414 protein-coding genes, 13 pseudogenes and 3 riboswitches (2 of these 430 only partly in view) are annotated in these 461,373 nt (G+C 66.9%); of the genes and pseudogenes, 172 read left to right on the forward strand and 255 right to left on the reverse strand.

The genetic code is table 11. The features are described 5' to 3' along the window. The 5 genes from FND50_RS30705 to FND50_RS30725 all read right to left on the reverse strand — a co-directional run. Nucleotides 1-514, reverse strand: the 5' portion of a protein-coding gene (locus FND50_RS30705; RefSeq protein ID WP_144288203.1) for a mycofactocin-coupled SDR family oxidoreductase. It extends 317 nt beyond the left edge of the window; the window shows 514 of its 831 coding nt (coding positions 1-514); its start codon is at nucleotides 512-514; the stop codon falls past the left edge of the window. A 2-nt stretch (nucleotides 515-516) separates the two neighbouring features. Continuing rightward, entirely contained in the window at nucleotides 517-1,317 is an 801-nt protein-coding gene (locus FND50_RS30710; RefSeq protein ID WP_144288204.1) for a mycofactocin-coupled SDR family oxidoreductase, read from the reverse strand. 12 nt (nucleotides 1,318-1,329) lie between these two features. Beyond that, complete coding sequence (locus FND50_RS30715) at nucleotides 1,330-1,584, reverse strand: hypothetical protein (RefSeq protein WP_144288205.1); 255 nt, start codon at nucleotides 1,582-1,584, stop codon at nucleotides 1,330-1,332. After that, nucleotides 1,585-3,255 (reverse strand): FAD-binding protein, encoded by a 1,671-nt coding sequence (locus FND50_RS30720; protein ID WP_144288206.1) that lies wholly within the window; start codon nucleotides 3,253-3,255, stop codon nucleotides 1,585-1,587. It abuts the gene before it with no gap. 194 nt (nucleotides 3,256-3,449) lie between these two features. Continuing rightward, nucleotides 3,450-3,965, reverse strand: coding sequence for a flavin reductase family protein (locus FND50_RS30725; RefSeq protein WP_144288207.1), 516 nt, complete (start codon nucleotides 3,963-3,965; stop codon nucleotides 3,450-3,452). Nucleotides 3,966-4,095: 130 nt separating this feature from the next. Between FND50_RS30725 and FND50_RS30730 the strand changes: the two genes are divergently transcribed. Continuing rightward, entirely contained in the window at nucleotides 4,096-4,833 is a 738-nt protein-coding gene (locus FND50_RS30730) for a PadR family transcriptional regulator (RefSeq protein WP_144288208.1), read from the forward strand. Here the strand turns inward: FND50_RS30730 and FND50_RS30735 are convergent. The 5 genes from FND50_RS30735 to FND50_RS30755 form a co-directional block, all read right to left on the reverse strand. Next, on the reverse strand, nucleotides 4,830-5,783 hold the full coding sequence (locus FND50_RS30735) for an alpha/beta hydrolase (protein ID WP_144288209.1): 954 nt from the start codon (nucleotides 5,781-5,783) through the stop codon (nucleotides 4,830-4,832). The two genes, FND50_RS30730 and FND50_RS30735, sit on opposite strands and share 4 nt — an antisense overlap. Nucleotides 5,784-5,802: 19 nt before the next feature. Beyond that, nucleotides 5,803-6,594 carry an IclR family transcriptional regulator gene (locus tag FND50_RS30740; protein WP_144288210.1) on the reverse strand — a complete coding sequence of 264 codons (792 nt, stop codon included), beginning with the start codon at nucleotides 6,592-6,594 and terminating at the stop codon, nucleotides 5,803-5,805. 170 nt (nucleotides 6,595-6,764) lie between these two features. Then, nucleotides 6,765-7,670, reverse strand: a complete 906-nt coding sequence (gene bphC / locus FND50_RS30745; RefSeq protein WP_144288211.1) for a biphenyl-2,3-diol 1,2-dioxygenase — start codon at nucleotides 7,668-7,670, stop codon at nucleotides 6,765-6,767. Nucleotides 7,671-7,707: 37 nt separating this feature from the next. Beyond that, on the reverse strand, nucleotides 7,708-8,889 hold the full coding sequence (locus tag FND50_RS30750; RefSeq protein ID WP_144288212.1) for an acyl-CoA dehydrogenase family protein: 1,182 nt from the start codon (nucleotides 8,887-8,889) through the stop codon (nucleotides 7,708-7,710). A gap of 29 nt (nucleotides 8,890-8,918) precedes the next feature. Continuing rightward, the gene (locus FND50_RS30755) at nucleotides 8,919-10,079 is read right to left on the reverse strand and encodes a Rieske 2Fe-2S domain-containing protein (protein ID WP_144288213.1); all 1,161 of its coding nucleotides are present in this window, start codon (nucleotides 10,077-10,079) and stop codon (nucleotides 8,919-8,921) included. A gap of 226 nt (nucleotides 10,080-10,305) precedes the next feature. Between FND50_RS30755 and FND50_RS30760 the strand changes: the two genes are divergently transcribed. Next, the gene (locus tag FND50_RS30760) at nucleotides 10,306-10,812 is read left to right on the forward strand and encodes a hypothetical protein (RefSeq protein WP_144288214.1); all 507 of its coding nucleotides are present in this window, start codon (nucleotides 10,306-10,308) and stop codon (nucleotides 10,810-10,812) included. Between the two features lie 73 nt (nucleotides 10,813-10,885). Here FND50_RS30760 and FND50_RS30765 read toward each other — a convergent pair whose 3' ends face one another. From FND50_RS30765 to FND50_RS30775, 3 genes are all read right to left on the reverse strand, one after another. After that, complete coding sequence (locus tag FND50_RS30765; protein ID WP_186301356.1) at nucleotides 10,886-12,508, reverse strand: NAD(P)/FAD-dependent oxidoreductase; 1,623 nt, start codon at nucleotides 12,506-12,508, stop codon at nucleotides 10,886-10,888. Nucleotides 12,509-12,663: 155 nt separating this feature from the next. Then, nucleotides 12,664-13,440, reverse strand: coding sequence for an RsiV family protein (locus FND50_RS30770; RefSeq protein WP_144288216.1), 777 nt, complete (start codon nucleotides 13,438-13,440; stop codon nucleotides 12,664-12,666). A 31-nt stretch (nucleotides 13,441-13,471) separates the two neighbouring features. Beyond that, entirely contained in the window at nucleotides 13,472-17,998 is a 4,527-nt protein-coding gene (locus FND50_RS30775; protein ID WP_144288217.1) for a non-ribosomal peptide synthetase, read from the reverse strand. 202 nt (nucleotides 17,999-18,200) lie between these two features. Between FND50_RS30775 and FND50_RS30780 the strand changes: the two genes are divergently transcribed. Both FND50_RS30780 and FND50_RS30785 read left to right on the forward strand, forming a co-directional pair. After that, entirely contained in the window at nucleotides 18,201-19,184 is a 984-nt protein-coding gene (locus FND50_RS30780; protein WP_007297606.1) for an LLM class F420-dependent oxidoreductase, read from the forward strand. 109 nt (nucleotides 19,185-19,293) lie between these two features. Continuing rightward, nucleotides 19,294-20,298, forward strand: coding sequence for an LLM class flavin-dependent oxidoreductase (locus tag FND50_RS30785; RefSeq protein ID WP_007297605.1), 1,005 nt, complete (start codon nucleotides 19,294-19,296; stop codon nucleotides 20,296-20,298). Nucleotides 20,299-20,332: 34 nt separating this feature from the next. Here the strand turns inward: FND50_RS30785 and FND50_RS30790 are convergent, their stop codons facing one another. The 6 genes from FND50_RS30790 to FND50_RS30815 form a co-directional block, all read right to left on the reverse strand. Beyond that, nucleotides 20,333-21,445 carry an NDMA-dependent alcohol dehydrogenase gene (locus FND50_RS30790; RefSeq protein WP_005258992.1) on the reverse strand — a complete coding sequence of 371 codons (1,113 nt, stop codon included), beginning with the start codon at nucleotides 21,443-21,445 and terminating at the stop codon, nucleotides 20,333-20,335. Between the two features lie 25 nt (nucleotides 21,446-21,470). Then, nucleotides 21,471-22,979, reverse strand: coding sequence for an aldehyde dehydrogenase family protein (locus tag FND50_RS30795; protein ID WP_005251153.1), 1,509 nt, complete (start codon nucleotides 22,977-22,979; stop codon nucleotides 21,471-21,473). A 116-nt stretch (nucleotides 22,980-23,095) separates the two neighbouring features. Further along, nucleotides 23,096-24,751: a sigma-54-dependent Fis family transcriptional regulator gene (locus FND50_RS30800; protein WP_144288218.1), complete on the reverse strand. Its 1,656-nt coding sequence runs from the start codon at nucleotides 24,749-24,751 to the stop codon at nucleotides 23,096-23,098. Nucleotides 24,752-24,908: 157 nt separating this feature from the next. Further along, nucleotides 24,909-26,051 carry a lipase family protein gene (locus FND50_RS30805; RefSeq protein WP_144289203.1) on the reverse strand — a complete coding sequence of 381 codons (1,143 nt, stop codon included), beginning with the start codon at nucleotides 26,049-26,051 and terminating at the stop codon, nucleotides 24,909-24,911. Nucleotides 26,052-26,144: 93 nt separating this feature from the next. Next, the gene (locus FND50_RS30810) at nucleotides 26,145-27,461 is read right to left on the reverse strand and encodes an MFS transporter (RefSeq protein WP_144288219.1); all 1,317 of its coding nucleotides are present in this window, start codon (nucleotides 27,459-27,461) and stop codon (nucleotides 26,145-26,147) included. Beyond that, nucleotides 27,458-28,702 (reverse strand): M20 family metallopeptidase, encoded by a 1,245-nt coding sequence (locus FND50_RS30815; RefSeq protein ID WP_144288220.1) that lies wholly within the window; start codon nucleotides 28,700-28,702, stop codon nucleotides 27,458-27,460. The genes FND50_RS30810 and FND50_RS30815 overlap by 4 nt, the downstream gene beginning before the upstream one ends. Before the next feature lie 128 nt (nucleotides 28,703-28,830). Here FND50_RS30815 and FND50_RS30820 point away from each other — a divergent pair, with 128 nt between their 5' ends. Both FND50_RS30820 and FND50_RS30825 read left to right on the forward strand, forming a co-directional pair. Further along, nucleotides 28,831-29,850, forward strand: a complete 1,020-nt coding sequence (locus tag FND50_RS30820) for an Lrp/AsnC family transcriptional regulator (RefSeq protein ID WP_005572320.1) — start codon at nucleotides 28,831-28,833, stop codon at nucleotides 29,848-29,850. Nucleotides 29,851-29,891: 41 nt separating this feature from the next. Beyond that, a complete protein-coding gene (locus FND50_RS30825) occupies nucleotides 29,892-30,431 on the forward strand; it encodes a DinB family protein (RefSeq protein ID WP_144288221.1) in 540 nt (179 codons plus the stop codon). Between the two features lies 1 nt (nucleotide 30,432). Here the strand turns inward: FND50_RS30825 and FND50_RS30830 are convergent, their stop codons facing one another. Further along, nucleotides 30,433-31,194 (reverse strand): class I SAM-dependent methyltransferase, encoded by a 762-nt coding sequence (locus FND50_RS30830; RefSeq protein WP_144288222.1) that lies wholly within the window; start codon nucleotides 31,192-31,194, stop codon nucleotides 30,433-30,435. A gap of 83 nt (nucleotides 31,195-31,277) precedes the next feature. Here FND50_RS30830 and FND50_RS30835 point away from each other — a divergent pair, with 83 nt between their 5' ends. Then, nucleotides 31,278-31,619, forward strand: coding sequence for a TraR/DksA C4-type zinc finger protein (locus FND50_RS30835; protein WP_005259009.1), 342 nt, complete (start codon nucleotides 31,278-31,280; stop codon nucleotides 31,617-31,619). On the opposite strand, the gene FND50_RS30840 is transcribed toward FND50_RS30835, so the two are convergent. Then, nucleotides 31,616-31,900, reverse strand: coding sequence for an ANTAR domain-containing protein (locus FND50_RS30840; RefSeq protein ID WP_144288223.1), 285 nt, complete (start codon nucleotides 31,898-31,900; stop codon nucleotides 31,616-31,618). The two genes, FND50_RS30835 and FND50_RS30840, sit on opposite strands and share 4 nt — an antisense overlap. Nucleotides 31,901-32,258: 358 nt before the next feature. On the opposite strand from FND50_RS30840, the gene FND50_RS30845 reads away from it, so the two are divergent. The 3 genes from FND50_RS30845 to FND50_RS30855 are packed head-to-tail and all read left to right on the forward strand — an operon-like array spanning nucleotide 32,259 to nucleotide 35,057. Continuing rightward, complete coding sequence (locus tag FND50_RS30845) at nucleotides 32,259-32,477, forward strand: ferredoxin (RefSeq protein ID WP_005572322.1); 219 nt, start codon at nucleotides 32,259-32,261, stop codon at nucleotides 32,475-32,477. Continuing rightward, nucleotides 32,467-33,831 carry an NAD(P)/FAD-dependent oxidoreductase gene (locus tag FND50_RS30850; RefSeq protein ID WP_144288224.1) on the forward strand — a complete coding sequence of 455 codons (1,365 nt, stop codon included), beginning with the start codon at nucleotides 32,467-32,469 and terminating at the stop codon, nucleotides 33,829-33,831. The genes FND50_RS30845 and FND50_RS30850 overlap by 11 nt, the downstream gene beginning before the upstream one ends. 14 nt (nucleotides 33,832-33,845) lie before the next feature. Beyond that, entirely contained in the window at nucleotides 33,846-35,057 is a 1,212-nt protein-coding gene (locus tag FND50_RS30855) for a cytochrome P450 (RefSeq protein ID WP_144288225.1), read from the forward strand. Between the two features lie 227 nt (nucleotides 35,058-35,284). On the opposite strand, the gene FND50_RS30860 is transcribed toward FND50_RS30855, so the two are convergent. After that, nucleotides 35,285-36,724 (reverse strand): HNH endonuclease signature motif containing protein, encoded by a 1,440-nt coding sequence (locus tag FND50_RS30860; protein WP_260850764.1) that lies wholly within the window; start codon nucleotides 36,722-36,724, stop codon nucleotides 35,285-35,287. Nucleotides 36,725-36,998: 274 nt separating this feature from the next. Further along, complete coding sequence (locus tag FND50_RS30865) at nucleotides 36,999-37,946, reverse strand: AraC family transcriptional regulator (protein WP_144288226.1); 948 nt, start codon at nucleotides 37,944-37,946, stop codon at nucleotides 36,999-37,001. A gap of 239 nt (nucleotides 37,947-38,185) precedes the next feature. Between FND50_RS30865 and FND50_RS30870 the strand changes: the two genes are divergently transcribed. From FND50_RS30870 to FND50_RS30885, 4 genes are all read left to right on the forward strand, one after another. After that, nucleotides 38,186-38,758, forward strand: a complete 573-nt coding sequence (locus tag FND50_RS30870) for a flavin reductase family protein (RefSeq protein WP_144288227.1) — start codon at nucleotides 38,186-38,188, stop codon at nucleotides 38,756-38,758. Between the two features lie 20 nt (nucleotides 38,759-38,778). Further along, nucleotides 38,779-40,395: a 4-hydroxyphenylacetate 3-hydroxylase family protein gene (locus FND50_RS30875; protein ID WP_144288228.1), complete on the forward strand. Its 1,617-nt coding sequence runs from the start codon at nucleotides 38,779-38,781 to the stop codon at nucleotides 40,393-40,395. A 20-nt stretch (nucleotides 40,396-40,415) separates the two neighbouring features. After that, nucleotides 40,416-41,264, forward strand: a complete 849-nt coding sequence (gene catA, locus FND50_RS30880) for a catechol 1,2-dioxygenase (RefSeq protein WP_144288229.1) — start codon at nucleotides 40,416-40,418, stop codon at nucleotides 41,262-41,264. A 73-nt stretch (nucleotides 41,265-41,337) separates the two neighbouring features. Further along, entirely contained in the window at nucleotides 41,338-42,132 is a 795-nt protein-coding gene (locus FND50_RS30885) for an alpha/beta fold hydrolase (protein WP_144288230.1), read from the forward strand. 4 nt (nucleotides 42,133-42,136) lie between these two features. Here the strand turns inward: FND50_RS30885 and FND50_RS30890 are convergent, their stop codons facing one another. The 6 genes from FND50_RS30890 to FND50_RS30915 form a co-directional block, all read right to left on the reverse strand. Continuing rightward, nucleotides 42,137-43,372: an acetyl-CoA C-acetyltransferase gene (locus FND50_RS30890; protein WP_144288231.1), complete on the reverse strand. Its 1,236-nt coding sequence runs from the start codon at nucleotides 43,370-43,372 to the stop codon at nucleotides 42,137-42,139. Further along, complete coding sequence (locus FND50_RS30895; RefSeq protein WP_144288232.1) at nucleotides 43,365-45,071, reverse strand: AMP-binding protein; 1,707 nt, start codon at nucleotides 45,069-45,071, stop codon at nucleotides 43,365-43,367. The genes FND50_RS30890 and FND50_RS30895 overlap by 8 nt, the downstream gene beginning before the upstream one ends. Continuing rightward, on the reverse strand, nucleotides 45,068-45,916 hold the full coding sequence (locus FND50_RS30900; protein ID WP_144288233.1) for an alpha/beta fold hydrolase: 849 nt from the start codon (nucleotides 45,914-45,916) through the stop codon (nucleotides 45,068-45,070). The genes FND50_RS30895 and FND50_RS30900 overlap by 4 nt, the downstream gene beginning before the upstream one ends. Further along, on the reverse strand, nucleotides 45,913-46,716 hold the full coding sequence (locus FND50_RS30905) for a hypothetical protein (RefSeq protein WP_144288234.1): 804 nt from the start codon (nucleotides 46,714-46,716) through the stop codon (nucleotides 45,913-45,915). Before FND50_RS30905 ends, FND50_RS30900 begins: the two co-directional genes overlap by 4 nt. Next, on the reverse strand, nucleotides 46,713-47,906 hold the full coding sequence (locus tag FND50_RS30910) for an acyl-CoA dehydrogenase family protein (RefSeq protein WP_005259030.1): 1,194 nt from the start codon (nucleotides 47,904-47,906) through the stop codon (nucleotides 46,713-46,715). Before FND50_RS30910 ends, FND50_RS30905 begins: the two co-directional genes overlap by 4 nt. A 136-nt stretch (nucleotides 47,907-48,042) precedes the next feature. Beyond that, nucleotides 48,043-48,648 (reverse strand): TetR/AcrR family transcriptional regulator, encoded by a 606-nt coding sequence (locus FND50_RS30915; RefSeq protein WP_050998621.1) that lies wholly within the window; start codon nucleotides 48,646-48,648, stop codon nucleotides 48,043-48,045. Between the two features lie 203 nt (nucleotides 48,649-48,851). Between FND50_RS30915 and FND50_RS30920 the strand changes: the two genes are divergently transcribed. The 7 genes from FND50_RS30920 to FND50_RS30950 all read left to right on the forward strand — a co-directional run bounded on the left by FND50_RS30920 (nucleotide 48,852) and on the right by FND50_RS30950 (nucleotide 53,600). After that, complete coding sequence (locus tag FND50_RS30920) at nucleotides 48,852-49,331, forward strand: nuclear transport factor 2 family protein (RefSeq protein WP_005259034.1); 480 nt, start codon at nucleotides 48,852-48,854, stop codon at nucleotides 49,329-49,331. After that, a complete protein-coding gene (locus FND50_RS30925) occupies nucleotides 49,328-49,681 on the forward strand; it encodes a DUF485 domain-containing protein (protein WP_144288235.1) in 354 nt (117 codons plus the stop codon). The genes FND50_RS30920 and FND50_RS30925 overlap by 4 nt, the downstream gene beginning before the upstream one ends. Continuing rightward, nucleotides 49,678-51,282 carry a cation acetate symporter gene (locus FND50_RS30930; RefSeq protein WP_144288236.1) on the forward strand — a complete coding sequence of 535 codons (1,605 nt, stop codon included), beginning with the start codon at nucleotides 49,678-49,680 and terminating at the stop codon, nucleotides 51,280-51,282. Before FND50_RS30925 ends, FND50_RS30930 begins: the two co-directional genes overlap by 4 nt. Nucleotides 51,283-51,426: 144 nt before the next feature. Next, entirely contained in the window at nucleotides 51,427-51,897 is a 471-nt protein-coding gene (locus tag FND50_RS30935; protein ID WP_144288237.1) for a nuclear transport factor 2 family protein, read from the forward strand. Between the two features lie 20 nt (nucleotides 51,898-51,917). Next, nucleotides 51,918-52,490 (forward strand): TetR/AcrR family transcriptional regulator, encoded by a 573-nt coding sequence (locus FND50_RS30940; protein ID WP_144288238.1) that lies wholly within the window; start codon nucleotides 51,918-51,920, stop codon nucleotides 52,488-52,490. Between the two features lie 34 nt (nucleotides 52,491-52,524). Beyond that, the gene (locus tag FND50_RS30945) at nucleotides 52,525-52,848 is read left to right on the forward strand and encodes a putative quinol monooxygenase (RefSeq protein WP_144288239.1); all 324 of its coding nucleotides are present in this window, start codon (nucleotides 52,525-52,527) and stop codon (nucleotides 52,846-52,848) included. Between the two features lie 53 nt (nucleotides 52,849-52,901). Next, a complete protein-coding gene (locus tag FND50_RS30950; RefSeq protein ID WP_144288240.1) occupies nucleotides 52,902-53,600 on the forward strand; it encodes an HAD family hydrolase in 699 nt (232 codons plus the stop codon). A 32-nt stretch (nucleotides 53,601-53,632) separates the two neighbouring features. On the opposite strand, the gene FND50_RS30955 is transcribed toward FND50_RS30950, so the two are convergent. Then, a complete protein-coding gene (locus FND50_RS30955; protein WP_144288241.1) occupies nucleotides 53,633-54,715 on the reverse strand; it encodes a diacylglycerol kinase in 1,083 nt (360 codons plus the stop codon). Nucleotides 54,716-54,836: 121 nt separating this feature from the next. Here FND50_RS30955 and FND50_RS30960 point away from each other — a divergent pair, with 121 nt between their 5' ends. From FND50_RS30960 to FND50_RS30985, 6 genes are all read left to right on the forward strand, one after another. Continuing rightward, nucleotides 54,837-55,325 (forward strand): GAF domain-containing protein, encoded by a 489-nt coding sequence (locus FND50_RS30960; protein ID WP_144288242.1) that lies wholly within the window; start codon nucleotides 54,837-54,839, stop codon nucleotides 55,323-55,325. Nucleotides 55,326-55,647: 322 nt separating this feature from the next. Further along, nucleotides 55,648-56,880 carry an alkane 1-monooxygenase gene (locus FND50_RS30965; RefSeq protein WP_144288243.1) on the forward strand — a complete coding sequence of 411 codons (1,233 nt, stop codon included), beginning with the start codon at nucleotides 55,648-55,650 and terminating at the stop codon, nucleotides 56,878-56,880. Then, entirely contained in the window at nucleotides 56,880-57,047 is a 168-nt protein-coding gene (locus tag FND50_RS30970) for a rubredoxin (protein ID WP_005259056.1), read from the forward strand. The genes FND50_RS30965 and FND50_RS30970 overlap by 1 nt, the downstream gene beginning before the upstream one ends. Before the next feature lies 1 nt (nucleotide 57,048). After that, nucleotides 57,049-57,234 (forward strand): rubredoxin, encoded by a 186-nt coding sequence (locus tag FND50_RS30975; protein WP_005251084.1) that lies wholly within the window; start codon nucleotides 57,049-57,051, stop codon nucleotides 57,232-57,234. A 5-nt stretch (nucleotides 57,235-57,239) separates the two neighbouring features. Continuing rightward, nucleotides 57,240-58,505, forward strand: a complete 1,266-nt coding sequence (locus tag FND50_RS30980; RefSeq protein ID WP_144289205.1) for an NAD(P)/FAD-dependent oxidoreductase — start codon at nucleotides 57,240-57,242, stop codon at nucleotides 58,503-58,505. Between the two features lie 10 nt (nucleotides 58,506-58,515). Beyond that, nucleotides 58,516-59,142: a TetR family transcriptional regulator gene (locus FND50_RS30985; protein ID WP_144288244.1), complete on the forward strand. Its 627-nt coding sequence runs from the start codon at nucleotides 58,516-58,518 to the stop codon at nucleotides 59,140-59,142. Nucleotides 59,143-59,178: 36 nt separating this feature from the next. On the opposite strand, the gene FND50_RS30990 is transcribed toward FND50_RS30985, so the two are convergent. After that, nucleotides 59,179-62,370: a type I restriction endonuclease subunit R gene (locus FND50_RS30990; protein WP_144289206.1), complete on the reverse strand. Its 3,192-nt coding sequence runs from the start codon at nucleotides 62,368-62,370 to the stop codon at nucleotides 59,179-59,181. Nucleotides 62,371-62,705: 335 nt separating this feature from the next. Here FND50_RS30990 and FND50_RS30995 point away from each other — a divergent pair, with 335 nt between their 5' ends. The 3 genes from FND50_RS30995 to FND50_RS31005 are packed head-to-tail and all read left to right on the forward strand — an operon-like array spanning nucleotide 62,706 to nucleotide 64,350. After that, entirely contained in the window at nucleotides 62,706-63,218 is a 513-nt protein-coding gene (locus FND50_RS30995; protein WP_144288245.1) for a hypothetical protein, read from the forward strand. Nucleotides 63,219-63,272: 54 nt separating this feature from the next. After that, nucleotides 63,273-63,617 (forward strand): hypothetical protein, encoded by a 345-nt coding sequence (locus FND50_RS31000; protein ID WP_144288246.1) that lies wholly within the window; start codon nucleotides 63,273-63,275, stop codon nucleotides 63,615-63,617. A 46-nt stretch (nucleotides 63,618-63,663) separates the two neighbouring features. Next, the gene (locus FND50_RS31005; RefSeq protein ID WP_144288247.1) at nucleotides 63,664-64,350 is read left to right on the forward strand and encodes a DUF4352 domain-containing protein; all 687 of its coding nucleotides are present in this window, start codon (nucleotides 63,664-63,666) and stop codon (nucleotides 64,348-64,350) included. 393 nt (nucleotides 64,351-64,743) lie between these two features. Here the strand turns inward: FND50_RS31005 and FND50_RS31010 are convergent, their stop codons facing one another. The 4 genes from FND50_RS31010 to FND50_RS31025 all read right to left on the reverse strand — a co-directional run bounded on the left by FND50_RS31010 (nucleotide 64,744) and on the right by FND50_RS31025 (nucleotide 66,922). Continuing rightward, nucleotides 64,744-64,950 (reverse strand): hypothetical protein, encoded by a 207-nt coding sequence (locus FND50_RS31010; RefSeq protein WP_144288248.1) that lies wholly within the window; start codon nucleotides 64,948-64,950, stop codon nucleotides 64,744-64,746. A gap of 485 nt (nucleotides 64,951-65,435) precedes the next feature. Further along, entirely contained in the window at nucleotides 65,436-65,771 is a 336-nt protein-coding gene (locus tag FND50_RS31015; protein ID WP_144288249.1) for a DUF86 domain-containing protein, read from the reverse strand. Then, on the reverse strand, nucleotides 65,768-66,088 hold the full coding sequence (locus tag FND50_RS31020; RefSeq protein WP_144288250.1) for a nucleotidyltransferase family protein: 321 nt from the start codon (nucleotides 66,086-66,088) through the stop codon (nucleotides 65,768-65,770). The genes FND50_RS31015 and FND50_RS31020 overlap by 4 nt, the downstream gene beginning before the upstream one ends. Nucleotides 66,089-66,661: 573 nt before the next feature. Beyond that, nucleotides 66,662-66,922, reverse strand: coding sequence for a hypothetical protein (locus tag FND50_RS31025; protein WP_144288251.1), 261 nt, complete (start codon nucleotides 66,920-66,922; stop codon nucleotides 66,662-66,664). Nucleotides 66,923-66,951: 29 nt separating this feature from the next. Here FND50_RS31025 and FND50_RS31030 point away from each other — a divergent pair, with 29 nt between their 5' ends. Continuing rightward, nucleotides 66,952-68,295 (forward strand): RNase H family protein, encoded by a 1,344-nt coding sequence (locus FND50_RS31030; protein WP_186301174.1) that lies wholly within the window; start codon nucleotides 66,952-66,954, stop codon nucleotides 68,293-68,295. A gap of 21 nt (nucleotides 68,296-68,316) precedes the next feature. Here the strand turns inward: FND50_RS31030 and FND50_RS31035 are convergent, their stop codons facing one another. The 3 genes from FND50_RS31035 to FND50_RS31045 form a co-directional block, all read right to left on the reverse strand. After that, nucleotides 68,317-69,507: a 4-hydroxybenzoate 3-monooxygenase gene (locus FND50_RS31035; RefSeq protein ID WP_144288253.1), complete on the reverse strand. Its 1,191-nt coding sequence runs from the start codon at nucleotides 69,505-69,507 to the stop codon at nucleotides 68,317-68,319. A gap of 91 nt (nucleotides 69,508-69,598) precedes the next feature. Beyond that, nucleotides 69,599-70,336: an IclR family transcriptional regulator gene (locus tag FND50_RS31040; RefSeq protein WP_005566317.1), complete on the reverse strand. Its 738-nt coding sequence runs from the start codon at nucleotides 70,334-70,336 to the stop codon at nucleotides 69,599-69,601. A 16-nt stretch (nucleotides 70,337-70,352) separates the two neighbouring features. Next, entirely contained in the window at nucleotides 70,353-72,425 is a 2,073-nt protein-coding gene (locus FND50_RS31045; protein ID WP_144288254.1) for an acyltransferase family protein, read from the reverse strand. 261 nt (nucleotides 72,426-72,686) lie between these two features. Between FND50_RS31045 and FND50_RS31050 the strand changes: the two genes are divergently transcribed. The 3 genes from FND50_RS31050 (at nucleotide 72,687) to FND50_RS31060 (ending at nucleotide 74,951) form a co-directional block, all read left to right on the forward strand. Then, nucleotides 72,687-73,964, forward strand: coding sequence for an aromatic acid/H+ symport family MFS transporter (locus FND50_RS31050; RefSeq protein WP_007297570.1), 1,278 nt, complete (start codon nucleotides 72,687-72,689; stop codon nucleotides 73,962-73,964). A gap of 91 nt (nucleotides 73,965-74,055) precedes the next feature. Next, nucleotides 74,056-74,532 (forward strand): VOC family protein, encoded by a 477-nt coding sequence (locus tag FND50_RS31055; RefSeq protein ID WP_005566320.1) that lies wholly within the window; start codon nucleotides 74,056-74,058, stop codon nucleotides 74,530-74,532. A gap of 26 nt (nucleotides 74,533-74,558) precedes the next feature. Next, the gene (locus tag FND50_RS31060; protein WP_005259071.1) at nucleotides 74,559-74,951 is read left to right on the forward strand and encodes a VOC family protein; all 393 of its coding nucleotides are present in this window, start codon (nucleotides 74,559-74,561) and stop codon (nucleotides 74,949-74,951) included. On the opposite strand, the gene aztA is transcribed toward FND50_RS31060, so the two are convergent. Beyond that, nucleotides 74,932-75,567, reverse strand: a complete 636-nt coding sequence (gene aztA, locus FND50_RS31065) for a zinc ABC transporter ATP-binding protein AztA (RefSeq protein ID WP_144288255.1) — start codon at nucleotides 75,565-75,567, stop codon at nucleotides 74,932-74,934. The genes FND50_RS31060 and aztA overlap by 20 nt on opposite strands. An 18-nt stretch (nucleotides 75,568-75,585) precedes the next feature. On the opposite strand from aztA, the gene aztB reads away from it, so the two are divergent. The 4 genes from aztB (at nucleotide 75,586) to aztD (ending at nucleotide 79,875) form a co-directional block, all read left to right on the forward strand. Then, complete coding sequence (gene aztB / locus FND50_RS31070; RefSeq protein WP_144288256.1) at nucleotides 75,586-76,440, forward strand: zinc ABC transporter permease AztB; 855 nt, start codon at nucleotides 75,586-75,588, stop codon at nucleotides 76,438-76,440. Nucleotides 76,441-76,453: 13 nt separating this feature from the next. Further along, entirely contained in the window at nucleotides 76,454-77,728 is a 1,275-nt protein-coding gene (locus FND50_RS31075) for an ABC transporter (protein WP_144288257.1), read from the forward strand. A 5-nt stretch (nucleotides 77,729-77,733) separates the two neighbouring features. Next, nucleotides 77,734-78,645, forward strand: coding sequence for a zinc ABC transporter substrate-binding protein AztC (gene aztC / locus FND50_RS31080; RefSeq protein WP_144289207.1), 912 nt, complete (start codon nucleotides 77,734-77,736; stop codon nucleotides 78,643-78,645). A gap of 75 nt (nucleotides 78,646-78,720) precedes the next feature. After that, nucleotides 78,721-79,875 carry a zinc metallochaperone AztD gene (gene aztD, locus FND50_RS31085; protein ID WP_144288258.1) on the forward strand — a complete coding sequence of 385 codons (1,155 nt, stop codon included), beginning with the start codon at nucleotides 78,721-78,723 and terminating at the stop codon, nucleotides 79,873-79,875. Nucleotides 79,876-79,891: 16 nt separating this feature from the next. Here the strand turns inward: aztD and FND50_RS31090 are convergent, their stop codons facing one another. The 3 genes from FND50_RS31090 to FND50_RS31100 are packed head-to-tail and all read right to left on the reverse strand — an operon-like array spanning nucleotide 79,892 to nucleotide 83,134. Further along, a complete protein-coding gene (locus FND50_RS31090) occupies nucleotides 79,892-80,311 on the reverse strand; it encodes a carboxymuconolactone decarboxylase family protein (protein WP_007297563.1) in 420 nt (139 codons plus the stop codon). Between the two features lie 43 nt (nucleotides 80,312-80,354). Beyond that, nucleotides 80,355-81,902, reverse strand: a complete 1,548-nt coding sequence (locus FND50_RS31095; protein ID WP_144289208.1) for an NAD-dependent epimerase/dehydratase family protein — start codon at nucleotides 81,900-81,902, stop codon at nucleotides 80,355-80,357. After that, the gene (locus FND50_RS31100; protein WP_007297561.1) at nucleotides 81,902-83,134 is read right to left on the reverse strand and encodes an aminotransferase class I/II-fold pyridoxal phosphate-dependent enzyme; all 1,233 of its coding nucleotides are present in this window, start codon (nucleotides 83,132-83,134) and stop codon (nucleotides 81,902-81,904) included. Before FND50_RS31100 ends, FND50_RS31095 begins: the two co-directional genes overlap by 1 nt. 164 nt (nucleotides 83,135-83,298) lie before the next feature. On the opposite strand from FND50_RS31100, the gene FND50_RS31105 reads away from it, so the two are divergent. Both FND50_RS31105 and FND50_RS31110 read left to right on the forward strand, forming a co-directional pair. Beyond that, nucleotides 83,299-84,414 (forward strand): acyl-CoA dehydrogenase family protein, encoded by a 1,116-nt coding sequence (locus FND50_RS31105; protein ID WP_144288259.1) that lies wholly within the window; start codon nucleotides 83,299-83,301, stop codon nucleotides 84,412-84,414. Nucleotides 84,415-84,491: 77 nt separating this feature from the next. After that, nucleotides 84,492-84,860, forward strand: a complete 369-nt coding sequence (locus FND50_RS31110) for an MmcQ/YjbR family DNA-binding protein (RefSeq protein ID WP_005259088.1) — start codon at nucleotides 84,492-84,494, stop codon at nucleotides 84,858-84,860. On the opposite strand, the gene FND50_RS31115 is transcribed toward FND50_RS31110, so the two are convergent. Continuing rightward, nucleotides 84,841-86,193, reverse strand: coding sequence for a TIGR01777 family oxidoreductase (locus tag FND50_RS31115; RefSeq protein WP_144288260.1), 1,353 nt, complete (start codon nucleotides 86,191-86,193; stop codon nucleotides 84,841-84,843). The two genes, FND50_RS31110 and FND50_RS31115, sit on opposite strands and share 20 nt — an antisense overlap. 80 nt (nucleotides 86,194-86,273) lie before the next feature. Here FND50_RS31115 and FND50_RS31120 point away from each other — a divergent pair, with 80 nt between their 5' ends. Beyond that, nucleotides 86,274-87,755, forward strand: a complete 1,482-nt coding sequence (locus tag FND50_RS31120) for an SDR family oxidoreductase (protein ID WP_005259093.1) — start codon at nucleotides 86,274-86,276, stop codon at nucleotides 87,753-87,755. Here FND50_RS31120 and FND50_RS31125 read toward each other — a convergent pair. Next, nucleotides 87,734-88,336 (reverse strand): lipocalin family protein, encoded by a 603-nt coding sequence (locus tag FND50_RS31125; protein ID WP_144288261.1) that lies wholly within the window; start codon nucleotides 88,334-88,336, stop codon nucleotides 87,734-87,736. The two genes, FND50_RS31120 and FND50_RS31125, sit on opposite strands and share 22 nt — an antisense overlap. A gap of 193 nt (nucleotides 88,337-88,529) precedes the next feature. Here FND50_RS31125 and FND50_RS31130 point away from each other — a divergent pair, with 193 nt between their 5' ends. From FND50_RS31130 to FND50_RS31170, 9 genes are all read left to right on the forward strand, one after another. Then, on the forward strand, nucleotides 88,530-89,195 hold the full coding sequence (locus FND50_RS31130; RefSeq protein ID WP_005259097.1) for a fasciclin domain-containing protein: 666 nt from the start codon (nucleotides 88,530-88,532) through the stop codon (nucleotides 89,193-89,195). Between the two features lie 174 nt (nucleotides 89,196-89,369). Continuing rightward, a complete protein-coding gene (locus FND50_RS31135; protein ID WP_144288262.1) occupies nucleotides 89,370-90,017 on the forward strand; it encodes an alpha/beta hydrolase in 648 nt (215 codons plus the stop codon). After that, the gene (locus tag FND50_RS31140) at nucleotides 90,010-91,350 is read left to right on the forward strand and encodes an NAD(P)/FAD-dependent oxidoreductase (protein WP_144288263.1); all 1,341 of its coding nucleotides are present in this window, start codon (nucleotides 90,010-90,012) and stop codon (nucleotides 91,348-91,350) included. Before FND50_RS31135 ends, FND50_RS31140 begins: the two co-directional genes overlap by 8 nt. Continuing rightward, complete coding sequence (locus tag FND50_RS31145; protein WP_144288264.1) at nucleotides 91,347-92,087, forward strand: DUF1365 domain-containing protein; 741 nt, start codon at nucleotides 91,347-91,349, stop codon at nucleotides 92,085-92,087. Before FND50_RS31140 ends, FND50_RS31145 begins: the two co-directional genes overlap by 4 nt. Further along, a complete protein-coding gene (locus tag FND50_RS31150) occupies nucleotides 92,084-93,466 on the forward strand; it encodes a class I SAM-dependent methyltransferase (RefSeq protein ID WP_144288265.1) in 1,383 nt (460 codons plus the stop codon). Before FND50_RS31145 ends, FND50_RS31150 begins: the two co-directional genes overlap by 4 nt. Then, nucleotides 93,463-94,773: a class I SAM-dependent methyltransferase gene (locus tag FND50_RS31155; RefSeq protein WP_144288266.1), complete on the forward strand. Its 1,311-nt coding sequence runs from the start codon at nucleotides 93,463-93,465 to the stop codon at nucleotides 94,771-94,773. Before FND50_RS31150 ends, FND50_RS31155 begins: the two co-directional genes overlap by 4 nt. Beyond that, nucleotides 94,770-95,570, forward strand: coding sequence for a DUF1295 domain-containing protein (locus tag FND50_RS31160; protein WP_144288267.1), 801 nt, complete (start codon nucleotides 94,770-94,772; stop codon nucleotides 95,568-95,570). The genes FND50_RS31155 and FND50_RS31160 overlap by 4 nt, the downstream gene beginning before the upstream one ends. Nucleotides 95,571-95,668: 98 nt before the next feature. Then, nucleotides 95,669-96,247 carry a sigma-70 family RNA polymerase sigma factor gene (locus FND50_RS31165; RefSeq protein WP_011595276.1) on the forward strand — a complete coding sequence of 193 codons (579 nt, stop codon included), beginning with the start codon at nucleotides 95,669-95,671 and terminating at the stop codon, nucleotides 96,245-96,247. Then, complete coding sequence (locus FND50_RS31170; RefSeq protein WP_144288268.1) at nucleotides 96,240-96,977, forward strand: anti-sigma factor domain-containing protein; 738 nt, start codon at nucleotides 96,240-96,242, stop codon at nucleotides 96,975-96,977. Before FND50_RS31165 ends, FND50_RS31170 begins: the two co-directional genes overlap by 8 nt. A gap of 59 nt (nucleotides 96,978-97,036) precedes the next feature. On the opposite strand, the gene FND50_RS31175 is transcribed toward FND50_RS31170, so the two are convergent. The 15 genes from FND50_RS31175 to dctA form a co-directional block, all read right to left on the reverse strand. Beyond that, nucleotides 97,037-99,220, reverse strand: coding sequence for a malate synthase G (locus FND50_RS31175; protein ID WP_144288269.1), 2,184 nt, complete (start codon nucleotides 99,218-99,220; stop codon nucleotides 97,037-97,039). A gap of 135 nt (nucleotides 99,221-99,355) precedes the next feature. Further along, nucleotides 99,356-100,816 (reverse strand): pyruvate kinase, encoded by a 1,461-nt coding sequence (gene pyk / locus FND50_RS31180; protein ID WP_144288270.1) that lies wholly within the window; start codon nucleotides 100,814-100,816, stop codon nucleotides 99,356-99,358. Between the two features lie 30 nt (nucleotides 100,817-100,846). Further along, nucleotides 100,847-103,648 carry a pyruvate dehydrogenase (acetyl-transferring), homodimeric type gene (gene aceE / locus FND50_RS31185; RefSeq protein ID WP_144289209.1) on the reverse strand — a complete coding sequence of 934 codons (2,802 nt, stop codon included), beginning with the start codon at nucleotides 103,646-103,648 and terminating at the stop codon, nucleotides 100,847-100,849. An 84-nt stretch (nucleotides 103,649-103,732) separates the two neighbouring features. Beyond that, nucleotides 103,733-104,461 carry an aspartate/glutamate racemase family protein gene (locus FND50_RS31190; RefSeq protein ID WP_144288271.1) on the reverse strand — a complete coding sequence of 243 codons (729 nt, stop codon included), beginning with the start codon at nucleotides 104,459-104,461 and terminating at the stop codon, nucleotides 103,733-103,735. Nucleotides 104,462-104,473: 12 nt separating this feature from the next. After that, complete coding sequence (locus tag FND50_RS31195) at nucleotides 104,474-105,991, reverse strand: NCS1 family nucleobase:cation symporter-1 (protein ID WP_144288272.1); 1,518 nt, start codon at nucleotides 105,989-105,991, stop codon at nucleotides 104,474-104,476. Nucleotides 105,992-106,193: 202 nt separating this feature from the next. Continuing rightward, entirely contained in the window at nucleotides 106,194-107,537 is a 1,344-nt protein-coding gene (allB, locus tag FND50_RS31200) for an allantoinase AllB (protein ID WP_144289210.1), read from the reverse strand. Beyond that, entirely contained in the window at nucleotides 107,530-108,924 is a 1,395-nt protein-coding gene (locus tag FND50_RS31205; RefSeq protein WP_144288273.1) for an NAD-dependent malic enzyme, read from the reverse strand. The genes allB and FND50_RS31205 overlap by 8 nt, the downstream gene beginning before the upstream one ends. A 36-nt stretch (nucleotides 108,925-108,960) precedes the next feature. Beyond that, a complete protein-coding gene (gene alc / locus FND50_RS31210; protein WP_144288274.1) occupies nucleotides 108,961-110,019 on the reverse strand; it encodes an allantoicase in 1,059 nt (352 codons plus the stop codon). Further along, the gene (locus FND50_RS31215) at nucleotides 110,016-111,167 is read right to left on the reverse strand and encodes a glycerate kinase (RefSeq protein WP_144288275.1); all 1,152 of its coding nucleotides are present in this window, start codon (nucleotides 111,165-111,167) and stop codon (nucleotides 110,016-110,018) included. Before FND50_RS31215 ends, alc begins: the two co-directional genes overlap by 4 nt. Nucleotides 111,168-111,175: 8 nt before the next feature. Next, nucleotides 111,176-112,981: a glyoxylate carboligase gene (gcl, locus tag FND50_RS31220; protein ID WP_144288276.1), complete on the reverse strand. Its 1,806-nt coding sequence runs from the start codon at nucleotides 112,979-112,981 to the stop codon at nucleotides 111,176-111,178. 36 nt (nucleotides 112,982-113,017) lie between these two features. Next, on the reverse strand, nucleotides 113,018-113,902 hold the full coding sequence (locus FND50_RS31225) for a 2-hydroxy-3-oxopropionate reductase (protein WP_144288277.1): 885 nt from the start codon (nucleotides 113,900-113,902) through the stop codon (nucleotides 113,018-113,020). Nucleotides 113,903-113,935: 33 nt separating this feature from the next. Beyond that, nucleotides 113,936-114,757 (reverse strand): hydroxypyruvate isomerase family protein, encoded by an 822-nt coding sequence (locus tag FND50_RS31230; RefSeq protein WP_144288278.1) that lies wholly within the window; start codon nucleotides 114,755-114,757, stop codon nucleotides 113,936-113,938. A 26-nt stretch (nucleotides 114,758-114,783) separates the two neighbouring features. Then, nucleotides 114,784-115,191: a gamma-glutamylcyclotransferase gene (locus tag FND50_RS31235; RefSeq protein WP_144288279.1), complete on the reverse strand. Its 408-nt coding sequence runs from the start codon at nucleotides 115,189-115,191 to the stop codon at nucleotides 114,784-114,786. A 4-nt stretch (nucleotides 115,192-115,195) separates the two neighbouring features. Next, complete coding sequence (locus tag FND50_RS31240; RefSeq protein ID WP_144288280.1) at nucleotides 115,196-115,978, reverse strand: MTAP family purine nucleoside phosphorylase; 783 nt, start codon at nucleotides 115,976-115,978, stop codon at nucleotides 115,196-115,198. Next, entirely contained in the window at nucleotides 115,971-117,404 is a 1,434-nt protein-coding gene (gene dctA, locus FND50_RS31245; protein WP_144288281.1) for a C4-dicarboxylate transporter DctA, read from the reverse strand. The genes FND50_RS31240 and dctA overlap by 8 nt, the downstream gene beginning before the upstream one ends. A gap of 212 nt (nucleotides 117,405-117,616) precedes the next feature. Between dctA and FND50_RS31250 the strand changes: the two genes are divergently transcribed. The 4 genes from FND50_RS31250 (at nucleotide 117,617) to FND50_RS31265 (ending at nucleotide 120,490) form a co-directional block, all read left to right on the forward strand. After that, nucleotides 117,617-118,387 (forward strand): IclR family transcriptional regulator, encoded by a 771-nt coding sequence (locus FND50_RS31250; protein ID WP_005260937.1) that lies wholly within the window; start codon nucleotides 117,617-117,619, stop codon nucleotides 118,385-118,387. Nucleotides 118,388-118,446: 59 nt separating this feature from the next. After that, nucleotides 118,447-118,662 carry a hypothetical protein gene (locus tag FND50_RS31255; protein ID WP_144288282.1) on the forward strand — a complete coding sequence of 72 codons (216 nt, stop codon included), beginning with the start codon at nucleotides 118,447-118,449 and terminating at the stop codon, nucleotides 118,660-118,662. Then, nucleotides 118,659-119,150, forward strand: coding sequence for a Clp protease N-terminal domain-containing protein (locus FND50_RS31260; RefSeq protein ID WP_144288283.1), 492 nt, complete (start codon nucleotides 118,659-118,661; stop codon nucleotides 119,148-119,150). The genes FND50_RS31255 and FND50_RS31260 overlap by 4 nt, the downstream gene beginning before the upstream one ends. Before the next feature lie 101 nt (nucleotides 119,151-119,251). Next, a complete protein-coding gene (locus FND50_RS31265; RefSeq protein ID WP_144288284.1) occupies nucleotides 119,252-120,490 on the forward strand; it encodes a LuxR C-terminal-related transcriptional regulator in 1,239 nt (412 codons plus the stop codon). A 79-nt stretch (nucleotides 120,491-120,569) separates the two neighbouring features. Here the strand turns inward: FND50_RS31265 and fdhD are convergent, their stop codons facing one another. From fdhD to FND50_RS31285, 4 genes are read right to left on the reverse strand one after another with little or no spacing between them, the layout of a single operon-like run. Continuing rightward, a complete protein-coding gene (fdhD, locus tag FND50_RS31270) occupies nucleotides 120,570-121,391 on the reverse strand; it encodes a formate dehydrogenase accessory sulfurtransferase FdhD (RefSeq protein ID WP_005260941.1) in 822 nt (273 codons plus the stop codon). After that, nucleotides 121,391-123,700: an FdhF/YdeP family oxidoreductase gene (locus tag FND50_RS31275; RefSeq protein ID WP_144288285.1), complete on the reverse strand. Its 2,310-nt coding sequence runs from the start codon at nucleotides 123,698-123,700 to the stop codon at nucleotides 121,391-121,393. The genes fdhD and FND50_RS31275 overlap by 1 nt, the downstream gene beginning before the upstream one ends. Nucleotides 123,701-123,704: 4 nt before the next feature. After that, nucleotides 123,705-124,337: an MBL fold metallo-hydrolase gene (locus FND50_RS31280; RefSeq protein ID WP_054247945.1), complete on the reverse strand. Its 633-nt coding sequence runs from the start codon at nucleotides 124,335-124,337 to the stop codon at nucleotides 123,705-123,707. Continuing rightward, nucleotides 124,334-125,419 (reverse strand): S-(hydroxymethyl)mycothiol dehydrogenase, encoded by a 1,086-nt coding sequence (locus FND50_RS31285; protein ID WP_005571858.1) that lies wholly within the window; start codon nucleotides 125,417-125,419, stop codon nucleotides 124,334-124,336. Before FND50_RS31285 ends, FND50_RS31280 begins: the two co-directional genes overlap by 4 nt. A gap of 256 nt (nucleotides 125,420-125,675) precedes the next feature. On the opposite strand from FND50_RS31285, the gene FND50_RS31290 reads away from it, so the two are divergent. From FND50_RS31290 to FND50_RS31310, 5 genes are all read left to right on the forward strand, one after another. Continuing rightward, complete coding sequence (locus FND50_RS31290; RefSeq protein WP_144288286.1) at nucleotides 125,676-127,172, forward strand: aromatic amino acid ammonia-lyase; 1,497 nt, start codon at nucleotides 125,676-125,678, stop codon at nucleotides 127,170-127,172. A 65-nt stretch (nucleotides 127,173-127,237) separates the two neighbouring features. Beyond that, nucleotides 127,238-128,353 carry an ABC transporter ATP-binding protein gene (locus tag FND50_RS31295; protein WP_144288287.1) on the forward strand — a complete coding sequence of 372 codons (1,116 nt, stop codon included), beginning with the start codon at nucleotides 127,238-127,240 and terminating at the stop codon, nucleotides 128,351-128,353. Beyond that, nucleotides 128,350-129,000: an ABC transporter permease gene (locus tag FND50_RS31300; RefSeq protein WP_005250988.1), complete on the forward strand. Its 651-nt coding sequence runs from the start codon at nucleotides 128,350-128,352 to the stop codon at nucleotides 128,998-129,000. The genes FND50_RS31295 and FND50_RS31300 overlap by 4 nt, the downstream gene beginning before the upstream one ends. Next, nucleotides 128,997-129,752, forward strand: coding sequence for an ABC transporter permease (locus FND50_RS31305; protein WP_005260948.1), 756 nt, complete (start codon nucleotides 128,997-128,999; stop codon nucleotides 129,750-129,752). The genes FND50_RS31300 and FND50_RS31305 overlap by 4 nt, the downstream gene beginning before the upstream one ends. An 11-nt stretch (nucleotides 129,753-129,763) precedes the next feature. Further along, nucleotides 129,764-130,672, forward strand: coding sequence for an ABC transporter substrate-binding protein (locus FND50_RS31310; RefSeq protein WP_144288288.1), 909 nt, complete (start codon nucleotides 129,764-129,766; stop codon nucleotides 130,670-130,672). 20 nt (nucleotides 130,673-130,692) lie between these two features. Here the strand turns inward: FND50_RS31310 and FND50_RS31315 are convergent, their stop codons facing one another. Together FND50_RS31315 and FND50_RS31320 are read right to left on the reverse strand one after the other, a co-directional pair. Further along, nucleotides 130,693-131,832: a serine hydrolase domain-containing protein gene (locus FND50_RS31315; RefSeq protein ID WP_144288289.1), complete on the reverse strand. Its 1,140-nt coding sequence runs from the start codon at nucleotides 131,830-131,832 to the stop codon at nucleotides 130,693-130,695. 133 nt (nucleotides 131,833-131,965) lie between these two features. Further along, on the reverse strand, nucleotides 131,966-133,744 hold the full coding sequence (locus tag FND50_RS31320) for an alpha/beta fold hydrolase (RefSeq protein ID WP_260850765.1): 1,779 nt from the start codon (nucleotides 133,742-133,744) through the stop codon (nucleotides 131,966-131,968). Nucleotides 133,745-133,986: 242 nt separating this feature from the next. On the opposite strand from FND50_RS31320, the gene FND50_RS37245 reads away from it, so the two are divergent. From FND50_RS37245 to FND50_RS37255, 3 genes and pseudogenes are all read left to right on the forward strand, one after another. Further along, complete coding sequence (locus FND50_RS37245; protein ID WP_260850766.1) at nucleotides 133,987-134,187, forward strand: hypothetical protein; 201 nt, start codon at nucleotides 133,987-133,989, stop codon at nucleotides 134,185-134,187. 15 nt (nucleotides 134,188-134,202) lie between these two features. Beyond that, nucleotides 134,203-134,436 carry an FCD domain-containing protein gene (locus tag FND50_RS37250; RefSeq protein ID WP_260850767.1) on the forward strand — a complete coding sequence of 78 codons (234 nt, stop codon included), beginning with the start codon at nucleotides 134,203-134,205 and terminating at the stop codon, nucleotides 134,434-134,436. A 147-nt stretch (nucleotides 134,437-134,583) separates the two neighbouring features. After that, a pseudogene (locus tag FND50_RS37255) lies at nucleotides 134,584-134,928 on the forward strand (deaminase); the annotation flags it as partial. A 72-nt stretch (nucleotides 134,929-135,000) separates the two neighbouring features. Here FND50_RS37255 and FND50_RS31335 read toward each other — a convergent pair. Beyond that, entirely contained in the window at nucleotides 135,001-136,188 is a 1,188-nt protein-coding gene (locus FND50_RS31335; RefSeq protein ID WP_144288291.1) for a serine hydrolase, read from the reverse strand. A gap of 223 nt (nucleotides 136,189-136,411) precedes the next feature. Here FND50_RS31335 and FND50_RS31340 point away from each other — a divergent pair, with 223 nt between their 5' ends. From FND50_RS31340 to FND50_RS31360, 5 genes are all read left to right on the forward strand, one after another. After that, nucleotides 136,412-136,927: a YlcI/YnfO family protein gene (locus FND50_RS31340; protein ID WP_144288292.1), complete on the forward strand. Its 516-nt coding sequence runs from the start codon at nucleotides 136,412-136,414 to the stop codon at nucleotides 136,925-136,927. A 73-nt stretch (nucleotides 136,928-137,000) separates the two neighbouring features. After that, nucleotides 137,001-137,846, forward strand: coding sequence for a DUF4097 family beta strand repeat-containing protein (locus FND50_RS31345; protein WP_144288293.1), 846 nt, complete (start codon nucleotides 137,001-137,003; stop codon nucleotides 137,844-137,846). A gap of 30 nt (nucleotides 137,847-137,876) precedes the next feature. Then, nucleotides 137,877-138,833, forward strand: a complete 957-nt coding sequence (locus FND50_RS31350) for an ATP-binding cassette domain-containing protein (RefSeq protein WP_144288294.1) — start codon at nucleotides 137,877-137,879, stop codon at nucleotides 138,831-138,833. Beyond that, complete coding sequence (locus FND50_RS31355) at nucleotides 138,830-139,663, forward strand: ABC transporter permease (protein WP_144288295.1); 834 nt, start codon at nucleotides 138,830-138,832, stop codon at nucleotides 139,661-139,663. The genes FND50_RS31350 and FND50_RS31355 overlap by 4 nt, the downstream gene beginning before the upstream one ends. A gap of 71 nt (nucleotides 139,664-139,734) precedes the next feature. Then, nucleotides 139,735-140,961 carry a cytochrome P450 gene (locus FND50_RS31360; protein ID WP_144288296.1) on the forward strand — a complete coding sequence of 409 codons (1,227 nt, stop codon included), beginning with the start codon at nucleotides 139,735-139,737 and terminating at the stop codon, nucleotides 140,959-140,961. Here the strand turns inward: FND50_RS31360 and FND50_RS31365 are convergent. Beyond that, nucleotides 140,936-141,754: an alpha/beta fold hydrolase gene (locus FND50_RS31365; protein ID WP_144288297.1), complete on the reverse strand. Its 819-nt coding sequence runs from the start codon at nucleotides 141,752-141,754 to the stop codon at nucleotides 140,936-140,938. The genes FND50_RS31360 and FND50_RS31365 overlap by 26 nt on opposite strands. Nucleotides 141,755-141,832: 78 nt before the next feature. Between FND50_RS31365 and FND50_RS31370 the strand changes: the two genes are divergently transcribed. Together FND50_RS31370 and FND50_RS31375 are read left to right on the forward strand one after the other, a co-directional pair. Continuing rightward, entirely contained in the window at nucleotides 141,833-142,744 is a 912-nt protein-coding gene (locus FND50_RS31370; protein WP_144288298.1) for an amidohydrolase, read from the forward strand. Nucleotides 142,745-142,824: 80 nt separating this feature from the next. Continuing rightward, the gene (locus FND50_RS31375; RefSeq protein ID WP_144288299.1) at nucleotides 142,825-143,715 is read left to right on the forward strand and encodes an alpha/beta fold hydrolase; all 891 of its coding nucleotides are present in this window, start codon (nucleotides 142,825-142,827) and stop codon (nucleotides 143,713-143,715) included. A 9-nt stretch (nucleotides 143,716-143,724) separates the two neighbouring features. On the opposite strand, the gene FND50_RS31380 is transcribed toward FND50_RS31375, so the two are convergent. From FND50_RS31380 to FND50_RS31395, 4 genes are all read right to left on the reverse strand, one after another. Further along, nucleotides 143,725-144,177, reverse strand: coding sequence for a hypothetical protein (locus FND50_RS31380; protein WP_144288300.1), 453 nt, complete (start codon nucleotides 144,175-144,177; stop codon nucleotides 143,725-143,727). A gap of 5 nt (nucleotides 144,178-144,182) precedes the next feature. Then, a complete protein-coding gene (locus tag FND50_RS31385) occupies nucleotides 144,183-146,129 on the reverse strand; it encodes a primary-amine oxidase (protein WP_144288301.1) in 1,947 nt (648 codons plus the stop codon). Beyond that, a complete protein-coding gene (locus FND50_RS31390) occupies nucleotides 146,126-147,616 on the reverse strand; it encodes an APC family permease (RefSeq protein WP_144288302.1) in 1,491 nt (496 codons plus the stop codon). Before FND50_RS31390 ends, FND50_RS31385 begins: the two co-directional genes overlap by 4 nt. Before the next feature lie 169 nt (nucleotides 147,617-147,785). Next, nucleotides 147,786-149,291: an aldehyde dehydrogenase family protein gene (locus FND50_RS31395; protein WP_144288303.1), complete on the reverse strand. Its 1,506-nt coding sequence runs from the start codon at nucleotides 149,289-149,291 to the stop codon at nucleotides 147,786-147,788. Nucleotides 149,292-149,713: 422 nt separating this feature from the next. On the opposite strand from FND50_RS31395, the gene FND50_RS31400 reads away from it, so the two are divergent. Both FND50_RS31400 and FND50_RS31405 read left to right on the forward strand, forming a co-directional pair. Then, complete coding sequence (locus FND50_RS31400; protein WP_186301357.1) at nucleotides 149,714-151,168, forward strand: APC family permease; 1,455 nt, start codon at nucleotides 149,714-149,716, stop codon at nucleotides 151,166-151,168. After that, a complete protein-coding gene (locus tag FND50_RS31405; RefSeq protein WP_005260968.1) occupies nucleotides 151,165-151,920 on the forward strand; it encodes an IclR family transcriptional regulator in 756 nt (251 codons plus the stop codon). Before FND50_RS31400 ends, FND50_RS31405 begins: the two co-directional genes overlap by 4 nt. Before the next feature lie 2 nt (nucleotides 151,921-151,922). Here FND50_RS31405 and FND50_RS31410 read toward each other — a convergent pair. After that, nucleotides 151,923-152,605: pseudogene (locus tag FND50_RS31410) on the reverse strand (SDR family NAD(P)-dependent oxidoreductase). Between the two features lie 153 nt (nucleotides 152,606-152,758). Here FND50_RS31410 and FND50_RS31415 point away from each other — a divergent pair. The 3 genes from FND50_RS31415 (at nucleotide 152,759) to FND50_RS31425 (ending at nucleotide 154,542) form a co-directional block, all read left to right on the forward strand. Continuing rightward, nucleotides 152,759-153,616, forward strand: a complete 858-nt coding sequence (locus FND50_RS31415; RefSeq protein WP_144288305.1) for an SGNH/GDSL hydrolase family protein — start codon at nucleotides 152,759-152,761, stop codon at nucleotides 153,614-153,616. Continuing rightward, nucleotides 153,613-153,993, forward strand: a complete 381-nt coding sequence (locus FND50_RS31420) for an ABC transporter substrate-binding protein (protein ID WP_260850768.1) — start codon at nucleotides 153,613-153,615, stop codon at nucleotides 153,991-153,993. The genes FND50_RS31415 and FND50_RS31420 overlap by 4 nt, the downstream gene beginning before the upstream one ends. Before the next feature lie 243 nt (nucleotides 153,994-154,236). Beyond that, the gene (locus FND50_RS31425) at nucleotides 154,237-154,542 is read left to right on the forward strand and encodes a WhiB family transcriptional regulator (RefSeq protein ID WP_144288306.1); all 306 of its coding nucleotides are present in this window, start codon (nucleotides 154,237-154,239) and stop codon (nucleotides 154,540-154,542) included. 21 nt (nucleotides 154,543-154,563) lie between these two features. Here FND50_RS31425 and FND50_RS31430 read toward each other — a convergent pair. Continuing rightward, nucleotides 154,564-154,863: pseudogene (locus tag FND50_RS31430) on the reverse strand (PadR family transcriptional regulator); the annotation flags it as partial. Here FND50_RS31430 and FND50_RS37260 point away from each other — a divergent pair. Both FND50_RS37260 and FND50_RS31440 read left to right on the forward strand, forming a co-directional pair. Beyond that, nucleotides 154,863-154,985: pseudogene (locus tag FND50_RS37260) on the forward strand (peptide deformylase); the annotation flags it as partial. The pseudogenes FND50_RS31430 and FND50_RS37260 sit on opposite strands and share 1 nt — an antisense overlap. 115 nt (nucleotides 154,986-155,100) lie before the next feature. Continuing rightward, nucleotides 155,101-155,334, forward strand: coding sequence for a hypothetical protein (locus FND50_RS31440; RefSeq protein WP_005250954.1), 234 nt, complete (start codon nucleotides 155,101-155,103; stop codon nucleotides 155,332-155,334). Here the strand turns inward: FND50_RS31440 and FND50_RS31445 are convergent. The 7 genes from FND50_RS31445 to FND50_RS31475 all read right to left on the reverse strand — a co-directional run bounded on the left by FND50_RS31445 (nucleotide 155,331) and on the right by FND50_RS31475 (nucleotide 162,393). Continuing rightward, nucleotides 155,331-155,930, reverse strand: a complete 600-nt coding sequence (locus tag FND50_RS31445) for a hypothetical protein (RefSeq protein WP_144288307.1) — start codon at nucleotides 155,928-155,930, stop codon at nucleotides 155,331-155,333. The two genes, FND50_RS31440 and FND50_RS31445, sit on opposite strands and share 4 nt — an antisense overlap. Before the next feature lie 19 nt (nucleotides 155,931-155,949). After that, nucleotides 155,950-156,612 carry a TetR/AcrR family transcriptional regulator gene (locus FND50_RS31450; protein ID WP_144288308.1) on the reverse strand — a complete coding sequence of 221 codons (663 nt, stop codon included), beginning with the start codon at nucleotides 156,610-156,612 and terminating at the stop codon, nucleotides 155,950-155,952. Between the two features lie 89 nt (nucleotides 156,613-156,701). Continuing rightward, nucleotides 156,702-157,844 carry an acyl-CoA dehydrogenase family protein gene (locus FND50_RS31455; RefSeq protein ID WP_144288309.1) on the reverse strand — a complete coding sequence of 381 codons (1,143 nt, stop codon included), beginning with the start codon at nucleotides 157,842-157,844 and terminating at the stop codon, nucleotides 156,702-156,704. Nucleotides 157,845-157,855: 11 nt separating this feature from the next. Then, nucleotides 157,856-159,535, reverse strand: coding sequence for a class I adenylate-forming enzyme family protein (locus FND50_RS31460; protein ID WP_144288310.1), 1,680 nt, complete (start codon nucleotides 159,533-159,535; stop codon nucleotides 157,856-157,858). Between the two features lie 25 nt (nucleotides 159,536-159,560). Next, nucleotides 159,561-160,295, reverse strand: a complete 735-nt coding sequence (locus tag FND50_RS31465; protein ID WP_005260983.1) for an SDR family NAD(P)-dependent oxidoreductase — start codon at nucleotides 160,293-160,295, stop codon at nucleotides 159,561-159,563. Nucleotides 160,296-160,324: 29 nt separating this feature from the next. After that, nucleotides 160,325-161,119: an enoyl-CoA hydratase-related protein gene (locus FND50_RS31470; protein ID WP_144288311.1), complete on the reverse strand. Its 795-nt coding sequence runs from the start codon at nucleotides 161,117-161,119 to the stop codon at nucleotides 160,325-160,327. Between the two features lie 122 nt (nucleotides 161,120-161,241). Next, a complete protein-coding gene (locus FND50_RS31475) occupies nucleotides 161,242-162,393 on the reverse strand; it encodes an acyl-CoA dehydrogenase family protein (protein ID WP_144288312.1) in 1,152 nt (383 codons plus the stop codon). Nucleotides 162,394-162,534: 141 nt separating this feature from the next. Here FND50_RS31475 and FND50_RS31480 point away from each other — a divergent pair, with 141 nt between their 5' ends. The 3 genes from FND50_RS31480 to FND50_RS31490 all read left to right on the forward strand — a co-directional run bounded on the left by FND50_RS31480 (nucleotide 162,535) and on the right by FND50_RS31490 (nucleotide 165,092). Then, complete coding sequence (locus FND50_RS31480) at nucleotides 162,535-163,485, forward strand: hypothetical protein (protein WP_144288313.1); 951 nt, start codon at nucleotides 162,535-162,537, stop codon at nucleotides 163,483-163,485. A gap of 132 nt (nucleotides 163,486-163,617) precedes the next feature. Next, nucleotides 163,618-164,229, forward strand: coding sequence for a TetR/AcrR family transcriptional regulator (locus FND50_RS31485; RefSeq protein ID WP_005250938.1), 612 nt, complete (start codon nucleotides 163,618-163,620; stop codon nucleotides 164,227-164,229). 212 nt (nucleotides 164,230-164,441) lie between these two features. After that, the gene (locus FND50_RS31490; RefSeq protein WP_007301583.1) at nucleotides 164,442-165,092 is read left to right on the forward strand and encodes a TetR/AcrR family transcriptional regulator; all 651 of its coding nucleotides are present in this window, start codon (nucleotides 164,442-164,444) and stop codon (nucleotides 165,090-165,092) included. Here FND50_RS31490 and FND50_RS31495 read toward each other — a convergent pair. Further along, nucleotides 165,089-165,547, reverse strand: a complete 459-nt coding sequence (locus FND50_RS31495) for a DUF6069 family protein (protein WP_144288314.1) — start codon at nucleotides 165,545-165,547, stop codon at nucleotides 165,089-165,091. The two genes, FND50_RS31490 and FND50_RS31495, sit on opposite strands and share 4 nt — an antisense overlap. 180 nt (nucleotides 165,548-165,727) lie before the next feature. Between FND50_RS31495 and FND50_RS31500 the strand changes: the two genes are divergently transcribed. Further along, nucleotides 165,728-166,267, forward strand: coding sequence for a nitroreductase family deazaflavin-dependent oxidoreductase (locus FND50_RS31500; protein ID WP_397494236.1), 540 nt, complete (start codon nucleotides 165,728-165,730; stop codon nucleotides 166,265-166,267). On the opposite strand, the gene FND50_RS31505 is transcribed toward FND50_RS31500, so the two are convergent. Next, nucleotides 166,245-166,850: a TetR/AcrR family transcriptional regulator gene (locus FND50_RS31505; RefSeq protein ID WP_144288316.1), complete on the reverse strand. Its 606-nt coding sequence runs from the start codon at nucleotides 166,848-166,850 to the stop codon at nucleotides 166,245-166,247. The genes FND50_RS31500 and FND50_RS31505 overlap by 23 nt on opposite strands. 208 nt (nucleotides 166,851-167,058) lie before the next feature. Here FND50_RS31505 and FND50_RS31510 point away from each other — a divergent pair, with 208 nt between their 5' ends. Genes FND50_RS31510 through FND50_RS31525 form a run of 4 tightly spaced genes read left to right on the forward strand, consistent with a single transcriptional unit; the run spans nucleotide 167,059 to nucleotide 173,911 of the window. Beyond that, nucleotides 167,059-168,297 carry a cytochrome P450 gene (locus tag FND50_RS31510; RefSeq protein ID WP_144288317.1) on the forward strand — a complete coding sequence of 413 codons (1,239 nt, stop codon included), beginning with the start codon at nucleotides 167,059-167,061 and terminating at the stop codon, nucleotides 168,295-168,297. Between the two features lie 26 nt (nucleotides 168,298-168,323). Then, nucleotides 168,324-168,950 carry a TetR/AcrR family transcriptional regulator gene (locus FND50_RS31515; RefSeq protein ID WP_144288318.1) on the forward strand — a complete coding sequence of 209 codons (627 nt, stop codon included), beginning with the start codon at nucleotides 168,324-168,326 and terminating at the stop codon, nucleotides 168,948-168,950. Nucleotides 168,951-168,983: 33 nt separating this feature from the next. Continuing rightward, a complete protein-coding gene (locus FND50_RS31520) occupies nucleotides 168,984-170,693 on the forward strand; it encodes an AMP-binding protein (protein ID WP_144288319.1) in 1,710 nt (569 codons plus the stop codon). Then, a complete protein-coding gene (locus tag FND50_RS31525; RefSeq protein ID WP_144288320.1) occupies nucleotides 170,690-173,911 on the forward strand; it encodes a carboxyl transferase domain-containing protein in 3,222 nt (1,073 codons plus the stop codon). The genes FND50_RS31520 and FND50_RS31525 overlap by 4 nt, the downstream gene beginning before the upstream one ends. A gap of 32 nt (nucleotides 173,912-173,943) precedes the next feature. On the opposite strand, the gene FND50_RS31530 is transcribed toward FND50_RS31525, so the two are convergent. From FND50_RS31530 to FND50_RS37660, 13 genes are all read right to left on the reverse strand, one after another. Beyond that, nucleotides 173,944-174,933, reverse strand: coding sequence for an MDR family oxidoreductase (locus tag FND50_RS31530; protein ID WP_005572974.1), 990 nt, complete (start codon nucleotides 174,931-174,933; stop codon nucleotides 173,944-173,946). A gap of 88 nt (nucleotides 174,934-175,021) precedes the next feature. Further along, nucleotides 175,022-176,092 carry an L-idonate 5-dehydrogenase gene (locus tag FND50_RS31535; protein ID WP_186301175.1) on the reverse strand — a complete coding sequence of 357 codons (1,071 nt, stop codon included), beginning with the start codon at nucleotides 176,090-176,092 and terminating at the stop codon, nucleotides 175,022-175,024. Between the two features lie 35 nt (nucleotides 176,093-176,127). Then, nucleotides 176,128-177,066, reverse strand: coding sequence for a sugar kinase (locus FND50_RS31540; protein WP_144288322.1), 939 nt, complete (start codon nucleotides 177,064-177,066; stop codon nucleotides 176,128-176,130). Further along, nucleotides 177,066-177,680, reverse strand: a complete 615-nt coding sequence (locus FND50_RS31545; protein ID WP_144288323.1) for a bifunctional 4-hydroxy-2-oxoglutarate aldolase/2-dehydro-3-deoxy-phosphogluconate aldolase — start codon at nucleotides 177,678-177,680, stop codon at nucleotides 177,066-177,068. The genes FND50_RS31540 and FND50_RS31545 overlap by 1 nt, the downstream gene beginning before the upstream one ends. Next, on the reverse strand, nucleotides 177,677-179,056 hold the full coding sequence (locus FND50_RS31550; RefSeq protein WP_144288324.1) for an MFS transporter: 1,380 nt from the start codon (nucleotides 179,054-179,056) through the stop codon (nucleotides 177,677-177,679). Before FND50_RS31550 ends, FND50_RS31545 begins: the two co-directional genes overlap by 4 nt. 51 nt (nucleotides 179,057-179,107) lie before the next feature. Continuing rightward, complete coding sequence (locus FND50_RS31555) at nucleotides 179,108-180,643, reverse strand: mannitol dehydrogenase family protein (RefSeq protein ID WP_144288325.1); 1,536 nt, start codon at nucleotides 180,641-180,643, stop codon at nucleotides 179,108-179,110. A gap of 5 nt (nucleotides 180,644-180,648) precedes the next feature. Beyond that, nucleotides 180,649-181,866: a D-mannonate dehydratase ManD gene (manD, locus tag FND50_RS31560; RefSeq protein ID WP_144288326.1), complete on the reverse strand. Its 1,218-nt coding sequence runs from the start codon at nucleotides 181,864-181,866 to the stop codon at nucleotides 180,649-180,651. After that, entirely contained in the window at nucleotides 181,863-182,867 is a 1,005-nt protein-coding gene (locus FND50_RS31565; protein ID WP_144288327.1) for a 2-hydroxyacid dehydrogenase, read from the reverse strand. Before FND50_RS31565 ends, manD begins: the two co-directional genes overlap by 4 nt. Further along, a complete protein-coding gene (locus FND50_RS31570) occupies nucleotides 182,868-183,884 on the reverse strand; it encodes a LacI family DNA-binding transcriptional regulator (RefSeq protein WP_144288328.1) in 1,017 nt (338 codons plus the stop codon). A 113-nt stretch (nucleotides 183,885-183,997) separates the two neighbouring features. Continuing rightward, nucleotides 183,998-184,444, reverse strand: coding sequence for a hypothetical protein (locus FND50_RS37915; protein ID WP_260850770.1), 447 nt, complete (start codon nucleotides 184,442-184,444; stop codon nucleotides 183,998-184,000). 342 nt (nucleotides 184,445-184,786) lie between these two features. Beyond that, nucleotides 184,787-185,320 (reverse strand): transposase, encoded by a 534-nt coding sequence (locus tag FND50_RS37270; protein ID WP_260851070.1) that lies wholly within the window; start codon nucleotides 185,318-185,320, stop codon nucleotides 184,787-184,789. Beyond that, a complete protein-coding gene (locus FND50_RS37275; protein ID WP_260851094.1) occupies nucleotides 185,286-185,465 on the reverse strand; it encodes a transposase in 180 nt (59 codons plus the stop codon). Before FND50_RS37275 ends, FND50_RS37270 begins: the two co-directional genes overlap by 35 nt. 69 nt (nucleotides 185,466-185,534) lie before the next feature. After that, nucleotides 185,535-186,290: an LLM class flavin-dependent oxidoreductase gene (locus FND50_RS37660; RefSeq protein ID WP_313905294.1), complete on the reverse strand. Its 756-nt coding sequence runs from the start codon at nucleotides 186,288-186,290 to the stop codon at nucleotides 185,535-185,537. Between the two features lie 140 nt (nucleotides 186,291-186,430). Here FND50_RS37660 and FND50_RS31590 point away from each other — a divergent pair, with 140 nt between their 5' ends. Then, the gene (locus FND50_RS31590; protein WP_144288329.1) at nucleotides 186,431-187,561 is read left to right on the forward strand and encodes a nitric oxide synthase oxygenase; all 1,131 of its coding nucleotides are present in this window, start codon (nucleotides 186,431-186,433) and stop codon (nucleotides 187,559-187,561) included. Here FND50_RS31590 and FND50_RS31595 read toward each other — a convergent pair. Further along, the gene (locus FND50_RS31595) at nucleotides 187,529-188,443 is read right to left on the reverse strand and encodes a LysR family transcriptional regulator (protein WP_005261006.1); all 915 of its coding nucleotides are present in this window, start codon (nucleotides 188,441-188,443) and stop codon (nucleotides 187,529-187,531) included. The two genes, FND50_RS31590 and FND50_RS31595, sit on opposite strands and share 33 nt — an antisense overlap. Before the next feature lie 122 nt (nucleotides 188,444-188,565). Here FND50_RS31595 and mdlC point away from each other — a divergent pair, with 122 nt between their 5' ends. From mdlC to FND50_RS31610, 3 genes are read left to right on the forward strand one after another with little or no spacing between them, the layout of a single operon-like run. Beyond that, nucleotides 188,566-190,152 carry a benzoylformate decarboxylase gene (gene mdlC, locus FND50_RS31600; protein ID WP_144288330.1) on the forward strand — a complete coding sequence of 529 codons (1,587 nt, stop codon included), beginning with the start codon at nucleotides 188,566-188,568 and terminating at the stop codon, nucleotides 190,150-190,152. A 47-nt stretch (nucleotides 190,153-190,199) separates the two neighbouring features. Next, nucleotides 190,200-191,561, forward strand: a complete 1,362-nt coding sequence (locus FND50_RS31605; RefSeq protein WP_186301176.1) for an aromatic acid/H+ symport family MFS transporter — start codon at nucleotides 190,200-190,202, stop codon at nucleotides 191,559-191,561. A gap of 27 nt (nucleotides 191,562-191,588) precedes the next feature. Further along, nucleotides 191,589-193,046, forward strand: a complete 1,458-nt coding sequence (locus FND50_RS31610; RefSeq protein WP_144288331.1) for an aldehyde dehydrogenase family protein — start codon at nucleotides 191,589-191,591, stop codon at nucleotides 193,044-193,046. 26 nt (nucleotides 193,047-193,072) lie between these two features. Here FND50_RS31610 and FND50_RS31615 read toward each other — a convergent pair whose 3' ends face one another. Further along, entirely contained in the window at nucleotides 193,073-193,543 is a 471-nt protein-coding gene (locus FND50_RS31615; protein ID WP_144288332.1) for a group II truncated hemoglobin, read from the reverse strand. Nucleotides 193,544-193,613: 70 nt separating this feature from the next. Here FND50_RS31615 and FND50_RS31620 point away from each other — a divergent pair, with 70 nt between their 5' ends. Further along, nucleotides 193,614-194,192 (forward strand): TetR/AcrR family transcriptional regulator, encoded by a 579-nt coding sequence (locus FND50_RS31620; RefSeq protein ID WP_144288333.1) that lies wholly within the window; start codon nucleotides 193,614-193,616, stop codon nucleotides 194,190-194,192. A gap of 8 nt (nucleotides 194,193-194,200) precedes the next feature. On the opposite strand, the gene FND50_RS31625 is transcribed toward FND50_RS31620, so the two are convergent. Next, on the reverse strand, nucleotides 194,201-195,625 hold the full coding sequence (locus tag FND50_RS31625) for an MFS transporter (RefSeq protein ID WP_144288334.1): 1,425 nt from the start codon (nucleotides 195,623-195,625) through the stop codon (nucleotides 194,201-194,203). After that, nucleotides 195,622-196,077, reverse strand: coding sequence for a MarR family winged helix-turn-helix transcriptional regulator (locus FND50_RS31630; RefSeq protein ID WP_005261013.1), 456 nt, complete (start codon nucleotides 196,075-196,077; stop codon nucleotides 195,622-195,624). Before FND50_RS31630 ends, FND50_RS31625 begins: the two co-directional genes overlap by 4 nt. Nucleotides 196,078-196,335: 258 nt before the next feature. Between FND50_RS31630 and FND50_RS31635 the strand changes: the two genes are divergently transcribed. Continuing rightward, nucleotides 196,336-197,532, forward strand: a complete 1,197-nt coding sequence (locus FND50_RS31635) for an Ig-like domain-containing protein (RefSeq protein WP_144288335.1) — start codon at nucleotides 196,336-196,338, stop codon at nucleotides 197,530-197,532. Between the two features lie 9 nt (nucleotides 197,533-197,541). Beyond that, on the forward strand, nucleotides 197,542-198,951 hold the full coding sequence (locus FND50_RS31640) for an FAD-binding oxidoreductase (protein WP_144288336.1): 1,410 nt from the start codon (nucleotides 197,542-197,544) through the stop codon (nucleotides 198,949-198,951). Nucleotides 198,952-198,959: 8 nt separating this feature from the next. Here FND50_RS31640 and FND50_RS31645 read toward each other — a convergent pair whose 3' ends face one another. The 5 genes from FND50_RS31645 to FND50_RS31665 are packed head-to-tail and all read right to left on the reverse strand — an operon-like array spanning nucleotide 198,960 to nucleotide 204,337. Next, the gene (locus tag FND50_RS31645) at nucleotides 198,960-200,045 is read right to left on the reverse strand and encodes an ABC transporter ATP-binding protein (RefSeq protein ID WP_144288337.1); all 1,086 of its coding nucleotides are present in this window, start codon (nucleotides 200,043-200,045) and stop codon (nucleotides 198,960-198,962) included. 51 nt (nucleotides 200,046-200,096) lie between these two features. After that, on the reverse strand, nucleotides 200,097-200,975 hold the full coding sequence (locus FND50_RS31650) for a carbohydrate ABC transporter permease (protein WP_144288338.1): 879 nt from the start codon (nucleotides 200,973-200,975) through the stop codon (nucleotides 200,097-200,099). After that, a complete protein-coding gene (locus FND50_RS31655) occupies nucleotides 200,975-201,940 on the reverse strand; it encodes a carbohydrate ABC transporter permease (protein WP_144288339.1) in 966 nt (321 codons plus the stop codon). The genes FND50_RS31650 and FND50_RS31655 overlap by 1 nt, the downstream gene beginning before the upstream one ends. Further along, nucleotides 201,937-203,262: a sugar ABC transporter substrate-binding protein gene (locus FND50_RS31660; RefSeq protein ID WP_144289213.1), complete on the reverse strand. Its 1,326-nt coding sequence runs from the start codon at nucleotides 203,260-203,262 to the stop codon at nucleotides 201,937-201,939. The genes FND50_RS31655 and FND50_RS31660 overlap by 4 nt, the downstream gene beginning before the upstream one ends. Nucleotides 203,263-203,314: 52 nt before the next feature. Continuing rightward, the gene (locus FND50_RS31665) at nucleotides 203,315-204,337 is read right to left on the reverse strand and encodes a sugar-binding transcriptional regulator (protein WP_144288340.1); all 1,023 of its coding nucleotides are present in this window, start codon (nucleotides 204,335-204,337) and stop codon (nucleotides 203,315-203,317) included. A gap of 150 nt (nucleotides 204,338-204,487) precedes the next feature. Here FND50_RS31665 and FND50_RS31670 point away from each other — a divergent pair, with 150 nt between their 5' ends. From FND50_RS31670 to xylB, 4 genes are read left to right on the forward strand one after another with little or no spacing between them, the layout of a single operon-like run. Further along, complete coding sequence (locus FND50_RS31670) at nucleotides 204,488-205,492, forward strand: NAD(P)-dependent alcohol dehydrogenase (RefSeq protein ID WP_144288341.1); 1,005 nt, start codon at nucleotides 204,488-204,490, stop codon at nucleotides 205,490-205,492. Nucleotides 205,493-205,502: 10 nt separating this feature from the next. Beyond that, nucleotides 205,503-206,984: a mannitol dehydrogenase family protein gene (locus FND50_RS31675; protein WP_144288342.1), complete on the forward strand. Its 1,482-nt coding sequence runs from the start codon at nucleotides 205,503-205,505 to the stop codon at nucleotides 206,982-206,984. After that, nucleotides 206,981-207,904: a carbohydrate kinase gene (locus FND50_RS31680; protein ID WP_144288343.1), complete on the forward strand. Its 924-nt coding sequence runs from the start codon at nucleotides 206,981-206,983 to the stop codon at nucleotides 207,902-207,904. The genes FND50_RS31675 and FND50_RS31680 overlap by 4 nt, the downstream gene beginning before the upstream one ends. Then, nucleotides 207,901-209,283, forward strand: a complete 1,383-nt coding sequence (gene xylB, locus FND50_RS31685) for a xylulokinase (RefSeq protein ID WP_144288344.1) — start codon at nucleotides 207,901-207,903, stop codon at nucleotides 209,281-209,283. Before FND50_RS31680 ends, xylB begins: the two co-directional genes overlap by 4 nt. A gap of 115 nt (nucleotides 209,284-209,398) precedes the next feature. Here the strand turns inward: xylB and FND50_RS31690 are convergent, their stop codons facing one another. The 3 genes from FND50_RS31690 to FND50_RS31700 form a co-directional block, all read right to left on the reverse strand. After that, a complete protein-coding gene (locus tag FND50_RS31690) occupies nucleotides 209,399-211,018 on the reverse strand; it encodes a transposase (protein ID WP_144284738.1) in 1,620 nt (539 codons plus the stop codon). 127 nt (nucleotides 211,019-211,145) lie between these two features. Continuing rightward, the gene (locus FND50_RS31695) at nucleotides 211,146-212,153 is read right to left on the reverse strand and encodes an NADP-dependent oxidoreductase (RefSeq protein WP_144288345.1); all 1,008 of its coding nucleotides are present in this window, start codon (nucleotides 212,151-212,153) and stop codon (nucleotides 211,146-211,148) included. A gap of 26 nt (nucleotides 212,154-212,179) precedes the next feature. Further along, the gene (locus FND50_RS31700) at nucleotides 212,180-212,566 is read right to left on the reverse strand and encodes a DUF1304 domain-containing protein (RefSeq protein WP_144288346.1); all 387 of its coding nucleotides are present in this window, start codon (nucleotides 212,564-212,566) and stop codon (nucleotides 212,180-212,182) included. Between the two features lie 80 nt (nucleotides 212,567-212,646). On the opposite strand from FND50_RS31700, the gene FND50_RS31705 reads away from it, so the two are divergent. Continuing rightward, nucleotides 212,647-213,240, forward strand: coding sequence for a TetR/AcrR family transcriptional regulator (locus FND50_RS31705; protein WP_144288347.1), 594 nt, complete (start codon nucleotides 212,647-212,649; stop codon nucleotides 213,238-213,240). Between the two features lie 37 nt (nucleotides 213,241-213,277). Here the strand turns inward: FND50_RS31705 and FND50_RS31710 are convergent, their stop codons facing one another. The 6 genes from FND50_RS31710 to FND50_RS31735 form a co-directional block, all read right to left on the reverse strand. Next, on the reverse strand, nucleotides 213,278-214,507 hold the full coding sequence (locus FND50_RS31710; protein WP_007301619.1) for an allantoate amidohydrolase: 1,230 nt from the start codon (nucleotides 214,505-214,507) through the stop codon (nucleotides 213,278-213,280). 104 nt (nucleotides 214,508-214,611) lie between these two features. Then, complete coding sequence (locus FND50_RS31715; RefSeq protein ID WP_144288348.1) at nucleotides 214,612-215,928, reverse strand: FMN-binding glutamate synthase family protein; 1,317 nt, start codon at nucleotides 215,926-215,928, stop codon at nucleotides 214,612-214,614. Nucleotides 215,929-215,938: 10 nt separating this feature from the next. After that, nucleotides 215,939-216,637, reverse strand: coding sequence for a protein glxC (locus FND50_RS31720; protein ID WP_144288349.1), 699 nt, complete (start codon nucleotides 216,635-216,637; stop codon nucleotides 215,939-215,941). Continuing rightward, nucleotides 216,625-217,521 (reverse strand): glutamine amidotransferase family protein, encoded by an 897-nt coding sequence (locus FND50_RS31725; protein ID WP_144288350.1) that lies wholly within the window; start codon nucleotides 217,519-217,521, stop codon nucleotides 216,625-216,627. The genes FND50_RS31720 and FND50_RS31725 overlap by 13 nt, the downstream gene beginning before the upstream one ends. 24 nt (nucleotides 217,522-217,545) lie before the next feature. Further along, nucleotides 217,546-218,907 (reverse strand): type III glutamate--ammonia ligase, encoded by a 1,362-nt coding sequence (glnT, locus tag FND50_RS31730; RefSeq protein WP_144288351.1) that lies wholly within the window; start codon nucleotides 218,905-218,907, stop codon nucleotides 217,546-217,548. A 45-nt stretch (nucleotides 218,908-218,952) separates the two neighbouring features. Then, nucleotides 218,953-220,146: an FAD-binding oxidoreductase gene (locus FND50_RS31735; RefSeq protein WP_144288352.1), complete on the reverse strand. Its 1,194-nt coding sequence runs from the start codon at nucleotides 220,144-220,146 to the stop codon at nucleotides 218,953-218,955. A 315-nt stretch (nucleotides 220,147-220,461) separates the two neighbouring features. Between FND50_RS31735 and FND50_RS31740 the strand changes: the two genes are divergently transcribed. Genes FND50_RS31740 through FND50_RS31760 form a run of 5 tightly spaced genes read left to right on the forward strand, consistent with a single transcriptional unit; the run spans nucleotide 220,462 to nucleotide 223,929 of the window. Next, entirely contained in the window at nucleotides 220,462-220,845 is a 384-nt protein-coding gene (locus FND50_RS31740) for an ethanolamine utilization protein (RefSeq protein WP_005250830.1), read from the forward strand. A gap of 6 nt (nucleotides 220,846-220,851) precedes the next feature. Further along, complete coding sequence (locus FND50_RS31745) at nucleotides 220,852-221,388, forward strand: dimethylamine monooxygenase subunit DmmA family protein (RefSeq protein WP_144288353.1); 537 nt, start codon at nucleotides 220,852-220,854, stop codon at nucleotides 221,386-221,388. Beyond that, nucleotides 221,385-222,362, forward strand: a complete 978-nt coding sequence (locus tag FND50_RS31750; RefSeq protein WP_144288354.1) for a PDR/VanB family oxidoreductase — start codon at nucleotides 221,385-221,387, stop codon at nucleotides 222,360-222,362. The genes FND50_RS31745 and FND50_RS31750 overlap by 4 nt, the downstream gene beginning before the upstream one ends. Continuing rightward, a complete protein-coding gene (locus FND50_RS31755; RefSeq protein ID WP_144288355.1) occupies nucleotides 222,359-223,357 on the forward strand; it encodes a DUF3445 domain-containing protein in 999 nt (332 codons plus the stop codon). The genes FND50_RS31750 and FND50_RS31755 overlap by 4 nt, the downstream gene beginning before the upstream one ends. After that, entirely contained in the window at nucleotides 223,354-223,929 is a 576-nt protein-coding gene (locus tag FND50_RS31760) for a TetR/AcrR family transcriptional regulator (protein WP_144288356.1), read from the forward strand. The genes FND50_RS31755 and FND50_RS31760 overlap by 4 nt, the downstream gene beginning before the upstream one ends. Before the next feature lie 45 nt (nucleotides 223,930-223,974). Here FND50_RS31760 and FND50_RS31765 read toward each other — a convergent pair whose 3' ends face one another. Then, complete coding sequence (locus FND50_RS31765; RefSeq protein WP_144288357.1) at nucleotides 223,975-224,529, reverse strand: HutD family protein; 555 nt, start codon at nucleotides 224,527-224,529, stop codon at nucleotides 223,975-223,977. A 201-nt stretch (nucleotides 224,530-224,730) separates the two neighbouring features. Here FND50_RS31765 and FND50_RS31770 point away from each other — a divergent pair, with 201 nt between their 5' ends. After that, nucleotides 224,731-226,083 carry an ammonium transporter gene (locus FND50_RS31770; protein ID WP_133985284.1) on the forward strand — a complete coding sequence of 451 codons (1,353 nt, stop codon included), beginning with the start codon at nucleotides 224,731-224,733 and terminating at the stop codon, nucleotides 226,081-226,083. Nucleotides 226,084-226,156: 73 nt separating this feature from the next. Here the strand turns inward: FND50_RS31770 and FND50_RS31775 are convergent, their stop codons facing one another. Then, nucleotides 226,157-226,768, reverse strand: a complete 612-nt coding sequence (locus FND50_RS31775; RefSeq protein ID WP_144288358.1) for a transcriptional regulator — start codon at nucleotides 226,766-226,768, stop codon at nucleotides 226,157-226,159. A 57-nt stretch (nucleotides 226,769-226,825) separates the two neighbouring features. Next, nucleotides 226,826-227,491 (reverse strand): XRE family transcriptional regulator, encoded by a 666-nt coding sequence (locus FND50_RS31780; RefSeq protein ID WP_144288359.1) that lies wholly within the window; start codon nucleotides 227,489-227,491, stop codon nucleotides 226,826-226,828. A gap of 170 nt (nucleotides 227,492-227,661) precedes the next feature. Here FND50_RS31780 and styD point away from each other — a divergent pair, with 170 nt between their 5' ends. The 7 genes from styD to FND50_RS31815 all read left to right on the forward strand — a co-directional run bounded on the left by styD (nucleotide 227,662) and on the right by FND50_RS31815 (nucleotide 236,909). Beyond that, on the forward strand, nucleotides 227,662-229,149 hold the full coding sequence (styD, locus tag FND50_RS31785) for a phenylacetaldehyde dehydrogenase StyD (RefSeq protein ID WP_144288360.1): 1,488 nt from the start codon (nucleotides 227,662-227,664) through the stop codon (nucleotides 229,147-229,149). A 38-nt stretch (nucleotides 229,150-229,187) separates the two neighbouring features. Beyond that, the gene (locus FND50_RS31790; RefSeq protein ID WP_144288361.1) at nucleotides 229,188-230,303 is read left to right on the forward strand and encodes an NDMA-dependent alcohol dehydrogenase; all 1,116 of its coding nucleotides are present in this window, start codon (nucleotides 229,188-229,190) and stop codon (nucleotides 230,301-230,303) included. Between the two features lie 204 nt (nucleotides 230,304-230,507). Continuing rightward, on the forward strand, nucleotides 230,508-231,077 hold the full coding sequence (locus tag FND50_RS31795; RefSeq protein WP_144289214.1) for a TetR/AcrR family transcriptional regulator: 570 nt from the start codon (nucleotides 230,508-230,510) through the stop codon (nucleotides 231,075-231,077). 172 nt (nucleotides 231,078-231,249) lie between these two features. Next, nucleotides 231,250-233,208, forward strand: coding sequence for a primary-amine oxidase (locus FND50_RS31800; protein WP_144288362.1), 1,959 nt, complete (start codon nucleotides 231,250-231,252; stop codon nucleotides 233,206-233,208). After that, nucleotides 233,201-234,640: an APC family permease gene (locus tag FND50_RS31805; protein ID WP_144288363.1), complete on the forward strand. Its 1,440-nt coding sequence runs from the start codon at nucleotides 233,201-233,203 to the stop codon at nucleotides 234,638-234,640. The genes FND50_RS31800 and FND50_RS31805 overlap by 8 nt, the downstream gene beginning before the upstream one ends. Nucleotides 234,641-234,648: 8 nt before the next feature. Next, a complete protein-coding gene (locus FND50_RS31810; RefSeq protein WP_144288364.1) occupies nucleotides 234,649-235,167 on the forward strand; it encodes a DUF5134 domain-containing protein in 519 nt (172 codons plus the stop codon). Between the two features lie 32 nt (nucleotides 235,168-235,199). After that, nucleotides 235,200-236,909, forward strand: coding sequence for an amidohydrolase (locus FND50_RS31815; RefSeq protein ID WP_144288365.1), 1,710 nt, complete (start codon nucleotides 235,200-235,202; stop codon nucleotides 236,907-236,909). A gap of 79 nt (nucleotides 236,910-236,988) precedes the next feature. Here FND50_RS31815 and FND50_RS31820 read toward each other — a convergent pair whose 3' ends face one another. Next, a complete protein-coding gene (locus FND50_RS31820; RefSeq protein WP_005250812.1) occupies nucleotides 236,989-237,258 on the reverse strand; it encodes a hypothetical protein in 270 nt (89 codons plus the stop codon). Nucleotides 237,259-237,355: 97 nt separating this feature from the next. Then, the gene (locus tag FND50_RS31825; protein ID WP_144288366.1) at nucleotides 237,356-238,861 is read right to left on the reverse strand and encodes a PAS domain-containing sensor histidine kinase; all 1,506 of its coding nucleotides are present in this window, start codon (nucleotides 238,859-238,861) and stop codon (nucleotides 237,356-237,358) included. Between the two features lie 198 nt (nucleotides 238,862-239,059). Between FND50_RS31825 and FND50_RS31830 the strand changes: the two genes are divergently transcribed. Genes FND50_RS31830 through FND50_RS31860 form a run of 7 tightly spaced genes read left to right on the forward strand, consistent with a single transcriptional unit; the run spans nucleotide 239,060 to nucleotide 244,703 of the window. Then, nucleotides 239,060-240,220, forward strand: coding sequence for an acyl-CoA dehydrogenase family protein (locus tag FND50_RS31830; RefSeq protein WP_144288367.1), 1,161 nt, complete (start codon nucleotides 239,060-239,062; stop codon nucleotides 240,218-240,220). 29 nt (nucleotides 240,221-240,249) lie between these two features. Continuing rightward, a complete protein-coding gene (locus FND50_RS31835) occupies nucleotides 240,250-240,627 on the forward strand; it encodes a hypothetical protein (protein ID WP_005255968.1) in 378 nt (125 codons plus the stop codon). A 5-nt stretch (nucleotides 240,628-240,632) separates the two neighbouring features. Beyond that, nucleotides 240,633-241,133, forward strand: coding sequence for a nuclear transport factor 2 family protein (locus FND50_RS31840; RefSeq protein ID WP_144288368.1), 501 nt, complete (start codon nucleotides 240,633-240,635; stop codon nucleotides 241,131-241,133). Further along, on the forward strand, nucleotides 241,133-242,422 hold the full coding sequence (locus FND50_RS31845) for a Rieske 2Fe-2S domain-containing protein (protein WP_144288369.1): 1,290 nt from the start codon (nucleotides 241,133-241,135) through the stop codon (nucleotides 242,420-242,422). Before FND50_RS31840 ends, FND50_RS31845 begins: the two co-directional genes overlap by 1 nt. Then, complete coding sequence (locus tag FND50_RS31850) at nucleotides 242,412-242,915, forward strand: aromatic-ring-hydroxylating dioxygenase subunit beta (protein WP_144288370.1); 504 nt, start codon at nucleotides 242,412-242,414, stop codon at nucleotides 242,913-242,915. Before FND50_RS31845 ends, FND50_RS31850 begins: the two co-directional genes overlap by 11 nt. Nucleotides 242,916-242,956: 41 nt before the next feature. Beyond that, nucleotides 242,957-243,697, forward strand: a complete 741-nt coding sequence (locus FND50_RS31855; RefSeq protein ID WP_144288371.1) for an SDR family NAD(P)-dependent oxidoreductase — start codon at nucleotides 242,957-242,959, stop codon at nucleotides 243,695-243,697. A gap of 46 nt (nucleotides 243,698-243,743) precedes the next feature. Continuing rightward, nucleotides 243,744-244,703, forward strand: a complete 960-nt coding sequence (locus FND50_RS31860; RefSeq protein ID WP_144288372.1) for a PDR/VanB family oxidoreductase — start codon at nucleotides 243,744-243,746, stop codon at nucleotides 244,701-244,703. Between the two features lie 16 nt (nucleotides 244,704-244,719). Here the strand turns inward: FND50_RS31860 and FND50_RS31865 are convergent, their stop codons facing one another. Continuing rightward, a complete protein-coding gene (locus FND50_RS31865; protein ID WP_144288373.1) occupies nucleotides 244,720-245,340 on the reverse strand; it encodes a response regulator transcription factor in 621 nt (206 codons plus the stop codon). Between the two features lie 223 nt (nucleotides 245,341-245,563). Between FND50_RS31865 and hpaC the strand changes: the two genes are divergently transcribed. Genes hpaC through FND50_RS31885 form a run of 4 tightly spaced genes read left to right on the forward strand, consistent with a single transcriptional unit; the run spans nucleotide 245,564 to nucleotide 249,283 of the window. Further along, nucleotides 245,564-246,163, forward strand: coding sequence for a 4-hydroxyphenylacetate 3-monooxygenase, reductase component (gene hpaC, locus FND50_RS31870; protein WP_144288374.1), 600 nt, complete (start codon nucleotides 245,564-245,566; stop codon nucleotides 246,161-246,163). Beyond that, nucleotides 246,160-246,453: a DUF485 domain-containing protein gene (locus tag FND50_RS31875; RefSeq protein ID WP_065492338.1), complete on the forward strand. Its 294-nt coding sequence runs from the start codon at nucleotides 246,160-246,162 to the stop codon at nucleotides 246,451-246,453. Before hpaC ends, FND50_RS31875 begins: the two co-directional genes overlap by 4 nt. 5 nt (nucleotides 246,454-246,458) lie before the next feature. Further along, nucleotides 246,459-248,009 (forward strand): cation acetate symporter, encoded by a 1,551-nt coding sequence (locus FND50_RS31880; protein WP_120660311.1) that lies wholly within the window; start codon nucleotides 246,459-246,461, stop codon nucleotides 248,007-248,009. Then, nucleotides 248,006-249,283 (forward strand): amidase, encoded by a 1,278-nt coding sequence (locus tag FND50_RS31885; RefSeq protein ID WP_144288375.1) that lies wholly within the window; start codon nucleotides 248,006-248,008, stop codon nucleotides 249,281-249,283. Before FND50_RS31880 ends, FND50_RS31885 begins: the two co-directional genes overlap by 4 nt. A 16-nt stretch (nucleotides 249,284-249,299) precedes the next feature. Here the strand turns inward: FND50_RS31885 and FND50_RS37665 are convergent, their stop codons facing one another. From FND50_RS37665 to FND50_RS31945, 13 genes are all read right to left on the reverse strand, one after another. Continuing rightward, complete coding sequence (locus tag FND50_RS37665; protein ID WP_222105589.1) at nucleotides 249,300-249,959, reverse strand: amidase family protein; 660 nt, start codon at nucleotides 249,957-249,959, stop codon at nucleotides 249,300-249,302. Beyond that, on the reverse strand, nucleotides 249,926-250,144 hold the full coding sequence (locus FND50_RS36530) for a hypothetical protein (RefSeq protein WP_222105590.1): 219 nt from the start codon (nucleotides 250,142-250,144) through the stop codon (nucleotides 249,926-249,928). Before FND50_RS36530 ends, FND50_RS37665 begins: the two co-directional genes overlap by 34 nt. 70 nt (nucleotides 250,145-250,214) lie before the next feature. After that, nucleotides 250,215-251,174: a helix-turn-helix domain-containing protein gene (locus tag FND50_RS31895; RefSeq protein ID WP_144288376.1), complete on the reverse strand. Its 960-nt coding sequence runs from the start codon at nucleotides 251,172-251,174 to the stop codon at nucleotides 250,215-250,217. 11 nt (nucleotides 251,175-251,185) lie between these two features. Continuing rightward, nucleotides 251,186-252,484 carry a phenylacetate--CoA ligase PaaK gene (gene paaK / locus FND50_RS31900; RefSeq protein ID WP_144288377.1) on the reverse strand — a complete coding sequence of 433 codons (1,299 nt, stop codon included), beginning with the start codon at nucleotides 252,482-252,484 and terminating at the stop codon, nucleotides 251,186-251,188. 32 nt (nucleotides 252,485-252,516) lie between these two features. After that, nucleotides 252,517-253,614 (reverse strand): 1,2-phenylacetyl-CoA epoxidase subunit PaaE, encoded by a 1,098-nt coding sequence (gene paaE, locus FND50_RS31905; RefSeq protein WP_144288378.1) that lies wholly within the window; start codon nucleotides 253,612-253,614, stop codon nucleotides 252,517-252,519. 2 nt (nucleotides 253,615-253,616) lie between these two features. Beyond that, the gene (gene paaD, locus FND50_RS31910; protein ID WP_144288379.1) at nucleotides 253,617-254,126 is read right to left on the reverse strand and encodes a 1,2-phenylacetyl-CoA epoxidase subunit PaaD; all 510 of its coding nucleotides are present in this window, start codon (nucleotides 254,124-254,126) and stop codon (nucleotides 253,617-253,619) included. Nucleotide 254,127: 1 nt separating this feature from the next. After that, nucleotides 254,128-255,045: a 1,2-phenylacetyl-CoA epoxidase subunit PaaC gene (gene paaC, locus FND50_RS31915; RefSeq protein WP_144288380.1), complete on the reverse strand. Its 918-nt coding sequence runs from the start codon at nucleotides 255,043-255,045 to the stop codon at nucleotides 254,128-254,130. A gap of 8 nt (nucleotides 255,046-255,053) precedes the next feature. Further along, nucleotides 255,054-255,359, reverse strand: a complete 306-nt coding sequence (paaB, locus tag FND50_RS31920; protein WP_005250775.1) for a 1,2-phenylacetyl-CoA epoxidase subunit PaaB — start codon at nucleotides 255,357-255,359, stop codon at nucleotides 255,054-255,056. Then, nucleotides 255,356-256,309, reverse strand: a complete 954-nt coding sequence (gene paaA / locus FND50_RS31925) for a 1,2-phenylacetyl-CoA epoxidase subunit PaaA (protein ID WP_005250773.1) — start codon at nucleotides 256,307-256,309, stop codon at nucleotides 255,356-255,358. Before paaA ends, paaB begins: the two co-directional genes overlap by 4 nt. A gap of 86 nt (nucleotides 256,310-256,395) precedes the next feature. After that, nucleotides 256,396-257,187: an enoyl-CoA hydratase-related protein gene (locus FND50_RS31930; protein WP_144288381.1), complete on the reverse strand. Its 792-nt coding sequence runs from the start codon at nucleotides 257,185-257,187 to the stop codon at nucleotides 256,396-256,398. Nucleotides 257,188-257,227: 40 nt separating this feature from the next. Further along, a complete protein-coding gene (locus FND50_RS31935; protein ID WP_144288382.1) occupies nucleotides 257,228-258,082 on the reverse strand; it encodes a 3-hydroxyacyl-CoA dehydrogenase family protein in 855 nt (284 codons plus the stop codon). Beyond that, nucleotides 258,079-258,807 carry an enoyl-CoA hydratase/isomerase family protein gene (locus FND50_RS31940; RefSeq protein ID WP_144288383.1) on the reverse strand — a complete coding sequence of 243 codons (729 nt, stop codon included), beginning with the start codon at nucleotides 258,805-258,807 and terminating at the stop codon, nucleotides 258,079-258,081. The genes FND50_RS31935 and FND50_RS31940 overlap by 4 nt, the downstream gene beginning before the upstream one ends. Then, on the reverse strand, nucleotides 258,804-260,024 hold the full coding sequence (locus FND50_RS31945; RefSeq protein WP_144288384.1) for a thiolase family protein: 1,221 nt from the start codon (nucleotides 260,022-260,024) through the stop codon (nucleotides 258,804-258,806). Before FND50_RS31945 ends, FND50_RS31940 begins: the two co-directional genes overlap by 4 nt. 159 nt (nucleotides 260,025-260,183) lie before the next feature. Here FND50_RS31945 and paaZ point away from each other — a divergent pair, with 159 nt between their 5' ends. The 3 genes from paaZ to paaI are packed head-to-tail and all read left to right on the forward strand — an operon-like array spanning nucleotide 260,184 to nucleotide 262,958. Then, nucleotides 260,184-262,223, forward strand: a complete 2,040-nt coding sequence (gene paaZ / locus FND50_RS31950) for a phenylacetic acid degradation bifunctional protein PaaZ (protein WP_144288385.1) — start codon at nucleotides 260,184-260,186, stop codon at nucleotides 262,221-262,223. Continuing rightward, a complete protein-coding gene (locus FND50_RS31955; protein ID WP_005565792.1) occupies nucleotides 262,220-262,537 on the forward strand; it encodes an EthD family reductase in 318 nt (105 codons plus the stop codon). Before paaZ ends, FND50_RS31955 begins: the two co-directional genes overlap by 4 nt. Before the next feature lie 7 nt (nucleotides 262,538-262,544). Then, nucleotides 262,545-262,958 (forward strand): hydroxyphenylacetyl-CoA thioesterase PaaI, encoded by a 414-nt coding sequence (gene paaI, locus FND50_RS31960; protein WP_007301676.1) that lies wholly within the window; start codon nucleotides 262,545-262,547, stop codon nucleotides 262,956-262,958. Nucleotides 262,959-262,990: 32 nt separating this feature from the next. Here paaI and FND50_RS31965 read toward each other — a convergent pair whose 3' ends face one another. The 3 genes from FND50_RS31965 to FND50_RS31975 form a co-directional block, all read right to left on the reverse strand. Next, a complete protein-coding gene (locus FND50_RS31965; protein WP_144288386.1) occupies nucleotides 262,991-267,469 on the reverse strand; it encodes an AAA domain-containing protein in 4,479 nt (1,492 codons plus the stop codon). A gap of 313 nt (nucleotides 267,470-267,782) precedes the next feature. Continuing rightward, nucleotides 267,783-268,535, reverse strand: coding sequence for a GntR family transcriptional regulator (locus tag FND50_RS31970; protein ID WP_005250759.1), 753 nt, complete (start codon nucleotides 268,533-268,535; stop codon nucleotides 267,783-267,785). Nucleotides 268,536-268,566: 31 nt separating this feature from the next. Beyond that, a complete protein-coding gene (locus tag FND50_RS31975; RefSeq protein ID WP_005565798.1) occupies nucleotides 268,567-269,718 on the reverse strand; it encodes an acyl-CoA dehydrogenase family protein in 1,152 nt (383 codons plus the stop codon). 180 nt (nucleotides 269,719-269,898) lie between these two features. On the opposite strand from FND50_RS31975, the gene FND50_RS31980 reads away from it, so the two are divergent. From FND50_RS31980 to FND50_RS32000, 5 genes are all read left to right on the forward strand, one after another. Continuing rightward, nucleotides 269,899-270,744, forward strand: a complete 846-nt coding sequence (locus tag FND50_RS31980) for a CoA ester lyase (RefSeq protein WP_144288387.1) — start codon at nucleotides 269,899-269,901, stop codon at nucleotides 270,742-270,744. Beyond that, nucleotides 270,744-271,751 (forward strand): MaoC family dehydratase, encoded by a 1,008-nt coding sequence (locus tag FND50_RS31985; protein WP_144288388.1) that lies wholly within the window; start codon nucleotides 270,744-270,746, stop codon nucleotides 271,749-271,751. Before FND50_RS31980 ends, FND50_RS31985 begins: the two co-directional genes overlap by 1 nt. 25 nt (nucleotides 271,752-271,776) lie before the next feature. After that, on the forward strand, nucleotides 271,777-272,988 hold the full coding sequence (locus FND50_RS31990) for a CoA transferase (RefSeq protein ID WP_144288389.1): 1,212 nt from the start codon (nucleotides 271,777-271,779) through the stop codon (nucleotides 272,986-272,988). Nucleotides 272,989-273,327: 339 nt separating this feature from the next. Then, nucleotides 273,328-274,392 carry an NAD-dependent epimerase/dehydratase family protein gene (locus FND50_RS31995; RefSeq protein WP_144288390.1) on the forward strand — a complete coding sequence of 355 codons (1,065 nt, stop codon included), beginning with the start codon at nucleotides 273,328-273,330 and terminating at the stop codon, nucleotides 274,390-274,392. 52 nt (nucleotides 274,393-274,444) lie between these two features. Further along, nucleotides 274,445-276,796, forward strand: coding sequence for an ATP-dependent DNA ligase (locus FND50_RS32000; protein WP_144288391.1), 2,352 nt, complete (start codon nucleotides 274,445-274,447; stop codon nucleotides 276,794-276,796). 31 nt (nucleotides 276,797-276,827) lie between these two features. Here FND50_RS32000 and FND50_RS32005 read toward each other — a convergent pair whose 3' ends face one another. The 3 genes and pseudogenes from FND50_RS32005 to FND50_RS32015 form a co-directional block, all read right to left on the reverse strand. Continuing rightward, on the reverse strand, nucleotides 276,828-277,076 hold the full coding sequence (locus FND50_RS32005; protein ID WP_144288392.1) for a DUF6480 family protein: 249 nt from the start codon (nucleotides 277,074-277,076) through the stop codon (nucleotides 276,828-276,830). Between the two features lie 148 nt (nucleotides 277,077-277,224). Beyond that, a pseudogene (locus FND50_RS32010) lies at nucleotides 277,225-277,425 on the reverse strand (acyl-CoA dehydrogenase family protein); the annotation flags it as partial. 126 nt (nucleotides 277,426-277,551) lie between these two features. Then, the gene (locus FND50_RS32015; RefSeq protein ID WP_005565808.1) at nucleotides 277,552-278,640 is read right to left on the reverse strand and encodes a LacI family DNA-binding transcriptional regulator; all 1,089 of its coding nucleotides are present in this window, start codon (nucleotides 278,638-278,640) and stop codon (nucleotides 277,552-277,554) included. Nucleotides 278,641-278,814: 174 nt separating this feature from the next. On the opposite strand from FND50_RS32015, the gene FND50_RS32020 reads away from it, so the two are divergent. From FND50_RS32020 to FND50_RS32030, 3 genes are all read left to right on the forward strand, one after another. Next, a complete protein-coding gene (locus FND50_RS32020; RefSeq protein ID WP_144288394.1) occupies nucleotides 278,815-279,753 on the forward strand; it encodes a dihydrodipicolinate synthase family protein in 939 nt (312 codons plus the stop codon). 364 nt (nucleotides 279,754-280,117) lie between these two features. After that, entirely contained in the window at nucleotides 280,118-281,293 is a 1,176-nt protein-coding gene (locus FND50_RS32025) for an Nramp family divalent metal transporter (protein WP_144288395.1), read from the forward strand. A gap of 89 nt (nucleotides 281,294-281,382) precedes the next feature. Next, nucleotides 281,383-281,667 (forward strand): YciI family protein, encoded by a 285-nt coding sequence (locus tag FND50_RS32030; protein ID WP_144288396.1) that lies wholly within the window; start codon nucleotides 281,383-281,385, stop codon nucleotides 281,665-281,667. Nucleotides 281,668-281,805: 138 nt separating this feature from the next. Here the strand turns inward: FND50_RS32030 and FND50_RS32035 are convergent, their stop codons facing one another. After that, entirely contained in the window at nucleotides 281,806-282,675 is an 870-nt protein-coding gene (locus tag FND50_RS32035) for an alpha/beta fold hydrolase (protein WP_144288397.1), read from the reverse strand. A gap of 69 nt (nucleotides 282,676-282,744) precedes the next feature. Between FND50_RS32035 and FND50_RS32040 the strand changes: the two genes are divergently transcribed. Then, entirely contained in the window at nucleotides 282,745-283,347 is a 603-nt protein-coding gene (locus FND50_RS32040; RefSeq protein WP_144289215.1) for a CGNR zinc finger domain-containing protein, read from the forward strand. A gap of 64 nt (nucleotides 283,348-283,411) precedes the next feature. Here FND50_RS32040 and FND50_RS32045 read toward each other — a convergent pair whose 3' ends face one another. From FND50_RS32045 to FND50_RS32055, 3 genes are read right to left on the reverse strand one after another with little or no spacing between them, the layout of a single operon-like run. Then, nucleotides 283,412-284,770, reverse strand: a complete 1,359-nt coding sequence (locus FND50_RS32045) for a styrene monooxygenase/indole monooxygenase family protein (RefSeq protein ID WP_144288398.1) — start codon at nucleotides 284,768-284,770, stop codon at nucleotides 283,412-283,414. Between the two features lie 28 nt (nucleotides 284,771-284,798). Continuing rightward, nucleotides 284,799-286,214: an LLM class flavin-dependent oxidoreductase gene (locus FND50_RS32050; protein WP_144288399.1), complete on the reverse strand. Its 1,416-nt coding sequence runs from the start codon at nucleotides 286,212-286,214 to the stop codon at nucleotides 284,799-284,801. Beyond that, nucleotides 286,211-287,443 carry an acyl-CoA dehydrogenase family protein gene (locus FND50_RS32055; protein ID WP_144288400.1) on the reverse strand — a complete coding sequence of 411 codons (1,233 nt, stop codon included), beginning with the start codon at nucleotides 287,441-287,443 and terminating at the stop codon, nucleotides 286,211-286,213. The genes FND50_RS32050 and FND50_RS32055 overlap by 4 nt, the downstream gene beginning before the upstream one ends. A 396-nt stretch (nucleotides 287,444-287,839) precedes the next feature. Here FND50_RS32055 and FND50_RS32060 point away from each other — a divergent pair, with 396 nt between their 5' ends. Further along, on the forward strand, nucleotides 287,840-288,298 hold the full coding sequence (locus FND50_RS32060; RefSeq protein WP_144288401.1) for a hypothetical protein: 459 nt from the start codon (nucleotides 287,840-287,842) through the stop codon (nucleotides 288,296-288,298). A gap of 67 nt (nucleotides 288,299-288,365) precedes the next feature. Here FND50_RS32060 and FND50_RS32065 read toward each other — a convergent pair whose 3' ends face one another. The 7 genes and pseudogenes from FND50_RS32065 to FND50_RS32095 all read right to left on the reverse strand — a co-directional run bounded on the left by FND50_RS32065 (nucleotide 288,366) and on the right by FND50_RS32095 (nucleotide 295,634). Beyond that, on the reverse strand, nucleotides 288,366-289,118 hold the full coding sequence (locus FND50_RS32065; protein ID WP_144288402.1) for an SDR family NAD(P)-dependent oxidoreductase: 753 nt from the start codon (nucleotides 289,116-289,118) through the stop codon (nucleotides 288,366-288,368). Next, nucleotides 289,115-289,423: a YciI family protein gene (locus tag FND50_RS32070; protein ID WP_144288403.1), complete on the reverse strand. Its 309-nt coding sequence runs from the start codon at nucleotides 289,421-289,423 to the stop codon at nucleotides 289,115-289,117. Before FND50_RS32070 ends, FND50_RS32065 begins: the two co-directional genes overlap by 4 nt. 1 nt (nucleotide 289,424) lies before the next feature. Continuing rightward, nucleotides 289,425-291,158, reverse strand: coding sequence for an FAD-dependent oxidoreductase (locus FND50_RS32075; protein WP_144288404.1), 1,734 nt, complete (start codon nucleotides 291,156-291,158; stop codon nucleotides 289,425-289,427). Nucleotides 291,159-291,330: 172 nt separating this feature from the next. Next, nucleotides 291,331-292,092, reverse strand: a complete 762-nt coding sequence (locus tag FND50_RS32080) for an IclR family transcriptional regulator (protein WP_011595593.1) — start codon at nucleotides 292,090-292,092, stop codon at nucleotides 291,331-291,333. 18 nt (nucleotides 292,093-292,110) lie between these two features. Next, nucleotides 292,111-293,463 (reverse strand): MFS transporter, encoded by a 1,353-nt coding sequence (locus FND50_RS32085; protein WP_144288405.1) that lies wholly within the window; start codon nucleotides 293,461-293,463, stop codon nucleotides 292,111-292,113. Nucleotides 293,464-293,582: 119 nt separating this feature from the next. Then, nucleotides 293,583-294,860, reverse strand: a pseudogene (locus tag FND50_RS32090) (hypothetical protein). A gap of 120 nt (nucleotides 294,861-294,980) precedes the next feature. After that, nucleotides 294,981-295,634, reverse strand: a complete 654-nt coding sequence (locus FND50_RS32095; RefSeq protein WP_144288406.1) for a TetR/AcrR family transcriptional regulator — start codon at nucleotides 295,632-295,634, stop codon at nucleotides 294,981-294,983. Nucleotides 295,635-295,710: 76 nt separating this feature from the next. On the opposite strand from FND50_RS32095, the gene FND50_RS32100 reads away from it, so the two are divergent. Then, complete coding sequence (locus tag FND50_RS32100) at nucleotides 295,711-296,604, forward strand: SDR family oxidoreductase (RefSeq protein ID WP_144288407.1); 894 nt, start codon at nucleotides 295,711-295,713, stop codon at nucleotides 296,602-296,604. Nucleotides 296,605-296,634: 30 nt separating this feature from the next. Next, nucleotides 296,635-298,140 (forward strand): NAD(P)/FAD-dependent oxidoreductase, encoded by a 1,506-nt coding sequence (locus FND50_RS32105; protein ID WP_260850775.1) that lies wholly within the window; start codon nucleotides 296,635-296,637, stop codon nucleotides 298,138-298,140. Nucleotides 298,141-298,161: 21 nt separating this feature from the next. Here the strand turns inward: FND50_RS32105 and FND50_RS32110 are convergent, their stop codons facing one another. Both FND50_RS32110 and FND50_RS32115 read right to left on the reverse strand, forming a co-directional pair. Next, the gene (locus FND50_RS32110; protein ID WP_144288409.1) at nucleotides 298,162-299,214 is read right to left on the reverse strand and encodes a YihY/virulence factor BrkB family protein; all 1,053 of its coding nucleotides are present in this window, start codon (nucleotides 299,212-299,214) and stop codon (nucleotides 298,162-298,164) included. Between the two features lie 42 nt (nucleotides 299,215-299,256). Further along, complete coding sequence (locus FND50_RS32115; protein WP_144288410.1) at nucleotides 299,257-301,698, reverse strand: response regulator; 2,442 nt, start codon at nucleotides 301,696-301,698, stop codon at nucleotides 299,257-299,259. 197 nt (nucleotides 301,699-301,895) lie between these two features. Here FND50_RS32115 and FND50_RS32120 point away from each other — a divergent pair, with 197 nt between their 5' ends. Beyond that, nucleotides 301,896-303,251, forward strand: a complete 1,356-nt coding sequence (locus FND50_RS32120) for an MFS transporter (protein ID WP_144288411.1) — start codon at nucleotides 301,896-301,898, stop codon at nucleotides 303,249-303,251. A 69-nt stretch (nucleotides 303,252-303,320) separates the two neighbouring features. Here FND50_RS32120 and FND50_RS32125 read toward each other — a convergent pair whose 3' ends face one another. The 5 genes from FND50_RS32125 to lipA all read right to left on the reverse strand — a co-directional run bounded on the left by FND50_RS32125 (nucleotide 303,321) and on the right by lipA (nucleotide 308,931). Beyond that, nucleotides 303,321-304,544 (reverse strand): amidohydrolase, encoded by a 1,224-nt coding sequence (locus tag FND50_RS32125; RefSeq protein ID WP_144288412.1) that lies wholly within the window; start codon nucleotides 304,542-304,544, stop codon nucleotides 303,321-303,323. Between the two features lie 51 nt (nucleotides 304,545-304,595). Further along, complete coding sequence (locus tag FND50_RS32130; protein WP_144288413.1) at nucleotides 304,596-305,333, reverse strand: hypothetical protein; 738 nt, start codon at nucleotides 305,331-305,333, stop codon at nucleotides 304,596-304,598. Between the two features lie 29 nt (nucleotides 305,334-305,362). Next, the gene (locus FND50_RS32135) at nucleotides 305,363-306,091 is read right to left on the reverse strand and encodes a DUF5058 family protein (protein ID WP_144288414.1); all 729 of its coding nucleotides are present in this window, start codon (nucleotides 306,089-306,091) and stop codon (nucleotides 305,363-305,365) included. 87 nt (nucleotides 306,092-306,178) lie between these two features. Continuing rightward, nucleotides 306,179-306,279: riboswitch (glycine riboswitch) on the reverse strand. Between the two features lie 3 nt (nucleotides 306,280-306,282). Next, nucleotides 306,283-306,374: riboswitch (glycine riboswitch) on the reverse strand. A gap of 201 nt (nucleotides 306,375-306,575) precedes the next feature. After that, a complete protein-coding gene (gene lpdA / locus FND50_RS32140; RefSeq protein ID WP_144288415.1) occupies nucleotides 306,576-307,949 on the reverse strand; it encodes a dihydrolipoyl dehydrogenase in 1,374 nt (457 codons plus the stop codon). A 34-nt stretch (nucleotides 307,950-307,983) separates the two neighbouring features. Next, the gene (lipA, locus tag FND50_RS32145; protein WP_144288416.1) at nucleotides 307,984-308,931 is read right to left on the reverse strand and encodes a lipoyl synthase; all 948 of its coding nucleotides are present in this window, start codon (nucleotides 308,929-308,931) and stop codon (nucleotides 307,984-307,986) included. A gap of 285 nt (nucleotides 308,932-309,216) precedes the next feature. Next, nucleotides 309,217-309,308, forward strand: a riboswitch (glycine riboswitch). 123 nt (nucleotides 309,309-309,431) lie between these two features. On the opposite strand from lipA, the gene gcvP reads away from it, so the two are divergent. From gcvP to FND50_RS32170, 5 genes are read left to right on the forward strand one after another with little or no spacing between them, the layout of a single operon-like run. Continuing rightward, nucleotides 309,432-312,386, forward strand: coding sequence for an aminomethyl-transferring glycine dehydrogenase (gene gcvP, locus FND50_RS32150; RefSeq protein ID WP_144289216.1), 2,955 nt, complete (start codon nucleotides 309,432-309,434; stop codon nucleotides 312,384-312,386). Beyond that, entirely contained in the window at nucleotides 312,383-313,498 is a 1,116-nt protein-coding gene (gcvT, locus tag FND50_RS32155; RefSeq protein ID WP_144288417.1) for a glycine cleavage system aminomethyltransferase GcvT, read from the forward strand. The genes gcvP and gcvT overlap by 4 nt, the downstream gene beginning before the upstream one ends. 37 nt (nucleotides 313,499-313,535) lie before the next feature. Further along, on the forward strand, nucleotides 313,536-313,940 hold the full coding sequence (gene gcvH, locus FND50_RS32160; protein WP_009475688.1) for a glycine cleavage system protein GcvH: 405 nt from the start codon (nucleotides 313,536-313,538) through the stop codon (nucleotides 313,938-313,940). Beyond that, the gene (gene glyA / locus FND50_RS32165) at nucleotides 313,937-315,205 is read left to right on the forward strand and encodes a serine hydroxymethyltransferase (protein WP_144288418.1); all 1,269 of its coding nucleotides are present in this window, start codon (nucleotides 313,937-313,939) and stop codon (nucleotides 315,203-315,205) included. The genes gcvH and glyA overlap by 4 nt, the downstream gene beginning before the upstream one ends. A 3-nt stretch (nucleotides 315,206-315,208) precedes the next feature. Continuing rightward, a complete protein-coding gene (locus tag FND50_RS32170; protein WP_186301177.1) occupies nucleotides 315,209-316,591 on the forward strand; it encodes an L-serine ammonia-lyase in 1,383 nt (460 codons plus the stop codon). Between the two features lie 68 nt (nucleotides 316,592-316,659). Here FND50_RS32170 and FND50_RS32175 read toward each other — a convergent pair whose 3' ends face one another. From FND50_RS32175 to FND50_RS32185, 3 genes are all read right to left on the reverse strand, one after another. Then, nucleotides 316,660-318,168, reverse strand: coding sequence for a carboxyl transferase domain-containing protein (locus FND50_RS32175; RefSeq protein ID WP_144289218.1), 1,509 nt, complete (start codon nucleotides 318,166-318,168; stop codon nucleotides 316,660-316,662). Continuing rightward, nucleotides 318,168-319,364, reverse strand: a complete 1,197-nt coding sequence (locus FND50_RS32180) for a CaiB/BaiF CoA-transferase family protein (RefSeq protein ID WP_144288419.1) — start codon at nucleotides 319,362-319,364, stop codon at nucleotides 318,168-318,170. The genes FND50_RS32175 and FND50_RS32180 overlap by 1 nt, the downstream gene beginning before the upstream one ends. 168 nt (nucleotides 319,365-319,532) lie before the next feature. Continuing rightward, nucleotides 319,533-320,897 carry an SLC13 family permease gene (locus FND50_RS32185; protein ID WP_144288420.1) on the reverse strand — a complete coding sequence of 455 codons (1,365 nt, stop codon included), beginning with the start codon at nucleotides 320,895-320,897 and terminating at the stop codon, nucleotides 319,533-319,535. A gap of 197 nt (nucleotides 320,898-321,094) precedes the next feature. Between FND50_RS32185 and FND50_RS32190 the strand changes: the two genes are divergently transcribed. Continuing rightward, complete coding sequence (locus FND50_RS32190) at nucleotides 321,095-321,790, forward strand: FadR/GntR family transcriptional regulator (protein WP_007301754.1); 696 nt, start codon at nucleotides 321,095-321,097, stop codon at nucleotides 321,788-321,790. A 6-nt stretch (nucleotides 321,791-321,796) separates the two neighbouring features. Here FND50_RS32190 and FND50_RS32195 read toward each other — a convergent pair whose 3' ends face one another. From FND50_RS32195 to FND50_RS32205, 3 genes are read right to left on the reverse strand one after another with little or no spacing between them, the layout of a single operon-like run. Further along, a complete protein-coding gene (locus FND50_RS32195; RefSeq protein ID WP_144288421.1) occupies nucleotides 321,797-322,978 on the reverse strand; it encodes a CaiB/BaiF CoA-transferase family protein in 1,182 nt (393 codons plus the stop codon). Further along, nucleotides 322,975-324,690, reverse strand: a complete 1,716-nt coding sequence (locus tag FND50_RS32200) for an acyl-CoA dehydrogenase family protein (RefSeq protein WP_144288422.1) — start codon at nucleotides 324,688-324,690, stop codon at nucleotides 322,975-322,977. Before FND50_RS32200 ends, FND50_RS32195 begins: the two co-directional genes overlap by 4 nt. Continuing rightward, complete coding sequence (locus tag FND50_RS32205; RefSeq protein WP_144288423.1) at nucleotides 324,687-326,054, reverse strand: MFS transporter; 1,368 nt, start codon at nucleotides 326,052-326,054, stop codon at nucleotides 324,687-324,689. The genes FND50_RS32200 and FND50_RS32205 overlap by 4 nt, the downstream gene beginning before the upstream one ends. Before the next feature lie 141 nt (nucleotides 326,055-326,195). Between FND50_RS32205 and FND50_RS32210 the strand changes: the two genes are divergently transcribed. Then, on the forward strand, nucleotides 326,196-327,086 hold the full coding sequence (locus FND50_RS32210) for a LysR family transcriptional regulator (RefSeq protein ID WP_144288424.1): 891 nt from the start codon (nucleotides 326,196-326,198) through the stop codon (nucleotides 327,084-327,086). Nucleotides 327,087-327,105: 19 nt separating this feature from the next. On the opposite strand, the gene FND50_RS32215 is transcribed toward FND50_RS32210, so the two are convergent. Next, on the reverse strand, nucleotides 327,106-327,945 hold the full coding sequence (locus tag FND50_RS32215) for a CoA ester lyase (protein WP_144288425.1): 840 nt from the start codon (nucleotides 327,943-327,945) through the stop codon (nucleotides 327,106-327,108). An 87-nt stretch (nucleotides 327,946-328,032) separates the two neighbouring features. After that, nucleotides 328,033-329,481, reverse strand: coding sequence for an aspartate ammonia-lyase (locus FND50_RS32220; RefSeq protein WP_144289219.1), 1,449 nt, complete (start codon nucleotides 329,479-329,481; stop codon nucleotides 328,033-328,035). 117 nt (nucleotides 329,482-329,598) lie between these two features. Here FND50_RS32220 and FND50_RS32225 point away from each other — a divergent pair, with 117 nt between their 5' ends. Further along, the gene (locus tag FND50_RS32225; RefSeq protein ID WP_144288426.1) at nucleotides 329,599-330,993 is read left to right on the forward strand and encodes a dicarboxylate/amino acid:cation symporter; all 1,395 of its coding nucleotides are present in this window, start codon (nucleotides 329,599-329,601) and stop codon (nucleotides 330,991-330,993) included. A 151-nt stretch (nucleotides 330,994-331,144) separates the two neighbouring features. Continuing rightward, a complete protein-coding gene (locus FND50_RS32230; protein WP_005256574.1) occupies nucleotides 331,145-331,795 on the forward strand; it encodes a GntR family transcriptional regulator in 651 nt (216 codons plus the stop codon). A gap of 112 nt (nucleotides 331,796-331,907) precedes the next feature. Here the strand turns inward: FND50_RS32230 and FND50_RS32235 are convergent, their stop codons facing one another. The 9 genes and pseudogenes from FND50_RS32235 to FND50_RS32270 form a co-directional block, all read right to left on the reverse strand. Further along, on the reverse strand, nucleotides 331,908-333,110 hold the full coding sequence (locus FND50_RS32235) for a cytochrome P450 (protein WP_186301359.1): 1,203 nt from the start codon (nucleotides 333,108-333,110) through the stop codon (nucleotides 331,908-331,910). 30 nt (nucleotides 333,111-333,140) lie between these two features. Further along, nucleotides 333,141-334,118 carry a PDR/VanB family oxidoreductase gene (locus tag FND50_RS32240; RefSeq protein WP_144288428.1) on the reverse strand — a complete coding sequence of 326 codons (978 nt, stop codon included), beginning with the start codon at nucleotides 334,116-334,118 and terminating at the stop codon, nucleotides 333,141-333,143. Nucleotides 334,119-334,273: 155 nt separating this feature from the next. Next, entirely contained in the window at nucleotides 334,274-334,426 is a 153-nt protein-coding gene (locus FND50_RS36370) for a hypothetical protein (protein WP_005256569.1), read from the reverse strand. Between the two features lie 155 nt (nucleotides 334,427-334,581). After that, nucleotides 334,582-335,334, reverse strand: a pseudogene (locus FND50_RS32245) (IclR family transcriptional regulator). Nucleotides 335,335-335,361: 27 nt separating this feature from the next. Beyond that, nucleotides 335,362-336,999 (reverse strand): ABC transporter permease, encoded by a 1,638-nt coding sequence (locus FND50_RS32250; protein ID WP_144288429.1) that lies wholly within the window; start codon nucleotides 336,997-336,999, stop codon nucleotides 335,362-335,364. Continuing rightward, the gene (locus FND50_RS32255; protein ID WP_144288430.1) at nucleotides 336,996-337,922 is read right to left on the reverse strand and encodes an ABC transporter ATP-binding protein; all 927 of its coding nucleotides are present in this window, start codon (nucleotides 337,920-337,922) and stop codon (nucleotides 336,996-336,998) included. Before FND50_RS32255 ends, FND50_RS32250 begins: the two co-directional genes overlap by 4 nt. Before the next feature lie 8 nt (nucleotides 337,923-337,930). After that, nucleotides 337,931-338,632, reverse strand: coding sequence for a TetR/AcrR family transcriptional regulator (locus tag FND50_RS32260; protein ID WP_144288431.1), 702 nt, complete (start codon nucleotides 338,630-338,632; stop codon nucleotides 337,931-337,933). A 48-nt stretch (nucleotides 338,633-338,680) separates the two neighbouring features. Then, entirely contained in the window at nucleotides 338,681-339,070 is a 390-nt protein-coding gene (locus tag FND50_RS32265) for a decarboxylase (RefSeq protein ID WP_144288432.1), read from the reverse strand. 128 nt (nucleotides 339,071-339,198) lie between these two features. After that, entirely contained in the window at nucleotides 339,199-339,816 is a 618-nt protein-coding gene (locus FND50_RS32270; RefSeq protein ID WP_144288433.1) for a hypothetical protein, read from the reverse strand. A gap of 327 nt (nucleotides 339,817-340,143) precedes the next feature. On the opposite strand from FND50_RS32270, the gene FND50_RS32275 reads away from it, so the two are divergent. Continuing rightward, entirely contained in the window at nucleotides 340,144-340,686 is a 543-nt protein-coding gene (locus FND50_RS32275) for a hypothetical protein (RefSeq protein WP_144288434.1), read from the forward strand. Between the two features lie 17 nt (nucleotides 340,687-340,703). Here FND50_RS32275 and FND50_RS32280 read toward each other — a convergent pair whose 3' ends face one another. Next, nucleotides 340,704-341,186, reverse strand: a complete 483-nt coding sequence (locus tag FND50_RS32280) for an SRPBCC family protein (RefSeq protein WP_005265147.1) — start codon at nucleotides 341,184-341,186, stop codon at nucleotides 340,704-340,706. A gap of 215 nt (nucleotides 341,187-341,401) precedes the next feature. On the opposite strand from FND50_RS32280, the gene FND50_RS32285 reads away from it, so the two are divergent. Then, nucleotides 341,402-341,773, forward strand: a complete 372-nt coding sequence (locus FND50_RS32285) for a hypothetical protein (RefSeq protein WP_144288435.1) — start codon at nucleotides 341,402-341,404, stop codon at nucleotides 341,771-341,773. Nucleotides 341,774-342,431: 658 nt separating this feature from the next. Next, a complete protein-coding gene (locus FND50_RS32295) occupies nucleotides 342,432-345,722 on the forward strand; it encodes a protein kinase domain-containing protein (RefSeq protein WP_144288436.1) in 3,291 nt (1,096 codons plus the stop codon). A gap of 183 nt (nucleotides 345,723-345,905) precedes the next feature. Here the strand turns inward: FND50_RS32295 and FND50_RS32300 are convergent. The 27 genes and pseudogenes from FND50_RS32300 to FND50_RS32435 all read right to left on the reverse strand — a co-directional run. After that, nucleotides 345,906-346,169, reverse strand: a pseudogene (locus FND50_RS32300) (transposase); the annotation flags it as partial. A 388-nt stretch (nucleotides 346,170-346,557) separates the two neighbouring features. Beyond that, entirely contained in the window at nucleotides 346,558-347,937 is a 1,380-nt protein-coding gene (locus FND50_RS32305; RefSeq protein ID WP_260850776.1) for an ammonium transporter, read from the reverse strand. Nucleotides 347,938-348,283: 346 nt separating this feature from the next. Further along, nucleotides 348,284-349,742: pseudogene (locus FND50_RS32310) on the reverse strand (aldehyde dehydrogenase family protein). A 158-nt stretch (nucleotides 349,743-349,900) separates the two neighbouring features. Continuing rightward, on the reverse strand, nucleotides 349,901-351,394 hold the full coding sequence (locus FND50_RS32315; RefSeq protein WP_144288438.1) for an aldehyde dehydrogenase: 1,494 nt from the start codon (nucleotides 351,392-351,394) through the stop codon (nucleotides 349,901-349,903). A 134-nt stretch (nucleotides 351,395-351,528) separates the two neighbouring features. Then, complete coding sequence (locus FND50_RS32320; RefSeq protein WP_144288439.1) at nucleotides 351,529-352,608, reverse strand: LLM class flavin-dependent oxidoreductase; 1,080 nt, start codon at nucleotides 352,606-352,608, stop codon at nucleotides 351,529-351,531. Between the two features lie 387 nt (nucleotides 352,609-352,995). Beyond that, nucleotides 352,996-353,391, reverse strand: coding sequence for a RidA family protein (locus FND50_RS32325; RefSeq protein WP_144288440.1), 396 nt, complete (start codon nucleotides 353,389-353,391; stop codon nucleotides 352,996-352,998). Nucleotides 353,392-353,420: 29 nt separating this feature from the next. Next, nucleotides 353,421-353,654 carry a hypothetical protein gene (locus FND50_RS37920; protein ID WP_186301178.1) on the reverse strand — a complete coding sequence of 78 codons (234 nt, stop codon included), beginning with the start codon at nucleotides 353,652-353,654 and terminating at the stop codon, nucleotides 353,421-353,423. Then, on the reverse strand, nucleotides 353,636-354,592 hold the full coding sequence (locus FND50_RS37925; protein ID WP_144288442.1) for an LLM class flavin-dependent oxidoreductase: 957 nt from the start codon (nucleotides 354,590-354,592) through the stop codon (nucleotides 353,636-353,638). Before FND50_RS37925 ends, FND50_RS37920 begins: the two co-directional genes overlap by 19 nt. A gap of 449 nt (nucleotides 354,593-355,041) precedes the next feature. Next, a complete protein-coding gene (locus tag FND50_RS32340) occupies nucleotides 355,042-357,399 on the reverse strand; it encodes a LuxR C-terminal-related transcriptional regulator (RefSeq protein WP_144288443.1) in 2,358 nt (785 codons plus the stop codon). 413 nt (nucleotides 357,400-357,812) lie between these two features. Then, nucleotides 357,813-359,075 carry a bifunctional 3,4-dihydroxy-2-butanone-4-phosphate synthase/GTP cyclohydrolase II gene (locus tag FND50_RS32350; RefSeq protein WP_144288444.1) on the reverse strand — a complete coding sequence of 421 codons (1,263 nt, stop codon included), beginning with the start codon at nucleotides 359,073-359,075 and terminating at the stop codon, nucleotides 357,813-357,815. Nucleotides 359,076-359,138: 63 nt separating this feature from the next. Then, nucleotides 359,139-360,323, reverse strand: coding sequence for a thiolase family protein (locus tag FND50_RS32355; RefSeq protein WP_144288445.1), 1,185 nt, complete (start codon nucleotides 360,321-360,323; stop codon nucleotides 359,139-359,141). 31 nt (nucleotides 360,324-360,354) lie between these two features. Next, entirely contained in the window at nucleotides 360,355-361,752 is a 1,398-nt protein-coding gene (locus FND50_RS32360) for an aldehyde dehydrogenase family protein (protein WP_260850780.1), read from the reverse strand. Nucleotides 361,753-361,914: 162 nt separating this feature from the next. Next, on the reverse strand, nucleotides 361,915-363,036 hold the full coding sequence (locus FND50_RS32365) for an LLM class flavin-dependent oxidoreductase (RefSeq protein WP_144288447.1): 1,122 nt from the start codon (nucleotides 363,034-363,036) through the stop codon (nucleotides 361,915-361,917). Between the two features lie 129 nt (nucleotides 363,037-363,165). Then, entirely contained in the window at nucleotides 363,166-364,686 is a 1,521-nt protein-coding gene (locus FND50_RS32370; protein ID WP_144288448.1) for a GMC family oxidoreductase, read from the reverse strand. A 498-nt stretch (nucleotides 364,687-365,184) separates the two neighbouring features. Further along, nucleotides 365,185-365,829, reverse strand: coding sequence for a TetR/AcrR family transcriptional regulator (locus FND50_RS32375; RefSeq protein ID WP_257225986.1), 645 nt, complete (start codon nucleotides 365,827-365,829; stop codon nucleotides 365,185-365,187). Nucleotides 365,830-366,009: 180 nt separating this feature from the next. Next, nucleotides 366,010-366,342, reverse strand: coding sequence for a carboxymuconolactone decarboxylase family protein (locus FND50_RS32380; RefSeq protein ID WP_144288450.1), 333 nt, complete (start codon nucleotides 366,340-366,342; stop codon nucleotides 366,010-366,012). After that, nucleotides 366,339-366,869 (reverse strand): NADPH-dependent FMN reductase, encoded by a 531-nt coding sequence (locus FND50_RS32385; RefSeq protein WP_144288451.1) that lies wholly within the window; start codon nucleotides 366,867-366,869, stop codon nucleotides 366,339-366,341. Before FND50_RS32385 ends, FND50_RS32380 begins: the two co-directional genes overlap by 4 nt. Before the next feature lie 35 nt (nucleotides 366,870-366,904). After that, the gene (locus tag FND50_RS32390) at nucleotides 366,905-367,399 is read right to left on the reverse strand and encodes a flavin reductase family protein (RefSeq protein ID WP_144288452.1); all 495 of its coding nucleotides are present in this window, start codon (nucleotides 367,397-367,399) and stop codon (nucleotides 366,905-366,907) included. 9 nt (nucleotides 367,400-367,408) lie between these two features. After that, nucleotides 367,409-368,191, reverse strand: a complete 783-nt coding sequence (locus FND50_RS32395) for an enoyl-CoA hydratase-related protein (RefSeq protein WP_144288453.1) — start codon at nucleotides 368,189-368,191, stop codon at nucleotides 367,409-367,411. A gap of 70 nt (nucleotides 368,192-368,261) precedes the next feature. After that, nucleotides 368,262-368,657: a RidA family protein gene (locus tag FND50_RS32400; protein WP_260850781.1), complete on the reverse strand. Its 396-nt coding sequence runs from the start codon at nucleotides 368,655-368,657 to the stop codon at nucleotides 368,262-368,264. Nucleotides 368,658-368,697: 40 nt separating this feature from the next. Further along, a complete protein-coding gene (locus FND50_RS32405; protein WP_144288455.1) occupies nucleotides 368,698-370,047 on the reverse strand; it encodes an MFS transporter in 1,350 nt (449 codons plus the stop codon). Between the two features lie 65 nt (nucleotides 370,048-370,112). Further along, the gene (locus FND50_RS32410; protein ID WP_144288456.1) at nucleotides 370,113-370,961 is read right to left on the reverse strand and encodes an amidohydrolase family protein; all 849 of its coding nucleotides are present in this window, start codon (nucleotides 370,959-370,961) and stop codon (nucleotides 370,113-370,115) included. 5 nt (nucleotides 370,962-370,966) lie between these two features. Beyond that, nucleotides 370,967-371,362 (reverse strand): RidA family protein, encoded by a 396-nt coding sequence (locus FND50_RS32415; RefSeq protein ID WP_144288457.1) that lies wholly within the window; start codon nucleotides 371,360-371,362, stop codon nucleotides 370,967-370,969. 29 nt (nucleotides 371,363-371,391) lie between these two features. Continuing rightward, nucleotides 371,392-372,564: an LLM class flavin-dependent oxidoreductase gene (locus FND50_RS32420; RefSeq protein WP_144288458.1), complete on the reverse strand. Its 1,173-nt coding sequence runs from the start codon at nucleotides 372,562-372,564 to the stop codon at nucleotides 371,392-371,394. Between the two features lie 200 nt (nucleotides 372,565-372,764). Continuing rightward, entirely contained in the window at nucleotides 372,765-373,466 is a 702-nt protein-coding gene (locus tag FND50_RS32425) for an SDR family oxidoreductase (RefSeq protein ID WP_009475742.1), read from the reverse strand. Beyond that, complete coding sequence (locus tag FND50_RS32430) at nucleotides 373,463-373,912, reverse strand: hypothetical protein (RefSeq protein ID WP_144288459.1); 450 nt, start codon at nucleotides 373,910-373,912, stop codon at nucleotides 373,463-373,465. Before FND50_RS32430 ends, FND50_RS32425 begins: the two co-directional genes overlap by 4 nt. Then, complete coding sequence (locus FND50_RS32435) at nucleotides 373,909-374,361, reverse strand: MaoC/PaaZ C-terminal domain-containing protein (RefSeq protein ID WP_005256873.1); 453 nt, start codon at nucleotides 374,359-374,361, stop codon at nucleotides 373,909-373,911. Before FND50_RS32435 ends, FND50_RS32430 begins: the two co-directional genes overlap by 4 nt. A 320-nt stretch (nucleotides 374,362-374,681) precedes the next feature. Here FND50_RS32435 and FND50_RS32440 point away from each other — a divergent pair, with 320 nt between their 5' ends. From FND50_RS32440 to FND50_RS32455, 5 genes and pseudogenes are all read left to right on the forward strand, one after another. Further along, nucleotides 374,682-375,833 carry an acyl-CoA dehydrogenase family protein gene (locus FND50_RS32440; protein WP_144288460.1) on the forward strand — a complete coding sequence of 384 codons (1,152 nt, stop codon included), beginning with the start codon at nucleotides 374,682-374,684 and terminating at the stop codon, nucleotides 375,831-375,833. After that, nucleotides 375,833-376,876 (forward strand): acyl-CoA dehydrogenase family protein, encoded by a 1,044-nt coding sequence (locus FND50_RS32445; RefSeq protein ID WP_144288461.1) that lies wholly within the window; start codon nucleotides 375,833-375,835, stop codon nucleotides 376,874-376,876. Before FND50_RS32440 ends, FND50_RS32445 begins: the two co-directional genes overlap by 1 nt. A gap of 400 nt (nucleotides 376,877-377,276) precedes the next feature. Next, nucleotides 377,277-377,657: pseudogene (locus FND50_RS37315) on the forward strand (aldehyde dehydrogenase family protein); the annotation flags it as partial. Beyond that, entirely contained in the window at nucleotides 377,539-378,015 is a 477-nt protein-coding gene (locus FND50_RS32450; RefSeq protein ID WP_260850782.1) for an aldehyde dehydrogenase family protein, read from the forward strand. The pseudogene FND50_RS37315 and the gene FND50_RS32450, both read left to right, overlap by 119 nt. A 232-nt stretch (nucleotides 378,016-378,247) precedes the next feature. Further along, nucleotides 378,248-379,651 (forward strand): wax ester/triacylglycerol synthase family O-acyltransferase, encoded by a 1,404-nt coding sequence (locus FND50_RS32455; protein ID WP_144288462.1) that lies wholly within the window; start codon nucleotides 378,248-378,250, stop codon nucleotides 379,649-379,651. Nucleotides 379,652-379,673: 22 nt separating this feature from the next. On the opposite strand, the gene FND50_RS32460 is transcribed toward FND50_RS32455, so the two are convergent. The 14 genes from FND50_RS32460 to FND50_RS32525 form a co-directional block, all read right to left on the reverse strand. Next, the gene (locus tag FND50_RS32460) at nucleotides 379,674-380,930 is read right to left on the reverse strand and encodes an ATP-grasp domain-containing protein (protein ID WP_144288463.1); all 1,257 of its coding nucleotides are present in this window, start codon (nucleotides 380,928-380,930) and stop codon (nucleotides 379,674-379,676) included. Next, on the reverse strand, nucleotides 380,927-382,246 hold the full coding sequence (locus FND50_RS32465) for an MFS transporter (RefSeq protein ID WP_144288464.1): 1,320 nt from the start codon (nucleotides 382,244-382,246) through the stop codon (nucleotides 380,927-380,929). Before FND50_RS32465 ends, FND50_RS32460 begins: the two co-directional genes overlap by 4 nt. Continuing rightward, nucleotides 382,243-382,992, reverse strand: a complete 750-nt coding sequence (locus FND50_RS32470; RefSeq protein WP_144288465.1) for a hypothetical protein — start codon at nucleotides 382,990-382,992, stop codon at nucleotides 382,243-382,245. Before FND50_RS32470 ends, FND50_RS32465 begins: the two co-directional genes overlap by 4 nt. Then, the gene (locus FND50_RS32475) at nucleotides 382,989-383,909 is read right to left on the reverse strand and encodes a branched-chain amino acid transaminase (protein ID WP_144288466.1); all 921 of its coding nucleotides are present in this window, start codon (nucleotides 383,907-383,909) and stop codon (nucleotides 382,989-382,991) included. The genes FND50_RS32470 and FND50_RS32475 overlap by 4 nt, the downstream gene beginning before the upstream one ends. Then, nucleotides 383,900-385,165: a GNAT family N-acetyltransferase gene (locus FND50_RS32480; protein ID WP_144288467.1), complete on the reverse strand. Its 1,266-nt coding sequence runs from the start codon at nucleotides 385,163-385,165 to the stop codon at nucleotides 383,900-383,902. The genes FND50_RS32475 and FND50_RS32480 overlap by 10 nt, the downstream gene beginning before the upstream one ends. Further along, the gene (locus FND50_RS32485; RefSeq protein WP_144288468.1) at nucleotides 385,162-386,388 is read right to left on the reverse strand and encodes an acetyl-CoA carboxylase biotin carboxylase subunit family protein; all 1,227 of its coding nucleotides are present in this window, start codon (nucleotides 386,386-386,388) and stop codon (nucleotides 385,162-385,164) included. The genes FND50_RS32480 and FND50_RS32485 overlap by 4 nt, the downstream gene beginning before the upstream one ends. Continuing rightward, nucleotides 386,385-387,461, reverse strand: a complete 1,077-nt coding sequence (locus FND50_RS32490) for an Ldh family oxidoreductase (RefSeq protein WP_144288469.1) — start codon at nucleotides 387,459-387,461, stop codon at nucleotides 386,385-386,387. The genes FND50_RS32485 and FND50_RS32490 overlap by 4 nt, the downstream gene beginning before the upstream one ends. After that, the gene (locus FND50_RS32495) at nucleotides 387,458-388,948 is read right to left on the reverse strand and encodes a GNAT family N-acetyltransferase (RefSeq protein ID WP_144288470.1); all 1,491 of its coding nucleotides are present in this window, start codon (nucleotides 388,946-388,948) and stop codon (nucleotides 387,458-387,460) included. The genes FND50_RS32490 and FND50_RS32495 overlap by 4 nt, the downstream gene beginning before the upstream one ends. Beyond that, nucleotides 388,945-390,267, reverse strand: coding sequence for a KamA family radical SAM protein (locus FND50_RS32500; RefSeq protein ID WP_144288471.1), 1,323 nt, complete (start codon nucleotides 390,265-390,267; stop codon nucleotides 388,945-388,947). Before FND50_RS32500 ends, FND50_RS32495 begins: the two co-directional genes overlap by 4 nt. Next, the gene (locus FND50_RS32505) at nucleotides 390,264-391,274 is read right to left on the reverse strand and encodes a diiron oxygenase (protein WP_144288472.1); all 1,011 of its coding nucleotides are present in this window, start codon (nucleotides 391,272-391,274) and stop codon (nucleotides 390,264-390,266) included. Before FND50_RS32505 ends, FND50_RS32500 begins: the two co-directional genes overlap by 4 nt. Beyond that, on the reverse strand, nucleotides 391,271-392,023 hold the full coding sequence (locus FND50_RS32510) for a TauD/TfdA family dioxygenase (RefSeq protein WP_144288473.1): 753 nt from the start codon (nucleotides 392,021-392,023) through the stop codon (nucleotides 391,271-391,273). The genes FND50_RS32505 and FND50_RS32510 overlap by 4 nt, the downstream gene beginning before the upstream one ends. Before the next feature lie 198 nt (nucleotides 392,024-392,221). Further along, nucleotides 392,222-393,829, reverse strand: coding sequence for a DASS family sodium-coupled anion symporter (locus FND50_RS32515; protein ID WP_144288474.1), 1,608 nt, complete (start codon nucleotides 393,827-393,829; stop codon nucleotides 392,222-392,224). Nucleotides 393,830-393,936: 107 nt separating this feature from the next. Continuing rightward, a complete protein-coding gene (locus tag FND50_RS32520) occupies nucleotides 393,937-394,827 on the reverse strand; it encodes a universal stress protein (RefSeq protein ID WP_007301793.1) in 891 nt (296 codons plus the stop codon). Further along, nucleotides 394,824-396,647: an amino acid permease gene (locus tag FND50_RS32525; RefSeq protein ID WP_144288475.1), complete on the reverse strand. Its 1,824-nt coding sequence runs from the start codon at nucleotides 396,645-396,647 to the stop codon at nucleotides 394,824-394,826. Before FND50_RS32525 ends, FND50_RS32520 begins: the two co-directional genes overlap by 4 nt. A gap of 312 nt (nucleotides 396,648-396,959) precedes the next feature. On the opposite strand from FND50_RS32525, the gene FND50_RS32530 reads away from it, so the two are divergent. Continuing rightward, nucleotides 396,960-397,214 carry a hypothetical protein gene (locus tag FND50_RS32530; RefSeq protein WP_144288476.1) on the forward strand — a complete coding sequence of 85 codons (255 nt, stop codon included), beginning with the start codon at nucleotides 396,960-396,962 and terminating at the stop codon, nucleotides 397,212-397,214. Nucleotides 397,215-397,307: 93 nt separating this feature from the next. On the opposite strand, the gene FND50_RS36375 is transcribed toward FND50_RS32530, so the two are convergent. From FND50_RS36375 to FND50_RS32545, 4 genes and pseudogenes are all read right to left on the reverse strand, one after another. Then, nucleotides 397,308-397,487: a hypothetical protein gene (locus FND50_RS36375; protein WP_186301361.1), complete on the reverse strand. Its 180-nt coding sequence runs from the start codon at nucleotides 397,485-397,487 to the stop codon at nucleotides 397,308-397,310. A 152-nt stretch (nucleotides 397,488-397,639) separates the two neighbouring features. Continuing rightward, nucleotides 397,640-397,795, reverse strand: a pseudogene (locus tag FND50_RS37930) (MBL fold metallo-hydrolase); the annotation flags it as partial. Continuing rightward, a complete protein-coding gene (locus FND50_RS37935) occupies nucleotides 397,792-398,181 on the reverse strand; it encodes an MBL fold metallo-hydrolase (RefSeq protein ID WP_144288477.1) in 390 nt (129 codons plus the stop codon). The gene FND50_RS37935 and the pseudogene FND50_RS37930, both read right to left, overlap by 4 nt. A 78-nt stretch (nucleotides 398,182-398,259) precedes the next feature. Continuing rightward, nucleotides 398,260-398,709 (reverse strand): nuclear transport factor 2 family protein, encoded by a 450-nt coding sequence (locus tag FND50_RS32545; RefSeq protein ID WP_144288478.1) that lies wholly within the window; start codon nucleotides 398,707-398,709, stop codon nucleotides 398,260-398,262. Between the two features lie 11 nt (nucleotides 398,710-398,720). Between FND50_RS32545 and FND50_RS32550 the strand changes: the two genes are divergently transcribed. After that, nucleotides 398,721-399,272 (forward strand): LysR family transcriptional regulator substrate-binding protein, encoded by a 552-nt coding sequence (locus FND50_RS32550; protein WP_144288479.1) that lies wholly within the window; start codon nucleotides 398,721-398,723, stop codon nucleotides 399,270-399,272. A 375-nt stretch (nucleotides 399,273-399,647) separates the two neighbouring features. Here FND50_RS32550 and FND50_RS37320 read toward each other — a convergent pair whose 3' ends face one another. The 3 genes and pseudogenes from FND50_RS37320 to FND50_RS32560 all read right to left on the reverse strand — a co-directional run bounded on the left by FND50_RS37320 (nucleotide 399,648) and on the right by FND50_RS32560 (nucleotide 401,015). Next, entirely contained in the window at nucleotides 399,648-399,818 is a 171-nt protein-coding gene (locus FND50_RS37320) for a hypothetical protein (protein ID WP_260850783.1), read from the reverse strand. A gap of 39 nt (nucleotides 399,819-399,857) precedes the next feature. Further along, nucleotides 399,858-399,992, reverse strand: a pseudogene (locus tag FND50_RS37940) (LysR family transcriptional regulator); the annotation flags it as partial. An 81-nt stretch (nucleotides 399,993-400,073) separates the two neighbouring features. Then, nucleotides 400,074-401,015 carry a LysR family transcriptional regulator gene (locus FND50_RS32560; protein ID WP_144288481.1) on the reverse strand — a complete coding sequence of 314 codons (942 nt, stop codon included), beginning with the start codon at nucleotides 401,013-401,015 and terminating at the stop codon, nucleotides 400,074-400,076. A 206-nt stretch (nucleotides 401,016-401,221) separates the two neighbouring features. Between FND50_RS32560 and FND50_RS32565 the strand changes: the two genes are divergently transcribed. Together FND50_RS32565 and FND50_RS32570 are read left to right on the forward strand one after the other, a co-directional pair. After that, the gene (locus FND50_RS32565; RefSeq protein ID WP_144288482.1) at nucleotides 401,222-402,580 is read left to right on the forward strand and encodes an MFS transporter; all 1,359 of its coding nucleotides are present in this window, start codon (nucleotides 401,222-401,224) and stop codon (nucleotides 402,578-402,580) included. Nucleotides 402,581-402,715: 135 nt separating this feature from the next. After that, nucleotides 402,716-403,402: an IclR family transcriptional regulator gene (locus FND50_RS32570; protein ID WP_260850784.1), complete on the forward strand. Its 687-nt coding sequence runs from the start codon at nucleotides 402,716-402,718 to the stop codon at nucleotides 403,400-403,402. Nucleotides 403,403-403,415: 13 nt separating this feature from the next. On the opposite strand, the gene FND50_RS32575 is transcribed toward FND50_RS32570, so the two are convergent. Next, nucleotides 403,416-404,135 (reverse strand): acyl-CoA thioesterase domain-containing protein, encoded by a 720-nt coding sequence (locus FND50_RS32575; RefSeq protein ID WP_222105591.1) that lies wholly within the window; start codon nucleotides 404,133-404,135, stop codon nucleotides 403,416-403,418. Nucleotides 404,136-404,219: 84 nt separating this feature from the next. Between FND50_RS32575 and FND50_RS32580 the strand changes: the two genes are divergently transcribed. Both FND50_RS32580 and FND50_RS32585 read left to right on the forward strand, forming a co-directional pair. Next, nucleotides 404,220-406,061, forward strand: a complete 1,842-nt coding sequence (locus FND50_RS32580; RefSeq protein ID WP_222105592.1) for an aldehyde dehydrogenase — start codon at nucleotides 404,220-404,222, stop codon at nucleotides 406,059-406,061. Nucleotides 406,062-406,066: 5 nt separating this feature from the next. Further along, nucleotides 406,067-407,080: a zinc-binding dehydrogenase gene (locus FND50_RS32585; protein ID WP_144288486.1), complete on the forward strand. Its 1,014-nt coding sequence runs from the start codon at nucleotides 406,067-406,069 to the stop codon at nucleotides 407,078-407,080. Nucleotides 407,081-407,185: 105 nt separating this feature from the next. On the opposite strand, the gene FND50_RS32590 is transcribed toward FND50_RS32585, so the two are convergent. Both FND50_RS32590 and FND50_RS36380 read right to left on the reverse strand, forming a co-directional pair. Further along, nucleotides 407,186-408,307, reverse strand: a complete 1,122-nt coding sequence (locus FND50_RS32590) for an NDMA-dependent alcohol dehydrogenase (protein WP_144288487.1) — start codon at nucleotides 408,305-408,307, stop codon at nucleotides 407,186-407,188. A gap of 54 nt (nucleotides 408,308-408,361) precedes the next feature. Then, nucleotides 408,362-408,529 (reverse strand): hypothetical protein, encoded by a 168-nt coding sequence (locus FND50_RS36380; protein WP_186301179.1) that lies wholly within the window; start codon nucleotides 408,527-408,529, stop codon nucleotides 408,362-408,364. 179 nt (nucleotides 408,530-408,708) lie between these two features. Between FND50_RS36380 and FND50_RS32595 the strand changes: the two genes are divergently transcribed. From FND50_RS32595 to FND50_RS32615, 5 genes are all read left to right on the forward strand, one after another. After that, entirely contained in the window at nucleotides 408,709-409,863 is a 1,155-nt protein-coding gene (locus FND50_RS32595; protein WP_144289221.1) for a CaiB/BaiF CoA-transferase family protein, read from the forward strand. Between the two features lie 151 nt (nucleotides 409,864-410,014). Then, a complete protein-coding gene (locus FND50_RS32600; RefSeq protein ID WP_144288488.1) occupies nucleotides 410,015-411,169 on the forward strand; it encodes an acyl-CoA dehydrogenase family protein in 1,155 nt (384 codons plus the stop codon). Nucleotides 411,170-411,208: 39 nt separating this feature from the next. Further along, a complete protein-coding gene (locus tag FND50_RS32605) occupies nucleotides 411,209-411,727 on the forward strand; it encodes a MaoC/PaaZ C-terminal domain-containing protein (protein WP_144288489.1) in 519 nt (172 codons plus the stop codon). Between the two features lie 388 nt (nucleotides 411,728-412,115). Continuing rightward, on the forward strand, nucleotides 412,116-413,339 hold the full coding sequence (locus FND50_RS32610) for a CaiB/BaiF CoA-transferase family protein (protein WP_144288490.1): 1,224 nt from the start codon (nucleotides 412,116-412,118) through the stop codon (nucleotides 413,337-413,339). An 18-nt stretch (nucleotides 413,340-413,357) separates the two neighbouring features. Continuing rightward, complete coding sequence (locus FND50_RS32615; RefSeq protein ID WP_144288491.1) at nucleotides 413,358-414,506, forward strand: CaiB/BaiF CoA-transferase family protein; 1,149 nt, start codon at nucleotides 413,358-413,360, stop codon at nucleotides 414,504-414,506. Nucleotides 414,507-414,582: 76 nt separating this feature from the next. Here the strand turns inward: FND50_RS32615 and FND50_RS32620 are convergent, their stop codons facing one another. From FND50_RS32620 to fabG, 4 genes are all read right to left on the reverse strand, one after another. After that, the gene (locus tag FND50_RS32620) at nucleotides 414,583-415,761 is read right to left on the reverse strand and encodes a low temperature requirement protein A (protein ID WP_144288492.1); all 1,179 of its coding nucleotides are present in this window, start codon (nucleotides 415,759-415,761) and stop codon (nucleotides 414,583-414,585) included. Between the two features lie 214 nt (nucleotides 415,762-415,975). Continuing rightward, nucleotides 415,976-416,377 (reverse strand): VOC family protein, encoded by a 402-nt coding sequence (locus FND50_RS32625; RefSeq protein ID WP_144288493.1) that lies wholly within the window; start codon nucleotides 416,375-416,377, stop codon nucleotides 415,976-415,978. Nucleotides 416,378-416,423: 46 nt separating this feature from the next. Continuing rightward, nucleotides 416,424-417,620 carry an acetyl-CoA C-acetyltransferase gene (locus FND50_RS32630; RefSeq protein ID WP_144289222.1) on the reverse strand — a complete coding sequence of 399 codons (1,197 nt, stop codon included), beginning with the start codon at nucleotides 417,618-417,620 and terminating at the stop codon, nucleotides 416,424-416,426. A 64-nt stretch (nucleotides 417,621-417,684) separates the two neighbouring features. Then, a complete protein-coding gene (gene fabG / locus FND50_RS32635) occupies nucleotides 417,685-418,428 on the reverse strand; it encodes a 3-oxoacyl-ACP reductase FabG (protein WP_144288494.1) in 744 nt (247 codons plus the stop codon). Between the two features lie 358 nt (nucleotides 418,429-418,786). On the opposite strand from fabG, the gene FND50_RS32640 reads away from it, so the two are divergent. The 3 genes from FND50_RS32640 to FND50_RS32650 all read left to right on the forward strand — a co-directional run bounded on the left by FND50_RS32640 (nucleotide 418,787) and on the right by FND50_RS32650 (nucleotide 421,787). Further along, nucleotides 418,787-419,956 carry an acyl-CoA dehydrogenase family protein gene (locus FND50_RS32640; RefSeq protein ID WP_144288495.1) on the forward strand — a complete coding sequence of 390 codons (1,170 nt, stop codon included), beginning with the start codon at nucleotides 418,787-418,789 and terminating at the stop codon, nucleotides 419,954-419,956. Nucleotides 419,957-419,960: 4 nt separating this feature from the next. After that, nucleotides 419,961-420,254, forward strand: a complete 294-nt coding sequence (locus FND50_RS32645) for a WhiB family transcriptional regulator (RefSeq protein ID WP_144288496.1) — start codon at nucleotides 419,961-419,963, stop codon at nucleotides 420,252-420,254. A gap of 120 nt (nucleotides 420,255-420,374) precedes the next feature. Further along, the gene (locus FND50_RS32650) at nucleotides 420,375-421,787 is read left to right on the forward strand and encodes an MFS transporter (protein WP_144288497.1); all 1,413 of its coding nucleotides are present in this window, start codon (nucleotides 420,375-420,377) and stop codon (nucleotides 421,785-421,787) included. Between the two features lie 64 nt (nucleotides 421,788-421,851). Here the strand turns inward: FND50_RS32650 and FND50_RS32655 are convergent. Continuing rightward, nucleotides 421,852-424,550 (reverse strand): annotated as a pseudogene (locus tag FND50_RS32655) (ATP-binding protein); the annotation flags it as partial. A gap of 614 nt (nucleotides 424,551-425,164) precedes the next feature. On the opposite strand from FND50_RS32655, the gene FND50_RS32660 reads away from it, so the two are divergent. Beyond that, on the forward strand, nucleotides 425,165-428,479 hold the full coding sequence (locus tag FND50_RS32660; protein WP_144288498.1) for a protein kinase domain-containing protein: 3,315 nt from the start codon (nucleotides 425,165-425,167) through the stop codon (nucleotides 428,477-428,479). A 605-nt stretch (nucleotides 428,480-429,084) separates the two neighbouring features. On the opposite strand, the gene FND50_RS32665 is transcribed toward FND50_RS32660, so the two are convergent. The 16 genes from FND50_RS32665 to FND50_RS37325 all read right to left on the reverse strand — a co-directional run bounded on the left by FND50_RS32665 (nucleotide 429,085) and on the right by FND50_RS37325 (nucleotide 447,800). After that, nucleotides 429,085-429,978 carry a CoA ester lyase gene (locus FND50_RS32665; protein WP_144288499.1) on the reverse strand — a complete coding sequence of 298 codons (894 nt, stop codon included), beginning with the start codon at nucleotides 429,976-429,978 and terminating at the stop codon, nucleotides 429,085-429,087. Between the two features lie 29 nt (nucleotides 429,979-430,007). Further along, entirely contained in the window at nucleotides 430,008-431,183 is a 1,176-nt protein-coding gene (locus tag FND50_RS32670) for a CaiB/BaiF CoA-transferase family protein (protein ID WP_144288500.1), read from the reverse strand. Between the two features lie 39 nt (nucleotides 431,184-431,222). Then, nucleotides 431,223-432,380 (reverse strand): CaiB/BaiF CoA-transferase family protein, encoded by a 1,158-nt coding sequence (locus tag FND50_RS32675; protein ID WP_144288501.1) that lies wholly within the window; start codon nucleotides 432,378-432,380, stop codon nucleotides 431,223-431,225. Continuing rightward, nucleotides 432,377-433,171: an enoyl-CoA hydratase/isomerase family protein gene (locus FND50_RS32680; RefSeq protein ID WP_260850785.1), complete on the reverse strand. Its 795-nt coding sequence runs from the start codon at nucleotides 433,169-433,171 to the stop codon at nucleotides 432,377-432,379. Before FND50_RS32680 ends, FND50_RS32675 begins: the two co-directional genes overlap by 4 nt. 184 nt (nucleotides 433,172-433,355) lie before the next feature. After that, the gene (locus tag FND50_RS32685) at nucleotides 433,356-434,522 is read right to left on the reverse strand and encodes an acyl-CoA dehydrogenase family protein (protein WP_144288502.1); all 1,167 of its coding nucleotides are present in this window, start codon (nucleotides 434,520-434,522) and stop codon (nucleotides 433,356-433,358) included. A 10-nt stretch (nucleotides 434,523-434,532) separates the two neighbouring features. Continuing rightward, entirely contained in the window at nucleotides 434,533-436,482 is a 1,950-nt protein-coding gene (locus tag FND50_RS32690) for an AMP-binding protein (RefSeq protein WP_144288503.1), read from the reverse strand. A 52-nt stretch (nucleotides 436,483-436,534) separates the two neighbouring features. Further along, nucleotides 436,535-436,999, reverse strand: coding sequence for a MaoC family dehydratase (locus FND50_RS32695; protein ID WP_144288504.1), 465 nt, complete (start codon nucleotides 436,997-436,999; stop codon nucleotides 436,535-436,537). A gap of 67 nt (nucleotides 437,000-437,066) precedes the next feature. Beyond that, complete coding sequence (locus tag FND50_RS32700) at nucleotides 437,067-438,494, reverse strand: MmgE/PrpD family protein (RefSeq protein WP_144288505.1); 1,428 nt, start codon at nucleotides 438,492-438,494, stop codon at nucleotides 437,067-437,069. Between the two features lie 48 nt (nucleotides 438,495-438,542). Continuing rightward, on the reverse strand, nucleotides 438,543-440,006 hold the full coding sequence (locus tag FND50_RS32705; protein WP_144288506.1) for an aldehyde dehydrogenase family protein: 1,464 nt from the start codon (nucleotides 440,004-440,006) through the stop codon (nucleotides 438,543-438,545). Between the two features lie 42 nt (nucleotides 440,007-440,048). Beyond that, nucleotides 440,049-440,813, reverse strand: coding sequence for an SDR family NAD(P)-dependent oxidoreductase (locus FND50_RS32710; protein WP_144288507.1), 765 nt, complete (start codon nucleotides 440,811-440,813; stop codon nucleotides 440,049-440,051). 33 nt (nucleotides 440,814-440,846) lie between these two features. Then, complete coding sequence (locus FND50_RS32715) at nucleotides 440,847-441,107, reverse strand: hypothetical protein (protein ID WP_144288508.1); 261 nt, start codon at nucleotides 441,105-441,107, stop codon at nucleotides 440,847-440,849. A 13-nt stretch (nucleotides 441,108-441,120) separates the two neighbouring features. Further along, on the reverse strand, nucleotides 441,121-443,040 hold the full coding sequence (locus tag FND50_RS32720; RefSeq protein WP_144288509.1) for a hydantoinase B/oxoprolinase family protein: 1,920 nt from the start codon (nucleotides 443,038-443,040) through the stop codon (nucleotides 441,121-441,123). A gap of 10 nt (nucleotides 443,041-443,050) precedes the next feature. After that, nucleotides 443,051-445,117 carry a hydantoinase/oxoprolinase family protein gene (locus FND50_RS32725; protein ID WP_144288510.1) on the reverse strand — a complete coding sequence of 689 codons (2,067 nt, stop codon included), beginning with the start codon at nucleotides 445,115-445,117 and terminating at the stop codon, nucleotides 443,051-443,053. Between the two features lie 146 nt (nucleotides 445,118-445,263). Then, nucleotides 445,264-446,367 (reverse strand): LuxR C-terminal-related transcriptional regulator, encoded by a 1,104-nt coding sequence (locus FND50_RS32730; RefSeq protein ID WP_144288511.1) that lies wholly within the window; start codon nucleotides 446,365-446,367, stop codon nucleotides 445,264-445,266. A 72-nt stretch (nucleotides 446,368-446,439) separates the two neighbouring features. After that, the gene (locus FND50_RS32735; RefSeq protein WP_260850786.1) at nucleotides 446,440-447,471 is read right to left on the reverse strand and encodes an MFS transporter; all 1,032 of its coding nucleotides are present in this window, start codon (nucleotides 447,469-447,471) and stop codon (nucleotides 446,440-446,442) included. Beyond that, nucleotides 447,426-447,800 (reverse strand): MFS transporter, encoded by a 375-nt coding sequence (locus tag FND50_RS37325; RefSeq protein WP_260850787.1) that lies wholly within the window; start codon nucleotides 447,798-447,800, stop codon nucleotides 447,426-447,428. The genes FND50_RS32735 and FND50_RS37325 overlap by 46 nt, the downstream gene beginning before the upstream one ends. 753 nt (nucleotides 447,801-448,553) lie before the next feature. Between FND50_RS37325 and FND50_RS32740 the strand changes: the two genes are divergently transcribed. Next, nucleotides 448,554-449,984 carry an aldehyde dehydrogenase gene (locus FND50_RS32740; RefSeq protein ID WP_144288512.1) on the forward strand — a complete coding sequence of 477 codons (1,431 nt, stop codon included), beginning with the start codon at nucleotides 448,554-448,556 and terminating at the stop codon, nucleotides 449,982-449,984. A gap of 371 nt (nucleotides 449,985-450,355) precedes the next feature. Beyond that, complete coding sequence (locus FND50_RS32745) at nucleotides 450,356-452,239, forward strand: FUSC family protein (RefSeq protein ID WP_186301182.1); 1,884 nt, start codon at nucleotides 450,356-450,358, stop codon at nucleotides 452,237-452,239. 9 nt (nucleotides 452,240-452,248) lie between these two features. Here FND50_RS32745 and FND50_RS32750 read toward each other — a convergent pair whose 3' ends face one another. The 4 genes from FND50_RS32750 to FND50_RS32765 all read right to left on the reverse strand — a co-directional run bounded on the left by FND50_RS32750 (nucleotide 452,249) and on the right by FND50_RS32765 (nucleotide 456,144). Next, nucleotides 452,249-453,199, reverse strand: a complete 951-nt coding sequence (locus FND50_RS32750) for a helix-turn-helix domain-containing protein (protein ID WP_144288514.1) — start codon at nucleotides 453,197-453,199, stop codon at nucleotides 452,249-452,251. Nucleotides 453,200-453,356: 157 nt separating this feature from the next. Then, nucleotides 453,357-454,247 (reverse strand): alpha/beta hydrolase, encoded by an 891-nt coding sequence (locus tag FND50_RS32755; RefSeq protein WP_144288515.1) that lies wholly within the window; start codon nucleotides 454,245-454,247, stop codon nucleotides 453,357-453,359. A 254-nt stretch (nucleotides 454,248-454,501) separates the two neighbouring features. Next, entirely contained in the window at nucleotides 454,502-455,434 is a 933-nt protein-coding gene (locus FND50_RS32760; protein ID WP_222105593.1) for an alpha/beta hydrolase, read from the reverse strand. An 80-nt stretch (nucleotides 455,435-455,514) separates the two neighbouring features. Beyond that, nucleotides 455,515-456,144 carry an SDR family oxidoreductase gene (locus tag FND50_RS32765; RefSeq protein WP_144288516.1) on the reverse strand — a complete coding sequence of 210 codons (630 nt, stop codon included), beginning with the start codon at nucleotides 456,142-456,144 and terminating at the stop codon, nucleotides 455,515-455,517. 242 nt (nucleotides 456,145-456,386) lie between these two features. On the opposite strand from FND50_RS32765, the gene FND50_RS32770 reads away from it, so the two are divergent. Then, a complete protein-coding gene (locus FND50_RS32770) occupies nucleotides 456,387-457,238 on the forward strand; it encodes a helix-turn-helix domain-containing protein (protein ID WP_260850788.1) in 852 nt (283 codons plus the stop codon). Nucleotides 457,239-457,342: 104 nt separating this feature from the next. After that, entirely contained in the window at nucleotides 457,343-457,687 is a 345-nt protein-coding gene (locus FND50_RS32775) for a hypothetical protein (protein ID WP_144288517.1), read from the forward strand. A 46-nt stretch (nucleotides 457,688-457,733) separates the two neighbouring features. On the opposite strand, the gene FND50_RS32780 is transcribed toward FND50_RS32775, so the two are convergent. The 5 genes in view from FND50_RS32780 to FND50_RS32800 are tightly spaced (at most 49 nt apart) and all read right to left on the reverse strand, a layout consistent with a single transcriptional unit that may run on beyond the window. Beyond that, on the reverse strand, nucleotides 457,734-458,546 hold the full coding sequence (locus tag FND50_RS32780) for an SDR family NAD(P)-dependent oxidoreductase (RefSeq protein ID WP_144288518.1): 813 nt from the start codon (nucleotides 458,544-458,546) through the stop codon (nucleotides 457,734-457,736). Then, a complete protein-coding gene (locus tag FND50_RS32785; RefSeq protein ID WP_144288519.1) occupies nucleotides 458,543-459,775 on the reverse strand; it encodes a CaiB/BaiF CoA-transferase family protein in 1,233 nt (410 codons plus the stop codon). The genes FND50_RS32780 and FND50_RS32785 overlap by 4 nt, the downstream gene beginning before the upstream one ends. Beyond that, a complete protein-coding gene (locus tag FND50_RS32790; RefSeq protein ID WP_144288520.1) occupies nucleotides 459,772-460,956 on the reverse strand; it encodes a lipid-transfer protein in 1,185 nt (394 codons plus the stop codon). Before FND50_RS32790 ends, FND50_RS32785 begins: the two co-directional genes overlap by 4 nt. A gap of 49 nt (nucleotides 460,957-461,005) precedes the next feature. After that, nucleotides 461,006-461,347, reverse strand: a complete 342-nt coding sequence (locus FND50_RS32795) for a hypothetical protein (protein WP_144288521.1) — start codon at nucleotides 461,345-461,347, stop codon at nucleotides 461,006-461,008. Nucleotides 461,348-461,351: 4 nt separating this feature from the next. Then, a protein-coding gene (locus FND50_RS32800; protein WP_222105594.1) for an acyclic terpene utilization AtuA family protein crosses the window boundary here: on the reverse strand, nucleotides 461,352-461,373 show its 3' end. 1,571 nt of this gene lie beyond the right edge of the window; the window shows 22 of its 1,593 coding nt (coding positions 1,572-1,593); its start codon lies beyond the right edge, outside the window; it ends in the stop codon at nucleotides 461,352-461,354.

Raw genomic sequence — 461,373 nt, forward strand, 5'->3', positions numbered from 1 at the left:
TGGCCGCGGTGTAGTGGGCGACGCCGACGAGCCCGCGCAGCCCGGCGATGGAACTCGTCAGGATCATCGCCCCGCCGCCCCGCTCGATCAGGTGCGGCGCCGCCGCCTTGCACGTCTGCCACACCCCCGTCAGATTGACGTCGAGCATCGTCTGCCACGTCTCGGAGTCGAGCTCCAACGCGGCACCCGAGGACGTGATGCCTGCCGTGGCGCACACGAAGTCCAGCCCGCCCAGTTCGCCGGCCGCCGCGGTGACCGCCTCGGCGAGCGCCGTGCCGTCGCGCACGTCCACCTGCGCGGTCACGATCCGGCGGCCGGTGTCCCGGACCAGTTTCGCGGTCTCCTCGAGATCCTCCGGGCTCGCCGGTGGCGTCACCACCGTGCCGACCGGGCCACACAGGTCGACGGCCACGACGTTCGCGCCCTCCTGTGCGAACCGCAACGCCTGCGCCCGGCCGATCCCGCGTGCGGCACCGGTGACCAGGACGACTCTTCCGTCCACTCGACCTGTCATCTCTACACCTTCTGGGTCAGTCCGGCGTCGACCACGAGTTGTGTGCCGGTGATGTATCGCGATTCGTCCGAGGCCAGGAACAGCAGCGCATTGCTGACATCCCGCGAGTCCAGCCACGGAACGGGCAGCATGTGGTTCGCCGCGAGGACGGGGACGACGTCGTCCCGGGTCGGATTCTCGAGGTCCGGCCGCAGCCGTGCCATCGTCGCGGGGTTCAAGGTCATGCGGGTGCCGACGGCGCCGGGGTGCAGCACGTTCACCCGGATGAACTGCGGTCCGAGTTCATTCGCGAGGGTCCGGGCCAACCCGACCACGGCGGTCTTGGACGCCGAATAGTGGGCGGCCCCGGCCACCGCCTTGATGCCGGCGGTCGAACTGACGATCACGACGGAACCGCCACCGTCCCGCATCGCCGGGACCGCGGCCTTCGCCGTGTTCCAGACGCCGGTGAGGTTGACGTCGAGCGATCGGTGCCAGTCCGCGTCGTCGATCGACCACGCCGGGCCGGGGTTGTCGCAGACACCCGCGTTCGCGACGACGACGTCGAGGGGCCCCAATTCCGCGACTCCGGCGTCGACGGCCGCCCGCAACGCGGACGGGTCACGCACATCGGCGTGGGCGACGACTGCGCGCCGGCCGAGTTCGCCGACCAGCCTTCCGGTTTCGGCGAGATCCGCTTCGGCCGACGGCAGATCGACGACGACGACGTCGGCGCCCTCCTCCGCGAGCCGGACCGCGTGACTGCGTCCCATGCCGTTCCCGGCACCGGTGATGAAGGCGACCTTGCCCGCCATCCGTGACATCGGTTGTCCTCTCTAGTCCAGGCGGCCGGGAGTCGGGTAGCTGCGCAGGGAGAGCCCCACCCGCCCGTTCTCCACCGCGTCGTCGATCGATCCGCGCAGCGCGCCGCAGGTGGGGACGAACATCGAGTGCTCCCCCTCCTGCGCACGCAGTGCGAACTCCGGACAGGTCTGCTCGGCGTCGCCCAGCCACTGCACGCTCGTGTGCGCCTCGCTGTATTTCTCCACGAGCACCGCGTTGCCGCAGCGTCGGCATTCGACGGGAAGCACTCAGCCCACCGCCCCGGCTGCTGCATGCCGGGCGCCGACCCAGCCGAATACCATCGCGGGACCGATCGTCGCGCCGGCACCGGCGTAGTCGTTGCCCATCACGGACGCCGACGTGTTGCCGGTGGCGTAGAGCCCGGGGATCGGTTCGCCGCTGCTGCGGCACACCTGGCTGTGCTCGTTGCACACGAGCCCGCCCTTGGTGCCGAGGTCGCCGGCTTCCATCCGCACCGCGTAGTACGGAGCCCGGTCCACCTCGTCCATGGTCGGGTTGGGCAGTCGCGGGTCGCCGTAGTACCGGTCGTAGGCGCTGTCGCCGCGGCCGAAGTCGGCGTCGACCCCCGCACGGGCGAAACCGTTGAACCGGGCGATCTCCGCGGACAGCGACTCCGCGGGAACGCCGATCTTCTGCGCGAGCTCGCCGACGGATGCTGCGCGTTGCATCAGCCCCGTCTCGAACCATTCCGCGGGGAACTTCTGCCCGGGCATCACCCCACCGAACTGGTAGCGGCTCTTGGCCTTCGAGTCGAACACGAACCACACGGGGTCGTGACCACCGGCGATCTGGTCGTGTACGAACGACACGTACGGGGACGCCTCGTTGGTGAACCTCTTGCCGTTCTGGTCGACGATCAGCGACGGCGGGATCGACCGCTCCGACACCAGGACGTGCATGATGCCGTCCGGCCGCCGGAACGACGGCATCCACCAGGCGTCGTCCATCAGATCGACGGCGGCGCCGACCTGCTCGCCCGCGACGATTCCGTCTCCGGTGTTGTCGGGTGAGCCGGCGCTGTAGTTGTCCTTGCCGCCTTCCCGGAGGTACTGCTTCCGCATCTCCTCGCTCTGCTCGAATCCGCCGGTGGCCATCATCACGCCGCGGCGGGCGCGGATGCGCAGTTCCTGTCCCCCGGACTCGACGACCGCACCCGTGACAGCTCCCGACTCGTCCGTGACCAGACCCTTCAGTGGGGAGTTCAGCCACAGCGGAACCCCCGCCTCCCGGAGCGTGAGCCGCAGCCGGCCGACGAGGGCCTGCCCCAGAGTCTCCATCCGCCTGCGCCGCAGCATCGCCACGACCGACCGCCAGCCGACACCCAGCGCTGTCCTGCGTCCGGCCCAGGTGCGGAAGAACATGTTGAGGTGGCGGAACTCGGTGGATGTCATGTACAGCCCACCGGGCATCGCGAGGGAGTTCGGCCGCTGCAGGTCGCCGTCGGCGCCGAGCTGGTTCATGTCGAACGGCAGCGGTTCGACCGTCCGCCCCTTCGGCCGTCCGCCCACGTTCTCGGGGTGGTAGTCGGAATAGTCCTCGCACCAGGAGAACCGGAGGTGCGGGCAGTTCTGTTCGAAGAACCGCATCATGGCCGGCCCCTGCTCGATGTACGCGTCGAGGCGTTCGGCCGGCACGCTGTCGCCGACGATCGACTCCAGGTACTTCCGGACGTCGTCGGGGTCGTCGGCGCGGCCTTCACGGACGAGGATCGGCGAGTTGGGAATCCACAGGGCGCCACCCGACAGTGCCGTCGAACCGCCGTACACCCCGGACTTTTCGACGACGAGGGTGTCGAGTCCTCGCTCGGCCCCGGCGAGGGCAGCGGTCATGCCACCTGCACCGCTGCCGATCACCAGGAGATCTACCTCCCGGTCCCAGTTCTGCTCGTCTACGCTCATCGTGCACACCTTCCGAAGTGGTCTCGATCACACCCTGCCGGTGTCAATTGCTGTTTCCCACAGCATTTCCCGCGGAGCGGGAGAAAGCGGCACCGCCGCGCGGGAGAAAGCGGCACCGCCGCCGCGCGGGAGACAGCGGCACCGCCGCCGCGCGGGGGAAGCGCGGCTAGGTGGCCGCGCGGGAGAAAGCGCGGCTAGGTGGCCGCGGTGAAGATGCCGAGCCCGCCGCGGTACACCAGGAGCGGCGGCGCATCCCTGAGCACGTCCAGACCGGTGACGCGCGCGACGACGATGGTGTGGTCGCCGGCGTCGTGCTCGAATTCGACGGTGGCCTGCACCTGGGCCAGCACACCGTCCAGCGCCGGGGCACCGTTGCGGGCGTGCGACCACCCGACGTCGGCGAACTTGTCGGCGCCGCTGATTGCGAACGTCCCGCACACGTCGCGCTGGTCGTGAGCGAGAACGTTGACGCAGATGTGTTCGCTCGCCCGCAGCCGCGGCCAGCTGGTCGACGTCCGTGCGGGGCTGAACGACACGTACGGCGGGTCCAGCGACAGCGACACGAAGGACTGGCATGTGAAGCCGTGTGGGCTCTCGCCGTCGTGTGCGGTGATCACCGTGACTCCGGTGCAGAAGTGCCCGAGCACCGACTTGAGCTCGGCGGGGTCGATGCGTCGTGCCACCGGCACGGGTTCTTCGGTTCGGGTCATCGTGTCTCCTCGGATCGACGGGTTGCGTTCAGCCTGGCCGCGGCGCCTTCCGGCGGGGAATGCCTCGTCCCGCCCAGCGGCAGGGTTTCGCGCTGTCCGGCCGGCGGCGCACGGTTGATAGGCTCGGGAAATGCCATCGTCCGACCCCACACAGAGTTCCGGGTTCGCCGGCCTCCGCTCCACGAGCTGGCCGGTACTCGGCATCCTGTCGTTCGGCGAGGAGCTGTCCGGCTACGACCTGAAGAAGTGGGCGTCGTACAGTGTGCGGTTCTTCTACTGGAGCCCGTCCTTCAGCCAGGTGTACTCGGAGCTGAAGAAGCTCGAGGACCTGGGATACGTGACGTCGCGGACCGTCGTGGACGACGAGGCACGGGTGAAACCCAAGCGCCTGTACAAGATCACGGACGCGGGCATGGCCGTCATGCGCAGCTGGGCGCGGGAGGCGCCGATCGATCCGCCCGTTCTCAAGCACGGTGTGATGCTGCGCATGTGGCTCGGTCACCTCACCGAGCCGGAGCAGCTCAAAGATGCCCTGAAGGAGCACATCTCGTATGTGGAGGGGATGAGCAGGCAGGCAGCGCTCGACGCCCGCGATTCCGACGTCGAACCCACGTGGGCGTTCGCGCACATGGTCAACAAATGGTCCGAGCGCTACTACGCGGCCGAGAGCGAGCTCGCGAAGCAGATGCTCGCCGACATCGACGAGGCCGTCGAGCGGATGCACGGCGCAGGGACGCCGGAGCATCCCGGTGTGCCGAAACCGACCGCATCACATTCGATCCGGCGTTCCCGCGCAGCGCAGCAGGAGTACCAGGCCGCGATGAAGGCGGCACGGGACGCGGACGACGAGGCGGAGCGCGAAGACTAGTCGGACGGAGTCCGCACCGGTTCGGCCACCAGATTCCGGAGCCGAGGCCACAGCTCCCGCCGCGCGGTCTGCGCCGCGGCCAGCGCGTCGATCGTCAAGAATCCGTGGAACATTCCCTCCACCCGCCTGCCCTGCACGGGAACACCGGCGTCGGCGAGCGCCGCAGCGTACTTCTCCCCCTCGCACCTGAGGGGATCGCGTTCGGCGGTGAGCACGATCGCGGGTGGGAGCCCGCCGAGATCCTCCGCCCGGACCGGGGCGGCGTAGGCGGGTACGGTCTCGCGGTGCGTCGGCAGGTACTGATCCCAATACCATTGCATCGCAGAGCGGGTGAGGAAGTGATCCTCCGCGAATTCCTCGTAGGACTCGGTGTCGAAGACCGGTTCGATGACGGGGTAGATCAGTAGCTGTCCGGCAACCGCGGGGGCCTCCCGGTCCCGGGCGATCAGCGCCGCGACGGCCGCGAGGTTGCCCCCGCTGCTGTCGCCGGCGACGAGGAGCCGGTCCGGATCTCCGCCCAAAGCGCGGGCGTGCTGCGCGACCCAGCACGTCGCGGCGTAGGCGTCGTCCGCTGCGGCGGGCCACTGCGATTCCGGGGCGAGTCGGTAGTCGACGGAGACGACGACGGCCCCGATCCCGTTGCACATCGCGCGGCAGAAGCCGTCGTGACTGTCGAGGTCGCAGATCACGAACCCGCCGCCGTGGAAGAAGACGACGACGGGCAGGGACTCCGCGGGATCCTTCGCCGGCGAATAGATGCGTGCCGCAATCGGTCCGGCCCCGCCGGGGATCTCCCGATCGCGCACACTGCCGACCGGCTCGGGGTCGGCGACGGCCTTGCGTCCCGCCTTCGTCGCCGCCCGCGCCTGGGCGCCGGTCATGGTCTCCACCCGGGGAAAGTTCTCGTTCAGTCCCCGGAGGATGGTCTCGGCCTGCTCGTCGAGCGGCATTCGTGCTCCTTCACCCGCCTCAGGCGGTGTATCGGTCGGCGCGTCCGGCGGCCGGCGTCGCGGTCGACATGTAGTTGCGCCAGGTGCCCTTGGCGGACATGCGAATCGGTGCGGTCAGACGGTGATCGAGTTTGATCTGACTGCTGGGACCGCACACGGAGATGGCCGCGACCACGTTGTCCTCGGTGCCCACCGGCACGGCGACGCAGCTGACGCCGACGAGATCCTCTTCCCGGTCGTAGGCCGCTCCGCGTTCGCGGGTCTTCTGCAACTCGGTGCGGAACGCCGCGGGTGAGTCGATGCTGAAACGTGTGCTGCGGGGCAGACCCGCTTCGACGACGCGGTCGACCACGGACTCGGGCGAATGGGCCAGCAGTACCTTGCCGACACTCGTACAGTGCGCGGGCTGGCGGCCGCCGACGCGGGACGGCAACCCGACGCCGAACCGTCCGGCGATCTTCTCCAGATAGACGACGTCGATTCCCTCGAGTACCGCGAGGTGCACGGCGTGCCCGGTGAGCCGGTGGAGTTCGTGCAGGAACGGCAGGGCGGCCCGGTGCAGACGGTCCTGGTGCACGGCCAGCGACCCGAGTTCGAACAGTCGCATCCCGAGTTCGTAGTCCCGGCCTTCCCGGCGGAGCCACCGCAGCTGGACGAGACGTTCGAGCATCCGGTGCGCGGAGGAGCGCGGAAGCCCCGTGCGGCGCACGATCTGCGCGAGCGTGAGCCTGCCCGGGCCGTCGAACGCGTCGAGGAGAAGGGCGGCGCGATCGAGGCCGGCGGTGGGGGTGGGGCTGAGTGTCGTCGTCATGGGGACCTCCGTAGCGGCGCTGCTCGGTGCGGCGACGCGGTGTGTGACTGGCGACACTTACTATAAATAGGCATATACCTATTTGCAATAGTGCTGGTCGAACGGCCCCGAACAGCCCAAAGGCCCGGCACATGCATCGAGTGGATGCGTGCACCGGGCCCGGACACCCGTCACATGGCCGCCAGCGGCTCGCTTCCGGACCAGTCGTGGCCCCAGTAGCTGTCGGCGGTGATCTCCTCCGCGGAGTAGTACTTCTCGTCCACCTTCATCCCCTCGGTGCCGAACTCGATGTCCCAGCCGCCGGGGGCACGCACGTAGAACGACACCATCTTGTCGTTGGTGTGGCGGCCGAGGGTCGAGGAGACCGAGAACCCGTCCTTGACGACGCGGTCGAGAGCCTGGCCGACGGCGTCGAGCGTGTCGACCTCCACCATGATGTGCACCAGTCCCGGTGCACCGCCGTGCGGTGCCGGGCACAGCGCCAGGCTGTGGTGCCGCTCGTTGACACCCAGGAAGCGCACCCGCATCGGACCGAACTCCGGCGGTGCCGGGATGCGGAAGGCGCCGCGGGGCAGGAAGCCGAGCACCTCGGTGTAGAAGTCGAACGCGCCGCCGAAATCCATCACCGGCAGCACCACGTGGCCGAGACCCTGCGCCCCCGTGACGAACTTCGCGCCGAACGGGGTCACCACCGGGCTGTGGTCGAGGACGGCGCCGTGGAAGATCTCGATCGTCGCACCGGTCGGATCCTGGAACGTGACGACCTCTTCGACGCGGCGGGCGTCGGCCTCTTCCACCGACAGCGGTTTGACGGCGATCCCGGCACCCTCGACCGCCTCCTGGACGCGGACCAGACCTGCATGGTCGCGGACCTCCCACCCGATGGTGACGACCTCGTCCGTCTCGCCCGGCACGATCACGATGCGGGCCGCGCGCTCGTCCATCCGGAGGTACAGGGCGTCCTCGTCCGGGCCCGTGCCCTGGGCGAATCCGAGCACGTCGAAAGCGAACGTGCGCCACCGCTCCAGGTCGGTGGTCTGGATCTTGACGTAGCCAAGCCCCTTGATGTCTGTCATGTGTTGTCCTTCTGCTGTTTTCGAGGTCCGACGGCGGTCAGATCATCGACTTGAGGTTGTCGGCCGGGTCGAGGCCGAGCGAGCTGAGCGCGGAGGCGTGGTAGACGGTGCTCGGCACGTGGATGGCGTGCGCCAGGCCGGCGTGCGCGTCCCGCCAGTACCGCTGCAGCGGCTTGTCCATGCGCAGCGCGTTGCCGCCGGAGCGGGCGAAGATCTGGTCGACGGCGGTGACCGCACGCCACGCGGCACGCACCTGCGTCCGGCGCCCGGCCGCACGGTCCTCGAACGTGACCTCCCTGCCCGACTCGACGAGGTCCCAGAACCTGTCGACGTTCGTGAGGAGTTCCTGGCGGGCGGCATTGATGTCGGCCGCGGCCTCGCCGACCGCGAAGAGCACGTAGGGGTCGTCCTTGATCGCGGTGCCCTGCGCGCCGACGCGGTCGCGCTGGTAGTCGAGGTGAGCGGCCAGAGCGCCCTCGGCGATTCCCACCACGGCGGAGGAGATTCCGAGCGGGAACATCGTCGACCACGGCATGTTGTACAGCGTCTCGGTGCGCCCGAACTTCCGCACCGCGGTGCCGTTCATGACCTCGTCGGCATCCATCACCCGGTAGTCCGGGACGAAGGCGTTCCGGACGACGATGTCCTTGGAACCGGTGCCCTTGAGCCCGACGACGTTCCACGAGTCCTCGACGATCTCGTAGTCGCTGCGCGGCAGGATCATGTGCAGCATCTTCGGCGGCAGGGCCATCGCGCCGTCCTTGTCGCCGAGCATCGCGCCGAGGAAGATCCAGTCGCAGTGATCGGTTCCCGACGAGAACTGCCAGCGACCGCTGAAGAGGTAGCCGCCGTCGACGGGCATCGCGATCCCGGTCGGGGCGTACGGCGAAGCCATCCAGGTGTCGGAGTCGGCCGCCCACACCTCGTCCTGCACCTTCGGGTCGGCGAACGCCAGCTGCCAGGGGTGCACGCCGACGATGCCGCACACCCAGCCCGTGGCCGGGTCGAGGGACGCCGCGGCCATCACCGTCTCCGCGAACTCGCGCGGATGAGCCTCGTAGCCGCCGTACTTGCCGGGCTGGAGAAGCTTGATCGGCCCGGCCTCACGGAGCTTCTTCGCCGTGTCGTCGGGCAGCCGTCCGATCCGCTCGGCCTCGGGCGCCTGATCGCGGAGCTGATCCGCGATCGCCATGATGTTGTCGAGAACCTCGTGGGTCATCTGTCGTGTCCTTCTTTTCGGAGCCGGGCTCAGGCGTTGGTGTCGAGCGGCACGACGCCGTTGGCGAGGTTGTCGGCAACCTCCGCCTCCCAGCTCTGCACCGCCCTGGTGGTGTCGATCTCGAATTCGAAGCGCTTGGTCATGTCGTCGGTGATGTCCTCGACGTCCACATAGAACTGCTGGTACCAGCGACGCAGCTGGTACACCGGCCCGTCCTCCTCCGACAGCAGCGGGTTGTCGATGCGCGACTTGTTCAGCCAGATGTCGACGTCCTGCTTGAACCCGAGTTCCACGCCCTCGGCGAACTGCGCCGCCATTCCGTTCGCCACCTCGTCGGACAGCCCCTCGGGCTTCTTCACCATGGCGCCCCACTGCAGGACGAACGAATTCGCGGTGACCGGGTAGTGACAGTTGATCAGCACCGTCTCGATCATCATGCCGTTCGCTTCGCTCCACAGCTTGTCGATCATGTAGGACGGGCCGAAGTACGAGGCGTCCGAGCGCAGCGTCGAATTGGGGTCGTCGTAGCTGGTGCCCACCGAGATGTCGTGGCGGGGTGTCGACTGCATGTACTGGGTGGCCACGTGCCCTTCGAAGACGTTCTTGAAGTAGCGCGGGAACGAGAAGTGGACGTAGTAGAAGTGCGCCATGTCGACCACGTTGTCGACAATCTCGCGGCAGTGCGAGCCCTCGACGAGCAGCGAATTCCAGGTCCATTCGCTCCATTCCGAGGAGCCGAATCCCTCGATCTCGGGAATCGTCACGTCGGCGGGCGGCGGGTTGCCCTGCGGGTCGTTCCAGACGTAGAGCTGCCCGTTGCGCTCGATGGTCGTCCAGGCCCGAGTCCGCGCCAGCGGCGGGACACGTCGCGCGTACGGGATCCCCGTGCACTTGCCGTTGCCGCCCCAGCGCCAGTCGTGGAACGGGCACGCGATGGAATCACCCTTCACGGTGCCGTGCGCCAGGTTGCCACCCATGTGACGGCAGTAGGCGTCGAGCACACTGAGGGTCCCGTCGGACGTCTCGAACACCACCAGCGACGTGCCGAACGCATCGATCTGATGCGGGGCGCCGTCCCTGAAGGTCTTCGCCAGACCCAGGCAATGCCACCCCCGCGCGAAACGCGTTGGTGCCGATCCCACTTCGATCATCCGGACTTCGTCGCCGTCAACGGCACTGTTGCGCGCCATGTCTACCTCCGCCTCGCTGTACGTCAAGAACACCCTCGGGGTGTGGTGTAGCTCATAGTCGGCGCGACGGGTCCGCAGCGGTACCCGACTCTCCCACTCAGCGAGAGGCTTTCGCATCCACCCACTTCGGCGGAACGTCGGCGTCCCGATCACAGGGACCACACCCCCCGTTCACAAGCCGCGGCGACTACCGTGCGGATCACATACCCGTGAATTGGGAGGAACGATGGCCGCACTCATCTCTTCGCAGCCGTGCACAGCGGAGGTTCGCCGGCTCTGCGCCGACGCCGTCCCGAGCGGGGTGGTCGTCGCACCCGAGCCGGGGGCGGCCGTCGAACAGGACTTCCTCCTGCTGCGACCGCACCGGACGTCGGACGACGCCCTGTCCGCGCAGGTCCGGAGGGTGGGCGACCACGACCTGCTCGTCCGGTTCCGCAACCGCGACGAGCAGCTGGTCTTCGAGTTCTGGACGAACAGCTTCACCGGGACCGTCACGCCCGACGACCAGACGGTGGACCTGCTGGAGCGCTACTGCGCCGAGCAGTTCCCCGGTGCCCTCCGCAGGTTCCGCACCCGCATCCGGCAGGCCGTGCCGTCCGGTGCGGACTTCACGTCGTCGCTTCGGCAGACGTACGTCCAGGACGGCACACGCATGGCGGACGTCGCCGTCACGTGCACGCGGGACGGTGACGTGCTCGCGCAGGCGTGGGCCACGTACGCACTCCCCGACTGAACTCGCCCTGTTCTCCCACGAAATGGTCAGCCGCGCAGGCAATTACCTGCGCGGCTGATCAATGTCCGGGAAATTATCCCACCGGGTCGGCCAGCCTCGTCCTGGATCGGCTGAACTCGAAACCGCGGAACCCCTCCTCCGCGACGTCCGCGCAGATCCGCCCGTACGCGCCGAAGCCCCCGAGGTACGGCATGAACACGCGGGGCTTGCCCGGAATGTTGGCGCCCATGTACCAGGAGTTCGCCAACGGGAACAGGGTCTGCGCTGCGAGCTCACGGCAGTGCTCCACCCACTGCTCGGTGGCGGGGACGGACGCCTCGATCGCGTCGTGGCCCTTCTCCCACAGGTGCTCGATGCAGTCCGCGATCCAGTCGACGTGCTGTTCGGCGCCGAGCACCATGTTCGCCAGCACGGACGGGCTGCCCGGTCCCGTCACGACGAACAGGTTCGGGAACCCCGGAACACCCAGACCGAGATAGGTTTTCGGTCCCTCACTCCAGTACTCGGAAAGCGACACACCGCCGCGCCCGACGATCCGCATGCGGTCGAGGGCGCCGGTCATGGCGTCGAATCCGGTGGCGAACACCAGCGTGTCCAAGGCGTAGTCGGCGTCGGCGGTGGTGATCCCCGACGGGCTGATCGATTCGATCGGCGCCGCCCTCAGATCCACCAGGGTGACGTTCGGCCGGTTGTACGTTTCGAAGTAGTGGGTGTCGGTGACGATCCGCTTGGTCCCGATCGGGTGATCGTTCGGGATCAGCTTGTCCGCGACGGCGGGGTCGTCGACGAGCAGGCGGATCTTCTCCTCGGCGAACTGGCGTGCCGTCGCGTTCGCGGCCTCGGTCTTCGTCTGGTCCGGAAAGGTTTTCGCGAACAGCACCCCGCCGAGCTTCCATCGCGTCTCATAGGCCTCGCGACGTTCCTCGTCGGAGACCTCCAGCGCGGACTTCGGATGCGCGTTGTACGGGGAACCGCCACCGCTCTCCCGGGACAGCCGTCGGCGCTCGTCGTATCCCGCCTTGATCGCGCGCCGCATCTCGTCGTCCCACGTCTGGTTGCCCGCCGGGACGCTGTAGTTGGCGCTGCGCTGGAACACGTACAGGTGCTCGGCCTGCTCGGCGATGAGGGGAATCGACTGAATTCCCGAGGAACCGGTGCCGATGATCCCGACCCGTCTGCCGGTGAAGTCGACACCCTCGTGCGGCCACTGACCGGTGTGATGGGTGTCGCCGGTGAACGATTCGCGGCCCGGGATGTTCGGCGTGTTCGCGGTGGACAGCGCACCGGTCGCGAAGATGCAGTACCGGGCGGACAGGACGTCGCCGCGGTCGGTGCGCACCTCCCACCGGAGCGTCTCCTCGTCCAGTTCCGCGGAGGTCACCCGGGTACCGAACAGGAATCGGTCACGCAGGTCGAACCGGTCCGCGACGTGATTGATGTATGCCAGGATCTCGGGCTGGGTGGCGTACTTCTCGCTCCAATCCCACTCCTGCTCGAGTTCCCGCGAGAACGAGTACGAGTAGTCGACGCTTTCCACGTCGCACCGGGCGCCGGGATAGCGGTTCCAGAACCACGTTCCGCCGACGCCTCCCGCCGCCTCCACACCCTGGACGGTCAGACCCAGGCTCCGCAACTTGTGGACGGCATACAGACCAGCGAATCCCGCGCCGACGACAACCGCGTCCACGTCGCCGATCCGATTCGCACGAGCATCAACTTCGGTGCGTGCACTCACGGGCGCGCTCCTCTCCCATTCGACAGACACATTCGGCAGCAAAGGCCTGTCTGGGACGGTAGGTCGCGGCACCGGGACAGCCACAGGTTCGTTCCCGGTGAGCGGTCGGGCAGCGCCTAACTCGACACGACGGGAGCGAGATCGGGGTCGATCACGTCGGCCAGGGCGTCCCACGGCACGGTGACGGTGACGAGTCCGATGGCGTGCGGTCCCACCTGGTAATCGTTGAAATGGATCTCCATGCCTGCCGGGGTGGCCAGCCAGTTGGCGAAGTTCGCCTCGGTCGGTTCGATGCCGCTGCGCTCGAAATCCGGTCCCGCGACCGTCGCGGGGAGCAGACGCGCGGATTCGTCCGACAGCGCCTGCAAGCCCGCCGGCAGGTCGGGGAAGAGATCGGCGAGCGTGATCGGCGCGGCTGTATCGGCATTCACCACCACCGTCGCGACGATCGGGGTGGGATGCGCACCGGGCGGATCGGCATTCCACGACGTCACCAGCAGACCGCTGATCACATGCTCGCCGATGTGCGCGACGCTGTGCTCCTGGCTGCTCAGCGTGAAGGCGTCGGTGCCCGAGCCGTCGATCTGGTCCTGGAGTGCGGCCCGCATCGATTCGTTGAACTCGGCGGTGACCGCCGGATTTCCACCCTCGATCTGCGGGATGAGGACGTCGTAGCCGACACGGCCGGTGAAACCCGTGACCTGCAACTCCGTCTCCGTGTACGGCAGGCTCGCGGGTGTGGTCGCCTCGGCGCTGGACGTATCCGCGGCGGACACGGTCGTCGTTGTCGACGGCTCGCTCACTGCGGTGCCGGCTTGGTCGGAGCAGGCGGCCAGTGCGAGGACGACCGCGACGAGCGCCGCTGCCCGACCAGATCTCCGGATGCCGCTCATGAGCTATCTCTACCACGTCGATTCCGCGGGGTCACCTACCGATCGGGTCGACGATGGTGTGCAGCGTGTCGACGAAACCCTGTGCGGTGGATGCGTCGTAGAGGTCGGCGGAATACACCAGTTCGGCATCGATACCGTCGGGCCGCCCGTCGACGTCGTGACGTTCGGTGAAGTGGAAATGCAGATCGCACTTGGCGATGTCGAGTGGACGGGGTGCGACCTCGAAGTCGAGCCCGGACACGTTCAGGGCTGCGGGAGCGAAGTTGTTCAGCGACAGCGCGACCTGGAACAGCGGGTGCAGGGACGGTGACCTCGGCGGATCGAGCACCTGGACGAGTCGCTCGAACTGCACGTCGGCGTTTGCCAGAGCGCGAAGCTCGACGCCGCGGGACCGATCGACGATGTCGCACAGCGTCATCGTCGGGTCCACCCGGGTGCGCAGAACCAGCGTGTTGACGAACATCCCCACCACGTCGTCGAGCGCCGGGTCTCCTCGGCCCGCGATCGGAGTTCCGATCGCGATGTCGGGGTCGCCGCTGACGCGGGCGAGCAGGACCGCCACTGCCGACCTGAGCGCCGTGAACAGGCTGGCGTGGTGCTCGTGCGCGGTGGCCAGCAGGCCTCGGTGCGCACGCTCGTCGAGCGAGAACGGAAGTCGTCCCGCTCGATAGGTCCACCGGTGCGGTCTGGGGCGATCGGTGGGCAGCGCAAGCTCCCCCCGAAGTCCCGACAGTTCCTTCGTCCAGTGGGCGATCTGCCGGGACGCGACACTGTCCGGGTCGTTCTCGTCGCCGAGCAAGGCCCGACGCCACACCGTGTAGTCGGCGTAGTGCACGACCGGGGGCTCCCACTCGGGCTCACTGCCGGTCGACCGGGCACGGTAGGAGTCGGCGAGATCTCGTGCCAAGGGTGCGAGCGACCAGCCGTCGGCCGCGATGTGGTGGACGACGCAGGCCAGAAGGTGGTCGCCGTCGCCGAGCCGGAACAGCCGGGCACGCAGAGGAGGCTCGCGCCGCACGTCGAATCCCGCGGACAACAGTTCCGACGTCTGTGCTTCCACGTCCGCGGCGCCGGTCTCGACCGGAGTCAGGTCGGGCAGCGCATCGGCCACGTCGAGCACATGCTGGTACGGGCCCGACGGCGAGTCGGGAAACACCGTCCGCAGCGAACGATGCCGGCCCAGCACATCCGCCATCGCCGAGCGCAGCGCGTCGACGTCGAATCCGCCGCGCACTCGTACCGTGAACGGGATGTTGTGGAGAGCGGGTTCCACGACGGTGCGGTCGATGAAGTACTGCGACGGGGACAGCGGCACCAGGTCCGGCAGTGGTGCGGCGCCCAACGTCGGCCCGTGGGGGCGCCCCGCGTTCTGCGGGTGTGCGCCGGCCTCCGCGATCGTCCGTGCGAGTGCCGCGACCGTCGGTGCGTCGAAGAGTTCGCGCACGCCCAGCGTGGTGCCCAACTCGGCGTTGATCGTCGCGACCACCCGGATGGCCGACAGTGAATCGCCGCTGAGATCGAAGAAGGAATCGTCGGCGCCGACCGAATCCACGCCGAGCACCTGGGCGAATACCCGCGCGACGCGGCGCTCGGCCGGGGTCTCGGGGTCACGATGAAGCACCGAATCCGAGCCGAACTCCGGCAGCGGGAGCGCCGCCCGGTCGAGCTTTCCCGTCGGAGTCAACGGGATCGAGTTCACGAGCATGATCGATTTCGGAACCATGTATTCCGGCAGGAACCGTGCCAGGTGCGCCTTCAACGCTTCGCGATCGATCGACGCGTCCCCGTCGGCCATGATGTAGGACACCAGGTTCGGGTCGCCGGCCGGATTCCGTTGCACCACCGTCGCGGCGAAGGCGACGCCCGGATGCGTGTTCAGCGTGGCGTTGATCTCGCCCAGCTCCACACGGAACCCTCGGATCTTGATCTGGTCGTCCGCTCGGTCCAGGAACTCGAGCGTTCCTGCCGCCGTCCACCGCACCACGTCCCCGGTGCGGAACATCCGGGAGCCGCTGCGGCCGAACGGGTCGGCGACGAACCGGGCAGCGGTCAGCCCGTGCCGCCGATGGTAGCCGCGGGCGAGTGCCGGGGTGGCGAGGTACAGCTCACCGACAGCGCCCGGCGGAAGCGGACGTAGACGGCGATCCAGAACCACCGCGTCCACACCGCGCATCAGAGCGCCGATCGTCATCCGCTCGTCCGGTGACACCGGATCCGTGAGAGTGACGCTGCACGTCGTCTCCGTCGGACCGTACGCGTTCCGCATGGTCCGGCCGCCGGCCCACCGCCGCGCCAGCTCCTGCGGACACACCTCCCCTCCGACCAGCACCAACTCCAGTTCGTCCATCGCGCAGGGATCGATGGCGGCCAGGGCGGACGGCGTCATCAGGAGGTGAGTGACGTGTTCGTCGCGCAACAGTCGTGACAGTTCCTCACCGCCGAACACCCCGGGCGGGGTCACGACGAGCGTCGCGCCGCCGACACAGGCCGCGAGTACTTCGACGAGCGCGGTGTCGAAGCTCGGTGAGGCGAAATGCAGGACACGAGAACGCGCGGACAACGCGTACTTGTCCCGAATCTCCTGCACGAGGTTGGCGAGACCGCGATGGGTGACGACGACGCCCTTCGGCGCTCCCGTCGACCCGGACGTATAGATCAGATACGCGGGATGGTCCACGAGTAGCGGACGGGTCCGTTCCGCACCGGGGAGGGTTTCTTCACAGAGGTTTTCGAGGTCGTCGATATCCGTGGTCAGCCATGCGACGGTGCCGGGCAGTCGGGCGCGCTCCGTGCGGACGGTCAGCCCGACCGTCGCCCCGCAGTCGTCCAGGGTGTACGCGATGCGAGCGCTCGGGTGTGAGGGATCGATCGGAACGTAGGCCGCGCCGGCCTTCGCGACGGCCCACAACGCCAGCACCGACTCGAGCGACCGCGGGATGGAGACCGCGACGATGCTCTCGGGGCCGATGCCCCGGCCGGTCAGGACGCGGGCGAGCAGGCCGGCGAGCCGGTCCAGGTCGCCGTAGGACAGTTCCCGCCCGCGGTCGCGGATCGCGATCGCCCCCGGGGCGTCCGCGACGGTCCCCGCGAGGAGGCGGTCGAGTGTGATCGGGTCGGCATCCGGAAGTCCCTGCGCGGGAGCGAAATTTTCGCGCTCGCCGGCGAAGAAGACGTCGAGGTCGGCGACCGGTCGTTCCGACTCGAGCGATGCGGTGAACCGGTCGAGGTAGGCGAGGAAACGCGCGTGATGTCCGGTCAGTTCGGCGTGGTCGTACAGTGCCGGATTTCCCTCGAAGTCGATGCGGGCGGCACTGCCCTCGGCCCCGGGATAGATGTTGACGGCGAGGTCGGCGACGGGACCGGTGGTGAGCACCCGGACCGTCCCGTTCACGGCGCCGAGCGTGATCTCCTTCGTGAACATCATGACGTTGACCACCGGACCGAAATGCATGAGTTCGACACCACCCGTGGCGAGGTCCCGGCCGATGTCCTCGCGGCGGTAGCGTTGATGGCGTAGTGCCGCCGTCAACGCCGCCTCGGCGGTTCCGACCGCACGACGGACTGTGGCGGAACCGATCCCCCTCAACCGCAATGGGATCACATTGGACACCGAACCGCCCGAATACCTGAGGCGGGCCGTCGTTCTCGCCGACACCGGCAACGAGAGGACGACGTCGTCGACGCCGGTCATCCTGGCGAGGTAGGCGGCGAAGGCGGCGACCGTCACGGCCGTCGAATTCCGTGGGTTCCCGCTCGGGCTCGTGTGCCCGGTCGCCGTCCGGGCGTCGGTGCCGGGTCGCGCCGTGCGGCCGCTGAGGCTGAGGACCGAAGCCGGGTCGCCGCCGGTTTCGCGCCAGTAGTCGCGGTCGCGGGCGAACCGGGTGGAGGCACGGTAGGTCGCGTCTTCCCGCACGAGAGGTTCCGGTCCCACGATTCGGCTGTCCGGCGGTTCCCTGCCCTCGATGGCAGCGACATACAGTTCGGCCGTACGGCTCATCAGCATCATCGCGGCGTACCCGTCCGACACGATGTGGTGTGCGCGGGAGTACCAGTAATAATGATCGTCGCCCAGTTGCAGAATGTGCGAGACGAGGAGCGGTCCGTCGTACATGTCGGTGCGAGCGCTCCGATCGTTCCGCATCCAGCGGTGAGCAGCGTCGACCGGATCGTCCTCGCCGCGAAGGTCGGTGGTCGGCACCCGGTCGTCGACGGTCGGGTCCACGACCTGATGCGGCTGCCCGTCGATGTCCACCAGGCGCACCGACCCCCAGCCGAATTCGCGATTCGCGCGACGGGTGGCGTCACGCAGAACGGCGAGTTCGGCCGGACCGCGCAGATCTACGTAGTGGGCGATGACGTACGGGATCTCCGGTGTGAGCTGTTGCGCGAACCAGATGGACCGCTGCGCCGCGGTCAGCGGGAAGGCGCCCACCGTCGATCGCGTCGGGTGCCCGAGCGGGCGTTCCACGATGGCGACATCGGGCCGGACAAGCGTGGGCCTTTCCGGGCAGGCGCACGCCGTGCCACCGGATTGCTGCGAATCGAAATCGAAGTTCATCTTTCCCCCTCGGGCTGCTGCGCTCTGCACTCCATCACCCCACTGCGCAGAGTCGTCGCGGATGTCGGATCGGCGACTGCTGTGGCACCAATCAACAGCTTGCTCGACCCGCACCGCCTCCGCCAGGCACCCCAGGGTGCGCACCTACCCACCCTCGAATTCGGGGAGGTGCCCACGCCGACATCCGAGTAGCGTCGAACGGGTGACTATTCGCCTTGGATATCAGATGCCGAATTTCAGTTACTCCACCCCCGTCGCGGACCTGTTCCCGACCGTCGTCGCGCAGGCCCGCGAGGCCGAATCCGCGGGCTTCGACACCGCATTCGTGATGGACCACTTCTACCAACTGCCGGGTATCGGTGCGCCCGACGAACCGATGCTCGAGGCGTACACCGCCCTCGGCGCCCTCGCCACGGCCACCGACACCATCCAGCTGTCCGCCCTGGTCACCGGCAACACCTACCGGAACCCTCCCATGCTCGCCAAGGCGGTGACCACCCTGGACGTCGCCAGCGGCGGACGGGCCGTCCTCGGAATCGGCGCCGGCTGGTTCGAACTCGAGCACAAGCAGTACGGCTACGAGTTCGGCACGTTCACCGACCGATTCGAACGACTCGACGAGGCACTGCAGATCATCGCGCCGATGCTGCACGGCGAACGTCCGACGTTCGACGGCAAGTGGTATCACGTCGAGAACGCGATCAACGAGCCACGGATCCGCGACAACCTGCCGATCATGCTCGGAGGTGGCGGTGAGAAGAAGACGTTCGGTCTCGCCGCCCGGTTCGCGGACCACCTGAACATCATCTGCAACGCCCGCGAACTGCCGCGCAAGCTCGAGGCCCTCGATGCCCGGTGCTCGGAGATCGGTCGCGACCGGTCCACGCTGGAGACCAGCTACCTCGCCTTCGTCATCATCGACGAGGACGGCGACCGCGCCCGGCAGCTCCAGCACGACTTCCTGCTCACGCAGGGTGTCGACCTGTCGAAGGCGTCGGACGAGGAACGCGCCGCCGCCACCGACCGGCAGTTCTGCGGCGCCCCCGACGAGGTGGCCGAACAGCTGAAGGCCCGTGTCCTCGACGCAGGAATCGACGGCATCGTCCTCAATCTCGTCGCCAACGGGCACGAACCCGGCATCGTCGAACTCACCGGGCGCACGTTGCGTCCCCTCGTCGACGCCTGACCGTTCCGGTCGCCCGGAATACGCGCACTACCTCTGCGGTTGCACCCAGAGGTAGTGCGCGAGGCCAACCTCTCGCGCCTGTTCTTGGTGACGAAAGGTGACGAATCCCGTGAGCGCTGTTCTGTCGATTCTCGATCTGGCCTACATCCGCGAGGGCGACACGGCGCGGGACAGTTTCGATGCGAGCGTGAAGCTCGCGCAACTCGCGGAGACCCGCGGGTACCGCCGCATCTGGTACGCGGAGCACCACAACATGCCGTCGATCGGCTCATCCGCGACGAGCGTCCTCATCGCGCACGTCGCCGCGCACACCGAGAGCATCCGGCTCGGCGCCGGCGGCATCATGCTGCCGAACCACGCGCCGCTGACGATTGCGGAGCAGTTCGGCACCCTCGAGACACTGCACCCCGGTCGCATCGACCTCGGACTCGGACGCGCCCCCGGCAGTGATCAGAAGACGATGTATGCGCTGCGCCGCGACCCGGCGTCCGCGGACCGCTTCCCGCAGGACGTGCTGGAACTCCAGGCATACCTCCGCGGTGTGTCACGGGTTCCCGGCGTCGACGCGATCCCCGGCAAGGGTACGAACGTTCCCCTCTACATCCTCGGGTCCTCGACGTTCGGCGCACAGCTCGCCGCGAAGCTCGGACTCCCCTACGCCAACGCGTCCCACTTCTCCCCCGACTCGCTCGTCGACGCCGTCACGCTGTACCGGGAGCGGTTCGAGCCGTCCGAGGATCTGTCCGAGCCGTACGTCATCGCCGGCGTCAACGCCATCGCCGCGGACACCACCGAGGACGCGCACCGGCAGTTCGAAGCGTCCCTGCGGCGGCGGGTGGTGCAGATGGTCGGTCGCGGGCAGAAGTTCACCCCCGAGGAGGTCGACCTCATCATGACGTCCCCGGCGGGTCAGCAGGTCGCGCAGATGGTGCGCTACTCGGCCGTCGGCACCCCCACCGAGGTCAAGACGTACCTCGACGAATTCGCCGAGCACGCGCAGGCCGACGAGCTGATCGTCGCCTCCCATGCCGAGAACACCGAGTCCTGGCTGAAGACGTACGACCTGCTCGCCGACGTGTGGCGCGGAGCGCCCGTGCGCCTTTCTGGTAGCTAGCACAACCAGAAAGGCGCACGGGCGGCGAAGCCGCCTACTGCTGGTGGACGATTACGCCACGCAGGTTCTTTCCGTCCCGCAGATCCTGGTAGCCCTCGTTCACCTGCTCGAGCGTGTACTTGGTGGTGATCAGCTCGTCGAGCTTGAGCTGACCCGCGTCGTACAGGCGTAGCAGTCGGACGATGTCGTACTGCGGGTTGGCCGAGCCGAACAGCGAACCCTTGATCGTCTTTTGGTTCAGGGTCAGGTCGGTTCCCGAGATGTGCACGGTGAGCTTGGCGGGGTCGGCGAGGCCGGTGATGACGACGGTGCCGCCCTTGCCGATGACGGCGGTCGCGTTCTGCACCACCTCTTCGTCGACGGTGCCCACCAGGATGAGGGCCTGATCGGCGCCCTGTCCCCAGGTCAGTTCGTTGACCTTCTCCGCCGCGGTCGCGGCGTCCGCGAACGCGTGGGTGGCGCCGAACTTCAGCGCGGCCTCCCGCTTCATGGCCACCGGATCCACCACCACGACGTACTTGGCGCCGGCGCTGACCGCGCCCTGCACCGCGTTGATGCCGAGTCCGCCGATGCCGTAGATGACGACGGTGTCACCGGCGCGAACTCCGCCGGCGTACACCGCGGTGCCCCAACCGGACGGCACACCGCAGCCGACGAGGACGGCGGTCTCGAGCGGGAGCCAGTCGTCCACCTTCACCACCGAGTGCTGCGAGATGGTGGCGCGCTCCGCGAACGTGCCGAGCATGCACATGGCACCGAAATCCTGCTTGCCCGAGTGGAACCGGAACGATCCGTCGGGCATCGACCCCTCGAGGATCGTGGCGCCCATGTCACACAGGTTCTGGCGGCCGGTGGCACAGTACCGACACGTGCCGCAGTTCGGGATGAAGCTGCAGACCACGTGGTCGCCGGGCTTCACCTTGGTGACACCGGGGCCGACTTCCTCGATGATGCCGGAACCCTCGTGCCCGCCGACGATGGGGAAACGCGGCGGCAGATCGCCGTCGGTGAGGTGCAGGTCCGAGTGGCACAGGCCTGCCGCGACGTACTTGATGAGCACTTCTCCGGGACCCGGACCGTCCAGATCGAGTTCGATGATCTCGAACGGCTTGTGCGTCTCGAACAGAACCGCTGCTTTGGTCTTCATGTCTTCTCTCCTCGTTGAGTGACGGTCAGAGTGCGATGTTGACGGCTTTGGTCTGGGTGTAGAGATCGATGGCGGTCGCCCCGAGCTCACGTCCCCAACCGGACTGCTTGTACCCGCCGAACGGCATGGCGGTGTCGAACCCGTTGTACTGGTTGATCCACACCGAACCGGCCTTGAGCTGACGGGCCGTGAGGTGGGCCTTGGACAGGTCCTTGGTCCAGATTCCGGCGGCGAGGCCGTAGATGCTGCTGTTCGCCGCCTTTGCGACTCCCTCCTCTGCGTTGAACGGGAGCGCTGCGACGACGGGGCCGAAGATCTCCTCCTCGACGATGCTGAACTCGGGCTTCACGTCCACGAACACCGTCGGCTCGACGTAGAAGCCGGTGTCGCCCCAGCGCTTTCCGCCGGTGAGGGCGCGGGCGCCGTCGGCGAGTCCGGCGGCCAGGTAGCCGGTGACCTTGTCGAACTGTTCCTGCGACACCAGCGGTCCGAGTTGGGTGGTGGGGTCGAGTCCGGGGCCGATCTTGACCTGGCCGGCGGCCTCGGCGACCGCTGCGGTGAAGTCGTCGAAGATGCTGTCCTCGACGAACATCCGGGTGCCGGCGACGCAGCACTGGCCGTGGTTGAACAGCCAGGCGTTGAGCGATCCGGTGACGGCGGCGTCGAAGTCCGCATCCGCGAACACGACGTTGGCGCTCTTGCCGCCGAGTTCGAGCGACACCTTCTTCAGGTTGCCCCTGGCGGCGTCGACGATCTTCTTCCCGACCTCGGTGGAGCCGGTGAACGCGATCTTGTCGACGTCGTCGTGGGCCGACAGTGCCGCGCCCGCGTCTCCGTAGCCGGTGACGATGTTGACGACGCCGGGCGGGAAGCCGGCTTCCTCGAACACCTCGCCGAGCAGGATCGCGGTGAGCGGGGTCTGCTCCGCGGGCTTGAGGATCACCGTGTTGCCTGCGGCGAGCGCGGGGGCCAGCTTGAATGCGGCCATCAGCAACGGGAAGTTCCAGGGAACGATCAGACCGCAGACGCCGACGGGTTCGCGCAGCGTGTACGCATGGAACTGGCCACCGGGGACGAACGGCATGCTCACGTTGACCGTGCTGCCCTCGATCTTGGTGGCCCAGCCCGCGAAGTAGCGGAAGATGTCGGCCGACCAGGCGACGTCGACAGCCGCGGCGATGCCCGCCGACTTGCCGTTGTCCAGGGCCTCGAGCTGGCCGAATTCCTCGGCGCGCTCCGAGAGGATGTCGCCGACCCGCCAGATCAGCCGTTCCCGCTCGTTGGGCTTCATGGTCGCCCACGGGCCCTCGTCGAATGCCGTGCGAGCGGCCCGGACCGCGCGGTCGACGTCTTCGGCGCCACCGCGCGCGACGGTGGTCAGCACCTGCCCGGTGGCCGGGTCGATCGTCTCGAACGTCTCGCCGCTCGCCGATTCCACCCACTGCCCTCCGACGAGGAATCGCTTGGTGCCGGACAGAAAGTTCCGTACCGACGGCAGGAGTTCCGCTTGGCTGGGTTCGATCGTCGCTGTCATCAAAACCTCCGAAGTTGTGAATGTGACGTGGCTCATAGTGCACTGGTTGCCATATCACTAACTGTCCTGACTTCGGACACCTCCGGACGGTCGCGGAACGGTGGATGAAACTGCAGCTAGACGGTGATATCGAGGGCTCGGATCCGGACGTAGAGCGTGCTGCGGCTGATGCCGAGCGCGGCCGCGGCGTGTACCTTGTTGCCGCCGCATTCCTGCAGTGCGTCGACGATGGCCTGGCGTTCGGCGCGCTCGCGGCCGGCCAGCCGGGACACCCGCGTCGGCGTCCGATACTGGTCGGGCAGATCCGCGACAGCGATGTTCGCGCTGCTGCGTCTGCCCGCGGCGGCCTGCAGCACCACGGACAGTTCCGCGATGTTGCCCGGCCAGTCGCGGGCGATCAGAGCGTCGAGCGCGCTCGCCGTGAGCCGGAGACCGGGACGGACCGAATCGAGGATCCCCTGCGCTATGTCCGCGAATTCGCGGCTGCGTTGCCGCAGCGGCGGAAGCACTACCTGTCCGGGGCAGCGGCCCACCAGACCCGCCACGCCCGGCGGCAGGTCACCCAGAGGAGAACTCGTCATCACGATGCGTGGCCCCGCGTCGGCCGCCAGCATCTTCACGACCAGCGGCAGCATCGACTCGGGCAACAGTTGCACTTCCTCGATCACCAGGACCGCAGAGGGTCCCGCCGACAGCGAGAGAAGTCGATCGATCCAGGCCTCGGCGCCGTCGAGAGCGATGGCGGTGGCGTCCATACATACGAGCGACCGGTCGCCGGCCAGGTCGCGGACCGCCGTCGTCCTGCCGGTTCCCGGTTCGCCGCTGATCACCACCGGATCCCGGGTCCCGCGCAGCCGCGACAACTCCGACCTGCTGCGTTCGACGACGGAACTCGACGGGGACTTGCCGCGCCGGATGGGGGTGCTGGTCCGGCGGTCCGGCCGGACGACGAACACGGCCCCGCCGTCCGTGCCTGCCACGCGGTCGGCGCGGACCAACGCCGGTTCGCCCGAGGACAGTTGGATGCGCACCGTCTTCGACTGCTCCGGACGCAGGTCCGCGGCGAGCCCCCGCAGCGTCGCGTGATCGGACACCTGGAGCAGGTCGAGCGCCACCCGATTGCTGAGCAGGATGTCCTCGCCGATCGCGGTGACCGCCATCTGATTCTGCGGCGAGACCCGCTGAAACGCGTCCACGAGCCGCTGCTGAGACACCCGGGACCCTTCGAGCAGCCGTCGTTCGATGTCCCCCGCCGCGCGGGCCAGGAACGGGGCGAACAGCGGGTTGGCACGCGACGCGACGCCCGTCATGTCGAGGATGCCCTCGACGCGGCGCGTCACCGGATGCACGATCGGGTGTCCGTAACAGCTGAGGTCCTTGAACCGCTCGAGGTAATGCTCCTCGCCGTGGATCACGACTCCACGCCGGACCTCCATCGGAGTCCCCAGCGCGGTGGTCCCGACGCAGTCCTCGCCGAACCTCGACCCCAGCACCGCCCCGGCGCCGTCGATCAGACGCTCGAGTCGGGGGCCGTCGAAGAGCCGGGCGACGATGCGGCAGTCGCGGTCGGCGAGCAGAACACAGAATCCGGTGCCCCGGATCTGCTGGTTCATCTCGTCGAGGACGGGCCGGGCCGCCTGCAACAGCCGGCTGGACTTGTCCAGGTCGGAGCAGGAGTCACCGGTCGGCGTCGAACTCGGTTCCAGGCCGCTGAGCGCCGAACGCTTCCAGGACAACGCGATCTCCGGCCGCATCGCCGCGTGCCCGGTCATGCCGCCAAACTCCAACCTCGACTCCTTGCCGCGCGCGGGTCAGGTCGTGCACCGGTGCACGACTCACACCCGAACGTACCCACCCAGTGTGACCCACGCCATAGTGCCTGCGGGCGCGGCGAGCAACTGTCCGGAATCTGGACAGTGCCGCGTTCACTCAGTCGAACAGCCCCCGCACGAACGGGATGGTGTCGGCCTGCGAATCGACGAGCGTGCCGCTGTGGTCGGTGGGATAGGTCTTGAACGTGACCGGCTCACCGTTGGCGGTGAGCGCTGCGACCAGCGAGAACGCCGAGGGCGCGGGCACGTCGATGTCGGTGAGCCCCTGCCCGATGAACAGGGGACGGTCGTGCCCGCTCGTGGGGACGCCCATGTAGTCCACGAGCAGTCCGTGGAAGTTCGGGATCTGGTTCAGCGGCTTGCTGAACAGGTCGCCGACCACCACACCCTCCGCGGCGTCGTGGAGGTCGTTGACGCACAGCTGCTCCGCGGCGTTCACGTAGTGGGCGCCGAGCGGGGTGAGATACGAGTCGAGGTCGATCTCGGGGTGCGCCGACCGCAGTCCCGCGAGGATGTAGAACAGGTACGACGTGAGGCCGGCGGGGATCGCCGTGGGCGGCACTCCCGGGCCGAGCGGCAGCAGTGTCAGCTCGATGTTCGCGGGCACACCCGTTCCCACGGCCCCGCGGTAGTCGAGCGTCTCGCCGCCGTACTCGGTGGCGTAGCGGGCGGTGGTGATCGCGGCGCCGCCGCCCTGCGACTGGCCGACCACGACCCACTTGTTCGACAGGGACTCGTCGACGGCGCGGGCGGCCTTCACCGAGTCGACGACGCTGTGCGCCTCGACCTTTCCGTCGAGGTACGGCATCACACCGGGTGTGCCGAGGCCGACGTAGTCGGTGGAGACGACGGCGTACCCCTGGTCGAGCCAGCGTCCGAGGTACGGGTAGTCCCGCTCGGGGAGCGCGGGCCCGACGAGCGAGGGCGCACAGTCGTCCGCGAGACCGGACGTGCCGTGCGCCCACGCGACCACCGGCCATCCCCCGTCGGGCGCCTCCCCCGGCGGCACGTACATGGCGCCGCTGCTGAGTGCGGGGCTCCCCTCGGACCCGATCGACCAGTAGGTGATTCGCTGCGCGTCGGCGGCGCCGGGGATCCAGAGGTCGACTGGCAGAGGCTCGACCTCCACGACGCTCCCCGGCGCGCGTTCGGCCTCGTCCGCGAACGCGGCCGGGGAGGCGAGGCAGGTGCCGCCCACCGTCAGCGATGCGATCGCGACGCTTGCCGCGGCTCGCGCCATGCGTACCGAGTGTGTCTTCACCGCTTCAAGATAGAGCCTCCCCCGCACGTGAGTGGCAAAGCGTACGGGAGCACGCTTTGCCACTCACGTGCGCTACGTCTGGGACGCGAGATCCCGTCCCCGGGTCTCGGGGATCGTAAACAGTGCGGCGATCGAGACCGCGACCAGCGCGAGCGCATACCACTCGAAGAGGTCCGGCGTACCGCGGTCGGCGAAGAACGTCTGGACATACGCGGCGGTCCCGCCGAACGCCGCCACACCGATCGAGTACGGCACCCCGACACCGGCGGCACGCAACCCGGTCGGGAACAGTTCGGCCATCATCGCCGGCATGACGGACAGGATCGCGCCCATCACGAACAGGGCGATCGCCATCGCGAAGAACAGCGTGACCGCGCTGTGCCCGATCATGGCGTTGAGCGGGAACAGCAGGGCAGCGATACCGACGTTGCCGATGTACAGCACCGGCTTGCGTCCGATCCGGTCCGACAACGCACCCCACAACGGCAGGGACGCAATCAATACGAGGTTCGCGCCGACCCCCGCCCACAGTGCGCCGGACGGATCGATGCCCCGGACGGCGATCGCGTAGGCCGGCGCCGACACGGCCCACACGTAGTAGACGACGGTGCCGCCGACGGTGAAGAACAGGATCTGGAACACCTGCCGCCGGTGCGCCAGGAACAGCTGCCACATCGACTGCTTCGCGGACTCGTCACCCGACTCCTCGTAGACTTCGGTCTCCTTCATCCGGGACCGCATCCACAACACGAACAGCCCGAGCACGCCGCCCAGCAGGAACGGCACCCGCCAACCCCAGGCGGCCATCTGCTCCGAACTCAGCGTCGTCGTGAGCGATGCGCCGAGAAGCGTGCCGACGACGACCCCGGTGGTGTTGGAAATGTAGATGAGACTCGACCACAGTCCACGCCGGGCCGTCGGCGCGAATTCGACGATGTAGGTCTGCGCGGACGGCAACTCGCCGCCGTGCGCGACACCCTGCGCGAGACGCGCCACGACGAGGACCACCGCCGCCGCGACGCCGATCGTCTGATGGGTCGGCGTCAGACCGATGACGAGACTGCCGACGGCCGCCAGCCCGACGGCGAGCGTCATCGACAGTTTGCGTCCCCGCCGATCCGACAGCCAGCCGAACAGCAGACCGCCGAACGGCCTGGCGACGAATCCGACAGCGAAGACTCCGAACGACGCGAGCAGGTCGGAGACCGCGGAGCCGGTGTGGAAGAACTGCGGGGCGAAGAACGCGGCGAACGTCGCGTAGACGGTCCAGTCGAAGTACTCGATCCCGTTGCCCGTGCCCACGCCGACGATCGCGCGCGCCTTCTCCCAGCGCTCGGATCTCTGCTGGACGGTGTTCACGGTCCCGCTCTCGGTGGCGATCTCGGTCATCGTGCGTCGCTCCCCGCTGCCGCAGCAGCATTGTCGGATCGGGCCTTGTCCAGCCGCCGAACGGCCAGTCCGGCGTAGATGGTGGCGGCGTCGGCGAGCACCGCGTCGTCGAATTGCGCTCGGGGCGAATGGTTCATGGGAGCGGCCGCGGGATCGGCACCGGGCATGCACGCGCCCAGTCCGATGAACGCACCGGGCACTTCCTGCAGGACGTAGGAGAAGTCCTCGGACCCTGCCATCGGATGGGTGACCGTCTCGTATCGGTCCTCGCCCATGAGGTCGCTGACCACTTCGGCACCGAACGCGACCTCGTCCACGTCGTTGATTGTCATCGGGAACTCGGGGGCCACGGTGACGTCGACCTCGACGCGTTGCGCGGACGCCACCCCCTCCAGCACCCGGCGCAGCGCCGCCGGGACCTTCTCGTACGTGGTAGGCGAATAGCACCGCACCGTCGCCTCGAACCGCGCATCGTCGGGAATGATGTTGTGCCGCGACCCGGCCTGCACGTTCGCGACCGTCACCACCACGGGGTCGAACACGTCGAACGTCCGGGTGACCATCGTCTGCAACGACGTGATCATCTCGGCCATCGCGGTGATCGGATCCCGGGCAGTCGACGGGGACGATCCGTGGCCGCCCGCCCCGCGCACCGTGACGGTCAGCTTGTACGACGCCGCGAGCAGCGTGCCCGCCTTGGAGAAGAACCGCCCCTGCGGCTTCTGGCAGGAGAAGACGTGCATGCCGTACGCGGTGTCAGCGCGGCGCCCGGCGGCGTCGAGCACACCCTCGTCCACCATGACCTTGGCGCCGTCCCATCCCTCCTCCCCGGGCTGGAACATCAGGACGACGTCACCCGCCAAGTGGTCGCGATGACGGCTGAGCAGGTGCGCCGCGCCGACCAGCGCAGCGGTGTGCAGATCATGTCCGCATCCGTGCATGGCGCCGTTCTGCGCAGCGAAGTCGAGTCCTGTCTGTTCGGTGACCGGGAGTCCGTCCATGTCGGCGCGCAGCAGCACCGTCTGCGCGGCGTCGATCGGGCGCCTGCCGCCGCGGAGCACCGCGGTCACCGACGTCGTGTTCGTTCCCGTCGAGATCTCGAGCGGAAGGCCGTCCAACGCCTCGAGGACACGTTCCTGCGTGCGCGGCAGGTCCAGTCCGACCTCCGGTTCGCGGTGCAGTACGCGACGCAATTGCACGAGGTCACCCTGGAGGGCGCGGGCGTCGTCCACGAGATTCATTGCTCTCCCTTATGTCGGTGGTCACTTTCTCGACCGAATGCGTCGGTGGTCATATGCTGTGATCCGCGCAGCGACGGACTGCCGAGATCGTCGAAAACGATCATCTGTGCCGATTCAGGGAAGGTTTTATGAGCGAATTGCTGACTGAATCGGAGCTTTCGCTCATTCACGCACTGCAGATCCGTCCACGCGCGACGTGGTCCGAGCTCGCCCCGATCCTGCGGACGACGTCCGCGACGCTGGCAAGGCGGTGGGAGTCGATCACCGAGCGCGGACTGGCCTGGATCACCGCGTACCCCGCGCCGATGACGGGCGCCGGTGCATTCACCGCCATGATCGAGGTGACGTGCGATCTCAGCGGCACGAAGGCGCTGGTCGAGGCCCTCACTCGCGACCCACGGGTGGCGTCCATCGAGCATGCCGCGCGCGGGCGGGACCTCATTCTGACCGTGCAGACGGGGTCCCTGCACGAGTTGTCGGACCTGGTGCTCGAGGAACTGCCCGGCCATCCGAGCGTCAATTCGACCCGGACCCACACGTGCACCGCACTCCACGCGGAGGGCAGTCGCTGGCGCCTCGATTCCCTGGACACGGCACAGTCCGCCGCGATCGCCGCGCTGGAAAGCACCCCTCCGCAGTCCGGATCGGCTCGGCCGGAAAGCCTGACGGACGAGGTCGCCCGCGCGCTCGTCCGCGAACTCACCCGGAACGGCCGGGCGTCCGCGCGCGAGATCGCCTCGGTCATCGACCGGCCGGCATCGTCGGTTCGCAGGCAGCTCGCGGGGTTGCTGCGCTCCCGTGCGGTGGTGCTGCGCTGCGACGTGGCCCAGGACGCGACGCGGTGGCCCATCACCGTCACGTGGTGGTGCCGCCTGCCCGTGCGCGCACACCGGGAAGTCGTGGAGATCGTCAACACCCGGCCCGAACTGAGGTTGTGCATGTCGCTCACCGGGCCCGCGAACTTCCTCGTCAGCATGTGGGTGCCCTCGCTGCCCGACCTGTTGCGGGTTCAGGAGTGGCTGGAGAGCCGAGCCCCCAGCCTCGAGATCATCGACTCGTCGGTCACGCTCCGGTCCCGGAAGCGGATGGGGTGGGAACTCGACACTCACGGCCGCGCGACCGGTTATGTCACCGCGCACGGCGGCTGACCGCTACGGTCGAATACGCATCATCGGACCGGCTGGAGCAGGTGATCACCGTGACCTCTACCGCGAAAACGTCGACGACCGGCGAGCGTGCCGATTTGCTGGAGTCGCTGGCGAAGCACCGCTACTTCCTCCGCTACACCGTCCGGGACCTCACCGATGAGCAGGCGGTCCAGCGCACGACGGCGAGCGAACTGTGCCTGGGCGGACTCGTCAAACACGTGTCGGACGTCGAACGGGTGTGGGCCGACTTCATCGTGCGCGGCACCGACGCCGTGCGGGGCGGTCCCGCGGACGGCACCGGCACCGACAATCGCGAGAAGGAGTTCACACTCCGCGACGACGAGACGCTGGCCGACGTCCTCGACCGGTACGCGAAGGTGGGGCACCGGACCGACGAGATCGTGGCGTCGCTGCCCGACCTCGACATCTCGCATCCGCTGCCGAAAGCGCCGTGGTTCGAACCGGGATCACGCTGGTCCGCCCGCCGTGTCCTGCTCCACATCATCGGCGAGACCGCCCAGCACGCCGGGCACGCCGACATCATCCGGGAGGCTCTCGACGGGTCGAAGTCGATGGGCTGAGTCAGCCGCGGGTGCGAGCCTCGATGAGGAAGCGGGTCGAGTGCGCCACGAACGGCCCCTCCGCCTCGATCAGCTCATGGAGCTCCCGCAGCCGCTCGAGGTACTGCTGGACGGTGAAGCCGGGCACCATCCAGATCACTTTGCGCAGGAAGTAGATGACGGCGCCGATGTCGAAGAACTCGATCCGCAGGGATTCGAAGCGGAGATCGACGACGTCGAGACCGGCGGCCTGCGCGTCCACACACTCGTCCTCGTGGTGGCGGCCGCGCCGCACCTTCTTCGGTTGCGGCCCCAGGAAGTACTCGACGAGTTCGAAGACACTCGCATGCCCGACGTGCTGCGAGAAGTACGTGCCTCCGGGTTGCAGGACGCGGGCGATGTCGTCCCACCACACCGTGGCGGGGTGCCTGCTCGTCACCAGGTCGAAGGCGCCGTCGGCGAAGGGCAGCGGCGGCTCGTCCGCGTCGGCCACCACCACCGCACCGAGCGGGTGCAGCAGCGCCGTGGCCTTCGCGACATTGGGCGGCCACGATTCCGTCGCCACCATCACGGGAGGCATCTTCGCCGTACCGGCGAGGACCTCCCCGCCCCCGGTCTGGATGTCCAGGGCGGCATTCGCGCGCGCGAGCCGTTCACCCATCAGGCGTTGGTATCCCCACGACGGCCGCTGTTCGGTGGCCCGGCCGTCCAGCCAGGAGAAATCCCAGCCGTCCACCGACACGGATTCCGCCTCGGCCACCAGTTCCTCGAATGTGCGTCCCATGCCGGAAGCCTGACAGAAGATTCCGGGTCGATCGAGCGGATTACGTGGGGAAGCACCGGGCCGCCGGCGATGTTGACCCAGACATGACCGTCCCGGAACACCACACCCGAATCGCCGAGGAACGCGCCGACACCGAACGCCGGATCGCATCGCTGACCGGCCGTTTCACCGCGATCGTGGAGGGTTCGGAATTCACCACGGACGACGACGAACACGACCCCGAGGGTTCGACCATCGCGTTCGAGCGGGCCCAGGTGTCGGCGCTACTGGCCGACGCGCGGCGCGAGTTGGAGGATCTGGCGGCGGCGCAGCAGCGGCTCGACGACGGGACGTACGGCCTCTGCACTCGGTGCGGCCTGCCGATCGCCGACGTCCGGCTCGACGCGCTACCTGCCGCGCAGACGTGTATCGACTGCGCCGGTTAGCCGGTGTTACCGGACAGGAGGGCTCCCCATTCCCGGGTGGCCACGTCCCGTGCCCGTCGATGGTCATCGGCGTCGGGGTGGATGCCGTCGGCGAGGTCGGCGAGGGCTTCCGCCAGATCTCCGACATCGACCTGATGCCGCATGGAGGAGTCGAGTAGTTCGTCGAAGGCCTGGTCCGCGCTGTACGAGCTTCCGCGCGCGGTGGTCAGGATCTGAATTGCAGCGTCCAAAGCGGACAGGTGCCGTGTCGCGCGGGTGTCGCGGTGAGCTTCGATCGTCAATCTTCCGCCTCTGAGGTGTCGCCACTGGGCGTTGCCGGTCTCTTGTCACCACATCACATCACGATCTGGGCGTCCGTGTTGCCGAATCGAGACCGTGTCCGAAAGTTGTTTCTCGCCAGCAGGATACGAACGCCGGCAAGATACTTGTAACTCTCGTTACTACTTCAGGGTACTACCCGTCGGTAGGGGCGGACGGCGCCACATTTCTGAATGGCTCCAGAACAGCGGATCCAAACCGAACAGTTCAGCCATTCCGGAATACTGGTTTCCGGGTGGAGGTCTCCGCCCGACGCGATCGGACGGCCGTGCGCCGCGCAGTCCCTGTGGACCCGTGTGACCAGAACTGTTCAGAATCGGGATGATTGACGTGAAACTCGTCGTCGACCTCAATCGGTGCCAGGGTTACGCGCAGTGCGTGTTCCTCGCACCCGGCGTCTTCACCCTGCACGGAGAAGAGGCACTTCTCTACGACGCGGGCCCCACCGACGACGAACGCGACCATGTGGCGCAAGCCGCCGCCGCGTGCCCGGTGCATGCCATCACCACGGACATCCCCGCCCGACACGATGGGCAGTGACGTGCGGATCGTCATCGTCGGCGCGTCGCTCGCGGGCCTACACGCCGCGGAGGCACTGCGGGGGCAGGGCTTCGACGGTTCCCTCACCCTGATCGGCGACGAACCCTACGAGCCGTACGACAGGCCCCCGCTGTCGAAGGCCGTGCTCCTCGGAATCATGCCGCCCGACCACGCGGCGCTGCCCTTCCGCCCGGACCTCGACGCGCAGTGGCGGCTCGGTGTGCGGGCCACCCGGCTCGATCTGGAGAACAACCGGGTTGTTCTCAGCGACGGCGACACCGTCGAGTTCGACAAGGTGCTGATCTCGACCGGCGTCCGCGCCAGGCCGTGGTCGAACTCGTCCGAGGCCGCACTCGACGGCGTCTTCACCATCCGAACCTGCGACGACTCACGCCGGCTGAACGAGCGACTGTCCGCCGGACCACGTCATGTCCTGGTGATCGGGGCCGGGTTCACCGGATCGGAGATCGCGTCGGTGTGCCGGGAGCGCGGGCTGTCCGTGACGGTCACCGAACGCGGCCCGGCACCGCTGGTCGGCGCGCTCGGCGGAGTGGTGGCGGCGGTCGCGGCCGACATGCAACGCGACCACGGCGTCGACCTGCGCACCGGGGTCACGGTGACCGGGCTCGACGGGGACGGCAACGGGCAGCTGTGCCGTGCGCACCTGTCGGACGGGACCACACTCGACGTCGACGTGGCGATCGTCGCGCAGGGCAGTATCCGCAACACCGACTGGCTGTTCGGCTCCGGTCTCGCCGCGGGACCCCGCGGAGTCACGTGCGACGCCGGTTGCCGGGCATTCGACATCAACGGCATCGTCACCGACAACGTATTCGTCGCCGGTGACGTTGCGCGGCAACCACATCCGCTCTACGACTACCAGTTGCTGGCACTGGAGCACTGGGGCAACGCGATCGGTCAGGCCGAGGTGGCGGCGCACAACATGATCCACGACGGTCTCCGCCGGCGGCCGCACCTCGAGATTCCGGCGTTCTGGTCCAGCCAGTTCGGCGTCAACATCAAGTCCGTGGGTATCCCCACCTACTCCGATCAGGTGGTAATCACGCAGGGTTCCGTCGCCGACCGGCGATTCGTGGCGGCGTACGGCTTCCGCGGACGCGTCACGGCGGCTGTGGCATTCAACCAGGGTAAGTGGCTCGACTTCTACCGAGGACTGATCGAGTCGGCGGCCGCATTCCCCCCGGACTTCGACGTCATGGACCGGGCGGAGCCGTTCGAGGTGCGTGCGTCGGAGTTGCCGGACCCGGCCGTTCTCAGCCACGGACCCACCGTCGCGGTGACCGGCCATCTGCCCACCGAACGTCGCGTCGAGTTCGTCTCGCTACCGAAGTAACAGGGAGAGTGTCCATGTCGCGTGCGCAGCTGTTCCAGCGGATCACCGACCAGGCGAGCCGGCCGAATCCGTATCCGCTGTACGAGGAACTTCGCGAGACCCGGGTGGCGCCGCAGGACAACGGCTCCTACCTCGTCGGACGGTACTACGACGTCATGGCGCTCCTGCACGACCCGCGGATCAGCTCCGACCTGCACAACCGTGGTCCGGGACTTCCCGGATCGGATCGTGCCGGCGACGGGCCGGAGTCGTTCCTCAAACTCGATCCGCCCGAGCACGATCGGTTACGGAGACTGACGACGCGACAGTTCGGCCCGCCGCACAGCCCCGGCCGAATCGACTCCATGCGTGGCGAACTCGCCACACTCGTCACGAAACTGGTCGACGGGCTGGACGGTAAGGAGCGCATCGACATCGTCGACGACTTCGCCTACCCCTTCCCCGTCACCGTGATCTGCCGACTGCTCGGGGTACCCCACGAGGAGGAACCCAGGTTCCACGCCTGGGCCGACGCGTTGGTGGCAGCCATCGACCCGCGTCGCACCAGCGCCGACAACGATCAGGTAAAGGTGGCGCAGAAGGCCCAGATGGAGATGGCCATGTTCATGGCCGGTCTCATCGAGGACCGTCGCCGCGATCCCGGTGACGACATGCTGTCGGGGCTGGCCAACGATTCGGGGCCCGACGGTCAGTTGAACATCGTCGAGTTGGTCACCAATTCCATCCTGCTGTTCATCGCCGGGCACGAGACCACCGTCAACCTCATCACCAACGGCATGCTGACCTTGCTGCGCAATCCCGACGTTCTCGAACGTCTTCGCGCCGAACCGAAGTTGATGCCGCAGGCTGTGGAGGAACTGCTCCGCTTCGAACCGCCCGTGCATCTCCTGGGCCAGCGAACGCCGATCGTGGACATCGAAATCGACGGTGTCACGGTCCCGAAGGGTTCGCCCCTCGTCCTCGCGTTGGCATCGGCGAACCGCGACCCCGAACGCTTCGTCGACGCCGACAAGTTCGTCCCCGACCGCGCGGACAACCAGCACGTGGGTCTGGGCAGCGGCATCCACAGTTGCTTCGGCGCTCCCCTCGCCCGCCTCGAGGGGCAGATGGCGCTCGCCGAGCTCATCCGCCGCCTCCACAATCCGCGCCTCGTCGAGGACCCGCCGCCCTACCGGCCCAACCCGGTGCTGCGAGGCCCGCGGCACCTGCTGGTGGACTGTGGGTGACGGGGCTTACCGAGAACTACGCGAGAATTCCGTCGATAAGGATGCTCGCGCCGAGCACAGTTCCGAACACGTGCTGTAGCGCGACTACCGGTCATCGATGGCTGGGCGGCGGTGAGCTGACGGGTTTCCTCGAGGATCCGAGGCATTTCGAATTGATGCCTCGGACCGTCGAGGAAAAGCCGGGCCGACACCGTCGCATTGGGGGCGGGATAGCCGACAGCGTGTTGTCACGGCGCCCGGGCCTCTCCTCGCGCATGGTCGATCAACTCACCAGGGTGATGTCGGTGGTTGATGCGGGGTCTTCGGGTGGGGTCGATGTGTGGTGGCGGGATCCATTCGGTTCGGCCCGCGTATGCGGAGTGATGGGGCGCGGACCTCGTCGCCCACCCGGCCGGACCGCCGTTGACCTGAGCGTGGCAGGCGTCGCAGACCAGGGTGAGACCCTCGATGTCGGTGTGTCCGCCCTTGTGCCAGTCGGTGACATGGTGCACCGCACACAGACTCGCCGGCGCCGAACACCCCGGCCGGGTGCAACCCCCGTCCGAGGAGATCAGGGCGAGCCGCTGATCGGCGCTGGCCAGACGACGCCGCCGCCCCAGGTGCAGTGGACGACCCGCATGGTCGAACAGCGCGAGCACCGGATGCGCCTCCTCGGCCAGCGCCAATGCGTCCGCGATGGGGAGCACCCCACCTGTGGCTGTCGTGGCCAGGCCCCCGACCGCCTGCTCCAACTGCTCGAGTGTCATCGTGACGATCACTGTGGCCGGTAGACCCCGGTGCCGGCCGAGCACCCCCGACTCGAGCAGCGCCCGGAACACTGCGCTGAAGGCGTCGTGATTGCGCTGCGCTGCGGTGCGGGTATCGCGGGCGGCCGCCGCCGCCAACAGGTCACGATCGATCGACGGGTCTTCGCCGTCACCGGCCGGTGAGTCGGGATCGTCCGGATTGTTCATTCCGGGCCGCGCCCATTTTGCGAGGATCGGATCGAGCATCGCCCGCGCGACAGGGTCGAGTTCACCGGAGATTCTCGACATCAGTTCGGTGTCCTGACGGCCGATCGAAATGCCCCGCCGGCGTTTCCGGTCGCGGTCGTCGCCGAGGTTCCCGTCCGGATTCAGGTATGCCAGCAGCCGATGCCCCGCCTGCTCCACATCCTCCGGGGTTCCGCTCCTCGCCAACGTGGCCAGTACGGCCTCGGCGTCGGCCACCGCGTCGTTGTCGACGGCGTGGGGAATCTTGCGCATCACCTTCGCGATCGCCCGCACATGATCCGTGCCGATGTCGCCGTCGGCCTGTGCCGCAGCGGTTTCCGGTAAGACGGGAGGCATCGGTTCGCCGGCCAGCGTGTGCCACACCCCGAGCTCACGGGCTGCGGTGACCCGAGCGGACGCGTCCGCGCCCGAGATCCGCAGCACGTCGATCAGGAGTTTCTTCGGCGACGTATACCCCAGATTCGCCGGGACCGAGCGTTCCACGCTCTCCACGACCAATCGGTGTGAGGCCGACTCCGCACGGCGAAGGGACTGTTCCATTCCGCGCATCACCTCGACGAGCTCAGTGTCCGACAACTCGGCCAGGTCGGCATCGAGCAGCCCGTCGACCGCGGCAGCGAGCATCGACAGATGCTCCGCCACCCGGCTACCCACCGACCCCCCAGTCGAACTCATGTGCGAATACTATCGCGGGGGTCCGACAAGTTTCGGACGCGAACTCCGACGGCCTTACCGCTTCGACACCGCGACATACACGAGCCGCTCAGAGCCGGCAGGCGCGTGGACATGCACCCCCGCCGGAGGACAAACAAAATTCAGTACGCCAGAACCGTTGCAAGCAAGACTCATAAAGAGATACCTGACGCTGGAAGCCAAGCCCACGATGCAACGTAGCTGTCGCCAGCGATCCTTTGGACACGCTTCCGACCGAGCCTCCCCACCGGACCGATCAGACCCCGCGATCGCGCAGTGACTCGGACGGCGTCACGCCGTACTTGCGGCGGTAGGCGGCGGCGAATCTTCCGGTGTGCATGATTCCCCAGCGTGTCGCGACTTCCGAAACCGTCGCGCAGGAACCGATTCCGGTGAGGTCGGCGTGGACACGCTCGAGGCGCACGTCGACGAGGTACTCCATCGGAGTCATACCCACGTATTCGCGGAACCCCTGCTGCATGCGCCGGACGCTCACTCCGACGAGTTCGGCCATCTCCCCCGCGCTCCACGGGCGGGCCGGGTCCTGTTGGATCGCGTCGATGACCCGTTTGACGATGCGCGGCCGGATTCCCGCGGCACCTGCGTCGTCGTCCGGCATCGCGGTGAGCACGAGCGCAGTGGTCAACGCTCCGCACAGTTGTTGCGACACCTGATCGCTGTGTAGGAGAACGCTGTCGCGCAAAGCCTGGTCGGCGATGGAGCGGACGAACCTCAGCCAGTCGGCGCCTGCGCCGGTGCGCAGGTCGAGTTGCCGCGGCAACTTCTGGCCGGGCCGTGCGAGCACGCGGTCCATTTCGCGCTGCAGGTAGTCCCGGTCCACCTTGAACCCGATGATCTCGCAGGAACTGCTCCAGTTGGTGATGACGGTGCGGGTGTCGGGCGGGCAGATGGTGGCCAGCCCAGGCGTCGAGGTCACTTCCGTCCCGCCGGTGACGGAGACGATGCGGCCGGCCAGGGGGATGTTGATGCCGTACGCACCGGGATGGTCGGACTCGATCGACACGGGCGCGCCGAAACCGATCCGGGCGAGCCTGGACGGCCCCATCTGCGAGGACTCCAGGGAAGATCGCGCAGCGGTGTCCCGTGACAGCGGACGCAGCTCGTGAGGGAAGTACGCGTCCGCGACCACCTCGTGAACCTCGTCCCAGTCGGTGAACCCGGGACCTTCCAGCTGTCCTCGCATGCGTACGTCCAGACCTCTCACCTCGCGCCACGACCGCGCATGGGCAACTCCCGACCTTAGCATCGCCTGTGACTCACGTCACTGCAAGCGTCGGCGACCCACGTCCGGCAAACCCGTTTCGCGTTCCGGATCGCGCCTTCGCAATGCGGATCGACGGACTGTGACGCTCGTCATACGTTGTGCAGGTCCCCAATCGCAGGGGTAATCGCACGAATCGTGCAGAAAGGCGGTCAGGAGAAATGGACCAGCGCACTCTGCGTAACATTTTCGGCCAGTTCGCCAGTGGCGTCACCGTGATCACGTGCGCCAATGCCGCCGGTGAGCCGCACGGCGCGACCGTCACCGCCTTCACCGCCGTCTCGATGGAGCCGCGGCTGTGCCAGGTGACGTTGACCCGGAAGTCGAAGGCATGCAGCTACCTCGGTGATGCGCCGTTCGCGGTGAACATTCTGGCCGCCGATCAGCTCGACACGGCCATGCACTTCGCGGGCAAACCACAACGGACGGAACCGGTGTGGGACTCCGCGGGCATCGCTCCCGCGCTGTCCGGCAACGCGGCCACGCTCACGTGCTCACCCTGGGCTTCCTACGACGGCGGTGACCACATCATCTTCATCGGCGAGATCGTCGACGCGTCCGTCGACGCGACCAAGGACCCACTGCTGTTCTACCGCAGCACCTTCCACGACCTCGGTGCCACCTCGGGCACCACGGCGTGGAACGGCTGCCTCGACGACCCCCACAGCGGATGGTTCGACGCCGCCGCGTCGTTCACTCCGCTCCACCTGCAGCTCGCCCAGGCTGCCTCGTAATTCTGACCGAAAGGAACACCATGACCACCGCCGAAGCTGCCCCCGAGAGCGCCGTCGACCGCACGAAGGTCAATGTCGCCGCAGACTGTGAAGCGAACCGGACCGCGAACTTCGCCACCCGTCCGATGACCGGTGACGAGTACATCGAGTCGCTGCGCGACGACCGCGAGATCTACCTGCACGGCGAGCGTGTCAAGGATGTCACGACGCATCCGGCGTTCCGTAACCCGATCCGGATGACCGCCCGCCTCTACGACGCGATGCACACCGGCGAGCACGTCGACACCCTGACCACACCGACGGACACCGGCAGCGGGGGTGTGACGATGCCGTTCTTCCGGGCGCCGAAGAACTCCGACGATCTGCTGAAGGATCGTGACGCGATCGCCACCTGGGCGCGGATGACGTACGGCTGGATGGGCCGTAGCCCCGATTACAAGGCGTCGTTCCTCGGCACCCTGCACGCGAACAAGGAACTGTATTCACCGTTCCAGGACAACGCCGAACGCTGGTACAAGGAGTCGCAGGAGAAGGTCCTGTACTGGAACCACGCGATCATCAACCCGCCGGTGGACCGGCAACTCCCGCCCGACGAGGTCGGTGACGTGTTCATGAAGGTGGAGAAGGAGACCGACGCCGGCCTGATCGTCTCCGGCGCGAAGGTGGTGGCCACCGGATCGGCGATCACCAACTACAACTTCATCGCCCACTACGGTCTGCCGATCAAGAAGAAGCAATTCGCGCTGATCTGCACCGTCCCGATGGACGCGCCGGGCGTGAAGCTGATCTGCCGCACCTCCTACACCCAGCAGGCCGCGGTGATGGGCTCCCCGTTCGACTACCCCCTGTCGTCGCGGATGGACGAGAACGACACGATCTTCGTCTTCGACAAGGTGCTCGTGCCGTGGGAAAACGTGTTCATGTACGGCGACGTGGACAAGATCAACGCGTTCTTCCCGCAATCCGGATTCCTGCCGCGTTTCACCCTGCAGGGCTGCACCCGCCTGGCCGTGAAGCTGGACTTCATCGCCGGCATGTTGATGAAGGCACTCGACGCCACCGGAGCCGGCGGGTTCCGTGGGGTGCAGACCCGCGTCGGTGAGGTGATCGGCTGGCGGAACCTGTTCTGGTCGTTGACCGAATCGATGGTCCGCGACCCGGAACCGTGGGTGGGCGACACCGTCATCCCGAAGCTCGAGTACGGGCTGACGTACCGGATGTTCATGCAGCAGGGCTACCCGCGGATCAAGGAGATCATCGAACAGGACGTCGCGTCCGGGCTGATCTACCTGCCGTCCTCGTCCGCCGACTTCAAGAGCCCCGACGTCCGCCCGTACCTGGACAAGTATGTCCGCGGTTCGGAGGGGATGACCGCGGTCGAACGCGTCAAGATCATGAAGGCGCTGTGGGATTCGATCGGCAGCGAGTTCGGTGGCCGCCACGAGTTGTACGAACGGAACTACGCCGGCAACCACGAGGGCGTGAAGGCGGAACTGCTGATGTTCGCCGAGAACCGGGGCACGGTCAGCTCGATGAAGGGTCTGGCCGAGCAGTGCCTGGCCGAGTACGACCTCGACGGGTGGACCGTGCCCGACCTGATCGGCAACGACGACGTGTCCTACTTCGGCCGCAGCTAATCGCGCAGACCAGGAGAAACATGACCACCATCGACAGCCCTACCGCGGTCGGCTCCGGCAACGCCGCCACCGACAAGTTCAAGGGCGCAAGGTTCACCGCCGACACGTCCCCGGAACGCCTGTCCGCGATCGCCACCGAGGCGCTCGCCGGGCTGAGCGCCCTGATCCACAAGCACGCCGTCACCTACCCGGAGTACCGGGTCCTCAAGCAGTGGCTCATCGATGTCGGTGAGGGCGGCGAGTGGCCGCTGCTGCTCGACGTGTTCGTCGAGCACGACATCGAGGAGGTGAACTCCACCAGGTTCCGGGGCACCAAGGGCAGCATCGAGGGACCGTACTACGTGCCCGGGGCACCGGAACTGCCCGCGCGGTGCACCCTGCCGATGCGCGACGAGGACCGGGCCCACCCCGCGCTTGTCCTCCGCGGCCGGGTGACCGACCTCGACGGGGCCGGCCTCGGCGGCGCCACCATCGAGTTGTGGCACGCCGACGACGAGGGCTACTACTCGCAGTTCGCGCCGCACCTACCGGAATGGAACCTGCGCGGCACCATCGTCACCGACCCAGAGGGGCGGTACGAGATCACCACCATCGAGCCTGCCCCGTACCAGATCCCGACCGACGGCCCGACCGGTCAGTTCATCGAGGGGGCCGGCTGGCACCCGTGGCGGCCGGCGCACCTGCACCTGCGGGTGACGTCCCCGGGCAAGCAACCGATCATCACCCAACTGTACTTCGCCGGCGGAGACTGGATCGACGACGACGTCGCCACCGCAACGAAACCCGAACTCCTCCTCGATCCGCAACTCGACGACGCCGGGCGTAAGGTTGTCACATACGACTTCGCGCTCGATCCCGCCGCGGACTGAGACACCCACCATCCCCCCGGGCGACGCGGAAGATCGTGTCGCCCGGGGGATCGACGTTTGTGGAGGAATCATCATGCCGAGCACATCACCGGCGCGGACAACGGAATTCGTGCACACCGCGACGGCCGTGATCGAGGTCGTCGTCGAGGGCAGCGGTCCGTCGGTGATCCTGCTGCCTTCGCTCGGGCGCGAGTCGTACGACTACGACGACGTCGCGAGTGGACTCGCGCAGAACGGGTTCCGGGTCTCCCGGCCCCAACCGCGTGGCATCGGCCGGAGCACGGGACCATTGGAGAACATCACGTTGCGCGACCTGGCCGCAGATATCGGAGCGGTGATCGAGGGCCAGGACAACGGTGCGGCCGTCGTTCTCGGTCATGCCTTCGGGCACTACGTCGCCCGGATGCTCGCCGCCGACCGGCCCGACCTGGTGCGCGGCGTCGTCGTGGCTGCGGCGGGTGCCCGCAACTACCCGGCCGCGCTGACGGTGCTGGCGGTCAAATGCTCCGATTCGTCACTGCCCGACGAAGAGCGGATCGGCTACCTGCAGGCCGGATTCTTCGCCCCCGGCAACGATCCGAGGGAGTGGCTCACCGGTTGGTATCCGGAGGTGTCGAAGCGGCAGCTCGCTGCCTCGTCCGCCACACCCAAGGAGGAGTGGTGGGATGTCGCGCACCAGCCGATCCTGGATCTGCAGTCCGCTCTCGATCCGTTCCGTCCGCGTGAGACGGAGAACGAATTGCGGGATCGGTTCGGCGAATTGGTTACCGTGACCATCGTGCCGAACGCGAGCCATGCGTTGATGCCGGAAGCGCCCGCACAGGTTGTGCGGGCGCTCACCGACTGGATTCGGGCTCTCGACAGCTGAGCTGTCAGACCCTTTCGAAGATGGCGGTCAGCCCCTGGCCACCGCCGATGCACATCGTCTCCAGGCCGTAACGGACTCCGCGACGGTCCATCTCGCGCAGCAGTGTGGTGAGGATCCGCACTCCCGTCGCGCCGACGGGGTGCCCGAGCGAGATTCCCGAGCCGTTGACATTGGTGCGGTCGAAATCCTGTGCACCGAAGTTCCATTCGCGCGTGACGGCCAGCGCCTGCGCGGCAAAGGCCTCGTTCAGTTCGATGAGGTCGATGTCGGCGAGGGTCAGCCCGGCGCGTTTCAGGGCCCGTTCGGTGGACGGCACCGGTCCGATGCCCATCTCGGACGGCTCCACCCCCGCAACCGCCCAGGTGACCAGGCGTGCGAGGGGCCGGAGCCCCAGACGCTCCGCCTCCGCCCGGGTGGTGACGAGGCATGCTGCCGCACCGTCGTTCTGCCCGCTGGCGTTGCCGGCGGTGACGGTCGCCTCGGGGTCGGTGGCGCCCATGATGGGCCGCAACCGAGCGAGCGACTCGATTGTCGTGTCGGCACGGGGGTGCTCGTCCCGATCGACGACCTGCGGATCGCCCTTCCGGACGGGAACTTCCACCGGCACGATCTCCTCGGCGAACTTTCCCGAGTCGATCGCGGCGACCGCCCGCCGGTGGGAACTCACCGCGAGCTCGTCCTGCTCTCGACGGCTGATGTCGTACTTGCGGCGCAGGTTCTCCGCCGTCTCGAGCATGCCGCCCGGCACCGGATAGTTGCGTCCGCCTGCGGTGACACGACCGCGGGCGAGCCTGTCGAGGAGCGCTGCCGGCGCACCTTTGGCTCCCCAGCGCATCGACTCCGTGTAGTATTCGGCGCGGCTCATCGATTCCACGCCGCCGGCGATCACCAGCTCGGCGATCCCTGTCTGCACCCGCATCGCCGCGTCGAGCACCGCCTGCAGACCGGATCCGCAACGACGGTCGAGTTGCTGACCGGGAACCGTCACCGGCATTCCCCCGTCCAGGGCCACGACCCGGCCGATGGCAGGCGCCTCCCCGTTCGGGTAGCACTGACCGAAGATCACGTCGTCGACTCGGCCCGGATCCACCTTCGTCCGCGCGAGCAGTTCGGACACCACCCGAGCGCCGAGATCGGCGGCAGGCACGTCCTTGAACTGCCCGCCGTATCGGCCCACGGGGGTGCGCAGGGGCTCGCAGACGACGACGTCGTCCGCCCGGGCATTCGTATTTTCAGGCACTGCGGAAATCCCTTTCGTGATCGGTCCAGCGCTGCGCCCATTCACGCAGTTCGACCGCTCGGATCTTGGCTCCGTTGCCGCCCACGGTGGTCGGCATTTCCTCGATCACGTGCACCGCGGCGGGAACCTTGAACGCCGCCAGCGACTCTGCGCACCAGGCCCTGAGCTCGGCGGCGCCGGCCTCCGTGCCTTCGGTGGGGACGACGAACGCCACCGCCTCGGTGTATCCGCCGGTGCCGGTGATGCCCACGACCTTCGTCAGGTGGACGGCGTCGTGTTCGGCCAGCCGGTGCTCGATCTCGGCGGGGTCCACCAGGAACCCGCGTAGCCGGAGCACGTCCCCCATTCGGCATACATACGTATAGCCTCCGTCGCCGGTCGCGACGGCGAGGTCGCCGCTGCGGAACCACCCGTCCCTCGTGAACGCCCGTGCGGCCGCATCCGGATTGCCGAGGTAGGCGTCGACGACGTTCGGTCCGCGCACCTGAAGCTCACCCTGCTCACCGTCCGGAAGCACCGAGTCGTCGAGCGGATCGACGATGCGAACCTCGATGCCGGGTTCGACCGGGCGCCCACCGCCGTTCCAGCGCAGGGATTCCGGGTCCGCGGCATCCCACAGCAGCATCAGGGCGAACACCTCGGACGACCCGAAGACACCCGTGGTCACGGCACCGAACTCGTCACGCACCCACGCGGCCACCTCGTGCGAGCGGCCGAGGAAGTCGGCGATGCCGAGGCGCTTCAACGACGACAGGTCGGCACGGTTACCCGCGTGCCACGTGTCGTGGAGCCGGGTGAAGAGATCGTCGCCGCCGACGACGTGCGTGACCTTCAGCGACTCCATCCGGGCCAGCGTGACCGCGGCGTCGAAGACGGGCTCCATCAGCAGCGTGCCGCCGCCTGCGAGAGTGGCCAGGGCGGTGCTGTATCCGAACACCCCCGACACCGGCAGCACGCACAGGGTGACGTCTCCCGGTTCGACGGCAAGGACGACGGCGTCGGCTCGCGCGTGCCGGACCACCGCCGATTCGCGATGGGCTGCGAGTTTGGGAACACCCGTGGATCCGGATGTCGTGAACGCGACCGCGAGCACGTCGTCCGGGGCAGCCCGCTCGCCCGCAGCGGTGATGGTCGCCATGTCGGGTGTCACCGGCACCTGGACGGTGCCGGTATCCGCGCTGCCCGCTGTCCAGGCGCCACCGCCGAGGTCGAATCGCGCCGGGTCGGGGGCGTCGCCCGTCGTTCCGGGACCGCGCACGACGGCGACTGCCGGCGCCGGGAGGTCGAGGGAGTGCTGTGCCTCTCCGAGTCGTCCGAACAGGTCGAGACCGTGGAAGTGATCGGCCACGGCGACCACCGCGGGGCGCGCCGAGGTGAGGATGTGTGCGATCTCGTGGGTGTTGTAGCGGGTGTTGACGCCGATGACGTGTGCACCCACGGCGGACGCGGCGAGTTGCCAGACGATCGCGTCCGACCAGTTCGGCAGCAGGACGGCCACACACTGGCCGCGCCGGACGCCGACGCGCAGGAGTTCCGACTTCAGGCCGTCGACGCGGGCTCGGAGTTCGCTGCGGCTGGTGACGATCGGCTCGCCGTCGACGACGTCGAGGGCGGCAGCGGCACCCGGGTCGGCGGTCACGAGTTCGTCGAGCAGCGAGGCGAGTGTGTCACGACGCGTCGCCGTGTCGTGCGCCGTCACGAGAGCACCACCGCCGCACGCAGATCGGTCAACCACTCGTCCGCCATCGAGGCGAAATCGTCGATCTCCTCCATGGGGTAGTGGCCGATGCCCTCGAGCAGAGTGAACGACGCAAGTCCGGGACGGGCGGCGTCGAGCGCCGACACGGTTTGCTCGACGCGTCCGGCGTCGATCCACGGATCCTGCGCTCCGGCGACGAGCCTGAGAGGACAGGTGATCTCGGCGATCCGGTCGCGCACGTCGTGCGTGCCCCAGCCGATCAGGTCGGAGGACGAGATCTCCGGGTCCTCACGCTTGTGCATCGTGGCGATCAGGTCCGCCTTCGCCTCGGGCACGGTATGTCCGACGGAGGCGAGCGTGCCCAGGTACGTGCGGTCGGCGCGGCTGGGCCCGGCGACATCCTCGAGTTCGCGGCGCAGCCCACCCACGTTGACGCGGCCGGGACCGGCCTCCGCTGCCATCGCAATCGCTCCGGCCAGCGGCCTCGACGACCGCGTGGCGAGCTCGAGTGTCAGCTTGCCACCGATGGAACACCCGACGACGAAGGGCCGTTCGACGGCGAGCGCATCGAGGACCTTCCCGAGCCAGTCTCCGAACGTGACGATGCTGGTGACGGGACCGTCGACCGCGGGCTCGGAACGTCCGTGCCCCGGAAGGTCGGGGACGATCACCCGGTAGCCCCGGCCTGCCAGTTCGGACGCGACGCGCCGCCACTGGACTCCGCTCTGGCCTGCGGTGTGCAGGCACAGAACTATGGGCGCCTCGGTGTCCGGCTGATTGTCGGGGGTGATGATCTCGACGAAGCCGAGCGCTCCGTCGATCTCCAGGTATCGGGCCTCGATCATGGCCGGGCCTCCCTTCCGCACGTGAGTGGCAAAGAGTGCCCCGACACGCTTTGCCACTCACGTGCGGCGCTGCGGGCGTGGGCGATGATGATGTCGAGTGGTTTGGTCAGGCGCAGGTACTCGTACCCGTTACCGCTGGAGGAGAATTCACCACTGATGGCGCGGCGCATGAAATCGTTCCGTTCGGCGAACACGAGGTCGACCCAGGTGACAGCCGGGGCAATGAGCGTGAACGTGGCCCCACCCGGGACGCGGCGGGCGACGTCGATGATCGTTCCGCGGTAGATCCGCAGCTGCAGTTCGCGGGCCCGGCCCGAGGAGTCGGTGCAACGCAGACCCACGGTGCCGTCCCACGTCGACAGTGAGGACGCGAAGGCTGGATCGGTGGAGAGAGATTCGCGGAGACGCTCTCCCCAGGCCGGTGTGCAGAAGTCGACACCGGGATCGAATCGCACCTCGGACGGTTCGGGCGAACGCCACGTCTCGATTCCCTCCTCGCGAATCGACCCGGCCTCGTCGACGAGCCGCACGTGGCGATCGAACTCGGCTCCGGTCTCGGACTGTTCGACGCGCGTGACGACGGACTCGACGTGGACGACGTCGTCGCCCGCCACCGCGTACTGCGAATTCCATTGCAGTCCGGTGCGTGTGGCACCGGACGTCGTCGCCGGAGCGAGTACTCCCGCCACGACGATTCCCGTCAACGACGCCTCCGGCCATGACAGTCCGAGTTCGGAGACTCGCCGGGCGTCGCTCACAGTGCGATCGCCGACGGCGATGCTCGTGGTGAGTGTGCTCATTCGCCCGCCCTTCCCAGGAGTTCGTCGGAGATGATCCGCATCTGGATCTCGCTGGTGCCCTCGAAGATCTTCGTCAACCGCGCATCGCGCCAATGCCGTTCGACCTGGAAGTCGGTGGTGTACCCGGCGCCGCCGTGAATCTGCACCGCCTCACTCGTGACCCGCTCGGCCATCTCCGTCGCCACCAATTTGCACATCGACGCCTCCAGCGAACACCGCCGGCCGGTGTCGATATCGGTGGCCACCGAGTACATCAATTGCCGGGCGGCCTCGATGTCGGCGGCCATCGTCGCGACCTTGAACCGCAGGTGCTGAAAATCGGCCAACTCGTGCCCGAACTGCCTGCGGGTGTGCAGATACGCGATCGAATCCTCCAACGCGCCCCGCGCCAGACCGATCGCGCGGGCCGCGGTATGCGCCCGCCCCACCTCGAGACCGGACACCGCCAGGTAGAAGCCCTTGCCCTCCTCACCGAGCATGGCCGTGGCGGGAACCCGGAAATTGTCGAACGAGAGCTCCCACGTGCTCCACCCGAAATATCCGATCTTGCGGATCTTCGTCCCGCTGATCCCTTCGGGGAACCCGCCGCGCTGCTTCTCGATCAGGAACGCGCTGATCCCGCGGTGCGGTTTCGCCGGATCTTTGTTCGGATCGGTGCGCGCGAACAGCACCAGGTAGTCGGCCTCGTCGGCGTACGTGCACCACATCTTGGTACCGCTGATCACCCAGTCGTCGCCGTCGCGGGTCGCGCGGCAAGAAATGTTCGCCACATCTGATCCGGCCTCGGCCTCCGACAGTGCGTACGCGCCGAGGTACTCGCCGCGGGCGACCTTCGGCAGCAACGCCGCCTCCTGCTCCGGGGTGAATCCGCCGCCCATCCCGTTACCGCGGGCCAACAGCCCCGACACGCTCATCCACGCGCGGGACAACTCCTCCGCGACCAGGCAGTACTCGAACACTCCGAGACCGAGGCCGCCATGTTCCTCGGGGATCATGATCCCGAAGAACCCGACCTCGGCCATCGCCTTCTTCAACGTGTCGGGGATGGTGCCCTGCACCGGGTCGAGTTCGTTCGCGACCGGGAGCACCTGCTTCATCGCGAAATCGCGAGCCAGGTCGCGGATCGCCACCCGGTCCTCGGTCAGATACCGCGGTGAGTCGGTACGCGGCTGTGACGGCCGGTGAGTCATGGACACTCCTCATCCACTCGAACTACGGGGCGCGTGACTCGGGAGAACTCGCGGTTCCACACTCGGATCACATTAACGCTTGTTCACCCAGTACAGCACGGACGGGAACGCACCGTCAATGCCGAATCTCCCCGATTCAGGCGGGACGGTATCCGACCAGGTTGAGCGCATAGACGCCGTACGAGTCCGCGACCGCCTGCGCGGACAACGGTCCGTCCGGGCGGTACCAGAGCGCGATTCCCGCGCACATGGTGAGCACCGCGGTCACCGCCTGGTGAACGTGGGGGACGTCGAAGTCGCCGCCGGCCACACCCGCCTCCGCGATGGTGACGAACAAATGCTCCTGCGCGTCGCGCGAGCCCACGACCCGTTTGCGGTCCACCTCGTCGAGGTACCGCAATTCGGTGTTCGCCACCAGGCAGGCTTGCTGGTTGCGGGCGGTGTACAGCGAATGCGCGACCACCGCAGCCGTCCACTGCTCCGCCGGTGCGGACCCTGCCCTCCGCAGGGCGGTCCGGGTGGCGGTGAACTGCTCGTCACTGGCCGACCGCAGAATCTCGACCAGGAGCTCGTCCTTGTTCTCGAAATGGTTGTACACGTTGGCGGCGCTGCAGCCAGCACGTTTGGCGATGGTGCGCATGGTCGCCGCGTGAAAGCCGGCGGTATAGAACTCCTCCAGCGCCGCGTCCAGGATCCGCTGCCGGACGGAGGGAATCACTGCACCGCTTGACCGAGTGTTCATCCCTCGGAGGGTAGGTGCCACCCGAGGCGCGGGCAATACACCCTGAAGAAAATGCAGCTCACCACGCATCACGCACGGCGGACAGGGTGAGCGGCGCACGGTGTTGACCGATGGTAGCGCGTCCGTTATGGTCCAGATCACGTGAACGATTGTTAATTACCGGTTCGCGCATTCCGCTCCTCACACCGTGGAGGTATGCCACCTTGAGCACCCTCGAAGAACGAATCCGCCGCCTCGAAGACCTGGAGGCCATCCGGTACCTCGACGCGCAGTACTGCCGCCATCTCGACGACGGCAACTGGGACGCCCTGATGGATCTGTTCACCGACGACGGCGAATTCGACGGGCTGTCCAACCCGAAGGGCAAGAGCGAGATGCGGGCGTTCTTCGCCGGCCTCGCACCCGGCGGGCTCACCGCGTTCTGGCACTTCATCACCAACCTGGAGATCGACCTCGACGGCGATCGCGCCACCGTCCGCTCGTTCCTCTGGCAGCCCTGCGTATCCGACGGCAACGCCTCGATCGCCGCCGGCCGCTACACGGACGAGGCCGTCAAGGTCGACGGCCGCTGGCTGTACCGCGTCAAGCAGGTGCGCTTCCACTACTTCGGTCCGCTCACGGAGGGCTGGGACGAGAACCAGTTCGCGCTCGACTCGGCGCGACGTGCGGCGGTGAACGCGTGACCACCGAGTCCCCCGCCACCGCGGCGAGCGCAGCCGTCTGGTCACCGATCCTCGCGTTGCCGGAGTTCGTCGAACTGCGGCGACGACGCCGGGCCGTCACCACCGGACTCGGCCTGATCGCGATCGCACTGTTCTCGGGGTTTCTCGTCGGATTCGCCTTCTTCCCCGAACTCCTCGGCGACAACACGGCATTCGGCATTCCACTGTCGCTGTGGGTGGTGTTCTCCCAGTTCGCCGGCACCTGGGTGCTCGTGTACGCGTACTTCCGCCTCTCCCGTACCTTCATCCAACCCGCCGCCGATGCCGCCGTCCGGGCCATCGCGCAACGTGATCAGGAGCGTGCCTCATGACCGGCGACGCCGATTTCCTCGCCATCGGCATCTGTGCCGCCGTCATCTCGCTCACGCTGTGGGTGACGTTCGCCGCATCGCGCCGAAGCCGTAGCGCCACCGGATTCTTCGCTGCGGGACGCTCGATCACCGGCTGGCAGAACGGTTTCGCGATCGCCGGTGAATTCATCTCCGCGGGCAGTTTCCTGGGCACCACGGGCTTGATCTTCTACAAGGGCGTCGACGGCGCCGTCATTCTGTGCACGTCGGTGGTCTCCTTCCTCCCCGTCCTCTTCCTCCTCGCCGAGAAGATGCGGAACGTCGGAAAGTTCACGCTCGCCGATGTTCTGGTGTTCCGGACCGGCGCACGTCGCGTCCGGGTGGTGGTTGCACTCAGCACCATCGTCACCGGCACGTTCGTGCTGCTCGCCCAACTCGTGGCGGCCGGCGTACTGCTCGAGTCCGTCTCGGGGATCCCGTTCGGCCTGTCCGTCGTGGTCGCCGGATCACTCATGGGCATCTACGTCTTCGTCGGCGGAATGCTGGCGACCACGTGGGTTCAAGTGATCAAGTCGTCCATTCTGTCGATCCTGGCGATCGTGGTGTGCCTCGGGATCCTCGCGAAGTTCGGCTTCAGCGTCCCCGGCATGCTCGGGGCGGCAACCTCGAACGCCGCGGCCGGAGATGCCATCCTCTCGCCGGGCCTGATCTTCGGGCAGACCGGTGCGATCAACCTGATCTCGTACTCCCTGGCGTTCGCGCTCGGCACGGCCGGTATGGCGCACATCCTGATTCGCTTCTTCACCGTCCCCGAGGCCGCGACGGCCCGGAAGTCACTGGGCTGGACCGTCGCGCTGTGCAGCATCTTCTACCTGATCGTCATCGTCATGGGCTTCGGCACCGCCGCGCTTCTCGGTCCCGACGGGGCGGATCGCGTCGGCGCCGGCGGCAATCTCGCGGCACCCACGCTGGTCACGGAACTCGGCGGAGGCGTCGGCACCATCGGTGGTTCGATCGCGCTGGCCATGGTGGCAGCCGTCGCATTCGCGAGTATCGTCGCGGTCGTCGCGGGCGTCGTGATCTCGGCTGCGGGAACGTTCGCCCACGACGTGTGGCCCACCCTCACCCGCCGGAAATCCGCCGACGCCGGCACGGAGACTGCGGATGCCCGCGAGGCGAAGATCGCCCGGTATGCGGCGGTCGCGTTCAGCGTCGTCGCGATCGGACTGACGATGGCGATCGGCGACACCACCAACATCACCTACTTCATGGGTATGGCCTTCATGGTCGCAGGCAGTGCGCACCTGCCCAGCCTGCTGCTCAGCCTCAACTGGCGGCGGTTCAACAGCACAGGCGCCGTGTGGGGCATCTCGGTGGGATTAGGATCCACCGTGGTCAGTCTGATGTTCACGGAGGCGCTCTGGCTCGGGAGTGGTCCGGCGCCGCTGACCATTCAGTTGCCGGTGATCATCACGATGCCGCTCGGGCTGGCCGCCGCCGTGATCGGCTCCCTCGCCGGCGAACGCCTTCACGGACGTTCGGCGGATCGAGACGAGAAGTTCGCCGAGATGCTGGTGCGCGCAGAGACCGGTATCGGCGCGGAACTCGCCGAAACGCACTAGGTTTCACGCTCGGCCGATGCCCTCGCCGTCACGGCGGGGGCTTCGCCCGTGCCGCGTGTCCGCCGCAACCCTGGACAGTACAGACTGTACCAATTGGTACAGTCTGTACTGATAGGTACAACACCTCCCGGAGGAGCGCTCACCATGTCCGTTCGCCCACCCGTACCCCCGTTCACGCTCGACACCGCGATCGCGAAGGTTCGCGCCGCCGAGGACGGCTGGAATTCCCGTGATCCCGAGAAGGTCGCGCAGGCTTACACCGAGGACAGTCGGTGGCGCAATCGGTCCACCTTTCTGCAGGGGCGCCGCGAGATCGTCGACTTCCTCGCCGGGAAGTGGGACCGCGAACTGGAATACCGTCTGATCAAGGAACTGTGGGCGCACGACGGGAATCGGATCGCGGTCCGGTTCGCGTACGAGTTCCACGACACCGACGGGCAGTGGTTCCGCGCGTACGGCAACGAGAACTGGCAGTTCGACGACAACGGTCTGATGCGGTGGCGTCACGCCAGCATCAACGACGTGCCGATCGACGAATCCGACCGCAAGTTCTTCTGGGACATGTCCGGCGTGCGACCGTCGGATCATCCCGGGCTGAGCGATCTCGGCCTCTGACCGGCACACGAGGAGTAGTCATGCCCCGAGCAGTAGCCGAGCGCGGCGACGTCGTCCCCGTGCTGGCGGAGGTGTTCCGATCCCACGGGTTCGACGGCGCGAGCCTGGCCGTCATCACCGAGCACACCGGACTCGGCAAAGGCAGCCTGTACAACTTCTTCCCCCGCGGCAAGGACGAGATGGCCGAGGCCGTCCTCGACGAGGTCGACGCCTGGTTCCAGACCGCCGTGCACCTGCCGCTGCGCGGGTCCGAGCCCGCCGCCGCCCGTCTGGAGCGGATGTTCGACGAGGTCGAAACGTACTTCCGGCCGGGACGCCGAATCTGCCTGTTCGGCGCGTTCGCGCTCGGCCTCGAACGTGACCGCTTCGCCGACCGGGTCCGTGCCTACTTCACCGACTGGGTCGATTCGCTCGCCGGCGCCCTCGCCGACGCCGGCCACGGCAGGCAGTCGCGGCCGCTCGCCGAGGAGGTCGTCGCGGGAATCCAGGGCGCGCTCGTCCTCGCGCGTGCCCTGGACGACCCCGACAGTTTCACCCGCATCCTCACCCGGCTACGCCGCTCGGTCGGGGATCCGAACGAATCGCGCGCGTAGGATTCGAATCGTCGACTCGAGAAGTGAGGCAGCCGTGATTTTCATCGTCGTCAACTTCACCGTGAAACCGGACCACGCGGACGGCTGGCTCGACCTGGTGCAGCCGTTCACCGACGCGACCCGGAACGAACCGGGCAACCTGTGGTTCTACTGGTCGCGGGCGGTGGAGGATCCGAACTTGTACGTCCTCGTCGAGGCATTCCGTGACGACGACGCCGCCGTCGCCCACGTGCAGAGCGAGCATTTCCAAGCCGCCATGCGCGAGTTGAAACCCGCCCTCGCACAGACACCGCGGATCATCAACACCACGATCGACGGCACCGAGTGGTCGCTGATGGGTGAACTCGAAGTCGACTGACCCCGTCCGGCTTCACCCTGAAGTCGAGCGCACCGCGCGTTAGCCTGGAAAACGTGGCTTCCGATCTCACCGACTTCGACGCAGTGATCTTCGACTTCTCCGGCACGCTGTTCCGGCTGGAGGAGGACGACAGCTGGATGGCCGACCTCACCGACCACGACGGTGAACCGTTCGAGCTCCACCAGCAGGCCGAATTGATGCGGCGCATGACGGCGCCGGTCGGTCAGACCGTCGAGATGGACGCGGCCGAGCACCACGCGTGGACCAACCGCGACCTCGACCCTCGGTTCCACCGGCAGGCGTACCTCGACGTCTTGCGCAAGTCCGGGGTCGCGCACGAGGACCAGGCGGTCGGGCTGTACGAGCGGGTGATCGACCCGGGGTGCTGGAGCGCATATCCCGACACCGCGGAAGTGCTTGCGTCACTGAAGGACCGTGGAATCAAGATCGCGGTGCTGAGCAACATCGCGTTCGACATCCGGCCCGCGTTCGCGGATCTGGGAGTCGAGCATCTCGTCGACGCGTTCGTGCTGTCGTTCGAGGTGGGTGCGATCAAACCGGACCCGAAGATCTTCGAGCACGCCCTTACCGCACTCGGCTCCGAGCCCGAACGCACTCTCATGATCGGCGACAGCGAGGAAGCCGACGGCGCCGCACGCAAGGTGGGCTGCGCGTTCGCACTCGTCGAACCCGTTCCCCTCGCGGAGCGCCCCGACGGTCTCCGAAATGCGCTCAGTGCCTTCGGCCTGTGAGTACTTATTAACCACGGGCGGTTAACAAGTACTCACAAGCGCGAAGCGCATAATCCGCGGCCGGTGACGAGAGGCAGGTCGAGTGCGGTCACCAGCCCGGGCTTCGCCTCGACCACCGCGTGCACCGAATTCACCAGCCGCATCGCGGTGACGATCATCCCCGACACGTTGTGGTCGCCGTTTTCGCCGTGGTGGTTGAACTCGACGGTCATCATCGGCTCGCCCATGATGTCGATGCGGTAGCACCCGTCGCCGCGGGTGGGTTTCGGCCAGTCCGGTTTCTGTTCGGGGTGGGTGCGAGTGACGTGCTCGAGGACCACGCGCGGCACCCCGTCGACCGTGCCGACGACTTCGAACCGCACTGCCGCCACCGTTCCCTTCGCGATGTGGCACGACAGAATGTCCAGATCCTTCTCGGCGGGGATGCGTTCGAACTTCTCCAGCAGCGGCCCGTCGAGCGTGAGGTCCAGTCCCACGGCGATCTGGCGGACGACACTCCCCCACGCAAGCGACAGCACGCCCGGCTGGAACAGCATCGGCGTCTCCTCGACAGGTTTGCCGAAACCGAAGATCTCACTCATCACCACCGGCTGGTAATAAGTTGAGTAGTCGGCGATCTCGGCGCAGCGCACCTCGTCGATCCGCTGCGACAGGCTCGTCATGGCCAGCGGGAGAACATCGTTCGCGAACCCGGGGTCGATACCGTTCACGTGGAGGCTCGCGTCTCCCTGCTCGCCGGCGCGGTGGATGCGGTCGACGAGTTCGTCCGGGACCACACCGATCGGGTACTGCAACAGAACGGGTCCGGAGGACACGACGTTGATGCCGGCCTCGAGGAACGAGATCAGCTCCTCGATGGCGTCGAAGATGCGGTCGTCCGTCATCGCGGTGTGCACGATGCAGTCCGGCTTCAGAGCGAGAAGCGCCGCCTTGTCGTCGGTCGCCGCCACGCCGAGTTCTCTTCCGAGACCGGCCAGCTCCCCGGCGTCCTTCCCGACCTTCTCCGGGTTGGACACCCACACGCCGACCAGTTCGAGGTCGTCGCGGGCGTCGATCCCTGCGATGGCGTGACGCCCGACCGTACCGGTGGACCATTCGACGACGCGGTATGTCATGAGTTCTCTCCGAGTTCCAGAAGTAGCACCCCTCCCGCGAATGTAACAGGTTCTAGTTTACCCGGGTGGACGATTGCCGAAGAGTGCTGTCGCGGTTCGGCGTCAGGGAGAATCCATACGTATGACACCCACCGACGTCTACCGCGCACCGATGCGTTCCCGTCGCGACGACGTGGACCCAGGGCTCGCGGTGCAGCGCGCGCTCGCCATGAACGTGTGTGGAATCGGCGGGTTGCTGGCCTCACCTCCCGTCGATCTGAGTGAGGCGCTCGACGCGACCGAGCGCACCTACGGTGATCCGGCCGCACGCCGGCTCGAACGCTTCACGCAGGTGCTGGACGGATCGTTCGTCTGGTCGCGTGACGCCGACGGGCTCTACCTCCTCGGCCGGATCGACGGTCCGTGGCGCTACGACTCGAGTCCGGAGGCCGCGGCTGTGGATCTGGTACACCTCCGAGACTGCGAGTGGCTCGACGCACCCGTCGCCGAGCTCGACGTACCGCCCGCGACCGTGCACACCTTCGCCCGCGGTGGACGCAACTTCCAGCAGACCCACCACTCTGACATCGCCGAGCAGACGCAGCGCGTGTGGGACCGCGGAAGGCGGTGAAATGCTTCGCCCGTGAGTACTTATCAACCACCGGTGGTTGACAAGTACTCACGGGCGGAGCTACCAGCGGTACCCGAGCAGGCCCAGGACGAATTCGAGCCAGTCGGGAAGTCCGGGGTCACGGAACATCGAGGGCCTCCTCAGCACGGTGCAACGGTGTCGACCTCTCTATCGGCAGCGGAGACCCCCGCGTTAGAACTGCACCTCGCCAGATTTACAAATCCATGGTTTTGTCTAGACGCTGGATCCAAGTCCGTGTACTGTCCAAATGAGAGTGAGCTGGTTCATACCGGCACGGCTACTGGACGAGGAGGTTCGCATCGTGACGACGTCGAATATCAGCAGGATGGCAGGAGAGGCACCACCGGAAGCGTGGCGTGACCGCAAGCGCTACCTGTGGTTGATGGGATTGATTCCCCCGACCTCACTGTTCCTCGCTGCGGGGCTCGTGTGGGCCTTCAACCAACTGGGATGGTCGGCGGCAGCACCGGTGTGGTGGTGGATCGGCGCACTGCTGTTGTTCGGACTGCTCCCCCTCCTCGACCGGTTCTTCGGGCCCGACGGCCAAAACCCTCCCGAGGAAGTGATGGAACAGCTCGAGAACGACAGGTACTACCGGTACTGCACGTTCGTGTTCATCCCGTTCCAGCTGGCGAGCCTCGTCTTCGCGTGCTACCTCTGGTCGGCAGACAACCTCTCCTGGCTCGGCATCGGCGGCGGCCTCGGACTGGTGTCGAAGATCGGCGTCGCGTTCAGCGTCGCCGTCATGGGCGGCATCGGCATCAACACCGCACACGAGATGGGTCACAAGAAAACCGAGCTCGAACGGTGGCTGGCCAAGATCACTCTCGCGCAGACGTTCTACGGCCACTTCTACATCGAGCACAACCGGGGCCACCACGTTCGGGTCGCCACGCCGGAGGACCCGGCGAGTTCACGCTTCGGAGAAAGCTTCTGGACGTTCCTGCCCCGCAGTGTCTGGGGAAGCCTGAAGTCGTCCTGGGAGCTCGAGAAGACGCGGATGCAGCGACTCGGCAAGAGCACGTGGAGCATTCACAACGACGTGCTCAATGCCTGGCTCATGTCGGTGGTGCTGTTCGGTGCGCTCATCGCCATATTCGGTCCGGTCGTCATCCCGTTCCTGATCATTCAGGCCGTCTACGGATTTTCTCTCCTCGAGACGGTCAACTACCTCGAGCACTACGGCTTGATGCGTCAGAAGACCGCCAGCGGCCGCTACGAGCGCTGCGCTCCCGCACACAGCTGGAACTCCGACCACATCGTCACCAACATCTTCCTGTACCACCTGCAGCGCCACAGCGACCATCACGCGAACCCGACCAGGCGCTACCAGACGCTCCGGAGCATGGACGGCGCCCCCAACCTGCCGAGTGGCTACGCCAGCATGATCACGCTCGCGTACTTCCCGCCGCTCTGGCGCAAGGTGATGGATCACCGCGTGCTCGACCACTACGACGGCGACATCACCCGTGTGAACATCCAACCCGGCAAGCGCGAGAAGGTGCTGGCCAAGTACAGCGGCGGAGTTCGGTGATGGCCGCCTACCAATGCCCGGTCTGCGACTACGTCTACGACGAGGCGTCCGGCGCACCGCGTGAGGGATTCCCCGCCGGCACCGCGTGGGCCGACGTGCCCGACGACTGGTGCTGCCCCGACTGCGGGGTCCGCGAGAAGATCGATTTCGACCCGAGGGTGGCGTGACATGAGCACCGATTTCAAGCTTTACCGCTGCGTCCAATGCGGATTCGAGTACGACGAGGCCGAGGGCTGGCCGGAGGACGGCATCGAGCCCGGCACCAGGTGGGACGACATTCCCGAGGACTGGTCGTGCCCCGACTGCGGGGCCGCCAAGGCGGACTTCGACATGGTCGAGGTCAGCCGGGCGTGAGCGCAATGTCGAATCACTCCACGGAACTGTCGACGGTGGTCATCGTCGGGTCCGGTATCGCGGGGGCGAGCGCCGCGCAGACGCTCCGGTCGGAAGGCTTCAGCGGACGCGTCGTCATGATCGGAGACGAACCCGCGCCGCCCTATCGGCGTCCGACGGTGTCGAAAGACTTCCTGTCGGGTGCCACGGCGGCGGAGAAGACCGCACTCAAGCCGGGCTCTTTCTGGAAGGAAAGAGATATCGAATTAATCACCGGTGCAACGGCAGTCGAACTCGACACCCGGCGGAAGTTGCTGACGCTCTCGTCCGGAGTAACACTGTCATTCAGTGCTCTGCTGCTCGCGACCGGTGGCCGGGCCCGGAAACTCGAGGGTGTCTCCGGTGCGCACGTGTTCACTCTGCGGTCGATGGCCGATGCCGATTCCCTCCGCGAATCGATTCGGTGCACCAGTTCCCTGCTCGTGATCGGCGGGGGTCTCATCGGATGTGAGGTCGCGGCCACGGCGCGGTCGCTCGGCGCGGAGGTCACCGTCCTCGAACGAGACCGGTCGCTCCTCAGTCGAATTGTGCCCCCAGAAATCTCGACGATGATCGCGTCGCTGCACTCCGAGAACGGCGTGGACGTGTGTACGGATGTCGCACTGTCGTCGCTCGACGTGAGCGACGACGGCTCCGCCCGCGCCACCGCGGACGACGGTCGCAGCTGGAGTGCCGGCACCGTCCTCGTGTCGGTCGGCACCGTCCCCGAGGTGACGCTCGCGGTCGCGGCGGGACTGCGCGTCCACAACGGCATCACCGTCGATGGGCAGTTTCGCACGTCGGCCGACGGCGTCTACGCGGCCGGCGACGCGGCCGACATCCCCGGTGTGCGTGACTCGGAGCGTTACCGTTCCGAACATTGGAACGGCGCTCAGGCGCAGGGGATTGCCGCCGCGCACTCCATCCTCGGAAAGCCCGCGCCGTTCACCGACGTTCCGTGGGGGTGGTCCACGCAGTACGGCCACACCGTGCAGTTCGCCGGCGCGACCCGTTTCGACGACGACTACGTGATCCGCGGTTCGATCGACGATCGCGATTTCACAGCGGTCGCGGTCCGTGGGAGCACGCCGGTCGGGGTCATCGCCGTGGGCCGCCCGAAAGACCTCCGAACCGTGCGCACGATGATCGCCCGGGGCGACACAGTCGACCGCGCCGCGCTGGCGGACGAGTCGGTTGCTCTGACCGACGTGCTCACCGGCGAGCGGGAAGGTCGGGTTCCGGTCGCCCGCTAGCATCGAGGTCATGTCCGCAGACGACCGCACCGAGCGACAGAGTCGATACCGGCTGGCCGCGACGTCGCTGATGCGGGAGACCACCCTCGATGCGCTTCGGGAACTGCTGACTGAACGTCCCTGGCCGACAATCACCATGACCGACGTCGCGGTCGCCGCGGGGCTGAGCAGGCAGACGATCTACAAAGAGTTCCGATCGCGGCGCGGCCTGGCGGAGGGCTACGCACTTCGGCTGACCGACAGCCTCGTCACCGTCATCGAATCCGCTCTGTACGAGAACCCCGGCGACGCGACAACGGCGCTGCGGCACGGGTATGCGACGTTCTTCGAACTCAGCGGAGCCGATCCCCTGGTGATGTCTCTGCACCAGGGGAAGGCACCCGAAGATCTGCTGCGCCTGATCACGACGGACAGCAACATCATCATCCGACCCGCGGCCGAACGGCTCGCACAAACGCTGCAACGGTCGTGGGTGAACTCCTCCCCGGACGACGCGGACGTCATCGCGCACGCCATCGTCCGGCTCGCCCTGAGCTTCATCGCCAACCCACCCGCCGACACCGCGGCGGCGTCGGCGAACACCGCCCGGCTCTTCGCCCCGTTTGTTGCGGCTCCGCCACCCGTGAGTACTTGTTAACCGCCGCACGTTAACAAGTACTCACGGGTGCCCTTCCTACGCTGCGATCGTCGGAGCGAGAACTTCCATCTGCTCGAGGACCAGCTTGATCGCCTCGGGCTGCTTGTCCGGCGGATACTTGTGCTTGATGAGAAGACGCTTGATTTGTGAACGCAGCTTGGCCTTGACATCCTCGCGCAGAGTCCAGTCGGTCCGGACGTCGCGGCGCATTACCGCGACCAAATCGCGGGCGATGTCGGCGAGCTTGCCCGCGCCCTGTTCTTCGACCGCGGACTCGTTCTGGGCGACCGCGTCGTAGAACGCGAGTTCGTTCTCGTCCAGAGGGGGCGTGAACTTCTTCCCTCGGTCCGATTCCGCCACCACTTCCTTCGCGACCTCGACCAGCGCCGCGATCACTTCGGCGGAAGTGAGCTGGCTGTTGGTGTACTTCACCATAAGATCCTGCAACTTCTCGGAGAACGCACGCTGGCGGACGACGTTGTGTTTGGCCGCCTTGCGCGACTCCTCGTCGATGAGGCGCCTCAAGGCCTCGATCGCAAGGTTCGGGTTCTTCGCCTGCTTGGTCTTGTTGATGAAATCCACGTTGATGTCGGCAAGCTGCGGCTTCGGCATGCCGGCGGCGTCGTAGATGTCCAGAACCTCACCGGATTCGACGGAGGCAGCCATCAGCTGGCGCAGTGCCCGCCGGACGTCCTCCGGTACCGCCTCGCCGCGGGCGTGGCGCGCCTCGGCATCCCATTTGGCCATGTACACGCGCACTTCTTCGAAGAAGGCGGCGGTGGGTGCCTGCTCCCGCAGTTCCTCACGATTGCCGCAGATTGCCCACACACGGGACAGCTGGGACGAGAACTTGCGGAACCGAGCCGCGAGAGTTTCCTCCCCCTCTCCTACTTGGTTCTCGGGATTGCGAGGGTCGCGCAGGTGGTTGACCGTCGCGTTGGCGGCGTCGAAGTAGGCCCTGGGTCCCTTCACCGCCAACTTCGCGCGCCAGTCGAAACCGTGCAGCAGATTCTCGATCACGGTGATCAGGTCTTTGGCGGTGTCGATTGCCGCATCGATGTCGCGACCCAGCGGCTTCGATTTCTGATCCGACTCCGTGTACTCGGCGAGAGCAGCCGCGAGATTATCCGCGATCGGAGCGTACGCGACCAGTAATCCGTCTTCTTTTCCCCGGAAGGTTCGGTTGACGCGAGCAAGCGCCTGCATCAGGAGGGCACCCCTGAGCGGGCGGTCCAGGTACATGGTGTGCAGCGGAGGAGAGTCGTACCCGGTGAGCATCATGTCCTTGACGATGACGATCTCGAGTTCGTCGTCGACATCCTTGAGCCGCTTCTTGATCGTGGCGTTGGCGGAGTCCCGCCGTACGTGTGCACTGATCGGTGCAGTATCGGTCGCGTTACCTGAGTAGACCACTTTGATTCGGCCGGTCGCGAGGTCGTCGGAATGCCACTCGGGACGGAGCTTCACGATCTCGCTGTAGAGGTTGGCGCAGATCTCGCGGGTTGCACCGACGATCATCGCTTTGCCGGGTGCGGTCGGGTTGTCGTCGGAGGCGATGAAACCGCTCATGGCTTTCCGTCGAGTCTCCCAGTGCTCGACGATGTCCGCAGCGAGCTTCCGCACTCGGGCGGGCGCCCCGTAGACGGCGTTGACGACGGCGACGCTTTTCTCGATGCGATCACGGTCGGTGTCATCGAGGCCCTCGGTGGCGGCGTCGGCAGCAGCGTCGAGTTGTTCCTCGGTCAGCCCGTCGGTGAACGACACCTTGACGAGCCGGCTCTCGAAGTAGACCGGAACGGTGGCTCCGTCGGCCACAGCGCGCGTGAGGTCGTAGATGTCGATGTAGTCGCCGAACACCGCACGGGTATCTCGTTCTTCGAAGGAGATCGGCGTTCCGGTGAACGCGATAAGCGTTGCGTGCGGGAGTGCGTCCCGGAGGTGTCGGGCATAGCCGTCGAGGTTGTCGTAGTGGCTGCGGTGTGCCTCATCGACCACTACCACGATGTTCCTGCGCGACGACAGCAGTGGGTGGCTCTCGCCGGCGTCCTTTTCCTCCTTGGTCTTTCCGAACTTCTGGAGTGTGGTGAAGTAGATCCCGCCGGTGGTTCGTCCGGACAACTCCTGCCGGAGTTCTTCACGTTTCCGGATCTGCTGCGGCTGCTCGGGCAACAGCTGCGATCGCGCGAACGTCTCGTACAGCTGGCCGTCGAGTTCGTTTCGGTCGGTGATGACGACGATGGTCGGGTTCGCCAGTCGGGGGTGCCGGATCACCTGATTGGCGTACAGCTCCATTTCCATGGACTTGCCCGAACCCTGAGTGTGCCAGACGACGCCGGCCTTGCCGTTGCTCTCGACCGCGTGGACGGTCGATCCGATCGCCTTCGCGACCGCGAAGTACTGGTGCGGCTTCGCGATTCGTTTGACCAGACCGCCTTCGCCCTTGTCGAACGCGGTGAAGCCGCGCAGCAGCGCCAAAAAACGCCCCTGCGTGTACAAACCGTGCAGCGCGACGTCGAGTGGCGTCGAGTCGGGTGAGAGATCCTCGCGCTCGACCGGTTTTCCGTCGTCGTCCACGTTCCACGGCGCGAAGTGGTTGAACGCAGTGAACGGTGTTCCGTAGCGGGCAGTGATTCCATCGGAAACGAGACTGAAGACGGCGAACCGGAAAGCGAGGGGGAACTCGCGCACATAGGTTTCGAGCTGCGCATGCGCCTCGACGAGCCCGGCGTGCTCCCTGCCCGCTCGTTTCAATTCGATGATGCTGACCGGCATTCCGTTGAGGTAGAGCACGATGTCGAAGCGACGTCGGAAGTCGCCCTGGACGACGGTCACCTGGTTCACGGCCAGCCAGTCGTTGTCGTCGGCGTCGGCGGACAGCAGGCGGATGGTCGGCGTTACCTCGACACCCGAATCATCGACATAGCTGACCTTACGGAGCCCTCCGGTCAGGTACCCGTGAATCACCTCGTTCTCGGCGATTGCGTGGGTAGATCCTGCGGTGACGACGTGCGTCACGGCCTCGTCGACCACGTGAGGCGGCAGGTCGGGGTTGAACTTGGCGATCGCCGACCGCAGTCGCGGCACGATCAGCAACTCGTCCCAGGAGGCGCGCTCGCCTGTCCCGGGAGCGATCGCCGCGCCGTTTACCGGCTTCCAAGCGAGCTCGCCGAGAGTGTCGAGAGCCATGTGCTCCCAGGCGTCTTCGGACAGGCGGTGCGTGTCACTCATGCCGTGTACCTTTCCACGATCACAATTTAGGAGGTGGGAGGTCGACCCCCGACTTCGCCCCTCTGTAACGCGAATGTCTTCCATTTGATCGCCCATCGGCTGTTCCATCCCACTGTCTCCTCCTACTGGCAGTTGCGCGACGGCCTTCGACGTCCGACCGCACCCCTCGAGCAATCGGATCGATCCGTCTGCGACGTCATTGCCAGAAGGTAATCCGCGCGGAAGCGATACTTCTCTTCCAGTCTTGATATCCCCCCTTATCGACCACCCGCTGTGCCCGAGCAGGGTGCATGGTCAAGATTGGTTCCAACATCCCGAGGAGCCAGGAGATCGCCATGACCCACCCCACCGAGAGTGACCAGATACCGCTGTTCCCGAGTCCCGCCCCTGCGGAACAGACGCCGGCAACCCCTCCGAAGAAGAGGTTCTGGACCGGGTTCGTGGCAGGTGCAGGTTCCGCCGCACTCGTCGCCGGAATGGTGGGCGCGTCCGTCGCAATCGCGAATACCGCCGGCGAGCCCGACGTCTTCGACATCACAGGAATCATGACGGTGAACGGCGATATCAGCTATTCCAGCCTCACGGGCTTCGAGTGTGAGGGCGACGGCGGGTACTCCGACATGTCACCCACGGCCGCTGTGTCCGTCTCCGACGAGTCCGGAAAACTGCTCGCCAAGGGCAGCCTGACGGGAAGCACAAAGCTGTCCGACTCGTGCATGTTCGACTTCACCGTCACCGACGTGCCGCGCGGAAGCACGTTCTACGAAGTCGAGATCTCTCACCGCGGTGGGCTGTCCTACACAGAGGAAGAGGCCGAATCGGGTCTTTCTCTTTCACTTGGCGACTGACTGCCGCCGCCTCCATCTCTCAGTCAACCAATTCAAACATTCCCAGGAGAACTCATGAAGCGCACCCTTGCTGTTGTCGCAACCACCGCTGCGATCGTCTCCGGCCTCGGTGCCGGCCTCGCCACTGCCGCGCCTGCCACCTCGTTCGGGGACGGGCAGTACCGCGTCGGCGTCGATATCTACCCCGGGATCTATCACACCAACGGCAGCCGCTCCTGCTACTGGGAGCGCCAGTCCGGGCTCAGCGGCGATTTCGACGACATTATCGCCAACGACTTCGGCAGCGGTCCCCAGACCATCCAGATCATGCCCGGGGACGTGGCATTCAAGTCGAGCCGTTGCGGCACCTGGGTGATGCAGCCGCCGCCGGCGGCCGGGCCGTCGATCTTCGGTTCCTGACCCGGCGTCTGACGCCACCAACTGCCTCTCAGAAGGAGAGAATGCCATGACCCAGCCCCACGGGGGATTCCCCCAGCAGCCGATCCCACCGGCACAGGGATGGCAGCCGCCTCCCGGCCCACCGACCAAGAAGAAGTCGAAGAAGTGGCCGTTCGTCGTCGGCGCCGCAGTTGCGGTCTTCGCGATCATCGGAGTGAGCGGAGGCGGAGGTGACGACGACACGACCGCCACTTCCGCCGTGCCGACGTCCGTCGCGACGCCGGTCAGTGAGATCGCCGCTGCCGCGCCCGTCGCACCGGCCGAGAAGACTGCAGCCGCACCGGCACCCAAGGCCCTGCCCGGGATGAACGTGCCTGTTCGCGACGGAAAGTTCGAGTTCGTCGTCACCGACGTCGAGACTGGTCTGACGAGCATCGGCGACAATCCCTACCTCATGAAGCAGGCCCAGGGTCAGTTCGTGGTGGTGACGATGAGCGTGTTGAACACCTCGGGCGAGCCGAAGGGGCTCAGCCCCGACAACCAGGAGATGTACGACGCGCAGGGACGCAAGTTCACGTCCGATACGTCGGCTGCATTGAACCTCGACTCCGATGTGGCGATCTGGGACGAGATCAACCCCGGCAATACCGTCACGATCAAGGTGGTTTACGACATGCCCGCAGGCGCACAGCCGGCGGAGATGGAGTTGCACGACTCGATGTTCTCCGGTGGCGTCCGCGTCAAGCTGACCTAGTGAAGAGCGGTGCGTCCGATACGATTCGGACGCACCGCACTCGCACATGCGGAAAGGGAGGGGTGGGGCGATGACACGCGTACGGCTTCACACAGGAAATCCGACCCGCGACACCACGCCGCCGTGGGGTGCACGCGATGTCCTCGGTTCGAACCCGGAGTTCGTTCGAGGGAAGCCGCGCCCCAAGGTGGGACCGAAATGCGGATGGTGTGGAGCCGGCGTAAAGGCCGGACGAACAGACACGCCGGAGTACTGTGCGCGCTGCCGCGCGCTTCATCAAACGATTCAAAGAGCCAAGGACTACCTGGACCGACACGCCCTTCGTCCGCTGAGAGGTTCGGACGCCTCAGAGTCGGCCGAAGAACTCGACCATCGGCGCGCCGCACTGGGCGCTCAGAAGGCGTTGAACTCGATCAAGAAGCCATCCAAGAGTACGCCCGGGAATTCGGCGAGGAAGGCACCCAGGAAGGCCACATCGAAGCAGACGAAGGCGAAGAAGAACGGAAAGGCTGCGGAAACTTCGGGGGCCCGCGAAGCTCGCCTGGCCGCCGAGGTCGTCAGGCTCACCGACACCATTGCTGCAGAACTGTCGTCGCCCACACCTCTCACGCCCGAGCGAGCGCTCCGCATCGAGCGGCTGAAGACCCAAAAGCACAATCTCCTGCGCGGGATCGCGCAACGTCGGGCGCAAGCCCGCAAGACGCGATAGGACGATGCTCACGTGAGCCCATCAAAAAAGAACGCTTCCCCGGACGGTGTCGCTGAATTCATCGCCTTCATCGTCTTTGTCGGGTTCATCATCATCTCGATCGTCACGTCGTGCTCGTGAACTCGGCGGCTCAGACGCGGCCAGCACGCCGAAGCGACCCGCGGTGTTGCACACTCTGACCCATGCCGCATGGACGCAACACCGATCCCGAGGTCGTCGCCGAGACGAGGTCACGGATTCGCGAGCCACACGTGGCTCTGTTCAATGCGCCTTCGGACCGGAGTGCCGACACATCCGACGGGCGACGGGATAAAGCCTACAACCCCTGTCAGCGAGGGACCGCACGAGCGGACGTGGCAGCAGGCTCGCCGCAGATTCAATTGTCAAGTCTGTCGCGGATTCGCTCGACTGCCTCGCGCAGATGAGGCAAGTAATTGCTGACGATGCCTTCGACAATCGACTGATTCACCCGGAAGTACTCGTGGATCGCGAGGTTTCGAAATCCGGAGATCTTGTGCCATTCGATCTCCGGCGCCTCCGCCTTCGTTTCCGGATCCAGTCGATTGGCGGCCTCCCCGATGACTTCGAGTTGGCGCACGATGGCGTCGTACGCCATGTCGCGGTCGTCGCCCGACAGCTTTGGGTAGTACCGCATCACTGCCCCGATGGCGCCAAGAATATCCTCGAGTCGGTCGCGGTCTGCCCTGCTCACACGTCGACCATCTCGGTGCGCGCCGAATCGGAAACCGCGCCCTTCGCTACTCCACGCGCAACGACGTCCACCTTGGTCCCCAGCAGATCGGACAGTTCGTCGGCCAGTCCCAGCATCGAAACAACCTGCTCGTAGTCCGGAGCGTCGATACTGACCATCAAGTCGATGTCGCTCTCGGCACCTGCGTCACCTCGCGCGACGGACCCGAACAATTTGACATCGAATGCACCGTACTTCGCGAAGACCCGTCGCACCTCGTCGCGATGTGCGGTCAGGATCGCTCGCAGCCGTTCGCTGTGGGGGGTGGGTGCAACCATGTCGAGTCCTTCCGCTGCCGGCGCTCGCTTTCACGGTACCTTTCATCCGCGCGAGTGTGACGCCGTCTTCACCGCACTCGACGTGCCTTCGAACTGATGTGCCGTTCGCGTTGCCCCCGCGCCTCCGGCCCGTCGCAAATGGCGCGAAGCCGTGAGCTGCCCCAATGCCGCAATCCGCGCCAGCAGGTTTGCACCACTCTCAGCGCCGCTGCAGCCGCCGGAGGCATCTCATCCGGTTCAGACGGCCATCACGGGTGGCACCCAACCTCTGAACGAGGGGGGCGTGCGGCTCACCCGGCGGGTCGGTTGCCAATCGCGGGCATTCCTGGTGATTGCGTTGGGAAGGTGAATTGCTCGCGCAGATCGGTCAAGGATCCCGCCACATGCGCCGGGCTCGACTGTCGCGGCGCCACTTCGAATCTGAATCACGACCTCGTGGAGATCAAGAACGACCTCGAGAGGTTGGCCGACGCCAGCGGGAACCAACTCATGGGATAGGTAGAGCACCCTCCGTCCGACCAATGTCAATGCTGCACCGACACGAGCAGCCGGTCCCTGCGCAGTCGGGGCGAGCTATGCCCGCACCGCGGCAAGAAGCTCGCTCCTCCGTTCGTCCAATTCAGCGCAGCGCATGTCGATCGACGACGCGACGTCCTCCCAGAGCAGTCGTCCTGGCCATCCGAGGAAGGTTCTTGAGACGCTGCGATCCGGTCGGGCCGCCCACAACAGCAGCGCGGGTACCAGCGGCACTGCGAAAATGATGAGGATCGCGGCGAGCACCCACCACGAATCTGGCTGACTGAAGTCGATAGCGGAGCCCAGGACGACGGCCAAAGCTGGCACGGTCGGTTCTCGCCGGCGAGTTGCTGGCCATCGCACTGGCCATCACCGGATTCCCGGATCGCAAACTGCACATTCTCACCGACAGCCAGCGGGCTATCGCGTGCTTGGAAATGGAACGTCCCGAACTCATCACACGCTGCGACGGTGAGGTTCTTGCGATCGTCGAGGACATCCGGCACCGCCTCCGCGGTCGCGAAGTGCGGATCTCCTGGGTGAAAGGCCACTCGGGCCACCCCTTGAACGAGATCGCAGACCGTCTCGCCGTGTCGGTACGACGGAGCCACGAAGCCGACGTGCCCGAATCCACGCAGAGAGCGATCGCCGACAACATCGTGGAATCTCTCTGCCGAGCGCTCCGCCGCATGAAGAGGGGAATCATGACCGAGTGGACATCCACGTATCTCGACCTCGGCTTTCGCGGCCCGGATCCTTCCGGGCGAATGGAAGCCGAGATCAACGGACTCGAACTGATGGCGAGCTACACGCCGGGGAACCTCGTGTCCGTGATCGCAACCTGGTCCACCGAACACACGATGGGCTATCTCGAAATGACCTGCTCTGCAACGTGGGACGCGCGACACGTTTTGAACACGATCGGGCAGAATGTCGACGAGGTTGGCATGTCCCATGCGCTCGAGGAACTGCGGTTGCGATTCGGCATCACGTTGCGTGACGCGGAGCAGATGACAGAGCGGTCGATGACAGCCGGGAACTTCGGCCGATTCACCGTCGATACCCTTCCGAAGGTGCCGTCCGCCACGTATGGGCTGGAAGAGACCCTCGAGTATCGCGCGGCGGTACGTTGTGCACGAGAAAGCCGCGACGGCATCCTCGTCGGCTGGATCGCTACCGACCATCCCTGTCACGACGTGCGTGGTGCTGCACTGCAGAACGCTGCGTGCCCCGACTCGGCGAGACTGCAGGTGGCAGCCGAGGGCGACGCTGCGTGGATCCTTCTCCAGGACCGCGAGCTGCCCGCACCGATCTTCAAGCGAATGGTGAAGTCCGAGGCCGTTCGCTACCTCGAATCCGAACGCCCCGAACTGCACCACGACCTTCTTCTTGCGATGGCTCTGCATCCGACGTGCCCGGAGAACCTGGTTCCGGGACTCGTCGCCCACACTGCCCAGCGGCGCGGGCAGCGGCGCATTCACGTTGCGCAGCAGGCATGGTCGGCGGCACCTGATCGGCGCGATCTCATTCACACATTGCTGCTGCAGAAGTCGCGTCCGGGCAGGAGCACGAACCAGTTACTCGCCGCCGTTCTGGGTCCCGACACAACGCAGCACTCTGCGCGCATCATTTGGATTCAGCAGCACGGGGATTCGCGTGTAAGGCGCTTCGCACCCGTGAGTACTTGTTAACCGCCGCACGTTAACAAGTACTCACGGGCGGCGAAGCCGCAAAGGGGTGCCGACATAGTTCTCGGCGATGAGGGTGCGTCCGGCGACGGACCGGGTGACCATGTCGAGTTCGGCGACCTGCCGCTTGTGGCCGAATCCGGTGTCGTCGGGGAGTCGGTGCAGCATCGAGGACATCCACCAGGAGAAGTGCTGGGTCCGCCACACCCGCGGGAGGACGCTGTCGGTGTAACCCTCGAGCCCGGCCCGACTGCGGGTGGCGAAGTATTCGGCCATCGCCTGGGAGAGGAAGTACACGTCGGCGATCGCCAGGTTCATGCCCTTGGCGCCGGTGGGGGGCACGGTGTGGGCGGCGTCGCCGGCGAGGAAGAGGTTGCCGTGCTGCATGGGCTCGCACACGAAGCTGCGGAACTGCAGGATCGACTTCTGGAAGATCTTGCCGTCCTTGATCTCCGCGCCCTCGCCGTCGACGCGGGCATGCAGTTCCGACCAGATGCGGTCGTCGGACCAGTTGTCGACGGAGTCGTCCGGGTCGACCTGCAGGTAGTGCCGCTGGACCTCCGGGGTGCGGGTGCTGATGAGCGCGAAGCCGCGGGGGTGGTTGGCGTAGATCAGTTCCTCGGACGACGGCGGGGCCTCGGCGAGGATGCCGAACCAGGCGAACGGGTACTGGCGGAAGTGGTCGGTGCGCACGGTGGTCTCGGGGATGAGACCGCGGGTGGTGGTCCGCGAGCCGTCGCAGCCGGCGACGAGCGCGCAGGTGAGCGTCTGCTCGTTGCCGTCGGCGTCGAGGTAGGTGATCTTCGGGTTGTCGGTCGTGTGGTCATGAACCTGCACGTCGGAGACGCCGAAGCGGATGTCGCCGTCGTCTTCGAGACGCCGGGCGATGAGGTCCTTCAGGACCTCGTGCTGCGGGTAGACGGTGACGGCGCGGCCGTTCGTCAGTTCGTCGAAGTCGATGCGGTGGCCGCGGCCGCCGAACCGCAGTTCGATGCCGTGGTGGGTGAGTCCTTCACGCTTGACGCGGTCGCCGAGTCCGGTGTCGACCATCAGGTCGACGGTGTTCTGTTCGAGCACACCGGCCCGGATCGTTCCCTCCACCTCCTCGCGGGTGCGGCTTTCGAGCACGACGGAATCGATGCCCTTCAGGTGCAGGAGATGGGACAGCATCAGTCCTGCGGGACCCCCGCCGACGATCCCGACCTGTGTGTTCATGAGCAGACTCCTCGCGTAGTTCGTGACACCAGTCACTGTGCTGCCCGCCGTGTGATCGCAACACCCCCTCTTTCACTGAGTGAAAGACGAGCTACGCGACGCCGCGGGAAATGCCGCGCGCCGCCGCCCGCACCGCCGGGATCAGGGGCGCGGGATCCTTCTCCGCCGGAACCACGACGGACACCGCTGCCACCACCTCACCCGTCGACCGCGACACCGGCGCGGCCACGGCCAGCGTTCCGACGTTGAGGTGTTCGCGGCACGTGACCCAGCCGGTCCTGCGGATGTCGTCGAGGGTGCTGCGCAGGCGATGTTCGGTGGTGATGGTCGACGGCGTGAAGCGTTCGAGCCCCGCTGCGAGGACCTCGTCGAGGAGGTCCGTGCCGCCGAATGCCAACAGCACGAGACCGCCGCTCGACGCGTGCAGCGGCAACCGGCCCCCGGCTCTCCCGACGACGGTCACGGCACCGCGCGCCGACAGCCGTTCGATGTAGAGCGCCTCGAGATCTTCCCGGACCACGAGCTGGACGTTCTCCCGCGTCGCCTCGTACAGGTCCTCGAGGTACGGCAACGCCACCTGCCGCAATCCGTGGGCACGGGGCGCGAGCGCACCCAACTCCCACAGCCGCACCCCGATCTCGTAGTGCCCGTCGTCGACGCGTTCGAGGGCGCCGTTGCCGACCAGTTGGCGGCACAGCCGGTGCACCGTCGGCAGCGGCAGTCCGGTGCGCCGGCTCAGCTCCGACTGCGACAGGCGAGGGCGCTCCGAGGTGAACGAACCCAGCACCAGGAAGGCGCGTCCCAGCATGCTGCGGTCGTCTTCGGACATGCCGCCAGTATCCCGGTCACCACCAGCGGGTGGCCATGCCGATCTGCCGGTCGAGTTCGGGGACGAGGCTCCGGACGTACGTCGCCGAGAGGTGATGCGAATCGTGGTACACGAGGATGTTTCCCTGCACCGCACGGCAGATCGCCACGTCACACACGGCGTCCGTGAGGTCGAGCGGATGCACCGACGGCAGGTCGCGGGCCGCCTCGAGCGTCGGGTTGTCCGGGGCCAGCACGTCGTCCCGAGGCATCCCGCAACTGTCGGCGTCGCCGCCGTCGGCGAGGCAGTCGACGACCGAATACGGGACGCCGTCGTTGTGCAGCCACGGCGTGTCGCGGATGCCGAGGAACGGGAGCCCGAAATCCGCGAGCCGCGCCCAGAGGCCCACGTAGTCGTCGGGGGTGACGTCGCCGGCGCCCTCCTCGTTGGGACGCGAGGACGTCGAGAACACCCAGTCCGGTCGGTGATCACGGAGACGGTCGAGGACGTCGCGGGACCAGTCGCCGCAGTCGGGATACGGCTCGCCGGCGAGCAGCGGAACGTCCGCGACGGTCAGCGGGCACCCCATCTTGAGGTACGTCTCGACCCGGATGCCGCGCTGTTGCCCGATGCGATCGAGCGCGGGCACCCAGTGCTCGGCGTGGGAACTCCCCACCACGGCGATCGTCCGGTCGGCGGTGAGGTCGCCGTACATACAGGTGACGACGTCGCGGGTGCTCAGATCGGAGATGCAGCCGTCGAGGGTCGGCTGCGGAAGATCTCCCGACGCCTCGAGCAGGGTGGGCCGCATGTCCGTGCGCGGCGCGAACGCGCCGTCGGTCAGCGACGCCGCACCCGGGTACAGCCACGGGTCCAGCTCGCCGACCCGCGCGGTCGTCTCGGGGTTGCGGACGAGGTACGCGTGCCACCCGGACGCCGAGCCGACGACGGCGACGCCGAGCAACGCGACCAGCGCGGTAAGCACGCGTCCCGGACGGGCCCCGCCCTGGAACCGCGCTTCGACCAGCCGCTGGGTGAGCCACGCCAGCACCAGCGACACCAGGATGACCGCGAGCCCGCCGAGCGCTCCGACCGCGGGCCGCTCCCGCCACGTGAGGTAGAAGATGAGGATCGGCCAGTGCCACAGGTACAGCGAATAGGCCAGGCCACCGAGTTCGACGAACGGCCGGGACGCCAGCATCGTCACGATCCCCGGCTGCTCGGACTCGCCTACGCCCGCGAGGATCAGCGCCACCGCCGCGCCGACCGGGATCAGCGCCGCCGGGCCGGGGAACAGGGCGGCGCCGTCGATCAGGAATCCGCACCCGAGCACGACGGCGAATCCCGACACCGCGAGAACCACCCGCCACCCGCGCGGCAGGTCGACCCGGTGCACGACGAGCGCGAGCAGTGCGCCGGCGAGCAACTCCCACAGTCGCGCGAACGTGTCGAAGTACGCCCACGACTGCCGGTCCTGCGACAGCACGGCCGCGTAGGCGAACGACGCCACCAACCCGAGAACGAGGACACCGCCCAGCACGGGCCGGAGAAGGTCCGGTCGGCCGCGACGACGGCACGTCCACGCGATCCCGGCCACCACCGCGAGGGCGAGCAGATAGAACTGGCCCTGCACGGACATCGACCACAGGTGCTGGAGCGGACTGACCGACGCGTCGGCGGCGGCGTAGTCGGATGCCGTCCGGGCCAGCTGCCAGTTCTGCAGGTACAGCAGTGACGCGAGGAGTTGGTCCGCGATCCCCGACCACTGCGTGAACGGCCGCTGGATCACGGTCACGACCGCGGTCGCGGCCGACACCACCACGAGCGCGGGCAGCAGCCGGCGGGCGGTGCGCCGCAGGACGGCGGGTATCGACGGACCCGAGTCCGCCCCGGCGCGTCGCACGAGCATGCCCGTGAAGAAGAACCCGGAGAGGACCAGGAAGATGTCGACGCCGCCGGACACCCGCCCGAACCACACGTGATAGACCACGACCAGCGCGATCGCGATTCCGCGCAGACCGTCGAGGTCGTATCGGTAACCGCCCGCGGCCGACGGCGGCGCCGCGGCGTGGCTCGGACGGCTCGCAGCCACCTGGGGGTTGGGTCTCACAATCCGTCCTGGCTCATCGACTCGGTACCCGATCGATTATCCACACCGGGTTTACCAGTTCTTGACCAACCCGAGCGGGGCCGAATGCCGCATCGGTCCAGTCGGACGGCACCGGGTGACATTGGGCGAGCGCCCAGGATCGGCGGACCGCCGGGGTGTGGAGTAGCCGATGTTTGACAGGCAACTATGGCGCGCCACACAATGGGTGCGCTCATAGAACCGGTGTTCGTATCGCGAACCCCGCCGAATGTCGAGGACATCATGCCCACTTCCCAACGAAGCGCCGTCCGCGCTTCCACCGCCCTCTGGGTCGCGCCCCTCTGCTGGGTAGCCGTGCTGCTCGACGGCTTCGACCTGGTGGTCCTCGGCGCCGTCATCCCTTCACTTCTCGACTACGAGGACTGGGGTCTGACCACCGGAACGATCACGTTCATCTCGACATTCGGCCTGGTCGGCATGACCATCGGCGCACTGGTCATCGGCACGCTCACCGACGTCATCGGACGCCGGCGGGCCCTCCTGTATGCCGTTGCGGCGTTCTCCGTTCTCACGCTCCTCTGCGCGGTGGCACCCAACCCGTTCTTCTTCGGACTGTTCCGCTTCCTGGCTGGGGTCGGACTCGGCGGCGCACTGCCGACTGCGCTGGCCCTGGTCAACGAGTTCTCGAAGAGGCAGGGCGGCGGCTCCGCGTCGACGCTGCTGATGACCGGGTATCACGTGGGTGCTGTCGCGACCGCTGCGCTGGCGATCGTGCTGATCGAACCGTTCGGCTGGCGTTCGATGTTCGTCGTCGGCGCCCTGCCCGCCGTGGTCCTGATTCCGCTGATGCTGCGGTATCTCCCCGAGTCCCCCTCGTACCTGCTGGCGCACGGCAAGCGCGCCGAGGCCGAGGCCGTCGCGAAGCAGTACGGCCTGGAACTGGAAGCGGCACCCGCCGCCGACGCTCCCGTCGCGGCCTCGGCGAACCCGGTGCGCGCCCTGTTCTCGCGTCCGTTCCTGCGCAACAGCATCGCCATCTGGGTCACCTCGTTCATGGGACTGCTACTCGTCTACGGCCTCAACACGTGGCTGCCGACGATCATGCGCGAGGCGGGCTACAACCTCGGCGCGTCGCTGACGTTCCTGCTTATCCTCAACGCGGGCGCGGTGGTCGGACTGCTGATCGCGGGCGGCGTCGCCAACAAGATCGGCCCGCGCACGGCGGCCATCATCTGGTTCGCGGGCGCCGCGGTGTTCCTCGCCCTGCTCAGCGTCAAGGTGTCGTTCGGCATCTACGCCCTGGTGTTCCTCGCCGGCTGCTTCGTGTTCAGCGCACAGGTCCTCGTCTACGCGTTCACGAGCGCCAACCACCCGCCGCAGATCCGCGCCACCGCACTCGGCTGGTCGGCCGGTGTGGGCCGGGTCGGCGCGATCTGCGGTCCGATCCTCGGCGGCGTTCTGCTGGGCGCCGGCTACGCGGTGCCGTGGGGCTTCTACGCATTCGCCCTGGTAGGGCTGTTCGGAGCGATCGCCATCTCGTCCACCCGGACGGTGCGCTGAACTCCTGACAGCCGTCCGATGAGTTTCGGGCGTGGGCGCGGTCTATATCGGCGAGGATGAATCGACGAGGACCTGCGAGAGGAACTGCGCCATGAAACCCATCACCCCCTGCCTCTGGTTCGACACCCAAGGCGAAGAGGCCGCGAAGTTCTACACGTCCCTGTTTCCGAATTCGCGGATCACGGAGGTCACCCACTACGGTCCGAACACTCCCGGTCCGGAGGGGGCGGTGTTGACGGTGTCCTTCGAGATCAACGGGCAGCCGTTCATCGCGCTCAACGGGGGGCCGCAGTTCACGTTCGACGAGGCCATCTCTTTCGAGATCCTGTGCAAGGATCAGGAGGAAGTGGACCGGTACTGGGACGCCCTCACCGGCGACGGCGGCGAGGAAAGCCAATGCGGTTGGGTCAAGGACCGTTTCGGCGTCTCCTGGCAAGTGGTGCCCGAGCGGCTGTACGAACTCATGCGCGACCCGGACACCGAGAAGGCACAGCGCGCCATGCAGGCCATGCTGAAGATGCGCAAACTCGACGTCGCCGAACTCGAGAAGGCGTTCGCGCAGGCGTGACGCCTGCCGACGAGAGGGTGGACGGTATGAGCGCGGACGGCAAGACCCACATCAACGGTGTGCACACGGTGGCGGTCCCCGTCACCGATCAGGATAGGGCCCTCGAATTCTATGTGGGCACACTCGGTTTCGAGCGTCGCATGGATGCGGAGTTCAGCCCCGGACAGCGGTGGGTGGAGGTGGCGCCACCGGGATCGGCGACGTCGATCGCGCTCGTCCCGACCCGTGACGGCGTCCCCGCGGGCGTCGAGACGGGCATCCGCCTCACCACCTCGGACGCCGACGCCGATCATGCGACCCTGTCGGCGAACGGCGTGGACGTGGACGCGGAGGTCATGCGGATGGGCGACTACGTGCCTCCCATGTTCTATTTCCGGGATCCGGACGGAAACAAACTCGTCATCGTCGAAGTGGGGTGAGCTGCACCCCCGACGACAGGGTCAGCACCTGGTCGGCGCGTTCCGCGTCGTGGGATTCGTGCGTGGCCACGACGACGATCGCACCCCGCGCCGCTTCTTCGCCGACGACGTCGCCGATCACCGCGCGGGCCTCCGCGTCGAGACCGGTGGTGGGCTCGTCGAGGAGCAGCAGGTCGCCGCGTTGCACGAGCGCCTGCGCGAGCAGGGCGCGTTGACGCTGCCCGCCCGACAGTGTGCCGATCCGCCGTCGGCCGAGATCCGCGAGACCGAGCCTGTTCAGCGCCTCGTCGACGGCGTCCCGGTCGCCGGGAGTGAGCCGCCGCCACAATCCACGTCGGTGCCAGGCCCCCATTGCCGCCACTTCGCGCACGGTCAGCGGTAGCTGATCGCTCACCGCATTGCGTTGCGGCACATATGCCGTTCCCAACCCCTTCGTGCCGTCGATCCGTCCCGTCGTCGGTCGCGCGATGCCCGCCAGGCACTGCAGGAGCGTCGACTTCCCCGAACCGTTGTGCCCCACGACGGCTGTGACGGTACCCGGTGTGAGCTGCACGCTCACACCGTTCAACGCCGGGGTCGGGCCATACCGGACCGCGATTTCGCTTACGACAATCATTATCGTTAGATTAGCAGAGTGCAGTGGCTACTCGACCCCCTGATGGTGTCCTTCGTCCGGCGCGCGCTCTTCGCGGGAATGCTGGTGTCCGTCCTCTGCGGGTTGGTGGGCACGTGGGTCGTGTTGCGCGGCATGGCCTTCATGAGCGAGGCCATCTCACACGGCATGCTGCCCGGGGTTGCCGTCGCCTATCTCGCCGGCGCGAATCTCCTCCTCGGCGCGGCCGCGAGTGCGGTCGTCATGATCCTCGGTGTCGCCTGGGTGTCGAAGAATTCGCGACTGTCCGAGGACACCGGGATCGGCCTGCTGTTCGTCGGCATGCTCGCACTGGGTGTCGTGATCGTGTCGCGCGCACGGTCGTTCGCGGTCGATCTCACAGCCTTCCTGTTCGGTGACGTCCTGTCGGCGACACGGGGAGATCTGGTCTGGCTCGCGGCGGCGGCCGCGGTCGCCGGGATCGTCTCGGTGATCGCATACCGCCCCTTCGTCGCCCTCGTCTTCGACGAACGCAAGGCGCACACCCTGGGTCTGCAGCCGCGGTGGGCGCACCTCGCGCTCCTCGCACTGGTGGTCCTCGCGGTGGTCGCCTCGTTCCGCATCGTCGGCACCCTGCTCGTGTTCGGCCTCCTCGTCGCTCCGTCCGCCACCGCAGCACTGTTCGGCAGGTCGATCGGCGCGACGATGGCGATTGCCGTGCTCCTCGGCTGGTCGGCCACCTTCGCAGGGCTGATCGTGTCGTGGAATGCCGACACCGCCGCGGGCGCGACGATCGCCGGAATCGCCGTGCTCCAGTTCTTCGTCGCGGCCCTGGCCCGGTCGGCGGCGCGACGACTTCGGCCTGCCCTCTTACCCACTCCGATTCCCGTTCGATAGATGGAGACCACGAATGCCGATCACGACCCTCGCCCGCGCAGCAATTGCCGCGGTCGCCGCGCTGACGCTCGGCGCCTGCGCATCCCCACAAGAGGAGGCCGCATCCCCCGACGGCCGGAGCCAACCGGGTAGCGACCTTGCCGCCGAGGCCGGATCCACCGAGGTCGAGGGGCCCGAACCTCGGCTCGTCGTGTCGGACGCCGACTCCGGTCGCGTGGACGTGCTCGACCTCGCGACGGCAGAGACTCTCCATTCGTTCGAGTTCGACAACCCGACGCGGGTGACGACGGTGAAGGACCGCTACGCGTTCGCCGTGGACGGCGCCGGCGGCGCCGTGCATGTCGTGGACGCCGGTTCCTGGACCATCGATCACGGGGACCACACCCACTCGTACACCAAGCCACCGGTCGAACTCGGCGCCCTCGAGGGCGGCAAGCCGGCGCACGTGATCGAAGGCGACGACAAGGTGGCGACGTTCTTCGACGGCGACGGACTCGCCCGCGTGATCGACTTCGCCGCGCTCCGCAAGGACAGCGTCCACGTCGGGACCGTCGTGGACGCCGACGCTCCGCACCACGGCGTCGCCCTCCCGATCGCCGACGGGTTCGTGGTGTCGCGCTCGGCCGCGGACGGAACCGGTTCCCGCCCCGGCACGTTCGAGGTCCACACGGCGGACGGGCAGGTCGAGCAGAGCTTCGAGACCGCCTGCCCGAACATACAAGGCACGGCCGTGTCCGACACGGGCGTACTGGCCGCGTGCGACGACGGACTGTTCCTCGCGACCACCGCAGCCGGGGCGTGGATGTCGGAGAAGGTTCCGTACCCGGTGGGCATCGACGCCGCCACCCGACCCACGTCGTTCCGCGGACACGACGGCCTGCCGATCCACGTCGCCGCCGCCGGACCCGCCGCCACCAACGTCGGGGTGCTGGTCTTCGATGCACGCACCCGCGGGTGGACGCACGTCCGGACCCCGGACCGCGCGCTGAGCGTCGCAGTGGCGGGCGACGGTCGCTCCGTGTTCGCGGTCCTCGCGGACGGCACCTTCCGCATGTTCGACACGACGACCGGCGCGGAGACCGCTTCCTCGCACGTGCTGGCCACCCCCTACGACTGGAGTGACGAGTCCGCGACCCCGCCTGCCGTGGTCGTCGGCGGCACCCGCGCGTACGTCTCGGATCCCGCATCGAAGACGGTGACCGAGATCGACTTCCGGGACAACGCGCGGGTGGCGCGGACTCTCGACGTCGGAGTCGCCGCGTCCACCCTCGGCGTGGTCGGGCTGTGAGCAAAATGCAGCGCCTACTGCCGCCGACCCTCCTGACCGCACTCGCGGCACTGTCCGTGACCGGGTGCACCCCGGGCGCGTCCGAAGGGCCCGTGGTGGTCGTGACCACGAACATTCTGGGCGACGTGGTGCAGAACGTCGTCGGCGACCAGGCCGACGTGAAGGTGCTGATGCCGAGAGGCGCCGATCCCCATTCGTTCGAGATCTCCGCATCGGACGCCGCGCGGGTGGAGCGTGCCGACCTCCTCGTGTCGAACGGTCTCGGACTCGAGGAGGGAATCGGCAAGACCGTCGACACCGCACGCTCCGAGGGCGTCCCGATCCTGCAGGTCGGTGAGGCCGTGCGGCCGATCGAGTACCGTTCCGGAAAGTCCACGGGCACCATGGATCCGCACATCTGGACCGATCCGGACCGGGTACGCGAGGCCGTTGCACTGATCCGCGACGCGGTGATCGAACACGTGCCGGAATTCGATGCGGGAGCCGTCCGCACGAACTCGGACAGCTACGCCCGGCAACTCGAGGAACTCACTGCCCGGATGGCAGACAGATTCGCGACCGTCCCCGCAGATCGGCGAAAGCTGGTGACCAATCATCATGTCTTCGGTTATCTGGCCGAACGTTTCGGCTTCGATACCGTGGGGGCGGTGATTCCCAGCGGAACCACCCTGGCATCGCCCAGCGCGTCGGACCTCTCGGACCTCGCCGCGACGATCACCGCGGCGAGGGTTCCCGCGATCTTCGTCGACTCCTCCCAGCCCGATCGGCTCGCGCAGGTAATGGCCTCGGAGGCCGGTGTTCCCGTGGACGTCGTCTCGCTGTTCACGGAGTCACTGGGCGAGTACGGCTCGGGCGCGGGCACGTACATCGAGATGATGGATTCGAATTCCCTGGCGATCGCGGAGGGCCTGGCGTAGCGATGCATTCACACATGCACACTTCCGACTTTGACAACCGTTTGCATTAAGAGTTAATTCTCCTGGGTGACCCTTATGCGTAGACCTCTCCCCACCGCCGTTGCCGCCGTGGCACTCTCGGCGACACTTCTCACGTCCTGCTCCACCGACTCCGGCGCGGCCGAAGCGACCACCACCGACTCGGCCACACCGCGACTGGCACTGAGCTACGACGGCGGCGTGCTGGTTCTGGACGCGCAGAGCCTCGACGTGGTCGGTTCGGTCGAGGTGGACGGCTTCACCCGGCTCAACCCCGCAGGCGACGACCGGCACGTGCTGGTCAGCACCGGAAACAGTTTCACCGCCCTCGACACCGCCGAACCCGCCCTCACCGACGTCGCGTTCGAGGCGAAGACGCCCGGCCACGTGGTCCGGCACGACGGCAAGACGGTGCTGTTCGACGACGGCACCGGACTGGTGCGCGTGTTCGATCCGGCCGGACTCTCCGAAGGAACACCCGACACCACCGAGTTCACGACGCCCGAGGCGCATCACGGAGTGGCCGTGGAACTCTCGGACGGCAGCCTGCTCACCACCGTAGGCAACGAGGACGAGCGCACCGGCATCGTCGTACTCGACCGCGACCGCAAGGAGATCGCACGCAACGAGGACTGCCCCGGTGTGCACGGCGAAGCCGTCGCCGCCGACGAGACGGTGGTGGTGGGATGCCAGAACGGCCTGCTGATCTACCGGGACGGCGTCATCACCAAGGTCACCAGCCCCGATCCCTACGGGCGCATCGGCAACCAGGCCGGCGACGAGGATTCACCGATACTGCTGGGCGATTACAAGACCGACCCCGACGCCGAACTCGAGCGCCCCGAACGGGTCTCGCTCACCGACACCGCCACCGGACAACTCACCCTCGTCGACCTGGGCACCAGCTACACGTTCCGCTCGCTCGGGCGCGCCCCGCACGGTGAGGCACTCGTCCTCGGCACCGACGGCGCCGTGCACGTGATCGACCCGAACAGCAAGGCGGTGAGCCGCACCGTCGACGTCCTCGATCCGTGGACGGAGCCGGACAAGTGGCAGTCGCCGCGGCCTGCGCTGTACGTGCAGGACCACACCGCCTACGTGACCGACCCCGCGAACAAGAAGATCCACACGGTCGACCTCGACACCTGGACCGTATCCGGCCAGGCCGACCTGCCGGAGATCCCGAACGAGATCACCGGCGTCACGGGCTGATTCGCATACCGCGGCGTCAGTCTTCGGTTTCCAGCGGTCCCAGTTCCGCGTCGAGCGCCTCCTGCACCACGGCCATCGCCGACAACCCGGCGGGGGCGCCGCAGTAGGCGCTCGCGTGGATCACCGCTTCGACGACCTCGGTGCGGGTCAGACCGTTTCGCAGTGCACCCCGCACGTGGCCCTTCAGCTCACCGTGTGCACGCAGCGCGATGAGCATGCCGAGGTTGAGGAGGCTGCGGCTGCGCCGGTCCAGCCCCGGCCGGTTCCACACGGCGTCCCAGACGTGCTCGGTGACGAACTCCTGCAGCTGCTCGCTGTCGGTCCCCGCCGTGCGAGTGAGTGCCCGCTCGACGAAGTCGGGGCCCATCACCTCACGCCGTACCGTCAGACCCGCCTCGACGGCCGGACTCCGCTTCCCGGGTTCTTCACTGGTCATGGGTTCACTCCTGTTCACAGCGCCTGTGTGTTCGGGAGTCACTCTACGAGTCGACGCGATCGGCGCGGGTGAGTGCGACGACGTCTCGGACGGAGTGGGCGTGCGGGATGTGCCCGAGCCCACCCTCGTACCGCAGCCTCCGCGGGAGCAGCCCGTCGGCCGGGTTGACCGACACGTGGGTCCGCGAACGGGCCACCTTCGATCGCCATCGCCCCGGCCGCGACACGCGCTCGGTCGCGTCGCCGACCCTCACCACGAGCGGAGTGACACCGAACCGGATCCGGGCGTAGCCGAGCGCAACCGCCAGGGCGTCGTTCACCCCGGCCACCGTCGCACGACCACGCTTCCCCGTGCTCAACCCGTGCCCGGGGAGGTCCACGACGACGACGTCGACCCCGTTCTCCGCCAACTCGGCGGCGAACGGGGTGAGATACCGCGCGTGGAGCCCGGGCGGCGCGGGCAGGACGACGGTGGCTGCGCCGCCCGAATCGACCTTGGCTGCGCCGCCCGACCGCGCCACGTGAACCTCGGCGTGCACGGCACCGGTCGCCGCGGGAATCTGGACGTGTTCGAGCCCGCGACCGTCGATGCCGACGAATTCGGACGCCGGCTCCAGCGCCGCCTCGCAGGCGATGCGCCGTTCCAGGGCATCTTCCCTGCGCAGCACGGGTTTCCCCTGCAGCAGGACCATGACGGCCGCCGACTCCCGGGCCGTCAGCGTCGGTGCCCAGCCGGTCGCCTCGGTCAGGCGCGTCGAATCGACGACGGTCTCGCCCACGGTCACCCACTGGCCGGAGAACGCGGTGAGTCCGAGCCGGAACGCGACGTTCGCCGCCACGACCGCCGGTCGTTCGGGTACGTCGAACATTCGCTGCCCCTGCATTGCCGCGAGCTCGCGGACACCCACCCAGTCCCGCGGTCCGAGGTTGAACGGGCCCACGAGATCCTGCTTCACGGCGCGATGGAACGCGTCCGCCATGTCCCGCTGGTGCAGGAATTGATACGCGGCGTCGTCGGCCCGCGGAAACGCCCCGACCGGGCCGGTGAGCTGGTCGATGCCGTCGTTGGAGAAGTCCGGGCCGATGATGTAGGTGGGACGCAGCATCGAGATCGCCATCTCCCCCTGATGGCGGCGCAGCCACCACTCCGCGTAATGCTCGACCTCGGCCTTGTCGTGGAAATAGTATCGGTCGGGATCACCTGCGGGATAGACGTCTTCGTTCACCGGCTCCGGCCGTAACTCCGGTCCGTACGCGTTGATGCTCGACGCGATCACGACGCGCACCACGCCTGCCCGGTAGGCGGAGTCGATGACGTTGCGGGAACCCCTCAGGTTGATGTCGTGGGTCGCCGTCTTGTCCCGGATCTCCTCCACCACGAACGCCAGGTGGACCACGGCCTCGCAGCCACGGAACACCTCCTCGATGCCCGGATCACGAATGTCCATCCGGACCGACTCGAGTTTCGGATGTTCGATCGGCAGTTCCCGCCTGCCGAGCCCGACCACCGTGTCGATGTCCGGATCCGCCAGCAGCACAGGGAGGATCGCGGCGCCGAAGTCGCTCGTCGCCCCGGTGACGGCAACCTTCATCACGCGGCGGCCTCCGTGACGGTCTCGGAGATCACTTCCACCGCCCGCCGCAACTGTGCGTCCGTGTGGGTGGCCATGACGCACAACCGGAGCATCGCGCCCGAGCGGGGAACGGCGGGATAGAGTGCCGCGCTGGTGAACACGCCCTTGTCGAACAGGGTGCGCCAGAGGTTCATCGCCTCGAGGTCGTCGCCGACGTGGACGGACACGATGGGCGTCACCGTCTCACCACCATCGGGCAGCGGCGACAGCGCACCCACGTCGAGTCCGTTGTCCACCAGTCCGGACCGCAGGACCGCGGCGTTGTCCAGTGCGCGTCGTGCGCGCTGTTCCCCTTCCTCGCTGCGGATCAGCCGCACCGCGGCGAGGGACGCCCCCACCGCGGCGGGAACACCGGATGTCGTGAACAGGAAGGCACGGGCATTCACTCGCAGCGAGTCCAGGAGGTCACGCGACCCCGCGATGAATCCGCCCGTGGAACTGGGGCTCTTGGACAGCGACGCCATCCGGATGTCGGTGTCGCCGTCGATGCCGAGCAGTTCGGCGGCGCCGGTCCTCTGCTCGCCGAAGATGCCGAGACTGTGCGCCTCGTCCACCATCAGGGCCGCACCGTAGCGGTCACAGAGTTCGGAGACCGCGCCGAGTGGGGCGAGATCGCCCTCCATCGAGTACAACCCGTCCACGATCACCAGCACCACGCCGTCCGCGTCTGCGGTGTCCCCGAGAATGCTCTCCAGGTCGGCGACGTCGTTGTGACGGAACTTGCGGATCGTCGCACCGGACAGAGCACATCCGTCTCGAATCGACGCGTGGGCGGCGGAGTCGACGGCGACGACGTCGCCCACGCCGACGACGGCACTGATGGTGCCGAGATTCGTTTGATAGCCGGTGGTGAAGACCATGGCGTCCTCGGTGCCGTGCCATTCGGCGATTTCCGATTCGAGGTCGAGGTGCAGGTCCATGGTGCCGTTCAGGAGGCGGCTTCCGGTGATCGCGCCGCCGAACGTGTCGAGGGCGTCCTGCGCTCCCTGACGGATGGCGGGGTGATCGGCCAGCCCCAGATAGTTGTTGGAACCGAGCATGATCCGGTCGGCGCCCTCCACCTGGACGATCGGCGCGGTGGCGGACTCCATCACCCGGAAGTACGGACTCACGTCGGACTCACGAACTGCCCGGAGCAGATCTACCCGGTCGTCGCCACCCAGCCTCTGGATCAATCTGTTCACAGCCATCGATTTCTCCTCGCGGTGTGCATGATCGGAATTTCTCCGTTGATTCGGAGCGGTGGCGGATGAGGTTTGGTGGCACCGACCAAACCGGATTACTCCTCACTCCGAATATCCCTATGGATCTCCCTGGAGATCCGAAATTTCCGCGAACACATTCGAGGAGTGTCATGACCGCATTGATGGCCCGTGAACACGCAGCGCTGAAGTCGTATCTGCCCGACCTCGCAACTTACCTGGACGAGACACCACTGCTGACGCTGGAGGGCCGGGGCAGCGGGGCGATCGGGCGCTTCCGGGACGCGGGCGGTACCGCACTGACCATTCCGAAGGAGTCCGGCGGGCTGGGCGCCTCCGCCCTGGACTCCGTGCGGGTCCAACGGGCGATCGGGAGCAGGTCGCCGTCTCTCGGCGCCGCCGCCACCATGCACCATCTGTCGCTCGCCACCCTCAACGAGTTCGCGCAGGAGGCGACGGACGAGGACCGCGCGCTGATCACGAGCCTGGTGGAACAACGCGCCGTCGTCGCCTCCGGCTTCTCCGAGGGCGTCACCGGGGACAACGTCTTCATCCCCACGATGACCGCCACCAGGAACGGGTCGAGCTACATCGTCAACGGCAGCAAGAAGCCGTGCAGCCTGTCGAGTTCGATGGACCTGCTCACCGCCAGTGTGGAGGTCGACACCGGTGAGCGGGCGATCGCGCTGATCCCCGCCGGCACCCCCGGCATTTCAGTGCGCCCGTTCTGGGAGAGCTGGATACTCGCGGGAGCCGAGAGCGACGAGGTGCACCTCGAGGACGTCGAGGTGCCCGCCGACCTCGTCCTCCTCAACGGCGCCGACGACCCCGACGGCCGACACGAGATGACCGGGTACCTGTGGTTCGGCATGCTCGTCACCGCGAATTACCTGGGCGCGGCGAGCGCGCTGCTCGAGCGGCTACTGGCGGCGGGCAAGGACGACTACGAGGGTTACGTGCGCGCCGCCGCCGACGTGGAGAACGCGATGGCCGCGATCGAGAACATCGCCCGCGCCGTCGACGAAGGCGAACGCGGACAGGATATCTCGGTGCGGCTGCTGTTCTCGCGTATCGCGATTCGCGACGCACTCGTCCGCGCGTCCGCGGCGGCCGTCGAATCGCTCGGCGGGATCGCGTTCATCACATCCTCCGACATCGGCTACCTTACCGCCGCCGTCCACGCATTCGCCTTCCACCCGCCGTCACGGCGATCGGTCTCCGAATCGCTCGCCAAGTTCCACGCCGGAGACGAATTCGCCTTCGTCTGACCCCGCCGCGGTCCGGGCTGTCGGTGATCCGGGATATAAAGGTCCCCGGACCACCGACCGCCCGACCAGGAGCTGTGATGCCCACCGAACACGACGTGCGCGCGATGATGCTGGCATTGCCGGAGGCGCACGAGGTGGTGATCGCCAACTGGGGCGACCAGCCGACGTTCCGCGTGCGCAAGAAGATGTTCGGTCTCGTCGGGTACGGCGCCCCCACCGTCTGCCTCAAAGCGACGAAGGAAACGCAGGCGGCTCTGCTGCAGGAGGATCCCGACGTCTTCCTGGTCGCACCGTTCTTCGGGCGGTGGGGCTGGATCGACGTCGTCCTCGACCGCGTCGACGCCGAAGAACTGGCCGAACTCGTCGAGGAGGCGTGGCGTCTCACCGCCCCGAAGCGCGTCGTGGCGGCGTACGACGCCGGGCGCGCTACCCCTCGTCGGTCTTGAACCGACCGAGCTGGTGGCGCAGCGCCGTGTCGAGGTCGGGGCGGCGGAACCGGTGACCGCGCTCGCGGAGCTTCTCCGGGGCGACGCGCTGATCGGCCAGGGCGAGCTCGCGTGCGCCCTGCTCGCCGAGCAGCAGCTTCGGCCCGAAGTCGGGGACCGGGAGGAAGGCCGGGCGGTGCAGTACCGACGCCAGAACTGCGGTGTACTCCTCGTTGCGAACCGGATTCGGCGCCACCGCGTTGACCGGACCGCTCAACCCCGAATCGACGACGGCGCGATGGTAGACGTCGATCAGATCGTCGATGTCGATCCACGACAGCCACTGCGTTCCGGCACCGAGACGACCTCCGAGTCCGACCTCGAACAGCGGCCGTTGCAGGCGCAGCACGCCGCCGCTCGGCGATTGGACGATCCCGGTGCGGACGTGGACCACCCGCAGTCCGGCGTCGGCGGCCGGCGTCGCCGCGTCCTCCCAGTCCGCCACGACGTCGGCGAGGAAGCCGTCACCCCGCGGGTCCTGCTCGCGCAACACCTCGTCGCCCCGGTCGGGGCCGTAGTACCCGACCGCCGACGCACTGACGAAGATCTTCGGTCCCTGCCCGGACGCTGCCGCCACTTCCGCCAGCCGACGGGTGGGCTCGATACGACTGTCCCTGACCGCCCGGCGATGACCGTCGGTGAACCGTCCCGCGATGGACGCGCCGGCGAGGTGGATCACCGCGTCGACTCCGTCGAGCAGGTCCGCGGCAGGAGCGTCCGGGTTCCAGCGCCGCTCGTCGGGTGTGCTGGGAGCGCGGCGCACGAGACGGATCACCCGGTGCCCGCCGGTGCTCAGGAACGCGGTGAGGGCGGAGCCGACCAGACCGGAACTCCCCGTCACCGCGACGGTGAGGGGACCGGGCAGGAGGGTGGACGCCCAGTGGTGCCGGTCCATGTCGTCGGCGAGCTGGCGGTGGCGGTAGACGAACGTCGACCGGAGGAAGTGGCCGGGCACGATGGTGTCGACCTGATCGGTGACCCGAGTCCGGCCCTCGGACACGACGTCGAACGTATGGGTGTGCCGCCACGGCACCAGCAGTCGCAGCGGCAGCGCGGCCGAATAGTCGACGAACCGGTGCGGGGGGTCGTACGCCTTCACGTCGTGCTGCGCAATCCACGTCAGGCCGCCGGGCATGCGCAGTTGGGCACGACCCGATTCCAGAGACTCGGACTCCTTCACGAGGCTCAGTGGCTGCCAGGGCGGTGAGAGCCGGGTGAACGCCCCCGCCCTCGTGTGCCAGGCGAACAACTCGTCCCGCGAGGCCTCGACCACGCTCGAATGCACGATGCCCATGACCCGACCTTAGTCGCCCATGACCCGACCTTAGTCGCGATAGCGGGCGAGGCGGTGACAACGACGGGTAGCGTGTGGGAATGACGCAGTTACGTGTACTGGTCACCGGTGCCACCGGATACATCGGCGGACGCCTTGCCCCCAGGCTTTCGCAAGCCGGCTACCGGGTGCGGGTGCTGGTGCGTTCACCCGAGAAACTGACCGACGTTCCGTGGGCGTCCGACGTCGAGATCGTCCGCGGCGACCTGAGCGATCCCGAATCCCTTTCTGCCGCTTTCACGGACGTCGACGTCGTCTATTACCTCGTGCATTCGATGGGCGGTTCGGAGGAGTTCGAGGAGGCCGAACGCGTCAGCGCGGAGAACGTGGCCGAGGCGGCCCGCACGTCCGGTGTCGGCCGGATCGTCTACCTCGGCGGACTGCATCCCGACTCGGTGGACCTCTCGCCGCACCTGCGCTCCCGCACACAGGTGGGGCAGATCCTGGTCGACTCCGGTGTTCCCACAATGGTTCTGCAGGCCGGGGTTGTCATCGGCTCCGGTTCGGCGTCGTTCGAGATGATCCGCCACCTCACCAACCGCCTCCCCGTGATGACCACCCCGCGGTGGGTGAACAACCGGATCCAGCCGATCGCGGTCCGCGACGTGCTGCACTACCTCGTCGCCGCGGCCGAGGCGCCGTTGCCGCGCAGCCGCACCTTCGACATCGGTGGCCCCGACGTCATCCGCTACGGCGAGATGATGCAGACGTACGCCGAGGTCGCGGGCCTGCGTCAGCGTCGCATCCTCGTCCTCCCGGTGCTGACCCCGAAGCTCGCCGGTCTGTGGATCGGTCTGGTCACCCCGATCCCCCGCTCACTCGGGCGGGCACTGATCGAATCACTCCACAACGACGCCGTCGCCACCGAGCACGACATCGACGACGTCATCCCACCGCCGAAGGCGGGCCTGACGACGTACCGGGACGCCGTGCGATTGGCATTGCGGCGCATCGACAACGGCGAGGTGGAGACGACCTGGGCCAGTGCGTCCCCGGTCGGCGCCCCGTCCGATCCGTTGCCGTCCGACCCGGATTGGGCCGGTGAGGTCGTCTACACCGACGAACGCACGAGGGACTGCGAAGCGGACGCCGGAACGCTGTGGAGCGTCGTCGAGAGCATCGGCGGCGAGAACGGGTGGTACTCGTTCCCACTCGCGTGGTCGGTGCGCGGCTGGCTCGACCGCGTGGTCGGCGGTGTCGGACTCACCCGCGGACGCCGGAACCCGAAGCAGCTCAACACCGGTGACCCCTTGGATTTCTGGCGGGTCGAACACATCGACCGGGGGTCTCTGCTACGGCTACGCGCCGAGATGCGGGCACCGGGCGGGGCGTGGCTCGAATGGCGAGTCCACAGTGTCGATTCCGACCGGTCCCGACTCGATCAACGAGCCATCTTCTTCCCGAAAGGCCTCGCCGGACGGCTGTACTGGTACTCCATCATGCCGTTCCACGGAATCATCTTCAAAGGCATGATGGAGAACATCACCGGCTCCGCTGCCCGTCAGACCGTGCAGAGCGGCTGAACTCCTTCTCGGCCACCGGTGGTCGGGGACGTCAGCAGCAGGCACGAGTTGTAGCCACGCGATTCCACCACCTGCCGGATCTGCTTCCATCCCGCGTCGTCGACCGCCGGGTTGCGGGAGAGGACGAAACCCGAAGCCCGTGCCGGGTCACCGACGAGCGCCCACGAGTAGTCGTCGGCGATGTAGGTGACCACATAGTTGGTGGGTCCGTCCGGTGAACTCTGGAACGGCACGTCCGGGAAACTCACGTGGAGTTGCGCATTGGTGACCGGATCGGTGACACGCGCGTTGCCGTTGATTCCGTTCGTCCCTCCCGCCCAGGTGGTGCACGAGTTGGCGACGCTGACGTTCGACGGGTCGACGAGCCCGTACGTCGCCCTGGTGTCCCGCGCACAGTCCAGGTTGAACGGCTGTGGCACAGCCGCCAACTGATACCACGTACCGAGGTACCTCTGGACGTCGAGAGACGGGACGGGTGCGAGCGCACCGGGCTGAGCGTGTGCCGGGCTCGCCGCCAGCACCACGGCCGCAGCCACGGTCAGAAGTCCTGCGGCGAATCCACGTACCTTCGAGCGTGACATCTCGGGTCCTTTCACGATAAACGGGCAGCCGGAACAGAGGGCCTGTCCAGCACCCTCTCTCAGGGCATTCGACGCCCCTCCCGGATCGGATGGGTCGATCCGGGAGAACCTTCGACCCATCCGATCGGGAGACCGCTCCGAATGCCTGTCGATGGTGCTCATCCGCACCCACACCGGAGAGAGGCAATAACCCATGAACATCACCACACGAGTTCTGGCAGTCGCAGCGAGCACATCCCTCGTCCTGCTGGGCGCAGCGTGTTCGTCGGACGACAGCGACTCGTCGAGCAGCGGCTCGGCCTCGGAGGCAATGACGTCCGAGTCGATGTCGTCCGGTTCGATGACCTCGTCCGCGATGGCCGATCCCGCCGCCAACCTGGTCGGTCCGGGCTGCGCCGAGTACGCGAAGACGGTGCCGGACGGTGCCGGTTCGGTCAGTGGCATGGCGCAGGATCCCGTCGCGACGGCCGCGTCCAACAACCCACTGCTCACCACCCTCACCGCCGCCATATCCGGTCAGCTCAACCCGCAGGTCAACCTGGTGGACACGCTGAACAGCGGACAGTTCACTGTGTTCGCGCCGGTGGACGCCGCGTTCGCGAAGGTCGACCCGGCCACCATCGAGACCCTCAAGACGGACCCGGCGCTGCTCACCAAGGTCCTGACCTACCACGTCGTCCCCGGTCAGATCGCGCCGAGTGACATCGACGGCCAGCACACGACCGTCGAGGGTGGCACGGTCACCGTCACCGGTTCGGGCGACGACCTGAAGGTCAACGACGCCGGCGTCATCTGCGGTGGCGTCCAGACCGCCAACGCCACCGTGTACCTGATCGACTCCGTCCTGATGCCCCAGTAAGCACGCTCGGTCTCACAGTTCTCCGCGCCCGGCGGCATCGGTCCCACACCGATGCCGCCGGGCTTCTCGCGTGCGCTTACGTGAGTGCCACGGTGCGCTCGGGCACGCTTCGCCACTCACGTGAGCGGGTGCGGGTCCGCCCATCCGACACAAAGCCAGCTCCGAATAATTGATATGGAGAAAGGCCCGCCCACCGCCCCGGCGTACGTACTCGTGCTGCCCGGCGGCAAACAACGCAGTCAGGCACCCTCGCGGTTCTGGCACTTGTCGAATCTGCGCATGACCTGGATGGCCTGGTCTCTGAGGTGCACGCTCGGCCGGCACGGAATCGTCGTGGAGCGGCTGCAGTACCGGGTCCGCGGATGGAACGCCCCCGAGGCCAGCCCGGTGCACGACGCCCGGGTTGCCGTCGAGCGGGCCCGGCTGCGGTTCGGGGACGTCCCCGTCGCCGTCGTCGGACATTCGATGGGCGGCCGCGTCGCCGCTCACCTCGCTGCGCTCGACAACGTACGGGCGATCGCCGCGCTCGCACCCTGGTGGCCCGAGTCCGACGGCGAACTGGTGCCTGCCGACCGCAGCCTGATGGTCGCGCACGGAACCGCCGACCGTTGGACGGATCCCACCTCTTCCCGGGTCCAGACCGAGCGGGTGCTGGCTCGCGGGGTGAACGCCTCGTGGACTCCGCTGCCGGGAGCCGGACACTTCATGCTCACCCGGCCTCGCTGGTGGCATCGCATCACCGCCGATTTCGTTCTCGACGCCTTCGCTGCGGAAGGTGTCGTCGCCGCACCGACAGACCGGAAAGCAGGTCGCCATGCATGATTCGGAGAAGCTCGAACGCAGGAACGTCGCGGTGATCGGTAGCGGCGTCGCAGGGTTGACCGCCGCCTACGTTCTGTCCCGCCACGACCGCGTGACCCTCTACGAGGCCGACGCCCGTCTCGGCGGTCACGCCCACACCCACCACCTGGCACTCGACTCGGGCGCAGAAGTGGACGTCGACACGGGCTTCATCGTGCACAACGACCGCACCTACCCCACCCTGCTGCGCCTGTTCGCCGAACTCGACGTGGCCACCCAGGATTCGGACATGTCGATGTCGATCCGATCCGATGTGAGCGGGCTCGAATACGCAGGCGCGAAGGGGATCCGCGGGCTGTTCCCCACCACCCGCACCCTGGCCCGGCCGCGGTACTGGCGGATGCTCGGCGAGATTCTTCGATTCCACCGCTGCGCCCGTGCCGTGCTCGACACCCCGGCCGACGAGGCCGGCGCGCAGGAACCGCTGGGCGAGTTCTTGAGCCGCAACGGTTTCAGCCCGTACTTCGTCGAGAATTTCATGACACCGCTCGTCGCGGCGGTGTGGTCGTGCGATCCCACGACGGCGGCGCATTATCCGGCTCGCTACCTGTTCACGTTCCTCGAGCACCACGGAATGCTCACCGTCTTCGGGTCACCCACGTGGCGCACCGTGACCGGTGGCTCCGCCCGCTACGTCGAGAAGGTGGCGGCACACCTCGACGAGATACTTCTCGACACCCCCGTGAAGCAGGTGGAACGCACCCCGGACGGCGGCGCGTGCGTCGTCGACGGCCGCGGCGACGTCCGGTACTTCGACGCCGTGGTGGTCGCCGTTCACCCCCGTCAGGCGCTCGCCATGCTCGGCGATGCCTCGAACCTCGAGACCGAGATCCTCGGTGACATGCCGTACTCGGTGAACCACGCCCAGCTGCACACCGACGAGTCGCTGCTCCCCCGCGCGGAGAACGCCCGGGCCTCCTGGAACTACCTGACGCCCGCCGACAGCACGGACGCGACGGGCGTCATCGTCACCTACGACATGACCCGGCTCATGCGCCTGGACACGGTGCGCGACCGGCGGTTCCTCGTCACACTCGGTGGCAAGCACCTCGTCGACCCGTCGAAGGTCGTCGCCGAGATGACGTACGAGCACCCCGTCTACACCCCCGATTCCGTGTCCGCGCAGTCGCGGTTGCGCGAACTCGGTTCCGGCACCTTCGCTTTCGCGGGCGCCTACCACGGCTGGGGGTTCCACGAGGACGGGGCGCTGTCGGGTTTGCGCGCCGCCGAACGGATCGGCGGATCGTGGGATACGCACGCCGGGCGACACCGCGAACGGGAGACGGTGTCGTGACCGCGCCGGCGATCTACTCGACGACGATCCGGCACGCACGCACCGAACCCGTCCGCAACAGTTTCGAGTATTCGAGCTACAGCTGGTACGTCGACGTCGACGACCTTCCGCGCCTACCCGGGTGGCTCGGTCCGTTCGCCCGCTTCTGCGCCGAGGACCACTTCGAACCGGGCTCCGGTGCCGGCGCGGACACGCTGCGCGCGAGGGTGGATGCGTTCCTCGCCACCCACGGAGTCGACCTTCGCGGCGGGACGGTGACGGCGCTCCTCAACGCGCGGGTGCTCGGCTACGTGTTCAACCCGCTCAGCGTGTACTGGTGCCACGACGTCGACGGCAGCCTCCGCTGTGTGATCGCCGAGGTGCACAACACCTATGGTCAGCGGCACAGCTACCTGATCCGGCCCGACGGCAGCGACCGCGCCGAGGTGGACAAGCAGTTCTACGTCTCCCCGTTCAACGACGTGAGCGGACGTTACGAGATGCGGTTCCCCGAGCCGGGCGACAGGCTCTCGCTGAACGTGGTGCTCCACCGGGACGGGCACGCCCCGTTCACCGCGACGGTGCGGGGAACGCGACATCCCGCCACCCGCCGGACGGTCCTGAGGACTCAACTACGCACTCCCCTGGCACCTCTCGTGGTGTCGGCTCGCATTCGAATCCAGGGAATCACTCTGTGGGCCCGTGGACTCCCCGTCACGGCTCGGCCCGACGGCCGGCAGAAGGAGACAGTTCAGTGAGAAGGAACAAGGACACCGACATGGACGCATCGCCTGCCGTGAGTACCGCCGACCTCGAGTTCACCGGGGAGGATCCGCGGATCGACAACCGGATCTGGCCTGGCCTGGCCGACGTGCCGACCGGTCCGCGTGCCTCGATGTCGGCGAAGGTCGCCGACCGCCTGTTCCGCCGCGCGGCCGCCGACCTCGACGTCCGCATCGAGTACCCCGACGGCACCCTGGTGGGGGCACGCCGCGAGCAGGAAATCTTGCCGCGCATGATCATCCGCAACCCGGATGCGTTCGCCCGGCGGGTCGGGACGAGCGGTCTCATCGGTTTCGGCGAGTCGTACATGGCCGGTGATTGGACGTCGCCGGATCTCGCCGCGGTGCTGAGCGTGTTCGCCTCACGGATGGCGACCCTCATTCCCCGCCCGCTGCAACGGTTGCGCGCACTCTATGTCGCCAAACACCCCGCCCAGGAACGCAACACCGAGCAGAACACCCGCTCCAACATCTCCCGGCACTACGACCTGTCCAACGAGATGTTCGAGACATTCCTCGACGAGACGCTGACGTACTCGAGTGCACTGTTCTCGACGACCCCGACCCGCGTGGGGCAGGTCCGGGACGTGACGGTCCTGCGGGCACCCGTCCCACAGATCACCCCGAAGTGGGAGGACTTCGCGGACGCGCAGCGCCGCAAGATCGATCGGCTGCTCGACGAGGCCGGTGTCGGTGCGGGAACCAGGCTGCTCGAGGTCGGGACGGGCTGGGGAGAGCTGTGCATCCGGGCGGCGGAACGCGGCGCCGTGGTCCGCTCGGTGACGCTGTCCAGCGAACAGCAGAGCCTGGCCCGCCTGCGCGTCGCCGAGGCCGGCCACTCGGAGACCGTGCAGATCGACCTGCTCGACTACCGCAACGTCGACGGCGAGTACGACGCCATCGTGTCGGTCGAGATGATCGAGGCCGTCGGACATCAGTACTGGGCCACCTACTTCCGGGTGCTAGACAAACTCCTGGCTCCGGGCGGAAAGATTGCGCTGCAGGCGATCACCATGCCTCACGATCGGATGCTGCAGACCCGCAACACCTACACCTGGGTGCACAAGTACATCTTCCCGGGCGGATTCCTCCCGTCGACCGAGGCGATCGAATCCGTCACCGCCGAACACACCGCGTTGCGGGTGCGGGAACGCCTGAGCATGGGACAGCACTACGCGGAGACGCTCCGGCTGTGGAAGGAGCGGTTCGCCGCACACAGCTCCCAGGCGGAGGAACTCGGATTCGACGAGACGTTCCGGCGTATGTGGCATTTCTACCTCTGCTACTCGGAGGCCGGGTTCCGCTCCGGCTACATCGACGTCCAGCAGCTCGTCCTCGACAAGACGGGAGCATGACCGTGACCGTTGCCGCCGAACTCGACAAGGCGTTGCGTCCGCTCGTCCGCGGCGAACTGCCCGTGCATCTGACCGCGTGGGACGGCAGCACCGCAGGCCCGGTCACGGCGCCGAGGGTGGTGCTGCGCAGTCCCGACGCCCTGCGCCGATTGCTCTGGAACCCCGGCGAACTCGGGGCCGCGCAGGCCTACGTGACGGGTGAGATCGACGTCGAGGGCGACCTGGGCGAGGCCCTGGCACACGCGTGGGCGGTGGCCCGCGAGCGGGGGCTCAACGGAGTCCGGCCGAGCCCGACGACGGTCGCGAAGGTGCTGCGCGTCGCCGCGAAGCTGGGTGTCGTGGGCGGGCCGCTGCCCGCACCCGCCACACAGGCGAACATCCGCGGACGGCTGCACAGTCTGCTGCGCGACCGCGCCGCGATCAGTCACCACTACGATCTCTCCAACGATTTCTACGCCCTGATCCTGGACCCGCAGATGGCCTACTCGTGCGCCTATTTCACCCGGAAGGCGCCGGGAACACCGCAGGATTCGGACTACGGACTCGAGGACGCCCAGCGGGACAAGCTCGACCTGGTGTGCCGCAAGATCGGTCTCGAACCCGGAATGCGGCTACTCGACGTCGGATGCGGCTGGGGATCGCTGAGTCTGCACGCCGCAGCCGAGTACGGCGCACACGTCGTCGGTGTCACCATCTCCCGTGAGCAGAAGGTGTTCGTCGACAAGCGGATCGCCGAGCGCGGGTTGCAGGACCGCGTCGAGATCCGTCTGCAGGATTACCGCGAGGTCCCCGACGGCCCGTTCGATGCCGTCGCCTCCCTCGAGATGGGTGAGCACGTGGGCGAGAAGAACTACGCCCGGTACGCGCAGGCCCTCTGCGACAACGCGAAGCCCGGTGCGCGGGTGCTGATCCAGCAGATGTCCCGCACCGGACGCCATCCCGGCGGCGGCCCGTTCATCGAGTCGTTCATAGCTCCCGACATGACCATGCGTCCCGTCGGCGAGAGCGTCGCGTACCTCGAACGAGCCGGGCTCGAGGTGCGCGACGTGCATGGTCTCCGTGACCATTACGTCTGGACCGTCGACGCGTGGCTGGAGAAGTTCGAGTCCCGCTGGGACGACGTCGTCGAGATGGTCGGGCTCGAGATGGCCCGAGTCTGGCGGCTGTACCTCGTCGGCGGCGGGATGAGCTTCGAGCAGGGCCGCATGGGCGTCGATCAGATCCTGGCCGTGAAGCCGACCGCGGCGGGTCGATCTCTCATGCCTGCCGTGCGGGTCGACTCCGCGGGATCCGGCGTGCTCCGATGAACGGATTCGACTGGTCGGACTTCGGCGCCGTCACCGCGGCGAGCGTTCTCGTGCTCGCCGTCCTCCAGGCCGCGACGTTCCTCGTCGGCCGGCGGATCGGACGCTACAACGTCGTCGACGTGTCCTGGGGCCTCGGTTTCGTCCTGGTGGCGCTCGTGGCCGCCGTCATCGGCGACGGCGACACACTGCGCCGCTGGCTGGTGGTGGTGCTCGTCGCCGTGTGGGGTCTGCGACTGACCTGGCACATGTACGCCAAGTCCGTAGGCAAGGGCGAGGACCCGCGCTACGTGGAGATGCTCGACCGGGCGGGCGGCGACTCGCCCGGTGTCGTCGTCAGGAAGATCTTTCTCACCCAGGGCCTCGCGCAGTGGTTCGTGTCGCTGCCGCTGCAGGTGTCGGCCGTCCTCGGTCCCGCATCCGGGCTCGGCGCGGTCGTCGGGGTGCTCGGCGTCCTCCTGTGGGTGGTGGGTGTCGTGTTCGAATCGGTCGGCGACCACCAGTTGAAGGCGTTCAAGGCGGACCCATCCAACAAGGGCGAGATCATGGACGTCGGCCTGTGGGCGTGGACGCGGCACCCGAACTACTTCGGCGATTCCTGTGTGTGGTGGGGACTGTGGCTCATCGCGGCGAGCGTGTGGCCCGGAGCTCTCACTGTGCTGTCTCCGGTGGTCATGACGTATTTCCTGGTGTTCGCGACCGGCGCGAAGCTGCTCGAGAAGTCGATGTCGCAGCGACCCGGCTACCCCGAATACCAGCAGCGCACCAGCTATTTCCTTCCCTTGCCGCCGAAGCGGTGAGTGCCATGCCGGCATCGCTCGCATCCCCTCGGGTCCCATCGTGGTCACACCGGCCGCAACCTGCTATTAGGCTGTGGATCGATGAACGGAATGGGCCGATGACCGGCGTCGACAGGGACACGGAGAACGTGACGCTGACGGCGTTGCTGGCGCGTATCGCACAGGGCGAGCGGGATGCCTTCAGCGACTTCTACGAACGCACCAGCGCGCGGGTGTACGGGATGGTGCTGCGGGTTCTGCGCGATCCCGGATACAGCGAGGAAACCACCCAAGAGGTGTACCTGCAGGTCTGGAACAACGCGGATAAATTCGATCCGAAGCAGGGGTCGCCGCTGTCGTGGCTGATCACCCTCGCCCATCGCCGTGCCGTCGACCGGGTGCGGTCCGAGCAGTCCGGCACCGAACGGGAAGCCGCCTACGGCGCCTCGAGTTGGTACGGACCGTTCGACGCGGTGTCGGAGGAAGTCACCCGACGCGGCGACACCAGCGACGTCGTCGATTGCCTCGGCACGCTCACCGAAGTCCAGCAGAGAACGGTGGTCCTCGCCTATTACGGAGGGCTGACGTACCGAGAGGTGTCGGAACGGCTGTCCGTGGCGCTTCCGACGGTGAAATCACGAATTCGAGACGGATTGATCAGGCTCAAGCAATGTCTGGGGGTGCAGTTCGATGGATGAGTCCCAGCACGACATCCTCGACCTCGCTCAGGTGTACGCCCTCGACGCCGTCGACGATCAGCAGCGCCTCGAGATCGACACCGCGGTCCAGAGTGCACCGCCCCACGTTCGCCTGGAATTCGACACCGCCGTCCGCAGTGTGCACGAGACGATGGCCGCCCAGTCGGCGTCCACCGCGGTCGAGCCGCCCGCTCACCTGCTCGGGCGAATCTTCGATGCGTTGCCCGGCACTGCCGCTGCGCCCGCACCGATAGCGCTGGACGAGGTTCGTGCGCGCAAGCGCAGGCGCCTCGTGGCGGCGTTGAGTGCGGCGGCCGCGGTCGTCGTCCTCGCCGTGGGTGGCATCACCGTCGCTCAGCAGTTGCAGAGCGAGGACGGCCAACCCGTGCCCGCGCAGATCCTCGCGGCCGACGACGTCCGCACTGCGGTGGCACCGATCGCCGGTGGCGGTTCGGCCACCGTCGTGTACTCCAAGGACGTCGACGCCGGAGTGCTGGTGATGAACGATGTCCCGCCGCCCGCACCGGGTTCGGTGTATCAGATGTGGCTGCTCGGACCGTCGCACGAGCCGGTGTCCGCCGGAATCATGGAAGCCGATGACGTGTCACCGTCGACCACCGCGGTCGTGAACGACATCGACCAGTCCACGGAACTCGGATTCAGTGTGGAACCGCCCGGCGGTTCCACCCAGCCGACCGGCGACATCTTCGCGACGGTGAACCTCGCCTGACACGTGAGTGGCGAAGCGTCCCGGGGGACGCTTCGCCACTCACGTGCGGGGCGACCGGGTCAGGCGTTGGCTGCTTTGTATTCGCGGCGGCGGCGGTGCAGGATCGGTTCGGTGTAGCCGGAGGGCTGGGTGGTGCCGTCGAGGATGAGTTCCTTCGCGGCCTGGAAGGCGATGTTGGTGTCGAAGTCCGGGGCCAGCGGCCGGTAGGTGGGATCGCCCTGGTTCTGCCGGTCCACCACCGGGGCCATCCGCTGCAGCGATTGCACGACCTGGTCGGCGGTGACCACACCGTGCCGGATCCAGTTCGCCAGCAACTGCGACGAGATGCGGAGGGTGGCGCGGTCCTCCATCAGGGCGACGTCGTGGATGTCGGGGACCTTGGAGCAGCCGACGCCGGCGTCGATCCAGCGGACCACGTACCCGAGGATGGACTGGCAGTTGTTGTCGAGTTCTTCCTGCTTCTCCGCGTCGGACCAGTCGGTGTTCGGGGCGAGGGGGATGGTGAGGATCTCGTCGAGGGTGGCCCGCCGGGTGCCCTCGAGCCGGTTCTGGACGGCGACGACGTCGACCTGGTGGTAGTGGGTGGCGTGCAGGGTGGCCCCGGTCGGGGACGGCACCCACGCGGTGTTCGCGCCGGCCTTGGGGTGGCCGATCTTCTGCTCGAGCATCTCGGCCATCAGCTCGGTCATCGCCCACATGCCCTTGCCGATCTGCGCCCGCCCCTGCAACCCGCAGGCGAGCCCGACGTCGACGTTCCAGTCCTCGTAGGCGGTGATCCAGGTCTGCTTCTTCATCTCGGCCTTGCGGATCATCGGCCCGGCCTCCATCGAGGTGTGGATCTCGTCGCCGGTGCGGTCGAGGAACCCGGTGTTGATGAACACCACCCGCTCACTGGCTTCCTTGATGCAGGCGGCGAGGTTGACGGTGGTGCGGCGTTCCTCGTCCATGATGCCGACCTTGAGGGTGTTGCCGGGCAGGCCGAGGACCTGCTCGACGCGGCCGAACAGTTCGGTGGTGAACGCGACCTCGTCGGGGCCGTGCTGTTTGGGTTTGACGATGTAGATCGACCCGGTGCGGGAGTTGTCCAACGGCCCGGTCTGCTCGGACCGGGACAGCCCGTGGACCGCGCACAGGGAGGTGATCAGGGCGTCGAGGATGCCCTCGGGGATTTCGGTGCCGTCGCCGTGCAGGATCGCCGGGGTGGTCATCAAATGCCCGACGTTGCGGACGAACAGCAGCGACCGCCCGTGCAGGGTGAGCTCGGACCCGTCCGGGGCGGTGTAGACCCGGTCCGGGTTCAGCCGGCGGGTGAACGCCGTGCCGCCCTTGGTCATCTCCTCGGTCAGGTCCCCGCGGTTGAGGCCGAGCCAGTTGCGGTAGCCGATCACCTTGTCGTCGGCGTCGACGGCGGCGACGGAGTCCTCGAAGTCCATGATGGTGGTGACCGCGGATTCGAGCACCACATCCTTGACCCCCGCCGCGTCGGTGGACCCGATCGGGGAGGTGGGGTCGATCTGGATTTCCGCGTGCAACCCGTGGTTGCGCAGCAGCACACTGGTCGGGGCGGCCGGGGCGCCGAGGTAGCCGACGAACTTGCCCGGCTCGGCGAGGCCGGTGATCGTGCCGTCGGCGAGCTGCACGGTCAGGGCGGTGCCGTCGACGGTGTAGGCGGCGGCGTCGGCGTGCGACCCGGTCGCGAGGGGGGCGGCGGTGTCGAGGAAGGTGCGGGCCCAGGCGATGACCCGGTCGCCGCGGACCTTGTTGTAGGAGGCACCCGCCTCCGCGCCGCCGTCGTCGGGGATGGCGTTGGTGCCGTACAGGGCGTCGTACAACGACCCCCACCTCGCGTTGGAGGCGTTCAGCGCGAAGCGGGCGTTGAGGACCGGGACCACCAGCTGCGGGCCGGCGGTGGCGGTGATCTCGGTGTCCACGTTCGCCGTGGACAGCTCGAACGGGGCCGGTTCGGGCACCAGATACCCGATCTCGGTCAGGAACGCCTTGTACTCGGCCGGGTCGATCACGGCACCGGCCCGGTCGCGGTGCCAGGCATCGATCCGGGCCTGCAGGTCGTCGCGGGTGGACAGCAGCGCCTTGTTCTTCGGCGCCAGATCGTCGATCACCTTCGCCGCACCCGACCAGAACCCGTCCACCGACACCCCGGTCCCGGGCAGCGCCTCCTCGTTCACGAAGTCGTAGAGCACCTTCGCGACCTGCAGACCGCCGACCTCAACACGCTCAGTCATGAAATGACTCACCTTCCGCACTTGGCAAAACTTCCACGATGCGAAAACACAGTTTCGTATCTTGACATCAAGAAAACCGTGTCCATCGAGTTCTGTCAATAGCGGACGGGCGTACGGTTACAGCGTCACATCCGATCAGTGGTCTTCCTCGCCGATCCTGTGGACGTGGATCAGGTTGGTCGAGCCGACGGTGCCCGGAGGCGATCCCGCGACGATGACGACGAGGTCGCCCCGCCGGTATCGGCCCAGGCCGAGGAGCGCGTGGTCGACCTGATGGATCATCTGGTCGGTCGACTCGACGGGGTCGACGAGGAACGTCTCGGTCCCCCACGTCAGCGCGAGCTGAGCGCGCACCGCCGGGAGCGGGGTGAACGCCAGCAACGGCAGCGGAGTGTGCAGCCGCGCGAGCCGGCACACGGTGTCCCCGGACTGGGTGAACGCGACGAGCGCCGCCGCACCCAATCGTTCCCCGATGTCGCGTGCCGCGTAGGACAGGACTCCGCCCTTCGTGCGGGGTACGTGCGCCAGCGGCGGAACGTGCGTGGACTTCTCCTCCACCGCGCTGATGATGCGGCCCATGGTGCGGACCGTCTCCATCACGTGCTTCCCGACGGACGTTTCGCCCGACAGCATCACCGCGTCCGCACCGTCGAGGACGGCGTTCGCCACATCGGACGCCTCGGCCCGGGTCGGCCGAGAGTTCTCGATCATCGACTCCAGCATCTGCGTCGCGACGATCACGGGCTTCGCATTCTCGCGGGCGATCTGGATGGCCCGTTTCTGCGCGAGCGGCACCTGCTCGAGGGGAAGTTCGACACCCAGATCGCCGCGGGCGACCATCACCGCGTCGAACGCCAGCACGATGGCCTCGAGGTTGTCGATCGCCTCCGGTTTCTCGAGCTTCGCGATCACCGGAACCCTGCGGCCGACCCGATCCATCACGGCATGGACGAGTTCGATGTCGGCCGCCGATCGCACGAACGACAGGGCGATGAGGTCGACACCGAGACGCAGTGCGAACTCGAGATCGGCGATGTCCTTGCCCGACAGCGCCGGGACCGACACGTTCATCCCCGGCAACGACACACCCTTGTTGTTGCTGACCGGACCGCCCTCGGTGACCCGGCACACCACGTCGTTGCCGTCGACGTCCGTGACGACCAGTCCGATCTTGCCGTCGTCGACGAGCAACCGGTCACCGGGCTCGGCGTCCTCCGCCAACTGCTTGTAGGTGGTCGACACACGATCCCGGCTGCCGTCGCACTCGTCGACGGTGATCCGCACGACGTCGCCGTCCGACCAGACGACGCTGCCTTCGACGAAGCGCCCCAACCTGATCTTCGGGCCCTGGAGGTCGGCGAGAACACCCACCGCCCGGCCGGTGTGTTCGGACGCGTCCCGCACCCGGCGGTAGTTCTCCTCGTGATCGGAATGTTCGCCATGGCTGAAGTTGAGCCGTGCGATGTCCATTCCGCAGTCGACGAGTTCGCGTATGCGGTCGCCGGTTGCTGTCGCGGGGCCGAGGGTACACACGATCTTCGCGCGCCTCGCCGACGCGGGCGCCTCCCGGCCGGGCGTGACGAGGTATTCGGACATTGTTGCTGTCATAGGATTTTCGATTCCGTTCTAGGCGCTGCCGGTGTCGGCGTAGGAGACGGCGGCGGCGCGGACGTCGTCGATGCGGTACCGGTTGGCGGCCTCGACGGCCTTGGAGCGGTCGAGGGTGCCTTCGCCGGCGAGGGCGGACAGCACGGCGACGACGATGGATTCGGCGTCGACGTTGAAGTACCGGCGGGCGGCGGGGCGGGTGTCGGAGAAGCCGAACCCGTCGGTGCCGAGGGTGGTGTACGAGCCGGGGACCCACTGGCGGATCTGGTCGGCGACCGCGCGCATCCAGTCCGAGGCCGCCACGAACGGGCCGGCGGCGTCGGACAGGGCCTGCGTGACGTACGGCAGCGGGGCGTCGGTGCCGGGGTCGCGCAGGGCCTGGCGCTCCGATTCGATGCCGTCGCGGCGCAGTTCACCCCAGGAGGTGACCGACCACACGTCGGCGGCCACACCCCACTCGTCGGCGAGCAGCTGCTGGGCCCGCAGCCCCTCGGGCATGGTGACACCGGAGACCAAAATCTGCGCCTTCGGGCCCGAGGCCTCGGACTTTTTGAACAGGTACATGCCCTTGAGCAGGCCGTCGACGTTGAGGTCGGCGGGTTCGGCGGGCTGGGAGTAGGGCTCGTTGTAGAGGGTGATGTAGTAGAAGATGTCCTCGCCACCGAACCCGTCGACGCCGTCGGTGCCGCCGTACATCCGGCGCAGCCCGTCCTTGACGATGTGCGCGATCTCGTAGGAGAACGCCGGGTCGTAGGCGACGGCGGCCGGGTTGGTCGAGGCCAGCAGCAGCGAGTGCCCGTCGGCGTGCTGCAAACCTTCGCCGGTGAGGGTGGTGCGGCCGGCGGTGGCGCCGAGGACGAAGCCGCGGGCCATCTGATCGGCGGCGGCCCAGAGGCCGTCGCCGGTGCGTTGGAACCCGAACATCGAGTAGAAGATGTACAGCGGGATCATCGGCTCACCGTGGGTGGCGTAGGAGGTGCCGACCGCGGTGAACGAGGCGGTCGAGCCGGCCTCGTTGATGCCCTCGTGCAGGATCTGCCCGATCTCCGATTCCTTGTAGGCGAGCATCAGGTCCGCATCCACGGCGGTGTAGAGCTGGCCGTTGCGGTTGTAGATCTTGAGCGAGGGGAACCAGGAGTCCATCCCGAAGGTGCGGGCCTCGTCCGGGATGATCGGCACGATCCGCTTGCCGATCTCCTTGTCCCGCAACAGCTCCTTCATGATCCGCACCAACGCCATGGTGGTCGCGACCTGCTGCTTGCCGGAGCCCTTGCGGACCACGTCGTAGGTCGAGTCCGCCGGCTGCGGCAACGGTGCCGGGCTGGTGCGGCGCTGCGGCAGGAACCCACCGAGCGCCCGCCGCCGGTCGAGCATGTACCGGATTTCCGGGGCATCGGGGCCGGGGTGGTAGTACGGCGGCATCTTCGGGTCCTTCTCCAACTCGGCGTCGGAGATCGGGATCCGCTGCAGGTCCCGGAAATTCTTCAGATCGTCGAGGGTCAGCTTCTTCATCTGGTGGGTGGCGTTGCGGCCCTCGAAGTGCTTCCCCAGGGTGTAGCCCTTGATGGTGTGCGCCAGGATCACCGTCGGCTGCCCCTTGTGCGCCATCGCCGCCGCATACGCGGCGTAGATCTTGCGGTAATCGTGGCCGCCGCGCTTGAGGTTCCAGATGTCCTGATCGGACAGGTTCGCGACCAGTTCCTTCGTCCGCGGATCCCGGCCGAAGAAGTGCTCCCGCACGTACCCGCCGTCGTTGGCCTTGTAGGTCTGGTAGTCACCGTCCGGGGTGACGTTCATCAGGTTGACCAGGGCACCGTCGCGGTCCGCGTGCAACAACGCGTCCCACTCGCGGCCCCAGACCACCTTGATCACGTTCCAGCCGGCGCCGCGGAAGAACGACTCCAACTCCTGGATGATCTTGCCGTTGCCGCGGACCGGGCCGTCGAGGCGCTGCAGGTTGCAGTTCACCACGAACGTCAGGTTGTCCAAACCCTCGGTGGCCGCGACATGCGCCAGACCCCGCGATTCGGGTTCGTCCATCTCCCCGTCACCCAGAAACGCCCACACGTGCTGGTCGGAGGTGTCCTTGATGCCGCGGTCGTGCAGGTAGTGGTTGAACCGGGCCTGGTAGATCGCGTTCATCGGGCCCAACCCCATCGACACGGTCGGGAATTCCCAGAAATCCGGCAGCAGCCGCGGGTGCGGGTACGACGGCAACCCGCCGCCCTCGTCGGCGTGCGAGTGTTCCTGCCGGAACCCGTCCATCCGCTCCGCCGGGATCCGCCCCTCCAGGAACGCGCGGGCGTAGATGCCCGGCGAGGCATGCCCCTGGATGAAGATCTGATCCCCACCACCGGGATGATCCTTGCCGCGGAAGAAGTGGTTGAACCCCACCTCGTACAGCGCCGCCGACGACGCATACGTCGAGATGTGGCCACCGACCCCGACCCCCGGCCGCTGCGCCCGGGTCACCATCACCGCCGCGTTCCACCGGATGAACGCCCGATACCGGCGCTCGGTCTCCTCATCACCGGGGAACCACGGCTCGTTCTCCGTCGGGATGGTGTTCACATAATCGGTCGACGTCAACGCCGGCAACGCGACGTGCTTCTCCCCGGCCCGCTCGAGCATCCGCAACATCAGATACCGGGCACGAGTCGGTCCGGACCGGTCCAACAGTCCATCGAACGATTCCAACCACTCCGTGGTCTCGTCCGGGTCGATATCCGGCAGATAAGACGCAACACCCTCACGGATGACGCGAACCGAGCCGGCGCGGCCGGGGTCTACGGAGGTCGTGGTCTGTTCGAGCAAAGGGATACTCCATCGTTGCGGGCGCGGGATAGGGCGCCGTAGTGGCCGTCCGGGGTGAGGACGAAGCTGCACAACTCACTGCACGGGTGACTACCGCGGTTTCGCGAGCGGCCATCCCGTGATCTGCTTGGGACGCGGGGGCGCGTAGGTGCGCACCTTCGAAGTCGAGAGACCCAACCCTACAAGAGATTCCGCCAATGTGACGGCCGCACTGACGCCGTCGACGACCGGAACGCCGGCGCGATCCCGGATTCGGTCGTCGAGGCCGGCCATTCCACCGCAGCCGAGGCAGATCACCTCGGCCTTGTCTTCGCGCACAGCAGCTTCGGCCTCGTCGACGATCGCCTCGATCGTGCGCTCGGGGTCGGATTCCAGCGCGAGGACGGGCAGACCGCTCGCGCGTACACTCGCGCACTTCACGTCGAGGCCCGCGAGCCGGAGCCGGTCTTCGATGAGCGGTACGGTGCGGTCGAGGGTGGTGACCACGGAGTACTTGTGTCCCAGCATCATTGCGATACTGGCGGACGCCTCGGTGATGTCTACGACGGGTACGTCGAGCAACTCCTGCAGGCCTTCCCTGCCGTGTTCGCCGTATCCGGCCTGGATCACCGCGTCGTACGTTTCCGGGTACGACCGGACCCGGTCCATCACGGCGATCGCGGCGAGGTAGCTCTCGAAGTTCCCTTCCACGGATTCCGCACCGATCTCCGGTGTGAGCCCGACGATCTCGGTACCGGGTGCCGCGGCGGCCTCGGCCTGTTTGGCGATGGCGTCCGTGATGGACGTGGTGGTGTTGACGTTGACGACGAGAATACGCATCGAAAGCTCCTGTCAGTGGTCGCCGTGGCCGCTGTCCACGGCGATGGACTCGCCGGACACGTCCGCGTACTGCCGGGTGCGGTCGCCGACGACCGCGTAGATTGCTGCCGCCAGGCCGGCGCCGATGAACCAGGAGAACGGGGCGACGAGATGGAAGGCGGGGACGATCGCGAACAGGGTGCTGACGAGCGCGGCGGGAACGAGGGCATAGATGGCCCGCAGGTTGAATCCCTTGCGGTAGTAGTAGGGTCCGGTCGGGCTGTCCGAGTAGAGGGCGGGTACGTCGACCTTCGTGCGGCGGATGAACCAGTAGTCGACGAAGATGATGCCGAACAGCGGGCCGAGGACGGCGCCGAGGCCGCCGAGGAAGTAGTTGATCACCACGGGGCTGTCGTAGAGGTTCCAGGGCAGCAGGACCACGCCGATGCAGGCGCTGATGATGCCGGCCTTGCGGAAGCTGATCCTCTCGGGGGCGAGGTTCGACAGCACGTACGACGGTGCGACGAAGTTCGCCATGACGTTGACGGCCATCGTCACGATCACGAGGGCCAGGCAGGCCAGCGACAGGAACAGGGTGTTCGGGATCGCCGCGACGATGTCGGTGGGGCTGTCGATGATGGTCCCGTCGATCTGGAACTGGGCGCCGCACAGAATGAACGCGATGACGGCGAACGCGAGCACGTTGACGAACAGTCCCCAGAAGTTGCCGCGCACGACGGCGGTCTTCGACGGGGAGCGCCGCGAGAAGTCGCAGAAGTTGAGGATCAGGGTGCCGTAGATCGACATCCACAGGGCTGCGCCTGCGAAGACCTGCCGCCACATCTCGCCGCCCGAGGCGGGCTGATCGGACGTCCAGGCGATGGAGAAGTCGGTGCGGAACAGCATCCACAGGGCGAGCGAGCCGACCGTCACGAGGATCAGCGGGCCGGCCAGGCTCTCGAATTTGCGCACCGCCTCCATCCCGTATACGAGGACGACGATCTGGATCGCCCAGATCCCGATGAAGCAGATCCACCCGAGGCTGGAGAGTCCCAGGATCGAGTTCTGGTCGAAGCGGTCGAACGACGGCGCCACGGCGACGAGGAAGATCCGGAAGACGATCGACGCGAGGTAGGTCTGGATTCCGAACCAGACGATCGCGATGACCGCGCGGACGACGGCGGGAATCTGGGCCCCGCGGATTCCGAAACTGATCCGGCTCATCACGGGGAAGGGCACGCCCGTCTTCTGTCCCATGAAGCCGGCGTAGGTCATCGCGACGCACACGATGACCGCTCCGATCATGAGCGACAGGATCATGTGGCCGCCGCCCAGCCCGAGCGCGAACAGGCCGATGGCGAACGAGTAGTTCGCGATGTTGTGGACGTCGTTGGTCCACAACGTGAAGATGCTGTAGCTACCCCAGCGGCGACCCGAGGCCTTCGTGGGTGCCAGGTCCAGGTTGTAGAGTGTGGTACTCGTCTCGGTCGCTGTCGGCGTCGGCGTCGCGACGGTAGTGGTGTGCCGCGAGACTGTGTCGTCTATGAGCATGTGCCTGTCCTTGCGTGGCGGCGAACGAACTTCCGTATCACGGAAAGCTTGTTCCATTGGTCCCTCCAAGTGTGAGCCAGGCAACAGTGACCGGTCAATGATTTCGGCAGGATATATCTTGGTGCCGTACCACCCGGAACACGACAAATCCGCTGTGGCACTGGATCTTTCGGATCCAGCGCCATGCAAGGGTGCGGCGGCGTCAGGCCAGACCGCGGCTGAGCAGCCGGCCCCGGGGGGCCTCGTCGAGGTCGATCCGTTTGCCGGCCAGCCAGGTACTGCGCACGACGCCGGCGAGGGCACGCCGGTCGTAGGCGGAGACGGGATTCTTGTGCTGCAGGGCGGCCGCGTCGACGACGAACGCCTCCTCGGGCGCGAACACGGCGAAATCCGCCGCGTACCCCAGCGCGATGTGCCCTTTCGTGTTCAGCCCGACCTGTTCGGCGGGGTTCTCCGCCATCCACCGGACCACGTCGTTCAGGCTGTGCCCGCGACGTTTGGCCTCCGACCACACCGCGGACAGTGACACCTGCAGCGAGGCGATGCCGCCCCACGCCACACCGAAGTCGCCGATGTCGAACCTCTTGAGGTCGACCGTGCACGGGGAATGATCGGTGACGACGCAGTCGATCACGCCGTCGGCCAGGCCCTGCCACAGCAGCTCACGGTTCCCGGCCTCGCGGATCGGCGGGCAGCACTTGAATTGCGTTGCTCCCGAGGGAATCTCCTCCGAGACGAACGACAGATAGTGCGGGCACGTCTCCACGGTGAGCTTCACGCCGTCCTTGCGTGCCGACGCGATCATCGGCAACGCGTCGGAGCTCGACAGGTGCAGAATGTGCACCCTGCACCCGGTCCACCGCGCCAGCTCGATAACCTCCGCGATGGCGAGATTCTCGGCGCCCCGCGGCCGCGAGTCGAGGAAGTCCGCATAGTTCTCGCCGCCGGGTGACGTCGCGCGGTCGATCGCATGGGCATCTTCCGCGTGCACGATCATCATCGCCCCGAACCCGGCGATCTCCTTCAGCGCCAGTTCGAGCTCGGCCGGATCCAGCGGCGGAAACTCGTCGACGCCGGAGTGCAGAAGGAAGCACTTGAACCCGAACACGCCCGCGTCGTGCAGGGCCCGCAGGTCCGGGACGTTGCCGGGCACGGCGCCGCCCCAGAACCCGACGTCGACGTACGCCTGATCGGCGGCGACCCGGCGTTTCACGTCCAGTGCCCGGGCGTCGACGGTCGGTGGGATGCTGTTGAGCGGCATGTCGACGATCGTGGTCACTCCACCGGCGGCTGCGGCCCGGGTCGCGCTCGCGAACCCCTCCCATTCGGTGCGGCCCGGTTCGTTGACGTGCACGTGCGTGTCCACGAGACCGGGGATCAGCACCTCGTCGTCGCCCAGCTCGACCACCATCTCGGCGTCGAGCTGAGCGCCGATCGGTTCGATGACGACGATCCGGCCGTCCCGCACACCCACACAGCGGGCGACCTCTCCCGCCGCGGTGATCACCCGCGGGGCACGGAACAGCAGGTCGAGCCGGTCAGACATCGTCTTCACGCCCCACCCCGGCGACGTTGCGCACCGCCGCCGCCACGGCCGGAGCGACTGCGGCATCGAACACGCTCGGCACGATGTACGTGGGGTTGAGCTCCGACGGAGACACCGAATCGGAGATCGCGCGGGCGGCCGCGATGAGCATGTCGTCGGTGATCTCGACGGCGTGCGCGTCGAGCAGGCCCCGGAACACGCCCGGGAACGCGAGCACGTTGTTGATCTGGTTCGGGAAGTCCGACCGGCCGGTCGCGACGACCGCCGCATGCTGTCCGGCGGCGACGGGATCGACCTCGGGGACCGGATTCGCGAGGGCGAACACGATCGAGTCGGGACCCATCGTCGCGATGTCGTCGCCGGTCAGAATGTCCGGGGCAGAGACACCGATGAACACGTCCGCGTCGACCAGTGCGTCCCGCAGCGATCCGGACCGCGCTTCCGGGTTGGTGTTGTTCGCGATCCAGGAACGGAACGACTCGGACGTGTCGTCCGGCGAGAGGATTCCGTTCCGCCCGCACGCCACGATGTTCGTCGCACCCTGCGCGACCAGCAGTCGGATGATCGCGTGTCCGGCGGCGCCGACACCCGAGACCACGATCTTCACCGTGTCGAGGCTCTTCTCGACCACCCGCAGGGCGTTGGTCAGTGCGGCGAGAACCACGATGGCGGTGCCGTGCTGATCGTCGTGGAACACCGGGATGTCCAGCATCTCGCGGAGCCGTGCCTCGATCTCGAAGCAGCGCGGGGCGGAGATGTCTTCGAGGTTGATTCCGCCGTACACCGGGGCGAGGGCCCGGACGATCTCGACGATCGCGTCCGTGTCCTGGGTGTCCAGGCAGACCGGCCACGCGTCGACGTCCGCGAACTGCTTGAACAGGGCCGCCTTGCCCTCCATCACGGGTATCGACGCGGCGGCGCCGATGTTGCCCAAACCCAGCACGGCCGAGCCGTCGGTGACGACCGCGACGGTGTTGCGCTTGATCGTCAGCCGCCGCACGTCCTCGGGGTTCTCCGCGATCGCGGTGCAGACCCGGGCGACGCCGGGTGTGTACGCGCGGGACAGGTCGTCGCGGTGCTTGAGCGGAACCTTCGGCACCACTTCGAGTTTCCCGCCGAGATGGAGCAGGAACGTGCGGTCACTGACCTTGCCGACCACGACGCCGGGAACGTCGGCGATCGCGGACGCGATCTGCTCGGCATGTTCGACGTCGGAGGTGTCGCACGTCACGTCGATGACCATGTGGTCGGGGTGGCTCTCCACGTCCAGCGCGGTCATGGCGCCCTTCACGGAGGCCACCGCCCCCGCGAGAGTCGAGGTGGTGCCTGCGCCGACCGGGGCCGTGACGCGAACGGTGATGGAGTAACCGGGACTGGGATTGGGCATGCGTGTTTCCTCGGGTTCGTCAGGTAGGGGCTCGGACTAGCGCGGCGCCTGGTCGGCGACGAGCGCTTGATGGCTCTGGGGAAGGGCTTCCCACCAGGTGCGGCGCGTCTCCGACAGGGCGGTCGCATCGAGGTCGCCGAACAGCCGCAGCCGGGACAGGCCGCCGTCGGGGTAGACGTCGAGTCGCAGGTGCGTCGCCGCATCGGTGGCGTCCAGAACGAAGCGGTGCCTCGTGTCGGGCTGCACGGCTGTGCGGGACAGCAGTTCGGTCCACGCGCCCTCGTCCGCGATGTCGGCGGTCCGCGCGTCGGCGGTGCTCAGCCGCACCCAGCCGGGCGCATTCCCCACGTAGTAGCTGGTGTCGATCTCGACGTGCCGGGGAATGCCGGCCGCGGCCAGCGAGAACACCGCGAAGTCGTTTCCGCCGCCACGGCGCCGGGAGTTCTCCCAGCCCTCCCCCATGTTCCGCGCCCGCCCGGGAAGGATGATGTTCGCGGGCGACGCGTAGAACGCGTCGGAGCAGCCGACGAGGCGTCCGCCGTTCTCCGCGGCCAGCAGGTCCACCGTCCCGTCGAGGAACCGGGGGTCGGGCACGACCTCACCGTGCACACGCAACCGCGCGACGCCGCCGTCGGGGTAGATCGACAGCCGCACGTGTGTCCACCGGTGCCGGTCGGCGACGGCGTAGGCGTTCGCGGCATGCCCCTCGGCCGGGGACTTCTCGACGATGGTCTGCCAATCCGCCTTCATGACCTCCTCGATGGACGGGTAGCCCTCGATCGACGCCGCCTCGATGGAGATGAAGGGCGGGTAGTTGCCCTTGAAGTGCGCGGTGTCCACGACGATCCCGTGGATGATGCCCGCGGCCCCGAGTCGGACGATCGCGTAGTCGTGGCCGTCGTCGCGGCGGCGGCGGGTCTCCCACCCGTCGTACACCTTGCCCTTGTGCCCGAAATCGGACGGGTCGAAGAACGGCGCCTCCGCCTTGATGAGGTTCTCCCGCTGGGCGAACAGTTCGTCGTTGGCCGCGGATACGCTACCGCCGAGGGCGCGTGAGGCGAGGTCGGGTAGTGCGGTGAAGTCGGGTGACGTCATGATTCTCCTCGTGTGCTGAGTGGTGCGAGTTCGGCAGTCGATGCCGCGATCGTGCAGCCGATCCGGCGCAGTAGTTCCGCCGCATCCCTGATCGATCGATGAAGGTCCGGTTCCAGGTCCGCGAGCGCGTATGCCGCGGAGATGCCGGCGCTGTGCAATTGGATGTCGCTGAGCAGGTTTCGGCCACATACGGCGAGGACGGGGATTCCGGCCCTGCGCGCCTCGGTCGCGACGCCGATCGGCGCCTTTCCGTGGAGGCTCTGCTCGTCGAGTGACCCCTCACCGGTGATGACGAGGTCCGCCCCCGCGAGTCTTCCGGGAAAGTCGACGAGCCCGAGGACCGTGTCGATGCCGGGCCAGGTGTCGGCCCCCAGCACCGAGATCGCGCCGAACGCCGCGCCTCCCGCAGCACCCGCCCCCGCGACCCGGCTGTCGTCGCGGCCGGTCGCGGCGCGCACGACCTGCGCCCACCGGGTCATGGCGTCCTCGAGCACGACCAGTTCTTCTGCGGCCGCGCCTTTCTGGCTTGCGTACACGGCGGTGGCCCCGGTCGGACCGAGGAGCGGATTGTCGACGTCGCAGGCGAGCCGGAAGTGCGCCGCACGCGCCGCCGGGTGGAGACCGGTCAGGTCGACCCGGGCGGCCCGGCGCAGCGCCGCACCCCCCTGCGCGACCTCGTTGCCGTCGGCGTCGAGGACTCGCACGCCGAGGGCCTGTAACAAGCCGGCACCGCCGTCGGTTGACGCGCTGCCCCCGAGACCGACGGTGATCTCGCGAGCTCCCCCCTCCAGCGCGTGCCTGACGACGGTGCCGAGTCCGAATGTACTGGCACCCAAGGGGTCCGCTACACCGTCCGGGAGCAGCACCAAGCCCACAGCCGAAGCCAGTTCGACGACCGCGGTCGAGCCGCGCACCGCGTAGGACGAGGTGACGGGCCGACCCGTCGGCCCTGTGGTGGCCACCGTGACCGGAGACCACCCTGCGGCGACGGCCGCAGCGACGGTGCCGTCGCCGCCGTCCGCGACCGGGACACGATCGATCACCCAGGACGGATCACCGGCCAGGAGTCCGTCGGCGAGGGCCTCCGCCACTTCCGCGGCCGTGAGGGATCCCTTGAACTTGTCGGGTGCGACCAGTACACGTGTCACGGTGCCCCCTAGTCCAGCAGCATGAGGGCTGTGGGAGCGTGCTCCCAGCTCTCCGCCAGATCCTCGAACTCGGCGACGTTGTCGAGTTCGGTTCCCATCGCGATGTTGGTGACCCGCTCGAGGAAGACCTCGACCACCACCGGCACCTTGTGCTCACCGGCGAGCTCACGGGCCTTCTCGAGGGCGCCGGCGATCTCGCCGGGCTCGGTGACCCGCAGCGCCTTGCAGCCCAGCCCCTCGGCGACCTTGACGTGATCGACGCCGTACCCCTTCGGGACCGCAGGCATCGTCTCGTGCTCGGTGGTTTCCTGGGTGTTGATGTTGTCGAAGCCCAGCTGCACGCAGAAGTCCATGTCGAAGGCGCGCTGCGCCTGACGGATCAGTCCCAGGTAGGAGTTGTTCACCACGACGTGGATGTACGGCAGGTTGAACTGGGCGCCCACCGCCAGTTCCTCGATCATGAACTGGAAGTCGTAGTCACCGGACAGCGCCACGACGGGCGTCTCCGGCTCCGCGGCAACCACTCCGAGGGCGGCGGGGATGGTCCAGCCCAGCGGCCCGGCCTGCCCGCAGTTGATCCAGTTGCGCGCCTTGTAGACGTGCAGGAACTGGCCGCCGGCGATCTGCGAGAGCCCGATCGTGCTGACGTACCGGGTGTCCCGCCCGAAGACGCGGTTCATCTCCTCGTACACCCGCTGCGGTTTGACCGGGACGTCGTCGAAGTGAGTCTTGCGCTGCATGGTCCGCTTCCGGGTGGCACAGTCCTCCACCCAGGTGCTGCGGTCCGCGAGGGTTCCGGCGGCCTTCCGCTCCTTCGCGACGGCGACGAACAGTTCGAGCGCCGCCTTGGCGTCGGAGACGATCCCGTAGTCCGGTGCGAACACGCGCCCGATCTGGGTGGGTTCGATGTCGACGTGAACGAACTTGCGCCCCTTGCGGTAGGTGTCGAGACCGCCCGTGTGCCGGTTGGCCCAGCGGTTGCCGATGCCGAGGACGAAGTCCGACGCCAGCATGGTGGCGTTGCCGTACCGGTGGGCGGTCTGCAGACCGACCATGCCCGCGGCGAGGGGGTGGTCGTCCGGGATGGTGCCCCAGCCCATCAGCGTCGGCACCACCGGAACGTCCAGCAGTTCGGCCAGTTCCACGAGCAGATCCGCGGCGTCGGCGTTGATGATGCCGCCGCCGGCGACGATCAGCGGGCGGTCGGCGGCCCCCAGCATGTCGAGGGCCTTCTCCGCCTGCGCCCGGGTCGCGGCCGGCTTGTACACGGGCAGCGGCTGGTAGGTGTCCGGGTCGAAGTCGATCTCCGCCAGTTGCACGTCGATCGGCAGGTCGATGAGAACCGGTCCGGGCCTGCCGGACCGCATCAGGTGAAATGCCTGCGCGAATGCACCCGGAACCTGGGCGGGCTCGAGCACCGTCATCGCCATCTTCGTGACCGGACCCGCGATCGCGGCGATGTCGACGGCCTGGAAGTCTTCCTTGTGCAGGCGCGCGACCGGGGCCTGCCCGGTGATCGCGAGGATCGGGATCGAGTCCGCCATCGCCGAGTACAGGCCGGTGATCATGTCGGTCCCGGCCGGCCCGGACGTCCCGATGCAGACACCGATGTTCCCGGCCTTGGCGCGGGTGAATCCTTCGGCCATGTGGCTGGCGCCCTCGACGTGGCGGGCGAGGACGTGCTTGATCCCACCGTGGTCGCGCATTGCTGCGTAGAACGGGTTGATCGCCGCACCGGGGAGGCCGAAGGCCTGGGTGGCACCTTCGAGTTCCAGAATCTTGACCGCTGCATCAGCGGCGCGCATACGAGGCATATCAGTTCTCCATCGAGGATTACGAGTTGAGGCGGGTCACTGGGAGGGGCGGCCGGACAGCCGCTCCACTCCGCGCAGCAGGCCCGAATGATCCAGGCCACCATCACCGTTCGCATGGGCGGAGGCCATCAGCTGGGCGACGACGGCGCCGAGGGGCGTCACGACGCCGGCCTCACGGGCAGCGCTGGTCACAATGCCGAGATCCTTGTGGTGCAGGTTGATACGGAATCCGGGTTCGAACGACCGGTCCAGCATCTTCTGCGCCTTCTGGTTCAGGACGGCCGATCCGGCGAGCCCGCCGCCGAGTACCTCCACCGCGGCCGCGGTGTCGACACCGTAGGCCTCGAGGAAGATGATCGCCTCGGCGAGCAGCTGAATGTTGCCGGCGACGATCAGCTGGTTCGCTGCCTTCACCGTCTGTCCGGATCCGTTCGGGCCAACGTGGACCACCGTCTTCCCGACGACGTCGAGGATCGGCCTGGCCGACTCGAAGTCTTCTGGGGCGCCACCGACCATGATCGACAGTGCGGCGTTGACCGCCCCGGCCTCGCCACCCGATACCGGGGCGTCGATCAGCCGGAATCCGCGCTCGGCCGCCTGCGCGGCGAGTGCGGCGGTGACGTCGGGCCGGATGCTGGAGAAGTCGATGATCAGAGCGCCTGCCGGGGCGTGCTCGAAGACTCCGTCCTCACCGGCGAGTACGGCCTGCACGTCGGGCGAGTCGGGGACCATCACGGCCACGACGTCGGCGCCGGCGACTGCCTTGGCGATGGAGTCCGCTGCGGTGCCGCCGGCTTCGACGAGTGCCGCGGTCCGCTCGGGCGAGCGGTTGTATCCGACCACCCTGTGGCCGGCCTTGGCGAGATGAACGGCCATGGGGCTACCCATGATTCCGAGTCCGATGAATGCGATAGTGCTCACGAGTCTCCTCGATTCCGTCGAAAGTGGTGTGTGTCAGTGGGCGGCGCGGGACGCGCGCTGTCCGCGGGGCAACCAGTCGAAGGTGTCCGGCCGGGTGGACTTGTATTCGAGCCCGACGTATCCGCGGTAGCCGTTGCCGGAGAGCCTCTTCAGGTAGCCGTCGATGTCGAGCGTTCCGGTGCCGGGTTCTCCGCGTCCCGGAGCATCCGCGATCTGGACGTGCCCGATGCGATCGGCGTACGCGTCGATCGCGGCGCCGACGTCGTCGCCGTTGACCTCGAGGTGGTAGAGGTCCGCGAGGAGCCGGAGCGAGTCGACACCGTGTTCGGCCTTCACCCGGTCGATCACGGCGATTGCCTCGGCCGCGCTCTTCAACGGGTACGCCGGCGTGCCGCTGACCGGTTCGACGAGTACGACCGCACCGATGCGGTCCGCCGCCTTGCCCGCCTGGGCGAGGTTCTCGGCGGCCGTGTCGTCCTGAATCTTCGGATCCGTGCCGTCGATACGATTACCGTACAGGGCGTTGAAAGCTTTGGTGCCCAGTCGTTCTCCGATTCCGACGGTGATGTCGATGTTGTCGCGGAACGCCGAGACCTGCGCCGGGTCGGACAGCAGTCCGCGGTCACCCGCCGGCATGTCGCCCGCCGCGAAGTTCAACCCGGTGAGCTGCACTCCGGCGTCCTCGATCGCGGCCACGAACGCGTCGACGTCGCTGTCCCGCGGTACGGCGGTGTCGAAGGGCCACCAAAATTCGACGGCGTCGAAACCGGCGTCGCGGGCAGCCTGTGGGCGCTGTAGGAGTGGCACGTCGGTGAGCAGGATCGAGCAGTTCAGAGTGTAGGCCAAGGTATCCATCGGTTGTTCTTTCACTTTCCGGGTGTTCAGGAGACTGTGGTGTTGTCGGGCTCGGGCAGGCCGCGATAGCGTCGCCAGCCGCCGTGATCGGTGATCTCGGTGAGCTCGTCGGCTCTGCTCTCGAGGAGGCCCGGTCGCAGACCTACCGCCAGAACCGAACGGCCGTCGGACAGTTCGATCACGGTGAGCTCGAGTTCCTCGGGCTCCTCGGGGAGGAAGTCGGTGCGAATGTCGCCGATCGGCACGTCGTAGAGCTCGCCCTCGATCGAGGCTCCCCCGGCCTCCGCCAGCAGCAGTGCGGGGAATTCGTCACGTACGGAGAAGAATCGGTACTTCGGTGCGGTCCGGACAGTGCCGAGGAACGTGTGCGCGGACACGTTGTGATGCAGGTTTCCGCCACGCATCGCTCCCCCGTTGCAGAACAATTCGGCCATCGTGTCAGCTCCTTCTTCCGTGGGCAGGTGTCGCCGGTTCGGGCTTGCCTGCCAGTTCGATCGCTACCTGAAGCAGCGCTTCGCGTAGTCGTTTGGTGTTGGCGTCGAGTCCTTCACGCACCAGGTCCTGGGTGACCGGCCACGGGGTGTCGCTGATGACGTCGTGATCGGTGACCAGGGCGATGCAGGTGTAGGACATGCCCAGTTCGCGGGCCAGCGCCGCCTCCGGGTACGGGGTCATGCTGATCAGGTCCCATCCCTGGGCCGCGTACCAGCGTGATTCGGCGCGGGTCGAGTATCGGGGACCGCGGATCGCCACCATCACGCCGCCGTCGTTGACCACCCATCCGCTCCTGCGGAGCGTCGAGACGGCCGCCTGGCGTCCGCGGACACAGAACGGCTCCGCGAAGGACACGTGGACGTCGTCGTCGTGGAAGGTGTCGTCGGTGCGGCAGGTGCGGTCGACGAGCTGGTCGGGCACGACGACCGAGCCGACGCCGATCGCCGGTCGCAGCGAGCCGGACGGGGTGGGCGCGAGGATCGTGCGCACGCCCAGGCTGTGCAGGGCCCAGATGTTCGCGCGAGCATTGATGCGGTGGGGCGGGATGTCGCGGTGCCGTCCGGTGCGGGTCAGGTAGGCGAGCCGGCGGCCCCCTGACGACCCGAGGACGATGCTGTCCGACGTCGGACCGTACGGGGTGTCGACCCGAACCTGCTCGGCGTCGTCGAGGAGTCCGTAGTAACCCCAGGTGCCGAGCACTGCGACGGTGGGCTGGGTGTCAGGCATGGTGGTTCACCGTTCCTTCCGAGGCCCCGTTCGTGGTCAGCGCTTCGCGCCTCTCGATCGCCGGCCGTGCCGGGCCGTCCTGGAGGTGTTCGTGCCCCGGGTGCGGGTGGATGGTGACGTCGTCCGGGTCGTCGGGCGTGAGCTTCCCGTCGAGAACCGCTCGCATCTTGTCCTTGTCGAGCATGCCCTCCCAGTTCGCGACCACGAACGTGGCGAGGCAGTTACCGAGCAGGTTCGTGAATACGCGCATGGAGTCCATGAGCCGGTCGGCGCCGAGCAGCAACGCGACGGCGGCCACGGGGAACGCGCCGATCGCGGCAGCGGTCGCGGACAGGGCGACGAAGGCCGACCCCGGCACACCCGCCATACCTTTGGAGCTGAGAATGAGGATGCCCATGATCGCGAGCTGCTCGCCGAACCCGAGGTCCACCCCGACCGCCTGCGCCAGGAACATCATCGCCAGCGACAGGTAGATCGCGGCTCCGTCGAGGTTGAACGAGTAGCCGGTAGGGATCACCAGACCGACGACGGCGCGGTCGCATCCCGCGTTGTCCAACTTCTTGATGATGCGGGGCATGACCGCCTCGGACGATCCGGTGCCCAGGGCGAGCATGAATTCTTCGCGGCAGTACTTGATGAACTTCCACGCGTTCACGCCGGTGATCAGCTTGACCACGATAGACAGGACGACGATGAAGACCAGTGCAGCGCCGTAGCACGCCAGGATGAGTACTCCGAAGGATTTCAGCGAGCCGGCGCCGTAGTTGCCAACGGTGAATGCCATCGCACCGAACGCACCGAGCGGTGCCAGGTACATGATGTAGCCGACGATGCGGAAGATGACGTGCAGCGTCTGGTCGATCACATCCATCAGGATCGGCGGAGCCGATTCGCTGAAGGACGCGAGCGCGACACCGAACAGGATCGCGAACAGCAGCACCTGCAGCAGGTTGTTCTGCGCGAATGCATCGAACACGCTGGTCGGGATGATGTGCATGACGAACTCGACGCCACCCGGCAGGTGGCCGCCCTGCGTCTTCTCGTCCAGGGCGCTGGTGTCCAGCGTGGCCGGGTCGATGTTGAGCCCGCTGCCCGGCTTGACGAGGTTTCCGACGAGCAGGCCGAGCCCGAGCGCGAAGGTCGTCGCGGCCGTGAACCAGAGCAGCGCCTTGCCGCCGATCTTTCCGAGCGCCTTCATACTGCCGACTTTGGCGATGCCGGTGACGATCACCAGGAAGATCAGCGGGGACACGACCATTTTGATCAGCTTGATGAAGCCCTCACCCAGCGGCGCCAGGTGATGGGAGAACTCCGGAAACAGGATTCCGGTGGCGATGCCCAGGGCAATTCCGATCAGGACCTGGACGAAAAGTGATCTGTACCAACGCTGCTTTGTGGGTTTCGCAGCGATTTCGACTTCAGACACGGGGCCCTCCCTCGGGGCTTGGTGTTTTCCATATCATGGAAGTTGTATTTCGTATCTCGATATAGTGAACGCCGTCACACCGAGGTTGTCAACCGATGTAGCGAAGGAATCGTCGCGATCCACCACTCCCGCGCTATCGTCATACGGAGCACCCTTTCCGTCTGACGGAAAGAATGTGGGGGCTCTCGCGTAGTCAGAGGATGGAGACAGACATGACGAACGGTCAGAGTCCGGCCGGCGGCGTGCAGTCGGTCGAGCGCGCATTCGACATACTCGAGATCATGGCGAGCGCCGGCGGGTCCATCGGAGTCAGCGAACTCGCCGACCTGGCCGGACTTCCCCTCCCGACCATCCACCGGCTCATCCGCACCCTGATGAACCGCGGATACGTGCGGCAGCTACCCACCCGGCGGTACGCGCTCGGGCCCAAGCTCATTCGCCTCGGCGAGAGCGCCACCCAGCTGATCGGCGCCTGGTCACGGCCACACCTGTCCGAACTGGTGCGAGGCACCGGCGAGACCGCGAACATGGCCGTCCTCGACGGCACCATGGCCGTCTACGTCGCACAGGTGCCGTCCGAGCACGCGATGCGCATGTTCACCGAGGTCGGCCGACGCGTCTACCCGCACTGCACCGGCGTCGGCAAGGCCATCCTCATGCAACTCTCTAATGACGCCGTGCGCTCACTGGTCGGCCGGACCGGCATGACGACGTACACCGAGAACTCCCTGACCGACCCCGACATGCTGATCGCCGATCTCGAATTGAGCAGAAACCGCGGGTTCGCGATCGACGAGGGCGAGCAGGAGATCGGCGTCCGCTGCTTCTCGGTGCCGGTTCCGAACGCTCCGACCCCCACTGCCATCTCCGTCTCCGGCCCCGCGGCCCGGGTCACCCTCGAGTCGGCCGACCACATCGTGCCGCTGCTCAAGCGCGTGGCAAAGGAACTCGGCACCGAGTTCGACAAGAACGCCGCGCTCTGAAGCCGGACGGCCCATCAACAAAGGTTGACGGATCCGGATCATCAACTTAAGTTGATCGCGTGAGTGACGATCCGAACCCGGCGACCGCTTTCGCTGCCGTCGTCGCGCTGCGGCGTCAGGCCGATCAGCTCGAGCGTGACGCCGTCGCACACGCACTGTCCGCCGGCTGGACCTGGACGGACATCGGTCAGGCTCTCGGCGTCTCGGGTCAGGCGGCGCACAAACGCCTCGGCCCCGGACGATCCTCCGACACGAAGACGAGGGGCACACGATGAAGTTCACCCGGGCATGGCGCGACATGCGGACGATGAAGACGCTGTTCTCCGAAACGGAGGCCGAAGCCGACCGGCTGGGCGACCGGGAGCCGGGCCTCGAGCACCTGCTGCTCGCCTCGTTCGCGCTGCCGGACTGTACGGCACGCCGGGTGTTCGAGCGTCTCGGATCGAACCGGGACGCACTGCGCGAGGAGGTCATTCGTGTACACGGGGAAGCCCTCGCGGCGGCAGGCATGACGGACGCGCGCGTCGCCACCAGCGCACTGAGCCGCCCCCGCACCGGGCCACTGCGGCTGACCGAACCGGCCCAGGCCGCGTTCCGAAATGCGGTGGCGCTCGCGAAGTCGGAACGGCGACCGATCATCGGAACCGACATCGTCGCAGCCGTCGCCACCGTCACGCACGGCACCGCGGCGCGGGCACTGGAATCGCTGGGGCTCGTCCGGTCCGACGTCGTCGACGCCGCCCGGGCCGAACCGACATCGTGAGCGGACGGCCCAGGCCCGGTGTTCGCCGCCTGCGCGGATAGGCTCGACACGTGGTTCTTCCCAGCTCGACTTCTGTGTCCCCTGCAGATGTTCTCGGTTCCATGCGGGACGTCATCGACGGTCCGCTGCCCGACATCGCCGTCCGCTTCTCCAAGTTCCTCGCCGACATCTGGCCGCACACCGCGCTGGTGATCTTCACCCGGGAATGCACGGGACGCCCCCGCAAGGTCAGCGGCGATCCGTCGGTGGTCGAACGCGTCACCATCGCCGAACTGGAGGCGTTGCGCACCCGCCTGACGGAAGGCACCCCGTTCGACGACCAGACCGTGATTGCCGGCGGGAAGCGGAAGGTGTGGGCGCTGCTGGACGCGACGGGCACCCTTCTCCTCGTTCTCCCGAAGCCGCGGCAGCGCATTCGTGAGGTCCCGCTGGTGGCCGGCGCCTTCGGCGTCGTCGCCGTGTCGATCCGGCATCAGGTCGCGCAGGCGAGCCCCGCATACCTGGCAGAGTCACGGGCGGCGTCGAGCGAACGGGCCAGGACCATCGTGGAGCTGACGGACCTGCACGCGGCGACGCTCGAATCGATCCTGTCGACGCTGCGGTCCAAGGACCTCGACGACCGCCGGTCGCGGATCACGGCGAGCGAGACGGCGTCCTCGGCGCTGGTGACCCTGCGTTCCGCGGGCGAGTACGACCGCAACCTCGCGGAAGAGGCCGTCACCACCGCGTTCGCCCGGCTGCAGGGCGAACTGCGGCCGCTGCTCCAGCACCGGCCCGTGCACGTCGACTACGTCGATCCGCCGGTGGACGGTCGCGCGCTGCCCGGCGAGGTCGCCAGCGCGGCGCGGGCCGTCGTGCGGAGCGCCGTCCTGGCGTTCGCGGCGCAGGCAGCCCTGGAGCGAATCCGCATCGCCTGGGACTGCGACGGTGCGAACCTCCTCGTCGAAGTCCGCGACGACGGCGACGGTGGTCTCGACACCGACGCGATGGTGCGGCAACTCTCCGGCCGGGTGCACACACTCGGTGGCCGGATAGACGTGGAGTCGGTCGACGGGTGGGGCTCCCGGGTGGCCGTCGCGATCCCCCTCGACGTACCGGTGGCGCGACCGGACGAACAGCAACTCGGCGATCTCAACCCCCGCGAACTCGAGGTCCTGGGTCACCTCGCGACGGGCAAGCGGAACAAGGCGATCGCCGACAGTCTCGGTATCAGCGAGAGCACGGTCAAATTCCATGTCGCGGGTGTGCTGAAGAAGCTCGGGGTGGCGTCCCGAGGTGAGGCGGGCGCGATCGCCCTCGAGGCCGGCATCCGCGCCGACACCACCGGCAGACACGCATGAGCGTCGAGGCGCTGCCGATCCGGTACTGACCCCCGCACGTGAGTGGCAAAGTGTGCGGGCGCACGCTTTGCCACTCACGTCAGGTGATGCGGTCCGGGTGCGTGTAGATGTTCATGGTCGTGCCGCGGAGGAACCCGATGAGGGTGAGCCCGGTGTCGTGGGCGAGGTCGATCGCCAGCGAGGAGGGCGCCGACACGGCGGCGAGGACGGGGATGCCGGCCATCACCGCCTTCTGCGCGAGTTCGAACGACGCCCGGCCGGACACCAGCAGGATGCTTCCCCGCAGCGGGATCCGGTTCTGTTCGGTGGCCCAGCCGATCAGCTTGTCGACGGCGTTGTGCCGCCCCACATCCTCCTTGATCGCGAGCAGTTCCCCGGTCCGGGTGAACAATCCGGCCGCGTGCAAGCCCCCGGTGGTCTCGAACACCTTCTGTGCGGCCCGCAACCGGTCGGGCAACTCCGAGATCGTCGCGGCCGGCACCCGCACCGTGTCGGTGGCCGGTGAGTGCTTCGTCCGCTGCCGGATCGCGTCCAGCGACGCCTTCCCACACACCCCGCACGAGGAGGTGGTGTAGAAGTTGCGTTCGATTCCGGTGTCGGGCAGAAACACCCCGGGCGCGAGATCGACGTCGAGGACGTTGTAGGTATTGACACCGTTGTCGTCGACGCTGTTGCAGTAGCGGATCGACGCGATGTCCGCGCGGTCGGCGATGATGCCCTCGGTCAGCAGGAAACCCTGCGCCAGTTCGACATCGGAACCGGGGGTCCGCATGGTGACCGCCAACGGTGTCCCGTTCACCCGGATCTCGAGCGGCTCCTCCACCACCACGGTGTCCGGGCGGGTGGACTGCCGGGTGTCGGTGATCCGGGTGACCGGGGTCCGGGTGGTCACACGCCCCATCAGGGCCGCCGTTCGAGGCGGATGGTGATCGCCTTCGACACCGGGGTGTTCGACTTACGGGCCACGTGATCGAGCGGGATCAGCGGATTCGTCTCCGGGTAGTAGGCGGCGACGTTCCCGACCGGCGTCGGGTAGGGCACCAGCCGGAAATCGTCGGCGCGGCGCTCCTGCACCGTCCCGTCGGGGGTGGTCCATTCGGAGATCAGGTCCACCCGGTCGCCGGCGGCGTACCCGAGGGCGGCGATGTCCTCGGGGGCGATGAACAGCACCCGGCGGCCGCCCTTGACGCCGCGGTAGCGGTCGTCGAGGCCGTAGATGGTGGTGTTGTACTGATCGTGGGAGCGCATCGTCTGCAAGATCAGCTTTCCCTGCGGGACGGGCAGCCAGTGCAGATCGTTGACGACGAAGTTGGCCTTGCCCGTGTCGGTGACGAACCGGCGTTCGTCCCGCGGTGGGTGCGGGAGTCCGAATCCGTCCGGCCCGCGAACTTTGGTGTTGAAGTCCTCGAACCCGGGAATGACCCGGGCGATGGAATCGCGGATGCGGTCGTAGTCGGCGGTGAATTCCGCCCAGGGCACCGAGTGGTCGGGTCCGAACAGGGCCTGCGCGAGCCCGCAGACGATGGCGACCTCGCTGCGCAGATGGTCGCTGGCGGGTGTGAGGCTGCCGCGGGACAGGTGCACCATCGACATCGAATCCTCGACCGTGACCTGCTGTTTCTTCCCGGACTGCACGTCCTTGTCGGTGCGGCCGAGCGAGGGCAGGATCAGCGCGGTCCGCCCGGTGACCAGGTGGGAGCGGTTCAGTTTCGTCGACACCTGCACCGTCAGCGCACAGCCCCGCAGCGCGGCCTCGGTGGTGTCGGTGTCCGGGGTCGCGGAGACGAAGTTGCCGCCCATTCCGATGAACACCGACGCCTTCCCGTCGCGCATCGCCCGAATCGAGTCGACCGCGTCGAGGCCGTGCTCGCGCGGTGACCGGATACCGAATTCGGCGTCGAGGGCGGTCAGGAACGATTCGGGCATCTTCTCCCAGATCCCCATCGTCCGGTCACCTTGGACGTTGGAGTGCCCGCGGACCGGGCACACCCCGGCCCCGGGTTTACCGATCATCCCGCGCATCAGCAGCAGGGCGACGGCGTCCTGGATGGTCGCGACCCCGTGGGTCTGCTGGGTCAGGCCCATCGCCCAGCAGATGATCGTCTTTCTCGAGGCGATCAACGCCTCCGCGGTCTGCTGGATCTGGGCCAGGGTGAGTCCGGTGGCGGCGATGACGGTGTCCATGTCCACGGTGCGGCGGAGGTGGGCGGCGTAGTCGTCGAACCCGGCGCAGTGCTCGGACAGGAAGTCGTGGTCGAGGACGGTGCCCGGGGCGGCGTCGTCGGCGTCGAGGACCAGTTTCGCCAATCCCTGGAACAGGGCCTGGTCGCCGCCGATCCGGATCTGCAGGAACTCGTCCGCGATCTGCACACCGTCGCCGACCACCCCGTGCACCTTCTGCGGGTCCTTGAACCGCAACAGTCCGGCCTCGGGCAGCGGGTTGATCGCGATCACCTTCGCCCCGTTGGCCTTCGCCTTCTCCAGGGTAGAGAGCATCCGCGGGTGGTTGGTGCCCGGGTTCTGCCCGGCGATCAGGATCAGGTCGGCGTTCTCGAGGTCGGGAACCGACACCGACCCCTTCCCGATCCCGATCGTCTCCACCAACGCACTGCCCGACGACTCGTGGCACATGTTCGAGCAGTCCGGCAGGTTGTTCGTCCCGAACGCCCGGATCATCAACTGGTACACGAACGCCGCTTCATTGCTGGTGCGGCCGGAGGTGTAGAACACCGCCTCGTGCGGTGACGTCAACGCCCGCAGCTCGCCGGCGATCATCGCGAACGCCGCGTCCCAGCCGATCGGCTCGTAATGCGAGGCCCCCGGGAGCAGCACCATCGGATGCGTCAACCGGCCCTGCTGACCGAGCCAGAACTCGGTCCGACCCAGCAGATCCGACACCGAATGCGCGGCGAAGAACTCGGGCGTCACCGTTCGGGTGGTGGCCTCCTCCGCGACCGCCTTCGCCCCGTTCTCACAGAACTCCGCATGCTTGCGGTGCCCCGGAGTCTCCGGCCACGCACACCCCGGACAGTCGAACCCCTCCCGCTGGTTCAACTTCATCAACGTCCGGGCCGTGCGCACCGGACCCATCTGCTCGAGCCCACGACGCAACGACACCAACACCGCAGGAACACCTGCCGCATAGGATTTCTCGTGCGTGACGACGACATCGTCCTCGTCGAAGGTGTACCTGTCGGTGGTGTCGGTCATGGAGTCAGTTTCCTCGTGCAATCCATTCGGCGAGGTGCGGGGCCTCGGTGCCGATCGTGGTTCCGTCACCGTGACCGGTGTGGACGAGTGTTTCTTCGGGAAGAGCGAACAGCCGGTCCCGGATCGACCCGATGATGGTCGGGAAATCCGAGTACGACCGGCCCGTGGCGCCGGGGCCACCCGAGAACAGGGTGTCACCGGAGAACAGCGCCCCCGCCTCGGGCAGGTACAGGCACACCGACCCGGGCGAGTGACCCGGTGAGTGGATCACCTGGATCTCGGTGCCCGCGATCGCGATCCGCTGTTCGTCCTCGAGCTGCCAGTACTTGGCGTCGGGGTGGCTCATCTTCCACAGCACATCGTCCCCGGGGTGCAGCAACACCGGGGCATGCAGACGCTCGGCCAGTTCGGGCGCGACGGTGACATGGTCGTTGTGACCGTGGGTGCAGATCACGGCGTTCACGTGCCGGTCCCCGACCGCGTCGATGATCGGCTGCGCAGCGTGGGCGGCGTCGACGATCACGACGTCGGTGTCGTCACCGATCAGCCAGATGTTGTTGTCGACGTTCCACTCCCCGCCGTCGAGGGCGAACGTTCCCTCGGTGACGACCCGCTCGATCCGCAGCGCCCCGCTCACAGGACGACCACCGAACGCAGCACCTCACCGGCGTGCATGCGGTGGAACGCCGCTTCCACCTCGTCGATCTTGATGCGCTCGGTGACGAACTTCTCCAGCGGCAGCCGGCCCTGCTGGTACAGGTCGACGAGCATCGGGAAGTCACGCTCGGGCAGGCAGTCGCCGTACCACGAGGACTTCAGGGATCCGCCGCGGGAGAAGAAGTCGATCAGCGGCATCTCGAGGGTCATGTCGGGGGTCGGGACACCGACCAGCACGACGGTGCCCGCGAGGTCGCGGGCGTAGAACGCCTGCTTCCACGTCTCGGGGCGGCCGACCGCATCGATCACGACGTCGGCGCCGAAACCGCCGGTGAGTTCCTGGACGGCCTCGACGGCGTCCACCTGGCCGCCGTTGATCGTGTGCGTCGCGCCCAGGTCCTTCGCCCATTCGAGCTTCTTGTCGTCCCGGTCGATCGCGATGATCTTCACGGCGCCTGCCAGGCGGGCGCCCATGATCGCGGCGTCGCCGACACCACCGCAGCCGATGACGGCGACGGTGTCTCCGCGGGAGACGTTGCCGGTGTTCACGGCGGCACCGAGGCCGGCCATCACGCCGCAGCCGAGCAGTCCGACGACTGCCGGGTCGGCGGAGGGATCCACCTTGGTGCACTGTCCGGCGTGGACGAGCGTCTTGTCGGCGAACGCGCCGATCCCCAGGGCGGGCGTGAGTTCGGTGCCGTCCTCGAGCGTCATCTTCTGCGCAGCGTTGTGTGTGTCGAAGCAGTACTGCGGGCGACCACGCTTACAGGCGCGGCACTGACCGCAGACGGCGCGCCAGTTCAGGACGACGAAATCACCGACCGCCACCGACGTGACACCCTCACCGACACTCTCGACGATCCCCGACGCCTCGTGGCCGAGCAGGAACGGGAACTCGTCGTTGATCCCGCCGTCGCGATAGGTGAGGTCCGTGTGGCACACACCGCACGCCGCGATATCGACCACCACCTCACCCGGACCGGGGTCCGGAATGTTGACGGTCGCGATCTCGACGGGGGCACCCTTGGAGCGGGCGATGACGCCTCGTACCTGCTGCGGCATTGGACTCATTCCTTCGGTCGATCAGTCATAGCGGGATCGATGCATGGCCATATATGCACCTCTCCCGAGACCTTACGTTCCCGAAGATCACGGAGGGACTGATCGAAGTGAGAGGTTGACCTAGCCGGAATGCCAGCCCCGTGCTGCGGTATCGCGATAGAGGTCATGACAGAAAACTGACGGTTGACACGTTGCGGTATATACAGGACTATACATCTCGAAGAGTGAGGCACACCACATCGATCACGGAGTTCTGATGACCCGGAGAGATTCCAGCTCGACCGAGGAACCGCACCCGCCCCTTCCGGTGGTACTCGACGGTGCCCAGCTCACCGTCGATCAGCTCACGGCGCTCGCCCGGGAGCCCGTCGTGGTCGAGCCCGACCCCGCAGCGCTCGACCACGCACGCCGTTCGTGGGAGACCGCGGTGCGCATCGCCGAACGGCAGCCCATCTACGGACGCACCACGGGCGTCGGGGGAAACCGGGACACCTCCGTCTCCGACGGCGTCGACCAGGACCTTCGACTTCTCCGCAGCCACGCCACCGGCTCGGGCCCCTCACTGCCGGATCACGTCGTCCGAGCCGCCATGATCATTCGCGTCAATCAGATTCTCAACGGCGGATCCGGTCTGCACCCCGACATCGTGACCGCGCTGATCGCTGCCGTCGCGGCGGACGAACAGCCCACCGTGCACGCTCGCGGGGCGATAGGCACCGGCGACCTCAGCGCATTCTCCGAGATCGCGCTCGGGTTGATGGGCGAGGCACCGCTGCGCGACGGTCGGTTCGTCACCCGGTGGACCGCACACCAGGGTGACGCACTCCCGCTGATCTCGACGAACGCGATGACGGTCGCGCTCGCGGCGTCGGCTACCGACAGCGTGGCGAACTGGCTGGAGCACTCGCTGATCGTCGGTGTGCTGTCGCTGCTGGCGACGCGCAGTTCCGTCGAGCCGTTCGCGGCCCGGGTGCAGGCTGCCCGCAGGCACCTCGGCCAGGAGGAGGTGGCCGGCCGGGTCCGGGAACTCCTCGCGGGCCACCGCGTACAGGCTGCCCGCGTGCAGGATTCCTACGGATTCCGCGCCCTGCCGCAGATCCTCGGGGCGACGTGGCAGGCGCTGCAGCGGTTGCGAGGCACACTCGCGATCGAGATGAACTCGTCCTCCGAGAACCCCCTCATCTCCGTCGAGGACGACGCCGTGTTCCACAACGGGAACTTCCACGGAATGCCGATCGCCCTCGCCGTGGACGAGGCCAAACTCGCGCTGTCGAGCGCGGCGCTGTTGTCGCAGTGCAGGCTTGCCAATCTCTCGGATCCGGCGGTCACCGGACTCCGGCCGTTCCTGGCCGACGGTCCGGCCGGCAGCAGCGGCACCATGCTGCTGGAGTACACGACGTCCGCTGCCATCGCCGAGATCCGGATGGCCGCGGCGCCGGGGTCTCTCGGACACACCGTGATCTCCCGCGGAACCGAGGACCACGCGAGCTTCGCATCGCAGGCCGCCACCCAGCTCACCGACATCCTCGCCCAGTCTCGCATCGTGCTCGCGTGCGAATTGATCTCGGCGGTGCGCGCCCTCGGCCAGCAGAACCACGAACCCGACACGAGCACCGAACTCGGCGCGTACCTGGACCGGGCGCGCAGGTGCCTGGACCCGCGGACGACCGACCGTCCTCTGAGCGACGACCTGAAAGCAGCGGTGAAGTTTCTGGAACAGATGCCGAATCCGGAGAAAGACGCAACTCGGTAAAGCAGTCCCACGACACCGAACTTCCGAGTGTGTCACCACTCGGATTACACGAAAGTAGCTCGCGAATGATCACATTCGACAAAGTCACCAAGGCGTACCCGGACGGCACGACAGCGGTGAACGAACTGGACCTGGAGTGCCCGAGCGGGAAGATCACAGCACTCGTCGGGCCGTCGGGATGCGGCAAGACCACATCGCTTCGCATGATCAACAGACTGATCGAACCGACCTCCGGAACCATCTCCCTCGACGGCGAATCCACGGCGGACATGGATCCGGCGCTGTTGCGCAGGCGGATCGGGTACGTCATCCAGCACGCCGGACTGTTCCCGCACCGCACTATCGTGGACAACGTCGCGACGATGCCGAGATTGCTGGGAAAGACGAAGAAGGAGGCCCGAACCCGGGCGATGGAGCTGCTCGAGACGGTCGGTCTCGCGGCGAACTTCGCGGACCGTTATCCGTGGCAGCTCTCGGGTGGCCAGCAGCAGCGAGTGGGGGTCGCGCGCGCCCTCGCCGCGGACCCGGCCTTCATGCTGATGGACGAACCGTTCAGCGCTGTCGACCCGGTGGTCCGGAGCCAGCTCCAGGACGAATTCCTGAGACTGCAGAAGGACATCGGCAAGACGATCATCATCGTCACGCACGACATCGACGAGGCCCTCAAGCTCGGCGACCAGGTCGTCGTGTTGCGGACCGGCGGGATCCTGGCGCAGTCGGCGACGCCGCTGGAGTTGCTGACCGAACCCGCCGACGAGTTCGTCGCCGACTTCGTCGGACGCGACCGCGGCTACCGTTCGCTGGGTTTCTCGAACCTCGACGGCCGCGTGGAGACGGTTGCCGAACCCGTTGCGCGTCTCGGTGATTCGGCATCCGACGCCCGCACGCGGACCACGGACGACTGGTTGCTCGTCGTCGACCCGGCGAACAAGCCGATCGGCTGGGTGCAACCGGCGACGGTCGTCGACCGCATTCGCCCGGACGACGTGAATCTCAGTGGCACGGTCGCCGATGCGCACGGGACGATGCGGGCCCTACTCGACGCCGCCCTGTCCGCACCCAGCAAACGCGGTGTCGTCGTCGACGGCGACGGTGTGCTCGTGGGAACCGTGACGGCACACGCGGCGGTGGCGGCGATCGAGTCGGCGGATCTCGTGGCCACGGAGGCGATGGCCCGATGAACATCGAATGGCTGGGCCGCCAGTCCGATCGCATCGCCGAACTGGTCGGCTGGCACATCCTGCTCTCGCTCGTGCCGCTCGTCGTCGGCGTGATCGTCGCGTTGCCGATCGGCTGGCTGGCGCATCGCAGTCGCCGGATCAACCCCTATGTGGTGGGGACGGCCGGCCTGCTCTACACGATCCCGTCGCTGGCGCTGTTCGTCCTGCTCCCGCCGATCCTCGGAACGAAGATCCTCGATCCGATGAACATCGTCGTCGCGCTGACGATCTACACCGTCGCCCTGCTCGTCCGCGTCATCGCCGACGCCCTGGATTCGGTGCCGCAGGAGACGGTGCTCGCCGCCACGGCGATGGGCTACCGGCCCTACCAGACTCTGCTGAAAGTCCAGCTGCCGGTGGGCGTTCCTGTCATCTGCGCCGGACTGCGCGTCGCGGTCGTGTCGAACGTCAGCCTCGTTTCTCTCGCCGCCCTGCTCGGGATCCCGCAGATCGGGTCACTGTTCACCCAGGGCTTCCAGTTGCGTTTCTACACACCCATCATCACCGGTATCGCGCTGTGCCTGCTGCTGGCGCTGGTTCTCGACCTGCTCATCGTGCTCGCCAATCGGTTACTCACACCGTGGACCCCGAAGGTGGTCGCATCATGATCGACTTTCTGCTCGACGGTGCTCATTGGACCGGGCCCGAAGGCATTCCCGCTCTCCTCCTCCAGCACCTGATGTACACGTTCCTCGCCCTGTTCGCGGCGGCGCTGATCGCGGTTCCGCTCGGTCTGTACATCGGGCACACCGGTCGCGGCGCGGTCGTCGTCGCGGGCCTGGCCAACTCGCTGCGCGCCCTTCCCACCATCGGCTTGCTGATCCTGCTGGTGCTCGTCATCGCGCCGTCGTTCTCGACCAAGCTGGCCTATCTGATTCCGAGCCTGATCGTGCTGGTCTTGTTGGCCATCCCACCGATTCTCACCAACACGTACGCGGGCATTCGCTCGGTCGACCCGGCCGCCGTGGACGCTGCGAGGGGCATGGGGTTCCGGTCGATGCGGATCCTCACCGAGGTGGAGATGCCGTGCGCGCTGCCGCTGATGCTGTCAGGTGTGCGCAGCGCCGTGCTGCAGATCGTCTCGACCGCGACCGTCGCCGCCTACATCTCGCTGGGCGGACTGGGACGTCTCCTCATCGATGGCAAGGCGCAGAGCGACTACGCGCAGATGGCCGCCGGAGCGGTCCTCGTGTCGCTCCTCGCGCTCGCATTCGACCTGGCGATCGGATTCCTCACGGTTCGGGTCGTCTCACCCGGTCTGACGCGACGCGTCCGGAGCGGCGCGACGAAGCGATCCGGTTCCGACGACACCGCAGTCGCGGCCCGACCCACATCCGCTCCCGAGCCCTCGCTGATCTGAAGGACATCATCATGAAGAAAGCATTGATCGTCGCGCTGACCGGCGCCACCCTGATGTCGTTGACGGCATGCGGGATCGGCAAGGACCCGTTGGCGTCCGACGACGGCGGAAGCAGTGACGGCGCCATCGTCGTCGGCTCCGCGGACTTCCCCGAAAGCCAGCTGATCGCGACGATCTACGCGGAGGCGCTGCGCGCGAACGGAATCGACGTCACCGAGAAGCTCAACATCGGGAGCCGGGAGGTGTACGTCCCGGCCATCCGGGACGGCTCCATCGACCTGCTGCCCGAATACTCGGGTGCGTTGCTCCAATACCTCGACAGCGCCACCACCGCGACCGCCTCGCACGAGGTGACCGCGGAGATCAAGGCCAAGCTGCCCGCCGGGCTCGTCGCACTGGAACCGTCCCCTGCCGAGGACAAGGACGTTCTCGCGGTGCGGCAGGAGACCGCGGACGAGTACTCGCTCGAGACGATCGAGGACCTCGTACCCCACGCCGACGAACTGACCCTCGGCGGCCCGCCCGAGTGGAAGACCCGGGAGAACGGCGTCGCAGGCCTGAAGGACAAGTACGGCCTGACGTTCAAGGAGTTCCTGGCACTGGACGCGGGCGGTCCCCTGACGCTCAACGCCCTGCTGAGCGGTCAGATCGAAGTGGCGGACGTGTTCAGCACCGACCCGGCGATGCGTTCGGAGAACCTCGTGGCACTCGAGGACACCAAGCACCTGTTCCTGGCGGAGAACATCACCCCGATCATCAACGAGAACAAGGCAGGCGACGATGTCCGCGGCGTCCTGGCCGACGTGTCGGCCGCATTGACGACCGAGGATCTCATCGAGATGAACCAGCGGGTGGCCGACCTCGAGGACATGGGCGACATCGCCCGGGAATGGCTGGAGGACAAGGGGCTGGCGTCCTGATCACGCCCCGGGCGGGCACGTCAGCTCAGCGCATCGAACGTCGCCGTCGCATATTGGGCGGTCCGGTCGGAGCCGAGAAGTCCCGGACCCATCTTGTTCATCACGTACGTCATGGTCATCCGTCGTTCGGTGTCGACGACGACCTGCGAGCCGCCCCAGCCACCCCAGAAGCAGATGCGGCCCTCGGGGACGAACGGCACGGACACGGGCGTCGGCAGTCCGTAACCGATGCCGAATCGAATCGGTTGCCCCAGAGCCAGATCCACACCGTTCGACTGCTCGTCGAAGATCAGGGAGATGGTGTCCGGCGACAGCAGACGGACGCCGTCGAGCTCGCCCCCGCAGGCCACGACGGACTGGATCCGGGCGAGCGACCGGGCGTTGCCCTGGCCACCGGCCGCACCGTTCTCCGCCTTGCGCCACTCGTCGGACCACGACGCGGACGCGTCCGGTCCGGGGCCGGTGAACGTCCTGACGATGACACTGGCGGGGTCGAGCGAGGCCAGGTCGATCGGCAGCGGAGGCGGCGGGACCACGTTCGACACCCGGCCGAACTCCGACGGGTCCAGTCCGATGTGGAAGTCGGCACCCAGCGGTCCGGCGATCTCCTCCGCGACGAAACGGCCGAGCGTGCGCCCGTCGACTCGGCGGACGACCTCGCCGATCAAATGGCCGTAGTTCAGCGCGTGATATCCGGACGCCGTGCCCGGCTCCCACCACGGCGCTTGGGCGGCAAGTCGTTTCGTCGACCCGGCGAGGTCGAACGTGTCCTCGACCGTGATCGGCTGATCCCATCCCGAGACACCCGACGTGTGCGAGAGGAGATGGCGGACCTCGACGCGTTCCTTGCCTGCCGCGGCGAATTCCGGCCAGTACTTCGCGACGGGCGCGTAGACATCCAGCAGTCCGCGATCGACGAGCATCAGTGCGGCGAGCGCGGTGACCGTCTTGGTGCACGACCACACGTTGGTGATGGTGTCGCGCTCCCATTCGGTGGCGCGATCGGTGTCGGACCATCCGCCCCACATGTCGACCACCGGATCTCCGTCGAGGGTCACGACGATCGACGCGCCGAGTTCCTCACCGGAGTCGAGGTTGTCCTTCAGGGCCTCCTGCAACGCCGTGAAGCGCTTGTCGCACACTCCTCCGAGCTTGGTCACCTGCGGTTCCTCTCCACCAGCCGACGCAATTGATTTTGACATCGGGTTCAATTGAGGGTTCCAGTGTGAGCCCGCTCCTCGTGTGATGTCAATCACTCGTTCGTGACAACTCGCGTCCGGACGGGGCCCGACCTCAGCCGGTCACGGGCAGCATCAGCGCCTGACCCGGATCACCCGAGGCGATGGTGACCTGGTGCGGCACGAGACTGCCGCGGAAGCTCGGGTCTCCCCCGGACACCACGAGGCGTACGCGGTGCCCCTCGTCGAAGCGGTGGACGATGGCCGGCATCGTGACCCGGACGGGCTCACCGGGTGCCACGATGCGCATCGGAGCGACCTGTCCGTTGATCAGCGTTTCCGTGCCGTCGGGAGCCACGTCGTACAGCTTCGCGAAGACCACGACCGAATCCTCGACACCGGCGACCGCGGGTGCGGCCGTGACGCGGACGTCGAGCGTCGGGGCTCCGACCACGTCCAGCGGGGCGCCGAGGATGACGGACGACCATTCGGCCTGGGTGCCGGGGACCACGCCCTGCGGGACCTGATTCTCCGGCCGGGTGTCCGGCGCTTCCCGGTCGGTGGGGAGGCCGCCCGGCAGTGTGTTCAACGTCTGTGCACCGGGAACGATGCCGTCGAGGCGGTCGGTGAGTGCGCCGTCGCCGGAGAGGTAGAGCGAATAGTCCTGGCCCACCGAGACATCCGAGGATTCGGCGTACGCGGGTGCGGCGTTGCCGGTGTAGTCGACCCAGTTGCGGAAGTAGCTGAACACCGGCCCGGTGTCGACCTCGCTGTCCTTCAGATAATGGTCGAACCAGTCGACCATCCGGCCCGTCTCGTACTGGGTGTCGGGGTTCGGATCCTTCATGCTGATCTCCCCTTCGGCGGGAGTGAGATCGGAATGACCCCAGCTGTGCCAGATCATCTTCACGTCGTTGCCCTGCGCCTGCAGGGTCTCGAACGTGGCCGTCGATTCGTTGAGGTCGAACAGGGTGTCCTGCTGTCCCTGCATGATCAACACCGGGATCTTCACCCGGTCCGCGTACGACACCACGGACGACTGACGCAGGAACTCGACGGACCCCGGGTCCGGGTAACCCTGCACCGCGGACTGCGCCAGTGCGGGGCACGCAGGGTCGGCGAAGTTGGGGCAACCGACGGCCCGCGCGGGGTCCTGCGCGTAGCCCCCCGCCCGGGGGTTGGTCGCGCCGATGGCCCCGAACATGAGCGACCACACCACCTTCGACGCCCCGGGAATCGACGTGCTGACTCCGGTCGTCTGGTCGGTGCCGTTGGGCGCGAGCGAGTAGCTGAGGTCGTTCCAGGTGATCATCGGGATGATCGTGTCGATCCGGGGGTCCACCGAGGCCGCGGCGAACTGCACGGCCCCACCGTAGGAGCCGCCGACCATGCCGACCCGCGGATCGTGCGCCTCGGCGAGGCCGTGGTGCGCGGTCGCGTCCTGCACCACGTAGTCGAGACCGGGGACGGGAACGGTGCGCGCGGGATCGACGAACGCCATCCGGTCGCGTCCACCGAGGAAGCTCACCAGTTCACTCGCGGCTCGCCCGTCGTACTCGGGATCGTCCATGTGGATCTTGCAGCCGGAACCGCCGAAGCCCAGCCCGGAGTACGCGAGCACCGCGTAACCGCGGGACGCGAGGAACGAGGCGATACCGGCCTGGTCATTCTTGGAACCGCCGAAGCCGTTGGTGGTGAGGACGGCGGGCACCCGATTCGACGCCGACGCCGAATCGGGCTTGTACACGTCGCCGATCACGTCGCACGGCTCGTCGCGGTTCGGTCCGACGAGAACCCGGAAATGGAGCGTGGCCTTCGTGAAACCGAGCGGATCGGCTGTCGCCGGAGCCGCCGCTGCGATCGGTGTCAGTACCGCGGCCGCCGCCGTCACCACCGCCAGAGTTGATCTACGCGCCCTGTGTTTCACAGCCCACCCGCCGTCCGTCACTCCGCCCCGAGCACCTCCGACGAGCGTAAACGCTCTGGACGCACGACCAACTCAGGCTGCCGGTGTGTCGCGGGCATCGGTGTAGACCGCGGCTCGCAGACTCGCGCAGGTCGTCTGGCACCCGGCTGCGCCCCTCGTGCGGTTTATGTTTGAGCTGTGGTCATGAGGAGCGAGCCGAAACGTCCCTGTTGACCGACCAGGTCGACGAGACGATCCGACGGCTCGAGGAAGCCGGCCTGGCCGAACGTGTCTCCCACAAGGGCGCGGTCGTCAAAGGCCTGACCCTGGCCGAACTGGTGCATGTCTACGACGTGCGCCGATTGCCCGAGGTGGAGGCCGCACGATTGGGCGCCCAGCAGATCGGCCCCACCGACGTCGACCGGATGTAGACCGAGTACGAACTCATGCGGGCCGCCATCGCCGAACGGCGGGTGGTGGCGCTTCTCGATCACGACGAGGCGCTGTTGACCATTCTCTACGAGGCCGCAGCGAACTCCGTGCTCATCGATTCCATCCGTACCCTGTGGCAGCACTGCCGCGCCTACAAGCTCGTCGGCGCGCAGGGCACCTGGACACCGCGGGAGACACTCGTTGTGGAGGTACCAGGAACGTCTCGTCGAGGCCGCCCGCAAGGGTGACGCGGACGCCGCGGCCGCCGTCAACAATGAATCGTCGATCGATGCGACGTCGCGGATCAGGGTTCGACTCGCCGCTCAACAGGACGCCGGTTAGCGCCAGCGACAACGGATCTCACCGATCATCGAGAGTGCAGGAGGACACACCTCCCTGGGCAAATGTTCGCCTGGGCCGGTGCCACGGCGAGCTGGCCCATGCGAACCGACCCCGGCGGAAGCCGCGGCCTCGACGACTACGTCACGCGGGAATTCACCCGCAACATGGGCGCCGAGTTCATGGGCCGCGACAAATTCGGCCCGCAGCGCGGTCCCTGTCACGACCACGGCTGGCGCGGGTGGGGTGACGAGCCTCCGTTCCACACTCCGGTGTTCGTGCTGACCCACCACACCCGTCCGTCGTTCACCCTCGGCGACACCACGTTCCACTTCGTCGACGCCGATCCCGCCACGGTCCTCGATCAGGCGCGGGATGCGGCCCAGGGCAAGGACGTCCGGCCACCATCTGTTCTGGCGAACAGTCGCACTAAGACCACGGACGGTCCGGCGACCAAGCCGGTGCCGGTTCGATCAGGGCACCTTCGGCGGGTTGTCGGGGAAGAGGAGGGCACCGATATCCTTGCCGATCGGCACAGCGTTATTGGTGTTGGAGTTGGCCGTCGGTCCGAGCGTGGCGTATACGACGATCGTGGTCTTCGACTCCGTTTCGTAGAGGGCGATGCCGTTGTACCCCCCGAATGCCGGGTTCATGAGCAGCCAACTGCCCAGGTGAACGGTTCCGAAGGCGAAGTACTTGTCGGCAGTCAGCGGCCCCAGCCCGGCGGTCTTGTCCGCCATCATCTCCGTGAACGCCGTGTCGGACAGGAGTTCGCCGGTGCCGAGCGCACGAACCCACCGAGCGACATCGGCCACCGTCGAATTCGTGTTGCCGCTGTTGAGGAACGCCGTGGGATTCCAGAACGTGGAGTCCTCGAAGACGCCACGTTCGTTCGTATAGCCGTGCAGGATCGGTTCACTCATCTGAGGTGTCAGCATCACGCTGCTCGCGTCCATCCCCAGCGGCGTGAAGATCCGCTCCTTCAGCAGATCGCCCAGGGGCTTTCCCGTCGCCTTCTCGAGTACGACGCCGAGCAGACACAGATCGCTGTGCGCGTAGGCAAAGCTGGTTCCCGGTTCGAACAGCGGCGGGCGGGCGTTGGCCAAATCGAAGATCTCCTGAGACGTGAAGCCCTTGATCGGATTGGCGTAGAAGATCTTCAGGAAATCGGGGTTCGTCACGTAGTCCGAAATGCCGGTGGTGCTGTTGGCGAGCATCCGCGGGGTGATCTTGTCGGCCCGCGGAAAGTCGGGCACCCACTTGGCGATCGGCTCGTCCAGGCTCAGCGTTCCGGCCTCGGCCAGCTGCAACAGAACTGTCGACAGCATCGGTTCCATCGGCTGGCCGACTCGCAATTGCATGTCACGCGTCGCGGGAACGCCGAGCGGAGACTCCCCCACCGCCCCGGCGGCGATCTCCTCGGCGCCGCGCCACACGCCGAATACGGCGCCGGTGAGATCGAGCTCCGTCAGCTTGTCGCGAACGATATCGACGATCTTGTCGGCGCTGGGATCATCCGTATGCGCGACGTCGGGACCGTGCTCCGCTGATTGCTGTTCGCCGCTGCGATCGTCCGATCCGCAAGAAACGGTGGCGAAGGCAAGAACGATGCTGAGTGCGGCGGCCGTTCGACGCAGCCGGCTACGAGTCGACAAGCTCATGGGGTCGATCCCTTCGTACGCAGAGGTCGAGTGGGAGTCGCTGCTCACTTGGATCCTAAGTGCAGACCGTCGCCGCCCAGGGAGGTTCCGGCCATTATCTGATCGACTGGTCGAGGGGCAATACCAGCACTTTCATCCGAGCAGCGCCAAGTGGTGCCACATGGCGCCACTCTTGAGCCATCAAGCCCTTGTGCTGGTGCCATTCCTGTGCCACGATGGCACCATGGATTTGACACCGTATGTGAGCAACCTCGGACGTGAATTCGCCACCCTCGCCGAAGCCGGCGGTGACGAATCCCGTGCGTTGGTCGAGCGCCTGACCGGGTCGCTCGAATCGGCGATCCGGATGACGCTGCTGGACGCGCTGTCCGCTGCCACGGACGAGATCACCCAAGATCTGGCCCCGGGATCGGTGGAGCTGCGCCTGCGCGGACGCGATCCGAACTTCGTCGTGACCGCACGGCCCGCCGAACCGATCGAGGAAGCGGCCGAGAACGATGCGGCACCGGCCGACAGCGGCACACCGATCGCCGAGGACGGCCCGACCGCGCGGATCAACGTGCGCCTCCCCGAACAGCTCAAGGCCGCGGTCGAGGAGGCCGCAGCCAAGGAGGGGCGCTCGGTCAACGCCTGGCTGGTCCGCGCGGCTTCGTCCGCGCTGCAGCAACCGGACCGCGTCCAGCACGCCCAGCAGCGCAGCAAACAGACCAAGCAGAGCCTCACCGGCTGGGTGCGCTAGCCACACCGCCCACCACCACGCCACGTTCCCGACCTGCGGGGATGTGTCACCTACTCATCTCGAGGGGACAGCTATGCCCAATTTCGATACACCCGAACCGATTTCCGTCACGCTCGAACTCGGTGTCGGCAATGTGCGGATCACCGCGAGCGACCGCACCGACACCACCGTCGACGTGCGCCCGAGCGACGCCTCCGATGAGTCGGATGTGCAAGCCGCCCAGCGGGTCCGCGTCGACTACGCGAACGGCGTGCTCCAGGTCGTGGGGCCGAAAGCGCGCGCTCTCGACTTCTCCCGCAAATCCAGGTCGGTGGAGGTGTCCATCGACCTGCCCAGCGGTTCGCAGGTTTCCGGCGAGGTGCAGGTCGGAGATGTCAGCGGCACGGGCCGGCTCGGGCAGTGCAGGTTCAAGACTTCCGCCGGGAACGTCCGGCTCGAGCAGACCGGTCCGTTGCGTGTGGACACCGCGGCCGGTCACGTCACCGCGGACGGCGTCGCGGGCAACGCCGAAATCCGCACCGGCTCCGGGAAGGTCCGCATCGGCGAGATCGAGGGCTCCGCAATCGTCAAGAACTCCAACGGTGAGACCACGATCGCCGCGGTCACCGGCGACGTCCACGTGCGCTCGGCGAACGGCGACATCTCCGTCGACCGCGCCGGTGCGGGCGTGGAGGCGAAGACGTCCAACGGCAGCATTCGCCTCGGCGAGGTGGCCCGCGGCTCGGTCGAGCTCGGGACCGCGATGGGCGACCTGGAGATCGGCATCGCCGAGGGCACCGCCGCCTGGCTCGAGGTGAACACCAAGTTCGGCCAGGTACGCAACCTGCTGGACAACACTGCCCGACCCGAGGCGTCCGACGAGACCGTCGAGGTCCGCGCGCACACCTCGTTCGGCGGCATCACGATCCGCCGTTCCTGATCCACTTCTGGCCCTCGAGAAAGGGAAACCATGACTACCACACCATCTCAGCCGGCCATCGCGGTGACCGGGTTACGCAAGTCGTTCGGCGACCACGTCGTGCTCGACGGCATCGACCTGACCGTCCCGCAGGGAACGGTCTTCTCCCTGCTCGGCGCGAACGGCGCCGGGAAGACCACCACGGTCAACATCCTGTCCACCTTGATCAGCGCCGACGCCGGTGATGCCCGGGTGGCCGGCCACGACCTCACCCGCGAATCCGACGCGGTGCGCGCCGCGATCGGTGTCACCGGCCAGTTCTCGGCGGTGGACAACCTGCTCACCGGCAGGGAGAACCTGCTGCTGATGGCGGATCTGCACCACCTCGCCCGCAGCGACGGCCGGCGGCGCGTCGCCCAGCTGCTCGAACAGTTCGACCTGGTCGATGCGGCCTCGAAGCCGGTCTCGACATACTCCGGAGGCATGCGGCGGCGGCTCGACCTCGCGATGACCCTGGTCGGCAGCCCGCGCGTGATCTTCCTCGACGAGCCGACCACCGGCCTGGACCCACGCAGCCGCCGGGCCATGTGGCAGATCGTCCGGGACCTGGTGGCCACCGGCGTCACCATCTTCCTGACCACCCAGTACCTGGAGGAGGCCGACGAACTGGCCGACCGGATCGCGGTCCTCGACCACGGCCGACTGGTCGCCGAGGGAACCGCGGACGAGCTCAAGCGCCGCATCCCCGGGAGCCACGTCCGCCTGCAGTTCGCCGACCCGCGCGGCCTCGAAGCAGCCGAGCGCGTCCTCGACCAGGTCTCGCGCGACCCCGACGCGCTCGCCCTCCGTGTGCCCAGCGACGGCAGCCTCCGCTCGCTCAAGACCCTGATCGACCTGCTCGACGACGAGGCCATCGAGGTCGACGAGCTGTCCGTGCACACCCCCGATCTCGACGACGTCTTCCTCGCCCTCACCGGCAACCCCCACAACGAGAAGGTGACCTCATGATCAGCGCCCCTGCCCACACCCTCGCCGGGCCGGCCCCGGCGGACCTCCGGTTCCACCCGCTCCGCGACTCGGCAACGATGCTGCGTCGCAACCTCGATCACATGCTGCGATACCCGTCGATGACCGTGACGCTCGTCGGGATGCCGGTCGTCTTCCTGCTGCTGTTCGTCTACGTGTTCGGCGGCACGTTGGGCGCAGGGCTCGGCGGGATGTCCGGCGGGCGCGCCGAGTACGTCAACTACGTCGTGCCCGCGATCATCCTCATGACCGTGACGGCCGCAGTCCAAGGGACAGCGATCTCGGTCGCGATGGACATGACCGAGGGGATCATCGCCCGGTTCCGCACCATGCACATCGCCCGCGTCTCGGTGCTGACCGGACACGTGCTGGGCAGCGTGATCCAGGCGATGCTCAGCGTCGCGATCGTGATCGGCGTGGCGTTGCTGGTCGGCTTCCGGCCCACCGCCGGGGTGGGCGCGTGGCTGGCCACTGCCGGGTTCCTGGTGGTGGTGACATTCGCGCTCGTCTGGCTCTCCGTCGCGCTCGGCCAGGTGAGCAAGACCGTCGAGGCCGCGAGCAATGTGGGTATGCCGCTGGTTCTGCTGCCCTTCCTCGGAAGCGGGTTCGTCCCCACCGACTCGATGCCTGCCGGGCTGCGCTGGTTCGCCGAGTACCAGCCGTTCACCCCGATCATCGAAACCCTGCGCGGCCTGCTCATGGGTACCCCGATCGGGAACAACGCATGGATCGCGCTCGGCTGGTGCGCCCTCATCACCCTCGGCGGATACCTCTGGTCGAAAAAGCTCTTCAACCGCGAGTACTCGCGGTAGCGGCACGGCCCCGAGCCAACCGGTCTGCAGCACCAACCGTCGACAGACCAACTGTCACGAAAGGAAATCCGATGAGTAGAACGGTCGCCATCCCGTACGGCCTCCCGATGGAGCGCGATGCGGGACCCTTCGACCCGCCCCAGCAGATCACCCGGCTGCGCGAGGCTCGCCCGGTCAGTCCGATGATCTTCCCCGACGGTCACGAGGGCTGGCTCGTCACCGGCTACGACGCGGTCCGCCGGCTCATGGCCGACACCCGGTTCAGCTCCCGCCAGGACATCGGCATTCTCCACGTGCCGTACGAGACTCCCGGCATGCCCGTCGCCACCGAGCCGTCGCCGCAGGTGCCGGGCCTGTTCATCGCCATGGACCCGCCGGACCACACCCGGTTGCGGCGCACACTCACCGGCGCCTTCACCGTCAAACGCATGAAGCAGCTCGAAGACCACATCATCGACGTCGCCGAGCGGCAACTGGACGAGATGGCGCGCCTGACCCCGCCGGTCGACCTGGTCGAGGAGTTCGCGCTGCCGGTGCCCTCGCTGGTGATCTGCGAACTGCTCGGTGTCCCCTACGCGGACCGGGAGAACTTCCAGGTCAACTCCGCCAAGTTCCTGGTCAAGGACCAGCCGCTCGACGAGAAGATGGGCGCGTACATCGCACTGACCACGTACCTTTCCAAACTGGTCACGCGCAAACGCGCCGCCCCCGGCGACGACATCCTGTCCGATCTGGCCCGCGACGACGACCTCACCATCGAGGAGCTGACCGGTGCCGCCTTCCTGTTGCTGCTCGCCGGCCACGAGACCACCGCCAACATGCTGGCGCTGGGCACCTTCGCGCTCCTGGAGAACCCCGAGCAGCTGGCGGAACTACGCGCCGACCCAGACCTGCTCCCCGACGCCGTCGAGGAACTCCTGCGCTACCTGTCCGTTGCCGACATCTTCTATCGCTACGCTACCGAGGACATCGAACTCGGCGGTGAAACGATCCGGAAGGGATCGACGGTAGTCGTCTCGTTGCTGGCCGCCAACCGCGACCCTCAGCGCTTCGACAACCCCGACACCCTCGACATCCGCCGCAAGGCCCGCGGTCACCTGTCCCTCGGCCACGGCGTCCATCTGTGCCTGGGCCAGCAGCTGGCACGCGTCGAGATGCGCGCCGGCTTCGAGGGATTGCTGCGCCGCTTTCCGACCCTGGAGCTCGCCATCCCCGCCGGCGACGTGAAACTCAGGACCGACATGAACATCTACGGCGTCCACGAACTGCCGGTCACCTGGACGGAAACGGCCCGGTAGAACCGTCGGCCGAGCGCGTCAGCCGATCCAACCAGTCGCCGAACAGCGCGGCGAGCAGTTCTGGCCGCTCGTGCATGAGCGCATGACCGACGTCGTCGACAACGGCGAGGGTGGCGTGCGGGTAGCGCTCGAGCAATTCGGCCGCGTCCGTGTACCCGACGACCGAATCGCGACGGCCGGCCACGATCAACGTCGGCCCCGAGAACGCGCTCGACCCGACGTCGACCGTCCACCCCGCGAAGATACGTCCGAGCGCCTCCTCGTCGACGAGCGTCGTACCCGGCACCACCTGGTCGCGGTAGCGGCGCGCAGTGGCCGGCGTGCGCACGACGAAGTACTCGTCGAACCCCGCCCACTGTGCACGTTCGAGTTCGTCGTAGGCCTCGGCGTCCTGGCGAACCACGGCGTGGTCGGGCACGTGTCGTGACCGCTCGGTGACCGGGCACATCAACGCCAGGCCGAGCACCGTGTCCGGTCGCTGTGCGGCCACCCCACGTGCCAGATAGGCGCCGTAGGAATGTCCGACCAGCATCACCGGGCCCACGCCCAGGCTGTGGATGAAGTCGCCGAGCAGCGTCACCACATCGTCGTTGCTGGTCAGGCCGTCGGTTGTCGAGAGGCCCATCCCCGGCAGGTCCGGATAGATCCGCCGGTAGCCCGTGCCGGGAACGATGGCCTCGATCGCTGCCTCGATCTCACGATGATCCACACCGGCGCCGTGCAGAGCCACGAGCGGCACGCCGCCGCCGTGCTCGACGTAATGGACCAGGGCTTCGTCGATCCGGCGCTCCATGTCAACACCTTAACGATCCACGCCGACCACACGAGCCGCGCTCAACCAATTGCCCGGTCCCCCGTCGACAACTGAAATATGCTGCGTGAGGTGGACATTGTCGATGCTCATCATCATTTCATCAACCTGCCCGACCTCGAGTACCCGTGGATCGACAGTCGCCCACCCGCGCTCACCGCCTTGCTCCCGAACTACTACGACGCTGCGCACCGGTACCTGCCGCACCACTATCGGGCACAGGTCGAGGGGGCGCCCGTCACGGCCTCCGTCGCGTGCGAATTCGGTGCAGCAGACAGTGTCGCGGAGGCCGTCTGGATTCAGCACTGCGCCGACCGTGTCGGTGTTCCGAACGCCTTCATCGCGGCCGTTCAGCTCGATTCAGACGATCGCGCAAGCGTTCTCGCGCGATATCGGGATCTCCCCGTGGTCCGGGCGGTGCGCCAGCCGCTGTACTGGGCGGCCGACCCGATCAAGCGCCTGGGTGCGCGCGGCGACTACCTGTCGGACCCGGCCTGGTTGCGTGGATTCGAGCAGGTCGCCGATGCGGGGCTGGTGTGGGATCTGCTCGTATACGACGAACAGCTACCCGCCACTCACGAACTCATCGCCGCGTTTCCCGAGACCACCTTCGTGCTGGAGGCGGTCGGGTGGCCCGTCGATCTCACTGCCGAGGGCTTCTCCCGTTGGGAAGAACGCCTCACTGCGGTGAGTCGGTTTCCGAACGTCGTCCTCAAATTGCAGGGAATCGCCCTCATTTTCGGAACATCCCTGGAAGGGATCGGTAAGTGGATCCGGACGGCGCTCAGCATCTTCGGCGCCGGGCGATGCATGTTCGCCTCTCACTACCCGATCGACCATCTGCTGTGGGATACCGAAACCATGGTGTCCACCGTCCAGACAGCCCTCGGCGACTTGTCGTCGACAGAACAAGCGCACTTCTTCGGCGAAACCGCGCGGCGGGTGTACCGCCTGCCCGCCGGTGACGCCTAATATGAGGGAGATCGGAGTACCTGCAGTTTCGACGCCGCCAATCCAGTTTCGGGTTCCGGCCAACACTGTGAGGAGTCCACGTGACGCGAGAGGGAAGTATCCGGGTCGGCGACCGGACCATCACGTATCTCGAAGCCGGTGACCCTGGCGGGCCACTCGTGCTGCACAACCACGGGGGACCCTCGAGCCGACTGGAGGCCGAACTGTTCGATCCGTATGCGAAGGCCAACGGACTGAGATTCGTGTGCGCGGACCGGCCCGGCATCGGCGGGTCCGATCTTCAGCCGGGCCGCACCTTCGAAGGCTGGACCGATGACCTCCTGCTGCTGGCCGACTCCTTCGGCGCACAGCGATTCGCCGTAACCGGCTGGTCCGAGGGTGGACCGTGGGCCCTGGCGGCCGCCGCGTATCTGGAACCCGCGCGCCTGGTCGATGTCGTGTGCATCGCCGGTGGCAATTACGGAACGTTCGGATCGAACTGGGCCGCGAAGTATCTCAGTAGCGTCGACGCGCTGGGCGGCCGCCTGGCGCTTCACTTCCATCCCGGTTTCACACTCATGTACGACGTGCTCGGTATCAGTGCCACACATTTCGCGGATCGCTACGCGAAGGCGATCACACAGTCGGCGTGCACCGCGGATCGGGAGGTGCTGGCTGACGAGAAGGTCCTCGACGCGTTTCTGAGGGCAGGACGCGAATGCTTTCGACATGGCGCGGACGGACTCGTCGCCGACGCCACGATGCTCTACAAGGCCTGGCCGTTCGACGTGACGAAAGTGACGCGCCCCGTGCACTTCTGGCAGGGAAGCGCCGACACCCTGGTACCTGAGATCATCAACAAGACAGTAGCGGACAAGACCCCGGGCGCCGTCTGGCACCCGATCAGTGGTGGTGGTCACTTCATTGCCGTCAGTCACGCGAACGACATTCTCGCGCTGGTAGCGAATCATCTTGCGCCAGCTGAACAGTGACGCTCTTCTTCAGGCCGGGACTTCTCGGGCGTCGAGCCGAGTCTGGTAGAACAGCACCGTCACGGCGACGACCGCTTCGAGTGCGGCCGTCGCGAGCGCCGCCACCATCGGCGTCGACATCGAATGACCCATCGGAGCCGACGCCGCCGCATGCATCACGTGCCCGTGGTGGCCGCCGCCACCGGAACCGGGACTCATCACGGTGACGTGCAACGCGATCATGCCGACGTTCATCAGCGCGACGAGACCCCAATCCCGGTGCGAACCACGCATCCACAGGTGCCGTGCGCAGTACAGGCATCCGAAGATCATCGCAACGGTCACCACGGCGACCAGCGACGACGTCGCATGCTCACCGAGCGACGCGGCGTGGAGCCCGGCCGCGGCGACCGCGAGGGCCGCGGCCGCCCGCCGCAACCAGTGGCTGGTGCGGCGGGCGATCGGAGAAAAGACGGCGGACACGACTTCTAGCCTTCGCAGCAGTGCTTCGCGGTGCTCGCCGGCACGTCGAGCGCGGGGTTGCGATCGAAGAATCCGACCGGCTTCAGCGTGAACCCGGCATAGTCGACCGGCATGACCGGCCAATCCTCGGGCCGGGGGAAGTGCGTCAGCCCGAACGTGTGCCATAGCACCAGGTCTTGCCCCTCGATGTCCCGGTTGCCCGCCACGAACGTCGGCAGACCGGCCTGGCCCGGGTGCTGGTTGACGAAGTCGCCTGCGGGATAACGCTCGGACTCGTCGTATTGCGTGACCCACAGGTGTTTGGTCGCGAACGCGGCACGGGAGGCGATCGAACTCGACGGGTCGGCCAGGAGCACCGGCTGACCTTCGGGGTGCAGCGCGTACCCGACATCCTGCCCCAGCCGGTTCTGCTTGGTGGGATTGGTGATGTGCCAGACCCGGGCCTTGAGGTTGTCGGCGGTGCGTTGCCCCTCGGATTCGGTGGTCAGCTTGGTTTTCTGGCAGCGGAAGGCATTGCCCCACGGGTTCTCCGGGCCCATCGGGACGGGCACGGCATCCACTTCCTCGACGGTGTTCACATTGCCGTCGACGGCCATGTCGAGCCGGGCGGAGAAGAGGTGCTGGTGGAACGGGGCGCCGAGGCCCGGCGCCATCTGTGTGGAGAATCCGTCGGCACCGCGGTAGGCGGAGGTGAAGACGATTCCGGTGGCCTTTGCCTCGAGTTCGATGGTGCCGTCGAGGTAGAGGTACCAGTAGAACCCGTAGTCGTAGTTACCGATGGTGAGGAAGAACGAGATGACGAGGCGGCGCGAGCGGCGGGTCTCGGTCATGCCGTTGAACATGTCCGTGTGCTTCCACAGGACGCCGTAATCCTCCTCGTGGAGGCAGATCGCGTTCTTCATGACGCGCGGGTCACCGGACTCGTCGGCGATCGTGACGTCGAAGTACTGGATCTCACCGAGACAGTCGCAACCGAGTTCGAGTGAGTTGGTGTACCGGCCGAACAGGTACTCGCCCTGGTCGAAGTAGTTCTGCCAGTATCGAACCGGGGACGGATCGGCGTAGGGAACCACCATCTCGGCGATCGAGGCACGATAGATCACGGGACGTTCCACTCCCCCGTCGTCGAACGAGAGCTGGTGCAGCGTCAAGCCCTCGCGCACATCGAAACCGAAGCGGAACTTCCAATCGGCCCAGGTGATCTCGTTGCCGTCGACGGAGAAGCTGGCACCTTCGGGTTGAGTGATCTCGATGGGTTTGAGGTCGGTGCGGGTGGGTGTGGCGTGCGGTTCGGCGTTCCATTCGCCGCGCTCGGCTGGGACGGGAAGCTCGATCTCGTCGACCACCTTCACGACGCGACGCTCGGTGAGGTCGACGTACGCCACGACCCCGTCGATGGGGTGCGCCCACGGCAGGTCCGCCTTGTCCTCCTGGTGGAAGGCGAGGACGCGGACGATGCGGTGCCCGACCTCGTCCTCGTGGCCGAACACGCCGGCCGACAGGGGAACGGCCCGGACCTTCGACGGTTCGATGCCGCGCTTGGCCATCGCCGCGAGCCAGTCGGAGCTGCCGAGCAGGAACGCTTCGATGTCCTCGAACTCCTCGTCGAGGATCGGCACGTGGCCGTCGGTGGCGGAATCGACGGTGGTCGAGCTGATCACGCGGTTCTCCGTCACCGACACGACGAGGTCGGTGCCGATGCCGGTGGAGCGATCGAGCAGCAGGATCCGGGCGCGCCGCTCTATCGGGTCGCCCGGCGTGAACGCGAGGACCGTGGACTTGTGCGGCTCGGCGAGTGCGACGAAGACGAAGCGCACGTGCTCGCCGATCAGTCCCTCGTCGGTGAGGAGTGCTTTCGCCGACCGGATCTCGTCCGCCGACAACGGAGTGAGCGGATGGTCCGGGGCGGCGGAACCGATGGCGGCCGGGGTCTCGGTGGTGGCGGTACTCATCGTGCGATCTCCTTGTCGATGATGGTGTCGTTCGTGTCGTGCTGCGGTAGAGCGGTGTCGTGGCGTGCGGCGTGGGGTCGGAGCACGGCGACGGCCGCTCCACCGGCGAATGTTCCTATGAGCAGGACCCCGATGACGGCGGCGAGAGTGCTCGACCCGCCGACGAGAAGGGGAAGGTTGGCGACGGTCATGATCAGAAGCCCGGCCAGGCCGACGAGCCCGAGCAGTGGTGCGATCACGGTGTTCCACACCCGCCGGTCCACCCGGGTCCGGCCGAAGTAGACGAGGACGGCGACGGAGGTCAGGGTCATCAGTGCGACGATGCCGACCGAGGACACACCGGCGAACCACGCGAACACCTCGGTCACCGGATCGAGTCCGGCAACGGCGGATGCGACGATCAGGACGAGAGCGGACGCCGTCTGCACGACCGACGCGATGTACGGCGACGCGTGCTTGACGTGCGAGCGGCCGCATCCCGCCGGCAGGGCCGCGCTGTTCCCGAGGGAGAAGATGTACCGGGAGAGCACGTTGTGGAAGGACAGCAGGGCGGCGAACAGGCTCGTGATCAGGAAGATCTGGACGAGGTCGCCGGCGATCGCACCCACGTAGCGGGTGGCGGTCTCGGTGATCATCCCTTCCGGATTCTCGGTCGCGACGGCCACGGCACCCTCGTCGCCCCACGCGCTGACCATCGCCCAGCTCGACAGTGCGTAGAAGCCGCCGATCACCAGCAACGCCAGGTAGGTGGCCCGGGGAATGGAGCGGCCCGGGTCGCGGGCCTCGTCCCGGAAGACGGCGGTGGCCTCGAAGCCGATGTACCCGGCGATGGCGAAGATCAGTGCGATGCCGGGTGCTCCGGAGAAGAACTCGGCGGGGTGGAACACCGCCGTCGAGAATCCCTCGTCGCCGCCGCCCCGGACGATGACGGCGGCGTCGACGACGAGGACGATCCCGACCTCGCAGACGAGCAGTACGCCGAGCACCTTGCCGGACAGGTCGATGTGCCGGTATCCGAGGATCGCGACCACGGCCGTCACGGCCAGGGCCCACACGTACCAGGGAAGTTCGGGGCCGCCGTGAGCGGTGACGAAATCGTTGACGGCGGCTCCGATGTATCCGTACACCGCGCCCTGGACTGCCGTGTAGGACAGCAGCGCGAGGAATGCGGAGCCGAGACCGGCATGCCGGCCCAGGCCCTGCGTGATATAGGTGTAGAACGCGCCGGCGCCGGGGAGGTGCTTGGCCATCGCCGTGAATCCGACGGCGAAGAACAGCAGCACCACCGTGCAGACGATGTACGACGCGGGGTAGGCGGCGCCGTTGCCCGCTGCGATGCCCAGAGGGACGGTTCCGGCGATCACGGTCAACGGCGCCGCCGCTGCGACGACCATGAACACGATGGCACCCGGACCGAGGGTGCCTGCCAGTCTGCGAGGGGTGCCGTCGCTGACCGCACTCGAGTGCGTGGGGGCGTTGGTTATCATGGTTTCCTTCGACTTTCACGAGGAGAGGGTCTGCGTGGATGCTCCGCGGTGAGCTCTGGGACGAGCATGCGACTGCGGGTTGTCGGCGCAGTTGCCGAAGCGTCACAGTCCGTCGACAGCAAATGAGAACGCACGCAGGACGATTCTCATTCGGGTCCGGTCGAGGTATCTAGAGGGCGATGTTGACGGACTTGCTCTGGGTGTACTCGGCGATGGCACCTTCACCGAGTTCGCGTCCCCACCCGGACTGCTTGTAGCCGCCGAACGGAAGCGCCGTGTCGAAGGCATTGTGGCAGTTCACCCACACCGTGCCCGCCTTGATCTCGGCGGCCACCTCGTGGGCGCGGGACACGTCCCGGGTCCACACGCTGGCGGCGAGACCGTAGGGGGTGTCGTTGGCGGCCGCGCGGACGCCGTCTTCCCGGTTGAACGGCACCGCCACCGCGACGGGGCCGAAGATCTCCTCCTGGTACACGCTGAAGTCACGGTTCACGTCGACCAGCAGGGTGGGCTCCACGTAGAAGCCGGTGTCGCCGTGCCGCCCGCCGCCGGAGAGCGCGCGGGCACCGTCGGCGAGTCCGGCGTCGATGTATCCGGTGACCTTGCCCAACTGCTCCTCGGAGATCAGTGGGCCGATGTCGTTGGTGGGGTCGAGGCCCGGTCCGATCTTCTGGGACTTCGCGAAATCGGCTACCCCGGATGTGAATTCGTCAAAGATTCGGTCTTCGACGAGCAGACGTGTTCCGGCCGTGCAGGCCTGGCCGTGGTTGAACAGGAACCCGCTTGCGACGCCCGGGATCGCAGCCTCGAGGTCGGCGTCGGAGAAGATCACCTGCGGGCTCTTGCCACCGAGTTCGAGGGACACCTTCTTCAGGTTCCCCGACGCGGCATTGACGATCTTCTTTCCGACCTCGGTCGAACCGGTGAACGCGACCTTGTCGACGTCGTCGTGACTCGACAGCGCCGCGCCGATGTCGCCGAAACCGGTGAGCACGCTGAACACGCCGTCGGGGACGCCGGCCTCGGCGATCACCTCGGCGAGGAGCAGCGCAGTGAGCGGTGTCTGTTCGGCAGGCTTGAGGATCATGGTGTTCGAGCAGGTCAGCGCTGGTGCCACCTTGAACGCGGCCATCACCAGCGGGAAGTTCCACGGGATGATCTGTGCGCACACACCGACCGGTTCACGGGTGGTGAACGCGTGGAATCGGGCTCCGGGCGCCCACGGCACCGACACGGGGATGGTGCGGCCTTCGATCTTGGTGGCCCAGCCGGCGTAGTAGAAGAAGATCTCCGCCGCCCACGTCACGTCGACGGCCTTCGCCACCGCCACGGACTTGCCGTTGTCGATCGACTCGAGCTGCGCGAACTGATCGGCCCGGGCCAGAATCCCCTCGCCGATCTTCCAGAGGATCCGCTGACGTTCCGCGGGGGTGAGCGAGCGCCACGGCCCGGACTCGAAGGCCCGCCGGGCCGCCGCTACCGCCCGGTCCACGTCTTCGATTCCGGCGTGCGGCACTGTCGTGATCACCTGTCCGGTGGCGGGATCGACCGTCTCGAACGTGCGGCCCGACGCGGAGTCCACCCATCGGCCGTCGACGAACATGCGCTTCGGCGACGAAACGAAGTCGACGACCCGGGGGTCGAGTCCGGCGGGGGTGTGAACGACTGCAGTCATCATGTCCTCTTCGATGGAGTGAATGAATCTGTGAATGAATCCGGCTTCTGCAGAACACTTTTGGCGGAAGATTTCGCCTCGTCGTGCTGCGGCCCGAACCCACGATAAACCCCGAATGTGTCGCCGGTCACTACTAAATCCGGATGGGAATCAGCGACTGCGGCATTCTCATTCGACTTTTCCGGCCACGACGGCGCCGATTCTCATTCCGGCTTTTCGGGTCGGTGCAGCTGATCCGCCGTGTGCGCCGGCGCAGGCTCCGGAATCGGGAACGAATTCTCCGGCCATTCTCATTCGAGGTGATCGAAAATTAATTCCGATCGGCGCATCGCGCTCGTCTCCTGCGCTAGCGTGCAACTCATGCAGCCCCGGGTTGATCACTCGCGCGGGGCCGGCCGGAAAGTGTGGAGAGCAGGTGCGTGGTGTCCGGTACACCGAGAATCAGAAGTAGATCACCGGTCGCCGGTCTCGAGCGGGCGCGTCTGAGTTTCGTCCAGGTGCTCGGGCAGTCCGTTTCCGCGGTCGCCCCTTCGGCCGTGATGGTCACGCTGCCTGCTCTCGTCATACCCGACGCGGGCCGGGCGACCATTGCGGTGTTCGTCGCGGCGGCGATTCTGATGACGGCGGTCGGCTACTGCATCGGACAGTTCGCCACCCGGATGGTGGCCGTCAGCGGTCTCTACAGCTACATCGTGAAGGGACTCGGGGCGGTGCCCGGTTTCGGCGGGGGCTGGTCGCTGCTCGTCGGCTACGCGGCCGCGGCCATGGCGAGCACGCTCGGTGCCGCGAGTTACCTCGCCGCGCTGCTCGGCCGAGTCGGGCTTCCGGCGGGGTCGCCCCTCATCGCGGTCCTCGCGGCGATCGTCGGACTGCTGGCCCTTCTCCTCATGGTCCGGGGCGTGCAATTGTCGGCGCGGATCATGCTCGCCATCGAGGTCTTCGCGATCGTGGCCGCCTCCGCCACGCTGGTGGTCGCGTTCGTGCAATCGGTCCGCGAGGGCGCGACCCCGTCCGCGGGCGGCGCGAAGTCAGGGTCCGCGGTCGGGTTCGCCGTACTGCTCGCGATAACGTCGTTCGTCGGATTCGAGAGCGCGGGCACGGTGGCGCGGGAGGCCCGCAACCCGTTCGTCGCCGTCCCGCGCGCCGTCCGGTGGACCCCCATCGCGCTGGGCGTTCTGTACGTGTTCGCGGCCGCCCTGCAGTTACCGGAGCCGGTGCGGCAGGGAGTCGACTCGCTACCGATCGTCCTCACGTTGCCCGACACGTCCGGCGCAGGTTCGTCGGCGCTGTCGATCGTCATGGAACTCGGCATCACCGCCTCCTGGTTCGCGTGCGTCCTCGGTTCGACGACGGCGCTGTCGCGCACCCTGTTCGCGATGGGCCGCGAAGGGGTGGTTCCGCGTGTGTTCGGCCGGACGCACCACCGGTTCCACACTCCGCACGTGGCGTTGACGGCCGCGATGCCGGTCGTCGTCGCGGTGCCCGTCCTCTATCTGTTCGTCAGCGGTTCGAGCCGCGACGTCCTGATCGGACTCCTCGCCGTGTCCGCCCACGGCTACGTCCTGGCGTATGTCCTGTTGTGCGTCGCGACGCCGGCGTTTCTCCGGCGGATCGGCGAACTCACTCGACTTCCCGTGATCGTCGGCGTGCTGACGGCGACCGCGATGGTGGCACTGGTCGGGTGGGCGGCGTTCTCGCGGACGTATGTCGCGGGCGCGGCGACCGCCGTCTACGTGCTTCTGATGCTTGTCGGCGCCGCGGTCTTCGCGATCCGCGCGCGGCGATCCCCCGGAATCGGAGAACGGATGGGTGTGTACGACGAGGCCGTGGCCGAAGACCTGCTCGGCCGGTACCGACCGTGGGAGGTCCGCCGGTGAGCGCCGACGACAGAGCCCTGTCGGGGCGTCAGCCCAAGGCCGTCACCAGCGCCCTGCGGGTGCTCGAGGAGGTGGCCCGGGCCGGCTCGGGTGTCACAGCGAAAGACATCGCGGCCCGCCTGTCGATGCCGTCGGCGACGACGTACCGCCTGCTCAACATCCTCGTGGGCGAAGGTTATGTGGTGCGGCTCCCCGACCTGTCCGGGTTCGCGCTGGGCCAGAAGATCGGGATACTCGTCGACGCGGCCGTCGTGCCCACGGTATGTGCGGCGGCGCGTGAAGTTCTCGCCGAACTGCGACTGTCGGTGCGCTTCGGGGTCCACCTGTTCTTCTACACCAACGTCGCCGTCCGCACGGCCGACGCGGACCCCGAATACCCGCCGCCGGAGGACGAGTCGTTTCTCAACCAGCACCTCTACGCGTGTGCGGTCGGCAAGCTCCTTCTCGCGGAGAAGTCGGAACTCGAATCCGTGATTCCCCGCTGGGAGCCGCGGGCGCTGACGGCCCGCACCATCGTCGTAAGGAGCGAGCTACTCGCGAATCTGGACCTGATCCGAAGCCAGGGCTTCGCCACCCAACTTGCGGAACTGCAGGACGCGTCGGCCTGCGTGGCCGTCCCCGTCCGGTCCGGAACGGGAGCCCTCGTCGGCAGCCTGGCACTGTCGGGACACGTCGATCACGAACACCTCATGCTGCGCCACGTCCCGTCGCTGCGGGAACATGCGGAGCGGCTGGCCCCGCTGATGGCGTAGCGCTACGGCGTCCCCGACTGGCGGGCGAGCCGGCGGTCGTAGTCGGCGCGCCCGACAGGGTCGACGGCAGTGAGCGCCCGCCGATCGTCGATCAGACGCCGGCCGAGATCGAGGAGCCGCTCCGGGACCACGGCGTCGATCAGATCCCACCCGGCGAGGTACCGGGGCACGGCGGTTTCGGCTCGACGATACTTGCTGGCGTTGCAGCCGGCCATGCCGGGCACGGGCAGCTTGCCGGCCATGGAGGCCACGTTGACGATGTGCCCACTCCAGCGCTCGACCATGCCGGGCAACACCATTCGCATCCCGTGCAGCGGACCCCACACGTTGACGTTCATGGTCATCCGGCTGGTCGCGTCGGATTCCTCGAGGAACGCCCCGAGCGGCATGACGCCGGCGTTGTTGATCAGCACGTCGATGCGGTCGCAGTCCGCCAGCACCGCATCGACGAACCGCCGCCACGACTCCGCGGAGGCGACATCCACGGTGTACGCGCGGGCGCCGATCTCGGCCGCGGCCTCGTCGGCGACCGCGCGATCGAGGTCACCGATGCACACGGTCGCGCGCCCCTGGCCGCGAACAGTTCGGCAGTGGCGCGACCGATGCCCCGCGCTCCCCCTGTCACGACGACGACAGCGCCGTCCAGGTCGATCACGGGATAGTTCCGGCCGACGAAGATGCTCATATTTCGGAGACTAGCAGTATCTGAGTTACGTCGGTAGGCCGAATTTCCTCCGAGTCCGTCGAAGCCAGGCGATATCCGGTGCGCGGAAATAAGATGAGTGATGACGAAAAACGCGCCGGCCCCACGCCATCCGGTCGTCCTCGAAGCCCTCCCGTGAAGTCGACTCTGTCGGCGATCCTCGCCGGGTGCGTGGTGGCGCTCGCACTCCCGTGGGCGCATCTCGCGGTGGCCGACGCCGCGCCCGACTCCGCCATCCGGTACGTCGCGTTGGGTGATTCGCGAGCCACCGGGTCGCTACACGATCCGTTGTCGATCCGAGACGGGTGCTTCCGCACAGCCGACGCGTACCCGCAGATCGTCGCCGACACCCTGCGCGCGGAATCGTACGTCAGCAGGGCGTGCGCGGCAGCAAAGACCGAAAACATCACGGAGAAACCACAATTCACCATCACCGGACCTCAACCACCGCAGATCGGGGCACTCCGGCCGGACACGACGCTCGTGACCGTCAGCATCGGGGGAAACGACATCGCGTGGTCGTCATTGGTGGAGCCCTGCTACACGCTCGCCCCGGGGCTCGACGCGAACTGTCGCTCCGACGCCACCACGGCCCGGCGCATGAACGACGCTCTCACCGTGCTCGGCCCGAAGGTGTCCGCCACCCTGGCTGCGATCACCGAGAAGGCCCCCGCTGCGACCGTGCTCCTGGTGGGGCACGGCGGCATCTTCGGCGACCGCGGTTGCTGGCCCTACATCCCCACGAGCGATGCCGACGCTGCCTTCGTGGTGCAGTTCTTCGTGAGAATGAACAACGTTCTCGCCGACGCGGCACGGAGTAACGGCGCGTACTTCGTCGACGTGGCCGCCGCCGCGGTAGGGCACGATGCATGCGCCGGATCCGATCTCCGGTGGTTCGAAGGCCTCGTCCCCCGATCGTTCACGATGCCCCTGCACCCCACGCACGAAGGGCTGAGGGCGATGGCGGCACTTGTCGTCGCAACCCGTCCATGACCGGCCTGGTTGCGCCATTTCCCTACGTCGTCAATTCGACCGACGACGCCGGAGCGAAGTTCCTCGACCAACTGGGGTTGACACTGACCCCGTTCGCCACGGCAGAACCTGTCATCAACATCCCCGGGCGCGCCCAGATCAGCACTGAACTACTCGCCGACACCGATGCCGATCTCACCCTGGCAACGAGTTCCAACGGCGCATTGGAGAGTCTGGAACAGCAGCCAACATTCCAATCGCTCGGCGCCGTCGAGCGCGGCGTATACGTGCCGCTTGCACCGACGCTGGCGCAGTCCATCACTTTCCCCTCACCGCCCAGCCTCGATCGGGCACTGGGACAGGTGGTTCCACTCCTCGACTCCGCCGCGCAACGTTAGCGACCTCGGACGTCACCTCCCGACGCACTCGTCAATCCACCGCAAGCACGTCGATGCACCGCCGCACTGCTGGACATCCGACCCAGTGGCGCAGGCGTGTGGTCGTCCGGTATATCTTTAAACGGGCCATCCGGTTTGTTAATGGGATCGCCCGTAACCGATACCGACGCTCACACGAAGAACATCGAAATCTGTTTCCCGACATATGGATCTCTTTCACGTGCCGGAAACGGAAGGACCGCAGTGCTGTTGGCAGAAACGTCACGAACACCGGCCCTCGCGGCCGCGCCCCACCCCGAGGACTGGCGCGAGCTGGCCTCATGCCGCGGAGTCGCATCGTCGGTGTTCTTCTCCCCCGACGGCGAACGCGGTCATGCCCGCGCCCGTCGCGAAGCGAACGCCCAGCAGATCTGCCAGGACTGTCCCGTACTCGCCCGGTGCCGCGACCACGCCCTGGCCGAGGACGAACCGTACGGAATCTGGGGCGGGATGACCGAAGCCGACCGCCGGCGGCACGCCCGCCGACTCCGTTCCGGCAGCCGCCGCTGACCGGCGCCTACTCCCCGCGGATCACCGTGCCTCCAGCTTGTCGATGTCGGCGAGGACTTTCTTGTGCCAGGCGATCTCGGTCTGGATGCGCATCTTGGCGTGGGCGATGAGATCGTCGGCAGTACTCTGGTCGGGCCATCGGCGATCGAGCTGGTGGTCGAACTGCAGCTCACGTGCCGCGAGGACCGCGATGCGGTCCTCGACGTAGCCGCGGAGCACCTCTCGGTCGAGATCTGCGCTCAAAGCCAGGGCGAGGTCGACGGGGTCCGGTTCGAGTTCGAACTCGGTGAATGCCTCGTCGCGGAGCGCTCGGAGTTCCCTACCTCGACCGGCTGGTCGGACGCAATCACCGCGCCGCCCGCAAGATGATCAAACGGCGTCAGTGGACCGATCCCGGCAATACGTGGGTCCCCGGAGCGGACCGTGATCCTTTCGGTTGGTGACAGGCGTTTCACTGTCGGTCGGGTCTGATCCGATCGAGTTCCCGTCACTCGGCTGACACCCGCCGATGTCGCTACGCTGGGCACAGGCCGATGCAGTAAACCTTGGGAGGAAGCGGTGGTAGCCGTACAGATACAGGTGGGTGATCTGGTGCAGGCGTCCGGTCACGCCGGTCCCTGGCTGGTGGTCGAGCTCAGCAAGGGCATGGCCTCGCTGCAGCATCCCGACGGCCATCGGCTCTCGGTCCGGACGACGGCCCTGTCCGTGGTGCACAAGGCGACGAGCCCGGCCGGTGAGGTCGAACCGGCCGACCGCGAACAGCCGGGAGAGGCCCCCACCCTCTTCGACTAGTCGACGATCGTGGTGACGATCGACGTGGCAGCCGGGGTCCGCGGGGTCGAGCCGAACCCGAATCGGACGGGCGGATCCACCGGCTGCAGCGCGCCGAGGTCCCGGCCGCGCCAGGATGCGGACATTTCGATCACTCGCCGCTGATCGACGGCGCCGTAGTACTCCCGGCGCCCGTTGCCTGCGGTGCCGCGGGTACGCACACCGCGGAGAACGACACGGGCAATCGGGTCGCTGACCACACAGAACCACGGTGCACTCGCGAGGGCCCGCGGGATCAGGTTCAGCAATCGTCCGAGCGTGGTGCGGGCGCCGACCTCGAAACTCACGCGCAGGTCACCGGCCTCGACGGTTCGAGTGGCACCGGACCGCGAGCACCGGACGGGCGCGATCACGGTCTCGTCGAGGACGTACGTCGCGGTGACGAAGTCGCGGACCGCGTCCGACGGGGCGAGGAGTACGCGGTGACCGTCGGCGAGTTCGACCATGACATCCGTGAACTCACCGAGCGGCGATCGCCACCAGTGTCCGACGACGATGCGCACGCCCGAGCCGGTGCCCAGGCCCGTGATCTCACCGTCGAACCGCCATCTGGTCATCGGGCCAGCGTAGGCGCGGTCACTCCGTCAGGTGTCGGTACTTCGCGACGCTCCGGTCCGACAGCACGGTGCGGAGAATGAATCGTGATTGCGCCGTGATGTATTGGTCCACCGTGTAGCGGGACGCGAAATGCCAGTGCTTGAGCGCCCACCCGTGCGCGAGCATCATCATGTCGAATGTTGTCAGATCGACGTCGAGATCGGTCGCGATGCCCGCGGCGATCGCGGCATCGAGGGCGTCGTGGAGCGGCTTGGAGGTCGCCACCTCGAGATCCTTGATCCGCTCACGCCCGTCTTGGTCGAGCGTCCGGCTCTCCCGATACGTCAGCACGACGGCATCCAGATTCTCGTCGACGATCTCGACATAGCGCCGGAACCCGGCCACCAGCCGTTCCACGGGGTCGGTTCCCGCTGCGTCCATGGCGGGCTCGAGCTGATCGCGGAAGGCGTCGAGGATGTCGACGATCGTGGCGAGGAGGATGTCCTCCTTGCCGCCGAAGTACTTGTAGATCAGCCCGACGCTTACCTGTGCCTCGTCCGCCAGCGCCTGCATGGACATCTGGTGGAAGCCGGTTCGCTGCATCACCGTGACCGCGGCGTCGAGCACCTGACGTCGCCGCGAGCTGACACGGACGGCGCGGACGGCTTCGTCGAGTGGAAGGGCGGACGTGTCCTTCGCCATGACAGATGACCTCTCCTTGCTGGCAGAACCTGCGGTGAACGAGTATTCACAGTATCCCGCGTAGGGCCGGAACCGCAGTCCGGCCCGCGTCAGATCCCGAGATCCTTCGCGACGATGGTCTTCATGATCTCGGTGGTACCGCCGTAGATCGTCTGGATCCGAGCGTCCACGAACGCACGCGCCACCGCATATTCACGCATGTATCCGTACCCGCCGTGCAGTTGCAGGCACCGGTCGGCCACGCGAACCTGCAGTTCGGTGGTCCACCACTTGAGCCGCGCCGCACGGGCCGGGGTCAATTCTCCGCGGACGTGCTGCCGGATGCAGTCGTCGAGATAGGTCCGGGCCAGATCGAGTTCCGTGGCCAGTTCCGCGAGAACGAACTGGGTGTTCTGGAAACCGGCGATCGGCTTTCCGAAGGCGGTGCGTTCCTTCACGTATTCCAGGGTCTGCTCGAGCACTCCCTCGGCGGCCGCGACCGCGCCGACGGACAGCGAGAGGCGCTCCTGCGGCAGATTGTGGACGAGTTGATAGAAACCCTGCCCCTCCTCGCCGAGGAGGTTGGCCACCGGCACGCGCATGTCGGCGAACGTCAGCTCGCTCGTGTCCTGAGCGTGCAGGCCGATCTTCTCCAGGTTGCGGCCCCGGGAGAACCCCGGTGTGCCGGATTCGACGACGAGCAGCGACAGCCCCTTGTGCTTGTCTGCCGACGTGCGCACGGCGACGACGAAGAGCGTGCCGTTCTGGCCGTTGGAGATGAACGTCTTGCTGCCGTTCACCACGTAGTGGTCGCCGTCGAGCACTGCCGTGGTGCGGATCCCGGTGAGGTCACTGCCGGTGCCCGGCTCCGTCATCGCGATGCCGAGAATCGTCTCACCGGTGACGGTTCCGGGAAGCCAGCGCGCCTTCTGCTCCTCGGTCGTCATGTCCGTCAGGTACGGCAGCACGACGTCGTTCTGCAGAGAGAATGCGATGCCCGCGGCGGCGGCACCCGCCCGATTGACCTCGTCGACGACGATCGCGTTGTAGCGGAAGTCCTCGACGCCGGGGCCGCCGTAGGCTTCGGGAACCGGGAAGCCGAGCAGCCCCTGCTTACCCGCGTCGGTGAACAGTGCCGGGTCGAGGCAGCTTTCGCTCTCCCACTGCTCGTGCCTCGGGACGATCCGCTCGCGCACGAAGCTGCGGACACTGTCCCGGAACTGGTGGTGCTCGGACTCGAATTCGATGGTCATGACGGTGTCCTTTACGAGCTGACGGTGTGGGATCCGCGGGCACTCGGAACGACGAACGCCCCGCTCTCGAACTCCCGGCGCGCGGTGTCGGTGGCCTTGTAGTGCAACTTCTTTCCCGTCGCCGATACGGGGAGTGACTCCACGAAACGGTAGGCCCGGGGGCGCTTGAACTGCGAGAGCATCGGGTGTCTCCGGCAGAAGTCGTCCAGATCGTCCGCGGACGGGACCGGTGCGGTGGTGACGACGTAGGCGACGACGATCTGCCCCCACTTGTCGTCGGGAACCCCGACCACCAGCGAATCCGTGACCGACGGGTGCCCGCCCAGTGCTTCCTCGATCTGCACGGGGTGGACGTTCTCGCCGCCGGACAGGAGCATGTCGTCCTTGCGGCCGACGATCGTCACGAACTCCTTGTCGTCCCAGGTGGCCAGATCACCGATGTGGAGCCAGCCGTTCCGGAACTTCCGTTTCTCCTGCTCCGGGGCATCGAAGTAGGCGTTGGCGCCTTTCGGTGAGCGGACGATGACCTCACCGATCTCGGTTCCGTCCTTGGCGACCGTCTCGTGAGCGTCGGCGAGGCGGTCGTCGAACAGCCTGACCACGGCGACGTCGTCGTCGATGCAGGCCCGCCCGGCGGTCCCGGCCATCTCCGGCAGATCGGTGGGCCGGAGGAAAGTATTCCAGAATCCTTCGGTGCTGCCGTACCCGTTGAAGATGCGGGGATTCAGCACCTTCTGATAGTGCAGTGCCGCTTCCCGTTCGAGTGGCGCGCCCATCGTCACGATGCCGTTGAGTGTCGACAGGTCCCGGGGCTTCTCCTCCTGTGCGCGAGCGAGCATCGCCAGGTTGGTCGGGGCACCGATCAGGAACGTCAGCCTGTATTCCTCGACGTAGTCGAGGGTGACCTCGGCGTCGAAGCTGCGCTGCGCCACCAGCGAGGCACCGAGATAGAACGTGGGATTCGGCCCGGCGCAGTACAGTCCGCCGCGGTGGAACCACGGAGTCATGTTCAGTGTCTTGTCTTCCGCTGTCAGCGGGAAGTGCATGATCACGTCGTGGGCGCTGAAGATCTCGATCATGCTGTTCAGCGGAACACCCTTGGGCATGCCGGTGGTTCCGGACGTGAACAGCCGTGTGGTTTCGTCCCACACCGTGCGACTCACGTCCGGCGGTGAGGCCGACTCGGCCACGAGTTCGTCGAAGCGAATCACCTCGAAGCCGTTTCCCGGCAGTGGTTCTCCGGGTCCGACGGCAACGACGAGCGCGGGCTTGTGTGTGCAGCGCGACAAGGCATCCCGCACCATCTCGCCGATCTCGGTGTCGTAGAAGAACACCGTGGGACGGTTCGCGTCGAGGATGACCGCGGTCTCCCCGGACGCGAGCCGGAAGTTCATCGGCGCTCCGACCGCGCCGCAGGCCTGCCCGGCCAGGTACAGCTGGGCGAATTCGGAACCGTTGAACAACTGGTAGGCCACGACATCGCCCGGTGCGACGCCGGCGCGGGCAAGCCCGGTGGCGAGCCGGTCGACGCGATCACCGAGTTCGGCGTACGTCCAGCTCTCGCCGGTCGATGGGGACTGCATCGCGAGTCGATCGGCGTACCGGTGGGTGTTGCGCCGGAAGCCGTTCAGATAGGTGAAATCGTGCTCGAAGTACTGACGATAGGCGTGGGCGTCGTATGTGTACGTCATGATGAGTCCTCCGTCCCGGTGCCGGTCAGCCGGCCATGGTGAGGCCACCGCTGACGCTGATCACCTGGCCCGTGATGAACGACGCGGATTCGGACGCGAAGAACAGGACCGGCGCCGCCACTTCCTCTGGGCGGGCGAGCCGCCGGAACGGAATGGCCTTCACCAGAGACTCTTTGAGCTTCTCCGGCTGCGCCTGGAACAGCGGGGTGTCGGTCGGGCCCGGGCACACGCAGTTGACGTTGATCCCGTACCGGGCCATCTCACGGGCGAGCGACTTCGACAGCGCGATCACACCCCCCTTCGCACCGGCGTAGATGCTCTCCCCCGCACTGCCGACACGGCCTGCATCGCTCGCGAGATTGATGACGCGCCCGCCGTTACCCGCCTCCACCATGCCGGGAAGGAATGCACTGCACATGTGCACGGGCCCGAGATAGTTGATGGCGACGACCTTCTCGGCGAATTCGGTAGTGGCGTTGAGGAACTGATCGGTGCGGTCCCACCCCGCCGCGTTGACGAGGACGTTCGCGACGCCTACCTCGGCCGTCACCCGGTCGCGCAGGGCGTCGACCTGCGCCCGGTCGGCGACGTCGACGGTCATCGGAATGAGCCGGTCGGGCCGTTCGGCTGCTGTCTTCTCCGCGGCCTGCGGGTCGAGGTCGGCGACGACCACCGTGTCGCCGTGCTCGGCGAGCGCGAGGGCGATGGCCCGGCCGATGCCGGATCCTGCGCCGGTGACCACTGCGATGTTGTTGCTCATGCTTTTTCCCACTTCCCGTGCTGTCGGACTCAGGCGTTCACGTACTTGTTGAAATCGGGCTTGCGCTTCTCCGCGAACGCCGCCGCCCCCTCGAGGCCCTCCGGTGAGTGCGTGAACAGGTCCAGCGCAGACATCGCGAGGTTGCTCAGCCCGGCCTGGTGATCGGTGTCGGCGTTGAACGACTGCTTCAGGAAACGCAGGGTGGTGGGGCTCTTCTCGGCGATCTCCGCGGCGACGGCCTTGGCCTCGTCGAGCAGTCGGTCGGCGGGAACCACCCAGTTGACCAGGCCCCAGCGTTCGGCGGTGACCGCGTCGTACTGGCGGCAGAGGTACCAGATTTCCCGGGCGCGTTTCTCGCCGACGACTCGCGCCAGGAAGGCGGACCCGAAGCCCGCATCGAAGGAGCCGACTCGGGGACCGGCCTGGCCGAACTTCGCGGTCTCGGACGCGATGGTGAGGTCGCAGAGAACGTGGAGGACGTGGCCGCCGCCGACAGCGATACCGTTCACCGCTGCGATGACGGGCTTGGGGACGTCGCGTATCAGCTTGTGCAGGTTGCCGATCTCGAACATTCCACTCTCGGTCGGGCCGTAGTCCCCGGTCTCCGCGCGCTGCTTGACGTCGCCTCCGGTGCAGAACGCCTTCTCCCCCGCACCGGTGAGGATAATCGCCTGCACCGCGTCGTCGGCCCACGCCGAGCGGAAGGCCTTGATCAGCTCCTCGACGGTTTTGCCACGAAAGGCGTTGTAGCGCGTGGGGCGGTTGATCGTCACGACCGCAGCCGGGCCGTCGACCTCGTAGGTGATGTCTTCGTAGTCGGTCACGGTGATTCCTCTCTGGAGTCTGCAATGAGTTGGTGTTCATGATTGGTGAAGAGTCATTCTCTTCAAATGAACGTATATTCACATCATGGAGTGCGTCAAGGGTCACCCGGCGCTCGGTGGTGCTAGAGGAAGGCACTGACCCCGGTCTCCGCTCGGCCGATCAGCAGCTTCTGGATCTGACTGGTGCCCTCGTAGAGCGTCATCACCCGCGCGTCGCGCATGTATTTGGCGACGGGATATTCGTCGACGTACCCGTACCCACCGAAGATCTGTACTGCGTTGTTGGCGGCGCGAACCGCGGCCTCACTACAGAAGTACTTCGCCTTCGACGCGGCCGTCCCGAACGGTTCACCGCGCTCGATCAGGTCGGCGGCCCGCCAGGTGAGCAACCGCCCCGCGTCGGCGTCGACGGACATGTCGGCGATCAGGTCCTGCACGAGTTGGAACGAGGCGAGCGGACGGTCGAACTGCGTGCGCTCGCGGGAATAGGCGACGGCGGCCTCGAGGCAGCCCTGGATGATTCCGACGCAACCCGCGCCCACCGACACGCGGCCCTTGTCCAGCGAGTGCATCGCGATGGAGAAACCCTGCCCCTCGGATCCGAGCAGGCAACTCGCGGGGACGCGGACGTCCGTGAAGGACAACTCGGCCGTCGCCTGCCCGCGCAGTCCGAGCTTTCCATGGATCTCGCGCGATTCGAATCCCGGGGTGTCCGTCGGAACCAGAAAGGCCGAAACCCCTTTGGGCCCGGGACCTCCGGTGCGCGCGAACACCAGGCACAGTTTCGCCCACGTGCCGTTGGTGATGAAGATCTTGGAACCGTTGATGACGTAGTCGTCGCCGCTGCGTACCGCCTTGGTCTTCAGATCGCCCGGGTCGGAACCGTTGTCCGGCTCGGTGAGCCCGAAGCAGGCGAGCGCCTCACCGGACGCGATGCGGGGCAGCCATTCGTGCTTCTGATCCTCGGTGCCGTGCGAGAGGATGACCTTGCCCACCAGCCCCATCGACACCGACACGATGCCCCGGACCGCGGAGTCCGCCCGGCCGAGTTCCTCCATGCCGAGGCAGTACGTGATGTAGTCGCCGCCGAGACCGCCGTACTCCTCCGGAATGGTCATGCCGAAGAAGCCGATGTCGGCGAGCTTCTCGACGATCGCGGTGTCCACCGATTCGGCGCGGTCCCACGCGGCGCGGTGCGGCACGACCTCCTTGTTCACGAAGTCGCGGGCCAGCTGTCGGAACTCCTTCTGCTCCTCGGTCAGTGTCAGGTCCATGGATGCTCCTCGATGCCGCGTTGAATATAAGATCACTTTTCGTGAGTTACCACTCACTTGAAGTGAAGCTATATTCACTCCCGGGTGTCGTCAACCCCCGAGCACTGGCCCGGTGCCGCGTCGGCTGAGTAGGCTCGACTCATGCCGGTCACCTGGTCGGACGGGGTCGATGACGTCATCCGTGGCGATCTGACCTGCGGGTTCGCGTACATCACACCCGCAGGCGGGGCCGTGGTGACGGCGGTGGCACCCCTCGGGCTGAGCGACCGCGAGCGGGGAACGGTCGGCTTCACCACCTCGCTGGGGTTCGGCCGCAAGCTCGAACGCATCAAGGGTGAACCCCGGGTGGCGCTCGCCTACCACGCCCGCGACCACGGGATCGGCGACGGCACCAATCAGCGCTACGTGCTCGTGCAGGGAGACGCGACGTTCGACCCCACCCCCGACCCGGAACTGCTCGAGGACATCGGCCGGCGCTCGACCCCCTACACGGGCGAGCCACGCCGCGGCGCGTTCTGGGACCGGTGGCTCAGCGCGTACTACGCCGACCGGGTACCGGTGACCGTGACGGTGACACGGGTCGTCGCCTGGCCCGACCTGCACCTGACCGGCCGGCCCGAGGTGTTCGGCGCACCGCTGCCCGCCGTCGACCCGGAACCCCAGACTCCGCCGAAGAAGGGCACCGGCCCACGGGTGGATGCGGCCAAAACCGGAGGCCGCGCGGCGAAGCTGTCGCACCGGTTGCTCGCCTACCGTCAGGCGGACGGCTATCCGGTCGTCGTCCCGGTCGACGTGGCTTCTGCGAGCAGCGAGGGCGTGCGTCTGACGGTGCCCGCCGGCGTGCCGCAGGGCGGCCGCCGCGCCGGGCTGCTCGCCCACGCCTACCGCGCCAAGCTCGTCGGCCTCGAGTCGCGTCAGAACACCGGCTGGATCGAGGTCACGGGCACCGAGGCGCTGTATGCGCCCCATACCCAGGCCGGGTTCGCGGCGCCGCCGAACAAGACCCTCCTGCTCCTCGCCAACGGGTTTCTCGCCCGGCGGGGGCTGGCGAAGGCCCGCAAGGAGGGCCGGACCCAGGCCATGGGCGGCTGATTCACCCGTCGCACGTGGTTCACCGCCATCGGGTTACTCGCGGTATTCTCACCTCAACCGAACCTTCGGTCGGCTCTCGTGGATGACGGCGCACCGATGCGGTGGAGTTCTGCACCTGGAAGGATTGCGCGCATGACTACGGCACGCCCCGCACGGAAGACCGGATCGCCCGGACGTCCCGGCTACGACCTCGACTCGCTGCTCGCTGTCGCAGTCAAGGTCTTCAACGACAAGGGTTACGACGGCACCAGCATGGAGGTGCTGGCCCAGCGCCTGGGAATCACGAAGTCGTCGATCTATCACCACGTGTCCGGGAAGTCGGAGCTGCTCGAGCTGGCACTGTCGCGCGCGCTCAACGCCCTCTTCGCGGTCACCACCGAGGAGAAGGCGACGAGCGGCCGGTACATCGACCGTCTCGAGTATCTCGTCCGCCGCAGTGTCGAGGTCCTCGCCGCCGAGCTTCCCTACGTGACGCTCCTACTGCGCGTTCGCGGCAACACCGCGGTGGAGCGTCGCGCACTCGCCCGCCGCCGCGAGTTCGACGCGTTCGTCAGCGACCTCGTCGTCGCGGCGGCGGAAGAGGGAGACCTGCGGCCCGGCATCGATCCCGCGCTCACCAGCCGGCTCGTGTTCGGCACGGTCAACTCACTGATCGAGTGGTACCGCCCGCGCACCGGCGGGACTGTCGCCGATCTGGCGGACGCCGTCGTCGAGCTGACGTTCGACGGGCTGCGCCGCACCTGACCACCGCGGCGACCGGCGTCAGCCGCCATCGCTTGGGGACGAACCGGAATCCGATCCGCACTGCCGCGCCGAACCGCGTTGGGACGGAATCTCTGTGGTGGTCATGACGACCTCCTGATGCCGCTCGATGCGGAACGTGGTGCCTTCGGGATGACCGTTGACATCTGGTGTGGATCCCCGATCGTTACCGGGATCGATGAGACGATGACGGCATGACCGACAGCGAGAACCCACGTGGAGCGCCGCGCAAATGGCGTGGCCGGGAGCCGGCCGACCGCCGCGCCGCGAGGCGTGCGGCACTGATCGAGGCCGGCCTGCAGATCATGGGAACCGAGGGAACGGCAGCGACGACGATGCGCGCGACCTGCCGTCAGGCGGGCCTCACCGAGCGCTACTTCTACGAGAGTTTCGACAATCGCGAGGCGTTGCTCGTCGCACTCCTCGACCACGTCGTCCTGGGCGCGAGGGACACCCTGCTCAGGGCTCTCGAGACGGGCCCCGACGATCCGGGCGAACTCGTCCGCCACGTCGTGAAGGCGTTCACCGGCTACATCGCCCAGGACCGGCGGCGAGGACGCATCATGTTCGTCGAGTCACAATCCGTGCCGGAATTGGCCCAGCGCGGCGACCAACTCGTCACCGAATTCACCACTCCCATGACGGCGGCACTGACAATGCTGGGTGTCGACGGCGCACCCCGCGACGCCGTCAACACCCAGCTGAACGCGATTGCTCTGTTCGGGGCGATCGCCTTTCTGTACCAGCGCTGGCTCACCGGCAGCCCGAAGATCTCGCAGAAGCGGATCGTCGAGCACATCGCACTCACCATCGAGGCTCATGCGCCGGTGAACAGCACGCCTTAAACGCGGACGAGCGGTCGCCGCATCGCTTCGAGGCCGACGACGATCACCACGGCGATCAGCACGTGCATGACCGAGAGCGCGATGGTGCTGGCGGTGTCGAAGTCGGCCTGAATGGTCAGGGCGATCGTCGCGAGCGGCAGCAGGGCGCCGATCACTTCGGCCGGACGGATGACGGCCACCCATTTCAGCGAGATCAGCGCGGCCAGTGTCATTCCGATCAGTATCGGAACGACCGTCAGGATGACGACACCGCCTGGCGCCACACTGCTGGTCTTGCCTGCATCCGTCATCTCGAACGAACCGCCGGCAGCCAATCCCAGCAGCCAGATCACCAGGTTGGGGACGAGGGCGCCGATTGCGGTCGCGGCGATCGCCCACGGGCGGCTCAGTTCGAGCGTCATCGGGTTGATCCGTGAGGTCGAGGTTGCAGAAATCGTGATTCCAGTGCTGGACATGTTCATTTCTCCCTGTCGAGTGGCTCGAATTGCTACTGACCGATCCTGCAACCTCAACCATTGTTCGGGTCAAGGCGTGAAATCGAGGTCTTTTCGTTGGGACCTGACCATTAGACCCGCGCGATGCGCAAAACTCATCGCGATCGGCCCGAACCGGCAACCTGAGGGAAGATGGCCACTATGAACGCCGTCCCCACACACCCTGACCGATCGCGCGCGCTCCGCAACCCGCTCCGCGTCCTCGCGCGGTGGCTGGGCACCCAGGAATGGGTGATGCGTATGGCGCCAGTCATCATCTGGCTGGAGTCACACCTGCGCGCGTGGACCGGGAACCGCGTGAGCCTCATCGGCATCGCCGGTCTGCAGTCCCTGCAGGTGACGGTCCCGGGACGCAAGAGCGGCACCCCACGGACGACGGCGCTGCTGTGCATTCCCTACGGCGACGGATACATCGTCACCGGTTCCAACTGGGGCCGCCCCCAGCACCCGGCATGGTCGGCGAATCTGCGCGCCGCCGACGAAGCACTCGTCAAGGCCGGGGCACGGGAGTCCCGGATGCGCGTTCGCCTGGTCACCGGCGACGAACGCGAAAACCTGTGGAAATTCGTCGTCGACTACTGGCCCGGATACCGCATGGAGCACCGACGGTCCGGGGGACGCGAGTTCAGGCTCTTCGTGCTCGAGCCCACCCGATCGGCTACGACGACGCGTGAATCCTGAAGATCGGCTCCACGAAGCGTTCGACGGTGCGACGTTCGGCCGCCGCGTCGGGCAGCGGCCACGTCAACAGGGCCAGGACGACGCGCACGATCCATCCCGCGGCCTCCTCGTCGGGCGCGATGCGGGTGAGCGAGATCGCCACCCGGCCCAGTTCGGGAGCGCGGGCCAGGTACTCGGCCGTACTCCTCGGATGCGCCCCGGTGAACCACCGCACCAGGGTCGACTCCGCGCGGATCGCCACCAGCGAGGCGAGGATCGCCTCCACGATCCGCTCCGAGTCCGCGAATGGTTCCAGCGCCTGCTCGACGTGGTCGGCCACAGTGTCCGCGGCGCGGGACATCACGGCCTGGACGAGTTCGCGCTTGCCGCCGGTGTACCGGTAGAGCGTGGCGCGTGAACACCCGGCGCGCGCCGCGACCTCGTCCACGCTCACCCCGTCGATGCCCTGTTCGCGAATGAGGTCGGCAGCGGCGGCGTGAATTCTCTCGACCGCGAGTGCCCGCCGACTGCCGCCGGTCAACCAGTCCGCCTGCTTCGTGTCCACGGCACCTCCAGAAACACTCACGCAATTTTGTCTCACCATGAGACGAATACTCACCAGATTCTAGAACACGTACCTACGCTTGATCCTCTGATCAGCCGCGACAGGACCTCATCGCCGCGCATTGAGTCACCGGTGAAAAAGCCATACGAGCAGCGGAATCTCACCTTGCTCCCCACTCTTGACAGCACTCGGCTTCGACGCGAACTGTGGCGATTTGCAACAAGTTCTCACCGACTAGGAGTCCTCAATGGCCCACGCGCCGACCCACGGAATCGACATCTTCGATCCAGCCCACCTCGACGAACCGAACGAGCTGTACCGGATTCTCCGCGAGCACTCCCCCGTCCATCGCGTCGCGGGCACCGACTTCTTCCTGGTGTCCACGTGGGATCTCGTGACCGAGGCGGCGAACCGCACCGACGACTTCTCCTCGCACCTCACCGGCGTGCTGGTGCAGCAACCGGCGGGGCCGCCCACGGCGTTCGACATGGACGGCGGTGGTCAGGCGATTCACGTGCTGGCCACCGCCGACGAGCAGACTCACCTGCACCATCGCAAGCTCGTGCTGCCCACGCTCGGCCGCCGCATCCGCGCGCTGACCCCCACAGTGCAGTCGCTCGTCGACACCCTGTGGGACGAGGGGCTGCGGGACGGGCGGATCGACTGGGCGGCCGAGATGGCCGACCGCCTGCCGCTGACGATGGTGGCGCACCTCATCGGGCTGCCCGAGCAGGACGTGCCGCGGTTGCTCGCCTGGGCGTACGACAGCACCGAGATGCTGGGCGGGATCGTCGACGAGGGTCGCCTCGGCCAGCTGGTCGCCTCCGTTACGGAACTGGCCGCGTACCTGCGGGCCGAACTCGTGCGGGCACGGTCGCATCCGTCGGAGGATCTGCTGGGCGTCCTCGCACATGCCTGCAATGCCGGTGAGCTGTCCGAGGATGTGGCGACGCTGGTCCTGCTCCAACTCGTCGGCGCCGGCGGCGAATCGACCGCGGGCCTGATCGCGAACGCCGCCCGCCTCCTGGCCACCCATCCCGGGGTACAGACCCGGCTCCGGCAGGAACCCGCGCTCGTCGACGCGTTCCTCGACGAGGCGCTGCGTCTCGAATCGCCGTTCCGCGGGCATCACCGGCACGTGGTCGCCGACACCACCCTCGGCGGCGTCGACCTGCCCGCGGGTAGTCACCTGCTCCTGCTGTGGGGCGCGGCCAACCGGGATCCGGCCGCGTTCGACAGGCCGGACGAGATCGTGCTCGACCGGCCGCACATCCGCTCCCATCTCGCGTTCGGCAAGGGCGTCCACTTCTGCGTCGGATCGGCGCTCGCCCGCATGGAGGCACTCGCCGCCACCACCACCCTGCTCGCGCGCACCGACCACTTCTCCCTCGCCGACGACGCCGAGTCACGTTGGCTCCCCAGCCTGCTCGTGCGCCGCCACAGCGCACTCCCGCTGCGCATCGGGGTGTCCAGCAGTCGTGATTGACATTGACGTCAACATCAATCCATACTGTGATCGTGACCACAAGCGAGGCTCAGGAGCGGGCGCGGTCGGCGCGTAAGGACAACGACGGTCCCCGCCGCCGCGAACTCCTCCGCGCCGCGAGCGCATGCTTCGCCGAACTCGGCTACGACCGGACGACCGTCGAGGTGATCACCACCCGGGCCGAAGTGTCGCGGGCAACGTTCTACGCCTACTTCTCGTCGAAGGACGAGGTGTTCCACGCCGTCGCCGCCGACGTGTGCGAGGAATTCCTCGAGTCGCAGCACGTGGAAGGACCGGCGAGCGAGGACCTGCGAGAGGTGCTGCGCACCACCACGAAAGCGTTCGTGGAAGCCGTGTACACCAACGGACGCGTCCTCGAACTGATCAGGCACCGCGCCCGGCTCGACCCCGAGGTCGGCCGAAGCTGGACCACCGTGCAGACCCGGCTCATCCGCCGCTACACCCGGTTCATCGAGCGCATCGTCGCCACGTGCGACGTCACGCCGTGCGCACCGCCCGCCCGCATCGCGCAGACCCTCGCCGACGCCCAGCTCGCGGGCGCCGCCCGGCTGGTCGACGCGACGGCCCGTGAACAGCGCCGCTACACCGCCGACCTGACCGCCATCTCCGAAAGACTCATCGGCTTCACCTGACAACGACAATCCGCACAGAATCGGGAGTTCGGTATGCCCACTTCGCCTTCGAGTGACCCCACGGCCCTGGAATCGGCCCTCGCCGAGATCCGCGAACTCCAGGACGCCGCGTGGCCACCGCAGGTACCGCGGACAGTCGAGTACCCGATCGAGGGCCGCACCGTGATCGACTACCTGCGGCACTGGGCGACGGCACGACCGCAGACTGTCGCGATCGACTTCTACGGTCGTGCGATCACCTACGCCGAACTCGACGAACTGTCCGACCGTTTCGCCGGCTGGCTCCTGCAGCGGGGCGCGTCCGCCGGCGACCGCGTCGGCGTCCATCTCACCAACTGTCCGCAGTTCCATGTCGCCATGCTCGGGATCCTGAAGATCGGCGCCGTCCACGTCCCTATCAACCCGTTGTTCCGGGAGCACGAACTGGTGTATGAACTCGACGACGCCGGCGTGGAGATCCTGCTGACGCAGGATTCGTTCGCGGCCATGGTCGAATCCGTGCGCGGCCAGACGGCGCTGCGGCACGTCGCGATCACCGGCGTGTCGGATCTGCTGCCTGCCGAACCCAGCGTCACACCGCCGTTCGACTCGACCTCCGGGCCCACCGACTGGGCGGAGATCATGGACTCCCCACGTGCCGAGCCCATTCCGATGGACCCCGACGCGCTGGCAGCACTGAACTACACCGGGGGCACCACCGGGATGCCGAAGGGCTGCGAACACACGCAGGCGCACATGGTCTACACCGCCGCCACCGCGACACTGGCCGGCGGCAGGCAGGTGGGCGAGGCTCCCCCTGTGGTCCTCGGGTTCCTGCCCATCTTCTGGATCGCAGGCGAGGACTTCGGCATCCTGTACCCGCTGATCAACGGCGGCACCGTCGTGCTCCTCAACCGCTGGGACCCGGAGGCCGCGGCGACGCTCGTCGACAGTCGTGGGGTGACGTCGATGGTCGGGACGGTCGACAACTATGTGGAACTGATGGATCTGCCCGGCTTCACCGACCGAGACTTCTCCACCCTGGACAACGCGATGGCCGTGTCGTTCGTGCTCAAGCTCGACCCCGCGATTCGCGGCCGCTGGCGCGACGCCACCGGACACGTGCTGCGGGAGGCCAGCTACGGGATGACGGAAACGCATACCGCCGACACCATCACGCTCGGTTTCCAGACCGACGACGAAGACCTGCTCAGCGAACCCGTGTTCTGCGGACTTCCCGTTCCGGGCACCGACGTGCTGATCGTCGACGAGGCCGGGGCGCCCGTGCCGGTGGGGCAACCCGGACAGATCATCGTGCGCAGTCCGTCGCTGCTCACCGGCTACTACGGCAAACCCGATGCCACCACTGCTGCGCTCCGCGACGGATGGCTCCAGACCGGCGACGTGGGCAAGCTGAACGGCAAAGGCGCACTGCACTATCTGGCGCGCAACAAGGAAATGATCAAGACCAACGGGATGAGCGTGTTCCCGTCCGAGGTGGAGGCACTGCTCATGCTGCACCCTGACATCCAGTCGGCCGCCGTGGTCCCGAAGCCCGATCCGGGCAAGGGCCAGGTGCCGTTCGCGTTCGTCCAGCTCCTGCCCGACCGTCAGGTCTCGGGTGAGGAACTGCGGGAGTGGGCGGCCCGGAACATGGCCACCTACAAAGTCCCTACCGTCGAGGTGCTCGACGCCCTACCCATGACGGCGACCGGGAAGGTCCGCAAGGCCGACCTGTTCGCTCTGGCCGAGGAGTACAAGTGAACCTGCTGGTCGCCAATCGTGGCGAGATCGCGCTCCGCATCATCCGCACCGCCGAGGAGATGTCGGTCGACACCGTCGCCGTCTACGCGGAGGACGACGCGGACAGCCCCCACGTGCGCGCGGCAACCGAAGCGGTCGCGCTCCGTGGGTCCGGCCCGTCCGCCTACCTGGACGCTCGCGCCATTCTCGACGCGGCAGCGGAGTTCGGTGCCACGGCAGTACATCCCGGATACGGATTCCTCAGCGAGAACGCCGCTTTCGCACGCGCCTGCGCCGAGGCGGGACTGGACTTCGTGGGTCCGAGTCCTGAAGTGCTCGACATCTTCGGCGACAAGTCGTCGGCACGCGAGGCCGCCGTGGCCGCGAAGGTGCCGGTGCTCGCCGCGACCAACGGTCCCACCGACCTGGACGGCGTCCGCGCGTTCTTCGCGGAACACCCGGGCGGCATCATGATCAAGGCGCTCGCGGGCGGCGGCGGTCGCGGCATCCGTGCCGTCCGCAGCGCGGACCGGATCGACGAGGAGTACCGGCTGTGCGCGTCCGAGGCGCAACTCGGGTTCGGCAACCCCGCACTGTTCGCCGAGTCCCTTCTCGACGGCGCCCGGCACATCGAGGTGCAGGTGGTGGCGGCACCGCACGCGGGCGTGACGCGGGCCCTGGCCGTCGGTGACCGCGACTGCAGCGTGCAGCGCCGCCACCAGAAACTCGTCGAGATCGCCCCCGCGCAGGGGCTCGACCCGGGACTGCGCAGCGAAGTGCACGAGGCCGCGGCCCGGTTGTGCGCCAATGTCGGGTACCGAGGACTCGCCACCGTCGAATTCCTGGTGTCCCGGGACGGCTTCGTGTTCCTGGAGGTCAATCCCCGAATCCAGTTGGAGCACACGGTCACCGAGGAGGTGACGGGGATCGACCTCGTCGCCGTGCAGATCGACATCGCCCGGGGAGCCGACTTCGGGGAGCTGTCGTTGCCGGACGGCGTCAGCGCCGTGGGGCTCGACGCGTCGGGCACGCCCACTGCTGCGCGCGGGATCGCGGTCCAGGCACGGGTGAACATGGAGACGATGCGCCCCGACGGTCAGGCCGTCCCCGCCGCGGGCACCCTGTCCGTCTTCTCGCCGCCGACGGGACCGGGTGTGCGCGTGGACACCTACGGGCGGCCCGGACTGTCACCGAGTCCGCGGTACGACTCGCTCCTCGCGAAGGTGATCGTGCATTCGCGGGGCCCGTCGTTCTCCGCCGCGGTGCGTAAGGCCGATGCGGCGCTCGCCGAGTTCGTCGTCGAGGGCGTCCCCACCAATATCGGCTTTCTCCGGGCGATTCTGGCGGACCCCGGCTTCGCCGACGGCGTCGTCGGCACCGATCACCTCGCCGAGCGGATGAGTGCGCTCGTCGACGCCGCCCACGTGCACCAGCCGGCGGAGGTGTCGTCGGAGGCACTCGAGTTGCGGGTGGGTGAGGACGTGCTGCGCGCCCACATGGCCGGGACCGTCGTAGAGGCGGCCGGAGAAGGTGCGACCGTGGAGTCGGGTGCCCAGCTCGTGGTGCTCGAGGCCATGAAGATGCAGCACGTGATCGCCGCGCCCGCCGGTGCGGTGGTCGAGCGGAACCTGGTGGCGCCCGGGCAGACTGTCAACGCCGGCGACCCCCTGGTCGTGATCCGTCGCACGGGATCGGAGGCCGGCGACGTCGCCGACAGCGCAACCGATCTGGACCGTGAGCGTGCGGACCTGGCGGAGATCCGGCAGCGACACGAGGTGACCCTCGACGCCGCCCGGCCCGCCGCGATCGCGAAGCGCACGAAGCTCGGGCGGCGCAGCGCACGGGCCAACATCGACGATCTGGTCGACCCCGGCAGCTTCGTCGAATACGGACCTCTCGTCCTGGCCGCGCAGCGTAGCCGCCGATCCGAGCAGGACCTGATCGAGAACACCCCCGCCGACGGGCTCGTCGCCGGGCTCGCCACCGTCAACGGTGCCGTGTTCGGTTCGCGCGACGCCCAGGCGGTCGTGCTGTCCTACGACTACACGGTGCTCGCCGGAACCCAGGGCATGCGGAACCACGCGAAGACTGACCGGGTGATCGAACTCGCCGGCCGCAAGCAGGTCCCGGTCGTCCTGTTCGCGGAGGGTGGCGGCGGGCGGCCCGGCGACACCGACGCCGGACCGGCAGCAGGATTGGACCTGAACACCTTCCGGTCGCTGGCGGCGTTGAACGGGAAGGTTCCGCTGGTGTCGGTGGTCTCCGGCCGCTGCTTCGCGGGCAACGCCGCCCTCGCCGGAGTCTGCGACGTACTCATCGCCACCCCCGACGCGAACATCGGCATGGGTGGCCCGGCGATGGTGGAGGGCGGTGGACTGGGTGTGTACCGGCCGGAGGACATCGGGCCCGTCGACGTGCAGCGGCGCAACGGCGTCATCGATCTGCTCGCCCGGGACGAGGCGCACGCCGTCGAGCTGGCCAAGAAGTACCTGTCGTACTTCCAGGGCGCACTCCCCGAGTGGGAAGCCCCCGACGAGCGGCTCGCACGCCACGTCGTCCCGGAGAACCGGTTGCGCGCCTACGACGTTCGCAGTGCCGTGGAATCCATCGCCGATGTCGGCTCGGTCCTCGAATTACGCCGCGACCACGGCGTCGGCATCGTCACCGCGCTGATCCGGGTGGAGGGTGCGCCGTACGGGCTGGTCGCGAACAGCAGCCACCACCTCGGCGGCGCGATCGACGCGGTCGCGGCGGACAAGATGGCCCACTTCCTGGAGCTGTGCGAATCGTTCGGCCTGCCCATCGTCTCACTGTGTGACACACCGGGATTCATGGTCGGACCCGATTCGGAGAAGGAGGCCACGGTTCGCCGCTTCGGCAATCTGTTTGTCGCGGGCGCGCGGATGACCGTGCCGTACGGAACGATCATCCTGCGCAAGGGGTACGGCCTCGGCGCGATGGCCATGGCGGGCGGCTCCTTCCACGCGTCCGAGTTCACGGTCGCGTGGCCGACCGGCGAGATCGGGGCCATGGGACTGGAAGGCGCGGTGCGGCTCGGATTCCGGAAGGAACTCGAGGGCATCGACGACCCCGCCGAGCGCGACACCGCGTTCGCGCAACTCGTCGACGCCGCCTACCAGCACGGGAAGGCACTCAACGCGGCGACGATCTTCGAGCTCGACGATGTGATCGATCCGGCCGACTCCCGTGCCTGGATCGTGCGCCTCCGGCGCCCGTGAGTACTTGTTAACCGCGGGACGTTAATAAGTACTCACGGGGCGACGCCCACCACGGCCCGGCCCGAGTAGGTGCCGGCCCGCACCTGGTCGATCACCGAGACGACGTCCGCGATCGGAACGTCGTGGGTGATCGACTCGAGCCGGGACGGCGCGAGGTCGGACGCGAGACGGCCCCACAGCCGGCGCCGCTGCTCGATCGGGTACTGCACCGAGTCGATGCCGAGCAGGCTGACACCGCGCAGAATGAACGGCAGGACCGTGGTCTCCAACTTCGGTCCGCCGGTCAGCCCACTCGCCGCGACCGCACCGCCGTACTCGATGGTGCTGAGCACGTGCGCGAGGGTGGCGCCGCCCACGCAGTCGACCGCGGCAGCCCACTGGGCCTTGCCGAGCGGACGCGGTTTCGTGTCGGGCTCCGGGAGGCGGCCGATCACCGTGCTCGCGCCCAGTTCGGTGAGCAGTTCCGCCTTCTCCGGCTTTCCGCTCGACGCGACCACCTCGAAACCCGCCGCGGACAGCAGGTCGACGGCGACGGTGCCGACGCCGCCACTCGCACCGGTCACGAGCACCGGACCGTTGCCCGGCTCGACCCCACGGGACAGCAGCGCCTCCACGCTCATCGCGGCCGTGAAACCGGCGGTACCGATCGCGGCGGCGGTGCGGGTGGACATGCCGTCGAGTTTCACCACCCAGTCGGCCGGGACGCGGGCGAACTGCGCGTACCCGCCGTGACGGGCGGTGCCGATATCGTAACCGTGCGCGATGACCGTGTCACCGACGGAGAACTCCGGGGACTGCGACTCGACGACGGTGCCCGCCACGTCGATGCCGGGCACGATGGGGTACTCGCGGACCACGCCGCCCTTCGGTGTGAGCGCCAGTGCGTCCTTGAAGTTCACGCTGGAGTACTCGACCTGAATGGTGACCTCGCCCTGCGGCAGGAACGACTCGGCGACCGTCTCCTGGGAGAGGCCGATGGCGCCCTCGTTCTCGCGAGCGATCCACGCGGTGAATTCCTTCATCAGCTTGCTCTCCTGACCTCGGGGGTGCGTCGAGACCATCATGCGACAGCCGTGCCCCGCAGACGAGGCCGGGGCGACGTTCCCCGGATCAGAACCGCAGGAGCACCTTGCTCGACGAGGACGCATCCCTGGCCGACGCGAACGCGGTGAGCGCATCGGCGACGTCGTACTCGGCCGTGACGATCGGATCCACCACCAGCGAGCCGTCGGCGAGGGCGGCCACCACCTCGTCGATCTCGTCGTTGAACCGGAACGAGCCGACCAGATCCAGTTCCCGGGTGATCGCGATCGACATGGGTACCGGCTGATCCCCCGAGGGAAGCAGACCGACCATCACGACCCGGCCGCCGCGGGCCGTGCCGTGGATTGCCGATGCCAGACCGCGATGGTTGCCGGAGCATTCGATGGTGACGTCCGCTTCCACCGCCGCGACTGCGTCGGCATCGGTGGCGGTGAGTGTCGCGTCCGCACCCACGGCGCGCGCGATCCTCAGCGGGTACTCGTGCATGTCCACCGCCGTGATCTTCCCGGCGCCCGCTCGCTTCAGCACCGCCACGACGAGCGCGCCGATGGGCCCGGCACCGATGACGAGGACCGACCGGTCCTTCACCTCCCCTGCCCGCGCGACCGCGTGCCACGCCACGCTCGCCGGCTCGGCCAGTGACGCCAGACGAAGAGCGAGGCCGGCGGGAAGAACCCGGAGCATGCGGGTCGGGACGGTGACGTGGCTGACGAACAACCCGTCGGCGTGCGGGAAGTGCGCCGCACTGCCCAGGTACGTGCATCCGGGGGAAATATTGGGGCGATCGGCTGGATACTTCGCGCTGTCGCCGCCGGGGGTCGCGGGATGGATGGTGACGGGGGTGCCGGCGCCGGGACCGCTTCCGTCCGTCGCGCCGATCAGGACGGTGCCCGACGCCTCGTGTCCGAGCCGCATCGGTGCGCGAAGGATCGACTCGCCGGCGGCGCCGTGCTGCCAGTAGTGCAGATCGGATCCGCAGATCCCGCCGTAGGCGATGCGGATCACCGCTTCGTCCGGCTTCGGTGCGGCGATCGGCACCTCCTCCACGCGCAGGTCCTGCGCACCGTGGGCGACGACCGCCTGCGCGTGCGTCGGAATCTCGGTGGCGTGTGAAGCGGTGGTCGGGCTGGTGTTCATGCGTGGAGTCCAGTTCTGTCGGAGATCGGAGCTGGTCATCTGGTGACGGGTTCCGTTGTGGTGAGGAGGCCGAGTTCGTCCCGGTGTGGCATTCCCTCCCAGTCGCCGGACACGGTGCACGCGAACGCCCCGACCGTGACAGCGGTTCTCAGACGGTCGGCGGGTGCCTCACCGGCCAGTCGTTCCGCGAGGTAGCCGGCGACGAAACCGTCTCCGGCCCCGACGGAGTCGATCACGCTCACCGGCACCGCGGGCAGGGAGTACGTCTCTCCGTCGACGATCGCCAGGCATCCCTGGTCTCCCAGTTTCAGGATGCTCTCGCGTGGTCCGAGGTCGCGGACACGGGCGACGAGTTCGTCGGGGGTGCCGTCGCCCACCGCAATGGCGGCCTCGTCCTCACCTGCGAAGACGATGTCCGACAACGCGATCAGCTCACGGAAGACGGGGCCCGCGTCGTCCGGCGACCACAGCGCGCGGCGGTAGTTGAGATCGAACGACACCGGAATGCCCAGTGCGCGTGCCCGTTCGGCGCAGTGCAGGGTGGTCTTCCTGGCGGTGTCGGACAAGGCGGGGGTGATGCCGGTGACGTGCAGCAGGGACGCCGACTCGAGACGGTCGTCCGCGATGTCCGACATCGTGAGCCGTGACCCCGCGCTGCCGGTCCGGTAGTACCAGACGCGGGTGGCGCTGGCGGTTCGCCGCTCCTTCACCATCAGTCCGGTCGGAGCGTCCGGATCGCGGATGACGTCGGCGGTGATTCCCTCGGCCCGGAGTTCCCGTTCGATCAGGTCGCCCAGGCTGTCCTGGCCGACGCGCCCGATCCAGGTGACGTCGACGCCGAGTCGCCGCAAGGCGATCGCGAAGTTCGATTCGGCGCCGCCGATTCCCAGATGCAGTGTCGATGTGTGGGCGAGGGCACCGGTGTCCACCGCCCTGGTGAGGGCCATCGTCTCGCCGAACGTCAGCACCGTCATCACACGACCTCCAGTTCGGCGACGACGTCGGCGAGGCGCCGGCATCGTTCGGCCAGCTGCCTGAGGTCGCCACCGCGGAGTGCGTCCCCGATCAACGGTCCGCCGAGGCTGACCGCCGCCGCTCCGGCCGCGAACCACGCGGGGACGTCATCGATGCCCACCCCACCCGAGGGGACGACCTGGATGGTGGGGAAGGGCCCGCGCAGGTGCCCGATGTACTCCGGCCCGACCACCGACGCCGGGAACAGCTTCACGGCAGTGGCACCCGCGTTCCATCCGGTCCACAGCTCGGTCGGGGTGAATCCGCCCGGGTAGATCGGAACTCCGGCACGCACTGCCGTCGCGATGACGTCGAGGTTGGTCGTCGGCGTCACGAGGAAGTCGGCTCCCACGTCGAGGGCAGCGCGCGCCTGGTCGACGGTGGTGACCGTCCCGACCCCGATCTCGACGCCGTCGGGTGCGGCGCGCCGGATGCTGCTCAGGGACTCGAGGGTTCCCGGCGTGCTCATCGTCAGCTCGACGGCGCGCACGCCGTTCTCGGCGAGGACGTTCACCACCGGGGCGTACCGGTCGGCGTGCGCGGCACGCAGCACCGCGATGACGGAAGACGTCATGCCGCCGTCACCTCACGGTCGGTGGCGTTGGCGGCCAGCGTGAGGTCGCGGTCGCGGGTTTCCGGTGCCATCACCGAGGCGATCAGAACGGTCACGGCCATCAGGATCATGTAGACGGCCACGGGGATCCACGAGCCCGAGAACGCCGTGACGAGCGCCGCACAGATCAGCGGTGCGACACCGCCGCCGAAGATCGAGGCGAATTCGCGGCCGAGTGTGACGCCGGCGTAGCGGTAGCGGGAGCCGAAGATCTCCGGGAAGTAGCTCATGGTGACGCCGACGGCGCCCTGGCAGGCCAGGATGAAGCCGACGATCATCGCCATCGTGATCAGCAGATGCGAGCCGGTGTTCAGGGCCAGGAAGGTCGGCACCGGCAGGATGATCAGGGCGACCACGATCGAGATGTACACCGGCTTGCGGCCCACCCGATCGGACAGGCGGCCGAACCCGTAGGCCGCGATGCCGCCGCAGATGGCCCCGACCAGCAGCACCTTGGGAATGAACGTGGGGTCGACGTGCACGTCGTTCTTGAGGTACGAGGCCATGAACACCTGGTACGTGTACGACTGCGCGCTGATGCCGATGGTCATGAACATGACGATGAACAGCGGCTTCTTGCCGTTCGCGAAGATCTCCTTCACCGGCGTCTTCGGAACCTGGTGCTGCTCCTTGAGTTCCTGGAACACCGGGCTCTCGTTGAGCTTGCGACGAATGACGAACGCGGCGACTGTGACGAACAGACTGCTGATGAACACGAGACGCCAGCCCCAGGACATGAGCTGCTCTTCGGGCAGGAGCTGCGCGGCGATCCACGCGACTGCGCCGAGCGCCGTGCCCAGTGCGGCTCCCGTCATCACCAGGGCGGCGAGCCGACCTCGCCTGCCTATCTGCGCCGTCTCCGTCAGAAGTGTTGCACCGCCGGACTGTTCGGCTCCCGCTCCGAACCCCTGGAAGAATCGGCATGCGACGAGGAGAGCAGGTGCGAGCAGCCCGACCTGACTGTAGGTGGGCAGCAGGCCGATACCCAGTGTCGCGCCGCCCATCAGCATCAGCGTCGCGACGAGCACCCACTTGCGGCCGAGACGTTCTCCGTACCGCGAGAAGAACAGGCCGCCGAGCGGCCGGGCGAGAAACCCGACGGCGTAGGCGCTGAAGCTCGCGAGGATGCCCGCCGCGGGCGAGATGTTCGGGAAGAACAGGGTGTTGAAGATCAGCGCCGAAGCGGTGCCGTAGATGACGAAGTCGTACTGCTCGAGCGTGGTGCCGATGAGCCCCGCCCACGCCGCCCGGCGGACCGCGGACGGGTCTGCCTGGGGTGTACCGCCACCGCGGCCGGGAGTTTTCGGGTTCACCGTGGGGTCGAGTGTAGTGTCCATGGATTCCTCCATTGGTGGTTCCCGGAAGTGTCCGGGCAAGGGGTGAGGGAGTCAGATGGTCGCGCTGGACCGCAGCGACGGGGTCGTCCCGAGGTCCGGGACCGGGTCGGATGCTTCGCCTGCGGCGACTGCCGGCCCGTGGCGGACGATGATGTCGACGAAGTCGGCGATCCGCGAGACGAAGTCGGCGTGCGAAGCGAGAGTGCTGGGAAACAGACCTCCGTCGAGGAAGACGGAGCGAACGAATTCTGTAGTGGAAGCGGCGTTGTCGGCCATTCCTGCCAGGCGCGGTCGAGCGGGGTCGGTCATGGATCGTGCGTGGGGGCCGGGATCGAACCCGGGCGGCGGGGCGATGCAGCAGAGATATGCCGCCACCGTCAGAGAAAGGTACTGCGGGACGGTACCGCGGCCGAGATGTTCGAGCGCGGGGATAGGGATGCGCTGCGCCAGTTTGACCGATCCGTCGGAGCCGACCTGCGAGGTGCGATGTCCCAGAGCGGTATTGGACCAACGCGAGAACAGCTGCCGGATGTAGTCGTCCGTGTCCACCGATGCGGGAACGGTGACCGTCGGCAGGTACTCGTCGCAGAGGATCCGCCGCGCGGCGTCCTCGACGAACGGCTGCGCCACGGACTCGGGGATGGTGGCGCGCCCGTCGAGTGCGCCGAGGTAGGCGATGAGCGAATGCGTCCCGTTGAGCAGTCGGACCTTCATCAGCTCGTACGGCTCGACGTCGTCGGTGAACAGCGCGCCACCGTGCTCCCAGGCGGGACGGCCGGCGGCGAACCGCTTCTCCATGACCCACATCGTGAACGGCTCCGCGGGGACGGCGATCGTGTCGCGCACGCCGAGGTGTGCCAGCGCCGCCTCGTTGTAGCGGTCCGAACCGGACGGCACGATCCGGTCCACCATCGAGTTGGGGAACGTCACGGACGAGTTCATCCAGGACAGCAGGTCGTCGCGGAGAGGCGGCGCGAAGGTGCCGACGAACTCGCGTACGAGCCTTTCGGTCTGACGCCCGTTGGACAACAGGTTGTCGCAGCTGAGAATCGTGACCGGGGCGCCGTGCGTGCTCGCCCGCAGGGCCAGTCCGCGGGCGATCTGCCCGATCGTGGTGCGGGGCGTCCGCACCTCGCCGAGGTCGCGGCGAACGGCACCGGAGTCGAGGTCGAGGGACCCGGTCTCGGGTGACACCGTGTACCCGTGTTCGGTCACCGTGATCGTGACGATCTTCGTCGCCGGGTCCGCGATCGCGCGGACGACGGACTCCGGGTCCTGTTCGGCCACCAGGGTCCCGGTGTGTGAACCCGGGACGCTCACACGAGAACCCTCCGGCGAGATCTCGACGACGCTGTACAGGAGGTCCTGCGCGTTCATCGCATCGGCGACGGTGCTCGAGCGGCTCGCCACACCGAGGATGCCCCACGGTCCCGGTTCGCGTTCCATCGCGAGCGCGGTGTATACCGCCTGGTGCGCGCGGTGGAAATTGCCGAGGCCCAGGTGCACGATCCCGGTGCCTTCCGGCACCCGCCGGTGGATCAGTGCCGCGGCGGGAACGTTTCGGCGCGAGAGTGTCGGTTCGGACATGCTCGTCACCAATCCGTCATGGAGCCGTCGCGGCGCCGGGCGACCGGGAGGTAGGCCTGCTCGTACGGATAGTGCTCCGCGAGTTCCTCGTTCATGCTCACTCCGATGCCCGGAACGTCGCCGGGGGTGAGGTGCCCGTCCGAGAACGACCACGCGTGGGGGAAGACCTCGCTGACGAGCGGGTCGTAGCCCATGTACTCCTGGATTCCGAAGTTCGGCGTCGCAAGACCGAGGTGCAGGCTCGCGCCCAGGGAGATCGGCGAGACGTCCGACGGGCCGTGCGGGCCGCCGCGAATCTGGTACACCTCGGCGAGCGCGAGGATCTTGCGGACGTGGCTGATTCCGCCCGCGTGGACGATGGCCACCCGGATGAAGTCGATCAGCTGCTCGGTGATCAGGTGCTGGCAGTCCCAGATCGTGTTGAAGACCTCCCCGATTGCCAGGGGTGTGGTGGTGTGGTTGCGCACCAGACGCAGCGCGTCCTGGTTCTCGGCGGGCGTGACGTCCTCGAGCCAGAACAGGTCCACGTGTTCGACCGACTTCCCCAGCCGCGCGGCCTGCTGCGGGGTGAGCCGATGGTGGGCGTCGTGCAGCAATTTGAGGTCGGGGCCGACGTGTTCACGGACCGCTTCGAGGATCCGCGGTGCATGGTTGAGGTAGGCATCGGTGTCCCATACTTCCTCGACCGGGAGTGCGCCGCGGCTCGCGGGCTCGTATCCGGCGGCGCCCTGGTGCACGCCGTACACCGAATCCAGGCCGGGAACCCCGGACTGCACTCGAATCGCCTGGAAGCCCTTCGCGCGCTTGGCGTCGACGGAGTCGAGTAGCGCGGGCGCGTCCCACCCGGTCGCGTGGGTGTAGGAGAGCACCCGGTCGCGGACGGCGCCGCCGAGCAGCTGGTATACGGGCTGGCCGAGGGTCTTGCCCTTGATGTCCCAGAGTGCGACGTCCACGGCTCCGATCGCGGCCATCGTGACGGGCCCGCGCCGCCAGTACACGCCGCGGTAGAGGTACTGCCAGGTGTCCTCGATCCGCGCCGGGTCGCGCCCGATCAGCAAGGGCGCGACATGGTCCCGGAGATACGACGCGACGGACAGTTCACGGCCGTTGAGCGTGGCGTCACCGTAGCCGACGACGCCGTCGGCCGTGGTGATCTTGAGGGTGACGAAGTTGCGGGTGGGGCTGCAGATCAGCACGTCCGCGGAGATGATCTTGTCGGTCATGCCCGTGATCCTTTCGAGCCGACGGCGGGGGCGACGACGTTGCGCAGTTGCTCACCGCGTGCGAGTCGAGTGATGTTGTCGGCGATGTCGTCGACGCGGCCGACGAAAGTCTGTTGTGAGACTCCCGAAGAATGCGGTGTCATCAGGATGTTGGGGAGTTCGGAGAACGGCAGAGCGCTGGGCCTCCCTCGACCGTCGGGTCCGGGATAGTCGTACCAGACGTCGATGGCGGCGGCCGCGATGGTCGACGAGGACAGTGCGTCGAACAGTGCCTGCTCCTGGACGAGAGGTCCACGGCCCACATTCACCAACACAGCGTCGCTACCGAGTGCGCGCAATTCGTCGGCGCCGATCATGCCCCGCGTACGGTCGTCGAGCGGTGCGGACACCACGACGACATCGGATTCGACGAGGAGACGCCCGAGTTGGGACACGTCGGCCGCCCAGTCCAGTCCCGCACTCGGCGCGTCGACGTTGCCACGACCGGTCACGGCTGCTCCTGTCGCGCCGAATGCTCGGAACAGATTCCACGTGGCGTGGCCGATGTGGCCGAAACCCACGAAGCCCACTCGCGCGCCCTGCAGCGAATTCGACTGCGTGAGGCGGTCGTCGTAGACCGAGGTCGCCCAGACGCCCTGCCGGAGTGCCTTGTCCTGCGCGACGAAGCCGCGTCGAAGCATCACCGCGGCCGCCACGACGTATTCCGCGATCGACTTCTCGTGATGGAAGGTGTTCGCCACCAGCACGTCCTGCGCCAGGGCATCGAAGGTGATGTTGTCCGTGCCGGCACCGGCGACGTGGACGAGGCGCAGCCTCTCGGCAGCCGACGCCATGGACGGTGTGAACTTTCCCCCGACGTAGACGTCGGCGTCGCGCAGATCCTCGATCAGGGCAGCCTCGTCGAAGCCACCGTGCCAGGACAGCCGCGAATCGGACGGAACTGTGGCATCGAGCCGGGATCGGTGCGGAATCAGGTTGCTGTCGGCAACAACGATTTTCATCTAGTGGCTCTCTTTTCCGGGGCGAAACACCCGATCGTGCGCCGGTCCGGCCGAAGCCCGGACGACCAGTTGAGTGGGGAGATGGATTTCTCGGATATCGGAGTCCGGCTCGTTCGCGCGCTGGAACACGAGGTCCAGACTCAGCACACCGGCTCGTGCCATCGGCACGTTGATGCTCGTGAGCGCGGGGCTGGCGAGTTCGGCCAGCGGCGAGTCGTCGATGCCGACGACGCTCAGGTCCGCCGGCACCGAGAAGCCCATTGCGCGGACGCCGTTCATCACTCCGATGGCCATCGGATCGTTGTGGGTGATCACGGCGCTCGCGCCCGTCGCGATCACGCTCGCCGCTGCGGCATGACCGCCCGCGAGGGTTTCCTGCTGCCAGCCGAGCAGACTCAGCTGCACATCCCTGGCCTTGCAGAATTCCTCGACCGCGGCGACCCGACGCTGGTTCGACCAGGACTGCGGCGAACCCTGGACGTAGGCGAGGTGCTCGTGCCCGAGGGCGACGAGGTAGTCGATGGCCTGGCGAATTCCGTCCTCGGAATCCGCCACGATGCAATCGCATTCGGGTGACGAGCGGTTGACGAGTACCAGGGGGGTGTCGCCGGCGAGCTGCACGATGTCCGATGCGGGCAGCCGCGGAGCGCAGACCACGAGCGCGTCGACGCGCCCCTGCAACTCGCCGAGAACCTCACGCTCACGGTCGGCGCTGCCGTCGGTGTCGGTGAGGAGCACCGTCTGGCGCCGGTGCCACCCCTGAGCCTGCGCCGCCTTCACGAAGCTCGCGAACACCGTGTGTCCGATGTCGGGCACCACGACCGCGACGGTGGTGGCGGTGGGGCGCACGACGTCGGTGCGGGTCGGTGACGCCGCCCGGTAGCCGATCTCGTCGGCGACCGCGATGATCCGCGCGAGCGTGTCCGGTCCGATCCGGTCCGGGGCACTGAACGCCCGCGACGCGGTGGACAGGGATACCCCTGCGCGTTGTGCGACCTCGGTCAAGGTGGGTGCCACGGTGCTACCGCCTCGCTGTTCGTTGTGACTGCCGACACACACTATCCACCGGCTTGCGCAAGATTGTCAATAGTTGCGCAAGGCTTGCAGCAAACCGTGTGCGTCGTGGGTGTTCACACGTCCAGGAGTGACAACTGCTGATCGGATTCGAACAGCGCGGCCCGGTCGAACGTCGACGTCGAGGCCGGCAGTTCGTCCGCGCCGGTACGCGCGGCCAGGGCCTCGAGCGCGACCCGCACCTGCTCGGCGGTGCCGTGGACCGACGACGCGATCGAGGCCTCGACCTGTTCGCGCAGCCGCGGCGTCCACGCCCTACCCCGGATGTCCGCGACCGATTCGAGCGGCGGGAACTCGCCGGTCCGGCTCGACTGCGCCAGCGCCCACGCCTCCGGAAGCAGCAGTTCACGGGCTCGATCTTCGTCCTCGGCGACCATGACCTCGAGCGAGACGATCACGTACGGGGACGGATTCCCCGCGGACGGGACGAAGCTGTCGCGGTACCGGTCGAGTTCCGGAACGCGGGCGCCCGGCGCTCCGAGGATCGGCCCACCGACCACCACCCGGCAGACCCGCCTTCGCGGCGAACTCGAGCCCGCGCCGGGTAGCGAGAACGAACATCGGCGGTGGACTCGTCACGTGGGGCCGGGCCGTCACGGCGCCCGCGCCCTCGAGGTAGCTCCGCACCTCGTCGAGGTCGTCGGCGAACGTGTCGGGGGCGTTGCGGTCGCGACGCAGCGCCTCGCGTACCGGCTTGGTGAACCCAAGCGACCGTCCGACGCAGGTCGATCCGGCCCGGGTACATCGCCTCGAGCTTGACGTCCTCTCGGCCGTGAACGACCGAGGTTCCCCTCGAGACTCGGGTCCCGAGGTTCCTGTTTCACCGACAGTCGCCACCCCGCACGTTAGGTGCGGGGCGGTCTCACACCATCTCCGCAGGCTGCCACCGCCAGTCCGACGGCCAAAATGTTCCTCGCCGCATTCACATCCCGATCATGGACGACGCCGCATCGGCACGTCCACACCCGCACGTCCAGCGGCATCGCCGACGCGACCTCCCCGCACACCGAGCAGGTCTTCGACGACGGATGAAACCGGTCGATCACCACCACCCGCCGCCCGTACCAGTCGGCCTTGTACTCGAGCATCGACCGGAACTCGGACCAACTCGCATCGGAGATCGCCCGAGACAACGACCGATTCTTGACCATGTTCCGCACACTCAGATCCTCGATGGCGATCACTTGATTTTCGCGCACCAGTCGAGTGGAGAGTTTGTGCAGATAATCGCGACGCCGATCGGCGATCCGGCCATGAATCTTCGCGACCTTCAGTCGGGCCTTGGCCCGGTTCCGGGATCCCTTCTGCTTCTTGGCGAGCACCCGCTGCGCCTTCGCCAGCCGCTCACGGTCCGTGCGCTCGTGCCGCGGGTTGGTGATCTTCTCCCCCGGTCGAGAGCGTGTAGAGGCTCGTGATCCCGGCGTCGAGCCCGACCACCCGACCGGTCGACGGGGGCTCGGCGATCGTGTCCTCGACGAGGATCGAGATGTGGTACTGACCGCGAGCATTGCGCGACACCGTCACCTGCGACGGCGTAGCCCCCTCCGGTAGCGGCCTCGACCACCGGATATCGAGGGGTTCGGACTGCTTGGCCTACCGGATCTGCCCGCCGCGGTAGGTGAAGCAGTTCGAGTAGTAGGTTGCCGACTCCTTCGACTGGGCCTTCCTCTTGAATTGCGGGTGGCGGGCCTGCTTGCGCCAGAACCTGTCGAACGCGCCCTGCAACTGCCGCAGCGCCTCCTGCAGCGGCCCCTTCGACGGCTCCGACAACCACTCCGTCTCGGCATCCCGCTTCCATCCGGTGAGCATCTTCGAGGTATCCGCATAGGTCACCCGACGCCGCTCCTGCGACCAGGCACGCGTCCGCTCCGCCAACGCCCGGTTGTAGACATACCGGGTGCACCCCAACGTCCGAGCAAGCTGTTCCGCCTGCACCGCAGTCGGATAGAAACGGTACTTGAACGCCCGCCTCACCACCCTCCCCGCCATGACCCGGACACTAGCCACACAGTCCGACAAACCAGATCGGCTCACCCGGACCTGAAGGACCGGGTTTGCGCCGAAAGACTCACGCATCAGGAACTGCTCGGCCACCACGAGAGGCTGATGATTCGGCAGCATCACACCACCCGAGCCCAGCCGGATCCGATCGGTGCGGGCGCCGAGGGCAGCGAGCAGCACCGGCGGCGACCCACTCGCGATGCCCGGCACGGCGTGATGCTCGGCCACCCAGAACCGATGGAACCCCAGTTGCTCGGCATGCACCGCCCGCTCGATCGTCCCGGTCAGCGCGGCAGAGTCGGGCGCACCCCGGCGTGCGCGGGACCGGTCCAGAATCGACAGCTTCACCCCGGGGCCTCGGTCCGCCTGCCGGCGGTATTTCCTCACCCTGTCCCCACTCGGTGGACGAGTGTGCGCGCTTCGCTGACATACTGACCGCCGCACGATCCACGATCGCTGGGAGGTCAATGGTGAGCAGCACAGGGACTATGTCGTCCTCGCTGGACGTCACGTCGCGGTCCGCAGCGCAGATGCGGGAGTGCGCAGAGTTCTTCAGTGAGCCCGAGCTGGCCCACCTGCCCACGGCCCGCCTCGCGGACGCACTGGAGTCGCTGGCGGAGACGGGCCGCTACGAGCACACCGTGGAGGAACTGGAAGTCGGCTCGCAGCTGGCCTGGCGCAACCACGCCCGGTGCGTCGGTCGCAAGCACTGGCGCACGCTGAAGCTGATCGATGCCCGGCACGTCACCACCGCGGACGAGATTGCGGAGGCGTGCTGGGAGCACCTGCGGGTCGCGACGAACGGCGGTGCGCTGCGCTCGGTCATCACGGTCGGTCCGCTGCCGCTTTCCGACGGTCGCGAGTACAAGATCGTCAGCCCGCAACTGATCCGGTACGCGGGCTACCGCCACGCGGACGGGACGGTGACCGGGGACCCCGCGCAGGTCGGCATCACCGAGGCGGTGACGAAGATGGGGTGGCGGGGCGCAGGCACGCCGTTCGACGTGCTGCCGCTGCTGGTCAGCACACCCGACGAGACGCTGCGCTGGTACGAGATTCCATCCGAGCTGGTGCTCGAGGTCCAGATCGAGCACCCCGATTACACGTGGTTCGCCGATCTCGGTCTCAAATGGCATGCGGTGCCCGCCGTGTCGAACATGAGTTTCTCGGTCGGCGGGCTGACCTACCCGCTCGCCCCGTTCAGCGGGTGGTACGTGAGCACCGAGGTCGGGGCCCGCAACCTCAGCGACCAGGATCGGTACGACATGCTGCCCGCCATCGCCGAACGACTGTGCCTGGACACGACGTCGGAGCGAACGCTGTGGCGGGACCGCGCACTGGTCGAACTGAACCGCGCCGTGATCCACAGTTACCGGCAGGCCGGTGTGCACATGGTCGATCATCACACCGTCGCCAAGCAGTTCATCAGCCACGTCGAACGAGAAGAGTCACTCGGCCGGAAGTGCCCCACCGACTGGTCGTGGATCAACCCGCCGATGTCGGCGGCGCTGACGCCCACCTTCCACCGGCTCTACGACGCACCCGACATGGACATCCGCCCGAACTTTCTCCCGGCCGCCACTGCATCAGGATGTCCAATCGGCGGCGGGAGCCTGTAGGACGTCGGCTATCAACTCCCGCAACCAATCGACGCCCGGCGACGGGAGAGCCCGCCGCACGGTAAAGAGCGACACCTCGACGTTCGGTATCTCGACAGGTAGCGCGAACGTGCGGACGGGCGAGGACCGGGTGAACAGTTCCGCGACCCGGCTCGGCACCACGGCGAGGTGCCGGGTCTGCGCCACCAGTTCCGGCAGCACCGCGAAGTGCGGTACCCGCACGGCGATGTCACGGCGACGCCCCATCCGCGCGAGGGCTTGATCAGCGTCCACGTGCCCAGCGGCGGCGTCGACGACGATGTGCCGTTCGGCAAGGAAATCGTCCAGTCCGGGTTCGACTCCGATCCGCGGATGCCCGAGTGCGCACAGTCCGAGATAGCCTTCCCGAAACAGGGGGTCGCGGCGCAGATCCGGCGCGTCGATACGCGGTGTGCAGATGACGGCGTCAGCACGACCCTGACGCAATTCCTCTGCAGCACTGGCAAAATCGAGCGGCGTTACTTGCACGGCGCAGCCGGGAGCGCGGGTTTCCAGCGCGGCGAGCACTCCGGGGAGCAGTGAAATCTCCCCAAGATCGGTGGCGCAGATCCGAAAGGTTCGGTCCGACGTCTCGGCGTCGAATTGACCGACACCGGAGACGGTCTCGTCGATGACCTCCAGCGCCTGATGCAATTGCGGGTACATACTCGCCGCCAGAACCGTGGGCGCCAAGCCGTCCGACGACCGGATGAAGAGGTCGTCGTTGAACTGCCGCCGCAGTCGGCGGAGCGAATGGCTCACCGACGGCTGCGTGATGAACAGCAGCTCCGCCGTACGGGTGACGCTCCGCGTTTCATACAGCAGCACGAAGGTCCTGATGAGGTTGAGGTCCACGTCGGCCATACCGATAATATAGATCCTGTCTATGTGCTGATCGACAGTATTCATTGGACCTATAGGACGCGGCTCCCTACCGTGGTTCACGTCACACCGCGAGAACCATGCGAAGAAATGGAGAACACCTGATGGCCGACGTCAGCGAAGCGACCTATGACCTACTGCGGGCGCATGGCCTGACCACGATCTTCGGCAACCCCGGATCGAACGAGCTCCCCTTCCTCGCCGGGATGCCCGACGACTTCCGCTACATCCTGGGTCTGCACGAAGGTGCCGTCCTGGCGATGGCCGACGGGTACGCCCAGGCCCGCGGCGGCGCGGCCTTCGTCAATCTGCACGCCGCCGCGGGCACCGGCAACGCGATGGGCGCGCTCACGAACTCGGTCTACTCCCACAGCCCGTTGATCATCACCGCCGGGCAACAAGTCCGCTCGACCATCGGCCAGGAGGTGATGCTCGCCAACGTGGACGCGCAGTCGCTGCCGAAACCCCTGGTCAAGTGGTCCTGCGAGCCGGCGTGCGCGCAGGACGTGCCGCGGTCGATCAGCCAGGCCATCCACATCGCGAACCTGCCCGCGAAGGGTCCGGTCTATGTGTCGGTGCCGTACGACGACTGGGCGCAGGAAGCACCCGCCGAGACGAAGCACCTCCTCACCCGCGCCACAACCGCTGCCGGTTCCCTCAGTGCGGATCAACTCGCCACCCTCGTCGACGCCCTCGACCGCGCCGAGAACCCGGTCCTCGTACTCGGACCGGAAGTCGATGCCGAGTACGCCAATGACGACGCGGTCCGTCTCGCGGACGCACTCGGCGCCCCCGTCTGGATCGCGCCGTCCCCGTCACGATGCCCGTTCCCCACCCGCCACCGCAGCTTCCGCGGGGTCCTGCCAGCCGCCGTCCAGGGCATCACCGACGCACTGGTCGGCCACGACCTGATCCTCGTCGCGGGAGCACCCGTGTTCCGGTACCACCAGTTCGTCCCCGGCGAGTACCTGCCCGACGGCGCCCGGCTCATCCACCTCACCAGCGATCCCGGCGAGGCCGCCCGCGCCCCGATGGGTGACGCACTGGTCGGCGGTGTGCGGGATGCGTTGTCCCGCCTCGCCGACAGCGTGACGCCGGGCCGCCGCCCGGTCCTGCCGCCGCTACCCGACATCCCGCAGGCCAGGACGTCGTCCGAGCGCGTGCATCCGGAGGAGCTGTTCGAACTGTTGCGCGGCACTGCGCCGGACGACGCCGTGTACGTCAAGGAGTCGACGTCCACCACCGGTGCCTTCTGGTCGCAGGCCGACGTCTCCCGCCAAGGCAGCTACTTCTTCCCCGCATCGGGCGGGCTTGGATTTGGACTGCCCGCCGCCGTCGGTGCCCAGCTGGCGAATCCGGACCGTCAGGTGATCGGCCTGATCGGAGACGGCTCGGCCAACTACGGCATCACCGCCCTGTGGACGGCCGCGCAGTACGACATTCCGGTGATCATCGTCATCCTCAAGAACGGGACCTACGGCGCACTGCGCTGGTTCTCAACGGTGCTGGGGTCCGGCGAGACCCCCGGCATGGACGTTCCCGGGATCGACTTCACCGCCATCGCTGCGGGGTACGGCGTGACGGCCACCGGGGTACGGACCGGCGACGACTTCGTCCGCGCCTTCAAGACCGCCCTCGGCAGCGGAAAGCCTGCCGTGATCGAGGTCGAGACCGACCTCACCGAGCCGTGACAGCCCCACTCGTTCCCACGGCAGCAACGCTGCCCCGCATCGGGAGTATGCCCTTGTCCCAGAACCCGCTGTCCCAGAACACAGTTACCTCGATCATCTCCAACGCCCGACTGCGGCCGTTCCATTATGGTGTCGTAGCCCTGTGCTCACTGCTGATGATCATCGACGGATACGACATGGTCTCGTACGGCACCGTGATCGTCCATCTGATGGACGAGTGGAACATGGACCCGGTCACCGCCGGTACCCTCGGATCCGCGGCGCTCGTCGGCATGCTGATCGGCGGACTGTTCGTCGCCCCGCTCGCCGATCGGTACGGCCGCCGTCCGCTCATGCTCATCTGCGTGACGGTGGCGAGCGTGGCGTCGTTCAGCTGCGCCTTCGCCGGCGCCCCGGCGCAACTCGGCATTCTCCGCCTCGTCGTCGGTGTGTCGCTCGGCGCGCTCGTACCCAACTTCACGGCACTGATCGCCGAGCTCGCCCCACGCACGTCGAAGGCACTGCTCGTCACGTTCGTGTCGTCGTTCTACTCCGTCGGTGGCATCGCCGCCGCGGTGTTCGCAATCAACGTGGAGCCGCTCTGGACGTGGCGCGGTGTGTTTTACGTCGCCGGTCTGCCGCTCCTGTTGCTACCCGTTCTGCTGAGGTACCTGCCGGAGTCGCCGGAGTTCCTCGCCATCAACGGTCGTCAGGACAAGCTGGAGGCTGTGCTGTCCAAGGTCGACCCGGGTCGCGACCTGAGCGACGTCGTGGCCACGCCACGTCCGGAAGCTCGGAAGGCGCCCGTCGCCCAGCTCTTTACCAACGGAAACGCCCTGAACAGCTTCCTGATTTGGGTCTTCTTCGCGATGTGCATGTTGTTGAGTTACGGGCTCAACACGTGGCTACCGAAACTGATGCAGACCGCCGGCTACGCTTTGAGTTCCGCGCTGTGGACCCTGGTGGTGCTGAATCTCGGTGGCATCGCCGGCGCGATATTCGGCGGCTGGCTGGCCGACCGCTGGTCCTACCGCAACACCCTGATCACGTATTTCTCCCTGGCATCCCTGTCGCTGGTGGGACTGTCCTTCGACCCAGCCGCCGCACTGCTCAACGTGCTGCTGTTCGTCGCCGGTGCGGCGACCATCGGCGCGCTCGCCATCATCCACGCGTTCGCCGTCGAGTTCTACCCGACCGAGGTACGGTCGACGGGCGTCGGGTGGGCTGCGGGCATGGGACGGATCGGTGCGATCGGTGGCCCCACCCTCGGCGGCGCGCTCCTCGCTCTTCATCTACCGTTCCAGCAGAACTTTCTCGCCGTCGCCGTCCCGGGAGTCGTCGGCGCGGTCGCGGTGGCAATCGTCGCCAAGCGGAAGTTCCGCTCACCCCGCACCGAATCCGCGGCGCCATCACCCGTACTCGCGCCCTGACCGACCTCACCGAAAGAAGGATCGACCATGAGCCTGCTCGACATCGACTGGGAGAAGAAGGTCTTCACCGGCAGCTGGACCGCCGCCGAAGGCGCGTTCTCAGAGGTCGTGGAGCCCGCGAGGGGTAGCACCCTCGGTCACGTCGGCACCACGACCGCCGCCGACGTCGCCGCGGCCTGCATCAAGGCCGCCGAGGCCCAGCGCCGCTGGGAGAAAATGCCTTTCGAGGATCGGGCCGCGATCCTGCGCCGCGCAGGTCAGCTCTTCGAGGAGCACGCCTCCGAGATCGAGACGTGGATCGTCCGGGAGGCCGGATCGATTCGCGCGAAAGCGAGCCTCGAGACGCACGTCGCAGCGCAGGAATGCTACGAGGCCTCGGCGTTGCCTTCGCATCCCAAGGGTGAGGTGCTCCCGTCCGCCGACGGACGTCTGAGTTTCAGCCGTCGGATCGCGGCGGGTGTCGTCGGCGTGATCGCTCCGTTCAACTTCCCCCTGATCCTCTCGATCCGCGCAGTGGCACCCGCACTGGCACTGGGCAACTCAGTGATTCTGAAACCCGACACCCGGACCGCAGTGTGCGGCGGTGTGGTGCTGGCGGCCGTGTTCGCGGCCGCCGGGGTACCGGACGGCGTCTTCCAGATGCTGCCCGGCGGCGCCGATGCCGGTGCCGCCCTCGTCACCGACCGGCACACCCGCGTCATCGCGTTCACCGGCTCCACGTCGGCGGGACGGAAGGTCGGCCAGGCCGCGGCCGCGCACCTCACGCGGGCACACCTCGAACTCGGCGGCAACAACGCCCTCATCGTCCTTCCCGACGCCGACGTCACCAAGGCTGCGTCGGCCGGAGCCTGGGGCGCGTACCTCCACCAGGGCCAGATCTGCATGGCCGCAGGCAGGCACCTGGTCCACGAATCGGTTGCCGACGAATACGTGGCGGTGCTCGCCGAGAAGGCCCGAGCGCTCCCCGTCGGCGACCCGTACACCAGTGAGGTGGCACTCGGCCCCATCATCGACGCGGTGCAGCGCGACAGCATCCACCGACTCGTGACCGAGAGCGTCTCGGCCGGAGTGACCCTCGTCGAGGGCGGCACCCACGACGGGCTGTTCTACCGCCCGACCGTCCTCGACCACGTGCAGCGCGACACCCCCGCGTTCTGCCAGGAAGTGTTCGGCCCTGTCGCTCCCGTGCTGCGCTACTCGACGATCGACGAGGCCGTCGAGATCGCGCGCGACACCGAGTACGGATTGTCGCTGAGCGTCCTCGGCTCGGATGCGATGGCGGCCTGGGAAGTTGCGCAGCAGATTCCCACCGGGCTCGTGCACATCAACGACCAGACCGTCGGCGACCACGCCCACATCCCGTTCGGCGGAATGGGATCCTCCGGAAACGGCGGACGAGTCGGCGGCGTCGCAGCGAACCTCGAGGCGTTCACCGAACTCCAGTGGGCCACCATCCAGGGGCCGATTCAGCAGTACCCGTTCTGATCGGACAGGCTGACACCCTGCCCTACTCAGCCGCGGTAGGGCGGGGCCACGCCCCAACCCCAGTGCGGGACGGGTGCGTGCTCGATCACCTCGGCACCTGGGCTCGAATTCTGCAGCGCGAGTCTGGTCCCCCACTCGACGTATGCCATGAATGCGGAACGGAATTCGGGATCCGACGGGAGGCCGGCGTCGTCGGCGGCGAGGCTCATCGTCGAGGCGAAGCGGTGCCGCTGCTCCGGGCTGATGGCGAGGCCGATGTGGTGGCGCAACATCCGCTCGTAGCCGCCGAGTTGTTCGGTGTAGCCCGGCGGGCCGCCGAACACCTCGCACCACCAGAGAGTCACGTTGCGCCGATGCTCCTCGTGCACGCCGCCGGGGAACATCGGCGACAGCAGTTCGTCGCCCTCCACCCGGTCGTAGAAGGCGTCTATCAGCCGCCGGAACGACTGCTCACCGCCCGCCCACTCGTACAGGGACGGTGTTTCCTGATCACTCATGAGAGCTCCCGATTTCCGTCGTCTGTCCATTACAATACACATCAGTATTGGATTGAAAAGAGGTTCGAGCATGAGTGTGGCCGGGCGCAGTCGCGACACCGATATCGACACCCGGGTTCTGAGAGTGGCGGGCAGTCAATTGGCCCGGGCCGGATACGACGCGATGTCGATCGCCGCGATCGCCGCGGAGGCAGGCACCACCCGGCAGGCGCTGTACCGGCGGTGGGCGTCGAAGTCGGAGCTCGCCGCGGCAGTCGTGGCGCAGTTGGCCGACGAACAGTCGGGGAGGGCGTCGGCCGATCCGTTCGGGGATCTGGTCCGCGAGCTGGACGACTTCCGGCGCGGGGTGTCGCGGAGCGACCGGTTGTCGCTCGTCGGCACGATGCTGCAGGACACGACGGACGCCGACGTCCGCGCGCAGTACCGCGCCCGGGTGGTGGCGCCGCGCCGCCGCCGCATCCGCGCCATCCTGGACCGCGCCGCCGAACTGGAGCTGATCGACGCGGACGCCGATCTCGACGTCGCCGTCACCATGACCACCGGCAGTTGGTACGGCCGGGCGCTGGCCGGTGATCGCCCACCCGCCGACTGGCCGGCCCGGACCGCGACACTGATCTGGCGGGCCGTCGGCGGGGTGCCGCCGACCTGACGCGGTTGCTACGCCGTCGACGCGTTCGTCGACCGCCGGTCTCCCATGTTCCGTGACATCAGGACGCCGATGAGGAGGAGAACACCCGCGACGGCGATGAACCAGCCCGTGCGGTGCAGTCCGTCGTCCCCGATCACGTGACCGGCGGTGGTCTGCAGTACGACGGCCGACAGGTTCGCTCCGATGTACTGCACCGTGCGGTACATCCCGATCGCCGTGCCGACTTCCTCGACGGACGTGACCGAGCTGATCAGATTCTGATTGCCGATATTGTTGAATCCATTGGGAATCCCCAGCACCGCGGCCACCAGGAGTAGCACGACGATCGGGGCCGTACTGCTCTCCACCGAGGCCAGGAGCAGCCCTCCCACCAGGAGTGCACCCGTTCCGACGGTGAGCGTTCGGCGCACCCCGTGCCGCCGATACGTCCGTGACGCGAACAGCGTGGAGCCGATGCCGACGACAGCGACGGGCAGCATCGTCAGACCGGCGTCGGTGGCGCTCATTCCGCGGGAGTACTGCAGCCACTGCGGGATGCCGAAGAAGACGCAGTAGAACGCCGTGTACGTGAGGAGGGTGCGGGCGAGTGTGGCGCTGAGCGCACGGTTCCGGGCCAGGGCCCGAACGTCGATGAACGGTTCGTCCGCACGACGTTCCCAGTGGACGAACAGGGCGAACACCAGCACCCACACCGGGATCAGCCACCACAAAGGATCGCTGGTGAGCGACAGCAGGAACAGCATCGTCGACGAGACGAGCCCGAGGAACAGCAGGACCCCGGCCACGTCGAGCGCGTGGAGCAGTTGCCGACCGCTGACCGAGATGCCGCCGACGAAGCCGACCTTCGCGAACTTCGTGACCGCCACCGCGCTGAACGCGACGATCGGAAGGTTGATCCACATGATCGACTGCCAGCCGAACGCCCCGACGAGCAGTCCACCGAGCGTCGGGCCCAGGGCCACGACCGCCTGGCTGCAGATCGCGAGGGTCGTGATCGCGGTGCGCGGCTGCGCGCCGCGCCGCTCCGCGTACCCGCGAATCATCGTCATCGCATTGGGATACTGTGTGGCGGTTCCGATTCCGACGAGGATTCGGGAGAAGATCAGCCAGCCGACGGTGGGCGCGAGCAGACCGGCGACCGAGCCCAGCGCTACCAGGGCGAGGCCCCCGAGGTAGACCTTCCGGGCTCCGAGCAGCGCGCCGAGCTTGCCTGCCATCGGAGCGGTGACGGCCGTGGCGATGTAGAGCCCCGAGATCACCCACGCGATCCCGGACGAGGAACCGAACTGGGCGGCGATGCCGACGATCGCCACCGCGATCATCGACGAGTTCAGCGGTTGGAGGATGCTCCCGGTGGCGACCGAACCGCTGACGCGGAACGGTACGGACGGGGACTTCTGCGCGAGGCCGGTATCGGCGACGGTCGCGCTCACGAGTTCATCAGTGACTCCTGCTGCGGCGCCGGCTCGGTAGTTCCGGCGAGTCGACGGAGTAGCCGTCCGGCGATGAAGAGGAGGTCGCGCTCGGCGTCGGTGCATTCGGCGGCGAGCGCGGCCGCCAGCCACTCGCTTCGCCGCGACCGATCGTCGACGAGCGTCTGCAACCCCAGCGCGGTGATCGCGACGATGCTCGCGCGCGCATCCTGGGGGTCCACGGTCCGGGAAACCATTCCGGACTCCTCGAGCATCGAGACGGTGCGCGCGATGGACTGCGGCGCCACCTGCTCGAGATCGGCGAGAGCGCGTGCGCTCATCGGACCTTCCCGGTCGAGGTGCGCAAGGGCCTGGAGTTGCGAGGGGGTGAGCAGGTGCCCGGCGCGCTGCTTCCGGATACGTCGGTTGAACAGAACGACGTCCTCGCGGAACTGATCGACCATCTGGTCCATGGCGGCCTCCCTCTCACAGTCAGGTTCATTAGCCAGTCTAGCTGTTCTATTTACCGTCTTCAATCGAATCGATTAACGCAGAAAACAGACGATTTAGTCACGATTTTTCATCAGCACTGCTGTCTAATGCTTTGAGGGGAGACCCCGCGACCTCGAATTTCTGCAGGTGGGGCGGGCGCAGCGAGCGTCTCACAGGAAAGTCCGAGGCGATCGCTGGCAGTATGAGGACGGCGAGCGCTGATCCAGATCCGAAAGAAGGTGGTCGTGACTCTTCGCACACGGACAGCCGGCATTGTTGCGGTGGTGGCCCTGACGTTCCTGGCCACGGCGTGCACCATCGGAGACACCGGCACGTCGGAACCCCCGACCACCTCACAGTCCGCGTCCGCCTCGATTTCCGTCCCCGCTGCCGACGGGGCGCCGATCAATCCCACCACCCCGATCGTGGTCACCGCGACAGGCGGCAGACTGACCGCCGTAACCGTCACGAATCCCGCGGAGCAGAACACGCCGGTCGCCGGGAGTCTCACGCCCGACGGCACGAACTGGACGAGCAGCCAACCGCTGGGCTACGGGTCCACGTACACAGTCGTCGCCGACGCGGTCAACCCCGACGGCGCCCCGATCGAGCAGACCTTCACCGTCACGACGTTGACGCCCGGCACCACCGCCTACGCGAACGTCGTCCCGGCACCCGAAGTCGTCGCCGACACCGGTATCGGCGTCGGCCAGCCGATGGTCTTCCAATTCACCGCGCCGGTCGTGAACAAGGCCGAGGTGCAGCAGCGGCTGCACGTGACGACGACACCGCCGCAGCCCGGCGCCTGGTATTGGACCGACGACCAGAACGCGCACTATCGCGCGGCGGGATACTGGGCGCCCGGTACCAAGATCCACATCGAGACCGACGTGTACGGCGTCGATCTGGGCGACGGCGTCTTCGGCGCCGAGAACAACTCCGCCGACTACACCGTGCACGACTCGTGGGTGGCCAAGGCGGACGGGGCGAGCAAAATGCTCACCGTTTTCCACAACGGCGTCCAGGAGAACGCGATGCCGATGAGTCTCGGCACACCCGACCACCCATCGCACGAGGGTCCGCACGTGATCTCCGACAAGCAGCAGAGCATCATCATGGACTCCTGCACGTACGGGGTTTGCGCCGGCGATCCCGACTACTACCGCGAAAAGGTCGATCTCAACCTGCGGATCTCCAACGACGGCGAGTTCGTCCACTCGGCGCCGTGGTCGGTGGGCGATCAGGGCAGCAGCAACGTCTCCCACGGCTGCGTCAACCTGGCACCCGCCAACGCCCAGTGGATGTTCGACCATTTCGGTATCGGCGACGTCGTCGAGATCACCAACTCGGGCGGGCCGCTCCTGCCCGTGTGGGACACGTACGGTGACTGGGAGGTCCCGTGGGATCAGTGGCAGGCAGGTAACGCAACGGGATAGGAGGCGCTCGTGAGTTCACCATCCGCGGAATGTGTCGCACAGTTGAAGGCGGTTCTCCCGCACCGCGTTCATCTGCCGGACACCGACGACTACCGCACCGCGCTGGGCAGGGTGTTCTTTCCCGAGGCCGCGAGACGCCGTCCGTCCTGCGTCGTCGAACCGGCGTCCGTGGAGGAGGTCTCCACCGTCATGAGGGTCGCGCACCGGACGGGCGGCACCGTCACCGTCCGCGGCGGCGGGCTGAGTTCCAACTGCGTCGCCGACGACGCCGTCATGCTCGACCTGTCGGCGCACCTGAACACGGCCCGACCCGAGGGCGACCGGGTGGTCGTCGCCGGCGGCGCCACCGTGGGAACCATGCTGGACGCCCTCGCACCCACCGGCCGGGTGGTGCCGGTGGGGATCGTGGGCCACGCCGGATTCGGACTCGTCACCCGCGGCGGCGTCGGATACCTCACGCGCAGTCTGGGATTGACGATCGATCAGCTCGTCGAGGCCGAACTGGTACTTCCGTCCGGCGAGGTCGTCCACCTGTCCGATGCCAGCACCGGCGACGAGGCGGATCTGTGGTGGGCGGTCCGGGGTTGTGCACCGTGCTTCGGCGTCGTGACGTCGGCGGTGCTGCGCACACACCCGGTGGGTCCGGTGTGGGTCGACCGGATGGTGCTCGGACTCGAAGCGCTCGCCACCTACTTCCGTGTCGCACCGACGCTTCCGCGGGACACGACGATGGGCGCGGTACTCGGTTACAGCGCATTGTCTTCCGACGAGCCCGTCCTCTTCGTGTACACCGCGTGCGCGAGCGGGGACGAGTCCGACATCGACCGCGCCCGATCCGCCGCCACCACGGTCGCCGACGTGTCGGGCAAGGTGCTGTACCGATCCGAGATGTCCGGTACGTACCTCACCGGGTTACCCGAATTCGCGCCACCCGGCCCCGACGGCGAAGAACCGGAACCGATCCGGCTGCCCGAACCGGGCGAGCGCCGTGGGTCGTTCTTCGGGAAGGCCGTCTTCACCGGACCGACCCTCGACTCCGAACTCGCGGATGCTCTGGCCACCCAGATCCGTGGGGCGCCGACGCGGGCCTGTCGTATCGACTTCCAGCACACCGGCGGTGCCCTCGCCGACGTCGGTGACGGCGACACCGCGTTCTGGGGCCGAAGCGGCGAGTGGAACATCCCGCTCAACGCCGTCTGGTCCGACCCCTACGACGGAGGTGCCTGCCTGTCGTGGGCGGGCGGCACCCTCGACGCGCTCGCACCCCACACGATCGGCATCTACAGCGTCGAGGTCCGGCCCGGCTTCCCCGAGACCGGCGCCGAGATCGACGCGGCCTACGGTGGAAACCTTCGCCGACTGCGCGAACTGCGGCAGAGGCACGATCCGATGGGGGTGCTGACGCACTATCCGCTCTAGGACATGCCCTAGTCGCCGATCCGCTCCCCCGTCTCCGGGTGGAACAGGTGGACCGCTCCGTCCCGCTTGTGCAGGGACACCGTGTCGGCCAGCCGCGCGGGGGTGCGGGTCAGTGATCGGGCGGTCAGTTGCGTACCGTCACCGGCGATGTGGGTGTGGACGTAGGATTCGCTCCCGAGTTCCTCGACCAGGTCCACGATCACCTCGATGCCACCGCCCCCGGTCGACAACTCCAGCTGCTCGGGGCGCACACCGACCGTGACGGTCTCCAGTCCGGCCGCGTGCAGCGCCGACAGCTGGTCGCGCTCGAGCGCGAGCGTCGAGTTCCCCAGGCGCACGCCGTCACTGACGATGGGCATCGTCATCAGGTTCATGGCGGGCGAACCGATGAAGCCGGCGACGAAGGCGTTGGTGGGCCGGTCGTACAGCTCGGTCGGCGCCGAGAACTGCTGCAGCTTGCCGTTCTTGAGGACGGCTACCCGGTCACCCATGGTCATGGCCTCGACCTGGTCGTGGGTGACGTACACGGTGGTGGTGCCGAGTCGGCGCTGCAGCGCCGCGATCTGGGTGCGGGTCTGGACGCGCAGCTTGGCGTCGAGGTTCGACAGCGGCTCGTCCATGCAGAATACCTGCGGCTCACGCACGATCGCCCGGCCCATCGCGACGCGCTGGCGCTGACCACCGGACAGCTTGCCGGGCTTACGATCGAGGTAGTCGGTCAGGTCGAGCAGCTTGGCGGCATCGGCCACCTTCTTCTTCCGTTCCTCCACACCGACCCCGCGCATCTTCAGCGCGAATCCCATGTTCTCGCCCACCGTCTTGTTGGGGTAGAGGGCGTAGTTCTGGAACACCATCGCGATGTCACGGTCCTTCGACGGCACACCCACCATGTCCTTGCCACCGATCTCGATGGTGCCTTCGTCGATGTCCTCGAGGCCGGCGAGCATGCGCAGTGCGGTGCTCTTGCCGGAGCCGGACGGGCCGACGAGGACGATGAACTCGCCGTCTTCGATGTCGAGGTCGAGCGTATCGACCGCCAGCGTGTCGGCGTTCTCGTAGATGCAGGATGCGCCCTTGTACGCGATGTCAGCCATGATTGCTCCTCTTGTGGGTACCGAAGTCGGGGGAAGTGGTTGCCGGGGTGATCATTTGATCGCACCGAAGGACAGGCCGCGGACCAGTTTGTTCTGCGCGACCCAGCCGGCCAGGATGACCGGGAGCGCCGCCAGTGTCGCCGCCGCCGACAGCCGGGCCCAGTACAGGCCCTCACCGGTGATGAAGCCGACGAGGAACACCGGAATGGTCTGCGCCTGAACGGCGGTGAGGTTGACCGCGAAGAAGAATTCGTTCCACGAGAAGATCACGCAGATCAGCGCGGTCGCCGCGATACCGGGGGACACGAGCGGGAGGATCACCTCACGCACCGACGTCCAGAGGCTTGCACCGTCCATGCTCGCGGCCTCGAGCAATTCGCCCGGGACCTCGAGGAAGAACGAACGCATCATCCACACCGCGATGGGAACGTTCATCGCCGTGTACAGAATGACCAGCGCCCAGATGTTGTCGAGCAAGCCGATGTCGTTGACGATCACGTACAGCGGGATGATCGCGGCGACGATCGGGAGCATCTTCGTGCTGATGAAGAAGAACAGGGCGTCCTTCGTCTTGCGGACCGGACGCAGCGACAGCGCGAACGCCGCCGGCACACCGAGCACCAGCACGAGGATCGTCGACATGGCGGTCGCGAACGCCGAATTCAGCAGCGCGGTGCCGATGCCGCTGTCGAGGACCGCCTTGAACTGGTCCAGGGTGGGGGTGAAGAACAGCTTCGGCGGGGTCGTGTAGGCGTCGCCCTCCTGCTTGAACGCGGTGAGCACCATCCAGGCCACCGGGAAGAAGAAGCCGAGCGCCACGATCCACGCCACCACGCTCCACGGGCTGAACTTGCGGTGCTTGCGCGCCCGCTTGGTCTCCGGCGTGGTGGGGGTGGACTCCACCGGCGCCGCCGCAGTGTCGGTACTCATTACGCTGCCTCCTCGTTACCGGTAAAGCTCTTGAAGATCAGGCGCAACGCCAGGGTCGCGACGACGATGGTTGCGATCACGACGATGACGCCCATCGCGGCGGCCTGCCCGATGTCGAAACCGAGGAATGCGCGCTGATAGATGTAGAAGGGCAGGTTGGCACTGGCGGTGCCGGGTCCACCCTGGGTCATCATGTAGATGGCGTCGAACGTGTTGATCAGGTAGATCGCACCCAGGACCGCGCCGAGTTCGATGAACCGGCGCAGATGCGGGAGCGTCAGTTCGCGGAACATCGCGAACGGCTTGGCGCCGTCCACCCGCGCCGCCTCGAGGATGTCGCGTGGCATCGACTGCAGACCGGCGAGGATCAGCAGCATCATGAACGGGGTCCACTGCCACACCAGGTTCACCATGACCGACGCGAGCGGGAACTTGCTGACCCAGTCGACCTGTCCCACCCCGAACGGGGAGAGCACGAAATTGACGATGCCGAACACCGGGTCGAACATCGTGGTCTTCCACAGCAGCGCGCCGGCGACGGGCGTCACCAGGAACGGCGTGATGAGGAGGGTCCGCACGATGCCGCGGCCCAGGAAGGCGCGGTCGAGCAGCAGTGCGAGCAGCAGGCCCAGCACCACCGAGATCAGCACGGTCCCGACGATCAGGATCACGGTGTTGACCGCGACCTCACGGAACTGGCTGTCCTGGAACACATCCACGTAATTCTGCAGGCCGACGAAGGCCTGGGACCCCGGTCGGACCAGGTTCCAGGACTGCGTCGAGTAGTACAGCGTGAACAGGAACGGGATCTGGGTCACCACGATCATGAAGATCAGTGCGGGGAGTAACGGCCCTCGGCGACGCCATCCCTCGGCGCGGGAGACGCTGTCGTCCTTGGCCTCCCGCAGTTCCCGCACCCGGTCGGCGGTGCCGTCCGCGGTGGGTTTCTCGGCGATAGTGGTCATTTTTCCTCCCGATAGGTCGCGCCGACCACCTCGGCGTACTGCTGTGCCTGGGCGAGCGCCTCGGGCACGGTCTGCTGTCCTGCGATCGCCGCACTGATCTGCTGGCTGACACGGGTTCCGAGATCCTGGAACTCCGGGATCGCCAGGAACTGCACGCCCGTGTACGGAACCGGTTGCACGGTGGGCGCCTCCGGTGTCGCGTTCTCGATCGCCTCGAGCGTCAGCGGACCGTAGGCCGCCGAGGCCTCCTTGTACTCGGGAATCTCATAGGTCGACAGTCGGCTGCCCGGAGGCACCCGCTCCCAGCCCAGATCCTCACCGACCGTGCGTATGTATTGCTTGTCGGTCATCCACGAGATGAACTTCCACGCCGCATCGGGATTCTCGCTGCTCTCGGGAATTCCGAGCGACCAGCTGTACAGCCAGCCGGAGTTGTCCTTCACCTCGATCGGCGCGGGCGCGTAGCCGATCTTGCCGACGACGGCGCTCGACGCCGGATCCTCCAGCGTGGACACCGCGGACGTCGAGTCGTACCACATCGCCACCTGACCCTGAGCCAGCTGCGTGGCGCACTCACCGAAACCGCTCGTCGCGGCGCCCGGCTCGCCGTACTCGCGCACCAGGTCGACGTAGAACTGCACCGCCCGTTCCACCTCGGGGCTGGTCAGCTGAGCGTTCCAGTCCTCGTCGAACCAGCGGCCACCGAACGTGTTGATGACGGTGTCGAGGGGTGCGAGCAACTCACCCCAGCCCGGCTTGCCACGTAGGCAGATGCCGGCCATGTCGTCGGAGTCGAGTTGCTTTGCCGCTGCTGCGACCTCGGTCCAGGTCGGCTTCTCCGACAAGGTGATTCCGGCCTGCTCGAACAGGTCCTTGCGGTACATCAGGAACGAGGACTCGCCGTAGAACGGCACCGAGTACATGTTCCCCTCGTAGGACAGCGACTCGCGCAGGGTGGGGATGAAGTCGGCCTCGTCGTAGCCCTCGGTGGCCTGCGCGTACTGCGACAGATTCTTCAACCAGCCGTACTTGGCCCACTGCGGCGTTTCGTAGTTGCTGATCATCACGACGTCGAACTCGCCGCCACCGGTTGCGGTGGATGCCGTGATCTTCGCGCGCGCCTGGTTCTCCGACAGCGTCACGAACTTCAGGTCGATGTCGGGATTCTCCTCCTCGAACTGCGAGGCTAGCTTCTGGGCATCCTGCATCTGTGAGTTGGAGACCATCGCGATGGTGATGGTCTGGTCCGACGCGCCCAGCGTTCCGGCGCCCGCGCATCCGCTGAGCGTGAGGCAGAGCGCTCCCGCGCCCGCTACCAGCATCGTCGCCGGTTTCCTGTGTTTCTTCACCGATCTTCACCTCTCTTGCGTGGTGCTACTGATCGAGCAGCCAACGCGCGCATTCGATGTCGCAGACCAGCATCTTGGCCAGTCCGCCGTGGAGGGCACCCAGTGCCGCTTGGTGTTTGGCGACGCCACCCGTGACGAGGATCGATCCCCCGCACGCGCGGATGTCGTCGAGTGGAACGGACATGGCCCGTTCGTCCAGTGGGCCGGCGACCTCGGTGCCGTCGAGCCGGTAGAAACGCCCACCGACCTCGCCGACCGCGCCGAGGTCGGTGAGCACCGACAGCATGTCCGTGTCGATGAAGCTGCCCTCGAACAGGGTGGTCGACGTGGAGACGGCGCCCGTGCCGAACATCATCATCTCCGCCGTCCGCCCAGCCTCGAGCGCCTTGGAGATGACGGAGTCGCCCCGCATGGATACCACGGTCGACGCGTCCGCGTACAGGGGAACGGGAAGCCGAACAGTGTTGGCCTGCAGCTGCTCTGCGCACCTACCCAGGACGTACTCCGTTCCGGTCTGGTAGTTGATGGCACTCACCGAACCGTCGAGCTGGACGACGGACGCGCACGTGGCGGCCCCGGACGGTAGGCCCTGCGCGACGGCGACCGTCTCCGGGCCCCACGTGAATCCGAGGGTGTCGCCTTCCCTGATCCGGCGAGCCAGCAGGGACGCGGCGGCGCGCCCGACGCCGGCGAAGCTGTTGTGGTCGTCGATCGGACCGGCGGCGTCGACGGAATCGGCGACCACCACCGCCTCGACGAGTCCGTACTTCTCCTCGAGCGCGCGCTCCTCGTCCGAGCGCAGCGCATCCCGCAGATGCGCGGGAGCCTGCACCTCGATGCGCACCAGACCCTGGGCGCGGGCTCGCGCCACCAGCCGGCCCGCGGTCGGGCGGGAGACACCGAGGCGTGTGGCGACCTCGGCCTGGGTCATTCCGTCGAGGTAGTACAGCGTTGCAGCACGCAACGCGAGGCGCAGATCCTCCGTGGTGGACGGCGGTGGTGCCGTGATGGGAGACGGCGTCGGGGCCGTCGAGTTGGGGGACGTCACTGGTTCTCCTCGCCATGATCCCGAGCCCGTCGTGTGTGTCTTCGGAGCCTCGAGAAGCCGTGAGCAAATGATCACTATGCGTTCATCTGCTCAATACGCTAGCATCGAAGTGTGACCCACACAACACTCCCTTCGGATATCCCCAGGACGATGCGTGCCAGCGTGCTCTCGGAGCCGGGCGTGATCGAGATTCGGGAACGGCCCGTCCCGACTCCCGGCCCCGGCGACGTCCTGGTCCGCGTGGCCTCGGTAGGCGTCTGCGGATCGGATGCCCACTACTACCGCGAGGGCCGCATCGGCGAGTTCGTGGTCGACCAGCCGATCGTGCTGGGCCACGAAGCGTCGGGCACCGTCGTGGGTGTCGGTGCCGGAGTCCCGGCAGCGCGTATCGGGCAGCGAGTCTCCATCGAACCGCAGCGCCCCGACCCGGACAGCGACGAATCCCGGCGCGGTCTCTACAACCTCTGTCCGCACATGCAGTTCTATGCCACCCCGCCGATCGACGGGGCGCTGGCCGAATACGTGACCATCGGCTCGGCGTTCGCCCACGCGATTCCGGACGAGATGTCGGAGGACGCGGCCGCGCTGTGCGAGCCGTTGTCCGTGGCCATCGCCACCACCCGCAAAGCCGGCGTGACGGCCGGATCCCGCGTCCTGATCGCGGGCGCGGGACCGATCGGGATCGCCATGCTGCAGACGGCGCTCGCATTCGGCGCCACCGAAGTGGTCGTCTCGGACCTCGATCCCCGGCGACTCGACGTCGCAACGAAATTCGGTGCCACCGCGGTGCTCGACCCCCGCGAGCAGGACGTCGCGGGACTCCACGTGGACGCATTCGTCGACGCGTCCGGCGCCCCGAGCGCGGTGCTGGCCGGGATCCAGGCCGTCCGGCCCGCGGGATCCGTGGTTCTGGTGGGCATGGGCGCCCCCGAGATGACACTGCCGGTCCAGACCATCCAGAACCGGGAGTTGGTGCTGACCGGGGTATTCCGCTACGCCAACACGTGGCCGACGGCGATCGCCCTCGCGCGGTCGGGGCGGGTCGACCTCGATTCGATGGTCACCGGAAGATTTCCGCTCGCCGAGGCGGAGCAAGCACTGAACGCAGACCGGACGCCGGGCAGCCTCAAGGCCGTCGTACGCGTCCAGGAATGAGGAGAGACCGATGCAACTGTGCGCGCAGGCACTGCAGCAGTTCGACGACACCGTGCAGGTGCCGAATTACGATCGAAGCGACATCACCGTAGGGATAGTGCATTTCGGTGTCGGCGGATTCCACCGCGCACATCAGGCGATGTACGTCGACCGGTTGCTGCGGCGCGGGGAGGCCCGCGAGTGGGGCATCTGCGGGGTCGGGGTCCTGCCCGGAGACCGGCGCATGAAGGACGTCCTCGACGCGCAGGACGGCCTGTACACGCTGGCGCTGCGACACCCGGACGGCACCTGGGACGTGAGCGTCATCGGGTCCATCGTCGACTACCTCTTCGCTCCGGACGATCCCGAGGCCGTGATCGAGAAGATCGCCGCGGAGACCACGAAGATCGTCTCGCTGACGATAACGGAGGGCGGCTACAACTTCACTCACGACACGGGCGAATTCGATGCCGAGAACCCGGACGTCGTGCACGACCTCGCAGACGGCGCCGCCCCGCGGACCACGTTCGGACTGGTCATCGAGGCCCTGACCCGGCGCCGGGCGCGCGGGTTGCCGTCGCCGACCATCATGTCCTGCGACAACATTCAGGGCAACGGCGACGTGGCCCGGAAGATGTTCCTGGCCTACGCCGAGTTGAAGGATCCCGAACTGGCGGCGTGGATGCGCGAGGAGACGTCCTTCCCCAACTCGATGGTCGACCGCATCACGCCCGTCACCACCCCCGAGGTGACCGAGGCGCTGTCGTCGCGGTTCGGCGTCGACGACCAGTGGCCCGTCGCCGCCGAACCCTTCACGTCGTGGGTGCTCGAGGACGCATTCCCGCTCGGTCGTCCGGCATTCGAGGACGTCGGCGTCCAGGTGGTCGACGACGTCGAACCCTACGAACTGATGAAGCTGCGTCTGCTCAACGCGAGCCACCAGGGCCTCTGTTACTTCGGCTACCTGTCGGGATACCGGCTCGTGCACGACGTCGCGCAGGATCCGCTCTTCGCGGACTTCCTGCTGGCGTATATGGACGAGGAGGCCACGCCTACCCTGGCGCCGGTGCCCGGAGTCGACCTGGACGACTACAAGCGCACGCTCATCGCGCGTTTCTCCAACCCCGAGATCCGCGACACCGTCGCCCGCCTGTGCGCCGAATCCTCCGACCGCATCCCGAAGTGGCTGCTGCCGGTGATCCGCGAGAACCTGGTGGCCGACCGGCCCATTCGACTGTCCGCCGCGATCGTGGCGAGCTGGGCCCGGTACGCGGAGGGAGTCGACGAGGACGGCGAACCCATCGACGTCGTCGACCAGTTGAAGGACTCCCTCGTGCCGATCGCGCGCAGCCAGCACGAGAACCACACGGCCTTCATCGAGAACCAGTCGGTCTTCGGCGATCTGGCCGACAACCCGCGCTTCGTCACCGCGTATCTCTGGGCGCTGAAGTCGCTGCACGGTGACGGTGCACGGAAAACGCTCGAGGCTCTGCGTGAGAAGGTGCAGTCATGAGTCTGGTCATCGGTGAAGCCCTCATCGACATCGTCACGGCGAGCGACGGCACCACCACCGAGTACGTCGGCGGTAGCCCCCTCAACGTCGCGGTCGGTCTCGGCCGGCTCGGTCGTCCGGTCGAATTCGTCACCCGGATAGGCGACGACACGAGAGGCGGCGCGATCGGTCGGCACCTCGAGCAGTCGGGAGTGAGCCTCGCGCCCGGCAGCATCACCGCGCAGCGAACGGCGACGGCCCACGCGACCCTCGACTCCGCCGGATCCGCCACCTACGAGTTCGACATCGAGTGGGACCTCCCCTGCCCGAGCGGGTCGTCCACCCCGGCGCTCGTCCACACCGGTTCCATTGCCGCCGTGATGGACCCCGGCTGCGACGTCGTCGCCGACATGCTCGACCGCCGCCGCTCGTCGGCAACCATCAGCTACGACCCCAACGTACGACCGGTGTTGATCACCGACAAGGCACGCACCCGGCAGCGGATCGAGCACCTCGTGTCGATCTCGGACATCGTCAAGGTCAGCGACGAGGACCTCCGCTGGTACGACCCCGAACGGGATCCCGTCGACATCGCCCGCGAGTGGCTGTCCCGCGGACCGGCGATGGTCGCGGTGACGAAGGGCGCCGAGGGCGCATTCGCGGTCTGCGCGGCCGGACTCGTCGCGGTCGCGGCCCGCGACGTCGAGGTGGTCGACACGGTCGGCGCGGGGGACGCGTTCATGGCCGGACTCCTCGACGGGTTCTGGTCGCACGGCTTCCTCGGCGCGGAGAGCCGCAACGCACTCCACGCGATCGCCCCGGAGGAGGTGCGGAACGTGCTGGACAATGCCGTGCTGATGTCGGGTCTCACGGTCGCGCGTGCCGGGGCGGATCTGCCCACCCGCGAGACACTGGACCGCGCGGCAGGTGTCCGGCAATGACCCTCGTCGCGGGCATCGATTCGTCCACCCAGTCGTGCAAGGTGATCGTCTGCGACGCCGACACCGGTGAGTTCGTCCGCGAGGGCAGGGCGTCGCATCCGGACGGCACCGAGGTCGACCCGCAGGCGTGGGCTGCGGCTCTCGACAACGCCATCGCCGCCGCCGGCGGACTCGACGACGTCGCCGCGGTATCGGTCGGCGCGCAACAGCACGGCATGGTCTGCCTCGACGACGCCGGAACGGTCGTGCGTCCGGCGTTGCTGTGGAACGACACTCGCTCCGCCGACGCCGCCGCACAGCTGGTGGACGATCTCGGTGGTCCGGACGCGTGGGCGGACGCGGTGGGGGTGGTGCCCCTCGCCGCGATCACCGTCAGCAAGCTGCGCTGGCTCGCCGATTCCGAACCGGCGAACGCCGACCGGACGTCCGCGGTGTGCCTGCCGCACGACTGGCTCGGCTGGCAGCTCACCGGCAGGTCCGATCTCGGCACCCTGGCCACCGACCGCGGCGACGCCAGCGGAACCGGATACTTCTCCGCGGCAACGGATTCCTACCGCCCCGACCTGCTGTCGCTGGCACTGCGCGGACGCACCGCCGCCGTGCCGCGCGTGGCCCGCCCGGCCGAGCGGATCGGGGAAACCCGATGGGGCGCCGCCGTCGGTCCCGGCACCGGCGACAACGCCGCCGCCGCATTCGCCCTCGACGCCCAGGAAGGCGACGTCGTCGTCTCGGTGGGAACGTCGGGTGTCGTGTCCGCGGTGTCCGTGACACCGGCGAACGATCCAGGCGGTTTCGTCGCCGGCTTCGCCGACGCCACCGGACGTCAACTGCCCCTCGTGTGCACGCTGAACGCCGCCCGGGTGCTCGACGCGACCGCCTCCCTGCTGGGCGTCGATCACGACGAACTGTCGCGGCTGGCGCTGTCGGCGCCGTCCGGCAGTGGCGGGCTGGTGATGGTGCCGTATTTCGAGGGTGAACGCACCCCCAACCGTCCGAACGCCACCGGCTCCGTCCACGGACTGCGGCTGGCCAATTCGACCCCCCCTCACCTCGCTCGCGCGGCAGTCGAGGGGCTGCTGTGCGGCTTGGCGGACGGCATCGACCACCTGATCGCCCAGGGCGTCACGGTGCGTCGCATCCTCCTCGTCGGGGGCGGCGCCCGCTCACAGGCACTGTGCGAACTCGCGCCCGCGATCTTCGGGGCGCCGGTCCTGGTGCCGCAACCGGCGGAGTACGTCGCGATCGGCGCGTGCCGTCAGGCGGCCTGGACGCTGGCCGGGACCCCGGAACCACCCAAGTGGGATCAGACGTCCACCCAGCGTTACGAGGCCGACCCGGCACCCGAAGTACGCGAACGGTATTCCTCCGTGAGGCGCTGACGCGCCTGTGCGCCTTTCCGGTTGCTCCAGGGGCTGTTGCGGAATTGAGTGAGGGCGGTTCGGGTGTCTCGTGCCGAGGTGGGTGCCGGCGCGGGGCGGGGGTGGCCCCGCCGGGTTAGGGGGTGGCCGGGAGCGGGGTGCCTGCGGTCAGGTGGGTGAGGATCTTGCCGAGGTTGTGCACGGCGGCGTGGAACGCCCATTCGCTGCGGGCGCGGTCGAGTCCGCGGCTGGTGAAGCGGCGGAATCCGAGGTTGTGTTTGGCGTGCCCGAACACGGTTTCGGCGATGGGTGAGCGTTTGCGGTAGGTGGCGATACCGGCCTTGGTGCGCAGCCTGCGGGTCATGGCCTGGATCGGATCCGCTTGCGGCGGTGGCGGTCCGGTGACCGGATCAGCGGTGACCGGATCAGCGGCGGCGGCAGCCTCGAGGTGACGGGATTTGCCGGTGGCGATCAACCGGTCCGGGCCCGGCGCGGTGAGATTGGCGCGGGAGCAGTAGCCAGCGTCGAAGAGCATCACCCCGATCAGCTCCTCCGGGTTCGTGCCGGTCTGTTCCTTCCCACGTCGGGTGGTGTCGATCAGCTGCGCGGCCGCCCCGGCCTTGTCGACCATCTCGGGGAAATAGTCGCAGTCGACCGGGCCGGTCCCGACCCCGGTGGCCAGGATCAACCCGTCCTCGCTGGTGAAGGCCTGACAGTTGTAGCCCTGCACCCACCCGCCGCCGCGCAGCGGCTGCAACCGCGAATCGGGATCGGTGATGTTGCGGCGCCGCTGCCCGGCGGCGGCGGTGCGCTCACCCTGTTTGCGGAGGGCGGTGTCGAGTTCGGCGCGCCGACGCCGCACCAGGTGGTGCTCGTCGACCGGCTTCGGTGCGAACCGGGTGCCCCCGCCCCCGGCCGCGGTGCCGCCTTGGAACCGCTCGATCACCGACTGCTGGGCGGCGACCGCCTCGGCCAGACGCCGCTCGGCGGCGGCGACCTCGGCCCCGACCGGCACCCGGCCCAGCACCGTCTGGCCCGCGTCGAGCCGGGCCAGATAGTCCTGCGCCTTCCCGTCCCGCTCGCACCGTTCGGCCTGCTTCTGCGCGTCGAGCTGCGCCAACGCCTCGGCGATGCGTGCCGAGCGGGTGCCCGGATCGGCCAACTCCGCCGGCACCTGTCCCGGGCCCGGATCGTCCTCGCCGTAGAGGTCGTCCTCGGCCTCGTCACGGGCGGCGTGCGCGGCCGCCGCGGCCGCGGCGATCCGCGCGGCCTCGGCCTCGGCTGCCCGGCGCAGCCCGGCCTCGGTGCGGTTGGCGTCTTTCGATGCGTTCGAGGCGATCTTCACCCCGTCCAACGCGATCGTCTCGAGTCGGCCCAGACCCAACCGGGCGGCCAGGATCAGTACCTGCATGAACAGGTCCTCGCAGGCGGTGTGGTTGTCCTTGCGGAACCGGGAGATCGTCACGTGGTCGGGGGTGTCGCCGGCGCAGATCACCCGGAACGCCACGTCCTCGGTGCAGGCCCGCTCGATCTGCCGGGACGACCGCATCCCCCGCGACCACGCCCAGACCAGCAGGGTCACCAGCATGTCCGGGTCGTACCCGGCCCGCCCGGCACCGCCGGTGCGGCGCGAGGCATGAAAGGCACTGGTGTCGAGATGGGTGTCGACGATCTCGATCACCGTCCACACCGGATGCGTGGGCGGCACCCACTCCCGCATGTCCGGCGGCAGCAGAAACTGCTGGTCACGATTCACCGGTCGATATCCCTTGGCCACCAACACATTATCCAGGAAACCCAAGGTCAGGGCATGGTGCCACGCGGGCGCTCCGTCCCGGGATTTCGAAACAGCCCCTCCAGCTACCAAAAAGGCGCACGGGTGGCTACGCCACCTTCACCAGCATCTTCCCGACATTTCCGCCGTGCATGAGCTGCAGGAACGCGTCGACCGAGTTCTCGATGCCGTCGACGACGGTCTCGTCGTGGACCACGTCGCCGGACGCGAGCCACGGTCCCATCTTGGCGGCGAACTCGGGGAAGACGTGCGTGTAGTTGCCGAGGGTGAAGCCCTCGAGGGTGAGCCCGCGGCTGATGATGTTCACCATGTTGTCGGGGCCCGGCGTGCGCTCGGTGGCGTTGTAGGCGGAGATGGCACCGCAGAGGGCGGCGCGTCCGCCGTTCCGCATGACGTCGAGCGCGGCCTCGAGGTGGTCGCCGCCGACGTTGTCGAAGTAGACGTCGATGCCGTCACCGGCGAGTCCGCGAAGCTGCTCGCGCACCGGTGCCTGCTTGTAGTCGAATGCGGCGTCGTATCCGTAGCGGTCGGTCAGCAGGGCGACCTTTTCGGCGGACCCGGCGGATCCGATGACGCGCGACGCGCCCTCGAGTCGTGCGATCTGCCCGGCGGCCGTCCCCACCGCACCCGCGGCGCCGGAGATGAACACGGAGTCGCCGGGCTTCAGGTGGGCGATGTGCACGAGTCCGACGTAGGCCGTGAGCCCGGTCAATCCGAGAATCCCCAAATAGGCCGAGATCGACACTCCCGGAATCTCTTCGACGACGCGGAACGCCGAGGCGTCACCCTGCGCGACGTCCCGCCACCCGAGGTCGTGAACCACCACCGAACCGACCGGATGCGTGGCGGCGGTGGATTCGACGACCCGACCGACAGCTCCGCCGGTCATCGTCTCGCCCAGCGCGAACGGCGGGATGTACGACTTCACGTCGTTCATCCGGCCGCGCATGTACGGGTCGACCGAGACGAACTCGTTGGCCACGCGCACTTGGTCGGGCCCGAGGTCGGGCAGTTCGACGGTCGCGGTGCGGAAGTCGTCCTGGGTGGGCCAGCCCACCGGCCGGTTGATCAGCTGAATCTGGGTGCTCGTCGTCATGGGTGTTCCTTTCGATACTTCTGAGGTCACAGCGCCAGTCCGAGCGCGAGGAGGAGTACCGCGAGCAGCGGAAGTGTTCCCTGCGTGATCGCCGCGCGAGCCTTGTCGGGCGACGACAGCAGGAGCACGAGGGCCGCGAGGAGCATGGATCCCGCGCCGGCGAAGACGAGAGCCGCACCGACGGCGGTCGCGCCGATGATCACGGCGACGATGCCGACTGCGGTCACGATCGCCAGGAAGAGGTTGTAGAAGCCCTGGTTGAAGGCAAGCTCCTTGGTGGCCGCGGCTTCTTTGGCAGTGGTCCCGAACGTCGCGCGGGTGCGCGGAGCGGTCCAGAGGACGGACTCGAGCACGAAGATGTACACGTGCAACGCACTGGCGAGTGCGGCAAGAACAAGACCCGCGGCGACCATACGAAACTCCTCCTCGTTCTGAACTGACCATTTCAATATATACTGAAATGGTCGTTTCACAACCAGCAGTGAGGATCGCCATGCCGCGCACGCAGGATTTCGACACGGCCGAAGTGGTCGGCCGCGCCCGCGACCTGTTCTGGGACAAGGGCTTCGAAGCCACGTCGATACCCGACCTCGAACGCGTCACCGGACTGAATCGGTCGAGCCTGTACAACGCATTCACCAGCAAACGCGGACTCTTCGACGCCGCCGTGCACGACTACCTGGACCGGGTGGTTCGCCCCCGCCTCCGCATCCTGACCGACGAACCGACCCGCCCCGACGCCGCCGAGCGCTACTACCGCAGCCTCGCCGGCGCCCTCGCGTCCCTCCCCGGCGAAACCCCCGGACGCGGGTGCCTGCTACTCAACAGTGCCGCAAGTTTCGCCGCACACGACGACACGCAGCGCTCCGTCGTCGACGCATACCAGCGCGAACTGTCCGGGGCGCTCACCCACGCTCTCCGGGCCCACGACCCGGACGCGTCGACTGCCACCCTGGCACACCGGACCCGGCTCCTGACATCACTGTCCGTCAGCGCCCTCCTGTTGTCGCGGGTCAATCGGGACGAAGCCGTCGCGGTCGCGAACACCGCTGTCGAGCAACTGGAGGAATGGCGGCCCACCTCCTGACGTGAGTGGCAAAGTGTGCCCCGGCACGCCTTGCCACTCACATGGCGGTGACCCAGTCCGCCATCACGTCCGCCAGCGCCTCGGCGCCTCGGTTGCAGTCGTCCGCTTCGGCGAACTCGTCGGGCGAGTGGGACACGCCGGTGGGGTTGCGGACGAACATCATCGCGGTGGGCACCTTCGCGGACAGGATTCCGGCGTCGTGCCCGGCAGCGGTCGGGAGGACGGGAATGTCACCGAGGTGGGCGAGCGAGCGCCGCAGTCGTTCCCGGGTCGAGTGCGGGAACTCGACGATCGGCGTGACCGATTCGGCGTCGACTTCCAGACCGATACCGTCGGCGGCCGCGTAGGCCTGCGCCTCGGCGGTGATCTGCTGCACCAGCTTCGTCAACGTCTCCTCGTCGGCGGCCCGCGCGTCGAGCCACGCCCGCACCTCCGACGGAATGGCGTTGGCACCGTTGGGAAGTACCCGCACCTTGCCGAACGTCGCAACCGCCTCGTGCAGCGTCGCGGCGGTCCGGGCCGTGTGGACCGAGGACGCGAACGCGAGCATCGGGTCGCGGCGGTCGACGAGCCGGGTGGCGCCGGCGTGGTTGGCCTCCCCCGAGAACACGAACTGCCACCGGCCGTGCGGCCAGATCGACGAGGCCACGGCGATGGGGCTGTCGATCAGGTCGAGGGCGCGTCCCTGCTCGACGTGCAACTCGACGTACACGCCGACGCGGTCGACCAGGTCGGGGTCCTCGCCGAGATGGTGCGGGTCGCGGCCGGCGCCGACCAGTGCTTCGCCGAGGCTGATGCCGTCGTTGTCCCGCAGCGCCAGGGCGCGTTCGGGTGCCACTGCCCCGGTGGACAGTTGCGAGCCGACGCACGCGACACCGAACCGTGCGCCCTCCTCGTCGGAGAACGCAGTGACCGCCACCGGACGCGTCGGCGTGATCCCCCGCTCGCGGACGAGGTCGATCGCGGCGAACGCGGACACCACCCCCAGCGGTCCGTCGTAGGCTCCGCCGTCGGGCACCGAATCGAGGTGCGAGCCGGTGACGAACGCGTCGCGAGGGTCGCCGTCCCAGCCCTCGGGCATCCACCACGCCCACAGATTGCCGTTGCGGTCCTCCTCGACGCTCATGCCACGAGCCTGCGCACAGTCCGAGAACCATTCGCGCAGCGTCATGTCGGCGTCGTTCCACGCGAATCTTCGGTATCCCCTGGTCGACTTGTGCTGTCCCACATCGAGGATGCTCGCCCAGAGCGAATCGAAGGAAGTCATGTTCTCGGTCCTCTACTCATAGTTCCAAGCCGGTAGGCTCTTCGCGCCCGTGCGCCTTTCTGGTTGCTCCAGCTACCAAAAAGGCGCACGGGTGGCGGAGCCGCCTACAGGGCGCCGGGGATCCAGGTGGTTCCGGCGAGGGGCACGCGGGCCATCGCCGACGCCTCGACGGTGAGGGCGACGAGGTCCTCGGGTTCGAGGTTGCGCAGGTGCGACTTGCCGCAGGCGCGGGCGAGGGTCTGCGCCTCCATGGTGAGCACCCGCAGGTAGTTGGCGAGGCGGCGGCCGGCCTCGACGGGGTCGAGGTTCTTGGACAGTTGCGGGTCCTGCGTGGTGATGCCGGCGGGGTCCTTGCCGGCCTGGAAGTCGTCGTAGAACCCGGCCGCCGAGCCCAGTTCCTCGTACTGCTTCGCGTAGCGGGGGCTGTTGTCGCCCAGCGCGATCAGGGCGGCGGTGCCGATGGCGACGGCATCCGCCCCGAGTGCCATGGCCTTCGCGACGTCGGCGCCGCTGCGGATGCCGCCCGACACGATGAGCTGTACCTTGCGATGCACCCCGAGTTCCTGCAGCGCCTGGACCGCCTGCGGGATCGCGGCGAGGGTGGGGATGCCGACGTGCTCGATGAACACGTCCTGGGTGGCGGCAGTGCCGCCCTGCATTCCGTCGACCACCACGACGTCGGCACCGGCCTTCACGGCGAGCTTCACGTCGTAGTAGGTGCGGGTGGCGCCGACCTTGATGTAGATCGGCTTCTCCCAGTTGGTGATCTCGCGCAGTTCGATGATCTTGATGGCGAGGTCGTCGGGTCCGGTCCAGTCGGGGTGCCTGCACGCCGACCGCTGGTCGACACCCATCGGGAGGGTGCGCATCCCGGCGACGCGTTCGGTGATCTTCTGTCCCAGCAGCATTCCGCCGCCGCCGGGCTTGGCGCCCTGGCCGAGGACGATCTCGATGGCGTCGGCCTTGCGGAGGTCGTCCGGGTTCATCCCGTACCGGGACGGAAGATATTGGTAGACCAGGTTCTTCGACTGCCCGCGCTCCTCCGGGGTCATGCCGCCGTCACCGGTGGTGGTGGACGTACCGACCTCGCTGGCGCCGCGGCCGAGGGCCTCCTTCGCCTGCGCGGACAGCGCCCCGAAACTCATGCCTGCGATGGTGATCGGGATGTCGAGGTGCAGCGGGAACTTCGCGTTGCGGTCACCGAGCACGACGTCGGTGTCGCACTTCTCGCGATAGCCCTCGAGCGGGTACCGCGACATCGACGCCCCGAGGAACAGCAGGTCGTCGAAGTGGGGCAGCTTCCGCTTGGCACCCCACCCGCGGATGTCGTAGATGCCGGTCTCGGCGGCCCGCTGGATCTCGGAGATGACGCCGCGGTCGAACGTCGCCGATTCGCGCAGGGCCGGGTTCGGGGTGTTCATGACGGTTCTCCTAGTACGCGCTGGCGTTGTCGACGTGGAAGTTGTAGAGCTGGCGGGCGGAGCCGTAGCGGGTGAACTCGGACGGGTCGGCGTCGAAACCGGCCGCGTCGAGCAGTTCCCGCAGTTCGGTCAGGTGCTCCTCACGCATGTCCTTCTTGATGCAGTCGGCGCCGAGGGACGCGACGGTGCCGCGGACGTAGATCCGGGCCTCGTACAGCGAGTCGCCGAGCGCCTCGCCGGCGTCGCCGAGGACGACGAGTCGGCCGGCCTGACCCATGAACGCGGACATGTGCCCGATGTTGCCGCCGACGACGATGTCGACGCCCTTCATCGAGATCCCGCACCGGGCGGCGGCGTTGCCGTCGATGACGAGGAGTCCGCCGTGGGCGGTGGCACCCGCGGACTGGGACGCATCGCCCTTGACGTGCACCGTGCCCGACATCATGTTCTCGGCGACACCGACTCCGGCATTGCCGGTGACGGTCACCGTGGCCTGCTGGTTCATGCCGGCGCAGTAGTAGCCGACGTGCCCTTCGATGGTGACGTCGATGTCCGAATCGAGGCCGCAGGCGAGCGCGTGCGCACCCTGGGGTCCGGTGACCGTGACCGCCTTCGGCGCCTCGGGCGAGGAGAGACGCTCGTTGACGGCCCGGGTGCTCGACGTCGCGAGATCGAGGACGGTTGCTTCTGTGGTGGCTACCGGTGCCATACGTACACCTCTTCCGGTTCGGGCTCGAAGATTCGGGCGTTGTCGACGCCGGGCAGGTTCGCCAGGGCGCGGTATTCGGAGGCCATCGCGACCCACTGGTCGGTCTCGGCGATGACGGCGGGCTTGCAGGAGATGGCGTCCCGGACCACGGCGAACGAGTCGGCGGTCGAGACGAGGAGGGTGTAGAAGCCGTCGAACGTCTCGTTGAGCATCAGCAACGCCTTTTCCAGGTCGACGCCCTCGGCGAGCTGCTTGGCGACGAACCGTGCCCCGACCTCGGTATCGTTGGCGCTGTCGAACACGACGCCGTTGCGTTCGAGCTGATGCTTGATGGTCATGTGGTTCGAGAACGACCCGTTGTGCACCAGGCACTCGTCGGGACCGACGGAGAACGGGTGCGACCCCTCGGCGGTCACCGCGGATTCGGTGGCCATCCGAGTGTGGGCGACACCCTGCCAGCCGCTCGCCGACGGAAGACCGAACCGGTGCGCCAGGTCGATGGGGTTGCCGACGCCCTTGAGGACGGTCAAGTCGTCGCCAAATCCGATGACCCGTGCCGACGGCACCACGCTGCGGACGGCCGCTGCGAGATCCTCCGCACCGACGACGCCGTGCAGGACCGTCGTCGGAGACAGGTCGATGCCGGTGACGGTGGTGTCGAGCGAAGCGGACAGCGTCGCGGCGAGTTCCGATGCGGGGATGGGGCAGTCGAGCAGCGAGACCGTGGACTCGCCGACCGGGGACCACGTCGTGTCACCGTAGATTGCCATGCCTGCGGAATCGGGTCCGCGGTCGCACATCTGCCCGAGCATGTCGGTGAGCAGGGCGCCGAGTTGTGGGTAGAGGGACGGCTCACGCAGGTGAAGTCCGACGATTCCACACATGGATGTCTCCTTTCGGGAGGTCTGTCAGAACGCTGTCAGGTAGTGGTCGAGCTCCCAGGGGGAGACGGTGTTGTGCCAGGCGAAGAACTCCTCGCGCTTGAGTTTCGCGAAGTACTCGGCGACGCCGGGGCCGGCGACGTCGAGGGCGCCCGTCACGATGGGATCGGATTCCAGTGCGTCCATCGCGTGTAGCAGCGTCATCGGCAGCATGTCGCTGGGACTGTCGCCGGACCCGGGGGTACCGGGGTCCAGATTCCGGGCGATGCCGTCCAGTCCGGCGGCGACGGCGGTGGCCGCGGCGAGGTACGGGTTGGCTGAACCGTCCCCGCCGCGCAGTTCCACCCGGTTCTTGTCCGGCACCCGCAGATAGTGGGTGCGGTCATTGCCACCGTAGGTGGCGTATCGCGGCGACCAGGTGGCACCACTGCTCGTCGAAGTGGCACCGGTTCGCTTGTAGGAGTTGACGGTCGGGGCGATGACGCCCTGCAACGCGCAGGCGTGCTCGAGAATTCCCGCGATGAACGCGTACGCGGTCGGCGACAGCCCCAGCCCCTTGGGGTCGTCGCCGTCCGGGAACACCGAACCGCCCTCGTTCCACAGCGACAGGTGCAGGTGCATGCCGGACCCGGTGCGGTCGGAGAAGGGTTTGGGCATGAACGTGGCCTTCATGCCGCGCTTCTCGGCGATCACCGACAGCAGGTACCGGGCGGTGATCACCCGGTCGGCGGTGGTCATGGCGTCGGCGTAGTCGAAGTTCTGCTCGAACTGCCCGTTGCCGTCCTCGTGGTCGTTGGCGTAGTTACCCCAGCCGAGCGTGTTCATGGCCGCGGACACCTCGGTCAGATGGTCGTACATCCGGGTGACGTCGCGGGCGTCGTAACACGGCTGCCGGCTGACGTCGGCGGTGTCCGCGGTGGTGAGTTGCCCGTCTCCGGTGCGGTGGACGAGGAAGTATTCGATCTCCGCGCCGACGTTGACGGACAGTCCGAGATCGGACGCCTTCTTCAGCGTCTCCTTCAGGATCACCCGCGGCGCATACGGCCAGGGTTTACCCTCCACGTGCGGGTCGCAGTGCACGATCGCCAGTCCGGGCTTGACGAACGGGATCGGCGTGAACGACGAGACATCCGGTACGGCAACGAGATCGGAATCCTTGGGCTCCTGACCCATGTGTCCCGCCGCGTAGCCGGCGAAGCCGACGCCGTCGTTCTGCAGCTGCTCGACGGCCTCGATCGGGACGAGTTTCGCGCACGGCTTGCCCGACAGCGTGACGAACAGGGCGAGGATGAAGGTGGTTCCGGTGGCCCGGGCCACCTCGGACAAGGTTTGCGGCGGGGATGTCACGATGTTCTGCGCGGTGAACGCGTCAGCAGTGTCGACAGCCATGGGTAGCTCCTGAACTGGTGGTCTTCGAGTGAGGGGGTCTGTGGGTCAGCGCATCTCGCCGGCGCCCTCATAGGGGTGCAGGCTGAAGAGGAGGTCGTCCTCCTCGAAGCGTGAGTAGCGGAAGTCGGACGGCTCGACGTTCGGGAGGGTGGTCGTGCCGTCGTCGAGGAGCATGTCGGCGACGAGGCGGCCGACCGCCGGCGAGATCTTGAAACCGTGACCGGAGAACCCGGTGGCCAGGAACAGTCCGTCGACCGGTGCGGGTCCGATGATCGGGTTGTAGTCGGGAGTGACGTCGTACGCGCCGACGTAGCTCGAGGTGATCCGCGGATCGGGCATGTCGGGCAGACGGTTCCCGAGCTTGCCGATGTTCTTCTCGATGGTGCTGTCGTCCGCGCGGTTGCTGTACTTGTCGGGGTCGATGTATTCGGGGGCGGCGTGGTCGCTGTTGCCGACGAGCAGTTCGCCGTTGGGCTCGCGGCAGATGTATTGCAGTCCGGCGAGGTCCGACAGCACCGGCACCTCCGGGGTGGGAACTCCCTGGTCGATCAGGACGAGTTGCGCCCGTTGCGCTTTCACCGGGATGTCGACACCGACACCGGCACCGAGTTCGGGCGCCCAGGGTCCGGTCGCGAGGATCACGTGCTCGGCGTGCACCTCGTCGCCGTTCTCCAGGGTCAGCCCGTAGACGCGGCCGTCCGCGTTCTGCAGCAGCGACGCCACCGGCGTGCTCTGGCGGATCGTGACGCCCAGCTTGCGGGCCGAGGCACCGAACGCCATGCCAGCCATGTACGCCTCACCGCGGCCACCGAGGGGCTCGTACGCGAAGGCGGCGAAGTCGTCGAGATGCAGCCCCGGCCACAGTTCGGCCATCTTGTCGTGGCCGATGTAGTCGACGTCGATACCGAGGCCCTGCATCATCGCGACGTTCGCCTTCAGCGGGTCGATGTTGTTCTCACCGACGCCGACCACGTATCCGCACTGGCGGAATGCCATGTCGTCGCCGAAGATCTCGGTGGCCCTGGTGAAGATGTCGACGCCGTACCACGACATCGCCGCCAGCGACGGCGTCCCGTAGTGGCACCGGACCACGCCACTGGACTTGCCGGTCATGCCCGAGCACAGGGTGTCACGCTCGAGGACCAGGACATCGGTCTCTCCGCGGTCCGCGAGCGACCACGCGATGGCGAGACCTTCGAGTCCCCCACCGACGATCACGAACTTTGCTGTCTGTGTCACGTTGCTTCCTTCATTCGGCCGGATGATCGGGCGCTGTCGGCATGGGTAACGGTTCGTTTCATGTCATGAATCGCGGTTGTTCACTATGAAACAGCTCCACTATGTCGATCGTGTTACGGCAACGTTGTTGGTGCATCACCAAATTATGGCGTTCACAAGCTATCTCAATAAATATCCTCGCTCTGATCTGCACGTTTCCGGCTCTGTCCGATTGATTTACGTCATCGAAATACGTCGTGTGGTTTCCTGTTGCTACTCCTCGTTTCATACAGAGGAGTTCGCGGACCCAACTCACCACACCTTCAGGGAGAACCCATGACCACGACCGACAAGCCCACCGCCGTCCCGTTCCGCGTCACCGCTGGATTCCACGAGAACCTGCCTCAGATGCCGGTCTCGGAGTACCCGGGCACGAAGGGATACATCGACGACGTCTTCGCCAACCCGGACGGCTCGGAGATGTCGGCCGGCTACTTCGAACTCCAGCGCACCGACGCCCCGCTCGACTACTACTACGCCTACGACGAGATGAAGGTCGTCCTCGAAGGGGAGTTCACCCTCGAGAACCTCGACACCGGCCAGGTCGAGGTGGCGAAGGCGAAGGATGCGATCTTCTTCCCCAGGGGCTCGCGTATCCGCTTCACCACCCCCGACCGCGCACTGGCCTACTTCGTCGGCCACCGTTCCTTCGCTCCCTGATCCGCGATGGCGGTATCGATGAGGTCGACCAGCGTCCCACGGTGGCGATCCGACTACTCGGCCGTCGACGACCTCGCAGCGGGCGCTCTCGTCACCCGCTACGTACTGGTCTCGGAGCGCTCGATCGGCGCGCAGGTCATCCGCGAGCTGTCCGAGCGCGTGGCGCCCGTTCCCACTCGCACGGTGATCATGGACGACGGGGCCGGATCCGGGTTCGGCGGGCTCGGCGAACTGCTGTCCGAGGCGCGCATCGGGTGGCGGTTCGTCGTGGCGGGCCCCGAGCGCATGGTGGGGGCGGTGCGTGCCCGGCTGATCTCCGCGGGCGCGTTGCCCGCCGAGATCGCCGCGATCATCGACCCCGACGCCCCGGTGCGCGACGTGTTCTGCGCGCACTGCCACACCACGTCGCCCTCGGTGCCGGTCGCCATCGGCGGCCGGACACCGTGCGCCGGTTGTTCCGCCGAACTCACCGTCTACTACCACTACTCCCGACGCCACAGCGCCTACCTGGGATATCGAGCCGACTCGGAGGAACTGCCATGACCACGGCCCTCGAAACAGTTGCGGGCGAGAGCATCACCGGAGGGCTCACTCTGACAGTGCGCGAGGCACGGCTGCTGTGCCCGGGCATCCGTCACGTCGTCCTCGCGGACCCGGCAGGCCGCACCCTGCCGTCGTTCACCCCGGGCAGCCACATCGCCGTCACCTGGGCCGAGGGTCGGCATAATTCCTACTCGCTCACCGGCCCCTCGATCGAGCCGGACCACTACGCGATCTCGGTCCGGCTCGACGAAAACGGCCACGGGGGTTCGCGCTGGGTCCACGACCTCCAGCCGGATCAGCGCATCCGTGTGAGCCTTCCGCGGAGTGCGTTCGCGCCCGTGCTCAATACTCGGCACCACCTGCTGGTCGCGGGTGGAATCGGCGTCACACCGATCCTGTCGCACGTCCGGGCCGCGCTCGAGTGGGGTCGTTCGTTCGAAGTGATCTACTCTTTCCGCGACCAGTCGGGAGCGCACGCCGACGAGTTGGCGGCGCTGTGCGGTGACCGGATGATCACGGTCTCCACACCCGGAGAACTCGCAGACCGCCTTATCCCGAAGCTGGCGGACCAGCCACTCGGTACCCACGTCTACACGTGCGGTCCCGCGCCGATGATCGCGGCGGTGGCCGAGTGGGCCCGCGACTGCGGCTGGCCGCCGGGGCGCGTGCACTCGGAGGCATTCGGGGCGGGCCCGCTCCCCGAGGGGGCGCCCTTTGCCGCCACGCTCGGGCGCACCGGAATGATCGTGCCCGTGCCCTCGGGAACCAGTCTCCTCGAAGCGTTGCTGGACAAGGGAATCAACGTTCCGAACCTCTGCCGGCAGGGTGTGTGCGGCGAATGCCGGCTGTCGGTTCGCGGCGGTGAGATCGAACACCGCGACCTCTTCCTCACCGAGGAGGAGAAGGCCTCCGGAGATTCGATCATGCCGTGCGTATCACGTTCCGCAGGAGACCGATTGGAGCTGGATCTGTGACAACCACCGACTCGCGCGCCGACCACATCGCGCGCTTCCCGTTCCCCTTCCCTGGAGACCAGTACCGCTACAGCACCAACGTCGAACCGGCCGGACACTCGACCGACACCCTCGCCGGCAGTTGGGGCGCCACCCGCATCGCCATCGACGCCGACTACCAACGCGAGCTGGCCGAGCGCGAACGGATCCTGGCCGAGGATCCGTCGCGGCACCAGTGCCTGCCCCACATGGTTCCCGCCGCATGGGACGCGATGCTCACACTGATGCGCACCCTCGCCGACGAATACCCCGGCACCATGACCCTCGAACGGCGCGGCGACACCTGGTTCTGGAAGAACGACCTACTCGGGATCGAGCACAGCTTCGTGTTCGGCGACCCCGCCACGTTGCCGGCGCCGCCGCTGGTATACATCTGCGGCCAGATCCAGGAAGACGTCGTGCTGCTCGACCAGCGTGAGGGCGAATTGTGGGGCGACGCCGGACTGGTGACGTTCGCGGCGGACTGGTCCTTCGGATTCGACGTGGGCATGAGCTTTCTCGAAATTCACGGCCCCGTCCCGCGAATTCACAGCGAGAAGATCATCACCCGCGCACACAACTTCCTGATGCGGCTCGAGCCCGGCCAGAGCTACCGGCGCACCAACTGGTCGTTGACCGTGGACGGCAAACTCGACACCTCGACCGAGACCTATCCCCGGTGGGGAAAGGACCGGCGCACCCTCGCCGACGGTCCGCTGGACGAGGTCGGGGACCGCTTGTTCCTGAGAACCGAAGTGCAGCATCTGATCCGGCTCGCGCACTCCGGCACCGTCATGTTCCTGATCCGGACGTATCTGCTGTCGTTCCGGGACGTCGCATCCGTTCCGGAGTGGGGCGATCGGCTGTACCGGGTACTCGAGGACCTCCCGGTGGACATGGCCGAATACAAGGGCATCAGCCGCACCCGGGAACCCGGCATGAGATGGCTGCTGACCCATGGGAACGTCGTACCGTGACGCTGGCCGACGGGCGGCCGCGAAGGCCGGCACCCCAGACCGATCCGGCTCTCGACCTCGTTCTCGCGACGGTCTCCGTGATCGCCCGCGACGGCCTGCGCGGTCTGACGACCGAGGCCGTCGCCCGTGAGGCCGGCGTTTCGGACGAGGCAGTCCTGCACAGTGTCAGATCGACGGACGCCCTCGTCGACGCCGCACTCCGTTACGCACTGGACAAGAGCGCGAGCGTCTTCGCCGACATCGCCGCCGGATCGTCGCTCGACCAATTCGTCGAACACCTCACCGATCTCGTCGCCCGCGATCCCGACCTCCAGGTCTTCCAGTACGAGTTGATGCTCGAGTCCCGGCGCACGCCACGCCTCGACCCGCACGTGAAACTGCTGTACGCCACGTACATCGAGGCGACGTCCCAGGCACTGACCCGGCTGGGCATCACCGCCGACGAAGACCTGACCCTGCTGGTGTACTCGGCGATCGAGGGATTCATCATGCACCAGCTCGTCGCGAAGGACCGTCCCGCGACGGAGCGTGCAATCGAGCGCCTACGCCGGATCCTGTCGACCGCGCGGTAGTCCCTTCACGTGAGTGGCAAAGTGTGCCCCGGCACGCTCTGCCACTCACGTGCGGTCGAGGATCTCCGCCACCACGACCGACGCCGGTCCGGAGACGCGCACCGACCCCCGCTCGACGAGGAGGCAGTCGCCCGGCTCGACGAGACCGAGGTCCGTCGTCAGCCGCCCACCGAGGACCAGGGCGAGAGCGGCCAGCCCTCCGTCGGCGGTCACGTCCTGCGCCGCTCCGATGTCGACGATGTTCACGGAGGCCGCGGTGGTGGTCCTGTGGACCATGACGTTGAACGCCTCGGTCGGCCCTTCCGCCACGCAGTCGGGGCCGCGCTCACCGGCGAAGGCCGTCGGATTCAGGCGCGGAATCAGGGTGGGGCCGCCGCCGAAGTCGAGTGACACGGGATGGTCGCCGATCACCGTGAATATCCGATCCACCCCGGGAAACGGCGAGAAGAAGGTCGAACCCGCCTCGAGCGTCGCGACGCTGAATCGCCACCGGGACGCGACACCGGCGGCGATCTCCGCTGTGGTGCCCGCGCCGTTGGCCCACGGGGTGGTCCGGCGATCCGCGTGACGGACGATGCGGGCCTCGCGAACTGTGGTCACGCTTTCTCCTCACCTAGAGAGTTCACTGTCAAGATACTTTGTTTCGCACACCAGCACGCAGGCGCACGCCGAATTCCGTTACGCAGTTGTCACGCGGCGAACCATTTCCGCAATCTCCGCTTTGGTTCACTGACACTAGACATTGATTCCCAAAGGCGGACACGACAAGTGTCGCGCCATCCTCGATCAAGGTGGACGACTATGAACGAAGCAGTCGCTGCGGCCGACACCGCCTGGATTCTTGCGGCCTTCACGGCAGTGAGCCTCATGGTGCCGGGCCTGGCCATGTTCTACGGCGGAATGGTCAGCGTGCGCAACACCCTCAACATGGCCATGATGACGTTCGGCGCGTTCGCCGTCGTCGGCGTGCTGTGGATCGTGTTCGGCTACTCCGCCGTGCTGGGTAACTCCCTCGGCGGTCTCGGCATCCTGGGCGACCCCCTCGAGTACTTCGGCTCCAGTTCATTACTGGAGGCCCCCGCCGAACCCGGACTGCCGCCCGCCCTGGTCTCCGGATTCCAGCTGTTGTTCGCCGGCATCACCGTCGCGCTCATCTCCGGAGCGCTGGCCGACCGGATGAAGTTCGGTGCCTGGATGGTGTTCGCCGGGCTGTGGGCCACGTTCGTCTACTTCCCGATCGCACACTGGGTGTTCGCATTCGACTCCGAGGACGGATCGGTGATCGGTGGATGGATCGCCAACACCCTCGGCGCCGTCGACTTCGCCGGCGGCACGGCCGTGCACATCAATGCCGGCGTTGCCGCTCTCGCGGTCGTCCTGGTCCTCGGGGCCCGCAAGACGTTCCCCGTCTCGCCGCGCCCGCACAGCCTTCCCCTGACCATGCTCGGCGCAGGAATCCTGTTCTTCGGTTGGTTCGGGTTCAACGGAGGCTCGGCCCTCTCCGCCGGAAACAGTGCGTCCGTCGTCATCCTCAACACGGTCGCCGCGTCGTGCGCCGGCATCTGCGCCTGGCTCGTCGTCGAGAAACTGCGCGAAGGCCACGCCACGTCGCTGGGCGCCGCGTCGGGTCTGATCGCGGCGCTGGTCGCCATCACGCCGGCCTGTGGCGCCGTCTCACCCCTCGGCGCGCTGGTCGTGGGAGGCGCGGCCGGCGCGGTTTGCTGCTTCGCGGTCTCCTGGAAGTACCGGCTCGGCTACGACGACGCACTCGACGTCGTCGGCGTGCACCTTGTCGGCGGCATCCTCGGTACCGTTCTGATCGGTTTCCTCGCGGATCCGGCCGCTCCCAGCGGCGCGACGGGACTCTTCTACGGCGGTGGCATCGACGTGCTGTGGCGCCAATGTGTTGCCGTGGCAGCCGTTCTCGCGTACTCCTTCGCGGTCACGCTGGTGATCGTCCTCGCACTGAAGAAATTCATGGGCATCCGCGCGGACCAGGAAAGCGAATACGACGGTCTCGACGTCTCCGTCCACGGCGAGACGGCCTACGTGCTCGACGCCGTCGGCCTGACCGGCGCCTCGAAGCACGGCACCGACGCGGTGCTCGGTGCAGAAGCGATCACGACCAGGGCAGCGGACCCCGCGAAGGCCTGATCCAGCGTCCGACACAGACAGTGGCCCAGCCCCGCGGAATGCTGCGGGGGCAGGGCCACTGCCTGTGTCCCAGCTAGGTCAGGCTCTGAACCAGACCCCGAAGCCTCGCGCTGTAGTTGTTCGGCTGGGCCGAAAGGAACTGACTCAGCACGATCAGGTCGAATTCCTGCATGGCGGCCGAATCGGCAGTAATCGAGGCATGATTCGTCACTTCGTGCTCCAGTAGTTCGACCGCCTCACGCCACCCACGGATCGCGGGTCTTCCGAGTTCCATCTGCGGCTCGAATCGCAGTGGTTCGACGAGTGGGCTGCCGAGAATCTCCTGCAAGTGCTCCTCGAGGCTTTGGCGCGCGAGTCGGATGATCAGCTGAGTCTGCCCTTCGTGCCACTGCATGGTTGCCGGGCGGCCCGGCTGCAGAATCGACGCGACCGACATCGTCGAATCGAACTCCTCTGCGCCAGAGGTGATTCGGGCCGTACCCGACAGAGGGATCTGAACGACGTAGAAATCGCCGGGATCGTTCGGGTTCATCCGCGCATCGGTCCCGTAGTCGAAATAGTAGAGACCGATCGTGCCCGCGGTGGCCAGGTGAACCGGCTCGAGGCGGTCGAAGGGCAGCGCGGCCTTCTCTTCGGACGCTATCTGAACTGTCGATATCACGGTAACCACAACCTTTCGAACCATCTGCCACTCTACGCGCCGGCGCGGGGGCGAAGGAAGGTCGAAATCCCGATTCTGCCGTCAGTCCTCGTGATGGTCCGGGTACGCCGTGACGGCGAGGAACCGGATGGGCAACCGCACGAGATCGTTGGGCCCGTGCAGACCTTCACCGTCGAGCAGCAGCGAATCCCCCGGCCGCAGCGTGTACTCGGCTTCACCGTGCCCGTAGACCATGACACCTTCGAGCATGTAGAGCAGCTCGGTGCCGGCGTGCTGGAACAGCGGAAACGTCTCGCTGGAGTCGGTGAGCGTGACCAGAACCGGCTCGAGTCGCTTGTGCTGCCCGCGCAGTGCGCCGAGAAGTTCGTAGTGGTGCCCCACCCGGGTGCCTCGCCCGACGATGACCGCACCGTGGCCCGCCTCGACGTACACGGCGTCGCGTGCGGTGTCGGCACCCCGGAACAGGGAGGTCACGGGCACGTCGAGTCCGGTCGCCAGACGCGCCAGCGTCGACAGACTGCACGAGGTCTGCGAGTTCTCGATCTTCGACAGCATGGCCTTCGAGATTCCGACTTTGGCCGCCATGTCCCCCACGGAGAGTCCACTGGCTTTACGAAGCGACCGCACCTGCCTGGCGATCACCTTCTCGAGATCGGGCCCGGTCGGCGTATCGGACGGCACCTCACGCTCGACGGGCGCTGGGTCTCCCGTGTCGCGGTGGACCTCGGTCTCGGGTCGAGTGGTCACGTCCGCATCGTAGCAGCGCCGTTTACTGTCAGGAAACGGCGACTCACTACGCCGGACGGTGAATCGGTGCGCATACGAGCAACAACCATGCGCATGCGTGCAAGACGACGCCGCGCCCGCGCCCGCATGCTTGTGACAGCCATCACAACACCACCGGGAGAGTTGACGCTATGACCGCAGTACACGAGAACGTCAGTGCCACAAGACTTCCTGATGGAACCGCAACCGAGTTGTTCATCGGCGGGCAGTGGCGCGCGGCGTCGGACGGCGGGAAGTTCACGGATCTGAACCCGGCCACCGGTCGCCCCCTCGCCCAGATCGCGTCCGGCACCGCCCAGGACATCGACGACGCGGTCCGGGCCGCCCGCACGCAGCTGAACGGTGAATGGGGTTCACTGCCCGGCGCCGCCCGCGGACGAATCCTGAACAAGGTCGCCGATCTCATCGAACGCGACGGCGAGATCCTGGCCCGGCTCGAGGCCCTCGACGTCGGCAAGCCCGTCGGCCAGCCCACCATGCTCGACATCCCGATGGCCGCCGGCACGTTCCGGCACTTCGCCGGCTGGGCCGACAAGATCACCGGCCAGTCCATCCCGACCGCCGGCTACTTCGGCCGGCCCACCCACTCGTACACCGTCCGCGAACCGGTCGGCGTGATCGGCGCGATCGTCCCGTGGAACACCCCGCTGATGATCTCGGCATGGAAGATCGCCCCCGCGCTCGCTGCCGGGAACACCCTAGTGGTCAAGCCACCGGAGGACGCACCGCTGTCGATCCTGCACCTCGCGACGCTGCTGGAAGAGGCCGGACTGCCCGCAGGCACCGTCAACATCGTGCCCGGGCTCGGCGAGGTCGCGGGCGACGCACTCGCCGGCCACCCCGGCGTCGACAAGATCAGCTTCACCGGCAGCCCCCGCATCGGCCGGATCATCGCCAAGCGCGCCGCCGACACGTTCAAGCGCACCACCCTCGAACTCGGCGGCAAGTCCCCGCAGATCATCCTCCCCGATGCCGACCTCGAGGCCGCCATCAACGGCACCGCGATGGGACTGTTCTTCAACCAGGGCGAGGTCTGCGCCGCCGGCACCCGCATCCTGGTGCACCGCTCGCTGTACTCGCAGGTGGTCGACGGTCTCGCCGCCGCCGCTGCCGCGCAGGTCCTCGGCGACCCGTTCGATCCGGCCACCACGATGGGCGCCCTGGTGAACGCGAAGCAGCGTGACACCGTCCTCGGCTACATCGAGGCCGGACGCAGCGAAGGCGCACGGGTCGCCGCCGGCGGTGGCCGTCCGGACGGGGACGGGTTCTTCGTCCAGCCGACCATCTTCGCGGACGCGAACAACGACATGAAGATCGCGCGGGAGGAGATCTTCGGCCCCGTCGGCACCGTCATCGCGTTCGACACCACCGACGAGGCGATCGCGATCGCCAACGCCACCGATTACGGGCTCGCCGCCTCTATCTGGACGCGCGACGTGTCCCACGCCCACACCCTCGCCGGCAAGGTCCGCGCCGGAGCGGTCGCGGTCAACGGCTGGGCACCCATCGACCCCGCCCTGCCCTGGGGCGGCATGAAGACCAGCGGCACCGGCCGCGAACTCGGCTGGGCCGGAATCGAAGCCAACACCGAGGAGAAGGTCGTCACGATCATCCTCTGACCCCACCGCATCGACGTCGTCGGACAGGAGCAGGACTTATGAAGACCCAGGCAGCAGTGCTGTGGGAGCCCGGTCAGCCGTGGCAGATCGAAGAACTGGAACTCGACCCGCCGAAGCACGGAGAAGTGCTTCTGCAGTTGGCGGCGTCGGGGATGTGCCATTCGGACGAGCACGTCCGGGACGGCAGCCTGCCGCTCGAGTACTACCCGTTCATCGGCGGCCACGAGGGCGCCGGTGTCGTGCTCGAGGTCGGGCCGGGGGTCACCAGCGTCGAGAAGGGCGATCACGTCGCCCTCGGGTTCATCCCTGCGTGCGGCCGGTGCCGGCAGTGCGCGACGGGCCAATCCAGCATCTGCGACCTGGGAGCCCACCTGCTCGAGGGCTGGCAGATCTCGGACGGCACGGCGCGGCATCACGTTCGCGGCAAGGACGCCGCCATCCAGTGCCTGATCGGGACGTTCTCGCCGTACACGGTGGTCAACGAGGCGTCGTGCGTCAAGATCACGAAAGACATTCCCCTCGACAAGGCGGCGCTGGTCGGCTGCGGCGTCACCACCGGCTGGGGGTCGTCGGTGTACGCGGCCGGCGTCCAGGCCGGTGAGACCGTCGTCGTGATCGGCATGGGCGGCGTCGGGTGCGGGGCGGTCCAGGGCGCAGCGCTCGCCGGGGCGCGGCACGTCGTGGTCGTCGACCCGTCGGAATTCAAGCGGGAGCAGGCCAAGATCTTCGGCGCGACCCACACCGCGGCGAGCATCGACGAGGCGCTCCCCCTCCTCCAGGACCTGACGTGGGGCCAGCTCGCCGACAAGGTGCTCATCACCGTCGCAAATGCGAGTGGCCGCATCATCGCCCCGGCGATGAGCCTGGTGGCCAAGGGCGGCACCTGCGTCCACGTGTCGGTCGGCGACGTCACGCAGAACGACGTCGACCTGAACCTGTTCGATCTGACGGCGATGCGCAAGACCCTCAAAGGCGCGTGGTTCGGCAACGCGAACATCCGGTTCGACATCCCTCATCTGCTCCGCCTGTACATGGAGGGTCAGCTGAAGCTCGACGAGATAATCACGAGGACATACACACTCGATCGGATCAACGACGGCTACGAGGCGATGCGGAAGGCCGAGAACGTCCGCGGCGTCATCATGTACTCGTAGATCGGCACAGACGGGAGCGGTGGGGCGCTGCACGCATCTCCGCTCCCGTCATGGCTCCCTGTCCCATGCCGTACGTGTTCCTGATTGCCGCGATCGCCGCCGGTCTCGTCGTCTCGGGAGTGGTCGTTCTCAATCTCGGCGGAGCTCATTGATACCGTGGTCGCATGATCGCTGGTGGGGCAGGTACGCGTCGTGCCTAAGCTCGTGGATCACGACGAACGTCGGCGAAGCATCACCGCCGCCGCCTGGCGGCTGATCGCCGCCCGCGGTATCGACGCCGCCAACATGCGCGACATCGCCACCGAGGCCGGCTACACCAACGGCGCCCTGAGTCACTACTTCGCCGGCAAGGACGAGATCCTCCGGACGTCGTACGAGCACATCTCCGAGGCCACCGACCGCCGGATCACCGAGGCGCTCGGCGACGCGACCGGGCTCGACGCGCTGCGCATCCTGTGCCGCGAAGTGATGCCGATCAACGAGGAGCAACTCCTCGAGGCGCGGATCGCCGCCTCGCTGTGGCCCCGGGCCATGTACGACGAGCAGATGGCCGCGACCAACCGCCGGACGATGGACAATTGGCGCGAGCAGATGGCCGTCTTCCTGGAGCAGGCGCGCGAGGAGGGCACCGTTGGCGACATCGACGTCAGCATCGTGGTCGAGCAACTACTGAACATGATGATGGGCATGCAGATTCTGGGTGTCCTCACGCCGGGCGAAACGTCGGCGGCACGTCAGCTGGAGATGCTCGAGCAGTTCGTCGCCGCGCTCTGAGCCGGCCGCGGCTCGACCAAAAACGTTGCCCCGGAATCTGTTAGCTCGGCATCATTGACCGAACGATCAGTATGATCGGGCGCGAAACTCACTGTTTACACGAGGGCACCTCGGCTGTAACGTACGTCACTAAGCTTTTATTTCAACACCCGTAGAACCAAAGGATCGCGACATGCCCACCCTTTCCCCTGCGCGTATCGACCACCCGCTGTCGCTGCCGACCGTCGAAGAAATCGCCTCCCTCCGCGAGATCCTCGAGGCCGCCGACGCGCTGACCGAGCAGACGAGATTCGTCTACGTCGGCCTCGAGGAACCGGACAAGTCGACGCTGTACACGGCGGAGGCCCCGGAGACCGATCGCCGATTCCGCGTTCTGCTGCACGACATCTCGTCGCCGAATGCGGTGGACGTCGTGGTGTCCGTGACCCAGCGGTCGGTGATCAGCTCGGTGACCCTCGACGCCGCCCGTGACGGTCAGATGCCCGTCCTGGACGAGGAGTTCGAACTCGTCGAGCAGGTACTGGCCGCCGACGAACGCTGGCTCGCCGCGCTCGCCGCCCGCGGACTCGACGTCGCCGACGTCCGGGTCGCTCCCCTCTCCGCGGGTGTCTTCGACTACCCCGGCGAGACGGGCACACGGATCCTCCGGGGGCTCGCGTTCCGCCAGGACCACCCGAAGGACCATGCCTGGGCCCACCCGATCGACGGCCTCGTCGGATTCGTCGACGTCATGAACCGGACCGTCACCGATGTTCTCGACCTCGGCGCCGTCCCGGTCCCCGAGGAATCGGGCAACTTCGACGACCTCGCCGTCACCGGCCCCCTGCGCACCACCCAGAAGCCCATCGAGATCACCCAGCCCGAGGGCCCCAGCTTCGTCGTCGACGGCAACCGCGTCGACTGGGAGAAGTGGTCGTTCCGCGTCGGTTTCGACGCCCGCGAGGGTCTCGTCCTCCATCAGCTCGGATTCGCCGACGGTGACCGGGTCCGCCCGATCATCCACCGCGCGTCCATCGCCGAGATGGTGGTGCCCTACGGCGATCCCTCGCCGGTCCGGTCGTGGCAGAACTACTTCGACACCGGCGAGTACATGGTGGGCCGCTACGCGAACGCCCTCGAACTCGGCTGCGACTGCGTCGGCGACATCACCTACTTCGACGCCGTCATCGCCGACGAGTTCGGCACCCCCAAGACGCTGAAGAACGCCGTGTGCATGCACGAGGAGGACTTCGGCGTGCTGTGGAAGCACACCGACCTGTGGGCCGGCTCCGCCGAGACCCGCCGCCAGCGCCGTCTCGTCATCTCCTTCTTCACCACCATCGGCAACTACGACTACGGCTTCTTCTGGTACCTGTACCTCGACGGCACCATCGAATTCGAGGTCAAGGCCACCGGCATCGTCTTCACGTCGGGTCATCCGGGCGGCGACTACCCGTATGCCTCGGAGATCGCCCCCGGCCTCGGCGCCCCGTACCACCAGCACTTGTTCAGCGCCCGCCTCGACATGATGATCGACGGCGCCCGCAACTCCGTCGAGGAGGTGCAGACCAAGCGGGTGAAGATGGGCCCCGGGAACCTGCACGGAAACGCGTTCACCCTCGAGCGCACGCCGCTGACGAAGGAATCCGAGGCGCAGCGCCTCGCGGACAACAGCGTCGGACGCGTGTGGCACATCAGCAACCCGAACAAGCTGAACCGTCTGGGCAAGCCGGTGGCGTACGCACTCCACCCGGAGGGTCAGCCGATCCTGCTGGCCGACGACGACTCCTCGATCGCGGCGCGGGCGACGTTCGCCACCAAGCACCTGTGGGTCACCCAGTTCGACGAGAAGGAGCGTTACGCGGCAGGGGATTTCGTGAACCAGCACGCGGGTGGCGCCGGACTGCCCAGCTTCGTGGCCGGCGATCGGGATCTGGAGAACGAAGACGTCGTCGTCTGGCACACGTTCGGCCTCACGCACTTCCCGCGACCCGAAGACTGGCCGATCATGCCCGTCGACTACACCGGATTCACGTTGAAGCCCAACGGCTTCTTCGACCGCAACCCCGCTCTCGACGTTCCCCGCACGACGTCGAAGCACTGCGCGACCGGAGGCGGCAGCTGCCACGCGGACGGGGGAACAGATGTCTGACACCACCACGGGTTCGGGAGCCGGCACGTTACGCGGATCCATCGGCGTCGTCGGGATCGTCTTCCTCGTCATCGCCGCGGCCGCACCGCTGACCGCGATCGGCGGCGCTCTGCCCGTCATGATCGCGATCGGCAACGGTGCGGGCGCCCCGACCGCCTATCTCATCGCCGCACTGGTCCTGCTCGTCTTCAGCGTCGGATACGCGGCCATGAGCAGCCACATGGTCGACACCGGCGCCTTCTACGCCTACGTCGCCAAGGGGCTGGGCGAGTCCTGCGGGCTCGGCGCGGCCGGCCTCGCTCTGCTGACCTACACCGCCATTCAGGCCGCCGTGTACGGTCTGGCCGCCGCGACGATTCAGGGCCTCGTGGTCCAGTACGGCGGACCCGACCTGCCGTGGTGGTTTTGGGCACTGGTGCTCATCGCGCTCGTGGCCGTGCTCGGCTATCGCAGCATCGACCTCGGCGCGAAGGTCCTCGGGGTTCTCCTCGTGCTCGAGATCGGCATCATCCTTGCGCTGTCGTTCGGCGTGCTCGCGAAGGGCGGCGCCGCCGGCATCGACTTCGCGTCGTTCACCCCGACGTCGTTCTTCAGCGGATCCCCAGGCGTCGCACTGATGTTCGCGATCGCGTCGTTCATCGGATTCGAGGCGACCGCGATCTACGGTGAGGAGGCCCGCAACCCCCGGCGCACGATCCCGATCGCGACGTACGCCGCCGTCATCGTCATCGGACTCGTCTACGCCCTCGCCAGCTGGGCCGTCGTCCTCGCGTTCGGCAGCGACAACGTGGCCGCAGCCGCAGCCGAGGACCCCGCCGGGCTGACGTTCGCGGCGGCCGCGCACTTCCTCGGCGGTCCCGCCGCCGACGTCATGGCCATCATGCTCGTCACGAGCCTGTTCGCCGCGCTGCTGGCCTTCCACAACGCCATCTCCCGATACGTGTTCGCCCTGGCCCGCAAGGGCGCGGCGCCGCGAGCCCTGTCCCGCACCCACACCAAACACGGTTCCCCACACATCGGCTCGATCGCCCAGACGGTCTCCGCGGTGGTGGTCGTGGGAGTGTTCGCAGTAGTCGGCGCGGATCCGGTGCTGGAACTGTTCACCTGGATGGCGGGTCTGGCCACCGTGAGCATCCTGGTGCTGATGGTGCTCACCAGCGTCGCGATCATCGTCTTCTTCGCCCGCACCCGGCTCGATACCCGGCTCTGGCACACCCGCATCGCCCCGGTACTCGGTTGCGTGGGCCTGGTGGCCGTCACCGGGTTGGTGCTTGACAACTTCACCACGCTGATCGGCGGGTCGGAACTGCTCGCGAACATCCTGCTGGCAGTGATCGCCCTGTTCTTCGTGGCCGGACTGGTCGTCGCCCGGTTCACCCGGCAGAGCCGGGCGGACGTCGAGCAGCATCGCGAACTCACCCCCACGATCTGAGCCCGAGAATGTTCGAGATCCCGGCCGTGCACGCGGCGATGGTCGTCGGAGCCGTCGGGGCCGTCATGCCGATGTGGCGGTCCCACGGCACGGACTGCAGGGTTCGGATCGCGCACGGCGCGATGGCGGCGTCCATGGTGACCATGATGATTCCCGGTGTGCCCGAATGGATTCATCTCCTTGAGGGCGCAGTCCTCGTCGCCCTCGCCCTGTTCGTCACCGGTGAGACGATGCACCGCCGGACCGCCATTCCCTGCGCGGTGGATCTCACGGCCATGGGAGTGCTGCTGCTGCTCGCCCCGACGGCGCCGATGCCGGCACCCTCGGCGTCGGTGCCCCAGGGCCACCATCACGGAGGCGCCGAACTGTCGACAGGCTGGCTGCCCGTCGCCATCCTCGTCTGCTGGGCCCTGATCGCACTACACCTCTTTCGCTCCACCCCGCCCCGCGAACGCCGCTCCGGCGTCACCACCGCGGCAGCGGGATCCGCACTGATGATCCTGGGAATGGCACCGATGGCCGTCTGATCCCACTCCCCGACCGCAACCTGGAGGAACCGATGAGTTACGCCGATACCGTCTACATCCACGGCAAGGTCTTCACCGTCGACGACGACTTCACGATCGCCACCGCACTGGCGGTGCGTGACGGACTGGTCCAGGCGGTGGGCAGTGACGCCGAGATCGAAACCCTGATCGGACCGGACACCGTGGTCACGGACCTCGGCGGGAAGACCGTCCTCCCGGGAATCAACGATTCGCATCTGCACGCCATCGCCTACGGGCTCGACACTCCGCCGCTGTCGCTGGACGTGTCGTTCCCGGCTGTCCGGTCGATCGCGGACGTCCGTGAACTCGTGCGGGAGGCCGCCGCCGCGGCCGAGGACGGCGAGTGGATCATCGGAACCGGCTGGGATGACGGGTATCTCGACGAGTGTCTCGCCGAGGCCGGTCGGACGCCGACCCGCTGGGACCTCGACGAGGTGTCCCCGAACAATCCCGTTTTCCTGCAGGACTTCTCGCGCCACACGTCGTGGGTGAACAGCGCGGCGCTCACGCTCGCCGGGGTGGACGAGACCACCCCGTTGCCGCCGGGCAGCCTCATGCCCGTGGGTGAGGACGGCCTGCTGACCGGCATCGTCATGGAGGGTGCGCAGGCGCTGGTGCAGCGTGTTCTCCCGGCCCTCACCCGGGAGCGCCGGGAGGAGGCACTCCGCTCGGCGATCTCGATTCTGCAGAGCGAGGGCATCACCAGCTTCACCGATCCCGCGATCGGCCCCGGCGGCGAGGCCCTCGCCGGTGGCGCGATGGGCGCCGAGGGCCTCGCGGTGTATGCCGACCTCGCCCGCCGCGGCGAACTGGGCGCCCGCGTCAACCTTCTCCTCCTGCCCACCGGAATGTCCGGGTCGGCTGAGGATTTCGGACAGAACCTGGCGGACATCGAGGTTCCGGAATCGGTGGATCCGCGGATGTTCCGGGTGCTCGGGGTGAAGGTGTTCGCCGACGGCATCCCGCCGAGCAAGACCGCGTGGATGCACGAGGAGTACGTCGGCGGCGGCTGCGGCTCACTCTGCGTCGGCGGCGACACCGACGAGCGTCAGGTGTACGAGGTGACCGAGATGGTCCGCATCGGCCACGAGTCCGGCTACCAGATCGGTGTGCACGTCACCGGTGACCGTGCCATCGACACCGTCGCCGACGCAATCATCGCCGCGCAGAATGCGCACCCCCGTGAGGATGCCCGACACTACCTGATCCACGGCGACTTCATCAGCGAATCCACCCTGAAGCGCCTGGCCGACAACGGCATCGGCGTCAACATGAACCCGACGATCAAGTGGACGATCGCCGACCTGGAGGTCGGGGTGGTCGGGACCGAACGAGCCGCCTACGAATGGCCGTATCGCAGCGCCGTCGAATCCGGGGTCCACCTGATGAGCAGTTCCGATGCACCGGTCACACCGCCCGATTGGCGCCAGGGCATCTCGACGATGATCCTGCGCGAGAGCAAGGCCAGCGGCGCGGTGAGCGGGCCCGACCAGTGCATCGGGCTCGCCGACGCCGTCCGCACGTACACGATCAACGCAGCCTGGCAGGACTTCGCCGAGGACTGGAAGGGGTCCCTCGAGGTCGGCAAGGTGGCCGATCTGTGCATCCTCGACGGCGACCTCGAGACCATCGACCCACACGACATCCCGGCAATGCAGGTCGTCTCCACCGTGCTGGGTGGAGAGGTCGTGTTCCAGCGCGTCGCCGAAAGCGTCGCGTAAGCCCGGTACCGATACGTCGGAACAGCCGGTTCGCCTCGGTCGGCGAACCGGCTGTGCGGCGTCTACCCGATCTGCCGATTCACTGAGCCCATGCCGCCTCGGCGATCCAGTACTCGCTTCCGTCGGCGCTGATTCCGCGTTGCCAGTCGGTGGTCCGTCTCAGGTTCGGCTCGACGCGCGCGGTAGCCGCGTCGGCGCCGTCCGGTCCGTCCTCCCGGGTCTGCCAGTGGACCCAGTTCACTTCGTTGCCGTCCTCGTCGTGCACGAAGAGGTCGACGTGGTGCCACCCGTAGCGGTGGGTGTCGGCGTAACAGGTCAGGAATGTCCGGTGATGATGCGAATAGTCCACGGGGTACCTCCGGCCGCGGTGGTGTTTCCCACCACGCTAGAACCGAATCGTGCCCAACGGAATCCAAGAAACCTTTACCCGCGCGGGGTCCCGCCGCTCAATGGTTCGGATCGGCAGGCAACGTGAACGTGAAGACCGCCCCGTGTTGATCGTTCTCACGCGCGGTGAGCGTCCCGCCCTGGCGGGTGATGATGCGGTGGCTCAGTGCGAGCCCGATTCCGTGACCCGTGGACTTCGAGGTGAACGCGCCGTCGAAGATTCGGCCGTCCGGGATGTGCGAGAGCCCCTTGCCGTGGTCCTCGACGCTCACGACGCCCTCCGTCTCGGTGACGTCGGTGCGTACCGTCACGATGCGGTCGGCTGCCGGCCATTCCGCCATCTCGTCGATCGCGTTGAAACACAGGTTCAGGATGACCTGCCCGGTGAGCACACGTTCGCACACGACGGCAACCGTGTCGTGCGCACGGAGGTACTCGACGTGAACCCCCTTCTGCCGCGCCCGGATGTCGATGAAATACGCGCATTCGTCGACGATGTCGTTGAGATCGACGATCTGCTGTGACTCCTCGAGTTGCGTCACGTATTCTCGCAGACTCCGGACGATCTGATTGGCCCGGTCGATCTGCTTGCGCGCCTCCCCCAGGCCCCAGCTCACCTCGTCGTGACCGCTCCGGCTGTCGTCGAGGCGGCTCTGCGTTCCGGCGATGAAATTGGTGGCGGCCGCGAGCGGCTGGGCCAACTCGTGAGCGATGGCCATCGCCATGTCGCCCATCGCGTTGTAGCGGGCCAGGTAATTGAGGTACTGCGAGTCCCGTTCGTGCTCCTGCTCGGTGCGGACGTGTTCGGTGACGTCGTGGAAGAGCAGCAGGTGGCCGCTCAGATCGTTCTCGATACCGATGTGCTGGCAGCTCCCCGCATGCCACCGGCGCTCCTCGGCTGACAGTTCCACCTCGTAGCGCAGGCTCTGGGAGCCCCCGTCGGCGGTCGTCAGTTGCAGGGCGCGGCGCACGCTCTCCCGTGATTGCCCCGCCCGGCAGAACTCCGTGAAGCGTTCGCCGACAAGCGATGCCACCGGAACCTTCAGGAGCTGCGACGCCGCCTCACTCGCGTACGTGATCCCGCTGTCGTCGTCCAGGACGAGGATTCCTTCGGCCATGTTCCGCAGGAACGCGGCCAGGCGGGCCTCGGTGCGGGTGAGATCGGCCTCGGTGCGGGTGAGGTCGCGACGCATCGACGTTTCCTGCTCGATGTCACGGAACTGCACCATCACCACGGTCCGGGCGCTCAACTCGACCCGGATCGCGATCGCCTCCGTCAGGACTTCTCGCCCGCTCTTCGCGCGATACGTCCATTCGATGACCGCCGCCCCGTTGTCGACAGCCTCCTGCAGCCACCGCCGTCCCACCGAACGGCGGTACCGCTTCGCAGGGGAACTCATATCGGGCGCCTTGAGCGGTTTGAGTTCCTCGACCGTGAACTCGAGCAGTTCGGACGCAGCCCGGTTCGCCCAGAGGATGTCCTTGGTGGCCGCATCATGGACCAGGACGCAATAGCGAAGGGACTCGACGAGTCGTTCGTAGTCGGACGGCGCGAGATCGGACAATGCGGCCTCCTTCGGCTCACCTCGACTCTACTGAGCGGACGGACCGCGGACACGATAGGGAAATCCTTTACTCCGAGGCGACATCTCTGCACGTCCGCGGGAGGAAGCACCGATTGAGTGATGCCCGCCACCGCAATAGCGTGAATTCGACACGAAAAACGCATCACCCCTTCTACTTCGCGTCGATCGGAGTATTTGATGACCAACGCACCGACCCTCGACACGACGGACGCCTCCGCGAACGGGACGCTGTCCTTCGAGGACGTCCTCGAGCACGTCGCAATGCGGCGGGAAGAGTTCGCTCGCCAGAAGTTCGTGCCTCGCGACATGATCGACGAGTTCAAGCAGATCGGTATCTACCGCGCGGCAACCCCCCGCCGATTCGGCGGCGACGCGCTGCCCCCGAGCGAGTTTCTGCGGATGATCGAACGCATCTCCGCGGTGGACGCGTCGGCGGGCTGGGTTGCCAGCTTCGGCTCCGCCCTCGTCTACCTGGCGGCACTGCCGCTCGCGACGCAGGCGGAGTTGTACAAGGACAGCCCGGACCTCGTCTTCGCCGGCGGACTGTTCCCGGTCCAACCCGCCGAACAGGTGCCGGGTGGTCTGAAGATCACCGGGCAGTGGAAGTTCGCCAGCGGATGCAAGGGTGCCGACATTCTCGGTGTCGGAATCCGCGGCGGCGACTCCACAGCCGGAAAACCCCGCACCGCCCTGCTGTGGCCGAAGGACGTCGAGATCGTCGAGAACTGGGACGTGGTCGGCCTGTCGGGTACCGGAAGCCACGAACTGAAGGTCGACGGCGTCGTCGTCCCCGAGGATTGGACGTTCATCCGGGGCGGAACCCCGACCGTCGACGAACCCCTCTACCGCTACCCCTCCATCGCGTACGCCGCCCAGGTCCTGGCCGTCGTCAATCTCGGAGTGGGCCGCGCCGCGCTCGACTACGCGATCAAGGTCGGTGCGGGACGCACGGGAATCACCGGAGCGCCCAAGCTCGCCGATCGCGCCTACTACCGCATCGACCTGGCCAAGGCGGAGGCGACGCTGAGGTCCGCCCGTGCCTTCTTCTACGAGGTCACCGACGAGGCCTACGCCACGGTGGTGGCCGGTAACCCAGTCCCGGACAAGCTTGCGGCACTTCTTCGCCTGTCGTCGACGCACGTGGCCAAGGCGGGCGCCTCCGCCGTGCACACCGCATTCCAGTTGTCGGGGACCGGCGCGATCTACGACGGCAACGCGATGCAGCGGTACATGCGCGAGGCCCTGGTCCCGCCGCAGCACGCCTTCCTCGGCGACGGCATCTACGACAGCGCCGGTGCGGTGCTCATGGACATCCCGCCGTTCCCCGGCTTCATCTGACAACCCCGTTCGAATCGAGGAGACCAATCGTGAGTGACACCAAGACGGCACCGCTGCGAGTCCTGTTCTGCATCGGCATCAACCAGAACTTCTTCGACCTCCCGACCGGCCAGGGCGGCCTGGTGTGGAAGGCGTTCTCCGGAATGATGGACGCGGTGGCCGAGACACCGGGCGTCCGGGTGATCGGCGACATCGACGACGACAGCCACCTGGTCGGACCGTCGGACGGCTGGCCCTGGACGTGCTACATCCTCGCCGACGTCGACACCCAGGAGACCGTCAAGGCCGTCTGCAACCTCTTCCGCACCACCCCGGTCGGCGAGTACACACTGTGGCGATACGCGAAGATCGAAGCCCGCATCGGCCGTGCGCTCACCGTCCGCGAAGACGTCGACCTCGGCGTGTGAGCGGAATGCACTCTGCGACCGCGACCGAGCGCATCGAAAGTCGTACGGCCGTTCACCGCGTGATGTGCCGCTACATGGAACTGTGCGATGTACCCTCCGTGGAGTTTTCGGAAGAGGAACTCGCCTCGCTGTTCACGCCCGACGCGGTGTGGGAAGGGATCGGCGCCGAGTACGCGCGCAAGTTCGGCACACGTCGGGGCCGGCCGGAGATCGTCGGAATGCTCACCGCGTACCTTCCACCGAACTCCCATTTTCGGGGAAATGCGCACCTGCTCGGGAGTGAGCAGATCGACGTGGACGGCCCCGCGGCGCGGGGGCGGTGGATCATGCAGCAGCTGTCGCGATACGAGGACGAATCGGCCGAACTGCTCGTCGCACGCATCACCGCCGAGTGTGAAGTGCGGGACGGTATCGCCCGAATCAAGCATTTCACGACCGAGAAGCTGTTCGTCACTCGCCTCGACGAGGCGACACGACTGCTCGAATCGAATGGAAAGAGAACGTGATGACCACTTCCCTGGATCCCACCACCACTACAGACACCAACTTTGCGGCCCTCGCCACGGACGACCGCGTGGACGGATCGCTGTACACCGACCCCGACATGTTCGAGGCGGAACTGGAAAGGATCTTCTACCGCACCTGGGTTTGGGTTGCCCACGAGAGCGAGATCCCCGAGGCCGGAAGCTACAAGATGGCGACCATCGGCCGGCAACCGGTGATCGTCAACCGCGACCGCAAGGGGAACTTCAACGTCCTGCTGAACCGGTGCCGCCACCGCGGGGCCAGCGTCTGCGAGGTCCCCAGGGGCAAGGCGAACGGGTTCACCTGCCCCTATCACAGCTGGTCGTACGCCCTCGACGGGCGACTGCGCGGAATCCCGTACCCCGACGGTTACGACGAGGACCTCGACAAGAAGGACCTGCCCCTGCAGAGCCTGCGGGTGGAGTCCTACGCCGGGATGATCTTCGCCAGCTTCAACCCCGACGTCGAACCCCTCGACGACTTCCTCGGCGACGCGAAGGTGTGGATGGACCTGTTCATGAAGCAGGGCGCCGGATTCCCCATCAAGACGCAGGGCGAACATTGCTTCCGCTTCCGCGGAAACTGGAAGATCCAGTTGGAGAACACCACCGACGGATACCACTTCCCGATCGTGCACCGGTCCTGGATGTCTTCCGTCGACGCCGAGACCGCCGACATGCTCTCCTTCATGACCGACGACAACGCCGTCACACACGCTCTCGGAAACGGCCACAGCGTCGCGATCATGGTCCCGGAGCACGTCGACCTGGACCACGACGACGGCACCGAGAAGATTCAGGCCCGTTTCGACCACATCGTCGAAGAACTGTCGAAGACGATGCCCGCCGACAAGGTCCGCCGCATCGTCCGCTCCATGCACGGCGCCGGGTTCAACCTCAACATCTTCCCCAACGTCGCGATGTCGATGTCATTCTTCCGGGTACTGCGCCCGATCTCGGTCGACGAGACCGAGATCCGGCACATCGCCCTCGGCATGGACGGCGGACCGGAGATCGTCAACCGCGAACGCCTCCGCATCCACGAACATTTCCAGGGCCCGTTCGGGTTCGGCAGCCCCGACGATTCCGAGGCCTGGGACCGGGTACAACGCGGATCCCGCGGCGCACCCGGAATGCCGATCATGGTGAACCGCGGTCTCAATCGTGAAGCGCTCGACAGCGACGGACACCGCACCTCGCACGTCACCGACGAAACCGGAATGCGCGAGGCCTACGCAATGTGGAAGAGGATGATGACCGATGAGCACTGATCTGATGACCGCCCAACTCGCCGACACCCGGGTACTGCAGGCGATCGAACTCATCTGGCACGAAGCGGCCCTCCTCGACGCCAAGGACTACCACGCGTGGGACGCCCTCTGGACCGACGAAGGCCGGTACGTCATTCCCATCGACCCGGACACCGACGACTTCGACGGATCGCTGAACATGGTCAACGACGACACTCGCATGCGGCGCATGCGTATCGAACGCCTGACCTCCGGATACTCGATGTCCGCGCTCGCCGCCGCCCGGACGGTCCGCACCGTCTCGCGGTTCACGGTCGAGGAACGGAGCGAGGACTCGATCACGGTGAAGTCCGCCCAGATTCTCGTGGGTTTCAAGCGCGACGATCAGCAGACCCTCGCCGCCGACGTCACGCACCGCATCCGCTACACCGAGAGCGGACCGCGGTTGGACCTCAAGGTCATCCGGTTGGTGAACTCGCAGGCAGCGGTCAACGCCTCCGGCTACCTGCTCTGACCAGCATTTTCCGAACCTCATCGATCGAACAGGAGCTCGACGTGGATTCTGTCGCAGTAGTCACCGGCGGCGGACGCGGCCTCGGAGCCGCGATCGCACACCAATTGCACGACCGCGGATACCGCGTCGCGGTCACGGACATCGACAGCGGTGCCGCGAAAGAGACCGCGGCGGAGCTGGATCCGAACGGCAACACGGCCATCGGCGTGGAGTTGGACGTCCGGAAGCGGAAGAGTTTCGAAGCCGTACGCGACCGTGTGATCCAGGAGTGGGGCGGCATCGACGTCCTCGTCAACAACGCCGGCCGGTCGCAGACGGGCTCGCTGATGGACATCGCGCCGGAGGAATTCTCCGACATCGTCGAGATCAATCTCAACGGGGCCTTTCTCGGCTGCCAGGTGTTCGGAAGTTACTTCGCCGAGAAGCGATACGGCAGAATCGTCAACATCGCGTCGCTGGCGGGGCAGAACGGTGGCACGGCGACCGGCGCGCACTACGCCGCGGCCAAGGGCGGCGTCGGCACACTGACCAAGGTCTTCGCACGCGAACTCGCCCCGTCGGGTGTCACGGTGAACGCGGTCTCCCCCGGTCCGCTGGATCTGCCGGTGGTGCGTGAGACGGTGCCCGCGGACAAGCTGGCCGCCATCCTCACCACGATTCCGGTGGGCACCCTGGGCTCGCCCGATTTCATAGCCGAGACCGTCGCCCTGCTCGCATCGCCGACGGCCGCGTCGGTCACGGGTGCCTGCTGGGACGTCAACGGCGGCCTGTACATGCGCTGACCCCCGCCCGCGGGCGACGGGTCGCAGCACCGGAGGAAGAATCACCATGAGCATGTTCACTGTCACTGTCGCGGACATTGTCGAGGAAACGCCGGACATCAAGTCGTTCCGGCTTGTTCGGACGGACGGTTCACCGTTCGACCCGTACCCTGCCGGCGCCCACATCGACATCCTCGGCCCCACCGAGGTCCGCACCCAGTACTCGCTGTGCAGTCCGCCGCACGAGTCCGAATCCTATGTGGTCGCCGTCAAACGCGAGACCGGACCCCGCGGCGGCTCGGCCGCACTGCACGATCGTGTGACGATCGGCAGCGAGTTGCAGATCAGCCGGCCGCGCACACTCCTCACGCTCGCCGAGGGCGCCGATCGGCACATCCTCGTGGCGGCGGGGATCGGGCTGACCCCGATGCTGAGTCTGGCGTTCGCCTTGCACCGGCAGGGACAACAGTTCGACCTGCACTACTTCGCCCGGACGAGGGCGCAGGCCGCGTTCGCCGACCTGCTGGAGAGTGCGGGTTTCCGCCGGGACGTGCACCTGCACTTCGGCCTGTCGAGGGACGACCAGCTCTCTGCCCTCGAGAAGATCCTGGCGGACGCGTCCGCCGCCACGCACGTCTACACCTGTGGCCCCGGAGGTTTCATGGATCGGGTGCGAGGGCTGGCGGAACCCGCTGTCGGGGAGGACGCGGTCCACTTCGAACACTTCGAGGCGGCGACGCCCACAGCGACCGGATCGGACACCGCGTTCGAGTTGGAACTCGACACGGGCGAGGTGTTCGAAGTGCCTGCCGGGAAGTCCATCGCCGACGTACTCGAAGAGAACGACATCGAGATCGACACGTCCTGCAGGGAAGGTATCTGCGGCACGTGCGTCCTGGACGTGCTGGAGGGCGAGCCCGACCACCGCGACAATTGCCTCACCAAGAGTGAGAGAAAGGCGGGAGACAGAATTGCCGCGTGTGTGTCGCGCGCGAAATCCGGGCGGCTCGTCGTCGAACTTCCCTGAAGAGAACTGAATTATTTCAGGTGACGGCAATTCCGGCCTGCAGAATATCGCGTACGAGAACCGCGATGCTTTCCGCTCCGGTCTTTTCCTTGATACGGGTGCGATGCACGTCGACCGTCTTCACACTGATTCCCAGCTCTTTCGCAATGTTCTTGCTCGGCAATCCGTCGAGGACGAGTGCGAGGATTTCCTTTTCTCGCACCGTCAGCGCGTCTATTCGTCCCTGCAATTCCGTTCTCGTCCGACGCTCGCCGAACCGTTGACGCGCAACCCGGAGCGCGTCCTGAATGACGTCGAGCATGTGCTGCGGATCGTAGGGCTTCTCGATGAATGTCAACGCCCCCCGCTGGAGGGCCCGCACCGACATCTTGATGTCACCGTGTGCCGACACGAAGATGATCGGGATCGGGGATTCGTCGGCGAGGAGTGCCTCCTGGAGTTGGAATCCCCCGACTTCCGGCATGCGGACGTCCAGTACCAGGCAGGCCGGGATGTCACGGCGGTACTCGTCCAGGAACGACTGCACCGAGAAGTAGTACTCCGACGTGATCTTGACCGAATCGAGTAGCCATGCAAGCGATGCGCACAACTCCTGATCGTCGTCGACGATGTAAACCCGTGGTTCTTGCTGATCCATCGAATCCTGCCTCGCACAGATGGCTTGCTTCCTCGTCCAGTCAACACCGACCGTAACGGAAGCGGTAGGCAACTGAAGGAATCCCCTACTCGGATACGCGACTTACTGCGAGAAAGTAGCGTCGCCGCCAATGTTCCAGCGCACGACGCGCGTCATATCGTTCTTGCAGGAACGCCGGCGCAACGTGGTGACACGACTTCCTGTTTCAACTCATGGAGACGAAATGCCCGAACTCACAAGAATGCAATCGAGCTTCCGCACCGCCATGGCGAATCTGCCGGCCGCGGTCAACATCGTGACGACCGACGGCCCTGCCGGGCGCTGCGGAATGACGGTGACCGCCGTCTGCTCGGTGACCGACTCCCCGCCCACCGCACTCGTGTGCGTGAATCAGAACAGCGCCATGCACAACGTATTCCAGAACAACGGCCGAGTCGGTATCAACGTGCTCTCCGGCAACGACGAAGAGCTGGCCATGCATTTCGCGGGCGCAACCCAAGTCGCGATGGCGGACCGGTTCCGGTGGGACATCTGGGAAGAAGACACCGACGACGGTGTTCCGATCCTGCGCGCCGCCCACGTGGTGCTCGCCGGCCGGATCGCGGACAGCAAGACCGTGGGATCGCATTCGGTGATGTTCGTCGAACTGGACCGCGTGCAGACACGCGAACACGGCGACAGCCTCGTCTACTTCCAACGCAAATTCCACCGTTTGTCGGTTCCGGTCGAGTCCCCCGACTGGCTGTTCTACGACGAATGGTCCGATCCGATCACCGTGACGCCCGCCCTCGTTCCCGCCGCAGCCGGAGGTAAACAGCCATGACCACCTCGTCACCGCCCGAACAAGTCCCACAGAATTCCGACTTGCAGGCGCTCGCGGACACGCGTGCCGCCTTGACGTTTCGTCTCAGCGCCTTGGTCCTCGCACTGTTCCTGCCCCTGCCGATCCTCGGTGGGTTCACCTCGCTGCTCGACGGCGTCGTCTTCAGCGGTGTCACGGTGGCGTGGCTCTACGCGGTCGCGCAATTCGTCGTCGCCATCGTCGTGGCCCGGTACTACATGGCGCGGGCAGCCGAACTCGACTCCCGGACCGCCTCGCGGGCGAAAGGATAACAGCCATGAACCTCGTCTCCGCATCACTTTTCGCGGCCCTCGTCGCTGTCACCCTGATGATCACCGCGTGGGCTTCCAAGAGGAACAAGTCCGCCGCCGATCACTACGTCGCGGGCGGCAGCCTCACCGGCAGGCAGAACGGTGTCGCCATCGCCGGCGACTTCATCTCTGCCGCCTCGTTTCTCGGAGTCACCGGTGCGATCGCGCTGACCGGTTTCAACGGGTTCTACCTCGCGGTCTTCGTGCCCGTCGCGTTCGTCCTCGCGATGCTGCTGATCGCGGAACCCCTGCGCAACCTCGGCCGCTTCACGCTGGCGGATGTCCTCGCCACCCGGTTCCCCGGCAAGGACGTGCGGTCGATGATGGCGATCAGCACGGTGGTGATCAGCGTGGTCTATCTCGTGTCGCAGCTGGTCGGTGCCGCGCTTCTGGTGTCGTTGCTGTTCGACCTCGACTACGCCGTGGCCGTGTTGATCATCGGAACACTCACCACCGCGTATACGTTGGTGGGTGGCATGCTCGCTACCAGCTGGATCCAGATCATCAAAACCGGTCTCCTCATGGTCTGCGCCGTCGTGCTGTTCGTTCTCGTGCTGGTGCGCTTCGACTTCAATCCCTTCGGCCCGTTCAGCACCGCGCTCGCCGAGTTCGGGCAATCATTCGTCGCGCCGCAGCGCACGTCCGGTACCGCGTCGTTCGACCAGTTGTCGCAGACCGTCGGGCTCGTCCTCGGCGTGCTCGGCCTGCCGCACGTCATGATCCGATTCCTCACCGTTCCGGACGCGAAGCAGGCGAGAACGTCCGCCTACACGGCGATCTGGATCTTCTTTGCCTTCTACCTGCTGGTTCCCGTGCTCGGTTACGGCGCCGCCAAGCTGGTCGGTGTCGAGGTGATCAAGTCCGAGAATCGGGGCGGCAACCTCGCGGTCGCGCAGCTCGCCGAGACGGTCGGCGGCGGAGTCCTGCTGGCGTTCGTCGCGGCCGTGGCGTTCGTGACCATTCTGGCCGCGCTGTCCGGCCTGGTGATCGCCACCTCCGGTGCGATCGCACACGACCTGTACGGGCAGGTGATCAGGAACGGATCGGTGTCGGCGAAGGCTCAGCACCGCGCGGCCCGGGTCGCGACGGTGGCGACCTGCGTCATCGGTGTCGCCATCGCCTTCGCGGCGCAGAAGCAGAACGTCGCGTTCCTCGCGTCACTGGGCATGTCCATCGCAGCATGTGCGAACCTGCCGGCACTGCTTCTGACCATGTACTGGAAGCGCATGACGGCGCGCGCGGTCATCTCCGGCATCGTGGTCGGGCTCGTCCTGTCGGTCACCGTCATCCTGCTCAGCCCGGTCGTGCAGGGACCGGACTCCATCCTCGGATTCTCGAACCCGGCACTCGCCGTGGCACCCCTCTCGCTGGCGGTGTCCGTCATCGTCGCGCTGGTGTCGGCGCCGTCCGGGGAGACGAAAGCACGAGCCGATCGCCTCTTCTCGGTGATGCGCACCCGAGCACTCACCGGGCAGACCGAGACGACGAACGACGACACGATGGTGGCGATGCAATGAAGACGGAACTACGGTCACCGAGCCCACTCCGGGACCTGGCCGAGCAGCTGGCGACGGGCGCGACGACGCCGATCGACGTGGCGGAGGCGGCACTCGCACGGATCGCGAACCTCGAGCCGGATATCCACGCCTGGGCCCACCTCGACGCCGACTCGGTGCGGTCCGCGGCCGCCCGGATCCAGGACAGCGACCCGGACGGTGCGCTCTGGGGCGTGCCCGTCGGCGTCAAGGATCTCATCGACGTCGCGGGTATGCCGACGCGCTGTGGCAGTGAGCTGCGGAGCACGGAACCGGCGACGACGGACGCCGACTGTGTGGCACGGTCGCGCACACTCGGCGCGCTCCCGTTCGGCAAGACCGTCACCACCGAGTTCGGGTATTTCATGCCCGGCCCGACCCGCAATCCCCGCGCCCTGGGTCACACCCCCGGCGGGTCGTCGAGCGGCTCGGCGGCAGCGGTGGCCGCGGGCATGGTGCCGCTGGCGTTCGGCACGCAGACCGCGGGGTCGCTGACGAGGCCCGCGTCGTTCTGCGGAGTCGCAGGTTTCGTGACCGCCCACGGCAAACTTCCGACCGCGGGCATCACCGGGCTGAGTCCCGGTCTCGACACGGTGGGGCTGCTGGCACGAACCGTGCCCGATCTCCACTTCGCGTGGACCGCACTGCGCGACGGCCCGCGGGCGCCCGTTCTCGAGCCTTCCGCTCCGCGCCGGCTTCGCCTGTGGAGTGGGTTCGAGCTCGGCGAGGTGTCCCGAGAGATGACGGCGGCGCTCAGGGCGACCGCTGATTCCGCCGAGTCGGCGGGGATCGGGTGTCGTGAGTTGGACGCCGCCGCAAGGATCGTGGCACTGGCGGAACACCACCACACGGTGATGGCGTACGAGGCGGCCAGGGAACGCGCCGCAGAGGCCGCGCAGACCGACAGGATCAGCGCGCCCCTCGCCGAACTGTTCGCCGCGGGGGCGGCCACCGCAGAAGCCGACTACCGTGCCGCCCTCGCCGGAATCCGCGAGACCCGACAGCTGCTGCTCTCGGCGTTGGACGAGGACGAAGCAATCCTCGGGCCCGCGGCTCTCGGCGCCGCTCCACCCGGGCACGACGCGACCGGAACGCCCATCCTGAGCCGACCGTGGCAGGCCATGGGTCTGCCGGTGGTCACGATCCCCGGGAAGTGTGACAGCGCGGGTCTGCCCCTCGGATTGCAGCTGATCGGGCGACCTGGTGCCGAGCAACGCCTGTTCGAGACAGCCGCGTGGCTGGAATCCGTGCTCTGACAAGGACAGAAGATCGTCAGTCGACGAAGATCGACGGCTGGCGTTCCTTCCACGGCGCAGCCTGCTCCAACTGCGCGGCCACCTGCAGTAGCAGATCTTCTCTGCCGGTGGCCGCGACGAGCTGGACGCCGATGGGCAGGCCCTCCCTGCTCAGCGCGAGCGGCAGGCTGATCACGGGATTCCCGGACACGTTGAACGGTGCCGTGAACGGTCCGAACTCGAAGATGCGACGTAGCCCCGAGCGCAGGATCGCCGCACCCGTGGCGATCGCAGTGAGTGTCGACGCCTCGACGACGTCCTCCGCGTCGATTGCGGGCGCGTCTCGGTCACAGTGGGGCCGATCCATTCGAGGATCTTGCCGGCGGCGATCGTGGCCGCCGATACCTGCATCTCGACCGAACTCCCGCCCCACGGCTCGGTCGTCAGGGGCCACCCGCAGACGGCCGGGATCGGCGCGCATCGTGTCGGCGTAGCGACCGGACTGCGCTGGGGCGGTGTATTTTTCACCGACCGGCGGGGCGGCGACGGCGTCCAGCAGATGGGCCGTGTCGCGGATGGTCCGGGTGAGGGCGAACTCGTAGATGTGCCCGAACCCCGCCTCACCGACCAGTGGTCCGCAGGGGATTCGGCCGTGGCTCGGTTTCAGGCCGACGAGCCCGCAGCACGAGGCAGGCACCCGGAGCGAACCGGCGCCGTCGTTGCCGTGCGCATCGTCAGTGCGCCGAAGTCGGCATCGGCCTGCGCGATCGCGACGCGCGCAACGGCTTCGACCTCCGTTGCCGTCACCTCACCGGCGCGGATCAGCTCACTCAGACCGACGGCGTCGAGCCCGGTGTACTCGTGCAGTTCCAGCGGTCCCACTCCTCAGGTCGCGACGACCGATTCAGTGTGACCCGGAGGGCCGTGCGGCGCGACCGAATTTCTGCCGCCGTCACGCGGTGATCGACAGCAGTTCCTGTTCGCGGAAGGCTCGCGGCGAGACCCCGTACGTCTCCTTGAACAGCCGCGAGAAGTGCGACGAGTTGACGAGACCGTATCGGGCACAGATGGTTCCGATGCTGTCGCCGCGGAATCGGACGTCCTTGAGGTCGCGGCGGCACTTCTCGAGCCTGCGGTGGCGGATCCACCCGGCCACCGTGTGTCCGTCCGCCTCGAACATCTTCTGCAGGTGCCGCGTCGATACGTGGTGGTGGGACGCCACCGTCGCGGTGTCGAGTGTGGGGTCGTGCAGGTGCGCGTCGATGAACGACCTCACACGTAGCAGCAACGACGCGCCGGGAGCGGTGGCGTCGGCGGGCGCCGCCGATTGCACCGCGGCACTGAGCAGGTCGAGCACCGCGTCCTCGACGAGAGGGGTCGTCGGCATGGTGCCGGTGACGACGGAGTGGTGGAGGTTCGTCAGGAACGGCGAGACGAGCGCGCCCATGCCGGTGCTGCCGTGGATGCGGCGCGCGAAGACGGTGCCCAGTTCCCGCGAGGCGATGCGCAGTAGTTCGCGGGGAAACATCAGCACGAACATGCTGAAGTCGCCCGCGAAGTGCAGGTCGTACGGCTTGCTGGTGTCGTAGACGGCGAAGTCGCCGGGCCCCAGCACGGCCTCTCGATCGTCCTGGACGATGACGCCGCTGCCCGACAGTTGCAGGCCCACCTTCACCAGGCCGGGGTCGGACCGCTTGATCGACGTGCGGGTCCGGCGGACGTCGACCGCGTGCCCCCCGACCTCGCTGAGCTGCAACCCGCCGAGCGCGGTGGTGCGCAGGGTCCCGGTGAAGCGCCCCGGCCCGTCCTCCGCCGTGGACACCACGGCGAGCGGGACGAACGCCGTGGAGACGGCCTGACGCCAGTGCTCGAACTGCCCGTCGTCACGCGCGGGCCCACCACCGAGACGCACCTTCGATCACCTCACAGAGCGGAGCGGTTGTCGATCAGTCGACGTGCCTTACCGAGTGAGCGTTCGAGGTCGCCGGGAGCGACGACGTCGACCTTCACGCTCACGCCGATCCTATTCTTCACCAGCTTCTGCAGTTCACCCGCGGCCCGCGCGTGGTCGTCGGTCACGGCATCCGGACGCGATTCCACCCGCACGGTCAGCTCGTCCATGCGGCCCGGGCGGTCGAGGATGCACTGGAACTGGGGTGCCAGCGCCGGCACCGCGAGGATCAGTTCCTCGATCTGGGTGGGGAACAGATTCACCCCGCGCAGGATGATCATGTCGTCGGTGCGTCCGGTGACCTTCTGCATCCGCCGCACCGACCGCGCCGTTCCCGGCAGCAGCCGCGTGAGGTCGCGGGTGCGGTACCGGATGATCGGCATCGCCTCCTTGGTCAGCGACGTGAAGACGAGTTCGCCCTCCTCACCGTCGGGCAACACCTCCCCGGTGACCGGGTCGATGATCTCCGGGTAGAAGTGGTCCTCCCAGATGTGCAGGCCGTCCTTGGTCTCGACGCATTCCATCGCGACACCCGGACCCATCACCTCGGACAGTCCGTAGATGTCGACGGCGTCCATGTTCAGCTGCTTCTCGAGTTCGCAACGCATCTCCTCGGTCCACGGCTCCGCTCCGAACACACCGGTCCGCAGCGACGTCTTCGACGGATCGATGCCCTTCTTGATCATCGCGTCGACGATCGTGAGCATGTACGACGGGGTCACCATGATCGCGTCCGGTTCGAAGTCCTCGATCAGCTGGATCTGGCGGTCGGTCATGCCACCGGACATCGGGATCACCGTGCAGCCCAGCCGCTCCGCACCGTAGTGCGCGCCGAGGCCACCGGTGAACAGGCCGTACCCGTACGCGACGTGCACCTTGTCCGACGGCTTCACCCCACCCGCCCGCAAGCTCCGCGCGACCAGATCGGCCCAGTTGTTCAGGTCGCCCGTGGTGTACCCGACGACCGTCGGACGTCCCGTGGTCCCGGAGGACGCGTGGATGCGCGAGACCTTCTCCTGCGGCACCGCGAACATCCCGAACGGATAGTTCGCCCGCAGGTCCGCCTTCGCCGTGAACGGGAACTTCGCCAGATCGGACAGGTCCTTCAGGTCACTCGGGTGGACACCGGCGTCGTCGAACGCCTTCCGGTAGTGCGGAACGTTGTTGTACGCGTGGAGAAGTGACCACTGCAGGCGTTCGAGTTGCAGCGATGAGATCCGGTCGCGCGTGGCGAACTCGATGTCCTGCGAGGGGGTGGCGATACTGGTCATTCTAGTCTCCGGGGTGGGCGGGCTGGGTATGGTCAGGCGTCGAAATCGACGGTCACGGTGTCGCTGACCGGGAAGGTCTGGCACGTCAGCACGAAGCCGGAGTCGACCTCGTAGTCCTCGAGCGCGTAGTTGCGGCGCATGTCCACGTCACCGCAGGTGATCTTGGCGCGGCACGTTCCGCAGACGCCGCCCTTGCAGGCGAACGGAAGGTCCGAGCGGTACTTCTCGGCGGCATCGAGGATCGATTCGTCCCGCGGCAACGTCGCGGTGGTCGAGCGACCGTCGAGAACCAGGGTCACTTCACTGCTCGGCCCGGTGACGCCGGGCTCGCGGTGGGTTTCCATGGGCGGGGGCACGTCGTCGACGAAGAACAGCTCGTGATGCACGCGGCTCTTGTCGATCTGCAAGTCGCCGAGAACCGTCTCGGCGTCGGTGACCATCCCGTACGGTCCGCACAGCCAGAAGTGATCGATGTCGGCCACGGGGACCACGGCGTCGAAGATGGCCCGAAGCCGGTCGGCGTCGAGACGGCCGGTGAACAGCTCGACCTCGCGGGGCTCGCGGGACAGGACATGGATGATGTCGAAGCGCGACCCGTACGTGTCCTTGAGGTCGGCGATCTCCTCGGCGAACATCACCGAGCGGGTGCGCCGGTTGCCATACAGGAGAACGACTTCGGCCTCGGGGTTGGCAAGCATCGACGCGGCGATCGACAGCATCGGCGTGATGCCCGATCCGGCGGCGATCAGCACGTGGCGACCACCGGCCGCGGGATCGGCGACGAACGTGCCGCTCGGGCCCTGCACCTCGATCCGGTCGCCGGGGCGGACATCGCGCACGAGCCACGTCGAAAACAGACCGTCGGACACCTCGCGCACACCGACCCGCGGCGCGGAACCGGCAGGCGCGCAGATGGAGTAGGAGCGGCGGTGTTCGACGCCGTCGATCGTCCGCCGCAGCGTGAGCGACTGTCCGGGGCCGAACGCGAACTCGTCGGCGAGCTCGGCCGGAACGTCGAACGTGACCGCGACCGCGTCGTCGCACAGGGATTCGACGTCGGCGACGGTGAGGGTGTGGAACGCCCTGTTGCGCAACGCCGCACCGGGTTTCGGGGAGACCGCTGTGGTCATGGTCAGATTTCCTTCACGTGATCGAAGGGTTCGAGGCAGTCCAGGCACCGGTAGAGCGCCTTGCACAGCGTCGCCCCGAATTCCGAGTCGAGCCGGGTGTTCGCCGAGTGGCACTTGGGGCATGCCACGGGTCGCGGCTTGACAGTGAGGGTCAACGGCACCGGACCCGATGCGCGTCGCGGCGCGGGACCGGGTGTCGAGTAGCCGTTCTCGCGGAGCTTGCGCAGCCCGTTCTCGCTGATCCAGTCCGTGCTCCACGGCGGCGACAGGACGGTCTTGACCTCGACGCTGCCGAACCCGGCGTCCTGCAGGGTGTGCTCGATGTCGTCCCGCATGGTGGCCATCGCGGGGCAACCGGAATAGGTGGGGGCGATGGTCACGACCACCGACCCGTCGGCGTATTCCTCGACGTCGCGCAGCACACCGAGATCGGCGAGCGTGAGCATCGGCATCTCGGGGTCGAGCACGGATTCGGCGAGGCGACGGGCGTCGCTGCGCACTGCGGTGGTCATGTCACCACACTCCTTCGGGGTGCGCCCGGGCCACGCTCTGCATCTCGGCGAGCAGCAGTCCGAGCGCCTCGGTGTGCAGCCCCTGCCTGCCTGCCCGACCGCCGACTGTGCCGACTGTCCGGCCGGTCGGGGCGGTGAGCTCGGCGGCGTGCAGCACCTGCTCGAGCACCGAATCGAATTCCTCACGCACGTCCCGCGGGTCGACGCCCACCCCCACCGCCGCGAGCGCGAGCTCCTCGGTGGTCGGGACGAACAGTTCCTCGACGTACGGCCACACGTGGGTAAGCGCCGCTGCCATCCTGGTCTTCGACTCCTCCGTGCCGCAGCCGAGCGTCACAACCCAGCGGGCCGCGTAATCGCGGTGGTACGTGAGTTCCTTGACGCCCTTCACCGCGACCGCCGCGAGGACCGGGTCCCGGGACGTGCGGAGACGGTCGAACAGTGCGAGGCGCCACGTCGAGAACACCAGCAGTCGCGTAATCGACTGAGCGAAGTCGCCATTGTCGAGTTCGGCCAGCCGGGTGTTGCGGAACCGATTCTCGTCCCGGAAGAACGCGAGCGCGTCCTCGGCGGGAATCGGGCTCGTGTCGGAGATGTACGGCACGACCGCCGCGTCCGCCGCGGCCGCACGGGCGAGCAGCAGTCGCGCCTGACCGAGCAGGTCGAGTCCGACGTTCGCGAGCGCGACCTCCTCCTCGAGTTCGGGTGCGCGCGTGCTCCACTCGGCGAGACGCTGTGAGCTGATCAGTGCATCGTCACCGAGCATCAGGCAGTAGCCGGCCAGCGCGGAGAGGTCGACGTCCTCCGGAACCGTGGTGTCGACACCCGCGAGGGGGTCGTCGAAGCTGGTGCCGAACGCCCACTGGCCGTGGCTGTCTTCGTCGACGAGGCCTTCGTAAGCATTGTCGTGGTCGGTCATCGTCAGCCTCACATGTGGGGAACGTTGTCGGGGATCTCGTAGAACGTGGGGTGCCGGTACACCTTGTCGCCGCTGGGCGCGAAGTAGGGATCCTTCTCCGACGGGCTGGACGCCACGATCGAATTGGACCGCACCACCCAGATGCTCACACCCTCGTTGCGGCGGGTGTAGACGTCCCGGGCGTGCCGGACGGCCATCTCGTCGTCGGCGGCGTGCAGGGATCCGACGTGAACGTGGTTGAGTCCGCGCTTGCCGCGCAGGAACACCTCGTACAGGGGCCAGTCCGCGCGCACTGCGTTGTCGTCCGTGCTCATCGTGCGTTCTCCTTGCTGCTCTCGCGGCGGGCGAAGGCCGTCGCGGCCTCCCGCACCCACGCCCCGTTCTCGTGTGCTGCCCGCCGGTTGGCGACGCGCTCGACGCTCGATGCGCCGTTGCCCTTGATCACCTGCATGAACTCGCTCCAGTCGGGCTCGCCGAAGTCGTGAGCGCCGCGCTCGGCGTTCCACTTCAGGTCCGGATCCGGGAACGTCACGCCGAGAACCTCGGCCTGCGGGATGGACATGTCGACGAACCGCTGACGAAGTTCGTCGTTGGTGTGCCGCTTGATGCGCCACTTCATGGACTGCTCGGAGTTGGGCGACTGATCGTCCGGCGGTCCGAACATCATCAGCGCCGGCCACCACCAGCGGTTCACCGACTCCTGCACCATCTCGCGCTGGGCGTCGGTGCCGCGCATCATCGTCATCAGCAGTTCGAAACCCTGACGCTGGTGGAAGGACTCCTCCTTGCACACCCGGATCATCGCCCGCGCGTACGGACCGAAGGAGCTGCGGCACAACGGGACCTGGTTGCAGATCGCGGCGCCATCGACGAGCCAGCCGATCACGCCGACGTCGGCGTAGGTCAGCGTCGGGTAGTTGAAGATCGAGGAGTACTTCTGCTTGCCCTCGATCAGCTTCTCGGTGAGGTCGGCGCGGTCGGCTCCGAGCGTCTCGGCCGCCGAGTACAGGTACAGGCCGTGTCCGGCCTCGTCCTGGACCTTCGCCATGAGGATCGCCTTGCGACGCAGCGACGGCGCACGGGTGAGCCAGTTGCCCTCCGGCTGCATGCCGATGATCTCCGAATGCGCGTGCTGCGCGATCTGCCGGATCAGCGTCTTGCGGTAGCCGTCGGGCATCCAGTCCCGCGGCTCGACCCTCTGGTCGGCTGCGATGGTGTCATCGAAGAGCTCTTGCAGCTCATCGGAAGCGTGTGACGTGGTCATATATCCTACCTCTATTACCGAATGATCGGTTGGTATCAAGTATGCATGTCAGCCCCCGCCCAGACAAGGGCTGGAGCCGAATTACGTCAGTGGCCTTCGAAGGCGGGCGTGCGCTTCGCGAGGAACGCGTCGACCGCGCTGCGGTGATCCTTCGACCGGCCGAGCCGCTCCGCGGCCTCACGCTCCCGCTCGAGCGCCTCCGACAGTCCGGTGGACGACGCCGAGACCAGAGCCTTGACCTGCGCGTACGCGGCCGTGGGACCGTCAGCGAGCTTCCGCGCCAGCGCGGTGGCCGCGTCCCCGAGTTCGGCGTCGGGCACCACTCGGTGCACCAGCCCCCAGTCCAGCGCCTGCGCCGCCGTGAACCGGTCGCCGAGCATCATCAGCCCGGTCGCCCGGCTCGCTCCCAGCGCCTGCACCAGGGTGTGACTCAGCCCGGAGTCACCGGCCAGCGCGATCCCCGTGAACGCCGTGGCGAACTTCGCGCCCTCCCCTGCGATCCGGATGTCGGCGACCAGGGCGATGCCCAGCCCCGCCCCGACGCAGGCCCCGCCGACCGCGACGACGACCGGGACGCGGACCCCGGCCAGCGCCCGGAGCAGCGGGTTGTAGTGCTCGGCGACGGTGTCCATCGCGTGCGCGGCGTCCGCCTCGAGGCCGGCCACGTGCTCGGCCAGGTCCTGGCCGACGCAGAAGTTCTTGCCCTCCGCCTGCAGCAGCAGGGCGCGCACGCCGTCGTCGGAGGCGACCTTCTCCACCGCCGCCAGCAACTGCTCCTTCACCGCGCGATCCAGGGCGTTGGACGCGCCGGCGCGGCGCAGGGTGATGGTGGCCAGTCCCGCGTCCACGGAAAGTGCGACCACGTCGTCAGTGCTCATGAGAATGTGCCTCCTGCTGGTTGTGGTGTGCGTGGCCCGGTCAGGACCAGGTGAAGAACCCCTGGCCCGTCTTGCGGCCGAGTTCCCCGTTGGCGACCTTCTCGCGCAGCAGCGCCGGCGGCGCGAACCGCTCGCCGAGCGTCTTCGCGAGGTGCTCGGCGATCGCGAGCCGGACATCCAGCCCGACCAGGTCGGTGGACCGCAGCGGTCCCATCGGGTGGCGGTAGCCCAATTCCATGGCCCGGTCGATGGACTCGGCGTCGGCGACGCCTTCCTCGAGCATCCGGATCGCCTCGAGCCCGAGGCACACGCCGAGACGGCTGGTCGCGAAGCCGGGGGAATCATTGACCAGCACCTCGGTCTTACCGAGCTGGGCGACCCACTCCCGGACCTTCTCGACGACGCCGGCGTCGGTGGCGGGGGCGCGGACGATCTCGACGAGCGTCGACGCCGGAACCGGGTTGAAGAAATGCATGCCGATCAGCCGCGCCGGGTCGTTCAGCGCCGCCCCCAGGTTGGCGATGGAAATAGAACTGGTGTTGCTGGCGATCACCGTCGACGAGTCGACCGTCTTCTCGACGAGCGAGAGCACGGACAGCTTGAGGTCCACCAACTCCGGCACCGCCTCGACCACCAGATCCAGGGCCGGCGGAAGCGCATCGGGGGCGGCCACCGTGGACACCCGTCCGAGGATCGTCGCGGGATCGACGTCGCCGAGCTTGCCGCGTTCGTGCGCGCGGTCGAGTCCGTCGGACACCCGCTTCAGGGCCGCCTGCCGGTCGCCGCTCTCGGCGATGGTGACGGTGGAGCCGAGGGTGGCGAAGACCTGCGCGATACCCGCGCCCATCCGGCCGCCGCCGACCACTCCGATGTTCTTCGGTGCTGTGCTCGTCATTTTCTCTTCTCCAGAAACGCAGTCATGCGGTCGTGTTTGTCGCGGCTCTCGAACAGCACCGCCTGGGCGATGTCGTCGGCGAACGGGTGCGAGCCCGGTGCGTCGACGATCATCTTCGTGAGCTTGAGAGCCAGCGGCGCCGACCGCGTGATGCGGCCGATGACCTTGTGCGCTGCATCGATGTGCTCGCCGGGTGCGACGACACTCATCACCAGCCCGCTGCGCAGCGCGTCCTGCGCGTCGAGGTTCCGGCCGCCGAGCAGGACCTGCTTGGCGACGGACGTGCCGACCAACTCGGGCAACCGGTAACTGGCCCCGGCCGCGGCCATGATCCCCAGCCCCGGCTCGGGGTTCCCGAAGACCGCGGTCTCGGTGGCGATGCGGATGTCGCACGCGTAGGACAGTTCGGCGCCGCCGCCGAGCGCGTACCCGCTCACCGCCGCGACCGTGGGCAGCGGCAGCTTCGCGATGCGGTCGAACAGATTGCGGTTGATGCCGGCGAACGCCTCGTCGCGGCCGCGTTCGCGTAGTTCGGCGATGTCGGCGCCGCCGGCGAAGTGGTCGCCCTCGCCGGTCAGCAGCATCGGCTTCGGCGTCGCCTCCAGCGACGCGCACACCTGGTGCAGTTCGCCGATCATCTCCGCGTTGATCGCGTTGCGCTGCGCGGGACGGTGCAGCGTGACCACCATCCGGTCGTCGTGGTCCTCGATTTTCAGTGTGTTCACGGCGCCTCGATCAGCATCGCGACGCCCTGGCCGACGCCCACGCACAGCGTGGCGAGCCCGCGGCGGGCGCCTTCGCGTTCCATCCGACCGAGCAGCGTCAGCAGGATCCGCGCACCCGAGCAGCCCAGTGGGTGGCCGAGTGCGATGGCGCCGCCGTCGGCGTTGACGATCGACTCGTCGAGCTTCAGCTGCCGGATCACCCCGAGCGACTGCGCCGCGAAGGCCTCGTTGAGTTCGGCGGCACCGAGGTCGGAGATCGACCAGTTGGCGCGGGCGAGCGCCTTCCGGGTGGCCGGGACCGGACCCAGACCCATGACGTTGGGGGCGATACCCGCGCTGGCGCTGGTGACGATGCGGCCGCGGACGGTCAGGCCGTACTTCTCCACCGCCGCCTCGCTCGCGACGACCAGGGCCGCGGCACCGTCCGACAGCGACGACGACGAGCCGGCGGTCACGATGCCGTCCTTGCGGAACACCGGTTTCAGCGAACCCAGCCTCTCCAGCGTGGTTCCCCGCCGCGGGGTTTCGTCGGCGGTCAGTGCACCGTCGCGCACCGGCACGGGCACGATCTCGCGCTCGAACCGGCCGGCGTCGACCGCCGCGATCGCCCGCTCCTGGCTGCGCAGCGCGAAGGCGTCGCTCTCGGCGCGGGTGATGCCCTCGAGCGCGGCGACCTCCTCGGCCGTCTCGCCCATCGACAACGTCACCTTGCGGACGTCCGGTCCGGCCCCGGCCGGAACGTCCCGGTCGGTGGCGGTGAACCGCGGGTTCGTGAAGCGCCAGCCCAGCGACGTGTCCGCCACCTCCCCCGGGCGTGCCCACGGGGTGCCGGGCTTGGCCATCACCCACGGTGCACGGGTCATCGATTCGACGCCGCCGGCAATCACGATGTCGGCCTCGCCGCTGCGGATGGTGTGCGCGGCGGAGGCGACGGCGGTCAGACCGCTCGCGCACAGGCGGTTCACCGTGTAGCCGGGAACGCTGTCGGGCAGGCCCGCGAGCAGCACGGCCATGCGGGCGACATCGCGGTTGTCCTCGCCGGCCTGATTGGCGGCACCGAGGATCACCTCGTCGACGGCGTCACCCGGGATTCCGGCCCGGCGGGCGGTCTCGGCCACGACCAGACCGGCAAGGTCGTCGGGGCGCACTCCTGCGAGCGCTCCGCCGTATCGACCCTGCGGGGTACGGGCTCCGTCCACCAGAAACACTTCGGCCACAGTCTTCTCCTTCACGGGGGTGCCGTCTATTAATAACCGAATCTTCGGTCGGTACGCAAGAGGAGATAGCACACGAAAAATTACGATCCTCCCTTGACAACCAGCGGCGGAAGCGACGATTCTGTTAACCGACCGAACGTACGGTGAAATGGAGTTGTCGTGAGCAAGTTACTGGAAAGCTACGCCGCCGGACGCTGGTACACCGCGCCGGACGAGGGAACGCCGCTGCTGAGCGCGGTCGACGGCTCCGAGGTGGCGCGCATCTCCGCGACCGGACTCGACCTCGGCGAGATGGTGACCTACGCCCGCGAGGTGGGCGGACCGGCGCTCGCGAAGCTGACCTTCCACGAGCGCGCCGCCGCCCTCAAGGCGCTCGCCCTCACCCTCATGGCCGGCAAGGACGAGTTCTACGCCCTCTCCACCTCGACCGGCGCCACCAAGCGCGACTCCGGCGTCGACATCGACGGCGGGTTCGGCACCCTCCTCAGCTACGCCAGCAAGGCCAGGCGGGAACTGCCCAACGACACCGTCTACCTCGACGGCGCGTTCGAGCAGCTGGGCAAGAAGGGCACGTTCCTCGGCCAGCACGTCTACACCTCGCGCCGCGGCGTGGCCGTCCAGATCAACGCGTTCAACTTCCCGGTGTGGGGCTTCCTCGAGAAGCTCGCCCCCGCGTTCATCGCCGGCGTCCCCTCGATCGTCAAGCCCGCGAGCCAGTCGGCTTATCTCACCGAGCTCGTGTTCCGTCGCATCATCGAGTCCGGGCTGCTGCCCGAGGGTTCGGTCCAGCTGCTGTCGGGGAGCGCCCGCGGGCTGCTCGACCACCTCGGCGGGCAGGACTCCGTGGCATTCACCGGATCCGCCGACACCGCGGCCACCCTGCGGGCGCATCCGAACGTCGTCGGTGAGGGCGTCCACTTCAACGCCGAGGCCGATTCGCTCAACGCGTCGATCCTCGGCTCCGACGTCGAACCCGGCAGCGAGGAATTCGACCTCTACGTCAAGCAGCTCGTCATCGAGATGACGGTGAAGGCCGGCCAGAAGTGCACCGCCATCCGGCGCGCCTTCGTGCCGACCGCACTGATGGACGACGTCATCGCCGCGGCCGAGGCCCGGCTGTCGCGCGTCGTGGTCGGCGCCCCCGACGCCGAAGGCGTCACGATGGGTGCCCTCGCCAGCCTCGAACAGCGCGACGAGGTCCTGAAATCGCTGCGCGGCCTGACCAAGACGGCGCAGATCGTGGTCGGCGACCCGGAGAACTTCGAGGTCGTCGGCGCCGACAAGGCGACGGGCGCGTTCCTGCCGCCGATCCTGCTGCGCTCCGACGACAAGGACGCCACCGAACCCCACGACATCGAGGCCTTCGGCCCCGTCAGCACCGTCATCGGATACGACAGCACCGACGAGGTCATCGAACTCGCCGCCCGCGGCAAGGGCAGCCTCGTCGCCTCCCTCGTCACCCGCGATTCCGCACTCGCCCGCGACATCGTGCTTGGCCTCGCCCCGTTCCACGGCCGCGTCCTCGTCCTCAACCGCGACGACGCGAAGGAATCCACCGGCCACGGCTCACCCCTGCCCGTCCTCGTGCACGGCGGCCCCGGACGTGCAGGCGGCGGTGAGGAACTCGGCGGCATCCGCGGCATCCTGCACCACATGCAGCGCACCGCGGTCCAGGCCACCCCCGACATCCTGACCGCGGTCGGAAACAAGTGGGTCACCGGTTCGCAGCGCAACGACGACGGCATCCACCCGTTCCGGAAGAACCTCGCACAGTTGCGGATCGGCGACACCATCGTCGGCGGCCCCCGCCAGGTCACGCTCGCCGACATCGACCACTTCGCCGAGTTCACCGGCGACACCTTCTACGCCCACACCGACCCCGAGGCCGCGGCCGCCAACCCCCTGTTCGGTGGCATCGTCGCCCACGGATACCTCGTCGTCTCCCTCGCCGCCGGCCTGTTCGTCGAACCGAATCCCGGTCCCGTACTCGCCAACTTCGGCGTCGACAACCTCCGGTTCCTCACCCCCGTCAAGGCCGACGACAGCCTCACCGTCACGCTCACCGCGAAGCTCATCACCCCGCGCAGCAGCGCCGACTACGGTGAAGTCCGTTGGGATGCAGTCGTCGTCAACCAGGACGGCGATCCCGTCGCAACGTACGACGTTCTCACCCTCGTCGCCAAAGGAGAAAACGCATGAGCTTCAAGGTCGCCGTCTGCTACGGCCAGCCCGATGACCCCGAGGCGTTCGACGCCTACTACCGCGACACCCACATGCCGCTGGCCCGCAAGGTTCCCGGCCTGTCCGACTTCACCTGGGGCAAGTGCAGTGCCCTCGACGGCGGGACGCCGCCGTACTACGCGGTCGCGAGTCTGGTCTTCCCCGACGCCGCCACCATGAAGTCCGGGTTGCAGTCCGAGGAGATGAAGCAGGCGGGCAAGGACGTCCGCAACTTCGCCACCGGCGGCGTCACCATGTACGTCCAAGAAGAAGAATCCGTCTACAACCAGTAGGAGAACCATGACTGTCGACGCGTCCGCGGAATGCCGCATCGCGCGGAAGATGTTCGAGGCCGACAACGCGTCCCAGGCGCTCGGCATCGAGATCCTCGAGCTCAGCCCCGGTCACGCGGTCGCGTCGATGGTCGTGGGTGAGACCATGGTCAACGGCCACGGCATCACCCACGGCGGGTTCGTGTTCACCCTCGCCGACACCGCATTCGCGATGGCGTGCAACGGATACGACTCGCCTGCCGTCGCCGCCCGCGCCGACATCCGATTCCTGACCGCCACCCGCCTCGGCGACATCCTCGTCGCCGAGGCCGTGGAACGGGCCCGATTCGGGCGCAACGGCATCTACGACGTCACCGTCCGGCGCGGCGACGACGTCATCGCCGAGTTCCGAGGCGACAGTCGTGCGCAGCCGCGCCCGTGAGTACTTATTAACCGCGGGACGTTAATAAGTACTCACGGGCGCGCAGCGCCAATGGGGGCCGCGTGCTTTCCGCGTTCGGACGCGGCGGCGTCGCGCGCTGCCCGTTCGGTGGCGGCCGCTTCGATGGCGATCGCGTGATCCACCGCGTGCGGCGCGATGCCCAGGTTGTCCAGAGTCTCCCACAGACTCGACAGGGCAGACTTCGGATCGAGGTAGTACTCCGACTCGCGGACGCGCCAGAACGTCCAGCCGCACCGTTTGAGTTCCTGCTCGCGTTCGAGGTCCGCGATCCGCTGTTCCGGGGTGGTCGAGAACGCGTCGCCGTCGCATTCGACGGCGAGTCTCATGGTGCCACCGGTGACGACGAGGTCGATGCGCCGATTGTTCACCTCGACTTGGGAATTGACGTGATAGCCGCGTTCGGCGATGTCGTTGAACACCCGCTGCTCGAGCAGGTTGTCGAACGGGGGGATCCGGACGTCGCGGTCGACGTCCTGCGGCATGGGGTCGGCCGGTGCCGGCGACGTCGACATCATGTAGCTGAGCAGGGAGTTGCGCAGGTCGGCCCGCTTCAGTTCGTCGACGGTCACGGAGTGGAACAGCCACAGCTGGTCCTGCGCCCGTGACGCCGCGACGTTGAACCGTCGCTTGTACTGGTTCGCCGTCAGCGGTGCGAAGTTCTGCTCGGGTCCCACGACCATCGACAGGAAGACGACGCTCCGTTCGTCGCCCTGGAAGTCGGGCGGCGTCCCGACCCTCAGTCGCCGCTGCTCCCATTGTTCGATGCCGATGCGTTTGACGAGTTCGGTTCGGATGGCGTCGACCTGGGACTGCCCCTGCAGCACGACGATTCCGAACGTCTTCCCGTCGTAGCGGGGGTCGACGAGGCATTCGATGAGCTGGTCGACGAGGGCGGCGGCCTCGACGTGGTTGGTCAGCGTCGCGTCCTTGCCCGACACAGTGGCATCGGATACGTACGTATGTTTCAGCGGCGGAAGCCGATCCGCGCCGAACTGCCGCACCGGGACGAGCGGCAGTTCGCCGTAGAACTGGGTGCTCGACCAGTTGATGATCTCGGGCATCGAGCGGAAGTGCTCGCGGAGCCGGACCACCTGACCGAAGCTGGTGCGCAGGATCGAGAACAGACTCGACCGCGGCGTGAGCGTGGCCTGCACGTACTCCGGAAGGTCCGGCAGGTAGGCGTCGAGCCGGGTGAACACGTCGTCGAGGGTTCCGGTGGTGGGGATGTCGGCGGGTGCGCACTGTTTGTCGTCTCCGACGACGATCACCCGCGGCGCCAGCCACAGCAGGAACAGGTTGGTGATGTCGGCCTGGCTCGCCTCGTCGACGATGACGACGTCGAAGCTGCCCGGCACGGGCGGGATCGACGCGAGGACCTGCTGCAGCGGCATCACCCACGCGGGCACCGCGCCCTGCGCCTCACCCATCGCGGATCGTGCTGCGCTGCGGTACTTCTCGGCGTACTTACCGGCACCTGCACCGATGCTCGAGATGTGTTCGCGGTACGTCTGCAGCGCCCGCACCTGATCCGCCGTCAGATGTTCGAGGCAGTCGCGCCAGGCGGTGGCCGCCGCGAGCCGCGCCGTCAGATGCGCGAGATCCGCGTCGACGGCATTGAGTTCGGCTTCCAGTTCCTGCTCACGACCGGCACGGTGCTGTTCGGTGACCCATTGGCGGGCACGGCGCCACGCCCAGGCCTCGGACATCTGCCAGCTCATCTCGTCCCACTCGGTGAGCGCCGCCGTCCTGCGCACCAGTTCGTACAGTGCCGGGGCGACGGGTGAGAGTTTGTCGGACAGTTCGTCGAACAGCCGCTGATCCTGCTGCTCGACGCGGGCGATCGCGTAGCAGCTGAGGGCATCCGAGAGGGCCGTGTTGTCGGCCTGATCGAGCGCGGCCACCAGGGCGGTGCCTTCCGGCGACGGTCCCGCGTCGACCTCGGTGGAGACGGCCGAGACGATGGCGTCGAGTTCCGCACGGGCACTGTCCACGTCGGCACGCGTGGTGATCGCCTCTGCGGCCCCGGCCACCGCGACGGCGTCCGCGAGAGTACGGATCCGCGGCGCGTTCGGGGACAGCGCGAACAGTTCGCGGGCCAGCGCGTCGCGGGCGACGAGGAGGGCGCGCACCCGGGCCACCCGGCCGACGATCATGTTGAGACTGTCGACCTGGACGGCACGGGAACCGTTCATGTCAACCGGAATCCGGAGGTCCGCCAGCAGGGTGGCGGCGGTCTGCGCGGCGTCGTGGGCGCGCAGGTGTTCGGTCACGAGCCGCACAGTGGCGGCGGTCGTGGCGGGTGCGCCGTCGACGGTGGCGTCGAGGCCGAGTTCTTCGACGGCCTTCTGCTCTTCGCTGCGACGGAAGCGTGCCTTCCACTCGACGGCGCCGGATTCCATCGCGACGGCGAGCGCACCGACCGCCTGCAGTGCGGGTCGGGTCATGACGGCGCACTGGACGTCGTGCGCACCGATGTAGCGGTCGGCGGCCGCGGCCGCCTCGACGATCGCGGGCAGGGCGTCCAGCCGACCCCACAGGTGCGTCGCACGGCCGGAGAGGACCGTGTCGGCGAGGCCCTGGAACTGGCCGTCGAGGTCGAGGACGTCGTGAGCGCGGGCCTGCAGTTCCTTGCAGTGCCGGCGAACGGTGTACGCGGTCTCGGGGTCGACGCCCCCGAGGACCTCGAGCAGATGCGCCGACTGCGGGGTGTCGATGGGGATACTGGTCGACGCCCGCGAGCAGAGCCGTTCGAGTTCGGCCCGGTTGGGCAGCAGCGAGTCGAGCACGGGAAGCGTCTGACGGGACCGCCGCGCCCGTTCGGGGGATGCGGTAACCGACAGCCGGCGCAGCGTCTCGACCTCGGTGCCGGTGAGGGGCGGCTGCTCGCTCAGCAGCGGACCGGGAAGCCACTCGAAGGCGTCCTGCAGGTCCATGACCTTGCGGACGATTGTGGCGGCGGTGCCCTCGTAGCCGTCCGCGACAGCGTCGTGGAGGTAGGTCTCCGACTCGCGCAGCGCCTTCACCTCTTCGAGCACGACGGCCCGCTTCTGCACGGCCTCGTCCCGCTGGGCACGGAGATCGGCGATCTTCTGGCCCTCGCTGTGCGGGTTGAACGACGACTTCCGTTCGGCGATCGTCGCGACGCTGCGGGTGAGTTCGTCCGAGCCGCCGCGGGAGAGATCGGTGATGGAGACGCACAATTCCTGCATCTCGGGCGGGAGCTTGTCCCTCAGCACCCGAAGCGCCTGCGCCTTCTCGCTCGTGACGAGCACCCGCTGGCCGCGCGCGAGCAGCGCCGACACCAGGTTGGCGATGGTGTGGGTCTTGCCCGTGCCGGGCGGCCCTTCGACCACCACTCCGCTGTCCCCGCCGAGCCGCTCGATGATCTGCGACTGCTCGGCGTTGGCCGGGAGCGGGAAGAGCGGGTCTTCGGCGAGCGTCGACGAGGTGGCGGCGCCGGTGCGCTCGAGCCACGACAGCCGGTCTCCCGGTTCGATCGCCTCGACCAGCTGCGCGAGCCCGAGCGGAACGGTCGCGCCGTCGCGTTCGAGGTGGGAGATCATCTGCTCGTAGTACTCGACCAGCGCGAAGGCACTGCGTTTGCGCAGGACCAGGGCGGGCGACAGCGTGAGGGTGCCGTCGGCGTCGGTGTCGGGTGGCCGGAGGCCGTCCCGCATCGTGACAGGCGTCATCAGCGACTTCGGCGCCCACTCCGCGAGCAGTGCGCGAACGCCGTCGCTCAGCGGCGACACGGCGGTGTCCTGCAGTTGCTTCTGCAGCGGAATCGCGTGCGCACTGTCGTAGACGTCGAGTCCGGTGAACAGCTGGGAGTCTTCGAGCCGGGGCTGGGAGCCCGCAATCAGCCGCACCAGCAGGTCGCCGGTCCGGGGATCGCGGTGGATGCTCGCCGACTGGGTGACCAAGTGGGTCTGGACGCCGTCCGGGCCTGCGCCCGCCAGGGTCAGCAGACCGGACGCGAGAACGAGTTCGATCGACTCGGGGCGGGCGTTCAGCTCCTGCAGCATCCGCTGCAGCGACTGGTACAGATCGGCGTGCGGGCGACGCTCCCGGTCGGCCTTCGCCCACGCCTGCCAGCGTGGGACGTAGGCGTCGAACGCCTGCCGGACGTCGTACGCGCGACGCACGTCGTATTCCTCGTCGGAGTCCTCCGCGTAGGCGTCGGACGCGTTCAGTTCGAGATCGGAACGCGAGCTGTCGGAGCGGGCCGACGCATCCACCCAGCCGGCCAGGACCGTGGGCAGTTCCGGCGGATCCTCGACACCGATGAGGGGCACGCGCAGGACGATGTCACCCTGCGCGGCGTCGGAATCGAGTTGGATCGTCCGGCCGTCCTGATGCAGCCATTCGACCTGTTCGTGCTGGTCAACGCGGAGAACCGGCTTCGTGCGAGCCCTGACGATTTCACGCAAAAACTGCAGCAGGCGCTGGACGCGGCCTGCGAGCTCGGCGTCGTTTTCGGGACTCGACAATGTAAACCTCTGCGAATTCTCGGTGATGACGTGCGCTTGCCCCCGCCGTGCACACTATCGGGTCGAGGGGGTGAAGTTCGAGGCGTCATCCCCTGGCAGAAGGACTGGACGGTCGCTCGAGGTGCCGCACGGACCTCGATACGTACCGGCCGGTCTCTACTGTTCACCCGTGCCGGCGGTGAAGTCCCCGGTCTGCTTGCGCATCGGTTCGTTCGCCTCGAACACGTCGGAGTTCGGGACGGAACGGCAGCGTGCCGGGATGGGGGCGTGGAAACGTCGGTCGAGCGCGAGGACAGTAGAAGGACGGGGCCGCTCAGCGTCCGCCGCGTCTCAGGGTCACGCGATAGGTGTAGTGCTCGGGCAGGAAGTAGCTGACCGCCAACTCGACGGTCCGCCCTTCCGAATCGGAATAGAGGCGGTCCACCCGCAGCATCGAATGGCCTTCGGGGCAGCCGAGTTCGCGGGCCACATCCGCGGGGGCGGGCGCGACCGTGATCGATTGCGCCGCCTCGATGATGGGGCTGCGCAGGTGCGGCTCCAGCAGACCGATGATCGTGTACGCACTGACGGCGCCCTCGGACATCTCGGGTGCGTCGACGACGAGCCGGGCGATCTCGTCGGGAAGGTACACGGTGGTCAGCACGAACGGGGTGTCGTCGTGGCGTCGCCGGAACACGACCGTGTGGACGAGGTCCGTGTCGAGGCGGAGCCTGCTCGCGGCCTCGATGTCGACCCGGCGGCGCAGCGGGGAGACCACCTCCATGGTGGTGTCCGTGGACAGATTCATCAGATCCTCGATCGACCCCAGCTGACGCAGGTATCGCCCGTCGGACTCGGCTGCGAACGTCCCGCGCCCCGGGACCCGGTAGACGATGCCCTCGGCTACCAGGTCCTGGAAGGCGCGTCGCACGGTCTGCCTGCTCACGCCGTGCTGTTCGGCGAGTTCGAATTCGGTAGGAAGCTTGAGGCCGCCGCGGTACTTGCCCGCGGCTATGTGTTCACGGAGCTGCTTCGACACCAGCTGGTACGCCGGCTCCGTCTCTCGTTCTCGTTCCCTACCGTTCATCGCGCACCGATCCTACGTGCAGGTTGCCGGACTACAGACCGCCCCGCGACACGAGTTGCGAGACGATGACGTTGCGCTGGATCTCGTTGGTGCCCTCGCCGACGATCATCAGTGGGGCGTCCCGGAAGTACCGCTCGACGTCGTACTCGGTGGAATAGCCGTAGCCGCCGTGGATGCGCACCGCGTTGAGGGCGATGTCCATGGCGACTTCGGACGCGTACAGCTTGGCCATGCCGGCCTCCATGTCGCACCGGTCGCCGCTGTCGTACTGCTCGGCCGCGTGCCAGGTCAGCTGTCGTGCCGCCGTCAGCTTGGTTGCCATGTCGGCCAGGTAGTTGCCGATCGACTGGTGCTTCCAGATCGGCTTGCCGAAGCTCTCCCGCTGCTGCGCGTAGGCGAGGGAGTCCTCGAGCGCCGCCGTGGCCACGCCCAGCGCCCGGCAGGCCACCTGGATGCGTCCGGTCTCGAGGCCCTTCATCATCTGCGCGAACCCCTTGCCCGGGGTGCCGCCGAGGATCGCCGTGGCGGGGGTGCGGTAACCGTCGAACGACAGCTCACAGGTTTCGACGCCCTTGTAGCCGAGCTTGGGCAGATCCCGCGACACCGTCAGACCGGGACCGTGCTCGACCAGAACGATCGAAATGCCCTTGTGCTTGGGGGTCGCGCTCGGATCGGTCTTGCACAGCAGCGCGATCAGGCCGGACCGGCGGGCGTTGGAGATCCACGTCTTCGATCCGGTGATCACCAGATCGTCGCCGTCGGTCTTGGCGTTGGTGGACATGGCCTGCAGATCGGAACCGCCGCCGGGCTCGGTCAGCGCCATGGTGGCCCGGATCTCGCCGGTCGCCATCTTCGGCAGGTACTGCTGCTTCTGCTCCTCGGTGCCGTACAGCGACAGCAGCTTCGCGACGACGGTGTGCCCGCCCATCGCACCCGCCAGGCTCATCCACCCGCGGGCCAGTTCCTGGGTCACCTGCGCGTAACAGGGCATCGACACCGGAGATCCGCCGTACTCCTCCGGGACCGCCAGACCGTAGATCCCGATCTGCTTCATCTGCTCGATCCACTTCTCGGGGTACTCGTTGGCGTGTTCCACCGCCTGCACCGTCGGCTTCACGTCGCGGTCGATGAAGGCGCGCACCGTCTCCACCAGGTACGCCTCTTCCTCGTTCAGCTTGCCCATCACTCCACCTCGCACTCGCACAACATTTGTACGGCCATAATCCGATAATGTCTGCCTAAAGTCAACGATCGGTCTTGACATGATGGCTGCACCGCTGCCAGCATCAGCAGCGCAGCCCTACCGGGCTGGCCGTACATATCCAGCCCGAACCGGGCTCCCGGACCCTAGGAATGAAGCATCGTGCAGAACCTCACCCGCAGGCGCGCCGTTCTGGTGGCCCCCGGATCCGACGAACGCAAGGCCGTCAAGGCGCTCGGGTCGACCGCCGACGAGGTGGTCCTCGACCTCGAGGACGCCGTCGCACCGGCCAGGAAGGCCGACGCCCGCGACCTCGTGCGCCGTCTCGTGCGCGAGTCCGACGGCTCCCGGGCCGTCTCGGTCCGCATCAACGCGCTCACCACACCGTGGGCCGAGGACGACCTGGCCCTGTGTGCGTCCCTCGGCGCTGCGCTCACGAGCATCGTGGTTCCCAAGGCGGAGACCGCGCAGGCTCTGGCGCACGCCGATCAGGCTCTCTCCGGCACCGACATCGGGTTGCAGGCTCTCGTCGAAACTCCGGTCGGGGTGCAGAACATCGGCGACATCACCCGGTCCGTCGCCCGGCTCGAGTCCGTCATCATCGGCTACGCCGATCTCGGGGCGGCCCTCGGCCGTTCCCGCTCCGCTCTCCCCGAGCACTGGCTCGCGATTCAGGACGGCGTCCTCGTCGCCGCCCGCGCCGCCGGCATCCAGGCGATCGACGGCCCGTTCCTCGGAATCGCCGACGACGACGCGTTCCGCCACTCGGCAACATGGACCAGTGCCCTCGGGTTCGACGGGAAATGGGTCATCCATCCCGTCCAGGTCGATTCGGCCGCTTCGGCGTTCACCCCCACCGACACCGCGGTCGACGACGCGCGGCGCGTGATCGACGCACTCGCTGCCGCCGAGGCCGCGGGCAGCGGGGCCGCGCAACTCGACGGGCAGATGCTCGACGAGGCCGTCGCGGTGGCCGCACGACGGGTCCTCGCCCAGGTAGGTGCATAGTGACGATCACGCAGACGTACGTCGGTGGACCGTACTTCGACGAACTCGAGGTGGGGCAGGTGTTCGACACCGCCCCCGCCGTCACCCTGACCAGCGGCCTCGCCGCCGCCCATCAAGCCATCCTCGGCGACCGCCTGCGGCTGCCCCTCGACGCGCACCTGTCCCGGACCGTCACCGGATCCGGGGACGCCGTGGCGAATCCCGGTCTCGTCTGCGACGTCGCCATCGGGCAGTCCACGCTCGCCACGCACCACGTGAAGGCCAACCTGTTCTACCGCGGCCTCCGCTTCCACCACTTCCCCCGCATCGGCGACACCCTGTACACCCGCACCGAAGTGGTGGGCCTACGCGAGAATTCGGCGAAGCCGGGACGCAAGCCCACCGGGCTGGCGGCACTCCGGATGACGTCCACCGACCAGGACGGCCGCACCGTCCTCGACTTCTACCGCTGCGCGATGCTCCCGTTGAGCGAGAACCCCGACGACGACCGCGTCCGCAAGTCCGACGACCTGTCCGCGATCGGTCCGCAGACGGAGCAGGCCTTCGCGGCCCCCGAGGGCTGGGACCTCGCCCGCTACCGCGACAAGGTTCCCGGACAGCACTTCTCGACCGACCTCGCCGGCGCGGTCCTGCGGAGCAGCGGCGACGTGGTGTCGGGCGCCCCCGAACTGGCGCGCCTCACCCTCAACATCGCGGCCACCCATCACGACGAACGGGTCGGCGCGGACGGACGGCTCGTCTACGGCGGGCACACCATCGGCATCGCGCTCGGGCAGGCCACGCGCGCGCTGCCCAACCTCGTCACGGTCCTGGGATGGAAGTCCTGCGACCACACCGGTCCCGTCCACGAGGACGACACCCTCACCAGCGAACTCGAGATCGAGAGCGCCGAGGCGTTGCCCGGCGGTGGCGGCGTACTGCATCTGCGTTCACTCGTGTTCGCGCACAACGCCGCAGCGTCCGACGTTCCCGTCCTCGACTGGCGTTTCACCGCCCTCATGGCCTGACCTCCACCATCAAGGAGCTTCTCTCGTGACTGCCCACACTCCCCTTGCCGGACTTCGGATCGTCGAGGTCTCCAGCTTCATCGCGTCCCCTCTGTGCGGGCTGACGCTGTCTCAGCTGGGGGCCGAGGTGATCCGGGTCGACCCCGTCGGCGGCTCCGCCTGCTACAAGCGCTGGCCGGTCACGAGTGACGGTGAGAGCATCTACTGGACCGGACTCAACCGCGGGAAGCGGTCCGTGGCCGTCGACATGCGCAGCCCCGAGGGGCAGGAACTCGTGCAGCAACTGGTCACGGCCCCCGGTGCGGGTGGCGGAATCCTCGTCACCAACGCCGGTGGCCGTGACTGGCTCACCCACGACACGCTCAGAGCCCTGCGCTCCGACGTCATCACCCTCGAAGTTCTCGGTGGCACCGACGGTTCCCCCGCCGTCGACTACACCGTCAATGCGGGGCTCGGCTTCCCGTCCATCACCGGTCCCACCGATCATGCCGGCGTCGTCAACCACGTCCTGCCCGCGTGGGACGTGATGTGTGGGCTGTACGCCGCGCTGGCCGTTGCCGCCGCCGTCCGGCACCGCGACGCCACCGGGGAGGGCACCCACATCCGCCTGCCGCTAGAGGACGTCGCGCTCGCCACAGCCGGCACGCTCGGTTACCTCACCGAAGTCCAGATCAACGGCACCGGCAGGCCGGCGACCGGAAACTCGGTCTACGGTACGTACGGAACGGATTTCACCACCAGCGACGGCGAACGGTTCATGATCGTCGCCCTCACCCCGCGTCACTTCCGTGACCTGGTCGCCCTCACCGGAACCACGGCCGCCGTGGAAGCACTCGCCACCGCACTCGACGCGGACTTCGCGCGCGAAACCGATCGCTTCACCCACCGCGACGTCCTCACGGCCCTGTTCGCCCGCTGGTTCCGCGAACACACCGCAACCGAAGTGGCCGAGGCACTCTCGAAGACGTCGGTGCTCGCCGAGCGCTACCGCACCTTCGAGGAAGTGGTGAAGTCCGGAGAGCTCGAGAAGAACCCGATGTTCACTCCACTCGACCAGCCGCGCATCGGCACCTACCTCGCCTCCGGGCATCCCGCGTCGTTCGACGGCCACCACGCCACCGTCGCACCCGCCTCCGCAGTCGGCGACGACACCGGCAGCGTGCTCCGCGACCTCCTCGGCAGCTCCGACTCCGACATCGCCAAACTCCTCGACAGCGGCATCGTGGGAGGGAAGTGACACCGGTGACGGCGCGGACCCGGTCATTGTGTGCCGCGCGTGAAGAACCACGGAATCGGCCTCACGCGCTGCCGTTCGCGTCGGTGTGACGCCGAGCCAGATCTCGTTCCCTGGATTCACGTAAGCGGGATCCGACGACGGAGCCTCCGGCGTTACCGCGGGGTCGACATCGTTCCGACAGCCCCGCCGTCCTCCCTTCGGATTCGATTCTACTGCGGAGAACACCGGGACGGCGGACCGAATCACACACGACGAGTTCTCTGCCTCGGCGGCGCAGGCACACCGATCTATCGAGTGCGCCGTGATTGGTCGAGCGGCACGGCAGGGTACCCGGGACTCATGAGTGAGCAACGGGGTCTGAAAGTGGTCGTCGTCGGGGCGACCGGCAACGTCGGAACCAGTGTCGTTACGGCATTGAGCACGGAGCCTGCTGTCGGCGAGGTGGTCGGCGTCGCGCGACGACGCACCGAGTGGACGGCCCCCAAGACGACCTTCGTCGAGGCCGACGTCGCGACCGACGATGTTCGCGAAATCGTGCGTGGGGCGGATGCGGTGGTACATCTCGCCTGGTTGTTCCAGCCCACCCACAAACCGAGCGTCACCTGGGACAACAATGTGGTGGGGTCCATCCGGGTCTTCGATGCGGTAGTGAACGAAGGTGTTCCCGCGTTGGTGTACGCCTCCTCGGTTGCCGCCTACTCGCCGGGCCCGACCGACCTCGAGGTGACCGAGGATTGGCCCACGCACGGCTGGCCCGGCGCGGCCTATCCTCGCGAGAAGGCCTACCTGGAGCGATTCCTGGACGCCTTCGAGTTGCGGAATCCAGACCTCCGGGTGGTGCGGATGCGGCCGGGGTTCATTTTCAAGCGGGAGTCGGCCACTGCGCAGCGTCGATTGTTCCTCGGGCCGCTGCTCCCCGGACGCCTCATGCGCGCCGCGCGCATTCCGGTGGTACCGCTCGTCGACGACCTCCGGGCACAGATTCTGCACACCAGCGACGCGGCAGCAGCCTACGTGCAGGCCCTCTTGCTGCCGGTGCGGGGAGCGTTCAATCTTGCGACTGCACCCCCGGTGGACGGCCGTGTGCTCGCCGACTATCTCGATGCCCGGCAAATCCCACTCCCCCGCAGAGCTATTCGGGCCGCATTGTGGACGGCCTGGCACGCGCATGCGGTTCCGGCTTCACCCGGTCTGCTCGACACCGTTGTGCACCTGCCGCTGATGGACAGCACCCGGGCTCGGGCCGAGTTGGGATGGGCGCCGAAGTATTCGCCCCGCGACACACTCGAGGAGTTCCTCGGCGGACTACGCGACGGCGCGGGAATGCCTACCGCACCACTCGCCGACGACACCGTTGGTGGACGAGTGCGGGAATTTGCAACAGGTCTCGGGCAACGCCCCTGAGCCGCCTGCCCCGAGCGCCTCAACCGCGACCCTCGAAGGGAGCACCAATCCCATGCCGACCAGGACGATCGATGGGCACCGACTGCACCTGACGCATCTCGACAAGGTTCTGTACCCGTCCGTGGGAACGACGAAGGGCGAGGTGATCGACTATCTCGAGGAGATCGCTCCCGCGATGGTGCCGCACCTGGCGCAACGTCCGGTGACCCGGAAGCGGTGGCCGGACGGTGTCGACTCGGACTCCTTCTTCGAACGCAACCTTCCCTCGTCGACGCCGAACTGGGTTCCGCGACTGACCGTGCAGCACAAGGACCGCAGCGTCGACTACCCCCTCATTGACTCCGCCGCAGGTCTGGTGTTGATGGGGCAACTCGCCGCGTTGGAATTGCATGTGCCGCAATGGACGGTGGTCGACGGCAAGCCGGGGCCGGTGACGCGATTGGTGTTCGACCTCGATCCCGGTGAGGGTATGGGCCTTTCCGACTGTGCCCGTGTCGCAGTGGCGGTCAAGGAGCAACTCGACGACGCCGGGTTGACGTCGTTTCCGGTCACCAGCGGCAGCAAGGGTATTCACGTCTATGCGACGCTCACAGCGAAAACGACATCGACCCCTCTCCGTTCGCCCGAGCGCTGGCAAGAGGCTGGAGAAGAGTCGCCGGAATCGGTGACCGCCACCATGGCCAAGACCGACCGACGGGGAAGAGTCTTCGTCGACTGGAGTCAGAACAACGTCGCCAAGACCACCATAGCTCCGTACTCTCTGCGCGGGCGCTCCGAACCGACGGTGGCCGCGCCACGGGAATGGTCGGAGATCGAGGCAACCGATCTGCGTCAGTTGCGGTTCGACGAGGTGCTCGAGCGATACCGCAGCGGAGGTGACCTGCTCTCGAACTCCCTCGACTCCCTTCAGGTGTACCGATCCAAGCGAACTCGCGGCAAGACACCCGAACCGGTCCCCGCTCCCACAGCCGATTTACCACCGGTGGACTCGGGCCGGGACCTGAGCTTCGTCGTCCACGAGCACCACGCCACCAACCTGCATTGGGATTTCCGCCTCGAACGCGACGGGGTACTGGTTTCGTGGGCGGTACCCAAAGGCGTCCCCCGGTCTCCGTCGAAGAATCGCCTCGCCGTCCAGACCGAAGACCATCCCCTCGACTACCGCACGTTCTCCGGGACCATCCCCAAGGGCCAGTACGGCGGCGGCGTAGTGGACATCTTCGACGAAGGAACCTACGTCCCCATCAAGTGGGAACGTGACGAGATTCTATTCGAACTCCGGGGCCGACAACTTCAGGGGCAGTACGTGCTGATCCACACCAAAGACGACCAGTGGTTGATGCACAAGATCAAGAAAGACAGGGAACGGCCGCTGCCGCACAGCGAGTCCGGTCAGACATCCTCGAGGCGCCACATCGAAGCCCGCCGGCGAAAACCGATGCCGCGGGACCTGAAACCCATGCTCGCGACGCTCGGATCCGATCAGGATCTCGCCGACATGCCCGCCGACAGTTGGTCGTTCGAGGGGAAATGGGACGGGATACGGGCGATTGCCGAGATCTCCGGCGGGAAGGTCTACCTGCACAGCAGGTCCGGTCGCGACCTCACCGCGACCTACCCGGAACTGGCCTCGATCGGAGACACACTCGCCGATCACGATGTCGTCCTCGACGGCGAAATCGTCACCCTCGACGCCGCGGGTGTGACGAGCTTCGCCGCCCTGCAGAACCGGTCCGGGCTGCAGAAGCCGGCGGCGATCGCCGCTGCCGCGCAGAAGTATCCGGCCGAGTTCTACGTGTTCGACGTGCTCTACCTCGACGGCACCTCGCTGCTGCGTCACGGGTACGCGGATCGGCGCCAGAATCTGGAGGAATTGGCGTCGGCCACCGGTCTGACCGTCCCCCCGCGCCTGCGGGGCGACGCCGCGGCGGCGTTGGCGGAGAGCCGTCGACGCGGGTGGGAAGGAATCCTCGGCAAGAAAAACGACTCGACCTACCTCACCGGCCGGCGAGGCACAGCCTGGATCAAGGTCAAGAACCAGCGCACCCAGGAGGTGATCGTCGGTGGCTGGCGACGCGGCAAGGGATCACGCAGCGACACTCTGGGATCGCTGCTGCTCGGCATCCCGGACGAGGACGGACTCCGGTACGTCGGCAGGGTCGGCACCGGATTCACCGAACCGATGCTCGACTCCCTGACACGAAAACTCGAGCGGCTCTCACGTAAGACGAGCCCGTTCATCGACACCCTGACGACCGCCCAACGCAAGGACGCGAATTGGGTCACTCCCCGCCTGGTCGGCGAGGTCGGGTTCACCGAATGGACCACGGCGAACCTTCTCCGGCACCCGACCTGGCGTGGCTTGCGGACGGACAAGAATCCCGAGGACGTGCGGCGGGAATGACCATCTGCCGGTGCCCGAGGGGAGGCCGAACTCAGTCGAAGACCCCGACGATGTCGAGCACCAGCAGGACCGCGATCGCCACGAACACCACGACGATCACACCGATGACCACCATCGTGGATATGCCTGTCGGTGGAAACGACCAACTGGTGCGCGGTTCGTGTTCGGACAACCCCGAAGTCTGGGCGGAGTCCGGTGGGGTCGAACCTGGTCGGACACCGCCGCCCGACTCGAGATCAGGAGTGTTCGCCGGATCCGGGTCCGGAGGTTGAGCGGTCATGGCAACGGCCCTCCGTGGAATACGGCCTGCTCAGCGTTCGAGCTGACAGCTGTGACATGCGGGTACCCCGATTTCCCACACCCACACGGCGAGGACGATCCCTCCATCGTCGGCGTCGGCGGCGACGGCCGGGTTTCACCCGAGTGGGTCAGCCACAACCACGAAGCTTCATGACCTCGCTGGCCCCGCCGTAGATGCGGCTGACCGGCGTGTCCTCGTAGAAACGCGCGATCGGACATTCGGTCATGTAGCCGTATCCGCCGTGCAGTTGGAGACAGCCGAGCACGAACTTGGTGTTCTGGAACGCGGCGACCTGCTGTCCGAAGACCTTGCGGTCCTTCACATATGCGGTCTCTCATCGAGGTGCCGTACTCGGCAAATCTCCACCGCAACGCGTAGTCGTTCGGGACGCGTTCGGAGAGCCACCACTCGATCCTTCCCATGGACCAGCCTCGCTGACACCAGTCGTCAGTCATTATTCGCCGTGGTGCACAGAACCGGCGGTCTGCGGGCCTGCCGCGGTCGTGGCCCGGTGCGATCCGGACGAACGTCGCGGAATCAGGGTGGGCATCGCGCGCCGGATCGGATCGTCGACGGGGGTGGTGGCGAGCATCAGATCGAGCGCGGTGGCGGCGATCTGGTCGAACGGGGTGCGCACCGAGGTGAGCGGGACCGGAAGACGTTGCGACAGTGGGATGTCGTTGTAGCCGACCAGGGCGACGTCGTCGCCGACGGTCAGCGAGCATCGGTGCGCGGCGGCCACGACTCCGAGCGCGAGGTTGTCGTTGGCGGCGAAGACGGCGGTCGGACGGGACGCTGAGCGGAAGAGCCGGTTCCCGGCCTCCTCGCCGTCCTCGATGCCGAACGTCGTTTCGACGATCCACTCGGGCACTTCCGCGATTCCCGCTTCCCGGAGCGCCTTTCGCGCCCCGGCCAGACGCCCCACTGCGGTCGACGCGAACAGCGGGCCCGACAGGACGGCGATGTCGGTGTGCCCGAGATCGATCAGATGGCGGGTGGCGAGATAGCCGCCCGCCTCGTCGTCGCCGACCGAGGACGGACTGATCCCGTCGGTCCTGAGCACCAGCGCGTGGGGCACGCCGCGCTCACGGAGCTCGCGCGGCAAGGGGTCGTCGCGCCGGCTCGAGGCGACGATCAGGCCGTCCACGTTCCGGGCGAGCAGAGTCCGCGCCGCATCGGACTCGTCGGCAGGATTGTCCCCCGTCGTCGCGACGACCGTGAAGTAGCCGAGGCGGGTCGCGGCGCGGCTGATCGCCTCGTACATCAAGGCCATGACGGTGTCGCTCAACCGTGGCACGAGGACGCCGATCGTCGCGGTCTGCCCGCGGCGCAGGCTCGAGGCGAAGGTGTTGCGCCGGTACCCCAGTTGATCGGCGACCGCCCGCACTCGTTCGGCGGTCGCGGAGCGGGACGGCGGCACGCGATCGTCGAGCACCCGGCTGACGGTCGAGGTGCTCACACCCGCTGCGTCCGCCACTTCCCGCAGCGTCACGACGTGCTTACCGTCCCGCGCCCGCTGAGGCGCGCTCCCATTGGCTTCCATGGTCTTCCTCTCTACCGCCTCGGCCCGGCCCCTCGCGCGTGAGGTGAGGCCTGATCACATCCGATTCGGGACGTGACCCTTGACACAGCCACGATCGTATCGCACGATGAAATCGTTCCCGGGAACGTTCCCGGGAACGTTTGCACAAGTCTCCTTCGATGGAAAAGAGCGATCATGAGCACACTCGACCTCCGCGGCCTCACCCCGGCGCCGGTGACACCCTTCACCCGTGACGGCGCCGTCGACTACGACGCCATCCAGCGCCTCGGCTCGTGGCTCGGCAGCGTCGACGGCGTCAAGGGGCTGGTCGTACTCGGCCACGCCGGCGAGGGCACCTTCCTCACCCAGGACGAGCAGGTTCGCGTCATCGCCGCTTTCAAGGACTCCGTCGACGGCCGGCTGCCGATCATCGCCGGCATCACCGGCGAAGGCACCGCGGTCTCCGTGGAGGAGGCTCGCCGCGCGGTCGACGCGGGCGCCTCGGCCGGCCTGGTGTACCCCTCCCACGGATGGCTGCGGTTCGGTTACCAGGACGGCGCCCCGCAGGATCGGTACAAGGCGATTCACGAAGGGTCCGGGCTGCCGCTGATCCTGTTCCAGTACCCCGACGCCACCAAAGCCACGTACAACCTGGACACCCAGCTCGAGATCGCCGCCCAGCCCGGTGTGTTCGCCACCAAGAACGGTGTGCGGAACATGCGCCGCTGGGACCGCGAGATCCCGGTCCTGCGCCGTGAGAACCCCGACCTGCAGATCCTGAGCTGCCACGACGAGTACCTTCTGCACACCATCTTCGACGTCGACGGCCTGCTGGTCGGCTACGGCGGACTCGCGCCCGAGCCGCTGGTCGAACTCATCGCGGCAGGCAAGGCCAAGGACTACCCCGCGGCCCGGGCCATCCACGACCGCCTCCTGCCGGTGACGGCGAACGTCTACCACCGCGGCTCGCACATGGAAGGCACCGTCGCCCTCAAGGAAGGCCTCGTCGCCCGCGGAATCCTCGAACACGCCACCGTGCGCTCACCGTTGCTGCCACTGGCCGAGTGCGCAGGTGCCGAAATCGCCGCTGCGCTGCAGTCGGCCGAGCTGACCTCGGTCGTCGCCCACGCCTGACCCCGCTCGACCCGTCACCTTCGGATTCCGAATCCGCCGCACGCGGTGCCACCGCGCCGCGTGCCGGTTCTGCCGGCCGGCCCGGACACCCCGGGCCGGCCGGCACCGCCCGCAGCAGACCCGGCCCACTCCCGGCCGCAGGTTCCGTTCGCCCTTCCGAGCCGGCAGCGTCGGATGCCCCCATCGTCAGTTGCGCCACACTCCTCGTCTGCGGTTCGAACACCAGAAAGTAGGCTCATCGATGAGTCAGCCATCTCGCACATCAGCCGATCCCGTCGGAGGCGGTTCAGTGGTCGCAGGCACCCCTCCGCCGCCCGGAGGTCGCGTCCGGCCCCAGCGCCGGTACTGGGTTCGGACCCTGGCCATGGCCGGTCCCGCATTCATCGCCGGAGCGTGGCAGTTCGGGCCCGGCAACCTCGCCAGTGCCGTCCAGGCCGGCAGCGAGTACAGCTACTCCCTGATCTGGGTGATCGCCCTCTCGACCATCTTCATGCTCGTCTACGCCGACATGAGCGTCCGCCTCGGCATCCGCACCCCCGTGTCCATGATCAGCTCGGTCAAGGACGTCCTGGGCCGACGCGTCGGCGTCTCCGCCGGCGTCGGAGTCTTCATCATCACCCTGTGTTTCTCCGTGGGCAACGCCGTCGGATCCGGCCTGGGACTGTCGATGGTCTTCGGCGGGTCCCCGATAGTGTGGTCCGCCGTCTGCACAGTCTTCGTCGGACTGATCCTGTTGTTCCGCAACGTCTATCGAACCGTCGAGCGCGTTCTGCTGGTGATCGTCGCCCTCCTCGCGGCCACCTTCGTCTTCAGCGCCGTCATCGCCCAGCCCGACTGGTTCCAGGCCGTGCACGGACTCGTCCCGAGCATCCCGCCGGGTGGACAACTGCTCGTCGTCGCCCTCGTCGGCACCAACTTCTCCCTCAACGCAGCTTTCTTCACGTCCTACGGCACCCACGAACGTAAGCGCACCGCAGCCGAATACCGGCAAACCACCATCGCCGACACCATCCCGGGCATCGTGGCACCCGGCATCATGACCTCGCTCGTGATCATCGTTGCCGCCGCCGTCCTCGGCCGGCAGAACACCGAAGCAACCACCCTCGCAGGCCTGGCCAAGATCTTCGAACCCATCGCCGGCCCGATCGGATCGACGATCTTCGCGCTCGGGCTGTCCGGGGCCGCGTTCTCCGCGATGGTCGCCAACGCCACCGCCGGAGGCACCATGCTCTCCGACGCGCTCGGCAAAGGACCGTCCCCCAGCACACCGACAGCCAAACGCACCAGCGCCGTGATCCTCGGCTTCGGACTCCTGATCACGATCCTGTTCACGAAATCCCCTGTCCAGCTGATCATCTTCGCCCAAGCATTGACCGTGCTGATCGCACCGTTCCTCGGGCTCCTGCTCTTCGTGATGAGCAACAACCGTCAGCTGATGGGCAACCTCCGCAACACCTGGTGGAAGAACATCATCGGCGCTCTGGGATTCGTCTCGATCCTGTCCCTGTCCGGCCTGCTTATCTACGAACTGCTCGGCTGACACCGACATGAGGCGGCACACTGCGCACCGCAGTGTGCCGCTCGACTGCTGCATCCACCCCTGAGGCAACCCACGAGGAATCAGAAACAATGCCACTCTTCGTCGTCGACTACACCTACTCAGCCGTGACCGCCGCAGGACGTGACACGTACCGATCGGCACACCGAGCATGGCCCTCCGAACTGGTCGACCGCCAGACAGTCATCGCCTGCGGTCCGTACGCCGATGACCGCGGCGCCTTCATCCTCGTCGAGTCCGATACGACCGACACGGTCGCACAGCTCTTCACCCACGATCCCTTCGTCATCCACGGCCTGGTACCGGACCATCGCATCGTCGAGTGGACGCCGGTGAGAACGATGGGACAGGACTAAATTCGGAGTCGGACCGATCGATCATTCGCGAGCGTTGTGGGATGACCGCGGCCGGAAGGACCGACTCGAGATCCTCGCGCTCGCCGACCTCGAGGGACGCGTCATGGCGTCCCCCGACATTCGGCCCGCGGTATCCGGTCAGACGAATGGCTCACTTTTCGTGAGGAACTCGGCGAGGGCCTGCGCCACGAGGTCGGGTTCGTCCTCGGTGAGGAAGTGCCCGGCGCCGGGGACGAGCGTCGCTCGCGCCCCGGGGATGCGGCCCGCGAGATCGTCGGCGAACGAACGGTCCAGCCACTCGTCGTCCGCACCCCACAGGATCTGCACCGGCACCTTCACGGTGCCGAGTTTGTCGACGACCTCGGTGGTGTCGCGTTCGTCGAAGTATTGGACCTGGTCGAGGTAACGCTGCTGGCCGCTGGGGCCCGCGAAGGGACCGAGGTAGGCCTCCGCGACGGACGACGGCAGCCGACGACGGGTCGCGGTGTCCAGGTGCGCCTCGGTGATCCGCTGGAAGATGTGCGTCGGCATCGTGCGGTATACGTCGAGGTGGCGTTGCATGTGCTGCGCCACCGGCGTCACCCACGGTGAGAGCACCGCCGCGTCGAGCAGGGCGATGCGCCGGACCGGGACTCCCTCGACGAGGTGTGCCCGGAGCACTGTCGCCGCACCGATGTCGTGACCGACCAGCACAGGCCGCTCGAGTCCCCAATGCTCGACCAGCCGGGCGAGCACGCGCGCGTGCGTGCGGATCGCCACCGGCTCGCCGGGAACCGGTGGCGAGTCACCGTAGCCCGGAAGGTCCCAGACGTACACCGTGTTCTGCTCGGCGAGGCGGGGAATCACCGCGCGCCACAGATACGACGACGAGGGCGTGCCGTGCACGAGAACGACGGGCGGGCCGTCGCCGAAGACTCCGGCCGCGACGGTGGCGCCGTCCACCGTCAGCCGGTCGGGCAGGCGCCACCGGTCGGTGTCGGCAGTGTTGGCGATCTGCTGTCGAGTCATGATCATCCTCCCGAGACGTAATGGTTAAACTGGCTTGGCAACCATTACGCTAGACGGAGGCTGTAAGTGATGCAACTGACTTTCACCAATTACACCTTCGGGGCATCGGTGGCGACGGCGCTCGTCCTCACCGCCCCGGAGGTGCTCGTCGCGACCGGTGACGTCCTCACCGACGGCGAGTCGCTGCATGCTTTCCTCACCGAGCACGGCATCGTCCCCGGCGACCGGCCGGCGACCGGCGCCGATCTGGACGAGGTTCGTGCGTTGCGGACACGCGTGCGCGACATCGTGGCCGCGCCGAACGAAGAGGCGATCGTCGCCGGGGCCAACCAACTCCTGTACGTGGCCCGCACCGTCCCCTTCCTCGGGCGCCACGACGGCACATGGACGTGGCACCTCGAGACCGCACCCGAGTCGACCCTCGCCGACGACCTGGCCGTCGTCATCGGAACGGGCCTGCTCGGAACCGTGGCTTCACTGGGACCGAACCGGTTCCGGTCGTGCGAATCCCCCTCGTGCAACGGAGTTTTCGTCGACACCAGCCGGGCGGGCCGGCGCCGGTTCTGCATGCCCCAGGTGTGCGGAAACCGCGTCAACGTGGCGAACTTTCGCGCCCGACGCCGTCGCGAACAGCAGGACCGCCCCGGAACGGGCCCCACAGACGCCGGGTGAGGAGTCGATGCCGATACGACCACCACCGGCGCCGGGTCATCGTGTGGGAACAGCGAGGAGTTGCCTAGGCTCGGGCCGCCGCGGGAGACGCGGTGAACCCAGCGCTCGGCGCGAACCGCGCCAGCACGTCCTCGGCAGGTTCCCCGGCCGCGGCGGCGATGAACGCGAGAACGTCCTCCCGGGTGTCGATACCGATCAGCGTGTCGGGTTCGGAGAGGAACCCGAACAGGGCCGCGGCAACGGGTTCGCTCACGGTCGCCGCCGGGAACAGCAATTCGGCGTGGACCGCGTACTTCGGGTCGCCGAGGAACAGCCGGGTGACCTCGGCGGCCGCGTGACCCCGTGTGTTCCAGTGCTTCTCGAACTGCTCGGACAACCAGTCGGCGGTGAACTCGCCGTCGTGCCCGCGTGCCGCCTCGACGAGCGCGGCCACCTGTACGGCGGTGTTCTGGGCTCCCTGCCCGGCGAGGGGGTCGAACGCGATCGCGGTGTCGCCGATCGCCGCGACCACGTGGCCGCTCCTGGTCGTCCCGACCGCGCGCCGCACCGTCGGGGTGACCGCCCCACTCAGCCACGAGTGCGGGTCGGACTCGATCACCTGCAACTGCTCGATCTCGGGGGCGTCGTGCGGGAAGTAGTCGCGGTAGAAGTCGATGACGGTCTGCCGCGCGGAGTGCACGTCGGTGACCGCGGCGAACCGCTCCTGCCACGGGCTGCCCGGTTTCGCGAAGCCGAGGAAACTCCATGTGGCGCCGGCGTCCTTGTGCAGGTACGGGCCGAGCCAGGCCTCACCGAAATCGGTGTGCAGGTTGAAGAGATTGTGCGCGCCGCCCGCCGCGGACCGGTAGCCGAAGGTGTCCGGGCCGTGTCCCAGGCCCTGCAACGTCACCAGCAGCAGTCGGCGCTGCGGTTCGCTGTACACGGTCCGTTCGGTGTCCACCGGGAACAGCGTGGACAGCCCGCCCTTTCCGGTCGCCACGAGTGTCAGGTCGTGGTCGGCGGCGATCGCGTCGAGGTCGTCGAGGTTGACGGCCCGGACCTCGAAGCGGCCGCCGCGGTCGAGGAATCGGCCGAGTCGGTCATCGGCCCGCAGTCGTACGTCGACACCCTGCGCGACGTACCGGAAGTCGGGGTCGAATTCGAGGACGTCGGCGCGGGTGTCACCCTCCCCCGTGTGCAGACGGGTGCTCATCCCGGTCGAGTGCGGACCGTCGGCGTAGAGGTCCTCGATGATGCGGGCGTCGGCCTCGCGGGATTTGCCGAAGTAGACGGCGGTGCCGGTGGCCGGGACGTCGTTGCGCAAGGCGTCGCGGTCGCGGTCACTGTAGAGGGTGACGGCGAAACCGGCGTCGACGAGGCCGAGCGCGGCAGTGGTGCCGGCCAGTCCGGCTCCGACGACGGCGGCGGTGCGGGGTGTACTCATGGGTCCTCCCGGTGGTTGTGGTGGTCGTTCAGGTGTTCGTGTACGCGCGGTAGCGGTCGGTCCGTGTCGAGAGGTCGCCGCCGAGGCGGTACCGCGCGCCCCGGTGGTCGCTGGGGAGCCGGTCGCCCTCGCCGAACAGTTTGTGGCGCAGGGTTCCGTCGGTGTAGCCCGTCGGGTAGGCACCCCGTGCCTGCTGCGCCGGCACGACGTGGGTCACGACGTCCTCGAACGATCCCGGCGTGATCGCGTACGTCAGGTTGAACCCGTCGACGTCGGTGTCGGCCACCCACTCCTGCAACTGGTTCGCGACGGTCTCACCGGAGCCGACGAACCGCGGCCCGAGACCGCCGATGCTCGCCCACTCCGCGATGTCGCGCACGGTCCACTCACGGCCGTCGTCGGCGGCCTCCTGGAAGGCGGCGACGGCCGACTGGATGGCGTTGCTCTCGACATTTCCGATCGGGTCGTCGAGGTCGTACCGCGACAGGTCGATCCCCATCCAGCCGGACGCGAAGACCAGTGCGCCTTCGAGGTCCGCGTATCGCCGGTACTCGTCCTGCTTCGCGGCCGCGGCCTCGTCGGTGCTGCCGGTGATGACGGTGGACAGCGCGTAGATCCGCGCCGAATAGGGGTCGCGGCCGGCGTCGACGAGGGCCTGCCGGATCCGGGCGACGGTGTCCTTCAGCACCCGCTTCGACGGCGGCCCCACGAAGATCACCTCGGCGTTCTCGGCGGCGAACCGGACACCGCGCGGCGACGCCCCCGCCTGGTAGATCACCGGCGACCGCTGCGGCGACGGTTCCGACAGGTGGATGCCCGGGACCGTGAAATGCGTTCCGCGGTGGCCGATGTGGTGCACCTTCTCCGGATCGGCGTACACGCCGCGCTCGGTGTCACGCACGACGGCGTCGTCTTCCCACGAACCTTCCCACAGCTTGTAGAGCACCTCGAGGTACTCGTCGGCATGGTCGTACCGGGTGTCGTGGTCGAGTTGGTCGGCGTCACCGAAGTTCCGGGCCGCGGACGGCAGGTACCCCGTCACGACGTTCCACCCGATCCGTCCCCCGGTGAGGTGGTCGAGGGTGGAGAGTCGGCGCGCGAACGGATACGGGTGCTCGAATCCCGTCCCCGTGGTGATGCCGAAACCGAGGTGTTCGGTGACCGCTGCCATCGCCGAGACGAGCAGCAACGGGTCCGCGACCGGGATCTGGGCGCCCTGCCGCTGCGCGACCTCGTCGGTTCCGCCGTAGACGTCGTAGGTGCCGAGCACGTCGGCGATGAACAGGCCGTCGAACAGCCCGCGTTCGAGGAGCCGGGCGAGGTCGGTCCAGTAGCCGAGGTCGGTGTAGCGGTGCGACTGGTCGTCCGGGTGCCGCCACAGTCCCGGCGACTGGTGGGCGACGCAGTTCATGTCGAACGCGTTGAAGCGGATCTGCCGGGTCATGCCGGCGCGTCCGCGTCGCGAACGCTCTGCCGCTGCCCGGCGCTCCAGGCGTACGGCAGCGGATCACCGTTCAGGACGTACGCCCCCACCGACTGCTGCTTGTAGATCAGAGGGTTGTGGGCCGAGATGGTGCGTGCGTTGCGCCAGTGCCGGTCGAGACCGAGTTCCGACGAGGTGATCGACGCCCCACCCACCTCGAACAACTGCGCGGTCGCGTCGAGGACGAGGCCGATCGCCACGGACTGTGCGCGGGCTGCGGCGGCCTCGGCGCGGTCCAGGAGCTCAGGGTCCTCACCGCCGGCGTCGAGCAGGCGGTCGAGGTCGTCGGCGACGGCGAGCACGGTCGCGCGGGCGCCGTACGCGGCGGCGGACAGCTTGCCGATCACCTGCTGCACGAGCGGGTCGTGCCGGGGCAGGTCGGCAGCCGCGTGGGTGAACGTGCGGGTACGGGCACGAACCCATTCCGCCGTGTCCGTCTCCGCGCGGCGGGCGATCCCGGCGAGGACTGCCAATTGCACGAGTTGGAGGTAGGACGTCGCGTAGGTGCGGCCGGGCGCGCCGTATCCGGGCCCGAGGATCCGGTCCTCGGGCACCACGACACCCGAGAACGTGGTCGTACCGCTTGCGGTGAGCCGCTGTCCGAAACCGTCCCAGTCGTCGGTCTGGGCTACGCCCGGAGCGTCGGCATCCACCAGAACCGACACCCGCTCGCCGTCGCGGTCGGCCGCGACGAGGATGTGATCGGCGTACAGACTGCCCGTGCTGTAGTACTTCTCGCCGTCCAGGACCCAGGTGCCATCGTCGCGGCGGCGCAGCGTCGTCTGGTAACGGTCGGCAGCTCCTACCCCGGGTTCAGTGATGGCGTTGCCGACCAGCGTTCCCTCGGCCGCGGCGCGCAGCCACCGCTCGCGGCTGACGGTCGGGGCGGCGAGGCGCTGGTCCTCGACGAAGCTCCAGTGCACCCGAAGCGCCTGGGGCAGATTGGATTCCGCGGCAGCCAGATCGATCAGCAGACCGAACAGCTGTCGGACCGACGCGCCGAACCCGCCGAACTCGGTCGGGACGCGCAGGGCACCGAACCGGGCGTCGCGTAGCAGACCCACCTCGTCGAAAGGCAGCCGGCGATCCCGTTCCCGGCCCAGCGCGCCCTCGGCGATCCGGTCGAAGATCGGATGGAACCGATCTTCCAGTTCGCGGTCGGTCACGGCCTCGATCGTTGAACTGCTCACGTGCCCTGCTCCTCGGTGCGTCGACGATGTCGACACCACCATGGGCGAAACAAGCGCGTGCGGGCACTACTTACGATCGCACAGAGTCGAACACGCCTGAGGGCGCTGCACGTAGACGAGGATGGGGTCGTAGGCCGGCCCGCCGCGGCACGGCTCGCCCGCCGCTACGCTAGCTTCCCGACCCGACGTCGATCGGCACAGGAGGCGCCGAACGGTGATCACGTGTCGATGTTCTCTCGTCGACTCCACGCGATCGCAGATCATCCTGAGCCTCGGCGCTCTCGGCGTGACCCTGCCGGCCTACCGGTAACGCAGACAGTGGTCGGATAGATGACAACGCGACGTCCACCCTGGAAGCCATTGCGCGCCCTCAGGTGATCGAACGAAGATGGAACGGTGATCATCGAACGCAGCTCCGTCGTCGGCGCACCGATCGGGCAGGTGTGGGCGAGGGTCGTCGACCCGGAGGGGATCAACGACGAAATGCGTCCGTGGATGACGATGAGCATTCCGCGGGGCCGGGAGTCGATCACCATCGACTCGGTCCCGATCGGCGAACCGCTCGGGCGAGCGTGGCTGCGGCTGTTCGGGCTCGTCCCGTTCGACTACGACGATCTGACCATCGCCGAACTCGAACCGTGTCGGCGGTTCCACGAGAAGTCGACGATGCTCAGCATGCGCCGGTGGGAGCACGAACGGACGCTGCGGCCCTTCGACGACGGGAGCACCGGCGTCCACGACCGGATCACGTTCGAGCCGAGGCTGCCGCTGGTGCCGCTGACGCCGGTCCTCGCCCGCGTCCTCGGCGCGTTCTTCGCGCACCGGCATCACCGTCTGGCGCGGCACTTCGGCTGACGGCCTCGCCCAATGTCACACCGGTGCAGTCGGACTGAACCAATGCGACATTGGGCGACACGAAAGATCAGTGCGCCGTGTACCCACCGTCGACGACGAGTTCGGTACCGGTGGTGAAGCCGGACTCGTCCGAGGCGAGGTAGAGCACCCCGTACGCGATCTCGTCGGGTTCCCCCTGCCGCGGGAGGGGGTTGCCCGAGACGAGCTGGCGGTAGTACTCCTCCGGGCCGATCGCGCTGCCCTCGGCCGACCGCTGACTCATCGCCGTCCGCATCGACCCCGGGTGGATCGAGTTGACGCGAATTCCGTGCGGCCCGTAAGTGACGGCGTCCGCCTTGCTGAGCAGTCGCACAGCACCTTTCGACGCGTGGTACAGCGGGACGTTGGAGCCTCCCGTCAACCCGTGGATCGACGAGAAGTTCACGATGCTGCCCTTCTTCCGACCGATCATGTGGGGCACGACGTACTTGGTGGTCAACCAGACACCCTTGACGTTGACGTCGAAGATCTGGTCGAACTCGGCGACCGACGCCTCGTGCGACGGCGCGGGCCTGCCGATGATGCCGGCGCAGTTGACCAGGACGTCGGGAACACCCACGGTATCCACCACTGCAGCAACGGCCTCGGCGACGCTGGCCTCGACGGTGACGTCGACCGCGAACGACGTGATCGTCGCCGAATCCCACGGCGCATCCGGTACTTTGAGGTCGAGGGCCGCAACAAACGCCCCCTCTCGTGCGAGCATCCGCGCGGTCGCGCCACCCAGATCACCGTTCGCCCCCGTGACGACGGCGACCTTCCCTGCCACTCGACCCGTCATGACCGACCTCCCACTGCTGCGACAGCCCACGGGCCGATCATCGGAATCCACTCGGTGATGTCGTACGACGCGACGAACCCGTGCGTGCGGAACGGGTCGCCCTCGACGACGTCGACGACGACCTGCTTGCCCGCGGCCTCGTAGATCATCGCCGCGCCGGGGTCTTCTCCTGCCGCGAACGGTCCGGACCCGAGGATCAGTCCGCGATCGGCGGCGGCCTGCAGGTGGCTCTTGTGTTCGGGACGGTGCTCGTCCCGGCCGGCCGTGTCGCCGGTGTATACGTAGCGGACGAGGAAGAACGGCACGTCAGACCTCTTCCAGGACGGTCGGCTCGACGGATTCGGTGCGCAGCGACGCGAGGATCTCGGCGTCCCGGCCGATGGTGTATCCGAAGACGAGGGCGGGCCCGATGTTGGCGCCGTAACCGGGGTAGCCGCCACCGAAGATGCTGACGGCCGCGGAGCCGGCGGCGAACAGGCCGGGGATCGGCTGGTCGTCGTCGTCGAGGACCTGGCTGTGCCGGTCGACGGCCAGGCCGGAATAGGCTCCGAGGTCGCCCATCTCGATCTTCGCGGCGTAGTACGGTCCCTTGTCGAGCGGCTCGAGGTTCGGGTTGGGCTGGTGTTCCATGTCGCCCTTGAAGTGGTGGAACCAGTTGGATCCGCGATTGAACTTCGGGTCCTCTCCCTTTGCGGCTCCCGTGTTGAACTCGGTCAGGGTCTTCTTCAACCCGGCGACGTCGACACCGATCTCGCGGGCGAGTTCCTCGACCGTGTCGGCCTTGTGGAGGAAACCGGTCTTCTTGAAATAGCCCTGCGGGATCGGCCAGGGCTTCGCGTAGCCGATGCCGTACTTCTTCATGGCTTTCGCGTCGGCGATGATGTAGCCGAACGTCTCGTCCTGGCCGGCGTTCTCCTGAATCATCGCCATGCCGAAGTCGTGGTAGGAGCTCGACTCGTTGGCAAAACGTTCGCCCTTGCGGTTCACGGCGATCAGCCCGGGGAGCCCGAATGCCCGCAGGTGCGGGAAGATCCGCTGTTGCCCGCGCAAACCTGTGAACACCGTCACGGGAGCCCACGCGGCGGGCTCGTGGACGTCGGTGTCGACGTGCCCGCCGAGCGGCGCGGCCAGGCGCACGTTGTCGCCGTCGTGCCCGACCGTGGGAGTGAAGTGGTTGTCGCCGTGCGGATCATGACCCCAGTACTCGGCTCGCAGCGCCGGATCCGAGGAGTAACCGCCGGCCGCGATGACGACGCCGAGTCGCGCCACCACGGTTCCCGCATGTACTCCCCCGAGTACCGCCCCGGTGACGACGCCGTTCTCCGACTGCAGAATCTTCGTCACGGGCGTCTCGGTCCACATCCGGATGCCGAGCTTCGCGGCGGACGATACCATCCGCACCATCAGCGAATTGCCGTTGGTCCGGTCGAACGATCGGCGGCAGAGCACCGTCTCGACCCACGTCTCGAGGAGCTTCTTCGACACGTAGGCAAACGATTTCCACGACTGATTGGCGTGGAGGAACTGGGCGATGTCGGGTCCGACCTCGGGCATGTAACCGAAGACGGTGTAGGTGTCGAGGTAGGGGCGCAACCGCAACCGATTCTCACCGAGGGTGCGCGCGTCGACCACCTTGCCCGAGATCGCGCGTCCCGACGGCTTCGCGCCCGGCGCGTCCATCTGGTAGTCGGGAGCCATTTCCGGATAGACGAATTCGACGTCGGTGTCACGCTCGAGCCAGTCGATGGCCTCGGGCACCTCGTCGAGGAACGTGTCGATCATCTCGGCCTTGTAGCAGTCCTTGGCGAGTGCGCGGATGTAGGTTTCGATCTCCCGACGGGTGTCACCCTGCGCGACGCCTTGCTTGTTGCCCGGCACCCATGCCCAGCCGCCCGAGATCGCGGTGGTGCCGCCGAGCCACTGCGACTTCTCGGCGACGATGACGCTGTGCCCTTCGCTCGCCGCCTTGAGTGCTGCGGCCATGCCTGCGGCCCCGGATCCGATGACCAACAGGTCGCATTTGACAGTTTTCGAGCTCATGCTTGGACCTTCCCTGGAGAGTCGGCACTCGGTCAGGCATCAGCGAAAGCGCTGGTGTGCAGTGACTTTCGGATCGCGATGCGTGATCGGTGGTGGTGTGTTCGTGACAACCACTCTGACCGACCCGACACCCGAGTCACAGTGCGACTCCAATGGATGGAAAGGGTTTCTGTCAGTGCCGCGATCCGCGCGTCATCGCCCGGGTGATGCCGCGCGACGCCGTCGTCAGCGCCGCGACCACCGACTGCGGGTTGGCCTGATCGTGCGGTATGACGACGGACAGGGCAGCGATCACCCTCCCGCCGTCGGTGTCCCGCACGGGCACAGCGACTCCCGTCGCTCCGGGTGTAATGAGACCTGCGGCCACCGCGAAGTGCTGGTGCCGGACCTCGGCGAGGAGACGTCGCATCTGGTCGGGGTCGGTGACCGTGGCGTCGGTGTAGCGTTCGAGCGGCTGGGACAGCAGTTCGTCCTGCACGTCGCGGGAGGCGTTCGCCATCAGAACCAGACCGGACGAGCAGGCATGCACCGGCAGACGCCCGGCGATCTTGGTGACGTTGACGACGGACCCGCGCGTGGAGAGCCGTTCGACGAACAGCACCTCGTTGCCGTCGAGGATGCCCAGCTGGGTGTGTTGCTTGATCGCGGCGTTCACGTCTTCCATGAACGGCATCGCGGCTTCGCGCAGGCTCAGGGTGTGCGAGCCGCGGGACCCCAGTTCCCACATCCGCACGCCGATGCTGATGCGGGTGTCATTGCGTTCGAGGAGTCGGTACTTCACGAGTTCCCCGACGATGCGGTGCGCCGTCGCGACGGGGAGGTCGGACCGACGCGCGATGTCGGACACCGACAGGGACGGTGTGTCCGCGTCGAAGGAGGACAAGACCCTCACGACGCGGGCAGTGACCGATTCTCCTGTCGGTGTCCGTGACATCGCCCTATTGTCCTCCGGCTACTCCTGCGGGGGCGACGGACGTCCGAGTTCGGCCAGCGGCACCCGGTACGTCTCGCGGGCGGTGAAGGCGGCGACGGACGAGACCAGCATGCAGAGGGCAGTGAACACCGCGACGGGGACCCACGCGTTCACCCCGGTGCCCAGTAGTGCCCAGCCGATCGCCGGGGCGAAGCCGGCGACGAGGAAGCCGATCTGCGTACCGACCGCGAAACCGGAGTAGCGCACGGGCGCCGCGAACATCTCGGTGAAGAAGCTGGGCCACAGGCCGTTCACCATCGAGTAGAACAGCGTCATCGTGAGCAGTGCGGCGAGGAAGATCAGCGGAATGGAGCCGACCGAGATGGCCCAGAAGTACCCGAAGATCGTCAGGGCGCACCCGAGGGCACCGGTGATCCAGACGGGGCGGCGTCCGACGCGGTCCGACAGCTTGGCGAGCAGCGGGATCGCGACGATGGAGCCCGCGATCGACACCGACGACGCCCACAGCATCGTGGTGCGGTCGATGCCGACGTCGGGTCCGGTGGCGTAGGCGAGCCCGAAGACCGTGAACACCGTCTGCCCGACCGCGAACAGCGAGCACAGCGCGATCCGCAGCACGTCCCGCCACTGGGTGGTCACGACGGTGACGACGGGCAGCTTCTGCACTTCCGCATGCTCACGCGACTCCTCGAACACCGGAGTCTCGTCGAGCTTGGTGCGCACGAAGTAGGCGACCACGAGCATCACGGCGCTGCACCAGAACGGGATTCGCCAACCCCAGCTGTCGAGTTGGTCTTTCGGCAGCGCGGCGACGGGGATGAACACGAGGGTCGCGAGGACCATCCCCGCGGCATATCCCGTCATGGTGAAGCTGGTGAAGAACGCCCGCCGCCCCTCCGGTGAGTGCTCGAGCGTGAGAGTGCTGGCTCCGGCGGCCTCACCGCCCGCGGAGAATCCCTGCGCGAGGCGGCACAGCACGAGGAGAATCGGGGCGGCGATGCCGATCTGCTCGTACGTGGGCAGGAACCCGATCGCCAAACTGGACAGACCCATGATGAGCAGCGTCAGCAGCAGAATCTTCTTGCGGCCCAGCTTGTCTCCGAAGTGACCCAGCACGATTCCGCCGACAGGCCGGGCCACGTAGCCGACTCCGAACGTTGCGAGCGCGGCGACCGTGCCGATCGCGTCGTTGCCGGCCGGGAAGAAAGTGTGCCCGAAGACGAGGGCGGCGGCGGATCCGTAGATGAAGAAGTCGTAGTACTCGAGCGCACTGCCGAGGAACGATGCGAGCGCCGCCTTCTTCGGCGTCTTCGCGACCTCGGTGGGTGTCGCGGTCGTCGGGCTGTCGTGCGTGACGGCGGATACGTTCATCGACTCTCCTGCGATCGGGCCTGGCGTGGTGTGACACAACGTGCCAATCACGCCTGCACGTGCGCAACGTCACATCCATCCATTGGAAAGCCGGCCTGGCGCCCCGGACACGGCTAGGGCTACGGATGCGCCGGTGACAACTCCCAGCCGGTGCTCAAGTCGCGGGCGAGGTCGGGCACCCGCCGCAGCACCCGCTGGCTCTCGACGAAGTCGCGGAACGGGATGGCGAGCAGAGCCCGCAACTCTCCCGGACGCCCCTCGGCGAGCCGCTGGTAGGACGAGGCGATGTCACTGACGATTTACTGCCAGCGCGGTTCGCGATCGGCCCAGTTGAAGCCGGGCAGGGGCGTGCGGAGACGGTAGGCCGAGCCGTTGACGTCGCCGTTGACCGACATCGGCGCGACCTTTCCCGGTGCGCGTGAGCCGGGGACCGAGGGTTGCGCCGCGAGGGTGGTGGCGTAGGTGAGCGCGCGGCCGACGCCGTCGCGGGCTGCAGCGGTGACGTCCCACTGATCGGCGATGATCTGATTCTGCTCGCGCGACGCCATCCGGAACAGCGCGTCCGCGTACCCGGCCTGAGTGCCGGAGAAGATGCCGTTCCAAGCCATCTCGGCGTTCTCGTCGAGCAGTCCGGCGGCGGCCATCTCCTCGACAGCAGCCCTGCCTTCGTTCACATACGCCTCGTGCATGGGCACCATGTCGAAGTAGATGTGCTTCTGCATCATCAGCAGGCGCTTCTGATACCAGTCCAGGTCGTCGGCGGTCATCGCCGGGCCGACGGTCGCGAGCGTTCTCGGGTCCGCGGGCAGAAGCGCCATCGCCCCGCCGGGCAACCCGCGGACCGTGGACGCGACAGCGTTGCCGAGCCTGTGGACGGCATCGACTCCGAGCACGGTCCGGCCGAGGTCGAGGTCCCAGAAGCCGGCGGCGAACGAACCTCCCGCCAGCCCGGCCATCCCGGACCAGTAGAGCTCGGTGCGTTGGAGTTGGTAGCGGCCGTAGTTCTCGTAGACCCGGTCGACCACCGCAGCGTTGGCGAGCAGCCCCGCGTTCGGATCCCACGCGGCCAGGTCGATGCCGGACGCCTCCGATCCACGAGCGAGCCAATACTGTTGCAGAAGAGCGGAATACCGCGTCGGAGCGACACCGTCGGAGCGGGCGGCCGCCAGCGCGGCGCCGAGGACAGCGGACTCGGTGGGCAGCCGGGGGTCGAGTCCGCCGATCGACTCCGCCGCCGGGTTCGCCGGCGTGATGTCGAGCAGGCCCTCGTAGCCGGCGGCGTGCGCGACGATCGGCGTCGGTACCGCGAGCGCGACCATCCCGAGCAGCGCGACGAGCACCGCGCGGATCGTCGTGTTGTGGACCGATGGCGATTGGCAGTGCACAGCACCGAGCATGTCAGGTATTTAACAACATATATGTGATGGCGTCCGGGTTATGCCCGGATTGCCTCCGGCGCATGCAATCCCAGGTCAGCACATGTGAGTGGCAAAGCGTGCGCCCGGACGCCGCGCCACTCACATGGGCTGGGGACCGAGCTGCCCCAGGACGGCCGAGAGAATAGTGTGCGCGCTGCCGATGACGGACTCGATCGGCTGCGGGTTCTCCGACAGCACCCATTGCTGGGCGATCATCAGCACGGCTCCCACCAGGCCGGTTGCGAGGGTGCGCAGGTGGAAGTCGGGAAACGCGGTCCGGTCGACGGCCGGACCGATGACGACGAGAACGGCGTCCACGAACGACACGGTGACGCGGCGGTAGGCTTGATCGACCTCGGGCCCGACGCCGAGGACCTCCTGGAATGCGATCCGCGGGATCCGCGGGTCGTCGGCGACGGATCGGAAGAACGCGGTCAGCGCGCCGCGAACCCGCGCGTCGAGATCGGTGCCGCCCTCCCCCGCACCGCGCAGGACGCTGTCCCGCAAGCGGTCGGTCACGCTCGCGTACGCGGCCAGGAGCAGGGCCTCGCTGTCGTCGAAGGACTCGTAGAAGTAGCGCTTGGTGAGCCCGGCGGTCTCGCAGATCTTGCCGACCGTCGCGGACCGGTATCCGCTGGTCCCGAACACTTCGACGGCCGCGTCGACGAGGCGCACGCGGCGCTCTTCCTGACGCTGACGCGGACCCGCACCGCGGTAGGTGCGGCCCGTGTCGTCGAGCTTGGGCGAACTCACGCCCCCATATTGACACCGCACAGTTCCAGATACAAACTGACACCGAACGGTGCCAGATCACACGCCAGGAGATCCCATGCCCACGCTCAGGAACAAAGTCGCACTCGTCACCGGAGCCGCGCGTGGCATCGGCGCGGAAACGTCCCGCGCCCTCGCCCGCAAGGGCGTCAAACTGGTTCTGATCGATCTGGACGCCGAGCCACTGAATGCCCTCGCCGCCGAACTCGGCGACGACGTCGCGCTCGCCGCGGCCGCCGACGTCTGCGATCTGGCCGCCGTGCAGAAGGCGGTCGACGCCGGAGTCGCGAAGTTCGGCGGCATCGACCTCGTACTCGCGAATGCCGGCATCGCCAGCTACGGCTCGGTCATGCACGTCGACCCGGCCACGTTCAAGCGGGTCATCGACATCAACATCCTCGGCGTCTTCCACACCGTCCGCGCTGCGCTTCCGTCCGTGATCGACCGCAAGGGCTACATCCTGGTGGTGTCGTCGCTCGCCGCGTTCGCGCCCGCACCCGGGCTGGCCGCGTACAACACGAGCAAGGCCGGCATCGAGCATTTCGCCAACACCCTTCGTCTCGAAGTCGCGCACCACGGCGTCACTGTGGGCTCGGCCCACATGTCGTGGATCGACACACCGCTCGTTCAGGACGCGAAAGCCGACCTCACCGCGTTCAACCAACTTCTCGCCGTACTGCCGGGACCACTGGGCAAGACGACGTCGGTGGACTCGTGCGTCGACGCGTTCGTGGACGGCCTGGCCGGGCGGAAGCGCCGGGTCTACGTGCCGCGGTGGGTCGAGCTCGTCGCCTGGCTGAAGGCGGTGGTGACGTCGCCGATCGGGGATCGCAGCCTGCTGCCGCACGTCCCCCGCATCCTTCCGCTGATGGACGAGGAGGTCGCGAAGCTCGGCCGGTCCACCAGCGCACGTAATGTCGCTCTCGACGACGTCGCCGTAGACCCGAAGTAACCGCCAGTCCCCGCCAGCGAGAGAGTGTTCATGTCACACACCGATACCACCGCCGATACCGCCGCCGAGTCCACCGGCGCGAAGGCTCCTGTCGAACACGTCGACGTGCTGATCATCGGGGCCGGACTGTCCGGGATCGGTGCCGCATACCACCTGCAGGACAACTTTCCCCGACGGACCTATGCGATCCTGGAGAGCCGCGAATCGATCGGCGGCACGTGGGACCTGTTCCGCTACCCCGGCATTCGCTCCGACTCCGACATGTACACCCTCGGCTACCGGTTCAAGCCGTGGTCGGGTGAGAAGTCCATCGCCGACGGGTCGTCGATCCTCGAGTACGTCCGCACGACCGCCGCCGAGCACGGGATCGACCGGAACATCCGGTTCCAGCACAAGGTCGTTCGTGCCGAGTGGTCGACCCCGGACGCCCAGTGGACGGTCGACGCCGAGCGCACCGATACCGGTGAGACGGTCCGGTTCACCGCCAACTTCCTGATGTCCTGCAGCGGCTACTACCGCTACGACGAGGGCTACACCCCCGAGTTCCCGGGCCTCGACCGGTTCGCCGGGCAGGTCGTGCACCCGCAGAAGTGGCCCGAGGACCTCGACTACGCGGGTAAGCGGGTGGTCATCATCGGCAGTGGGGCCACCGCGGTGACGCTGGCGCCGTCCATGGCCGCCGAGGCCGCGCACGTGACCATGCTGCAGCGCTCGCCCACCTACATCATCTCGATGCCGGCCAAGGACAAGCTGGCGAACCGGCTCCGCCGGCACCTTCCCGCCAAGCTCGCCTACGGACTCACCCGCCTGAAGAACGCATCGGTCGCAACGGCGATCTACCAACTGTGCCAGCGCTATCCGGACTTCATGAAGGGGCGCATCCGGCAGATGCAGGAGAAGTGGCTGCCGAAGGGCTACGACATCGACACCCACTTCACGCCCCGGTACAACCCATGGGATCAGCGACTGTGCCTCGTGCCCAACGGGGATCTGTTCCGGTCCATCCGGAACGACGAGGTGTCGATCGTGACCGACCACATCGACACCTTCACCGAAACCGGTATCACGCTGAAGTCCGGTGAGGAATTGCACGCCGATGTCGTCGTCACCGCGACCGGCCTGAACCTGCTCGCGTTCGGCGGAACGACGCTCGCCGTCGACGGCTGCGACATCGACCTCACCGACACCATGGCGTACAAGGGAATGATGCTCAGCGGGGTGCCCAACTTCGCGTTCGTCATCGGGTACACCAACGCGTCCTGGACGCTCAAGGCCGACCTGGTGTGCGAGTACGTCTGCCGTCTGCTCGCGCACATGGACGCGAACGGGTTCGCCCAGTGTGCCCCGGAGCGTGACAGTTCGGTCGAGGAGGAGCCGTTCCTCGACTTCGCCGCCGGCTACGTCCTGCGGTCGGTGGAGTCGTTCCCGAAGCAGGGGTCCGAAGCGCCCTGGCGGCTGCGGATGAACTACTTCCGCGACCTTCTGACATTGCGGCACGGCAAGGTCGTGGACGACGCGATGGCGTTCCGCCCGTGAGTACTTGTTAACCGCCCGCGGTTAACAAGTACTCACGGGCCCGTCGCCCTCGGTCTCACGTAGCGCCCTGCCCTCCTGCACGTACTGCTCGTACTTCTCGGCGTTCTTGTCGGAGACCCGCGTGTCGCGAGGCGGCAATTGCAGTTCGTCCTCGGCCGGCATGCCGGCCTGCAATTCGCGTCCACGTTCGAGTTCGGCATCCAGTTCGGCACCGAAGAGCAACGCCAGATTGGTGATCCAGAGCCACAGCAGGAACACGATCACGCCGGCCAGGGAGCCATACGTCTTGTTGTAGCTGCCGAAGTTGGCGACGTACAGACCGAACAGGACCGACGCCAGGATCCACGTCACGATGGCGAGGAACGCGCCGGCGCTGACCCAGCGGAACTTCGGTTGCCTCACGTTGGGCGTGACGTAATAGAGGATGGCCACGGCGACCACGACGACGCCGAGGACGAACGGCCAGCGGGCGATGTTCCAGACGGTCAGGGCGGTGTCGCCGAATCCGATCGCATCACCCACCGAGCGTGCGACGGGGCCGCTCAGCGCGAGCATCGCCGCAGCGGCGGCCACCAGGACCAGACCGACGATGGTGACGGCCAGCATCAGCGGCCGGAGCTTCCACACGGGACGCCCCTCCTCGACTTCGTACATGCGGTTCATGGCGCGTCCGAACGCCCCGATGTAGCCGGACGCCGACCACACCGCACCCAGCAGGCCGAGGACCAGTGCCATGCCCGCGGTCGGAGTCTCGACCAACTGCGCGATGGGGTCACGCAACGTGTCCACGGCGGAGGACGGCCCGAGGTCGTCGACCATCTGCAGTACCGCATCGGTGGTGCGCTGCCCCTGACCGAACACCCCCAGCAGTGAGACCAGCGCCAGCAGCGCCGGGAACAGCGAGAGGACCGCGTAGTACGTCAGTGCGGCGGCCAGGTCGGTGCACTGATCGCGCGTGAACTCGTGCGCCGTCTTCCTGATGACGTACCACCAGGACGGTTTCGTCAGGTCCGCAGGCGAATCCGGCTTGCGCGGGTCGTCGGGGTCCGGTTCGGCGTGCTGTTCGTCGTTCATCGGTCACGCCTACCCGGAACGCAGGTCGGGGAAACTGGGGCCCTATTCGCGGTCGGTGCCTGCGGTGAAGTTCGCGACGACCTCTGCCGCGATCTCCCGAAGTTTGACGTTGCGATTCTGCGAGTACGAGGCGAGCTTGTCGAAAGCGGTGTCGGCGTCGCACTGGAAGGCGGCCATGGTCAGCCCGACAGCTTGGCTGAGGGTTGTTCGCGTATCCAGTGCTTTGCGCAGTTGTTCCGTTTCGAGCTCACTGTCCGTGACCAAAGTTTCTCGAAGCCATGACATTTCGAGATGAACACGCACCCGCGCGACGAGTTCGCTCGGCTGAAAGGGCTTGACGATGTAGTCGTCGGCTCCCTGGTTCAGCCCGTCGACGGTCGACTCCGTTCCCGCGCGGGCGGTGAGCAGAATGACCGGCAGCCGTGCCGTCGACTGCTCCGACCGCAGCTCGCGGAGGAAGTCGATGCCGTCGCGACCGGGAAGCATGACGTCGCTGAGCACGAGATTCGGTGTGCGGGCGGCGACATGCTTCAGCGCGGACTCCACGTCGGCGACGGCGTCGACGTCCCATCCCTGCTCCTGCAGCAATCGGGTGAGGTACGCCCGCAGGTCCGGGTGATCTTCGACGAGCAGGATGCGGTGGCCGTCCGCTCCGCGTTCGTTCGAACCGTCGACCTCGACGGACGGTTTCCGCTGTTCGACATCGCCGAAGGACGTTACCGCGCCGACGGGCCGGTCGTCTGCCCGCGGGGTCGCGCCGTCCGGTGCCGGGATCCGCGGTACGCGGACGGTGAAGGTGCTGCCCCGGTCCGGGGCGCTGTCGAGGTCGACGGAACCGCCGAGCGCCGCGGCGAGATCGGACACCAGGGAAAGCCCGATGCCGACGCCCCCACCGCTGCCCGACCCGCCGGCCTCGACGCGATGGAACCTGTCGAATACGCGTTCCCGTTCTTCGGCGGGAATCCCCACACCCGTGTCGGTCACGCTCAGCACCAACCGGCCGGCGTCCTGGCGGAGCGCTACAGACACGGATCCGGACCGGGTGTACTTGACCGCGTTCGACACGAGATTCAGCACGATCTTCACCCACATCTCGCGGTCCACTTCGACCAGGCCGGAGGCTTCGTCGAGATCGGTTCGGAGCGCGAGTCCCGCCTGCGCGGCGGCCGAATCGAACATGCTCACGCAGTCGGCCGTCAATTGGCCGATATCAGTCGGCTCCGTGTGTGGCAGAAGCTGGCCGGCTTCCGCCTTGGACAGATCGAGAAGGCCGTCGACGAGCTGCTGCAGCCGGACCGCCGCACGATAGGCGGCCGCGATCGCTTCGCGCCGATCTGCGGGAGACTCGTCCTCGGACTGCTCGCGCACAATCTCGAGGGGTCCGAGCAACAGGGTCAGCGGGGTACGGAACTCGTGACTGACGTTCTGGAAGAACCGCGTCTTCGCAGCGTCGAGTTCCGCCAGTGCAGCGGCGCGGTCCCGCTCGAACTCGTAGGCCAGGGCGTCCGTGACCAGGGTCGACACCTTCGCCGTGACCAGCTCGACGAAGCCCCGATACGCGTCGTCGAAGGCGCGATACGGACTGATCCCGAGCACCAGCACACCTACCGGCTCCGCGTGACCCGTCACGATCAACGGGCACAGCCTCACCTCCGTCACCGCCTTCGACCCGGCAGGCTCGAACGCCACTCCCGACGCCCGGACACGGTGGCGGGTGACGTCGGTCGCCGGGATCCAGGCGGGCCTGAACTCGCCGTCGTAGTCCACCCCGGCGGCGCCGACGAGCACAAGGTCGTCGGGCTCGTCGTCACCCGAGCCGCCGGCGACCTCCCGGCGGAGGTAGATCGCGGCCAGCGGAACGTCTTGCCCGTTGTCGCCGAGTACCCGCACGACCGCACGACAGGCATCGACGAGCGGATCGTCGCCGCCTGCGGTGGAGACCATGCCCAGTTGCCGCAGAGTCTCGAGTCGGCGCTCGCCGACCACGGTCGCGGTCACATCGGTCGTCGCCACGAAGATCCCGGCGACGTTCCCGTCCTCGTCCTGCACCGGACTGTAGGAGAACGTCCAGTACGTCTCCTCGAGGTACCCGTGCCGCAGCAGGTACAGCGGCTGATTCTCTGTGTAGGTCGCTGCGCCACCCGACATCACCTGCTCGGCGAGCGGTCCCACCTCGTCCCAGATCTCCGCCCAGCACTGCGCCCCAGGTTCACCGATCGCCGCGGGGTACTTGGCACCGAGGACCCGGGTGTACGCGTCGTTGAAGATCTGCACGAGCTCAGGCCCCCACCAGAGCAACATCGGGACCTCGGAGGGCAGCACGGTCCGTACTGCCGCCCGCAGTTCGACAGACCAGGTCTCGACCGGGCCCAGCGGCGTGGCCGCCCAATCGGTGCGGCGTAGCCGCTCCCGTGTCTCGCCCGGCCCGGCGAACAACCGATCCGCCGACCAGGCGTTACCGAAACCCGAGCCAGTCACATCCATGGACCTTTCGCCCACTGCCGGTCGCCCGGTCCCCATCCAGTTGTCATCACTGAAATGATCACCCAGCACCGCATCCCACCGCCACTTCTGTATTCCGACATTCGGAAGTGAAGTTGGAAACGAGTGACCTCTCCGCCACGGTAGGTGAGTCGTGAGCCACATCACAGCCCACCTCCGAGGAAGAGCAGGTCCCGCGCATGCAATTCGACCTACGCGAACGCATCGACAGCAGTCCGATGACGCGCTACCAATGGGGCGCCATCGCCATCTGCGGTCTACTCAACGTGCTCGACGGCTTCGACGTCCTCGTCATGGCGTTCACCGCACAGTCGGTGTCGCAGGAGTGGGATCTGTCCGGCTCCGTCGTCGGCCTCCTGCTCAGCGCCGGACTGTTCGGCATGGCCGCGGGATCGCTGTTCCTGGCACCGTGGGCTGACACCATCGGCCGCCGCGCCATGATCCTGCTGTGCCTGGCACTCGCGTCGACGGGCATGCTGCTGTCGGCGATCAGCCAGAACGCGATGCAACTCGGCCTGCTCCGCGCCCTCACCGGCGTCGGCATCGGCGGAATCCTCGCCAGCAGCAACGTCATCGCCAGTGAGTACGCGTCGAACCGCTGGCGCGGGCTCGCAGTGAGTCTCAATTCCACCGGTTACGCCGTCGGCGCCACCCTCGGCGGAATCATCGCCGTCGTCCTGCAGAACTCGCTCGGCTGGCGTTCGGTGTTCCTGTTCGGTGGACTGTGCACGGCGGCGATAATCCCCGTCGTCTACGCCCGGCTCCCCGAATCGATCGACTTCCTGCTCGTCCGGCGACCGGCCAACGCCCTCGACCGGATCAACGCCTTCGCCCATCGGGTCGGTCAGCCGCGACTCGACGAGCTGCCCGCACCGCGTGCCGCCGCCACCGCCGACGCCGGATTCGCGATGCGCGTCCTGCTGTCCCCCCAGCGCCGCCGCAGCACACTCCTGGTGTGGTTCGCGTTCTTCATGGCGATGTTCGGCTTCTACTTCGTCACCAGCTGGACCCCGAAACTGCTGGTCGAGGCGGGCATGTCCGCGAACCAGGGCGTCACCGGCGGAGTGCTCCTCAACCTCGGCGGCATCTTCGGCGCCACCCTGCTCGGGGCGCTGTCCGCACGTTTCGCGCTGAAGCGTGTGCTCATCGCCTACATGGCGATCGCGGGCGTACTGCTCGTCGTTTTCGTGCCCGCCACCGCGTCCATCGTCATCGCGTTCCTGCTCGGCGCCCTGATCGGCGTCTTCGCCAACGGCTGCATCGCCGGGCTGTACGCGATCACGCCGTCGGTCTACTCGCCCGCCGTCCGGGCCACCGGCGTCGGCTGGGGCATCGGCATCGGCCGCGTCGGCGCCATCGCGTCCCCGATCGTCGCGGGCGCCCTCCTCGACCGCGACTGGTCGCCCACTCAGCTGTACATCCTCGTCGCCGTGTCCTTCGTCCTCGCTGGACTCGCCGTATCGCGACTGCGGTTCGAGAAGACCGGCGTGGACGCCGGGGACGCCACCGCAGATGCGCCGCTGACCACCCACTGAGGCGGCTCCGCCGCCCGTGCGCCTTTCTGGTTGCTGGAACAACCACAAAGGCGCACGGGCCCGGAGGGCCTAGAGCCCGACCTTCGACAGGATCGCCGTCATCGCCGCCTGGACGCCGGTGGACAGGGTGGGCTCCGCGACGGGGGCGAAGAACGGTGAGTGGTTCACCGGCACAGGCTTTCCGCTCTCGAGGGTCTCCGCGGTGTGGCCACCGAACATCCAGAACACCGACGGCACGCCGATCACCTCGGCGAGCAGACCGAAGTCCTCCGAACCCATCATCGGGGACGACGGCTCGACGTTGTTCTCGCCCAGCACCTTCTGGAGTTCGGCGACGAGTTCTGCGGTGGCATCGGGATCGTTGTAGTTGCGCGGGAACGTGTACAGCTCCTCGATCAGCGGCTTCGGCGCCCCGGATGCGGCGGCCTCGGCGTAGATGATGCGGCGCAGCGCGGCGTTGACCTGCTCGCGCACCTCGGGGTCGAGGGTGCGCACGTTGATCGTGAACTCGGCCCGGTCCGCGATGATGTTTTCCTTCAACTCCGCGTGGAACGTGGCGACCGTGACCACCGCCGGCTTCAGGGGGTGCACTTCGCGGGACACGATGGTCTGGATGCGGTTGATCATGTTGACACCCTGGATGATCGGGTCGATCGAATCCTGGGGCTGGGAGCCGTGCGACCCCTGGCCGTAGACGGTGACCTTCAGCGAATCGGCCATGGCCATCGCGTCGCCACTCGTGACGTGCACGGTGCCGGCCAGCATCGGCCCGACGTGCTGCCCGAAGATGATCTCCGGCTTGGGTGCCCGGTCCCACAGACCGTCCTCGACCATCGCCTTCGCCCCGGCCGCCGTTTCCTCGCCCGGCTGGAAGAGGAACACGATCGTTCCGGCCCACGCCTCCCGCGCACCGGCGAGCAGTTCGGCGACGGTGAGGAGGGTGGCGACGTGCGTGTCGTGGCCGCAGCCGTGCATCACGGGCACCTCGGTGCCGTCGTCGAGGCGCCCGGTGGCCGCGCTGGCGTAGTCGACGCCGGTGTCCTCCGCGATCGGCAGCCCATCCGAATCGGCGCGGAAGGCCACCGTGGGGCCTTCGCCGTTGGTCAGGACACCCACCACGCCGGTGCCGCCGCAGACGAAGGTGTCGATCCCGAGGGCGACGAGGGAACTCTGGATCAGCTCGGCGGTCTTGTGTTCCTGCATCGACAGTTCCGGGTTCGCGTGCAGGTGGTGGTACAGGTCGTGCATCTTCGTCCGCAGCTCGTCGGTGAGCGCGATCGGCAGGTCGGTCATGAAGCCTTCTTTCGAATCAGGTGAAGGTGAGATGTCTCCGCGTATCGATTCTTACTCGATGGTCGCGAGCTCGGCCGGGCTCTGGTCGTTCTTGTTCCGGAGGAACCAGGCGAGGACCGCCGTGACGATCACGGCGATGGCGGTGGACGACAGCGCGAGGCTCGGCATCGCCGGAACCACGACGAACGTGATGATCGCGGCCACCAGCAGCGCGACCACCGTGGCCCGGGGCTGCTTCATCGACACGATCGCCTGCACGAGGACCGCCCCCAGGACCGAGGGAAGGATGTACGAACGGGTGACGGTCACGATGTCGGCGGGTATCACACTGATCAGCCAGGTGCCGAGCAGCCCGACGAACACGGCCAGCGACACTAGGTGCACCATCGCGGCGCCGCAGATCGCCAGGACCGCAGCGAGTTCGGCCCGCTTGGTTCCCGGTTTCGCTCCGATGTTCGTCTGCGCGATCAGCGCGGCAGGCAACAGCTTGTTCGCGATATTGCCGATCATGAACGCCTGGTACATCGCGGCCGGACCGAGGATGGGGAAATAGGTCAGGGGCTCGACCAGCCAGATGATGAAGAATGTCCCGGCCACCGCAGCGAACGCGGTCCACAACTGGCCTGCGGTGACGTCCACCTCACCCGAGAACACCAGATACAGGGGCGCGCCGATCGACAGGAGCAACCCGATGATCATCGTGATACGACCCCAGCGGGACGTCGTCTTGTCGAACTCGGCGAGTTCACGTGCGCCGGTGGACACCGTTACGGCTTCGTCGGTAGTCATCGAAAAGTCCTTTCCGTGCGAGTCGTGAATCAGGAGGTGACGAGGTCGGTGACGGTGAGGGCCACGAGGATCGAAATGCCCAGCCCCCATTCGCGGAGCCAGCTCTTGCCGAACGTCTGGGCCACGAACAGGCAGATCCCCATCGCGACGGCGGAGGCGGCGAACGCGACGATGTGATAGCTGGACTTCGTCAATTCCTGAAAGCCCAGCGACGCGAACGCGCCGATCAGGGCCGCGGACGGAACGACGGCCATCAACGCCGGATTCACCGTGCGGATCTTCGCGTCACCCCGCTTGAGCAGCGGAGTGAGGACGAGCGCGGACAGCATCCACATCACGCCGCCGATGCTCATCGCGAAGAAGGCGACGACGAAGACGTTCTGGGTGTACGTGTCGGCGCCGAGTTTCGCGCCCATCGAGTCGGCGGCGATGCTGGCCGCGGACACGTCGTACGCGGCCGAGCCGATCAGGCCGATGCGGGCCAGGACAGCGGGCGTGCCGAAGAGGGCGAGGAGGGCAATCGCCACGAGGCAGACCGCCAGGGACGGTCCGATCGCCGACACGGCACCGGAGCGGAACGACACTTTCATGTCTTCCGGTGACATGTCCGCGACGGGTGCCACCTTGCGGACCGCGGTCATGTAGATCGCCGACTGAACGACGATGACGACGAAGATGCCGGCAACGGCCACCCAGAGAACAGGCGAGTTGGCGACAGCCATGATGTCCGTGGATGCCCCACTAGCAGTCACATTCATGGATCTCCCAGGGAGAGTGAGTAACCGGCGAACCGATCACTCGAGCGATGTGAGGGTGATCCGGTGGCTCACCTCGGTTGACACCCGCTCTGTTCTGTAACCTGAGAGTTTGGAGACACACTCGTGCGAGTGGTCATCGTGCCCCGTCGGTGAACGTGCCGTTACAGGCGACACGCTGCTCTCCAGAGTTCCCGACCCTGACTGTCCTGGTGCCTGAGAGTTTGTGGGTACTTGCTCCTTCGGCGCCCGGGACTCGGTCCCGGAACTCTCCAGCCAGGTTCATAGGGAGAAACCACTTTGATGGTTCCGAATCGAACTGACTCGAGACGTACTGTTCCGCAGACGTATTACGAAAACATGACTCCGTCGTTCCGGCGTGTTAATTCACCCTCCCGGGAGGAAATCGCCAGTGCGCGTTCGCATACCGAACACCCCATGTGAGTGGCAAAGCGTGCGCCAGCACACTTTGCCACTCACATGGGGGTCAGCCGTGGACGTGGAGTGGTTTGCCGGCCACTGCCATCAGCGCCTCACCGAGCGCCTCGCCCTGAGTGGGGTGGGCGTGCACGAACTTCGCCGCCTGCGCGGCGTCGACCTCGAAGTTGTAGAGCAGCTGCGCCTCACCGATCAGCTCACCGACTCGGTCGCCGACCATGTGCACGCCGACCACGACCCCGGTCGGCGCCACCACGAGTTTGACCGCCCCCGACGTCTTCAGGATCTGGCTCTTGCCGTTGCCGGCGAGGTCGTAGGTGACGGTCTCGACGTTCTCGCCGAACTTCTCCCGGGCCGCGGTCTCGGTCAACCCGACGGACGCGACCTCGGGGTGGGAGTAGGTGACACGAGGGATGCCGGTCTCGTCGATGACGTCCGGACGGAGCCCGGCGATTTCCTCGGCCACGAAGATGCCCTGCTGGAACCCGCGGTGGGCCAGCTGGAGCCCGGGGACGATGTCGCCGACCGCGAAGACGTTCGGCACCGTGGTGCGCAGTCGGTCACTGGTCACCACGAAGCCCTTTTCGAGCATCACTCCGGTCTCCTCGTACCCCATGGACGCGGTGTTGGGTCCGCGCCCCACTGCGACCAGCAGGACGTCGGCGTCGAGTATGTCGCCGGAGCCGAGGGTTACCGACACTGCATCCGCGTCCTGCGTCACCTCCGTCACCCGCACACCTGTCTTCGCGGTGATCTTGCGGCGACGGAACGCCCGCTCGAGGTACTTGGAGATCGTCTCGTCCTCGTTCGGCACCAGCCGAGGCATCGCCTCGACGATCGTCACCGACGCACCGAACGACGCCCAGACACTGGCGAATTCGACGCCGATGACGCCGCCGCCGAGAATGATCGCCTTCTTCGGGACCGACGGCAACACGAGAGCCTGGTCGCTGGTGACGACCCGGCCACCGATGCCGATGCCGGGTAGCGTTTTCGGCGACGACCCCGTTGCCAGGACGACGGCGCCGCCCGTGATCAACTCGTCGTCGACCTCCACTCCGTTGGGTCCGACCAACCGTCCACGGCCGTTGACGACGGTAATGCCGTACGAGTCGACGAGGCCCTGCAGTCCCTTGTGCAGGCGGGTGACGATCGTATTCTGGTAGCTCAGCACCTTCTCGAGGTCGACACCGTCGAACGTGACGTCGACACCGAACTGCGAGGCCGTGCGCGCACTGTCGGCGACTTCGGCGGAGTGCAGCAGCGCCTTCGTCGGAATGCACCCCTGATGCAGGCACGTGCCGCCGAGTTCGTTCTCCTCGATGAGAATGACCGAACGGCCCAGTTCGGCCGAGCGGATGGCGGCCGCGTAGCCGCCGGAACCGCCGCCGAGGACGACGACATCTGCAGATCGGTGGGACATGGTAACTCCTTGCTGGAACGGAAGAGAATGGGGTTCAGTGAATTGCGTTCGCGGCGACGGCTTCTGCGTGCAAGTGACCGGCACGGTAGGAGGAGCGCACGAGCGGACCGGACAGGACGCCGAGGAATCCGATCTCGCGGGCGATCCCATCGAGCGTGACGAACTCGTCCGGCGTCGCCCACCGCGCCACCGGGTGATGCCGGGCCGACGGCCGGAGGTACTGCGTGATGGTGATCAACTGGCAGCCGGCGGTATGCAGGTCCCGGAGGGCCAGGATCACCTCATCCGTGGTCTCCCCCATCCCGAGGATCAGGTTCGACTTGGTGATCAGGCCGTCCTCCCGAGCCCGCGTGATCACCTCGAGGGACCGCTCGTACGTGAAGGCGGGCCGGATACGACGGAAGATCCGGGGAACGGTCTCCACATTGTGCGCGAGTACTTCCGGGCGGGTGTCGAACACCTCGCGTAGTTGCGCAGCGTCGGCATTGAAATCGGGGATCAGCAGTTCGACGCCGGTGCCCGGGCACAGTTCGTGAATCTGCCGGACCGTCTCGGCGTACAGCCAGGCGCCGCCGTCCGGCAGATCGTCACGGGCCACGCCGGTGACGGTGGCGTACCGCAGGCCCATGGTCTGCACCGACTCCGCGACCCTCCTGGGTTCGCCCCGATCGAGTGCGGCGGGGCGGCCTGTGTCGATCTGGCAGAAGTCGCACCGCCGGGTGCACTGGCTTCCACCGATGAGGAACGTCGCCTCACGGTCCTCCCAGCATTCGAAGATGTTGGGACATCCCGCTTCTTGACACACGGTGTGCAGGTTCTCACGGTCGACGAGGGCGGCGAGGTCCCGGTATTCGGGGCCCGTCCGCATCTGCACCTTCATCCACGACGGTTTGCGTTCGACCGGGGTCTGAGCGTTGCGGACTTCGAGGCGGAGCAGTCGGCGGCCATCCGCAGCGACGGGGGGTGACTCAGGCGCAGTCATGTGAGGAACTCCTAGGACCGGTCGAAACCGGTCGGTATGCGACGTCCGTGCCGGGCGGTGGACAGCGCGGCACCGGGGAAGGGTGAGCGGGGAGAGCAAGAACACATCGACAACCGTTGCGGCTGCGGACATCTGGGCTCTCGTCAGCCGGCGTGTGCGGTCACGTCCGAGCGAAGATGCATCGAGGATGCCAAACGACGAGGACTTTTGGCAAGACCGTCGGTCCGAGGAGACAAACCCGCGGCGTCTGTGTACTGTTTGGCCAATCACAACTGAAGACGCCGTTGACGCGCAGCGGGAGAACCTCCGTTTCGGAGGCGCCGTAGGAGCAACTTCCTCCCCGGGAATCTCTCAGGCCCCAGTACCGCAGCGCAGAGGCAACTCTGGAGAAAGAATCGGCCGTATGGCCGGAACTTACCGAAGGTGAAGAGCACGCCGCAGTTGCGGTGCGCCCAAACTCTCAGGTTTCAGGACAGAGCGGGGAGGTGCCCCCCTTGTCGATGTCCGGTGCGGTCCGGACTCAACGAAACCGGAGTCACCTCGTGCCAGCAGAACCCCGCGCCGCCACCCAGGGCGCGCCTCTCACCAGCGACTTTCCGTCCCGCCACATCGGTCCCGATGCCTCCTCGTCGCGGCGGATGCTCGACGCCCTCGGTTACGACGCCCTCGCGAACCTGATCGACAGCGCGGTGCCGGACCAGATCCGCAGTTCACAGCCTTTGAATCTGCCCGCGGCGAGGTCCGAGCAGCAGGTGCTCGCCGACCTGCGGGCACTGTCGGAGCGCAACGAGACCCGCGTCCAGATGATCGGTCTCGGATACTCCGACACCATCACACCCGCGGTGTTGCGACGGAACATGCTCGAGGCCCCCGCCTGGTACACCGCCTACACCCCGTACCAGCCGGAGATCTCCCAGGGCCGGCTGGAGGCGCTGCTGACGTTCCAGACCGTCATCGAGGATCTCACCGCCCTTCCCCTGGCCGGCGCCTCGCTGCTCGACGAGGCCACCGCCGTGATGGAGGCGGTGCTGCTGATGCGGCGCGCGAACACGTCGAAGTCCGCCACCAACCGCGTCGTCCTCGACGCGGACTGCCTGCCGCAGACACTGGCCGTCGTCCGGGGACGAGCGAAGGCGGTGGGCATCGAGGTGGTGGTCGCGGAACTGTCCGGTGAACTGCCGGACGGTGACATGTTCGGGGTGGTCTTCCAGACGCCCGGTGCGAGCGGCGCGGTGCGCGACCCCGCTCCGATGATCGCCGCGGCGAAGGCGCGCGGCGCGCTGACCACGGTCGCGGCCGACCTGCTGTCGCTGACGATCCTGACGCCGCCCGGCGAGCAGGGTGCCGACATCGCGGTCGGGTCGGCGCAGCGTTTCGGTGTGCCGCTGTTCTTCGGCGGACCGCACGCCGGCTACATGGCCGTGCGCGGCGGACTCGAGCGCATGCTGCCCGGCCGCCTCGTCGGAGTGTCCGTCGACGTCGACGGGAAGACGGCCTACCGGCTGGCACTGCAGACCCGCGAACAGCACATCCGGCGTGACAAGGCGACCAGCAACATCTGCACGGCACAGGCGCTGCTCGCCAACGTCGCCGCGATGTACGCCGCCTACCACGGACCGGAAGGGTTGCGCGCCATCGCGAACCGGGTGCACGCCCACGCGACGACCATCGCCGGAACCCTGCGCGCCGCCGGTCACACGATCGTGCACGACAGCTTCTTCGACACGGTTCTCGTGCGGGTCCCGGCGGGCGCCGGGGCGATCGTGGAGTCGGCCGATCGGGACGGCATCAACCTCCGTCTCGTCGACGCCGATCACATCGCGATCGCCTGCGACGAGTGCACCACCGACGACATCGTCCGGCGGGTGGTCGCCGTGTTCGGTGCGCAGCCGACGACAGTCGCGGTGCCCGAACTGCCGTCGGCACTCGCCAGGACGTCGAACTACCTGCAGCACCCCGTGTTCCACGATCACCGCTCGGAAACCGCGATGCTCCGCTTCCTGCGCACGCTGTCCGACAAGGACCTCGCCCTCGATCGCACCATGATCCCGCTCGGATCGTGCACGATGAAACTCAACTCCGCTGTCGAGATGGAACCCATCAGCTGGCCCGGGTTCGCGTCCATCCACCCGTACGCCCCGGTCGCGCAGACGGCCGGTTACCTCGAGCTCGTCGCCGACCTGGAGCGGTGGCTCGGCGAGATCACCGGCTACGACCGGGTGTCGTTGCAGCCCAACGCCGGGTCCCAGGGCGAGCTGGCCGGGCTGCTCGCGATCCACGGCTATCACGAATCCCGCGGCGACTTCGGACGCAACGTCTGCCTCATCCCCCAGTCCGCGCATGGCACGAACGCCGCATCCGCGGTTCTCGCGGGCATGAAGGTCGTAGTCGTCGCGACCGCGGAGAACGGCAACATCGACTTGGGCGACCTGCGCGCGAAGATCGCGGCGCACGAGGGCACGGTGGCCGCGATCATGTTGACCTACCCGTCCACGCACGGCGTGTACGAGAACGACGTGCGGACGGTCTGCGATCTGGTGCACGAGGCCGGCGGCCAGGTGTACGTCGACGGTGCCAACCTCAACGCTCTCGTCGGTCTCGCGCAGCCCGGCAAGTTCGGCGGCGACGTCTCACACCTGAACCTGCACAAGACGTTCTGCATCCCACACGGCGGCGGAGGCCCCGGCGTCGGGCCGGTCGCGGTGCGCAAGCACCTGGTGCCGTTCCTGCCCGGCAACCCGCTGGGCGGCGATCAGCTCGGCACCCCGGTGTCGGCCGCCAACTACGGATCGGCCGGCATCCTGCCCATCACCTGGGCGTACATCGCACTCATGGGACCCGACGGGCTGACGAGCGCCACCGAAACCGCGGTGCTCGCAGCCAATTACGTCGCCAGGTCACTGGATCGGCACTTCCCGGTCCTGTATACGGGACCGTCCGGTCTGGTGGCGCACGAGTGCATCCTCGACCTCCGGCCGGTCACCAAGGCGACCGGCGTTACCGCCGAGGATGTGGCAAAACGGTTGATCGACTACGGCTTCCACGCACCCACCCTGTCGTTCCCCGTCAACGGCACACTGATGGTGGAACCGACCGAATCCGAGGACCTCGCCGAACTCGACCGCTTCATCGAGTCGATGATCTCGATCCGCCGGGAGATCGACCTGGTCGGTGACGGCGTGTGGCCGCTCGAGCGCAGCCCGCTGCGTCAGGCCCCGCACACCGCCGAACAGGTGACCGCGGACGAATGGAATCTGCCCTACCCGCGCCACCTCGCCGCCTACCCCGTCGCGTCGCTTCGCACCGCCAAGTACTGGCCCCCGGTGCGTCGCATCGACGGCGTCCACGGCGACCGCAACCTCGTCTGCTCGTGCCCGGCACCCGAGGCCTTCGAGAACACCACCGACATCGACGCTTCGGCCATCGCCGAGACCCCCGAGGAGGCCTTCGCATGACCCTCACCACCACGCCCGCGTCCCCGCTGCTCGGCGAGCACGGCGCGCTCGGAGCCCATTTCACCGACTTCGCCGGCTGGCAGATGGCGCTGAAGTACGACAGCGAACTCGTCGAACACCACGCCGTCCGCAAGACCGCCGGACTGTTCGACCTCTCGCACATGGGTGAAATCGCGGTCACCGGCCCCGAGTCCGGAGCGGTACTGGATTACGCTCTGGCCGGCGAACTCTCGAAGATCGGCGTCGGCCGGGCCAAGTACTCCCTCCTGTGCAACGCGGACGGCGGGGTCATCGACGATCTGGTCGTCTACCGTCTCGCCAACGAGCATTTCCTCGTGGTGGCCAATGCGGCCAACGCGCCGACGGTGCATCGCGAACTGGCGGCACGCGTCGAGGGCTTCTCCGCGAACGTCGACGATCGGTCCTCGGAGACCGCGCTGATCGCGGTGCAGGGACCGGCCGCCCAGGACGTCGTGCAGTCCCTCGTTCCCGACAAACAGGTCGAGACGGTGGCGGAGTTGAAGTACTACGCGGTCACGCGCGCGGTGGTCGCCGGCATCGACGTCCTCCTCGCCCGCACCGGGTACACCGGGGAGGACGGCTTCGAGCTGTACGTGCCGAACGAGCTGTCCGTGCAGTTGTGGCGCGCATTGCTCGACGCCACCACGGCCCGCGGCGGCGTCCCCGCCGGCCTCGCGTGCCGCGACACCCTCCGCCTCGAGGCCGGAATGGCGCTGTACGGCCACGAACTGAACCTCGGCACGAATCCGTACGAGGCCGGGCTCGGCAAGGTGGTCCGGCTGAACAAGGACTTCGTCGGCCGCGATGCCCTGCAGAAGTTGTCGGATCAGGCCCCGCAGCGGGTGCTCGTCGGACTCGCAGGAACCGGCCGCCGGGCCGCGCGTGCCGAGTACACCGTGTTGGACGCGTCCGGCGAGTCGCCGATCGGCACCGTCACGTCCGGGGCGCTGTCTCCGACGCTCGGGCATCCGATCGCGCTCGCGTTCGTGGACGTCGCGTTCCGCGAACCGGGCACCGAACTCACCGTGGACATCCGCGGCAGGAAGGAACCGTTCGTGGTCACGCCGTCGCCGTTCTACCGCCGCTCCTGAGCCGTTCCCACCCACTTCAGCCCCGAAAGGGTCACACATGTCTTCGCACGCCTTCCCTGACGACCGCAGCTACACCGACGATCACGAGTGGGTCCTGATCGAGCCGGGCGCCGCGCTCCCCGACGAACCGGTCCGCGTCGGCATCACGTCGGTCGCCGTCAACTCGCTCGGCGAGCTCGTCTTCGTCGACCTGCCGGAGGTCGGTGCGACCATCGTCGCCGGCGAATCGTGCGGCGAGGTCGAGTCGACCAAGACCGTGTCCGAGCTGTATCCGCCGGTGAGCGGCCGGGTCACCCTGATCAACACCGCCGCCGTCGACGACCCGGGACTGGTCACCTCCGACCCCTACGGCGAGGGCTGGCTGTTCGCCGTCCAGCCGTCCGCCGCCGGCGAGCTCCTCACCGCGGCCGAGTACGCCGAGAAGAACGGGGTGCAGGCATGAGCGTCCTGAACCGCGACCTCGCGGATTTCGACCCGGACATCGCCGCACTGATCGGCAAGGAGCTCGAGCGTCAGCGCACCGGCCTCGAGATGATCGCGTCGGAGAACCACGCACCGCTTTCGGTGATGCAGGCGCAGGGTTCCGTGCTGACCAACAAGTACGCCGAGGGGTACCCGGGCCGGCGCTACTACGGCGGCTGCGAGCACGTCGACACGATCGAGCAGCTCGCCATCGACCGCGTCAGGTCGCTGTTCGCCGCCGAATACGCCAACGTGCAACCGCATTCGGGTGCCACCGCGAACGCGTCGGTGATGCATGCGCTGATCAAACCGGGCGACACGATCCTCGGACTGTCCCTCGCGGACGGCGGCCACCTCACGCACGGCATGCGCCTCAACTTCTCCGGCAAGCTCTACAATGTCGCCGCGTACGGGGTGTCCGAGCAGGACTACCTCATCGACATGGACGAGGTGGCGAAGGCGGCACGCGAGCACCGGCCGCAACTGATCATCGCCGGCTGGTCGGCCTACCCCCGGCACCTGGACTTCGCCCGCTTCCGGGAGATCGCCGACGAGGTCGGCGCGTACCTGATGGTCGACATGGCCCACTTCGCGGGTCTGGTCGCCACCGGGTTCCACCCGTCCCCCGTCCCGCACGCACATGTCGTCACGTCGACGACGCACAAGACCCTCGGCGGACCCCGTGGCGGCATCATCCTGACCAACGACGCCGCCATCGCGAAGAAGATCAACTCCGCGGTGTTTCCCGGTCAGCAGGGTGGCCCATTGGAACACGTGATCGCGGGCAAGGCGACGGCATTCAAGATGGCGACCGAACCCGAGTTCGCGGAGCGTCAGGAGCGCTGCCTGGACGGTGCGAAGGTACTCGCCGAACGGCTCAGCCGACCCGACGTCAAGGAGGCCGGAATCAGCGTCCTCACCGGCGGCACGGACGTGCACCTCGTCCTCGTCGACCTGCGGGATGCCGCTCTCGACGGGCAGCAGGCCGAGGACCGGCTCGACGCGATCGGAATCACCGTCAACCGCAACGCCGTCCCGTTCGATCCGCGGCCGCCGATGGTGACGTCCGGTCTGCGGATCGGCACCCCGGCACTCGCCGCCCGCGGTTTCGGCCGGGACGACTTCGTGGCGGTCGCCGACCTGATCGCCCAGGCCCTCGTCGCGCCCGCCGACGCGGACACGTCCGGGTTGGCCGCCCAGGTCCGGGTGCTCGCGGACAAGTACCCGCTCTACCCGGGCTTGTAACTCGTGACGATCAGTGTGTTCGACCTGTTCTCGGTCGGTATCGGACCGTCGAGTTCGCATACCGTCGGCCCGATGCGGGCGGCGGGCACGTTCGTCGACGACCTCGACACACTCGGCGTTCTCGGGGACGTCGCCGGTGTCCGTGCCGATCTGTACGGATCGCTCGCGGCCACCGGCGCCGGCCACGGCACGATGTCGGCGATCCTCCTCGGTCTCGAGGGGTACCGACCGGAGACCATCGCCACCGAGGAGATGGAGACGCGGCTGGAGTCGGTGCGGGCGAGTCGGCGGATCCGCCTCGGCGGGACGGTCGACATCCCGCTCGCCGAGGACGAGATGGTGTTGCACCCGTTGACGGTTCTGGACTTTCACCCCAACGGCATGACCCTCACCGCGACTAGCGTCACCGGTCGTGAACTGCACGCGCAGACGTACTATTCGATCGGCGGCGGATTCGTCGTCACCGACACCGAACCGGAGGTGTCCGTCGCCGCCGGCGCGAATTCGCTGTCGTTCGGGTCCGCGCGTGAACTGCTCGCCCTCAGCGAGCACTACGGTCTCACGATCAGCGAGGTCATGCTCGAGCACGAACGCGCCCACCGGTCCGAGCCGGAGGTCCGGGCGCGGCTCCTGCACATCCGCGACGTGATGGTCGAGTGTCAGCGACGCGGAATCGGCCGGGACGGGTATCTGCCCGGAAGTCTGCGGGTGCGCCGACGCGCCCGCGGCTGGTACGAGCGGCTGAACGTGGAGGATCCCGGTCGTGATCCCGCGTTCGCCGAGGACTGGGTGAACCTGGTGGCGCTCGCCGTCAACGAGGAGAACGCGTCCGGTGGACGGATCGTCACCGCCCCCACCAACGGGGCGGCCGGCATCATCCCGGCGGTGTTGCACTACGCGCTGCACTACACCCCCGCCGGGAAGGCCGACCCGGACGGAACGACGGTGCGATTCCTGTTGGCGGCCGGCGCAATCGGATCCCTGTACAAGGAACGGGCCTCGATCTCCGGGGCCGAGGTGGGCTGTCAGGGTGAGGTGGGTTCCGCGGCGTCCATGGCCGCCGCCGGGCTCGCGGAGATCCTCGGCGGCAGCCCGGAGCAGGTGGAGAACTCGGCGGAGATCGCGATGGAACACAGTCTCGGTCTCACGTGTGATCCCATCGGCGGCCTGGTGCAGATTCCGTGCATCGAGCGCAACGCCATCTCGGCGGGCAAGGCGATCAACGCCGCCCGGATGGCGCTGCGCGGCGACGGCACCCACCGAGTCAGTCTGGATCAGGTGATCGAGACGATGCGGGCCACCGGCGCCGACATGAGCTCGAAGTACAAGGAGACGTCCACCGGGGGTCTCGCCGTGAACGTGTCGGTGAATCTCGTCGAATGCTGACGTAAGTCCTCGAGGACCAGTGAATGGACGCGGTGCCGGGGATCCGATCGGGATCCCCGGCACCGCGGTCACGCATGTGCGGGCTGCAACAGACCGATCCGGTCGAATCGCTCCGCACGGTCGGAGAGTCGCTGGGTGGTGTCTGCCGCATCGAGAAGCGACAGTTCGCGGTGGAGCACCGCACCCACCCGGGTGCAGAATGCCGTGGATTCTTCTGCCGCATCGGGGAATTCGGGGATCACCTCGTCCACGATGCCGCTCACAAGGAGATCGGACGACCGGATTCCCTGCCGGGCGGCCATGTCCGGAGCGTGCGCGATGTCGTGGTGCAGGATTGCGCTCGCACCTTCGGGTGGCAGGGGCGACAGCCAGCCGTGCTGGGCCGCGAGCACCCGATCGGCCGGGATCAACGCGAGCGCGCCGCCGCCGGTGCCCTGCCCGAGCAGCAGGGAGATGGTGGGGACGTCGAGCGAGACCATGTCGGCGATGCAACGCGCGATCTCACCGGCGAGACCGCCTTCCTCCGCCTCCTTCGACAATGCCGCGCCCGCGGTGTCGATGACCGTCACCAACGGCAGGTTCAGTTCCGCCGCCAGCCGCATTCCCCGGCGGGCCTCCCGCAGCGCGCCCGGGCCGAGCGGCGACCGCGTGGTCTGCCCTCGACGGTCCTGTCCGAGTAGGACGCACGGCATGTCACCGAACCGGACGAGAGCGAGGATCAAACCCGGATCGACCTCACCCTGACCGGTTCCGTTGAGCGGAAGAACATCCGACGCGGAGTGGAACATCACCTCACGCACACCCGGCCGGTCCTCGCGGCGCGAGGCGACCACCGAATCCCAGGCGGGGACGTCCGGCAGACTCTCGTGCACGGGGGCGTCCGCGAGCGACGGCCGGCCACCACGGCCGGAGGTGATGATGCGCAGCGCGCGGTCGACGATCTCGGCGAGCTGGTCCGGCGGCCGCACCGCGTCGACGAGTCCGTGCGCGTGGAGGTTCTCGGCGGTCTGGACGCCCGCCGGGAACGGCGACTCGTACAGGGCCTCGAACACGCGCGGTCCGAGGAAGCCGACGAGCGCTCCCGGTTCAGCGATGGTGACGTGCCCCAGCGACCCCCAGGACGCGAAGACACCGCCGGTCGTGGGGCTCCGCAGGTAGACGAGATACGGCAGGTGCGCCTCCTTGTGCTTGATCACCGCCGCCGTGATCTTGACCATCTGCAGGAACGCGGTCGTTCCCTCCTGCATTCGCGTGCCACCCGACGTGGGCAGGGCGAGCAGCGGAAGGCGTTCGCGCGTGGCGCGCCGGATCCCGGCGACCAGACGCTCGCCCGCGGCAACGCCGATGGAGCCGCCCAGAAAGCCGAATTCGCAGGCGAGGATTGCCGTTCGGCGGCCGCGGATGGTGGCCACCCCGGTCAGCACCGCCTCGTCGAGGCCGGTCTTCTCCTGTGCGCGAAGAAGTTCGTCGGCGTACTCGGAGTCCGCCGCGACCTGGATCGGAGGCGTGTCCCACGATTCCCAGGTGCCGGCGTCGACCACGAGGTCGAGCAGTTCGGGAGCGGTCAGGCGAGCCATCAGCTGCACTCTTTCAGCCACGACAACACGGTGTCGTTGTCCGCGCCGAGCACCGGCGGTGCGGTGTGCCGGGTCTCGGTCACCTCGGTGCCGTCCGGTTCGAAGAACCGCAGGGGCGGGCCGGGCAGCGTGATGTTGCCGAGTGTGCGGTGGTCGACGTCGACGAGCAGTCCCTGCGACTTGGTCTGCTCCCATTCGTAGACTTCGGAGATCGTCCGGACGCGTCCGGCGGGCACCCCGATGCGGTCGAGTTCGATGAGAAGTTCGTCGCTGGTGTACGCGCCGAACGCATCCTCGACCAGTTCCAGGACCTGCTTGTGGTTCTCGACGCGTTCGGGATTCGTGGCCATTCCGGGGGTGTCCGGATCGAGGTGGAAGCCCGCGCAGAACCGCTTCCACAGTCCTTCGCTGCCGACCGAGATCTGGACGGCGCCGTCGGCGGTGCGGAACAGCCCGTAGGGCGAGATCGAGGGATGGTGGTTGCCCTGCGCCTCGCCGACCTCGCCGGCGACGGTCCACTTCGTCCCCTGGAAGGCGTGCACGCCGACGACGCTGGCCAGCAACGACGTTCGCACGACGCGGCCCCGTCCGGTGCGCGCACGTTCCTGCAGGGCGGCGACGACGCCGAACGCCCCGTACATGCCGGCGAGCAGGTCCGCGATGGGCACTCCGACGCGCTGGACGTCGTCGGGATTGGGGCCGGTCAGCGACATCAGCCCGGCTTCGCCCTGCGCGATCTGGTCGTACCCCGCGCGTCCGCCTTCGGGTCCGTCGTGACCGAATCCGCTGATGGACAGGACGACCAGGCGCGGGTTCAGCTCCGCGAGCCGTTCGGTGGTGAATCCCAGGCGGTCGAGGACGCCGGTGCGGAAGTTCTCCATGAGGACGTCGGCGCGCCGGACGAGGGATTCGAGGGTGGCGCGTCCGTCTTCGGCCTTGAGGTCGAGGGTGATCGACTTCTTGTTTCGATTCGCGGACAGGAAGTACGTCGATTCCCGCTCGGCGTCCGCCGGCTCCACGAAGGGCGGCCCCCATCCGCGGGTGTCGTCGCCGCCGTGCGGGGTCTCGATCTTGATGACGTCGGCGCCGAGGTCGCCGAGCATCATCGCCGCGTGGGGGCCCGCGAGGGCGCGGGTCAGATCGACGACGACCACTCCTTGCAGCGGACCTGTGCGCTCCATCGTGTTCGTGGACATGTGAAACCACCCGTTACTTCCTGGCGCGAGCCGCGAGAGCTGGACTGTTGGTGCAGTGACCTAGTGGACTAGCCAATTAAATGAAACATCTGATCCGACCGCTGTCAAGAGGAGAAAAATCGACGCAATGACGCGGGGAGGCGGGCCGGGTCGCCTCCCCGCCGGGCGTCAGAGCCAGCCGGGCACCACGAGAATCGCCCAGGCCACGAGTGGCCCGATGGCGACGACGAGGGCGCTGTACTTCAGGATCTGCTTGTAGAAGCGGTCTCGATCGACATTCTGTGCGTTCGCGAGGACCAGCGCTCCGTTGGTCGAGAACGGGCTGACGTCCACGATGGTCGAGGAGATGGCGAGCGCGACGATGACACCCACCGCGCCCACCTCGCCGGCGAGGAGGAACGGGACGGCGAGCGGAATGGTCGCTCCCAGAATCGCCGTGGACGACGCGAATGCGGAGACGATGGCCCCGATGTAGCAGAGCAGAAGGGCGACGAGGAGAGGCATCCCCAGGCTCGCGACCGCGTTTCCGACGTACTCGACGGTGCCCGCCTCCTGCAGGACCCCCACGAAGGTGAGCACGCCGCCGATGAGCAGAACGGTCGACCAGCTGATCTGAGCGATCGCACCCTTCTGCGCCTTCGGCGAGGCGAGCGCCAGGACGACGGCCACCGTCATCGAGATGAATCCCACGTCCAGGTCGAGGATCAGCGAGAACACGGCGAGCGCGGCGAGACCGACCAGCGTGAGGGCCTGATCGAATGTGACTCCGGAGCGTGCGGGTGTGCCCGCGAGGGTCGCCGTCGGGCGCACCTTGGTCGCGGTGGCCCCTCCCGATCCCGAGTCGCCTCCGGTCGCGGGCACTCCTCCGCCCGAACCACCGGCGCCGCTTCCTCCCGTGTCCTCGGCGGCGTCGTCGTGCACGCTGCGCCCGATCAGGTCCCGTCCGCCCAGGAAGACGAACAGCAGTACCCCGATAGCGGCGTTGAACAGGAGGCTTCCGAGGAACAGAGTGAGCGGGCTGTTGGTCAATCCCGCCTTGGACGCGATGTCGTTGACCGTGACGCCGTAGATGCTGATCGGCGAGAACCCGCCCGCCTGCGCTCCGTGGACGACCATCATGCCCATCAGGAGAGCGTTGATCTTGTAGCGGGCGGCGAAGCCGAGAGCGATCGGCGCGACGATCGCGACGGCGGCGGGGCCGAGCGCGCCGATCGCGGTAAGAACCGCCGTGATCCCGAACATCACCCAGGGGATCAGCGCGACACGTCCGCGGACCAGCCGGACCGCCCCGCGGACCATGAGGTCGACGGTCCCGTTGTTCTGGGCGATCGCGAAGAGGTAAGTGATGCCGACCAGCGTGAGGAACAGGCTGCTGGGGAATCCGGCGATGATGTCGTCGCTGCTCATGTGCAGTGACAGGGTTCCGACGAAGAAGGCGGCAACGAAGCCGAGAGCGCCCATGTTCACGGGCAGCACGGTCGCCGCCAGGAACATGACAGCGAGCGCAAGTATGGGAATCAACTCGGTCGACATGAAAAGTCTCCGGTTCTGTGGCAGTGGCAACTGGTCTCGACCGCCGCCCGCGAGCAAATTGACTCAGTGGCAGATTGGCCTAGCCACTTCATAAAAGCAGTGTCATGGATCACTGTCAATAGGAACTGTGGGTGCGGTTACATGTCTGTGCGAGATACCGTGGAGTAGTTTCAGTGGAATGGAGAGTGGGTGGCCCAGTGGCTGAGCAACTGCGTCCGGTAGCACGACCGCGGCTGTACGAGGTGATCGTCGAACAGCTCTGCGCCCATATCGCCGACCACGAGATGACGCCGGGCGACCGCCTCCCCGCCGAGCGTGAACTCGCCGCTCAACTGGGCGTGAGTCGCGCTTCGCTGAGTCAGGCGCTCGTCGCCCTCGAGGTGCAGGGTGTGGTGTCGGTGCGGCACGGGGACGGTGCCGTGCTCGTCCGCCGCCCCATCGAGGAACGAGCGGTCAAGGCGCTGCGCGAACACGCCGACCGTCTCCCCGAGGTGATCGAGGCCCGCGAGGCACTCGAGGTCAAACTTGCCGGGCTCGCCGCCGAGCGCCGGACCGACGCGGAGATGGCGGAGATCGATTCCGCCCTCGCGACGATGGAAGCCGAGATCGCCGCGGGAGATCGCGGCGTCGTCGGCGACGAGCAGTTCCACGAGGCCATCACTGTCGCGGCGCACTCGTCACTGCTGGCCAAGCTGATGCACGAGATTTCCGGGCTGATCCGGGAGACCCGGATCGAATCCCTGTCCCAGGCCGAACGCCCGCGGGCCTCGCTCGAAGGGCACCGGCGCATTGCGACGGCGATTCGAGACCAGGACTCCGCGGGCGCTTCCCGTGCGATGGCCGATCACATCCGGATGGTGTCCGACGTCGCGCTGCTGCGCGAGGGCGGGTAACCGGGTCTACCCGCCGACCACCGACTGCGGCCGGTGGGCACCGAGGATCTCGTCGGTGTCGGCGCCGAGTACCGGCGGCGCGGACGTCAGATGCGGGCGCTCGCCGGCGAAACTGACCGGGAACGCGATCTGCTGCAGACTGCCCAGCGTCGGGTGGTCGACCGTGCCGATCATCCCGAGTGCCGCAGTGTGCGGGTCGGCGTAGATCTCGTCGAGATGCCGGATCGGTGACACGGGCACGGCGTGTGCGGTGAGCGTGTCGCACCACTGCTCCACGGTTCCCGACGCGAAGGCCGTCGACAATTCCCGCTCGAGATCACCACGATTCGCCACGCGGTCACGGTTGCGCTCGAAGCGCGGGTCGGTCGTCAGATCGTCGCGTGCGATCGCGGAGCACAGACTCCCCCACTGATTGTCGTTGCCCACCGCGACGACGAAGTATCCGTCGCTGGCGGGAAACGCTTGATACGGAGCGAGATTGGGATGGCCGGAGCCCAGCGCGCCGGGACGCTCGCCGGTCGCGAAGTAATTGGTCGCCCAGTTCACGTGCAGGGCGAGCTGGCACTCGAACAGCGACGTCGTCACGTACTGCCCTCGGCCGGTCCGCGACCGCTCCACGAGGGCAGCGAGCACGCCGATCAGACCGAAGAGCGCCGCCCCCAGATCCCCCATCGCGAATCCGGCCTTCATCGGCGCCCCGCCCGGCTCACCGGTCAGCGACATCAGTCCGCCTGCGGCCTGCGCGATCATGTCGTAACCCGGTTCGTCGCGCAGCGGACCGTCCTCCCCGAACGCGGAGATGTGCAGCACGACCAGATGCGGGTACCGCTCGGACAGCGTCCGGTAGTCGAAGATCCGCTGCAATCCGCTGCCGGGCTTGAAGTTCTCGACGACGACGTCGGTCTCCTCCAGGATGCGGTGGATGACGTCCTGTCCCTCTTCCGATTTGAGGTCGACGGTCACCGACTTCTTGCCCCGGTTGATCGCGAGGTAGTACGTGGCGTCGGAGCCGACGAACGGCGGACCCCACGACCGTGTCGGGTCGCCGCCGTCAGGGTGTTCGACCTTGGTGACGTCGGCGCCGAGGTCCGCGAGCGACATAGTGGCGTATGGTCCGGCGAGGATCTTGGAGAGGTCCAGCACCCGCACCCCCGCGAGGGGCGCCGGTCCGGTGTGGGTCGTGGTCACAGGAGAACTCCTGTCGCAGAGTCGGATCGGGGTGCGGCGGCCTGCGCGGCCTCCGCGACGACGTCGGTACCGTCGACGACGGCCGCGAGGTGGTCGAGGGCCGCCCCAGGGAGGTGCCCGGCGTCGCCGGACAGGTAGGCGTTGGCGACGAGCAGCGACCGGTAGCCGCTGCCCGCGGTGATCGCGAAGGCGGCGAGGTCGTAGAGCAGGGTGGCCATCGCCGCTCGGGCCAGTTCGTTCGCGTAGCGCGCGCACCCGGCCTGCGCGGAGTCGTCGTCTCCGGCGACCAGCAGGTCGCCTTCCGCGACCAGGTCGTCCCAGCGTCGGCGGAGAACGTCGGCGCCGGGGCCGCAGTCGGGTCCGAGTCCGGCGAGGATGCCGCGCATCGTGTCCGCCAGCCGGCGATGCGCACCGAGCTTGCGCATGCACCGCAGCACGTCCAGGGCGATGACGTTGCTCGAGCCTTCCCAGATCGACCCCAGGTGGGCGTCGCGGACCAGGCGGGCGTGGGCCCATTCCTCGATGTAGCCGTTGCCGCCCCGCACCTCCATGGCCTCGCCGGTGACCACGCGCGCCCGTTTGCAGATGTAATGCTTCGCGAGCGGGGTGAGGACCCGAATCAGGGCACGTGCGGAGTCGTCGCCGGCGTCCGCCGCCTGCAGGCACTGCGCGCTGTACGCCACCAGGGCGAGCGCCGCCTCGGCGTCGAGCGCGAGCGGCAGCAGGGTCGCGCGCATCAGGGGCTGGTCGAACAGGGCCTTGCCGAACACGACCCGCTCCCGGGTGTGGTCGACGGCGTCGCGCACGGCTCGTCGCATCAGCGCGCTCGACCGCATCGCGTTCGACAGCCGCGACGTGTTCACCATCTCGGCCATCTGCCGGAACCCGCGGCCGAGTTCGCCAACCTGAAGGGCGTACGCGCCGGCCAGCGACACCTCGCCGCTGGGCATCGAGCGGGTGCCGAGCTTGTCCTTCAGCCTGTCGATTGTGTAGCTGTTGCGCTCGCCGTTCGCCAGAACCTTGGGCACCATGAACATTCCGACGCCGCGGGTGGACTGGTCGTCGCCGCCGGGGAACCGGGCCAGGGTCACGATGACGTCGGCGTCGGGATTGGACGCGAACCACTTCTTCCCGGTCAGCCGCCACGCGTCGCCGTCACGCTCGGCCCGGGTCTCCGTGCGGGCGATGTCGGTGCCGGCCTGCGGTTCGGTCATGAACATCGCACCGGTCATCGCGCCGTCGGGGTCCGTCGACGTCAGTGCGTCGATCCACGGTCCGAACACGTCCGGGTCGCCGAACATGCGCAGCGTGCGGGCGGCGGCATCCGTCATCGACACCGGGCACGCCAGCCCGAACTCGGCCTGCACGAACACGTACGACGCGAGGTACTTCACCAGGTGCGGCGGGACGTCGTCCCAGCCGTGCAGGCCGCCGCGGTGCGACAGTGCCGACAGTCCGTATTCGCTGTATGCGGCTCGGCACAGTTCCTGGTAGGAGGGGTGGTACACGATCCGGTCGATGCGTTCGCCGTCACGGTCGAACTGCTGCAGCACCGGCGGATTCTTGTCGGCGGTGGCGGCGAGGGCGTCGAGTCGCCCGTCGGCGTCGGCGCCCAGTCGGTCGAGCAGGGTGTTCAGCTTGTCGCGGTCGGACGGTGCGGCCCACCGGTCGACGACGGCGCGCAGGGCGGGATCGGTGTGAGCGAAATTCATGAGTGAGCAACATCTTTCCGGGTCGAGGACTGTTCGGGACGGGACTCGGCGGCGGTCCCGCCCGACCGAGCTTTCCCGCGGCGGAGCAGCAGGGTCATGCAGGCGAGCGAGAGCACGACGTAGCCGAGTCCGAGGGCGACGACCGGCCAGATCGAGTCGGTGTGGGTGAGCAGGAACTGGCAGAGCATCGGAGCTGTTCCGGCGAAGATCGCCGTCGACAGCTGATAGGACAGCGAGATCCCGGTGTAGCGGACGTTGGTCGGGAAGACCTGGGCGAGGATGCCGGCGAGCGCGGCGTAGTACATCGCGTGCGGTGCGGTGGCCAGCACCATGCCGAGCATGGCCAGGGGCACCGATCCGGTCTGCACGAGGAGGAACATCAACGGCAGCAACACGAGTTCGGGCAGCAGCATCCACCGGATCGCCCGCGACGGATCGATTTTCGTGGCCAGCACGGCGCCGAAGGGCTGCACGAGTACCTGCGCGACCAACGCGACGGTGATGACGAGCAGGAAGTCCCCGCGGTCGAATCCGAGGTCGGCGGTGGCCCAGGCGAGTGCGAACGTGGTCTTCACGTAGGTGATGGCGACACCCGCGACCACGGCACCGACGCCGAGGACGAGTTCGACCGGGTGCGAGCGCAGCACCTCGACGAGCGGCATCCGGGTGCGCTCCTGGGCGACGACGGCCTTCTTCATCTCCGGCGTCTCCGAGATCCGCAGCCGGATGTACAGCGCGACGACGACGAGCGCGGCGGATGCGAGGAACGGCAGGCGCCAGCCCCAGGACTCGAACACGCTGTCCGACAACAATGTCAGCGCCAGGAACGCCAGGGTCGCGAGCAGATTGCCGACGGGCGATCCCTGCTGCGCGAATGCACCGTACAGCACCTTCTTGTTCGGTGGCGCGAATTCGGTGGCGATGAGCACGGCGCCACCCCACTCACCGCCCATCGCGATGCCCTGGACCACGCGGAGCGCGACGAGGAGGATGGGCGCCCAGATCCCGATCTGCGAGTAGGTGGGGAGACAGCCGACGCCGACCGTTCCGATCCCCATCAGGATCAGCGTGATGATCACGGCGTTCTTGCGGCCGAACTTGTCGCCGAAGTGACCGAACACGATCCCGCCGAGCGGGCGGGCCACGAAGCCGATCGCGAACGTCGCGAAGGCGGCGAGGGTGCCCACCGCGGGCGAGGCGTCGGGGAAGAACAGCCGGCCCAGCACGAGTGCGGAGGCGGTGCCGTAGATGTAGAAGTCGAACCACTCGATGGTGGTGCCGACGAACGCGGTGACACCGGCCTTGCGGGCCTGCCGGGTGCTGTATTCGGGTGGTGCCGCGTCGCGGCCGGGATTCGGGTTCACGGTTCTCCCTGACTTTCGTGCTCTTGGGCGTCACACCGAGGTAGGGGTGGTGTGCATCACTATGGCCGGGATTCCGTGTAGAGTCCAAGACTTAATTCAGCTTGTTTAGGTGATTCAGACACATAGTTCCGAGGAGGGGTCGTGGAGCTCCGTCACCTGCACGCCTTTCTCGCGGTCGCGGAAGAACTGCATTTCGGCCGGGCCGCCGAGCGTCTCCATGTGGCGCAATCGCCGCTCAGCCAGACCGTGCGGGCCCTCGAACGGGAACTCGGCACCGACCTGTTCGTCCGCACCACCCGCTCTGTCCGGCTCACGGCCGCGGGTGAGGCGCTGGTGGCCCCGGCGCGGGTGATCGAGGCGCAGGTCGGGATCGTGCGGGGCATCGCGCAGGCGGCGGCCGCCGGGGAGACCGGCCGCGTGACCGTCGGCTTCGGCGGTGCAGGCGGCTACACGGTGCTGTCCGTTCTCGCCCGCTCCCTCGCCGACGCCTACCCCGGCATCGAACTCGACCTACGCCCGCAGATGTACTCGGGTGAGGTGCTCGACGCCCTCACCCGCGGAACCCTGGACATGGGCATCGTGGGGTTGCCGGTCCCGCGGGGCTTCGCCACCCACACCGTGCTCGAGGAGGCACTGATGGTCGCGGTCCCGGCCGGGCACCGTCTCGTCGACGTGGGCGCCGTCGTGCCGCAGGAATTGGCGAGCGAACGGTTCGTGATCTACCCCGCCGAACACGGTTCCGTGGTCCGCGACGCCACGCTCGCCCTGTGCGCGGCAGCGGGATTCGCCCCCGTCGTTGCGCACGAGGCGCCCGACCCGTACAGCCTGCTCGCAATGGTCGGCGCCGGTGTCGGCGTGGCCGTCGTGGTGGATTCGACGGCGCACCTCACGATGGACGGCGTCGAATACCTGCCCATCGCCGGCGACGCCCCCACCCTCCCCATCGCCATGGCCTGGCAGGACTCAAATCCCTCACCTGCGGTGCAGACGGTCACGCGGGTACTGCGCGACGTGATCGGGGAGGTCGGGTAGCCGCTGCACGCCGGCACGCTCAGGCCGACACCGAGAAGACGTCGGCCAGGTGGGTGATTCGCAGGGCACGGGCGAGTTTGGGGCGATCGCTGCCGTCGGCGATGTTCTCGCCCTGCGCGCCGAGGTGTGCGATGACCTCGGCAGCCCATGCCACATCGCTCTGTAGCGGGGACAGTTCGCGATTGACGATCGCTGTGTGCCCGACGTGCATGCACAGCTTGCCGGTCATGCCCATCGACCTGGTGACGGCCAAGGCCTCGGACAGATCGGGTTCGCCGGTCAGGCACGGGCCGTCGATGGGACCGGGGAGGCCGGCCGCCCGACTGGCGACGACGAGCCGTCCCCGCGCGTAGGCCAGCGCGTCGGGTTCGGCGCCCGCATCGGTGTCCCGACGGAAGTCTCCGGTGCCGAAGGCAATTCGGGTCGTGGCGTCGGCCGAGGCGATGTCGAAGGCGAATTCGACGCCACGCGCCGATTCGACCAGCGCGAGGATCGGGGTGTGGGGCAGCTCGGCAGCCGTGCGATCGACGTGGTCCGCGGATTCGGTCTTGGCGAGCATCACACCACGCAGTCCCGGGAGCCCCCGGATCGCGTCCAGATCAGCGGTCCAATCCGCGGTGGTGACGTCGTTGATGCGCACCCACCCGGTGCCCCCACCGGCGAGGAACTGTCCGACGGCGTCGCGGGCTTGTGTTTTCGAGGACGGAACAACACCATCCTCGAGGTCGAAGATCACCGCGTCTGCCGCCGAGTTCGCGGCTGCGGCGAACTCGTCCGGACGTGAGCCCGCGACCAGAAGCCAGGAGCGCGCATGTGTCGCGGGGACCATGGCGGAGTGTGCCGACGATGTGAGGGTCATCCGATTCTCGTTTCCTCTCGATGTGAACTTCTACTCGGGCGAGGACTGCGCTGTCCTGCATTCGAGGTGCTGGGTGTGATGCGTCGATCAGTGCGCGGCGACACCGGTGAGATGATCGAGTGCGGAGAATTCGCGGTCCACCGTGGGTGCGGTGAGCAGGCCGGCGAGTCGCCGGGGGGACAGGATGTCATCGACCTGCGCGCGGGTGAGCAGACCGTCGTCGACGGCGAGGTCGCCGACGTAGGCGCCGGTCGCCAGGGCCCTCTTGGCGATATCCGCGCTGGCGGCATATCCGATGAACGGCGAGAGCGCGGTGACGATGCCGATCGAGCGCCGAACACCCCGCTCGAGGTGGTCGCGGTTGGCGGTGATCCCGTCGACGCACTTCACAGCCAGGGTGTCCGATGCCGCGGCCAGGTGCGTCGTGGAGCGCAGCAAACTGTAGACGATGACGGGTTCGAACGCGTTGAGCTGGAGTTGCCCGCCCTCGGCGGCCATTGTGACCGTCAGATCGTTGCCGATCACCTCGAACGCGACCTGGTTGACCATTTCGGGGATGACCGGGTTGACCTTGCCGGGCATGATCGACGAACCCGCCTGGGCCGGAGGCAGATTGATCTCACCGAACCCGGCGGTCGGCCCGGAGGAGGTGAGCCGCAGATCGTTGCACGTCTTGGACAACTTGACGGCGACCCGTTTGAGGATGCCGGAAACCTGCACGAATGCTCCGCAGTCCTGGGTTGCCTCGATCAGATTGCCGGCCGGGACGACCGGTTCATCGGTCAGCTCGCGCAGGTAGTTGCAGGCGAGCGCAGAGTACTCGGGGTGACCGTTGATCCCGGTGCCGATGGCGGTGCCGCCGAGGTTCGATTCCAGCAGCAGAAGCGCCCCCTCGGAGAGCCGGGCGCAGTCCTCGTTCAGCATGATCGAGTAGGCGGCGAACTCCTGCCCCAGGGTCATCGGTACCGCGTCCTGCAGCTGGGTGCGACCCATTTTGACGATGTCGTCGAATTCGATCGACTTGCGCTCGAATGACTCCGCGAGCCGACCGAGCGAGGCGATCAACAGTCGGAGATGCTCGACCAGTGCGAGTTTGATCGCGGTCGGATACACATCGTTGGTGGACTGCCCCAGGTTCACGTGAGTGAGGGGGTCGAGTTCGGTGTAGGCGCCGCGTCCGAACCCCAGGATCTCGAGTGCGCGGTTCGCGATGACCTCGTTGACGTTCATGTTCGACGAGGTGCCCGCTCCGCCCTGGATCGGATCGATCGGAAACTGGTCGAGCAGTGCCCCATTACGAATCTCCGTGCACGCGGCCACAATCGCATCGGCCCGCCGGTCATCGAGGAGGCCCAGGTCCCGGTTCGCCAGGCACGCAGCCTGTTTCACCGTCGCCAACGCCGCGACCAGTGCCGGGTACTGACCGATGGTGGACCCGGTGATCGCGAAATTCTCCATCGCCCGGGCGGTGTGGACGCCGTAGTACGCCGCCGCCGGTACCGCCAGATCTCCGATCGAGTCGTGCTCGATCCGCACATCGCTGTCGCTCAACTTTTCCACCAACACCTATTTCGCCGTTCTACTTGACAGGGCCTATGACGTCGATCACTGTTGTCGCACAGTACACCACATCCAATATATTGGAGCCGTTGAATGACGACATCCCCCGCCATCCCTGCCGACTCGGCGACAGCACCCGAGGACGCCGGTACCTCTCGCACACCACGCAAGTGGTGGAAGTTCTGGAAGCTGCCGATCGGTGTGCAGTCACTGATCGCCGTCGGCGTCGGCGCACTCATCGGCACGTTCGCCCCCGCCGTCGGCGAGCAACTCAAACTGGCCGGAGACGTGTTCCTCAACCTGGTTCAGATGATCGTCGTCCCCTTGGTCTTCCCGCTCATCGTGCTCGGAATCGCGCGCATGGATTCGGCGAAGAAGGTCGGCCGCATGGCCGCCAAGGCGATCCTGTACTTCGAGATCGTCACCACGATCATCCTGCTGATGGCCGTCGCGCTGGCGAAGCTGCTCGACATCGGTTCCGGCGCCCCCGTCGCCGGCGCCGACGAAGCCTCCGTCGAGACCCTCGAGCAGGGCATCGACTTCCACGAACTACTCCTGCACGCTGTCCCGAAGAACGTCTTCGCCGCCTTCGCGGAGGCGAACCTGCTGGCAGTGATCGTGTTTGCCGGGTTCGTCGGCGTCGCACTCGCCGCGATCGGTGAGCAGTCGAAACCGATGACGGCCGTGCTCGACTCGCTCGCCAACGCGATGTTCAAGGTGGTCGGCTACGTCATTCGCCTCGCGCCCCTCGGGGTGCTGGGCTTCATCAGCTACGACGTCGCGCACTACGGGTTCGGGAACCTGTCGAGCCTGCTCGGCTTCCTCGCCGTCGTCTACGTCGGGATGGCGATCATCCTCGGCATCATCTTTCCGATCATCGCCGCGATCTTCCGCGTCGAGTACGTCACCATGCTCAAGGCCATCGGAAATCTGGTCGGACTTGCGTTCGTCACCCGTAGCTCCGAGGCAGTGCTCGCGCCGCTGCTGCTCAAGCTCGAGGGGCTCGGTGTCAGCCGCTCGACGACCTCGTTCGTCGTGCCGCTCGGCTACTCGTTCAACACCGACGGCTCCGTGCTCTACCAGGCAGTCGCCCTGGTCTTCCTCGCCAACGCCTACGGCGTCGACACCTCGATCCCCACCCTGCTGCTGATGGTCGGCGTGCTGGTCATCCTGTCCAAGGGCATGGCCGGCGTTGCCTCCGCCTCGATCGTGGTGCTCATCGCCGCAGGTAACACCATCGGCCTTCCGGCCGAAGCCGTCGCACTCCTGCTGGGGGTGGACTTCATCGCCGACATGGCCCGCACCGCGGTCAACGTCGTCGGAAACTCCCTCGCCGCGACGGTGATCGACAAGTCAGAAGAGAAAGCCGAGGCGAAGGCCGGTCGGTCTGCGGCAACGCCCAGCTCCGTGCCGGCGACGGCCGGGGGCGAGCCTGGCGACGAACTCGGCGACACGGTTCTCGCCGGGCGACGCAGCGCGGATGGGTAGTCGGGGCCCTGACCATGAACAGTCGACGAAGACACACTCGGTATCGTCGCGACAAGGCGCCCGGCACTCACCCACGCGGCCCCCGGGAGCGTGCGGCGTGCAGAGTACAGTATCCAGTATGTTGCGTGATAATCCGGTGGAGCGCCCCCGCATGAGCGACGTCGCGTTCGAGCGGATCTGCGACGCGATCGTCACCGGTGAGCTCGCGCCCGGATCCAAGGTCAAGGACAGCGAGCTTGCCGAACATCTGGGCCTGAGCCGCACCCCGGTGCGCGAGGCTCTGACCCGGCTGATCGACACCGGACTCGTCGAGGCCAAACCCGCCGCCTTCACCCGGATCACCCCGCTGAACCGCGCCGATGTCGAGGCGACGCTGGCGGTGATGGAGGTCTTGGATCAGCTGGCCGTGAAAACGGGGGTGCCCAACCTCACCGACGACATGATCGACGTGATGCGCACCGCCAACGACGACCTCGCGCAGGCGATCAAGACCGACAATATCGGTGCGGCCCTCGCTGCGGACGACACCTTCCACGGCGTCATCGTCGACGCCGCCGGCAACCCACTTCTCAAGCGCCTCATGCACCAGGTGCACCCGCAGATTCACCGGATCTACTACCGCAAGTTCTCCAGCCTCCGCGGCTGGCAGGACGCCATCGAACACCACGACAACCTGATCACACTGTGCGCGGCCCGGGACGAAGCAGCGGCCGCCGAAATATCGTCACAACACCGACGATTCCTCGGCGGCCTGATCGGCGAACTCTTCGACATCGACGAGTCGACCTCCGCCACGTCGTAACCAGCTGCTCCTCCCGGCCGCCGCGGTGATCACCGCGGCGGCCGGGGGGAGCATCGCGTCGGCGGGACCGTCGGTGCAACGGTCAATACATACGTACGTATGGTTTTCTCGCCTACAACAACCGCACCTTGACTGGCACGGATTCCCACGACCGCAGCGTGTTGTTGAGGTGCCGATGCACCGGCCCGGCGATCTCCAGGGAGTCCACTCGGGATGCCAGTGCCGTCAGCAGTGCCTCCGATTCGAGCCGGGCGACGTGCTGGCCGACGCACTGGTGAATTCCCATCCCGTACCCCACGTGCCCGGACGGGTTGCGGCCCAGGTCGAACGCGTCCGGGTTCTCCCACCTGCGGGGGTCCCGATTCGCGGCGCCGAGGAACATCAGGATCTTCCTGCCGTCCGGGATGGTCGTACCGCCGATCTCGGTGTCGCGGGTGGCGGTGCGGAAGAACGTCTGGACCGGCGACTCCCACCGGACCGCCTCGTCGAATGCGGTCCGGGCCAGCGTGCGGTTCTCCCGCAGCCTCGCCCACTGCTCCGGATGCGTCGCGAACGCGTAGAGCACGGCCGCGAGTCCGTTGACCGTGGTGTCCACCCCCGCCGTCAGCAGCGAGCGCACGACGAGCGGCGCCTGCTCGTACGTGATGTCGCCGCGGTCCGCCGCCGCCCAGATCTGCGCGCCGAACCCGTCGCCGGTGAGCGCGTCGCGAGCGCATTGCGCGTTGACCCAGCCCGAAAGCTCGGCCACCCGCGGCGCCCCCTTCTCCACCAGACTGTTGACGGGACCGAAACTGTTGAATGCGTGGTCCCCGTACGGCAGCAGGTTCTCGCGTCCGGCATCGGGAATGCCGACGGCGTCCGGGAAGACCCGCAGCGGGAACGCGGCGGCGAGGTCGGTGACCGCGTCGAATTCGGTTGTGTTCGCGAGTAACTGGTCGACGAGGGCCTCCGCGTCCTGGATCCATGCTGCGCGCAGTTTCTGCAGCGCGCGGGGGCCCAGAATCTTGCTGAGCACCGCCCGCGGAGCGTCGTGGTGCGGCGGGTCGGCCTCGAGCAGGATGCTCGGCGGCCGCCACGGAGTCTCGTCCCGGAAGTTGCTCAGGCCGACTCCGGCAGCGGATTGGAACGACTGCCAGTCGGTCAGCGCGGCATGGACCTGCTCGTAGCGGCCCAGCGCGAAGACGTCGTATCGCCGCAGGTACACGACTGGTCCGGCGTCCCGCAGGTCGGCCTGGAACGGTAACGGGTCCTGCAGGACGTCGAGGGCGAACGGGTCGGCGTCGCTGACGGGCAACGCGGGAGCGGGGGCGAACATCGTCACGGTGAGTCCCTTCGGGTGGGGGTGTCAGAGGTCGAGCACGAGGCGGTCGGAGCAGGACCGGGAGACGCAGATGAGCATGCAGTCGCCGGCGGACCGCTCCTCGTCGTCGAGGACGGAATCGCGGTGGTCGGGGGTGCCGGCGAGGACGGTGGTCTCACAGGTCCCGCACGTGCCCTCGCGGCACGAGGACAGGATGTTGACCCCGGCCGCCTGCACGGCGTCGAGGACGCTGGCGCCGGGTGTCACCGTCACCGCGAGGCCGGAGCGCGCGAGTTCGACCTCGAACGGTTCGTCGCGCAGCGGCTCGCCATGGTCCTTCGGGACGAATCGTTCGGTCCTCAGCGTGCCGACTGGCCTGTCCGCGCAACACTTTTCGACGGCGGAGAGCAGTGGCCCGGGCCCGCACACGTAGACCTTCGTGTCGTCGTCGGCGGCGGCAGCGGCGAGATGCGCCGACAGGTCGAGGTGGCCCTGCTCGTCCCGCGGCACGACGGACACCCGGTCGCCGTAGGTGGCGAGTTCGTCCCGGAACGCCATGGACGTGCGGGTGCGGCCGCCGTACAGAAGCTGCCAGTCGATGCCCATCAGCTCCGCCTGGCGGACCATCGGCAACAGCGGGGTGATCCCGATACCACCGGCGATGAACAGGTACCTCGGTGCGGGGACGAGCGGGAAGTTGTTGCGCGGACCGCCGACCCCGACGAGATCACCCTCCGCGAGTACGTCGTGGACGTACGCCGACCCGCCCCGGCCCGCCGGTTCCCGCAGCACCCCGACGCGGTAGCTGTACGCGTCCCACCGGTCGCCGCACAGCGAGTACTGCCGCGTCAGCCCGTTCGGGAGCAGCAGGTCGATATGGGCCCCCGGTGCCCAGTCCGGCAGGCGCCGCCCGTCGGGGTGGCGCAGGGTCAGTGCGACAACACCGTCCGCGACAAGCTCTTTGCCGACAACTCGCAGCGCCGCGTCTGCTGGCGCACCGGAAGAAACCAGGTTCTGTGGCATCTCGACTCCTCGATCTCGCGTTTGTTCGAGGATCTTCCGAGCCGGGGGTGAGCCGCCAGATCATTTTCAATAGTTGAAAGTCGGGATGTTACTGGGGTCACTCGACTGGGCGGAAGCTGTTCGCTGCCCGCCCGGACGCCGCCGAGGCTGAGTTATCAGGTGTGCGCCCTCCGGCTGATGTCCTTGTCGACGGCAGTGGCGATGTCGTGGACGAGCCGGGAGTGCCAGAGTTTGTGTGCCTCGAGGTCCGCGGTGAGCGCGTGGCAGTCCGGGCATTCCCGGGGGCTGGGTTGCGAGGTGCTTTCCATGATGCTGCGCTTTCTGGGAGAAGTGGTTCAGATTCCACCGTGGCACGGCCGGGGCGGATAGTCCACCGCGCATAGCCTCACAGACATTGGTCAGCCGCCCGCGCAATTGCGCCGGATTCCGGCAAATCCGTGGGCGTCTGCCACCTGGGCATGCCTCATTGCGGCGCCGCCGCCATCACGCGGGTGATGCCCTTCGCCGCCGCCTGAAGGACGGGGATCTGCGCGTACGCCTTCTCGTCGTTCGGCACGATGACCGACAGCGCGGCGACCACCTTGCCGTGACCGTCCCGCACCGGGACCGCGACGCCCGTGGTGTCCGGGTAGAGGTGGCCGGTGCAGAGGATGTAGCCGTGCCGACGCACGTCGGCCAGGACTCCCCGCAGCTACCGTGGAGTGCGAATCGTGTTGTCGGTGTACACCTTCAACGGCTCGTTCAGGATGCGCTCCTGAAGCTCCGACGGTCCGTGCGCGAGCAGGACCAGCCCGGACGAAGACACGTGGAGCGGCATCCGGCCCGCGATGCGCGTGTAATTGACCACGGCACCCGGTGCCGTGAGCCGCTCGATGAACAACACCTCGTCACCTTCGAGGACACCGAGCTGGGTGTGCTGCCCGACGACGGCGTGCAGGTCCTCCATGAACGGCATCGCCGCTTCCCTGAGCCCGAGGGTCGGGGACGCCCGCGACGCGACCTCCCACAGGCGGACCCCGATCCGCACCTTGCGTTCCTCACGCTCGAGCCAGCCGCACCCCACCAGTTCGTCGATCAACCGCGACGTCGTGGAGATGTGGAGACCCGACCGTCGCGCGATCTCGGACACCGTGAGCAACGAATCGTCCGAACGGAACGATTCGACTATCCGCACCGTCCGGACCAGGACGGACTCACCGGTGTGCACACGTGCCATGCCTTCAGTGTGCACACCGGCCGGCGCTCACCGTAGGTCGCGCCGCCGGAACGCCGCGACGCCCACCCCGATCAGCACGACCGTGATCAGGAGCAGCCACACGATCGGCGTCGCCTCGAACTGCCCGCCCGGCAGCTTCGGGGCGTGGCTGAACGGCTCCAGATTCAGCACCGTCTGCGGGAACTGCGCGATCGACCCGACCATGAAGATCAGGAGGAACGCGACGAGCACGCCCCACGCCACCGGCGTGAACCGCGGGACCACACCGAACAGCAGGACCGTCACTCCGGCGAGCATCCAGATCGCGGGAAGCTGCACGAGCGCCGCCCCGATCACGTCGGGCAGGGCTCCCCCCACGTCGCCGATGGATGCGCCGTATGTGAGTCCGGCGGCCACTCCGGCGACGATCATCGCGACCGCAGGCCCGAGCAACGCGAACAGGATGTGGCTCGACGCCCACCGGACGCGGCCGACGGAACCGGCCGTCACGGGTTCGAGGCGCTGGGCGTTCTCCTCGGAGTACAGCCGCAACGATGCGGAGATCGCGTAGGCCGCGGCGGCGACCGCGAGCATCGTGAACGCGTAGCCGATGAACGATTCCTCCAGCGACTGCGAACCGCCCATCCGCGTGATGATGTCCCGGATCGTCTGGCTGTCGCCGACCTGGCCACCGATCCCCTTCGCGGCACTGCCGATCAGCAGGCCGTACAGTCCGAGCCCGGCGGTCCAGGCCGCGAGCGTGCCGCGGTGCATACGCCACGCCAGTCCCAGAGTTCCGGCGAGCGCCGGCGACGCGTCCGTGGGGCCGGGGCGTTCGGCGATCAGGCCTGCGCCGACATCGCGTCGACGCAGGAGAGCGTATGCCGCCCAGGTGAGTACGACTGCCGTGACGAGGCTGAGGACGACGACCCACCAGCGTTCGTCGGCATACGGACGGATCTGCAGGTCCCAGCCGAGCGGTGACAACCACGACAGGGTGCCGGACCCGGCGTCACCGACCGCGCGCAACGCGAACGCGACCCCGAGCACCGTCAACGCGACGCCGCGCGCGACGCGGGCGCCGGTACTCACCTGCGCCGCAACGGCTGCGACCGCCGTGAAAACCAGACCGGAGCAGGCCAGCGACGTCCCGAACGCGACCGAGCCGCCCACCGGAAGGTTCCGGGCGAGCAACGCTGCCGCACAAAGAATCCCGGTGACGACGGAGGCGCCGCCGGCGAGGAGCAGCGCCGCGGTCAGGCCCGAGTACCGTCCGACGGAGGTGGAGTCGAGAAGCTCCGCCCGGCCGGTCTCCTCCTCCGCGCGGGTGTGCCGGATGACCGTCAGAATCACCACCACCCCGATCAGCGTGTAGTAGATACCAGCCTTCCAGACCCCCACCGAGCCGAGGCTGGAGTTGAAGATCGGCCCGTACATGGCGATCTGCGCGGGGCTGGCCGCCGTGGTGGCCGCGAACTCCGCCAGCTGAGCGTCGGAAGTGTAGATGTCGGCGATGCTCGCGACGTACAGCGCGGGCGCGAACGCGAAAATCAGGATCCACAGCGGCAGCGCGATCCGATCCCGGCGCAGGAACAACCGCAGAAAGTGCCGTGTCCCCGTGAAATCCGAGGAAGACACCGGCGCCGGCTCCACGGGCCGGTACCGGGACACCGTTGCGGTACTCATGCCCGCACCTTCTCCACCGTGTCGGACGACGTCGTACCGTCGTCGATCTCGTAGTGCCGCAGGAAGAGTTCTTCGAGGGTCGGCGGCTGACTGACGAGGCTGCGTACTCCGGTGTCGCCGAGCACCCGGATGAGCTCGCCGAGATGTTCGCTGTCGACCTGGCAGTGCAGCGTCGACCCGTCGAACTCGATGTCCGCCACGCCGTCGATGCAGCTCAGATCGCCGGGGTCACCGAGAAGTTCGGCGGTGATCGACGTACGGCTGAGATGCCGCATCGACGCCAGTGTCCCGGATTCGACCGTCCGCCCCGCCCGGATGATGGTGACCCGCTCGCACAGCGCCTCCACCTCGGACAGGATGTGACTGGACAGCAGCACCGTCACACCGCGGTCCCGGGCCTCGGCGACGCATTCCCGGAAGACCTGTTCCATCAACGGGTCCAGGCCCGACGTGGGTTCGTCGAGCAGCAGCAGGCGTGCATCGGACGAGAACGCCGACACCAACGCCACCTTCTGACGATTTCCCTTCGAGTACGCGCGGCCTTTCTTCCGCGGGTCGAGGTCGAAGCGCTCGATCAACTCCTGTTTGCGGGTTTCGTCCAGTCCACCGCGCATCCGCGCGAGGAGGTCGATGGTCTCGCCGCCGGACAACGACGGCCACAGGGTCACGTCCCCGGGGACGTACGCCATGTCGAGGTGCAGGGCGACGGCGTCGCGCCACGGATCGCGACCGAACACGGTGGCCTCACCGCTGTCGGAATGGAGGCTGCCGAGGAGGACGCGAATGGTGGTGGATTTTCCGGCGCCGTTCGGCCCGAGGAACCCGTGCACCTCCCCTTCGCCGACCTCGAGGTCGAGTCCGTCCAACGCCCGGGTTCGTCCGAACGTCTTCACCAGGTTGCGCACTTCGATGATCGCACTCATAGCTGCTCCTAGTTCGGGGAGTCGGTATGTTCTGCGGGAGCCGCCGCCTGCGCGGCACCGTCTTCGGTGGCCAGGTACGCCTCGAGCGTCGACGAATCCGGCAGCAGGCCCTCGGTGTACATCTCGAGGGCGGGCAGCGTGACGTCGGTGGCGAGGTCGCGGATGGCCGTGGCGTAGTCGAGCGGAGCTTCCTTGTCGGCGCGCATCTGCAGGTAGAGCAGCATGGCGCCCACGTTGTAGAGGGTGAGGTAGCGCGCCCGCGCCTTCGGGTTGCGGCTGGGCCGGACAGTTCCGGCCGCCACTCCCAACGCGAGATACTGCTCGGTGTCTTCCACCATGTGCTCGAAGAGGGATTCGCCGAGACCGCCGCCCGCCTGAAAACTCCGCACTATGTACGCGACGAGCGGGGCGTACTGCTCGATCTCGGCGAGGGCGCGCATTGCGCCCGCCGGCCCGGGCGTCGAAATCGCCTCCGCCTTCTGCTCCCGGATGATCCGCAGGACGTGCTCGTCGCATTCGGCGCGCAGGCCGTCCTTCGAACCGAAATGGTGGATCACCAGACCAGGTGACACTCCGGCTGCGGTGGCGATCGCCCGTACCCCGGTGCTGAAGCCGTGATTGCCGAACACCGTGATGGCCGCGTCGCGCACTCGGGCGCGCGTGGTCAGATCGGGTTGTGGGACCTCGGAACCAGCACTGGTTGAACGCATGTTTAATACGCTAAACGCGCGTTCAACCGCACGCAAGGGGTAAGGGCGTCAAGATTTCGTCAAGGCGGGAAGACCCGGCTCGGCCGGGCGCCCAGTGAACGCGACGCTCGGGCGGGGATACCGGTTGCGGGCACAGGCCTCGTCCAGCGCCTCGTCGACGACCTCCCTCAGATCGGCCCGATCGTCGTCCTGCAGGACCAGTTCCGTCAGGATCACCCCGTAGTCGCGCCGGACCTGTTCCATCAGCCCGATCGCGTCGTCGATGGCCCCGGAACCGGCAGAGCAGCGGAAACCGATCAGCCGTAGGTGCGGCTGATCCATCACCGCACGCAGCGCGTCCTCGATGCTCGAGTTATCCGTGCCGAGTGCCGAGAGGTCGAGCACCGTGTTCTGCCGTGGCTGCTCGTGCACGAACCGGTGGGGAAGATGAAGCGTCATCGGAACCTCCTCGGGGATTCAGTTCCAGATCTACCCCCGACACGCGAGGTCGCGGCGGTTCTTGACGGCACCATGACTCCGCGGGCCGCGATCCTGACGCGGTGTTGGCACCGCGGGGGTCGCCGTGGCTATGTCGTTGCCTTCTCGACCGCGTCGCGCGTGAGGCCGGCCAGTTTCTCGACATTCTCGGTGGTAGCCGGATAGCCGGCCGAAGTCACCCCGACGACGTACTCGCCGGCGAGCGCGCCGTACCCGATGTGCGTGTCCCCTCCCTGCGTCACGGAACCGGCGAATGCCTTGTCGCCGACGTCGGCCGGCGCCGGTAGCGCCGCGAAACCCGGGACGACTTCACTGTTGTCGATCGCCTGCTCGAATGCGGTCGCGGCCGCGTCGGTGCTGGGATATCGATCGACAGAGACGGTTACCCTTCTGCCGTCGCCCCCTTCGTAGATCACCATTCTCGTCGCGTCGGGGGTGCCGGACGCAGTGGAGTTCTCACTCGTCGCCGTCTGCTGTTCTATCTCCGGGAAGTACGTCTGTACGACGTCCAATCCCACCAGAGCCTCCTGAGGCAACAGGATCGCCTCGGATGTCGACGCCTCCGGCTTCGACTCGGCATCAGACTGCGTGTCCTGCTGCCCACACCCACCCGCGAACAGGACTCCGGCCAGGATGGTCACGAGGATGGCGAGAGGGGCACTGCTGCCGATCCTTTCCACGCGGTACCGCTCCGCTGATTGCACCATGCTCGATACCCCCTGTTGCTCGGGACAATGCCTCGTCGGGTGGCCAATTGGTAGCTGACCGATCGGAACTCGCACGGCACCAATTCTCGCCGATCCGGATGCCATGGACAATCACCTCGCTACGTTCGACCGTTCCGCAAGCTCACCGGGGTCGATGTCAGAACGGGTTGTAGATCCAGACGCCGCGGTAATCGGTGACGGCCGAATACGGCTGTATGAGTGGCGTCCAGCTCGCATCGTCTGTAACAGATCCTGTCCCACTTCCGAAATGGAATTGGGGGGCGACAGACGTCTCAATTCTCGCGGTCACGAAGGAATGGAGCGCTCATGAGTAGACAGCTGGGACGACGGGCATGTGCTGCGGCCCTGACTGCTGTCGGGCTGGGAACCGCAGTCGCGACCGGAGGAGGCGCTGTCGCGAGTGCTCAGCCCGCGCCGCCGACATCGACGACAATGACGTGCGCGAGCACGAATCCCCTCGTCTGGGCGCCGCCGTTCACGTGGACCATCAACGCCGCGTCCGGGGAGTCGCTGCGACCGGGTGGGTCTGCACTGGAGCCGGCAATCCTGCTCAGCGGCGGCAACGAACTGCCCACGCCGCCCGGCGGCCTCATCCCGAGCATCGGCGTCAACTGGTACGGCACGCGGGTGTCGGTCGACTGGCACAACACGACAACCGGCGCGACCGGACACAGCGTCAGCGATGAGGCGGCCTGGCAGCAGAAGCCCGGCATCCCGATCAACCGAACCTGGACGGGAACCGGGACGGTGGCGTTCACCGTCACCGTCCAGACCGGCGCGGGATGGTGGTTCGTCAATTCACAGAACGCCGTCTGCCAGGGAACGATTTCCGTCGTGCCCGGTCGGTGACATCGGACGTCCCTCGGCTACAGGTCAGGCGAGGGACGTTCACCGTTCGCCTCGGCGAGTTCGGCGAGCCTCTCGACAGAGGCCAGAAGCTTGTCCGACGTGGTGGCCCGGGCCCGCGCGAGGCGTTTCTCGTCGGTCAATCGCGACCATTCGTAGGTATGCGTGACACGGACGTGCGCCTCGTCGACTCGGTCGAGTTCCCAGCGCCACAGATGCCCCGGTGGCTGATCGCCCTGCACCGAGGGCAGCCAGGCAATCAGTTGCCCCTCCGCGAATTCCACCACGTGGTTGTCGCGGATGCCGCCGTTCGTGAGCGTCATGGTGAACACGTCACCGACGGCGCGCACCCGCTGCCCGGCCGCGGCCTCGGCCAGATTGTCGTTGCCGTCCCACCGCGGCTGTTGCGCCGGGTCGGCAATCAGTTCGAAGACCGTCCGCGCCGGGGCCGCGATGATACGGCTGGCAGTCACGACGGTGGGAATCCCATTCTCCTCGGTCATAACTCGATCAAACCATGACGAGTCGCCAGATCTCGAGCACCATGCCTCGTTGCGCACTCGGCAAGTCGATGTCGATCAGCGGACTCGTGCCGGCCGGCCGGACTCGACGAGACGACACGGCAGTGCGGTTTCGTTCGGCTGCACGCTTCGTGCGGGTGGGCGACAGTAGCGTCGCCGATCGGGACAATCCAGACAACCAGGGAAAGGGCACAACCATGCGCAATTTTCGACGTACGGCAGTGGCGGGAGCCATGATCGCGGGACTGATGACTGCCGGGGCGGCAACGGCGTCCGCCGCTCCGTTCGGCTCCCTCGGCGACGGACCCGACCTCGTGATCACGCAGGCGAACGCCGAGGGTGTCAACGCATGCGCCGTGCGTGTCACGAACGAGGGCGACGGGACCGCCACCGGAGTCACGGTCCACACTCCGCTCGTTTACGAGAGCAGGAACCTCGGCACGCTCGCCCCCGGCGAATCGCAGATCGCCGAATACTTCGATTGCGGATTCTCGGAGCGCATCTTCTACTTCGCGGCGACGAGCGGCGAAACGAATTGGGCCGACAACTTCCTGTACCTCGAACTCTGAGCGCTGGGGTCGCCGGGAGCGCGGGCCCACGGCCTGGTCAGCTCCCGGAAACCGCGGATGTCTCCCCTGAATCCGGGCTCTCCCCGTACAAGATCGAGGTCAGAGACCATATCGGCTGCGCAAACGCATGGCCCATGGTCGCCTGCGACGCGCCAGACGAGGACGTTCCCGACCAGTCACCCTCGTCGAACCTGGCACCACCCTGGTCGAGCCCGGCGGCACAACCCTCTACGGTCCCGCCCCCGCAACCGTCAGCTCCCAGCAGGTCGCCACCATCCACCAGGTCAACTACCCCTCGAGCCCGACGACGGAGTGATCTCCGACCCACTCGATCCCGAAGTGCCCTGGATGTGGCCTACCACCGAGGCCGACGCACTCGTCCTGAGCCTCTACACCGGGCACCGCCTCGCTTGTCCAGACAATACGGCAAACGCCTTTTTCGATCGGAAGTCGCTGAGGACGTTCCGCAACGCCGCGGCGTCCGGCCACCGCGATTGTTCGTGACGCGGCGATGCGTGACCGAGATGCTGCGAGGAATCGGTGATTGTTCGCTCAAAGGCTCCGATCATGCGCGATATCCTTGGAGGACTCTGCAGAGGTGATTGAGGTGGCAGGTACGTTCGGGCGTTACGTGATAGATATGCCGACGGAGTGAGCCATGCCGCCGGCTGAGAACGATCCGTTATCGACCCAACGCGACGAAGTGCACGTCGTCGCTACGGAGCTCCGAGACGCCGGATTCGACGACCCCCGAGAGATCGGCCGCGGCGGGTTCGGTGTCGTGTTCCGGTGCCGGCAGCGTTCCCTCGATCGCACGATTGCCGTGAAGGTGATGACCTCGGAACTGGACGACGAGAACCGCGCCCGGTTTTTCCGGGAACAGCGGGCGATGGGACGACTCACCGGCAACCCCAACATCGTGAACGTGCTGCAGGTGGGCACCACGGGAAGTGGGCGGCCGTACCTGGTGATGCAATTCCATGCCCAGGGCTCACTGCATGCATGGATTAGCCGTCAGGGTTCACTTCCACTGGATAAGGCTCTCCGGATCGGGATACGTATCGCCGGCGCATTGGAGAGCGCCCACCGCCTCGGGATCATTCACCGCGACGTCAAACCTGCGAACATCCTGCTCACCGACTATGCCGAGCCTGCCTTAACCGATTTCGGCATTGCACATATACCTGGCGGATTCACCACCACCAAGCGTGTAATCACCGGATCGCCCGCCTTCACCGCACCTGAAGTGTTGCGGGGGGACGAGCCGAGCGCGGCGTCCGACATCTACGGTCTCGGCGCCACCGTATTCTGCGCCCTCACTGGTCATGCCGCATTCGAACGTCGCAGCGGTGAGAATCTGATCGCGCAGTTTCTGCGGGTCACGACCGATCCGGTCCCAGACCCACGGATCGCCGGAATCCCCGATGACGTCAGCACCATTATCGAACGTGCAATGTCTGCCGAGCCACACCAGCGCCAGCCCACTGCTGCTGCGTTCGGTGACGAACTTCGGGGCATCCAGGCACGCTACGGATTTCCGATGGATGTGATGGCGGTCCGCGTCGAAGCGGGAGGTGAGTCCGCCGGGTCGCACGCCGGCACGAGAGAGCATCGATCGCACTCCATGCCCGGTGTCGGCAAGTCCGCGCAGGGTGATCTTCCTCTGGAGTTGACCAGCTTCGTCGGTCGTCGTCACGAACTCGCTCAGGCCCGACGACTGCTCGGGGTGTCGCGCCTTGTCACCCTCACCGGTATCGGTGGGGTCGGCAAGACTCGGCTGGCGCTGCGTGTGGCGGCGAAGGTACAGGCAGCGTTCACTGACGGTGTGCGGATCGTCAAGCTCGGTGCCGTCGAGGACGACTCGCTCGTCGTGGTCGTCGTCGCGTCCGAACTCGGGCTACGCAATCAGACGGCGCGACCGCTCATCGAGATTCTGCAAGAGTTTCTAGGCTCGCAGAAGTTGCTTTTGGTGCTCGATAATTGTGAGCAAGTGCTGGAGAAGACGGCAGAAGTCGTCGACCAACTTTTGCACTTCTGTCCCAACCTCTATGTCCTCACCACCAGCCGCGAGCCACTGGGAATCAGCGGGGAAGCAGTTCTTCGCGTTCCACCACTCAGCGTCCCCAACGACAGCCGCCCGACGACACCGGAAGGCCTTCCCCAGTTCGACGCCGTAAGGCTGTTCGCCGACCGGGCCGCTGCTGCCGTTCCCACCTTCGCTCTGACCGAAGACAACACGAGCACGGTCGCACAGATCTGCCGGCAACTGGACGGTCTGCCCCTGCCGATCGAGTTGGCGGCCGCACGATTGCGGGCGATGTCCCCCGAGCAGATTCGGGATCGGCTGCGGGACCGCTACGAAGTGTTGTCCCGCGGGCACTGGGCCGGACCGCCTAGACAGAGAACGATGCGATTGTGTATCGACTGGAGCTACGAGCTGTGCTCACCGCAGGAACGACTCGTGTGGTCCCGGTTGTCGGTGTTCGCGGGTCACTTCGAGCTCACCGCGGCCGAGACTATCTGCAGCCGCGACATCTCGTCCGACGAGTTCCTGGACACGCTTACCTCTCTGGTGGACAAGTCGATCCTGATGCGGGAAGAGGTCGGCCGGGATGTGCGATTCCGGATGCTCGAGATCCTGCGCGTCTACGGCAAAGAGAAGGCGCAGGCGTCGGGCGAACTTCAGCAACTGCGCCGTGAGCATCGAGAATGGTGTCGGCAGCTGTCCGCTGGCGCGGCAGCCGATTGGATCAGCCCCCGTCAACTCGAGTGGATCACGCAACTGACCCGTGAGCAGTCGAACCTCCGTGAGGCAATGGAGTTTTCCGTGGGCGACGCCCCCGAAAAGGGTCTCGAAATCGCGTCTTCTCTATTCGCGTTCTGGTTCTCTCACAGCCTGTTCAACGAGGGCAGATACTGGCTCGACCGTCTACTGGCGTGCGAGGCAGGGCAGTATCCCGCCACAAGGATCAAAGCGCTCTACGCTGCGAGCTCGCTCGCTGCGGTACAGCGAGACTTCGACACTGCGTCGACCGTAATGGCGGAGGCACGCTCGCTGGCCGAGGAAACGACAAACCCCGTTGTCCACATATTTCTCGCCCGCGCCGAAGGCGTGGTCGGAGTCTACAAGGGCGACCTCACGCCTGCGTGTGTCGAACTCGAAAAGGCGCGCGCCGCATTGTCCACCGATCATGATCTCACACAACATGTTTGGATCCTCGTGATGCTAGGTGTGGGTTACGATCTACTCGGAGAGTCTAATCAGGCGATCGCGTGTTTCAACGATGCTCTTTCCATTACGGAAGCTCACGACGAGACCATGTACCGGTCGTACACCCTGTGGGCGATGGGCGTGGCCATCATTCACCGAGGCGAGTTGGACCTGGCGAGCAGGCTTCTGAAAGAAGCGTTGGTGCTGGTTCGACGTGTGGACGACCGCTTGGCCGCGGCGGTGTGCCTCGAGGCGCTCGCGTGGACAGCGGGCGAGGAGCGACAGTTTCAACGATCCGCCACACTTTTGGGCGCCGCGGCGAACTTCGCGCATTCCGTCGGGAGTAGCCCACTGCTGTTCACCGTCCTCAACGAGCAACACGATCGATGTGTGACCAACGCCTCTCGCGAACTCGGCTCCAGCACCTTCAGCGCGGCTCGTAGCAAGGGCAGCCAGTTCGACACGGATGGCGCAATCACCTACGCGCTCGAGGGGGAGGCTGTGGAGTCCTCGCAACGACCGCACTCGTCACAATCCGGCCAGCCGTCTGTCCAGTTGACCAAACGTGAACGCGAAGTCGCTGCGCTCGTCGCCGAAGGGCTAACCAATCGCCAGATCGCGACCAGACTGACCATATCGCCGCGGACCGCACAGGGTCATGTGGAACACCTCCTCACCAAACTCGGATTCAACTCGCGCGCCCAGATCGCGGCATGGTTCGCGACCGAGAACGCGTGAGCGTGTTGTAGGGGAAGGTTCGGTCTCCGCCCTCGAGGTCGCCCATGACGACGAGGCTGACACCGGAAGCGTTCCTCGTCGCAGCATCACGCGGATGGTGCGACGAACTGGATCCAAGTCTCACCAGCGCCTCGTAGCCCACGAAGGCGGCCATTGCGTGACTATTCGAGAGACCGTCTCGAGTCACTCGACGAGCGACCGCGAGCGGGTTGACCGCGTATACCTGGTATCCGGCCGCCGTCAGCGCCTGCACCCGCAGGCCGCGGTCGGTTTCGAAGCCGACCACGACCTGCCCTGTCTCTTCGGGACGGGCGGCTACCAGTTCGTGCAGTTCACGGATGCCGGCCAGTCCTTCCGACATCCGACGCGACGACAGCCGCCGGTCGACGTCATCCATCAGGTGAACGTCGTGATGGTCTTCGCCCAGTCGTCTCCGACGAAGATCATCGATCGCCTCTTTCAGTTCTCCTAGGATGGGTGAAAGCTGTTCGAGCCCAGAGGCACCCGGCGACAACCTAACGGATCATTGCTCACACGGCACGACACCCCATCAGCGCTACAGGGACCTCACCGACCGGCCAGGGCACGATCTAACCCTGGCAATCGACGCTCACTCCGGGCGCGAACAGTGCTCACCGGCCAGCGGCTCAGTGATCACCTTCCCCGGGACAACCCGTGACCTGTCGAAGGCTCGCTGATCGACTTCCATCAGGTGCGCTGAACAGTACCGGAGCTGCGATGAACGCGTCGTGTTGGCGATCTGTTGGCGATCCCAACCTCGCATCCTGGTGACGCGTTCATTCTGCTCAGGCGAATGGATAGTTCTAGTGAGCCGTCAAGGCACCATGCTGACCTCGGCAGCCGGTTCGTCGGATACGTCAGCTTGTTGTAGCCCTGCAGGTGTCCGGTCAGGATATGCGACCTCGCCAATGACTGCGCGATCCAGTTTCGCCTCCAGGCCTTCATCGACTCGCCCGTCACGCAGCCCGATGGTCTTCTCGACCACGAAGACCACGAGAAGCGCCGACGCGAGACCGAGCGCCAGGAAAACGATAACTCCGTACAATTGATGTCCGATGTTGATCGAGGCGTGCTGGAAGGCATACTCACCCTGGGTAATTCCAAAGTAGCCACCCTGCTTGACGCCACCTGCCAACACCGCGGTCATCAAAGCGCTGTAGATGCCTGGGCCCAGCGTAAGTGGTACAACTTTGACGTCGTCCAGCCGGAGCCTGATCATCAGCTTGTAACCGCCGAGCAGGATGAAGGGCGCAAACACGGCCGTCAGACCTGCCTGCCAGGGCTTGACGGCGTCGATCAGCCCCGACACCGAGATCCAGCCGGCCACCGGTGACACCAAGAAGAAGTACGGGTGTTTCCCTATCTTCCAGACCAGCAGGCCGCCGATCGCCGAGGCCGCGAAGGCCATCATGAGATTCGTGACAATCAGCCCCATGCCGCTCTCGTTGAGGGTGATCCCGAAGTATCCGGATCCGGGTACCAGGTACCCGTTGGTAAGCGCGTAGCCGCAGATTCCGGCAAGGAAGAGGACCATTCCGACCACTACGTACAACATGTTGTGCGGGATCGCAGGCTCGGTCGCGGTGCCGTCGAAAACACCCACCCTTGGCCTGGCTCGCCACACCAATACGAGCGCCCAACACCCCAGCAATATATAGAAGAACGCACCGCCGAAGTCGTGGGTACCGGCGTTGGACAGTGGACCGACAGAGCCGTAGACCAGGTACCCAGCGACCGGGATGACTACAGCCCCGAAGAGTAATGCTATCAACGCCAAGGAACTTGTCTTGACCCGTTCGATCACAGACCCGGCCAACAGCGCCGCGAAAAAGGCGGCGAAGAGAATGAAGAGCGCGTAAAAGGCCTGGAAAGCGTCAGCATTCGGCACGACCGCTGGATCGAGATCCTGGGGTAGGGTGTTGATGCCCGTTCCTCCGAGCCACCACGACTCGATCGCCTGGCCGAGCGGATTGGCAACACCGAAAGCCTGGTTGAACTGCGTGACCCAGATGGCAAATCCGATCAGTGACATACCCGCCGCAGCAACGAATGCGGCGACAAGCTTTTGCGTCAACGTGTGCATCACGTTTCCTGCGCGACTGAGGCCGGCGTCGAATAGAAGTATCCCGGCTATGGCCAGCAAGATGGCGATCAGCCCGATAATGTAGACCACCGTCGGAAACTGCGCCGCCATAGAAACTTGATCAAGGTACATGGCATCCTTCTACCTGAGAGTGGAGTGGTAAGACGCGGTTGCCTCTTGAATCCATAAGAGATTCCTTGCCAAAGAAACCATCTATACGAATCAGGCCAGCCCCTGTATGGCGTGCCGCCGTCAAATTTCTCACGGTGTGTGAGACGTTTCTGAGCCTGTTCCCTACCGGATGCGCGGTGACCTCAAGTGCAAAGATTACCGCGCAACTTCGTTTGATCTTGGATAGAGCGATTTTTCGAGTGAGTTTCGTCGTCGACCTCAGAGATCTGTTTCGACGACGACCGCGGAGTTCATGTCGCGTTCCCACTGGTTCGCCGCATGGTGCTCACCATCGGGTGACGACCAGTTTCTGATCGGTGAAGAAATCCAACGGCGCAGCACCACACACATGCAGGTCACCGTAGAACGAGGCACCGTACCCGCCCATCGTCACATTCGCCGGCGGCGCCGGAAACGCATTGACACCCACATTGCCGGCCCGGATACCCCGCTCGAACTCCGCCGCCACCGCACCAGAGCTGGTGAACACCGCGGCAGCGTTACCGAACTCGGTATCATTCGACAACGCGATCGCCTCCGCGAGCGTGTCCACCCGATGCACATTGATCACCGGACCGAACAACTCCCGACCCTCCACCCCGTGCCGCGGATCCAAATCAGCAACAATCGTCGGCCCGATGAAATAGCCGTTCTCCGACCCCGCCCCACCCACCGGCTTCACGTTCCGACCATCGAGGACGAACGTCGCACCCAGATCCTCCGCCTCCCCCAGCGCCGCCAGGATCCGCTCCTTGCTCTCGGCGCTGACGACCGGGCCCATCGTCACACCCTCGGTCATACCGTCACCGACCACCCACTGATCGGCCAACGCCACCACACGGTCCATCAGATCGCCGTAGACGTCACCGACCACCACCACCCGACTCCCCGCCAGGCACCGCTGACCCGCCATCCCATAGGACGAGGACACGATCCCGGCCGCCGCCCTATCGAGATCCGCATCCGGGGCCACCACGATCGGATTCTTCGCACCACCATTGGCCTGCACCCGCTTCCCGGCCGCTGCCGCCGCCCCGTAGATCGCCCGCGCCGTCGGCGACGACGTGATGCACGACACCGCCACCACCGACGGGTGGGCGATCAGGTGCTTGACCACATCCGCCCGGCCGTGCACCAAGTTCAGCACCCCATCCGGCAGACCCGCCTGCTGCAGCAACCGAATCGCCGCGGTGGACGCGAGCGGATCCTGCTCGGACGCCTTGATGATCAACGCATTACCGGTGACCAGAGCCCACGCCGAGAACTGCACCGTGTTCATCACCGGAAAATTCGACGGCGTCACCGCCACACACCCCCAACGGCTCCCGCACCCGCCGCGCATCCACACCAGTGGTGACGTTCACGGCGTCACTGTGATACAGCATCGGAGCGGCAATCGCCGTCTCCAAGAAATCAACGGCCCGCCCCACCTCACCGCGCGCCTCATCCAACGTCTTACCCTGATCGATCGTGATCACCCGAGCCAACGACTCGACATTGTCCTCGAGGATCACCTTCATCCGATACAAAAACCGCACCCGCTCCGACAACGGCCGCGAACCCCAGTCGGCGAAGGCACGAGACGCAGCCACCACCGCCGCCTCCGCATCCTCGATCGTCGCCGGCACCAACTCCGTAATCACCCGCCCCGTCGCAGGATTGAACACATCGATGGCATCCACTCCCGACCCCGGCACCCACCGACCACCAATCAAACACGTAGCCGTCAAATCCACATCGGTCATTGTCACTATTCAAACCCTCACTACTCGAAAATCGTTGGTAGGTGCCGCCGACGACCGCGACCGGCAAGACCGACACCTGCGGGTCCTCGGTCAGACGTGTGCGGCTACGACCCCGCACCGGCGCCACCGACGACTATGGAGCCATATGTGCCCGTGGTCTACGACAGATCGACGACGACTGTCTTGAGCTCGAGATATTCGTCGAGACTCTCCTTGCAGGTTTCCCGCCCCAACCCCGACTGCTTGTGCCCACCGAACGGCAACGCCGCATCCACCGTCTGATAGCAGTTCACCCACACCTGACCCGCTTCGATTCCCGCGGCCACGCGGTGCGCGCGGCCGAGGTCCCGGGTCCACACCCCCGCACCGAGTCCGTAGTGCGAATCGTTCGCCAGCGCCAGCACCTCGTCCTCGGTGTCGAACGGCACAATCGTCAGAACCGGACCGAAGATTTCCTCCCGCAGGACTTTCGAGTCCGAGCCGACGTTCGCCAAGACGGTGGGCTCGACGAAATAGCCTTCGCTCCCCCACGCAGAGCCGCCGGTGACGATCTCGGCTCCCTCGCTGCGGGCGAGTTCGATGAAACCGAGCACCCGGTCCCGGTGCTCCGCCGAAATCAGCGGACCCATCTGCGACGCCGCATCCAAGCCGCGGCCCAACCGGATGCTGTCGGCCGCCTCGACCAGCCCGTTGACCACATCCTGGAACACTGAACGGTGCGCGTACAGACGCGACCCGGCGACACAACTCTCACCCTGGCAGGCGAAGATCGCCAGCGCGGCCGACGGAATCGCCTTCCCCAGATCGGCGTCGCCGAAGATGACATTCGGTGACTTCCCGCCCAGCTCGAGGGAGACGCGCTTGAGGTTGCCCGTGGCCGCCTTGATGATCGCCTTCCCTGTCGGACCCGAGCCGGTGAAACTGATCTTGTTCACGTCCGGGTGCTCGACCAAGGCGGCCCCCACCGTCTCCCCGTATCCGGTGACATAGTTGAAGACACCCTCGGGGAAACCGGCCTCCAGCACCAACTCCCCCAGCAGTGCGATCGACAGCGGAGTCTGCTCGGCCGGCTTGACAACCACCGTATTTCCCGTCGCGAGCGCCGGCGCAATCTTCTTGACCGCCATCATCAACGGGAGATTCCACGGCACGATGCACCCCACCACACCGAGGGGCTCGCGCAGCGTGTACGAATGATAGGGGCCGCCGAAGTTCGTCGGAAACGACACCGGGATCGTGTCCCCGGTGATCTTGGTCGGCCATCCCGCGTAATACCGCAACACATCGACCGAGAACGCCACATCGACGTATCTGGCCTCGCCGATCGTCATCCCCGCATCCAGCGACTCCAACTCTGCGAACTCCTGCGCACGGTCCTCGATCAGATCCGCCAGCTTCCACAGCAGTCGGCCACGTTCCTGCGGAGTCAGCCGGCGCCACGGGCCGCGGAATGCTGCGCACGCAACCGAGACCGCGCGGTCGACATCCTGGGCGTTACCGGCCGGGACATGAGCAACGACCTCCCCGGTCGCGGGATCCTCCACCGCGATTGTTTCGGCGGTGGACGCGTCCACCCACTCGAAGCCGATCAGCATCCTCTCGGCCTTCTTGATGTTCGTCCTCAGTTCTTCACTGAGCAGCGTTGTGGACATTGTTCCATCCTCATCTTCATCGCATTAACAGGTTCTCGGCACTCTCACGACGGAGGGTTGCGCCCTAAGCCGCCACACAGCCCTGGCCAGATCGTGTGGCGGCCGCATTTGGGAGCTCGAGGCGCGGGAAAGTCTCAGGCGTTCTGCAGCGCCTGCGCCGCCGTAAAGTTCTTCATCAGCGGGAACACCTCACGACCCATCCGCTTGATGTCCTCCACGTAATCCGGGAAGATCAGCATGTATCCAGCGACGTCGAGTTCGGCCCACTCGTCGAGCTGGCGCGCGATGCTCTCCGGGGAACCAGTAATGAAGTCCGTCGAGAACTGCACGAATCCCTTGGCGTCGACCCCGGCGAGGATCTCTGAGGTGCCGCCCTTGGCGGAATCGGTGGATGCCTGCCCGATCATGTACTCCATCACACCCCGATCCGGGCTGTCGATGTAGGTCTGCAGCTTTGCTTCCGCTTCCTCGTCGGTATCAGCGAGGACGACACCCAATGCCACGAATGGCCGGATGGTCCGCCCCGCGTTCTCCATCTGCTCGTTGAACCTGCCCACGACATCCTCGAGAGCGTCCACGCCTCCCCAGGCCAGGCGGAACGAGTAGTCGGCGTACTTCGTGGTGAATGCGATGGCGTCGTCCGAGGCGCCGGCACACACGATGTTCACGTGAGTATCTGGCTTCGGGCCCATCCGCAGATCGTCATACTGGAAATGCTTGCCCTTGAAGTTCGAGACGCCGTCCTCCCAGAGCTCGCGCACCACCTGGCAGTACTCACCCGCGTACTCCCAACGGTAGCTGTTGTATTCATAGCCAGGCCACACATTCATGACCTCGAGCTCACGGGGGTGCCAGCCGCCGGGAACGATGTTGAGTGAGAAGCGCCCCTCGCTGATCTGGTCGATCGTCACGGCCATCCGCGCAGCGATCGCCGGATGGATCGCCAGAATATTCACGGAGCCAATCAGCTTCATCGTCGTCGTATCCCGGGCAAGGGCAGCCATCTGTGTCATCGACTCCAGTGCGTCGTCCCAAAACCCCGTCGTACCACCGTGCCCGCGCAGCGCCGACAACGACAGGGCAAATGAGAACCCGCTTTCCTCACCCGCCTGGATGATCTCCCTCATGTGCGAGTACGTCGGCGAATACTGTGGAGCAGCCTCGGAAATGATGTAACCATTCCGAGCACTGGGAATGAAAATACCGAACTCCATCGCAGGTGTTCCTCTCTTTTGCGACCCGCCTTCTCACGGATCGGTCGAATAATCTGCGGAGCCCCTGATTCGAGGGCAATCCGACGAAGACAAGACTTCGGATTCGGGCGTCCTGGGTAGGACGGCGTTAGGTGGGGACGGCGACCTGTTGTCGCGTCATGTCGCGCCGTAGTCGTCACAGAACCCTGTAGGAAGCATGAACAGCTTCAGCGTGCAGTTTGGGCAACGTGCTGACTTCGACGGCGGCTCTCATTCGGCGCAGGCGCTTCGTGTGCTTGTGCAGATCTTCCTGTTCCGGTCGAGCGGTCACACCGATGGTTTCATGGTCGAGTTGCGCATCGTCGACGACTTGTCGGTCGCACAGCCGGACATTCTCCTCGCGCGGTTCTACCGCTGGTTCCGTGGTCGGATCGCGACGGCGTCGATCTCGACGCGGCAGTCGCCCGCGATACCCACGACGAGCGTGGTGCGCGCCGGATACGGGCCGTCCCCGAAGACCTCGGTGTACGCGGTCCAGAATTCCTTGCGATACGCATCGTCGGCCAGATAACAGGTCGTCTTCACAACATCCCCGAGCGTGCAGCCGGCAGCCCCGAGGATCCCCTGAATCTCCCCGAGCGCGATCTTCGTCTCGTCCGCGATGGTCTCGGCCTCCGGCTTACGAGCGAGCGTCTCCAAATCCAGCGCCATGCCGCCGCAGAACACGTAGTCCTGGGTCGCCACACCCGGATTCATGCCGAACCGCGGGTAAGGAAGATTGCCTGGGTTGAGGTATTCCGTCATCGTTGTTCCTTCGGTGAGATGGGGGTAGGTCAGTTCGCGGCGACAGCCGTGGAATCGAGGCTGCGGAGCGCGGGCATGCACTCCGCGGCGAACAGCTTCAGGGATCTGTCGACGTCCTCGTGCGCGATGCCCGGCACACCCATCTGCAGCAGCCAGTTCCCGATGCCGTGCGACCTCGTCATCCGCGTCATCTTCTCGAGCACGGTGTCCGGCGAACCGATGAACAGGTGATCACGATCGAACATCAGATCCCACGGAGCCATCTCCTTGTACTTGGGGTCGTTCGGGTCCTCGTCCGCATCGAGAAACACCCCGATACCCCGAACCCGGCAGATGAACTCGAAGAACTCCACCACCGCCGGCTCCGCGATACGGCGCGCCTCCTCGTCGGTGTCCGCGACGTACGCCATACGCAGCACCGCGACGTCCTCGCCGAGCGGCGGGTGACACCGGCGACCGCGGCCCGCTCGTCGCGATACAGCTCGCACAGGTTGTGAAGAACCCGACCGGTGGGATACCAGGTGATCGGCTTCATACCGTTGCGAGCGGCGCGCCGGAATCCCTCCACGGTCTCGGTCACCGCGAACAGCGGCGGCATCGGCTGCTGGTACGGCTGCGGAGTGATCCCGAACGCTCGAAGCACACCGTCCTCGCCGACCCAGCCTTCCGGATCGGGCGCACCCGGCGAGTGGATGAACTTCGTGCCCGGCTCCGGGAACGTGTAGCGCGGACCCCGCCAACTGAACTGGCGGTCGGTCCAGATCCCCTTCACAATCGCCAGGTTTTCGTCGAAGATCCCGTAACTGTCCCCGCTGCCGTTCCAGCGGTTCGCCTCCGGATTGAGATTCATCACCTCGATCGGCAGAATTCCCCGACCGAACGCCACATCGAGGCGACCGTCACTGAAATGGTCCAGGATGGCGAGATCCTCCGCCACCCTCAGCGGATGCCACAGGGTCAGCGATACCGCCGCCATCCCGAACCGGATCCGGCTCGTCCGAGCGGCCAGGTCCGTCGCCAGCATGATCGGATTCGGGCTCGCATCCGTACCATCGACATCGAAGTGATGCTCCCCCAACCAAATACGGTCATACCCGAGTGCGTCCGCCATCACGGCATGCCGCCGCGTCGCCTCCAGCACCTCATGCCAGGACAACTCACCCGAACGATTCGTCAACGCATACAGCAAATCCAGTTTCATTTCACTCCAAGTTCATTGGCTCTCGCCCATAATTCGGACAAGGACCGCATTGCTATCCAATTGCGTGCCCGAAGGCTGACTCTCGGAAGCACAGCCGTTCAGGTGATACCCATCACAAGAGAATCGCTGCAGCCACGCCTCGGTACCAGCGGGAAACTACCTATCCACTACCTATTGGCCCTACCCACGTACCACGTAGGTGGGCACGGCGAGGGTCCGCGCCGTGGCATGCCAGGTCGCTGGCTGGTCAGGAACGGCCACCCGCCCATATCAGTTAGGTCGAACTGTATGCACCGACTCGCGGCGCTGACACCCACACACCGGCCCTTCGGACCGGCCACGTCACCTCCGTTTGCCGCCGGACATGCGCCCACACTTGGCCAAAGAGAGGCGCCGTCAGATCGCGGGCCCTCTGGATCAGATCAGCCCAGCTCGGACGAAAAGGGGGCTCAACGGCCGGATTTCTGCTCGTGGATCCACGCGGCAATTTGCGTACGCGAGGTGAAGCCAAGTTTGACGAGGGCGTGCTCGACGTGACCTTCGACGGTGCGTTGGGAAATCACAAGCCGGTCGGCAATTGCCCTGTTACTCAATCCGTCGGCGACCAGTTCAGCCACTTGTTGCTCGCGTCGGGTCAGGCTCAGCGCCTCGCTACTCGTCGCGGGCACCTCGGCCCGCGTTTCTTCGCCCAAGGCGTAGGCAACCGCCTCGTCCGCGCTCAGTGCTGCGCCTCGCTTCATTGCGGCCTCAAATGCTCTTTCACCGAGAGAGGTTCGAGCGTGCTGCCGAGACTTCTCGTGCAAAGTGGCAGTGTTTGTCAGAGCGGGTGCGCGACCACCGGTAGAGCTGAACAGTACGTCCGCAGCGCCCAGCAGCACCGTGGACCGTTCCGGCCTCTGTTCGACGTCGGTCCACGCAAATTGCTCGAGCGCCCAGGCGTAGCTCAGCTGACTTCCCACCATCCGGGACAGCCGCAGACCGTCCTCGAGGAGCGCGGTTCCACGCTCACGTTCTCCGTGCTGCCACATCGCGAAACCATAGTCACACAGCGCCATTGCTCGCCATATTTTTTCCTCCCGCGACTCGGTGAGCGCGATGAGCTCCTCGTAGCTCTCTGTAGCTCGCTGGATGTCACCGGTCATCTCGAAGGCGAGCGCCAGCCAGACCAGTGCCGGCACCAGCTGGTTGAGGTCGCCTTCGGGACGGAAGACGTTGATCGCGTTCTCGAGGCTGGCGATACCTGTCCGAACCTCTCCGTTGGAGACGGCGAGGCACCCCTCCGCGAAAGCGACCAACGCATCGAGGTCGGCACCCCCGACCCGGGCAGCCAGCAATCGTGCTTGGTCCGTCGATATGGTGCCGGCGGCAACGTCGCCCTGCAACGCGGCCAGCATGCTGCTGGTGCACAGAGCCTCGATCCGGTCGAAGGGTTGCTGACCTTCCTGACTTGTGAGTGCACGATCGAGCCAGTGACGGCCTTCGCTGAACAACCCTCGCACGAACCAGAATTGATACATCGCGGTGACGATGCGCATGCCCGCTTCTGCCTCGCCGTCCTCGCTGAGGCAGAACTCCATGGCGTCGCGCAGATTCGGCTGCTCACGCTCCAGTCTGGCGATCCACTCCACCTGCAGCGGACCGATCCATTCGGTCTTCGCGCGCAGCACGAGTTGCTCGTACCAATCTCTATGCCTTTTTCGAAGGTCCCAGTATCCGCCGGCTTCGTATAGTTTCTCTTGTCCGTATTCGCGAATCGTGTCCAGCAGTCGATACCGCACCACCGACCCGACCTCTTCGCGGATCAAGACCGACTTATCGATCAGGGACGTGAGCAGATCGAGTAACTCTCCGTCTGGCGGGTCCGCGGCGAGGACCCCCTCGGCAGCGTCGAGCTCAAAACCACCGGCGAACACCGCCAGCCGAGCCCATAACCACTGTTCCTGCGACGAGCACAGGTCATAGCTCCAGTCGATGCACAACCTCAAGGTCTGCTGCCTCGTCGGTGTTCCTCTGCCGCCTAGCGTGAGAAGTCGGAGTCTGTCGCCGAGGCGCTCTCTTATCTGCTCGACCGACATCGCCCGCAATCGTGCCGCCGCCAGTTCGATCGGCAAGGGCAGGCCTTCCAGACGCCGGCAGATTTCAGCCACCGTGCCCATGTTGTCCTCGGTGAGCCTGAAATCCGGCACTGCGGCGCCCGCACGCTGCTCGAACAGGGTCACCGCGTCATATCGGGAAATCTCGCGAAGCGTCGCCGTCGATCGCGTCAGCTCCGGCAGCGACAGCGGGGGTACTCGAACCACTACCTCCCCACGAATGTCGAGAGACGCACGGCTCGTGGCGAGGATTTGGACACCCGGGCACGTCCGCAGTACGACCTGTGCAACATCTGCAACTGCCTCGACTAGATGCTCGCAATTGTCCAGGACTAACAGGATTCGTTTTTCCGCCAGGTGTTCGGTGAGTACAGTCATGGGCGGCCGGACGGAGTGATCCTGTAAACCCAGCGCACCCGACACAGCCTGCCCGAGCAGGTCCCCGTCGTGTAGTTCACCCAGTTCGACGAACCAGACACCGTCGTCGTATGTCCTGCGTGAAACGTCGCCAATCCGCAGGGCGAGCCGGGTCTTGCCCACGCCGCCGGCGCCGATGAGAGTTACCAGCCGCGATCCGGACAGCAGCTTGCGGGTGTCTGCCAGCTCGTGCCGACGGCCGACGAAGCTGGTCAGGTCCAGTGGAAGATTTCCGGATTTGCCTCGCCTCGACTTGGCATGCACTCCGATGTCCGCTGGGGGCTCACTTTCGGGCATGGCCGCATCCATTATCGAACCGGCACATTACGCAGGAGGCTGAATTGACGGGCGCGTTCGATGCGCCGAGCCGGTCGGCCAATCCGAAAGAAGTCGGCCGTACAGTCATGCGCCACCTCTTGACAAATCGTGCCCGCTATACGATGTACGTTTTACAGCCTGGTGACGGCGAGTTCAACTCCCCTGGCCCGCTCGACTGCGGGCGTCACCGCGGTATGGCCAGTCCCGCGAGATTCACGCGTCGACCCGGTCGTCGGATGCGGCGAGGGGGTTCCCTCGTGAACGGATTATCCGTTCCGATTCCAACGGTCGGCTGGTAGTCCGATTTCACGGCGGGCGTTCCGACCCGATCGAGCAAGCACGCAGCGCACCCGGCCGACGTTTTCGTTTGCTGTGACGAGCCGGGCTGTTGCTCAGCCGAAGGCGGTGATACCGCGCTCCGTCACGGGAGCCGCCGGGCACAGGTCGGGGAGGTCGTGTCCCATCCGGTCCCGTTTGGTCTGCAGGTACCCGAGATTGTGGTTGTTCGGCCGCGGCAGTAGCGGAACACGTGCTGCGACCTCGATGCCTGCATCCTGCAGACAGGTCACCTTCTGCGGATTGTTCGTCAGCAATCGCACCGACCCGATACCCAAATCTCGCACGATCTGCGCAGCCGTCCCGTAATGCCGGGCATCAATCGGCAGACCGAGATCCAGATTCGCGTCGACGGTGTCCCGGCCGAAGTCCTGCAGACTGTAGGCCTGCAGCTTCGCCGCCAGTCCGATGCCGCGCCCTTCGTGCCCACGCAGATAGATCACCACACCGCGGCCCTCGCGCCGGATCCGCTCCATCGCCTCGGTCAGTTGCGGCCCACAATCGCAGCGACACGATCCGAAGACGTCACCGGTCAGGCACTCCGAATGCACTCGCGTCAGCACCGGGCCGGTATCCGAGACGTCACCGTGCACCAGCGCGATGTGCTCGGTGCCGTCGATTTCCACGCGATATCCGAAGGCAGTGAAGTTGCCGTGCCGTGTCGGCAGCCGGGTCGCCGCGACCCTCTCCACGAGCAACTCGTGCCGCCGCCGGTATCCCACCAAACTGTCGATGGAGATCATCGCCAGACCGTGCGTGTCAGCGAAGTCCCGCAGTTCAGGAGCCCGCTTCATGGTGCCGTCGTCGTTGACGACTTCCACCAGCACACCCGCCGGGGCCAACCCCGCCATCCTGGCCAGATCCACCGCGGCCTCGGTATGGCCGCGACGCACCAACACCCCGCCCTCGCGGTAGCGAAGCGGGAATACGTGACCGGGCCGCGTCAGATCCGACGGCACCGAACCCGCATCGGCAAGCACCCGAGCCGTCCGTGCCCGATCGGCCGCAGAGATCCCCGTGCTCACACCATCGGCGGCGTCCACCGACACCGTGTACGCCGTGCGCATCCGGTCCTGGTTGTGCGGAGTCATCAACGGAATATCCAGCCGGTCGAGCATCTGAGGCGCCATCGGCACACAGATCACCCCACTGGAATACCGAATGGTGAACGCCATCAGCTCCGGTGTGGCCTTCTCCGCGGCGAAGATGATGTCACCCTCGTTCTCCCGGTCCTCGTCGTCGACGACCACGACCGCCTTACCGGCCGCGATGTCGGCGATCGCCCGCTCCACACTGTCCAGACGGACTCTGTCGCTCATGGGAGTGCTCCTGCCTTCTCGATGGGAGGGGCGGGACGCCCGGACGAGGGCGTCCCGCCCCTGTCAATCTCTTTCCAGAATGAGGGCGTTCGCCATTCCGCCCGCCTCACACACCGTCTGCAACCCCCGTCGCTGGTCTGCGTCCTCCATCGCATGCAACATCGTCGTCAGCAATCGACACCCAGTCGCTCCGAGCGGATGACCGAGCGCGATCGCGCCCCCTCGCGGATTCACTCGATCGATGTCGGCCTCGAGATCCGACTGCCACGCCAGCGGCACCGACGCGAAAGCCTCGTTGACCTCGAAATGATCGATCTGATCGATGCCCAGTCCGGTTCGGGCCAGGATCTCCCGGCTCGCCGCGATCGGCGCCGTCAACATCATCAACGGATCGTCACCGCAGGCGTAGAAGGACCGGAGCCGGGCCCGGGGACGCCACCCCATTCGTCTGGCTGCCCGTTCGCTGGCGATCAGCACTGCACTGGCACCGTCGGTCAACTGGGACGAGTTCGCCGGCGTGACGTGCCATCGCAATTCCGGGAACCGGTCGGCGTACTCCTCGGTGCGGAAAGACGGTGTCAGCGCCCGGATCGAATCGAGGGTGGTACCGGGACGAATGGTCTCGTCCCGGTTCACCGTCTCTTCCGTGGCCGGCACGCGAATGGGCACGATCTCGCGCACGAAAGCACCTGAGGAGTCCGCCCGTGCTGCGAGTTGGTGTGAACGCGCCGCGAACTCGTCGAGTTGTTTCCGGTCGAGATTCCACCGCTGCGCGATGAGTTCGGCTGCGACGCCCTGGGGTAGCAGTCCTGGAGCGTACCGCTCGTTTACCGAGAGACCGTAGATATCCGCGCCCTGACGATTCGATCCCATCGGCACGCGGCTCATCGACTCGACGCCGGCGGCGATCACGATGTCGTAGGACCCCGCCATCACGCCTTGGGCGGCGAACTGCAACGCCTGCTGACCGGAGCCGCATTTGCGCTCGATGGTCACGGATGGCACATGTTCCGGCAGTCCTGCTGCCAGCCACGCCATCCGCCCGATGTTGCCGGACTGCTCGGACGACTGCGTGACACACCCGACCAGAAGATCGTCGACCTCGCCGGGATCCACCGCCGTTCGCTCCACCAGCGCGGAAACCACCTGCGCCAGCAGCTCGACCGGATGAACACCGGCCAGTGCGCCCGCCGGGCGGGCTCGGCCCATCGGCGACCGGACCGCGTCGATGACGACCGCGGAGTTCATGTCGCGTTCCCACTGGTTCGCCGCATGGTGCTCACCATCGGGTGACGACCAGTTTCTGATCGGTGAAGAAATCCAACGGCGCAGCACCACACACATGCAGGTCACCGTAGAACGAGGCACCGTACCCGCCCATCGTCACATTCGCCGGCGGCGCCGGAAACGCATTGACACCCACATTGCCGGCCCGGATACCCCGCTCGAACTCCGCCGCCACCGCACCAGAGCTGGTGAACACCGCGGCAGCGTTACCGAACTCGGTATCATTCGACAACGCGATCGCCTCCGCGAGCGTGTCCACCCGATGCACATTGATCACCGGACCGAACAACTCCCGACCCTCCACCCCGTGCCGCGGATCCAAATCAGCAACAATCGTCGGCCCGATGAAATAGCCGTTCTCCGACCCCGCCCCACCCACCGGCTTCACGTTCCGACCATCGAGGACGAACGTCGCACCCAGATCCTCCGCCTCCCCCAGCGCCGCCAGGATCCGCTCCTTGCTCTCGGCGCTGACGACCGGGCCCATCGTCACACCCTCGGTCATACCGTCACCGACCACCCACTGATCGGCCAACGCCACCACACGGTCCATCAGATCGCCGTAGACGTCACCGACCACCACCACCCGACTCCCCGCCAGGCACCGCTGACCCGCCATCCCATAGGACGAGGACACGATCCCGGCCGCCGCCCTATCGAGATCCGCATCCGGGGCCACCACGATCGGATTCTTCGCACCACCATTGGCCTGCACCCGCTTCCCGGCCGCTGCCGCCGCCCCGTAGATCGCCCGCGCCGTCGGCGACGACGTGATGCACGACACCGCCACCACCGACGGGTGGGCGATCAGGTGCTTGACCACATCCGCCCGGCCGTGCACCAAGTTCAGCACCCCATCCGGCAGACCCGCCTGCTGCAGCAACCGAATCGCCGCGGTGGACGCGAGCGGATCCTGCTCGGACGCCTTGATGATCAACGCATTACCGGTGACCAGAGCCCACGCCGAGAACTGCACCGTGTTCATCACCGGAAAATTCGACGGCGTCACCGCCACACACACCCCCAACGGCTCCCGCACCCGCCGCGCATCCACACCAGTGGTGACGTTCACGGCGTCACTGTGATACAGCATCGGAGCGGCAATCGCCGTCTCCAAGAAATCAACGGCCCGCCCCACCTCACCGCGCGCCTCATCCAACGTCTTACCCTGATCGATCGTGATCACCCGAGCCAACGACTCGACATTGTCCTCGAGGATCACCTTCATCCGATACAAAAACCGCACCCGCTCCGACAACGGCCGCGAACCCCAGTCGGCGAAGGCACGAGACGCAGCCACCACCGCCGCCTCCGCATCCTCGATCGTCGCCGGCACCAACTCCGTAATCACCCGCCCCGTCGCAGGATTGAACACATCGATGGCATCCACTCCCGACCCCGGCACCCACCGACCACCAATCAAACACGTAGCCGTCAAATCCACATCGGTCATTGTCACTATTCAAACCCTCACTACTCGAAAATCGTTGGTAGGTGCCGCCGACTCGACGAACACGTATGGACGGTTCGGCCCTGAGAAGCCGATGAGTTGTTATGACGTCGGCGTCAGTGTTCGGTCGACACCGTAGGTAACACCGAGTTCGCCGCCCACATCGTGGGCTTTGAGGCGCGGAAGCACCTCGGAGGCGAGCAGTTCGAAGTTTCGGGATGACACTTCGGGCGCCATGCCTCCGAAGGACGGTGCGATCAGGACCCCGCCCGCGTCCAGTCGATCGACATACTCGAGAATCCGGTCGACGACCTGATCCGGCGTTCCCCACACCTGGAGATCGGCGAGGAAGTCACAGAAGCCGTCGACTCCGTGCTTCTCGATGTTGCGGCTCAGCCCTGCGTAGTACTCGTAGCCTTCAATTTTCGCGAAGCCGACGTTGTCGAATTCGTAATGCTCGACGGTCGACTCGGCGTAGCGCCGGAGGTAAACATCGCGCATCTGCCTTCCTTCGGCTTCTGTCTCTCCTACTCCGACGAAGACGCAGATGATCGGCTTGGCCGGCTCCTCGCCGTTGATCTCGAGGTAACGGGTACGGTAGTCGCGCATCTCGGCTTCCGCTTTGTCCCAGGGCTTCTGCGCGATGACCATCAGCCCGACCTGAAGACTTGCCATGAGGTCGATTGATTGCGGAGACACCGCCGATGCGAAGGTGCGACCGCGGAACGACGCATACGGCGCGGGGCGCAGGTCCATGGCGGGCTGTTTGTACAGTTCGCCGTCGGCTTCGATGACGCCGGACTCGAGACCGTTCAGGATCGCTTCGGCATACTCCGCGAAGAGCCTGCGGGACTTGCCCATCTCCACCCGGAAGCCGTCGAACTCTACCCGGCCGAGTCCTCGGCCGATGCCGAGCATCGACCGGCCGCCCGAGAGATGGTCGAGCAGGATGAAGTTCTCGGCAGTCCGAACCGGGTCCTGCCAGGGAAGAACGGACACCATCGTCCCCAGTTTGACCGTGGATGTCTTGGCCGCAAGCCATGAGAGGAACTGCGGGACATCGGGTGTCATGCCGTAAGCAGTGAAGTGATGTTCCGGCGTCCATACCGAATCGAATCCGGCGGACTCTGCCCGCAGCGCGAGATCCAGCTCGTTGCGGTAGGTCTCCGCGTCCGAGACGTTTCCGTCGATGTTCTGAAATACGAGAGTGATGCCGGTGTGCATCTCTCCTCCTTCGTCGAGTGGTGCGATCGGTCCTACCGACCGGTTGGTATGTAGTGTAGCGGCCGAAACCTCGGGGCGCCAGAGGCAAATCACCGTCGAATCAGCTGATTCGTGGGACCGCGCCCGGAATCACCCCGCGGGTCTGCCGCACAGCAGATCGGCGGCCTTCTCACCGATCATCACGGTCGCAGCATTCGTGTTGCACGAGACGATGCTCGGCATGACCGACGCATCTGCGACGCGCAACCCGCTGACGCCGCGCACCCGAAGGTGCGGATCGACCACCGCCGTCGCGTCAGTGCCCATGCGACAGGTTCCCGAAAGGTGGAAGAAGCTGCTGACACTGTCGTGTATCGCCTTCTCCAACTCCGGGCGGTCGAGGCGAAGTAGTGCGGGGGCGTCGGAAATGCCGCCCCATTCGTCGAATGCGCTCGTCTCGGCGAGTGTGTTCACCACCTCGATTCCGGCGATGAGCTGTTCGATGTCGTACGGGTCGCTGAGATATTTCGGATCGATCAGCAGCGGCGCTTCCGGGTCGGAAGACGCCAGGCGAATGCTTCCGCGGCTTCGCGGGCGCATGTGCCCGATCCCGAAGGTGAAACTGTTCTCGGCTGGCCGTTGCCACGGCGTGTGGTAGTCGACCTGGATCTGCACGATTTGCAACTCCGGCCGGGTCTGAGACGGGTTCGTCTTCGCGAACAGCGTCGACTCGGCGTAGTTGCCACTCGGTGGGGGCAGCTGTCGATCCCCGCGCATCCGGACTCCCGCCAGCAGGATGTGGTCCTGCAGGTTCAGGCCGACCTCCGGCGAATCGATCACCGGTTGCACGCCGACCAACTCGAGGTCTCGGACCGGTCCGACGCCCGAATGTAGCAGCAGCCGCACGGAATCGACTGCACCGGCGCACAAGACAACGTCGCCGGCCGACGCGGACCGGATCGAGTGACCGTCCCAGGTGTACTCCACCCCGCGACAGCGATCGCCCACGATGACGAGGCGTCGACAGATCGCCCCGGTGCGAACTGTCAGATTTGTCCGGCCGAGCGCCGGCCTGAGGTAGGCACTCGCGGTGCTCTGTCGCCGGTTCCCGCTGATCAGCAACTCATGGCACGCTGCCCCGAGTAACTCGCCACTGTTGAGGTCTGCTGCGACGGCGTGCTGCGTCTGCCGCGCGGCCTCGACGTGGGCGATTGACAACGGGTGGGGCGAGTCGATCGGCCGCGGCGCCAGTGGTCCGCCCCGACCCCGGAATCGGGGGTCGCCGTCGGGGACGTCCTCGGAGCGCATGAAGTAGGGCAATACCGAGTCGTAGTCCCAACCCTCAGCGCCCTCCGCGGCCCACGAGTCGTAGTCGACTCGGTGTCCCCGCAGGTGCGCCATGACGTTGATCGAGCCCGAGCCGCCCAGGACCTTGCCGCGGGTCGCGGGGACCGTCCGCCCGAGAGCCTTCTGCGGAACCGTCGCGTAATTCCAATCCAGCTCGCTGCCGGCCAAACTCGGCCAGGAACCTGGGTTCTCGATGTCTGGTCGTCGCTCGGAGCCGCCGGCCTCCAGGAGCAGGACCCGGACCTCAGGATCCTCGGTGAGTCGCGCGGCAAGGATGCACCCGGCGGTTCCGCCGCCGACGACGATGTAGTCGTAGGTGTCCATGATGCTCTACCGCCCGACCCCGACCGGCTGCACCGCGCCTGCCGTCACGGTATTCGCGTTCGGAACTTCACCGAGCAGTTCTGCTGACATGATCCATCCTCAATGTCGTACGGATAGAGGGGCTCTCATCGTTCTCGAGAAGGGAGCGCCGATCTCGGATATCTCGGGGAACGACCGCCTGAAGTCACTGATTCAGGCTGGAGCGCGTCCGGTGCGTGAGGCTTCTCGACAACAGAGGAACGCCTTCCAGCCAGGAAGCGCGACGCCGGCTCAACAGATAAAACGAAGTTCATCTGCGCTTACATACTAACCGGGCGGTACGTAACGTTGTGAGATGACGTTACCGCACTACGCGTCAGGGGGTCAAGAGATCGCGACGATACCGCTGGGACCGCGGTTCACCCGGATACCGCGAACCCGCCGCATCACGGTAGGCGCTAACGAGCACGGCCTCCACGAAGGGACATTCGTGGAGGCCGGGTGGTCGAGGAGTGCAGCTCAGGCGTCCGCTGGTCGCTCGATCAGTCCGTCGATGAGGATATCGGCGTAGATGGTGCCGATTTCGCGGGGGGTTACCGAGCCCTTCAGGTCCAGCCAGACGTGTGTCCACGCCCCCATGCCGATGATCCCGAATGCCACAAGTCGTGCCGGGCCCTTCTTTCGGAACACACCCTCCTGCATGCCGCGCTCGATCACGTCGACGAAGAAGCGCTCGAACTCGTCACGCTTCTGCTGGATCTCGGCGAAGACATCCGTGGGCAGGAACTTCCGTTCCTGCATGAACACCGTGATCTCCGCCTTGTAGATCGACATCGGTTCGAGTAACGCCTCGGTGATCAGCCGTCGCAAGATCTGATCCGGACTCTGCTCCTTGTCCGCCATGACACTGCGCGCACGCCCCAGCTGATAGTTGATGAACTCGTCGTGCACCCGGTAGAGCAGGTCTTCTTTGCTCTCGAAATGGTGATAGAAGGCGCCCTTGGTCAGCTCGGCCGCATCGGCGATGCTCTGGACAGACGTGGCCGCGTACCCGTTCCTCTCGAAGAGCGCAACCGCGTTCTCTAGCAGGGCACGCCGAGCCCCCTCGGGGTCGCGGACCCTACGGCCGCTCGTCTTGCCACTCGAAACCTTCGGCCTCGCCACGAAACTTCCTCCCTGGCTGTTCAGCTCGCCATTCATCGCCGAGTGCGCCATCCACCTCGAGCACTCTGCACGAAGCGGGTAGGCGCGATGCTACGGGCACGCCGGCGCACTACACAACGCCTCTCGCACTCTCGCAGTATACATCCGTACCAGTCGGCATGATATCACCGTCCGACGAACCTATCGAGAGTCTTCGGGGTCGGGGAGGTCCCGGAGGATCTGGACTGCCGTCATGGCGGTCGGCCAGCCGGAATAGAACGCGAGGTGAGTGGCGACCTCCACGAGTTCGTCGACTGTGAGGCCGTTGTCCAGTGCCGTGCGCAGATGAAAGGGAAGCTGGTCGGAGCGGTAGAGCGCGATCAAGGCAGCGACCGTGACGAGGCTTCGGTCCCGAGGTGTCAGTTCATGTCGTGTCCAGATGTCGCCGAACAGGGTGTCGTCGGTGAGTTCGGCCAGCTTCGGAGCGAACGAACCGAGTGCCGCTCGGGCAGGGCCTGGGCGTCCCGTGTTCACTGCGCCGGCGCGGTGCGCAGCGCGTTCGTCAGCGGGGCGCCTTCTCGGGACAGCCAGGTGCTGACCGTGTCCGTGAGGTGGTCGAGTTCGGAGTCCACGACGTAGAGACTCCGAGTGGGCACGACGGCACCCAGTTCGACCAGCAGCGGTCGGAGGTGGACCTCGCCGGCCATCGCATGTTGTGGGGCACCGCCCACCATCACAGGCACCGCTGTGACGCCGTCGAGTGAGACAGAGCCGAAACGGTCGAAGAATGCCTTGAGGAGGCCCGTATAGGTCGCCTTGTAGGTCGGCGAGACCACGATGAGGGTGTCGACTCCGCTGACGAGCTCCATGTCCCGTTGCACCGTCGCGGAGTCTGCGTCCAGAACGTCTCCGCCGTGCATCGCCAGATCGACGACAGGGCCGACCCTACCTCCGACCGCATCGGCAACTTGACGGCCCACCTCCGCTGCGACGGTCGCCGTGCGCGAACCCGGCCGCGGGTTTCCGACCAGAATCCCGATTGCGATTTCGCTGCGCACCATCGACTCTCCGCGATCTCTCGCCAACGAGTATCCGCTCATACCTGCGATCCGACGGCCGTGAAGAATTCCCGGCGTGCATATGCCAATGCATGGCAGTCCTCGCGCACTCCCCCGTCGACCACGGCACCGACCACGATCGTGTGATCGCCGGCCTCGACCATCTGCTCGACCCGGCACACTGCGAACGCCGCGGTGTTCTCCGCGAGTACCGGCCCGCCCAGTCCGCCGTCCGGGGCCGACCATGCATGTCCGTCGAACTTCGAGTCAGACTTGACCGCGAAGGCCAGCGCGACGCTCTCGTGGCCGTGGGCGATGTAGTTGACAGTGAAGGATCCCGACGAGCGCACCGCCTGCAGGGTGTTCGACCCGTGGTCGAGGCACGCCAGGACGAGCGGGGGATCCAGGGAGACTGAGCACACCGCGGACATCGTCAGACCCTGGTGCCTTCCGTCGTCACCGGTGGCAGTGACGACTGTGGCGGGGCCCGGTGCGTACGCCATGATGTGCTTGAACTTGCCCAGGTCGATCATTGTTCTCTCCTAGCTGGATCGGGCTGACGTGGTGCGGCCGGCGGCGCGAATCGCGTCCTGGACACCGGGGTTGTACGCACTGGCTGCTTGTGCCCAGGACTCGAATCCCACGGTCACGTCGAAGGAGTTCTCGGCGGCGAGATTCACGGCTTGTTTCATGTCGCGAGCGAGCGACGGATGCACATGGGCGATTGCTTCTGCGAGAGTGAGTGCTTCCTCGAGCGGGTCGTCGACGTAGACGTCTGCGAGTCCTTCTTTGTGGGCTTGCCTGCCGTCGAGCGTGCGGCCGAGGAGAGCCGTGCGCAGTGCGCCTCCCCGCCCCAACCTCTGCGTCAAGAAGAAGGTACATCCGCCTCCCGGATGTAGACCCAGCTTCGCGAAGGTGGCGCCGAATCTGGCGTTCGGTCCGGCGATGGTGATGTCGCATGCCAATGCGAGATTCAGTCCGGCACCGATGGCGTGTCCGTTGACGGCGGCAATCGTGGGGTATGGAAGCGCCCGCAGCCACAGGAAGCTCTCGTAGTACGACAGTTGACGGTCCCGCATGCTCGACGGGGTCGCGTCGTTCACGCCGAAGATCGCCATGAGATCCGCTCCGGCACAGAATGAGGTCCCGGATCCGGTCACCACCAGGCACCGCGTTTCAGTGTCGGTGGATAGCTGGTCCGCCGCGTCGAGTAGCTGGACGCGCATGGCGGGGCCGATGGCGTTCCGCTTTTCCGGGTCGTCGAGCACGAGTACCCGGACGCCGTTGTCGTGGCGCTCGATGCGGATCTTGTCGAATTCTGTCATTCCCAGTCCTTCTGTGAGGTTCCGGTCGACACCCATGAACGTGGTCCGACCGTCGGCGTTCATTACCGACTCAACGTGCGTCGGGACGTACCGCGACGGCTTCGATCTGAACACGCAGGTTCGAGGCGATACCGAGGACGAACGTCGACCGTGCCGGGTACGGTCCCACACCGAAGGCGTCCTTGTATGCATCGAGGAACTCGAATCGATATGCCTCGTCTTGCAGGTAGCAGGTGGTCTTGACGATGTCTCGCAGTGCGAGGCCTGCGTCCGCCAAGATCCTGGCGACGTTCTCGAGGCAGATCCGGGTCTCGTCGGCGATCGATTCCGCCTCCGTACGCCTCGCCATCGTCTCGGGGTCGATCGCCAGGCCCGCGGCGTAGACGAACACGTCGGTCGCGGTACCGGACGACAGGCCCTGCGGGCTGAAATTTCCCAGTTCTGCGGGATTCAAGTAGTCGATCATTTCTACCTCGTCTTTCGTTTGTACGGTCTGGTTGCGGTCATCACGCATTGCGTAAATCGACGGTCCGGGTCTCACCGAGTGCGCCGACGGAAAGCGCGGCCACGATGCACAGCGCGGAGATCATCACGGAAACCGCGATGCTGCCCGGGCCTCCCGGCGCGATGAAGGTTGCAGCGAGGAGCGGGCCGAGGCCGCCACCGATCATTCCGGCAAATTGATAGCACAGGGATACGCCGGTGTAGCGGGACGCCGTCGGGAACAGCTCCGCGAGCAGTGCGGGTACCGGGCCGTTCGCAGCCGCGTTGAGCACGGTCATATTGATGACGTACGAGAGCAGTATCAGCGGGAAACTTCCCGAGGTCACCAAGGGGAACATCGCGAAGGCGTGGATCGCCGTGAGCAGGGCTGCGGTGACGTAGACCGGTCGCCGGCCGTATCGGTCGGACATCCACGCGAACAACGGTACGGTGAGGAGCATGCCCGCCGTGCCGATCATCATCGCGTTGAGCAAGGTCTGGCGCGGGATCCCGAAGTCGTTGTGTGCGTGGGTCACCAGCAGAGAAGTTGCCACGGCGTACGCCATGAACGGTCCGGCGTATACGCCGATTCCGAGCAGCACGCGACCCGGGCGGTCCCGAAGTAGCGCGAGCAGCGGCGCGCGGCGTGGCTCCTCTTCGTTGCGCTCCTCCCTCTTCTCGGCCAGCAGGACCGGGCTCTCGTGCACGCCGAGCCTGATGTACATGCCGATTCCGACGAGGACGACCGTCACGAGGAAGGGAAGACGCCAACCCCAGGACAGGAATTGGTCCTCGGAGAGCGAGCCGAGCGCTGCGAAGGCCGCGAAGGACAGTAGGAGTCCTGCCGAGGCGCCCATCTGGGTTGCGCTGCCGTAGAAACCGCGAGACTTCGTGTTCGCGTGTTCGACAGCCATCAAGACGGCGCCGCCCCATTCACCGCCCACTGCGATGCCCTGAACGAGACGGAGCGCCACGAGCAGAGTCGGGGCGAGCACGCCGATCTTGTCGGGCGTCGGCAGCAATCCGATCGATACGGTTGCCACACCCATGATGCTCAGCGTCCAGATGAGCGAGGATTTCCTCCCGATCCGGTCGCCGAAGTGGCCGAAGATGATTCCACCGAGCGGGCGGGCGAGGTACCCGACTGCGAGGGTGCCGAACGAGGCGATGAGCGCCACGGCGGGCGATGATCCCGCAAAGAACACCGGGGCAAAGACCAAGCTCGCGGCGGTCGCGTAGATGAGGAAGTCGTAGTATTCGATCGTGCTGCCGATCGCACTGGCGATATAGACGCGGCGCCGTTGGCGAACAGGATCGTCGTTGCGCCTTTCCGTAGTTGCCCTGGGGGAGGAAGTGCCGTCGAGAGTACTCATTGCGGTCTCCGGATTCGGGGTGGGAAGTGGATCGTTGGTGATCACATCGGCCCGCTGAGTGGGGGCTATTTCGTGAGGATGATGTCGAGCGGCCGGTTGTAGAGGATGTCCTCGACGACGTCGTGTGGGATCGGGAGTGGCATGTCGAGTTCCGAGATCGCCAAGAACTGATCGGCGGCCTCGTTCGGGCAGAATGACGGGAAGTCGGAGCCGAACACCAGACGGTCGGTGACATGGCCCTCGATGGCGAGTCGGAGCCCGTTGTACAGCTGCCAGGTCTTCACCGGGAGCGTCGACACGTCGGCGAAGACGTTGCGGTTCTTCATCATCAGTTCGACCGTCTCGTTCATCCAGGGCTTCCCGAAGTGGGCGACAAGGATGTTCGTGTCCCGGAATTCGCGTGCGACCTTGTCGAGGAACATCGGGTACGCGTATTCGTTGCACCCGTCGGGCGCGAACACGCTCGCCTGGTGGAACATCAGGAAGATGCCGAGATCAGCCGCAGCACGGTAGACCTCGTAGGCCTCGTCGCAGTGCGGATGGAAACCTTGGTACGGCGGCGAGAGTTTCACCCCGTGGAGGCCGTACTCGTGCACCGCGCGGCGGAGTTCGTCCGCCGCGCCGGGCTGCGTCGGGTCGACGCTGCCGACTCCGATCGCCCGTTCGCGGTTGGCGTCGAGGTACTCGCCGACGTAGTCGTTCGGTACCTTCATTCCGATCCGTGCCACTTGCAGGCCGAGGACCAGGAACCGGTCGACACCGGACTCCGCCATCACTCGGGTGTGCTCGGCGAGGTCCGCGTGGCCGAAGCCTGGTCGGCCGACGAGTTCGGTTCCTCGGTCGGTCCATACCGGGCCGAGGTGTTCGGGCAGGTAGATGTGCGTGTGCCAGTCGGTGAACGGGCGGCCGGGCATCGTGGCTACCCGTGGTTCCGTGGTCGGATCGCGACGGCGTCGATCTCGACGCGGCAGTCGCCCGCGATACCCACGACGAGCGTGGTGCGCGCCGGATACGGGCCGTCCCCGAAGACCTCGGTGTACGCGGTCCAGAATTCCTTGCGATACGCATCGTCGGCCAGATAACAGGTCGTCTTCACAACATCCCCGAGCGTGCAGCCGGCAGCCCCGAGGATCCCCTGAATCTCCCCGAGCGCGATCTTCGTCTCGTCCGCGATGGTCTCGGCCTCCGGCTTACGAGCGAGCGTCTCCAAATCCAGCGCCATGCCGCCGCAGAACACGTAGTCCTGGGTCGCCACACCCGGATTCATGCCGAACCGCGGGTAAGGAAGATTGCCTGGGTTGAGGTATTCCGTCATCGTTGTTCCTTCGGTGAGATGGGGGTAGGTCAGTTCGCGGCGACAGCCGTGGAATCGAGGCTGCGGAGCGCGGGCATGCACTCCGCGGCGAACAGCTTCAGGGATCTGTCGACGTCCTCGTGCGCGATGCCCGGCACACCCATCTGCAGCAGCCAGTTCCCGATGCCGTGCGACCTCGTCATCCGCGTCATCTTCTCGAGCACGGTGTCCGGCGAACCGATGAACAGGTGATCACGATCGAACATCAGATCCCACGGAGCCATCTCCTTGTACTTGGGGTCGTTCGGGTCCTCGTCCGCATCGAGAAACACCCCGATACCCCGAACCCGGCAGATGAACTCGAAGAACTCCACCACCGCCGGCTCCGCGATACGGCGCGCCTCCTCGTCGGTGTCCGCGACGTACGCCATACGCAGCACCGCGACGTCCTCGCCGAGCGGCGGGGTGACACCGGCGACCGCGGCCCGCTCGTCGCGATACAGCTCGCACAGGTTGTGAAGAACCCGACCGGTGGGATACCAGGTGATCGGCTTCATACCGTTGCGAGCGGCGCGCCGGAATCCCTCCACGGTCTCGGTCACCGCGAACAGCGGCGGCATCGGCTGCTGGTACGGCTGCGGAGTGATCCCGAACGCTCGAAGCACACCGTCCTCGCCGACCCAGCCTTCCGGATCGGGCGCACCCGGCGAGTGGATGAACTTCGTGCCCGGCTCCGGGAACGTGTAGCGCGGACCCCGCCAACTGAACTGGCGGTCGGTCCAGATCCCCTTCACAATCGCCAGGTTTTCGTCGAAGATCCCGTAACTGTCCCCGCTGCCGTTCCAGCGGTTCGCCTCCGGATTGAGATTCATCACCTCGATCGGCAGAATTCCCCGACCGAACGCCACATCGAGGCGACCGTCACTGAAATGGTCCAGGATGGCGAGATCCTCCGCCACCCTCAGCGGATGCCACAGGGTCAGCGATACCGCCGCCATCCCGAACCGGATCCGGCTCGTCCGAGCGGCCAGGTCCGTCGCCAGCATGATCGGATTCGGGCTCGCATCCGTACCATCGACATCGAAGTGATGCTCCCCCAACCAAATACGGTCATACCCGAGTGCGTCCGCCATCACGGCATGCCGCCGCGTCGCCTCCAGCACCTCATGCCAGGACAACTCACCCGAACGATTCGTCAACGCATACAGCAAATCCAGTTTCATATTTCACTCCAAGTCTCTGTGGCCGACCGCCGCTTCCCGACGAGAACGACCGTCGTTTCTTCAACCGGTTTTCGAGGGCTGACATCACACGGCGCCCTTCCGTGACGACCATCACACGAGGGTCCCTGCGGGCCAGCCCCGATGCCAGCGGGAAACTACCTATCCACTACCTGTGCACTACGTGTCTGCCATGACCGCCTTCAGCCATGGCTGCGACCTCCGCAGCACGGCAATACCTGTCCCGTGACATATGCCGCCTGGTCGGAGCCCAACCAAGCGACGGCTTCGGCGATATCGATGGGCCTGCCCGGGCGTTGCAGCGGAATGCGCGAGATGATGCGGTCACGCACCCTCGCGGGTACCGCGTCGGTCATGTCGGTGGCGATGAAGCCCGGTGCCACGGCGTTGACGCGCAAGCGCGGCGCGTGGCTCAACGCCAGTGACCGGGTCAGACCGACTACGCCGCCCTTGGAGATGGCGTAGTTGAACTGGCCGACGTTGCCGAGGTATGCGCGTGAGCTGATATTGACCACCGCGCCACCATCGACGATCTCGTCGGCCAGTTCGGACGTCAACTCGAAGGTCGCGCCCAGGTTGATTCGATTGACGAGTCGGAAGTTCGGTTCGGTCATGTCGCCGATCAGAGCATCGCGCGTGATACCGGCGTTGTTCACCAACAAGGTCGGCTGCCCCTCTTCGGACCGTATCGCGGAGCGAATCTGCGCACGGCCCTCCGGATCGGCGATGTCGGCCTTCACTGGCGTGGCATCGATCGATGCTGCGCTGTCCCCGACCGTCGGATCCACGTCTACCAGGACCAGGCGGTAGCCGTCCTTCGTCAGGCGCCGGGCAATTTCGAAGCCGATACCCCGGGCTGCGCCTGTGACCACTGCAATCTTCATGGCAGAGCTGCTCCTAGATGTTCCTCGCCGAGTACGAAGGCTTGACCGTTGGCCCCGCGAGTGGCGACGAGGAGATCCACCGCATCGGCAACCGACTTCGGTTCCACATCGTCGGCCACGGCGACGACCGTCGAGTAGCCGTTGTGTTTTCGGCGCTCGAGCGCGAGTGCGCGTGCGCCGCTGAGTAGGCCGGCTGCGACAGCCGCGTCCAGCGGTTCGGTTCGTCCCAACAGTGCGGCCGAGCGCACGACGTAGACCACTGCACCACCGGCCGCGACTGTCTCCCGGGTCATGTCGAACGCCTGAGCCAGTTCGTCCTCGGTCTCCGCCCATTCACGAAGACCAGTCCGTGCGACGAATACGAGACCGTCACGGGGGTCTTTTCCCGCACGGCCGGCGCCGGTCAACACCTCATTGAGTTGCGGGTCGTCCGCGCGGACCCTCATACCTTCGCCTCCCGCTTCACCAATGCCACCATCTCTCCTTCTTGTACGACGACATCGTGCTGGTTGAGAACCTGCACGTGCTGGACCATGACGCCACGGTCGGGCTTCGACGTAGGAGTCAGCTCCACGACCTCGTTGGCCGCGCGAATCGTGTCGCCGATGAGCACCGGACGCACGAAGCGCCAGCGACGGATCTCGGCGAACGCCACCAGGGTGTCGTCGAAGATTCCGAGCCGGCCCCGAAGGCCTGTCACGATCGACAGAACGAGCGCTCCGTGAGCGATCCGTTCGCCGAACTGACTCTCGCGCATAGTCTGCGCATCAGTGTGCAGAGTGTGAAAATCACCGGACACTCCGGCGAAGTTGACCACGTCCGCCTCCGTCACAGTGCGACGCGGAGTCTCGAACGTCATTCCGATTTCCACGTCGTCGAACCACAGTCCGGCCATGGGACACCTTTCGAGAATTCATTTGCGGAACTCCGACTCGAAGCAGTTTGCCGAGCGGCTACCGTTCACGGAAACTTAGTACCGTCCGGTCGGTACGTCAAGCATCAGATGCACTCGAGTGGCAGATCCCGGTACCTACGCCGAATTACCTACCAGCATTGCGTATATCGCCCACTTTTGCCATAGTGCGTAATCGAGACATACGGCGATCAGCCTCTCGACTAACATTCCAACCGGTTTGCAGACGCACACGAAGGCACCGGGACTCAACGTGACGCGACACCCGAAACCGACTCAGCCACAACCGAAGGGATTCTCCAATGAGAGATCCGCGACTGGTTCCTCCCATAGCGTCGGACCCACACGACATGGACGACTTACGCGCCGAAGTCCGGCAATTCGTCGACGCCCAGTTCGCTGATGGGCGCATCACTCCGCGGATCGACAGCTGGCTCACCGGCTGGCACGAGGACTTCTCGCGCACACTCGCCGACCGGGGATGGGTCGGCATGACGATCCCAATCGAATACGGTGGCCACGGTCGCAGCCACCTCGAACGTTTCGTCGTCACCGAGGAACTCCTCGCTGCAGGCGCGCCGGTCGCCGCGCACTGGATCGCCGACCGCCAGATTGCACCGTCACTCCTCCTGTACGGCACCGAATTTCAAAAACGGAAGTACCTACCCGAGATCGCCCGCGGCGAGTGCTACTTCGCCATCGGCATGAGCGAACCCGACTCCGGATCCGACCTCGCCAGCGTCCGCACCAAAGCCACCCGCGTCGACGACGGCTGGGTCCTCAGCGGCACCAAAGTCTGGACGTCCGGCGCCCACCATGCCCATGCATTCATCTGCCTCGCCCGCACAACCCCCGTCGACCCCGCACATCGGCACGACGGACTGAGCCAGTTCATCGTCGACCTGTGCTCACCCCGCGTCGACATCCGGCCCCTCGTCTCGATGCACGGTGGGCACCATTTCAACGAAGTCATCCTCAACGACGTCTTCGTCGCCGACGACATGGTCTTCGGCACCATCGGCAGCGGCTGGCAGCAGGTCACCTCGGAACTGAGCTTCGAACGCAGCGGACCCGAACGCTTCCTGTCCACATTTCCCCTCCTCGCCGACACCGCCGAACTGATGCGGACAGGGGCAGTACCCCGACACCCCGACCTAGGCCGGTATCTCGCCCGAACAATGGGGCTGCACCAGATGTCCACCGCGGTCGCCGGAGCCCTCGGACGCCACGAACCCGCCGACGTCGCCGCGGCCGTCGTCAAAGTCCTCGGAACCACCACCGAAGGCGACATCGCCGATTTTGCCGACGTCATCACCGGTGACACCGGTCCGAGCCCCCGCCGCTACCGGGCAATGATCGATGACGCCGCCGCCCAACGCCCCGGATTCACCCTTCGTGGCGGCACCAACGAAGTTCTGCGCGGCGTGATCGCGCGGGGATTGGGAATGCGCTGATGACGACACCGACCACTGTCGACCCCGATCTTGTGGAAATGATGTCTGCGGTCTTCGTCGCTTACCGCGACCAGAAGGAACCTGACGCCGATACCGCTACGTGGGACCCGATCCTCTGGTCCCACCTCACCGATCTCGGCCTGACTCGCCTCACCGGACCAGAGGAATCCGGCGGCAGCGGAGCCGGATGGCTCGAAGCCGCGGAACTGATCCGAGCCGCCGCAGCCAACGGCGTCCGAATCCCGCTGGCCGAACACGACCTGCTCGCCGGCTGGCTGCTCGATACCGCCGGGCTTCCCGCAGACGACGCCCGCCGCACCGTCTGCCTGCTCGATCACACCGGAACTGCCCACCGGGTGCCCTGGGCCGCCCAATCCGACAAGATCGTCACGCTCTGGCGCGACACCCACACGTACGTCGTCGCCGACATCGAGACGAACATGCTCACCATCACGCCGGAGGCCAACATCGCCGGCGAACCCAGAGACACCGTCACCATCGACAGCGCCCACTCGGGCACTCCGATAGCTGACGCGGTCGTCGACCAACTACTTTTGCGCGGCGCACTGATCCGAGCCGTGCAGACGAGCGCCGCGCTCGATCGCATCCTCGACCTGTCAATCACGCACACCACCGAACGCACCCAGTTCGGGCGACCGCTCGCGAAGTTTCAGGCCATACAAAACCTCGTCGCCGATATCGCCGCCGAAGCCGCACTCACCCGGGCCGCCACCGAAGCCGCCCTGAACGAAGCCGTCCGCACCGACTGGTCCGCACCGAACCTCGACGTCCTTGTCGCCGTTGCCCGTTCCTGCGCCGGCCACGCCGCATCCACCGTCGTCCGCAATGCCCACCAGGTACACGGTGCGATCGGCACCACCCGCGAGCACCGCCTGCACGAGTTCACCCAACCTGCCCTCGCGTGGCGCTCCGAGTTCGGCTCCCTCCACCACTGGGACGACATGCTCACCACCGCATCCATCACGGCAGGCCGACAGAACCTATGGTGCCTCGTCACCGCAGAGTCTTCCGGCTGCCAATGACCAATGAATTGAGTAGTGCCGAATGACATTCGCACTTGCACAGAGAATTACGGAAATCTTTCGCGTTCTCGCGCACACTCGTGTAGCCGCGCGAGAGTTCGAGTTCTGGACTGCCACGACCAGCCCGGCTTCCTCACCTGAGCCGAGAAGACCGGTCGACGCCTTTGGCGGCCTCGACACGAGAGACAGCGACGGCTCCAGAAAGGAAGACGCCCGATGAGTGACTGCCAGGACTTACCCCGCGAAGCACGCGAACTCATCACCCTCGCTCGGCAATGGATTCCCTATGGCAGGGTTCCCGCAGAGCTTGTCTTCCAGACATTCGGAATCACCGAGCACCAGTTCGTCGACAGGCTATGGGCAGTAGTGCAGGATACTCGCTGCGATCCGCATCTCGTCCGTGCGCTTTCCTCCACCTATCCGCGCCGGCGGTCACACTGGGCAGCACCCACAACGCGCGGTAGCTCACCGGTCTGAGCAGCAGACACCGCCCCACATACCGCCGATCCGCACTGTTCGAGGCAGCTGCAGCACCACGCGGTGCTTTGTCCACACGGACGCCGCCGTCACGGCCGCCGCCGCAGCCCAGCCGGCGTGGGCCGCCCTCCCCGCACCGGCCCGGGGCGCCATCCTCATGACGGCGGCGAACCTGCTACAGGAACGTGGTTCCGTTGTGGCCGCGGACCTCGTCCGGGAAGAAGGCAAGACCCTCGCCGAAGCCCGCGGCGAAGTCACGCGCGCCGTGGACGTGCTGCGGTTCTTCGGTTCCCTCGGGTGGGTGGCCACCGGCGAGGTGCTCCCCAGCGGACTGCCCGGCACCAGCGTCACCACCCGCCGCGAACACTCGTCTCGGGCAACACGGTGGTGCTCGAGCCCGCGAACTCACACCCCTGTCCACCACCCACCTTGCCCGCTACGGACTCACCGCTGGGATCTGCACCGACAGCCTCGCTCGCTCGACGGACTTCGCGGCCCGGGCGCAGGCCGGCGTCGTCAAGATCAACCGCCGGACCGCCGGGCTCGACCTGAATGTGCCGTTCGGCGGAGTGAAGGATTCGTCCACGAACACGTTCCGGGAGCAGGGTCGCAGCGCGGTGGACTTCTACACCTGGGGGAAGACCGTGTACACGGGCGTCTGATCCGACGGCATCCGTGAGCGTATGGGAGGGCCGTCCCATACGTCCTGTTGGACATTTGTGCATGTGGCGGAAAGCGTGACTGTGCTGTAGAACATAAACAGCGAGACCGGTTTGTGATATGAACCACATCTAAACGTTACTTTGCGACACCACTACACAGACATGAACAACAGTTCCGGGGGGAGCGGATCCGCGCAGGTGGATCCGGGTTCGGGAACGGTAAGGACACCACATGCTGTTGCCGATGGCACCGACCGATTCACTGTTTCTGCTCGGCGAGTCCCGCGAGCATCCGATGCACGTCGGCGGCCTGGCAGTGTTCACGCCGCCCGAGGGGGCGTCGGCGGCGGATGTGCGCGCGATGTTCGATGCCGCGCTGATCGGTGACCAGGTGGCGGTGCCGTTCCGTAAGCGGGCCCGCCGCTCGGTGACGTCGCTCGGCCAGTGGGGCTGGGACACCCTTCCGCACCACGAGGTCGATCTGGAGCACCACGTGCGCCGCGACGCCCTGCCCCAGCCGGGCGGAATGGCCGAACTGATGACCCTGGTGTCGAGGCTGCACGGCACCCTGCTCGACCGCAGCCGCCCCCTGTGGGAAATGCACCTGATCGAAGGACTCGCCGACGGCCGCTACGCGATCTACACCAAGATCCACCACGCCCTCGCCGACGGCGCGTCCGCGATGAGGCTGCTCCGCGACAGCATGAGCGAGGACCCCCACCGTCGGAACATGCCCACGCCGTGGCAACCCCGCAACCCCCTGGCAGCGGTGCCGGACGCGGGCGTCGCGGTTTCAGGAGGGCTCGGCTCCGCACTGCCCGCGATGGCGTGGGACGCCGCCCGCGCGGCGGTCGGCGAGGTGGCCGGACTCCTGCCCGCAGCGGTCGGCACCGTGGATCGCGCCCTGCACGGCAAGGGGGGTGCGGTGTCGCTGACCGCACCGCACACCCTGTTCAACGTGCCGATCAGCGGAGCCCGGCACGTCGCCGCCCGGTCCTTCCCCCTCGAACGGATCCGCCTGCTGGCCAAGCACGCCGACGCCACCATCAACGACATCGTGCTGACGATGTGCGCGGGCACCCTCCGGGCCTACCTGCACACCCGCGACGCGTTGCCGGACAACCCCCTGATCGCGATGGTCCCCGTCTCCCTCCGCGCGCCGAATACCGGGGCCGGCGGCAATCGGGTGGGCGTCCTCATGTGCAACCTCGCCACCCACCTCCCCGACCCCGCGCACCGCCTCGAGACCGTCCGCAACTGCATGAACGAGGGCAAGGCGGCCCTCCAGGCGATGAGTCCCGCGCAGGTGCTCGCGATGAGCGCCCTCGGCGCCGCCCCGCTCGGCGTCGAGATGTTCCTCGGCCGCCGGGGTCCGCTGCGGCCACCCTTCAACGTCGTCATCTCCAACGTCGCCGGCCCCCGAACCCCGTTGTACTGGAACGGGGCCCGACTCGAATCCCTCTACCCGCTGTCCATCCCCACCACCGGGCAGGCACTCAACATCACGTGCACCAGCAGCGACGACCAGATCGTCTTCGGCCTCACCGGCTGCCGCCGCACCGTCCCGGATCTGCACCCCATGCTCGATCACCTCGACGCCGAACTCGACCTGCTCGAGACCGCCGTCGGGCTGTGACCTCCGCGGAGCATCTGCGCGCTCACACCGTCACCGTGTTCGCGGCGGCCACGCGCACCTGAAATTCGAGGCGTGCCATGGCCTCCCGGGCGGCGTCGAGTGCCTGTTCGGCGGTGTCCCCGACCGCGCGTGCGTACGCGACACGTGAATCGGACGATTCCAGGACGGTGACCGCGCCACCCGGGCGGACCAGGAGTTGCACGTCGGTCACGCCGTCGACCTTCCGGGCGTCGTGGATGCCGCTGACGTCGGTGAGAACACCCGCGACCGGTGCGGCGGCGAACCAGATCGCGGAACAGCCGGTCGGCCGCTCCTCGGCGAGGACGGCCCGGATCCCGGGTAGGACCTTCTCCCCGACGGTCTGCCGCACGACGCATTCGGCGAGGTCCACACCGGTGGCGTCGAGGGCCAGGGCCGGAATCTCGTCGCCGCCCATCCGCACATGGGTTTCGATCACCCGGGGACCGGTCGGGGTGAGCACGATCTCGGTGTGGGTTGCACCGAACTCCACACCGACGGCGTCGAGCACACTCGTCACGTACGTATGGATCCGCTCTTCCTGCGCGGTGGACAGGGCTGCCGGTGCCACGTGCCCAAGTTCGACGAAGTTCGCCGGGTCGGAGAACTTGCGGGTGACCGCGACGATCTGGTGTTCGCCGCATTCCGAGAAGGCCTCCACGCTGAATTGCGGGCCTTCGTGGAACCGCTCGACGAGCACTCCACTGGTGGTCAGGCCGTCGAAGTCGCCCCCGGCGCGTGCGAACGCCGCGGCCAGTGCACTCTCCTCCCGAACCACGGCCACCCCGGCACTGCCCGCGCCACACACCGGTTTGACCACGCAGGGAAAGCCGTGTTCGAACGCGAAGGCACGCAACGCATCCACGTCGGCGACGACGGTGGAGGCGGTGGCGTCGACGCCGGATTCGCGAAGCGCGGCGCGCATGGCGTTCTTGTCGTGGACCGACGTCACCGTGCGGCGCGAGTGGGTGGACAGGCCGAGGGCCTCCCCGATCGCGGCGCAGCGGTCCTGGTCGCGTTCGCCGAACGTGGCGATCCGGGTGAACGGATGCTGCGCATGTGCCGCCGCGGCCAACGCGATCCACTCCTCGTCCGGCGCGTCGTGCCGCACGGCGATGACCCGCGAGTGCTCCGTCAGACGGCGAAGCTTGGCGACGAATTCCAGTCGGCAGATCACCGAGGTCTGTGTGCCGGGAAGGGCGTCACGGACCCGGCCCGGGAGGTCGCGGCCGCTGCCGACGACGAGGACGTGTTCGGTCATTTCTTCACCTCGAGTATCGAGAAGGGAGACAGTGCAGGAAGGTCGCCGGCCGGGCGTTCCTTCGTCCGTGCGCGTTCCGCGAGACTGCGATGCGCCGCCGTCCGGGAGACCAGTGCCGCAGCCCCGAACGTCCCGGCCAGGACGGGCCACGCCAGGAGACCGGTCGGCAACAGGACGACGACCAGAATGGTGGGGCCGAGCACCTTCTGGCCCGTCATGCCGAGGCTGAACGCGCCCAGATAGCGGGCGACGGCGGGCCGCGGGGACAGCTCGGCCGACAGTTCCCAGGCGGCCACGGAGTGGATGTTCTCTGCGACGGACAGTGCCACCACCGCAACGACAACGGCGACGATCGCCGGAACGGTGTCGGCCATCTGGCCGACGGCGAGTGCACCGCAGCAGAAGGCCATCAGCGCCCCGGTCCACGTCAGGAGTCGCGCCGCCGCGGACGTGCCCTCGGCGAACCGGGCGACGTAGACCTGCAGGACCACCGTCAGCACGGTGTTGACCGCCATGAGCACCGGCACCCATGCGAGCGGCACCGACGTGTACTCGATGACCCAGATCGGGAGCAGAACGATCAGCACGGTGTCGTACAGCGACAGCACACCGTTGCCGACCGTGAAGACGATGAACCACCGGTCGCGGAACGGCGAGCGCACCGCGGTTTCAGCCGGCCCGGGACCAGCGGGGAGAGGCTTGCGTTGCACGACCGTTCCCGTCCTCCGGAGTACGAGCCGGACGGCGAACGCGATGACCACGAAGGAGATTCCGTTGCCCAGGAACAGCGTCGTGAACGCGGCGGAGGTGCCGGTCACGAAGACGACGCCCGCCAGCAGGAACCCCGCGGTGAGACCCATGTTCCGGATGGCGCGGATGGTCGCCATCGTCCGGGTCCGGTCGTGGCCGCCGATCACTGCCGTCACGACGGCCTGCTGGATCGGGCTGCTCGCCCGGTCGGCCGCGGTGAGCAGCACGGTGAGCACGACGTAGGCGGTGAAATCGGATACGAGCGCGAAGCATCCGTAGCCGATGCCGCGCAACAGCAGGAGTGCCACGTAGAACCGGCCGGGCCCCACCCGGTCGGCCAGCCTGCCCAGGGGCACCGGGGCGAGAAGCGCGAGCGCACCCGCGATCGTGGTGGCGAGGGCGATCTGGTTCGCGGTGAGACCGACCACGCCGATGAAGTACAGGGCGAACGACGCGAAGAACATCCCGGTACCCAGCGAGTCGACGCCGGCGCCGACGGCGAGCGTGCGACCGGCCGGGCTGTCGGGAAGCAGCGCATCACCCAGCCGCTGCAGGCGGGCGGTCACGGGGTGCTCCCCGGCGTCAGGAAGGCGTGCACGAGATCGGCCGAGCGCTGCACGTGGGTGGGTGTCGCCGCCTCGGGCGCCGGACGCCGCAGGTGGTTCCAGGCGTACCGGCGGGCCGCGTTGACGAGTAGTTCGGGATCCTGAGCCGACTCGGCTGCCACGGACTGCGCGACCAGCGCCGCCGCCATGAGGAGTCGGCTCATCCGGTCGACCAGCACCCACCCGGCGGCCGCGACGGTCGCGGGGTCTGCACCCACCCATTCGTGGCGGGTAGTGCCGAGGGCTCCGAGCGCGTCGTCCACCATCTGCCAGGCCGCGAGCAACCTTCCCCGGGGAGCGACTCCGAGTAGCTCCCTGGACCGGTGGGCCGCCGCGTCGAAGTGTTCGCGAATCGTCAGCAGTTCCAACGCATGGGTGGTCAGGGTCCAGCAGTCCGACCGGGCGGTGCCGCTCCCGTCGGCGCGGACGGTGTCCGCTGCAAGCGAGTAGGCGATGCAGCGCCGGGACACCCTCCGGGCGCGACCGTGCGACAGCTGCGGAAGGGCGTGCCAGGCCCGGACGGCGATCACGTCGACCACCCGGTCGGCGATCTCCTCGCGACGAGCATTCGCCCACGCGCTGCCGTCGAGCAGGTCTGCCGCGCTCGCGAATCCGGTGACGGCACCCTCGAGGATTCCGAGGCCTTCGGCGTCCCAGATCGCCGCGACCCGATCGGGTACGGCCGAGGGCAGTGAACGCGTGCTCATGCGAACTCCAGCCAGTGACGGTAGGTGGGCTCGCGCCCGCGGACCACGTCGTGGAAGACGTCGCGCAGTTGCTTGGTGATCGGGCCGCACCCGCCCGCCGCCACCGGGCGGTCGTCGACCGACGCCACCGGGACCACCTCGGCGGCCGTGCCGGTGAGAAACGCCTCGTCGGCGACGTAGAGCTCGCTGCGGGTCAGACTCTGCTCCCTCACCGTGATCCCCAGGTCGCGGGCGAGCATGATCACGGTGTCGCGGGTGAGACCGGGCAGGATGTTGTCGCCGACCGGAGGGGTGATCAGTTCACCGTCGCGGACGGCGAAGATGTTCGCGGCGGATGCTTCGGCCACGTGCCCGGTGGAGGTGAGCATCAGTGCGTCGTCGTATCCGGCGCGCAGCGCGCCGACCTTCGCCAGAGCCGAATTAACATAGGCACCAGTTGCTTTGGCGAGCGGGGGGACGGAGTGGACACCGTTGCGTTGCCAGCTGCTGACGACGAGGCGGCAACCCTCCTGGTCCGCGGTTTCGCCGAGGTACGAACCCCACGGCCAGGCCGCGATGGCCACCCGGGCAGTGTCCAGCGCAGGCGCGACACCCATCGAGCCGTAGCCGAGGTAGACGATCGGTCGCAGATAGCCGGAGTCCAGGCCGGTGCGGCGGAGCAGTTCGAGCGAGATCTCGGTGAGCTCGTCCACCGACCACCCGGGGTCCATCAGGTACACCCGTGCCGAGTCGTGCAGCCGTCGCAGGTGGTCGCGCAGCCGGAACACGGCCGGACCGCGGTCGGTCGCGTAGGCCCGGATGCCCTCGTAGACACCCCATCCGTAGTGCAGACTCGGTGTCAGCACGTGGACCTGTGCCTGGTCCCAGGCGACGAATTCACCGTCCATCCAGACGGTGCTGGTGGGGATCAGTTCCATTGTTCTGCTTTCGGTTCGGTGGCGGCGGGCCGCCGGGACGGGACAGGGACTGCCGGTGCGCCGACCAGGTCCAGCCGCCGCTCGATGCTGCGCGACTGCAGTGTCAGAGCCTCGCGATACTTGTCGGCGCCTTCGCCGCGGAAGGCGAACCAGCCCCAGCGGGGTCGCAGATGGCATCCGCGGGCGATCTTGGCCTCGTAGGCGGCGAGGCCGTAGTGGACGCGACGGATGCCGTGCTCCACCGCCCAGTGCGCGGTCTCGTGGTAGGTCAGGGTCAGGTAGCAGCCACGAATCCCCGGCGCGAAGCCGGCGGTCCTGGCGAACAACGTCTCGGGGGTGCGGAGGTAGAGCACGAAACCCACGAGGCGACCGTCGAGTTCGGCACCGAGCACCACACAGGAATCGCCCAATTCCTCACGGACGGCGTCGAAGTCGCGCCGGACCCGGTCCTCGCCGCCGGGCAGCCCGTACTTGGCCCGGTGCGCGACCTGGAGGGCGACGACGTCGTCGTCGATCGCCGCGGGACCCCAGCGGACCACTGTGCGCAGGCCGGCCTCGGTGTAGTCGGCGACCTCCTTGCGGAGCCGGACGCGACGGCGCTTGCTCAGGCTCGCGACGTATTCCGCCCAACTGTGGCCGCTCAGGTCCTGCACACCCTCGGCGCCCAGCAGGGCCGCCGTGTACCCGGCGCCGGATGCGGAACCGTCCACCTCCTCGGCGTCGGACGCACCGACGTACAGCAATGCCACACTGCGGCAGTCGAGTTCGTCGCCGGCCTGATGGAGAAGGTCGGGCAGGGCCGCCATGACCGCGCGGCGCTGATCGTGCGAACGGCCGGGCGCATGCGCGACACCGTGGTGGTTGCCGAACGTCGCGAGCGCCAGCGACGGGTACTGATCCTCGCGGGCACCGGACAGCGCCTCGGTGAGCTCGGCCCAGCGCAGCCGATCGGGGTGATCGAGCAACTCCGGTTCGGCCATCGGCCCTGCGGTTCCCGCCAGCCGGGGTGGGTCGTAGAAGAGCAGGCCCCCGGGCCGCGCCGTGAACAGCAGTGGCGCGACCGCGACGGTGCGGCCGTCCGCGCGCACCTCGAGGTAACGCACCTCGTGCAGGTCGGTGCGTTCGGTGAATCGCCACCACCGCGCGTCCTCCCAGATAGTGTCCGGGTCGGCGATGCCCGCGAAGTCGGCGGCCGTGGGGCGGGCGCCGCGGGGCAGGACGTGGCCGGTGATCCCGTCGACATCGATGGCGGTCATGCTGCGTCCTCGCTTTCGGCACGGTCCCACTCGAATCCGGCGCTCACCTGTTCGGCGGTGGCGATCAGCCGACTGCCCAGCGCCGTGAAATCGGGGTCGGTCACCACCCAGTAGGCGAGGAAGTCCGCCGACTTGCGCTCGTTGTACCGGGCAGGGGTCCAGTCGTCGCCGACGTGGGTGTTCAGCGTGAAGTCGTGCACGCCCGGCGGAGCGTCCGGCAGTCGCACCACCCGGCCCCGGCGCGGCGGCACGCCGTAGAACGCTGCGTGTGGGGCGGTCGCCACCCGGTCCCGGACAGCATCCAGGTCGGTCGGCAACCCGCATTCCACCCGCGCCCAGAGATGCCGCGGATCGATGCCCAGGACATGGCGGAGCATCGTCGGTATCGGTCCGCCGCCGATCCGTGCCGCCACTTCGCAGAGCACGATGTCGCCGTCCGCGGTGACAAAGAACTCGGCGTGCACGTAGACGGTGGGCGGCGAGCCCAGTGCATCGACGAGCCGCCAGGTCTCGTCCACCAGTCGTGCGCACACCGGGTCGGTGGTGTCGACCGAGCGGGAGCCGAACGGGGCGTCGGTCCAGTGCTCGAGGCACCCCTGGCCGGTGTAGCGGGACGCGATGGCGGCCACCGGGTCTCCGGCGACGCGGAACGCGTCCACATGGTGCACCGCGCCGTCGACGAATTCCTCGACTTCGTACGGTGTCGCCGTGACGATGTCGGCGAGTCCGGTTGCCTGCGCCGGCGAATCGAGCACGTACACGCCGGTGGAGCCGGAACCACTGCGCGGTTTGACGACGACCCGGCCCGGATTGCCTGCCATGAAGTCGACGATGTCCGCCGGATGGCGCACCGGCGCGAAGACCGGAACGAGAAGCCCTGCGGCCCGCGCCGTTTCCTTCATCAGGATCTTGTCGCGGTAACCGGCTGCCGTAGCGGTGTCCAGGCCGGGCAGGCCGAGTTCGCCGCGCAGTGTGGCGGCCCTCTCCACATCGACCTCGGCCAGGGCGACGACCGCTTTCGGCCGGTGCCGTCCGGCGAGTTCCCGAGCGGCGCCCAGCACCGCGTCGTCGTCGTGATAGTCGGTGACCGTGACGATCTCGGCGAATCCTTCACCCGGATCCGTTCCCTGGGCGCAGACCGTCACCAGCCGTCCGCTCTTCTCCGGCAGCCACTGGGCGAAGGGCAACCCGGCGGCACGCGGGCTGATCAGTACGAGAATCATCGAGAAGCTTCCTTCCTCGTCACGGCGAATCCATCGAAAGTTGTGTCCAGCGTGGCGAAGACCTCCGCGGTCCGGGCGTCCAGCGGTATCCCCCGCGCCCGTCGTTCGCGCTCGTGGGCGCGTTGCGGATCGCCCGGGGCCACCACCGGCGTCCCAGTGGCGGGCGTCGCCCCGCGGACGGTGCCGAGGAGATCCGCCAGCCCGGCCGTGAATTGCGCATGCCCACTGAACGCTCCGGGATCCAGGGCGAGGACGATGTGGCCGACCCCTCGACTTCGACCGGGGGTTCCCTCACCGACTTGCTCGAGCTGCCAGTCGGGCGGCGACCCGGTCAACACGGCCCCCAGCAGAGTGACCGCCATCGCCAGGCCCTGTCCCTTGTATCCGCCGAGTGGCGACAGGGCGTACGCCTCGCCGGGTTCCGCGGTGGGCCGCCCGTCGCGATCGGTGGCCCAGCCGCTGTTCAGCGGTCGTCCCACGGCCCGGCGGTGCTTCACCTCACCGAAACACACCTGGCTGGTGGCCATGTCGAGGGCGAGCCCGTCGTCCCCCGTGCCCGCGGCCACGCTGATCGGGTTGGTGCCGAACAGCGGCTCGACCCCGCCGTACGGAGCCACCCGGGACGCGGCGGACGTGACGGCGATACCGATCATCCCCTGCCCGGCCAGGTGCCGGGTGTAGACCGACGCCGCGCCGAAATGGTTGGAATTGCGCACGCCCACTGCCGCGACGCCGAAAGCCTTGGCCCGGTCGGCTGCCAGGCGGGCGGCGGCCAGTCCGGCGAGCACGCCGAGTGCACCGTCCGCATCCAGCAGCAGTCCGGCCCCACGGTCCCGGACCACGGTCGGGCACGCCGCTGCATTTGCGACGCCGGTCGCGAGTTCGTCCAGGTATTGCGGCAGCAACCGCAGACCGTGGGTGTCGATGCCGCGCAGGGACGTGTCGACGAGCGCGGCAGCCACCTGATCGGCGTCGTCCTCGGGCACTCCGGCCTCGACGAGTGCGATCGAGGCGAGCCAACGGGCCTCCTGCTCGTCGATCAGCGAACCAGTGTTCGGTGTTCGGTGGATCATGAAGTACTCCAATGCATGAAGACGTGGGGGCCGATGCCCGGGATGTCGAACTCCGGGCCCAGAATCCGGAAGCCCTGCTTGATGTAGAAGCCGGCGGCGGTGGTGCGGGCGTTGCACCAGACCGCGCCGGCGCCGGCCAGCGCGGCGTTCGTGAGTACGGTGCGCAGGAGTGTGGTCCCCGCACCGGTACCGCGAACCCCCTCGAGGGTGGCCATACCGCGGAGACGCCACCCCCGGCCGGGGAGAAGACCTGGCACGGCGTGCGTTTCGGGTGGATCCTCGTAGTACAGCGAGGCCACGCCGATCGGGCGCCCCGCGACGAGTGTGGCGAAGTGCCGGGTGCCGACGTGCGCGTCCTCGGGGTAGACGCAGGTCTCGGCCGGTTGACCGGGCCGGAGCACGGTATGGCGGATCGGTCGCACGTCGGCGGCGGACACCGGCCGAATCCGCCAGCCGTGGGCGGCCGGATCGGGAAGGTAACCGGAGCCGGGACGATCCGGCAGGGTGACGCGGCCGGCGCCGTCGAGCGTCAGTCCGCGGCCCGTGTTCACCGCGAGAAGGTCGACTGCGTCGACATCCAGGTGGTCGGCCAATCCCCCGAGGTGGGCCGTGGCCGACACCCCGGCCGCGGATTCGGGCATGCAGCCCAGCATGGTGAGCAGACCCCGTTCACGGGCTCGGCGCAGCAGCGCGAGGGACGGGGTGATTCCCCCGGCCTTCATCGGCTTGACGTTGATGCCGTCGAACGCGCCGGTGCAGGCGTCCAGGTCCTGCGGCGACGCGATGCTCTCGTCCGCGATCACCGGGATCGGGCTGCGCTCCTTCAGGATCCGGGCGTCGCGCCACGCCGAGCGCGGAAACGGCTGCTCGATCAGCTGCACGCCGAGTTCCTGCAGGCCGGGCAGGACGGGGAGCAGTCGGGACAGCTCCCAGCCGCAGTTGCCGTCCACGTAGAACGGTGCGGTCGTGTGGCAGCGGAGTTCCTTGACAACGGTGAGATCGCCCGGGTCGGCGAGCTTGATCTTGTACGCCGACCATCCGGGCCGCTCGCGGAGTTTGCGGACCATCACCCCGGTCTCGTCGAGCCCGATACTGAAGCTGGAGCGCAACTCGCGCGGGCGTTCCAGCCCGAGAGACTGCCACAGCGGCACACCGAACAGCCGTGCCCGCAGGTCGTGCACCGCGGTGTCGAGGGCGGCCAGGACGAACGGCGAATCGGGCAGCTCCGCGAACAGCGCTCGCCACACCGCGAACGGGTCGTCGGGCCCCAGGTCGATCAGCAACGGCGCAATCCGCCGCAGATCCGCGTGCATCCGGTCCAGGCCCGAGTTGTAGTGGTCGGTCATGAACGCGGATGCCTCGCCGAACCCGGCGAGACCGTCCTGCTCCACCTCCACCACCAGTCCCCGCTGCACCGGAATCGCTTCTCTCGCGGAGCGCCACAGATGCCGTTGCGTCAAGCTGATCTCGTGCGCGGTGACCTTCACGCGGTGCCTCCGACACCGAAGAATTCGCGGTCGCGCGGGCCGTGCGGGCGGAGGTCGTCCCACCACTGCGCGTGCTCGTCGAACTTCGCGAAGAACGGCTTGCCCACCAGATCCGGCCGGCGTGCCTGCAGGAACCGCAGCGCGAACGCACGTCCGCCGTCGAGGTCGACGACGCCGTCGACCACGACCTTCCCCGGCGACGCCGACATCACCGGTCCCCGCGCGGTCCGCCCGAGTCCGGAGACCCGTTGCAGCGCTTCGCGGTAGATGTCGACCGCTCGCGCCAGCGGTAGACCGAAATACGGTCGCGCACCGGTGTCCCGCTCGACGAACATGTAGTACGGCACGACCCGGTTGCGGACCTGCGCCTGCCAGAGGTCGGCCCACGTGCGCGGGTCGTCGTTGACGTGACGCACCACCGGGGCCTGAGCGCGGAGCACCGCGCCGGTCGACGCCAACCGGGCCAGCGCCGTCCGGGCGGCATCGGTCTGCAGTTCCGCGACGTGCGACAGGTGCAGCATCATCGCGACGTGCTTGCCGGCGGCGGTCAGCCGCTCGAGCAACCGCAGCAGGTCGTCGGCTTCCGGCCCGGCCAACAGCCGGTACGGCCAGAACGAGACGGCCTTCGTCCCGATCCGGATCGTTTCGACATGGTCCCGCCCCGGTTCGAGCAGCGGCTCCAGATAGGAGGCCAGCAACTCGGTCCGCATGACCAGCGGGTCGCCGCCGGTCAACAGCACGTCGGTGATGCCGGGGTGCAGGTCGAGATACCGGGTCATGGCCTCCGGCCCGGACATGGCCATCTTCAGGTCCGGGGTGTCCACGAACTGCGCCCAGCGGAAGCAGTAGCCGCAATAGCTGTGGCAGGTCTGCCCCTGGCGGGGGAACACCAGCAGGGTCTCGGCGTACTTGTGCTGCATGCCCGAACCGTCGATGTCGTCGTGCTGCGGAACGTTCATGCTCAGCTGGTCACCGGGATGCGGGTTCAGTGCGGCGCGGACCGTGTCGACGGCCTGCCGGACGGTGCGCCGATCTCCCTGCGCCACGGCCTGTTCGATCAGCGCGAAGTGCTGGGGCTCGAGCATGTCGCGGTGTGGGAAGGTCAGCCGGTAGATCGGGTCGTCCGGCGCACGGCCCCAGTCGATCAGTTCGTCGACGACGTAGCTGCTGACCTTGAACGGCAGCACCTGGGACACCACGTGTGCCTCGTGCCCGAGCATCGGGTCGCCGGTACGCTCGGCGACGAGCTTGCGGAGCCGGTCGCCGCTGATCGATCGCGGAGCGAGGGCTGTGCGGGTGTCGAGATCGAGGAGGGTCATTTGTCCGTCACCGCCAAGCCCCAGTCGAAGTCGACCTCGCCCAGAACATTCATGTCCGACATCAGCGAATACAGACCGCTGTAGTCGCGCACGAGCCGCGAACCGGATTTCTCGGCCCGCACGTCGGCGAGCATCTTCTCCCATCCGGTGACCTTCTCGATGCGGAAGATCGCTTCCCACGTCGAGTAGTCCGTGGCGACGAACGCTTCCAGTCCGGCGACCAGCATGTCCAGGAAGAAGCGGCGTTTGACGGGGTCCAGCACGTCGTACACCAGCTTCGCCATCTCGTCGGAAATGGATGCGTGGCAGTACTCGTCCCGGTTGTGCAGCTTCGCAGTGGTGGAGTTGACCACCTGGATGTCGTGATCGTCGGCGAGCAGATCGAGATATGCGTTGATCGAGATCTCGGACACCGTGGCGAAGGCCAGCGTGGTCAGGCTGCGCTGCCAGCGTTCGGCGGCATGGGCCCGCAGCCGACGGTGTGCCCGCGAGGTGTGAGATTCGGGTAAGGCGCTGTCGGGGAACGGGTTCCTCCGTTTGCGTCTGGTCAGCGCGCTCGCGTTGATGTGCATCAGGGTGTGGTACTGCTCGTCGACCATGGCCTGAGCGAGGGCGATATCCATGTGCTGGCCGCCGAGACCCGGGAACTCCCCGTCCATGACGAGCGCGAACGCCGGGTTGGCGACGCGTTGCTCGGCGAGCACCGTGTGCCGGTTGTACGCGATCCAGGCCCAGCTCAGCAGCCGCGACCGCAGCGCGTCGGGCATCACCTGCCACGTCGGATGGTCGCGGAACGGCACGATGCCTTCGGGGTAGTCGGCCCGGCCGGCGTCGAACAACTCGTCGAGGTCGGGCTCGTCGCGCTTCACCGTCGACCGTCGGTGCCAATTGCCGGCGAGGCGGCTGATGACGGCGTTCTCGGCTTCGTCGGCGGGGTCGAACGACGGCAGTCCGGGGAGGTGGACCAGCCCGTCGGCGTCGGAGCACTGCAGGTCGTCGATGATCATGCGCGAGTCCGGTCGCCGGCCCAGAAACGAGTGAGGTGACGGGCGCGGTCGGCGTACTCCGAACGAGCGTGCAGCATGCGCTGGTTGTCCCAGATGAGCAGTGCATTCTCGGGGATCAGCACGCGGGTGCGCAGTTCGTGGAACAGGTCGCTGACGCGATGCGCCAACCTGCGACCGGACCGGCCGAGCGGCAGCCGGGAGTCGTCGACGTCGGACTCGTGGTGTGGATCGTAGTCGGCCGCGGTGAGCAGGTTGTAGCTGAAGCGCAGGGCGGTGCGGCCGGTGTCGTCCGCGCCCAGCATCGTGGTGCGTACACCCCCGTCCGGGCCCGGGAAGGTCAGTTCGGCGTCCGTCATCAGGGTGACCTCGTCCGGTTCCAGGGCGTCGACGAGCCGCCGGATATCGAGCAGATCGGTGTGGCCGCCGCCGCAGCGTGCCTGCCGGTGGCAGAACAGCGCCAGGTACGCCGGGCTGGGATTCCAGCCGGGGGCCTCGGTGTGCGCCAGAATCGTGTTCGCGCTCTGCGAGTACGCCCGATGATCGTTGCCGGGACGGTACGTCACCTCGTGAATGAGCAGACCGTTGTATTGCGGGACCAGATCACCCAGCGAGCCAACCACTTCCGCTGCAGCGGTGCGGTCGGGTACGTCGCGGACGACGACGTAGCCATCCTCCCCCAGCCGGGACCGGTCGACACGGCCTTCCACCGTTCCCACACCCGCAGAAACGACATGACAATTCGGCGACATCCATTCCTCCATTCCGAAAACCCGACTGGGATACGAACCCCGTGATGCCGGTCGTTCGAGACCGGGATCGTCGTGATCGGTTTCAAGAATGTGGTCGTGCCGCCACGCATACCAGGCACCCTAGGGGAGCCAAAACGTCACCCGGAACGAACTGCCGGGGCTGTAACAACAACTTCTTCAGGTGGCCGTACGGCCTGATCACCCACCGCCGAGGCCGACCACGGCGATCATCAAGGGCAGGAAGACGATGATCAGGATCGCGCCGACGATGTCGAAGGTTATTCCGCTTCGGATCATCGTGGTGATCCGGACGGCTCCGGAGCCGTAGACCACGGCGTTCTGCGGCGTCGAGACCGGCAGCATGAAGCCGAACGACGCGGCGAACGTGGCCGCGAGCGCAGGCACGAAGGGGTTGACCCCGGCCGCCAACGCCACCGGGATCACGATCGGCACCACGACCGCCGCCGACGCCGTGTTGCTCGTCGTCTCCGATACGGCGATGGCCAGCAGCACGGCGAACACGGTGATGGCGACGACGCTCGTCAGGCCCAGCGAGTCGGCGACGGAGGTGCCGATCGTCTCGGCGAGTCCGGTGTCGGCGAGTAGTGCGCCGAAGATGATGCCGCTGCCGAACAGCACGATCGTGCCCCAGTCGATCTCTGCGGCGTCCCGCCAGGTCAGCGTGAACTCGCGATTCTCCCAATCGGTCGGCAGAAGGTAGAGCAACGCCGCCCCGAAGACTGCGACCATGCCCTCGTCGAGTCGGTCGCTGATCGTGCCGTAGAGATCCGAGTCGTTGCCGGCGATCACCGCGACGACACCGGGCAGGATCCACAGCGTCACCGTGACTCCGAACGCGATGAGCGTGTTCTTCTCCGCACGCGACAGCGGACCCATTTCCGCGCGCTGCTCCGCCAGGTAGTCGGCGACGCCTTCGATGCGCCGGATCTCCGGTTTGTTGATGCGCAGCAGGATGATGGCGAGCGCGATGAACATCAGCAGGCAGATCGGGATGGCCATCACCATCCATTGCCCGAAGGTGATCCGCTCCCCCGTGGCCTCCTCGATGAGCCCGCGTCCGATGAGATTGGGTGGACTCCCGACCGGCGTCAGCAGGCCGCCCACGCTTGCGCTGTATGCGAGCATCAGCATGATCGCGGCGCCCACCCTGACGCGCAACGGGTCGAAGTCCTCGGCGACGACGCCGCGGCGCTGCATGAGCTTCGCGATGACGCCGAGGATGCCCAGGGCGGTGGGCAGCAGCATGGCCACGGTCGCGGTGTTGGATACGAACGCCGAGAGTCCGCACGTGATTGCGCCGAACGCGACGATCACACCGGTGGTGGACTGGCCGACACGCGGCAGGGTCAGGATCCGAAACGCGAAGCGCCGTGCGACGCCGTGCTTGAGCATCGCCTGAGCGAGGATGAACGCTCCGATGAACGTGAAGATCGTCGACGATCCGAACGCGGCGAGAACTTCGTCGGCCGGCGCCACGCCCAGAAACACCACGATCGCCACCCCGAGCAGCCCGCCGATCGGGATCGGCACCGCCTCGGTCACCCACAGCACGATGACGCCGAGCAGCACGCCGGCCAACGTCTGCTGGTTGGGCGGTATGTCGATCGGCAGGGCGAGGAACGCGATCGTGATCAGCGGCGCCAGAAAGAGCCCGATCGTGCGGCGGCCCTTCTCGAATCGCTCCTCGGCGGGTGAGAGCTGCTGTTCGCCGAGGCTGCGATAGGTGGTGTGCCCGAGCAACGCCTTGTCGACGTCGGTGCGGTCGCCCTGGTTCTCGGCTGTCATGGTCCCTCCCCTGCGACACGGATTGGTACGGAAGTAGTACCCAACAACGAACGTCCTAGTCGTTGAAGCAGCATGTTTTCTCCCGGACGGGGCAGCACGACCGACGCCTAGGCCGTCACCGTGTTTCTGGGAACGATCAGCACGGGCACCGGAGCGTGACGCAGAATCTTCGAGGCGGCCGAGCCGAGGAATACGTGGGCCGCGGGTCCGGCCGCGCCCGAACCCAGCGCCAGCATGTCGCCGGCTTCCCAGGAGACGGCCTCCACCGCTTCGCGCCAGTCGTGGCCGCTGCCGACCACGACGTCCACGTCGGGAACCGGGATTCGGGCGCGAACTGCGTTGAGCTGTTTGACGATATCGTCGCGCGTCCGGCGTGCCCACTGTTGGACGACGAGGTCCTCCGTCGATCGCTCGATCGCACCGCCGAACATCGTCATCGGCCGCACCGTGAACGACACGATCCGCAACTGCACCGGCCACTGTCTGGCCAGTTCGGCGGTGGCGGCAACGAGACCGTTGACGTCGGCCTCGCCGCCGTACGCGACGGTGATCCGGCGGATGGACTCGGGCACCGGCGGGTAGCCGCGCGGAGCGATCGCGACGGGCACTGACGCGGTGTGGACCAGCCGTTCGGTGACGCTGCCCAGCGTCACCCTGCCCAGCAACCCGGACGACGACGACCCGACAACGACGAGACGCGCGTCGTGGGCGGTGACGAGTTCGATCAAACCTGTTGGAATGGAATCGGATTGGTGGACGATGCGGGGAATGTCCAGGCCCCCGGGCAGCTGGCCGACCACCCTGTCCAGTGCGTGCGAAGCCTGCTCGGTGACATAGCCCAGGTATTCGCGTTCGATGGGGTCGTCTTTCGCCGGCCACGGCCGTTCCACGATCGCCGCGGCCACTACCTTGTCGCCGGTCCAGCGTGATATCTGCACTGCCAGGTTGAGGGGCGCGGTGCCCTGACGGCTCGAGCTGAAGCCGGCGATGATGGTCATCGAGGCGATCCCTCTGCGGCGACCGGGGCGGCGATGACGTGCGTCACCGGCACATCGTGCTCGGCGCGCGCACGGTCCACGACGTCGAAGCGGTGCCATATCGATTCTTCCGGTGGCAGTGTCGAGATGACGATCTGATCCGGACGGAACGAGTCGACGGCGGCGGCCAGTGCCCGCAGCGGCCGGTAGTCGCCCAACTCGCCATCGGCTTGGAGGTTCTCCGCGCGGAGTGTCGCCAGCGTGTCGTCCAGCCGCCGTTGTGCGACCTCTCGGGTCGCTTCCGCGACGTCGAGTGGACCGTGGGTGGCGGCGGTTCCGGTCTCGATCGGGCTGGCCGGCACGACCACGAAGTAGGTGGCATCCCGATCGGCGTCGATACGCCGGAGCTCGTCGAGCATTTCCTTGGACTGGACGGTCTGGTTCGCCAGCACCAGCACACGGTGTGGCCGTGTCGTCGCCGTGACCCCTTCCACGACGGGGCGCCGACCCACGAACCACTTGTTGGCGAGGAACAACACGATGACGACGGCCCACGACAGCAGGCTCAGCACCAGTTGCGATCGCACATCCTCCTGCAGATACATCTGCACCAGGATCGCCACAATCGCGGCGGCGGTGATGATCGACACCACCGGGAACAGCCACATCTTCACCCGTAGCTCCGAGTCCGGGGTGCGGTACCGCAGCACGATCTGGGAGACGGCGATGAGCAGGTAGACGAACAGGATGACCGCACCGCTGGAATTCAGCAGGAAGGCGAAGACGGTGTCCGGTGACACTGCGGCGGCGATGACACACAAGAAGCCGACGACCGAGGACGCGAGTATCGCGGTGGCAGGCACCCCTCGACGGGTCACCCTGACCAGCTGTGCGGGCGCCTCCCGGCGCGCCGCGAGCACGAACAACATGCGGGAGGCGGTGTACATACCCGAGTTGAGGCAGCTCAACACGGCCGTCAACACCACGGCGTTCATGATGTGGTCGGCGTACGGGATCCCCATTTCGGTGAACGCGGCGACGAAGGGGGAGGCGGCCGCATCCTCGTCGTTCCACGGCAGGATCGTCGCCAGCAGGAACGTGGAGCCGACGAAGAACACGGCGATCCGCACGATCACCGAGTTCGCGGCCTTGGTCACCGCCCGCTCCGGGTCCGCCGACTCCGCGGCGGCGATCGTCGCGATTTCGGCGCCGACCATGGAGAAGATCACCGTGACCACGCCGACGGTGATGGCCATGGCGCCGAACGGCAGGAACCCGTCATGGCTCCACAGGTTGGAGAAGTCGAGCGATTTGTTCGGCCACACCCCGAGAACGAACAGCGAGCCCAGCCCGATGAACACCACGATCGCGGCCACCTTGATCCCGGCGAACCAGAATTCGAACTCGCCGAACGACGACACCGAGAACAGATTCGTCGCCGTCATCAGGATCATCAGAACCAACGCCGACAACCACAACGGGATGTCGATCCAGTACTGGATGATCGTCGCGCCGGCGATCGCCTCGAACCCGACGACGATCACCCAGAAATACCAGTACAACCAGCCGACGGAGAAGCCGGCCCAGTTGCCCAACGCGGCGCGGGCATAATCGGCGAACGACCCGGTGGACGGATTGGCCACCGCCATCTCCGCCAGCATCCGCATGACCATGATGATCAGGACCCCGGCGAGAGCATAGGTGATGAAGGCGCCCGGACCGGTGTCGCCGATGACGACACCCGAGCCGACGAACAGGCCCGCGCCGATCACCCCGCCGATCGCAATCATCGTCAGCTGCCGCTGACTCAGCGCCTTCTTCAAAGTGGGTGTTGCACTCATGACGTCCCTCCGATACTCGACGCACCGGCTACTCGCTCTGTTGGCGAGACCGGCTGTCGGATTCCGTGGGATGTACTCGGCTGGGCACGCGACCAGAGGGAAAGCCGCAGGGGCTTGAATCTCAATCGTAAGCCGCAGTGTCCGTCCGGCGAGCGGGATCGGGCAGCTGGATCCGGAGCGCGCTGCGCGTGAGTGCGCCGGAACTTCCGCCCCGGGCAGGCGACAGCGCCCCCAGAAGTGCGCACAATAGAAGGGTGCAACCGGCGCGCCTACTCCACAGCACGAGGTAGAGCGGCCGCAAAGGAGTTCACGATGAATTCGAAGAAGACCGTGGCGGCAGCCGTGATCGCCGGTGCGCTGGGCTTCGGCGCACTTGGACTCGGCACTGGCACGGCAACTGCTGATCCATGGCCACCGCCGATTCCCGGTATCTCGGTACCCGACGTGGTTCCACCGCCCGGACAGCTGGGGCAGCTGCCGTTCATCCCACCGCCTGGCCAGTTGGGACAGCTTCCGTTCGTGCCGCCCCCCGGCCACTGGGACAAGCCGTGGAAATGGCTTCGTTGAGCTGAGTCGGGTGTGCGCGGGCTTGACCAACTCAGACCGATTTGCCGCGCAGTCGATCAGCGGGCGAGGGCCTAATGGCGCGTCTTGGTGCCGTCAGTGTGGTTTCCGCCTGCCGTGCAGGGTGAGTACGTCGAGGTGGGCGCCGATCTCCATGACGGCGGACAGCCGATGCTCGGGTGGCAATTCGTCGAGTTGCCGCCTTCGGTGAGTCCATCGCATCGCTTTCGCCACGTGGTAGGCCGTGGTCGCGCCGGCAGCGATGTGCTCACACACTTCGTCGAGCCGCTCACGGTGGTGGTGGAGAATCTCGTCGACTCGATCGCGGGTGCTGGCGGTGACGGGGCCGTGAGAAGGCAGCAGTGCGGTGTCGGGAGACCTCGAACGAGTTCGAGGGAGCGGAGATAGGAACGCAACGGATACGGTTCGGGTGCCCACTCGAAACCGATCGACGGCGTGAGGCGCGGCAGAATATGGTCACCCGAGAACAGAATTCGGGTGTCGGTGTGTCGGAAGACGACGTGCCCTCGGGTGTGTCCCGGGGTGGCAATCACCTCGAGCGCCCCGTCGCGTAGTGGAATCACGTCACCGTGGTCGAGCCAGCCGTCCGGTCGGCCGTGGGCGATATCGGCCCCTTCCCTGGCTTCCCCATTTCGTGCGATACGCTCAGCGAGTCTCGTTGCCCCGCACCGTGTGAGCAACGGCGGATGATTGGAAACCGTCCCACATCGGTGAGGAAACTGTCGATACTGCGGCGCTCTTCTCGGCCAGCGAACAGTGCGCAGCCCGGCGTCGTCCGCCACGCGAATGCCTGCGAGTAGTGATCTCCGTGGTGGTGTGTTGCCAGGCAGACGGTGATGTCGTCGAGTCGGTGGCCGAGTTGCCGTAGCGCGGCGCTCATGGCCTGCTCGGTTTCCGGGCCGACCCAGCCGGGATCGATGACGAGCAGGCTGTCGGCACCCTCGAGCACGTAGGATTGACCGCAACCGGCCCGTCCACGGGTAGGGGCCGGGGAACCCGGTCGGTCCTCGCTAGGCGTCGCGGCGACCTATGCGTTCGTGGCGAAGATCGGGCTGGCGGAGGCGAACGGGCTGATTTCCATCCGGCGCGTCCGCCATTCGCCGTCACGCCGGACGAATTCCAGCGCATAGCCACCCGACAGCAGTTGGTTGACGCCGTCGTCGGTGAGCCGGAAGTAGAAGACGTCGGTCTTCGCGGTCGCGGTGTCACCGTCGATGTCGATTACGGGATTGGTGATGTGGTGGTGGCATTTGGGCGCCTGATCCCATACCTTGTGCACCAGTGCGCGGATTCCCTCGATCCCGTGGCCCTCACCTCGGGGTAGTACATAGTCCGCGTCGTCGGACCAGATGCTCATGAACGTCTCTTCGTCCTGCTTGTCGATGCCGTGGCAGTACTTCGACATCAACATCTTGATTTCTTCGATGTCGATCACCCACTGGATTTTCTCCTGCGGGGTACCTGCTTGTTCTGTCATGTCGTGTCCGAATGTTCATCAGCGAGCGTCCGTTCGTCGAGCTGTCGCTGCGCGAGGTGGGCAACAGCGAAGTGATTCGCCAGATCGAAGCGGGGGACTGCGATATCGGTGTGTTCGCCAGCGTCGGCGAACCGAAGTGCGTCGCCGCCGAGATGGAACTCCTCGGCAGCGAGCCCCTCGTAGCCGTACTGCCACCAGAACACCTTCTCGCAAATAGATGTTCCGTGAGATTCGGCGAACTTGCCACCGAACGGCTGATCGCAACACACACGACGGTGGTGAACTTCCAGGCTCACGGGGCAGAAGCCCGCGATTTCCGACATGTGGTGCGCACGCGTGAGGTGGCACTCGGCATGGTCCTGGCCAGCCTGGGAGCCACGGTCGTCCCGCAGCGAATGGCTACCCAGGCAGCAGACTCCGAGATGCTGGTGCGGCCGCTCGACGAGAGTTGGGCGGTGCGACGCTACAACGTTGCCACGACGACTCGGGTGTTCGGTGCCCCGACGGTCGCCGCCTTCCTCGGGTGCTTGATCAGACAGGTGCCGCAGACCTCCGCAGAGTAGATTTCCGCCGCAGCGGTCGGGGAGCCATGCTCTGAGCTGCACACTTCGACGCCCTCGAAGTGACCTTGCCGAATTGCCAACTGACTGTCGTGATCAGCCGTTCGATAGTTGTGGAGGAGTAAGTCACAACGGATCGGGTTTGTGAGTTGAACCTGATCGCCATGCGAAAGTCTCCGACGGCTGAAGGTGAATCACAGTGCGGCAAGCGAATTCCGGGCACTTTTTCATCGTCGGCGGGTGGCAGAACGTGGCGATGAGTGATCGTTGCACCGTCTCATCGTCTCTCGGACGGGGTGGTCGGTCGCCTTGCCGGGCTGCCAGGCCGCGCGGCGGATAGAGCATTCGCCTTCAATCCAAAAATTGGCAGGAGTTACGTCATGGTGCTGGCGCCAGGAGATCGATGATCACCGAGTGCGCCGCGGCGACCACCAGCCGATCCTCCACCTGCGCGGTGAGGGTGGTCGGTTCCGCGTGCAGATCGTTGAAGTCGGCGAGCATTTTCTGCGCGTACCGGACCAGGACCGCACCCGCCTCGGTTGGCGCCACGCCTGTTCGTGCCCGGTGCAGGAGGGGGAGGCCGAACATGGCTTCGAGAGCCTGAATTCGCTTCGTCGCTGTCGACGGGGCGATATGCTCCCGCGCTGCCGCGAGCCCTATTTGACGTTCTTCGACGGCCGAAAGAAAGAGCCTCAGGCTGAAAAGGTCGACCTGCCACTGCATGGTTGGAGCATAGTACCGATCAGTCGGATCACCCGGTCCACGTCATGACAGTCGCGCAGGCTCGGGAAACCCCCGGTTCGCTCAGGACGAATTCACGTCGTCGGACTCGTCGAGCGGGCGGTCGAGCAGCTGCTTGACCAGTGCGCGCGCCGCCGGGCTCGGACCCCGCCCGCGAGCGGTGGCGAGGTGGATCCTGCGCGCCGCCCATGGCTCGGCGAATTCCATCACCGCGACGCGGCTCATCGTCTCGTGACTGATTAGGCATTCCGGCTGCACGGTGACGCCCATGCCCGCCTGGACGAGACTCATCGCGACCTCTCCGCTCCGCACGGAGTGCCTGGAATCGAATTGCTCTCCCAGTCGATTCGCAGCGGCCCGAAACGCCGGAACCATCGCGCGTGCCGCAACCAGCTTTTCGGGCAACAGATCCTGGAATGTCACCGCCGTCTGCTCGGTGAGCCGGTGCCCCAGCGGCACCACGGCGACCAGGCGATCTCGCCGGTAGGGCGTGACGTCCACACCGTCCAGATCGAGTTCGTGTGCCGCGGCAAAGACCCCGAGGTCCGCTTCACCACGCGCGACCTGCTGAACGATCTCGGCATTCTCGGTCTCGCGCACGGCCAGGTCGACGAGGGGGTACTCACGGCTGTACTCCCCCAACTCACGTGCCAGGAACGGAACGATGATCGATCGCGCAGACACAATCGTCAGGTCCCCCTGCACGCCTTCGGTCAACGACGCGATCTCCGATCGCATCTCCTCGAGGCTGCCGAAGATCGAGCGAACGTATCGCTCGAGGACCGCACCGGCGGGGCTGGGGACAACACCTCTGGGCCCACGATCGAGGAGCTTGATCCCGGCGATTTCCTCCAGAACCTGGATCCGCTTCGTCGCGGTGGATGCGGCGATGTTTTCCCTGATCGCGGCCAATCCTATCTGCTGCTCCTCGATCGCGGACAGGAACAACCGCAACGTGAACAGGTCGACCTGCCGAATCAGATGAAGCCTGTTGAACAAAGCCATACCGCCCTCCGAAACATGCACTCGGCCATGCCAATCGAGCCGTGTCCGTGCGACCGGGGCCGCACGAGACCGCTTTCAGAACAGGGTTGACGTGGCCCAGCTCACTCCCTAGTGTTCCAGATCATACCATCGTAGTTACGAACCACGTGTTCATATATATGAACATGCCACGGTCTTCGTCCGACGCAAGAGAAGAGGCTCGACCCGTGACACAGCCCCCGGAATCCCTCCACCGCTCCCCCGAGCCGCCACGCCGGAAGCCGAAAAATGTCGGCCCCGCCGTCGTGGTCGGCACCGCGCTCGAACTGTTCGACTTCTACCTCTACGCATCGATGGCGGCGCTGGTGTTCGGCCCGCTGTTCTTCCCCTCCGCGAACTCCACGGTGAGCACCCTCGCCGCGTTCTCCACGTTCGCGGTCGGATTCCTGGCCCGCCCTCTCGGCGGAATCGTGTTCGGCATTCTCGGCGACAAGATCGGGCGCAAGGCCGTGCTGTCGTTCAATCTCCTGCTGATGGGCCTGGCCAGTGGCTGTATCGGCCTGATCCCGTCGTACGAAACGATCGGGATTGCCGCACCCGTGCTGCTGGTGCTGTTCCGCATCGTCCAGGGACTCGGTGCCGGCGCCGAATTCGGCAGCGCCATCGCGATGTCCTACGAGCACGCCGACGCGAAGTCGCGCGGACGGCAGGGCGCGTGGCCGGCCATGGGAGTGAGCGTCGGCCTCCTTGCGTCCTCCCTGGCAGTGGCCGCCGTGACAAGTCTGAGCGACGACGCCCTCTATAGCTGGGGCTGGCGGATCCCCTTCCTGGCCAGCTTCGTCCTCGTCGCTCTGGGCTACTGGATGCGCCGGAACCTGCCGGAGACCCCCGACTTCGAAAAGGTCGCCGCCCAGGCTCAGACCCGCAAGAAGGCGCAGCCGTTCCGTGACCTGCTGAAGCACCACTGGCGTGGTCTGACCGTCGTCGCCGTGTCCACCATCGGCGTCAACGGCATCAGTTACATCTTCAAGACGTTCTCGCTGTCTTATCTCTCCGAGTTCCGTGACGTCGCCGCCAACGTCGGCGCGTTCGGTATCAGCCTCGCCAGCGCCGTTGCGCTCGTGACCATCCCCGTCGCCGGACGGCTCTGCGACAGCACCGGGACACGTCGGATCATGCTGATCGGCGCCGGGTGTGTGGCCGGGCTAGCGTTCCCCTTCTTCTGGCTCCTGAACACCGACCGGCCGGTCTACATCTGGCTCGCGCTCATCCTCACCGTCGGCATCGTCCAGCCCACCCTGCTCGCAGCCTCCGGATCCTTCCTCGCCCGGCAGTTCCCACCTGAGGTCCGTGCCTCGGGCCTCGGCGCCGGGCGGGAAGTCAGCGGTGCCCTCGCCGGTGGCCTCGCTCCGCTCGCGGCACTGACCATGGTCAGCCTCTCCCCGACCCATTCCACGTGGGGCGTCTCCCTGATCTTCATCGTCGGCGCAATGCTCATCGCGGGCGCAGCGCTCGGCGACCAGTACCGCACCATCAGCATCAGCAACCACACCGGTGCCACCGAAAGCGCTCCGGCCGCGCAGTGAGTCTATCGGGGCACTGCCCGACGTGGCAGTGCCCCGATCACCTGTAGTCTGATTCGATCCGCGATCGAGGAGAGGGAGAGCCACGTGCCGCCGGTTCCTGGTGAGGCGAAAGAGCACCGCACGGTCTCACGTGTGATGACGATCCTCGAGCTCGTCTCCCAGAGTGCGAACGGGCTGTCACTCGCCCAGCTCGCCGCAGCGCTGGACGCCCCCCGGTCGTCGGTGCACTACATCGTGAAGGGCCTGGTCGCCACCGGCTACCTCACCGAGAACGGCGCTTACACCCTCGGCCCCGCGGTGGGCACCCTCCTCGCGACGCAACAACCTCCGGTCGACCGAGTGGCCCGTGCGAGCCTGGAATCCCTGCACAGCCTCTTCGACGAAACGGTGACGCTCTGCGTGCGGATCGGGGAATCCGTCGTGAACATCGACATCATCGAGTCGACACAGCCGATTCGATTCTCGCCCGCACTTCACGTTCGCCGCCCACTCTTCCCGTCCACCGCCGGCAAGTGCTTCCTGGCCTACGCAGATCAGCGGTTCCGCGACACCTACCTCGACATCCACATCGAGGAGACCGAGAAGCGCCGACGGGCACGCGAGGAACTCGACCGCATCGCACGCGAGGGAATCGGATACGCGAGCAAAGAGGTGACACCCGACCTCGGCGGCGTGGCCGTCCCGGTCTTCCACGGCGACAAGCACGTTGCCGTCCTCACGGTCGCCGGGCCGCGAACACGAATTGATACCCGACTCGAGAAGATCGCCGACGCCACGAAAACCGAAGCCCGGCACGTGGCCGAGCGCATGATGGCCCAGTAGTTCCGCCGGAAATCTAGGTCGCGGCGCTCGAATTCTTCGGCAGGGCAGCACCTTCCCCCTGACCGAACCCACGGAGATCGACAGCACGCCGGGCGTTTCCGACCGCGGTGACGGTGACGGAACCGACCACCCCCAGCCGGTCGAACACCTGCCCTGTCCCAACGGAAATGCCGTGCTGCTCGACACGATCCAGCCCGGCCAGTCCGAGTTCGAGCCCCTCCGGCAGCCGTGCCAGTGCGAGAGTCACATCAGCGTTGATGAACTCCAGTCCCGCACTGCCCACATTGCTGACGACATTCGCGGCATCCGCGACGCTCGCGGCCATCTGAAACGCAGTCGGCGACTCACCCTCGACCACAGGGATCGCACACTGCCAGATCTGCTTCCGATCACCGTTCTGCGGTGCGTCCGCGGGCGTCGTCCAGCCCGCACCGTCGCTGCAGTACAGCCGTTCGGCAGTGCCCGCCGACCGCTTCCAGTCGTCAGGTGGCGGCTGCGGGTTGTTGCCCGGAGCCCACACGATCCCGTCCGGTGTCGTCGTGGGACTCAGATACAGTGCGCTGGCCCGCGCCACCGCTTCCCCGTTCTGGGTCAGCACCGCGTCGACGAGACAAAGGCGACGCCCCTCGCGAACAACGGTGGCGGACGCGACGGACGGTTTCATCCCCGCGGTGCGGAAGAGGTCGAGCGTCCACCGAACCGGTTGGAGGTCCTGACGCCCGAGTGCCTCCACAGTTCTCTCCGCGGCCCGAGCAAGAGCCCCACTGACCGCCATGCCGCGCATATGTTCGCTGCCCCAGCCACTTCCGGCGGATGATTGGGGCAAGCATTCCTCGGACTGGACATCGCGACCGGGCGCCAAGCGAAAGAAGGCGGACGTCATCCTCGATTCTCCTCTGCTTCGTTTTCGAAAAAAGGTATCGGTCGTCACCCAGATTCGATTGGCGACGTTGCCGGCGCAACTCCGCTACTGTGGCCGGTTCCACACATAGAACTCTTCCGCAGATTATCCTTGGCGCGAAACCGCGTCAATTTTCGTATTTTCGAATCATCCACTTCCCGGGAGCGAAGCGTCATTTCGCATTTTACGAACTGGCGATTTCTTCCAGAGAAACCGCAGTCACGTTTGACGCCAAGTCATTTCACGGCGTACATGTTGCGTATGCCACAAACGGAATTGCGCGTGTTCGACAAGCTCTATATCGGTGGTGAATGGGTCGACCCCATCGACGGCGTCACGGCCGAGAGTATCGACCCCGCATCGGGACAGCCGTGGGCGGCGGTTGCGATGGGGGGTGCGGGTGACATCGACCGTGCCGTCTCGGCAGCGTCCGAGGCGTTCGCAGGCCCGTGGCGCCGCACCCCCGGTCATGAGCGCGCAGCGTTATTGCGACGGTTCGCCCAGCTTTTCGAGGAAGCGATTCCCGAATTGGTAGAACTCGAGTCCCACGACACGGGCGCCCTGAAGTCCGACCTCCGCGGGAGTCTGGCTGCACAAGTGCAGTGGTATTACTGGTTCGCCTCGCTCGCCGACAAGACCCAAGGCCGCACGATACCGATGGACGACACGGTGCACGCCTTCACCACTATGGTGCCGATCGGTGTGGTGGGTGCAATCGTGCCCTGGAACGCGCCGTTGCTGACCACGTGCACGAAGATCGGGCCCGCCCTCGCTGCAGGTTGTACGGTCGTCCTCAAGCCCGCCGAACAGACTCCGGTGTCCGCACTCGTCCTAGCGCAACTCGCGGAGAAGGCGGGGTTCCCACCGGGTGTCCTCAACGTCGTCCCCGGTTACGGTCGCACGGCCGGTGCGCGCCTGGTCGCTCACCCCGACGTCGGCAAGGTCTCGTTCACCGGCTCGACCGACACCGGCCGGCGAATGGTGGCCGACGGCGCCGACAACCTCAAGCGATTCACGTTCGAACTCGGCGGCAAGGCGCCGCACATCATCTTCGGCGACGCCGACTTCGATCAGGCGCTCAATGCGGCCACCGCCTCGGCTTGGCGGTTGTGCGGGCAGAGCTGCGCGCTCGGGTCGAGGGTGCTGGTAGAGCGATCGATATATGACCGCGCTGTGGACACCTTCCGCACCCGGGCCGCCCAGGTACGTGTCGGCATGCCGGCCGACGAGACCGCACGCATGGGACCGCAGGCGCACGAGGAACAACTGAACAAAACCCTGTCGTACGTGAAGATCGGCCAGAACGACGGAGCAGAACTGATCGCCGGAGGCGAACGGATCCTCACCGACGAACTGGCACCCGGATACTTCGTTCAGCCCACCGTTTTCGCCAATGTCTCCAACGACATGCGGGTGGCACGGGAGGAGATCTTCGGACCGGTTGTCGCGCTCATCCCGTTCGACGACGAAGACGAAGCTGTAGCAATCGCGAACGACACCACCTACGGGCTGACCGCCGGGCTGTGGACGGGCAACATCGGTCGCGCACATCGGGTCTCGAACCGGATCGAAGCCGGATCGGTGTGGGTCAACACCTACTCGTTCGTGCGCTGGTCGCTTCCGTACGGCGGATTCAAGGCGAGTGGCTGGGGGCGGGAGAACGGCATCGACGCCCTCGCCCCGTATATGGAGACCCGCACGACGGTCATCGGCCTCACCGCGCAGTTCCCCAACTATTTCGAGAACACGGAGGATTGATCACGATGCGTGCAATTGCCTTTCCGGGCGACGACACCACTGTCATCAGAGAGTTCGACGACCCTGTACCGGGGCCCGGCGAGGTCGTCGTCCGGGTCCGAGCCTCGGGCATGTGCGGAAGCGACCTCCTGTTCCGTCGGGGCGCGATAGCTGTCGGAACCGACATCGTCCAGGGCCACGAACCGTGCGGGGACGTCCACGCCGTCGGTGACGGCGTGACGCCGATGATGGCGCGCGTCGGCGATCGAGTGATGATTCATCACTACTGGGGCTGCGATGCGTGTCCCGCCTGCCGCTCCGGCTGGCCGCAGATGTGCGAGCGCGAACCCTCGAAGGTCATGGGAATCTCCGCGAACGGTGGGCACGCCCCGTTCCTCAAAGTGCCTGCTCGCACTCTTCTACCGCTTCCGGACACGTTGAGCTACAAGGCCGGGGCAGCGATCGGGTGTGGAACCGGCACGGCGTGGGGTGGCCTGCAACGACTCGGCAATGTAGCCGGAGAAACGATAGTGGTATTCGGCCAAGGCCCCGTCGGTCTGTCGGGCACGATGCTCGCGTCGGCGCTGGGCGCGACCGTCATTGCCGTGGACATCGATGACAAACGATTACAGCGCGCCAAGAGTTTCGGCGCGACCTCGACCATCAACTCGCGGTCTTCCGACGTCGTCGGGACGATCACGGACCTCACGGAAGGTCGCGGCGCACCGCTGATTCTGGAGACTTCGGGCAAGGCGAACGATGATGCTCTCGCAGTACTCGCCCCCTGGGGCCGCGCATGCTTCCTCGGCCTGCCCGGGCATATCGAGTTCGACGTGCAAGCTCACTACAAGAAGCAATGGACGTTGATGACGTCGTGGACGATGTCCACGATCGAGCAACTGCGGTGCGCCGAGTTCATCGCCGCACGGAATCTCCCCATCGACGACATCTACACCCATACCTGGTCCCTGGATCAGGGTGTGGAGGCGTACGAATGGTTCGCGCAGCAGAGCGACGGCAAGGGTGTCTTCGAGTTCTAGCGTTCAGATCGACCGGCCGCCGCATTCCCCTCGACGGTGGCCTGACCCATCCCGAACGGGTAGGGGGCGGACGCGCGTCGCGCGTCCGCCCCCTACCCGCCGGTTTCAGGAATCGAAGACCACGACTCCACGCAGATTGCGTCCGGCCTTCATGTCGTCGAAGCCGACGTTGATGTCGTCGAGGGAGTAGCGGGTGGTCACGAGCTCGTCGAGCCGAAGCTGCCCGCGCTGATACATCTGCAACTGTGCCGGGATGTCCGCGGTGGGGCAGCTGGCCCCGAACAGGGAGCCCTGCAGCCGCTTCTGGTACAGGACGAGCTCGTGCAGGTTGATGTCACCGTCTTTCACCGCGACGTCACCGAGCCCGACCGCCACACACGTACCAGCCTTGCGGACGGACTGCAGACCCTGTCCCACATGATGTCCGCTGGTGACGCCGACGGTGACAATGGTGGCGTCGGCGCCCTGACCGTTGGTCATCGACCGGGCCACCTCGGTGGCCTCCTCGATGTCGGCGACGGCATGGGTGGCCCCGAGTTTCAACGCCGATTCGCGTTTGAACTCGACCGGGTCGACGGCGATGACGGCGCCCGCGCCGGCGTGTGCGGCGCCCTGGACGGCATTGATCCCGATCCCGCCGATGCCCATCACGATGACGACGTGTCCGGGCCTGATCTGTGCGGAGTTGACCGCCGCACCCCAGCCGGTCCCCACGCTGCACCCGGTCAGGCACGCGACGTCCAGCGGGATCGAGGGATCGATCTTGATCGCCGATGCCGTCGAGACGGTCACGTATTCGCAGAATGTTCCCAGACCGGCGAGCTGTCCGACCGGCGCACCGTCGAGGGAGAGTCTGAACGAGCCCGGATCGTCGAAGCGGGCACCGGTGGCGAGGAAGCGGCCGAGATCGCACAGGTTCTGATGACCGGTGGCGCACCATCGGCAGCGACCGCACACCGGGAGGAAGGAGAAGACCACGTGGTCGCCCTCGACAAAGCCTGTGGTGCCCGGTCCCACTGCCTCGACGATCCCCGAGCCTTCGTGGCCACCCGCTATCGGGAGGATCCCCGGTTGCTGGTCACCGGTCGCGAAGTGGTCGTCGGAGTGGCAGAGGCCGGTGGCGGCCATCTTGACCCGGATCTCCCCAGGCCGGGGATCATCTACCGCGAGCTCTACCACCTCGTAGGTGCCCGGCGACTGCCGCAGGACAGCGCCCCTGGTCAGCATGAGCGCACCGCCCGCGCGCTGGAATCGGACACCGCCCTGCCCGCACTGACGCGATCATTCGGTGTTCTCATAGTGCATCCACTCCTCTTGGTGACGATCCTGCTGGTGAGCGCCGGTGATCACCGGCGTACGTTCGATGACCTCAACCGGCAGAATGCGCACGGTGTCGACCATTGCCGACACGGCGCCGTTGTCTTCGTGCGCGGACAGCCGCCGCAGCACGGGTAGAAATACTGCCTCCGTGAATGCTGTCACTGTTCAGTCGAATTCGTCAATGGCGGCATAGAATTGGTGAAATGGATCGACGGAATTCGATCCGTTCGAATCGACACTTCACGTTTCTTCAATTGGAACCGACACAGGCGAGCAATAGACTCGAGGTGGTCGATTGGAGCCGAAATATGAAGAAATCCCGTGGCCCGCTCGAGGGCGTCAAGATCGTGGAACTGGGCGGCGTCGGGCCCGTTCCGTTCTCCTGCATGCTCCTGTCCGACCTGGGGGCGGACATCATCCGGATCGACCGGCCGCCGGGCTACGACGGCGGCGCGCCGGTGGATCCGCGATTCAATCTTCTCAATCGCGGACGCCGCAGTGCGGCAATGGATCTGAAGAACGAGGCGGCCGCTGCTGCGATCCTCGACCTCGTACGTCGGGCCGATGTGCTGGTGGAGGGTTTCCGTCCCGGCGTGGTTGAGAAGCTGGGAATCGGCCCGGGCGACTGTCTCGCCGCGAATCCGGCACTGGTGTACGGGCGGATGACGGGTTGGGGGCAAGACGGCCCGCTGGCACAGGCAGCAGGTCACGACGCCAATTACATCTCCGTGACCGGCGTGCTTCACGCGATCGGGGCCAAGGATGGACCACCGACGCTACCGCTCAACCTTGCAGGCGACTTCGGCGGCGGTTCACTGTATCTGGCGCTGGGAGTGGTTGCGGCCCTTCTCGAGAGCCGACTGTCCGGCCGTGGACAGGTGGTCGATGCAGCGATGGTGGACGGGTCGGCGTCGTTGATGACCCTGTTCTACGGCCTTCACGCCGCCGGATACTGGCGCGACGAACGCGGAGCCAATCGGCTCGATTCGGGCGCGCCCTGGTACCACGTGTACGAAACCTCGGACGGACGCTGGCTCAGTGTCGCCTGTAACGAAACCCGATTCTGGCGCAACACTCTTCGCCTTCTGGGACTGAATGAATCCGACATGCCCGATCAGCACGACCGGACCCGCTGGCCGGAGATACAGGAACGGTTCGCCGCAGTGTTCCGGACCCGCACCCGCGACGAATGGTGCGCCGTTGCCGAAGGGGAGGACGCGTGCTGGGCGCCGGTGTTGTCGTTGACCGAGGCACCGCAGTACAAGCACCTCGTTGCGCGCGGCACGTTCACCGAGGTCGACGGCGTAGTGCAACCGGCGCCTGCGCCTCGGTTCAGCCGCACTCCGAGCGCGATCCAGTGCCCGCCCGCCGCGCCCGGACAGCACACCGACGACGTTCTAGGCGACTGGGGTTTCACCACCGAACAACTCGCCGCGCTCCGCGCAGCGGGCGCAATCACCTGACCCTCGGCTGCGCCTCACAACAGGATTCACATTCGTCGAATCATTGATTCGAAAAGAATCACTAGGTTCGACAGCCGTGCAGTTCTAGCATTTATTCAAGCGGTGCAACCGAAATACGGGCACCATTCCTTCCGATCTGGAGAGAAGAAATATGAATTCGAACTTCCTCAACGAATCTCAGACCGCCTGGCTCGACGTCGTGAACGATTTCATGGACAACGAAATCACCGTCGAGTACGTCCGGCATTGCGACGAAAATCGCCTGTACCCGTACGAGGCATACGAGAAGATCGCCAAGCAGGGCTGGCTCGGCATCCTGTTCCCCGAGGAGTTGGGCGGCTCCGGCGGCGACATCTTCGACTACTCGCTGATGGCAGAGGGACTCGGCAAGTTCGGATTCGACTTCGCGTGCTCGGTACTCGTTCCGACCTTCACCGCCATGAACATTCTGAAGTTCGGCACCAAGGAGCAGCAGGACCGCTACGTCAAGCCGTTCATCGACGGTGACATTCGCTTTTCGGTCTCGATCTCCGAGCCCGACGCCGGTTCGGACGCCGCCAACACCAAGACCCGCGCCCGCCGCGACGAAAACGGCGACTGGGTGATTACGGGCTCCAAGCTCTGGTGCTCAGGTGCAGCGGCTGACAACACGGTCATCGCGATGCTGGTTCGCACCGACACCTCCGACAAGCACAAGGGCCTGTCGGTGCTGCTGATCCCGAATGACACCCCGGGACTCGTCATCAACAAGCTGCCGACCCTGTCGCGGCACGCGACCGGCACCACCGAGATCTTCCTCGACGAGGTCCGGGTTCCCGGCGACGCGCTGCTGGGCGAAGAGGGCCAGGGCTGGAAGGTCATCACCGACCACCTCGAACTGGAGCGTTGCGCCGTCGCAGCCGCTTACACCGGAAACGCGCAGGAGGCGGTCAACAACGCCAACCGGTATGCGCACCAGCGCACTCAGTTCGGCAAGCCGATCCGTGAGTTCCAGGTCCTCAAGCACATGCTGGCGGAGAACCAGACCCGCGTCGACGCTGCTCGTCTGCTCTGCTACCGGGCCGCCGCGATCAAAGCCGAGGGCACCCCCGCCGCCCGCGAGACCTCGATGGCCAAGCTGTACGCGTCGGAGACCCTCAAGCAGTGTGCGCTCGACGGCATGCAGATTCTGGGCGGCTACGCCAACCTGCCCGAGGGCGACATGGAGCGCTACCTGCGCGAGTCGATCCAGTGCACGATCGGCGGCGGCACTTCGCAGATCCAGCGCACGATCATCGCCAAGTCGATGAAGCTGACCAACGCCTGAGTCTCCCCCGATCACCCTTCACGTCCCAAGGAAGCAGCGATGACAACGACGAATCCCGTAACCATCAACAACCGCATCGACATGCCGCTCGACGAGATCGAGGTCGGCACGGTGTTTCGCAGCGGTGGTCGCACCATCACCGAGACCGACGTGGTCAACTACTGCGCGCTGACCGGGAACTGGATCGAGATCCACTCGAACGTCCACTACGCGGCCCAGACCCGTTTCGGTGAGCGCCTGGTACAGGGGTCGCTGACCTACTCCATCATGACCGGCCTGATCACCTTCGGTCCGCCGATCCAGGCGAACTACGGGATCAACAACCTTCGGTATCTCACGCCGGTGCACATCAACGACACCATCTACGTCACCGCCGAGGTCCTCGCGAAGAAGGACAAGGACGACAAATACGGCGTCATCACGCTGCTGATGAAGGCGCTCAACCAGAACGGCGACGTGTGCCAGAAGAGCGAATGGAGCCTATTGATGCTGCGCAAGCGCGAGGATCTCGAGGCCCTGGTCGGCGCGTCGCTGCCTACCGAGCGCGCGAAGAGCTAAGTATGTCGTCTCGCGGACGTCGCCGTCGCGAACCAGCGCTGGGGGTGCATCATCCCCCGCGCGGCGAAGGCGATGTTCGGCGAGATCGACCGCCAGATGGTGCTGTCGTCGCCGTAGGTCGCGGCATAGTCGTGGACACAATCGACCGGGAGCGGGACGATCTACTCGTACAGCACGGTCATGCGTGGACCGACGCCCCGTCTGGACCACGATCGTGCCGTACACGGCCGGCTTCGTGCAGTTGGCCGACGGCTACACCGTGTTCGCACAAATCGACGGCGAACCCGACGCCGCCGCGATCGGAAGGCCGATCACGACGCGTTTCGTACAACGTGGGGATCAGAAACTCCCCGTATTCACATGACGGACCACCAGTAGGAGCAGTGACATGACCGGACCATTGGAGGGTGTGCGCATCCTGGACCTGACATCGAACTTCATGGGCCCGTACGCGTCGCTCCTGCTCGCCGACATGGGCGCCGATGTCTGGAAGATCGAGTCACACACCGGCGATACGACTCGCGGTGTCGGCCCGTCCCGCAACCGCGGGATGAGCGCGATCTTCCTGCACCTCAACCGCAACAAGCGCAGCCTCGTCCTCGATCTCAAGTCCGCCGGCGGCAGCGCCGCACTCGAGCGGATGATTGGTTCCGCCGACGTGCTGCTGTACAGCTTGCGGCCACAAGCGATGGCCAGGCTGGGGTTGAGCTACGACGACGCCCGCGCGATCAATCCGCGGATCATCTACTGCGGCTGTTTCGGGTTCGGCCAGAACGGCCCCTACGCCGACCGGCCGGCATACGACGACCTGATCCAGGCAGCGGTCGGTATGCCGGTACTCCAGAGCCGTAAGGCAGGTCCGCCGACCTATGTGGCCACCGCCATTGCAGACCGCGTCGTCGGTATGGCTGCGAGCACGGCCGTGTCGATGGCACTGTTCCGGCGCGAGAAGACTGGTGTGGGTCAGGAAGTCCAGGTACCGATGTTCGAGACGTTCGCGCATTTCGTCATGGGCGACCACCTGTACGGGCACACGTTCGATCCGCCGATCGGCGATTGGGGGTACGGCCGGATGATGAACCCGGACCGCCGCCCGTATCGGACGCTCGACGGCGGCTACCTCGGGGTGAACGTCTACGTCGACAAGCATTGGCAGCGCTTCTTCGAAATCTCCGGGCACCCGGAGATGGTCGAGGACCCGCGTTTCGCCGACATCAACGGACGGACCCAGAACATCGGCATCCTGTACGAGTTCCTAGGGCAGGTGTTCGAAACGAAGACGACCGCGGAATGGATGAAGCTCCTGACCGAAGCGGATATTCCGGTCATCGAGATGAACACCCCGGAATCGTTGCTGGACGATCCACACATGAGGGAGGTCGGCTTCTTCGTCGACCAGGACCACCCCTCGGAAGGCCCGCTGAAGACGATGGCGATTCCGCAACAGTGGAGCGAGAGTCAGCCGGACCTGCGGTACCCGGCGCCGCGCCTCGGCGAACACTCGGTGCAGTTGCTCACCGAAGCCGGTTTCGATCGCGGTGAAATTGACGAGCTGCTGAATTCCGGCGCCACGTACACACCCGACGTGCGCGCCGCGCATTCGGCCGGCTGACCACCAAGGAGGAAGACGATGCAGCGTGATCTGCCGTTATCGGGAGTTGTCGTGGTCGAGCTGGGCGACAGTGCCTCGGCACCGTTCAGTGGGAAGATCCTCGCGGAACTCGGCGCCGAGGTGTGGAAGGTGGAGCGTCCGACGGGCGACTCCGCCCGCGGCTGGGGGCCGAGCACATGGAAGGGCAGCGGCGCCGCGTTCCATGCGCTCAATCGCGGTAAGCGTTGCATCAGCATCGACATCAAGGATCGAGATCAGCTGAAGGCGCTGCACACGCTGATCGCCGAACGCGCGGACGTCTTCATCCACAATCTCCGGCCGGGTTCCAGCGCGAAGTACGGGCTGGACGCCGACAGCCTCCGGGTGACCAAGCCGGAGTTGATCTATTGCGAGATCGGCGCGTTCGGACATGTGGGTCCGCTGAACGCACTCCCCGGATACGACCCGCTGATGCAGGCATTCTCCGGAATCATGAGCATCACGGGCGAGGAGGGACAGCCCCCGGTGCGGGCAGGGGTGTCCATCATCGACTTCGGGTCGGCGATGTGGGCGGTGATCGGCATCCTGTCGGCGCTGCATCGCCGTCAGGTGAAACACGCCGGTGCGACGGTCAACGCGTCGCTCCTCGAGACCGCCATGGCGTGGATGTCGATCGGTGTGGCGAACTACAACGCCGACGGCGAACCCGGGGGTCGCCACGGGTCGGGTGTCGCTTTCATCGTCCCGCACCGCGCGTACTCGACCAGCGACGGCGATCTGATCGTGAGTTGCGCCAACGACCCGCTGTTTGCTCGCCTCTGCGCCGCGCTGGGACATCCGGAGTGGTCGGCCGACGATCGGTTCGCCACCAACGCTGGGCGGTTGCAGAACCGGGCCGAGATCGACCGGCTGATCGGTGAGCAACTGGTGAAGGAATCACGTGCCCACTGGCAGGAACTGCTGCAGGCAGCGGGCATTCCGGCGGCACCCATCCAGACCACCGCCGAAGTCGTCGCCCACGAGCACACCCATGCGCTCGGGATCATCGGCGCGCCGTCGGACGACGAGATCGGAACGGTCGGTCTGCCCCTGTCGTTCGACGGCCGCCGTCCGCCGCCCTTGCACGCGGCCCGGGACATCGGGGCGGACAACGACCAACTTCCCGAAGTGCTGAAGATCAAACCCTGACGGCCGTTCCGACACCGCAGTCGGCCGGGGATGCCGGACCCCGCGTCGCACGTCACGACGATGAAGGAGGACCGTCTCACGTGTCAGGGACGGTCTCCCCACTCGCCTCCTCCACCGCGGCGCGTCTGCCGTCGGCGAAAGCCACGCCGAGCACTACCGCGGCCGCGGCGCACGCCGCGGCATAAGTCGGTCCCGGAAGGGTTGCGACAGCGAGCACGACCAATGACACCAGCGCGATCGGCCGCGACACCGGGACGTCGTTCATCACCATCCGCATGTACCAGGATTGCGCGGCAAAGAAGAGAAATGGACCACCGAACAGCAGCGCGTTCGTGGCCGCGTTGGTATGGCCCGTCGGATGTGCGATCACCAACTCGTCCCCGACGGCGATCGCGAGCAGGCCCGCGACCATCACCAGCAGAGCGTTGGTGGCATGGTGGCCGATCCTGACCGGGTCGCGATTGGTGACTGCCTGGCTCACGGCGGCGCGCTCGGACCGACGGAAATACGCCCACCACAGCGCTATGGTTCCGATCACCGCGACGGCCCCGGTGAACAGAGTCATCGGCCCCATCGGTGCACCGGCGACAGCGGCGCCCGTGGTCAGCACCGTTTCACCCAGCGCGATAATGAAGAACAGGCGAGTCCGTTCGAAGTGGTGTTCCGACGCGAAGTCGACCCGCTCGGAGTGGATGCGTTTGCCGGGCAATGGGTGCGCGGACAGTAGCCCGGCGAGATCGATAACCGCGGCGCCGCTCCACAGGAGGAGGCGCCACGAGTTTTCGATCACCGCACCGGCGATCCACAACGGTGCGGTAGCCAACAGCCACACCAGGGTGCGCTGGAAGTGGCGGTGCATGACATCGCCAAGGCCGGTGGTCAACAACCAGATCGTGCGGCCGAGTTGGATAGTCAGGTATGCCGCGACGAACAACCACCCGGCCTCGCCGAACGCTTCCGCGATCGCGACGTTCATGAACAATCCGAGAACCATGATCACCAGCAGCATCATCCGGACCGGCGACTGTTCCGGGTCGGTGAGCGTGCCTGCCCAGGAGGTGTACGCCCACACCAGAAATACGGCCAGGTACAGGACCACAGTCTCCACCAGCCCAGTCCAGGTCAGGTAGTCGAGGAGGTGGTGCGAGAGCTGCCCGATCGCGAAAACGTAGACCAGGTCGAAGAACAGCTCGAGGGGACTGACATGTTGGTCGCCCAGGTCTCGCTGCAGCGATCGCTTGCCCGATGCACTCATCGTGGTCCTCCCGAAGTGGCCGTCCGCACGTGTCGGGTGTTTTACTGCATCGTATGCGGCGAGGGCCCGCACCCCACCGCAGCAGTCTTGTCTTGTGAATCTTCCCTGAGCACGGAGTACCGCCGCGTCCGGCGACGACATCAGGTCACTTCACGCCCTACCGAAGGTTGGCTGTCGAGGGTCTCCTGCTGACCCGCGAGCCCAAGCACCGGCACTAACCCTCGTCCGACCTCTGCGTTTCGTACTTCGACAGCTCAATCAGGTTTCCGTCCGGATCGCGGATATACACACTGGTCATCAGCCCCATCGCGCCGTTTCGCTGGACGGGACCCACTTCGACCGATACACCCCTGTCGGAAAGTTCGCCGAGAACCTCCTCGATGGACTCGTCGACGATCAGGCAGACGTCCGCACTGCCGGGTTGTGCATGCCGCGCATTCGGCTGCACCTCGCACCCCTGCTGATGCAGATTGATCTTGCTGCGACCGAATAGCAAAGCCCGGCGATCCTCGCCGTACCGGTGTTCGGACATTCCCAGCACCGTCGAGTAGAACTCGACGGTGCTGGGAATGTCGGCAACAGTCAGGACGAAATGGTCGATATGTGCGACACGCATCAGTCTCTCTCCGTTCTCGTTCGAAGGACAGTGCGCTGTTTCACCACTAGGTCGTGGTGATCGTCGCAGCCATTCCCTGACCGCCACCGATGCACATCGTCACGAGGGCGCGTCCGCCGCCGCGGCGCCGCAACTCGTGCAGGGCGGTCGTCGTCATCCGCACGCCTGTCGCTCCGATCGGGTGGCCGAGCGAGATCCCGGATCCGTTCACGTTGAGTCGTTCCCGGTCGTCCCAACCCCATTCCTTCAAGACGCCGAGTACCTGGCAAGCGAAGGCCTCATTGAGCTCAACAAGGTCGAGGTCGTCGAAACCGAGCCCGGTGCGATCGAAGAGCTTGCGGGTGGCCGGGACCGGTCCAAGACCCATCGTCGCGGGGTCGCATCCGGCGGCGGTCCAGGATTCGAGGAACCCGATCGGCTCGAGACCGTAGTCGTCGAGTTTGTCCTCGGCGACGACCAAAAGCGCGGCGGCGGCGTCGTTCTGCTGGCTCGAATTGCCGGCGGTGACAACGCCGCCGGAGGTGACGGATCGGAGCTTGCCCAGCGAGTCGACGGTGCTGTCGGGGCGGATCCCTTCGTCCCGGGAGAAAAGGGTGCTCGTGCCCTTGCGTTCCGGTACCTCGATCGCCACGATTTCGTCCTTGAACAGCCCCGCTTCCCATGCCTCATGGGCCCGCAGGTGACTGTTCGCAGCGAGGATGTCGGACTCCTCACGGGTGATGCCGGATCGACTTGCGACGTTTTCGGCGGTTTCGATCATGCCGCTGATCTTCCCGAACCGCCATTCGGGCTGGGACCGCTCGCGGCCCCGGTCGAGCCGATCGTAGAGGTGCAGACCGCCTGCGCGAGTGCCCCATCGCGCGCCGGTCGTGTAGTGCTCGATGTTGCTCATCGACTCGACGCCACCGGCCAGCACCACGTCGGCAGCGCCGGTCTGCACCATCATGGCGGCGGTGACGAGGGCTTGGAGGCCCGTGCCGCAGCGGCGATCGGTCTGGATTCCCGAGACGGAGATCGGCAGGCCGGCGTCGACGGCCGCCCAGCGTCCGATGCACGGTGCTTCGGAACTCGCGTAGGACTGCCCGATGACGACCTCGTCGATACGGTCGGGATCGACGCCGGAGCGGGCAACGACCTCCTTGATTACGGTGGTCGCAAGGGTGACAGCGGGGACGTCTTTCAACGCGCCTCCGAATCGGCCTACGGGGGTGCGCACCGGTGAGACGAGTGCGGCCCTGCGGATGGCGGTCGTGCCGGTCATGGAAGTCCCTTCACAATGAGAAGATTCGAATTACTTACGGCCACTGTCAGATGTGGCGTCCGCCGGTGACTTCGAGGACGGTGCCCGTCATGTAGCTGGACAGATCGGACGCGAGGAACAGCGCCACGTTCGCGATCTCCTCGGGTTCGGCGCCGCGGCCCATCGGGACCTCCTTGAGCTTCGCCTCGATGATGTCGGCGCGCAGGGCACGGATCATGTCGGTGTTCACCACGCCGGGCTGGATCGCGTTGACCCGGACGCCGAGGTGGGCGACCTCCTTCGCGGCCGCCTTGGTCAGGCCCACCATGCCGGCCTTCGCGGCGCTGTAGTTGGTCTGCCCGACCATGCCGACCTTGCCCGAGATCGACGAGATGTTCACGATCGAGCCCTTGCCGGCCTCGCGCATCGCGATGGAGGCGATCTGGGTGCCCAGCCACGCGCCCTGCAGGTGCACGTCGATGACGGAGCGGAAATCGGCGAGGGACATCTTGCGCAGCGTCGCGTCGCGGGTGATGCCGGCGTTGTTGACCCACACGTCCATGGCGCCGAACGTGTCGAGCGCCGTCTTGCCCAGGTTCTCCATCTGGTCCGGCTCGGTCACGTCGCACGCGACCGCGACCGCCTGGAATCCGTCGGCCTCCAGCTTTCCGGCGGCGGCCTTGACGTTCTCGGCGTGCATGTCGCCGAGAACGACCGACGCGCCCTCACTCGCGAACTTCCGGGCCATCTCGAAACCGATGCCCTGGGCCGCGCCCGTGACGACGGCGACCCGTCCCTCGAGAAGTGTCATGAATTCTTCCTTCCTCGGTATGTGTGCTCGTCAGTTCCAGGTCCGCAACATCCCCGCAGCTGATGATCTGTTTCTGGATGTCAGCACTGCCCTCACCGACACAGAGGATCGACCTATCCGGTCCTCAGTGTTAATTGCTCCTGCCGCGGCAAACTAAAAGGTTTTCAGTCTTACGGATATGTGCCCGATAATAATCGGGCGCCACGATTATCCGAGGATTATCCGGCCCATGTCAAAGATGCTGCGGCTAACCGACGGTTGCCCGTAGCCTATGCGTCGAACATCCTATGTAGCTGGGGTTTTCCTGTGCTTTAGACCACTCTTGACACTCCCGCAGTCCTTGCCGGATATTCATTCCATGATTGAACGTGAAGTGAGTGACGAAGACTTCAATGACATTCTCGCGCAAACCCGGGACTTTATTCAGAAGAAAGTCATACTTCGAGAAAACGAAATCGCGGAAAAGGATCTGATTCCGGACGACATTCGCCGCACTGCGGCGGAGATGGGTCTGTTCGGGTACGCCATTCCGCAGCGGTGGGGTGGGCTCGGTCTCGACCTCACGCAGGACGTGGAATTGGCCATGGAGTTCGGGTACACGAGCCTGGCGTTGCGGTCGATGTTCGGTACCAACAACGGGATTGCCGGCCAGGTGCTGGTGAATTTCGGTACGGACGAACAGAAGTCGGAATGGCTCGAGCGCATCGCATCGGGTGAGGTGGTCGCGTCGTTCGCGTTGACCGAGCCGGAGGCCGGGTCGAACCCGGCGGGCCTGACCACCCGCGCCGTTCTGAAAGACGGCACGTGGACGATCAACGGCACCAAGCGGTTCATCACCAACGCGCCGTTGGCTGATCTGTTCGTCGTGTTCGCGCGCACCCGTCCCGCCGACGAGACCGGCACCGGAATCGCGGTGTTCCTCGTTCCGGCCGACACCGCCGGTGTCGTGGTCGGGCCGAAGGACAAGAAGATGGGTCAGGAGGGTGCCTGGACCTCGGAGGTGGCGTTCGACGACGTCACCGTCCCCGAATCCGCTCTGGTCGGCGGCAGCGAGGAGGCCGGCTACCGGGCCGCCATGACGTCCCTCGCCCGGGGCCGGGTGCACATCGCGGCCCTTGCCGTCGGTAGTGCTCAGCGGGCGCTCGACGAGTCCGTCGCCTTTGCGGCGGTCACGAAGCAGGGGGGCACCCCGATCGGTGACTTTCAGCTGGTGCAGGCCATGCTCGCCGATCAGCAGGTGGGCGTATCCGCGGGCCGCGCGCTGGTGCGGGACGCGGCGCAGAAGTACGTCAGTGGTGAGGACCGGCGGATCGCCCCGTCCGTGGCGAAGCTGTACTGCACGGAGATGGCCGGCAAGGTTGCCGACCTCGCGGTGCAGGTCCACGGCGGCAGCGGGTACATGCGAGACGTTCCGGTGGAACGGATCTATCGCGAGGTGCGCCTGCTGCGTCTGTACGAGGGCACCAGCGAGATCCAGCGCCTGATCATCGGCGGCGGCCTCGTCCGCGAAGCCAAGAAAGCACTCTGATCCGATGACCGTCGCAACACCGGTCGGTCGGGAGGACTGGCGGCTCCACGCCCGTTGCCGCGGGATGGACATCGCGGTCTTCTATTCGGGCGATGACTATCACCATTCGCAACGGCGGCAGGAGCAGGTCGCGAAGACGATCTGCCGACAATGCCCGGTGATCACTGAATGCCGAGAGTGCGCAATCCATTTCGGGGAGCAGCACGGCATCTGGGGCGGCCTCAATCCGAGGGAATTGCGGGCTGCGCGTAAGTGGAGTCGATGGGACAGACAACCGACCCAGTGCGTACACGAGTGACTCTGGCAACTCGGAATCTGTGGACGTCGCAGGGCGAGCGACGCATCCGTCTTCGTCGATGCCTACTCGCGCACACCGACCCCGTTCCGGTCCTGGGGACACCCGTTGAGGGTGTGTTCGATGCCTGAAACCGCCACGTGCTCGCGGTTACTACCGGCGCTGATCAGCGCCGCGCTCACCAGTGCCATCGTCAGTTCACTGGGGATGCTGCTGGTTCCGACGATCGCGGGCGAGATGGACATCGAGGTGAGCACCGCGCAATGGATGCTCACTGTCAATCTTCTGGTCGGGGCGATCGCGACGCCGATCATGGGCCGGCTCAGCGATGGGCCCCATAAGAAGCGACTGTTGCTCGGGGCACTGGCAACCGTGGTCGTCGGGTCGATTGTCGCCGCGGCGGCCCCCAATTTCATCGTGTTCCTGGTCGGACGTGCGTTGCAGGGATTGACCTACGGGATCGTCCCGGTGACGATCGCCCTGGCGCGCCGGTACCTGACCGACGACAAAATGCGGTATGGCATCTCGAGCCTGTCGGTGACCGTCGCGAACGGCCTCGGGGTCGGGTACCCGTTGACCGGGATCCTCGGCGACCTTCTCGGTTTCCGCTTCGCCTTCTGGTTCGCCGCCCTGTTCACCCTCCTCGCCGGCGCCGTGGTGTGGCGCATCGTCCCCGGCGGACCCGACGAGCACGCTCTGTCGGTTCCCTTCGACATCTGGGGAGCGCTGCTGGTCGGAGCAGGGTTGGCGTGCCTGCTCGTCACGGTCGGCGAGGGCGGGCGGTGGGGATGGACGTCCCCGTGGACCGTCGGATTCTCCGTCGGCGCCATTATTCTCCTGGCTGCGTGGGCACTCCTCGAACTGCGGATCAACCATCCATTGATCAACTTGCGCGTACTACGCGACAGGGATGTGCTGGTCGCCAACGGCACCGCTGCCGGCCTCGGCGCCGCCATGTACATCTGCCTCTCCGTTGCCAGTCTCATCGCTCAATCTCCCGACACCACCGGTTACGGCATCGCACGCCCCCTGTTCTGGACCGGATTCGTGATGCTGCCCCTTTCGGTGGCCAGTGTCGGGGCGAACCAGTTAGTCCGGGTTCTGGCGCACCGCTGTCGCATGCGGACACTTCTGCTTCTCGATTCTGGCCTCGTGACCACTTCGTCCGTGCTGTTGTGGTGTGCGCACGACGCACTCTGGGAGATCCTCGTCGGCATGTTCGGATTCGGGGCCGGGATTGGCATGACGTACGCCGCCATGCCCGCCCTGATCGCACGCACCGTCGCAGCCACCGAACTCGGCAGTGCTGTCAGCTTCAACCAGGTGCTCCGCACCGTCGGCGGGTCTCTTGGCAGCGCCGTCTCCGGTGCCGTGCTCGCCGCGCATCTCGCTCGGGACCTGCATCCCACCCCGACCGGCATCAGCACCGCCCTCGCCCTCGGCGCGTTGGGCTGTGCGGCGGTGTCCGTCGCGCTTGTCACCCACCGCGTGACAGCACCGCGGGAGAGGCTCTCCGTTGCTGTCGACACCGTGTGAGCGACATCAGCGCTCCGGAGAGCACTCCCGTCCTGATGACGGCGGCAGTGCGCCATATGCCATTTCAATCATGACTTTGTTCCACGACCCATGCCGCGACCTGCGCGCGGGAGGTGAATCCCAGTTTCGCCAGGATGTGTTCGACATGGCCTTGCGCCGTACGAGGTGAGATCACCAGGCGGGTAGCGATTGCCTGATTGGTCAGGCCTTCGGCGATCAGATCGGCGACTTGGAATTCCCGCTTGGTCAGTCGGACCGATGTGCCGCTGACACGACTGGCAGTGCTCGGCGGTTGTTCGTGGAGGGCAAAGGTGGTTGCCGCGTCGAAGTCGAGGTGTTCACCCTTGCGATGGGCCGCTCGGAAGGCTTTGTCCCCAAGGTCCTGATGAATCTTCTGTTCACAGTTCCGGTGGTGTACAACCAGCTTGGAATGTACGACAGGTGCGCTTCCTATTGATCGCGCCAACGCTGCCGCGGCTCCCATCAGAGTTGCAGCTCGTGGTGCGTCGTGCACGTCGCAGGCGATCCAAGCCAACGCCTCCAGGCATGCCGTGGCGACGCGGGGGCTGTGCACGTGCCGGGCCAGTTTCAAAGACTCCTCGACGAGGTGCACCGAACGATCTGTCTCCCCTTGTTGCCACACAACAATGCCCAGGGCCCAGAGCGAATGCGCCCGATACATTTCCTCGCCGTGTTCGTCGGTCAACGCCAACACCCGCTGATGGCATTCGATTGCCTGGTGTGTCATTCCACACAATTCGTAGGCCATCCCCAAGGGATAGAGAACCCCGACTTGGTGCGTTCGATCCCCGCGTTCGCTGAACTCTGCGAGTGCGGTTTCGAGGTGAGGGTATGCGCGCTTGGGATCACCGCTGAAGAGGGCGGACATCCCGTCAGCGAAGGCCGCGAAGGCGTTCATCGTGGGATCGCTGGTCTGCGCAGAGAGCGTTCGTCCCTGCTCGACGAGGTCGGCGGCCGTCTGGAGATCGCCCTGTGCTTCTGCCATTACGCTCGCACAGTAGAGCGCCTTGATCCTTTCGACGCTCGGAGAGTGGCTGTGTCTGGCCAAGAGGCGGTCCAGCCAGCGGCGTCCCTCACTGTAGAGACCTTGGGAGGTCCAGAACACGAAGAGCGCCGCTGCGGTGCGCAGCCCCGCACCGGGGTCGTCCTCGACGCTGAATTCGAGAGCTTCCCGGATGTTCGACTGTTCCCGCTTCAGGCGGGCGATCCACTCGAGCTGGCGTGCGCTGATCCACGTCGCCTCCGCGTCCCCGGCCAACGCCTCATACCAGTCCCGGTGCCGCCGCCTCAGTAGTTGGACCTCGCCGGTCCGGGTGAGTTTCGAGTAGCCGTAGTCGCGGAGGGTCTCGAGTATCCGGAACCGCACCGCCGAACCGGCGTCCTCGCGTATCAGGATCGACTTGTCCACCAGGGACATCACCGTGTCCGACAGGTTTTCTGATGACGGTTCCACCCCGCAGACCTGTTCCGCCGCATCGAGTTCGAAGCTGCCCGCGAATACCGAGAGTCGTTCCCATAACCGCTGTTCGGGGGCGGTGCACAACTCGTAGCTCCAGTCGATACACCACTGCAGGGTCTGTTGCCGCGTCGGCGCACCCCGGCTGCCGCGAGTAAGGAGGGTGTAACGGTCTGTCAACCGCCCAAGGATTTGCTCGGGCGACATCGCCCGCAGCCGGGCCGCGGCCAACTCGATCGGCAGCGGCAATCCGTCGAGTCGGTGGCAGATCCCGGCCACCGCCGCCGCGTTGTCGTCGGTGACGGCGAACCCGGGCACGGCGGCGGAGGCGCGTTCGGTGAACAGTGTCACCGCATCGTATTGAGGCAACCCCTGTAGCGAGATCGGCCGCTCGGGATCGGGAACGCCCAGGGCGGAACCCGCAGCACCGCCTCCCCGCCGCTACCGAGTGGTTCACGGCTGGTGGCCAGCACCCGTAGCCGCGGACATGCCCGCAGCAGGGCATCGGACAGCTCCGCGGCGGCGTCCACTAGGTGTTCACAGTTATCGAGAACAAGCAGGAGCTGGCGGGTCGTCAGGTATGTCACCAGAACCTCACGCAACGGTCGCGCAGAGTGCTGCTGGACCCTCGGGGCGCTGGCCACCGCGTCGACCAGCAAGGTCTCGTCGTGCAGTTCACTCAGCTCGACCAGCCATGCACCGTCGTCGTACTCGCGTTGCACACACGTGGCAGCCCGCAGGGCCAACCGCGTCTTGCCGACACCCCCGATCCCCGTTAAGGTGACCAGCCGGGTCCTGGCCAGCAGATTTTTCGTTTCGGTCAGCTCGTGTCGGCGGCCGACGAAACTGGACAATTCCAGCGGAAGTTTCCCGGTCGGGGTGGCACCTGACGGACGATGTGGATCACCCGGTCCGGCTCGCCGGTCCTTCGGATGTGCGCGGGGGTCCGCGCGCAGGGCCATCTCGTCGACCGGGATTCCGTGGTTCCGTTGGAGCTCTCGTAGTTCCTCTCCGAACTCGGCGGCTCCGGCGGGGCGCTGACCGGGCGTCCGGGACATCGCGCGGGCGATCAGCGCGGACACGTCGTCGGGGATTCCGTGCTCGCGCAGGTCGGGCACCGGCTGGGTGGTGATCCGAAGGAACTGCGCGACCACCTGCTCACCGCTGTGGCGTTCGAACGCAGCGTGACCGGTCAGGAGGCTGAAGAGGGTGGCGCCGAGGCTGTAGACGTCGGCGGCTGGGCTCGGTGCGTCTCCTTCGAGCACTTCCGGCGCGGTGTAGGCCGGCTGTCAGTTTCAGAAGTCGGCTACACGATCAGCAGGAGTTTTCCCAGGTTGTGCAGTGGACTGTGGACGCATTTGCGACGCATTTTTGTCAGGGAATAACTGCACGAAGTTCCCCGACGTTGGCTGTTCCCGGGTGCTTTTCAGCCATCCGGTCACGGTTCCGGCTCGTCGGTCCGTCAGGACATCGACGGGCCGATGGGTGCTCATGTCGACCAGAACGCGTCAACGCTGGGAGTGCACACCAGCCGTTCCACCTTGCTGCGGCTGGCCCGAACGGCTGGGCCAGTTACCGATCGAGGCGCCGGCGAGAGCGCGGTCGTAACGACTGTGGATCCACCGCCATCGATCGAGTAACCGTCGCCCCCGCGTCCATCGCGCACCTCACGTCGCCTGCATGGCTCAACTTCGTCCATCATGTCGTCCCTGCGTCGACACCAGCGATCACGATCAACCGACGGGTCTGCGCCGACAGCAGCGCGAAAGGTCAGCCAGGCACCGACAGCGATATCCTGGGGGCACGTCGTTCCGAGGTGAATGGATGCATCCACACGGTTCTTGCCAGCACAGTGCTCTGCCCACAATCCTCGGTGCGACGCAGACGATTGGACACTCCGATGGCCGCAGGTGATCCTCTCGAGACCCAGCGTGACGTGGCCCCGGCGGTCACGGCGGAGCTCAGCACGGCCGGATTCGACGACGCTCACGAAATCGGGCGCGGCGGCTTCGGTGTCGTCTACCGCTGCACCCAGCCCGCCCTGGACCGCACCGTCGCGGTCAAGATCCTCACCGCCGACCTGGACGAGGACAACCGGGCACGATTCTTCCGGGAACAGCGGGCGATGGGCCGCCTGACCGGCCACCCGAATATCGTGAGCGCCCTGCACGTCGGGACCACCGACAGCGCCCGCCCCTACATCGTGATGCAATACCACCCGCAGGACTCCCTTGACGCGCGGATCCGCCGCCGCGGCCCGCTGCCGTTGGAGGAAGCGCTCCGGCTCGGGGTGAAGATGGCCGGCGCGCTCGAGACCGCGCACCGTCTCGGCATCCTGCACCGGGACGTCAAACCCGGGAATATTCTGCTCACCGATTACGGGGAGCCGGCGCTGACCGACTTCGGGATCGCCCACGTCGCCGGCGGCTTCGAGACCGGCACCGGCACCGTCACCGGGTCACCGGCCTTCACCGCCCCCGACGTTCTGAGCGGCAAGCCGCCGAGTACCGCCTCGGACATCTACGGTCTCGGCGCCACCTTGTTCTGCGCCGTCACCGGGCACGCCGCGTTCGAACGCCACAGCGGTGAGCACGTGGTCGCGCAGTTCCTGCGGATCACCACCCAGCCGGTCCCGGACCTGCGCGAGCAGGGCATCCCCGAGGATGTGTCCGGGGTCATCGAACGGGCCATGGCCGCCGATCCGCGCCAGCGTCCGGCCACCGCCGCCGCGTTCGGTAACGAACTGCGCCGGATCCAACTCGCTCATGGCCTCCCGGTCGACGAGATGGCCCTGCACACCGAACCCGGAGCGGCACCGTCCGATCCGGAGTCGACGCGGGTACACCCGCAGCCCGCGGGGACCGCTCCGGCTCGGCCTGCGCCGTCGGCGCTGCCCGCGGTCGGGAGTTCGGCCGGACAGCTGCCGCTCGAGCTCACCAGTTTCGTCGGTCGGCGCCGGGAGCTGACCGAGGCGCAGAACCTGCTGTCGGTCTCGCGTCTGGTGACGTTGACCGGGATCGGGGGTGTCGGGAAGACGCGCCTGGCGCTGCGGGTGGCCGCGGACACGCGGCAGGGGTTCGGCGACGGGGTGCGGTGGGTCGAGCTGGGAGAGTTGCAGGATGGATCGTTGGTGGTGGACATGGTGGCCGCCGCCCTCGGGATACGGGATCGGTCCGCGCGAGCACTCGACGACGTGGTTGCGGAGTTCCTCGGCCCCCGGCACCTGCTGCTCGTGCTGGACAACTGTGAGCAGGTCGTCGATGCGGTTGCCGCACTGGTGGAGATGCTGCTGCGCAGCTGCCCGGAGCTGCGGATCCTGACCACCAGCCGCGAACCCCTGGGCATCGGCGGGGAGGCGGTACTGCGGGTGCCGCCGATGACGGTCCCCGACCCGGACCGCGAGCCGTCACTTGCGGGGCTGCCCCGGTACGACGCGGTGAGATTGTTCGCGCAGCGGGCCGCCGCCGCCGTGCCGGGATTCGAGCTCACCGAGGACAACCGGGGCGCGGTGGCCCGGATCTGCCGGCAGCTCGACGGCCTTCCCCTGCCGATCGAGTTGGCGGCGGCGCGGCTGCGGGCGATGTCGCCCGAGCAGATCCTGCAGCGGCTGACCCACCGGTACGAGCTGCTCACCCGCGGCAGCAGAGGTGCGCCGACCCGGCAACAGACGCTGCGGCTGTCCATCGACTGGAGCCACGACCTGTGCACCCCGGCCGAGCAGCAGCTGTGGGCCCGGCTGTCGGTGTTCGCCGGCAGTGTCGAACTGGACGCGGCAGAGGACGTCTGCGGCGACGGCGTGGCCCCGGACGATGTGCTTGATGTAGTGACCTCGCTGGTCGACAAGTCGATCCTGATCCGGGAGGACGCCGGCCCGGTGGTGCGGTTCCGGATGCTCGAGACGCTGCGCGACTACGGCCGGGAAAAGTCCGAGCAGTCCGGCGAGCACCCGGTGCTGCGTCGGCGGCATCGGGACTGGTACCAGCAGTTGGTGTCACAGGCGCAGGCCCAGTGGATCAGTCCTCGGCAGCGGGAGTGGATCGCGCGCCTCGAGCGGGAGCAACCGAACCTGCGCGAGGCGATGGAATTCTGTCTGTCCGAACCCGGCGATGACACGACCGCGGGGCTGCGGATCGCCGTCGCCCTGTTCCAGTTCTGGCTCTCCCGCGGCCTGCTCAGCGAGGGACGGCACTGGTTCGAACGCGCCCTGGCCCACCGGCCCGGGCAGCCGACCGCGGCACGAGTCGAAGCACTGTACGCCGACAGTGTCCTGGCCGAACTGCAGGGCGAGATCGCGTCGGGAACCGCGCGGGTCGAGGAGGCGCGGGCCCTCGCCGAACAGTTTGCCGACCCCCTGGTTCACGCGCGCGTCGCCCACGCCGACGGACTTCTGGCCCTCTATAGCGGCGATATTCCCCACGCCTGCACCCGCCTGGAGGAAGCCCTCACGGTGTTCGGCGCCCGCGGCGACCTGTCGGAGCGGGTGTGGATTCTGATGATGCTCGGGGTGGCGTACGAATTGCGGGGAGATGCTCCCCGGGCCATCACCTGCCATCAGCAGGTGCTGGCCATCACCGAAGCCAACGGGGAATCGGTGTTTCGGTCGTACTCGCTGTGGGCTCTGGGGGTGGCGGTCTTCCGACAGGGTGATCGCGGCCGAGCAGTTCGGTTACTGGAACAGTGCCTGCGGCTGACACGGCTGGTGGACGAACCGCTCGCCGCCGCCGTGACCCTGGAGGCCCTGGCATGGACCGCCGGCGCCGAGAACAGCGCACACCGCGCCGCCGTCCTGCTCGGCGCCGCCGAGGCGCTGGGCCGATCCCTCGGCAGCACCCCGGTGCTGTTCCACAACATGCTCGCACACCATGAGGACTGCGAGCGGCTGGCCCGCCGGGCACTCGGTGAGCGAGCCTTCGAGAGCGCCCGCCGGGAGGGTGCCGCCCTGGGGTTCGAGGAGGCCGTCGCCTACGCCCTCGGCGAGCACCCCCCGGCCGTAGCACCGCCCGCTGGTCACACGCCGAGCCTGACCAAACGTGAGCGGCAGGTCGCCGACCTCATCGCCCAGGGCCTCACCAACAAGGCCATCGCCACCCGGCTCGTGATCTCCCAACGCACCGCGCAGGGCCACGTGGAACACATCCTCACCAAACTCGGATTCACCTCACGAGCCCAGATCGCGGCCTGGGTCGCCGAGCACGCACAGGACGAGCGCGCCTGACCCGGTGTAGGTCGACCCGCGCGCAGAATTTGGGGCTACCGCCCCGTCGTCGGTCCATGTCGCGGCGTGGGTGGGGTCGATCGCCGTTGCCAGGCCGACCGCGTCCACGCGGGAGACCCGATACCCGGTGTCGGGCAGCGAGGCCCGGACCCGCGCAGCACGATCACGAGCCGATCGGCGTACGGTGCACCCAGCAACAGGTAGAACACGACACCGAAGAGCGACCCCTCCCGCACACCGGCGTCCACCCCTAGAGGCGACCGCCAGGGGCGCCCAGCGCATCCCCGCCCGACACCACCGGTGCCCGACCGTCGGGCGCACCGGCCGCCCGCGGCGGTTTCCACCCGGTGTGGGTCTCGGTGCTCGCCGGGAGGATATTGAGTTTACGACCGCATGATGGTGATCCGTCCTCGAATGGGCTCGCCCGCCACGGGCAGTGCCCGTCGAACGGGCCGGCATCGGGGGCAGGAATTGCGCCACCCGTGTCAGCCCGACAGGGGTGGCGGGGTGACCGCGGTGGGAGCATCGGCAGGCATTGCAGCTCAGCGGCCCTCAGCGCGCTGATCATGCCTCATATCCAACGAGACAGGACACCCCGGTGTGGTCTATACGTTCGCGGAAAGAGCTTCGGCCTGGGCAATGACGCCCTCAGCGGTCTTCACGTGTGCGATGTCGATGTGCTGTCCTTCGAAGTCGACAGCGGCGCTTCCCGCAGCCTCGGCGGTCTCGAAGGCCTCGATCATGCGGCGGTAGAAATCGACCTGATCTTGCGGCGGTGTGAAGACGTCGTTGGCGATGGCGACGTGCGAGGGGTGGATGCACACCATGCCGCGATAGCCGAGTTGCTTGTTGTCCAAGAAGAACTGCCGGGCACCGTCAAGATCCTTGATGTCCTGCCACACACCGGCCACAGGATGATGCAATCCGGCCGCCCGGGCAGCAAGCACCAGACGGCTGCGCAGGTAGAGCGTCTCCAGACCTGCCGGTGTGAACTCGAATCCGAGTTCGCGGCCGACATCGGCGTTCGGGCCGGTGGCGCCCAGGAGGCTCGAGATGCGGGGGCTGGCCGCCGCGATCTCCTCGCAATGCGCCATGGCTACCGCCGTCTCGTAGCTCACGATGAGGCCCACGCTGCCCGCCTCGAGCCCCTCCCGGGCCTCGATGTGCGACACCACGGCGTCGATCCGCACAAGTTCCTCGGCGTCGAACACCTTGGGAAGGAACAGACCGGTCAGCCCCGGCCGGATCACCGCCTCGAGGTCACTGCCCTGGATCCCGGTCACGAATGCATTGGGCCGCACCCACACGTCGGCGCGAACACCCTCGGCGTGCAACCTGTCGATGGTCGCGGCAACAGTTTGGCGGGCTTCGTCCTTGTCGGCGGCGGGCACCGAGTCCTCGAGGTCGAGAATCAGAGCGTCGGCGCCGGAAGCGAGGCCCTTGTCGGCCCAGGCCGACTTGTGGCCGGGTACGAACAGCATGGAACGGTACGGCTTCATGAGAAACTCCTGGATTACGTTGTCGGAAATTAAGATTCGTCGGCGTAGAGCACACCGACTGCGAGCAGCTTCTCGAGCTGTTCGTCGTCGATCACTTCGAGTGCCAGGACGCGGGTGTCGGAGCCGACCTTGGGAGCATGGCCGCTCCGCTCGGGCCTCTCTCCGTCGAAGGTCCACGGCGGACGGACGAGCGCCAGGCCATCGGGCTGTCGGTCGATGAGATTCAGATGCTGCACCTGTTCGTGCTCCACATAGTCGGTCATCGAGAGCACGGGGGCGAATGGAACGTCCTCTTCCGTCAGTACCCGCTCCCAATGCGCTTTCGGTTTGGATGCGAATTCCGTCTCGACGATGGGCACCAGCTCGAAGTAGTTCGATTCGCGTGCCCGGTACTCGGCGAACCGAGGGTCTTCGGCCAGGTCCATGCGGTCCAGCGCCCGGCACAGCGAATGCCAGAACTTCTGCGACGACGACATGTGCACCGCCAGGTACTCGCCCGTTGACGTCGGCGCACAGAAGTTCTGGGCCTGAGGGTGGCGGCTCCTGCGGGTGGGGTCGTGACCGAGCTCGAAGGCTTGTGTGATGCCGTCGATGGTGAGCGTGCTGACGGCCTCCATGATGGAGGTTTCCATCCGCTGCGGATGGCCGGTCTTCAGGCGTCCGACGAGCGCGGCGAGGACTCCGGCAGCGGTGGTCAGTCCGGTGATGAGGTCGGCGCTCAGCCCACCGGCCAGCTGCGGATGCCCCTCGTCACTGAACAGTGAATACAGGCCGCCGAAAGCGTGGCCGATCGTGTCGTAGGCGGGGCGCGCCGCCAGGGGGCCACTGGATCCGAATCCGGTCACGGAGCCGTACACGATGTCGGGACGTAGGACCTGGCACTCCTCCGGCCCGAGCCCCATCGCTGCGACCTTGCCCGGGCGCATATTCTCGAGCACAACGTCGAATCGAGGAACCAGCGCCTTCACCAGTGCGACGCCCTCGTCCGACTTCAGATCGACCGACAGACTACGTTTGCCGGCGTTGTACTGGCGAAAGTATGGACTTTCGTCATTCTGCCGGCGCCGGAAGTCGTCTCCTACAATCGGCCGTTCGATCTTGACCACTTCGGCACCGAGTGCGCACAGAAGCGATGTACCGAAGGGTAATGAAATGTATCCGCCGAGCTCCATGACCCGGATACCTTCGAGCGGCTTGTGTTGCATATCGTCCACTGTCCTTCTCATCTGTATTCGCCTTCGTCTTTAGCGGCCGAACTCTGCACGGACCGAGTCGGTGTGCGCACCCAGTGCGGGCACCGATCCGCTGCGCACCGGCCACCCGTCGGCCACCGCCGGCGGCAGCAGCGCCGGCACCGGGCCGGACGGCGTCCCCACCTCGCGCCACCGGCCGCGCTCGATCAGCTGCGGGTGCTCGGCCAGGTCGCGCACGCTGTTGAGCCGCGCGTTGCCGATGCCCGCCGAGTCGGCCGTCTTCTGGATCTCCGCCAGCGTGTGCTCCGCGCACCACGCGCCCACGACCGCGTCCAATTCGTCACGCGCCTCGACGCGAGTGTCGTTGTGCGCGTAACGCGGCTCGTCGGCGAGCTCAGGCCTGCCGATCATCTCGGCCAGGCGACGCCACTCCCGGTCGTTGGTGGTCCCGAGCACCGCGGTCTGGCCGTCGGAGGTCGGGTACGCGCCGTAGGGTGCGATCATCGGTGAGCCCATACCGACGGGCACCGGCTCGGTACCGGCGTGGATCACCTGGTTGAGGGCGAACCCCATCATCTCGGCGACGGTGTCGAGCATGGCGATCGGGATGACCGCTCCCCGGCCGGTCCGCTCCCGGTCGTACAGCGCGGCCAGCACCGCGGAATACGCGTACAACGCGGTACCGACGTCGGCCACCGGAATGCCCGGCTTGGCCGGATGCCCCGGTGCGCCGGTGATGCTGCAGGACCCGCCCTCAGCCTGGATGAGCAGGTCGTACGCCCGCTTGTGGTCGAGGGGACCACCCTTCCCGTAACCGGAGATGTCCACCACGATCAGACGCGGATAGCAACGCGAAAGCTCAGCGGTCCCGATCCCCAGCCGATCGAGCGCGCCCGGGGCGAGATTGCTGACCACGACGTCGGCCGTGTAGAGGATGTTCCGGAAAATCCCCACGTCGGCGGCCGACTTGAGGTCCAGCGTCGCCGACTCCTTGCCGTGGTTGAGCCAGGTGAAGTGCGCCGACATCCCACCGACCACGGAGTCGTACGCGCGGGTCGAATCGCCGAAGCCCGGCGCCTCCACCTTGATCACCCGAGCCCCGAGGTCCGCGAGATGGCGCGTGCACAGCGGCGCCGAGATCGCCTGCTCCAGACCGACGACGGTGATGCCCGCGAGCGGGCCCTGCCTTTCCTGTTCGGTTCCGCTCACGAGAACTTCGGCTCCCGCTTCTCCCGGTGCGAGGACACGCCCTCGACCACGTCGGGGCCACCGAAGCCGTAGAACTCCAGTCCCAACGAGGCGTCGAAGATCGGCATCGCCTGCCGGTACCAGCCGTTGAGTGCCATCTTGGTGCCCTGGATACCGGTCCGCGAGCCGGCGGTCAGCTTCCGCGCGATCTCCATCGCCCGGTCCTGCACCTGGTCGTCGTCGACGCACAGCGAGACCATGCCGATCCGCTCCGCCTCCTCGCCGGTGAGCACCTCGTTGGTGAGCAGGTGGTACTTGGCCTTCGCCATGCTCGTCAGCAGCGGCCAGCAGATGGCGGCGTGGTCACCGGCGGCGACACCGAGCCGGACGTGACCGTCGACGATCTTGGCGCGACGGCCCGCGACCGAGATGTCGGCCAGCAGAGCGGCGACCAGACCGGCACCGGCAGCTGGTCCGTTGATCGCGGAAATGATCGGCTGCGGCACCTCGATGATGTTGCGCACCAGGTCTCGTGCCTCGCGCATCACCCGGGTCCGCGACGAGTAGTCGCCGATCATGTTCTCGACGAGATCGAAGCTGCCTCCTGCAGAGAAGGCCCGCTCACCGGCGCCGCGAATCACCACGGCGCGCACCGACTCGTCGAGGCCGATCACCGGCCAGATGTCGGCTAGCTCGCGGTGCGCGTCCGGGCCCACCGCATTGAGGTGCGGCCCGTCCAGCACGATACGGAGAATGCCGTCTTCCGGGCGGTCCACCGTCAGTGAGGTGAAGGCCTCGTAGCTGGTCACCATTACTCCTTTCTGGAAATTCTCGGGTAGAGCAGTGCGACGGCGGTCCGCTCAGGCGCCGCCCATCGCGACGCGTCGTCCGTAGTCCGCCGGTGCCCACCCGTGGTTCACGGGTTCCCGTGCGGGTGTGCCGCGGAAACGCGGTGCGGGCATCGGGTGCAGGACGCTGACTCCTTCATCGGTGGGCTCAGTACGACCGCGGCAGGTCGAGCACCTGCTGCGAGACGTAGTTGCGCACCATCTCCTGCGAGAACGGCGCGTTGCGCAGCAGGCGCACCTCCCGCCACAGCCGCTCGATGTGGTATTCCTTCGCATACGCGTAGCCGCCCAGGGTCGAGAACACCCGGTCGCACGCTTCGAAGCCGGCCTCGGCGCCGAGGTACTTCGCTGCCGCGGCCTCGTGCCCGCACTCCTGCTTGTCGTCGAAGAGTTTCGCGGCGTGCATCGCCATCCGCTCGGCCGCCTCGAGACGGATCCACGAGTCCGCGAGCGGGTGGGCGACGGCCTGATTCTGGCCGATCGGGCGATCGAACACCACCCGGTTCTTCGCGTACTCGGTACCGATCTCGAGGGCAGCGCGGCCGAGGCCGATGCCCTCCATCGCGACCACGATGCGTTCTGGGTTGAGTCCGTCGATGATGTAGTAGAAGCCCTTGTCGACCTCGCCGACGACGTCCTCGTCGGCCACGAACAGGTTGTCGATGAACAGCTCGTTCGTGTCGATGGCCGCGCGGCCGAGCTTGTCGATCTCGCGGATCGTGACGTGCTCGGGGTCGAGTTCGGCGAAGAAGATCGTCATCCCGGCCAGCGGCTTGTTCTCGTCTCGCGGGCTTGTGCGGGCCAGCAGCAGGATGCGGTGCGCGTTCTGGGCGTTGGTGATGAACACCTTCTGGCCGTTGATGACCCAGCCGCCGTCGACCTTGGTCGCCTTGGTCTTGATGCGCGAGGTGTCCACGCCGGCGGTCGGCTCGGTGATGCCGAACGCGGTGAGCATCTCACCCGACGCCAGCTTGGGGAGATACTTGCGCTTCATCTCCTCCGAGCCGTACCGGACGATCGGCGCGGGCGGGAAGACGTAGAAGTGGATCGCCGAGCCACCGCTCATGCCGCCGCCGGACGACGCGATCTCGCCCATCATCACCGCGGCCTCCTGCAGGCCCAGGCCGATCCCGCCGTACTCCTCCGGGATCATCGCGCCGAGCCAGCCCCCGTCCGCGAAGGCCTTGATGAAATCCCAGGGATATTCGTGCTTGTTGTCCTTGTCCAGCCAGTAGTTGTTGTCGAACTTCCGCGCCAGCTCGCGAGTCGCCTTGCGGACGATCTCGATGTTGCTTTCGGTATCGAAATCTGCCATCTCAGTACTCCTAGTCTTCGCCCGCGTACACGGGAATGTCCTCGAGCGGCGTCGCCGGGTCGAGCGACGACATGTCGCCGATCGGGGCACCGATGAACCGCGACCGGATGGCGCGGCGCATGATCTTTCCGTTCTTCGTCTTCGGCAGCGTCGGCACCGCATAGACCTCGGGTGCAAAGGATTTGCCCGCATTGGCCAACGCCGTCGCCTGCAGGTCGTCGCCGTCGACACCGCCCCCGCGCAGAACCGCGAATGCCACCGCGCGCTGACCGCGCATCTCGTCCGGCACGCCGATCACCGCGACCTCCGTGATCCGGTCGTCCCGCAGCAGGGCGGCCTCGATCTCGGCAGGCCCCACCCGGCGCCCGGACAACTTGATCGTGTCGTCCGAGCGGCCGTGGATCCGCCACATCCCGCCAGTGTCGACGCTCGCGAGGTCGCCGTGCACCCAGACGCCGTCCCAGCGGCTCCAGTAGGTGTCCAGGTAGCGGTCCCGGTCCTGCCAGAAGGCGTGCGTCATCCCGGGGAACGTGTTGAGCACCGCGAGTTCGCCGATCTGGCCGACGACGGGTTTGCCGTCGTCGTCGAGGACGGCAGCATCGACACCGGGCAGCGGTCCGGTGAAGGCCGCCGGTGCGGCGGGCAGGAACGGATAGCCGACGAGGATGCCGCCGCCGACCTCGGTACCGCCGCTGTAGTTGACGATCGCGCGCTCGCGCCCGCCGACCTCCTCGAACAGCCAGAACCAGGTCGGCTCGTCCCAGGCTTCACCGGTCGATACGAACGTCTTCAGGGTCGGCATCTCCGGAGCGGTGCCGTCGCCCGCCGCCTTCAGTGCGCGGGCCGCCGTCGGCGCGATGCCCTGCACGGTGACGCCGTTACGGTTCACGATCTCCCACATACGATTCGGTGCGGGATGGGTGGGCAGGCCCTCGATCATCACGATCGTCGCACCGAGCTGCAGCGGACCGGTCATGAGCATCGGGCCCACCAGCCACCCGAGGTCGGTGATCCAGGAGACCACGTCGTCGGCGTGCACGTCGAAGCCGTAGGCGAAGTCGACCGCCGTCTTGGCCGCGAAACCCCCGTGCGAGTGCACGATTCCCTTCGGCCTGCCCGTGGTACCGGACGTGTAGACGATCGTGAGCGGGTCGTTCGACTCGGTGTCCGCCACGTCGACGGGGTCCGGATCGGCGGGCAGTTCGTCGTAGTAGACGTCGCGGCCGGCCTGCATCGGCACGTCGGTGCCCAGGTGCCGGATCACCACGACGGAGTGGACCGATGGTGCCTGTGCCAGTGCCGCGTCCGCGGTCGCCTTCATCGCGACGACCTTGCCGCGACGGGTCGTGCCGTCGGCGGTCACCAGCAGCACGGCGTCCGAATCCTGCAGCCGGGTGGCCAGGGCGTCGGGCGCGTATCCGCTGAATGTGGGTACCGCGACCGCGCCGATCATCGCAATGGCGAGGAAGGCTACGGCTGCCTCGGGTACGACCGGCATGAACAGCACCACGCGATCGCCGCGGCGCACGCCCAGCCCCGCGAGGTGCGCCGCGAACCGGCTCACCTCCGCCGCGAGTTCCGCGAACGTCAGCGTGCGCCGCTGGCCCCCGTCGCCCTCGTAGACCACCGCGGTCTTGCCTGCGAGGTCACCGTGGGCATGCCGCAGGGCCGCCAGTTCGGCGACGTTGATCCGGCCGCCCGGGAACCATCGCGGGAACTCCCTGCCCTCGGACTCGTCGAGCACCCGGTCGAACGGCACCGAGAACTCGACGTCCAGGTCGGCGAGCGCCTCGCGCCAGAACCACCCGGGGTCGGCGACGGCGCGACGGCCCAGCTCGGCGACAGCGGTGGCGTCGTCGCCGAAGCCCCAGCTCTTCATCGCCGCGAGCAACCTCGCGCGCCCGCGCACCGCGGGGCCCGGAACCCAGGCCATCTCCTCGGGCTGGCTACTGATGCCCATTTCCGTGTTCTCCTTGTCTGGGGCTGTCGGTCGTCGGGTTCGGGATGAGCGGTCAGGCCTGCGCGTCGGCCGACTTCTTGAGCATCAGGCCGACACGGGTGGCGTCGCACACGATCTCGTCACGCTGGTTGAGGCCGTAATGACGGAAGGTGACGATGCCGGAGTCATTGCGGCTCTTCGACTCCCGAGCCGAGACGATCTCGGTGCGCACATGGATGGTGTCACCGTGGAACACCGGCTTCGGGAACTTGATCGAATCGAAGCCGAGGTTGCCGAGGGTGGTCCCGTAGGTGGTGTCGTGCATCGAGATACCGGCAACGAGGCCGAGGAGGAACAGGCTGTTCACCAGGCGCTGCCCGTGGATGGAGTCCTTGCTGTACTCCGCATCCAGATGGAGCGGTGCCATGTTCAGGGTCATCGTGCTGAACATGACATTGTCAGTTTCGGTCACGGTACGTCGCACCTCGTGGTCGATGACCATTCCCGGTGCGAATTCCTCGAAGTACAGACCTGGCATGTGACGTCCTTTCTCTCGAGCGACGAGTAGGTCCCTCGGTCGCTGCGTGTGTAGTTTCGCTGCGTGATCAGTCAGCAGACTTGGGCCGCAATCGATTCAGGATCGTTGCGATGTCGGTGACGTTCTCGAGGTCGTACACGGCTTCGATGACGGCGTCCGCGTCGGTGTCGTTCACCACCCCGTCGATGTTGTGGCGGAATTTGGCGATCAGTTCGTCGTCGGTCATGTAGGTGACCGGATCCGGCGACGGGCTGCCCTTGGGGTAGCCGCGTTCGCCCGAGAACTGGGTTCCGCGCGCGTGGACCTCCACGCGCGAGCGGCGTGCGGCCGGGTTACTCGCCAGCGCCGCGGTGTAGTCGGGGTGCTCCTGGAACGTCGTCTTCGTGGTCAGCTCGAGGACGGACGGATCGAGCACTGCTTCCGGCGTCTGCCAGTCCTTGCCCGGGGGAATCCGGTGGGCGGCGAGCGCGAGGCCGTGAGTCATGCTGAACTGCGCATCGCGTGGATTGCGGATGGTCTCGTTGACCCACACCGGCTGCATCACGAAGCTCTCGCCCCAGGCGTTGATGGCGTCGATCTCGTCGGGTTTGATGTCGTTGACCTCGATGATCTCGGTGAGGGCGTCGAACAGCGCGTGCATCACCCGGCAGTGGGGATACGGCTTGAACGACTGGAACGGGGTGAAGGTCCACTCCGTCCCCAAACCCGCGGTAATCGGCGCCGGCTCCCAGCGTGAGGTCCCGATGAATCGGGGGAAGCCGTATTCGCGGTCATCGAGCATCTGGCGGTCACCGGTGTGCCCGAGTTCGGCCAGGTGTGCGGCCGTCACCGCCGACAGGGCCATCCCGCCCGCGAGTTGGTACTTGATCGTCGTCGAGGGCGCGTGCATCATCCAGGCCCGTTGGGTATTGGTGGGCATCGTCGAGCCCATGATCCCGAGTGCATCGGCCAGCGTGTCGCTGCCGAAACTCTTGACGACGCCGATCGCCGCCGCCGCACCGAACAGCGTGCTGCTGTAACCGATGACCTTCGGGATCGTGACGACGCCGTCCTTGATGTCGCGCAGATAATCGGTGGCCTTGCCGATGCGGTACGACATCTCGTGTGCAACGGCGATCGCCGTGAGGAGCCGTTCGCCCGAGGAGTGCAGGGCTTCGGCCGTCGCCAGCGCACCGGGCACGACGTAGGGCGTCACGTGACCGGGCGGCAGGACTGCGTCCTGATCGAGGGCGTTGATCAATTCGGCGTTGGCGAACGCCGCACCGGGTACCGACGTCGTCGTGCCCGTGCCGATGATCGACGCCGAGCCACCCGACCCTCCGAGGAACCGGCCGTGCTCGATGCCCCGGCGCGCGCCCGCGTCGCCGAGCGACGCCACCGCGCAGCCGAGGGTGTCCAGCAGAATCCGCTTGGACTCGGCAACCACGTCACCCGGGAGCGATCGTCCCTCGGCGCGGGCGGCGAAATCCGCGAGTTCTTCGACAATTGTTGGCATCAGATTCTTCCTCTTGTTGCTGAGATGGTGATCGTGACGTCGGTTCGGTTACACCGGCCACTGGATGTGCTTGACTTCGAAGAACTCCCGGAATCCCTCTTCGCCGCCCTCGCGGCCGATTCCGCTGTGTCCGGGACCGCCCCATGGAGCGTCCCCGCGCATGCCGCCACCGCCGTTGATGGTGACCGTGCCCGAGCGCACGCGGCGGGCGAACGCGAGAGCATCGGGGGTGGGGCCCCACACGTTGGCGTTGAGGGCGTACTTGACACCGTTGGCCATGCGGACGGCCTCGTCCAGGTCGGTGTACGGCATCACCACTCCGACGGGCGCGAAGAGTTCCTCCTGCGCGATCTCGGCGTCGTTCGAAATGCCGGTCACCAGAGTCGGTTCGAGGAAGAAGCCGTCATCGAGGCCGGGCGGCCTGCCCCCGCCGACAGGTACCTCGGCGCCGGCCTCCCGGGCACGCGCCAGGAACCCCTCCACATTTCCACGGTGTTCGCCGGTGATCAGCGGCCCCAGGACGGTGTCGGGGTGATGGGGATCGCCGACCGTGAGGCCACCGAGGAACTTGCCCGACCGCTCGACGTACTCGTCGAAATCAGCCTGGGGCACCAGGGTTCGTGTCGTCGCCCCGCACGCTTGGCCGCTGTTGCGGGTGAAGCGCAGCGCGGAGGCGGGCACCGCCTTCTCGATGTCGGTGCCGGGCAGCACGATGTTGGGTGATTTGCCGCCGAGCTCGAGGACGACCTTCTTCAGGGTCGGGGCCGCCAAGGTGAGGATCTTGCTGCCGACCGCGGCGGAACCGGTGAACGTCACCAGGTCGACCTCCGGGGCACCGACCACCTGTTCCGTCACGCTCGGCGGACCGAAGACCAGGTTGACCGCGCCCGGGGGGAATCCCGCCTCTTCGATCAAACGCATGATCGCGGCCGTCAACAGGACGGCCCGCGGCGAGGTCACCAGGACCGTGGAGCAGCCCGACGCCAGCGCGGGGCCGAGCTTGTACGCGCACATCATGACCGGGACGTTGTAGGCGACCACAGCGGCCACTACACCGGCGGCGTCCCGCACCAGCATGCTGCTGGAGACGATCGGGTCGTGATGCAGCGGAAGGGGTTGCTCGTACCCGTCCCGCGGACCGCGCGCCGCCGCATCGGCGAACCACCGGAAGAATCGGACGGGCAGATCGACGTGCAACGTCGCGGCGCTGCTGATCGGTGTGCCGATCTCGGTGGCGGCGAGGTCGACGATCGTCTCCCGGTCCCGCTCGAGCAGATCCGCCAGCCGGTGCAGCAGGGCACTGCGCTCACCCGGCCCGAGGCGGCTCCACTCGCCGTCGTCGAACGCTCGCCGGGCCGCGGACACCGCCGCGGTGGCCTGCTGCCGGCTTGCCGCCGGCGTGACGGCCAGTTCCCGACCGGTCGTCGGGTTGACCGAATGAATCGCCTCTCCTTCGCCCGCATGCCACCGCCCGTCTATGTGGCACTCCGCCTTGACAATCGGTGCAGTCATGAATTGGTCCTTTCCCGTCAGATTTCGTGGCAGCAACATCTGTCAGCCCGCCATGTAGCCGCCGTCGACGACGAAGGAGCCGCCGGTCGCATAACCGGCGCGATCGGAGAGGAGCCAGCACGCCATTTCGGCGATGTCGTCGGGTTGCGCGAGTGCGCCGAAGGGGATTCGCGCCATGATGGTGGATCCGCTGCGGCGCTTGGCATCCTTCATCAAATCGGTGTCGGTATAGCCCGGGCACACCGCGTTGATCCGGATGGCCGGCGCGTATTCGATTGCCGCAGTTTTCGTCAGGCCGACGACGCCGTGTTTGGCCGCCGCATACCCGGCCGTGGTCTTGAATCCGGTGAGACCGGCGAGGGAGGCCGTGTTCACGATGGCGCCCCCACCCTGTGTCGTCATCTGCTTCAACTCGGCGCGCATACACAGCCACACGCCCTTGAGGTTCACGGCGACGGCGCGGTCGAAGGCCTCCTCGTCCCACTCCGCGACGGCTCGACCGCCCTGACCGATCTGCCCGCCGCTCACGCCCGCGTTGTTGAACGCGCCGTCCAGGCGGCCGTAGTGGTCGACGACCGCGGCGACCATCGCATCCACCGAGGCGCCGACCGTGAGGTCGGCGGGAAGCGCGATCGCCTCCCGGCCCGCCGCGCGCACCAGGTCTGCCGTCGCCGCGACGCCCTCCTCGGACACATCGGTCGCCGCGACCCGGGCGCCTTCCTTCGCGGCCAGCAGGGATGTCGCCCGCCCGATGCCTCCCGCCGCGCCGGTGACGAGTACTACTTTCCCGTCGAGTAATCCTGACATTTTCTGTCCTTCTTCCGAGTAGATGCGTGGTACCTATCCGACCCGTGAGGCCGGCCAGTCGCGGGCTGGTGAACGCCATGCGGGCCAGTGGTCCTCCGGCTCCGGGCGGGTCACCGACACATGGTGAAAGCACGCCTGGCACTTGACGACCATGCGGGGGCCGAGGTGGTTGGCCACGGGGTAGCGGGCGAGACTCGGTGCGCCGCAGGACGGGCATTCACCGTCGACGGTGGTGCGTTCGACGTAGACCCGGTCGGTCTCGGGGCGGGGGAACAGGAGCCGGTCGACTGCCATGGGGATGCCTTTCTCAGAGGTTCCAGTTGCGGGGGGTGGCGACGGGCACGCTCCAGCGGCCCTGGTCGCGGTCGGCGGCGAGCTGCGCACGCCTCGCTGTGGTGGCGGCCTCGTCGACGTCACCGTTCGTGATCACGACCCCGTGGGCGTCAGCCGCGAACTCGGGGCTCACGAGCCCGCTGCGGACGTCTTGCAGCACCTTCCCGGGGATACGGGCCAGGGGGTCACCCCAGCCGCCGCCGCCGCCGATCACGAAGCGGAGCGCGTCGCCGGCTTTGAGGATCAGTCCGGAGAACTTACCGGTCTGGTAGCGCGCGCCGCGGCCGAATTCGCCGTCGTTCGGGTCCGGCCGGCCCTGTTCGTCGAACATGCCGAACAACGGTTCGGCCCCACGCAGGTCGAGCGGGTCACCGTGTTCGGCGAGGTCGAAGTTCTCGATGTACCAGCCGTAGGCCGGTGAGCCCGCGCCGCCGCCGTTCGAGCCGGGAGCGCCGAGGCGGACCCGGTCGGCGGTGATGGTGACCATCGTGTCGGACTCGGCGAAGATCGAGTAGACCGAGCCGAGACCGCCGCGGAACTCTCCGGCCCCGGCGGTGTCGATCACCATCTCGTGCTGGACGATGACCAGGGGGCTCTCGATCTCGACGTGTTCCTGCACCGATGTCCGGCAGTTGCCGATCGGAATCACGCAGAAGGAGACACCGTCGTCCTTCCATGTGCCGCCCCAGCCGCCGCCGGCGAGCGCGAACGCGCCCCACGGCGTGCCTTCGTGGCCCGGACGGGTATCGATGCCGCCGAGGCTGACGACGACGGCGGTGCCGGTGTCGCAGGCGAATGCCTCGTCCATCGCCTGGCTCAGGGCCTGGGTGACGACGTTGATTCCCCGGGCGCCGATGTCGGCGTGGTTGGAGCAACTCGACGGCGGCAGCACCTGCACCACGCTGCCGGACGGCAGCAGGGTTTCGATCGGCCGTAGCGTGCCGCTGTTGACCGGTGTCGACGGGTCGACCATCAGCTTGACCGCCTCGATGCAGCGTGAGGCCTCGCACCACGCGGTACCGCAATTGCCGAGGGGCTGGCGTCCGGACCCGGAGAAGTCGATCTCCATGGAGTCGCCGCGCACCTTCACGGTCACGTGGACCGGAATCGGTTCGTCGCTGACGCCGTCCTCGTCGAGGAAGTCCTCGGCGGTGTAGTCGCCGTCCGGGATGCTCGCAATGCCGCGCCGCATGCTCGCCTCGGTGGCCTCGATGGCGTAGCGGCCGGCCGCGCGCACCTTCTCCAGGCCACCGCGAGCGATCAGATCCTGCAGCTGGCGCTCTCCGACGACCAGGCAACCGTGCAGGGCACGCAGGTCGCCGAGCACGAGCTGCGGGACGCGGTTGTTCTCCAGGATGAAGTTGAACGTCGGGCGAACCGGCACGTCGTTCGCATACAGCAATGTCGGCGGCAGTTTGAGCTGTTCCTCGAAGTGCGTCTGGGTGCCGTTGGAGAAGCCGCCCGGGATCGCGCCACCGAGGTCGACGAGGTGGGACGTCGAGTGCAGCAGGAATTCCACCCGGCCGTCGACGAAGACGGGCCGGAGCAGGTTGACGTCGGACTGGTGGATGGTGCCGCGCCACGGATCGTTGACGAAGATGACGTCGCCGGGTTGCATGTTGTCGATGTCCCAGTCGTCCATCACGAAGTTCGCGATGTGCGGGGCGGTGAAGGCGTGCTGCATGCAGCCCTCCCACAGTGCGATGGTTTCCCAGCCGTCGTCGGTGCGCATGTGAATGGCGCTGGTGCAGTCGAGGATGTCGCGGCAGACCGGGGAGAAGGCGCTGCGCATCAGCGAGTCGAGCATCTCGCGGGCGACCTCGGTGAGGCCGTAGCGGAGGATGTCGAGTTCGACGTCGACGGCGGGGCCGGCGTCAGGGGTGGTGATCGTCATGGTCTGTTCCTCAGCTCTGGGGCTCGATGATGAGATTCAGGTCGCCGTCCACGTAGGCCGTCCGGCCGGGAAGGACGAGGGTGGTCGCGAACTTTTCCGCGACGAGGGCGGGGCCCTGCACCCGTTCGAAGGGTTCGAGTCGCTCCCGGACGTAGATGGACACCTCGACCTGCTCGGTCGTGCCCGGCAAGGTGAGCTCCGCCGTGCGCAGGAACGCCTCTCCGTCGTCGGGGGTGAGGTCGGTCTTGTGCTGCTTGCGCGGGATGATCGCCGTCACCTCCACCGTCGAGATCACGACGGGAATCTCCGTCGCCGCGAAACCGTAGGATTCCCGGTAGAAGTCGTGGAATTGCGGTACCAGCTCGGTCACACTGTCGGTGGTGAGAGCTCCCGGGTGGATGGGCATGCGGTTGTCCCACGTCTGGCCGCGGTACATCGCGAAAACGGCCCGCTCGAAGCGGATTCGATCCACGTCGGCGCCCTGGCTGTCGAGTTCACCGCGGATGCGGTTCTCCAGCGCGACGAAGGCGGCCTCGATCGCCTCGGCGCTCGCAGGTGCGAGCGGGGCCATGATCGACTGTGCCCGGGTGACCATCAGGTCGCTGCGCAGCAGTCCCATGGCCGAGAACTGGCCCGGGTTGCGCGGCACGATCACCTTGTCCAGGCCCAGGATCTGCCCGACGCGGTCGGCGAGCATCGGGCCTGCCGAGCCTGAGGGCTGCAGGGCGAACTCGCGGACGTCGAGCCCCCGGTACACCGAAATGGTGCGGACCTTCGCCGCGATGTCTTCACAGGCGACCTCGTAGGCCGCCGACGCGAGTTCGAGGGCCGACATGCCGAACTGCTCACCGGTCTTCCCGAGCGCATCGAGCGAGGCGTCGATGTCGAGCTCAATGGAACCGTTGGCGAACAGGTCCGCCTGGAGGACCCCGAGAGCCGCGCACGCATCGGTGAGTGTGGGCTCGACACCACCGCGCTGGTAACACACCGGCCCGGGGTTCGAGCCGGCCGACGCCGGACCGACCGCCACATTGCCGAGCGTGCTGGGCCGGATCAGGCTACCGGCGCCCGAACCGACGCTCTCCACGTCCACCAGCGGCATGGTCAGGGTGAGACCGGTTTCCAACGTCCACAGATCGGTGAGCGGTGTCTTGCCGGCCACGATCGCCGCCACGTCCGTGCTCGTGCCGCCGACGTCAATGGTGAGCAGGTTCGGCGAGCTGCTCTCGTTGGCGAGTTTGACGCTGCCACTCACGCCGCCGACCGGACCGGAGACCAGCTGGAACACCGGGGCGCGGCCGGCGTCGGCGAACGTCGCGACGCCGCCGTTCATCATCATGATCCACAGCGTCCCGGCGTAATTACGCTCGGAGAGCCGACTCATCAGTCGGTCGAGGTAGCCGACGACGGCCGGACCGACGTACGCGTCGAGGGCGACGGTCGTGGTGCGCTCGTGCTCCTTGGTCACCGGGTAGAGTGCAGAAGTCTGAATGTAGGCGTCCGGCAACTCTTCTGCGACGATCTCAGCCGCCCGCTGCTCGTGGTCGGGGTTGATGTAGGAGTTCATCAAACACACGGCCACCGACTTCGCACCCTGGCTCGCCAGCGAACGCGCAGCGTCGCGAACGGCATTCTCGTCCAACGGCAACAACTCGGAACCGTCGTACCGCAGCCGCTCGGGAACACCGAAACGCGACTCGCGCTGCACGATGGGGCGCTCCTGGTGCGGCCGCAGCCAGGTGGGGTCGTAAAACCGGTCACCGAATTCGCGGTGCATGCGTCCGATGTCGAGCAGGTCCCGGTGTCCGCGGGTCGCGATCAGGCCGGTGCGCTCGCCGGTTCGGCTGAGCAGTGCGTTGATGCCCACCGTGTGCCCGTGCACGATCTCCGCGACGTCCGGGACCTCGACACCGATCGCCTCGATGCTCAGCAGTACACCCTCCTCCTGTTGGAGGGTCGACAGCACCTTGCCGTCTCGGGTCTCACCCGTCTTGCGGTTGAGCGCAATGATGTCGGTGAAGGTGCCACCGACATCGATGCCGACTATCCAGTCGGCTGCCCGCTCACTCTGCGTCATATCTCGGCCTCCGTGCTGTGTTCTGCAGTGACATGCGCAGCCATCTGCGCCACGTTTGTGTTGCAGGTCACTTTTCCGCACGGAGGGTGCGGGAACATCTGCCCAAGGTCGTAGTTTCGTACGACCTTCGGCTTGATCAGCCTTATTTAGCGCGTAGTGCGCGTGACGTCGGAATTGCGCAGCCAGATCGACACGGCCTCAGCCCGGTTGGCGGCACCGAGTTTGCGCAGTATGCGGGTGATGTGGGTCTTGACGGTTCCCTCGGAGATGACCAGCCTGCGGGCGATCTTGCCGTTGGAGTCGCCGTCCGCCATGAGTTTCACGATCTGCACCTCGCGGCGGGTGAGGACGGAATCGTCGTCGCGACCGAGCGCGACGGACTTCGCTACCCCCTGCCCGGATGCCTTGGTCCAGCGGCCGAGCCCGTCCAGTTGGGTGCGGAGCGTCGAAAGGCCTTCGAGCACACTCACTCTCGCCAGGTTCTGGCTCATTCCTTCGGCGAACGTCGCCAACAGGGCTTGATCGACACTGGTGAGATTGCGTTGCTGGTGATAGCAGTCGCCGTGCACCAAGCCGACGACGTCACCGTCGACAATCAGCGGCGCAATGCCGTACGACGAGGATCTGGTGATCTCGGCAAGCGGACGGTTGACGCGAGGGTTGTCCTGCACCTCGTGGACGATGGCCGCGCGAGCACCGACCACGGTGTCGTTCTCGACCAGCATGCGGTCGAGCACCGGCGGATTCTCCGTGCCCACCGCCACGATCTCCTCCGCCCAGCGAGGATCGCGGACGACGTGCATCGAATGCAACCGCCACGACCCGTCCACCGTCGACAGCAGCGCACGATCGAAGCCGAGGCTGCACACCGCCTCGGGAGCGCGGGCCAGCAACGCGTCGACCGTCTGCACATCGCCGACCCGCGCCAACGCCGACTGAACCTTGGTCAGAATCTCCGCGTGGTCGGCCAGCCCCAGCTGCGCAATTGCAGCCTCCGCCTCGCGGATACGACTGAGAATCGCCATCAAGGACTTCAGGGCATCGGACGACGGCTCGTGTTCGCCGATCGCATGCAGCATCTTCGCGGTCACCAGGTCCCACAGGTAACCCAGCGTCCGACTGTGGGAGTCCGCGCCGGCCGGCTGCGGGCCGCTCAGGTCGAGGTCGAGCAGCACACTCACGTCGTGGATGAGGTCGGCGACCACACCACCCAGCGCCACTGCGTCCTGTCCGATCGACGTGTTGCTCATACTGCACTCCCATGAAGACGCTGACCTAACCATCATGCTATGCATTCCGATGTGCCACGTCACTGCGGCGAGTCAGCGCCGCTGCGGCTCCGCCGCCTCCGCCACCGCCGATGCGGCGGTCGCGGTACGTGCCACCCGACGGGATTGGTCGAACAGCCCGCCACCGATCACCAGAACCGCGCACCCGATGATCAGCAGCGATACGCCCCACGCCGAGTGAGTGGGCGACAGGGTGACCATCGTCAGCGCGATGATCGGGGCCAGGCCACCTGCGGCGGCGCCGCTGACCTCTCGGCCGGTGCCGATGCCCGAGGCGCGGACCTCGGTGGGGAATTGCCGTGCCATGAACGGGCTCGCCGCCACCATGATCATCGGTGCCAGGACACCCGTAGTCACGACCATGACACCCCAGATGAGCGGGGAGCGCCCGGTGTCGAATAGCCAGAAGGCAGGGAAGGCCATCAGCGTGACCCCGATCGCCGCACCGATCATGACCTTGCGGGTGTCCACGCGATCGGACAGGCGCCCGATCAACGGACACGCGATGATCGCCGCAATACTCGCGAACGTTACCCCGAGAGCGCCGACATTCTTCGCCACACCCTGAAACTCCGTGAGGTAGGACAGCGAGAACGTCTTGAAGGTGTAGGAAAGCGCGGAGTACCCGCCGTACACGGCCGCAACCACGACAAGACCCCGCCAGTTGCCGCGCACCAGGTCACGCAGAATCTGGAAGCCCTTACGTTGTCGCGCCTCGGTCGCCACCTTCTCGAATTCCTCCGACTCGGGCATCGCGCGGCGAATCCAATAGCCTACGACCACGATCGCGAAACTCGCGATGAACGGCACCCGCCATCCCCACGTGTAGAGAGCTGCGTCGTCGAGACTGGTGACAGCGGCGACCGCGAGTGAAGCCGCAAGCAGGCCGATCTGTGCGCCTATCACCGGGTAGGCGCCGTACTTGCCCCGGGTCTTCTCGTCGGCATGCTCGTACGCCACCGTGATGGCACTGCCCAGTTCGGCACTCGCACCGAACCCCTGGAGGATCCGCAGGATGATCAACAGCGCCGGTGCCGCCACGCCGATCGCGGCATACGACGGCACCAATCCGATAGCCCGGACGCGATTCCCATGATCAAGAGGCTGATCGACAACACCGCCTTGCGCCCGATGCGGTCACCCAGTACTCCGAAGAGGATGCCCCCGAAGGGCCGGGCCAGGAAACCGACCGCGAACGTCGAAAACGCCGCGAGGGTACTGGCCGACGAATTCGCCGACGGGAAGAACACCTTGCCGAAGACGAGCGCCGCCATCGACGCATAGAGGTAGAAGTCGAACCACTCCAGCGAAGTTCCGATGATGACCGCCACCCCGACCTTCTTCGCGCTCTTGGGTGAACCCCGCCGAACGGGCACCTCGCGTTGCTGCGCCACAGTCAAGTCCTCTCTGATGACCGATCTTTGTGGCGTCAAACTATTAGGCTGCGTCGGCTGCTCGTCGGCTTAAAATTAAGTGCACTGGGTCACGGTCGCCGCCAGATACCGAGGTCGGCAGTCCGCTCCGCTTTTCAGGTGGGACTGATGTGTGGTACGCGCGGCGAGGGAGTCAGCGTTGTCGCGGGCGGCGACGGCGGTCCACCGGGACGCGTTCGGCTCCGAGCCCGGGCCGTCGGCTTGGCTGCCGATTATGGGAGTGCGCTAGATCGAACAGATGCACGGTCTCGGTCTCGTTCAGCAGCAGCGCCCCGGCGATCGCGTACAGAACCTAGTCCGAGACATCCCTCGCTCATGCTATGCATCCTTGTGAGGCACGTCACCACCGACCCTCACGCTTGTGCCGACGAGGGGCAATCGGGCAGCTCCGACACCAGGAGCCCAGAACTCGATTGCCGCCGGACATGGGGGGGGTTGACAGCACCTCCCACAGTCGTGTCGAGGTCCTTAGAATTGGGAGGGAAAGTTTCAGGAGCGTTTACCGAACACCGCATCCTGACTAGTGGCGGGCGACGCCAGGGTGCCACCGATGCTCGACCACTTTCCGGTGCCAGCGGGACAGAAGTCAGTCGAGCGCCTCTGCTCGCCCGCCTGTGGTGCGACGGCGTCATACGTACCCGTACTGATGCTTGCGGCGGAACTAATCGCTTCTCATCGCCATTCACCGCGCGATGGGACCAGGAGGACACAAACATGATCAGCAACAACGAGTCCCACTACATCGACGGACGGTACCGGACCGCGCACTCCGCCTCGAGGATTTCCGTCGTCAATCCTGCGACCGAAGAGGTTTTTGCAACCATCGTCGACGGTGACTCCTCCGATGTCGACGCGGCCGTGCAGGTAGCCGACGCCGCCGGGGTCGCGTGGGCCGCCACCGCTCCGTCCGAGCGGGCCGCGTCCTTGCGCCGGCTGGCCGATACCTACGAGGGCCGGATCGACGAGGTCGCTGCGCTGGTGACGCGGCAGAACGGCACCCCGATCAGTGTGTCCCGGGCGATGCAGCAGCAAGTTCCGCAGTACTACCGGTACTTCGCGTCGCTCGCCGACCGACTGACCGAAGAGGAGCCGCTGGAAACGTCGATCGGTGACGCGCTGTTGCAGCGCCGGCCGGTCGGCGTGGTCGGGGCGATCACCCCGTGGAACGGCCCGCAACCCCTCCTCGCATGGAAGATCGGACCGGCACTCGCTGCAGGATGTACCGCCGTGATCAAGCCGGCACCGGAAACTTCGCTCGATGCTTTTCTTTTCGCCGAGATCGCTACCGAAGCGGGTATCCCCGCCGGGGTCCTCAACGTCGTCACCGGAGGTCGGGAGACCGGCACCGCCCTCGTCGAGCATCCGCTGGTGCGCAAGATCGCGTTCACCGGGTCCACGGTCGCCGGCAAGGCCATCGCCGAGACGTGCGGCAGGGACCTCAAACGGGTGACGCTGGAACTGGGCGGCAAGTCCGCCGCCATCCTGCTCGACGACGTCGACCTCGACGCCTTCACCCCGTTCGTGGCAACCGCGTGCTCACCGAACACCGGTCAGATCTGCCGGTCCCTGACCCGGGTGCTCGCACCCCGATCGCGGTACGACGAAGTGGTCGACGCGGTCAGCGCCGCAATGAAAGAGATCCCGATCGGCGATCCCACCGACCCCGTGAACCTGTTCGGCCCCCTGGTGTCCGAACGGCAGCGAGATCGCGTCGAGTCGTACCTGGAGTTGGGGCAACGCGAAGGGGCGAAGGTCGTCGTCGGCGGTGCCCGGTCCACGGCGTTCGATCGGGGCTTCTACATCGAGCCGACCGTCTTCCGGGACGTCACCAACGACATGCGCATCGCCCGTGAAGAGATCTTCGGCCCGGTCCTCGTCGTCATTCCCTACGAGGACGAGGACGAGGCGATCGCCATCGCCAACGACTCCGAGTACGGCCTCGGCGGCGGGGTCTTCTCGCCGGACCGCGAGCACGCGACCGCGGTCGCCCGCCGGATCGTGACCGGAACGATCGGAGTCAACAGCGCGTCGTTCCCCACGGAGGCGCCGTTCGGCGGCGTGAAGAACAGCGGCATGGGTAGAGAACTCGGGCCCGGCAGCCTCGAGCCGTACCTGGAGCTCAAAACGATTTTCCGTAGTGTCTGACAGCTGCCCCTCCAGATCAGCACGCACGGACTGGCCCCGAGGTTTGGATTCGACGGAGCCGACGGTCTCATACGACCGCACCGCGGTGAGATCGTGGGAGGTGAGCAAGACTACGGCTCTGACCAAATAGCAGTCCCCTCGACAGGGGGTCCGCCTCCGGATCCCACCGAGATCTTTCACCGGACGGATCCCGGAGAAGAGGGCATCCTTGCGAAGGACGAACAGTGCGAAAACACCTCATGAGAGGTTCGGAACGGCCGGAAGACGCCACCGACAGGCGGCATGTGAGGCACCGCGAGGCACTCGGCCGCGCTGCGCTACGGGGGCTCAAGCCCGGTCCGCCCCTTCAGGATCCTGCCCGTCTGCTGCGTGTGGCAGTCGGCATGATCGTCGCGGCGATCGGCGGCTACTTCCTGCACGACTTCGAAGAGCAGGTCCTGATCTGTGTCGGTGCGTTTCTCGGGGGCGTCGCATCCTTGATGCCACACAACCGCTCACGTCTAGGAGCGGCCGTCCTCACCGGAACAGCCGAGATCTTCGCCGCGGCCGCCGGGATCCTCGTACACGGGCTGTGGTGGCTCGTCCTCCCCATGCTCTTCATTGGGTTGTTCACGGCCGGGATCCTGCGTGTAGTGGCGCTGAGCATCAGCATGCGGGTCCTCGTCGTCACGATCATCTTCGTCGCCTTCGCCGAGATCACCCCGTCCCTGCCGGTCGGTGCCCGTGAACTCACACTGTTCGCGGTCGGCGTCGCCGTCATGCTCATGGCACAACTGCTCCCGCCATACGAGCCCCGCCATGCGGTGCAACGCCGCGCCGTCGCGTCGCTCTACGACGCGTTGGCCTCCGGAGGGCCCTACGGCCCGGCGCTACTGGCTGCCGACCGAAGCCTCGCCCTGCTCCACGGGCGCCGCCACCGCGAAATCGACCACCTCACCGAACTCGTCGAGCGCGGGGAAAAAATAGCCCAACTGCTCAAGGCTGTGAACAATCGGGGCGACGATATGACCGCCCGCTGGAGAGCAGCTGTGTCCGAGCATCTGCACGCGATCGGAGGCGCCATCCGGCGCCGCCGACCCGAACTTCTCCCGTCGGATCTGTCCGTGACAGCCGGGCAGGACCGACTGCAGCGCAGGCTGATCGACGCGATCACGACCGCGGCGCGGACCATCGCCGGCGCCCCGACCCCGGTCCCGTCGGATGAGCGTCGGCCACCGACCTCGCTGGAACTCGTCCGTGACGAATTGCATCCGGCGTCGCCGATCGGCCATCACGCGTTGCGGCTCGCGGTCACCGGTGTGATCGGCCAGGTGATCGGTGTCGCGATCGGCGCCTGGGTCGGTACGCAGGTGCTGCTCCACGGACACGGCTTCTGGGTTGTCGTTGCGGTGGTGTTGATCCTGTTCCCCGATTACGGAGAGACCTTTGCGCGCGGCATCGGCCGTACCGTCGGTACGCTCGCCGGCGCCGCCGTCGGCCTTGCGTTGTCGTTCCTCCCCCCGGATCCGATACTGCAAACCGTCACGCTCATCACGCTGTTCCTCGGCTATCTCGCATTCCGCAGCTGCGGCCAGCCCTGGACCATGCTGTGGGTCGTGGCCTGGATTTCGGCATTGACGGTCGGTCCACTCGGGGCGGTGACCCGCGGCGCCGAGACAGTCATCGGCTGCGCTCTGGCATTCGCCGCGTACGTGCTCGCGCCCACCTACCAGCGCAAGCGGCTCAGCGAGTTGCTCGCGGTATGGGCGCGAGCCGAAGCGGATCGCCTCGACGCGCTCGATCGGCTATCGGCCCAGCCGCAGGAGAACCACCGGCTCGAGGTCGCCAGGGCGACCGTGCGCAGTAGGTTGGCTCGACTCGAGATCGTCGAGGCCGCGGACCAGGCCCAATTCGAGCCCGACGACAAGGCCGGACGCTGGACGAATGACGACATTGCGCGGGCCGCCCAGGCTGTCGTCGAGATCGGGCGGCAGGTTTCGGTCCTGGGCGCTCTCACTCCCGGCTCGGACCGGGGCAGCGGCCCTCAGCTGCGGCAAGAGATGGCATTACTCGCGTACAAGCTCAGGGACCTGGCGGACCCAATCGAGCTACACAAATCCGTGCGGCCTGCAGATCCGGCTCGCCCGGTTCCGAACCGGCGGCAGGACCACCCCGTGCCCGACCCGGATCTGCAGATTGCCCTCGCCAAGGCCACCGAATCGATATCCGTGCTGGGCGCGACCCTGGCGAAACAACTCAGCCGCCTCAGCGTGTAGGCAACCCAATTACCGTCCAATTCGACGGTGCGGCGTGTCAAGTGATGCACCGTGTCGAGCCTGGTGTGACTCGCGGCGACCCTGCAGCGTCTGCGCTGTGCCCTTGTCGTCCTCGGCGGGTGATGTCTTCGCCCAGCTGGCGAGAACGAGCAGGGAATCCTTCGTGGCGGAGTCGCCTGGTTCGGCGGTGAAGCAGAACAGCGTGAGGCCGGTTGTCCCGGGGATCTCGAGGCCCTCGTAGTGGAGGTTCAGGTCGCCGACGAGCCGATGGCGCAGGCGTTTGCTGCCACGTTGGTGAGATCGGACATCGTGTGCGGCCCAGCGTGTCCGAAATTCCTCGCTGCGGGCGGTGAGTTCACCGATCAGGTCGGTGAGGTTCCGGTCGCACGGTGGTTTACCGGCATGGGCACGCAGGATCGACACCGCGAAGTCAGCCGTCGTATCCCAGTCCTGGTAAAACTCTTTCGCACGGTCGTCGGAGAACACGTATCGGGCGAGGTTCGGCTGCTGGTGATGTTCATACAGGTCGGAGTACAACGCTCGGCCGAGGTCGTTGGCCGCGACGAGGTCCAGTCGTCGGTTCTGCACCACCGCGGCCGCGCCGACCAGGTGATCGATCATCGTCTGTACCCCATCGGGGAGGCGTTCTGTGCCGGGCTCGGGCCGTCGGACAGGGTGCCGATTGTGCGAGTGCGCGAGATCGAACAGATGCACGATCTCCGTCTCATTCAGCAGCAGGGCCCCTGCGATCGCATACAAGACCGAGTCCGAGACATCGCCCGCGCGGCCACGCTCGATCTGCACGTAGTAGTCCGGGCTGACCCCCGCCAGCGTGGCGACCTCTTCGCGACGCAGGCCGGGCACTCGCCGGCGCCCGGCGGAGGGCAACCCGACCTGATCCGGCGTCACTTTCGCTCGCCGGCTGACCAGGAACTCCTTCATATCTTTCGGCAGATTCACATTTACCACGTTAGAACGTTCGGCGTCGTTGCTCGTTCCGTCATTGTCCGTTGGGCGGCGCCGGTGAGCGTGCTCCGACGGTTGATTCCGATCGGTGTGACCATTCTCCAACGCGAGCAGTCGATTTCAGTTGGGGAGGGTATCGAACCGAAGCCCGTCAAGCGAAGTGGGCATTGAACCAGTCGAGCATCTGCTCGGGGTTCTCGGGGAAGTAGTTGTAACCGTCGAAGCGGCGGGTGGTTCCCTCGATCCAGTGCAGCCGCTTGTCGGCAGTGCCCAGGTTGTCGTAGATCCCCTGCACGTCGTCGGGGCGGGTGGCGGAGTCGTGGCGGACTTGCGCCACGAGCGTCGGTGCGGTGACGTCCTTCGCGTAGCCAAGCGGAGACAACTCGTCGAGCTCGAAGCTGGTCAGCTTCTTGATCTCCTGTGCGACCATCTCGACCCCACCGGGCATGCCGCTGGTCGCCACTTCGATCATGGGCCGCACCGACACCGGCTGGACCGCCACCATGGCCCGTAGACCCTCGAACTCCTCGGGGTGCTTCGACATGGCCACAATCGTGGAGTCCGCGCCCAGGCAGCGGCTGAGCAGGCCGATGTGCGAATTGTCGATGCCCAGGCGAGTGCGCCCGTAGTGCAGGGAGCCGATGACGTCACGGTATTCGAGGAGGCCGATCCCGCCGTTCGCGGCGCCGCTGTGGCCGTGGTTACGCAGGTCGTACGCGAGCACGTTGTAGCCGGCGTCGTGGAGATTCTTGTAGTCGGGCAGGAAGTTGACCTCGAAGTCGGCGAACGGGGTGCTGAACTCCTTCAGATGACCGGGGTAGCCGTAGCGGTTCCCGGGCATAGGGTGGTTGGCGATGACGAGCTTGTCGGAGTCGGCTGGGATGAACCAGCCCTCGAGCGGGGTGCCGTCCTGTGCGGGAAAGAAGACGTCCTCGTACGTGAGACCGTACTGGTCGGGCCGTCTCATGATCGGGGTGCGCCTGGTGTAGGCGAGACCCTGCGCTAGGTTCGCGGCGATCGTCTCTGGCGAAGGGGTTGTCATGGAGATCTCCTTGCGGGGGTGGCAGTAGTGGAACTCAGAGGCGTACCGCGAAGAAGCGCAGTGCAGTGCAGTGCTGGCCTCGTTCCCCGCTCGTGCAGTAAGTACTCCACGCGCGGGGAACGAGGCCACTCCAGGCATCGCTTGTGCACTCACCCGGTCGCGGGGAAGCGCCCGTCGAGGTCAGGTGATTTTGGTTGGATTAGAAACTGGGTGGGTTGCCGTCTCGGGCATCGATAACCCACCCCGGGTCAATTTCAGAGGTGCTTCTTGTAGAAGGGGATCAGCTTGTCGAGGGCGATCTTGACGGGTTCGGGCTTGTCGTAGAGGTCGTAGTGCGAGAATCCCTCGGCCACAACGAGTTCCTTGTCCTTTGATGCTGCGCGCCGAATGATTTCCAGGCCGTCGCGGTATGCCCCGAACGCGCCGGGTTTGTCACCGACCACAATGCACATCGGTTGGGTCAGGAGCACCTCGGCGCGGTTGAAAGCATCCCAACCGACTGCCGTGGCCTGGTGGGAGAACAGCGATCGGTTGAGACCGTGCGGTTTCTGTCCGCGGTCGGTGCGGTAGTACTCGGTCGCCTCGTACACGTCGATCTCGGTCAGACCCTTTTCCTCGGCGATCTCCGGAGAAGGCGGTAGCAAGTCGTCCACCCGCAACTCTGCGCCACGTGCTTCGGCGGTGCGCTGCGCGGCCATGGCCTCGAGTGCCCCGATGGGGTCGTAGCCGGTGAACGACTCGTGCATCAGCCGACCGTAGTTCGCGCCCGTGACCGTGCCCAGGGCCTTGATCCGGCGCTCGGTCATCGTGGCGTTGACTGCGTAGCCGCCCGCGCCACAGATTCCGAGCACGCCGATTCGATCGTCGTCCACGTAGGGCAGCGTGACCAGGTAGTCGATGACGTAGCTGAAGTCCTGGACCCGGAACGTGGGGTCCTCGATGAAGCGCGGCTCGCCGCCGCTGGCGCCCTGGAAGCTCGCATCGAACGCGATGACGACGAACCCCTCCGCGGCGAGGGCGGTGCCGTAGACGTTGCCCGAGGTCTGCTCCTTGCAGCTACCGATGGGATGGGCGCTGATGACGACCGGGTACTTGTTGGACTTGTCGAACCCCGGAGGGAAGTAAATGTCCGCTGCGATATCCCAGTACAGCGCCTTGATGCTCACGGTCTCGATGTTGTCGGTCATTGTGGAGTGCCTTTCTTATGTGCGTGTGTTCTGCTCGGTGACGTAATTGCGCACCGGGGAACGGGTTTGGTTGCGGGCGTTCACATGAACGCGGGCCGGTCCCCGTCTGTGCCCGGTTTGTCGACACCGAGGTTCGTCCGGCTCCATTTGCCGGGGGAGCCGATGATGTCGGCTATCAATGCGGCGACGCTCTTGCGGGAGACCTCTGTGCCCTTGAACGGTTCATCCCGTTGTGTGACCTCGTAGGAGATCTCGTCGTTGTCGGTGAGCCAGGCGGGCCGCAGGATCGTGTAGTCGAGCGTGGACGCCTCGATCGTGTCGGCGGCCGCGCGATAGGTGTCCAGGACGCTGCCGATCTGGTGTCGATTCCATTGCCCGAACGGGCCTGGTACTTCGTCATAGATACCGAGAGCGGTCACGAAGATCAGGCGTTGCACCCGCTCGCTCTGCATCGCCGCGACGATGCGCTCGGCTTGGGTGTCGATTTCACCTGCGAGATTTGCGTAGACGATGTCCTGACCGCGCACGGCCTCGGCCACTGCCTTCTCGTTGCGTGCATCGCCCTCGACGACCCGTGCGGTGTCGGGTGCTCCAGCGAGTCGACTCGCGTCACGCACGAACAGGGTCAGGTCCATTCCCTTCTCGGCGAGCATCTCGACCGCCCATCGTGCGATTCGTCCGTTGGCGCCGATGATCAGCACCTTCGTCATTACGATGTTCCTCCTGGTCGAGTGTGTTCTGCCGCCTCACCAAACGAACCCCGTCGCCTGGGTGAGGCGTTCCGGTGGGGACGAGCAGACGAGCTAACTCCCGAACTGTGCCGGTCGCTTTTCTGTGGGTTCCTGCGCCACCGATGTTGCCTCACTCCATGGGACGGCACAGCGGCCAATTTTGTCCAGGGACAAATTGTCCCCCTATCCGTGGTTCAGGTTCGTTTGCCATCATTCGTTAGGTGAACGTGCACAACGAGCAGGTCGAGCGCCGCACTGAGATCGGTGACTTCCTCAAGACGAAGCGTCTGGCCCTGCAACCAGAGGATGTCGGTCTGTCCCGGGACTCCAGCCGGCGCCGTCGAGCGCCGGGCCTCCGACGGGAGGAAGTCGCGGCATTGGCGGCGATCAGCACCGACTACTACGCCCGTATCGAGCAGGGGCGCCGTGGGGCGCCGTGGCCGACCTTGGAAACCATCGCCAGCGCGTTACGTCTGGACCGGGCAGGCCGTGACTATCTTCTCGAATTGTCGATGCGCCCTCCGGCACAGCCGCGTCAGCGCAAGGCCCAGCGCGCATCACCGCATCTGCTGCGACTGCTCGACGATCTCGCAACGATGCCGGCACTGCTTCTCGGCCGGAGGATGGACGTGCTCGGATGGAACGCGATGGCGGCCGCGTTGATGGTCACCGATTTTGCTCAGTTGCCTGCGCGCGAACGTAATTACGTGAGAATGGTCTTCACCGATCCCGCGGTTCGGCGGCTCTATCCGGACTGGGAACAGACTGGTCGGCTCTGCGTCGCGCTGCTCCACATGGAAGTCGCGCGTGATCCACACGACCCGCGACTCACGGAACTTGTCGGGGAGTTGTCCATTCAGGACGTCGACTTCAGGCGCTGGTGGAGCGACCATCAGGTCGCGATTCGCAACCGGGGTGTCAAACGGTTCGACCACCCGGAGGTCGGTGAGATCACCCTCGACTGGGACACGCTGGCATGTGTGGGCGACCCCGACCAGCAACTCATCACCTGGAGTGCAAAGGCCGGGACGACCTCGCACGACCGACTGATGGCACTTCGCCCAAAGCACTGACTACCGGCCGGCCCCGACTCCTGCTCCGTGGCACCCATGTTTTGTGCGCACTCGGTGGCGATACTTTCGTTTATCGCATCGTCCTCACCCTCCTCGCCTGCGCCGTGGTGCGGCGCATCGTCCCCGGCGGCCCAGACGAGCACGCTCTGTCGGTTCCTTTCGACATCTGGGGAGCGCTGCTGGTCGGAGCAGGGTTGGCGTGCCTGCTCGTCACGGTCGGCGAGGGCGGGCGGTGGGGGTGGACGTCCCCGTGGACCGTCGGATTCTCCGTCGGCGCCGCTATTCTCCTGGCGTCGTGGGAACTCCTCGACCTACGGACCGACCATCCATTGATCAACCTGCGCGCACTACACGACACGGATGTGCTGCTCGCCAACGGCACCGCTGCCGGCCTCGGCGCCGCCCTCACCCTCGACCGCCTCCCTGCGCGACGGTGTCCGTCGCGCTAGTCACCACGGTTCGACCCACCAGCATCAGAAGGCCTACGGGTGCCCATCAGTGAAGGGTGAGCCCTCCGGTAGGACTGAGTACCGCGCCCGTCAAATACATCGATTCGTCGGACGCAAGAAAACTCACGACGTCACCGATATCCGGAGGTGAAGCGATACCAAACGGCGCCTTCTCGACTATCTTTTCGTACTGCCGACGGTGCGCCAGGGAGACGGCGTCATCGTGATCGAACGCAGCCTGCCACGATGGCGTGTCCCGGACGACGGTCACGCACACGCAGTTGACTCGGATTCTGTCTCTGGAGAGTTCCTTCGACAACAGCTTGCTCACCTGAATCAACCCAGCCGAGAATGCTGCGATGCCCGTCTGCCCCGGCGTCGGTGCACGTCCGCCCTCAGAGGTAACGAATACCACAGACCCACCGTTCTCCCGCAGGTACGGCACCGACGCCTGCACCACCGCCAGCTTTCCGAGCAAAGCTTGACCTGCGAAATTCGTGACCCGTTCCAGATCGATGCCTGCGAACGGCCCTCGGACCTTCGGATCACGCGCCTGCTCGTCGAACCCCCCGGCATTGGGCACGACGATGTCGATACGACCAAACCGCTCGACGACGGATTGGGCCAACGTCCGCATGTCGCCAGGTGACCCGACATCCCCGGATAGGAAGTGCGCACTGCCGCCTGCCGCACGGATCTCGTCGACCACGTACGCAGCTCGCTCCTCGCTGCGCCCGTTGACAACCACAGTCGCTCCGCGGGCGCCCAATCCAGCGGCGATACCGCGCCCGATCCCTCCGGACCCGCCGGTGACGATCGCGACTTTCCCGTTGAGGTCCGACACCGCTCGCCGACTCATCGGGCACCCACCACATCGCGCTGTCCGACCTCGCCGGTCACCGCACCAGATGCGAGGAGCGTGCCGATTTCACCTTCACTCACTCCGGCCTCACGCAAGAGCTGGACCGAGTGCTCTCCGAGCCGTGGCGCCGGATGTCGGACCGTCGGAGCACAGGAGCTCCATGCCTGGGGGATGCCAAGTGAATTGATCCTGCCCTCGGACGGATGTTCTTCGACAAACGAGAAACCCGTCTGCCGCAGGTGAGGATCATCGAGTGCTCCTGCGGGAGTGTTCGTCTCGATCGCCGGGACATCCGCAGCCGCCAGATCGGCAAGCCATTCGTCTGCCGGACGTGTTGAAAAGATATCCGACAGAAGGCGCAGCAACTCCTCCATGTTCTCGGCGCGGGCGTGCACGTCGACGAATTTCGGATGATCGGCCAAGTCCGGACGACCCGCGACCTGAAAGAAGCTCCGCCAGTGCTTGTCGATGTAAATGCTGACAGCGACGTACCGCCCGTCCTTCGTCCGGTACGGACGACGGTCCGGATTCATCGTCCGCGCGTAACCCCAGTCGCCAATCGGTGGATCGAAAGAGTGACCCCACAGGTGGTCCCCGAGAACCAACTGGGCGAACGTCTCGAACATCGGAACCTGGACTTCCTGCCCAACGCCCGTCACGTTGCGGTGGTAGAGCGCAGCACAGACAGCCATCGCGGTAGATATGCCGACCACCCGGTCTGCGATCGGGGTGGCGACGAACTCCGGGCTACCAACCTTCCGGTTCTGCAATGCAGCCATTCCCGACGCCGCCTGAATCAGGTCATCATACGCAGGGCGGTCCGCATACGGTCCACTCTGTCCGAATCCCACGGCGCCGGCGTAGACGATCCGTGGATTGATCTCGCGCACGTCGTCGTAGGAGAATCCGAGCGAACGCATCGCTTTCGGACGCATGCTGTACAAGAACACGTCAGCGCCGGCGATCATCCGGCGAAGCACCGACGCGCCACCTTCCGATTTCAAATCGAGCACGATCGACCGCTTGTTGCGATTCAAATGCAGGAAGTTTGAACTCATCCCCACATTCCGCGCCGGGCCAACCCGGCGGATCGTGTCCCCACCGCCGGATTCGATCTTCCACACGTCGGCACCCATGTCCGCCAGGTGTAGAGAAGCGAACGGCCCCATCACGTTCGACGTGAGATCGAGGACCCTCACGCCGTCGAGCGGACCGGAAGCGGTCATGACACGCTCCGATACATCGTGACGACGCACGCGCCGCCCAGCCCGATATTGTGCTGTAGGCCGATCCGTGCATTTTCGACCTGTCGCTTTCCTGCCGTTCCGCGCAGGTGCCAGACGAGCTCGGCGCACTGCGCAAGACCGGTCGCACCCAGCGGATGGCCCTTGGACATCAACCCACCGGATGGGTTCACCACATACTTTCCTCCGTAAGTGTTGTCCCCGTTCAGAATGAGCTTCTCCGCAGTACCTTCGGCGCACAGGCCCAGGCCTTCGTAGCTGATGACCTCGTTCGGCGTGAAGCAATCGTGCAACTCGACGACGTCGACGTCCTCAGGGCCGACGCCGGCCGACTCGTACACTTCTGCCGCCGCACGGCGCGTCATGTCGGCGCCGACCAGGTTGATGAGGTCAACCGAACTGGCCTCGGTGTCGGTGGTCATCGACTGCCCGATTATCTCGACGGCGCCCGTAAGTCCGTGTCGTTGAGCGAAGGCCTTGCTGACCACGATCGCGGCTGCCGCTCCGCAAGTGGGTGGGCATGCCATGAAGCGGGTCAGATACGGGAACAGGGTCGGCGCTTCCATCACCTGATCGACGGTCAGTGGCTTGGTGAACAGCGCGTATGGGTTGTTACTCGCGTGGGTACGCGACTTGACCGCAACTCGCGCAAAGATGTCCGGATTCGCACCGTACCGCTCTATGTACTCCCACCCGGCCGCGCCGAATGCCTGGATCGCACGTGGAGCATCGGTCGGCAGCTCGGGATGCAGCTCCACCCGACGCTCGTGAATCCAGCCCACCGGAGACGTCCGATCGGGAAAAGCGCTGCCGAGGGCGCCCGGTGTCATCTCCTCGAATCCGAACGCCAGCGCGCAGTCCACGATCCCGGTCTCGACTGCCTGGCGGGCGAGCATGAGCGCGGACGAACCGGACGCGCAGTAGTTGTTCAAGTTGTACACGGGGATGCCGGACATCCCGACCGAGTACACCGCGCGCTGACCACAGGTGCTGTCGCCGTATACATAGCCGGCGAACGCCTGCTGTACCAGGGAGTAGTCAATTCCCGCGTCGGCGAGGGCTCCGCGGATCGCCTCTGCAGCCATCACCTCGTAGGGGTCGTTTGCGCCGGGCTTGGCGAATTTCACCATGTTGACGCCGACAACTTGCGCTTTGTCACTCATCTCGGGATCTCCGAACTCTTGTCGATTGTGCAGTACGAAATCGAACCGATCAGTGCATCGAGTGCAGATCGGACTCGGCGACCTCGAACTCGATGCGCAGCAGGGCCTGGCACATGGTCTTGCCGGTGAAGTCGGCGCGCAGGCTACGTGTGGCTCCGCCACCGAGTGCATTGCGCAGAACGAAATTCATCGCTTCCAGGGTGCGCACCTCGTAGCGATCCACCTCGCCCTTGACCATCTCGCCGAAGAAGTCCTTGACCACGTCTGCGGTCAGGTACTCCAGGATCAGCGGGTAAAAACGCTTCTCCTTGGCTATGACAGCGATATTGCAGATGTCGCCCTTGTCGCCGGAGCGGGCGTAGGCGATGTCGTTCAAATGGATACGGCTCATGTGGTCACAGTTCCCTAGTTTCGACG

Source organism: Rhodococcus sp. WB9 (assembly GCF_007558985.1).
Classification (GTDB): Bacteria; Actinomycetota; Actinomycetes; order Mycobacteriales; family Mycobacteriaceae; genus Rhodococcus_F; species Rhodococcus_F opacus.

Bases quoted from the DNA above. Each gene is read 5' to 3' on its own strand.
- FND50_RS30710 (WP_144288204.1), bottom strand. From the start codon at position 1,317: ATGTCACGGATGGCGGGCAAGGTCGCCTTCATCACCGGTGCCGGGAAC.
- FND50_RS30720 (WP_144288206.1), bottom strand. From the start codon at position 3,255: ATGAGCGTAGACGAGCAGAACTGGGACCGGGAGGTAGATCTCCTGGTG.
- FND50_RS30725 (WP_144288207.1), bottom strand. From the start codon at position 3,965: ATGACCCGAACCGAAGAACCCGTGCCGGTGGCACGACGCATCGACCCC.
- FND50_RS30730 (WP_144288208.1), top strand. From the start codon at position 4,096: ATGCCATCGTCCGACCCCACACAGAGTTCCGGGTTCGCCGGCCTCCGC.
- FND50_RS30735 (WP_144288209.1), bottom strand. From the start codon at position 5,783: ATGCCGCTCGACGAGCAGGCCGAGACCATCCTCCGGGGACTGAACGAG.
- FND50_RS30740 (WP_144288210.1), bottom strand. From the start codon at position 6,594: ATGACGACGACACTCAGCCCCACCCCCACCGCCGGCCTCGATCGCGCC.
- bphC (WP_144288211.1), bottom strand. From the start codon at position 7,670: ATGACAGACATCAAGGGGCTTGGCTACGTCAAGATCCAGACCACCGAC.
- FND50_RS30750 (WP_144288212.1), bottom strand. From the start codon at position 8,889: ATGACCCACGAGGTTCTCGACAACATCATGGCGATCGCGGATCAGCTC.
- FND50_RS30755 (WP_144288213.1), bottom strand. From the start codon at position 10,079: ATGGCGCGCAACAGTGCCGTTGACGGCGACGAAGTCCGGATGATCGAA.
- FND50_RS30760 (WP_144288214.1), top strand. From the start codon at position 10,306: ATGGCCGCACTCATCTCTTCGCAGCCGTGCACAGCGGAGGTTCGCCGG.
- FND50_RS30770 (WP_144288216.1), bottom strand. From the start codon at position 13,440: ATGAGCGGCATCCGGAGATCTGGTCGGGCAGCGGCGCTCGTCGCGGTC.
- FND50_RS30775 (WP_144288217.1), bottom strand. From the start codon at position 17,998: ATGAACTTCGATTTCGATTCGCAGCAATCCGGTGGCACGGCGTGCGCC.
- FND50_RS30790 (WP_005258992.1), bottom strand. From the start codon at position 21,445: ATGAAGACCAAAGCAGCGGTTCTGTTCGAGACGCACAAGCCGTTCGAG.
- FND50_RS30795 (WP_005251153.1), bottom strand. From the start codon at position 22,979: ATGACAGCGACGATCGAACCCAGCCAAGCGGAACTCCTGCCGTCGGTA.
- FND50_RS30800 (WP_144288218.1), bottom strand. From the start codon at position 24,751: ATGACCGGGCACGCGGCGATGCGGCCGGAGATCGCGTTGTCCTGGAAG.
- FND50_RS30805 (WP_144289203.1), bottom strand. From the start codon at position 26,051: ATGGCGCGAGCCGCGGCAAGCGTCGCGATCGCATCGCTGACGGTGGGC.
- FND50_RS30810 (WP_144288219.1), bottom strand. From the start codon at position 27,461: ATGACCGAGATCGCCACCGAGAGCGGGACCGTGAACACCGTCCAGCAG.
- FND50_RS30815 (WP_144288220.1), bottom strand. From the start codon at position 28,702: ATGAATCTCGTGGACGACGCCCGCGCCCTCCAGGGTGACCTCGTGCAA.
- FND50_RS30820 (WP_005572320.1), top strand. From the start codon at position 28,831: ATGAGCGAATTGCTGACTGAATCGGAGCTTTCGCTCATTCACGCACTG.
- FND50_RS30830 (WP_144288222.1), bottom strand. From the start codon at position 31,194: ATGGGACGCACATTCGAGGAACTGGTGGCCGAGGCGGAATCCGTGTCG.
- FND50_RS30835 (WP_005259009.1), top strand. From the start codon at position 31,278: ATGACCGTCCCGGAACACCACACCCGAATCGCCGAGGAACGCGCCGAC.
- FND50_RS30845 (WP_005572322.1), top strand. From the start codon at position 32,259: ATGATTGACGTGAAACTCGTCGTCGACCTCAATCGGTGCCAGGGTTAC.
- FND50_RS30850 (WP_144288224.1), top strand. From the start codon at position 32,467: ATGGGCAGTGACGTGCGGATCGTCATCGTCGGCGCGTCGCTCGCGGGC.
- FND50_RS30855 (WP_144288225.1), top strand. From the start codon at position 33,846: ATGTCGCGTGCGCAGCTGTTCCAGCGGATCACCGACCAGGCGAGCCGG.
- FND50_RS30860 (WP_260850764.1), bottom strand. From the start codon at position 36,724: ATGAGTTCGACTGGGGGGTCGGTGGGTAGCCGGGTGGCGGAGCATCTG.
- FND50_RS30865 (WP_144288226.1), bottom strand. From the start codon at position 37,946: ATGCGAGGACAGCTGGAAGGTCCCGGGTTCACCGACTGGGACGAGGTT.
- FND50_RS30870 (WP_144288227.1), top strand. From the start codon at position 38,186: ATGGACCAGCGCACTCTGCGTAACATTTTCGGCCAGTTCGCCAGTGGC.
- FND50_RS30875 (WP_144288228.1), top strand. From the start codon at position 38,779: ATGACCACCGCCGAAGCTGCCCCCGAGAGCGCCGTCGACCGCACGAAG.
- catA (WP_144288229.1), top strand. From the start codon at position 40,416: ATGACCACCATCGACAGCCCTACCGCGGTCGGCTCCGGCAACGCCGCC.
- FND50_RS30885 (WP_144288230.1), top strand. From the start codon at position 41,338: ATGCCGAGCACATCACCGGCGCGGACAACGGAATTCGTGCACACCGCG.
- FND50_RS30900 (WP_144288233.1), bottom strand. From the start codon at position 45,916: ATGATCGAGGCCCGATACCTGGAGATCGACGGAGCGCTCGGCTTCGTC.
- FND50_RS30905 (WP_144288234.1), bottom strand. From the start codon at position 46,716: ATGAGCACACTCACCACGAGCATCGCCGTCGGCGATCGCACTGTGAGC.
- FND50_RS30910 (WP_005259030.1), bottom strand. From the start codon at position 47,906: ATGACTCACCGGCCGTCACAGCCGCGTACCGACTCACCGCGGTATCTG.
- FND50_RS30915 (WP_050998621.1), bottom strand. From the start codon at position 48,648: ATGAACACTCGGTCAAGCGGTGCAGTGATTCCCTCCGTCCGGCAGCGG.
- FND50_RS30930 (WP_144288236.1), top strand. From the start codon at position 49,678: ATGACCGGCGACGCCGATTTCCTCGCCATCGGCATCTGTGCCGCCGTC.
- FND50_RS30935 (WP_144288237.1), top strand. From the start codon at position 51,427: ATGTCCGTTCGCCCACCCGTACCCCCGTTCACGCTCGACACCGCGATC.
- FND50_RS30940 (WP_144288238.1), top strand. From the start codon at position 51,918: ATGCCCCGAGCAGTAGCCGAGCGCGGCGACGTCGTCCCCGTGCTGGCG.
- FND50_RS30955 (WP_144288241.1), bottom strand. From the start codon at position 54,715: ATGACATACCGCGTCGTCGAATGGTCCACCGGTACGGTCGGGCGTCAC.
- FND50_RS30960 (WP_144288242.1), top strand. From the start codon at position 54,837: ATGACACCCACCGACGTCTACCGCGCACCGATGCGTTCCCGTCGCGAC.
- FND50_RS30970 (WP_005259056.1), top strand. From the start codon at position 56,880: ATGGCCGCCTACCAATGCCCGGTCTGCGACTACGTCTACGACGAGGCG.
- FND50_RS30975 (WP_005251084.1), top strand. From the start codon at position 57,049: ATGAGCACCGATTTCAAGCTTTACCGCTGCGTCCAATGCGGATTCGAG.
- FND50_RS30980 (WP_144289205.1), top strand. From the start codon at position 57,240: ATGTCGAATCACTCCACGGAACTGTCGACGGTGGTCATCGTCGGGTCC.
- FND50_RS30985 (WP_144288244.1), top strand. From the start codon at position 58,516: ATGTCCGCAGACGACCGCACCGAGCGACAGAGTCGATACCGGCTGGCC.
- FND50_RS30990 (WP_144289206.1), bottom strand. From the start codon at position 62,370: ATGAGTGACACGCACCGCCTGTCCGAAGACGCCTGGGAGCACATGGCT.
- FND50_RS30995 (WP_144288245.1), top strand. From the start codon at position 62,706: ATGACCCACCCCACCGAGAGTGACCAGATACCGCTGTTCCCGAGTCCC.
- FND50_RS31000 (WP_144288246.1), top strand. From the start codon at position 63,273: ATGAAGCGCACCCTTGCTGTTGTCGCAACCACCGCTGCGATCGTCTCC.
- FND50_RS31005 (WP_144288247.1), top strand. From the start codon at position 63,664: ATGACCCAGCCCCACGGGGGATTCCCCCAGCAGCCGATCCCACCGGCA.
- FND50_RS31020 (WP_144288250.1), bottom strand. From the start codon at position 66,088: ATGGTTGCACCCACCCCCCACAGCGAACGGCTGCGAGCGATCCTGACC.
- FND50_RS31035 (WP_144288253.1), bottom strand. From the start codon at position 69,507: ATGAACACACAGGTCGGGATCGTCGGCGGGGGTCCCGCAGGACTGATG.
- FND50_RS31040 (WP_005566317.1), bottom strand. From the start codon at position 70,336: ATGTCCGAAGACGACCGCAGCATGCTGGGACGCGCCTTCCTGGTGCTG.
- FND50_RS31050 (WP_007297570.1), top strand. From the start codon at position 72,687: ATGCCCACTTCCCAACGAAGCGCCGTCCGCGCTTCCACCGCCCTCTGG.
- FND50_RS31055 (WP_005566320.1), top strand. From the start codon at position 74,056: ATGAAACCCATCACCCCCTGCCTCTGGTTCGACACCCAAGGCGAAGAG.
- FND50_RS31060 (WP_005259071.1), top strand. From the start codon at position 74,559: ATGAGCGCGGACGGCAAGACCCACATCAACGGTGTGCACACGGTGGCG.
- aztA (WP_144288255.1), bottom strand. From the start codon at position 75,567: ATGATTGTCGTAAGCGAAATCGCGGTCCGGTATGGCCCGACCCCGGCG.
- FND50_RS31075 (WP_144288257.1), top strand. From the start codon at position 76,454: ATGCCGATCACGACCCTCGCCCGCGCAGCAATTGCCGCGGTCGCCGCG.
- aztC (WP_144289207.1), top strand. From the start codon at position 77,734: ATGCAGCGCCTACTGCCGCCGACCCTCCTGACCGCACTCGCGGCACTG.
- aztD (WP_144288258.1), top strand. From the start codon at position 78,721: ATGCGTAGACCTCTCCCCACCGCCGTTGCCGCCGTGGCACTCTCGGCG.
- FND50_RS31090 (WP_007297563.1), bottom strand. From the start codon at position 80,311: ATGACCAGTGAAGAACCCGGGAAGCGGAGTCCGGCCGTCGAGGCGGGT.
- FND50_RS31095 (WP_144289208.1), bottom strand. From the start codon at position 81,902: ATGAAGGTTGCCGTCACCGGGGCGACGAGCGACTTCGGCGCCGCGATC.
- FND50_RS31100 (WP_007297561.1), bottom strand. From the start codon at position 83,134: ATGGCTGTGAACAGATTGATCCAGAGGCTGGGTGGCGACGACCGGGTA.
- FND50_RS31105 (WP_144288259.1), top strand. From the start codon at position 83,299: ATGACCGCATTGATGGCCCGTGAACACGCAGCGCTGAAGTCGTATCTG.
- FND50_RS31110 (WP_005259088.1), top strand. From the start codon at position 84,492: ATGCCCACCGAACACGACGTGCGCGCGATGATGCTGGCATTGCCGGAG.
- FND50_RS31115 (WP_144288260.1), bottom strand. From the start codon at position 86,193: ATGGGCATCGTGCATTCGAGCGTGGTCGAGGCCTCGCGGGACGAGTTG.
- FND50_RS31120 (WP_005259093.1), top strand. From the start codon at position 86,274: ATGACGCAGTTACGTGTACTGGTCACCGGTGCCACCGGATACATCGGC.
- FND50_RS31125 (WP_144288261.1), bottom strand. From the start codon at position 88,336: ATGTCACGCTCGAAGGTACGTGGATTCGCCGCAGGACTTCTGACCGTG.
- FND50_RS31130 (WP_005259097.1), top strand. From the start codon at position 88,530: ATGAACATCACCACACGAGTTCTGGCAGTCGCAGCGAGCACATCCCTC.
- FND50_RS31135 (WP_144288262.1), top strand. From the start codon at position 89,370: ATGGAGAAAGGCCCGCCCACCGCCCCGGCGTACGTACTCGTGCTGCCC.
- FND50_RS31140 (WP_144288263.1), top strand. From the start codon at position 90,010: ATGCATGATTCGGAGAAGCTCGAACGCAGGAACGTCGCGGTGATCGGT.
- FND50_RS31155 (WP_144288266.1), top strand. From the start codon at position 93,463: ATGACCGTGACCGTTGCCGCCGAACTCGACAAGGCGTTGCGTCCGCTC.
- FND50_RS31160 (WP_144288267.1), top strand. From the start codon at position 94,770: ATGAACGGATTCGACTGGTCGGACTTCGGCGCCGTCACCGCGGCGAGC.
- FND50_RS31165 (WP_011595276.1), top strand. From the start codon at position 95,669: ATGACCGGCGTCGACAGGGACACGGAGAACGTGACGCTGACGGCGTTG.
- FND50_RS31170 (WP_144288268.1), top strand. From the start codon at position 96,240: ATGGATGAGTCCCAGCACGACATCCTCGACCTCGCTCAGGTGTACGCC.
- FND50_RS31175 (WP_144288269.1), bottom strand. From the start codon at position 99,220: ATGACTGAGCGTGTTGAGGTCGGCGGTCTGCAGGTCGCGAAGGTGCTC.
- pyk (WP_144288270.1), bottom strand. From the start codon at position 100,816: ATGTCCGAATACCTCGTCACGCCCGGCCGGGAGGCGCCCGCGTCGGCG.
- FND50_RS31190 (WP_144288271.1), bottom strand. From the start codon at position 104,461: ATGCGTATTCTCGTCGTCAACGTCAACACCACCACGTCCATCACGGAC.
- FND50_RS31195 (WP_144288272.1), bottom strand. From the start codon at position 105,991: ATGCTCATAGACGACACAGTCTCGCGGCACACCACTACCGTCGCGACG.
- allB (WP_144289210.1), bottom strand. From the start codon at position 107,537: ATGTCTGACCGGCTCGACCTGCTGTTCCGTGCCCCGCGGGTGATCACC.
- FND50_RS31205 (WP_144288273.1), bottom strand. From the start codon at position 108,924: ATGCCCAATCCCAGTCCCGGTTACTCCATCACCGTTCGCGTCACGGCC.
- alc (WP_144288274.1), bottom strand. From the start codon at position 110,019: ATGACGTCACCCGACTTCACCGCACTACCCGACCTCGCCTCACGCGCC.
- gcl (WP_144288276.1), bottom strand. From the start codon at position 112,981: ATGCCTCGTATGCGCGCCGCTGATGCAGCGGTCAAGATTCTGGAACTC.
- FND50_RS31230 (WP_144288278.1), bottom strand. From the start codon at position 114,757: ATGGATACCTTGGCCTACACTCTGAACTGCTCGATCCTGCTCACCGAC.
- FND50_RS31235 (WP_144288279.1), bottom strand. From the start codon at position 115,191: ATGGCCGAATTGTTCTGCAACGGGGGAGCGATGCGTGGCGGAAACCTG.
- FND50_RS31240 (WP_144288280.1), bottom strand. From the start codon at position 115,978: ATGCCTGACACCCAGCCCACCGTCGCAGTGCTCGGCACCTGGGGTTAC.
- FND50_RS31250 (WP_005260937.1), top strand. From the start codon at position 117,617: ATGACGAACGGTCAGAGTCCGGCCGGCGGCGTGCAGTCGGTCGAGCGC.
- FND50_RS31260 (WP_144288283.1), top strand. From the start codon at position 118,659: ATGAAGTTCACCCGGGCATGGCGCGACATGCGGACGATGAAGACGCTG.
- FND50_RS31265 (WP_144288284.1), top strand. From the start codon at position 119,252: ATGCGGGACGTCATCGACGGTCCGCTGCCCGACATCGCCGTCCGCTTC.
- fdhD (WP_005260941.1), bottom strand. From the start codon at position 121,391: ATGGGGCGTGTGACCACCCGGACCCCGGTCACCCGGATCACCGACACC.
- FND50_RS31275 (WP_144288285.1), bottom strand. From the start codon at position 123,700: ATGACCGACACCACCGACAGGTACACCTTCGACGAGGACGATGTCGTC.
- FND50_RS31285 (WP_005571858.1), bottom strand. From the start codon at position 125,419: ATGCCGCAGCAGGTACGAGGCGTCATCGCCCGCTCCAAGGGTGCCCCC.
- FND50_RS31290 (WP_144288286.1), top strand. From the start codon at position 125,676: ATGACCCGGAGAGATTCCAGCTCGACCGAGGAACCGCACCCGCCCCTT.
- FND50_RS31295 (WP_144288287.1), top strand. From the start codon at position 127,238: ATGATCACATTCGACAAAGTCACCAAGGCGTACCCGGACGGCACGACA.
- FND50_RS31300 (WP_005250988.1), top strand. From the start codon at position 128,350: ATGAACATCGAATGGCTGGGCCGCCAGTCCGATCGCATCGCCGAACTG.
- FND50_RS31305 (WP_005260948.1), top strand. From the start codon at position 128,997: ATGATCGACTTTCTGCTCGACGGTGCTCATTGGACCGGGCCCGAAGGC.
- FND50_RS31310 (WP_144288288.1), top strand. From the start codon at position 129,764: ATGAAGAAAGCATTGATCGTCGCGCTGACCGGCGCCACCCTGATGTCG.
- FND50_RS37250 (WP_260850767.1), top strand. From the start codon at position 134,203: ATGCGGGCCGCCATCGCCGAACGGCGGGTGGTGGCGCTTCTCGATCAC.
- FND50_RS31335 (WP_144288291.1), bottom strand. From the start codon at position 136,188: ATGAGCTTGTCGACTCGTAGCCGGCTGCGTCGAACGGCCGCCGCACTC.
- FND50_RS31340 (WP_144288292.1), top strand. From the start codon at position 136,412: ATGGATTTGACACCGTATGTGAGCAACCTCGGACGTGAATTCGCCACC.
- FND50_RS31345 (WP_144288293.1), top strand. From the start codon at position 137,001: ATGCCCAATTTCGATACACCCGAACCGATTTCCGTCACGCTCGAACTC.
- FND50_RS31350 (WP_144288294.1), top strand. From the start codon at position 137,877: ATGACTACCACACCATCTCAGCCGGCCATCGCGGTGACCGGGTTACGC.
- FND50_RS31355 (WP_144288295.1), top strand. From the start codon at position 138,830: ATGATCAGCGCCCCTGCCCACACCCTCGCCGGGCCGGCCCCGGCGGAC.
- FND50_RS31360 (WP_144288296.1), top strand. From the start codon at position 139,735: ATGAGTAGAACGGTCGCCATCCCGTACGGCCTCCCGATGGAGCGCGAT.
- FND50_RS31365 (WP_144288297.1), bottom strand. From the start codon at position 141,754: ATGGAGCGCCGGATCGACGAAGCCCTGGTCCATTACGTCGAGCACGGC.
- FND50_RS31370 (WP_144288298.1), top strand. From the start codon at position 141,833: ATGCTGCGTGAGGTGGACATTGTCGATGCTCATCATCATTTCATCAAC.
- FND50_RS31385 (WP_144288301.1), bottom strand. From the start codon at position 146,129: ATGAGTACCGCCACCACCGAGACCCCGGCCGCCATCGGTTCCGCCGCC.
- FND50_RS31390 (WP_144288302.1), bottom strand. From the start codon at position 147,616: ATGATAACCAACGCCCCCACGCACTCGAGTGCGGTCAGCGACGGCACC.
- FND50_RS31395 (WP_144288303.1), bottom strand. From the start codon at position 149,291: ATGACTGCAGTCGTTCACACCCCCGCCGGACTCGACCCCCGGGTCGTC.
- FND50_RS31420 (WP_260850768.1), top strand. From the start codon at position 153,613: ATGACCGGCCTGGTTGCGCCATTTCCCTACGTCGTCAATTCGACCGAC.
- FND50_RS31445 (WP_144288307.1), bottom strand. From the start codon at position 155,930: ATGACCAGATGGCGGTTCGACGGTGAGATCACGGGCCTGGGCACCGGC.
- FND50_RS31450 (WP_144288308.1), bottom strand. From the start codon at position 156,612: ATGGCGAAGGACACGTCCGCCCTTCCACTCGACGAAGCCGTCCGCGCC.
- FND50_RS31455 (WP_144288309.1), bottom strand. From the start codon at position 157,844: ATGACCATCGAATTCGAGTCCGAGCACCACCAGTTCCGGGACAGTGTC.
- FND50_RS31460 (WP_144288310.1), bottom strand. From the start codon at position 159,535: ATGACGTACACATACGACGCCCACGCCTATCGTCAGTACTTCGAGCAC.
- FND50_RS31465 (WP_005260983.1), bottom strand. From the start codon at position 160,295: ATGAGCAACAACATCGCAGTGGTCACCGGCGCAGGATCCGGCATCGGC.
- FND50_RS31475 (WP_144288312.1), bottom strand. From the start codon at position 162,393: ATGGACCTGACACTGACCGAGGAGCAGAAGGAGTTCCGACAGCTGGCC.
- FND50_RS31480 (WP_144288313.1), top strand. From the start codon at position 162,535: ATGCCGGTCACCTGGTCGGACGGGGTCGATGACGTCATCCGTGGCGAT.
- FND50_RS31485 (WP_005250938.1), top strand. From the start codon at position 163,618: ATGACTACGGCACGCCCCGCACGGAAGACCGGATCGCCCGGACGTCCC.
- FND50_RS31490 (WP_007301583.1), top strand. From the start codon at position 164,442: ATGACCGACAGCGAGAACCCACGTGGAGCGCCGCGCAAATGGCGTGGC.
- FND50_RS31495 (WP_144288314.1), bottom strand. From the start codon at position 165,547: ATGTCCAGCACTGGAATCACGATTTCTGCAACCTCGACCTCACGGATC.
- FND50_RS31500 (WP_397494236.1), top strand. From the start codon at position 165,728: ATGAACGCCGTCCCCACACACCCTGACCGATCGCGCGCGCTCCGCAAC.
- FND50_RS31505 (WP_144288316.1), bottom strand. From the start codon at position 166,850: ATGGTGAGACAAAATTGCGTGAGTGTTTCTGGAGGTGCCGTGGACACG.
- FND50_RS31510 (WP_144288317.1), top strand. From the start codon at position 167,059: ATGGCCCACGCGCCGACCCACGGAATCGACATCTTCGATCCAGCCCAC.
- FND50_RS31520 (WP_144288319.1), top strand. From the start codon at position 168,984: ATGCCCACTTCGCCTTCGAGTGACCCCACGGCCCTGGAATCGGCCCTC.
- FND50_RS31530 (WP_005572974.1), bottom strand. From the start codon at position 174,933: ATGAAGGAATTCACCGCGTGGATCGCTCGCGAGAACGAGGGCGCCATC.
- FND50_RS31535 (WP_186301175.1), bottom strand. From the start codon at position 176,092: ATGAACACCAGCCCGACCACCGCTTCACACGCCACCGAGATTCCGACG.
- FND50_RS31540 (WP_144288322.1), bottom strand. From the start codon at position 177,066: ATGACGGTGCTGACGTTCGGCGAGACGATGGCCCTCACCAGGGCGGTG.
- FND50_RS31545 (WP_144288323.1), bottom strand. From the start codon at position 177,680: ATGACGTCTTCCGTCATCGCGGTGCTGCGTGCCGCGCACGCCGACCGG.
- FND50_RS31550 (WP_144288324.1), bottom strand. From the start codon at position 179,056: ATGGACACTACACTCGACCCCACGGTGAACCCGAAAACTCCCGGCCGC.
- FND50_RS31555 (WP_144288325.1), bottom strand. From the start codon at position 180,643: ATGTCCGAACCGACACTCTCGCGCCGAAACGTTCCCGCCGCGGCACTG.
- manD (WP_144288326.1), bottom strand. From the start codon at position 181,866: ATGACCGACAAGATCATCTCCGCGGACGTGCTGATCTGCAGCCCCACC.
- FND50_RS31565 (WP_144288327.1), bottom strand. From the start codon at position 182,867: ATGAAAATCGTTGTTGCCGACAGCAACCTGATTCCGCACCGATCCCGG.
- FND50_RS31590 (WP_144288329.1), top strand. From the start codon at position 186,431: ATGTCGTCCTCGCTGGACGTCACGTCGCGGTCCGCAGCGCAGATGCGG.
- FND50_RS31595 (WP_005261006.1), bottom strand. From the start codon at position 188,443: ATGGCCGACGTGGACCTCAACCTCATCAGGACCTTCGTGCTGCTGTAT.
- mdlC (WP_144288330.1), top strand. From the start codon at position 188,566: ATGGCCGACGTCAGCGAAGCGACCTATGACCTACTGCGGGCGCATGGC.
- FND50_RS31605 (WP_186301176.1), top strand. From the start codon at position 190,200: ATGCCCTTGTCCCAGAACCCGCTGTCCCAGAACACAGTTACCTCGATC.
- FND50_RS31610 (WP_144288331.1), top strand. From the start codon at position 191,589: ATGAGCCTGCTCGACATCGACTGGGAGAAGAAGGTCTTCACCGGCAGC.
- FND50_RS31615 (WP_144288332.1), bottom strand. From the start codon at position 193,543: ATGAGTGATCAGGAAACACCGTCCCTGTACGAGTGGGCGGGCGGTGAG.
- FND50_RS31620 (WP_144288333.1), top strand. From the start codon at position 193,614: ATGAGTGTGGCCGGGCGCAGTCGCGACACCGATATCGACACCCGGGTT.
- FND50_RS31630 (WP_005261013.1), bottom strand. From the start codon at position 196,077: ATGGACCAGATGGTCGATCAGTTCCGCGAGGACGTCGTTCTGTTCAAC.
- FND50_RS31645 (WP_144288337.1), bottom strand. From the start codon at position 200,045: ATGGCTGACATCGCGTACAAGGGCGCATCCTGCATCTACGAGAACGCC.
- FND50_RS31650 (WP_144288338.1), bottom strand. From the start codon at position 200,975: ATGAGTACCGACACTGCGGCGGCGCCGGTGGAGTCCACCCCCACCACG.
- FND50_RS31655 (WP_144288339.1), bottom strand. From the start codon at position 201,940: ATGACCACTATCGCCGAGAAACCCACCGCGGACGGCACCGCCGACCGG.
- FND50_RS31660 (WP_144289213.1), bottom strand. From the start codon at position 203,262: ATGCTGGTAGCGGGCGCGGGAGCGCTCTGCCTCACGCTCAGCGGATGC.
- FND50_RS31670 (WP_144288341.1), top strand. From the start codon at position 204,488: ATGCGTGCCAGCGTGCTCTCGGAGCCGGGCGTGATCGAGATTCGGGAA.
- FND50_RS31675 (WP_144288342.1), top strand. From the start codon at position 205,503: ATGCAACTGTGCGCGCAGGCACTGCAGCAGTTCGACGACACCGTGCAG.
- FND50_RS31680 (WP_144288343.1), top strand. From the start codon at position 206,981: ATGAGTCTGGTCATCGGTGAAGCCCTCATCGACATCGTCACGGCGAGC.
- xylB (WP_144288344.1), top strand. From the start codon at position 207,901: ATGACCCTCGTCGCGGGCATCGATTCGTCCACCCAGTCGTGCAAGGTG.
- FND50_RS31695 (WP_144288345.1), bottom strand. From the start codon at position 212,153: ATGACGACGAGCACCCAGATTCAGCTGATCAACCGGCCGGTGGGCTGG.
- FND50_RS31700 (WP_144288346.1), bottom strand. From the start codon at position 212,566: ATGGTCGCCGCGGGTCTTGTTCTTGCCGCACTCGCCAGTGCGTTGCAC.
- FND50_RS31705 (WP_144288347.1), top strand. From the start codon at position 212,647: ATGCCGCGCACGCAGGATTTCGACACGGCCGAAGTGGTCGGCCGCGCC.
- FND50_RS31710 (WP_007301619.1), bottom strand. From the start codon at position 214,507: ATGACTTCCTTCGATTCGCTCTGGGCGAGCATCCTCGATGTGGGACAG.
- FND50_RS31715 (WP_144288348.1), bottom strand. From the start codon at position 215,928: ATGAACACCCCGAACCCGGCCCTGCGCGAATCGGCGACGTTCGACCGC.
- FND50_RS31720 (WP_144288349.1), bottom strand. From the start codon at position 216,637: ATGGCACCGGTAGCCACCACAGAAGCAACCGTCCTCGATCTCGCGACG.
- FND50_RS31725 (WP_144288350.1), bottom strand. From the start codon at position 217,521: ATGTGTGGAATCGTCGGACTTCACCTGCGTGAGCCGTCCCTCTACCCA.
- glnT (WP_144288351.1), bottom strand. From the start codon at position 218,907: ATGGCTGTCGACACTGCTGACGCGTTCACCGCGCAGAACATCGTGACA.
- FND50_RS31740 (WP_005250830.1), top strand. From the start codon at position 220,462: ATGACCACGACCGACAAGCCCACCGCCGTCCCGTTCCGCGTCACCGCT.
- FND50_RS31745 (WP_144288353.1), top strand. From the start codon at position 220,852: ATGGCGGTATCGATGAGGTCGACCAGCGTCCCACGGTGGCGATCCGAC.
- FND50_RS31750 (WP_144288354.1), top strand. From the start codon at position 221,385: ATGACCACGGCCCTCGAAACAGTTGCGGGCGAGAGCATCACCGGAGGG.
- FND50_RS31770 (WP_133985284.1), top strand. From the start codon at position 224,731: ATGAACGAAGCAGTCGCTGCGGCCGACACCGCCTGGATTCTTGCGGCC.
- FND50_RS31775 (WP_144288358.1), bottom strand. From the start codon at position 226,768: ATGGTTCGAAAGGTTGTGGTTACCGTGATATCGACAGTTCAGATAGCG.
- styD (WP_144288360.1), top strand. From the start codon at position 227,662: ATGACCGCAGTACACGAGAACGTCAGTGCCACAAGACTTCCTGATGGA.
- FND50_RS31790 (WP_144288361.1), top strand. From the start codon at position 229,188: ATGAAGACCCAGGCAGCAGTGCTGTGGGAGCCCGGTCAGCCGTGGCAG.
- FND50_RS31800 (WP_144288362.1), top strand. From the start codon at position 231,250: ATGCCCACCCTTTCCCCTGCGCGTATCGACCACCCGCTGTCGCTGCCG.
- FND50_RS31805 (WP_144288363.1), top strand. From the start codon at position 233,201: ATGTCTGACACCACCACGGGTTCGGGAGCCGGCACGTTACGCGGATCC.
- FND50_RS31810 (WP_144288364.1), top strand. From the start codon at position 234,649: ATGTTCGAGATCCCGGCCGTGCACGCGGCGATGGTCGTCGGAGCCGTC.
- FND50_RS31815 (WP_144288365.1), top strand. From the start codon at position 235,200: ATGAGTTACGCCGATACCGTCTACATCCACGGCAAGGTCTTCACCGTC.
- FND50_RS31830 (WP_144288367.1), top strand. From the start codon at position 239,060: ATGACCAACGCACCGACCCTCGACACGACGGACGCCTCCGCGAACGGG.
- FND50_RS31840 (WP_144288368.1), top strand. From the start codon at position 240,633: ATGCACTCTGCGACCGCGACCGAGCGCATCGAAAGTCGTACGGCCGTT.
- FND50_RS31845 (WP_144288369.1), top strand. From the start codon at position 241,133: ATGACCACTTCCCTGGATCCCACCACCACTACAGACACCAACTTTGCG.
- FND50_RS31850 (WP_144288370.1), top strand. From the start codon at position 242,412: ATGAGCACTGATCTGATGACCGCCCAACTCGCCGACACCCGGGTACTG.
- FND50_RS31860 (WP_144288372.1), top strand. From the start codon at position 243,744: ATGAGCATGTTCACTGTCACTGTCGCGGACATTGTCGAGGAAACGCCG.
- FND50_RS31865 (WP_144288373.1), bottom strand. From the start codon at position 245,340: ATGGATCAGCAAGAACCACGGGTTTACATCGTCGACGACGATCAGGAG.
- hpaC (WP_144288374.1), top strand. From the start codon at position 245,564: ATGCCCGAACTCACAAGAATGCAATCGAGCTTCCGCACCGCCATGGCG.
- FND50_RS31875 (WP_065492338.1), top strand. From the start codon at position 246,160: ATGACCACCTCGTCACCGCCCGAACAAGTCCCACAGAATTCCGACTTG.
- FND50_RS31880 (WP_120660311.1), top strand. From the start codon at position 246,459: ATGAACCTCGTCTCCGCATCACTTTTCGCGGCCCTCGTCGCTGTCACC.
- FND50_RS31885 (WP_144288375.1), top strand. From the start codon at position 248,006: ATGAAGACGGAACTACGGTCACCGAGCCCACTCCGGGACCTGGCCGAG.
- paaK (WP_144288377.1), bottom strand. From the start codon at position 252,484: ATGACCAGTATCGCCACCCCCTCGCAGGACATCGAGTTCGCCACGCGC.
- paaE (WP_144288378.1), bottom strand. From the start codon at position 253,614: ATGACCACAGCGGTCTCCCCGAAACCCGGTGCGGCGTTGCGCAACAGG.
- paaD (WP_144288379.1), bottom strand. From the start codon at position 254,126: ATGACCACCGCAGTGCGCAGCGACGCCCGTCGCCTCGCCGAATCCGTG.
- paaC (WP_144288380.1), bottom strand. From the start codon at position 255,045: ATGACCGACCACGACAATGCTTACGAAGGCCTCGTCGACGAAGACAGC.
- paaB (WP_005250775.1), bottom strand. From the start codon at position 255,359: ATGAGCACGGACGACAACGCAGTGCGCGCGGACTGGCCCCTGTACGAG.
- paaA (WP_005250773.1), bottom strand. From the start codon at position 256,309: ATGACCACGTCACACGCTTCCGATGAGCTGCAAGAGCTCTTCGATGAC.
- FND50_RS31930 (WP_144288381.1), bottom strand. From the start codon at position 257,187: ATGAGCACTGACGACGTGGTCGCACTTTCCGTGGACGCGGGACTGGCC.
- FND50_RS31935 (WP_144288382.1), bottom strand. From the start codon at position 258,082: ATGACGAGCACAGCACCGAAGAACATCGGAGTGGTCGGCGGCGGCCGG.
- FND50_RS31955 (WP_005565792.1), top strand. From the start codon at position 262,220: ATGAGCTTCAAGGTCGCCGTCTGCTACGGCCAGCCCGATGACCCCGAG.
- paaI (WP_007301676.1), top strand. From the start codon at position 262,545: ATGACTGTCGACGCGTCCGCGGAATGCCGCATCGCGCGGAAGATGTTC.
- FND50_RS31970 (WP_005250759.1), bottom strand. From the start codon at position 268,535: ATGAACGGTAGGGAACGAGAACGAGAGACGGAGCCGGCGTACCAGCTG.
- FND50_RS31975 (WP_005565798.1), bottom strand. From the start codon at position 269,718: ATGGGCAAGCTGAACGAGGAAGAGGCGTACCTGGTGGAGACGGTGCGC.
- FND50_RS31995 (WP_144288390.1), top strand. From the start codon at position 273,328: ATGAGTGAGCAACGGGGTCTGAAAGTGGTCGTCGTCGGGGCGACCGGC.
- FND50_RS32000 (WP_144288391.1), top strand. From the start codon at position 274,445: ATGCCGACCAGGACGATCGATGGGCACCGACTGCACCTGACGCATCTC.
- FND50_RS32005 (WP_144288392.1), bottom strand. From the start codon at position 277,076: ATGACCGCTCAACCTCCGGACCCGGATCCGGCGAACACTCCTGATCTC.
- FND50_RS32015 (WP_005565808.1), bottom strand. From the start codon at position 278,640: ATGGAAGCCAATGGGAGCGCGCCTCAGCGGGCGCGGGACGGTAAGCAC.
- FND50_RS32020 (WP_144288394.1), top strand. From the start codon at position 278,815: ATGAGCACACTCGACCTCCGCGGCCTCACCCCGGCGCCGGTGACACCC.
- FND50_RS32025 (WP_144288395.1), top strand. From the start codon at position 280,118: ATGGCCGGTCCCGCATTCATCGCCGGAGCGTGGCAGTTCGGGCCCGGC.
- FND50_RS32030 (WP_144288396.1), top strand. From the start codon at position 281,383: ATGCCACTCTTCGTCGTCGACTACACCTACTCAGCCGTGACCGCCGCA.
- FND50_RS32035 (WP_144288397.1), bottom strand. From the start codon at position 282,675: ATGACTCGACAGCAGATCGCCAACACTGCCGACACCGACCGGTGGCGC.
- FND50_RS32040 (WP_144289215.1), top strand. From the start codon at position 282,745: ATGCAACTGACTTTCACCAATTACACCTTCGGGGCATCGGTGGCGACG.
- FND50_RS32045 (WP_144288398.1), bottom strand. From the start codon at position 284,770: ATGAGTACACCCCGCACCGCCGCCGTCGTCGGAGCCGGACTGGCCGGC.
- FND50_RS32050 (WP_144288399.1), bottom strand. From the start codon at position 286,214: ATGACCCGGCAGATCCGCTTCAACGCGTTCGACATGAACTGCGTCGCC.
- FND50_RS32065 (WP_144288402.1), bottom strand. From the start codon at position 289,118: ATGACGGGTCGAGTGGCAGGGAAGGTCGCCGTCGTCACGGGGGCGAAC.
- FND50_RS32075 (WP_144288404.1), bottom strand. From the start codon at position 291,158: ATGAGCTCGAAAACTGTCAAATGCGACCTGTTGGTCATCGGATCCGGG.
- FND50_RS32080 (WP_011595593.1), bottom strand. From the start codon at position 292,092: ATGTCACGGACACCGACAGGAGAATCGGTCACTGCCCGCGTCGTGAGG.
- FND50_RS32085 (WP_144288405.1), bottom strand. From the start codon at position 293,463: ATGAACGTATCCGCCGTCACGCACGACAGCCCGACGACCGCGACACCC.
- FND50_RS32100 (WP_144288407.1), top strand. From the start codon at position 295,711: ATGCCCACGCTCAGGAACAAAGTCGCACTCGTCACCGGAGCCGCGCGT.
- FND50_RS32105 (WP_260850775.1), top strand. From the start codon at position 296,635: ATGTCACACACCGATACCACCGCCGATACCGCCGCCGAGTCCACCGGC.
- FND50_RS32110 (WP_144288409.1), bottom strand. From the start codon at position 299,214: ATGAACGACGAACAGCACGCCGAACCGGACCCCGACGACCCGCGCAAG.
- FND50_RS32115 (WP_144288410.1), bottom strand. From the start codon at position 301,698: ATGGATGTGACTGGCTCGGGTTTCGGTAACGCCTGGTCGGCGGATCGG.
- FND50_RS32120 (WP_144288411.1), top strand. From the start codon at position 301,896: ATGCAATTCGACCTACGCGAACGCATCGACAGCAGTCCGATGACGCGC.
- FND50_RS32125 (WP_144288412.1), bottom strand. From the start codon at position 304,544: ATGACCGACCTGCCGATCGCGCTCACCGACGAGCTGCGGACGAAGATG.
- FND50_RS32130 (WP_144288413.1), bottom strand. From the start codon at position 305,333: ATGACTACCGACGAAGCCGTAACGGTGTCCACCGGCGCACGTGAACTC.
- FND50_RS32135 (WP_144288414.1), bottom strand. From the start codon at position 306,091: ATGAATGTGACTGCTAGTGGGGCATCCACGGACATCATGGCTGTCGCC.
- lpdA (WP_144288415.1), bottom strand. From the start codon at position 307,949: ATGTCCCACCGATCTGCAGATGTCGTCGTCCTCGGCGGCGGTTCCGGC.
- lipA (WP_144288416.1), bottom strand. From the start codon at position 308,931: ATGACTGCGCCTGAGTCACCCCCCGTCGCTGCGGATGGCCGCCGACTG.
- gcvP (WP_144289216.1), top strand. From the start codon at position 309,432: ATGTCCGGTGCGGTCCGGACTCAACGAAACCGGAGTCACCTCGTGCCA.
- gcvT (WP_144288417.1), top strand. From the start codon at position 312,383: ATGACCCTCACCACCACGCCCGCGTCCCCGCTGCTCGGCGAGCACGGC.
- gcvH (WP_009475688.1), top strand. From the start codon at position 313,536: ATGTCTTCGCACGCCTTCCCTGACGACCGCAGCTACACCGACGATCAC.
- glyA (WP_144288418.1), top strand. From the start codon at position 313,937: ATGAGCGTCCTGAACCGCGACCTCGCGGATTTCGACCCGGACATCGCC.
- FND50_RS32175 (WP_144289218.1), bottom strand. From the start codon at position 318,168: ATGGCTCGCCTGACCGCTCCCGAACTGCTCGACCTCGTGGTCGACGCC.
- FND50_RS32180 (WP_144288419.1), bottom strand. From the start codon at position 319,364: ATGTCCACGAACACGATGGAGCGCACAGGTCCGCTGCAAGGAGTGGTC.
- FND50_RS32185 (WP_144288420.1), bottom strand. From the start codon at position 320,897: ATGTCGACCGAGTTGATTCCCATACTTGCGCTCGCTGTCATGTTCCTG.
- FND50_RS32200 (WP_144288422.1), bottom strand. From the start codon at position 324,690: ATGAATTTCGCTCACACCGATCCCGCCCTGCGCGCCGTCGTCGACCGG.
- FND50_RS32215 (WP_144288425.1), bottom strand. From the start codon at position 327,945: ATGACCCTCACATCGTCGGCACACTCCGCCATGGTCCCCGCGACACAT.
- FND50_RS32225 (WP_144288426.1), top strand. From the start codon at position 329,599: ATGACGACATCCCCCGCCATCCCTGCCGACTCGGCGACAGCACCCGAG.
- FND50_RS32230 (WP_005256574.1), top strand. From the start codon at position 331,145: ATGAGCGACGTCGCGTTCGAGCGGATCTGCGACGCGATCGTCACCGGT.
- FND50_RS32235 (WP_186301359.1), bottom strand. From the start codon at position 333,110: ATGTTCGCCCCCGCTCCCGCGTTGCCCGTCAGCGACGCCGACCCGTTC.
- FND50_RS32240 (WP_144288428.1), bottom strand. From the start codon at position 334,118: ATGCCACAGAACCTGGTTTCTTCCGGTGCGCCAGCAGACGCGGCGCTG.
- FND50_RS36370 (WP_005256569.1), bottom strand. From the start codon at position 334,426: ATGGAAAGCACCTCGCAACCCAGCCCCCGGGAATGCCCGGACTGCCAC.
- FND50_RS32250 (WP_144288429.1), bottom strand. From the start codon at position 336,999: ATGAGTACCGCAACGGTGTCCCGGTACCGGCCCGTGGAGCCGGCGCCG.
- FND50_RS32255 (WP_144288430.1), bottom strand. From the start codon at position 337,922: ATGAGTGCGATCATCGAAGTGCGCAACCTGGTGAAGACGTTCGGACGA.
- FND50_RS32260 (WP_144288431.1), bottom strand. From the start codon at position 338,632: ATGCGTTCAACCAGTGCTGGTTCCGAGGTCCCACAACCCGATCTGACC.
- FND50_RS32265 (WP_144288432.1), bottom strand. From the start codon at position 339,070: ATGACGCTTCATCTTCCCCACCGGTTCGTGCACGAGCAGCCACGGCAG.
- FND50_RS32270 (WP_144288433.1), bottom strand. From the start codon at position 339,816: ATGGTGCAATCAGCGGAGCGGTACCGCGTGGAAAGGATCGGCAGCAGT.
- FND50_RS32275 (WP_144288434.1), top strand. From the start codon at position 340,144: ATGAGTAGACAGCTGGGACGACGGGCATGTGCTGCGGCCCTGACTGCT.
- FND50_RS32280 (WP_005265147.1), bottom strand. From the start codon at position 341,186: ATGACCGAGGAGAATGGGATTCCCACCGTCGTGACTGCCAGCCGTATC.
- FND50_RS32285 (WP_144288435.1), top strand. From the start codon at position 341,402: ATGCGCAATTTTCGACGTACGGCAGTGGCGGGAGCCATGATCGCGGGA.
- FND50_RS32295 (WP_144288436.1), top strand. From the start codon at position 342,432: ATGCCGCCGGCTGAGAACGATCCGTTATCGACCCAACGCGACGAAGTG.
- FND50_RS32305 (WP_260850776.1), bottom strand. From the start codon at position 347,937: ATGGCGGCGCAGTTTCCGACGGTGGTCTACATTATCGGGCTGATCGCC.
- FND50_RS32315 (WP_144288438.1), bottom strand. From the start codon at position 351,394: ATGTCCACAACGCTGCTCAGTGAAGAACTGAGGACGAACATCAAGAAG.
- FND50_RS32320 (WP_144288439.1), bottom strand. From the start codon at position 352,608: ATGGAGTTCGGTATTTTCATTCCCAGTGCTCGGAATGGTTACATCATT.
- FND50_RS32325 (WP_144288440.1), bottom strand. From the start codon at position 353,391: ATGACGGAATACCTCAACCCAGGCAATCTTCCTTACCCGCGGTTCGGC.
- FND50_RS37920 (WP_186301178.1), bottom strand. From the start codon at position 353,654: ATGGCTCCGTGGGATCTGATGTTCGATCGTGATCACCTGTTCATCGGT.
- FND50_RS37925 (WP_144288442.1), bottom strand. From the start codon at position 354,592: ATGAAACTGGATTTGCTGTATGCGTTGACGAATCGTTCGGGTGAGTTG.
- FND50_RS32340 (WP_144288443.1), bottom strand. From the start codon at position 357,399: ATGCCCGAAAGTGAGCCCCCAGCGGACATCGGAGTGCATGCCAAGTCG.
- FND50_RS32350 (WP_144288444.1), bottom strand. From the start codon at position 359,075: ATGAGCGACAGAGTCCGTCTGGACAGTGTGGAGCGGGCGATCGCCGAC.
- FND50_RS32355 (WP_144288445.1), bottom strand. From the start codon at position 360,323: ATGAACTCCGCGGTCGTCATCGACGCGGTCCGGTCGCCGATGGGCCGA.
- FND50_RS32365 (WP_144288447.1), bottom strand. From the start codon at position 363,036: ATGCACACCGGCATCACTCTCGTATTTCAGAACATCGACGGAAACGTC.
- FND50_RS32370 (WP_144288448.1), bottom strand. From the start codon at position 364,686: ATGGACACCTACGACTACATCGTCGTCGGCGGCGGAACCGCCGGGTGC.
- FND50_RS32385 (WP_144288451.1), bottom strand. From the start codon at position 366,869: ATGGTGCGCAGCGAAATCGCAATCGGGATTCTGGTCGGAAACCCGCGG.
- FND50_RS32390 (WP_144288452.1), bottom strand. From the start codon at position 367,399: ATGATCGACCTGGGCAAGTTCAAGCACATCATGGCGTACGCACCGGGC.
- FND50_RS32395 (WP_144288453.1), bottom strand. From the start codon at position 368,191: ATGACAGAATTCGACAAGATCCGCATCGAGCGCCACGACAACGGCGTC.
- FND50_RS32400 (WP_260850781.1), bottom strand. From the start codon at position 368,657: ATGATCGACTACTTGAATCCCGCAGAACTGGGAAATTTCAGCCCGCAG.
- FND50_RS32405 (WP_144288455.1), bottom strand. From the start codon at position 370,047: ATGAGTACTCTCGACGGCACTTCCTCCCCCAGGGCAACTACGGAAAGG.
- FND50_RS32410 (WP_144288456.1), bottom strand. From the start codon at position 370,961: ATGCCCGGCCGCCCGTTCACCGACTGGCACACGCACATCTACCTGCCC.
- FND50_RS32415 (WP_144288457.1), bottom strand. From the start codon at position 371,362: ATGACGGAATACCTCAACCCAGGCAATCTTCCTTACCCGCGGTTCGGC.
- FND50_RS32420 (WP_144288458.1), bottom strand. From the start codon at position 372,564: ATGAAACTGGATTTGCTGTATGCGTTGACGAATCGTTCGGGTGAGTTG.
- FND50_RS32425 (WP_009475742.1), bottom strand. From the start codon at position 373,466: ATGAAGATTGCAGTGGTCACAGGCGCAGCCCGGGGTATCGGCTTCGAA.
- FND50_RS32430 (WP_144288459.1), bottom strand. From the start codon at position 373,912: ATGAGGGTCCGCGCGGACGACCCGCAACTCAATGAGGTGTTGACCGGC.
- FND50_RS32435 (WP_005256873.1), bottom strand. From the start codon at position 374,361: ATGGCCGGACTGTGGTTCGACGACGTGGAAATCGGAATGACGTTCGAG.
- FND50_RS32440 (WP_144288460.1), top strand. From the start codon at position 374,682: ATGAGAGATCCGCGACTGGTTCCTCCCATAGCGTCGGACCCACACGAC.
- FND50_RS32445 (WP_144288461.1), top strand. From the start codon at position 375,833: ATGACGACACCGACCACTGTCGACCCCGATCTTGTGGAAATGATGTCT.
- FND50_RS32455 (WP_144288462.1), top strand. From the start codon at position 378,248: ATGCTGTTGCCGATGGCACCGACCGATTCACTGTTTCTGCTCGGCGAG.
- FND50_RS32460 (WP_144288463.1), bottom strand. From the start codon at position 380,930: ATGACCGAACACGTCCTCGTCGTCGGCAGCGGCCGCGACCTCCCGGGC.
- FND50_RS32470 (WP_144288465.1), bottom strand. From the start codon at position 382,992: ATGAGCACGCGTTCACTGCCCTCGGCCGTACCCGATCGGGTCGCGGCG.
- FND50_RS32475 (WP_144288466.1), bottom strand. From the start codon at position 383,909: ATGGAACTGATCCCCACCAGCACCGTCTGGATGGACGGTGAATTCGTC.
- FND50_RS32480 (WP_144288467.1), bottom strand. From the start codon at position 385,165: ATGACCGCCATCGATGTCGACGGGATCACCGGCCACGTCCTGCCCCGC.
- FND50_RS32485 (WP_144288468.1), bottom strand. From the start codon at position 386,388: ATGATTCTCGTACTGATCAGCCCGCGTGCCGCCGGGTTGCCCTTCGCC.
- FND50_RS32490 (WP_144288469.1), bottom strand. From the start codon at position 387,461: ATGATCCACCGAACACCGAACACTGGTTCGCTGATCGACGAGCAGGAG.
- FND50_RS32500 (WP_144288471.1), bottom strand. From the start codon at position 390,267: ATGACCCTCCTCGATCTCGACACCCGCACAGCCCTCGCTCCGCGATCG.
- FND50_RS32505 (WP_144288472.1), bottom strand. From the start codon at position 391,274: ATGATCATCGACGACCTGCAGTGCTCCGACGCCGACGGGCTGGTCCAC.
- FND50_RS32510 (WP_144288473.1), bottom strand. From the start codon at position 392,023: ATGTCGCCGAATTGTCATGTCGTTTCTGCGGGTGTGGGAACGGTGGAA.
- FND50_RS32515 (WP_144288474.1), bottom strand. From the start codon at position 393,829: ATGACAGCCGAGAACCAGGGCGACCGCACCGACGTCGACAAGGCGTTG.
- FND50_RS32520 (WP_007301793.1), bottom strand. From the start codon at position 394,827: ATGACCATCATCGCCGGCTTCAGCTCGAGCCGTCAGGGCACCGCGCCC.
- FND50_RS32525 (WP_144288475.1), bottom strand. From the start codon at position 396,647: ATGAGTGCAACACCCACTTTGAAGAAGGCGCTGAGTCAGCGGCAGCTG.
- FND50_RS32530 (WP_144288476.1), top strand. From the start codon at position 396,960: ATGAATTCGAAGAAGACCGTGGCGGCAGCCGTGATCGCCGGTGCGCTG.
- FND50_RS32545 (WP_144288478.1), bottom strand. From the start codon at position 398,709: ATGACAGAACAAGCAGGTACCCCGCAGGAGAAAATCCAGTGGGTGATC.
- FND50_RS32550 (WP_144288479.1), top strand. From the start codon at position 398,721: ATGTTCATCAGCGAGCGTCCGTTCGTCGAGCTGTCGCTGCGCGAGGTG.
- FND50_RS32560 (WP_144288481.1), bottom strand. From the start codon at position 401,015: ATGGCTTTGTTCAACAGGCTTCATCTGATTCGGCAGGTCGACCTGTTC.
- FND50_RS32570 (WP_260850784.1), top strand. From the start codon at position 402,716: ATGACGATCCTCGAGCTCGTCTCCCAGAGTGCGAACGGGCTGTCACTC.
- FND50_RS32585 (WP_144288486.1), top strand. From the start codon at position 406,067: ATGCGTGCAATTGCCTTTCCGGGCGACGACACCACTGTCATCAGAGAG.
- FND50_RS32590 (WP_144288487.1), bottom strand. From the start codon at position 408,307: ATGCTGACCAGGGGCGCTGTCCTGCGGCAGTCGCCGGGCACCTACGAG.
- FND50_RS32595 (WP_144289221.1), top strand. From the start codon at position 408,709: ATGAAGAAATCCCGTGGCCCGCTCGAGGGCGTCAAGATCGTGGAACTG.
- FND50_RS32600 (WP_144288488.1), top strand. From the start codon at position 410,015: ATGAATTCGAACTTCCTCAACGAATCTCAGACCGCCTGGCTCGACGTC.
- FND50_RS32605 (WP_144288489.1), top strand. From the start codon at position 411,209: ATGACAACGACGAATCCCGTAACCATCAACAACCGCATCGACATGCCG.
- FND50_RS32610 (WP_144288490.1), top strand. From the start codon at position 412,116: ATGACCGGACCATTGGAGGGTGTGCGCATCCTGGACCTGACATCGAAC.
- FND50_RS32615 (WP_144288491.1), top strand. From the start codon at position 413,358: ATGCAGCGTGATCTGCCGTTATCGGGAGTTGTCGTGGTCGAGCTGGGC.
- FND50_RS32620 (WP_144288492.1), bottom strand. From the start codon at position 415,761: ATGAGTGCATCGGGCAAGCGATCGCTGCAGCGAGACCTGGGCGACCAA.
- FND50_RS32625 (WP_144288493.1), bottom strand. From the start codon at position 416,377: ATGCGTGTCGCACATATCGACCATTTCGTCCTGACTGTTGCCGACATT.
- fabG (WP_144288494.1), bottom strand. From the start codon at position 418,428: ATGACACTTCTCGAGGGACGGGTCGCCGTCGTCACGGGCGCGGCCCAG.
- FND50_RS32640 (WP_144288495.1), top strand. From the start codon at position 418,787: ATGATTGAACGTGAAGTGAGTGACGAAGACTTCAATGACATTCTCGCG.
- FND50_RS32645 (WP_144288496.1), top strand. From the start codon at position 419,961: ATGACCGTCGCAACACCGGTCGGTCGGGAGGACTGGCGGCTCCACGCC.
- FND50_RS32650 (WP_144288497.1), top strand. From the start codon at position 420,375: ATGCCTGAAACCGCCACGTGCTCGCGGTTACTACCGGCGCTGATCAGC.
- FND50_RS32660 (WP_144288498.1), top strand. From the start codon at position 425,165: ATGGCCGCAGGTGATCCTCTCGAGACCCAGCGTGACGTGGCCCCGGCG.
- FND50_RS32665 (WP_144288499.1), bottom strand. From the start codon at position 429,978: ATGAAGCCGTACCGTTCCATGCTGTTCGTACCCGGCCACAAGTCGGCC.
- FND50_RS32670 (WP_144288500.1), bottom strand. From the start codon at position 431,183: ATGCAACACAAGCCGCTCGAAGGTATCCGGGTCATGGAGCTCGGCGGA.
- FND50_RS32680 (WP_260850785.1), bottom strand. From the start codon at position 433,171: ATGGTGACCAGCTACGAGGCCTTCACCTCACTGACGGTGGACCGCCCG.
- FND50_RS32685 (WP_144288502.1), bottom strand. From the start codon at position 434,522: ATGGCAGATTTCGATACCGAAAGCAACATCGAGATCGTCCGCAAGGCG.
- FND50_RS32690 (WP_144288503.1), bottom strand. From the start codon at position 436,482: ATGGGCATCAGTAGCCAGCCCGAGGAGATGGCCTGGGTTCCGGGCCCC.
- FND50_RS32695 (WP_144288504.1), bottom strand. From the start codon at position 436,999: ATGCCAGGTCTGTACTTCGAGGAATTCGCACCGGGAATGGTCATCGAC.
- FND50_RS32700 (WP_144288505.1), bottom strand. From the start codon at position 438,494: ATGCCAACAATTGTCGAAGAACTCGCGGATTTCGCCGCCCGCGCCGAG.
- FND50_RS32705 (WP_144288506.1), bottom strand. From the start codon at position 440,006: ATGACTGCACCGATTGTCAAGGCGGAGTGCCACATAGACGGGCGGTGG.
- FND50_RS32710 (WP_144288507.1), bottom strand. From the start codon at position 440,813: ATGTCAGGATTACTCGACGGGAAAGTAGTACTCGTCACCGGCGCGGCG.
- FND50_RS32715 (WP_144288508.1), bottom strand. From the start codon at position 441,107: ATGGCAGTCGACCGGCTCCTGTTCCCCCGCCCCGAGACCGACCGGGTC.
- FND50_RS32720 (WP_144288509.1), bottom strand. From the start codon at position 443,040: ATGACGATCACCACCCCTGACGCCGGCCCCGCCGTCGACGTCGAACTC.
- FND50_RS32725 (WP_144288510.1), bottom strand. From the start codon at position 445,117: ATGACGCAGAGTGAGCGGGCAGCCGACTGGATAGTCGGCATCGATGTC.
- FND50_RS32730 (WP_144288511.1), bottom strand. From the start codon at position 446,367: ATGAGCAACACGTCGATCGGACAGGACGCAGTGGCGCTGGGTGGTGTG.
- FND50_RS32740 (WP_144288512.1), top strand. From the start codon at position 448,554: ATGATCAGCAACAACGAGTCCCACTACATCGACGGACGGTACCGGACC.
- FND50_RS32755 (WP_144288515.1), bottom strand. From the start codon at position 454,247: ATGACAACCCCTTCGCCAGAGACGATCGCCGCGAACCTAGCGCAGGGT.
- FND50_RS32760 (WP_222105593.1), bottom strand. From the start codon at position 455,434: ATGACCGACAACATCGAGACCGTGAGCATCAAGGCGCTGTACTGGGAT.
- FND50_RS32765 (WP_144288516.1), bottom strand. From the start codon at position 456,144: ATGACGAAGGTGCTGATCATCGGCGCCAACGGACGAATCGCACGATGG.
- FND50_RS32780 (WP_144288518.1), bottom strand. From the start codon at position 458,546: ATGAGTCGGCGAGCGGTGTCGGACCTCAACGGGAAAGTCGCGATCGTC.
- FND50_RS32785 (WP_144288519.1), bottom strand. From the start codon at position 459,775: ATGACCGCTTCCGGTCCGCTCGACGGCGTGAGGGTCCTCGATCTCACG.
- FND50_RS32790 (WP_144288520.1), bottom strand. From the start codon at position 460,956: ATGAGTGACAAAGCGCAAGTTGTCGGCGTCAACATGGTGAAATTCGCC.
- FND50_RS32795 (WP_144288521.1), bottom strand. From the start codon at position 461,347: ATGAGCCGTATCCATTTGAACGACATCGCCTACGCCCGCTCCGGCGAC.